Origin of the sequence: Hymenobacter sp. BT559, from assembly GCF_016427535.1 — a bacterium.
Classification (GTDB): Bacteria; Bacteroidota; Bacteroidia; order Cytophagales; family Hymenobacteraceae; genus Hymenobacter.
Map to the genome: position 1 here is coordinate 461374 of NZ_JAELXV010000001.1, position 461373 is coordinate 922746.

The window sequence follows — 461373 nt, forward strand, 5'->3', positions numbered from 1 at the left end:
AAGTCTTAATTCACGGAAATCCGGAAGGGCTAAAGTCGCTTGCGAAGCTGCTGGTGGAAATTGCGGAGCTCAATCAAGAGGAGATAGATGATGAATACCTGCCAATTGGGGCGAGAGAACATTACCTGTTGAGACCAGGACTCGAATTATCAGCCAGCTCCGACCAAGTGGTTGTGGGGAGAATTGATGCGAAAACCACTGGAGCATTCTACGCGCGGTATATTCCGAGCTAAAAAAGGCAGCGCCAGAATCAATTGATTCTGGCGCTGCCTTTTTTAGCTCGGAATGAAGTATGCTACTTCCCCGCAAATGACTTAGCATCGGCTTCTTCAATCGTAGCGTCGCTCATGATAACTAGGCGCTCGACCACGTTGCGCAGCTCGCGGATGTTACCACGCCAGTCGAGGCCTTGCAGGTACTTGAGGGCGGCGGGCGAAATTTTCTTGGGCTTGTCGCCGTAGTCGGCGGCAATGTCTTGCAAAAATTTCTGTACTAGGTCCGGAATATCATCGCGGCGGTCGTTGAGGGCCGGCACTTTGATGAGAATAACCGACAGGCGGTGGTATAAGTCTTCGCGGAAATTCTTATCGGCAATCTCTTGCAGTAGGTCCTTATTGGTGGCCGCCAGCACGCGCACGTTCACCGAAATCTCTTTTTCTCCGCCCACGCGGGTAATCTTGCTTTCCTGCAAAGCACGCAGCACCTTAGCCTGCGCCGAGAGGCTCATGTCGCCGATTTCGTCGAGGAAGAGCGTGCCGCCGTCGGCCTGCTCAAACTTGCCGATGCGCTGCTTTACGGCCGATGTAAACGAGCCTTTCTCGTGCCCAAATAATTCGCTCTCAATCAGCTCGCTCGGGATGGCTGCGCAGTTTACTTCTACCAGCGGGCCGTTGGCGCGGGGGCTAAGCTGGTGCAGCTGGCGAGCCACCATTTCCTTGCCCGCGCCATTGGGACCGGTGATGAGTACGCGGGCATCGGTGGGCGCTACCTTCTCGATGGCCTTGCGCACGGCCCCTAGGGTGGCCGAGGTGCCAATCATCTCGGAGCCCTTGCCGGTGCTCACGGCCAGTTTTTTCTTGAGCGTTTTGGTTTCGGTTACGAGCTTGCTCTTGTCCAAGGCGTTGCGCACGGTCACGAGCAGGCGGTTGAGGTCGGGCGGCTTGGGCAGAAAGTCGAATGCGCCTTTTTTGGTGGCTTCGACGGCTAGCTCGATGTTGCCGTGGGCCGAAAGCATGATAAACGCTGCGTCGGGGGCCAGCGTACGGGCGCGCTCTAATACTTCTAGACCATCCATGCGCGGCATTTTGATGTCGCACAGCACCACGTCATATTTCTGCTGGATGAGCAGGTCTAGGCCGGTGGGGCCGTCCTCGGCCTGGTCTACCTGGTAGCCTTCCAGCTCTAATATGTCCTTGAGGGCAAAGCGGATAGCTTTTTCGTCGTCAATGGTGAGGATGCGCGGCATTTTGCTTGTGGTTAACGTTTAATATTTAGTGATTAATAATTTATCGTCAGCGCTAAAAGGAGAGGGGCCACCCGTTAATCGCTAAACACTAAACGTTAATCACTAAAAAAGCGGCTGCCTCTTTGCAGAAGCAGCCGCCGAAATTAGGCAATGAGCCGATAAGCCGGGTTCTGTCCGCCCTGCACGGTTTCCCGTGGCGGCGGCCCCACCATTTATCTAGGCCTAGGGTCACCCCTAGGCTCCAGCGACCTACCCGCAAACCCGAGCGGGCCGCCCGGTGCCGCCCTCCAAGGAGCGCGACGTGTCTGCTTATTTGGTCTTGCAACCCCTGAGGTTTACCCAGCCGGCGTGGTCACCCAGCCGCTGGTGCGCTCTTACCGCACCTTTTCACCCTTACCCTTGCGGGCGGTTATTTTCTGTGGCACTGGCTGTCCTGGCCCGATTGGCCAGTCCTTCCCGTTAGGAAGCAGGGTGCCCTGCGTAGCCCGGACTTTCCTCCCCGCCCGCATTTGCGTTGGGCGCGGCGGTGGGGTGGCTCACTGCGGAGGCAAAGGTACGGCGTTTGGCGGCGTGCGGCTAGCTGATGTGTGTAAATGCGTTACTTGCGGCATCTTGAGCAGTGAACGCACTAAGAATCACTCCCTACCTCTATGTCGTTGCAAACACATACTTCCACAAGGCCAATTTATGCGGCAAGGCACTGGCGTTTGTTAATCACTTGCTTAGTAAGCTTGTGGAGCAGCAGTGGCTTTGGACAGGCATCACCGGTCTCCTCGTTGCGGGGCACGTGGGCGGGTACGATTAATTTATATGGCAGCTCGGCCTTGGTGCTGGTCGATTTTGCGGCGCAGCAGCAACCACCTGCGCGCAAACCGACGGTTGCGCTGCCCAGCCTAGGGCTGCACGCTATGCAAGTAGACCAGATTACCCTCGTTGGCGATAGCCTGCGGTTGCGTATCGGGGCACTGCCGGGCAGCTACGTGGCGCGCCGCACCACCGACACGCTGGGCCTAGCCGGCTACCTGTTGGCCGCAGGGCAGCGCTTGCCCTTGCGGCTGAGCCCCATAGCGCCTGCGCGCTTGGCCAAGCTACTGCCCGTGCGTACCCAGGTGCCCAGCCGGCCGGTGCCCTATCACGAGCTACCTATCACGTTTGCGGGTGGGGCGCCGGGGGTAACGCTGGCGGGCACCATCACGGCGCCGCCGAGCCGGCGTGGGCCAGCCATCGTATTTATTTCGGGTTCGGGGCCGCACAACCGCGACAGTGAGGAGTTTGGCCACAAGTCCTTCTTAGTGCCCGCCGATGCGCTGACGCGACAAGGCTTCATCGTGTTGCGCTACGACGAGCGGGGGGTAGGGGCCTCGACTGGGTACTACGCCACGGCAGGCACCGCCGACTTTGCGCGCGATGCGGCCGCCGCGGTGCGCGCCCTGCGCGCCGACCGCCGCCTGCACCTAGGGCCAGTGTTCGTGCTGGGGCACAGCCAAGGCTCGCTAGAAGCAGTGCAAGTGGCCGCGCAAGACCCAACGCTGGCCGGGGTAGTGCTGCTAGGTGGCATTGGCCAGCCCAACGTTACGCTGTACCAAGCGCGTACGCGGGCTAATTTTCAGGACCGCCTCGCTGCCGCGAGTGCGGCCGACAAGCCGGGTGTGGAGAAGTACATCCGGCTGCACGACAGGCTGACTGCCATTGCGGCGGCGGTGCCCGATAGTGCCGCCGCCCTCGCCCAAATGCAGCGCGAAGCGCCCGCCTTTGGGGTGAGCGCGGAGGAGGTTGCGTACTACGCGCCCACTTACCTAGAGCACACCATGCACGATATCCTGGCCCAGGACCCGACCCCAAACTTGCGCCAACTGAAGATGCCCGTGCTGGCCCTCACAGGCGAGCAGGACGCCGAAACGCCCGCTGCTACCCAGCTACCGGCTTTGCAAGCTCAGCTTCAGCAGGCTGGTAATCAGCACGTGACGGTAAAGACGATACCGCGGGTCAATCACTTCTTCCAAACCAACGTGCCCGGGCAGGAAAAGTCGTTGTTTGATAATCCAGAAACCTTCTCACCCGTCGAGTTGCAGCTGCTGGTGCAATGGCTGACGCAGCAGGCAGGCCTGGTGCCACCCGCTAAGCGGGCTAACTAAGCAGAATTAAGCGGGCAAAAAATCGAGCCGCACGGGGCTGAACGAATCGAGCAGCGTTCCTGCCTGCCGGGCCACCACACCGTGTGGCACGTTAGGGGCGGCGTAGAAGGTATCGCCGGCCTGCAGCACACGGGTTTCGTCGCCCACTGTAACCTCAAATTCGCCGCTTTCGACGTAGGAAATCTGGCTGTGCACGTGCTGGTGCAGGGCTCCCACTGCGCCGGTTTCAAACTCCACCTTTACCAAAAGTAGGTCGTCGTTGTAGGCCACTAGAGTGCGGCGCACGCCGGGGCCAGTAGTTTCCCAGGCTAGGTCCGCGGCGGGGCTGAAGGCAGGGGTGGAGTGAGTCATTGTTAACTAAGCTTATTTTTTTATCAGTCATGCAGAGCGCAGCGAAGCATCTCGCGTGGTGCAGTATTCTCAGTCGCTAGGAACGAAGCGAGCGAGATGCTTCGCTACGCGCTGCATGACAATCGTATTTCTACGCCACCCACACTAGCTTGTCGGCGCTGAGCACTTGCTCGCCATCCCAGCGGTAACCCACGAGCTGGCCGCCCTTGGCCACGCTGTAGTCGAGGCACACGGCGTGGGGCTGCAGAAGTTGTGGCGTGCCGCGCAGCCAGTAGTGGCCGAAGAATACGGGCGTATCGTCTTGGTAATAAGACGAGTCTAGGTTGGCAAAATCGACAGCTTGGCCTTGCAGCTCGGGCAGGTCTTCGAGGTAATAGTGAGCGTAGCTGGGGGCCGTGGCTGGGTCTTGCCACCAGCGCACGCGCATGAGCTCGCGCGGGTGGCCATCTTTGTCAAAGAAGCGGACGCCCTTGGGCAGGCGTACCTCACGGCCTTTTAGGGTGGTTTCGGTGGCTTCGTACTCGGGCGAGCCGCGGTGGGCGGCCCGCAGCATAAACTCGGGCGTGAGGCGCAGGTCCGGTAGTTCACCGCGCAGGTAGTCTAGGTGCCGGGGCTCCCAGCAGGCGTGCACGGCGCGCAGGCCGGGCAGCTCCAGGGCCAGCGGCAGCGTGAGAAACCATCCTAGGTAGTCTTGCCACTCTTGGAAGAGCTCGGGTGTGGCAAACTCCGTGATGGTGCGGTAGTGCTGCTTGATGTGCCAGGGCCAGTGCGGCCGAATGTGGCCGCCCGTGGGGTAGGTCTGCCAAAAGGCAAGAGCATTGTACTCGTGGTTGCCCAGGATGGCGAGCGCCGCGCCACCGTCTACCATGCTGCGCACTAGCTGCAAGGTTTCACGGATTTTGGGGCCGCGGTCGATGTAGTCACCCAGAAAAATAACCTGCCGGCCCGCCGGGTGGCGCGGCACACCCGCAGTATCGGGATGGTAGCCTAGGTGGTTGAGTAAGGCCCGCAGCTCATCGGCGTGGCCATGAATGTCGCCAATGAGGTCGTACATGCCAGAGTGAAAACTAACTCGAAATAAACTTTAGCGGAGCTTCGCCCTAGGTGGGCAAAGCTCCGCTAAAGGTGCTCGTGTGTGGGGCGGCTATTGGGCCATGGCCAGCTGCTGCCGCAGGGCGCGCTTGGTGAGCGGGCGCAGCTTGCCATCTAGACCTTCGCTGTAAAAGTGCTCAGTGATAACGTGCGTGTAGCGGCCGTTTTGAACGGGACGCTGGCGACTGTATATCACCAGGCCATTCTGCTGGGGTTGAATTTTATAAGGCTTGTTATCAACGAGCCGGAATGTCTGGCCGTGTTTATTGGAGTAGCCCCAGGCGTGCGTGCGGGGTACCCGGTGCACGGCGTAGGTGTTGGCGTGCACTACCTCTATGTATGGTTGGGCAGTACCTAGGTCGCTAACGGCGCCCGGCTGCGCGGGACTATTCTCGACGTACTCTTGGCTGCTAGTGTACACGCCCGGCTGATATTGCGCCAAGGCCGAAGTGGCCCCAGCCAACAGGCTGGCAGCGAGGGAGAAAAACAAAGCTTTCATGGGTAGGAAGGGTGGGTAGGGTAGTAAGAAGTATACGCGCTGCCAACCAGTGAGTTCAGCGCCTGGCTACTTTAGTCGCACCAGCGTGGCGCCGTAGCCAAACTTTTCTTTTTGCGCCTCCTCAAAAAACTTGATATCCTTGTTGCGATAGTAAAAATCGTCAAGGTCTTCGGCAGGGTCATACTGTCTTAGTACAAGACTGGCTTTAAGCGTACCAATTCTACTAACTCATGCAGGTATCAATACAAAAATTAAGTAAAGGATAACTACCAGTCAAGCTAGGTTGAAATAGGCGCTGTAGAACTGTATAATTTAACTTACCGGGTGGCAGGAGCCAGTGACTGCCGGTACAGCGCGACCACACGGTAAGTGTTGGGGTCGGAGCCCTGCTGTTCGCGAGCAGTCAAGGAGTGAAATAAGCGTTGGTCGAGCAGTTGCACGAAAGCGAGATTGGTAGCAAACGTACGCTTTAATCTTTTCCTGGTTAATAGTTGCACGGGGCCGTTAAGGCCATTGCTGAAATAATACCTAGTGGTATGTTGCAAGGACGTAGCAGTGGCTACATAGGCTGGGTCAGGCAGGTATTCCTGATGAGAATAAAGCACTAGGCTGTCAACTTGCTCTATCCGAAACGCTTGTTGCCGGTATACGCGGTACGCAGCACCGTTGGCTGCGGCGTAGCCCCAGGCGCTATCCAGGGCCACTTTTGTGCGGCCGCGGCCACCTGCGGCCGCCGTTTCCACAAAAAGCTTACGCTGAAAAAGTACCCGTCCGGCCTGAGTGCCGGGCGTATTGGGCCGCTGCTGCCGAAACGAAGCCACCGATTTGTAGATGCCCGTTGGGTAAACTAACCGGCTCGATTGACAGGCCGCCAAGCCGAGCGCTAGGCTGGCCGCAACTAGAAAGTACCGCATAGCTGATTAAGCGAGTAATAAGGTGAGCAACTATCGGGAAGGCACTTGTCTACGGATAATAAAAGAAAGAGCCTAACAGGATATGGCCCTTGTACCACATCCTGTTAGACTATTTCTTATTCACAACTACCTATAGCATTTGCTTGCGGCCAGAGCCACCCCGGCTTACTTCAGCCGCACCAGCGTGGCGCCGTAGCCGAATTTCTCTTTCTGCGCCTCTTCGAAAAACTTGATGTCCTTGTTGCGGCTCAACTGGCGGTGAATTTCCTTGCGCAGCGTGCCATTGCCGGCACCGTGGATGAAGATGATTTCGTGCATGTTAGTAGCCAAGGCGCGGCTCAGGGCGTCCTCGAAGGCATCAAGCTGGAGGCGCAGCATGGCCGTGTTGCTGAGGCCTTCGGCGCCTTCGGGGCGCAGGGCTTCGATGTGTAAGTCAAACTCGTGGGGCGGGGCCACAATGGCGGCCGCTGGCTTGGGCGGCGCGGGCGCGATGGCTGCGGGCACCGGCGCGGGCTTGTCGCCCCCTAGGGCCTGCTGAAGCGCGTTGGCTTGTTTGGCGTCGAGGGCGGGCGCGGGGCCAGCCGCGGCCGCTTCGAGGGCGGCTTCGGCTTGGGCCAGGCGCTCGGGGTTGAGGGCCGGGGCAGGCCGCTCATCGAGCTGAAACAAGTAAGCCTCTTTGCCAATAACCGGCGCCGGGCGGCGGCTGGTGTAGAAGGTGCTGGCCTTAAACGACTGGCGCTTGGTGAGCAGGTCGTAGGCCGCATCGCTGTTTAGCTTGAAACTCAAGAGCTGAAACACTACGGCGGGCCACTGCTCAAAGTCCTTGAGGTGCAGGTGGGCCAGCGGGGCACTGGCGGCTTTGGCCTTGAGCTTATCGGCAGCTAGGGCGCGGTACTTACCCTGGCGCTCCTCGCCGTAGGTATACACCACTTCGGCCTCGGTATTGTTGAGCAGGTGCAGGGCCAGCAGCTCGGGGGCCTGGTGTACCAGGGCTAGGTACAAGCCTTTGGCCGCGGGGGGCGGTGGGGTAGCGGCGGCCGGGCGCGGCGGCATGGCGGCGCTGGGGCCAGGGGCCGGCGCTTTAGCGGGGGTAGGGGTAGGCGCGCCGGGGCGCGGGGGCTTAGCCTGGCCACCTAGGGGCTTGTTTTTCTTGCTGCCGGTGGCAGGGCGAGTGGGCTCGGGAGCGGGGCGGCGGAAGGCCTGGCCTTCCTCGGCGGCCACGGGCACGAGCTCGCGCAGCAGCACCGGAATGGTGAAGTCGTTATCAATGGCTACTTCTACCAGCTCGCTGTCGAGCACGCGGGTGATTATACCTTCTTCGGTGCCGGTGAGCAGACGGACGCGGTCTCCAACGTTCATAATATTCAATGTAATGCGAATGCTACGGATACGCAGCCTGGGCGCAAAGGTAGGCGCACGGCCCAGCGTCGGCCCTAGGGGCTGCAGCCCGAGGCTGTTTGTTCGAAATCGATTTCGGAATACGAATCGGCTTGTACCTTAGCCGTTCCTAAGCCCGGCTGGCCGTTTGCGCTGGCGGGCCTTTTATCTTTTCCCCACCCATTACTTCTATGAAAAAACCTCGACTCTGGGGGTTAGGCTGGCTGGCCGTGCTGCTGGCCGGCTGGGTTTCGGCAGCCCATGCCCAAGCTGTTTCACCGGTGAGCGTAAGCCCGGCGTTCTTCACCGACACCACGCCCATCACCCTCACCTACGACGCCACACTGGGCAACGCGGGCCTGGCCAACTACACTGGCGACGTGTACATCTACACGGGGGTAATCACCAACCTGAGCACCTCGCCCAGCAATTGGCAGCACGTGGTAAATCCCACTGGCTTTGGCACACCCACCGCGGCCGAAAAGATGACGGCCATCGGCAACCACAAATACACCATCAGCTTTACGCCGCGCACGTTTTACCCCGGCTTGGCGTCTTCGACCGAAACGGTGAAGCAGCTGGCCATGGTGTTTCGCGGGGCTAATGGCTCGCCCGAGGGCAAGGGCGTCGGCAACACCGACATTTATGTGAACCTAGGGCTGCAAGTGGCCTTCACCAGCCCCAGCGCTACCACTACAGTAGCCGCCGGCACCTCCGTTGCCGTGACCGCCACGGCCAACGTAGCCGCTACGCTCACCCTCACCCTCAACGGCACCCAGGTAGCCCAGCAGGCCAACACCACCACGCTCTCGGCCAACGTCACCGTCAATCAGCCCGGCGTGAACACGTTGGTAGTCAGTGGCACCGATGGCAACGTGACCTCTACGGCCACGGCTACCGTGCTGGTGCCGCCCACCGTGACCACCGCGCCGCTGCCCGCTGGCGCTAAGGCTGACGGCATTACTTACCTGAATGGGGGCACGTCGGCCATTCTGAGTTTGACCGCGCCTAAGAAGAGCTACATCTATGTGCTGGGCGAGTTTAATAACTGGCAAACCTCGGAGGCCGGCCTGCTAAAGAAAACCGCGACCGTGGACACCGACGCCGCCACCGGCCGCTGGTGGGTGCAGGTCGATGGCCTGACGCCGGGGCAGGAATACGCCTACCAGTTTCTAGTAGATGGGCAGCTGCGCATCGCTGACCCGTACTGCGAGAAAATTCTGGACCCGGACAACGACAAGTTTATTCCGGCCGAAACGTACCCAAACCTGAAAGCCTACCCCACGGGCAAAACCACGGGCCTGGTGTCGGTACTGTCGCCGGGCGAGGCGGCCTACACTTGGACGACCACCAACTTCCAGCGCCCCGCCCGCGCCAACATGGTGGTGTATGAGCTGCTGGTGCGCGACTTTGTGGCCCGCCACGACTACCAGACCCTGCGCGATACCCTAAGCTACATTCAGCGCCTAGGGGCCAATGTGATTGAGCTGATGCCGATTAATGAGTTTGACGGCAACGAGAACTGGGGCTACAGCCCGTCGTTTTACTTCGCCCCCGACAAGTACTATGGCACCAAGAACAACCTAAAGGCGCTCATTGATGAGTGCCACAAGCGCGGCATCGCGGTGGTGCTCGACATGGTGCTGAACCACTCGACTGGCAATAGCCCGATGGTGCAGCTTTACGGCAACGTGACCACCGGCCCCACCGCCGACAACCCGTGGTTTAACACCTCGGCCCCGCACCCCTATAGTGTATACAATGACCTCAACCACGAGAGCGCCTACACGCGCTACTTCAGCAAGCAGGTGATTAAATTCTGGCTCCAAGAATACCACATCGATGGCTACCGCTACGACTTGGCGGGCGGCTTTAGCCAAGTGGCAAAAACGGAGGCCACTTTCGAGAACTACGACGCCACGCGCGTGGCCATTTGGAAAGATTATTACGATGCGCAAATGAGCGCCGACAATGGCGCGGGCTCGTACCCCATTCTGGAGTTTTTTGCGAAAGGTGTATCCGACACCAACCCCACCGACGAGGGCAAGGTGCTGAGCGACTACGGCATGATGCTGTGGGGTAACCTCAACCATAGTTACAACGAGGCCACTATGGGCTACCTAGGTGGCTCGGACCTGAGCTATGGCTACTACGGCGGCCAGGGTGGCCGCAACTGGGGCCAGCCCAATGTGATAGCCTACATGGAAAGCCACGACGAAGAGCGCCTGCAGTTCAAGAATAAGACCTACGGCAACAGCAACAATAGCGCCTACGACGTGAAGAACCCAGCCATTGGCTTGCAGCGCAACGAGCTGGCTGCGGCCTTTTTCTTCACCCAGCCCGGTGCGCGCTTGGTGTGGCAGTTTGGCGAGCTGGGCTACGACTACAGCATCAATACCTGCGCCGACGGCACTACCATCAACAACGACTGCCGCACCGGCAACAAGCCCATCCGCTGGGACTATTACAAAGACGCCAATCGCCGCCACCTTTACGACACCTACCGGGCGCTCATTGCCCTCAAAAAGCAGCCCGCCTTTGCCGCCCCCACGGCCTACACCCAGACCCTAGGTGGCAATGTGGCAGTGAAAACCATAAGTCTCACTGGGGCCGAGCTGAGCGTGGTGACCGTCGGCAACTTCGACGTGACCGCACAAACGGCCACCGTCACGTTCCCGCAGATTGGTACCTGGTACAACTACCTCACAGGCGAGCAGTTGACCATTGCTAGCACCAACCAGACGATGACCTTGCAGCCCGGCCAGTACGCCGTGTACACCAGCCGCCAACTCACCAAGCCCACCGGCACCACATTGGCTACTACCGGCGCCCAGGCCGCCTCTGTATTTAAACTTTCGCTGGTGCCCAACCCCGCAGCGGGTACCACCACTGTAGCCTACGAGCTGCCTACCGGTACCACCGCCACCATCGCGGTGCAAAACCTGCTGGGCCAAACCGTGCGCCAGCTGGCCCCGGCCCGCCAGGTCGCGGGCGCGCAGGCGCAGAGCCTATCACTGCAAGGCCTGGCCCCCGGCGTGTACCTCGTGAAGCTGCAAGCCGGCGACCAAGCCCAAACCGCCCGCTTGCTGGTCAACTAAATCACCCCTTTTTGGGTTAATATCAGAAGCCCCGCTGCCCGGCAGCGGGGCTTTTTTTGGCCTTACTTTGTTGGGTAAGTACTCTTCGCTGCCTCTTATGTGCATTTTTCCTTCTTCCGGCCACCTAGGGCGCCGCTGGCTGCTGTGGCTGTTGCCGCTGCTCAGCTTCACGCTGGCAGACCGGCCCGCCTACCGCCTCTTCACGGCCCAGGGCCAAGTGGCCGACTACGACCAGATGCTCGCCCAGCTGGCGCAGGCCGATGTAGTGCTTTTCGGCGAGCAGCACAATGACCCGATGGCCCATTGGCTAGCCTTACAGGTAGCCAAGGACTTGCAGCGCCTCAAGGGTCCCGGCAAGCTGGTCCTAGGTCTCGAAATGTTTGAGCGCGACGTGCAGCCGCTGGTGGCACAGTACGCCGCCGGCACCCTGCCCGATACGGCCTTCGAGCGCCAGAGCCGCCCCTGGCCCAACTACGCCACCGATTACCGTCCGCTTTTGCAGTTTGCCCGCCAGGAGAAAATAGCCGTGGTGGCCACCAACGCCCCGCGCCGCTACGCCCAGCAGGTGGCTCGCGGCTCGCTCACGGCCCTTGACGCGCTGCCCGCCAATGAGAAAAGCTACCTCGCACCGCTGCCGCTGAAGGTCGACTTTGAGTTGCCCGGCTACAAGAAAATGGCGGCTATGTTCGGCGATGCCACGGCCCACGGCGGAGGTGGGCGCACAATCATTCAGGCTCAGGCCTTGAAAGATGCTACCATGGCCTACACCATCCGCCGCAACCTAGGTGCCGGCCAAACGCTGCTGCACCTCAACGGCTCGTACCACTCCGATAATCACGATGGCATTGTGGCCTACTTGCGCGCCGACAATAAGAAGCCGCCGCGCGTGCAAACCCTGAGCGTGGTGTCCCAAAGCCAGCTGCAGCAGCTCGACCAAGCTAATGTGAATGTGGCTGACTACCTCATCGTAGTGCCCGAAGACATGACCAAAACGTATTGAGACTTGCTTGTCATGCTGCGCGTTGCATGACAGGCGCTTTTTAAAGCATTATGATTTCAACCTCCGACTACTCCGCTCTGCCGCCCGCCGCCGACTTGCAGCGCCTTTGCAAAGCCCTGGCCGTGCTCGACGCCATCAACTCGCCCGACTGGGAATACCGCTATTATTCCTACAACCCGGCCTGGAGCGACGATGAGCAAATCATGGAAATGCGCGATGGCGAAGGCGACCAAATGCTGGTGCTATTTCGCCCCGAAGGCTGCGTGATAAACGGCTACCTGCACGAGTATGACCAGCCCAGCAAGGCCCAGGTTACGCGCGGCCTGCCCGACGCGTTTAATGACTTCATGTTTGGCGAGCCCGTCAACTCCATTGGCACCACGTTTTGCCTCTGGTACACGCCCGCCCATGGCTGGCAGCGCGGCCTGGTGGAGAACGAGGACGACGGCTCCGAAGAGCTACTCTACATTTTTGATGGCCAGCCGGCTACCTATGCCGAGTGGGCCACGGAGTACTACACCGACGAAACCGACAAAAAGCCGGTGACCGCCGAAGCTGTGGCGCCCATTTATCGCCACGAGCCCGTGACCAAGGCCCGCGTGCTGGCGCTGACTGATGAAGTGGAAGACTGGACGATGCTCGCGACCGACCTGCAGGAAATCGGCTATCCTTACGAGTTTAGCTAGCCCCGCCTTACGCTTGGGAATAATGGCAGATTCAACTCGTGGCTTGGGCTTTATAGTTTGAGTGCGAGCAGAGCGAGCATACTACGTTCTAGACCGTTCGCCCTGATGACCCTGCCTTATTCGTCGCCTGGCTCAATCTTGGCTTTCTTGAGCGCGTCGGCGAGGCCTTTTTGCAGCTTGGCGCCCGATTCGGCTGGCGCATCTTCGGTTATCTTATACTGCTTCTTGAGCTGTTCCCAGTCCTCGATAGGTAGAAAAACGCCGGTGATGGTGCCTTTGGCGTCAGAGAGATACTTGATGTCCATAGGGTGTGTGGGGGAGGGGAGAAGTAGTGTGGAGCTAACCTAGCGCGGGCCGAGCCGTAGGCAAGTTACCCTCCACTACCGCTCAGCATGCAAAATTGTAGTACGCAAAGAACTTCACGAGCGCCGAAAACGGCGTACTACTTAAGCGCTGGCCCTCGGCGGCACCCCGCCTCATGAGCCGGGTGCAGCGCTGGTGGCTGGACCTCAATTCTAGCCTGTGGTTTGTGCCCAGCCTGATGGTGCTGGCGGCCGTACTGGCCGCCTATAGTCTGGTGCACCTCGATGATAGCATCGGCCACGAGTGGACGCAGCGCCACCCCCTGCTGTTTGGGGCCGGGGCCGACGGGGCGCGGGGCATGCTCTCGGCCATTGCCAGCTCCATGATAACCGTGGCGGGCCTCATCTTTTCGCTTACGCTCTCCACGCTGGCGCAGGTGTCGAGCCAATACACCTCGCGGCTGCTGCGCAACTTTATGCGCGACCGCCCCAACCAGGTGGTCATGGGCTTCTTTGTCAGCATATTCGTGTACTGTCTTATGGTGCTGCGCACCATTCGGGGCGGCGACCAAGGCGCCTTTGTGCCAAGCCTGGCGGTGGCTTTCGGGCTGCTGCTGGCGTTGGTGAGCATCGGCATGCTCATTTTCTTTATTCACCACATTGCCTCGTCTATCCAGGCTGCCAATGTGATAGGAGGCGCCGCTGCCGAAACCGAAAAGACCCTTAACAAGCTGTTTCCGACCGAGCTGGGCGAGGCAGCTACCCCCGCCGAAAAGGAGGATTTAGCTGACCTAGGGCCGCTAAACTGGGTGCCCATCGTGGCAGATGAATCGGGCTATATAGTGGGCATCGATGAGGAAGCATTGCTGGCTTTTGCCTGCGAAACTGATGCCGTGGTGCGCATGGAACACGCCATTGGTAGCTACGTCACCAAGGGTTCGCTGTTAGCGTCGGCAGTCGAATACCCGAATGCTAAGCGGCTGGTTGGTGAGGACAGCGCCGAGCGCATCAACAAAGCCTACAGCATTGGCAACCAGCGCACGCTCGACCAAGACGCAGGTTTTGGCCTGCGTCAATTGGTGGATATTGGCCTCAAAGCCTTGTCGCCGGGCATCAACGACACTAGCACGGCCGTGCTGTGCATCGACCGCCTAGGGTCGTTGCTGGCGCTGCTAGCCGGGCGCGACCTCGGCAACCCCGTGCGCGCCGAGGCGGGCGTGGTGCGCGTCATCGCGCAGCGCCCCGATTTTGCGAGCTACCTCGCCACTGCCTTCGACCAAGTGCGCGCCAACGCGGCCGAGGACCTAGCCATCTACCTGCGCCTGCTGGCAGCTCTGCGCACCGTGGCCCAGCGCACCAGCCGCCCCGCCTATCGCCAGGCCCTGCGCCAGCAGGCCGACCTAGCCCTGGCCGCCGCCGACAAAAACATCACTGTGCCCTATGAAAGCGAGCAGGTGCACCAGCAGTACCGGCTGCTGCGCCAGGCGCTGGACGCTTAAATAGCAAAAGCCTCCGCCCAAGGGCAGAGGCTTTCCAAAAATTGCAATCGAAACGCGGACCTAGGCCGAGAACGACGAGCCGCAGCCGCAAGTGCTTTTGGCCTGGGGATTGTTGAAGGTGAAGCCCCGGGCGTTGAGGCCATCCTGAAAGTCAACCTCCATGCCTAGTACGTACATGGCGTGCTTTTTATCCATGATGAGCTGCACACCGTCGAGGTCATAGATTTCGTCGTTGTCCTTCGCCTTATCGAAGCCGAGGAGGTAGCTCATGCCCGAGCAGCCACCGCCCTGCACCCCGATGCGCAAGCCGTAGTCGGCCGGCACGTTCTTTTCTTGAATAATATTCTTGACTTCAACTAAAGCGCGGGGCGTGAGGCCGATAGGCGCAACTTGAGTGGCGATAGCCATAGCGGTGCTGGTTTAGAATAAATACAGGGATAACAAAGATACATCAGCGCCGAGCCGATGCACTGCGGGGGAAACAGTGAAAACCCCGCCGCGGTTCACGCCGGCCGCCTAGGTGGGTTGGTGGCGCTAAGCTTGGGCCAATGCGGCCCCTTGCCTAGCTTGCCGCTCCTTAACCAACTCCTCGCGCATTCGTTAGGTAAGCCATATTTGCTTACCGCCCCGTTATGGATAGTACGACGTATCTCTTCGACCTCCTCAAAACCATTTTGCCGGCCATTATTGTGGCCGGAGCCATTTTCCTGCTCTTCCGCCAGTACCTCGAAAAAGAGCAGCAGCGCCGCCTCATCGAGCTGCGCCTCGACACCAGCAAAACCACCCTGCCGCTGCGCCTGCAAGCCTACGAGCGCGTGACGCTGTTTCTGGAGCGCATTTCGCCCAACAATATTTTGGTGCGGCTGGGTAGCGGCGGCCAAACGGCGGCCGACTACCACCGCCTGCTGCAACAGGAAATTCGGGCCGAGTTTGAGCACAATCTTTCACAGCAGCTCTACATCACGCCCGAAGCCTGGGACCAGGTGAAGCAAGCTAAGGAAAACGTGCTGACGATGATAAACCGCGCCTTCCACGGCCTGCCCAACCCCGGCCAGCTGCGCGGTACCGAGCTAGCCAAGCGCATCTTGGAAGGCCTCATGACCGACGCCGCCGACCCCACCGCCCACGCCCTCGACGTAGTGAAGCGCGAAGCTGCCCGCCTGTTTTAACCCAGCGCACCCAACCTAGGGCCCGACTTCGGAGTTAGAGAACCTATGACCATGAAACGAATTGCCATTGACATGGACGAGGTAATGGCTGATTCCATTGCCCGCTTCCAAGAGTGGTACGGCCGTGATTTTCAGCTAGAGCTGACCCTAGAGGCCCTGCACGGCAAGAACCCGCGCGATGTGGTGGCCCCCGAACATCAGCCCGCCCTGCGTGCCTACCCCAATGCCGAAGGCTTCTTCCGCGACCTGCCTGTTATCAAGGATAGCCAGCGGGTAATCAAGGCCCTGAGCGAGCGCTACGAATTGTTTATTGCCACGGCCGCGATGGAATTTCCTAATTCCTTTCTCGACAAATACCAGTGGCTGCAAAAGCACTTCGATTTTATTCCGTGGCCCAACTACGTGTTCTGCGGCGATAAAAGCATCCTCAACGCCGACTACCTCATCGACGACAACGCCTATAATTTCGAGCATTTCCGCGGCGAAGGCTTGCTGTTCGATGCTCCGCACAATGCTCTCGAAACCCGCTACCGCCGCGTGCGCGGCTGGCAGGAGGTAGCCGACATTTTGCTGTAGAGCGGAATAGACTTCCTACCAAAATAAAAACTGTCATGCTGAGCTTGCGAAGCATCTTATCACGCTAAGAACAACCATTCTAGCGTGGTAAGATGCTTCGCAAGCTCAGCATGACAGTTTTTATTTTGGTAGGAAGAAAAGATGCAACTAGCTGGCTTGCAGCGCCAGCTGCATGGCGCGCTCGTAGCAAGCTTCGTAAAGCGGCACGATGTTGCCCACGGCAAACTCTTCGGCGCGGGCGCGAGCGGCGGCTTTAAAGCGCGGTAAGTTCTCGTCGTCGAGCACGTAGAGGGCGTTGCGCACCATGTCGTCTACGTCGCCGATGTTGCTGAGCATGCCGGTTACGCCGTGCACGTTCAGCTCCGGGATGCCGCCGGCGTTGGTGCTCACCACGGGCACTTCGCAGGCCATGGCCTCAAGGGCGGCCAGGCCGAAGCTCTCGTTTTCGCTGGGCATCAAGAACAAGTCGCTGACGCTTAGTACCTCTTCCACGGCTTCAAGCTTACCTAGGAAGCGTACGTCGCGCTGGCAGTCGAGCTCGCGGGCTAGCTTCTCCATGCGGGTGCGGTCGGGGCCGTCGCCCACCAGCAAGAGCTTGGCCGGGATAGCTTGGCGCACGCCGGCGAAAATGCGCAGCACGTCTTCGACCCGCTTCACGGTGCGGAAATTGCTGGTGTGTAGCAATATTTTCTCGCCATCGGGGGCGATGGCGGTGCGGAAGTGGCTCTTTTCCTGCTTCTTGAAGCGGTGCAGGTCGATGAAGTTGGGGATGACCTCAATCTTGTGCTCGACCGGGAAGTACTCGTAAGTCTCGCGCCGCAAATCAGCCGATACCGACGTGACGCCGTCGCTCTGGTTGATGCTGAACGTGACTACCGGCTCGTAGCTGGCATCCTTGCCCACCAGCGTGATATCGGTGCCGTGCAGTGTAGTAACCACGGGCGCTGTAATTCCGCGCGAGCGCAGAATCTGCTTGGCGAGGTAGGCTGCCGAGGCGTGCGGAATGGCGTAGTGCACGTGCAGTACGTCGAGCTTTTCGTTTTGCACGATATCTACCATCTTGCTGGCCAGCGCCGACTCATAGGGCGGAAACTGGAAAAGCGGGTACGTAGGCACGTACACCTCGTGGTAAAAGACGTTTTCGTTGAAGAAATCGAGCCGCACCGGCTGGCTGTACGTGATGAAATGGACGCGATGGCCACGCTGGGCCAGGGCTTTGCCCAACTCGGTAGCTACCACGCCGGAGCCGCCAAAGGTGGGATAACAGACAATGCCGATGTTCATGGAAAAGGAAAGGTAGGCGAGAGGCTAACCAGATAGCGCGGCGGAGGTTTAGCGGCGTAAGGGTGGAGCATGAACGCAAGAAGTTGCGTAGGGTCTGGAAAAATCCAGCCGCGCCTTCTTTTAGTGTAAGCTGCGGGGTTGGTATATAATGAAGCCAGCGCTGCTTAACATTGTAGAAATCCCCCTCTAAAGCCTCATATGAAGTATACGCTATCCTTATTGGCGGCGCTAAGCCTATCCCTAGGTGCCCGGGCCCAGGCCCAGCGCAAGCCCGCGCCTGCCAAAGCCACCGCTGCCACCACCGACGCCCGCGCCGCCATTCGCGAAGCCGATATCAAGCGTGACCTCTACGCGCTGGCCGCCGACCACTACCGCGGCCGCGAGGCGGGCACGCTCGACGAGCTGCGCGCCTCGGCCTGGCTGGCCGAGCAGGCCCGCGCCATCGGCGCACAGCCAGCCGGCGATGATGGCACGTACTTCCAGTTCTTTGAGATTCAGCGCCTACGCCTTACCAAGAGCAGCCAGCTCAGCATAGGTAGCCATCGGTTGGCGCTCAACCACGACGCCATTTTGTTTGCCCCCATCAGCGCCACCGTAAACGCGCCGATGGTGTGGGTGGGCACCGGCACCGCCGCCGACCTGGCCAAAGTAGACGTGAAGGGCAAGGTCGTAGCCCTACAGTTTTCGGGTAGCGTGACGCCGGGCCTCAGCTTCCGGCGCTTCTTGGTGGCTACGCTGCGCGACCGCACGGCCGAGCTAGCCAAGGCCGGCGCGGTGGCCGTGGTGTTTGTAGGCGATGCCCGCGCCCAGGCCGTGTACGAGCACTGGGGCCATACCTACGAGCGCGGCCGCTACGACCTGCCCGGCGGCCCCAACGTGCAGGTAACCGCCCCCGTGCCCACCATCTGGCTGCCCGCCAGTGCCCTAGGGTGGGCGCAGCAGTCCGGCCAGCAGTTTGCGGCCACACTCCAGCTCGAAAGCTTCAAGTACCCCTCGGTGAACGTGCTGGCCAAAATACCGGGCACCGATGCGCAGTTGAAGTCGCAGTACGTGCTCTTTGGCACGCACCAGGACCACGACGGCGTGCGCGAGGCCGTGGCCGGCGACTCTATCTACAACGGTGCCGACGACAACGCCACCGGTTGCTCGGCGGTGCTAGCCATCATGCGGGCCTTCAAGCAGAAGCCGGGGCGACGCTCGGCGCTATTCGCGTTCCAGGGTGCCGAGGAGCGCGGGCTCCTAGGGTCGCGCTACTACTCAGCGCACCCGATAGTAGGCGAAAAGAACATCGTGGCGGTGTTGAATGCCGAAATGATGGGCCGCAACGCCCCCGATAGCGCCTCGCTGCTCGGCCGCCAGCGCCCCCACCGCAACTCGCTCGACCTCGTGACCACCGCCCTGGCCGCCAACCAGCGTGGGCCGCAGTTCAAGCTCGATACCCTCTGGGACCGCGCCGACCATCCGGAGGGCTGGTTCTTCCGGTCTGATAACCTGCCCTATGCGCGCCTAGGTATCCCGGCGCTCAGCTACACCACCGTACTGCACCCCGACTACCACACGCCCCGCGATGAGCGCGAGCGTATCAATTACCCCAAGCTCACCAAAATGACGCTCTGGATGTACCTCACCGGCTGGGCCGTAGCCAACCGCACCGAGCAGCCGGCCCGCGACAAGGACTTCAAGCTGGAGCGCTAGTCTGCGCGTCATTTTAGATTGCCATTTACTCTCCTCTATGCCGTTTTCTTCTTTTTACTACCGGTCCGCGTTTCTCGCTACCCTAGGGCTGGCCCTAACTGCTATGTCTCTAACCAGCACGGCGCAAACGCCCGCGGCGGGCGCCGCGTCGGTCACGCTGCATACCAATCAGGCCCCGCTGCTCGCGCCCTGGGGCGGCCCGCACGGCGGCGTGCCATCCTTCGACAAAATAAAGGTGGCTGATTTTAAGCCCGGGCTGGAGGCCGCGATGGCCGAAAACTTGGCTGAAATCGCAGCCATCGCCAATAATCCCAAGCCGGCCACTTTCGACAATACCATCGTGGCGCTGGAGCGCAGCGGTGGCACCCTAGACCGAGTGCAGGCCGAGTACGGCGTCTGGAAAACGACCTTGAATGATAAGGCCTTTGGCGCGGTAGAAACCGAGATGGCGCCCAAAATGGCGGCTTTCAGCGACCAGATTTCGCAGAACGCGGCGCTGTTCAAGCGTATCGAAGCGGTGTATAAAGACCCCGCCACCAAGAAGCTCACGCCCGAGCAGCAGCGCCTGGTGGAGGTGCGTTACAAGGCGTTTGTGCGGGCAGGCGCCAAGCTCGACGCGCCGGCCAAGACGCGGCTCTCGCAAATAAACCAGCAGTTGGCGGGCCTCTTTACCAAGTTTTCGCAGAACGTGCTAGCCGACGAGGCCGACTCGGTACTGGTGCTGAAAACCGAGAAGGACCTAGGGGGCCTGCCGGCCTCGCTGCGCGAAGCGGCCAAAACCACGGCCACCACGCGCCAAGTGGCCGCAGCGGGCGTTATTACCAACACCCGCTCTAGCATCGACCCGTTTTTGACGTACTCCGACCAGCGGGCGCTGCGCGAAAAGGCCTGGCGCATGTTCACAAATCGGGGCGATAATGGCGGCGCGCACGACAATAACGCCCTCATTACCCAAATTTTGCAGCTGCGTGCCGAGCGGGCCAAGCTGCTGGGCTACAAGACCCACGCCCATCTGCGCCTCGACAACACGATGGCCAAAACGCCCGAGGCCGCCATGCAGCTGATGCTGGATATGTGGAAGCCCGCCGTGGCCCGCGTGCACGAGGAAGTGGCCGACATGCTGGCGCTCGCCAAGAAAGAAGGCGCCCCGGCCGACTTCAAAATCGAGCCCTGGGACTACCGCTACTACGCCGAGAAGGTGCGTAAGGCGCGCTACGACCTCGACCAAAACGAAGTGAAGCAGTACTTGCAGCTCGATAAGATGCGCGAGGGTATGTTTTGGGTGGCCGGCGAGCTGTTCAACTTTGCCTTTGTGCCCGCGCCCGACGTGCCCGTGTACCACCCCGACGTGAAGGTGTGGCAGGTAAACGACCGCACCACCGGCAAGCAGGTGGGTCTCTGGTACTTTGACCCCTACGCCCGGCCCGGCAAAAACTCGGGCGCCTGGATGAACGCCTACCGCAAGCAGGAGCGCCTCGACGGCAAGCCCGTGACCACCATCGTGTCGAACAACTCGAACTTCGTGAAGGGCAAGGATGGCGAGCCGGTGCTCATTTCCTGGACCGATGCCACCACGCTGTTTCACGAGTTTGGGCACGCCCTGCACGGGCTGTCGAGCAACGTGACCTACCCCACGCTCTCAGGCACGAGCGTGGTGCGCGACTACGTGGAGTTTCCGTCGCAGCTGCTCGAAAACTGGCTGCCCACGCCCGAGGTGCTCAACCGTTTTGCCCTGCACTACCAGACTGGCAAGCCGATTCCGCAGGTTTTGGTAGACCGCATCAACAAGGCCAGCACCTTCAACGAAGGCTTTGCTACGACCGAGTTTTTGGCCAGCGCCCTCGTCGATATGAAGCTGCACCTGGCCGGCGACCAGAAAATCGACCCCGACAAATTTGAGCGCGAGACGCTGGCCGAGCTGGGTATGCCGCACGAGTTGGTGATGCGCCATCGCACGCCGCAGTTTAGCCACGTGTTTTCGAGCGATGGCTACTCGGCGGGTTACTACTCCTACCTGTGGTCGGTGGTGCTGGCGGCCGATGGCTTCAGCGCCTTCACCGAGGCCGGCGGGCCCTACGACAAGGCCGTGGCCGCCCGCCTGCGCCAGCACGTGTACACCGTCGGCAATACCGTGGACCCGGCCGTGGGCTACCGCGCCTTCCGCGGGCGCGACCCCAAGGTGGATGCCCTGATGAAGCAGCGCGGCTTTCCGCTGAGCGGTGCAGCTGCGGCGCCCGCTAAGCCTGCTGGTGCCAAGGCTGCCCCGAAGCGCAAATAGCCCTAGGTGTCCATTTTTATTGATAGAAAGCCCCAGCGATGGGGCTTTCTTTTTGTCAGTTAACTCCTATCTGGAAAATATAATCGTGCTATCCTGACGTGGGGGCAGGGGGCGAGACGCACCGGCCCCTACCGTCCTGTTTTTAGTCGATATTGTGCAGAATTTTTCAATCTTCACTTTACTGCTGATGAAAACAGTACTACTGCCCAACGTGGCGGCAGGCTTTCTCCCTAGGAAAAAACTTCGCCCCCTGCTCGCCGCCCTCGGGCTGCTACTCGCCGGCCCCGCGCTGGCCCAAACCGCCCCGCCCGTTACGGCACACCTCGACGTAGCGGGCGTGGATGCCGTGGTGGCTCGCACCCTCAAAGAATTTAACGTGCCCGGCATCTCGGTGGCGGTGGTGAAAGATGGACAAGTGGTAATGGCCAAAGGCTACGGCGTGCGCTCGCTGAAAAGCAAGGAGCCGATGGACGCTAATACACTGGTCGGCATTGCCTCTAACACCAAAGCCTTCACCGCTGCCGCCCTAGGGCTGCTAGTGGACGAGGGCAAGCTGAAGTGGGACGACAAGGTGACCGACTACATCCCCGAGTTCCGTATGTACGACCCCTACGTGACGGCCGAGTTCACGGTGCGCGACCTGCTGACGCACCGCAGCGGCATGGGCCTGGGCGCGGGCGATTTGATGTTCTTCCCCGATTCCAGCAACTTCACGGTGAAGGACGTGATTCACAACCTGCGCTATTTCAAGCCGGTGTCGTCGTTTCGCAGCAAGTACGACTACGACAATAACCTCTACATCGTGGCCGGCGAGGTAGTGACGCGCATCGCGGGCCAGCCCTGGGCCGATTTTGTAGAAAGTCGCCTGCTGAAGCCCCTGGGCATGACGCGTACTGCTACCGATTTTACGCGCCTGCCCGACCCCACCAACGTCATCGACGCCCACGGCCCGGTTGAGGGCAAAGTGCAGGTTATTCAGCGCGACCGCAGTACGTTTGCCGCACCCTGCGGCGGCATGTACAGCAGTGTCAACGACCTGAGCAAGTGGCTACTGATGCTAATGGGTGGCCCTGGCGCCCCGGCGCCGCTGCTCAAACCCAAAACGCAGTGGGAGCTATGGTCGCCGCAAACCATCCTGCCAATAGGAGGGCCAGTGCCAGAAAAGTATAAGCCTTACAGCTACAATACCCACTTTTCGGCTTACGGACTGGGCTGGTTTCTGCGCGATGTGCGGGGCTACAAAGAAGTAGCCCACACCGGCGGCGAGATTGGAATGGTAACCGAAGTAAAGATGATTCCGGAGCTGCACCTGGGCATTATTGTACTCACCAACCAGGAAAGCGGGGCGGCCTTCACGGCCATTTCAACCACCATCGAGGACCACTACTTCGGTATGAAGGGCCTGGACCGCGTGAAGTTGATGGCCGACGCTATAAAAGAATACCAGTCCGACGATGCCAAGGAGCTGGCCGCCGTGTGGCAGCAAGTAGCCACCGCCCAAAAAGCCGCGTCCAAAAAGTCCGACTACAAAGCCTACGTGGGCCGCTACCACGACGCCTGGCTCGGCGACGTGAACGTGTACCAGCAGGGCCAGCAGCTATGGCTGCGCGCCGTGCGGGCGCCCCGGCTGGTGGGCCAGGTGTTGCCCTACCGCGGCAGCACCTTTGCGGTGCGCTGGAAAGCCCGCAGCTTCAACGCCGATGCGTTCGCCACCTTCGCCCTCGATGACCAGGGACGGGCCACGGGCTTCAAGATGAAGCCGATTTCGCCCGCCACTGATTTCAGCTACGACTTTCAGGATTTGGATTTGCAGCGGGTGGAGTAGGGGCGCGTGGTAGCTGTAAGCCGATAGTTATTTGTAAGAAAGCCCTGGCAGCGGGGCTTTCTCTTTGTCCTATGTGACTTTCTTGGTCAGCCAAAAGCACTTGTCCTTGCGAGCGCAACGAAGCAATCGCATCAAGACGAGCCCTTCGGGTGCGATTGTTTCGCTGCGCTCACAAGGACAGGCAGTGTAGTGTAATTAATGACAGGCCCTAGGCCGGTGCAACCGTTGGGCAAAGCGCGCTACCTTTCGACTTTGAATAATACCAACATTTAGCCTGCTCCCCACCAAGCTTATGCCCCAATCTGTACCGGGCCTCGTGGTTGCCGCCACACTTTTCGTTTCTACCGCGGCTGTGGCCCAGCAGCGGCCCGTCCTCACCGACCAGGACTACGCCCGCGCCGAGCGGTTTATGATTTACCACACTCAGCCGCTGGTAGATGGCACGCCCGGCCAGCCGCACTGGCTGGCAAATGACCAATTCTGGTATCGCGTGCCCACGGCCAAGGGCAGCGAATACGTGCTGGTAGACCCGGCCCGCAAGACCCGCACCGCCGCCTTCGACCACGCCAAGCTGGCCGCCGCGCTCTCCACGGCTACCGGCAAAACCTACGAGGCCAACCGTTTGCCGTATCTGGACCTCACATTTTCGCCCGATGGCAAGTCAGTAGCCTTTGCGGCCGCTGGCAAGAGCTGGCAATACGACCTAGGTAGCGGGAAGCTAAGCCCCGACGCTACACCGGCCGCCCAACCTAACTCTAACGCCCGCAACGAAGTCGAGTCGCCCAACGGCCAGCTCGCCGCCTATATTAAGGACTACAACCTGTGGGTGCGCGACACGAAAACTGGCCAGAGCACCCAACTCACCACCGACGGCGTGAAGGACTACGGCTACGCCACCGATAACGCTGGCTGGACCCATAGCGACGCGCCGGTGCTACGCTGGTCGCCCGACTCGCGCAAAATTGCCACCTTCCGACAAGACCAGCGCAAGGTAGGCGACATGTACCTCGTGACCACCAACGTTGGCCACCCCAAGCTCGAAGCCTGGAAATACCCACTGCCAGGCGACAAAGACATCGCCATGATAGAGCGGGTAATCGTGGAAGTGAACAGCCCGAAAGTGGTGCGCCTGCAAGTGGCACCCGACCCGCACCGCGGCTCGCTCTCGGACGATATTTCGAGCAGCGGCACCTTCGACGACGTGGATTGGAGCCCCGACGCTAGCCAGCTAGCCTTCGTTTCGACCTCGCGCGACCACAAGCAGGAGAAGCTGCGTGTGGCCGACGCCGCCACCGGCGCGGTGCGTGAGGTGTTCGAAGAAACCGTATCCACGCAGTACGAATCGGGTCAGCGCGCCATCAACTGGCGCTATCTGCCCAAGGCCAAAGAAGTTATTTGGTACTCGGAGCGCGACAACTGGGGCCACCTCTACCTCTACGACGCCGGCAGCGGCAAGGTGAAGCGCCAGATTACGAAGGGCAATTTCGTGGTGACGCAGCTGCTGCAAGTAGACGAGGTCAAGCGCCAGCTCTACTTCCTGGCCGATGGCCGCGAGCCCGGCAACCCCTACTTCGCGCACCTCTACCGCATCGGGCTCGATGGCAAGGGGCTAACCCTGCTCACGCCCGAAGCCGGCAACCACCAAGTGGCGCTAGCGCCCTCAGGCCGCTACTTCGTGGACACCTACTCGCAGCCCGACAAACCGGGCGCCACGGTACTGCGCGGAGCCGATGGCAAGCTGATTTCGACCCTAGAGAAAACCGATATTTCGCGCCTCACCGCCACCGGCTGGAAGGCGCCCACGCCCATCACGGTGAAAGCCCAGGATGGCAAAGACGACCTCTACGGCCTCATGTTCACGCCCACGGTGCTGGACCCGGCCAAGAAGTACCCCATTATCAACTACATCTACCCCGGTCCGCAGGGTGGGGGTGTGGGCAACTGGTCGTTTTCGGCCGCCCGCAACGACAACCAAGCACTGGCTGAGCTGGGCTTCGTGGTGGTCGTGATTGAGGGTAGCTGCAACCCGCTGCGCAGCAAGAGCTACCATGATGCCTGCTACGGCAACATGGCCGAAAACACCCTAGGTGACCAAGTGAGCGGCATGCGGCAGCTTGCGAAGAAATACCCTTACATCGACCTGGAGCGGGCTGGTATTTGGGGCCACTCGGGCGGCGGCTACGCCACGGCGGCGGCCATGTTCCGCTACCCCGATTTCTTTAAAGTCGGCATCTCGGAATCGGGTAACCACGAAAACCGCAACTACGAAGACGACTGGGCCGAGCGCTACATTGGCCTGCTCAAAAATAACCCCGACGGCACCACTAATTACGACAACCAGGCCAACGCCACCTTTGCCAAGAATCTCAAAGGCAAGCTGATGCTGGCTCACGGCCTCATGGACGACAATGTGCCGCCCTACAACACCTGGCTGGTAGTAGAGGCCCTCACCAAAGCCAACAAGAGCTACGACCTGGTAGTATTCCCCAATGCCCACCACGGTTTCGCTCAGTACTCACCCTATATGATGCGCCGCCGCTGGGACTATTTCGTGCAACATCTGGCCGGCGCCCAGCCGCCTCACGACTACCAGATGCAGCCCACGCCCGACCCACGCAACGCAGTGCAGTAGATTCTATCTGTCATTGCGAGCGCAGCGAAGCAATCGCACCAGAGCGGTACCTAGGAGGTGCGGTTCAACAGGTGCGATTGCTTCGCTACGCTCGCAATGACAAACGTCTTTTTAGTATCCTGGCACACCATGCTCCACTGGATTAAAGCCCTGCTCGCCCTCGCCGCCACTGTAGCGCTGACCTGGGCGCTGAATACCAAGCACGGCAACCTGCCGCCCTTCGGTAAGCTGCTGAGCCCATTCCGGGGCTTTTGGCAAAACGGTGAAGCGGCCGATGCATTCGCCGCGCCCCAAACGCTACAGCTGCCAGGCCTGCAAGCGCCCGTGCAGGTGCGCTACGACGACAAGCGGGTGCCGCACGTATTCGCCCAAGACGACCACGACCTGTACTACGCTCAGGGCTACCTCACGGCGCAGGACCGGCTGTGGCAGATGGACTTTATCACGCACGTAGCCGCCGGCCGGTTGGCCGAAATAGTAGGGCCGGGCCGCCTCGAAACCGACCGGTTTTTCCGGCGCATGGGCCTAGCTTATGGGGCGCGCAAGTCGCTCGATTCGGCCATGACTGACCCAGTGAGCCGCTTGGTACTGACGTCGTACTCTGATGGGGTGAATGCTTATATCAAGACGCTTACCCCGAAAACAATGCCCTTCGAGTACAAGCTGCTCGACTACGCGCCTGAGCCCTGGGAGCCGTTGAAGTGTGCGTTGATTTTGAAGTACATGGCTTTCGATTTGAGCGGCCGCTCCGACGACCTGCGCATGAGCAATGCGCTGGCCAAATACGGCCCGGCCGTGGTTAAAGACCTGTTTCCCGACTACCCGGTGCAGGAAGACCCCATTGTGCCCGTGGGCACGCCGCTCGACTTTACGCCGCTGCCGGTGCCGGCCACGCCGCCTGGCTTCGCGGCGGCCATGTCAGGCCTGGTGCCGCAGCACGAGCCCGACCCCGAACTGGGTTCCAACAACTTCGCAGTGAGCGGAGCCAAGTCGGCCACCGGCTATCCGCTGCTGGCCAATGACCCGCACTTGCAGCTCAATTTGCCCAGCATCTGGTATCAGGTGCAGCTGGCCGCACCCGGCGTCAACGTGTACGGCGTGAGTATTCCGGGCGTGCCGTTTGCCATTATCGGTTTCAACGAGCAAGTAGCTTGGGGCGTCACCAATGTGGCCGCCGACGTGGTGGACTGGTACCAACTGAAGTTCAAGGATAATACCCGGCGCGAGTACTGGCATGATGGCCGCTGGAAACCAGTGCGCCGGGTGGTGGAGCGCATCAAGGTGCGCGGCCAGCCCGACCGCCTCGATACGGTGCTCTACACCCACCATGGTCCCATCGTGTACGACAAGCCAGAAAAGCCCTTTTTACCAGGCCAGGTGCCCGTGGCTCATGCCATGCGCTGGACTGCGCACGATGCGGCCAACGAGTTTCAGACCTTCTACCGCCTCAACCGCGCCCGCAATTATCAGGACTACACAACGGCGCTCAGTACTTACGGCACACCCGCTCAGAACTTTATTTTCGCCAGTGCCGACAAGGACATCGCCATCTGGCCCAACGGTCGCTTCCCGCTGAAGTGGCGCGACCAGGGCAAGTTTATCCTCGACGGCACCGACCCGGCCTACGACTGGCAGGGCTGGATTCCGGCTGCCCAAAACCCGCACGTAAAGAATCCGCCGCGTCAGTTTGTGTCGTCGGCCAACCAGTTTTCAACCGGCCCCGACTACCCGTACTACCTGAACTGGAACTACGGCGATGGCACCTACGACCGCTCGCACCGCATCAATACGCGGCTGGCGCGCATGACGCAGGCCACGCCCGACAGCCTGCGGGTGCTCCAAAATGACAACCTCAACCTCACGGCTCAGTTGCTGATGCCACGCTTGTTGGAGCTGGCCGCTGGCCCCACCAACGGCGACACGCTAGTAGCTGCCGCCTCGCCCGAGGCCCAGGTGCTAGCCGAAATGCGCCGGTGGAACTACCAGTACAATGCCGATGCGCTAGCGCCCAGCGTGTACGACCTTTGGTACAATGACTTAGTAAGGCGTATTTGGGGCGATGACTTCGGGGCGAAAGCCACGGGCCTGGAAATGCGTTACCCCGCCCGCGACCGCACCAAACAGTTGTTACTGCACGAGGAAAACAGCCCTTGGATAGACGACCGCCGCACCCCGCAGCGCGAAACCCTGCCGCAGTTGGTGCGCCGCAGCCTGCGCTTCGCTACCGACTCGCTCACCCGCAAATACGGCACCCTAGGTCCTAAATGGGCATGGAAAAACCAGAAAAGCACCGACATCCTGCATATTCTCCAGCTACCTGGCTTCGGCCATATGGACCTGGACTGCGGCGGCGGTGCGGGCATCGTAAATGCTACTTCCGAGCGCAACGGTCCCTCATGGCGCATGGTGGTGGCCCTAGGGCCACAGGTACGTGCCTACGGCGTTTTTCCGGGCGGCCAAAGCGGCAACCCTGGCTCGGCGGCCTACGACGACATGCTCGAAACCTGGCGCGTGGGCCAGCTCAACGAGCTGGTATTTCTGCGTTCGGCCACCGAGGCCAACCCGCGTGTACGGGGTAGCTGGACGTTGGCGAAGTAGACTGGCTTACTCAGTTGCAAACACTGAAAACTGTCTGTCATGCTAAGCTTGCGAAGCATCTCAATCGCTGCGTTGTTGGCGCAATCAAAAAGCGTTGGTCATGCAGCGCGCAGCGGAGCATCTCGCTCGCTTCGTTGCTAGCGTCAGAGATTACTGCGCCACGCGAGATGCTCCGCTGCGCGCTGCATGACCTACCTCGATGAAAATACACCTAATATCATGAAGCTTTTTATCTCGATTCTGCTACTGGCTTTCCTCACGCAGCTTTTCCTGCCCTGGTGGGTTATTGCGCCGCTGTGCTTTGCCCTGGCAGCCGCACTGGGTAGCACAGGCGGCCGGGCATTCGGGGCGGGCTTTGCGGGTATCGGGCTGGGCTGGCTGCTAATGGCGGCTTGGCTCAATTTTAACAGCGCCAGCATCCTGAGCCACCGAGTGGCGCAGCTGCTGCCGCTGGGTGGCCAAGGTTGGGTGCTAGTGCTGCTCACGGCTGTGCTTGGTGGGCTGGTGGGCGGTGTGGCGGCACTGGCGGGCTGCTGGGTGCGGCAGGCGGCCGGGGTGGGGCGCGGGCGCGCGGCCTAACTTTGTGCCGGGCTTCTTGGCCTCGCTAAAGCAGCCGTTGAGTGACCTAGGGGCGCAATGCATTGCCGTCCGTAAGCGTATGCTGGTGCCAGGCGCGAGGCATGGGGTTTCTATTGCCTTTTGCGCTTCGTTATATTCTCTTTTGACCCGTTGTTGAAAAAGCTTCCTTTTCTTGGCTCCGTGCTGGCCCTAGGGCTGGCCTACACCACTAGCCTGGCCCAAGCGCCGCTGCCCATGCCGCGCAACCTGCGCGCCACTTACGACCGGGGCACGCGCTCGCCCACCGGCCAGCCGGGCCCCAAGTACTGGCAAAACACGGCCGACTATACCATTAAGGTCAACTTCGACCCCGGCACGCGGTTGGTAGCGGGCACTGTCAATATTGCCTACCAAAACAATAGTCCCGATTCGCTACGCCAGCTATGGTTTAAGCTTTACCCCAATATCTACCAGAAGGGTGCCCCGCGCTCGGGCAAGTTTGCACCCGAAGACCTGAGCGATGGCGTTAAAATCGCGCAGCTTAGCATTAATGACCAAGCGCTGGATGTGAGCCAGTTGGCCATCGATAATACCAACATGAAGGTAGCATTGCCGCGCGCCCTAGGTACCCGGCAGGCGGCTCAAGTATCCATTACGTATTCGTACACGCTCAACAAGGGCTCGCACCAGCGCACGGGTGAGGTCGAGCCGGGGGCGGCGTTTGTGGCGTACTTCTTCCCGCGCATTGCGGTGTATGATGACATCGATGGTTGGAACCGCATTCCGTACACCGGCGGGCCGGAGATGTATAATGACTTCTGCCACTTCGCGGTCGATATCACGGTGCCGCGCAACTTCCTGGTTTGGGCCACCGGTGACCTGACTAATGCCGACCAGGTGCTCACCAAAAAGTACCTAACCCGCCTGCGCACCGCCGAGAAGAAGGATGGCTTTACGACTATCATCGACAGCACCGAGGCGCGGCGACATGATGCCACGGCGCCCAACGCGCAAAACACGTGGCACTTCGACGCCCGCGACGTGACGGACTTCGTCTTTGCTACCGCCGACCACTACGTGTGGGACGCCAGCAGCCTCGTGGTAGACCCCGCCACCAAGCGCCGCACCCGCGTCGATGCCGTGTACAATGCCAAGCACGAAGACTTTCGGGAAGTAGCCAAGTTTGGGCGCCGCACAGTGGAGGCCATGAGCTACACCTTCCCCAAGTGGCCGTTTCCCTACTCGCACGAAACGGTGTTCGACGGCCTCGACCAGATGGAGTACCCCATGATGGTGAACGACAACCCCACTAGCACCCGCGAGGACGCCATCACGCTCACCGACCATGAGATTTTTCACACGATGTTCCCGTTTTACATGGGCATCAACGAAACCAAGTACGGCTGGATGGACGAAGGCTGGGCCACCATCGGCGAGTGGCTGATTTCACCCCTCATCGACCCCAAGCTAGTTGATGACTACGGCATGGTGCCCTACGCCCGCGCCGCCGCTACGGAGGACGACCTGCCCATCGTGACCCTGACCACGCAGCAAACTGGCACGCCGTTCTTCCTCAACTCGTATCCCAAGCCCGGCCTAGGGTACTTGTACGTCAAAGATTTGCTCGGCGACGAGCTGTTTACCAAGGCACTGCATACCTACATCCGCACCTGGCACGGCAAGCACCCGATGCCCTACGACTTCTTCTACTCGATGAATGCCGGAGCAGGTCAAAATCTCGATTGGTTTTGGCAGCGTTGGTTTTTCGACGGCGGCTACCCCGACCTAGGTATCACGAGTGTGACCTCGGCCACCGGCAGCACTGCTGGCGAAATAGTGGTCACGGCCAAGGGCAGCAAGCCTGTGCCGGTAGACCTCACCGTGACTTTTGCCGACGGTAGCACTGAGAAGCTGCACCGTACCATCGCGGTGTGGCAGAGCGGCGCTACTAGCGTAAAAGTCCCCGTGGCTGGTCGCAAAGCTATCAGCAAAGTGGCCCTAGGTAGCCTCTACGTGCCCGATAGCTACCCTGCCGATAATGCGTGGGCGGCTTCGCAGTAAGCCTACATTATCGCTGCTATGCTACAGCCGTTGTTCGAGTTTCGCTCTACCACCCGGCCCTGGCACTTCCCAATATTGGCCGGGTTGAGCGTGGGCCTGCCGCTGCTGGCGGGCCACTGGGCCGGTAACCTGGCCGGTGGCAAACTGGCCTCGCTGGCTGGCCTGGTCATCTTGTACACCAACTATGAGGCTGGGCTGCTGCCCCGCATGTTGACCCTGATGACCTGCTCATTTGGCATTTTGGTGTCGTTTGCGGTTGGGTTGCTGTGCGGGGGGCATCCATTGCTGATGGCAGGCGGCCTAGGCGTCTTTGCCGCAGTGCTGCACGTGGTTATCTATTACCTAAAGCTGTACCGCCCGCCGGGTAATTTCTTCTTTATTATGATTGCTTCGGTAGCGGCCTGCTTACCGTATGAACTAGCGAGCCTGCCCGCCCGCGTCGGCTATGTGGCGCTGGGCACCATGCTGGCCTGCGGGCTAGGGCTATTATATAGCCTGCTAGCGCTGCGCAGCCAGGCTCCGGCTTCCGTAGTTGCTGCGCTGCCCAAAGGTCGGGTAGTCAATCTAGTGGAGGCGCTCACGTTTGGTGGCTTCGTGGGGCTGTCGCTGCTGCTAGCTTCCTGGCTGCACCTCGACACGCCCTACTGGGTGCCCGTGTCGTGCATGGCCGTTATGCAGGGTGTAAGCACTGTACATGTGTGGCAGCGCGGCGCGCAGCGAGTACTCGGGACTCTGGTGGGGTTGGGGCTAGCCTGGGCGGTGTTGCAATTGCACCCGTCGTTGCTCAGCATCGGGGTGGCTATTGTGGGGCTGCAAATTGTGGTCGAAGTATTTATCGTGCGCAACTATGCCGTGGCGGTGGTATTCCTCACGGTGCTTACCATCTTCCTGGCCGAGTCGGATGCCGCACTCCTACATGATTCCAACGGCTTGTTGCGTGCGCGGGGCCTCGACATACTGCTCGGCAGTGCCCTAGGTGCCGTAGGCGGCTGGGTGCTCTACCACGAGCGCCTACACGCATTGGCCGCCCGGCAGGCGCGGCGCACCCGCATGTTGCTGGGCCGGCAGCGCAAGCGCACAGCCTCCTAAATGCTAGAAGTGGCGCGTAGGCTGCGCTAATTAGTGCCGTTTTTCGCTGGCGTGGGCACCATGGCTTTGTATACCACTTCCTGAATCCGGGTGCGGATGTTATAAGTCCGCAGCTTGATGTTGCCTGCGTCGGGGTACACGCGATTGGAGAGGAAGACGTAGAGAATCTGGTTGTCGGGGTCGAGCCACACGCAGGTGCCCGTGAAGCCGGTGTGGCCGAAGGTGCTAGCAGGGGCTAGGTGGCTGGTGGGGCCCTCGGGCTTGCTGGGGTCGCCGCGGTCCCAGCCCAAGCCGCGCTTGTTGCCGGCTACCTGTGGGCGCGAAAACTCCGTCACTACTGGTGTCTGGAAGAAGCTGGTGCCACCGTAACGGCCATTTTGCAGGTTCATCTGCATCAGCACCGCTAGGTCGTTGGCAGTGGCGAAGAGACCGGCGTGGCCGCCTACGCCGCCTACCAAGGCAGCGGTTTGGTCGTGCACGGTGCCTTGCAGCTGCTCGCGGCGGTAATAGGTGTCGTTCTCGGTGGGCGCGATGCAGCTCTTTGGGAAGCGCGTGAGCGGGTTATAGGTCATCGTGCCCAGCCCGAGGGGCTTGTAAAACTCTTTGGGCAAGAACTGCGCTAGAGGCTGACCTAGGAGCTTTTCGCTCAACCGCTTCATGATGATGAAGCTCAAATCGGAGTATTCAACCGGATACTTACCTCTCACTTTTGGCAGCAGCTGCGAGCGCAGCGTCCAAGCCCACACCGAGTCGTCGGCCGCCTTGATGGAGTACTCGCCGGGCGCTACCTCGTTCGGAAAATCCTCGTTGCGCTGGCTGGAGTAGTAAGCCGGCTTGAGAGCGCCAGCGCTGACGGTGCGCTCCCAAGTCGGGATGCCCGGTTTGAGGCCAGCTTGGTGCAGCAGCACGTCGCGCACGGTCATCAGGCGCTTGTTGGTGCGCTGCATCTCGGGCAAGTAGGTGGCTACTTTCTCATCGAGGTTCAGCTTGCCATGGTCCTTGAGATACATAATGGCCTGCAGGGTGCCGGCTACTTTCGTCACCGAAGCCAAGTCGTAGAGCGTACTATTCGTCACAGGCTGGCTTTGGTCGTAGGTGCCGTAGCCGTAGCTCTGATCAAAGACTACCGTGCCGTTCTTGGCGATGAGCACCTGGCAGCCAGGCGTGGCTGCCGTCACGATGCTTTCGAGGGCGATGTGGTCAATCTGACTCATTATTTTTGAGTTCAGTCCCTCGCGCTCAGGCGCCGCGTAGCGCAAGCGGTGCAGGTCGGCGGTGGCAACGCCAGTACCCACTTTCATGGCCTCCGATACCGTCACGGGCAGGTGGCCGCGCGCTGGCAGCGCCCCAAATAGCACCTGCGGCACCACTATTTGCGCCGCGTAGTGGTCCTCGTAGCCGCAAACCAGCGTGCGCGCCGACTCCAGGTGCTTGAGGCCGTAGGCGTTGCCCATGGCTACGACTACCGTCTTGCGCTTGGGGTCGGCTTGCAGCTCCTTCAAAAACTTCAGCGCCCCGTCGCCCAGGCCATAGTTGTGGCTGGGCGTGTTGTTCATCTGGTGTAGGCTCACAACCACCACGTTGGCATCACCTAGGCGGGTCCGGATGCGGCTAAAGGTGGAGTCGGGCGCATAGCGGTCGGGCACGGCGTACACCGGGCCGGGCTGGTACTTATTGAAAATGGTGGCGTAGGGGCCCTCCGGCTGCGTGCCGATAGTGATGGCCGCAATGCGCAGGGTATCGAGCCGCTGGAAGGGGAGGAGCTTGTCCTCGTTCTTCACCACCGTCACGGCGTGTTCAAAAATGGTCTGCGCCAGTACTCGGCTTTCGGGCTGGTTCAAGCTATCGCGCAGGTGGGTCAGGTTCAAGGGGCGGTAGCGGTTTAGCCCCGCCCAGTACTTGGCCCGCAAAATCTTTTTGATGCGCGCGTCGAGGTCAGCCTGGTTGAGGTGGCCGCGCTCCACAGCCTCTTTGATGCGGGTGAGGGCAGCCGGCACGTCTTCCGAAAACAGCAGCACGTCGTTGCCAGCAGCCAGGGCCATAGCATCGAGTTCGCCGTCTTTGTAAAGCTTGCTCACGCTGCGCATGTTCAGCGCATCAGTGAAAATCAGGCCTTTAAAGCCCATTTTCTCCTGTAGCAAGCCTGTCACCAGTGCCTTCGACAGGGTTGTTGTCTTGGCATTAGTGGTGTCAAAGAGCGGGATGTAGAGGTGGGCCACCATCACGCCCAGTGCGCCGGCCTCAAACGACTTCTGAAAAGGTACTAGGTCTACTTTCTCCAGCCGTGCTAGGTCGGTATTGATAACTGGCAGTGCCTTGTGTGAGTCGGTATCGGTGTCGCCGTGGCCCGGAAAGTGCTTGGCTACCGCAATTACGCGTTGGTCTTGCAAGCCCTTGACGTACTGCACACTCAGGTCGGCCACCCGGTCCTGGTTTTCGCCAAACGAGCGGTTGCCAATTACCGGGTTGCTGGGGTTGGAGTTGACATCCACCACCGGCGCAAAATTGATGTGCACCCCTAGAGCGCGCAGCTTGCGAGCCAGGTCGCGCCCCATCTGGTACACCAGCTTGTCGTCGTCCATGGCGCCTAGGGTCATCTCCTTGGCAAAGTGCGTGGTCGAGTCGAGGCGCATGTCGAGGCCCCACTCGGCATCGGTGGCAATGAGCAGCGGCACTTTGGCGGCGGCCTGCAGGCGATTGGTAAGCAAGGCCTGGCGCTTAGGGCCGCCCTGCAAAAACATCACCCCACCAATATTCTGGTTGCGCACCAGCCGCTCGATGCGGTCGATGTGGGCCTTTTCGCGGTTAGAATAGGCCGCCACCATGAAAAACTGCCCTAGGCGCTGGTCGGGCGTGAGCGAATTAAACACGCTATCAACCCATTGCTGCTCGGCGGGACCATTGGGCAGCGGGTCGGGCAGGGTAGTGCCCGGAGTAGAGAAACCCAGTAATAACCCGGTGATGCTCAGCAACAAGCCCAGAGAAAGTAGCCGGAAGTTGACGCGCATTAGCCCAGGTTGGGAGTAGTTAGAGGTAGAAAAGGCGGCCTAGCAGACCTACTTTTGCCGGTAGCAGCTAGGCCGGAACCCCCGGCCCGCCGCAGCGGTTCCCTACTGGCCAGGGCCGGTGAGGAAGACAGCAAGCGTGCTGGGTTAACTAGCAGCTGGCTACCCAAATTGGCCGCAAAGGTAGGCACGGATGCCGCTAGCAACCGTGCTAAATCGCCCCGGCGTACTGTATCCGTTAGACCATGCCCGATATTATTCAACTGCTGCCCGAGTACCTCGCCAACCAGATTGCGGCGGGCGAGGTGGTGCAGCGCCCGGCCTCGGTAGTAAAAGAGCTGCTGGAAAACGCCGTCGATGCGGGCGCTACGTCGGTCCAACTCATTGTAAAAGAGGCGGGCAAGCAGCTCGTGCAGATAGTGGACAACGGCTCGGGCATGTCGCCCACCGATGCCCGCATGAGCCTCGAGCGCCACGCCACCAGCAAGATTCGCTCGACTGAAGATTTATTTCGAATTCGTACCCTAGGGTTTCGGGGCGAGGCGCTGGCCAGCATTGCGGCTGTGGCGCAGGTCGAAATCCGCACTAAGCAGCGGGGTCAGGAAACCGGCACGCTGCTGCTCGTGGAGGGCTCGCAGGTGAGCAGCCAAGCCCCCACGGCCTGCCCTGATGGCACCAGCATTGCCGTTAAAAATTTGTTTTTTAACGTGCCTGCCCGCCGCAATTTTTTGAAGAGCAACGCGGTAGAAATGCGCCACATCCTGGACGAGTTTCAGCACGTTGCCTTGGCCAACCCGCAAATTGCCTTTTCACTCTATCAAAACGACCTAGAAGTATTCAACCTGCCTGCTGGCAAGCTCAGCCAGCGCATTGTGGCGCTGCTGGGTAATAACTACAAGGAGCAACTGGCGGGTTGCGAAGAGGTGACGCCCTTTATCACGGTGAAAGGCTACATCGGCAAGCCCGAGTCGGCGAAGAAGAGCCGGGGCGACCAGTTCTTTTTCGTCAACAATCGCTTTATCCGCTCGGCCTACCTCAACCACGCCGTGCTGGCCGCCTACGAGGGCCTGCTGCCCAAAGACACGCATCCATTCTACGTGCTGTTTTTGGAGCTCGACCCCAAGACGATTGACATCAACGTGCACCCCACGAAGACGGAAATTAAGTTTGAGGACGAGAAAACGGTATATGCCGTGGTGCGCGCTGCCGTGCGCCAGGCCCTAGGGCTGCATAGCCTCACGCCCTCACTCGACTTTGAGGGCGATGTAAATTTCGCGCCCATCCGGCCGCTGCGCACCTCGGCGGGCAGCCCAGGCGCGGCGCCAGGTGCCAGCGGCACCGCGTTGCCCAGCCCTACGCGCCACGTCGAGTTCAACCCCGATGCCCTGGCCGCGTCGGTGTCGGCTGCCGCCTCGCGCCAGGCTAGTAAGAGCCGTTCTGCAGATGCCTCCGAGCGCCAGCTGCCTCCTAGGCCTACTGAGCAGGCTAAGCGCGACCTAGAGGCCTTCTACCGCGAGCTGGGTCAGCCCGTGCGCCCCGACAATGAGCCAGCGGCGCCCGCCGCCGCGGCACCTAGTCCCACCGAGCCCGCCCCAGCGCCGCTGCCCGAGCTGCCATTTCTACATCCTACGCCGCCAGCCCCCACACCGGCGCAGGCGCTTACGCAGGCCAGCAGTGGCGCGCACTCACCTAGGGCTACGCAGGTACTCACGCGCTACGTGCTGCTGCCCGTGAAGTCGGGCCTCATGCTCATCGACCAAGAGGCCGCCCGCGAGCGCATTCTCTATGAGCAGTACGCCGCCGGCCAAACTCGCAGCGGCGGGCACTCGCAGGCGCTGCTGTTTCCGCGGCCGCTCACGTTCTCGCCCTCCGATTTTGCCGTGCTCCAAGAGCTCACGCAGCCGCTGCACTTGCTAGGCTTTCGCTTCGCTGAATTTGGGCCGCTCACCATTGCCGTCGAGGCTGTGCCCACTGACTTGCCCGCCCAAGGCGAAAAGGAGCTGCTAGAGAGCCTCATCGAGCAGTTTCGCAGCGGTGCTGCCCCACTCAAAGTTGACCGCCGCGAGGCGCTGGCCCGCGCCTTGGCCCGGCGCGTAGCCCAGGCCACCAGCCAGCCCCGCCTGCCCGATGTCGAGCTTAGCGCGCTGGTCGATAAGCTCTTTGCCTGCCAGGTGCCCAACTACACCCCCGACGGCCGCCCCACCGTGGTACTCCTCGATGGGCAGCAATTAGCCGAGTTTTTTCGTAAGCCCGGCACGTAGCTGGCTTTTATAGCACGTTTCTTTCTCAACCCACTGGCTACTAGCGCGGTGTTTTACCTATGTTCAATCTCACGCCTACCGTGCGCAACCTGCTGTTCCTGAACATCGGGTGTTTCCTTGTCCAGCAGAATGTTCCAGCCTTACACCTTACGCAGCTGGGCAGCTTATACCCCTTCGGCTCGCCTTACCTCCAGCCGTGGCAGTTCCTGACTTATATGTTTCTGCACGGCAGCTGGGGGCATATTATATCCAATATGTTCGGCCTTATTTCGTTTGGCCCCATGCTGGAGCAGCGGTGGGGGGGCTCGCGTTTCCTGACGTTTTGGCTCATTTGCGGCCTAGGTGCTGGCGGCCTTTACCAAGGCGTGCGCTACTACGAAAACGCTAAAATGGAACAGGCTGCGGCCGAGTTTCACCGCCAGCCTACGGGTGGCGATTTTGCTGACTTCTTTCGCAATAATTTCCCGGAAGCGCACGGCTACGAGGCGCTGGCCCGCGGCTTGCAGCAAAATCCGCAAAATGCTGATTATATCGACGCTGCTAATAAAGCCGTTGATGGCGTAGTAGAGGAAGTGAAAAATTCGCCTTACGCTGGCATGCTGGGAGCATCAGGAGCATTGTTTGGTATCCTTTTCGCCTTTGCTTATCTGTTTCCGAACACCGAGTTATTCTTATTATTCTTCCCCTTTCCCATCAAGGCTAAATATTTTGTTTTCTTTTACGCCGTGTATGAGTTGTATAAAGGCGTACACCGCACGCCCGGCGACAACGTAGCGCACTATGCCCACCTAGGCGGCCTGCTCATCGGGTTTATTGTCCTTAAATTCTGGGAGCGGGGACGCCAGCAATTCTATTAAATCATCACGTTCATGAGCTTAACTCAGGATATCCGCGACGCCTTCTCGCGCCGCGATAATGCGCTCAACCAGCTCATTATCATTAATGCGCTGGTGTTCGCGGTGCTCATTATTCTGCGAGCAATTTTCTTTATTGCCCAGTCGAGTAGCTACCAGCTTGTTATGCGCCAGCTGGCCTTGCCCTCTGACTTCTACTCGCTACTGCGCCATCCCTGGACGCTGCTAACCTACGCCTTTGTGCACGAGGGTTTTCTGCATATCCTATTCAATATGCTGAACCTCTACTGGTTTGGACAGCTCATTCGCGAGTACCTAGGCGACCGCCGCCTCGTGAGCCTCTATATTCTGGGGGCGCTAGTGGGAGCGGCCTTCTTTTTACTGGCCTACAATTTTATTCCGGCGTTGCAGCCCTTTGTAGGGCAGCCCGTTATCGGGGCATCGGCTTCCGTCACGGCTGTTATTGTAGCAGCTGCTACGCTACTGCCTGACTTCACCTTTATGCTTTTCATTATTGGTGCGGTCAAAATTAAGTGGATAGCCGTGGCCGTCGTGCTCATCTCGATAGCGGGTATCAACGGGGGCAATCCTGGTGGCGAAATCACCCACCTAGGGGGCGCACTTTTGGGATTTGTATTCATCAAACAGCTTAAGGCTGGGCGCGACATGGGTACCCCCGTTACAGCGGTCGGCAACTGGTTTAGTCGCTTGTTCAGCCAAGGCCCGAGCATGCGCGTGACGCACCGCCAACCGGTAACTACCGGCGCCCGCTCGGCTAGCAGCAGCTCTAAGAGCAGTGCCTCGGCCGTAGCTGGTCAAGATGAGATTGACTTGATTCTGGATAAGATTTCTCACTCTGGCTACGAAAGTCTGTCGAAAGACGAAAAGCAAAAGCTCTTTCGTGCCAGCCAGCAGTAATAAGTAGCATACTTACTAAAAAGGCCAGCTATGCGTAATAGCTGGCCTTTTTATTTCTGCCTAGGTCAAGTGGAGGTTGCCAATGTAACTCTAGCGAGAGAGCTTGATATTGTCGTGGGGCACTAGCAAACGGAGTACGGCAGGCATGGCGCCAGGCACGAGGCTAGCGGTTACCTCATCGTAGCCAGCGTAGCTGACCACTACAGCTACCGGGTCTGTAGTAGCGGGTACTACCAAGTGGAAGAACCCATCGGCATCGGTAACGGCGCGTAGGCTTTTGTTGCTTCTTACTTCCACTATCGCGCCCGGTAGCACACCCGTAGTGGTCTCCACTCGTCCAACCAACACAATGGTTTTTGCCCAGGCCGTAATGGCCGGGGTGGAGGCGGGAGCTATCGCTAAGAGAGGCAGAGACTGCTTGCTTGGCTGAGCCTGAACTTGGGTAGCGACCAAGACAGTCAACGAGAGCGATGCTAGCGAAAAAAAGGAACGGCGCACTATAGCTTACTGCTTTTGTAATTGGCTAATCCAAAATTGCACAACGATTAGCAGCTAATCGGCTCTTTTCGTTGAAGGAACCCTTTACCTATCTTAAACCTGCTCAAGACTTAATAAACGTTTAAGCATTACTAACGTCGCCTAGGTGTCTTTTAACAGCAGCATAGGCGGCTCGACACTTTATTAAAATAGAAAAAGGCCGGCTACCTCGCGGTAACCGGCCTTTTTCTATTTACTCTATTCTACTACTTAGCTTCGCCGCTCTCAGGCTCGGAGGGCGCCTCTTCGGGCCGCTCGTCGCTGGGCAGGTTTGGCTTTTCGTCGCTCTTGCTTACTACGAAGGTGAGCTCATCTTTGCCATCCTCGTGGTCGGCCGTGATGATGTCGCCGTGCAGTAGCTGCGCCTTCAGGATTTCCTCGGCAATCGGGTCTTCGATGTACTTCTGGATAGCCCGGTTCAGCGGACGAGCGCCGTACTTGGGGTCATAGCCTTTGTCGGCTACGAAGTCCTTGGCTTTCTCGGTTAGCTCTACTTTGTACCCTAAGGTGAGTACACGGTTGAGCAGCTTGCTGAGGCTGATGTCGATAATCTTGTGGATATCCTTCTTCTCGAGCGAGTTGAAGACAATGACGTCATCCAAGCGGTTCAAGAACTCGGGCGAGAAGGTCTTACGCAGGGCATTGGTGATGGTGCCTTTCGTAATCTCGTCCATGTTCTCCTGCCGGGCCTTGGTGCCGAAGCCGATGCCAGCACCGAAGTCAGCCAAGTCACGTGCCCCGATGTTTGAGGTCATGATGATGATGGTGTTCCGGAAGTCCACCTTACGACCTAGGCCGTCGGTCAGGATACCGTCGTCTAGCACTTGCAGCAGCAGGTTGTATACGTCGGGGTGCGCTTTCTCAATCTCGTCGAGCAGGATAACCGAGTACGGCTTGCGACGGATTTTCTCCGTTAGTTGACCGCCCTCTTCGTAACCCACGTAGCCGGGAGGCGCGCCAACTAGGCGCGATACGCTGAATTTCTCCATGTACTCCGACATGTCTACGCGAACAAGCGCGTCTTCCTTGTCGAATAGGTAGGTGGCGAGCACCTTGGCAAGCTCGGTCTTACCTACGCCGGTCGGGCCTAGGAACACGAACGAACCAATGGGCTTCTTGGGGTCTTTCAAGCCCACGCGGGTGCGCTGGATGGCTTTCACCAACTGCTTGATAGCCTTGTCCTGGCCGATAACCTTGCCTTGGAGCTCTTCGCCCATGCGGAGCAGCTTGTCGCCTTCGTTCTGGGCTACGCGGTTTACGGGGATGCCAGTCATCATGGCGATTACCTCGGCCACGTTTTCTTCTTTCACTGTGTAGCGCTTCTTCTTGGTCTCATCTTCCCACGACTTTTTGGCCGTGTCAAGTTGCTCCAATAGCTTCTTCTCAGTGTCGCGGAGCTTGGCAGCTTCCTCGTACTTCTGCGATTTTACCACGCGGTTTTTCTCGCCTTTGATATTCTCAATCTGCTCCTCGAGCTTGAGGATATCCTCGGGCACCACGATGTTGTTGATGTGCACGCGCGCACCAGCTTCGTCGAGGATGTCGATGGCTTTGTCCGGTAGGAAGCGGTCGCTCATGTAGCGGTCGCTCAGCTTCACGCACTGCTCAATTGCCTTGTCGGTGTACACCACGTGGTGGTGGTCCTGGTACTTGTCCTTGATGTTGTGCAGAATCTCGATAGTCTCCTCGGGCGTGGTGGGGTCCACCATTACCATCTGGAAACGACGGGCCAAGGCACCATCTTTCTCAATGTACTGGCGGTACTCGTCCAGCGTAGTAGCGCCGATGCATTGAATCTCGCCACGGGCCAGAGCCGGCTTGAACATGTTAGAAGCATCCAGCGAGCCAGAAGCACCGCCAGCGCCCACAATGGTATGCAGCTCGTCGATGAACAGAATCACGTCGGGCGACTTCTCCAACTCGTTCATCACGGCTTTCATGCGCTCCTCAAACTGGCCGCGGTACTTGGTACCAGCCACCAGCGAAGCGAGGTCAAGTGTAACAACGCGCTTGTTGAAGAGCACGCGGCTTACTTTCTTCTGGATGATGCGTAGTGCGAGGCCCTCAGCGATAGCCGTTTTACCAACGCCGGGCTCACCAATCAGAATCGGGTTATTCTTTTTGCGGCGGCTCAGTACCTGGGCCACGCGCTCGATTTCTTTTTCGCGGCCCACGATGGGGTCGAGCTTATCTTCTTCAGCCAGCTTGGTGAGGTCGCGGCCGAAGTTGTCGAGCACCGGAGTGCGCGATTTTTCGCCGGGCTTCTTAGCCGCGCCAGCGTTGCCAGCACCGCCCTGCCCGCGGCCACCGGCCCCTTGGCCCTGGCCAAAGAGGCGGTCGTCATCGTCGTCGGTATCCGGGCCAGCTTTGGGGCTGGTGTTCGGTGCCGCGCCGTGATAATCAAGTGAGTCGCGCACGGTTTCGTAGTTCACGTTGAATTTGGAAAGAATTTGAGAAGAAATGTTGTCCTCATCGCGTAGAATCGAGAGGAGCAGGTGCTCGGTACCAATGATTTCCGACTTGAAAATCTTGGCTTCGAGGTAGGTGATTTTCAGCACCTTCTCGGTCTGCTTGGTCAGCGGAATCGAGCCAGTGATGCTGGTGCCTTGGGTGGCCGTGTTGCGCGTGGCTTGCTCAAGAGCAAACTTCAGCTCGTCGGTGGCCACGCCCAGCTTTTTGAGCAGCCCTAGGGCAGTGCCTTCGCCTTCACGAATCATCCCGAGCAGCAAGTGCTCGGTACCGATATAGTCGTGCCCCAGGCGGATGGCCTCTTCCCGGCTGAGGGAGATAACCTCCTTGACGCGGTTTGAAAATTTAGCTTCCATGCAAGCAAGATGATAGTATAAGCCGTATGTCTAACTTCTACCGGTATAGAGGTAAATAGTTACGTAATGCAGATACGGATTACTGCGATTGATAACTGGAAAACAAGCTGCTTGAGCCGAAGGTTCGGAAAGTGCGGGCTGGGTGAAAAAGTAGCTAAGCAGCTAAAGGCAAAAGCAATATGGCGCTTATTCCCTTACCAACCTAATTTCTGTTTAACTCAGCCACCTGCCTGCCGCTGGCCCCTGCATGAATAATAAATCCAGCACGCTAAGCCCTGGTACAAACCCGGGGCCAAACACCTGGGGGTAGGGCCGCTGCGACGTACTGTCAGGTTCGGCCGCCCTAGGTCCCGTTTTAGGTGTCAGTAAGTCGCGTAGGTCGGTAAGCGACGGGGTAGGAGAGGAGGGGCCGGCTGGCGCCAGGTACTCTGTAGTAAGCTCGATGGCCAGCGGCCAGCGCAAGCAGCGAAGTAGCAGGTGTAGCATGGCCAGGTTCAGGTCCCAAAGCCGGGCGTGCTTTTGAGCGTATATATCCTGCAAATAATCGGCGTAATACCCAAAGTAGGGCGAGGCATTGTAAGCCGTTTGCAACGTGCGAAAATGGCGGTGCGGCCAATTCTGGCGGTAGTCGATTTCTATTTCGCTGGTGCGAATTTTTTCGGAGCGGTTGCCATCGAGTACGGGCACCGTAAGGGGTTGCGGTCCTTGGGCCGTAAGCACGAGGCAGCGGTTGCGGTACGTTTGCTTATGATAGTGCTCGTGGGCGTCGAGTAAGAGCGCATCGGCACGAAGTAGCTGCTGAAAAAACGGGATGCTAGGCAGGTAGTGCAGCTCAGAAAGAACAATGGACATGGCCGCAAGGTACCGTAGCACGGACTTTGCCAAGGCTTAGGCCAAACCAGCCACCTAGGGGCTGGCTACGGTGTTCGCCTCTTCATCGCCTTATTTTTGCCCTATGCGCTTTTTGCTTTTTCCCCTGGCCCTGGCCCTGGCCCTGGCGGCCGCGCCGCTGGCCGCCCACGCCGGCCCGCCCCAACTGCTGCTCGAAGTAGCGCGCTTCCGCAATCTCGACCAGGTGCAGAAGGGCGGCGAAATCGAAATTTCGGTAACTGTGCCCACCCAGCCGCTCACCTATCGGCAGCGGGCACCTAGGTCGTTCCAGTCGTCGGCCGTGGTCGATTTGGATATCGTGAAAGCCGATGGTACCTCGGCCTGGCACGAAACCGTAACGCTGAAGCCACCTGTGCTCAACGACACCACAGTGAGCATTAAAAACCCGCTTAGCTTCCTGAAGCGCGTGACCGTGCCCGATGGCACTTACACCCTACGGGGCCGCGTGCGCGACCAGTACAAATCGACCAACGGCGAAACCACTGTGGAGCAGCCACTGGTGGTAGCTGCGCCTAAAGAGCCGGCCTTCAGCGACATCGTGTTTCTATCCAAGCCCGCTGCCAAAGCAGCTGGCGAAACCGTATTTAACCGGGGCGGCTACTTGCTTACGCGGGCGCCGGGCGGCTTTTACGGCCGCGGCACTGAGGCTGTCTTTTTTTACACCGAGCTAAACCAACTGCCAGCCGGTAGGCCAGTGCTGCTGAAGTACCACCTAGCCTCGCCCGATGGCACTGCTACTGATGGCGAGGCACCCGCCATCACGCCGGCTGCGGGCCGCCCCACGCCCATCGAAAGCCAGTTGCCAATGGGTTACCTGCCCGAGGGGCCATTTACGCTCACCATCGAAGCCCGCGACGCAGCCACTAAAAAAGTGCTGACTACTCAAAGCCGCTCGGGCCAGCGTAGCCTCAAAGATTACGCGCCCGCTGGGGCGGCCTTACCCCGATGAGCGCGGCCACCCGGCCCTACGCCTGGTACTTCTACCCGCTCAACTGGCTGCTGCTAGCGCTGGCGCACTTGCCCCTAGGGGTGCTTTATGGCCTTGCTCGTGGCTTTTACCTGCTGCTGGCCTACGTGGTGCCTTACCGCCGGCGGGTGGTGCTTGACAACCTGCGGCACGCCTTCCCGGAGAAAACAGAGGCGGACATTCAGCAGATTGGCCGGCAGTTTTACTGGCACTTTGCCCAAGTGCTCGTCGAGATTCTGAAGCTGGCGGCCATTTCGCCCGCCGAGCTGCGGCGGCGGGTGCGATTTACCAACCCCGAGTTCATGACGGGGCCATTTGCCCAAAACCGTTTTGTGCTCTCGCTGGGCTCGCACCGGGGCAACTGGGAGTGGATACTGTCGGGCGCCGCGCTGGAGTTTCCTAGCCGGGCGGCGGGCGTGTACAAGCCGCTGAACAATAGGTTTTTTGAGCATTTCATGCGCCGGCTGCGCACGCGCCTAGGTGCCGATGCGGTGCCCATGCTGAGCACGCTGCGCTACCTGGTGCAGCACCGCCAGCAGGGCCGCACACTCAGCCTGCTCACCGACCAAGCCGCCGGCCCCGAGGACCGGCCCTACTGGACCAGCTTTATGCACCGCGAGGCGGGCTTTTACACCAGTGCCGAGCGCTTGGCGCAGCAGTTCAATTGCGCGGTGCTGTACGTGGGTATTCGGCGGGTGCGGCGTGGTTACTACGATATCACCTTTACAGAATTGCCTGATGGTCAGGCGGCTGCCGTAGCAGCCAATGCGCCTGATGAAGCGCAGCGTTACCCCATTACGGAGGCTTTTGTGCGGTGCCTAGAGGCCGATATACGTGCTACACCCGAGCAATACCTCTGGACGCACCGCCGCTGGAAGCATAAGCGACCAACGGCTGAATAAAAGAAGGGCGGCTATCTAGCGATAATTATTCGCTAGGTAGCCGCCCTTCTTTTAAAGACTTAGGCTATGGTGCGCGAGGCCTTACAGATACTGCTCAATGTCACCTAGGCCCTGGCGCACAAGGTCAAAGTCATCATTGGTACAATCGACGATGGTACTCGGGATATTACCGCCGAAGCCGCCGTCGATAACGAGGTCAACCAGCGAGCGGTACTTCTCGAAAATCAGGTCGGGGTCGGTTACGTACTCTTCTAGCGTCTCCTCGCTTTCGCGCACCGAGGTGCTCACGATGGGCGTACCAAATTCTTTCACAATCTGACGCACAATCTGATTGTCGGGCACCCGGATGCCAACCGTTTTGCGCTTTACACCGCCGTAGCGGGGGGCGTTGGGGCTAGCTTCGAAGATGAAGGTGAACGGGCCAGGCAGTGCCTTCTTGAGCACTTTAAAAGTAGGTGTGGTAATGCCGTGGGCGTAGTCGCTTATGTGCGACAAGTCATGGCAGATAAAGCTTAGGTCGGCTTTCTCAGGTTTGATGCCTTTAATGCGGCAAAGTTTTTCGACTGCTTTCGAGTTATTAATGTCGCAGCCTATGCCATAAACCGTATCGGTCGGATAAATAATAAGCCCACCTTTGCGCAGCACTTCTACTACTTGCAGAATGCGGTTTTGGGGTGGGTTTTCGGGGTGAATGCGAAGCAGGGTAGCAGCCATATCGGGGGGGAAGGAAACAAAAAAACGGGCCGGAAGCCAGGTACGACTCCTTACGGCAAGCAAGGTACTACGGATTTTTAAAGCGGAAAACCGAGCTTAGTCTGCCCTTAAACGTTGGCTGGGGGCGAAAATTGGCGCGGTGCGTAATTTTGAAGCTCACTTTCTGCATTTTCATGCTTCCTCCTGCCAAAAAGTCCGGCGTCGAATACCGGGCGGATGCCATTCGCCGGCGCAACCGGTTCGCCACCGTTAGCGTGATAATCGGGCTGATTCTGGTGTGCTTCTCTTATTACTTTTTTCAGATATTCTACACTACCAACGTTGACACGCAGGAGCAGCGGGCCTACGTGTACATTCGCCGGGGCGATGACTGGCAGAAAGCTCTACGGGCCGTCGAGAACGTGAAAGTGGCGAACACTAGCGTTATTATCGACCAGCTCTCGCTACACTTTGTGGGCAAGCTCATGGGCTATAACAAGCCCGGCGCCGTGAAGCCCGGCCGCTACGAACTGAAGTCGGGCATGACCAACCGGCAGGTAATTAACCTGCTGAAGTCGGGCCGGCAGTCGCCGCTCATGCTCACGTTTACCAACGTGCGCCTGCGCCGCGAGCTGGCCGCCAAGCTGTCGAAGCAAATCGACGCTAGCCCCAAGCAGATAGACTCGCTGCTGAGCAGCCCCAGCTATACGCGTAGCCTGGGCTTTGACACAACCACGGTGCTCTCTATGTTCATCCCGAACACCTACCAGCTCTACTGGAATACCTCGGCCGAAAACCTCATGCAACGCATGAAGAAGGAGTACGAGAAGTTCTGGACACCCGAGCGCGACGCTGCCCGCGAGAAGCTAGGTCTCACCCGCGTGCAGGTAAGCACCCTAGCCAGCATCGTGGAAGCTGAGCAGCAGCAACATGCTGATGAGCGCCCCCGCATTGCGGCCGTGTACCTCAACCGCCTCAAGCGCGGCATGAAGCTACAAGCCGACCCCACGGTAGTGTACGCCAACGGCGACTTCGGCATCAAGCGCGTGCTTAATGTGCATCTGCAAAAAGACTCGCCCTATAACACGTACCGCGTGAACGGCTTGCCGCCCGGCCCCATCGACCTGCCCAGCATTAGCAGCATTGACGCCGTGCTGCACCCCGAGGATAACGACTACCTGTATTTCTGCGCCAAGGAGGACTTCTCCGGCTACCACGCCTTCGCTACCAATGAGGCGCAGCACCTAGTGAATGCCCGGCGCTACCAAGCCGCTCTCACACGTGCCGGTATTCGATAAATACGCTCAACTCCTTCACATCTGTCATGCAGAGCGTAGCGAAGCATCTCGCGTGGCGTAGTAAGCCCTAACGTTCACCGACGTCAGTGAGCAAGATGATTCTTTCGTCAGCATGACAGACGTGAAAGAAGTGGAAACAAAAAGGCCTGCCGCAATTGCGGCAGGCCTTTTTGTTTCAAGAAAACGTAACCTAGGCGGCTACGGCAGATGAAGTGCCTTCACGGTCTTCGATGGCTTTGCGCAGCTTGGCGATGGCCTGGGTGGCGCGCTCTTCGTCGAGACGGTTGATGTTAAGCAGCATCTTCGTCTTCTCCTGGCGCGTGATGAGCGGGTGGTTTAGCAGACGGATAATCTCTTCCTTCTGGGAAGCCGTGGCATACTGCACGGGGGCAGCAGCTTCGGCGGCCGGAGCCTCAGCCGGGGTAGGGGCGGGCGTGTTAGTCACGGCGCGCATCACGGGGGCGGCGGGCTCAGCTACGGCTGGGGCAGCAGCAGGCGTGGGCACGTTGCCAGTGTACTCCATCTCTTCGGCAGGCGTAGGCTCATAGCCAGCAGCCCGGATAATCCAAGCCAAGATGTTGCGGTATGCTTTGCCAATAGCGCGGGTCTGCGCCATACTAGCGATAGCAAACTCCTGGTAAAACTTCTTGCCGCTCTCCTTATTCGAGCAGATGGCGAAGCCAGCGCCTACGGTGTGCTGCGAGCGCATGTCAAACAGCGTCACCTTGGCTTGATATTTCAATTCTTGGTCGGTGCTCACGTTGATGACGTGCTCCACGATGGGCACGATGCCCAGGCGCGAGCCGGCGTACTGCCAGCCTTCCACGTTCACAAACTCTTTGCCCTGCACCTGGGTGCTGAGCTTATTCTCTTTAATGAACTTGGCGAGGTCCTTTGCGAGGTCCAACGTCTCGTCCGATTTAGCGATATCGTAGCTTTCCACCCGCGCCGCCTTTTTGGTAGCCGTGGTGTCTTTCGGGGTTTTGGTGGCCTCGTTCATAACGGTAGTTTCGGTGGTTGCAGGTTGCTTGCTCATATACGACTACTTAACCCTTGGGGTCTGGAAAAGGTGCCGAGAATGGCCTCGTTTTTTAGTAAAATTTACTGTTATTAATCAGCGTGTTACGGGAGTGTGAAAAATAAATTTTGCTTCTCCCGTTAGCTGTGCAAATGTATGCTAATAATTTTGGTAAAAGCAAGTGAGCGATTGAATATTTTCGACTCGGCACTCTTATGACCCCACCCCCGGCCCCTCCCCGCCAGGAGAGGGGAGCCTGACGTTTTGTATAGAGTATGAAACAGAAAGAGCCTGCGGCGCATTGCCACAGGCTCTTTCTGTTTCATATTAGATTACAGTGCTTTACAAAGGCTCCCCTTTCCCGGCGGGGAGGGGCCGGGGGTGGGGTCATAAGAGCGACGAACCTAGGCGATACGTGTAGCCCGCGATTCTTCCAGAATGTGGCCGTCGCGCATGATGATGGTGCGGTCGGCCATCTGAGCTAGGGTGTCGTTGTGCGTTACAATTACGAACGTTTGGCCAAACTCCTTGCGCAGCCAGAAGAATAGCTCGTGCAACTCTTGGGCATTGCGCGAGTCAAGGTTGCCGCTGGGCTCGTCGGCGAAGATGATTTCGGGCGAGTTGATGAGCGCGCGCGCTACTGATACACGCTGCTGCTCGCCGCCGCTCATTTCGCTAGGCTTGTGGTCTACACGGTGGTCGAGGTTGAGCAGACCTAGGAGCTCGCGGGCGCGCACACGCACTTCCTTTTCCGAGCGGTCGGCCAGGAAGGCGGGCAGGCACACGTTTTCGAGGGCCGTGAACTCGGGCAGTAGGTTGTGAAACTGGAACACGAACCCAATGTGCCGGTTGCGAAACTTAGCCAGCGCATTGCGCCCTAGGCTGCTCACCGACTCGCCATCGAACATCACCTCGCCCGAGTCAGGGTTGTCGAGCGTGCCCATGATTTGGAGTAGCGTGCTTTTGCCAGCCCCGCTCGAGCCCACGATGCTCACTATCTCCGACCGCTCGATGGTGAGGTCGATGCCTTTGAGCACCTCCAGCGAGTTGTAGCTTTTTCGAATATTGATAGCCTGGAGCAAGGTAGGGATAGAAATTAAGCTTGAAACTAAGCAAAGCTACGCCGAAAGCAGACGGGGGTTAGCCCCCGAGTACTACCTTCGCGCCCAAAGTTTAGTACCCCACCTCCCTCTCAGATGAATATTCACGAGTATCAAGGCAAGGAAATCCTGAAGAAATACGGCGTGCGCGTCCAGGAAGGCATCACTGCCGACACGGCCGAAGAAGCCGTAGAAGCCGCCAAAAAGCTTACCGAGCAAACCGGCACTAGCTGGTACGTTATCAAGGCCCAGATTCACGCGGGTGGCCGGGGCAAAGGCGGCGGGGTGAAGCTCGCCAAAAACCTGGAGCAGGTGAAAGACATTGCAGGCCAGATTATTGGCATGCAGCTCGTGACCAAGCAAACCGGCGCCGAAGGCCGCAAAGTACACAAGGTGCTGATTGCCCAGGACGTGTACTACCCCGGCGAGAGCCCCACGCAGGAATTCTACATGAGCGTGCTGCTCGACCGTACCTCGGGCAAAAATGTGATTATCTACACCACCGAGGGTGGTATGGACATCGAGGAAGTAGCCGAGGCGCATCCCGACAAAATTCTGAAAGAGTTTGTGGACCCCGCTGTGGGCCTGCAAGGCTTCCAGGCCCGCAAAATCGCCTTCGGCCTAGGGCTGTCGGGCGAGGCGTTCAAGGAGATGGTGAAGTTCGTAACAGCCTTGTACAAAGCCTACGATGAAACCGACTCGGCCATGTTCGAGATTAACCCCGTACTGAAAACGTCGGACAACAAAATCCTGGCCGTTGACGCCAAGGTGACCCTCGACGACAACGCCCTATACCGTCATAAGGACTTCGTAGCCCTGCGCGACCTCAACGAGGAAGACCCGCTGGAAGTAGAAGCCTCTGAGTCGAACCTGAACTACGTGAAGCTCGACGGCAACGTGGGCTGCATGGTAAACGGCGCCGGCCTGGCCATGGCTACCATGGACATCATCAAGCTGAGCGGCGGCGAGCCGGCCAACTTCCTCGATGTAGGGGGTGGAGCCAACGCCCAGACCGTAGAAGCTGGCTTCCGCATCATCCTGAAGGACCCGAACGTGAAAGCCATCCTCATCAACATCTTCGGCGGCATCGTGCGTTGCGACCGCGTAGCCAACGGTGTAGTAGAGGCCTACAAGAAAATCGGTGACATCCGCGTGCCCATCATTGTGCGCCTGCAAGGCACCAACGCTGAAGAAGGCGCCCGCATCATCGATGAGAGCGGCCTGCAAGTAAAATCAGCCGTGCTGCTGAAAGACGCTGCCGAGCGCGTAAAAGAAGTACTGGCCGCCTAGGTCAACTTAGTCGTTAAGACCCAAAAAGCCCCGCCTGAGTACTCAGGCGGGGCTTTTTTGTGACCATACTGCGGAACCGTCTACGCCGCCATCGCACGGCGCGGGGCCAGTCCTCGCAGAAACTGCAGGTCAAGAATGCTAAAGCCGACTTTCGACAAGAATGGCACCGCCACAAAAAGGGCCGTCTCAAGCGTTTGGTTCAGCATGCCCAGTCCCGACGGACCTAGGGCCCAAATAGTGGGGTAGCACACCCACAGCACACTCAGGAAGAGGAGCAGTCGGTTGTAGCCCCCGCCGAGCTCAGCGCCACCTTCGGCAGCGATTTGACGCAAGGGCCCCCACAACACGTAGAGCACCGCAAAGAAGGCGCCCACCCCGCACAAAAACCAGGTGAGGCGGGCGGTGGGGTTTTCTGATAAATCGGCCAGCAGGCCGCAGCCTATCATCACCACATCGGCACCAACTAGGCTAGCCAGCAGAGAGGTACTGCGCTTCTCTTTGGGTACGTAGTACATGGCCGTGAACGCCAGGGATAGTAAGAGCAGGGGCGTGGTTACGACCCAGTCAGCATATCGAGCGTAGTGCGTTACCTGCCCCGCCACCTCGGTCTTGCCCTGGCCCATCGCCATGGCTAGGTAAGCTAGCGCCGACCAGATAGGAATCATCACGGCGATGCTGTACTCGTACTGCGGCACGCCCTTGGGGTCGCGGCTCCACGACCAGAACAGCAGGGCTCCGCCTACCATCAGCGCCACGTACAACCAATGCAAAGTAGTCTGAGCATCCATAAGAAAAATGTGTAAATGATGAAGATGCCAGTAAATACTTGTGTTTAAACGATAAGGTTGAGCTTATTCATAGAGTTACACAAAAAAGGGCTTCGCTTGCGGATGCAAACGAAGCCCTTTTTACAGGCAGCTATGGCCTTGCTATAGTACCTAGGCAGATACTGCGTCGCCTTTTTCGGCCACGCCAGCGTTTTCCTCAGGCGCTACCGGAATGGCTTCGCCTTGTACTTTCAGTTCCACTTCCATGTTGCCGCGCGTACCTACCGAGTAAGGGCAGATTTTGTGTGCCTGACGCACCATTTCAATCGTTTTATCGCGGTCGAAAGCCTTGAGGTCTACATCTAGAATGGCCGACAGGCCGTAGCCTTCGCCTTCCTGAAATAGCGACACCGAGCATTTTACTTCGGTGCCGGGGTCAAGCTTATCGCCAGCACGCTGCGCAATAACCAGCAGCGCTTGCTGAAAGCACGACGAATAGCCAGCGGCAAACAGCTCTTCGGGGTTGGTAGCGCCTTTTTTGCCACCTAGGCCTTCGGGTACCGACATATCGAGGTCGATGATGCCCGTAGCCGAGCGCACGTGGCCGCTACGGCCGCCAATAGCCGTAGCATCGGCCGTGTAGAGTGTTTTCTTAGTAGATTCCATGAGGTAAAAGAAGAAGACGGTGTATGCGGGGCTAAACTGAGTTTTGACTGTTAGGGTTATCCCCTCGGTATGGTCTAACGAATAAAATAAGCCCTGGTTTGGCAGCCCCGGCTTTTCGTGCTACTTTTGCAGTCCTAACCCGGTCGCGTCGTACAACGGATAGTATGAGAGTTTCCGAAGCTCTTGATTTAGGTTCGATTCCTAACGCGACCACTAAAAAGGCCTCTACAATATCGTAGAGGCCTTTTTTATTACTCCTGGGACAGTTCTTACCGAACCTGCCCCGCGGCCCGGTCTTTTTCGCGCTTCCTAAGGCGCTGCTCTACCTTAGCTGTGTCATCCTGGTTCAGTCGATGTATTGCCGGTTAGGTAGTTCCCGGATGGCGTCGCGGGTCTCGCGCAGCAATTGCGCCAGCTCACGACTTTCGGCCTGGGAGGTCGTCGGCGTTGACGCGGTAGGGGAGCTATGCTCTGACTTCTCGACCTCGGCCGCCGCGTTGAGGTTTTTCTTCGTGAATTCCTCGAGCAGGCTCGTGCCCTTGCCGTACTCGGCCGAGGCCAGGGCCTGCTTCTGGCGCACGAAGTCGGTTTGGTTGACTAGTAGGCTCATCACCTTCGTGGCTTCATGCAAGCTAATCTTGAGCCCGTTCGGCGTGTTTATTATCTGCGTGTTGCTTGCTCCCTTTAGGGTATCTTCAGCTTAATCCAGACGTTATCCTATCTTACTTGTGGTGCCGTTACCGCCAGGTGCATGCTGGTTACCGCGTCAATGAAGCGGTTGATGGATTGGTAAAAAGTCTCGGTAGACCAAGCCTTCAGCTGCATCTCGTCCTTATCCCGCAGCTTGGCGCGGGCTAGGTTCTGCGCCTGGGCTTTCTGCTACTTCCGGCGCTGCCGAGGCGTGCTGCCGACCGAAGGTGGTATCAGGTACGCCGGCAGGCTGGTGTAGTCGCGCGGCAGCCTGCCGGCTAGGGCCAGCGAGTCAAGGCGCCGCACGTCGCGTCGGTAAGGCAGAATGGGAGAGCTGTCGAGCATTGCTTCTAGCTGCGAGCCCAGGGCCACATTGGGGCGGCTGGTGGAGCATCCGGTCAAACTCAGTAGAAAAGCCAGTCCTAGGATGCCGAGCATCGTAGCTCTGTAAAAGCTCCTAATTTTTGAGCGACAAAAAGTGAGACAAAAAAACGGTTCGCGCGGGGCCGTTTTCTTGGTGATTTTTGGCAATACTTATTTTGAGACAATTACCCCTAATTTGTGGGGTGAATTGTGTCATCCTGGGTGTTGTCGCTATCATCTTTCTGACTACGCTTTTTCAGGCGCTGCGCCTGCGGCTATATGGCGTTCGCACCACTGGCACGGTTACGGGCTTACGAAGGGACGACTCGGGCGACGGGACGGTGTTCCACCCCCTAGTAAGATTTACCACGCGCAAAGGCGTTAGCATCGAAGTGGAAAGTGGCTTTGGTACATCAGTTGGCGAAGATTATTTCTACATCGGCCGACAAGTTGATATTCTATATTTACCCCGTAACCCTAAGGTCTTTGCCATTGTGGGCTACGAGTCAGAAACCATGCTGTACCTGATGCTGGGAGCAGCTTTTGTTATTGGGGTATTCTACTGGATTAACACTCTGCAATAACCACCTACGCTTCAGAAGCAATCACCTGCTCTAGGTTCAAACTCACGCGCTGCACTTCGCCCCACACGCGCCCGGCAGCGGGCACAGTGAGCAACATGTACATCAAGGCCGCCACCTCATCGTAGCGGAGCGTCAAACGCCAGGGCCGACGGGGCGGCATCCCCACATGTAGTTGTTCTTTCGCGGCGCGGGCTGCGGCGCGTTGGTACACCCGGACCAAGGGCCCCAGGGCCAAGACACTCGTTAGCGGCTGGGGCTAGGCCCGGGTGTAGATAAATTCCGCAATGGACGAGGCCAGTAGTGCAGCCTCGCCCCAGTACAGCTCGTTTTTTTGGTCTAGCTGCGGCAGTCGCATGTTAGGTAAAGAGTTGCTGGCTCAGTCCGCAGAGTAATTGCTGCGACTGATACGCAGTCCGCAGGCGCAGACGCAGCTGCTGCTTTTGCTGGCTAGGCTTCGTTTGCTGAAGCGTCAGTTCTAGGCGTTGGATTTCGGTTTCCCATTCCGTGAGCAAAGACGTAATGTGTACCATAAGAGAAGAAGAAAAAAGGGTAAGCGGAAGAAAGCAGAATAATAGAGCAGATAATTGTATATAACACCGCAAGTTACACCTTTTTGGTGATTTCTGTCCTATTTTCTTATTTTCCACATTTGCCGCGCCCTACCCGCTACCCAGGCGCCTGCTGCGCAAGGTAGTAGGGCAGAGGTAGCAGCTTTACCCAATGGTTTGCAGAGTCTGTAGTAATTCATAAGACTTCTGAGACGCAGCTAGTTGCTGCTCCAGTTGCTGCACGTACTCGGCCATGGCGTCAGTAGCTGACTGCGCAGATAGGGTGCTCAAGGAAGCAAGCGCGCTAGTGAGAAAGGCAATTTCGGCCTCCCACTCCTTAGCTAAATGCGTAAACTCTTTCAAAATTACCTTGATTAAATTATATTTTATCCGCGCATTCTGCACAAGATTATTTGGCAACTCTGGAGATAATATGTTTACTACCGACCCATTTTGAAATCCTGTACTGCTGGCCCTGGGTGCGCTCGCAGAAGCGGTAGTAGCCGATTTGGTGCCCTAGGCGGTTGCGCAGCATTCGCAAGCATATCTCTCGGCATTGTCGCTCCAGGCGTAGAGGCTACAAGCAAGCACGAAGCGTGGCTTTGCGCCTCAAAAGGTGGTGCAGCGCCTTTCCGGTATCACCCGCTTACATTTGACCACCAAAATTGGGCGCAAGACCTTCGTCACGCTTAAGCTCTACCAGGGCGTGCCCGCCCGATTCATCATGCAGGTCACCGGCCACCAGACCAAGGAAGCTTCAATTACTACGTAGGCGTGGATGAGCTGAAGTTGGTCCAAGAGTTCATGCGCAAAGCCACCCGGCGCCGGGCCGCGTAGGCGTAATGCAACCCTTACTTTTTGAGCAAGCTCCTTCACGTATCGCTCCTTTTCTTACTACATCTTTATGTTGAAAGCTCTTTCTCTCCTCGCCGGCAGTCTGCTGCTCAGTGGCTCCGTTTATGCCCAGGCTGGCCTGCGCGTGGGAGGCACGTGGATGGATATCGCCAAGAGCCTGTTCGAGGTAAGAAAAGGCGCGGCGAGCATGGATACTAATAGCCAGTTCGGTTACCACTTAGGGATTTACTACCAGGTGCCCCTTACCAAACGCCTCTCCATCGTGCCTGAACTACAATTCAGCCGCGAGCGCCAGCACGCAACCGTGGAAAATAATAACGACCCTTCTTATGGGTCTATTAGTGAATATGAGCTGCGTTTGTCCTATCTCTATCTACCCGTATTGGCCCGCGCAACGTTTGGGCCGGTCTACCTCGAAGCCGGGCCCCAATTTAGTTGGCTGGTAGGCGGCCACGGCGAAGGCACCATCCAAACCTATTCTGTAGACAGAACATTTACTTCTACCATCGACCAAGCAGCCACGGAGCGTTACAACCGCCTCGACGCGGGCCTCTGCCTAGGGGTCGGAGCCACACTACCCGCTGGTTTTGGCCTGAGCCTACGTGCCTACCAAGGTCTGCGCCAAGTGAACCGGGAGTACATGTACAACATCACGTTTATTCCTTCTAGCACAAGCGACGAGTATCATCAGTTCTTCCAAGCTTCGCTCACTTACCAGCTGCCCAGCCAGTTGTAGAAGTGTGGGATGATGCAGGGCATTGGCAGACCTAGGAGGCCTTTAACCACTACGTGAGTGTGGATGAGCTAAGACTAGTCGAAGAACTCATGCGCAAAGACACACGGCGCTGGGTCGCCTAGTGCGGCACTTTGTGTAGCAGTTTTTTCTCTTTTCTCCCAGGCCTTGCAAACCTGCACCACCGAAAACATTGTTTCACTAAAAACCACCAGGACCAGTCGGAATAGGGTAGGAGGAGCAGGAAAAATAAATTTCTAACGCGACTGCTAAAACTCCCGTTTCCGCGCTGGCAACGGGGTTTTTGCTTTTTAAACCGTCTCGTAAACTCAGCAGTGGCGGGCACTTGCCTAGGTTGGGCCGGCCGGCTATCATGCTGAGCAGCGCCTCAGGTGCCGAAAACCCCAGGCCCGCGCGCTAGCCCGAGACTAAATCAGCAGCAATAAGTAGCTCATGCGAACTCCTCTACGGCGGCATACGCGTCGCATAAAGGTCATTGTCTACCAAGAAACATTATTTGATTATAAAGAGCATTGCTGGACGTTCCTAGGTGCCTTTCTGGGCATTGGCCTAGTGGGCTTGCTAAGCCAATACCGGTTGGCCCCCGTAGATGCACCCCTGCTCATTGGCTCGTTTGGCGCCTCGTCTGTCCTCATTTATGGTGTGATAAACAGCCCCTTGGCACAGCCGCGCAACTTGGTGGGCGGGCACGTGCTGAGCGCCTTTATTGGGGTGACAGTGCACCAGCTGGTGCCGCAGCCGCTGTGGCTGGCGGCGGCGCTGGCCGTGTCGCTGGCCATCGTGGGCATGCAAATCACCAAAACGCTGCACCCACCGGGCGGGGCTACGGCGCTGATTGCCATTATTGGGTCGCCCCAGCTTAAGGCACTGGGCTACTGGTACGTAATAGCTCCTGTGCTGGCAGGTGCAGTGCTACTGCTGCTGGTGGCGGTGGTCGTCAACAAGCTGGCACCGACCCGCCACTACCCCGCCAATAAAAACTGGTACCGCGTGTGGCGGCGCACCTATCCGCCGGCTGGCCTGTAGCACCTAGGCAGCAGCCTGCGCGAAAGCCACCGGGGCGGGCTAATATACGCCGCAGCCCTAGGGGCCATGCTCGAAGCGGGGCAGTGTAGAGGGCTGTGCGTTAGTTAGCAAGAGTTTAAGAGAGAAACTCTTTTGCTAGGGCGGGTAGGGGTAAGGTAAAAATTGTGCCGCACCATGTAGCCGTTTCTAAGCTGCCACCGTATAGGCGGGCATAGACTACTTTCTCACCTTTCTAGCTATTTCGGCCATGAACACCAAATTCCTCTTCGCTGCTGCTCTCTTTGCTGCTACTACCACTTCCGTTTTTGCCCAAACCGGCTTGGAAGACGATAAAACCAAAACGACCGTCGATGGCATGAAAACCAAGACCAAGACGGCCAAAGATGGTAAGATGAAAGTAAAAGGCAAGGATGAGGAAGGCAACGAAATGAAAGCCACCACCAAGCCCTACAAAGGCAAAATGGCCAAGCGCATGAACGGCGAAATGTCGGGCGACATGAAAGGCCACAAGGGCATGAAGCACCACAAAGGCATGAAAGGCGACTCGACTAAAATGGGCATGTAAGGTATTGCACCTTTCTTTGCATAAGCTACGAAGCCAGCCCGTCAGGGCTGGCTTTTTTGTGTTTACTGCTGGTCGGGCTAGTCAAGATTGAGCTGCCCTAGCGAGTGCAGCAACGCAATCGCCCCCAAACGGCATCTGGCGAGCGCCTTAAGTAAATACGCTTGCTTCGCTACGCTCGTAAGGATAAATCCGGCCCTGCCGACTTCCTAGCCAGCGTCTACTTTTGCCGGGCCATGATGAGAGTCGCCGTCGATATTGTTTTATTTGGCTACGCCGAGCAGCAGCTACATTTGTTGCTCATTCGGCGCAAGTATGCGCCCATTGCCTGGGCGCTGCCGGGCGGCTTTGTGCTCGAAGAGGAGGACCTAGATACCGCCGTAGCCCGCGAGCTGCAAGAGGAAGCTGGCGTGGCCGATGTGTATCTCGAGCAGCTCTACACCTTTGGGGCGGTGGCACGCGACCCTAGGCGGCGCGTTATTAGCGTGGCCTACTACGGGCTGGTGAAGCCCGAAAAGTTTACGCTCTCGGCCACCACCGACAGCGCCGAAGCCAAGTGGTTTCGGCTAGAAAACCTGCCTGAGCTGGCCTTCGACCACGCTGACATTATTCGGGTGGCGCACCAGCGGCTGCGCGCCAAGGTGACCTACCAGCCCGTGGGCTTCGAGCTGCTGCCCGATAAGTTTCTGTTCTCTGACTTGCAGCGCCTCTACGAAACGCTGCTGGGCCGCGAGCTCGACCGCCGCAACTTCCGCAAGAAGATACTTTCCTTCGGCATTGTGGAAGAAACCGGCGAGAAACAGCAAAATGTAGCGCACCGCGCGGGCAGCCTGTTTCGCTTCAACAAGGAGCAGTACGAGCAGATGGTGAAGTCGGGATTTTATTTTGAGCTGTAAAACAGGAGTTTAAAAAATAAATGTTGTGCATTCAAAATTTATAAACACCTTTGTGTAAAAAATACGTTAAGTTATTTAAGCAGTTCACTAACACGGCTGCACCCTTGCTTATGGCAACGCGCATAGGAGTAGTAATTGGCCGGTTTCAGGTGCCGCGCCTGGCCTTGCACCCCGGCTACCGGGCCCTGCTGGCCCACGTGGCCCGCGAAAACGACGCGGTGCTGGTGGTGCTAGGGGAGGCCCCACAGCCCGACCAGCGCAACCCGCTCTCGTTTGGGCACCGGCAGGCCATGTTCGCCGAGGAGTACCCCGCCTTCCGGGTGCTGCCGCTACCCGACGAGCCCAGCGACGCCAGCTGGGTGCGCCACCTCGACGCGCTGGTGGCTAGTGCCCTAGGTGCGGCCCCGACCACGGTGCGGCTCTACGGGGGGCGGGGCAGCTTTCTCGACACCTACCAGCGCCACGCCGGGCAGTTTGCCACCACGTTTCTGCCCGACCTCACCAGCCCGCACCACTGCGCCACCGACATTCGGCGCCGCATTGGGCAGGAGCAGCGCAGCTCGGCCGATATCCGCACCGGGCTCATTCAGGCCTGGGAGCAGCGTGGCGCCAGCGCCCTAGGTAGCCTGCAGGCCTGCGGCTGCGGCGTGGCGGCAGCCACCTAGGACGCCAGCCGCTGCCTCAGCTCGACCGTACTTTTTTTGGTAACATTGAATCGCAATTGTCTTTCGCCATGGAAACGCTCACCGCCCCCGTCATCGACCAGTCGGCCCTCATTGCTCAGCTGCAAACCCAGCTGGCTCACTTGCAGCAAACCCAAACGCAGCGCCCCAACATCTTGCTGCTATCAGACGCCTACAAGTACTCGCACGCCAAGTTTTACGAGCCCGGCACTACGCGCATTTACTCCTACCTCGAGTCGCGCGGGCACCGCGGGGGCGTGTTTGAGGCCACGCTGGTAGCTGGCTATCAGTATTTACTGAAGAAATACCTGAGCGGCCCGCTCTTCACGCAGGAGGAGCTGGACTACGCCGCCGACCACCTGAAGGGTGTTTTCGGCCGCGACGACGTGTTTGATAAACCCCGCTTTCAGCAGTGGCTCGACGAGTACGACGCCGTGGCGCCGGTGCGCATCCGGGCGGTGCCCGAGGGCACGGTCGTGGGCACTCGCAACGTGCTAATGACCATTGAGAACATTGACGACCGGTATTACTGGCTGCCTAATTTTTTGGAAACGTTGCTGTTGCAGGTGTGGTACCCCACCACGGTGGCCACGCTGTCGCGAGAGGTGAAGAAAGTGGTGCAGCACTATTTCAACCTGACCTCGGACTCCACTACGCTTGATTTTCAGCTCAACGACTTCGGCTTCCGGGGCGTGTCGAGCGTCGAGTCGGCCCAGATTGGGGGCATGGCCCACTTGATTAGCTGGCTAGGTTCGGACAATACTACGGCGGCCGAGATGATACGCCGCTACTACAATACTCAGGAAGTGTACGCCAAGTCCATTCCCGCTACCGAGCACAGCATCATGACGCAAGGCGGGGAGGCTGGCGAATTTGACGTGATTCGGCGGGTGCTGCGCACCTACCCCACGGGGCCGGTGTCTTGCGTTTGTGACTCGTTCAACATCCTGCGGGCGGTGCACTACATTGGCACCGAGCTCAAAGACGAGGTGCTGGCCCGGCAGGGCACGCTGGTTATTCGCCCCGACAGCGGCGATATCATCAAAACGCTAGAAGCCATCTTTGATATTCTCTTTGAGTGCTTTGACTATGAGTTGAATAGCAAAGGCTACAAAGTGTTGCCGCCACAGGTGCGCGTCATTCAGGGTGATGGCGTGAACTACGATTCCATTAAGCACATGTACGAGGTGTTGGCTGCCCGCGGCATCGCTGCCGAAAACCTGGTCCTAGGTATGGGCGGACGCCTGCTGCAAGCTGGTATCGACCGCGATACGTTCAACTTTGCTTTTAAAGCCAGCTACACCGAAGTCAACGGCGAAGGCCGCGACGTGGTAAAATCGCCCACCGAGCTCGACGCCGAAGGCAACCCGCAGAAGTCTACCAAGCAGTCGAAAAAAGGCCGCCTGAAGCTCGTGAAAACGGCCGATGGCTACCGCACGCTTACCGCAGCCGATGCTGATTTTGAAAGCGCCCAAGACGAACTGGTGACCGTGTACGAGTGGGGCAAGATGGTGCGCGAAAGCACATTTGAAGAAATTCGGGACCGGGCCAAGCTCTAAGCCAACATATTAGGCAATGGTGCCTAGGTCTGCGTGGGAGGCACTGCTGAGCTGCGGCGTAGCAATAAATAGCCCATGCCACCCGCCGCCAACGAGGCTATTAAGATGGCTAGCTTAGCCACCTGAGTAGGTAGCGAAGACTCACCTAGGGCGAGCAGCGTAACGAAAATGGACATGGTAAACCCGATGCCTCCCAGCACGCCTGCCGCCCACAGGTGCCTCCAGGCTACGCCAGGCGGCAGCGCGGCCCAGCCCAGGCGCACGGTGAGCCACGACAAAGCCCCGATGCCTAGGGGCTTGCCAACCGCTAGCCCCAGCACGATGCCCAACCCTAGTGGCGAAAGCAAGCCGTGCAGGGCCGTGGGTTCGATAACCAAGCTCGTGTTGGCAAAGGCAAACAGCGGAATGATGCCAAAGCTCACCACCGAGTGCAACTGGTGCTCTAGCCGCTGCGCGGGCGAGCTGATGCGCTGGTGCAGGTCTTCGAGCTCTTCGCTGATGACGCGCGGGTCGGCTTCGGCTTCTTGCGTTTCCTCGCGCAGCAGAGCCAGCCGCTCATCGAGGCGGTGCAGTAGCTCGGGGCGGGCGAAGGGGATACGAAACGGAATAGCTACCGCCAGCAGCACCCCAGCTAGGGTCGCATGAATGCCCGACTCTAGCATAAAGTACCACAGCACCACGCCCAGCGGTAGGTAGGCCCAGAGGCTGCGTACGCGTAGCCAGTTGAAAAGTAACATAATACCCCAAGTGCCTAGGGCCAGATAGAGAAAGGGCAGGTGCAACTCCTTGGTGTAAAAGCCTGCGATGACCAGCACCGCGCCTAGGTCGTCGACAATGGCGAGCGCCGTGAGAAATACTTTAAGGCCCAGCGGCACCCGCGCGCCTAGCAGTTGCAGCACAGCCAAGGCAAACGCAATGTCGGTAGCCATCGGAATGCCCCAGCCCCCGGCCGTGGGCGTGCCATGGTTGAACAGCGCAAACAGCAGGGCCGGGACTAGCATACCCCCTATGGCACCCGCAATGGGCAGCGCCGCCTGGCGCGGCGACGATAGCTCGCCATCTAGCACTTCCCGCTTGATTTCGAGGCCCACGATGAGGAAAAAGACAGTCATCAGCCCGTCGTTTATCCATTGCAGCAGCGTGTGGTCGAGCACAAAGCTGCCCATAGCCAGCCGCAAGTGCTGGTCCCAGACCGCCGGGAAGTAGCGGGCAGGACCCCATTCGGTATTAGCCAGCACCAGGGCCAGCACCGCACTGATAAGCAGCACAATACCACTAGCAGCCTCCCGGCGGAAAAATTCGACAAAAGGCCGCACCAGTGGGCGGATAAGCAACGCAGCAACCATCGCAGTTTTAAACAGTAAGTGCCCCGCTATACGTGTCAGCGCCGCAAGCAGTGAGTACGCTGGCGCTTACCGTGGCGGAAGACTAGCCTCGGAGCAGTGCAAGCGGCTAGTCTTGGGGATATGATGAAACTTGCCTAGGTGCTTACCTAGGCGCATCAGCAGGCAAGGTAGCGTAGCACGCACGTTCTAGCCCAGCCCCGGTAGACTGATACAGGCAGTGGTACCTTTGTGCTATGCCACTTGCTCCGTCCGAAACCAACCCGCTCGCGCTCTTGCGCCAGCACTGGGGGCACCAGCAGTTTCGGCCCGGGCAGGAGGAAATTATTAATGCGGTACTCAATGGCCGCGACGTGCTAGCCCTGCTGCCTACGGGCGGCGGCAAAAGTATCTGCTTTCAAGTGCCGGCGCTGGCGCAGCCGGGCATCTGCATTGTAGTGTCGCCGCTTATTGCGCTGATGCGCGACCAGGTCGAAAACCTGCGTAAGCGGGGCATCAAAGCCGAAGCCGTCTTTGCGGGCATGAGCCACCAGGAAATCGACCAGACGCTCGATAACTGCGTGTATAGCAAAGAAATAAAGTTCTTGTACGTGTCCCCTGAGCGGCTACTAACCGACTTGTTTCGGGCGCGGCTGGCCCGCATGAACGTGGGGCTGCTGGCCATCGACGAGGCGCATTGCCTTTCGCAGTGGGGCTACGATTTTCGGCCGCCCTACTTGCGCATTGCCGAGCTGCGGGCGTTGCTGCCGGCCACGGTGCCGTGCATTGCGCTCACGGCCACTGCCACCGGGCAGGTGCGGCAAGACATCGTGGAGAAGCTGAGCTTCCGGCCCGGCTACGGCATTTTTACCCAGAGCTTTGCCCGGCCCAAGCTTTCGTACTCGGTGTTGCACACTGAGGACAAGCTGCGCCGCCTGCTCGAAGTATTGCGCGGGGTAGGGCCTGGTAAAACCGGCATCGTGTACGCCCGCACCCGCCGCCAAGCTGAGGATACGGCCGCCTGGCTGGTGCAGCAAAAGCTGCCCGCCGCCGCCTACCACGCCGGCCTACCCGCCGAGCAGCGCACCCGCGTGCAAGAAGCCTGGTTAACCGATAAAACGCGCATTATTGTGGCTACCAATGCCTTTGGCATGGGCATCGACAAGCCCGACGTGCGCGTAGTGGCCCACCTCGATGCGCCCGCCACTCTCGAAGCCTACTACCAGGAGGCCGGCCGAGCCGGGCGCGATGGCCTCTACGCCTTTGCCGTGCTGCTCAGTGGCCCCGCCGATGCCGACGGCCTGCGCCGCCAGGCCACGCTTGCCCACCCGCCGCCCGACGTGGTGCGCCGTGTGTACCAGGCCTTGGCCAACTACTCGCGCACGGCCGTGGGCGGCGGCGAGCTGGTGGCCTTTGACTTCGACCTAGGGCTATTTGCCGAGACGTATCGCCTCAAAGCCGTGGATGCGCACCACGCCCTCAAGATGCTGGAGCAGCAGGGCTTTGTGCAGCTCACCGAGGCTGTAAACCAGCCGGCGCGGGTGCAGCTCATCAGCAATCAACAGGATTTATACCACTTTCAGGTGGCTAATGCGCAGCATGACCTACTCATTAAGGCTTTGCTGCGGATGTACGGCGGCGAGCTGTTCGTAGGCTTTCAGGCCATTTCGGAAAGCGCCCTGAGCCGGCATCTGCGCCAGAGCACCACCGATGTAGTGCGCCAGCTGCGCTACTTGCACACGGCCGGCGTGCTGCACTACCAGCCTAGACGCGAGCTGCCGCAGGCTATGTTCACCACGCCCCGCTTCGACGCGCCCCAACTGCCACTCGACGAGCGCCGGCTCAAAGCCGCCCGCCAGCTCACCGAGCAGCAAACCACGGCCGTGATTGAGTACGCGGCCAGCACCACGCGCTGCCGCCAGCAGCTCTTGCTCGACTACTTTGCCGAGCCCGACGCGCCGGCCTGCGGCGTGTGCGACGTGTGCCTAGCCCGCAAAAAAGCCCGGCAAGCGCCCTTAGACACCGCCGGGCTACAAGCCGGATTGCTAGAATTAGTGCGCCCCGCACCGCTTTTGCCCCGCGAGGTAGTGGCCCGCTATCCGGGCACCGAGGCGGCTACCGTTACGGCCGCCTTGCGCACGCTGGTCGAGCTGGGCAAGCTCGCCTACGCGCCCGACGGTCGCCTAGGGGTAAAGTAGCTCGGCTACGAAGCTTAAGCGATGGCTTAGCTGCCGTAAGCCAGCATGCCACCTTCTAGGTTGCGCACGTTGGTGAAGCCCTGCTGCGTGAGGAAAGCCTTAGCCGACGCCGAGCGACCGCCGCTTTTGCAGTGCACAATTATTTCTTCGTCTTTTAAATCCTCTAGGTCATCCAGCTTGGTGGGCAGGGTGCCGAGCGGAATATTCTGGCTACCGGCAATGCGGCTTTCCTCCACCTCCCAGGGCTCACGCACGTCGATGATGGTAGGGGTTTCGCCGGCTTGCAGGCGCTGTTTCAATTCGGTGGTGGTGATGTCGGGCATGGCGTAAGCGGGAGTAAGTAAGCCAGCGCAGCGCAAGGGCTGAAAATGGCTGAGTTGAGCGACCTAGGGCCGGGTTTTAGTTTAAGGACAGCCGGCGCGTGGCGGTGCTGCCATCGGGCAAAGTTAGCTGCACCAGGTACACGCCGGCCGGCAGGCCCGCGGGCAAGCGTAGCGTAGGCTGCCCGGCTTCGGCAGCGGGCTGCTGCCACACCGAGCGGCCCAGCACATCAAGCAGCGCGGCCCGGCTAAACTTGGGCCCGTCTACGGCCACGGTGGTACCAACGGGGGCCGGGTTGGGGTACAGCGTAAACGCAGCCGAGAGCGCCTGCTGCCCCCGGGTGGCCAGCACCGTGCGGTTCATCACGGGCCGCAGCATGGGCACACCGGCGGGCTGCGGTGTTTGGGCGGTCCAGGGTTCGGCAATGGTCGTGCCCTGGGTGCTAATGAACACCGTATTAGCTGGCAATTGGTTATTCAGGTCGAGGCCGTAGCGCAGAAACCGCCCGTTTGATGCCTGCCCGTAGCCCACGTAGAAGCGGCCCGATACGCGTACCGGCGCCGCAAAAGGTACTTCTATAAACGTTTGCCCAGCGGGCAGCGGATTGGTAAGCGTAGCCGTGGCCGTAGCCAGCGGGGTATTGGCGGGCTTGCCGTTGTTGTCGGCCCACACAGCGATGATGATGGGACGGTTTTCGTTGTTCTCGCCCCCAGCCGCCAGCGGAATATTATTAAAGATGGGCGCTACCAGCAGCGACTTCACGTAGTCATCCTGGCTGGTGGTGAAGGGCAAGGCTAGGTAACTGGTGGGACTGGTGTTGTTGGCCGATAAGCCAATGCCAAATTCGGCTGTGCCGTCGTCGTAGGCGTAGTAATTGCCCAGTTCTAGGTCGCGGCTGAGGGTATCGTTGGGTAGCGTCAGCGGGTTAGTTTCGTTAGTGAGCAGCGCCAGCTGGTAGCGAAAGCGCCGCGCCACGGTGCCCGACACTGCCAGCGGCGCCGTAGTGGCATCGCCCTGCACCAGCTCCTGACGAGCCGCCGCCACAATGGGCCGCCCACCCGTGAGCCAGGTAGCCGCGGCCGCACCGCCCGCCGTCAGCTCGCGCACGGTGCCCTGCCAGCTAACGGGCGTAGGCGTGCTGGGAGCACCGGTCAAGTTGTTAAGGGTGGTCGTGAGCGCGGGATTGAGGGGCGAGGTGCCCGACGAGGCCGCGGCTGCATACTGCCACACGGGCATGGCCGTGTAGGGGCGCAGCGGGCTACCTAGGCCCCGGCTGGTGGCAATGTCCTGAAACGTAGTATCGCTGGCCGTGCGGTTGCTATTTAGGTAGATATAATCCAGCCCAAACAGGTCGGTGTTGAGCGTGCGGCTGCCGCTGGCCCGAAAGCGAAACTGAAAGCCACTGTGTAAGTACGCCGCTTGGTTGAGCGGCAAAATCTGCTGCTTAAACCGGGTAACGACCCCGCGGCTGTTATACGACCACGCCGTTTGCCATTGGCCGGTGTTGTCGAGCAGCTCCAGCGTCAGGCTCACCGGCGAGCTGCTGCTGTTGGAAGAGGGCGTGCCTACCAAGCTGCCCGCCTGCCAGGCAAAGCTCAGGTACACGTTGCTAGCCGCAGTGACCCCCGACAAGTCAATGACTTGCGAGGTCAAGGTATCGGTTTGGCCGTAGGCCGTGGCCTGGTTGGTGGTGTAGGGTAGGCCATTGCTGCGCAAGCCATCGAGCGTGAGGGTGCCCCGCGTGAGTGGGTTCACAGCCAAGCGATTGCTGACGTAGCTGCCCCCACCTAGGTAGCCAATAGTAGCCCCTAGGTTAGGGTAGGCGGTAGTGGCGCCCAGCCAGCGCGCAGCGCTGGGCGGGCCTTCCAGCGGCGTCGTAAAATCATCGAAGAAAGGCAGCGCGAGTGCGGTAGTGCGCTGGGCCGCAGTGCTTGCTGCCGGCGCGGCTGCCGTGGCCGCCCGCACGGGGTCGGCGGGCAGGGGCGCCGTAACGAGCTGCGCCAAGGCCCCAAACGGCAATAGCAAAGAGAAAGCTAGTAAGCGAAGACGCATAAGTACTAAGTAGCAAGGAGTGTAATAACTAACTAGCAGCTAGCGAAGCTGTTTGAAAACCCGCCCGCCCCGCTGAGTCAGCTGGCGTTTACGGGTTTTCGCTACACGTGCTCTTCTTAAACTGCCGGCCCGCCCGATAATTGTTCGTTGCTACCTGCCACCCGGCTATTACTCCGCTATCCACAGGTCTACCAGCTGGCCCATGCGGATGGGGGTGCCCGGTAGCGGTCGCTGGCGCACCACGGTGCCGGGCGTTTGGCCGTCGGTAGCGGCTTGCTTGAAGGCTTCGCCCATCTGAAGGCCCTGGCCGGCAAGCAGGGTACGAGCCTCGTCCTCGGGCATATTAACCAGCGTCGGAGCAGCAAAGTCTTGGTTGCCTTGGCCGTCGCCCACTATCAGGTCTATCTTGCTGCCTTTGGCGATGGGGGCGCCGGGCGCAATGTCCTGGCCGTTCAGCTGCTGCTTCAGCACCATGTTTTGGGCAAGGTCGGGCACAAATTTTAACTGGCCTACTTCTAGGTCATAGCTTTTCAGAATCAGCTGCGCATTTTTTACCGAGCCCTCGGTGAGCTTGGGCATTTTGATGACCGGCGGGCGGCGCATAGCCACCGAGATATAGATTTTGCGGTCTTCCTTCACCTTCTCGCCGGGCGCGGGCTCCTGCGTCAGTACCTGGAGTGGGGTAGCCGAAGCCGAGTAGCTACTATCATCCACATAATAAGATAGGTTGCGTTGGTCGAGGTAGTTTTCGAGGTCAGCTAGGTTCATGCCCGTGACTTTGGGTACTACAATGGTTTCGCCGTGGTGGGTAGTCAGGGGCAGGTACACGTAGAAAAAGCCCAGCACCAGCCCCGTACCCAGCACAGCAATGACGGCTAAGTGCTTGAAAACGTCGAACCAGGTGTCCGATTTGAAAAAAGACATTGAGAATGGCTAAAAAGGATAATACAAGAGCAGGTGCCTAATTGGCAGATGTCGAAAGTATAGGGTATACTAATCCGGTATCATGGCCGCCAAGTAGAAATAATCCATTAAGCTCTAAGCCTATTTTGGCGAAAGCAGAATGTCGATTTAATTCAACCAGTGTTTCATGTACGACAATTAAGCCGCTGAATAGAAAGGCATCTGCTAGCGGCTGGAACCCCAAAACCTCTTCCATATCCTGCTCAGGTTCAGCAAGCTCGTCTATGGTCTCCGGATTAAGCAAATCTTCGAGCGGCTGCAAAAAGCTAAGTGAAAGTCCAGGTATAGCTTCGAAATCACTTCGGAAATCGAGATTATAGCCCATATCAAAGCCGCTTACTTGAGGCTCTGGCTTCTGCCAATCAACAATGCCGTATGCTCGCGCCTCTACTGCCCACTCATAAATACTATTAAACTCAAAGAGAACGGCATCTAGCGGCTTGGCTTCGGTGTTAGTATCACCCTGCCAGAGGACTACGTTTTGTAGTATTTCGTCGTGCAGCTGCTGTCGGTACGCTACAAAATCGAAACCTAGGAGACTAGCAAAAGCCTCCTGAAAACGAGGGTGTACGTTTGGTGCTGCTTGAAAGGCTTTTACTGCTTCATCGCGCCGCTGGCGCAAGAAGTTAGCAATATGCTGATTATTCATGCGCTGATAGAGCTTTTTCCGCGCGCGCTTTACCAAAATCCAGGATGCGGTCGATGAACTGGTAGGGCGTATAGCCGGCCAGCGCCGTTTGGTGGAAAATGCAGGTAGCGGGCGTCATGCCGGGCAGCGAGTTTACTTCAATAATGAGCACCTCCACGGCGCCTGACTGCCGCACCCGCACAAAAGCGTCGATGCGGGCGTAACCCTCGATGTGCAAAATCTCGGCCACTCGGTGCAGCGTGCGCTTCACCTCCTCCGAAATGCGCTGGCGCTCGGTGGGGTCGGGGGCATAGCGGGCCGGCGTAATATTCTGGCCCTCACCGGCCAAGAATTTCTCTTCTAAGCTCAGCACCTCGCCGTTGGCCAGGGCCTCGCTGGCCTCGAATACCTCGATGTGCAGTTGGCCGCGTTCGTCGTACGACGTGAGTAGGCCGCCCGTAATTTCGAGGAAGTGCGCCGCGCCATCGGGCCCGATGAGTGTTTCGACCAGGAAAGCGTCTTTCTGGGGAAATTCCTCCTTGAACCCTAGGTGCAGCACCTCGGCCGGACCGGTGAGCAGAGGCTCCTGGGTGCGGAAAATCTGCTGGCTGAAGGCTTCGAGCTCGGCGCGGTTCTTTATCTTTTTCACCGCCGACGAGCAGCCATCGTCGGCCGGCTTGGTGATAAAGGGGTAGCCAAACTCGGCCTCTAGGCTGCGGTAGAAGGCCTCGGGGTCGGCGGCCCATTCGAGGCGGTAGGCCAGGCGGTGCTCGGCCACGCGCAGGCCGGCCTCGCGCAGGCGGCGGTTGGTTTCGTACTTGTTAATAGTCACGGCCGAGCTAGCCGCACCCGAGCCGTTGTAGGGCAGGCCGTACTTTTCAAGCTCGTGCTGCAAGGCGCCATCTTCGCCGGGCCGGCCGTGCAGGGCAATGAATACCTCATCGGCCTTTTCGGCTAGCTCCGCAAACGACAGGCGGCGTGGCGCGGCCACCGGCTGCCCCGCGTAGGTGCCCGTGATGCCGCTAGCCTCTTGCCGGATGCGCGCCAGCACTGGGTGGGCGGCGTGGCCCGCTTCGGCCTGCTCTATCTTCTCGCGAATATCGTCGGCGTTATCCTTGAGCATCACGTTAATGGGCAGCTCGTAGAGACGGAACTCTTCGCTGCTGCCCGCCAGAAACACCGGGATGGGCCGGTACTTCGTGCTGCTGCTCAGCTTCTCGTAGATGTTGCGCCCGCTCTCTACCGAGATATGCCGCTCGGAGGAGTAGCCACCCATAATGACGGCCACGCGGATGCGCTCGTCAGTGCCACCGTGGCGGCCGGCAATGGCCTCGTCGAGCTGCGCCAGCTGCGCGCCTAGCTGCACCGGCTTCAGGCCCGCGCGGCGCCGGGCAGCCAGCGAGGTGCGGATGATGTAGGTGAGAAACTGGCTAGGGTTCAGGCCAATCTCGGCGGCCTGGTGGAAGAAGAACGACGCGGGCAGCATGCCGCTCGTCGTGTTCGGGTCATTCAGGAAGATGGTGCCATCGGCCTGAATAAAGCCATCTAGGCGGGCGTACACCTCGAAGCCGAAGGTGGCGAACATCTTCTGCGCCTCCTGCCGGATGCGCTCGATGTCGGCCTCGGGCAGGTCGATGGGCGTGACCTTGCGGGCCAGGCCGGGCAGGTACTTGGCGCGGTAGTCGAAGACTTCGGTACCCTTTACAATCTCGGTGGGGGGGAGGGCCAGTGGTGCGCCGTTCTCATCCTCAACCACAATGCAGCTAAACTCGCGCCCGGCCACAAATTGTTCGACTAGAACCTGCGTTTCGCCAGTGAGGCTTTGGATGGTTATAGTGTCTACATCCCAATGGAAATCATCTTCAATAGCTTCTAATAGAGCTTCTGGATGATAGATAATTCGCTTAGTAGCACTCGAGAGCTTGCTAAAGCTTGCTGGCCGGCCAACCATAGTTACCGGTAGGCCGATGCCTTCGCGGATGTCAGCTAGCTGGCGCACCCAGGCCAGGCGGCCGTTTTCGTCCAGGTTTTCCCAGTCGGCTTTGGTGAGCGTGCGCCGAAATAGCGCCCGCTCCACAGCGGCTCTAAAATGCGCCGGGTCTTCTTCGCGCACGATGCCGATACCAATGCTGCTGCCCTGGTGCGGCGCTTTTATGACGAGCGGCAAACCTAGCTCGCGGCCCAGCATAGAGAGCAGCGCAGCTGGGTCGGCGGTGGCCCAGTCGGCCGCCGTAAGCACGTAAAAATCAGGCGTGGGCAAGCCGGTGGCCTTCAACAGTTTCTTCTGCGCGATTTTATCAATGCCAAACGCCGACGGCAGAATGCCTGAGCCCGAGTAGGGGATGCCCAGCCACTCGAGCAGACCCTGAATGGCGCCGTCTTCACCGCCCGGCCCGTGCAGGGTCAGGAACGCAAAATCCATTAGCCTAGGTAGCTCGCTGGCTTCTACGCGGCGGCCTACGCGGCTGATGAGGTCGTTCAGGGCTTCGTCGGTCAGCTCGCCTAGGTTCTCCAAGTAGAGCTGCCAGGGGTGGCGGCTGGCCGGGTAAGCCTCCGCGGGCGGGTAAAAGTCGCGGATGGTGCCCTTGTATAGGTATTGCCAGTCGAGCAGAATGAAGTGCCCTAGGCTATCCACAAAGATGGGCACGGGCTGAAACAGGCCCTTGTCCAGATTATCGAAAACGGTGCGCCCACCGGCGAAGGAAATTTCCCGCTCGCGCGAGGTGCCACCAAAGAAAATACCAACTTTCATAAGTGCTACAAAGGTAAGAAGGCGCGGCGGCGGAGTAGGGCTGCCAGGATGAGGCTTACGACGCGAGACTAGCCACTAGCTCGGCCACCAGGGCGGCGTCGGTTTGCCACTCGGGCGCTGCAAACAGGCCCGCCACTGAGTCGGGCGGCAGCTCGCGCTTGGCGCTGGCATGAAACTCCTGGGCGCCGGTGCGGGCCGCCAGTGCCTGCACATTGCCAGCCGTGATGCCAGCACCGGGCATAATTTGGATGCGGCCGGCCGCCTGAGCTACCAGCGCGGCGAGCTGGGCCTGGCCCGCCTCGGCCGAGGTCTGGCCGCCCGAAGTCAGTACCCGCTGGCAACCCAGGCTAATAATATCCTCTAGGGCCTGGCGCTGGTTGGCGCAGGCATCGAAGGCGCGGTGAAACGTGACTCCCAACGGCCCAGCCTGCTCGATGAGCGACTGGCACTCGGCCAGAGCCACGTGGCCGTCCGTTTTGAGGGCACCCAGCACCACGCCAGCGCACCCTAGGTCGTGGCACAGCGCAATATCGGCCTGCATGATGGCCAGCTCGGCGGCGCTGTACACAAAGCCGCCCGGCCGGGGCCGAATCAGCACGAACACCGGCAGGCTCACCTCGGCCAATACCTGCCGAATGAGGCCGTAGGAGGGCGTGATGCCACCCTGCTCCAGGTTCTGACACAGCTCGATGCGTTGGGCACCGCCCGCCTGCGCCGCCGCGGCCGAGGGCAGCGACGCCGCGCAGATTTCTAGTAGCTTGCTCACTAATCTAAGGCAGCCAAGCTGCCGGTTTTAAATAGATACCCGGGGCTACCTAGGCCGGCTGCCCCGGCGAAAGATACGCGCAGCTACCACCGCCCGCGTACTTTCGCGGCGCGGGGCTCCGCCGCCCGGGGCAGTGACACAGGGCCACCGCCTCAACCTCGCCGCCGCTTCTGCGGTAAGCAGGGGGCGGCTCACCCCAAGCTGCACCTTTGCCTTATCACTTCACTTCTTTTCTCTCTTTTCAATGAACACCCTCGCCAACTACAACTTCGCCGGGCGCCGCGCCGTGGTGCGTGTCGATTTTAACGTGCCGCTCGACAAAGACCTGCACATCACTGACGATACCCGCATCCGGGCAGCCACGCCCACCATCAAGAAAATCCTTACCGATGGCGGCTCGGTGGTGCTGCTCTCGCACCTAGGCCGGCCCAAGGGCGGCTATGAAAAGAAATACTCGCTCGAAAGCCTCGTGCTGCGCCTGCAGCAGGAGTATGGCCGCGAGGTGCTGTGGGGCGGCGACGTGCTTTCCGGAGAGGCTCTAGGGATGGCCCAGGCCCTGCAACCCGGCCAAGTGCTGCTGCTTGACAATGTGCGCTTTCACAAAGAAGAAGAAGCCGGCGATGAGGCCTTTGCCCAGCGCCTGGCCCAACTCGGCGATGTGTACGTGAACGATGCCTTTGGCGCCGCGCACCGCCGCCACGCCTCCACGGCCGTGATGGCCCAATACTTCGCCCCCCAAGACCGCGTGGGCGGCTATCTGCTGCAAGGCGAGCTCGACAACGCCCAGAAAGTGCTCGAAAACCCCGAGCATCCATTCACGGCCATTATGGGCGGGGCCAAGATTTCGGATAAAATTCTCATCATCGAGAAGCTGCTCGATAAGGTTGACAACCTGCTCATTGGGGGCGGTATGGCTTACACCTTTGCCGTGGCGCAGGGTGGCAGCGTGGGCTCGTCGCTGCTCGAAGCCGACAAGGTGGAGCTGGCCAAGCAGCTGATAGCGAAGGCCAAAGAAAAAGGTGTGAACCTGGTGCTGCCCGGCGACAGCATCATCGCCAACAAGTTTGCCAACGACGCTGACACCGACGTGGCCGCCAACCACGCCATCCCCGACACCTGGATGGGCCTCGACCTGGGTCCTGATGCGCGCGAGGATTTCTCGGACATCATCCTGGACTCGAAAACCATCTTGTGGAACGGCCCGATGGGCGTGTTTGAGATGAGCAACTTCGCGGTGGGCACCGAGTACGTGGCCCGCGCCATTGCCGATGCCACGGCGGCCGGCGCCTACTCACTCATCGGCGGCGGCGACTCGGCAGCGGCCGTGCAGCAGCTTGGCTACGGCGACCGCGTGAGCTACATCTCGACCGGTGGCGGCGCTCTGCTTGAGTTTATGGAAGGCAAGGAGTTGCCCGGCGTAACGGCGCTGGGGTAAGCTGACCTGCGCTAGCAGACCTAAAAACCTGGCCGGTTCTCGGCCAGGTTTTTTTATATCCCGCAACGGTAAGCTGCATTAGGCAGTATAGACGGATATTCTCATCCTAACTTTTTGACCTTTTCCGTCATGACTGACCGCGAAATATCGTACGCCAAAATGGCCCGCCTCGTGTACCGTGAGCTTACTGACCAGCGCCCACAGTGGGAGCAGCGCAGCCCAGCTATGGCAGCTGATTTTGACCAGCTTAATAGCTTGCTAGAGGCTTTTGACCAAGTGGCGGCTCACACGGGTGGTAAAAACACGCACGAGTATTCCGATGTAAAGGAGCGCGCCGAGCACGCCGCCGAAGTGGCCGCTGGCCGCATTGTGCGGGGCCTGCGCGCCTTGCAGCTATCAGTAAAAAACCCAGCCTTGGCTAATGCGGCTAGCTACGTGCCCAGCTCGCTCGACCCACTGCGCGGCCAGGAGCTGCTAGAGGCATTGAATACTATTTCGGCTGCAGCGGCTGGCGTGGCGCCTATGCTCGCCAATGAGGGTGTGACCGACGAGCACCTCAAGGCTCTCGACGATGCTATTGCCCTCTACACGCCACTCACCGAACTGCCAGGTAGCAGCCAAGCGGCCGTGCAGGGCCACGGCATGGACGGTACCGCCCGCCAAGTTGTTAAGCAGCTAAAAACAGTGCTAGCAAACCTTGACATCCGCATCGACAACCTGCGCGACGACATTCCGGGCCTGGCCCAGCGCTACGACGATGCCCGCCGCAGCGCCGACTCCAATTACATCGTGGCCAGCGGCGTTGGCCACAACAACGGTGGCGATGGCTCCGATGGTGGCATTGGCCAAGAAGCGGCCGGTAGTGCATCTGGCCCCGAAGCCAAGCCGTTCCAATAACCTTGTCTAACCGCTGATTTTTCGGATAACGCGGATTTTGTAGACCTACAAAAGGCAGCCCATTAGGGCTGCCTTTTTTGTGAAGTTTAGCTGCGTTGTAAGCCGCTGATAGTTCAGCATCTCATAAGCCTCGCTATTGTCTTTGAAATCCGCTTTAGTAACCTAGGCAGCTTTCTTCTCCAGCGCTTGCAGCAGTTCGTCGGCAGCCTGCTCTATGTCGTGGTAGCCTTGCTGAGCGGCGCGCTCCTTGGCGGCAATGAGGCCATCGCGGTGCACCGTTTTGAAGTCGCCATAGGGGAACTTGTAGCGGCCTTTGTTGTCTTCGTTTTGGCTTTTGTCCTCGCCTAGGTGCCACTGTGCGTACTCGCTTATCTCGTGCTTCTGCAGAAAAGCGTTTTCTTCTTTCGCGCCGGGGTTGTGCTGGCTCCAGTGCCCTTCGTCGTTCTTGATTTTGCCGTCTTTGATTAAGCCTTTGGCAAACGTGACAGCCGCTTTATTGAGGGAAATGCTCATAACAAAAGGAAATAAGTACCCTCTGCTTACGCGCTATCTGCTCGCAAAAGTTATCGCCGAGCTAACCCCCAAAACCACCCACTCAGCCAGCCTGCCGCAGGCAGGCGTATCCGTTAAAGCCGACAAATCCGTTTGAATCTGCGGTCTTAGTTGACGTATAGGGGCTCGAGCCGCTGGCCCATGCTGCGGATGGTGCGCTCCGACACGCGGCCCGTGAGGCGGGTGTTCAGGGTGCGAGCCTCGGCGGCGCTGAGCACGCCTAGGTCGCGCAGCCACGCCACGCGGCGCAGCTGCGGCTCAATGTAGCCCAGTGGGTTGATGGCAGCGTACTCTTGCCGCAGGTAGTTCTTGGTGTGGGCGTCGAGCTTCTGGGTAAAATCGCGAAACTGCCGGCGGTCGCGTGGGTGGTCGGCCAGTACCAGCTGCAAGCGGCCGGTGTGCAAAATGGCTTGGTGCCACCAGTTGTGCAGGCCATAGAGGAAAAAGGCGACCAGCGCCGCCCCCAGCCCAAACGCCCAGAACCAGACATCGTCGGGCAGCGGCTGGTCGGACGCTAAAAAAGGCCTGACCCAGTGCAGGCCCACGTAAATAACGCCGCCTAACAACCACAGCAACTGGCGCTGCGGCACAGTATTGCGGTACTCTAGACGAATAGGAAGTAGTTCTTCATAAGGTATCTCGACGGCGATATCGACTTGCCCCCGGCCATCGCGCTGGCTTACAAAGAAGCCGTGCTCACGCACTGTAAACTGAGTAGAGCGGGTAAGCTGACTTTGTTGAAACTGCATAGAACAATAAAAATACGGCACAAATGCACGCCCCCGCCAAGCATCAAGGCCGTGCCAGGCCCGAAAAGCCTAGCTACAGCTAGCCCTAGCGCAGGCCCGCAAACGGCGACGGCGAAAAGCACAGCACAAACAGCAGCACCATCGTCCAGCCCAGCACTTGCCGACCTCGGCTCAGGGGGCGCTCGTCGGGGGTGCTAGGGTGGTAGATGCCCGACATGCGGCCCAGCAGCAGCCCAAACAAGAGCCAACCTGGCTGTCCCTGCGCGGCGGGCCACTGTGTAGCCACCGCTAGCTGCCCGGCCCACACCAGCGCCCCCAGCGCCACCACCTGCCGAGGCTGGGGCAGCGCCTTGCGAAATACCAACCACAGGTACAGCGCGTAGGGCGCTGCCCCATACAGCCAGGTGTGCCAGCCGCTGCGTAGCGAAAATAGCCCTAGGCCCGCGTAGAAAATGAAGCTGACAAACAGCAGCCCCGATAGCCGCCCCGCCCGGCGCGGCCCCAGCAGTCCGTACAGGATGTGCCCGCCATCGAGCTGCCCGATGGGAATGAGGTTGAGGGCCGTAAAAAACAAGCTCAGCTCTCCGGCCACCAGCACCGGGTAGTGCAGCAGCTCGTTGGGGTGGGGGAGGCGGGCGGGGTCGGCCAGCCAACGCTCGAGCAGCTGGTACAGCAGCGGGCGGCTCAATGTGAGGCCCGCCTCGCCCTGGTAAGCTCGGGCATAGTCAGCCCCCAGCGGAATAAACTCGGGGTGAATGTGCTGCACGTAGGCCAACGGGTCGGGTAGGTGCGTGAAGCCGTAGACCAGCACGCCCACTGCCACCACCAGCCCCGCCAATGGCCCGGCCAGCCCAATGTCAAAAAACTCGCGCCGCGAGTAAATAGCCTCCCGAATGCGAATGACCGCCCCAAACGTACCTAGGCCCAGCGGAAACGGGATGTAGTAGGGCAACGACGTGCGCACCTTGTTGTACCGCGCCACAAAGTAGTGCCCAAACTCATGCACCGTGAGCACCCCCAAAAAGGCCAGCGCGTAGGTCAGCCCCCGGCCCAGTTCCTCGGCCCGCACCGCCGCTGGCAGGCTAAACACCGAAAAGTCGATGAAGTCGAGGCCGCCCCGCGTGAGGCTGACGCCCGCCAGCACGGTGGTGGCAAGCGTCAGCAGAAATAGCCCTAGGTGGATGGCGGCGGTGCGCAGGCGCGAAGGTGGCCGCTCGTAGCGCCGAAACAGGCGCTGCCCCCAGGCCAGCGTAGGCGGCGCGCTGGCATCGGCCGGGAAGCCCCCTAGGGGCTCGTCGTCAGGCGGTGGGGTGGGTAGGGAATCCGGTAAATTCTTGGGGAAAGACACGCAGGGCTTCGGGCAAGGCAGTGGTAAGGGTGAGCGGCGGCGCCAGGTGCAGCACCCGCAGCCCCAGGCGGCGGGCCGTGACAATGTGCTGCGGGCTGTCCTCAATGAATAACGTATCGGCGGGCTGCCAGTTCATTTCGCGCAGCGCGTGGTAGAATATCTCCTCGCCCGGCTTGCGGTGGCCCACTTCCTGCGAGTAGAACACCCGGTCGAGGCAGTCGGCAATACCGTTTTTGAAGCCGTACTGCTGGGCCAGACGGCGGTTTATTTCGGTAATGTGCAGGGCGTTGGTATTGGAGAGCAGCGCCGTGGCGTGCCCCGCCCGCCGCAGCTCACCAATGAGCGCCAGCCGCTCGGCGGGCACGTCAAGCAGCAGCGCGTGCCAGGCGGCGTCTATTTCGTCGTCGGTGGCGTCTAGGTCGTAGAGTTGGCGCAGCCCATCGCGAAACTCGGTGGCCGAGATTTTGCCGGTTTCGAGCAGGTCGAACAGCTCGGCCTGGCTGGCCTGGCTGTACTCGACGGTGCTGCCCGCCCGGCTAAGGCGGCGAAAAGCGGCAGGGGTGCGGTCGTAGTCGATGTCGATGATGACACCACCAAAATCAAAAAGCAGGTTGGGAAGCATGAAGGTGAGCGGCTGATTGCCGGCCCGCAAAGTTCGGTTATTGAGCCATTGGCTGCACCAGAAATAAAAATCTGCCGTACCTTTGGGCCAATAGCTACGCCCTCGGGCTAGCTTGGGGCCTATAGCTCAATCGGTTAGAGCAACTGACTCATAATCAGTAGGTCCTTGGTTCGATTCCAAGTGGGCCCACGAAAAGGCCCTTAGCAATGCCGCTAAGGGCCTTTTTTATGTTTTGTACCCAGGTGATTGCTTCTTAGTGTGACTGCCGCTTGAAATATGGCCTACTTCTCGCTACCTAACAAGTCGACAACACAGGGGCTGTCGCTCATAGTGCGCAGCCAGGCCCACCGCGATATTGCTTATCTGCCTACTGAGCCCGTGACGATTCGCCCCTGATACGCATAGTAAAAGCCCCGCTCAACCCGGGGCTTTTCTATTTGCCCAACCTAAGCCCCCACGCAAACCTCGGATACCCCACCAGTAGTGCCTCATCGCGGCGGAGCTTTTATATTTTCACGCTATGAAACACTTGCTACTATTGAGTGTACTCGCACTGGGTGTTGCTGGCTGCAAAAAAGGGGAACCCGAAGGGCCTGACCCTTTCCTAGGCCACTGGCAAGCTGACACCATCGACTATACCATGACCACCCCCCGTGGTGTGGTCGAGAAGACCTTTTCTGTTAAGTATAGCCAGACGCTGGATGTGACAGACACGACTATCACCTTTACCAATGTTCCTATAGCAGGCGGCCCCCTGCCCACTTCCAGCTCCTTTACTTACACGCGTAATGGCGAAGAGCTGAAGATGACCAGCGGCGTCTGGCCTGCCGCCGAAATACGCGTGTTGTCCTTGACGCCCACTAGTTTCATTTATCAGGACAAGCAGATCAGTCAGGGCAGCTACATCATTACTCGTATCCCATACCATCGCTAGACCCCACGCAAGCCCCTAACACTCCGCCAGTAGGAGAGAGACAACAAAAAGCCTCGTATCCACGGGGATTTTTTTATATTTGGAGCAGAAGAATGCTCGAGTGCTATTCTATTGTATTATACTTATTTATAGTTGTTCAAATGCTAGTTATGTCTGCTGTGCATGCTCCTGAAGCCGAGCGCCTTGCCTCCCTGCGCCACTACGATGTGGTACCTTTTTTGCGCGAAGACGTGTTTGAGGAATTTGCGGAATTGACGGCGCGCATCTTCAGCCTGCCCATCTGCCTCTTCAACCTAGCCGACGCGCACCATATCACCACCGAGGCCTGCTATGGCCTGCCCGACGTGATGCCGCAGCCCCGCGCCGAAGCGCTCTGTTCCTCGGTAGTCGCGCAAAACCAGGTCGTCGTTTACCACGACCTAACGGCTGCTACTCCCACGCCCACCGATGCTGTAGCCATTCAGGCTACCTTAGCTAAGGGCATTCGCTTCTACGCCGCCGCGCCCGTGCGTCTGGCAAACCAGCACTGCATCGGCACCCTATGCCTGCTCGACCAGTGGCCCCGCGAGTTTACTGCCGAAGAGCAACACGTGCTCCAGTGCCTCGCCGACCTCGTAAGCCAAGCCATTATGATGCGGCACCACTGCCACACCACCCCTGGGCTGGGACAAACCCACTGGCAGGCGCTGCACACCCACCTGCATGATGAAGTCAGCGCCCTAGGGGCCCTGGTGCGCTATTTAACCACGCGCTACGGCAATACAATTCCGGTTGCCGAAGAGGTCTTGCATCTAGTGCTCAGGCGCTTGGCTGACCTGCGCGTCATCTTACAGAAAGACTAGCAATGTTGCTGCCGCACATTCCTCAAGCAACAGAAAGGCCCCGCTCACCCCGGGGCTTTTTGTGGCCCAGCTGCGCCCCTAGCAAGCGGAAAGCAATACTTTGCGGACTTCTTAAATTTTATGTGCGGATAGACCAACCATGCAACTGCTAACTTGTTGAGGGGGCGGCTCACCCAGTAGCTAGCAACTGCTACCCGGCTTAGGTGCGCCGCAATTCCCCCACAAATGCAGGACTATTCTTTACTAAGCCCGCTGATTGAGCGTGGCAACACGGTTTATTTTGTATGCGACCTACCCCAGCGCCGGGTAGTGCAAGTAAGCAACTCGTATCAGCAGGTGCTGGGCAGTAGCGGCATCGACCCCACGGCTGACTTGTCGCAGTGGGTGAGCCGGCTGCACCCCGATGACTGGCAGTACCTCTGCCGAGAGTTCGCCACGGTCCAGCCTGGGGACTTGCTCAGCGACAAGGAAGTGCGCATCACCTGGGCCGACGGTAGCACCCACTGGCTGTCCGTGCAGGCGGACTGGGTATTCGGCCCAGGAGGCCTGCCCTACCTGAGCGGGCAGGTGCAGGACGTGACAGCAACTAAGAAAGTGGCACTGAACGCGCAGAAATTCAGTACTAAGAAAGATGCGACGTTCGAAATTCTTTCCCACGATTTGGCGGCGCCGCTCGTTAATGCCTGGCAATTGAGCCTAGTGCTCAAGGATATCCTGGGCGGGCAAGCCAGCGCGAAAGTGTAGCACGTATTGCAGTTGCTCGAGCGCACCTGCGCGCAGGGGGTAGCCCTTATCCGCGACTTCGTGGACACCGAGTTTATGGAATCGGCTAACGTAGACCTACGAAGAGAGCGCGCCGACCTGGACGCTTGGCTGCTGACCATTATGGAGGAATACCAGAACTCAACCTGGCATACTAACCTGCATTTTAGCTATGAGCCCTGAGCCGAGCCGGTGTACGTAGAAATGGACATCAATAAGTTTCAGCAGGTAATTAATAACCTAGTGTCCAACGCCATCAAGTTTACGCCCGACAAGGGCCGCATCACCGTGCAGTTGACGCGACAAGGGCAACAGGCCGTAATAACGATAGCGGATGATGGCGTCGGCATCCCAATCCTTATGCAGCCTGTGCTGTTCGATAAGTTTACCAAGGCCCGACGCCCCGGCATTCGAGGCGAAAAAACGACTGGATTGGGTATGTCCATCATTCGGACCATCGTGGAGTTGCACCAAGGCGATATCTCGTTCGAGAGTTAGGAAGGACAGGGCTCCACATTCACTGTCTGCATACCCGCCCTACCGCAGTAGGTCTACGCCAGCCTACCTATGTATGAATAGAAGCCTCTTGCTATAATATTAGATTATTGATTGATTTAGCACGACTATTAAAAAACAGTAACTAGCTTTAAGTTAGCAAAGTCATTGTAGCAGCTTATTTTTATTATTCCTTTGTATAGTCATACTTCTACTGCATCGACCCCCGTCTTCTTTGAAAATACCATTGGGCGGTTATCTGTTCATCCGCTAGGCCACTACATTGGCATTGAATACCATAATGTCACGCGCCGCGCGGCTGAACTGCACACGTTTCTGGTGCAGGCAGACCAGTTACTTGCCCAGTGGGGCTGGGATAAGCTGCTAACCCCCCAGATAACCATGCTCGACTTTACGGCGGAGGAATTACAAGACATGTGTGCCCATTGGGAAAGAGAAGGGTCTCAGCGCCCAGCCCTGCTACACGGCTCGCTGTTATTACCACACAAGGTATTCGTCTCGCTTTCCCGCCAAACAAGCTAGGGCCGTTTGCTGCGTCTTACCTGCTAGAAGTAAAAGCCCCGTTCACCACGGGGCTTTTTTAGTAGCATTTAGCCAAATAACCCCTACTTACTGGTGAGCTCTGGAGTGCACTGAGTTTGGATAGTCGAACGCAGAAGGGCCTAAACATTAAATTATTAAGGTGCGTTAATGTTAACAGGATTTTATTATTTTATATTATATAAATACTAATCGCTATAAGTTCAGCTCACTTCTTTGCCTATTGGCTGAGCTTACATGATGAGTAGTCATCGGCCTCTTTGCCTAGTAGTTAGCAAAGCATGCCGAGTGAGCTTATCTGCTATTCTTTATCTACCACCCTTTCTTTCCTTCCATGCTACCTAACAATCTCCTTTTTCCCTCCGGGGGCCAGTGTGCCCTAGCTTACGATAAAGCCGAGGGTTGGCTACGTGCCGTTTGGACTGGCTACATCAATACTGAGCAAGCCATGCAAGGCGCTCTAAATTACTTGGAGCAGGTCGGCCCGCTGCACTGTCTTTACCTGCTCAATGATAATGTGGGGCTACAAGGTCCTTGGTTTGATTCTACGCAGTGGCTGGGGGCAGTTTGGCTACCCCAAGCGCAACGCCTGGGGCTGCGCTACGTGGCGCACGTCGTGCAGCGCGATACCCACACCGACATTTTGACGCTCAAGTACCCAGGTCATCATACTGTTGACGCGGTAGAACTACAACTTTTCTACGATGTGGCCACGGCCGAGGAATGGCTGCGCAGCTGCCAGCAGCCAGCTAGTTCGGTAGGTTCTCAGGTACCGCTGCCTTAAGTTGGTAGTTAAGACCCGCTCACCACGAGTTTTTTTCTAACACTACTAGCACCCGGTGCTAGTTTGCCGGGCTTATGGAATACACCTTCCGCCAAGTGCTCTCGCGTCCGACAAAGAAGGCCGCTGCCGCATCGTCCTCGATGTGACCTGGGAGGGCCAGCGTTAGAAGATGCCTACAGGCGTGAGCTGCTTACCCGAGCACTTTCAACCCGGCGCCAAACGCGTCGTTAATCCTAAAGACCCCACGCGGCCATCTACAATGCCAAGCTGGCGCGCTGGTCGATAAAGCGCTTAACCATATGGACTAAAAGCATAAAACAGCGGAAAGGATAGCCTAGGGTAGGGGTGCCCTGTGCAAGACAGGGCCGACGTATGCCTTGCGGCATCTGCCCAGTGCCCCCAACGGGTAGCCGCCCCATTGCTTAGCTTTTTCTGCTTTACTGGGTCTAACGGGGGTATTCTTATGCGAGCAGGACCCGCAGAGCAGCTTCCAAGCACCTCCCTCTCCAGCGCTAGGTAGCCGATAAACGAGCCTGCCTGGAAGAACTAGACTAGAGTGCCCGCCTTTTAGATGCCTTCCACTTGCGACGAAGGTCGTGCTGCTGCTTGCCCTCCCCACTACTCATTGCAGGCCCGCTGCAATGGCCTGCTGCAGCGCGGCCATTTCGTCTTCGCTGTAGCCTGTCTTTTTCAGGACCTCGTTGCCTACATTATCCGTTAGGATGAGCACTGGAATGGCCTGCAGACTGAACTGCTGCTCGACCTGCAGCCGCTGGTCCTGAGCCATGACCACCTGGGGCCAGCCCATCTGCTCCTCCCGCAGGGCTTTGCGCCAACTAGTCACGTCTTTGTCGATTGAAATACTGGTCATCTGCAGCCCGTTGCCGTGGAAGGCGCGGTAGAGCTGCTTGAGGGCAGGAATCTCTTGGCGGCAGGGACCGCACCAACTCGCCCAAAACACTAACAGGTTGAGCTTGGCCTTGGGGTTGAGAATGCCATGCGCCACCTGGCTCGTGTCGGCCAGCACGAGATTGTGATAGGGGGCACTGGCCTCCTTTCGGGTCACAAAGTAGGTGCGCAGGTCTCGCCCAATGCCAGAAGTTTGCACTTGGGGGGCGAACAGAGCGAATAAGTCGGCCAATTCCTGTTTCGAATAGTTTTCCTTGTCCTGCGCAATGCCTTTAAGCAGAAAGTAGGAGGTGGGATGCTGCTGGACCAGGCTTTTGAAATAGTGCAGTCTAGCTGGTCGCTGGGCGGGGTCGCGCGTGGTGATATAGCCAAAGCCCTTGTTCATCCATTGCTGATAGAGCTCATTGTCTGGGCCGGCCTTTATCGTCAGAAAGCCAGTTGACGCAGGCGTCAGGTCGCCGGTGATGTGTGCGCCTTCCGGCCCTAGGAAAAAAGCACTGGTGGCGCTCACCGTCTTGCCCTGCGATTGGGACGCATTCAAATAGGGTAAGTGCCGAATATAATGCCAGTCTTTTTGCGTGCTATCGGGGTAGTGAATACTGGCTAAAAAGGGCACGAACGCCGAGTCGGCCGCGAGCTCAAAGGCAAAGTGGCCATTGGTCACGAGGGCCGAATCGACCACGCGTTTCGAATCGTAGGCATCGGTCAGATAGACTTTGCCGGTGGTCAGGTTCTTGACCACGCCTTCTACCCGGATGGGATGCGCAGCTTGGGTAGGCTGACAACTAGGCAAGGCGAGCAGCAAGCCGCAAACAGTTGCGAGCAGGGAAAGTCGCCACTGGCCGGCTAGCCATTGCGAAAGAGGGGGAGCGTAGAGTGCCATACGGAAGCCAACCAATCGAAAAGACTCTGCCCCAGACGAGTACCGCTAGGCGCTAGCGCAAACGTAGCAGGATTTGCTAGCACTACCAAAGCTTCCTGTAGACAACCCCAAACGGTGCGCCTTGCTGATGCCTGCCTAGACGGAATAACTCCAGTAGTTTTCGCGGGTCTAGAAGGGGGCAGCTGGGGTAGGTTGTGACCCTGTCTTTCGGCCCTCACCTTAGCCTAGGGTCAGCACGCTAACCGGTTCGTAGCGGCGCGTTCCTTCGCCAAGTCCGCCTGGGAGCTTGACTAGCGGCGTCGGTAGGAGCGCATGTAGTGTGCATCCGCTTGCCAAGTTGTTCATACCAAGATATTTTCGCTATATTGACCAGCAGTTTACCCCCTGCGGGGCGACGGGTGGGTCGGCTCCGACTTGGCCAGCCGCTTCGCGCGCTAAATGGACGGATGTTGGTCACCTCGCCCAAGCGTCAAGGGTCCGCCGCTGGTTGCGCCCTCAGTTTTCTCCCACCCACTTTTCTTTTCTTGCGCATGAAAACATCTTTCCTGGTTAGCGGGTCTGCCCTAGGGATGCTCGCCCTGCGTGGCTTATTGGCCACCGCCTCGCCCGCCCCGCCCCTCACGGTGCTGAGCGGGCACCTCGCCCACGCTCCCCAGGCCGACTCGGTTCGCCTGCAGGTCGGTTCGCGCCGGGTCGCGACGGTGCTGAGCCCCGCGGGGGAATTTCGCCTTGAGGTGGCGGTGCTACCTGAGCCCCAGCAGGCGACCTTCTCGTATGGCGGCCAGCGCACCACGCTCTGGCTAAGCCCCGGCGACCGCCAGCACCTGACCCTGGACTTTCCCAAGTTTGACGAGACGGTGCAGTACAGCGGCCGGGGGGCGGCCCTCAGTAACTACCTGGCCCGCGCCAGCTATCGGTTCGCGTACGATATTCCCGGCCAGGTGCCGGTCCCGCGCAATCACCTCACCCTGCAAACGACCCCGGCTGAGTTTGTGCAGCAAGAAACGGCCTACCAGCAGCAGCAGCAGGAGTTCCTAACGACCTATGCCCAGGCCCACGGGCTGCCGAAGGCCTTCGTGCGCGACCAGCGGCAGATTCTGGCCTTGCAGGGGGGCCAGGACTGGCTGGGCTTCATCGGCTACTGGCACTATCTCCATCGCGACGACACCCCGGCGCAAGCCCTCGTGCTGCCCGCGACGTACTTCGACTTTTTACCCGCCTTGCGGCTGCCGCAGCTCGTGGCCCACCCTAGGGCGGCGACTACGCCCCTGGTCACGGAGCTCCTCTATGGCTACAACAACCGGCTGCTGCCGAATGGGCCCCTGAGTACCGACCCAGCCGAGATAGGTCGGCTCTACGCTGTGGCCACCGCCGACTTCGGGCCCACGCCCGCCCGCGACCAAGTAATGTATAATCTCTTAACGTCTAACGTACTGCAAAATTTCCCCAGTGTACTGGCCGCCTACCCCACGTTCAAGGCACAGAACCGCGACTCCACTTTGGCGCGTGAGCTGCGCCAGCAGGTGGTGGTCCGGCTACCTTTTGCGGCCGGCCAGCCGGCGCCCGACTTTACGCTCCGCGATAACACGGGTAAGGAGGTATCCATGCGCGAGCTGCGGGGCAAGGTGGTGTACCTCGACTTTTGGGGCACGTGGTGCGGCCCCTGCATGTATGAAATGACCAAGCATAGTCACGCCTTGAAGGAACGCTTCCTGGGCCGGGACGTGGCCTTCGTCTATATCTCGGTGCGCGATACGCAGGCGCAGTGGCAGCAGGTGTTGCAGCAAGAGCGATTGACGAGCGCTAACAGCGTGCACCTGTGGGCCCCCGATAGACAGGTCGCCCAACTCTACCAGGTGCCCTACTACCCCTGCTACTACTTAATTGGTCGCGATGGCCGCTTCGTGGAGGCGTACACCACGCTGCCGTCGGATGGCGCGAAAACCGTCGCGGCCATTGAGGCGGCGCTCAACGCCCCCGCCAACGCCCCGCGGTAGTTCGCAAGGCGCAGGTCAAGAGCCATTGCCTTTGCTTATCCCGTGCCTCCTGTGCTTCTCCTCTTTTCACCGAGTGGCTTTACCATGCAGCGAGACTTTCATCCGTGTTTGACAGCTGACTTGCGCTGTTCACGAGCTAACCATTGAGTTCTGCAACAGCCTCGCCCATTTTGTGGCTTAAGTGCAGTATGTACCCTTACAGCCCTTAAAGCGACTTTTTACCTCTAGTGCAACCTTGCTCCTTCTACGAAGGCTCTCTACGATGACTTCCCTTCACCCATGTCTAGTATGAGAACCCTTCTACTTTGTTTGTGCGCCTGCCTCTGTTTGTTTTCCTGTAAGAAAGAAGATCCAGAAGGCATTTTCATTCGCGTTCGCAATGCTAGCCAATACCCGCTGGAAAACATTGTCTTTGTCGATAACCCACAACATACCTACGGCGCCTTAAGCAGTGGTCAGATTTCAGATTACCAATCTTATGCAAGAGCTAGTTATCTGCCTTCCGTTACTGTGACTGCGCAGGGTGAAGAATTGCCGCATATAAACATTAACGATATGCCTGTGGCAGGATTGGAACCTGGTCGTTATACATATGTGCTAGACGTAATCAAAGATAACAGAGGAGGAAATCGTCTAACGGTCAGCCTTGAACAACCCTAGTAAAAAAAGCTTGTGCAGGCGTCGAAACCCATAAAGTTTCGACGCCTTTTTTTGACTATATTTTTCTCTAATTCATGGGGCTCCACATAGCTTTATGGCTAGAGCTTAGGTAGTATATCTCATTCAATAAAAGAGAGTGCCTCATAGAAGAGCAAAAAAAAGGTGGTTGAGAAGGCGGCTCGCGGCGGGGTGAGCTAACGGGTAGTGGTGGCGCGCAGCAAGTAATAAGCGGCGACCAAGCTCAGGCCCGCCCCAAAGAAGACGGTGGCCGGGTACACGTAGTTGTGCTCGCCCACAAGCTGGGTTAGCACGGCCCCGCCCGCAATGCCGGCCGCGAGGCCCAGGCTCAGCACGCCCAGCAGCAGCAGCAAGGGCAAGTAGCTGCGCGACCGGACAAATGCGGTGGGGTCCAAGCCCTTCTCGATTAGGGCTAGGCGTTCACGCGAGCGGGTGGTGAAGTAGTAGTAGGCAATCCCGAACCCGGCCAGGCACAAGCTGATGGTGAGGGGGATGGTAACTGGGACGAGGGCTTCGAGCGAGTGGTCCATAAGGGAGGAGGGTAGTAGTTTGCCCCTTAGACTCGGAAAGAGCGCGCGTGGTCACACGGTGTGACCACGCGCGCTCTTTCCGAGTCTAAGCCTGCACATGGACTTCTTTCAGCCCCCTTCCGCCGACGACCTCCTGCTGCGGCAAGCCGGCCAGGGTCAGCCCCAGGCCCTGGCGCAGCTTGTGCAGCGCTACCAGGCCCTGGCCTATACGGTGGCCCTGCGCGTGGTGAGCAATGCCGAAGATGCGGAAGAAGTCGTGCAGGACGCCTTTCTTAAGGCCTTTGCGGCCCTAGGGCAGTTTCAGCGCGCGGCCAAATTTTCGACTTGGCTCTACCGCATTGTCTATAACACGGCCCTGACCAAGAAACGAGCGCAGGGCCGGCCCCGCGAACTGCCGCTCACACCGGCGACCCCGGAGCCGGCGGTGACGAGTGGCGACGGCTGGGCAGCGGTGCGGCAGGCTGACCAGCAGAAATATCTGGCTCTGGCTTTGGCTCGCTTACCCGCGGACGATGCGCTGGTGCTCACCCTGCACTACCTAGGCGAGCAAAGCATTGCCGAGATTTGCGCCATCCTAGGTAAGAAAACTTCGGCCGTTAAAATGCAGTTACTTCGCAGTCGCCAGCAGCTGGAAGCGGCCCTGCTGCAACTCCTTCCTACCGAACATCAGCACCTGCTATGAGCCAGCGCCCGTCTTCTGCCCCCGACCCGCTCAAAGCGCTGCTGCAAGCGCAGGGCCTGCAACAGCCCTCGGCCACTTTTACTGCCGCGCTCACGCGCCAAGTGGTGGCCCGCTACGCTGCCGCCCCAATCGCGCCTTACTCGGCTGGGACTTGGCTGGGCAAGGCGATTCTGCTTGTGTTGGGGAGCTTCTTGGGACTCGTTATGTACCTGCTACCCCTCGCTAAGGGGGGCGTCCTGGCGCCCTCCCTCACCGCCGCCGTGCTGGGCCTAGGGGGCATGCTCTGGGTATTCGAGCACGCGCGCCGGCCTCAAAGCAAGCTTGGCACGTCTTGATGAGCTTCGGTTAAATAATTTGAGTGAGGACGGCAGGCGTAGCGTCGTTGGTCTTCGGGCAAGCCGTGGCTAGTAGTAGTAATGCACCTATGGTAGTGGCGCGGGGTGTTTTGCTGGCCGATACGGGTGTAAAGGCGCCCTAGGTAGTTACTTTCACGCATGCTTTCTATCCGCTTCACTAGTTGCCTAGCAGTGGTGGTGTATGTGCTGGCTTCCAGCCTAGCCCATGCCCAATCCACCACTCCCCCTGTTAAAGCTCGCATCCAATTGGGCCGCTGCGACCAGCAGGTGGTGTATAACCTGCCCGCTCAGCGCTTCGACCAAACCGCCCAGGCTATCGCCCGCGCCACGGGCTGCTTCATTCGCTATCCCGATAAGTCCCTAGTCAACGTGCCCGTGCAGCCGGTGCGCGGCCGGCTCACGCGCCGCCAAGCCCTGCGCGTGGCGTTGCGAGGCAGTGCCTTACGCATCGTGCGCGAAACGCCGAACTTGATGGAAGTCGCGCGCGTGCCAGTTCCCTAGGCGTGCCGCAATGATGAGCGTAGTACATAAACGCAAGGCGTTGAAGCGGCAGTTGGACAGTGTTCCAACCAGTCACTTCAACGCCTTGATTAACTAGTAACAGCTGTGCCAGCCTGCACCTAATCTATGTAGGGACACAGCACCACATAAGCTAGGAAGCCGACTGCGGAATGATACTAATCATGTCGTCCTCGCTGGGCTCTTTAGCGGGCTTCAAGTCCAGGGCCTGGTCGGGTTGCACCCGGCGGCGGCGCTGCACGGGGGGCAGGGCTATTGTTTGCCCTGTTTCCAGCGATTGCTCCACGGCGGCTAGCACGCGCATATCCAGCAGCCCTTCTTCACCATCGGCTTCTGGGTGGCGGTCGTGAAGGATGCAGTCGGAAAAGTATTGGGTTTCGTTGCCAAATTGCTCAACCGGCTTGAAATCATGTGTCTTACTGCCCTCTTCTGTTTTCTCAACATAGGAGATGCCCACCTTGGGCCCAAACATGAAACAGGGTGAGGCATAGACCGTGGCCTTGGTACCTATGAGGGTAAAGCTCTCAGCAGACGCCGTCGCATAGCTAACGGTAAACTGCGCGGTGCGCTCGCTAGCGAAGCGTAGGGTCACGGCCACCGTATCATGAAAGTTGAAGCCGCGCTCCGGCGTTTTCGTGCCGACGGCATGCACGCTGATAGGCTCTTCGTCGAAGAGATTGCGGACTGCGTTGAGCGGATAAGTACCCATGTCGGGCACCGGACCACCCCAATAGCCATTATGGCCGCGCGAATTAGCTTCCGCCACGTTCTGAGCGAATACGGAGGAGAAGGCCAGCAACTCGCCAAAGTCTCCGTTGTGGGCCCGCGTAAAAAGTTCTACATTGCCGGGCTCATGGTGCAGGCGGTAAGCAATCATCAGCTTAGCTCCGCTTTTTTGCTGCGCCGCCAGCATTTGCTCGGCCTCCGCTACGCTCGAGGCCATGGGCTTCTCGAGCAGCACGTGGATGCCAGCCTCCAGCGCGGCCACCACAAATGAAGTGTGCAGTGCATTGGGGGTAGCCACGTACACAGCGTCGATTTCGCCGGAGGCTAGCAGCGCGCCATATTCCTCGTATGACCACGCCTTGATGTCGTATTGGCCGGCCAACTCATCGGCCTTCACCGGGTCACCGGTCACGAGTGCTGCGAGCTCGGAGTTATTGGTGCGCGCAATGCCGGGCATAAATGCCTGCTGCGAAATCTGACCACCGGCCACAACGGCATAGCGGATTTTCTTTGTGTGTCCAAACATAACTACTGATTGTTGAGGAAGAAGGCCTCGCCGAAGCGGGCGAATCCGTGATATTTATGGGAATGAGCGCAGGTAGCTACGCGTAGCGCTTGCTGACAAAAGAGTTCGCTACCTTGCTTTTAGGCTCGAATAAGCCGCATTTGTAAATGCCAACTGCACTCGTTCCATAGTATACGTCACACCTAGGCGGGTGTTCCAGAACCTTTCCGCAACGGGTAAAAACAGCTAGGCCTGTAGTATAGGCCAAGAGAAATACAGTCTCCTCTTTGAAAAACCTAGGGCGAAGAGCAGCCCGCAAGTAACAGGTTTCAGCTTCATTAGAAGAGTACGCTGGTCAGAATGGTGGCAACAGCAACGAATAGATGCTGCCAAAGGGGAAATGCACAGCAAGCCCCAAACCCCGAACACCCCGCTAGTAGGGGAGAGGCGCGGCTCACCACGGGGCTTTCTATTGCTGCCGATTGCCCCTAGGCCTTAACGCGACTGGCTAGCGTTGTGAAAATTTGTCAGCATAAGCCGGCAACCGCAATCCAGTTACCCAAGCTCAACCGTAAGTGCGACGTTACGTACTTCGCACTTCTACTACCTTACCGCTCTCTACTATGAACGAATTAACTCTACTCATCCAGGAATGGGAAACTGACATTCAGCTGCTGGAAAGGCACTTGCGTCGCCTCGCTTCACAGGTAAGCGCTCCGCAGGCCCTAGCCGAGCGCCGTCGTCTACAGCGCGAGCTGCACCAGGCTCGCCAGGCCCAGGTGTTGCTCTACGACCTCTCCCACGTGCATGCAGGTGCTTTTAGTCTGGCCGCATAGCCGCCGCAAAAGCAGGGTAGGGTTATCAGACCATTACCAAAGCCTAGCTTAAAAAAAGCCCCTCTCATCGCGGGGCTTTTTTAATTACTAGCACCCGGGCCAACTTCGGGCTTGTTGTAGGGCTACGGCCGCCCCTATGTCCATGCTATCGAAAGCCAGCAGCCTGCCCGTAATAGCCGCCGCAGAGAAACCTAGGCGCGCGTTTGGCTATTGTAAAACAAGGGTTTGCCAAACGGTTATGCAGCGCGCAGCCAAGCGCCCGGCGTGTCGCAAGTAACTTCTGACGCTAACCACGAGGCGAGTGAGATGCTGCGCGGTGCTGGGCATGATAGACGGGGTGTGGATGGCTTTCTAAATAGCCTGGAAGCCCTGGATGTGCACCGCACGCTTGGCCCACATCCGGGCTTTTGTGTTTCCTAGGTGCTCTTTTTGCGGCGGCCGGGGGCCGGGAGTAGAAAGTGCCGCGGCTGTTGCTCTAAACTCGGCCTTCTAGCCCGGAACGCGTATAGCAGCAGGTGGGGGACAGACTTTCACGCTGCATCAACCGCAATACTATGGACAAACTAAACCAACTACTGGCGCAGACCACCTTCAAAAAAGGGATTATGGTGCCTAGCGTGGCCTTCATCTTCTTGGTCACTCTTTTGTCCAGTTTGTTTCCGCAGCTGACGGGTGCGGCGCTGGGGCATATTCAGCAGTGGATATTTACCAACTTGAACTGGGTGTATGTGTGGTCGGTAACGCTGTTTGTTGTTTTCCTCCTAGGTCTGGTTTTCAGCAAGTACGGCGCCATTACGCTGGGCGATGATGACGCGGTGCCGGAATATTCCTTTTTCTCGTGGGTGTCTATGCTGTTTGCGGCCGGCATGGGCATCGGGCTGATGTACTTCAGCGTGGCGGAGCCGGTATCGCACTTTTCGGACGAAGCATTCAGCGAGCTGTCGGCGGTGCAGCGCACTAAAAACGCGCAGCTGTACACCTTCTTTCACTGGGGCATTCACGCCTGGGCTATCTACGCAGTCGTTGGGTTGTCACTGGCTTACTTCACCTACCGCTACAAATTACCGCTGTCGCTCCGCAGCTGCTTTTACCCCATTCTAAAGAATAGAATAAATGGGGTGGCGGGCAATGCCATTGACGCGTTTGCGCTGTGCAGCACATTTTTTGGCATCACTACTACCCTAGGTTTTGGGGTAGTGCAGCTCAATGCCGGGCTGGTAGAGGTGGGGCTTCTGCACAGCACGGGCTTTGGGTACCAGATTGTCATTGTGGTCAGTATCATGGCCCTTGCTATTATTTCGGCTACCTCTGGTGTCGATAAGGGTGTGAAGTACTTGAGCCAGCTCAATATCATCTGCGCCGTGGCGCTTATGCTGTTTATTCTGGCGCTGGGGCCCACGGTTTTTTTGCTAGGGTCTTTTTCGGAAGGAATCGGCTACTACTTAGCTCAGTTTCTGAATATCACCTTCGATACGCACGCCTACGAGCCGGCGAGCCAGCCGTGGTTTTTTCGCTGGACCATCTTGTACTGGGCGTGGTGGATTTCGTGGTCGCCCTTCGTGGGGCTGTTTATTGCCAAAATATCGCGGGGCCGGACGATACGCGAGTTTATCATTGCCGTGCTGCTCATTCCTACCTTGTTCAACTTTCTGTGGATGACCGTGTTTGGCAACAGCGCTACCTGGCTCGACCAGACGGTGGCCGGGGGCGCCCTAAGTGCGCTGGCTGACAAGCCCGACGCCATACTGTTTAAGTTTCTGGCCTACTTTCCGGCTGCGGGCGTCAGCAGCACCCTGGCTACTAGCCTTATTTTCATCTTCTTCGTCACCTCCGCCGACTCGGGTGTTTTCGTGATGAACAGCATTGCCTCCAACAATGCGGAGAATTCGCCCAAGTGGCAGCTGACATTCTGGGGCGCGCTGCTGGCCTTGGTGGCGCTGGTGCTGCTCAATGCGGGGGGGCTGCAGTCGCTGCAAACCATGACGCTGATTACGGCGCTGCCTTTTTCGGTGATTATGCTCCTGTTTTGCTACAGTCTTATGAAGGGGCTGGTAGTAGATAACCACTACTATACCAAGGGCTTTTCGGTAGCGGCCAGCAACTGGTCGGGCGAGTTGTGGAAAGAGCGCCTCCAGCGTATTTTGTCTTCTAAAAGCCAGGAGGCGGTCGATGCCTTTATGCAGCAAACGGTGCAGCCAGCGCTGCAAGAGCTGGCTGCGGCCTTTGTAAGCAAGGGTACTACTGCTACGGTGCAGCGCACCACTACGCCGGTGGGCGTAGCCCTGACAATCAAGCACGAGCTGATTGAGGATTTTGTGTACGGAGTGCAAACCCAGTCAAAAACCATTTCCAGCTTCCTGGTGCAGGAAGACAATGTGCCGGACGTGAAAGGCACGAAGCGGTACATTCCTAGAACGTACTTTGGCGATAATCGGCCTGGCTACAGCATCGAGTATTTTACCCAAAATGAGGTTATTGCAGATGTGCTGAAGCAGTACGAGCGTTTTCTGGAGCTGTCTTCCGAAGTCAGGAACGAAATATTCACTGATACCACGCTCAAGCGCCGGAACTAAGTGCACTTCTGAGGTTTAGGGCGTCGCGGAGCAGTTGATGCTTGCGCTCATTGCTCCACTTGTGCGCATCGAGGCCATGCTATTGGCCCACGCATGGCGCCAGGCTGCCGCTGGCGAAGCTGTGGTTGGCTTTGGAAATCGTGGCTCGCCTGCCCCACGCAAAAGCGTAGCTTACCGGCAACACTGAGGAAATGCAACCCGCCGACTTTCGCGGCTTGGTTTTCTGCTCATTTCTCTCAAGATGCACAAGAAGTATTTGGCGCTGGCCCTGGTAGCGGCAGGCGCCACCGTGGCCAGCTGCCGCAAAGACGATGTAACGGCCGCCGTGGAATACCCAGCGTATGCCGAGGCAGGTAGCCCTAGGGTGCTTGCTACGGCCCCCAACGGCACGTTGCTGTACAACGGCGGCTTCGGCTCGTCTATAGCCCCAGACCCCAACGACCCCACGGTTTTCTACCTGCTCACTGACCGGGGCCCGAATGCGGCCGGCGTGGCGGCCAATTCCATCGTGTTTGGCAAGGCCGACTTCACACCCCAGATTGGCAAGTTTCGGATGAAAGACGGCCAGCTGACGCTAGAGCAAACCATCTTGCTGCAGAACGCGGCCGGCCAGCCCCTTACTGGTTTGCCCAACCCCGCAGGCCAGGGCAGCACCGGCGAAACGGCGCTGGGCCTCAATGGCCAGCTCCTAGGTACCAGCGCCGATGGCATCGACTCGGAAGGCCTGGTACTGGCCCCCGATGGCACTTTCTGGGTGAGCGATGAATATGGGCCGCACATCGCCCACTTCGACGCTACCGGCAAGCAGCTTGAGCGCATCAACCCCTTTGGCAGTGGACAGGGCGGGCGCACGCTGCCGCTAGTGCTGGCTCGCCGCCGCCCCAACCGCGGCATGGAAGGCCTCTGCCTCACGCCCGATGGCAAAACGTTGGTCGGCCTCATGCAGTCGCCGCTCTACAACCCCTCGTCGGCGGCGGTGGCGGGCTCCACGGTGCTGCGCGTCGTGACCTTCGACCTGGCCAGCGGCGCTACCAAGCAGTACGCCTACTTGCTGGACAACCCCAGCCTGACCGGGTGCAGCGAGGTGGCGGCCATCAGCAACACGACCTTTCTGGCCCTGGAGCGCGACGGCCTCTACGGCGGCAATTCGACATCGCCGGCTACTTTCAAGAAGGTATACAAGTTTGATTTGGCGGGGGCTACCGACATCTCCGATGCCAGCAACACCGCCGCGGGCAAGCTCTACGGCGGCCTCACCGTGGAGCAGCTAAAAGACCAGGCCGGGCTGACGGCGGCCGGCGTAGTGCCCGTAACCAAAACACCGGTGCTCGACCTGCTGGGGTCGGCCATCGCGCCGGTATATCCGCACGACAAAGCCGAAGGCCTTGCCCTTATCGGCAACGACCGGTTGGCCATCTCCAACGATGATGATTTTGGCGTGGTCGATAACGGCGCCAACGGCTTTGCGCCTAAGGTGCTGCCCGCCACCGGCAAGGTCGATGTCAATCGTATTTACTTCGTGAAGCTGCCCACGCCCCTGCGCTAGGCGAGCCAAACCCGAAGCCGCCGAGAAGTGTGCGAGTGCCAACTGGCCCGCCGCTTTTCGGCGGCTTTTTTACAGCCGCTAACGGTGCTCCTAGGTGCCACAAGATAAACCAATAGCCACGTAGGCATGATAGTTAGATAACCCAGCGGGGCGACCTTTGCTACTCACCCGACCTAGCACCGAGTACGTGTATGCAGTGGTACGAAGAGGAAGTGCAGCGCCTGGCGCAGCTGCCCGTAGCGGCGACCGAACGGCCCAAGGTGGTGTTCTACGGCAGCTCCACCTTTACCCGCTGGCTTGGCCTGGGGGGTGATTTCCCGCAGGTGCAGGCGATTAACCTAGGCTTTGGGGGCTCGACGCTGGCGGCGTGCGCCTGGTTTTTTGAGCGGGTGGTGCCCCGGCAGCAACCGGCCGCGCTGCTAGTTTATGCCGGCGACAACGACCTCGGCGACGGCCGCACGCCTGAGGAAGTGGTGCTGTTTTTTGAGCAGCTGGTGGCTGTGAGTAAGGCGCAGCTGGGTAGCATTCCCTTCTGCTTTGTGTCGATTAAGCCCAGCCCGGCGCGGCTCTACCTGCGCGAGAATATTCAGTATGCTAATGCCTGCATTCGGCAGCGCATCGCGGCCCTAGGGCCGCCCTACTACTTTCTGGACCTCTACCCGGCCATGCTCGATGGGGAGGGCAATCCACAACGCGCCTTGTACGAGGCAGATGGGTTGCACCTATCGCCGGCCGGCTACGCCTTATGGCAACAAGCCATAGCCCGGCAGCTCGGCCAGATGGGGCTACTGCCCGCCTAAAGCCGATACAACAATGGTTTTGCTTTCGCAGGTATCTTATTAATCATAAGCTGTATGCGCCGCGAGTATCAACAATGGTGGAGCCCGGCCCTAGGTCGGTCCATGGAGCTGCTTGTGTTTGGGCACGCAGGGGCGCGGGTACTCTTCTTTCCGACCCGCAAGGCGCGCTTCTTCGACTACGAAAACTGGGGCGTGGTCGAGGCCCTGCGTCCCCGGCTGGAGCGCGGCGAGCTGCAGCTCTACTGCCTCGATAGCGTCGATGCCGAAAGCCTGTATTGCCCGGCCAAGCACCCGGCCGAGCGCATCAGGCGGCATTTGCAGTACGAGCAGTACCTACTCGAAGAAGTGCTGCCCCTGACGTACCATTGTAACCCTAATCCCTGCCTGATGGCGGCCGGGTGCAGCATGGGCGCTTTCCATGCGGTCAACTTCGCGTTTCGCTACCCGCAGCTGTTTGCCAAAGTGGTGGGCTTGAGCGGGCGCTACGACCTGACGCAGGCTATGGGTTGCTTCCGCGACTTGTTTCAGGGCTACGTCGACCACGAAGTTTACCTGAACACCCCCAACCGCTTCTTGCCCAACCTCCGCGACGATTTCTACCTAGGGCACCTGCGGCGGCTCGATATCAAGCTGGCGATAGGGGAGGAGGATGCGTTTCTGGCCGATAACTGCTTTCTGGACCAGCAGCTGTGGGTCAAGGGCATTGCGCACCAGCTACATATTTGGGAGGGTGAGGCGCACACGCCGCCCGCGTGGCAGCAGATGGTGCAGTTGTACCTCTAATGCGGCTTGCTATTAAGCTAGATGGGGGCTGGCACGCCAAGTAGCCGCCACGGCCACCTAAGGAGCTGCTTGGTAGCAAGAACGCTACCTAGAGCCGTGAATGGATTGCTACCATAATGTTATGCGCTAGTAGGGTGGGCGTAATGAAATGATAAATAACTTAGATTAGTGCAACCGATTGTGCGCTTAGCTAAGGTGTAGATGTTGTGAATCTTGGTTAAAACTGATTTGATTCTGTCGAATCAGGCGATGGGCATAGTTTGATAACATAGCCTGCTTGGTGGCCGGAAAGGGGGTAGCGGAATTTTGCACCAGCAAAGTTGCTAGCCTTAACCTGCCCTTAATGAATCGTTTTTACGCACCTTTCTTTGGTCTGCTCTGCTTGCCGCTCACGATGTGGGCGGGTACCATCCGGGGGCGCGTGACGGATGCCCGCACCGGCGAGCCGCTGGTGGGGGCGGTGGTGTACCTGCAAGGCACCAGCTACAACGGCCAGGTGCAGCTCGATGGCACCTTTAGCCTGCGCAATGTGCCTGCCGGCGAGTACGAATTGGTAGGTCAGTTTGTGAGTTACCAGACGCTGAACCAACACGTGTCGCTGACGGAAGCCCAGCCCGACCAAACGCTGAGCCTGCGCCTGCACGACAAAAACAACGCCCTAGAAGAAGTAGTAGTGCAGGGCCGCCGCGACCCCGAGGGCGAAAACGCCGCCCGGCGCGTCGAGCAAGTGGCCCCAAGCATCGTGAACGTGGTGTCGGCCCAGGCCATTCAGGTATCGCCCGATATTCAGGTAGCCAACGTGCTGCAACGCGTATCGGGCGTGACACTAGAGCGCAGCACCAACGGCGACGGGCGCTATGCCATCGTGCGGGGCATGGACAAGCGCTACAACTACACGCTCGTCAACGGCATCAAGATTCCGAGCCCTGACCCCTACAACCGCTACGTGCCGCTCGACATCTTCCCGGCCGACCTGCTGCAGCGCTTGGAGGTTACCAAAGCGCTCACGCCTAGCATGGAAGGCGATGCCACCGGCGGCGTGGTGAACATGGTAATGAAGGACGCGCCCGCCGAGCGCACCCTCACGGGGCAGCTGGGCACCGGCTACGGGCAGCTGTTTTTCGACCGCTCGCTGCTGAGCTTCGACCGGGGCGCCATCAACCAGAAGTCGCCGGCCGACCGCAACGGGGCCGACTACCAAGCCAAAACCAGCGACTTTCCGTGGGCCACCTTCAGCCAGAAAACGGCCCGGCCCAACCTGCTCGGCAACCTGACGTTTGGCAGCCGCTACGGCAAAGACCAGCGCCTAGGCGTGCTGCTGGCCGGCTCATACCAGGGCCAGACCCGCGGCTCGGATGGCTACTTTTACGAAACGGGTATTACCCAAGACAACTACCCTGTGCTGCGCACGCTGCACGTGCAGCAATACTCGACTCGCCAGGAGCGCCTAGGGCTGAATGCCAAGCTCGACTACCGCCTCGATAGCCGCAATACGCTGCGCTTCTACGGCGTGTACTTGCAGCTCGATGAGGCACAGGCGCGCTTCGAAACCGATACTACTTATAAAGGCAACGCCCGCCCCGACGTGGACCGCCGCCTGCGCTCGCGCCTCCAGCGCCAGGGCCTCGCCAACGGTACGCTGCAAGGCGAGCACCAGCTCACGGAAAAGCTGTCGGCGAGCTGGTCGCTGGTGTACTCGCGGGCTACCAATAACGTGCCCGACGTAACCGAGCAAGACCTCAAGCTGACTTCGGCCGGCAACCGCTACCAGGACGTAAGCCGCATCTGGCTCGACAACCACGACCAGGACAAAGCCGCGTACCTGAACCTGAAATACACTCTGGCCGAAGGCCTGGAGCTGGGCCTAGGTGGCCTCTACCGCGATAAAGACCGCACCAACCGCTACCTGAGCTACCAGTTGCGCGCCTCGGGTCAAACGGCGGTGAATGAGCAGGATATCAATTCGGAAACCTACACGGTATTTAACCCACAGGGCATTTATGTGGGCAACAACAACTACTCGGCCACCGAGCGGATAGCTGCTGGCTATGGCCAAGTGCGCTTGGTGCGCGGGGCCTGGGAAGTCCTAGGTGGCGTGCGGGCCGAGCGCACCAACCAGCAGTACCTCACAACCTTGCCCGTGACAGAAGCGGCCTACAAGGGCCGCCAGCTTTACACCGACTTTCTGCCCAGCCTGCACCTGCGCTATGCGCTGAGTGCGCGCCAAAACCTGCGAGCGTCGTATTTCTCGTCCATTAGCCGACCCAGCTTTTTTGAGCTGACGCCCCACAACAACGCGGGCAGCGTGAGCGAAAGCAACGTGTATCCCGAGGCGGGCAACCCTTACCTGCGCCGCACCCAAGCGCAGAACCTCGATTTGCGCTACGAATTCTTCGGGGCTGGCAACGACCAGGTGATGGTGGGCGCGTTTTACAAACGCCTACAGAATCCGATTGAATACGCCCTGACCAACCCCCTGCAGTACGACCCGACTACCGGCCAGGTAAGGCCCGCTGCTAATACCACCGCCGTGGTGTACCAGCCCATCAATGCGGGCACGGCCACCAACTATGGCTTCGAGTGGGTGGGCGTCAAGTTCTTTGGCCCGATTGGGCTATCGACCAACTACACCTTCACAGTATCGGAAATCACGACCAGTAAGTCGCGCAACGCCACGGCCGGCGACGCCAGCCTGAACGTGATGCAGAAGCGCTCGCTGCAAGGCCAGTCGAAGCATGTGGGCAACGCCTCGCTGCTTTACAAAAGCCCGCGCCTAGGTCTCGATGTGCAGCTCGCCTACGTGTACACGGGGGCGCGCATTGTGCAAGTGGGCCAGTTTCTGGGCCTCGACTACTGGCAGCGGGCACAGTCGCAGCTCGACTTTTCGGCCGAGAAGCGCCTCACCCCAGCCGATAAGCGCTTTGGGCTGACGGCCTACGTGAAGGTGCAAAACCTGCTGAACACGCCTTACCAGGTTGACATTCTGGCCCCCGGCGCCCCGGCCGCGGCGGGCAGCCCCGCCACGGTCACCTATCCCTTCCAGGGCAATGCCGACCGGGTATCGGTGGTAAACCAGACTTATAAAGCTTACTACCTGGCGGGGCTGCGCTTTCGCTTCTAACGCAGAGACCCCACCCCCAGCCCCTCCCCTCCGGGAGAGGGGAGCCTGACGCTTAGTTACGTCCGCTAACGTCAGTTTACGGTCGGCACCCCTCTCCCGGAGGGGAGGGGCCGGGGGTGGGGTCTCACGGCCAGCGAGTTTCTAGCTTATTAACTGCTACCTAAATAAAATTATGCGCCTCACGCTACTATCCACGGCCGCCACGCTCTTGCTGGGCAGCGCGCTGCTTTCATCCTGCGAAGAGCTTATTGACATTGCCGCGCCCGTGCAAACGGTAGGGCAAGCCTTCAGTGGCGACACGCTGCGCAGCCCCCTCAAGGGCACTATTGCGGGGCGCACGGCCCCGTACTACATGGTTTCCGACGTTACGATTAACGACGGCGACACGCTGCTGCTACAGCCAGGGGTGAAGATTATGGTGATTGGCAAGTCTAAGTCGGCCAGCACGTTTGGGCAGGCCAGCAACAACCCCGGCTTTATCGTGAACGGCTCGCTGCTGAGCCTCGGCACCAAGACCCAGCCGGTGGTTATGACCATTGCCGACGACCTAAAGGGCGACCCAACGCAGGTGCAAAGCGCGGCCACCGACCCGGCCTTTAAGGGCTACTGGGGCGGCATCAACGCCGATGGGGCATCGCTGCTGGTGCTGCGACACACCGACCTAGGGTACGTGGGTGGCCCCTACGGCGCCAATGCGCCCACCGGCTACGCGGCCGGTGACCCCAAAATTGGGGTGTCGATGCTGGCCAAGAAAAGCAACGCTATCTGCGTGCTAGAAGACAGTTACTTCCACGGCAGCGTCGATGATTTTGTGCGGCTGCAAAGCTGCAAGTTTAGCATCATGCGCAACCGCTTCGAGAAAGCTGGCAAGACTGGCGGCGAGGCCGTTAATCTCAAGGCCGGCTGTGTGGGCGATGTGGCCTATAACACCTTCGTGGGTGCGGCTACCAATGGCACCAAAGTGGCTTCGGTAGCGGCCGCGGCCGTGCAAACCAACGTGGCTACTTACAACAACACGTACCTCAACTGCGGCTACCGCCAAACCAAGTCGGGCCGCGGTGGCTCCATCAACTACGAGGTGCAAGCGGCCGGCAAGGTATATAACAATCTGATTGTGAACTGCCGTTTTGGCCTGCGCCTGCGCTCCGACTCGCCGCCGGATGTAGCCAACCTACAATACGACCACCAGTACTACTACGGCAGCACCAGCTACCACGTAGCCGAGTTCAACGCCGCCACCGCCGGCTCGACCACCGCCAACCAGCCCAACGACACTCGCGGTGCGGCTGGGGCCAATGACCCCAAGTTCGTGATTGCCGACCTAGGGACCGCCGCGGGCACCACCGCCGCCCCGACTACTGCCATGCAGTGGGCCAACTTTCTGAATCCGACCACCAACCTGCGTCTGCAAGGCAGCTCGCCAGCCATCGGCAAGGGCACCGTCGCCTTCACGCCGCTCAATGCTGTGGGCAACTTCAGCGTACGTGGCCTGTTTACGCCTACCAGCACCGCGCCGGGCGCCGATGTGGGGGCGTATCAGTCGGGCAACGTGGGCAATCAACAGTAACGTAACAAATGCTAGCTGTCATGCAGAGCGCAGCAAAGCCTCTCGCGTGGCGCGGTAACTTCTTACCTAGGTAGACGCCAACGCGCGAGAGGCTTTGCTATGCGCTGCCTGACCGATATTAATGCTATTTCTTTGCTAAGAATGCCCCTTTCTACTCTGCGTACCCCGGCCGCAACACTGCTCCTGAGTGTGGCTGCGCTGCTACCCACCGGCTGCCAACACGTCGTCCAGGCTACTAGCAGCACCCCGACCGTCGGCCTCGCTGATGATGGCACTAATACCGGCCCCGGCGTGGTGCGCCCCGTGGTGGTGACCCAGCCCGTGCGCTACGACACCGACGACCCCGCCATTTGGGTGAATGTTCAGGACCCCGCTAAGAGTCTGATAATTGGAACCGATAAGGACTCGGATGGTGGGCTATATGTCTTTGATTTGCAAGGCAAGGAAGTGCCCGGCAAGTCGGTGCACGGCCTCAAGCGCCCCAACAACGTGGACTTGGCCTACGGCCTAAAGCTCGGTGGCCAGCCCACCGACTTTGCCCTCGTGACGGAGCGCGAAACCGGCAAGCTGCGCGCCTTCCGCCTGCCCGACATGCAGCCCCTCGACTACGGCAACCTCGACGTATTTGTGGGGGCGCCGGATGAGCAGCGGATGCCGATGGGCGTGGCCATCTACACCCGGCCCACCGATGGCGCCATGTTCGCGGTAGTAGGCCGCAAAACCGGACCTAGCAAAGGCTACTTGGCCCAGTACCGCCTGGCCGACGATGGCCAGGGCCAACTTACCATGACGCAGGTGCGCACCTTTGGCACCTGGAGCGGCAAGAAGGAAATTGAGTCCATCGCTGTCGATAACGAGTTAGGCTTCATCTACTACTCCGATGAAGGGGTAGGGGTGCGCAAGTACTACGCCGACCCCGCCAAAGGCGACGCCGAGCTGGCGCTGTTTGCCAAAATTGGCTTCACCGAAGACCACGAAGGCATTTCCATCTACAAAACTGGCCCTAAGACCGGCTATATTCTGGTGTCGGACCAGGGCGCCAGTCAGTTCCGCTTCTTTCCGCGCCAGGGCACCGCTGCTGACCCCAACGCGCATCCCGAACTACGCGCCGTGAAAGTAGCCGCCCACTTTAGCGACGGCTCCGACGTGACCAACGTGCCGCTAAACGCTCAGTTTCCGCACGGCTTGTTCGTGGCCATGTCCGACAACAAAACCTTCCACTACTACCGCTGGGAAGACATTTTGGGTAAGGACGTAAAAGCAGTGGAGTAACCTTTAAGCCTGTCATGCTGAGCCCTGCGAAGCATCTCATACCGCTAAGCAAAGTGGTAGAGATGCTTCACAGGGCTCAGCATGACAGGCTTAAATGACAAAGTCAGCCTTTGTCTTACTAGTTGTGAGCCGTTGAGGACAATCGCAATAGTCAGAATAACCGTTTACTTATTTTCAACAGTCATCCACAATTTGTTAACGCATACACAACCTAGCCGAAACTAGTTGCGCTGAGCTAAAGCCCAATTTTGCCTGCCGAAAGTACCAACCCGGTAGCCATGTTTAAGCTCTTGCCTTCTACGCCCTTGCATCGCTGGCAGCTCCGCACGGGCGTGAGCTTATTCGTAGGGTACAGCGCGTACTACCTGTGCCGGTCCAACCTAGCAGTGGCTGCGCCGCTGCTCATCCGCGAGTTTGGCAGCCGGGGGCTTAATAAGGAAGTGCTGGGGCAAATTGCCTCGCTAGGTGTGCTGTGCTACGCCGCAGGCAAAGTGGTGAATGGCGTGCTAGGCGACTTGCTGGGCGGTAAGCGTATTTTTTTGCTCGGCATGGTAGGCGCGGTGGTGGCCACGGTAGCATTTGGGCTAGGGCAGGGCGTGACGGTGTTTTTTGGGGCGTGGGCGCTGAACCGCCTCATACAGGCGATGGGTTGGGCCGGGCTGGTTAACATCACGGCCAACTGGTTTTCGTACCGCTCCTACGGCAAGATAATGGGAGTGCTCAGCCTCAGTTACCTAGTGGGGGACATTGCCGCCAAGCTCATCCTAGGGCAGCTGCTGACGCTGGGGGTGGGCTGGCGCGGGCTGTTTGGAGCCGCGGCGGCCATCTTGGCGCTGGTGGCGCTGGCCAACTGGTGGGCACTAGCCCCCACACCCGCCAGTGTGGGGCTGCCCGCCCCGCCCACCAACCCCGATAGCCTGTTTGACACCGACGCAACCGCCGGGCAGCCCGCCTCACTGGGCGCCTTGCTGCGGCCGTATTTCAATAGCCCAGCGTTTTTGCTGATGCTCATGCTATCCTTTGGCCTCACGGCGTTGCGCGAGGCATTTAGCTTTTGGGTGCCGACGTATCTGGTCGAGGCCGCGCACCTTTCCGAAAGCGCCGCCTCGCAGTACAGCGCGCTGTACTCGGCTTTTGGCATGCTTTCTATCCTGGGCGCAGGCTATGTTTCCGATACCTGGCTGCGGGGACAGCGCGGGCCGCTGCTGCTTGGGGCCTGCCTAGGGCTGGTGCCCGTGCTGGTACTGATGGCCCAGCCGGCCAGCAGCCGCGTGCTGCCGCTGGTGCTCACTTCGCTCGTGGGGCTGTTGCTCCTAGGTCCCTACTCCTTCTTGGCTGGCGCCATGGCCCTCGATGCCGGTGGGCGGCGGGGAGCAGCCACGGCGGCGGGCCTCATCGATGCGGTGGGCTACGTGGGCAGCACCGGTGCCCTATGGCTAACCGGCCGGATGGCCGAGCGCCAAGGCTGGGGCGTGGCCTTTCTGGCGCTAGCCGTGCTGGCTGCTAGCACGGCGCTGGCGGCCTGGGTTTTTTATCGCACCCAAGAGCAGCGGCCTAGTCAAGCAGCGCCAATAAGGGCAACCCCAGTCGTTGACCTATAGGAAAAATTACACCATAATTAGGTAACGTTTTCGTGACAATAGGCTAAGGCCAGCGCCTGAACTTTGCTAATAAATAATAGCACCTGGCCATTTGCTAAATCAGTCATTGGGCTGAACACTAGTAGACTATGCTAGAAGTTGACGCAGGTTAGCTAGTACTCTATAGGTATCACGACATTCTTCTGCCTAGCTGCTAAGGCATGCTTTGGTGGCTCGATTAGCGCCGCCCTGCTTGGGCACGCGGCTAGGATTCTTTCTCTCATTTTGCGGTAATGGCTGACCAAGTGGAAGTAACTCCTCAGCAGGCAGTAAACCAGGTATTTGGCTTGTATGAAACCCGGGGCGGCGACGATTACATCGGCGAGCCGGTGTCGCAGCTCGAGCACATGTGGCAGGCCGCCGCGCTGGCCGAGGCCGCTGGGGCCGACGACGAGGTGGTACTCGCCGCCTTCTTCCACGACCTAGGGCACCTGTGCGCTCCCGACCTAGCGGCCGATTCGATGGCTGGCTTTGGGGCCGTGAACCACGAGCGCTTGGGAGCTGACTACCTGCGGGCGCGAGGCTTTTCGGAGCGTGTAGCGCGGCTGGTCGAGAGCCACGTGCTGGCCAAGCGCTACCTCACCTACAAGTACCCCAGCTACCTGCGTCAGCTATCAGAGGCCAGCCTAGCCACGCTGGCCTTTCAGGGCGGGGTGATGAGCGCCGCCGAGGCCACCGCCTTCGAGCAAGACCCCGATGCCGACCTCATTCTGCAATTGCGGCGCTGGGACGAGCAAGCCAAAGAAACCGACCAGCCCGTGGGCCGGCTCGACCATCTGAAAGCCCTGGCCCTACGCCACTTGCAGCGCGCTTAGCTGAGCGCCGGCTAGGCCCTAATAATACATATTCTCTCCTCTTTTCTCCTTCTATGCGCAATCGTTACAAGAAATTCTCGGCAGTGGGGCTGGGGCTAGTAATGGGCCTGGCACCCCACCTAGGGTTTGCCCAAGCCCCCATTGGCGGCACTATCACCGACGACCACAAGCAGCCCCTGCCCGGCGTGAGCGTCGTCATCAAGGGTACCAATAAGGGCACGACTACTGACTCGGACGGGCGCTTTGTGCTCGCCACCAACCCTGGTGATGTACTCGTTATCAGCTCACTGGGAGCCGTGTCGCAGGAAGTGACGGTGGGCAGCCAAACCACGCTAAGCCTGACCCTGGCCACCGACAACAAGCAGCTCGACGAGGTGGTGGTGACCGCCCTAGGCGTGAAAAAAGAGACCCGCAAAATCGGCTACGCGGTGCAGGAAGTAAACGGCGAGGACCTGCTGCGCGCCCGCGACCCTAACCCCATCACCGGCCTTACGGGCAAGGTGGCGGGCCTGAGTGTCGGCCCGTCGGCCGAGCTGCTGCGCGCGCCCAACGTGCTGCTGCGCGGCAATGCCGTGGGCCTGTATGTGGTCGATGGCTTCCCCATCGACACCGATACCTGGAACATCAGCCCCGATGACATCGAAACCTACACCGTGCTGAAGGGGCCGGCTGCGGCGGCGCTCTACGGCAACCGGGCGCAGTTCGGGGCTATCCTGATTACCACCAAAAAGGGCAACCGCAACAAGAAGGTCTTTACCGTGGAGCTAAATAGCAGCAACGTGCTGCAATCGGGCTTTCTGGCGTTTCCGCGCTTGCAAAACTCCTACGGGCCGGGCGAAAACACGCAGTACCAGTTCGTAAACGGCAAGGGCGGCGCGCCGGGCGGCGTAGATGGCGACTACGACGTGTGGGGGCCCTACTTTGCGGGGCAGCTCATTCCGCAGTACGACTCGCCCATCGTGAACGGCGTGCGCCAGGGCACGCCCTGGGTGGCGCGGGGCGCCAACAACCTGCGCAATTTCTTGCGCACCGGCTTCCAGACCAATAATAATATCTCGCTGAGCGCCAACGGTGATACCTATACCACGCGCTTTTCGGTGTCGCAGCAGAAGCAGAACAGCTACATCCCTAACAACGGGCTCAACATCATCAACTTCAACCTCTACGGCTCCTTCAACCCGAGCCCGCGCTTTAAGGTAGAGGCCAACGTGAACTTCAACCGGCAGTTCACCGACAACTTTCCCGACGTAGATTACGGCCCCAATAGCTTGATTTATAGCTCGGTGGTGTGGACCGGTGCCGACTGGGACGTGAACGCGCCCGACATCCGGGGCATTTGGCAGCCGGGGCAGGTGGGCACGCAGTCGGTATTTGCCGAGTACCAGCGCTACCACAACCCCTGGCTGATGGTGGAAAAGTGGCTGCGCGGCCACTACAAAAACGACACCTACGCCTACCTCACCGGCAACTATAAGATTGACGACCACCTGAGCGCCACCCTGCGCACCCAAATCAGCACCTATGGCCTGCTGCGCACCGAGAAAGTGCCCTTCTCGGCCCACCCCTACGGCCGCGAGGGCAACCTAGGCGACTACCGCGAAGACCGCCGCAACCTGTTCGACAACAACGCCGAGGGCTTTTTGAGCTACAACTACGACCTAGGCGCCAGCAAGTTCTTTAACCTGAGCGGTCTGGTAGGCGGCAACGTCCGCAACTTCACCTACAACTCGAACTGGACCTCGACCGACTACCTCACCGTGCCCGAGGTATACGCGTTCAGCAACTCGCTGAACCCGGTGCAGAGCACCAGCTTTAGCTCGCAGATGCGGGTGCTGAGCGCCTACTACTCGCTCGACCTGAGCCTAGGGCGCTACGCCACCCTGTCTACCACGGGCCGCATCGACCGCACCTCGGCCCTGCAAAAGCCCGTCAGCTTTTTCTACCCCAGCGTGTCGCTAGCCACGGCCGTGTCCGACTACGTGACGCTGCCCACGGCCATTTCCTTCCTGAAGGTGCGGGCGTCCTACGCCAACATTCGGGGTGGGGGCACGGCCAATACCATTGGGCCGGCGCCCTTCAACTCCATCACTGTGTTTGGAGGCAGCACCGGCAACTCGCTATATACCAACCCGCTGGGCTACGGCAACGCCTACGAGTCGCCCTACAACGGCCCCGACTACTCGCTGCAGTCGTTCTACACCACCAGCAAGCCCTACAACAACCAGACGGCCGGCTACGGCACCAACAACCTCTTCACGCCCGGCTTGCAGCCGTTTACCCGCGTGAACTACGAGCAGGGCTTGGACATCAAGTTCCTGCAAAACCGCCTGGGTTTGAGCGCCACCGCCTTCCAGTACATCGACGGGCCGACCATCTTGGCCAACCCCATTTCGACCGCTACAGGCTACAATACGCAGTACATCAACGCGCTTAAAACCAAGAACGTGGGTTATGAGCTGAGTTTGACCGGCACGCCCGTGCAAAACGCCAACGGCTTTGGCTGGGACGTGCTGGTGAACTACTCGACCTTCAAGCGCACCTACGCCGAGCTGCCTCCTGGCCAGGAGCTGTACCAGACATTCTTCCGGCAGGGCGACCGCACCGATAAGTTTTACGGCACAGCCTTCGTGCGCACCCCCGATGGCCAGATAGTGAACGACGCGGGCGGCAAGCCCCTCGCCAACCCCGTGGCGCAGTACCTAGGCGACCTGAACAACAAGTTCAATTGGAGCATCTACAACAAGTTCCACTACAAGTCGCTGGGCTTGGCCTTCCAGTTTGACGGCGCCGTGGGCGGCGTGACCACCGACTACATGTTCCGCCAAACCATGCGCGGCGGCCGCAATGCCCTCACCGCCGAAGGCGCCCTCGGCGACGCTCGCTACCAAGATTGGCAGCAATACGGCAAGGCCGGCTACACTGGCACCTATGTGGGCGAAGGCGTGCAGGTGGCCAACGGCGCCAGCATCAACTACGACTCGCAAACCGGCCGCATCCTGAATACCGAGGCACTGCAGTTTGCGCCCAATACTACCAAGGCCTTCGTGCAGGACTACGTGAGCCGCTACTACGGCGTGGCCGAGGCCAGCCTGATGAGCAAAACTTTCGGCAAGCTGCGCGAAGTCACCATCAGCTACGACCTGCCGCGCACGCTGCTCGCGGGCAGCTTCATCCAGAAGGTATCGGTGTCACTTATCGGCCGCAACCTGCTGTATTTCTACGGCGACAAGCGCTTCAAAGACGTGGACCTCGACCAGTACAACGGCGCCATCTCCCAGACGGGCCTGCAGTCGCCCACCGTGCGCAGCTACGGCCTGAATTTGAACGCTACTTTCTAATCGCTCCAGCCTCGCTACGATGAAAAATATATTTAAAACTACGGCGCTGCTGGGGCTGCTAGCCCTAGGTGCCACCAGCTGCAATAAAACGCTCGACGAGCTGACCGTCAACGAAAACAAGCCTAACTCGGTGCCGGCCTCGCTGCTGCTCACGGGCGTGCTCAACGATGCCTACGAAGCCCCCAACGGCAGCTACGAAACCTGGAACCAGTACTACCTCAACAACTACGACTACTACGGCAACAACCGCTACGACTTTGGCAGCGGCACGGGCTACTACACCACCCTCAAAAACGTGGGCCTGATGGAGCAGCAGGCCCTGACTGCCGGCTCGCCGGCCACTAACCCCTACGCTGCGCTGGGCAACTTCTTTCGGGCCTACCTCTACACCCGCATGAGCCTGCAAATGGGCGACGTCTCCCAGAGCCAGGCCCTGCTAGGCCTCGAAAACCTGACGCCCGCCTACGACTCCCAGAAAGCGGTGTTCGTACAGGCCTTCAAGTGGTTGGAGAGCGCTAACACCGACCTAGGGGCGCTCATTGCGGGCGGCACGACTACGGTGGCGGGCGACATCTACTTTGGCGGCGACCTGAAGCAATGGCAGAAAGTAGTGAATACGCTACGCCTGCGCCTGCTGTTGAACCTGAGCAAAAAAAACGCCGACGCCGACCTCAACATCGCCGGGCAGTTTGCCAGCATAGTGGGCAACCCCACCAAGTACCCGCTCATGACAAGCAATGCCGACAACATGCAGTATGTCTACGTGGCGGCCACTAATAACTTCTACCCCAACAACAACCGCAACTTCGGCCAGGACGGCTCGCGCAAGAATATGTCGGCTACCTACGTGGGTTTGCTCACGCAGCTGCAAGACCCACGCGTGTACGCCACCTGCGAGCCGGCCCGCTACTACGTCGATAACCTCAAGCAGAGCCCGACCGATTTTGCGTCTTTCGTGGGCGCCGATGCTGGCCTCGACCTAGGGGTGATGTATAACAATGCCGGCCAGCAGCGCTACTCGTTTTTGAGCCGCTACCGCTATTTCCGCACCCTAGTGGGCGAGCCCACCATCCAGATTGGCTACCCCGAGCTGTGCTTCAACATCGCCGAGGGCATCAACCGGGGCTGGGCCACCGGCAACGCGGAAACGTGGTACACGGCAGGTATTCAGGCGTCGATGGCGTCGTATGGCTTGCCCGCCAGCGGCACCTACACCGCCTATTTCTACCGCCCCGGCTCGACCGATGTGACGTCTACCGCGAACTACGACACCTACAACATACCCGTCAGCTTCGCCACCTATTACGCCCAGCCCAGCGTGAAATACGCCACTGGCAGCACCGGCCTGACGCAGATAGTGCAGCAGAAGTACCTGGCCCTGTTTCGCCACTCGGGCCTGGAGGCGTACTACAACTACCGCCGCACCGGCGTGCCCACCTTCACCACCGGCCCTGGCACCGGCAATGGTGGCCGTATCGCGCAGCGCTTTCAATACCCGACCTCAGAGCGCACGGCCAATACTACTAATTACCAAGCCGCGCTGCAAAGCCAATACAGCGGCAACGACGATATTAACGGCGTGATGTACGTGCTGAAGTAACGCATAGCAACAACCTAGGTACGGCTAGCTCCTGCCTCCTCTGCGCGAGTGGGGCAGGAGCTAAGTATAGTAATATCTTAGAAATGAAGCGACTTCCTAGTTTGCTAACGGCCGGCCTCGCTGTGTTAGCGCTGACCGCCCCGGCCCAAACGCCCAAGCTGCGCACCGAAAACGTGGTGCTCATTACCCTCGATGGCATGCGCTGGCAGGAGGTGTTTGGCGGGGCCGATACGACGCTATTTCGCCAGAGCAAGCACTATTTCACCGACCGCAAGGCGCTGCACAAAGACTTCGGCCAGGCCTCGCCCGAGCAGCGCCGCCAGGTGCTCATGCCCTTCCTCTGGGGCACCGTGGCCAAGCAAGGCCAGCTCTACGGCAACCGCCCCGCCGGCAGCTCGGTGAACGTGACCAACACCATGCGCTTCTCGTACCCCGGCTACAACGAAATCTTGACCGGGGCCGCCGACGATGCCCGCATCCACAGCAACGACCCGCTCGACAACCCTAACCGGTCGGTGCTTGAAGTGCTAAACCAGCAGCCCGCTTACAAGGGCAAGGTCGCCGTTTTTGGTTCGTGGGAGGCCTTCCCCTATATCCTCAACGAAAAGCGTAGCGGCCTGCCCGTCAATGCTGGCCAGCGCCAGGCCACAGGCGCTAGCCTCACGCCCGGTGAGCAGCTGCTCAACCAGTTGGAGGTATCTTCGCCCAGTCCGTTTGGTGAGGAGCGGCTCGATGCGTTTACCTACGGCTATGCCTTTGAGTACCTCAAAAAGAAGAAGCCTAGGGTGCTTTACATCGGCTTTGGCGATACCGACGACTGGGCCCACGGCGGCGAATACGGCGCCTACCTGCACGCCGCGCAGTACACCGACGGCTTTATCCGCCAGCTTTGGGAATACCTGCAAAGCGACCCCCAGTATCGCGGCAAAACCACGCTGCTTATCACCACCGACCACGGCCGCGGCCAGGCCGGCACCCAGTGGGAAACCCACGGCAAAGAAGTAGCCGGCGCCGACCAAATCTGGTTCGCCGCCCTAGGTCCCGACACGCCCGCCCTAGGCATGGCCACCACCGGACAACTCTATCAAAACCAAGTGGCCGCCACCCTGGCCGCCCTTCTGGGCCAAGCCTACGCGCCCACGCCCGCCACCGGCAAGCCCGTAGGGGCGGTGCTGGGTAAGAAATAAGATTGGTGAATAGTAATAGATAGCGCACCAATTTTAATGCCTGTCATTGCGAGCGTAGCGAAGCAATCACATCATGACGAGCCGTTTAGGTGCGATTGCGTCGCTGCGCTCGCAATGACAGGTGTATTATCAAAAGTTTTATGAAAAGTCCTTTTCTACTTATACTAGCCAGCCTGCTGAGCCTCAGCGCGGCCCACGCCCAGCCACGCGCCCGCAAGGTGGTATTCATTATCGCCGACGGCATTCCGGCCGATGTGCTGGAAAAGGCGCCCGCGCCGAACATTAAGAAAATTATTGCGGCCGGCACCTACCTGCCGGCCCACGTCGGCGGCAACCTAGACACCTATACCCAGACGCCCACCATCTCAGCGCCTGGCTACATGGACCTCATCACGGGTACCTGGGGCTACAAGCACAATGTGTGGGATAACGCCGTGAAGGCGCCCAACTACCAGTACAAGAATATCTTTCGCCTGTTGAAAGAAGCCCGCCCAGCCGCCAAAATAGGCATCTTCTCGACCTGGCTCGACAACCGCACCAAGCTGGTAGGTGAGGGCCTGCCCACGGCCGGCAACCTGAAGTTTGACTACCACGCCGATGGCTACGAGCTCGACACCGTGGCTTTTCCGCACGATAAGGGCAGCCTCTATACCCATAACATCGACGAGAAAGTGGTGGCCGAAGCCGCCCAGTGCCTGCGCCAAAACGCCCCTGACCTCTCGTGGGTGTACCTCGAATATACCGACGACATGGGCCACCGCTACGGCGATAGCGAGCAGCAGCGCCGCGCCGTGGGCTACGTCGATGAGCAGGTGGGCAAGCTGTGGGCGGCCATTCAGGAGCGAACCCAGCACCATGCCGAAGACTGGCTACTCGTCCTCACCACCGACCACGGCCGCGATGCCGCAACTGGCCGCGGCCACGGCGGCCAGTCGGCGCGCGAGCGCGCTACCTGGCTAGTGCTGAGCGATAAGAAAACGAACGCCCACGCGCAGCGCCCGCCCGTCAGTATCACCGATGTGCTGCCCACCATCGCCAACTTTATGCAGTTGCCCCTGCCACAGGCCACTCAGCGCGAGCTCGATGGCGTGCCACTCCTAGGCCCGGTATCGCTGGCCGCGCCGCAGCTAGCGGCCGCTTCTGACAGCCTGCGGCTGCGTTGGATAGCCCTAGGCGGCAAAAAGGAGAAGGTTAAAATCTGGGCCACGCCCACCAATAAGTTTAAGACCGGAGGCGTGGATGCGTACGTGCTCCTCGGCACCGTGCCACTAGGTCGGCAGCGGGCATCTTTCAGCCGGGCCGCCTACCCGGCTGAGTTCTATAAAATTGTGCTCGAAGGCGAGCGTAATACAGTTAACACGTGGCTAATGCCTGCTGGCCCACCTAGGGCCAGCGGCGCCGAATAGCAGTTGCGCGAACGTTTCAATTCCCACCACTCTCTCGTCTGTCGTTGCGAGCGTAGCGAAGCAATCACACCTGTTAAGCGCCGCCCGGATGCGATTGCTTCGCTATGCTCGCAATGACAATCACTCTTGCATTAAGTTCTGTCCCTAGGTCGTCACCAGTCCCTTTTGCAGCACCTTCTGTAACTCGGCCAGCGAGGCCAGCAGCCCATCGTTAGGGTAGGGGGCCAACTGCTCGCGGGTGTGGGTGCCATTGACCAGGCCCAGGCTGCGGGCGCAGCCCGCCCGCCGGCCCGATTCCAGGTCCGAGGGTGTGTCGCCCACATTCCAAACCTGGCGCGTGTTGGTGATGCCAAACACCTGCATGGCCTTCTGAATCATGAGGGGCGCGGGGCGGCCTTCGGTCACCTCATCGCTGCTGATAGACAAATCGATAACAGCATGTCGGTTGCCGCGGCGCTGGGCATCGAGGTTCACGTCCCAACCTAGGCGGTGCAGAATGATGTCCGTCACCTCGCGGTAGAAGCCAGTGGTAAGCGCAATGCGGATGCCTTGGCTTTTGAGATAAGCAAACAGCTCTAGGCAGCCTTCGGTGGGGAGCACCGGCTGGGTGCGGTAGTGCGCCTCCAGCACCTTTCGAAACACCTGGTACGAGTAGTCGACATGGCTCGTAAGCTCGGCCGAGGCCACCGCTGTACCTAGCTGCTCGCGCCAAAGCTGCTCAAACACAGCTCGCTTGGCTTGCCCCTGCACGGCCAGAATGCGGGCAGCCGAGGCCCGCAGGCCCGTAGCGGCGGCGGCCTGGGCAAAGCAGGCTTCTACTTCGTGGGCATCTCGCACGGTGGTGCCGGCCATGTCAAAAACTAAGAGTTGCAAAGCGTCCATCTATCTCAAATTGATGTTTACTAATATGCAACAAATGTATGTAGTACTCCCACCTGCCTTTATTGCCGATGGCTCACCTTTAGGTTACGTTTTTGTGCCGAACTTGCCCGCATGAAGCACGACAAGCTGAGTTTAATCGGCCTCCGTATCCTAGAGCTGCGCAAGGCCAAAAAGATGAGCTTGCGCGAGCTAGCCAAGCGCAGTGGTCTATCGGCGGGGCTACTCTCTAAAATCGAGAACTTCCGCACCGTGCCCTCACTGGGCGTGCTGGTCGAAATTGCCAACTCGCTGGATGTCGATGTGGCGGTGTTGGTCAAGAATATCAACGGTGACCCAGCCGCACCTTACTTGCTCGTGCGCGCCGGCGAAGGGCGGTCTGAACAGCGCGAAGACTCTAAGGGTTTGCTCTATAGTTACTTGCTTTCGCAGGATGTTGCCGGTTATACATTGCGCGTCAACGAAGTGCTCATCAGTCCGCAAACCTACCGCAAGCCGCTTTCAACCAATGCGCTCGAACTCATCCATGTGCTGGAAGGCACGGTGCAGTACGGCTTCAAAGACGGGGAAGTGACCCTAGGGCCGGGCGATACGCTGTACTTCGATGGCCTAGCGGCTCACTCGGTGCGCAATGATACTGAGCAGCCCGCCCGCCTATTTAAAGTGTACTTGCTGCGGCCTACCGAGTAAGGCAGCGCTTAAAAGCCAACCTAGGGCTCGGCAGAAATAACGCAGGCATAACGCTTGCTTGTGTTTCATGGAAGGCAACGAGTAGTAGGTTTGTACTGCGGCACCTTACCAGCCGAACTACCATGCACAACTCGTATGATGTACTAGTAGTGGGCGCGGGCGCCCTAGGTGCCTTCCACGCCTACTTTGCCTTGCAGCGCGGCCTAAAGGTGCTGCTGCTCGAAAAAGACGCCCGCCCAATGGAGGCCACCGTGCGCAACTTCGGGCAGATTATCACTTCGGGGATGGCCGAGGGCGAGTGGTTTGACTACGCCCGCGTGAGCCTCGACACCTACCAAAAAATTCAGGCCGAATACGATATTTCCATTCGCCAGAACGGCTCGCTCTACCTGGCCTCAACGCCGCTCGAAATGCAGGTGCTAGAGGAAAAACACGCTCGCTATCAGGACCTAGGGTATCCCTCGCGGGTGCTTACAGCAGTGCAGTGCCGCGAGCGGCTGCCCGCCGTGCAAGCGAGCTACTGCGTGGGCGGCCTGCTGTTTGAGCAGGAGGTGACTGCCGAGCCCGACCAAATGATTCACCGCCTGTTGGCCTACCTGGTGGCGCACTACGGGCTCGACTACCGCCCCGCTACGCCGGTGCGCGAGGTCACGGCCGGCGACGCGAGCGCGACTGTCATTGACGTACGCGGCCAGCGCTACACTGCGGCCCAGGTGCTGGTGTGCAACGGCCGCGACTGCAAGGCACTATTCCCCGATGTCTTTGCTCAGAGCGACTTACAGCTGGTGAAGCTCCAGATGCTGGCCACCTATCCATTGCCGCAGGTAATGCTGCCGGGCTCGGTGCTCACGGGGCTCAGTTTGAGGCGCTATGCGGCGTTTAAGGCGTGCCCGTCGTTTGGGCAGCTGCTGGCCGAGGATATGAACGCCGACCTGCGCACTTGGGGCATTCACATCCTGTTTAAGCAGGCGGTGGATGGCTCTATTATCATCGGTGACACCCACGAGTACGCCGACCTGGCGCAGGCCGACGACCTGGATTTTAACAACGCCGACTACCTCAACCAGCTCATGCTCACCGAGGCCCGCCGCATTGTGCACCTGCCCGACTGGCGCATGCAGCGCGCCTGGAACGGCTACTACACCCAAAGCAAGTCGGCCGAGGTATTTCAACACTCGCCTGACCCGCGCATTCACATCGTCACGGGCATCGGCGGCAAGGGCATGACGAGCGCCTGCGGCTTTGCCCAGCACAGCGTGGCTCAGCTAGGGTTAGGGTAGGTACTACTCAAGCCGCTGCCTTCTCAATGATGGCTTATCCATAAACCAGAAAGCGGCCTTGCTTACTCAAGCAAGGCCGCTTTCTGGTTTACGGTGTATTTCAAGCCAGCAGCTCACCTAGGTAGCGGGCGTGCAACTCAAGCGCAAGCGCCTCGGTGGCCGGGGTTGGACTAGCCAATAAATCGGCGTACACGAGCAGCGGCGGTACGCAGCGTGGGTCGGTGGGCGCAAAGCAGGTAGCTGGCGCAAAGGCATTAAGGAGTTCGATAGAGCCCTTGGGGCTGGGCACCAGGTCCAGCTGCCGCACTAGCTGCGGGCGGGGCAGCTGGCTGTGAAGTGTAAGGCTAGTGGGCGGCGTGGGGCTGCCGAGCAGCAGATGCGCCGCGGCCTCGCCGCTCCAGAGGCATTCGGCCGGCAGGGTCCGCTGCGTCCAGTCGGCCAGCAGGATAGGGCAGCGCGGGCGGTAGCGCTGCGCATTGAGGCGGCGGCGCAGGGTGCCAGCGTAGTGCGTGAGCCAGTACCGGGCCGGTGCCGGCAGCAGCAGCGGGCTCGCGCCCAGGGGCGCCTCATCGTGCCAAAAGCCCTGCGCGGCCAGGCTGCGCAGTACCTGCCGCACCACCTCTACCGGCAGCTGGGTGTGCGCCGCCAGCCGCGGCACCGAGTAGGCCGCTAGGTCGGGCGCAAGCACCAGCTGAAATAGCAGCCGCAGCAGCTGCACGTGCCACGCCGGGCTCGACACCACCAGCTCGGCGGGTGCCGGGGGCGTGCGGCTGTGCGTGCGGGCCAGCAGCTCGGGGTGCTGAAACCAAGCATTGCCCGCCGCGTCGGCGTAGCGGGTACCTTGCGCCCGCAGCTGGGCACCTAGGGCGCGCGGCACGTGGTCGTACACCAGCAGCGGGGGGTAGTCGGTGGCCGCCGCTTGGGGTGGGGGCGCCCCCGCCACCGAGGGCGTGGCCAGCAGGCGTACCACTGAGCCTATCTGCCACACCTGGGCCTCGGGCTGGCTGGCGGCCCACGCCCGCACGGGCAGCGCCAAGCGGCGTTGCAAGCACTGGCGCACGCGTTCCAGCAAGCCGCTGGGAGAGGAAAAAGCTAACGTAGCCACCTGAATAATAGAGGCAGTGCCCGCGCCCGGAGCCGGAGCTGGCGAGGTTGCCAAATTCTCTTTAGAAACAGAAAGCCAGGGCCGCACGGCAGCCCTGGCTTTGGTACAGCGTGGTGCTAAGCAGCACCTTGGCGAAAGAAAGAAGCTAGTACTCGGTGTTCTGCGGGTCGAAGTTGGTCCAGCCAGCCAGCCAGTTGCTGCTGGTGGTAGCGCTGGGGTCGAAGGCCCCGATGTAGGTCACAGGCGTGAAGAAGCTATCGGTGAGCTTGCTGTCAGTGAAGCTGGCAGGCACCGTGCTCACGATGGGCGAGGCCGTGCGAGGCACGAAGCTCGGCGAGGTGAGGTTGAAGGGGTTTAGCAACTGTACGTTGTCGGCAGTAGCGTAACGGCGGTTGGCATTGGCGGTGGCCTTGAACCAGGTGAGCGGTCCCACGGCGCTGCTCCAAGCAGCTGTGTCGCTGCTCATAGTATTATTAGGAGTCAGGTTGCTATTACCTAGGGTAGGCCCGACATACAGAATGTTACGCTGCCCGGCCGTCGAGTTGGAGTTGCTCAGGGCACCAGCCACGATGTTGTTCTTAAAGCGAGCGTCGCCGTTGGCAATGGTAGCTGCTGTTACACCGCCGTCGATGAGGACGTTAGTGGGATAGCCGATGATGACTGAGTTCATCAGGCTCTGGGCCGAGTTGGCACGCAGGTGCACGCCAGCCGTGTACTGCGGGCTATAGACTGCTGCACCGGGATTCAGGATAGGACCAATGGCCGTAACGTTAGAAAACACGGCTGAGGTCCGGGGAGAGTTGGTCGAGCCGCCGCTGTCATTGTTCGACTCAAAGGCCTTAGAGCCTGACTGGTCGGCCTGCAGGGGGTCGCGCAGCGACACCGCAAACTGTACCTTGCCCGAGAACCCTAGGTCGGTATCGAAGTCGTCGTCGAAAGTGCGGTGAGTTACTAAGTACTTGGCGTTCACGGTACCGCCAAACCACTCAATAGCATCATCGCCCGAGTACGATACTTGCACGTGGTCAATGGTAGTGCCGCTGCCCACGCCGCCCAGCGTTAGGCCATTTACTTCATTATTAGGCGTGAATGCCACACCAGCAAACTCGATGCGCACGTATTGAAATACGCCCGAGTTGTCGGCAGCGTCGATGCCGCCGTAGGTAGTCCGAACGCCGCCTTCCGCCAACTGCTTGCCAGTAGTCGTATTAACCGGGGCATTGCCGGTGATGATTACGCCACCCCAGTCGCCGTAGTTGCGCGAGCCCTTGGGCTGGTTGGAGGTGAAAATAATGGGCTTAGCCGCCGTGCCCATGGCCATAATCTTGGCGCCGGGCTCTATAATGAGCGCACCTTTGGTATCCTTATCACCCACGATAACAGTGCCGGGCTCAATAGTAAGCGTGGCACCGGAGCCCACATAGACAAAGCCTTTGAGTAGATACTTATTATTAGCCGTCCAAGTCGTGTTGGTCGTGATACCCGCAGACCCCGTTTCTACCGTCACGGTCGGCTTGGTGGTGGTAGTGGGGTTGGTAGGATTCGTGCTAGTGCCGTTGCCCTGGAGGTTGGGTGCTGGCGTGATGTCCTTCGTTTCGCAAGCGGCCAAGCCGAGCAGCGTGGCGAGCAGGGCAACGGAAAGGGTGTTCTTTTTCATGAGAAAAAGCTGAAATGAATTTGAGTTTTAACGGCTAGACTAATAGGGCAGAAGGCGGAGTGCGAGGCGGCTCATCTCCGGCAGAGGCACCTAAGGCACTGGCGTGGCTGGGCGCGGCTGCAGGCTAAAGCGCAGACCTAGGGTGTAATAAGTGCCGCGTCGGTAGCTCGCCAGCGAGGGGTCGGCGGCGGTGTACTTGCCATCGCGGGCGTAATCCTGTACCAGATTCACGCGCTGGTTCAGCAGGTCTTGCACGCCGGCATTGAAGGAGAGGCTCGGCGTAATGGTCTTGGTTAGCGACAGGTCGATGGTGTGGCGCGGCAGCTCCACCACATCGGGGTACTGGTCGGAGCCCGCAAACAGGATGCGCGGCCCAAACACGTTGTAGAGCGCCGTTACCTGCCACGAGTTGTCGGGGGTGTTGAAGTACAGGCCACCGTTGTACACGTAGGGCGACTGGCCTTGCAGGGCGCGCTTGTTGTTCCAGGACACAAAGCCATCGCCTAGGGTCACCTGGCTCTTGATGAGCGAGACGTTGCCCACTACCGAGAGGTTTTTAAGCCGTTCATCTACAAAGGCTAGGTTCTTTTTCACGTCCAGCTCCACGCCGTAGGCGTAGGCGCTCGGCGCATTGGCGAAGGTGTAGGCCAGGTTCGTGGTTAGCACTACCACGTTCTCGATGGGGTTCGAGAAGTTCTTGTAAAACGCCCCGATGTGTACCAGCTCGCCGGGAGTGGGGTACCACTCGTAGCGCAGGTCGAAGTTGTCGATGCTGGCCACCTTAAGCGGGGTGGTGGGGTTGAGGTACAACGAGCCGTAGTTCAGCACGTTGAAGTCAAAGTCGTAGTAAAAGAACGGCGCCGCTTCGCGGAACTCGGGCCGGTTGAGGCTGCGGCCGTAGGAGGCGCGCACTAGGTTGGTGGCGTTGAGGTTATAGCTCAGGTTGGCCGAGGGCAGCACGAAGTTGGTGGGCGTGCGCTGGGTCACCGGCTGGCCGTTGAGGCCGGTTTCGATAAACTGCACGTTGCGCTCGTAGCGGGCGCCGGTCACCAGCTTCAGCTTGTCGGTAAACGGAATGTTGAGCGACAAGTAGAACGCTTCCAGCTCGTTGTGCGCCCCGTAGCGGTAGGTCGAGTTCAGGTCCTCATCGACCCGGAAGCCATCGGAACCGATGTTTTGAGGCGAGAAGATGTTGCCCACGTTCTCGTTTTTCAGCCCTTGCATACCGCCCGAGTTGAGCGAGTAGCCAAAGGCCCGGGCCCGGAAGGCGCGGCGGCGGTACTCTAGGTAGGTGCCGGCCCCGATTTCCACCTTGCGGTCGGCCACGTCCACGGTGCGTTTCAGGTTGGCGTTCAGCGTGAAGGTGTGCTCGCTCAGCTTCTGGTACAGGCGGCCGGCGTTGTTGACATCGACCTGGCCAGCGGCGGGCGTCAGCGCGGTTTGGATTTCGGGCGAGCTATCGGTGCCGGGCGTAATCTGGTACGACAGGCGGCGCAAGTCGGGCTCGTTACGCGCCGAGTAGCCGTAGCCGCCCACCCAATCGAAGCTGGTTTTCTCGTCGGCTGCCTTGTGGGTACCAGCCACCTGGCTGGTGTAGGTGGTGCGGCCCTGGTAGCCTTGCAGGTAGCTGCGGCGGTTGAGGACGTTGTTATCGTCGGCGCCGTCGCGGGTTACCTGCTGGTTGCGCGCTTGCTGGCTATACAAGTTGCGCCACTCGAGGCGGCCCCCATGAGGCAGCACCAGGCTGAAGTTCTGAATGGCACCTAGGCGAATGTTCTGCGTCGATTGGTCGTCGCGGAACTGGTCGGTGCGCTGGCCCGACGCGTCAGCCTGGTTGCGGTTGATGTTGAAGCGCGTGTAGGAATTGGTGTAGTTCACCGACGACACGCTGCCGATTTCGAGCTCACCTAGCTTTATCTGCGTTAGATACGCCGCGTTGAAGCGCATATCTGGCATGGCCTTGGTCTTGAAAATGCCGAAGTTGTTGTCGAGCTGCTTGGCGTAGAAGTCGCGCTCGTACTGCTGGTAGGCGGTGCTCAGGGGCGGCATGCCGTTGGGCAGGTCGCGTTTGGTGGCGCCAAAGCCGAGGGCGTCGCCCGTCTGGGGCCGGTCGGTAAAGAAGTCGCGGCCAGTAGTACCCTGGCGGTAGCCCGACGAGTAGTTGACCGTGAACTGCTTTTCGTTGAAAATCGGCTTGCGCAGGTATACTTTCACCAAGCCACCGGCAAAGTCGCCGGGCAGCTCGGGCGAAGGGTCTTTAAACACCAGCACCCGGTCGATGAGCGAGCTGGGCACGATGTCGAACGAGAACGACTTGCGGTCAGTTTCCGAGCTGGGCGCCGTCACATCGTTGAGCCACACCGTGTTGTAGCGGTCGCTCAGGCCCCGCACCTGGATAAAGCGGTTGTCAACCACCGTCACGCCCGGAATGCGGCGCACCACCTCAGCCGCGTCGCGGTCCTGGGTTTTCACAATCTGCTCCGACGAAATGCCGCTGACTACCACGTTGGCCTGCCGGATTTCGTTGATTACCGACACCTCCGTATTGGTGCGGCGCACGCCGCTCACGCTTACTTCGCCGAGCTGGGTGTTGTCGGGGTCGAGTTTGCCGTCGAGCACCGTCGTTTTGCCAGCAGTCACCACTACTTTCGGCACGGTCAGCGGCTTATAGGACACCGACGAGATGATGACCGTGTAGGTACCAGCCGGCACGTTGGTCAGCAGGTAGTGGCCTTTTTCGTCGGTGGGTGCCGCCAGCGTGGTGTTTTCCAGTCGCACCGTGCCGCCGATGATGCCTTCCTGGTTTTTGGCATCTTTGTAGGTGCCTTCGATGCGGCCCGTGCTCTGCGCCAGCACAATGCTAGCGGGAGTCACGCAAAGGAGCAGCACGTAAAATGCTTTTGTAGCAGTGTTTTGCATAACGGCTACAAAATTCCCGGGCCTCTATTACCCTAATGTGACGGCTACATTACAAAATGAATTTAACATGAACTAAGCTGTCACCAGGCCGTACACGGCGCTAGCGAAAGTGAGTGGATTATTTTGCTATAAGTGAGGCAGCCAATGAGTTAGCTTGCGGATGCGCTACTTGACCTCTAGCTGGTAAGTGCCCGCCACCAGCTCATACTGCCGTAGCGGCCCCGTAACATGCCGCACCCGAATGGCTGACGAAGTGGCTGCAAGCGGCCGGCCGGCTTCATACACCACTTGGCCGGCAGCTACGGGCAGCGTGAGCGTAGCGGTAGCATTGGGCGGCACGGTAACGGAGTAGGAGGTGCCTGCCCCCTTCTTCTTCCAAGCCGACTTGATGAGGCCGTAGGGCCCTAGGTGGCGCGCCTCAAAGTGGTCGAGCCCAGCCACGGCGTGGGGCGTGAGCAGCACATTTTTAAAGCCCGGCTGCTGCGGGTCGGGCTTAATGCCCCCTAGGCCTTTGTAGAGCCAGGCGCCAACCTCACCGAACATGATGTGGTTCATCGAAATGTCGCTTTTGGCGTCGATGGGCCAGTTTTCGTAGAGCGTGGTGGCGCCGTTGGCTATCCACCAGCCCCAGGAAGGGTAGGTTTCCTGTGCGGCTAGGCGGTAGGCCACATCGGCTTGGCCGTTCTCGCTTAGGGCCCCTAGGATGGCTTTGGTACCAAGCAGGCCCACGTCGAGGTGGTAGCTGTCGGCGGCCACCCGGCGGGCCAGGTTAGCTGCTACTTTCTCGCGGAGCTCATCGGGCACCACGCCCCAGTACAGCGGCACGCTCAGCTCGGTTTGCACGCCGCTGCCATAGAGATTGGTTTGCCGATTCAGGTACTTGGCGTTGATGGCGTTGCGGATTTTTTGGGCCAGCGCGGCGTAGCGGGCAGCATCGGCGGGGTGCCCCAGCAGCTTAGCCGCCCGAGCCAAAATAGAGGCGTCGGTGAAATAGTACACCGAAGACGTTAGCTCGACCGGCGACTTCGACTTGACCGGTACCCAGTCGCCTAGGCCCCAGTCGGTGAGCCCGGTGGGGCTGCGCGCCTCGATGTGGTCCACGTAGCGCTTGAGGTTACCGTAGCAGTCGGCCAGCGGCTTGGTGTCGCCGTAAAACAGGTAGAGATTCCAGGGAATGATGGCGATGGTGCTGGTCCAGTCGGGGCCGTTGCCCCACTCGTAGCCCCAGCCGTCGCTCGGAATAATGGAGGGCAGCACGCCGTTGGGCTGCTGCTCGTCGCGGTGGTCGGCCAGCCATTTCTCATAAATGGTGATGCCATCGAAGTTGTAGAGGCCGGTTTCGCTAGCGATGTGGGCGTCGCCGGTCCAGCCGTTTTTCTCGCGCTGGGGGCAGTCGGTAGGGTAGCCAAACAGGTTGGACAAGTACGAGTTATTAGTCGCCCACCAGATTTTGTTGAGCGTCGGATTGGCCGAGGTGACCTGCCCGACCGGGGCCACATCGCTGTGCATAAAGTAGCTGGTGAGGCTGCCAGCGCTCAAGGCCAGAGGCCGGCTGCTGGTCACCTCCACATACTGGAAGCCCTTGTAGTTGAACGAGGGTATAAAGGTCTCTTCGCCCTTACCACCTAGGGTGAAAATATCGGTTTGAAACGGGTCGCTCTTATCGGTAGGCCGGTAGTGCACATCGATGTTCGATTGGTCGACGTGACCATCGGGGTAGCGCCGCTCGCCGTGCTTGAGGTGCAGCACCGTGCCGGCTGGGCCCTGCGCCCGCAGCTGGCTAACACCCGAGATGTTGCGCCCTAGGTCAAATACATAAGTGGTGTCATTAAGCTTGGCCACGGCCTTGCTTGGTATCGCCTCCACATTGCGGATGGGCTGCATGGCCTGGGCCACGATGCGGGTCGAGGGCGCGGCGCGCGGGATGACAGCCTGCCACTTGATGTCATCAAAATCGGCCGTGTTCCAACCCGGTTGCTCGCGGCGGGCATCGTAGTGCTCGGCGGTGTAGATGCTGTTAAATACCAACGGGCTCAGGGCCGTTTTCCAGTTTAGGCCCGACGTCACGGTGGTTACTTTATCTCTAGCGTCCGTTAGGCGCAGGTCGAGGCAGAAGGTGGGGCGGTTGCGCCAGGGTGCCTCGTGGAAGTACCACACGGCCGTCGATTGGTGGTTGTACCAGCCATTACCCAGCAGCACGCCCACCGCGTTTTTGCCAGGGCGCAGGTAAGGCGTCACGTCGTGGGTCACGTACAGGGTGCGCCGGTCGAAGCGCGTGTATATGGGGTCGAGGCGATGGTTGCCCACCTTGCGGCCATTGATATACAGCTCATACAGGCCGCCCACGGCAATGTAGGCTCGCGCCGACTTGAGGCTCCTAGGTGCCTCAAACGTGGTGCGGAAGTAGGGGGCCGGCTTCAGGGCCACGTCGCGCGAGTCACTTATCCAGGTGCCTTGCCAGTTGGCTTGGCTCATCAGGCCGGTTTCGAAGCTGGCAACTTGGCTCGCGGCGCCTTTGGCACTGGCACCGGGCCAAGTCTGGACCCGCCAATAGTACTTCGTAAACGGCCGCAGGGCCGGCCCCCCGTAGGCTATCAGTTGCCGAGCCGAAGGCACGCGGCCCGATGTCCAGGCCCCGGCCGCGCCCCGCGCTACGGCTAGTGAGTCGGAGGATACGGTGAGCTGGTAGGCCGTTTGCACGGCCCCGCGACGGTCGTCGTGCAGGCGCCAGGTCAGGCGGGGGCGGGGCGCATCCAGGCCTAGGGGGTTGGTTAGGTACTCGCATTGCAGGTCGATGGGCGTGCCGGGCGCCTGGGCCCTGGCGGCCGAAGGCACTAGTAGCGCGCCCCCACCAAGAAAACCAACCCAGCCAAGCGAACTTATCCAACCGACTAAAAGAGCACGGAAAAAAGCCATAACGCAACGGAAAAAGCCAACTGCCAAACCAGACCGCCAAGATAACGGTCTAGCTGCTGGCTGCCAGTTGGTCCACTAGCCTACGTGGTAGCTATTCACCCTTTTAGGCTTGCCACAGCCGTTGTCCTTGCGTATATTCATACATGGAACTCCTCCTCAAAACTCTCGCCCACCATTGGGGACTGAGCCAGGCGCAGTACTGGCACTTGCACCTGCTTAGCTCCGTATCGGTGGGGCCGCTGCTGGGCATCTTGTACCTGGTGTTTTTCGACAAGCGCGCGCGGCGCCGGGCGCAGGCTGCCCGCCTGAAAGCCTCGATGTGGGTGGGCGCCGATGGGCGGCTACTTATCTACCGATAGGCTGCTACCCACGGCGAGCCCATCTTTGTGGGCTCATTTGCTACTGCATGAACCATCTATTATCTCGCCTCGGCGCTTGGGCGGCCCTAGGGCTGCTCGTTGCCGCTTGTGCTAAAGACGACGTGGCCCCGGCCGCCGACCACCTGGCCCTAGGCAACCCCAGCGGCGCGGTGGCTAGCCTCACCTCGCCCACCAACTACCTGCTCAGCAAGCCGCAGTACGCGCTCTCCTACAACCGCGACCAGGGCAAGCCCAACTGGGTGTCGTGGCACCTAGACGGGGACGACCTAGGCAGTGCCGCTCGGCAAGACGACTTTCGGGCCGATGAAAGCTTGCCCGCCGACTGGTACCGGGTGAAAACCAGCGACTACTCGGGCTACGGCTTCGACCGGGGCCACAACTGCCCCAGCGCCGACCGCACCGCTTCGGAGGACGACAATTCGGCTACCTTCTTGATGACGAACATGATGCCCCAGGCCCCGCAAAACAACCAGCGCACCTGGGCTGACTTAGAAGAATATTGCCGCACGCTGGTGCGGGCCGGCAATGAGCTCTACATCATTTGCGGCTCGTATGGTCGGGGTGGCACGGGCAGCGAAGGCTACTATACCACCATCGCCAGCGGCCGGGTCACGGTGCCCGCCCGGTGCTGGAAAGTAGTAGTAGTGCTGCCGGCCGGCACCAATGACCTAGGGCGCGTCACGAGCAGCACCCGCGTCATCGCCGTTAACACGCCCAATAACGTCAATGTCAACGCCGCCTGGGGCGGCTATCGCACCAGCGTCGATGCCATCGAAAAAGCCACCGGCCTCGATTTGCTCTCCGCCTTACCGCTGGGCGTGCAAGACGCGCTAGAAGCCAGTACCGATAAAGGTCCCACCAACTAGCACTCAAGCAGGCTGCGAAAGCGCCGGCCGCAAACCGTGACCCTAGGGCACAAAAAAGCCGCTCCCGGCCTGGAAGCGGATTTTTTGTGCCCTAGGAGCGGCTATAACTAGTACCAGCCGCCGCCCAGCGCCCGGTACACATTCACCGTAGCATTGAGCTGCTGCATCTTGGTCTCGGTCAAGTCAAACTTCGATTCCAAGGCGTCGCGCTGCGTGAAGAGCACTTCGGTGTACTCAGCCCGCACAGCCTTGAATAGGCTGTTGGAGATGCGGATAGACTGGTTCAGAGCCTGCACTTCCTTCAACTTGGCGTCGTAGCTCTTCTGCAGGTTGTCAATATTGGAGAGCTGGTTGGCTACCTCCACGTAGGCGTTCAGTACGGTGCGGTCGTAGTTGTATACGGCTTGCAACTGCACGGCATTGGCGCTGTAGTAGATGGCCTTGATGCCATTGCGGTTGATGAGCGGAGCGACCAAATCGCCAGCCAAGTTGTACAGCATCGACTGGGGCGAGGTGAACAGCAAACCGGGCTTGAAGGCCTCGAAGCCGGCGCCACCTGAGATGCCCAGCGAGGGGTAGAAGTTGGCGCGGGCCACCTGCACATCGAGCTTGGCAGCCACTAACTGCTGCTCGGCCTGCCGAATATCAGGGCGATTGTTGAGCAACTGCGCTGGAATGCCCGCCTGAATGGTGGTCGGCACTAATGCATTAAACGCCTGGTAGTCGCGTACGATGGGCTGCGGATAGCGGCCGGCCAGGAAGTTGAGGTGGTTCTCGGTTTCGGTGATGCGCTGCTGCGTCTTGTACTGCAGGCTGATGGTGTTCTGCACCTGCGCCTCAAAACGCTTCACCGCTAGCTCCGTCACGCGAGCCGATTCCTTTTCCTGCTTCACGATGCGCAGGGCGTTTTCCTGAATCTCGATGTTCTGCCGAATGATAGCCAGCTGATTGTCAAGGGCCAGTAGCTCGTAGTACGAGTTGGCAATCTCGGCAATGAGGTTGGTTATCATAAAGTTCCGGCCCTCTATCGAAGCTAGGTAGCGCGTAGCGGCCGACTTGCGGGCGTTGCGCAGCTTGCGCCAGATGTCCACTTCCCAGCTCGCCGACACGCCCACTTGGTAGTTGGCTAGTGGGGTAGGGTTGGCGCGGTCATCCCGAATGGGAACCCTCTCTTCTGTGGCACCTTGCAACGTGTAGCGACCGGGCTTGGCTACATCAGCCCTCGCCCCGATAGAAACGGAGGGCATGTAGTCGCCGGTGCGCGCCCGGATTTCGTTGCGAGCCAGCTCTAGCTCCTGCGTCGTGATGTTCAGCTCCTGGTTGCGCTGCAAGGCGCTGTCGATGAGGACTACCAGGTTGGGGTCGGTGAAGAATTGCTTCCACCGCGTGCGGGCGGTGTTGGTGCTGTCCGCGGGGGCGCCTGCGTAAGTGGCCGGCGTGGTGCGGTTTTGGTTGCGCTGCGTCAGCTCCGGAAGTTTGCAAGCCCCCACCGTCAGCGCGAGGCCGACGGCGGTTAGGCCCTGATAAATGCGTCTTTTAAGCATGGGTTATACCTTCTTCGTCAACTAAAACACGCGGCTCAAACCCTTCGCTTACTGGATATTCGTTCTCGTCGTCAATCAGCTTGCTCTTCGAGGCCATCGTGCCGAACACGTAGTACAGGCCGGGCACGATAACCACCCCGAACACGGTGCCGAACAGCATGCCGCCTAGGGCCGCCGTGCCGATGGTGCGGTTGCCGATGGCGCCCGCGCCGGTGGCAATCACCAGCGGAATCAGACCAGCGATGAAGGCAAACGAGGTCATCAAGATGGGACGGAAGCGGGCCTTGGCGCCGGCAATGGCCGCGCTGCGCACGCTCATGCCGTGCTCGTGCTCCTGCACCGCAAACTCCACAATCAGTACCGCGTTCTTACCCAGCAGACCCACTAGCATCACGAGGCCCACCTGGGCGTAGATGTTGTTGGCCAGGCCCATTACCTTGATGAGCAGGAAGGCGCCGAAAATACCAGCCGGCAGCGACAGGATAACTGCCAGCGGCAGCAAGAAGCTTTCGTACTGGGCGGCAAGCACCAGGTACACGAAGGCAATCACAATCAGGAAGATGTAAATGGCCTCGTTGCCGCGCGATACTTCGTCTTTCGACAAGCCACCCCAGTCGATGTCGTAGCCCCTAGGTAGGGTTTTGGCCGCTACTTCCTGCACAGCCTTGATGGCCTCGCCCGAGCTGTAGCCCTGGGCCGCATCGCCCCGGATAGAGGCCGTGGTGTACATGTTGTAGCGGTTGATTTCGTTGGCGCCTTGGGTTTTCTCGATTTTCATGAAAGCCGAGAACGGTACCATTTCGCCCTTGTCGTTCTTCACCCACATGTCCAGGATGTCCTTGGGCAGGCGGCGATACTCAGGCGAAGCCTGCACATACACCTTGAAGAAGCGCTGGTACTTGATAAAGCCCAGCTCGTAGGTCGAGCCAATCATGATGCTCAGCGTGTTCATGGCGTTGCCAATGCTCACGCCTTTCTGCATGGCGAGGTCGTTGTCAATCTTCAGCTCGTACTGCGGATAGTTGGCCGAGAAGAAGGTGAACAGGCCAGCCAGCTCCTTACGCTTTTTGAGCTGCGCGATAAATTCCTCATTCACTTTTTCCAGCGCCTTGTAGTCGCCCGAGTTGGTCTTATCCAGCAATTGGAGCTGGAAACCGCCCGCGGCGCCGTAGCCCGGTACTGCTGGTGGCTCGAAGAATTCGATGGTCGCGCCGGGAATCTCGTGCGCCTTTTTTTCCAGGTTCTCCACGATGTCGTGGATGGACTCTTTGCGCTCGCTCCACGGCTTCAAGCTAATCAAGCAGGTACCAGCGTTCGAGCCGCGACCCTCGGTCAGTACCTCATAACCCGCTAGGGTCGAAATGCTTTCGATGCCAGGCACATCCTTGGCCAGCTGCTGCAAGTGCTGCGAAATGTCGTTGGTACGCTCTAGCGTCGAGCCGGGAGGCGTCTGGATGATGGCATAGAGCATACCCTGGTCTTCGGCCGGGATGAAGCCGCTGGGCAGCTTAGACGAGATGCCGAAGATGCCGAGAGCGAACACAATCAGAATGCCGAAGGTGAACACGCGGCGGTCAACCAGCTTCTCCAGCAGGTTGGTGTAGCGGCCGGTCAGGCGCTCAAAGCCCCGGTTAAACCAGTCGATGAAGCGGTTGATGGGCGTCTTCTTGCGAGGCTGGCCGTGGTTATTTTTCAGAATCATGGCGCAGAGCACCGGCGTCAGGGTCAACGCCACCACACCCGAAATCACGATAGACGTAGCCATCGTAATCGAGAACTGGCGGTAGAAGATACCCACCGGGCCACTCATGAAGGCCACCGGCACGAACACCGCTGTCATCAGGATGGTGATGGCGATAATAGCACCGCTGATTTCGCCGATTACTTCCTTCACCGCCCCAAAGGGTGAGAGGTGTTTCTCCTCCATCTTGGCGTGCACGGCTTCCACCACCACAATAGCATCGTCGACCACGATACCAATGGCGAGCACCAGTGCAAAGAGCGTAATCATGTTGATGGTCAGCCCGAACGCCTGCATGGCCGTGAACGCGCCAATGAGCGACACCGGCACGGCGATAATCGGAATGAGCGTCGAGCGCCAGTCGCCCAGGAACAGGAACACCACGATGGCCACCAGAATAAAGGCGTCGCGCAGGGTGTGTACTACGTTCTCGGTCGAGGCGTCGAGGAAGTTCGACACGTCGTAGCTGATTTTGTAGTCCATGCCAGGGGGCATGGTTTTCTTCAGCTCTTCTAGTTTAGCTTTTACGCTCGTGATTACGTCGCTAGCGTTCGAGCCGTAGGTCTGCTTCAGCATGATAGCCGCCGAAGGGTAGCCATCGAGGTTAGAATAGATATCGTAGAATTCGCTACCTAGGGACACGTCGGCCACGTCTTTTAGGCGCAGCATCTCGCCATTAGAGTTAGCCTTTAGAATCACGTTCTTGTACTGATTCTCGTCGTTGAAACGACCCTGGTAGGTCAGCACGTATTCCAGTGCTTCGGCGCGGCCCCCGTCGGAGCGGCCGATACGGCCCGGCGAGCCAATCACACTCTGCTCGTCTAGGGCCTTCATTACATCGTCGGCCGAGATGTTATAGGCACGCATGCGGTCGGGCTTCAGCCAGATGCGCATGGCGTACTGCCGGCTACCTAGGATGCTCGCGCGGCCGATACCGTCGATACGCTGAATCTCGGGTATCATGTTGACCCCAGCGTAGTTGAACAGGTACTTCATGTCCGTGTTCTTGTCCTTGCTGTACAAGTTCACGTACATCAGCATGTTGGGCACCACGCGGTTTACGATGAGGCCCTCGCGCTGCACCAGCACCGGCAAACGGTTCACCACCTGCGCAATACGGGTGTTCACGTTCACCACCGCCTGCTCGGGGTCGGTGCCTAGGTTGAAAACAATCTGGATGTTGGCCTCGCCGGCGCTCACGGCGTCGGAGGTCATGTACTTCATGCCCGGCACGCCGTTCACGGCCTGCTCCAGCGGGATGAGTACCGACTCGGTGAGCACCTTGGCGCTAGCCCCGGGGTAAGCGCAGCTCACCATGACCATGGGCGGCGAAATCTCCGGAAACTGCGAGGTCGGTAGGGTCTTGATGGCCAGCACGCCCATGAACACGATTACCACCGAAATCACGATGGCAAACACTGGCCTACGAATGAATTTACTGAACATATTTCACACTAATAAATTGACAGACTACTCGCTGTACACCTTCAGCTTGGGCAGCACTTGCTGCGGGCTCTCGTAGGTGTAGCTGATTTTCTCGCCATCCTTCACCTTGCGAATGCCTTCGAGCAGAATCTTGTCGCTGGGCGTGATGCCGTCCTTCACGATGTAGAGGTCAGGCATTTCTGAGGCGATGTTCACTTCCTTTTGGTGCACCACGTTGTTCTTGTCCACCACGTACACGAACTTCTTTTCGAGCACTTCGAAGGTGGCTTTCTGCGGAATGATGAGGGCGTGCTTTAGCGGCACTGTCATCAGCACGCTGCCAGTTTCGCCGTTGCGCAGCAGCCCGTCGGGGTTGGGGAAGGTGGCGCGGAAGGCAATGTTACCGGTTTCGTTATTGAAGTCGGCTTCAATGGTTTGCACCTTGCCGGGGTGGGGAAATACCTCGTTGTTGGCCATCTTCAGCTCCACGTTCACGGCCTTATCACCAGCCTTGGCGTGTTCCTTATAAGTTAGGTACTCGGCCTCGGGCACGTTGTAGTACACCCACATCTTGCTGTTGTCGGAGAGGCTCGTTAGCAGGTCGCCCTCGTCTACCAGGCTACCTAGGCGGGCCTGGAAGTGGTCCATAATGCCCGTAAACGGCGCGCTGATGGACGTAAACTGCAAGTGCGTCCGAGCCAGCGACACATCAGCCTTGGCCTTGTCATACTTGGCCTTGGCCAGCGCCAGCTCGTTCTTCGATACGATGTTGCTATCGGCGAGGCTTTTCGTGTTTTTGTACTCGATGCCTACGTAGCTGGCCTCAGCTTGCGACTTTTGCAGGTCGGCATTGTAAATCAGGGGCGTAATCTGGAACATCGGCTGCCCCTTGCGCACCGTCTGGCCCTCGTCCACGAATATTTTTTGCAGGTAGCCTTTTTCCAGCGCGCGCAAGTCGATGTGCTGGTAGGCATGAATCTGGGCTACGTACTCTTTAGTAATGGTCGTGTCCTTTTGCAAAGGGCTTGTGACCAATAATTTAAGCAGCTCTTCCTTTTCTTCTTTCTTATCCGCGCAGCTGGTAAAAAATACGCCACCCGAACCTAGGAGCGCGAGCAATAATGTTCTCTTTATAAATGCAGTAAGTACCATCAGATAGGTGCTTGGTAATCCCGGAAAATGTGTGGTGTTTCAGAAGTGAGCTGATGAAAGGCCGCCCCCGTGCGATGCAGAAGGGGGTAGGCGCTATGCTGTCAGCCCGTGGTGGTGGTGCCGCTGTAGACGGCGGCTATGCGTACCAAATAAATATTTTTACATGCTTCGCAAGTGGCTCTGCATAAGGGCAGAAGTCGGTTAATACCAGCGTGAAAGCCGGTCTTAAATCACGTTTGGGAGAGCAAAACCGGGGAATAGGTCGGCGGGCAAATGCCTACGTCGTGCTGGGTTATACAAATTTCTTCATCTTGCCATTAAGACAATATGAAGGAATGGCTGTCAATAATTTAGGCGTTCTTCATCTAAGGAAAAACCTTAAAATCAGGCTTGGTAGATAGCTATAATTCAATAGTTTGTGCAGGGGCTGTAGTAAAGTGGGCAACCAGCTTTCTGAAGAAAACTTCAAAAAGATTGATGATTTGTAAAAAGTAGCTTTGCTGCATGGAGCCAACCTCTCCCCACCCGCCTGCTCGCTACTATGAAATCGACTTGCTGCGCTTTGTGGCGGCGGTGGCCGTGGTGCTGTACCACTGGGCCTACCGCGGCTACCACGAGGGCCACCTGAGCCCGGTAGACTACCCCACACTGGGCCAAGTGTGCAAGTATGGCTACCTAGGCGTGGAGCTGTTTTTCCTGATTAGCGGCTACGTCATCCTGCACAGTGCGCAGGGCAAAACGCTAGGGCAGTTTGTGGTGTCTAGGGTGCGGCGCCTGTACCCGGCCTACTGGGTAGCGTGCACGCTCTGCTTTGTGGCGATGCGCCTATACCGGCCCACTTACGGAGGGGCCGACTGGTCGCCGCTTTTCGACGTGTCGCTGCGCGACTACTGCTACAACCTGAGCATGTTGCAGGCTTTTTTCGGGGTGCACGACGTCGATGGGGTGTACTGGACCCTAACCGTAGAAATTACCTTCTACTTTCTCATCAGCTTGTTACTGGCGTTTGGCTGGTTGGGGCGCTTGGTGCCGGTGCTGGCCGGTTGGTTAGGATACTGCACCCTGGTGGGCCCCAGCGAAAATGCGAGCCCTTTCGGACTGTTGTTATTTCCGCGCTACGCGCCGTTTTTCATAGCCGGTATGCTCCTATACCTGCTGCAAGCTAAGCAGGTGGCGCGCTGGCAGCTCGGCGGGCTGCTGCTCTGGGCCTACGGCCTGAGCGCACAGGCAACTTGGGCCGATACGCTCGATAAAAGCGTTTTTTTTCGCGACACCTTTTCGGGGCCGCTGGCGGTGGCGCTACTCACGGGGAGCTACGGGGTCTTGCTGCTCGTTACGGCCCGTAGGCGCCGGCCAGGCTGGGCCCCGTGGTTGGCAGCAGCGGGCTCGCTCACGTACCCCGTTTACCTACTGCATCACAACATGGGCTACCTCGTGCTACTGCACCTAGGCGGGCGCATAGAAAAACATGTGCTGCTAGCGGCCATGGTAGTGGTGCTGCTGGTGCTGGCTTGGTTACTGCACCGCTACGTAGAGCGGCCGTTGGGCAAAAAGCTAGGCGAAAAAATGCAGCTATTAGCGGCCGCCTAAATCCAATAGCCGCCCCTAGAAGCCAGGCGCTAGCGTAGTAGCCTTGGCTACCAGAAGGCTCTTACTACCAGCACAAAAAGCGCCAGCGCGGCTAGTAGTACCCAAGCTATAATATTAGAGTTGAACGGCTTGGTGTATTCGTGCTTGCGCGGGCGTCGCCGTTTCTTGGCGCTGAAGGTGAGGCTGCGAGTCATGGGAGAGCGACTAGTTAGAAAGACGCAAACAGAATAAATATCATCCTGAATATAAGGCACGCAGTAGTACACTTGGCAGCAAGCGAACAAACTTAATTTTAGGGGTACTGAGGTTAGCTAATCAACAGTTCCCCTTATCTGACCTAGGCGAGCGCCTCTGGGGTGAGCGGCACGACGCTTGCAGGAGGGCTGGTATGATGAAAAAACTTATTCTCCTAGGTGGGTGCCTGTGGGCCTTCGCCGCTCAGCCAGCCCAGGCGCAAACCAGTCAAGCCGATATCGTGGTTATGAAGGTGCTGGAATCGCGGCTCGGCACCCGCATCGTGGTAGCGCGCAGCCGAGGTTTCGCCGACGAAATAGAAGTGAAGCCTAACCTAGCTAGCGACGAAGCCAGGCTTATGCGAGATTCGGCTGAGAAAATACAAGAGGTGTTAACAAAGCTCTACCAGCAGGGCTACGCCATCAAAAGCTCCTTCAATAGCAGTGAGGGCGGCCAGAGTACCCTAGTATTGGTAAAAGAGCAATAAGCAGGCCGCCAGGTCGCTGTGCACTAAATAAGGTGGTCAGTACGTTCTCAATAGGAAATTATTTTAATCCTATTTGACCATGAAATTATTTGATAAAATGCGGGCCATGTTCACGCCGAAACCCGTGGTGGTACCGCCCGCGCCGCTTTATTCAGACGAGGAATTTCTGGAGTTTATCGCGGCGCAGGCCCGCAAGCGCACTCAGGAGGAGCAGGCAAGCCAAAACAAGCCAGCTGGCCCAGCCGCCCCACTGGGCAACGCTGCCTAGGGCCGGCCGCAACCATTGCCCGGCCCGGAGGTTAACAGGCGATGGAAACGCCCGCGCTACCCACTTTCGGCTTCGATGCCTACCCCCAAACGGCCGAGCCACTGCAACCCAAGCCGCCTACCGAGGCCCTGGAGCAGCTGGTGGTGTATCGGCGCGAAGAGCGGTTTGCCACCTGCCGCCAGCATATCGAGCTACACCGGCGCGCTTTTTATAAGCTCTCGATGATAGCGGAAGGTGGGGGATACTTTACCCTAGACAATGAGGTGGTGACGGTGGCGCCTATGTCCATCTTGCTGGTGCCGCCCGGCACTGCCCTGAGCTGGCGCCTACACGAAGGCCCGCAAACGGGCCTATACTGCTTTTTCTCGCCCGATTTTTACAACGCGGGCCTGCTACCCGGCTACCAGCTCGGGGCCGTGCTGGCGGGCGGCGCGCCTTACGTGTACCATGCCGCCTCGCCAGAAGAGTATGCCGCGCTGGCTCAGAGCGGTGAGCAGCTTTACGCCCAGCAGGCCCACCTCGAAAAGGCCCGCCACCACCTGCGCCTGCTGCTGGCCGATGTGCGCGAGTGGGAGCACCCTGCTACCCTCGCCACCGCCCAGCCGCCCGTAGTGCAGCAATTCTTGCAATTGATAGCGGCGCGCCTGGCAGCGGCTACCGAGCCGGTATTGGCCCTAGATGCCTACGCCGCCGACCTCTGCCTAACGCCTAAGCAGCTGAGTGCCTTGTGCCGCCAGGCTACCGGCCAGAGCGCGGCTAACTTGCTCAAGGAGAAGGTGGCTACCGAGGCTAGGGTACTGCTGACAGGTACGCAGCTGCCCATTAGTGACATTGCCTATCGGCTTACGTTTTACGACGCGGCGCACTTCTCGCGTTGGTTTCGGCAGGCGGTAGGGCAGGCGCCGTCGGCCTATCGGGCGCAATTCACGACGTACAAGTAATTCGGCAGTTCGTACAAAGAGGCCGCTGGGTGAGATAGGTAGCTTTGCCGATAGGTGCCCTAGGGCACCGCTCACCCGGCAGGGGCGCCCTAGAGCACCTCATCGCCACTCTTTTTTGTACGTACTTCAATGGAAAAAATCGCGCTTATAGTAGGAGCCAGCGGCATTATTGGCAGCAACCTGGCCCACGAGCTCATTGCCACGGGCTGGACGACCTACGGCCTGGCCCGCCGTCCCCAAACCGATGTAGCCGGCCTGCACCCCGTGGCGGCCGACCTGCTCGACCCCGCCAGCCTCGACGCGGCCCTGGCCGATGTCAACCCCACACACGTGTTTTTGACCAGCTGGCTGCGCAACGACACCGAGGCCGAGAACATTCGCGTGAACGGCGGCATGGTGCGCAACCTGCTGGCCGCGCTCAGCCCCAAAAAGTCGGTGCAGCACGTGGCCCTCGTCACGGGCCTCAAGCACTACCTAGGGCCATTTGACTCGTATGCCCGGGCCGGCGCGCTGCCGCCCACGCCAGTGCGCGAAGAAATGCCCCGGCTCGACGTCGCCAATTTTTACTACGCCCAGGAAGATGAGGTGTATGCCGCCGCTGAGCGCGATGGCTTCACCTGGAGCATCCACCGCCCGCACACCATTATTGGCAAGGCCGTGGGCAACCTCATGAATATGGGCAGCACGCTGGCCGTGTACGCCAGCATTTGCAAGGAAACCGGCCGGCCCTTCCAGTGGCCAGGCTCGAAGGCGCAGTGGGAAGGCTTGTCGGACGTGACCGACGCCCGCGTGATTGCTAAGCAGTTGGCCTGGGCCGCTACAGCCGAGGCGGCCCGCAACGAGGCCTTTAATATCACCAATGGCGATTACTTCCGCTGGAGCTGGTTGTGGCCGCGGCTGGCCGCTTGGTTTGGCATCGAGGCCGCGGGCTTCGATGGCACCGTGCACCCGCTAGAAGAGACTATGGCTGGTGATGCACCGCTATGGCGCGAGATAGCCACGCGCTATAACCTGGCCGAAGCCGACCTCAACCGGCTGGCCTCGCCCTGGCATACCGACCTCGACCTAGGGCGACCCATCGAAGTGATGACCGACATGTCGAAGAGCCGCCAAGCGGGCTTCCACGTGTACCAGCGCAGCGACGAGTCGTTTTTTGACCTCTTCGCCCAGCTGCGCGCCGACCGGCTGATTCCGTAACCTGCTTTCTCCTTGCTATGTCAACCCAACCCAACAGCCTAGCTGCCGCCGACGACCGCGCCGACAACGGCCACCGGCCGCCTGCACTCACCAGCTACCACACCACCACGGCGCCGCTCATCGTCACGCCCACCTTCCTGACGCGAGCCGATGCCACCCCCCGTACCGAGCGGCTCCAAGACGAAAATTCGACCCGCGACCGCCGCGGCGAGGGCATTGAAAACCCCGATGCGGAACCCGCTGAAATCGCGCTGGAACCCAACCCCAACCTCGACTTCGAGCACTGGGACGAGTACTGGCGCAAGGTGCACGGCCCCAAGTTCGCCTACGAGGAGCCGGGTACCGACAACGAGCTGGTGCTGCGCTACGACCAGGTGCACCGCGTGGCCGCTGGTCCGTCGTCGTTTTTTCAGCCGCCCTACCGGGCCATGACGCAGGACAACGGCAAGCTCGTGGCCGACCCCTATGCCCGGGTACCCGCCTACCAGCGCCCGCGCTTTGATGGCTTTGCCTACATCGCCTACGCGGCGGAGGCTGACATCAACCGCGTGCTAAAGCAGGAGCAGTACGCCAAGCGCATCATTGCCGACGAGCAAACGGTGTTTCGCCTGGTGACGCGTGAGATTGCCCGCGAATACATTCTGCTGCCCAGCGCGCAGCACCGCGACCCGATTAGCTTGGTGAAAATCCATTACCGCCAGCCCGAGCTGAGCCGGGAGGAATTTCAGGAGCGGCTACTGCGGCAGCATGCGCCGCTGGTGCTGGCCCAGCCCGCCACGCACACCTACGTGCGCCGCTATGCTCAGCTGCACAACATCGGCTCGTCGCAGCAGCCCGACCCGGAAGGGGAGCTGATTGATGCGATTTCGGTGCTCGCCTTTGCCAGCATGAACGATGTGGAAGACTACCTAGTAAGCGACGAGTACCGCACCATCGCGGCCGACGAAGCCACGTTCGTGGACGTAGCCCGCTCCGAGTACTGGACGGGGCTTAACTACAGCGTTATCAACCGCCTGCTGCCTGAGCTGGCAACCAAGTACTAAGTCCTTACCAGAGATTTTGATGTAGCGCGCGAACTTTGGAGCGCGTCGGCTAGCAACTAAGCTGGCGGGCGTGCTTCAAAGTTCGCGCTTCTAGTTACTAGTCTGCCCATTCCCTTACTATGCTGCTTCGCCTAGGTCTCGTTATTTTTCTGCTGGGCCTAGGTATGGCCTACAGCGCGCGGGCTGGCAAGCTTACCATTCCGGCCGTGTGGACGGGTGGGGTACTGGGCGTGTGCATCTACCTAGGGGCCGGCTTTATGGGCCTGGGGCTGCTGGCTACTTTCTTTGGCTTGGGCACGGCGGCCTCGGCGTGGCGCGTAGCCGACAAGCGCCGCCTAGGGCTAGCCGAAGCCAACAAAGGCCGCCGCACGGCTGGGCAGGTGCTGGCCAATGCCGGCCTAGCTGGCCTCATAGGGTTAGCTGCTTGGCTGCTACCATCGTTTGCGCCGCTGGGCCGCCTCATGCTGGCGGGTGGCTTTGCCGCCGCCACGGCCGATACGCTGGCCTCGGAGCTGGGCAATATCTATGGTCGGCGTTACGTCAATATTCTGACTTTCAAGCCTGACCAGCGTGGCTTAGATGGTGTTATCAGTGCCGAAGGGACACTGCTGGGGCTAGCGGGCAGCGCGGTGCTGGCCGGTGTGTACTGCGTAGCTGAGGGCTGGTACCCGGCCTTCGCCATCTTGCTGCTGGCTGGCACGGCGGGCAACCTAGGCGACTCGCTGCTAGGCGCCACGCTAGAGCGGCGCCGCTACCTACCCAACGATGGCGTCAACTTCCTGAACACGCTTATTGGGGCGCTGGTAGCGGCGGGCTTATCTGCTGTGTGGCCCCTTGGGTAAGCTCGGCTGCCACCTAGGTGGGTACTTACATAATTCGGGTATTTGCCACCCCTGGCTCGCTGGCGGCCGTATTGTTTTTGCACCTAACCTAGCACTAATGAGCACTGAACAAAACGAACCGCGCCCAACCAACAGCGAAATCAGCCCCAAGCCCATGGGCTATCCTACGAGCGAGGAGAGCATGAAGGAGCAGCCCGACTGGGATATGTCGAACTACAAGCCAGCGGGCAAGCTTACCGGCAAGGTGGCCCTCATCACGGGCGGCGACTCCGGCATCGGGCGGGCGGTGGCCCTAGCCTATGCCATGGAAGGCGCCGACATAGCCGTCGTGTATCAATCTAATGCCGAAGACGCCGCCGTAGTCGGCAAAGCCGTAGAGGCCCAAGGCCGTAAGTTTCTGGCTATTCAGGCCGATGTACGCTCGGCCACCGAGTGCCGCGAGGCAGTACGCCGCACCCACGCCGAGTTGGGCGGCTTCAACATCTTGGTGAACAACGCCGCTTACCAAAAGGGCTACGAGCACTTTGAAACCATTCCGGAGGAGAACATCCACCGCACCTTCGATACCAACATCAAGGGCTACATCTTCATGGCTCAGGCCGCCATTCCGTTCCTGAAAGAAGGCGACGCCATCATCAACACCGGCAGCATCGCGGGCCTTGTCGGCAATCAGCACCAGGTAGATTATGCCTCTACCAAGGGTGCTATCCACACCTTTACCAAGAGCCTGGCCGCCTACCTAGGCGAAAAGAAAATTCGGGTGAACGCCGTGCTGCCCGGTCCCATTTGGACGCCGCTCATCCCCGGCACTATGCTCCAAGAAGACCTAGACAAATTTGGTGACGAAACCATGCTGGGTCGTCCCGGCCAGCCCGAAGAGTTGGCTCCGTCCTACGTCTACTTCGCTTCGCAGGATGGCAGCTACTCGACTGGCAGCTTGCTCGAAGTAACCGGCGGCATGCCTAAGGGCTAGAGACGAATTAAGAGCAACTACCTCGCGTCTGTCATGCTGAGCTTGCGAAGCATCTCTATCGTTTCCTTTAGCGGTGTGGTAGAGATGCTTCGCAGGCTCAGCATGACAGACGCAGGTTGAAGCCACATCTTAAAAGAGCCGCTTGGCTGGCTACGTTCCTAACGTAGCCAGCCAAGCGGCTCTTCTATTTTTAGCGCGCCTAGGTGCGTTAATTAATTGAGATACAGGCGGTGTGTAATTTGAAAACGGTGGGGCGCAAAGGCATTATAATAAGGCGCCTCACCCATAAAGGTGAGCACGTGCACCAGAGGGATGCCTTCGAGGCGGCTGTCTACCACGCGCACGGGGTATACCTGGCCCTGCACCGGCCAGTCGCCGCTGTGGTTGGCGGGGCGGGCCGAGTCGTCGAGGCACACGGCATAGTCGAGAAAAGGCGCGGCGGCCGTAGCCTCCGCTAAAGTGTAGCAACCAACTTCCATAGGACAAAAATACCCACGCGGCGGGCGGATAGTTCCGGCACGCGCCGCCATGGTGCCAGGCTATAATTACGCAATGGGCTAGGCGGTGGTTCTACTGCTGGGGTACGGGCGTGTTCCAGCCACCACCTAGGGCGCGGTACAGCGCCACGGCTTGCAGCAATTGCGTGCGGCGCAGCTCGGCTAGGCTCAGTTCGGCGTCGAGCACGCTGCGCTGGGCCGTGATGATTTCCAGATACGTGGCGTAGCCGGTGTATTGCAGGTCGGTGGCAGTTTCTACGGCTTTGCGCAGGGTTATTACCTCTTGGCGGCGCAGGGTGAGGGCGCTGTCGTAGTTGGCCACGCCGCGCAGGGTGTTCGTGACCTCGCGCACGCTGGTTTGCAGGGTTTGCTGGTAGGCGTAGTACGTTTCGAGGCTAGCGGCGGTGGCGCGGTTGCGCTCGGCGCGCAACGCACGGCGGTTTAGAATAGGTGCGCTCAGGCCCCCTAGGATGCCCGCCACCACCGAACTCGGCTGAAACAGCAGCGACGACCGAAACGCATTGACCCCCACGTAGGGTGTGAGCGTGAGCGCCGGTAAAAAGGCGGCCCGGGCAGCGTAGAGGTCAGCGCCGTTGGCAGATAAATTGAACTCTGCTTGGCGCACATCGGGGCGGCGTAGCACCAAGCGGGCGGGCACGCCGGCCAGCAAGCGCTTGGGAACCTGCACCTCAGCCAGCTCGGCGGGCCGCGCGATGCGGCGCGGGTAGCGGCCCATGAGTTGATTGAGTTGGGTTTCGTTTTCTACAATGCGCTGCTTGGTCTCATACGCCAGGCTGCGGGTGCGCAGTACCTGCGCCTGAAACTGCTGCACGGCCAGCTCAGTGGCGCGGCCGGCCAGTTTCTGCACCTTGGTAATCTCCAGGGCGCGCTCTTGCAGCACAAGATTGCGCTGCAAAGTAGCCAGTTGGTTGTCAAGTGTCAGTAGCTCGTAGTAGTTGTTGGCTACTTCGGCAATCACGCTCGTCACGACTAGCTGCCGCCCTTGCTCGGAGGCCAGCAGGCGGCCCTGCGCCGCGTTGCGCAGGCTGCGCAAGCGGCCCCAGAGGTCTACTTCCCAGGTACTGCGTAGACCTAGGAAATAGTCAGGCGTGAAGCCCGTCGGCACTACCTGGCTAGCGTCGATATTCTGCGACAAGTTGGTGTCGTAGTTGCCTACGCCCGTGAGGGTGTAGCGCCCGTAGCGGTCAAAGCCCGCCGTGCCGGTAGCATTCACGCTGGGCAGCAGCGCCCCGCGGCGCTCTAGCACGGCCGCGCGGGCTTGCTCTACGCGCTGGCTAGCCTGGCGCAGGTCAAGGTTTTGCTGCAAAGCTGTGTCGATAAGCCCGATGAGGGTTTTATCGGCAAAAAACTGGTTCCATGCCAGGTCGCCGATGCTGGTACTGTCGTTGGGCGCCGGGTAGCCGTAAGTGCCGGGTAGCGGGGTGGCAGCTGGGTAGGAGCGAGGGTCGGAGAGCTGGCAGGCGCTGAATAGAAAGATACCTGCTGCTACTGTTAAGGCTCGGCGGGCGTAGGACCCCACCCCCGGCCCCTCCCCTCCGGGAGAGGGGAGCCTGACAACTTTTGGTTTACAAAAAATGAAAGCAAAGAACCTAGTTAAAGACATCAGAAGTCGAAATTCAAATTCAGTAATCATCTGGCTCCCCTCTCCCGGAGGGGAGGGGCCGGGGGTGGGGTCCTACGGCTGGAGGACCTAGGCGTGCATGGGCTCTTCCACCTCTTCTTCTACCGCCTCGGTCGCTGGCTCGGCAGGCTTTTCTACCTTCATCATGCCCGCGAAAATGACGTAGAGGCCCGGCACCAGCAGCAGCCCGAAGGCCGTGCCCACCAGCATGCCGCCCGCCGCCGCCGTGCCGATGCTGCGGTTGCCGAGGGCGCCCGCGCCGTGCGCCACCACCAGCGGCATCAGGCCCAGGATAAAAGCAAACGAAGTCATCAGAATCGGCCGCAGGCGTGAGAGCGTGCCCTCGATAACGGCGTCGAATACCGACGCCCCAGCGCGGCGGCGCTGCTCAGCTACCTCAATAACCAGGATGGCGTTTTTACCCAATAGCCCGATGAGCATTACCAGCGCTACCTGGGCGTAGATGTTGTTTTCGAGACCTAGGATTTTCAAAAACAGGAAGGCTCCGAAAATACCTGTGGGCAAGCTCAGCAGCACTGGCAGCGGCAGCAAAAAGCTCTCGTATTGCGCGGCTAGAATGAGATACACGAACACGATAACCAGCGCGAAAATGTACAGTGCCTGGTCGCCCGATAGCACTTGCTCGCGGGTCATGCCGCTCCATTCGAAGCTGAAACCCTTAGGTAGTACCTTCTTAGCAGTTTCCTGGATGGTCGTGATTACGTCGCCGGTGCTGTGCCCGGGCGCGGCGTCGGTGCTCACCATGGCCGAGGTGTACATGTTGTAGCGCGTAAGCTGGTCGGGGCCGTACACGCGCTCGAGGCGCACGAAGGTGGAATAGGGTACCAACTCGCCGCGATTGTTCTTCACGTACAGCTTCAGCAGGTCGTCGGGGCTGGCGCGGTACTCGGGCGAGGCCTGCACCATCACTTTATAAAGCTGCCCAAAGCGGATGAAGTTGGAGGCATAGTAGCTGCCAATCAGCGTTTGCAGCGTGCTCATGGCCGCGTCTACGGTCACACCTTTTTTGGCGGCTTGCTCCTGGTCTACGTGGATGAGGTACTGCGGAAAGCTGGCGTCGTAGTTGGTGAAGGCCGAGCCGACAGCGGGTGTTTTATCCAGGGCCAGCAAAAAGTCCTTGGTCACCTCGGCGGTGCGCTGCAAGTTGCCGGTGCCCGACTTGTCGAGCACGCGTAGCTCCACGCCGCTGGCGTTGCCGAAGCCCGGCACCGAGGGCGGTGGGAAAAACTCAATCTGCGCGTCGGAGATACCCTTGGTCTTTTCGCGCAGCTCCGCAATTAGCTCATCCACCGACTGCTTGCGATTGTCCCAGGCAGCTAGGTTTATCATGCCCATGCCGTAGGTAGCGCCCGCCACGTCGTTGAGCAGGCTGTAGCCGGCCAGCGTCGATACAGACTCCACGGGCTTGAGCTTGGCCGCGATTTGCTGAATGTCGTCGAGTACTTTTTCAGTGCGCTCCACGGTGGCCCCGGCGGGCGTGGTCACGTTCACGTAAATCATGCCCTGGTCTTCGGTCGGGATGAAGCCCGAGGGCAGCGAGCGGCTCGTGCCATAAGCCAGCCCGATGAACACTACTAGCGCCACTAGCGTGACCACGCGGCGGTGTGCCACTGTGCTCAGCACCTTCTTGTAGCCGTCGGCTAGGTTATCATAGCGCGCATTAAACCAGTTGAAAAACCGGCCCATCAAGCCCGGCTTTTTGTCGTGGTCTACCTCCTTGAGTAGTATCGAGCACAAAGCCGGCGTCAGGGTCAAGGCGTTCACGGCCGAAATCAAAATGGCTGACGCCAGCGTGAGCGAAAACTGCCGGTAGAACACGCCCACCGGCCCGCTCAAGAACGACGTGGGTACGAATACTGCCGTCATTACCAACGTAATAGCCACGATGGCCCCACTGATTTCGTGCATAGCCGCGAAGGTGGCCTCACGCGGCGCGAGGTGCTCGTTGTGCATTTTGGCGTGCACGGCCTCGACCACCACAATGGCATCATCGACCACGATACCGATGGCCAGCACCAGCGCAAAGAGTGTCAGCAGGTTGATGCTGAACCCCAGCACGCTCATGATAAACAGCGTGCCGATGAGTGCCACCGGCACCGCCAGCGCTGGGATGAGCGTGGAGCGGAAATCCTGCAAAAAGACGAACACCACGATAAACACCAGGATGAACGCCTCCACTAGCGTCTTGAGCACTTCGTGCACGCTGGCGTCGAGGAAGCGCGACACGTCGTAGGCCACGCTATAAGTCATGCCGGGCGGGAAGCTCGTCGCTTTTAGCTCGGCCATGCGCGTTTTCACGCCCTCGATTACCTCGCGGGCGTTGGAGCCGGGGCGCTGCTTGAGCATGATGGCCGCCGAGGGCCGCCCGTCTTCCTTCGAGGCCATGCTGTAGGTCAGCGAGCCAAACTCTACGTCGGCTACCTGCTTGAGCTTCAGTACTGAGCCGTCTGGGTTAGCGCGCAGCACGATGTTGCGGTACTGGTCGGGCTTGAACATTTTGCCGGTGTAGCGCAGCACGTATTGCAGGTCGTTGGCCTGGCGGCCGGAGCTTTCGCCCGACTTGCCAGGCGCGGCCTCCACGTTTTCGGCCCGGATGGCGGCCACGATATCCTCGGTGCCGATGTCGTAGGCGGCCATGCGGTCGGGCTTCAGCCACACCCGCATCGAGTATTCGCGGGCGCCCATAATCTCGGCTAGGCCCACGCCGTCGATGCGCTTGAGCTCCTGCAAGATGTTGATATCGGCGAAGTTGTAAATAAACTTCTCGCCCGCTGCCTTGTCGGTGCTCGTCACGTTGAGGTAAAGCAGCATCGAGTTTACCTCCTTTTCGGTGGTCACGCCGGCCTTGATTACCTCCTCGGGTAGCTCGTCGAGCACGGTTTGCACGCGGCCCTGCACGTTCACGGCGGCCAGGTCGGGGTCGGTACCCACGTTGAAGAACACCTCGATGAGCGTAACGCCGTCGTTGCTGTTCACCGACGTCATATAGGTCATGCCTGGCACGCCGTTGATGGCGCGCTCCAGCGGCGTGGCCACGGCCTTGGCGCACACCTCGGCGTTGGCCCCGGTGTAGCGCGCTGTCACGGTCACGGAGGGCGGCACAATGTCGGGAAACTGCGTGATGGGTAGCTGAAACAGCGCCAGCCCACCCAGCAAGGTTATCAGCAGGGAGATAACCAGCGAGAGGACCGGGCGGCGAATGAAGATATCAAACATATGTTGTTGGTAACCAAATACAACTAATTATCATGCTGAGTGCAGCGGAGCGGAGTCGAAGCATCTCTATCGGTGAACTAACTCCTGACGCTAGCAACGAAGCGGTAGAGATGCTTCGACTCCGCTCCGCTGCGCTCAGCATGACAGGCGCTACCTGTTGACCCTACCGCACCTTCGCCACGCTCGGCGCGTCCATGGGTTCGTCGGCTATTTCAGCTTTGCGCGGCACTACTTTCTGGCCGTCTTTCACTTGCTGCGTTCCCTCGTACACCACGCGCTCGCCGCGCTTGAGGCCGCTTTTCACCACGTAGTCTTTGCCGGTGCGATTGCCAGGCACGAAGGCGCGCGTGCGGGCCACGTTGTTGCCATCGACCACGTACACATAGCTCTTGTCCTGAATCTCAAATACCGCTTTTTGCGGCACCAGCAGCGCGTCGTTCACCACGTTGGTGAGGCGCACGCGGCCGGTAGCGCCGTGCTTGAGCAGGTGCTGCGGGTTATCGAAGCGGGCGCGAAAGGCGATGGAGCCAGTGTTTTCGTCAATCTCGCCTTCCGAGGTTTCGATGTAGCCGGGGTAGGGATAGCGACTGCCATCGGCTAGCACCAGCGCGATAGTGTCGGAATTACTACGCTCGGGGTGCTCTTGGCGCAGGCGCATTAGCTCTAGGTATTCGTTTTCAGGTACTTCGAAGTAGGCAAATACCTGGCTGAGGTCCGACACGGTAGTAAGCAGCGTGGTTTCCTCGATGAGGCTACCCACTTTGAGCGGAATGCGGTTGATAACCCCGTCGAAGGGCGCGCGCACCAGCGTGTAGTCGAGGTTGAGGCGAGCCGTGCTTTGGCGGGCCTGGGCCTCGGCCACGTGCGACTGCGCGGTGCGCAGGTTGGCCCGCGCCAAGTCGATTTCGGTTTTAGCGATGATGTTTTTGTCTACCAGCATCTGCACCCGCTCTAGCTGCACCTTGGCCGACGCTACTTCGGCTTCGGCAGCGGTTTCGGCGGCCTTGGCGCGGGCCAGCTGGTTTTGGTACTCGCTGGGCTGAATGCGGAACAGTGGCTGGCCCTTCTTTACAAACTTGCCCTCGTCCACAAAAATTTGCTCCAGAAAGCCGCGCACCTTGGCCCGCACCTCCACGTTGCGCTCAGCCTGAATGTCGGCCACGTGCTCGTGAAAGAGGCGCTGGTCGGTGGTGCGCAGGGCTACTACGGGTACTTGGGGCGGGGCAGCCTCTTCCTTTTTGGCGGTTTCGTCTTCGCCCTTGCCGCAGCTGCTCAGTAGCAGCAGGCCCGCGGTCAGGCTAGCCAGAATGGTGCTGTGGCCCGCTACTTTATATTGAAAAAGAGACACTTGATAAGGTGTATAATTCGTGAAATTTAGGATAGTACGCAAACGCCGGGCGCACGTTAGCGCTCCGGCGAGTGGGCTGCTAGGTTAGTAGAGTCGCGGCGCAGGCTGGCGGCCTGGCAGCGGGCCAGCATGGTTTGGGTAAGGGTGAGCTCGGCCCGCGTGGCGATGAGGTCCTCGGCATCGTCGTCATCGTCGAGCAACGCGGAATAAGCCATCAAACCATCGGTGCGGCTCAGCAAAAAGCAATTGAGCGCCCCCGACAGCAGCAGGGCCACGGCCAGCAGCGCAGCCAGCACGCGGTAGCGGGTATCGGCAAAGGGGAGGGGGCGGTTCATAATGCAAAACACCCCCGCCGACATTAAAACCGTCTGAGAACGGTGTTAGAATTCATTAAACTTGCTCAGACGTATTACCCCACCCCCGGCCCCTCCCCTCCGGGAGAGGGGAGCCGAGCGCAAGCAGACGTTACTAGTCGTCAGGCTCCCCTCTCCCGGAGGGGAGGGGCTGGGGGTGGGGTAATACGTTACACCGGCAGCCGCACCGTGGCCGTAGTGCCTTCGCCCGCTGCCGACTCTATCGCCAGCTGCCCGCCGTGCAGGCGCACCACTTTTTGCGCCAGCGGCAGCCCTAGGCCAAAGCCCGGCCGCCCGGCGGCACTGCGCGCCCGAAAGAGCGGCTCGAACAGCCGCGCCTGGTCGGCGGGCGCGATGCCGGGGCCACTATCCTGCACGCGCACTTGCAGCGTATCGGCGTCGGCGTAGCCTAGGTCAACATTTACCGCGGCTTGCGAGTATTTGCACGCATTATCTAGCAGGTTAAACAAGGCCGTGGTCAGCAGCTCAGCGTTGCCGGGCAAGCTGAAGGGCTCGGCCGCTTCGGCAGGGGGTACCGGGCCGATGCTGAACTGCACCTCGCGGCCGGGGTACTTGGCCTGGGCGTAGCCTAGGGCCGTGGTCAGGCACTCGTCGAGGCGCACGGGCAGCAGGCGGGGCGAGGGCGCATCGGCGCGGGCCAGCGTGAGCAGGCCGTTGGTGAGGGCAATGAGGTGGCGCACATCTTCGAGGCCCGAGGCGATGCTTTCCTTGCTCTCGCCTAGGGTGTCGTCGTAGGCCAGTGAAGTCTCCAGCGTGCCGAGCAGTGTGGCCAGCGGCGTGCGCAGCTCGTGTGAAGCGTGCGATAAAAAGCTTTTCTGCGCTTCAAATGCTTGCTCTACGCCCGTCAGCATCTGATTAAAGGTGATGGCAAGGCGTGCTATCTCATCGCGCCTGTTGCCCTCGTCCACGCGCTGGCTCAGATTAGAGGCCGTGATTTGCTCTACCTGCTCAACCACGCGGGCAATGGGCTGCAAAAACTGATTGGCCAGCACCCACCCGGCCAGGATGATGAGCAGCAGCGTGCCCACGTTGCCCACCACCAGCACCAGGCGCAGCGTATCGAGCTGCGAGTGCCCTAGGCGGTCGATAGCCGACACCTCTACTTGATATGTAATGCCTTGCGACTTGTAGCGCACGCGGGTGCTTTCGAGCTGGTCGGCTAGGTCGGGCGGTACCGTGGCGGCTTCGGCAAACAGTGTTTGGCCGGTCGGGCTCACAATGCGCAGCCGCTCGCCCGTCATCATCAGCAAGTCGCGCGGGTGTACTGGCCCCGCCGGATGCCCGCTGCGGATAAGTACCCGCGCTGCCAGTAGGGCGCTGGCTTCCATGCGGTGCACAAATCGCTGCCGCCGCGCTGCCGCCTGGAAGTAGTAAACAAATGCCGAAAACGCCACCAGCAGCCCCGCCACAAGAATGGTAAAGCGCAGAATGAGCTTGGTGCGGATAAGCATGGTAGTCTAGTTGTTGTTTCGGGGCTGTCATGCTGAGCGCAGTGCAGCGGAGTCGAAGCATCTGTATCGGTGAACTAATCTCTACGCTTAGCAGCGAAGCGGTAGAGATGCTTCGACTCCGCTGCGCTCAGCATGGCAGGTAGTTACTCCGCCCGCATCACGTAGCCCATGCCCACCACGGTGTGGATGAGCTTGGGCGAGAACCCGCGGTCGAGCTTCTTGCGCAGGTAGCTCACGTACACATCTACTAGGTTAGTGTTGGTGTCAAAATTTACGTCCCACACGTGCTCGGCTATCGCCACCCGCGAGATGATGCGGCCCTGGTTAAGCAGCAGGTATTCGAGCAGGGCGTACTCCTTGGTAGTGAGGTCGATGCGCTGGCCGGCGCGAGTCACTACCTTGGCGTCGAGGTTCAGTTCTAGGTCGGCCAGGCTGATGACGTGGCGCACCGCCTCAGCGGCTGCTTGGCGGCGACCTAGGGCCCGCACCCGCAGCAGCAATTCCTGAAACGCAAAAGGCTTCACCAAGTAGTCGTCGGCCCCGGCCTCAAACCCTAACACCTTGTCTTCTAAACTATCAAAAGCTGTAAGAAAGAGAATGGGCACGTGTGGATAATCGGCCCGGATGCGGCGACACAGCTCAAACCCATTGAGTAGCGGCAGGTTGACGTCGAGAATAACTAGGTCGAAGGGCTGCTGCTGCGCCAGCGAGAGGCCCATTTGCCCATCGTAGGCAATAAGCAGGTCGTAGCCCTCGCTGGTCAGCCCCTTCTTGATGAACGAGGCCAGCTTGGGCTCATCTTCGACTAGCAGGATTTTCATGAGTGAGGCTGAGTAGAGCGCAAAAGTAAAAAGCCCCGCGCCCGAGTGGGCGCAGGGCTTTTCGTTGTCAGGATGTAGAGCCGCGATACGTGGCATCTCTACGCCCCGTAGGCCGAACCTAGGGCCGGCGGTTTACGGCGTTCAAATCCTCAAACGCCGTTTTCAGGCGCGCTACGAAGGTCTCTTCGCCTTTGCGCAGCCACACGCGGGGGTCGTAGTACTTCTTGTTGGGCGAATCGGGGCCGTTGGGGTTACCGATTTGGCCTTGCAGGAAGCCTTCGTTTTTCACGTAGTACTGCTGAATGCCTTCCCAGAACGCCCACTGCAAGTCGGTGTCGATGTTCATCTTGATGGCGCCGTAGCTAATGGCCTCGCGGATTTCCTCCTGGCTCGAGCCCGAGCCGCCGTGGAATACGAAGTTGATGGGCAGCGCCTCCTCGATGTTGTGCTTCTGGCGCAGGAACTCCTGCGAGTTGTGCAAAATCTTGGGCTCCAGCTTCACGTTGCCGGGCTTGTATACGCCGTGCACGTTGCCGAAGGCAGCGGCGATGGTGAAGCGCGGGCTCACGGCATTGAGGTGTTCGTAGGCGTAGGCTACTTCCTCAGGCTGGGTGTAGAGCTTCGACGAATCGACGTCCGAGTTGTCAACACCGTCTTCTTCGCCGCCGGTCACGCCTAGCTCGATTTCGAGCGTCATGCCGATTTTGGCCATGCGCTCCAGGTATTTTACGCAGATTTCGATGTTCTCCTCAATCGGCTCCTCCGACAAGTCGAGCATGTGCGAGCTGTAGAGCGGCTGGCCGTGCTCAGCGTAGAATTTCTCGCCGGCTTCGAGCAGGCCGTCAATCCAGGGCAGGAGCTTCTTGGCGGCGTGGTCGGTGTGCAAAATCACGGGTACGCCGTAGGCTTTGGCCATCAGGTGCACGTGGTGGGCACCCGAAATGCCGCCCGCGATGCTGGCTTGCTGCTTGTCGTTGGGCAGGCCTTTGCCAGCGAAGAACTGGGCGCCGCCATTTGAAAACTGAATGATAACCGGCGAGTTGAGGTCGCGGGCTGCTTCGAGCACGGCATTCACGGTGTCGGTGCCGGTCACGTTTACGGCCGGTAGGGCGTAGCCATTAGCCTTAGCGTGCTGGAAAAGAGCCTGCACTTCGTCGCCGTGCAGTACGCCGGCCCGCAGGCCGGTGAGTGTGGATGTTGCCATGAGAAAGAAACGTTGTGGCCGCGAAGTTCGTCCCTTTTTGGGAAAAAAGCTACTGCGTACCCAAAGGTGTTCACCTTCGAGTACGCAGTAGCTTTTTTCCTAGGTCTATGCTGGTATGCGCCGTGCAGCCGTGTAGTACCTATTGTAAAATGTATTTGTCATTGCGAGCGCAACGAAGCAATCGCACTTGAACGGCGCGGCTGAACAGATGCGATTGCTTCGCTGCGCTCGCAATGACAAACGCTTTACGACTAATCAAAAATGTAGCGCACGCCCACCTGGGCGCGCCAGCGGCTGGCGAGGCTGGTATCGGTGAAGAACGTCTGGCTGCCGCCGTTGAAGGTGTAGGCTGGCGTGTCGGGGCTGGTAGTGGGGTAGGCAGCTTGTACGAGGCGGTTGTTGCCCACGAGGTAGCGGTTGCCCCAGTTGCGGTTGAGCAGGTTGCCCGCGTTCAGGATGTCGAAGCTGAACTGCAAGGTGTTCTTCTTGCCGCCGCTGGTAGTGATGGCAAAATCTTGTAACACCTTGAAGTCGAATTGCGTGTACCAGCGGCTGATGGCGCCGTTGCGCTCGGTGTACTCGCCGCGGTGCTGGCTCAGGTACTTATCTTGGGCAATGTAGCTGTCGAGCTGCTGCCACTGCTGGGCGGCCGAAACCACCTGGCCCGCCGCGTTGGTGTAGGCCACTAGGTTAATCTGGTTTTGGGCATTGGGCACAAAAAACAGGTCGTTGCCGTCGATGCCATCGCGGTTGAGGTCGCCGGCGTAGGTGTAGCTGAAGCGGTTGCCCTGGCCGGCCTCAAAGAAGAAGCCTAGGGTTGTGGCCACATGGTCATTGGCATACGAGAAGCGCCGGCCGCCCGCTGCGATGAAGCGGTGCTGCAAGCCAAAGTCGCTGTAGGCCAGCTGGGGCTGGTTGGGGTTGCCCACCACGGGCAGGCGCTGGTAGGCGTCGCCGGCAATCTCGCCGGGGTTCGAGGTCACGTCCTTGGCTTGGGCGTAGGTGTAGGCCGCGGTGAGGTAAAAGCCGTTCACAAACTCCTTGCGCAGCTGCCCCGTGAAGGAGTACTGGTAGCCCTGGCTGACGTTTTCGAGCCCAATCACGCCCGCATCCAGGAAGGTAAACTGGCCGTTGGGCCCTACGAAGGAATTGAGACGCGGGCCGGCCGCTGGGTATATCTGACGGCTGTCGCCGCCGTTGGCACCACCTAGGGTCTGGGTGGGCGTCACGAAGTTGTAGTTGCGGTGCACCACGGCGTTAAGGTCCTTGGTGTAAATGGCTTCCAAGGTGGCTACGATGCCGCCGGGCAGCTCCTGGTCTACGGCCACATTGGAACGCCACACCTGCGGAAACTTGAAGTCGCGGCCCGTCGTGTTAATCTGGAACGTGTAGCCGTCGCTGAACTGCGCGTTCGAGGCCTGGTTAGAAATCCAGACAAACGGAATGCGACCCGTGAAAATGCCCGTGCCACCGCGCAGCTGCGTCTTAGGTCCGCTGTTCTGCGAGTTGTAGTTGAAGCCTAGGCGGGGCGAAAACAGTGGCGTCGATTTCGGAAACTGCGTCACGTCGAGGCGCGTGGGCTGGCCGTCGGCGGTCTGGAAGGTCGCCGCCGCAATCTGCGGGTTGGGGGCTACCGTAGTGTTATAAATCGGCACATCGGCGCGCACGCCTAGGGTCAGCTTGAAGGCCGGATTGAGCTGAAACTCATCCTGCACGTACACTCCGAGCTGCGCCACGTCGATGTCAGCCTGCTTGATGGGCGCCCGGCCACCGGCCGCGGCTTGGGCATTCAAATCTAGGAAGCCGGCTCGGCCGGGCACCGTACTGACCAGGAAGTCGCTCAGTTCGAGGCGCTGGTAGCCGTAGCGCTGCAAGTTGAAGCCGTTGATAAACTTGAACCGCTCGTAGTTGGCGCCCACGGTCAAAATGTGCTTGCCCGCGAAGTAGCTCAGGTTGTCGGTGAGCTGCAAAATGTGCTGGTTCAGCGTGTTGTTGGCCGAAAACTGCTCGGTACCCACACTGGTGTAAGTGGTGCCGCCCTGCGTGATGTCAATCATCGGGAAGAACGTGCCGCTCGGCAGCTCCCGGTAGTCATCAAACGCCGAGTAGCTCACCTGCGCCTTGTTGCTGAATTTGCCGTTCCCGAAGGTGCTGTTCAACTCGGCTACCACCGAGTTTAGGTTGTTATTAATAGTGTAGCCCGAGTTCGAAAACTGCAAGGTATTCACGCCCGGCACCCGCGAAGACGGCGCAATGGCAATGGGGTGCGGCCCCTGCTGGCGGTAGCTGCGCAGGTAGTTATAGCGCACCGAAAACGTATTGTTCGAGTTGATATTCCAGTCAATCTTGCCCAGAATCTTGTCCGAATACGTGCGGTAGTTGAAGCCCTCATACGTGCCCGGGTCATAGCCGTACGACGAAATCAAGCGCTGCCGAATGGCGTCTAGGTCCGACTGCAACACCCGGCTCACGCCGTTGGCCTGGCCACTCAGGGCCGCCTGTGCCTCGGCCGCGCTGGTGGCGGGGCGGAAGGTCTGGCCGGGGTCGGTCTGGCGCGTAAACTCGCCGTTGACGAAGAAGAAGAGCTTGTTTTTGATGATGGGGCCACCTAGGGCAAAGCCCGTCTGGTTGAATTTCAGGCTCGGGTTGTCGATGTCGGCCCCCTCTACCTTGCGCCCAATCAGGTTCTCGTTGCGGTAGTATGTGTATACCGTACCCTTGAAGGAGTTGGTGCCGCTCTTGGTCACGGCATTCACACCAGCGCCCGAAAAGCCGCCCTGCCGCACGTCATACGGCGCGAGGCTCACCTGAATCTGGTCGATGGCATCGAGCGAAACGGGCTGCGAATTAGTTTGCCCGCCCGGCGTAGGCGAGTCGAGGCCAAACGAGTTGTTGAAGATGGAGCCGTCGAGCGAGAAGTTGTTGTACAGCGGGTTGCGTCCGCCGAAGCTTAGGCCGTTGCCGCTGGCCTGCGGCGTGAGGCGCGTAAAGTCTTCCTGCGAGCGGCTAATGGTTGGCAGCGACCGGATGGCTGCCGAGCCAATGTTGGTAGCCGCGCCCGTGCGGTCGGGGTTGATTTGGCCATCGCGGTTGCCGCGCACCATCACTTCGTCGAGCTGCTGGCCAGCGCCATCGCGCAGCGTAGCGCGGGTTTCGTAAGTTTTGCCTAGCGCCAATTGCACGTTGCGCTCCACAAAAGTCTCGTAGCCCACAAACGAGATGGTAATCTCGTAAGGCCCGCCAATACGCAGGTTCAATAGGTCAAACTGCCCGTTGTCGCGGGTACTCACCCCGTATTTGGTGCCCGTAGGCGTGTGCACGGCCAGCACCGTGGCACCAGGCAGCGGCTCGCCCTTGGCGTCGAGCACCAAGCCCTTGATAGCCGAAGTCGTGACGCCCTGCGCGTGCGCCGATTGGCTGCCCACTAGGCACACTATTCCCAATAGTGGCAGTAGTACATGTTGTTTCATAAATATCTCGTTGTGTTTTCCGGAGCCCACCCCCAGATGCACCTCAAAATTACGGCGCGTTACGCTTGGATATTTAACGGAAACTTCATGGCTATTAGGAGAAATGACAATTGACTTTCACTACTATTAAGCTGTTAAGTATAGCTATACTAACCGGCAGTGCATGGTTTGTTTTAATATCATATACTTGATAATTAGTGAGTTGTTACTGGCTTGATAGGTTAGTGTAGAGAGGCAAAGGGTATAAAAATGGCCGGTCTTCTAAAGCCCACCCGTTGCTAAAAACTTAACATTGGAGTAAGCATATTGCCTCGCCGTTGGTTACTATATAGCAGAAGCGTATTGCTCACTTAACTACTTGTGGTATGCGTACAAATTCAACCGGCTTCGCCCTGACCGTGGGCATGGGCCTCATCGTCCTAATGCTAGGGTTCCTAGGTTTAAGTGCCACCGGCTTGGTTGGCTTCTCAGCCAATGAGGCGCGACAAATGGAAACAGAGAAGCTAGCCCAGCAAAAAGCTGAGGAAGCATACCAATACAATCTTGCGCATCCCAAGCCTAAGCCAATGGTAAATGGAGTGGCTGCTTCAGGGAATGAGTTAGCTTCTATTCCAGCTGGCGATGCACTATTCAAGGCAAATTGCATTCAGTGCCATGCTGTAAATGAAAAGGTCGTAGGGCCAGCACTAGCGGGTATTACCAAGCGGCGGCCAACTTCTTGGCTAATATCGTGGGTGCGCAACCCGGCCAAGGTCATTGCCAGTGGAGATGATTATGCTGTGAAGCTTTTCAATGATTATGGGAAGCAGCAAATGCCCTCCTTCCCACAGCTATCAGAAAAGGATGTAAAAGCAATCATAGCATGGACTGAAGCACAAGAAGGGAGCATGATTGACGATAGCGGTTTACTCGCCGAAATTCATGACTGAATAATCTCTACTGCACCAGCACTAGCGCCGAATACCCCAGCACTTCCACCGTGCCGCTGCTCATTACCGCACCTAGGCCGTGCTGGTTGATTTCCATTCCTCGCAATACTGCTGAGTATTTCCCAGTTGGTACGGGCAGGCTCGCAGCTTGCCCAGTGCCGTTGAAAAGCACCGTAATGGTCTGCCAGGTATCGCCACCCGCGTGCTCTACTAGCTGGTAGCAGATGGTGCCGGCTGGCGTGCCGGGCAAGAATTTTAAGTGCTGTGCAATCAACTCCTGGCTAGGTAGGCGGAAGGCCGGGTGCGCCTTGCGCAAGGCCAGCAGCTGGCGGTAAAAATTGAAAACCGGCCGGTACTTAGCCTTGCGAGCCCAGTCGAGCTGGTTGATACTATCGGGTAGGTTATAGGAATTGCTAGCGCCTTTTTTACTGCGCAGAAACTCGTCGCCAATAGGTAGAAAGGGCACACCCTGCGAGGTGAAGACAATCGTATTGCTCAATACGTCGAGCTTGATTAAGTCCGCTTCCGAGAGGGTAGGGTGGGCCACTGCGAGCTTGTCCCACAGGATTCTATCGTCGTGGCACGACACGTAGCTGATGGCCTGGCTGGGTTGGTTGGCCCAGGGTGCTTTGCTATAATTGACTTTGGCGTAGTCGAGCTGCGGGTGCTGAGTGGCGGCCACGATGCCAAATTTTACGCTTTCCTCTAGCCCCGGCTGGCCGCCCGCAAAGCCGCCTTCGGCCTGGCGAGCGTAGTGGCCCTTCACGCCATCGCGCAGTTCGTCGCCGAAGGCGGCGATGCGCGGCAGCTTACTCACATTGGCCTTTACGGCGCGTTGGGCCTCGGGCAAGGGGCTAGGGCCAGCGGCCCAGCCTTCGCCGTACACAAAAATGCTGTGGTCTTGCTGGTCGAGAGCCACGCGCACAGCGCGCATGGTTTCAAGGTCGAGCACGCCCATGAGGTCGAAGCGGAAGCCATCGACGTGGTACTCCCGCGCCCAATAGCTCACGCAGTCCACGATGAGCTTGCGCACCATAGGCCGCTCGGAGGCTACTTCATTGCCGCAGGCCGTGGCGTTAGAATACGAGCCGTCGGCATTGTGGCGGAAGTAATAGCCTGGCACCAATTGCTCGAAGGCGCTGGTGCCCGCGTCGGCCACGTGGTTGAACACCACATCGGAAATGACGCGCAGCTGGTGGTCATGCAGCGTCTGTACCAGTTGCTTATATTCCCGAATGCGTACGGCCGGGTCGAGCGCGTTGGTAGCGTACGAGCCTTCGGGCACGAAGTAATTTACTGGGTCGTAGCCCCAGCTGTAGCGCGTAGGCGAGGGCGGCAGGCTCTCATCAATAGCTGCAAAGTCGTAGGTCGGCAGCAGGTGCACGTGCGTGACACCCAGCTCCAGCAGGTGACCTAGGCCGGTGCGCACGCCGCCCGGCCCGGTGGTGCCCAGCTCGGTCAGCCCTAGGTACTTGCCTTTGTGCTGAATACCCGAAGTAGGCGCGGCCGAGAGGTCGCGCACGCTCACTTCGCCCACCACATTGTCGGTGGGAGCGCCGGGTTTGGGGCGCAGGTCGTCGGTCCAGCCAGTGGGCGCGGCGTTGGCCGGGTCGAGCCAGGCGGCCCGGCGGCCATTCACACCTACGGCGCGGGCGTAGGGCTCGCACACCTCAGCCATCGCCTTGCCCGCTATGGTAGCCTGAACCGTGTAAAAGCCTGTCGTGCCCGCGGGTAGCGCCAGTGTCCAGGTGCCGGCGGTGCTGCGCTGCATAGCGTGCGTGGCGGTAGCTGGGCCGCCCTGGCCGGCTGCGTACAGGCGTAGGTGCAGTGCTTCGGCGGTGGGCGCCCACACGCGCAGGGTCCCGCGACCGGTGCGGTCAAACGTCAGCCCTAGGTCGGGACCGTTGTAAACTGGGTATTGGCTTTGCGGGAAGGGGTCGGCCTTGCTCTTCTGAGCGTGAGCGAAGGGGAGAGTGGTCAGCACAAAAAGCAGCAGCAAAAGGCGAGTCATTTTCCAAAGTTCGGGCCAGAGCCCCGGCTGGTTTGCCCGACGCAATTGGGGCATTAGTCTGGAAACCGCCTATGCTGGCCGATAGTGCCACCTGGTGGGGCAACGCCCGGCCACCTTTGCAGACTCGTCACCCCATAAGTTGGCCTGCTACACCGCCCAAATTAAAGGTTGGATTTCACGGATAAGTCATACTCCGCGTCGCATATTGCCGGCCTTAAAACCTCGCGCTACTACGCCCGCTCACCGCTGCCTCCGCATGCTAAATTCTTACTAGCTTTCTCTCATTTTTTGGCTTAATCCTGGTTTGCCATGCGTGCGCTCACCGTTGCCCTGCCCCAGACTGATTATCTCGTCTTGCGCTATCGCCCTGACTTGCATTTGCTAGTGGGTCGCTGGCAGCGGCCGGTATCGGCAACCGAATTTCGGCAGGGTTACCGCGCCATGCTTCGCCTCGCCCGCCAGGTCAATTGCCCCTACTGGCAACTCGACCTGCGCGGGCGCGGAGCCCTGCCCGACGATGATACCCGGCGCTGGCTGCTACAGCGCTTCCTGCCCGAGCTGTCGTTGCGTCTGCCTGAGCCCGTGTGCCTAGCCTATTTGCTGCCGCCCAGCCTGCTACAACAAATGACAGCCCCCGCAGGTAGCCCAGCGCACCTCGCTTTCTTTTCAGAGGAAGGCCCACTCACGGCCTGGCTGCTCCAGCGCCAGCACTACCGCCACGAGGCCTTGGCGCAGGCCGGCTTTACGCCACCGCCGGCAGCGTGAAGGTGAAACAGCTGCCCTGGCCGGGCTGGCTCTCAACCCACAGTTGCCCGCCCTGCGCCGTAATAAATTCGCGGCTGATGCTGAGGCCTAGTCCCGAGCCGCCGCCTGGCATGCCGGCCGCCCTAGGTCCGCCCGCAAAGCGCTGGAAGATGCGAATGTGGTACTCTTTCGGAATGCCCGGCCCCTCGTCCTCTACACTCAATTGTACCATTTCGCCCCAGGGCTTAGCCTTGATGGTGAGGTTGGCCCCGTGCGGCGAGTAGCGGATGGCATTGGACAGTAAGTTGATAAGCACCCAAGTGGTTTTTTCGAGGTCGGCCTGGGCGGCGGGCAGCGGCTCAGCTAACTGCACGCGCAGGTTGAGGTCTTTGTCATTGAGCTGGGCCTTAATAGTTTCGGTAGCGTAGCGCACTACTTCGGGTAGGGGTACCTGTTGCAGGTTCAGCTTGAGTGCACCGCCCGCGTCGAGGCGCGCCACCTCGATAAGCTGGCCCACCAGGCCCAGTAGGCGCTGGGTTTCGGAGCGAATGCCGTCGGCGATTTCCTGGCGCTTGGCCGCGTCGAGCCGCTCGTCGCGTAATAGCATCAGGCTGAGGTTGATGCTGGCCAACGGGGTTTTCAGCTCGTGCGAAATCGTGGCTAAGAAGGTCGATTTCAGCTGGTCGAGATTTTTAAAGTCCGACACGTTGCGCAGGCAGAGCACGTGCCCAGCCGGCTCACTCTTTTTCAGGTCTTCGTTGAATGCTTCAATCGGCGTGACGGTGAGTTGGTAATGTAGATTCTCACCGTGTGGCCGCATCAAAAACGTAGGCCCTAGGCTGCTGTTTTCGGCTGGGTGGGGCGCGTGCAGCATGGTGAGCCACTCGCGCAGCATATCGTTGTGCTGGGCTACTTGCTCGGCGGGCCGGCCCAGTAGGTCTTTGGCTGATGCACCGCCCAGCAGCAGGCAAGCCACGGGGTTGGCCAGCACGATAATGCCTTGCTGGTCAATGAGCAGCAGGCCCTCGTCGAGGCTGCGGACCAGGCTGTCGGTGCGGTTGCGCTGGGTAATCAGCTCGGCCAGCGTGGCGCGGCGCTCGTCTTCGGCCTGCCGCAGCACGCGGTTGACGGCGGCGGCCACGGTGCCCACTTCGTTGTTTTTAGCTACGGCCACGCGGGTAGCGGGGCCGGGGCCGGCCACACGCTCCACATCGGCGGTGAGGCGGTGCAGTGGGCGCACTACCAGGCGCGGCAGCCGCACCATCAGGATAATACCCAGCAAGGTGCTGACTCCCAAGAATAAATACACCGCGTGCTGCGCCATGCGGGCATTGGCCGCCTGCACGGCGGGCGCCTCTGTTTCGAGCCGGTAAATCGTGAAAATAACGTAGCCGCCCAGGCTAAGCAGCAGCCCCAGCATGATGAAAACACCGAGGCGGATTTGGGTTTTTAAGGACATGGCGCGAAATAACTGCCCCGGCGGTACGCAACCCCGGCCGGCGCTTTGAAGTAGCTCTTTTCAGTTAATCAACCCTCCCTATGTCCGCATTACAAAAGCCTCGCGTTATCTGCCACATGATGAGCTCGCTCGATGGCCGCATCATCGTGCAGCGCTGGGGCGCCGATGTGCCCGGCCGCGATGAGTACGAAGCCACTGCTGCCACCTTCGAGTCTCAGGCCTGGCTGTGCGGCCGCGTGACCATGGAAAAGGATTTCACCAAAGGCCGCCAGCCCGATTTGCAGCCCGTGACTACTCCCCTCGACCGCACCGACTTCGTAGCCGAGCACGAGGCCGATTCCTTTGTAGTCGCCGTCGATGCCCACGGCAAGCTCGCTTGGGAGGCGGCCGACATCGACGGCGAGCACCTCATCGAAGTGCTCACCGAGCAAGTTTCTGACGAGTACTTGGCGTATCTGCGGCGCCTAGGTATCTCCTACGTGTTCGGCGGCGCCGAAAAAGCCTCGATTTTGCCGTGGTACTCGACAAGCTAGCCCGCCTATTTCCTATCCAAACCATCTTGCTCGAAGGTGGTGGCCACATCAACGGCTCGCTGCTCAAGGCCGGCCTAATAGATGAGCTAAGCTTGCTCCACATCCCGGTTATCGATGGTGCCGCAGCTTCGGCGGCCGTGTTTGAGCAGAGTGACGCGCCCGGCCCCGCTCCGCACCTGCGGCTGCTAACCGTGGAGCAGCGCCCGAACGATGTAGTGTGGCTGCGCTACGAGGTAAAATAGAGCAGTAACTTGGACTTTGTAGTCCGAGCGCGAGCGCAGCGAGCATGGTGCGCCAAAACTGCCTCGACTAAAGCTCTCTAACGCGTGCTGCTCGCTACGCTCGGACTACAAAGTCCAAGCTACGGGCTGAATTTACTCCACTCCGTATTCCTGTAGTTTGCGGTACAGTGTGGTTAGGCCGATACCTAGGCGCTTGGCCACTTCGGGTTTATTGCCCAGCAACTCGCCCATCAGCCGCTGAATGTGCCGTGCCTCTAGTCCGCGTAAGCTTTCATCATCGGCGGCCGGGCGGGCAGCTACGCCGTGAAACTCGTCAGGTAAGTACGCCGGGGCCAGTAGCTCGCCGGCCGGGGCCAAGATGGCGGCGCGCTCCAACACGTTTTTGAGCTCGCGTACATTGCCGGGCCAGGGGTATCGTTGCAGTAGCTCCAGGGTTTCGGGCTCGAAGCCGGGCAGGCGCTTGGCCAGCCGAGCGGCGAAATGCTTCAAGAAAAAGGCGGCCAGCAGCGGCACATCGGTGCGGCGGTCAGCCAGCGGCGGCACTACGATGGTGAATACCGAGAGCCGATAGTATAAGTCGGGTCGGAAATGACCTAGGGCCGCCTCCTGCTTGAGATTGCGGTTGGTAGCTGCCACCAGCCGCACATCCACCTTAGTCGGCTTGGTATCGCCGAGCTTGGTAAACTGCTGTAATTCTAGCACCCGCAGAAACTTGGCTTGCACGTTTAGCTCTAATTCGCCGATTTCGTCTAGGAAAAGCGTGCCGCCATTAGCTTCTTCGAGCAAGCCTTTTTTGTCGGCCAGCGCCCCCGTGAAGGCGCCTTTCTTGTAGCCAAATAGCTCCGATTCAAGCAGGTCTTTGGGGAAGGCCGAGCAGTTGACAGCCACAAAGGGCTTGGTTTTGCGCCCGCTAGCTTGGTGCAGCGCTTGGGCAAATAGCTCCTTGCCCGCGCCGGTGGGGCCTTCGAGCAGCACAGTGCTATCGGTGGGCGCTACCTGGCGGGCTAGGGTTTGGGCGCGGCGCAGGGCGGGCGCTTCGCCTATCATACTCTCAAAGGTGTGGCCCTGGCTCATGCGCTTTTCGAGCTCGGCCACGCGGCGGCGCAGGCGGGCCTTCTCGGCGGCGCGCTCCACTACCACCACCAACTGCTGCTCAAAATCGCCCTTGGTGAGGTAGTCAAACGCGCCCTGCTTCATGGCCCGCACCCCGTCGGGGATGGTGCCGAAGGCCGTGAGCAGCACTACCTCGGCCTCGGGCGCCAGCGCCTTGAAGCGGGGCAGCAAGTCCACGCCGTGGGCGTCGGGCAGCTTCACATCGCTGAGCACTACCAGCACCTCGGCGGCGTGCTGTCCCAGCAGTGCCAGGCCTCGGTAGGCGTCGGGGGCTTGCAGCACAGTGTAGCCTTCCAGCTCCAATACTTGCGCCAGCAGTTGGCGCAAGCGCGCTTCGTCGTCGATGAGGAGCAGGGTTCCGGTGGGCACTGGGTCGAAATGATAGCTAAGTGCCCAAAGGTAGGAGTTGCGAAAGGTTGCCTTGGCTACTTAGCAATGCTAAGCGACTTGCTAGACGCTTTGCGCAATACAGAAACAATATGGCGACCTAGGCGCTGCCCCTGGGCATTGCCGTTGGTGCAGCTTTCTAGGTAGTGAATGCCACCGTAGAAGCGGGAGATAGAGGCTTCGGCTGCCGCCTGCCGGAAGGAAGTAAACGACCGCTTGCCGCTGCCAAATGGAATTTCGGTATCGTCGACGTACGCCACCTTATCACCCAGTAAGTAGCTCAGCACCTCGGCCGAGGCGCTCGATACTACGGCGTGCCCGCTGGTATACTCGGGGAAGGGCGGCGTTTGCAGCGCGGGCTGCCACTTCACGTCTAGGTGCCGGTTGATGTAGGTTTCGGGCCGAATGCGGTTGGTGGCGTACTTAGCCTCCCAGGTGCTGATGAAGGCATCCATCAGGGTAATGCCTTCGGCGCAGAGCACATACACTGTTTTGTCAAACCCGACTTTCTGCTGCTTGGCCACCAAGGCGGCAATATTCATCCAGTGCCCGCCGGGACTGATTTTTTTGAAGCCGATGGACATGTGTCCCGACGTGTTGACGGCGAATGGATTGCAATCCCAAAACTGGGTTATCTCTACCTGGTCGGGCGTCAGCTTCTTCGAAACCTTGTACACTGCCAGCACCTCGCGGTAAAAGGCCGAGGTCGTATCCTTGCTAAAAGGGTAGGGCGCCACCGGCCGAAAGGCGCTGGCCGAATCGATGATTAGCGGGCGGATGGTTTTCCAGTTGGGCTCTACCGCTTCGAGATAGGCGGGGGGCGTGGGGTACCAGCTGCCCTCTGTCTTTACCGGCGTGTAGCGCTTGAGGGCGCTCAGTTTACCGTAGTTGTCAGATTTAGAGAATTTTACCACGGCGGCGGCGGCCAGCTTGCCCACTCTCACCGACTGGCTCAGCACGCCGGGCTTGACGCCCTGCTTGGTCAGTAGTTGCAAAAAAGTTTGCTCCTCATCCACTAGGGTCTCGCCGGAAGGCAGCAGCAGGCGAGCCGTTTCGAGAATGCTGTAGTAAGCGGCTATCTGGTAGTCATAGGCCGCCTTCACGGTGTCGAGGCGCAGGTCGGTGGTATAGGCTTTTACCAGCTGCTGCGGCGCGGGTAGGCGTGTAGTGTGCGCCGCCACGATGCTATAGGGCGCCAGCATGCTATAGGCGTAGTAGCGGGCTGCCACTGGGGGCGCCACTACGTCGTGCACCATAGTCATATTAATGACGTTCAGAGCCTTGCCTGGGTCAAGCTGCTCGGCTAGGCGTGGGCCATGCGCCTGCAGCTTACCACTAGTTAGCGCTACGAGGGCTAGGCCTATCAGACTACTGCGCTTCATCGTTATTCTTTGTAAAATTGTACAGGGCCATTGCTCACGCCCACTACTAAGTAAGGCTGCTTATTCACCGTGATTTCGCTCACCGACTTCACATCGCCGAGCACGCAAATGCCCGCCGCCGGCTGCTTGACGTAGCTGAAGTGGCCCTTGCCATCGCCTTGCAGTAGGCAGCCATAGTTGGCGTCCATGCTGCCTAGTTTCAGGCGGTTGTCGGTGTGGTTGCCGAGCAGTAGCAGGTCGCGGTGGCCGTCGTGGTTGTAGTCGCCGCTCGTAATCTGGGTGACCATCGAAAACTGGGCTTCCATGGGCAGCTCGGTGGGGGTGAAGGTGCCTTTGTTATTCAAAAACAGCGTGGTGCGCAGCTCGGTAGCTTCCAGCTTGCCGGCCTTGCCTAGGTCGTCGCTGCTGAAAATATCCGTCATTACCGCATCGGCGTACGCCTTGTAGGAGGTGAAGCGGCGGCGCATGGGGTATATCACATCATTTAGCTCGTCGCGGCTCACAAACGGGTAGCTTTTGCCATCCACATAGAAGTTTAGGAAGGGGTCGATAGAACCATTATTGTCAAAGTCAGCGTAGTAGAGCGCGGCCGGCTCCTGGGCGGTGGCCCGCAGCTGGCTGTTTAGCCCTAGGTTGCCAGCGACGAGGTCAGGCTGCCCATCGGCGTTGACATCGGCCACGTGCAGACTAAACCAAAAGCCGGTTTGGGGTGTGCTGAAATAGGTGCTGGTCTGGTCCTTAAAGCCCTGGGGCGTGTTGGTCCACACGGTTAGGGGCATCATTTCGCCGCACAGTACGAGGTCCTTGCGGCCGTCTTTGTTCAAGTCGACCCACTGCGCATCCGTGACCATGCCCGCCTGGGCAAAGGGTACGTTGGCGGCCGTAAACTTGCCTTTGCCATCATTCAGCAGCAGGTAGCTGGTAGGGGGCATGGGGTAGCGGCCCGGTATCACGCGGCCGCCCACGAAAATGTCTATATCACCGTCGTTGTCGGCGTCGGCCGCCCGCACGCAGCTCTTGCTGCTTGCATGGAGCTGGGGCAAGGCCGTAGTAGACAAGGTAAAATGCCCCTTGCCATCGTTGATATAGAACTCGTCCTGCAAATCGTCTTGCCCGGCTTCGTAGAGCGAGTAGCCGCCCTTGGCCACGTACAGGTCAGGGTAGCCGTCGCCGGTGGCGTCGAAAAACGCCGCGGCGGCCACGGTGCCCATCGGCAGGCTGGTGGAGCGACCTAAGGGAGCTTCTACGAACTTGGCACCCGGCTGCTGCAGGTAGAGCTTACCTACTTCGTCTTTGGCCCCGCTCACAAACAAGTCGTCCAGGCCGTCCTTGTTCACGTCGGCTTTTACCATCACCGGCGCGGTTTTGGAGTACATGAACAGCATGAGCAACTGGCGCTTAAAGTCGTTCAAGGCCACTTCTTCGGGCTTGAAATCGAACAGCGGAGCGCTGGGCTTGAATACTTGCTTGGGAGTAGCAGTTGCTGCTTTGGCTACGGGCTTGCCAGTTGGTTTGCCCGTAAGCTGAAGCAGCTGGTTGGCCTTTACTGCTGTGAGCAGCTGCGAGGTTTGGTTGGGCCAGATAACGCGCACCGAATCGACCTTCTGGTTGGCACCTAGGCCAAAATTCAACACCGTGGACACGCACGACAGGTAGCCGCGGTTGGGGTTTACTTCCTGGTACTGCACTTGGCCGGGCGTGTACACAAAGACCTTAGCGCCTACGGCCTGGGTATTCTTGTCGGTGCCTTGCAGCTTTAGCCCTAGGTAGGCCGTGTGGTGCACATCGGTGCTGTGGTTGCGGTAGATGCTGGCCGGCTGGTTGATGGTATTCACCACCAAATCCAAATCACCATCATTGTCCAGGTCGGCGTAAATCGCGCCGTTCGACATGTTAGTTTGGTTTAGGCCCCACTCTTGCTGCTTGTTCGAAAATGTCAGGTTGCGCTCGTTTTTGAAGATGTAATCGGGCACGGAGGTCGAGGGCATCGCCGTTACCAAATCCATCAGCAGAAAGGGCTCTTTGGCCATTGCTTTCTTGATTTTGTAGTCGCCCCAGTAGCGCAGAAAATCCTTGTTGGTGTAGTCGCGCAAGTAGCCGTTGCTGATATAGATGTCTTTGTAACCATCGTTGTCAAAATCAGCAATGAGCGGGCACCAGCTCCAGTCCGTTTTCGACACGCCCGCCAGCTGTCCAATCTCGCTAAAGGTGCCGTCGCCGTTGTTGAGGTGCAGCATGTTGCGCATGTACTGCGGGTACAGCTCCTGCTGGCGCAGCAGCTCAAACGTCTCGTAGTTTTCCTGCAGCTGCAGCGACTTCTGACGGTGGTTATCCGCCGGCAGCATGTCGAGCGTGAAAATATCGGGCTGCGTATCGTTGTTGAAATCAGCAATATCCACACCCATCGAAAAGTGCGAATGGTGCCGCAGCATTTGCTTGGAGTGGTCGCTGAACGTGCCGTTTTTATTATTCAGGTATAGGTAGTCGGGCTCGTTATAATCGTTGGTCACGTAGATGTCCTGCCAGCCATCTTTGTTAATATCAGCCACGGCGATACCTAGGCCAAATGTCAGCGGGCTTTGCACAATGCCGGCCGTTTTTGAAACGTCGGTGAAGTGCCCGTTGTCGTTCTGAAACAGCTTGTTGCCAGCCAGGGCGTCCACTTCGTTTTTGTGGCTGGCAAACTCCATGTTGTCAATCTTTTTGATGTTGTGATTGAGCAAAAACATGTCGAGGTCGCCGTCATTGTCATAGTCTAAGAAGGCCGCCTGCGTGCTGTAGCCGGGGTCATCCAGGCCGTAGCTCTTGGCTTCTTCCTGAAACTTATTGTTTCCTAGATTGATAAACAGCTGGTTGCGGCGCACATCCTCCGCCTTTTTGCCGGAGTAGCACACATAAATATCCAGCAGACCGTCGCCGTTCACGTCGGCCATCGTGGCGCCGGTTTTCCAGCCGTCTTTGCGCCCACCCAGGCCCGGTGCGGCTTGGTCGGTGATGTCCTTGAACTTGCAAGCCCCTAGGTTGAGGTACAGCCGGTTAGGGCGCATATTGCCTGTGAAGAACAAGTCGGCTAGGCCATCACTGTTGATGTCGCCGACTGCCACCCCGCCGCCGTTGTAGAAGTACTCGTAGGATAGGATATTGAGGGCCTCGTTTTCGCTAACGGCATTATTAAAATTGATACCCGTTTCCTGCGCACTGAGCAAGCTAAATAGCGGCTGCTGCGCCTTGCTGCCCAAGGCCAGACCTAGGAAAGCGAGTGTGAGTGAAAAGAAGTAAAAATTTGTAAAGTAACGAGTTAGCATGAAGAGGAGAGTGGTTGAAAGCGCTCAAAAACTAAAACAAGGAGCCACAACAAAGCTTTGCTGGTTAAAAGATACTACAGGACTTTCTTATCACGTAGTTAGAGATTTAAAAGAAAGTCATGCTGAGCTTGCGAAGCATCTTTCGCGCATCGCTGAATGACACGAGAGATGCTTCGCAAGCTCAGCATGACGGAAGGCGTTCTCATCAATTTTGAGCTGCGCCCTTACTTCACCTGGCTGGTTTTTGCCGAAGCCGTTTTGAGTGCGGCCAGCGCGCCATCCGAGACATCGCCGAAAAGCGAAACGCCGGCGGCGCCGTTGCAGAGGGCATTTTCGATACCTTGCTGTATTTCGGCATCGTTTTTAAAATCAGGCAAAAACAAACCGGCATACAGCGGGAATTTGCCGTTCAGCGCCTGCACCCCTTCCTTCACAGCCTGGCCAATCCAGGTCACATTTTCTTTATAGAAGCCGTGGTAAATCATGGGGCACACGCCGCTGATGTTCCAGTTTACCCAGTCTTGCTTCACGTTGCGGTGGGCGATGTCGGGGGTCGGGAACACAGCGGCCGTAATGGGCTTGCGGTATTGCTTGGCTACGTTGGTGAGCCGGCGCACTACCTCATTCACGCGTTGGTAGCGGAAGGCTCGCCACGAAGGGCTCGCCTCGGGGTACTGCACGGTGTCGATGTCGGTGCCATACTCAGCTTTGTAGGCCGCTTTGCACACCGGGCAGTAGCAAAAATCGTATTCGGGCAGCTCGCTGGTTTGCACGATGCCATACTTCGCCCACAGGTTCACGGGTAAAATCACGTCGCAAAACCGCACGTAGTCGAGGTGAATGCCGTCGATGTAGTCCTTTTTGAGGGCAGCGGCGTAGTCCTGCTCTAGGTACTGCTTCACCTCTTCGCGCGAGGGGCACAGCCAGCGGTAGTAGTCGACGTAGGGCGGGTGGGTGGCGCACGACTCGCCCTTGCGGCTCACGGCGTACCACTCGGGGTGGGCAGCCAGCAGCGACTTCTCGCCGCGGTTCATCGTCCAAATCCAGCGGTGGGCTTCGAGCTTCTGGGCCTTGGCGGCGCGGAAGTGCCTTTCGCTATCGGCCTCGAAAAAGATGCCGCGCACGCCGGCTTCGTAGTACTTGCGGTAGCGGGTGGCCAGCTCGGCCTCCGTGTCTTTCTGGTTGGGGTTGGTCCAGACCCAGTGCTTCCAGCCGGCCTTGGGCGCGGCGGGCAGGGCGGCTTGGGCGGCGCCGGGTAGGAGCGGGGCACCTAGGCCCAGCACGGCGCTGGTTTGAATGAATTTGCGGCGGCTCGTCATGGCTTCAGGGTTTCAAGTAGTCCTTCGTCGTTGATGCGAATGGCAGCGCTGCCGGCTGCCGTGATGGTGGCGGTAAACTGGTAAGGCGTGGCTGCCAGCTGCAGCTGGTTGGCCTGCTTGCCAACTGTGGCCTGCGGCTTGATTTTCAACTCAGCCAAGGTAGCGGCATACTTGCCGGTCTTCTTCCGAAATTCTTGCTGGCGGTAGTACACCAGCCATAGGTACTGCTTGCGCAGCTCGGCCTGTGGCATCTGCCAAGTGGTGTTGGCCTGGCGCGTAAACTGCAAGTAGCCCCAGCGCTCGGGGTAGTGCATGTTGATGACCCCCTGCGGCGACCATACCCAGTTGTGCTCGGGTAGGTCTTTGCCAGCGGCATCTTGCAGCTTCACGTTTTTGTTGCCTGCCGCCTTCGTGTCCCACTCTACCCTAGAGAAATTGATGCGCCACAGCGTACCCTCGGTGGGCGGCTGCCACGGGAAGCCCATGCGCACTGCCTTTAGCGGAATGGCCATCTCGACCGTCCAACTCTTGTCCTGGTCCTGGGGCTGGTTGAGGGTGCCATTGATAGCCACGCCCGACCGCAGCCCAGCTACATCCCAGCTAATGAGCGCATCGCCTTTGTCGCGGTAGGGCTTGGGCAGGTACAGGTCAAAAATCTTGTTGATGGCGTTGACCTCGACTTCGAAGTATTGATGGGCGTTATTGTCGGGGTCGATAAAGACTTCGAAGTCGTTGTCCTTGTAAATAATATCGTCGTGGTGCGTCTGGTACGCCCAAATCTGGGGCTCCTGTAAGGTGGCGGCGATGAACAGCGTCGAATCGTTCCAGAGCATTTTCACCCGCGTCTGGTAAGTGGGCAGCGGCTTCTTAACGCCCTCAATGTCCACAAAGTCGGTAGTCCAGGCAGCTTTTTGCCAGTCGCTCTCTTGTAGATTGCCGTCCATCGTCAGCGGTTGGCTGGTGTGCTGCACTACGTAGCCTTTGGGCGGTGTAAAGAGCTCCGCTAGTCCAGCAAAGGGAGCTTGCGCTAGCGCGGGAGCAGTTGCTCCTAGGCCAAGGAATATCTGTAATAGGCCGGTTGAGGGCCGTCGGAAAAAGGAACGTGATAGTGTCATCTAAGCCGGTATGCTACCGAAAAATTACTACAAAAAAAGAGAGGCTTTACCCCAGGTTTGCCCAGCGTAAAGCCTCTCCTAAATTACCTAGGTGCCCTAGGCTTACTTATCCCACCACACGCGCGAGGTCAGTAGGTCGCCGCCGGTGAGGCTCGATACGCCTGAGGCGTAGCCAGCTGGGTTGTTCGATACTTCCGTAACCGGATAAATCAGGCGGCGTGGGATGGTGCCGCCGGTCACGTTGCCGGGGTAGTTCACGGGCGTCAGCTCGGGGTAGCCCGACCGGCGCCAGTTGTTCCAGCCCTCAATAAAGTTGAAGGTCGTAGACGTTTCCAGCCAGTACTGCTCGTTGATTTGCTTGAGCTGGTTAGTAGCACCTAAGGGATTAGCCAGCACAAAGGCATCAATAGTGCCTTGGTTGATGGCCCCGGCCGTGCCAAACTGCGACAGCGATTGCATAGCCCCGCGCACGCCGTTGGCGTAGTGCGTGGCAGCATTGGCGCCCACGCTCCAGCCGCGGTTGGCGGCTTCTGCTAGCAGTAGCTCGGTTTCGGCGTAGGTCAGCAGAAAGTTGGGGGCAGCGCGCTGAATATATACAGCGACGCGGGGCCGCGAGTAGTTGCCTAGGGGCGCCACATCGGCCCCGGTGCCGGTGCCACCGGGGTAGTCCGAGCGTTTGCGAATGTCGTAGGTACCGCCCGTCAGGTCGTAGCCATTGGGCAGGCCACGCTGCAGCGCGGGGGTGTTGTCGCCCACCAGCGCTTGGTTGGCATTGCCAGCAGCACCAGCCGCCGGGATTTCGGCGATGGCCCCCAGGCGGGGGTCATTGGTGGTGCGCAGGTAGTCAATCAGGGTCTTGCTCCACTTCACTTCCCGGAAGTCGTCGGTGGTGAGCAGAGCGTTGGTGGTTGCATTCTGCGTATCGCCGAAAGCAATGTCACCGCGCACAACGGCATTATCGGTGTAGCTGGTCATGGTGCCAGCCGCCGCGGCCTTCTCCGTGTAGGTTTTGGCCAAGGTCGGGTTCGCCTTGGTCATGCGCATAGCCACGCGCACCATCAGCGAGTAACCTAGCTTTTTCCACTGGGCCACGTCGCCGCCGTAAAGCAGGTCGCCTGAGGCTTTAGCACCCGCCGCGTCGAGGCTGGTAATAGCTGCGTCGAGCTGCGTCAGCAGGGCCGGATAAATGTCCTGTTGCTTGTCGTACTGGGGCGTAGTGATACCCTGCGAGGCCATTACTGCCTGCGAGAACGGAATGTCGCCGTAGGCATCGGTGATGCGCTGGAATATCATGATTTTCATGATATTGCTGATGGCAATCACGTTGGTGTAGCGCGAGGCACCCTGGGCGTTAGCCACGGTAATAGCCTGCTGCAAGCGGCTCAGGGCCGTATAGCCTTGGTTGAAGAGCAGCGCCTGGTAGCCCGTGAAGCCACCTGAGTTGGTGTACTTATCGCCGTTGCCGTAATAGTTGAACGTGCTGGCCAGCGCCTGAATAGCTGGGGCCGGGTACAGCAGCTCGCCATATCCCGTGTTAGCAAACGTCAGCTGGCCATCGGTGAGCAGATAGTTCGGATTCAGGTTGGCGGCCGAGGCGGCGTTGGGGTTGGTGTTTACATCGTCCAGATACTTCTCCGAACAGGAGGTGCTGAACAAAGTGGCGGCCGTCAAAGCCGCGTAGATAACTGTCTTTCTCATCGCGCTAGCTTATTTAAATTTAACATTGAGGGTAACACCATACGTGCGGGCGAAAGGCAGCGAGCCGCCTTCTACCCCAGCATAGGCAACGAGGGGCGAGATGGTGTTTTCCGGGTCGATGTTATCGGTGCGCTTCATGATGGTGAACAGGTTGCGGCCTACCAGCGACAGGGTAACGGCCTGGAACGGCGTGCGGGCCAGCAGTGCTTGGTTGAAGGTGTAGCCGAACGTGAGCTGACGGAATTTGATGAAGCTGCCGTCGAGTACCGACAGAGCCGACACGTTGGTAGCCAGTTTGGGGTAGTACTCGTAAGCAGGCACCACGATGTCGTTGCGCTGGCCGTTTTCTTTCACACCTTCGGCAACTACGCCGTTTTCGCGGCCTACTAGGGTAGCCTGGTTGAGGCCACGGTTGTAAGAGTAGTACTCGGTAGCCGACAAAATCTTATTGTTGAATTTGTAGTCAATCAACGCCGACAGGCTGAAGTTCCCGAAGTTGAAATCGTTGTTCCAGCCGCCGAATAGGTTAGCAATGCCCGAGCCCATAGGTTTCAGGTCGCCGCGCAGCGGCACGCCATCGCTACCCACAATCACGTTGCCGCTAGCATCGCGCTTGTAGTCGTAGGCCCGCACCTGCGAGATAGCCATGCCCTTCACGATGCCGATGTTGCCGTTCATGGGGCGGTAGGTGCCGGTTTGCAGCGGGTTGTTGGCGCCGCCGTCGATGTCCAGTACCTCGTTGTGCAGCTTGGTGAAGTTGAAGGTCGACGACCAAGTGAAAGTGCCGCGCTTGATGGGCACTACGTTCAGAGCCAATTCTACACCGCGGTTCAGGGTCGAGCCTAGGTTCACGGTAGTGCCCTCGTAGCCCGTCGATACTGACAGGGCCGCGTTTACAATTTCGCCGGTGGTCTTGCGGTTGAAGTACGCCACGTCCAAGCCAATGCGGTTGTTGAGGAACTTCAACTCGGTACCAATTTCAAACTCGCGCAGGTTGTAGGGGCGCAGGTTGGCATTGGGCAGGGTCGAGCTGTACGAAGCACGTGGCACACCATTGATGGGGTTACCGATGTTGTAGTACAGGTCAGTCAGGTAGGGGTTAGCGGCCTCGCCGCTGGTCTTGGCGTAAGAGGCACGCAGCTTGCCATAGCTCAGGGCCGGCGAGTCGAGCAGGTCCGAGAAGATGAAGCTACCCGCTACCGACGGCGTAAAGATGCTGCGGTTGCCGTTGGGCAGCGACGAGAAACGGTCGTAGCGGCCGGTCGTGCTCAGCGTCAAGAACTTGTAGGTGAAGTCGGCGGTGTAGTAAAGCGAAGGCGTTACGAGCTCCGTAGACTGGTACTCTAGGTTGCGGGTGCGCAGGTTGGTGGGCGTGTACAGGTAGGGTACGATGAAGTTCCCACCGTATAAGCGGCTGCTCTCAAACTTGTTGCGACGGTAGTTGGCACCTACGCTAGCGCTGATGGAGAAGTCCTGGTTCAGGCTCTTGCTGAACGACAAGAGAGCGTCCGAGTTCATTTCCAGGCGGCTACCTAGAGTTAGGTTGTCGAGGGCACCTTCGCCGGCGTTCGAATAGAGCGTGCCATAGGGCGTTACGCCAAAGCGACGGTCGCTGGAGTAGTCGTAGCCGATGCGGCCCAGTAGCGAGAGGTAGTCGGTGAACTGGTAGCGGGCCGAGAGCGAGCTGATGAGGCGCTTGCGCGATACGTCATTCACAAACTGGTTCACTACAAACCAAGGGTTAGTAGCGTAGCTGTCCGAGTTCCAAGCCGTTTCGAGGCCATTGTTGTTGGGGTCGTAGCCGGGCGACAGCGTAGCCTGGTCGATGTTGGGCGCCAGGAACAAGATGTTGTTGGCGTTCAGCGGCGCGTCGCTCAGCTGCGCGCGGTTTTTGTCCTGCTGGTCGATGTAGCTGGCCGTCAAGTTAAAGCTTAGCTTGGTAGTCAGGTCGTAGTTCGTGTTGAAGTTAATCGTGCGACGCGTCAGGCCGCTGTTGCGCAGGATAGACTTGCTGTCTAGGTTCGACAGCGATAGGCGGTAGGTGCCTTTCTCGCCGCCACCCGAAACTGCTACTGTGTTCGTCCACGACGGGGCAGTGCGGTAGAAGTTGTTGATGTTGCCTTTTACCTTAGAATAAGCGTGCTGCTGGCCGTCGATGCCGATGGTTTGCGAGCCATCAAGGCGCGAGCCCCAGGCCGTGTTGCCCGATACGATGGCCGAAGCCCGGTCGGTGGGCTTTATGCCTTGGCTGCCCTGGCCGTACTGGTCCTGGAAGTTGGTGTTGTCAACGGCGCGGTCAAGCTGGTAGTTGGTGTTGTACTCAATCGTGGTTTTGGTGCGCGAGCCGCTCTTGGTCGTGATTTGAATTACGCCGTTGGCTGCCCGGGCGCCATACAGGGCCGAAGCCGTCGAGCCTTTCAGCACCGTCACGGTTTCGATATCATCGGGGTTGATGTTGCTGATACCGTCGCCTAGGTCAGCGCCGCCCCACTCGCCAGCACTGCCCCGCACGGTGTTATCCATCGGTACACCGTTGATAACAATCAGCGGCGACGACGTGCCCGAGAACGACGTTACGCCCCGAATGTTGAGGCGTGCCGATGAGCCAGGGCCACCGCTGGCGCCTGCCACGTTGAGACCCGCCACGCGGCCCTGCAGTGAGTTAGCCACGTTGGTTTCGCGCGCTACGTTGAGCAGGCCGCCATCTACTTTCGTAACAGCGTAGCCAATCTTACGCTCGTCTTTTTTGATACCTAGGGCCGTTACCACGACCTCGCCAAGCTCCTTGTTATCAACGGCCATAATCACGTTGATAGAGGAGCGGCCTTTCACTTGGACAGTTTGGCTTACATAGCCCACGTAGGAAAATACCAGCGTGCCTTCGTTGGGTACGTTCACGGCGTAGTTGCCATCCACGTCCGAGGTGGTGCCCTGGGTGGTGCCGCTTACCAGGATGCTTACCCCAATCAGGGGCTCATTGGTAGCACTGGTTATCTTACCAGAAACCTTGCTGGCTTGGGCAAAGGCGTAGCCTTGACAAAGCAGCAAGAGTAGGACAAGTAACTGTATGGTTCTTCTCATGGCAAGTTGAGTAAGGTGAGGGAAATGTGGGGTGAGGTGAACTAGTGGAACAAGCGAAGGCCGGCAGAGAGCGACGAATAGCGCTGGCGGAACGAAGGCTTTGCACGGAGCTGAAAATAAGCCTCGTGAATGCTAAAGCACAACCGAAAATAAGCTGGAAAACGGTATTAATTCGCCTTGGGAAGTACTGCACCTAAAGCACGCTTCCGGGGGCGCTGCGTCGCGGAGAATAGCTTGAGCAGAGGGTAAGCATGCTTCTTTACAAATATGAATTTAAGGAGAGGGGTAGGCTTAAGCTAAAGCGTCTGGCACCACTCAACTATTTTGTAAAACAAAGGCTGCTCTAAGTACTTGGTCAACTGAATGCTTCAAGGTAATACTCTTGGTGTCAACTTACTACTATCAATTTAAAAAATTGATAAAAAATTAACTCAAAAGTAATCAGGTGTCCGTTATAAAACAAATTAATTATTTTATACTCAGTGTAATGACCTGAACCAAAAAGCTAGTTGCTAAGATTTAATAGTTGACCAATGCCGTGTTTATAAGGCCAATTCTAGCCTGAAGTGCACCATGAAGTAAGCTACCGGAAATTGGTACTAATTTAATCCGGTCTAAGCTAAGGTTGAGCTAAGTAAGGGGCTTATCTAGCTCAACCTTAGTTCATGGCCGACCTAGGCCGGTCTTGCGGCGCCACGCCCCAGGTAGCACTAGGCTTGGGACCCATTTCCATTACTAGCTTGCCGCCCTGCTGTAAGTCCTGGTACCGGAGGTAGGACTTGCTATAGGATTTGCCATTAAGCGTAACGCGTTGGATGTACTTGTTGGCCGTGCTGTTATTTTTTGCTTCAATAGCAAACGTCTTGCCGCCGCCCAGCGCGATGGTAGCCTGATTAATCGAGGGGCTGCCGAAGATGAAGTTGCCGTTGGCGGGGTTGAGCTGGTAGAAGCCTAGGGTCGAGAGCACATGCCAGGCCGACATCTGCCCCACGTCTTCGTTGCCGATAATGCCGTCGTTTTTAGTTGTGTAGAAGTTATCGGTGATGAAGCGGACCTTTTCAGCCGTTTTCCAGGGCTGGCCCACGTAGCTGTAGAGGTAGGTGATGTGGTGGCCCGGCTCGTTGCCGTGCGCATACATACCGATGAGGCCCGAGATGTCGGGCGAGGCCTCGGCGCCCATGTCACCTTTCACAACGAACAGCGAATCGAGCTTCTGGCTGAAGCGCTTTTCGCCCCCTAGTAGGCCGATGAGACCTTCCACATCCTGCGGCACTAGCCAGGTGTACTGCCAGGCGTTGCCCTCCGTGAAGTCGCTTTTCATATGCACCGACGAGAAGGGGCTGAACGGCGTGCGCCACTCGGTTTGCGATACGCGGCCTCGCATGAAGCCCACGCGCTTGTCGAAGTAGTTCTGGTAGTTCTGGCCGCGCTTACTGAAGTAGGCGTAATCTTCTTTTTTACCCATCTTCTTGGCCATCTGCGCAATGCACCAGTCATCGATGGCGTATTCCAGGCCCTTCGACACGTTCTCGACCTCGCTATCGGCCGGAATGTAGCCCAACTCCTTCACCGATTTCAGGCCGAACTCGTTGCCCATGGCAGTGGCCTTAATGGCCTCATAGGCTAGGTTAGCGTCGAAGCCTTTGAAGCCTTTCATGTAAGCATCTACCACTACCGGCACGGCGCTGTAGCCCACCATGCAGTTGGTTTCGTTGGCCATAAGATGCCACACTGGCAGCTTGCCCTGCTGCTGGTAAATAGCTAGCATGCTCTGCACCATGTCGTTGACGCGCTTGGGCTGGAGCAGGGTAAAGAGCGGATGAGCCGCCCGGTAGGTATCCCAGAGCGAGAAGGTAGTGAGGTTGGTAAAGCCGGGATTGGTGTGCACTTTCTTGTCAGTGCCCCAGTAATCACCGTTGTGGTCATTGAAAATCGACGGGGCTACCATGGTGTGGTAGAGCGCCGTGTAAAAAGTCTTCATACGGACCGGGTCGGCCTGGATGCGCACCTTTTGCAGCTCCTGGTTCCAAGCAGCGTCGGCCTGGGCGACAGTTTTGGTGAAGTTCCAACCCGGCAGTTCGGCCCTAATGTTGGCCAGCGCGCCAGTGGTACTTACGGGCGAGATGCCGACTTTTAGCTTCACCACCTCGCCTTCTTTGGTCGTGAACGTGACAACGCCTTTCAGCCGGTTGCCGCTAGCGGCGGGCGTAGTGTTGCCTAAGGTATCCGTTACCTGCACGCTAGTGAACTCGCGGATAGGCTTCGACAGGACGGCCGCGAAATACAGGCGCTGGTCCTTGGCCCAGCCCTTGGAGAAGCGGTATCCTACCAGAGTGCTGTCGTTGAGCTTTTCGATGTGGGTATCGGTGGCTAGGTCCCAGCCGATGCCCTGCTGCAAGTCAAACACAAGGTGCGCCGCGTCGGACTTGGGGAAGGTGTACTGGTGGAAGCCTACCCGTTCGGTGGCCGTCAGCTCGGCCTTGATGTTGTAGCGCTTGAGGCGCACGCTGTAGTAGCCGGGGCGTACGCTTTCTTCCTTGTGTGAAAACAGCGAAATGAAACCTTTCTGTGGATTTTTGGGCGTGCCTTTTACTACCCGCACGTCGCCGGTGGTAGGCATCACGGCCACATCACCTAGGTCGCCGATGCCGGTGCCGCTGAGGTGGGTGTGCGAAAAACCCACGATAGTGGAATCAGAATAATGGTAGCCCGAGCACCAGTCCCAGCCCTCCGAGCGGTTGACTGGCCCTAGCTGCACACCGCCAAATGGCACGTTGGCCCCCAAGAACACGTGGCCGTGAAACCCGGTGCCGATGTAAGGGTCGACGTACTGCGTAAGGCCGGCCGCCGGGGCCAGGCGCGAGACCTTGCGCGGCGGGGTACCGGCCGCGGCAGTTAATGCCGCAATGCTGCAAGCCAACGCGGCTGCTGAGTAACGAAATGGGGTGGGGTAGAACTTCATAAAACGCACAAAATCAACTGAAGCGGAGAGCCTATGGTATAATGAACAAGCAATAAGTGACTTAATGCCGGAGCCAGCTGGCTGGCACGGGCTGCGGCGTGCTGCCGTTGAGGCTGTATTTCAGCAGGAGTGAATAGCCGCCGCCGCCCTCCACGAAGTCGAGCGCGAACGGCTGCAAACCTTGGGCCAGGGCCACCTGGCCACTTTTCTCAATGGCCGAGTGCAGGCCGCCATTATCTACCACCATGCGGTCGGCTATGCGTAGGATGCCGCCGTCGTCGCAGGTCAAGTAGAAAGTGTAGATGCCGGTGGTCGGTACGTCGAGGTAGCCGCGAAACTGCACCCCGAACTTGTCGGTTTCGGCCTGTTTGGGCACAGCTACGGCGTTTACCACGGCGCTGCCCTTAGCCGTGGCCTGCTGCATGGCGGCCGACTTCGGGAAGTAGCCGGTGAAATAAGTGGCCGTCAAGCCGGCGGTGGTAGACTGGTTGCGCGCGGGCTCGGCGTTATTCTGCTGTTTATAGTTAATGGTGTATGTGTCGCCTTTCAGGCCCTCAGGCGTGTAGGCGGCCAACTTTATTGTAGCCGGCTGGCTAATGGGCAGCGGCTTCGCTAGCATCGGCGAGGTAGCCGTGGGGTTACTACCGTCGGTGGTGTAGCGCAGCGTCAGGTTGTTGAGTGGCTTCTGCACGGCCAAGGTGGTGCTGGTGGTGAAGACACTTTCCTCCACGAAGCCGCCTAGGTCGGGCACGCGGTAATGAGCGCCTAGCTGCCCTAGGCGGGGGTAGTGCGCTTTGAGGCGCTGCTGGTAGGCGGCGAAGTTGGGCTTATTGGTCCACACCACTTCGGCCAGGGCCGTCATGCGGGGCAGCACCATGTAGTCGGCGCGGTTCTCGGTAGGTACTTGCTCGGTCCAGAGGTTGGCCTGGGCACCTAGGATGGCTTTCGCGGCGTCGGTACCCATCAGCGCTGGTGGGGTGGGCTGTAATTGATAAACCTGAGCCAGCGAATTTTTATCGGGCAGGTAGTCGAAGTACAGCGGGTTGTTGGGCGTCATCACCACCTGGTTGCCGTTGCGGGCGGCGCGCAGGGGCGCGTCGGGCACCCAAGTGCGCCAGTACATCACGGTGGCCGAGGCATCTACGCCACCATCAAGCACCTCGTCCCAGCCTATCATTTTCTTACCCTTGCTCTGCAAAAAGCGCTCGATGCGGCGCACGAAGTAGCTCTGCAGCCCATTCACGTCCTTGATGCCTTCCTTCTGCATCAGCTCGGTGCATGCTCCCGCCTGGGCCCAGGTGGTTTTCTCTACCTCGTCGGCCCCGATGTGCACGTAGCGACTCGGGAAGAGGGCGGCCACCTCGCTCAGCACGTTTTGGGCAAACTCGTAGGTGCCCTCATTGCAGGGGCACAGTGGCACCGAAAACTCCTTGCCCCAGGTGGCGGTGCCCGTGCAGCTCAGGGCGGGGTAGGCGCGTAGGGCGGCCATCATATGGCCGGGCATGTCGATTTCGGGGATGATTTCGATGTGCCGGGCCGCCGCGAAGGCAATGATGTCCTTAAGCTGCTGCTGGGTGTAAAAGCCGCCGTATTCGGTGCGGCCTTTGCGCTGGCGCAGGTGCTTAGGGTCGAGAGCGAAGTCAGGATTGTCTTTCGACTTCTTGATGCAGGCCGAATCTTGGTTGTTGAGCGTGCGCCAGGCCCCTAGGGTAGTCAGCTCAGGGTATTTCTTGATTTCGATGCGCCAGCCCTGGTCATCGGTCAGGTGCAGGTGCAGCTTGTTGAACTTGTAGAGCGCCAGCAGGTCGAGGTACTTCTTGAGGTACTCGACCGAGAAAAAGTGGCGCGATACGTCGAGGTGCATGCCACGCCAGCTGTAGGCCGGCTGGTCCTGAATCTGCACGGCGGGCAGGCGCAGCGAGGCAGTTTTGCCCGGCTTTTCTATGGTGGGCGGCAGTAGTTGCCGCACCGTTTGCACGGCCCGGAACATACCGGCCGGCTCCTTGGCCGCCAGCGTCACGCGTTGCGGCGTGACGGTGAGGCGGTAGCCCTCGGGCGCCGTAATGGCCGGGTCGTATACCAGCGCGATGCTGCCCGCCGTGGCCAGCTTGGCGGCTGGCAGCGGCTTGCCCAGGCCGTTAGCCAGCAGGTGCTGCAGCTGCTGTGCCTCCTGCACGAACTTGCCCCCGGCCGGTAGCACCAAGCGGGTAGCCCCCGTGATGGCGAAGCTGCCGCTAGCCGGCACCAGCGAGGTCGGGTACGGAATCAGGGGGAAGGCCGTGCCCGCCGACTGCGCGCCTGCCACCCGCCCCACCAGCAGGCATCCAACTAAACAAAGGAGTGGTTTGATTGACACGGCGGTGGGGGCTAGGGGAGGGGGTTACTTGCCGGCTACGGGCACAAGTTGCTTGGTCACGTTCCAGCCTTCTACCGATACCACGGGGGTAGGCACGCCGGGCGAGGGCGTGTAGTCGAGCGTCACGGTCTGGCTACCACCCGGCAGCACCGACACGTAGTTGTCGCTGTAGAACACTGGCAGGATGCGCTTCTGCGTGGTGGGGTTTACCAGGGCCACGCGGTTGAAGAAGGCTACCGGCGCGCCAGCGGGGTTGCTTAGCGTGACTTCCAGCTTGCCGGCGGCTACCTGCCGGGTGCTGACCCTAGGGCTGGCTTTGGCCATGCCTTTCAGGCCCGAGTACTCGCCCCTGGCATCGGGCAGCCAGTAGAAGTTGTTACTAATTACCTTCTTGTTGAAATCTTGCAGCTGTAGCGACAGGAACATGCCTTGTTGCTGACCCAGCTTCCGTACCAGCCCGTTGATGGGCAGGTAGCGCTTGGAGGACGAGGGGTTGATTTCGACGATTACCTGCGTCACGGGCGTTTTCTTGCCGGCCATGTCGTAGGCGTCTACCACCAGCATCATGTCGCGCTTCACCTCGAAGCTATTGTTGACGAGCGTCACCATGCTGTCCACGGGGTTGTACATCACGTGCAGCGGCTCGCTGCCGGTACGCAGGCCGTAGAGGCAGGCGTTGGGGTCGAGGTAGTAGTCGTACATCTGGCCGCGCAGGGCGGTCCAGGGGTTTTGCGTTTTCCAGATGATGCTGCCCGTGTACCAGTCCCACATGTGCGAGCTGAAGCCTTCCATGAGGGCGCGGTACTGGTCGTAGTTCACGAGTTGAGCCTTTAGGCCGAAGTCGCGGATATCCTTGGGCGCGCCATAGGGCAGCAGGTACTGCTCGTAGCCGATATAAGTGTGGTAGGTCCACACCGAGTCTACCTGCTCGGTGGGGGTATCCCCTTTGCTGCTGGCGGTGCGCGGCCCTAGGTAGCGCGGCGGCACCATATTGGCGGGCAGCAGGAGGCGCTCTAGCGACTCCACGTCGCCCACGCCCACCGAGCCCACTTCCGAGTTAAAAGGGAAGGTGCGGTGCCCCCAGAACGTGCTAATCGGCTGAATACCATAGGGGCCATCACCGTTGCCACCTAGGTTGTTGTACGACATGCTGTCGGAGTTGGAGAACGGAATAAACCAGCGCGTGCCGTCGAGGCGGGGCAGCAGCGTGTCCTGCATGGCCGCTAGGATGTCCTTAGGAGGCGTAATCTCGTTGCCGCCGCACCAGATGGCTAGCGAAGGGTAGTTGCGCACCATTTTCACCTGGTCGGCCACCGAGTTCACGAATAGCCGGTGGTCATTGGGGTACTTGCGGCGGGTGTACTGGTCTTCCAGCTTCATGGGGTCTACCCAGCGGCCGTTGGCATCGCCGCTCATCCAGAAGTCCTGCATCACGAGCATCCCGTACTTGTCGCAGGCCTCGTAAAACTCGGGCCGCTCGACGAGCGCGCCGCCCCACACCCGAATCAGGTTCAGGTTCATATCGCGGTGAAACCGGATTTCGGCATCGTAGCGCGCCTTGGTGAAGCGCAGCATGGCATCTGAGATAATCCAGTTGCCACCCTTAATGAACAGCTTCTGGCCGTTCACCAGCACCTGCATGCTCTCGGTCTTGCTGTTCCACTGGTGCTGGATTTCGCGCACGCCCACCTGCATCGCTTCCTCGTCCGAGACAGTTTTACCGCCCGTCAGAAATTGCACCTTGGAGGGATACAGGTTCTGCGGGCCGTAACCATTAGGCCACCACAGATTGGGGTTTTGGAGCTTGAGGGCGGGCAGGCTCACCTGCTTGGTGCTGCGGGCGGGCACTGTCACGGCTTGCTTCACTACCTGGCCTCCTAGGGTATACTGCACCACGCCGGCCACCGGTTTGGCGGTCGGGTTTTCTAGCTCGGTCGTTACCAGAATGGTAGCCGGCGCCTGCGGGCCTTTGGGTTGGCGCACGCCGGGCACGCGGGTAATTACGTGCGGATTCTTGACGTTGATGGCCCGCGTTTTCTCAATCGTCACCTTGTCCCAGATGCCTGTGTTGCGGTCCCGAATGGGCCGAATCCAGTCCCAGCCGGCTGTGTATTGCGTGCTCACGTTGCGAGCAATGACGCCGTCGCCACCCTGGCCGCCGTTGGGGTTGCCCACGGGGTCGGGCGGGTACACCACCACTGCCAAGCGGTTGCGGCCGCTCTTAGCCAGGTAGGGCGTGATGTTGTAGGCCTGCCGCAAGAACATGCCGTGGTGCGTCTTCTTATTGAGCTTCTGCCCGTTCAGATACACCTCACAGCTGTAGTTCACGCCCCGCAGGTTCAACCACACTTGGCCATCGCCTGCAGCCGGTGCCTCCTGAAAGTCCTTGACAAACCAATAGGTATAATAGTCGCGCCCGGTTTTGTAGATATCCGGGATGCGCTCGTTGTTCATCCCGAAGAACGGGTCGGGCACCTGCTTGTTGGTCAGCTGGGTAGTGAGCACCGTGCCCGGTACTACAGCCGGCTGCCAGCCCCCTAGGGCATAGCTGGGCTGCGAAAGCTGCGCGCCCGTAACCGTGACTTTACTGATGGGCTGGGCCACCCAGTCGGAGTTCAGCTCGTAGCGTTGCTGCGCGGCCAGCGGCGAAAAACCGGTCAGCGCAAGAAGAGAAAGCAGGTAGCGAAATCTTGTCATTCGAAAAAGAATCTTAGGCCGATGCACCTAAGATTTTAAGGCATCCTGCTGCGTGCAACAGGATGCGACAATCAGAATTATTGTAGTAGAAAGGGGCTCCCTAGGCGCGCCGGATTTTATACCCAGCCGTGCCGTAGAACAGAATAAATAAATAGCACGGAACAACCAGCCAGTAAGCGTGTTGGGCGGTGAAGTGGTCGGCCAGTAGCCCGTAGAGGGGCGGCAGCACCGCCCCCCCGGCAATAGCCATGATGAGCAGCGACGAGCCTAGCTTGGTGAAGCGCCCCAGCCCCTCGATAGCCAGCGGCCAGATGGCCGGGAAGATGAGCGAATTGGCTAGCCCCAATAGGAAAATGAATAGAACCGAGGTGAGGCCGCTAGTGAAAATTGCCCCTAGGGCAAAAAGTATCCCGGCTACCGCAGAAATCTGCAGTGCCTTTTTCTGAGATAAATACTTCGGAATAGTGATGATGCCGATGATATAACCCAAAATCATCGCAAACAACGTGCAGCTAGCGAAGAACTTAGAAACGCTGAGCGCAATGCCCTGCGAAGTGCCGTAGCTGATGATAGTATCGCCGGCAATTACCTCCACGCCCACGTAGAAGAACATGGCCAGCGCCCCTAGTATCACGTGCGGAAAGTGAAAGATGCTCGATTTGTTAGTGTTGGCAGCGGCCACGGCTTCGTCCTCGTGGTCGGTGTCGATTTCGGGCAGCGACGAGAAGTAGATGAGCACGGCCAGCAATACCAATACGCCCAACATGAGCAGGTAGGGCGTCACCACACGGGCGGCGAGAGCATTGAGCTCGACGGCTTTGGTAGCGGCGTCCATGCTGCCTAGGCGCTTCACGAGGGCGTCGGCGTCTTTGAGGGCCACGGCACCTAGGGCCACGGGGGCCAGCGCCCCAGCCACCTTATTGCAGATGCCCATGATGCTGATGCGCTTGGCGGCACTTTCGCGGGGACCTAGGATAGTGATGTAAGGGTTAGCCGCTGTTTGCAGCACGGCCAAGCCAGTGCCTTGCACAAACAAGCCCAGCAAAAACAGCCCGTAGGTGCGCGTCAGGGCCGCAGGCACGAACAACAGTGCCCCGACGCCCATTACCAGTAACCCGGCCGACATGCCCTTCTTAAAGCCCGTGGCTTTCAACACCCAGGCCGACGGAATGGCCATTACCAGGTAAGAAATGTAGAAAGCAAACGCAACCAGATACGCCTCGAAGTTGGTCAGCTCGCAGGAGATTTTCAGGTACGGAATCAGTACCGAGTTGAGCCAGGTGACGAACCCGAAAATGAAAAACAGCGCGCCGATGATGACAATCGAGCGGTTTTGCTGGCTGCTGGCCGGGGGCGGCAGTGTGTTTGCGCTGGTTGGAGGAGCTACTTTCGGCATACTGCGGGGAATAGAACTAGGATGGGAATAAGACTAAGGAACTGCGCGGCACGGCTTACTGCACCACCAACTCATCGGCAAATAGCCAGGTGTCGGGTGCCTGCTGACTGGCTGCCGCTGGCTGAGCATTTTTAGCGGTAACTCGCACGAAGCGAGCTTTCGTTTTTTTCCACTCGGCCTTCACTTCACTGATGCCCGTGCCGGGTTGGGCCGCCGCTACGGGCGCTGAATACACCGTTTTGTAAGTGCGCCCATCGGTCGACACCGCTACTTCCAACGTAGTCGGCAAGAGGATTTTGTCTTCGGGCTTTTGCAAAAAGGTGCTGCGCACAGAGCTGATTTCGGTGGCTTTCTTCAAGTCGAGCGTCGCTGCTAAGTTATCGCCTAAGAACCCGAGCCAGTGCCCATCGGTATGACTGCGCGAGCCTTTCAGACCATCGACCAGCGTAAGCGCGCCAGTGCCCCGATAGTTTTTGTGCGGCGCTGCGGCCAGCTTGGTAGGGGTAGCAAACGCCTTATGCGCGCTCACGTCGGTGGTAGTCATCTTGCCCGCCGGCTGCCCGTTATCAAACGAAGCCGCCTTAACCACGGCCGAGCTGGTGAGGGCAAATGGCCCCGTATAAGAGGTAGACGAAGGCGTGGGCGCCGTGCCGTCGAGCGTGTAAGTAATCTGCGGGCCAGTGGCGTCGAGTAGTAGGCTAACCACATCGCCGCCCTTGGTGGTGTCGGGCACGAACTGCTGGCGCACATTGAAGGCGCTCTTGGCGTAATTGGCACCTAGGGCGGCAAAACGCTGGTACTGGGGCTGCATGCGCACCTTAAAGCTTTCCCAGTTTTTCTGGCGGGCAGGCGTCCAGAGCACTTCGGCCAGGGCCGACATGCGGGGCAGCACCATGTACTCGACCTGCTGCGTAGTGGGGATGTACTCGGTCCAGAGGTTGGCCTGGGCACCTAGGATATATTTCTTTTCGTCGGCGCTTAACTCCGAGGGAGTGGGCTCGAAGGAATAGACTTTTTCCAAGGGCAGGTAGCCGCCAATGTTGAGTGGCTCCAGGCTGACTTCGCCCTGGGCGTGGTCGAAGTACACAAACTCGCCGGGCGTCATGACCACCTGGTGCTTTTGCTTGGCGGCGGCTGTGCCGCCCTCCATGCCGCGCCACGACATAACAGCGGCGTTGGGGGCTAGGCCACCTTCCAGGATTTCATCCCAGCCCATGATGGTTTTGCCCTTACTGTTTACAAACTTCTCCATGCGCTGCACAAAGTAGCTCTGCAACTCGTGCTCATCCTTGAGGTGCTCGGCCTTAATGCGGGCCTGGCACTTATGGCATACTTTCCAGCGGGTTTTAGGTGCCTCGTCGCCCCCAATGTGCACGGTCTTGCTCGGAAACAGCGGCATTACTTCCGTCAGCACGTCTTGCAGGAACGCGAACGTCTGCTCGTTGCCGGCGCAAAAGATATCGTCGTATACGCCCCAGGTCTGGCCCACTTTGAAGGGCCCGCCAGTGCACGACAGCTCGGGATAGGCCGTGAGGGCTGCCAGCGCGTGGCCGGGCATTTCGATTTCGGGTACCACCGTGATGTAGCGGTCCTGCGCGTACTTCACGACCTCCTTTATCTGCTCCTGGGTGTAGAAGCCGCCATAGCGCACGTTGTCGTACTCCGGCACTTTCGCGCCGTAGTGCCCAATGAGGGTGCCCTCGCGAAAGCCGCCCAGCGTGGTCAGCTTAGGGTATTTCTTGATTTCAATGCGCCAGCCCTGGTCATCAGTTAGATGCCAGTGGAAGGTATTCATCTTGTGCAGCGCTAGGTAATCGATGTACTGCTTCACGAACTCGGTCGGGAAGAAGTGGCGGCTCACATCAAGGTGCATGCCGCGCCACTGGTAGCGTGGCTTGTCAGCCACCTCCACAGCGGGTAGGTTGGCGCCCAGCGTACGCTGCGCGGGCAGCAGTTGCCGAATGGTTTGAGTACCTAGGAACAGGCCCTGGGGCTGGTTGGCGGCCAGCACCACCTGCGTCGGCTGCACACTGAGCGCGTAGCCTTCAGGCCCTAGGGTATCGGCAGGAGCTGAAAGCTTTAAATAGATAGTGCCGGCGCGCTGCTTGCCCGGTGCGGTCTGCACCACGGGCGGCTGCACGCCGGTAGCGCGACCTATTTCCTGGCTTAGGCCCTGCCCAATGCGACGCAGCTCGTCATTTTTGGGACCAACGTAAATCTTGGTTTCCGGCGTGATGGCGAAGCTGCCGGTACCGGGCACCAGCCGCACGGGCTGCGGAATAACCGCGATAGCACGCTGGCTAGTAGAGGCCTGCTGGGCAGCGGCGGTAGCGCTCCAGCCTAGGCTCAGGATGGCGGCCGCAACGGCCCACAGGTTCTTCTTCATAGAGCTAGGGCGGTTTGCGCCTGGGGGGCGGTTTGCTTCATGTGGCAAAGGGCTGCCGCGCCCAGTACCGCCGCGTTGCCCATGAGCGAGGGAGCTACCACTAGGCGGTCAGTTATTTGGCGAAATGGGAACGCACCCAAGGTTTCGTACAGGCCGTCGCGGAAAAACTCGTAGCCCTGGCTTACCGAGCCGCCCAGGAAAATAGCTTCGGGGGCGAGCGCATACAGGATAATGTGCAGCGCCCGCCCTAGGTGCCGCCCCAGCTCGTCGTAGAGGGCAAGCGCCTCGGCATCGCCCTGCTGAGCGAGGGCGTGCCACTCGGCGCCCACCCGGCCCGTGCGCTGGCTGAAAAACTTGCCGCTGCAATAATCCTCGATGGTCTTGTCGAGATACGGAATCATTCCGAACTCGCCGGCGCTCGACAGCGTGCCCGAGTACACTTGGTGATTGATGACGATACCTGCTCCCAAGCCGGTACCTAGGGCCAGGCCCACTAGGTTGGCGTAGGGCCGGCCCTGGCCGTACATCTTCTCGCCGATGGCAAACGCGTTGGCGTCGTTGGTGAGATACACTGGCTTATCGAAGTAGCTGGTGAGGTGCCGTTTAAGGTGCACCTCGCGCCACGACGGAATGTTCTGCACGTTGTGCACAATGCCCTCTTCCTCATCTACCAGCCCCGGCACGCCGATGCCGATGCCCGCCACCTCAGCCGTGACCAGCGGCGCCAAGTTGCGCGTCAGTTCGGTCAGAATCTGCTCTTTGGAAGCGCTGGCCGAGGTTTCAAAACGAAACTCCTGGATAAGCTCGCCATCTTGCACGACGCCCACCTGAATTTTCGTTCCGCCAATATCGACGCCTAGGTACTTGCTGCTGGTCATGTAGTTATAATATGCTAATGAGGGTAGGACATTAAGATAATTTGAACCGTAAGAGCTAGAATTTATAGCGCACAAATGCTTCCATGGCCTCGTAGTTGGCCATGCCCAGGCGGTCGTATTGGTGGGCCGTTTCGCGGTTGCGGTGCTCGGCGCGCACCCAGAACTCGCGGGCATCGTCGCCGGGGAACACGGGCGTGTCCTTCTGGCTCTGGTGCTTGAAAATGGCGTTGCGCTTGCGCAGTACTTCCTGCGGCGATAGTGGCACGGCCATCTCAATCTCGTAAGGCTTAAACTCGTGCCACGCGCCGCGGTACATCCACACCCAGCAGTCCTCCACCCAGGCCTCGGTCTGGCGCAGGCGGCGCAGGGCCTCAATCACGATGTTGAAGCACACGATGTGCGTGCCGTTGGGGTCGGCAAAGTCGCCGGCCACGAACACTTGCTGTGGCTTCACCTGCTGGAGCAGGTCCATCGTCAGCTCAATATCCTTGTCCGTCACCGAGAGCTTCGCCGTGCGGCCCGACTCGTAGAAGGGCAGTGCCTGGAAGTGAATGTGCTCATCGGTTAGCCCGGCGTAGCGGGCCCCCGCAATGGCCTCGCTCTTGCGAATGAAGCTCTTAACGTTGCGAATTTCTTGGGTGTCAGGCTGGTTAGGCTGCTTGTGCTGGATAAACTGGCGCATGTCATCGTACACGCCCTGCAGCTGGCTGGTATCCTTACCTAGGCTGCGGTCGAAGTCGATGGCAAACTCCACGTAGCGCAGCACGTCGTCGTCCCACACGGCCGTGTTGCCCGAGGTTTGGTAGGCCACGTGCACGTCGTGGCCCTGGTCGATGAGGCGGATAAAGGTGCCGCCCATCGAAATGACGTCGTCGTCGGGGTGGGGCGAGAATACGATAACGCGCTTCTTCTCGGGCAGGGCGCGCTCGGGGCGCTGCGAGTCGTCGGCGCCCGGCTTGCCGCCCGGCCAGCCCGTAATGGTGTGCTGAAGCTTGTTGAAGATGTGGATGTTGATGTTGTACACCGGGCCACGCTCGGTGGCCAGCTGGGCCATGCCGTTGCTGTTATAGTCGTCCTCGGTCAGCTTCAGAATAGGCTTGCCTAGGGTGTTCGACAGCCAGATAACGGCCTTCTTAATCAGCTGCTCGTCCCACTCGCAGTCCTTCACCAGCCACGGGGTGTCGAAGCGCGTGAGCTCGGCTGCCGCGGCCTCGTCCAATACAAAATCTACGTTATCGGCTAGTTGCAGGTAAGTGGCTGGTACCTCGCTCGATACCTCGCCCTCCACAGCCTTCTTGATGATGGGCGCCTTATTGCCGCTCCAAGCCATCAGCACAATCTCGTGGGCCTTGAAGATGGTACCGATGCCCATCGTGATGGCCTTGGTCGGCACGTTTTCCTTGCCGCCAAAGTCGCGCGAGGCATCGCGGCGCGTTAGGTCGTCCAGCGTCACCAAGCGCGTGCCCGAGTTGGGCGCCGAGCCGGGCTCGTTGAAGCCCACGTGACCGGTACGGCCGATGCCTAGGATTTGCAAGTCCAATCCGCCGTGCTCTTCAATCTGACGCTCGTAGTTGACGCAGAAGGCTGCCACCTCGTCGGGGGCCAGCGTGCCATCGGGAATGTGCACGTTCTGCCGCTCGATGTCGATGTGGTCGAACAGGTTCTCGTTCATGAACGTCACGTAGCTCTGTGGCGACGTGGGCTGCATGGGGTAGTACTCGTCTAGGTTGAACGTCACTACATTGCGAAAGCTCAACCCTTCCTCGCGGTGCATGCGCACCAGCTCCTCGTACACGCCCACCGGCGTAGCCCCGGTAGCCAGCCCTAAAATGGCTTTTTCGCCCTGCTGCTGCTTGCTTTTGATGAGGTTAGCAATGCGCTCGGCTACTTGTACGGAAGCCACCTGCTTGTTGCGGTACACGGTCACCGGCAGCTTTTCAAAGCGCGTCTCCTCCAGGAGGTTTAGGCGGGTCGTGATGGGTAGGGTAACGTTCTGCATGGCGGCAAAGCTGGTAAGGCTGCGAAAATGCTAAAGTGAAAGTGGTAAGATGAAGCAGATGAAGTAGCTAGCGATGAGTTGGGTGAGCTCAGGCAAGCTCTAGGTAGCTTTCGAAGATGTTTTCCATCACCGTTGCTACCGAGCCCAGAATCACGGCATTATTGCCCAGCTCCGACACTACGAGGCTGGTTCGCTCGCGGAGCTGCGCCATGCAATAGGTGTTGATGGCTTGCTGGATGTTAGGCAGAATAAATTGTTTGGCCGGCGCCACCTCGCCTCCCAAGATGATGAGCTCGGGGTTGAAAAGCTGCGTGAGAATGGCAATGCCTTTGCCTAGGTTGGTGCCTACCTCGGCCAGCGTATTAATGGCAAACTGGTCGCCTTGGTGAGCAGCCTCGTACACGTGTTCGGGCTGTAAATTAGCTACTTGCTGTGCTGGCAACTGGCTTAGCATAGTGTGCTGCCCCGCCTGAATGCCGGCCTTGGCAATGCGCACAATGGCGCTGCCCGAGGCCACAGTTTCGAGGCAGCCGCGCTTGCCGCAGTGGCACAGCGCACCTCCATCCACGAGTGGAATGTGGCCAAACTCGCCGGCGAAGCCTGAGGCGCCGCTGCGGAGCTTGCCATCTAGTATCACGCCCATGCCGATGCCCCAGTCCATGGACAGTACTAGTACATCGCGCTGCCCGTGCGCCAGGCCAAAGCGGTACTCGGCCAGGGCCGCGCTCTTCGCATCATTTTGCAGAAAAACCGGTTTGCCAAACTGCTGCTCCAGTAGCTGTTGCAGCGATTCGGGCTCGCCGGCCGTGAGCAAGTAGGTGTGGTTGTTACCCTCCTTCGAGTCGACTAGGCCCGGCATGCTAATGCCCACGCCAACCAGTTTTTTCAGCTCAATCCCCGACGCTTCAATCAGCGCCTGCGCGTGAGCGTGCAGTTGTGGCAGTGCCCCTAGGTCGGGCGTGAGCTCAATGTCGAAGGTGTGCACGCCATTGATAATCTGGTTATTATTATCAAAGATGGCCATCCGGGTCTTGAACTGCTCCATGTGCACGCTCAGCACAAACAGCGACCCATCGCGCAGCCCGTAGAGCTCTGGTTTGCGGCCTCCTAGCGACTTGCCCCGGCCTTGTTTCTCCACCAAGCCTTCCGCCACCAGCTCATTCAGTATGGCGATGGAAGTAGGCGAGCTGATGTTGAAGCGGCTGCAAATATCGGCGTTCGTCTTAGCCCCTTTTACATACAAATGCTTTACAATCTTAAGCTTCTGTATGTGCTTGCGTCGTTCAATATTATTGAGCCGCGCAAGGTGAGTTTCCTCTAGGGCTAATAATGAACTCATATGGCGGGGGTTATATTTTTGGTAAATAAAGTTATCTTTTTTGAGAAGTACAAGCACTTTTATAAAAATTTTATAGAAGTCTATCTTAAACCATAAAAAAATGAGAGAACGAGCAGCTGCTCGTTCTCTCATTTTTTTATGGTTTCACCTAGTAAACTCAGTCAGTATAGCGGTATAGGTAATCTCGCCGATTCTGGCCTAACAATTTTAGTTACTGCACTTTCTCAACCGCCTGCGCCACCTTAAACTGCGCCTTTAGCCGAATGTCCTCCGACGAGGCACCCACTTGCGCCGTGAAGGTGCCCGGCTCGACCACCCATTGCAGGCGGCCGTTAAGCAGCATCAAGTCCTCGGCCGTTAGCTCAAAAGTGACTTCCTGTTGCTCACCGGCTTTAAGCGCGAGGCGCTGAAATTTCTTGAGCTGCTTCACTGGCGTCACTACCGAGCTAACATCGTCGGTGAGATAAAGCTGGGCTACCTCATCGCCGGCCCGGCTGCTGGCATTTTTCACCTTAAAGCGCACCGTAGCTCGCACCGTGCCACCAGACTCGATGGGGCTTACCTGCAGGTCGGAATACTCGAACTTACTGTAGCTTAGGCCGTGGCCGAAGCTATAGAGCGGCTTGTTGTCCATCTCCACGTAGCCGTGGGTGACGGGCCGCTTAGCGTTGTAATACACGGGCAGCTGGCCCACGCTTTTGGCCACCGAGATAGGTAGGCGGCCGGCCGGGTTGTAGTCGCCAAACAGCACGTCGGCCACAGCGTGGCCGCCTTCCTGGCCGGGGTACCAGGCATCGAGTAGGGCGGGCACGTGGGCGGCCATCCAATTGAGGTTTAGCGGCCGGCCTTTGATGAGCACCACCACCACCGGCGTGCCGGTAGCCACCACCGCTTGCAGTAATTGCTGTTGCTTGCCTAGCAGGTCGAGCGAGGCGCGGTCGTAGCCCTCGCCGCTTTCCATGTCACTGATAGCCTCGTTTTTAGAGGCGGCCGTGACGGTGGCCGCGCCAGTGCTTTGGTACTCGGTTTTAAAGTCGCGGGCGCTGGAGCCCCCTAGGACCACCACCGCCACCTGGGCCTGCTTGGCGGCGGCCACGGCCTCGGCGATGTTGGCGCTAGTGGTGTCGCGGATGGCGCAGCCCTTAGCGTAGGTCACTTGCGCGGCCGGCAGCTTGGCCCGGATACCTTCGAGCACCGTCACCACGTTGCTTTCGGGCTGGGGCGCGGTGTAGTCGCCGAGCTGGTTGTACATGTTGTCGGCGTTGGGGCCGATAACGGCGATGCGCTGCAAGGTTTTGGCCAGCGGCAGTGCGTTGTTGTCGTTCTTCAGTAGCACCACCGACTCGCGGGCTACCTGCCTCGCCAGCTGCACGTTGGCGGGCGTGTGCACCTGCTTGGCGGCCTTGGCGGGGTCTACGTAGGGATTTTCAAATAGCCCCATCTCGAATTTCACCCGCAGCACCCGGCCCACGGCGCGGTCGAGTACCTCGGGCGACACCAGCTTCTGCTGCACGGCGGCCAGCAAATCTTTGTCGTAGCCGTAGCCGCTCAGGTCATCGTCGAGGCCTGCATTAATGGCCAGCGCGGCGGCTTCGGGCGCCGTGGCGGCCACGTGGTGGTTGCCCACCAGGCCCGAAATGCTCCCTAGGTCCGATACCGTGAAGCCCAAAAAGCCCCATTGCTGGCGCAGCACATCGGTGAGCAGGTAAGGATTGGCCGAGCACGGTACCCCATCAATAGAATTGTAGGCGGTCATAACCGACTGCGCCCCGGCCTTCACCGCCGCCCGAAACGGCGGTAAGTAGCTCTGAAACAGCTCGCGCTGACCGGTACTAATGCTACCGCCGTTGTGGCCGCCCTCGGGCACGCCGTAAGCCGTGAAGTGCTTGAGCGTAGACACGATATTGGCGCCGCTCTTCAGGCTGTTGCCCTGGAAGCCTTGCACCATCGCTACGCCCATTTGGCCGTTGAGCACGGGGTCTTCGCCGTAGGTTTCCTCGACCCTAGACCAGCGCGGCTCGCGGGCCAAGTCCAGCACCGGCCCGTAGCCGATGTGCGCGCCCTGCACCCGCGCTTCATGGGCAATGGCCGTGGCCATGCGCTTAATCAAGGCCGGGTCCCAGGTGCTGCTCTGGCCGATGGATGTCGGAAACACAGTAGTGCCAATAGCCATGTGGCCGTGCGGGCATTCCTCGGCCAGTAGCAGCGGAATGTGCAGCCGGGTGTGCTCCACAGCGTACTTCTGCAGGGCGTTGGTAGCCTCGGCGGCCAGCTTGGGGTTTAGGCCGGTGAGCAAGGTTTTCTTGGTCCAGGGGTCGGCGCGCAGGGTAGCCCAAAGCGCGCCAATGTGTCGCTCGTCTATTGCCTTTTTGTAAGCTGAGCTAGCGCTAACCTTTTGGCCATCTTTCTGATACATTTCCCACCCTAGGAGGGTCGAGAGCTGGCCTACCTTTTCCTCGGTCGTCATGCGAGCCAACAGGTCTTGCACGCGGGCCTCGGTGGCGGCGGTGCGGTCCTGGTACAGCGGCTTTTTCGATTGGGCGTAAGTGGCGGTGGCACCTAGCAGGCACAGCCCTAGGGCTAAATACTTCGGCATAAGGGGGATGTAATTATTCGCTAGCGCAGGGCGTCTAAAATTGGCTTGTCGGTAGTTTTTAAGTCTTTATGCAGCACGTCGTTTTGCTGCTCCAGCAGCACCACGGTGTTTTTGCCCTTGGTGAGCCAGCAGCCGGGCAGGTACAGCGTCTGCTGTGGGCCCACCTTCCAGTACCGCCCTAGGGGGTGGCCGTTCACGAACGCGATGCCCTTGCCCCAGCCGCGCATATCTAGGAAGGTATCGCCGATTTGCTTCACCTCGAACGCGCCAGTGTAGAGCGTGGGCTGGCCCGCCTGGCTTCTGGCCGGGTACTTCCCTAGGTCGGGCACGCGGTCAAAGGGCAGCTTCACCATCTGCCAATCGCCCGTAACATCGGCGCCGTTCAGGACGACCGGCGAGATGATGCCTTTAGTATTGTGCACAATATCAGCGCCGTAGTTGATACGGCCCATATTCTCGACCAGCAGCTCTAGGGTGGCGTTGGCGGGCAGCTGTACGTCCAGCTCGTACTTGTTCTGCTGGCGGTTTAGCTCGCCTACTGGCTTGCCATTCACGTACACCGTGGTATAGTCGCGCAGGCCTTTGACTTGCAGCTTGCCTTGTACTGGTTGTCCAAACCGCTTGCTGTACAGCACGTAGCCGTGGCCCTGCCCTAGGTCCTCAAATGTCAGCGGCGTGCTGCTGGCCACGGGCTTGAGGTTGCGCTTGAAGTCAAACAAGCTCACCGCTTTACTAAGCGCGATGGGGGGGAGGGTAATAACTGGTATGGGCGCAGGCACGGCGGGCACCGGGTACTTCACGTAGCGCTGCATTAGCTCGCGGATGGCAGTGTACTTGGGTGTAACCCAACCCGCTTCGCTGATGGGCGCGTCGTAGTCGTAGCTCGTGATATCGGGCTGAATATCATGCTTACCGTCGTAGTTGGCGCCCGCTGTGAACCCAAAGTTGGTGCCGCCGTGCACCATGTAGAAGTTGAAGTTGACACCGTTTTGCAGATAGGTTTCGACCTGCTTAGCTACCTGCTCGGTGCCTACGCGCACGAAGGGCTCGCCCCAGTGGTCGAGCCAGCCGGGGTAGTACTCCGCCACCATGTAGGGCCCTAGGTTATTGTGATACTGGTTTACAGCCTTTTTCAGGGGCTCCACATTGTCCTCGCCGTTGGCGGTGGGTAAGGCACCCGGTGTAGCGCCACCCTCAAATAGCGAGGAGGCATCGGACGTGAAAAACGGCCCCTCGAAGCCCACTTCGGCTAGCTGCTGCCGGATGGCGGCGTTGTATTGGCGGTGCTCGGCTAGCGGCACGTCGGGGCGCTGCGACACGTAAGACCCGAACTCGTTCTCGACCTGGGTCATGATAACCGGCCCGCCATGGCTCACCTGGTAGCCCTTCACTTGCTGGGCCAAGTGGCGCAGATACACGCGGCACGAATCTAGAAACGGCTGATTATTCGCCCGAATTACCAGGTTTTTATTCTGCTGCAGCCACCACGGGTAGCCCCCAAACTCCCACTCGGCGCAGGCATAGGGGCCCGGCCTCAAAATGACGAATAGCCCTTTCTCCTGCGCAGTTTTCAAAAACTCGGGCAGGTTGTGGCTGCCGGTTTTGAAGTCCCAGGTGCCCGGCGTGGGGTGGTGGTAGTTCCAGAATACGTAGGTAGCTACCGTATTGAGGCCCATGGCCTTCAACATCTTCAGCCGGTGCCGCCAGTATTCCTTCGGTACGCGGGCGTAGTGCATTTTGCCCGAATGAATCTGGGTCGGCTGGCCGTCGTAGCGAAACTGCCCGTCTTTAATTTCAAATGTGTGTTTCTGCTGCGCCTGGGCGGTGAGGCTGGCGGTGAATAGTAAGCCTAGGGCAGCGCTTTTGAAGGAAAACGGAGGCATGAAGCATGTCAAGTTGTAGCAAAGCGTAGGCGCCTCCCCCGGCCCCTTTTCGAGAAAAGAGAGTGGGCCGGAGGGAGGCGCGCACGTCAGCGTGGGTTCTATTTCTCTGGCACGAAGGCAAACGCCAGCGCTGGGTAGGCGCCCGCTTGCGTAGACATACCAGCCGGCATGGTAAGCGTCACTTTATCGCCAGTGGCGGTCCACTTCACGGACTTGCCGGTTTGCAACAGCGTGAGCTTAGAGCCCTTCTTGGGCACGTTGCCGGTCCAGGTTAGGGTAGTGGGTGCGGCTTGATTCTCGGGAATGCAGGCGATGGCATAGCGGGTGCCCTTTTTGCCCTGCGTGAAGTAGGTGCTGCCGTCCTGGTAGAGGGGCGTGGCGCGGGTACTGTAGATGGCGGCCCCGTTCACGTCCAGCCACTTACCGATGGCTTCGAGGCGTGTCACAGCTTGTTGGTCGAGGGTGCCATCGGGGCGTGGGCCCACCCCTAGGAGCAAGCTGCCGCCCTTGGCCACCACCTCCACCAGCGAGTGGATGATTTTAGTGGGTGACTTGTATACGTCGTTTGGCACGTAGCCCCAGTTATTAGCCAGCGTTAGGCAGCTTTCCCAGGGGTTAGCTAGCTGGTGGTCAGGTACCTTCTGCTCGGGCGTCTGGTAGTTTTCGTAGGGGCCGTGCACGGTGCGGTCTACCATCAGCAGGCCGGGCTGGGCCTGGCGGGCCATGGTGGCGATGCGCGGCATGTTCACATCCTGGCTGAACTCGGGGATGGGCGCGCCCCACGAGCGCACTTCGGCGTTCACGGTTTCCTTGGGCCGTACCCAGCCACCATCGAGCCACAGAATATCCATGCGCCCGTAGTTGTGCATCAATTCGCTTATCTGGTTGTAGGTGAAGTCCTGATACTTTTTCCAGCGCCACGGATACTTCTTGATGTCGTAGTTGACGTTGCGGTTGGGCGTGGCGTACTTCGACCACCAAAAATCCTGCGTGTGCCAGTCGGGCTTCGAGAAGTAGGCCCCAATCATGAAGTCCTGCTTGCGGAACGCATCGAACACGTACTTGGCTACGTCGGCCCTAGGGTCGTTTTTGAACGGCCCGTTGCTAATCTTAAAGTCCGACTGCTTGGTGTCGAACATGTTGTAGCCGTCGTGGTGCTTGGTCGTAAACACCAAGTAGCGCATGCCCGCCTTTTTAGCCACGCTGGCCCACTGCTCGGGGTTAAATTTTGTGGGGTTAAACTCCTTGCTGTAGTCCCAGTAGCGCTTCTTATAGTCCTCGTAGGCAATGGTGCTGTCGCGCTCAATCCAGTCTTCCGAGCAGATAGTCCACGACTCAATAATGCCCGGGATGGCATACAGGCCCCAGTGCAGGATAAGGCCGAATTTCTGGTCGCGCCATTTGTCTAGCTTCTGTACCACCAGTGGGTCGGTGGGGGCTTCGTACTCAGTCGATTGCTGGTGCACACCCTGCTGCTGGGCATGGGCGGGGAGGGCACTGGCCGCCGCCAAGAGGGCGAGGGCAAGGGTGGCTTTCTTCATATCTACTAACTAATTATCCCAAAAAGGGGCTTATTGCTTAGGAACTGCCGCCTCGGCCGGCTGCTGGTAGAGCCCGATGGCCGAGAGAGTAGGGTTGAGGCGCGAGGAGGTGATGCGCAACCGCACTTGCTGGGCCTGCACGGGCGCAAACGTGAGGATGCGCTTGTAGCCAACGGTGGTGCCAGTAGTGGCCGTTTTCCACGCCGCGCCGCTCTTGTATTCGAGCACGAAGCTTTCGATGCGCTGGCCTAGGGCGATATTTTCCTGCAATTGCAGCACGTTAAACGTCTGTGACTTGGGCAGCGCGAAGGTGAGCGTGGTTGTGGTGTCGCGGCCGGTGGTAGTCCAATAGGTGCGGTAGCTGGCGTCGAGCAGCGCGGCCGCTTGGCTGGTACCTAGGCTGCTCACCGTGCTGCCTTTGAGTAGGTTATTAGCGTAAGTGTCGGCTAGCAGCTTGCGAAACCCTTTGAGGCTATTAATATCAGCCTGGGCTAGCAGGCCGCGCTTATCGGGCGGAATATTCAGCAGCAGCACGCCGTTGCGGCCCACTGAGCTGTTGTAGATGTCTAGCAGCTTCGCCGGCGTCTTTACTTTATCGTCCTCAGTGGGGTGGTAAAACCAACCTGGCCGGATAGATACATCGATTTCGGCCGGGTACCAGACCAGCGCCGGCGCATCCTTTATTTTGGCGCGGCTGCCTAGGTCGTCCTCCATCATGTTTTTAGGGGCAAACGCTGCCTCCTTCTGTGAGTTGGCCGCTACGTTGGCTTGGCGCTGGGCCTCGGTGGGCACCACGCTCCATTCGGTTTCGCGGCCATAACCCGATTCGGTGCCTACCCAGCGCACGTCGGGGCCCATTACGGCGATAACTGCCGTGGGCTGCAGCTTGCGGATGAGGGCGTACCAGCGGTTGAAGTCATACACCTGCTTTTTGCCAGTCGGCCCCTCGCCATTGGCCCCGTCAAACCATACTTCATCGACCCGGCCGTAGTTGGTCAGCAGCTCGGTCAATTGGTTAACGAAATAGTTGTTGTACTTGGCCGAATCGCCGAAGTAGGGCGAGTTGCGGTCCCAGGGCGAGAGGTACACGCCGAAGCCCATGCCTTGGGCGTGGCAGGCATCGGCCACCTCGCGCACCACGTCGCCCTTGCCGCCTTTCCAAGGGCTGCTCTTCACCGAGTGCTCGGTATACTTACTGGGCCACAAGCAAAAGCCGTCGTGGTGCTTGGCCGTAATAATGACTTGCTTGATGCCACCATCTTTGCACGTCTTCACCCACTGCCCGGCATCGAGTGAAGTAGGATTAAATAAAGAAGGGCTTTCGGTGCCATCGCCCCACTCCTTATTGGTAAACGTGTTCATTCCGAAGTGCAGGAAGCCGGTCATCTCCAGCTGCTGCCAGCGTAGCTGGCGCGGCGAGGGCACTACGTGGGCCGCCTTCTGTACTATGGCAGTTGGCGTGCTACCCGCCGGGATGGTGGCGTAGCTGCCGGGGGCGTAGAGCTGCGCCGAACAGGCTAGCGGAGCCGCCAGCCCTAGGCAGCTCATAAGAAGCAGTGGCAGCCTCTGCCGATGTTGGGGGGGTAAACAGTCCGATGGGTGGCCTTCCACTATGTATTACAGCGCTAGGTGGATGTATTAGTGCTTACCTGGCCTCTGGGCTACGAGTAGCGACTTGCCAGCAAGCTGCGGGCCGAGACCTGGTTATATAGGAGAAACGAGGACGGTTGAGGTTATCGGAGGGCAGTGGCCTCCCTGCTCGCGCGGGCAGTTGATAAGGGGTCCCGTTGTGATGGCGTTCTGTAATTTGCTGTGGAAACCTCAGCAGCATACTTCAAAGGTAGTAGAATATTCGAAATAACAATTCGAAAAATTCATTTCGTCGCAGTTGTTTGCTCCTGCAGAAACGACATCAATGTATTTCAAAGCTTAAGTAAAAAGCCTACCTAGGACATCCTGATTACGCTGGGCGTAAGTAGAGCCCCGCGTTTTGGCCCATCGAGTTACTAGCCACCAAGTCCCTAGGTCGGGGCCGGGCGCTATTTGGCGTACAAGCATCCAGAGGCGCAAGCAGAAGCGGACACCTCGGCTTCGCGGAGAAGCTAGCGTACTTGATAGAAGCCCGCTCGGACTGGTGCGGGTGGCGCGGGTCCGAGGCATACGCATTAAGCTTTTCCCAGCCGCGCCAGCAGCTCGGCTACCTGCTGCTCTAGGGTAGCTACGCGCTCATCGAGGCGGGCGGGCGTGTGTAGGTGCGTGGTGAAGACACCTTGCACCTCCCATATTTCCAGAGCTTGGGTTAGGTCTAGCTCCTGGGGGCTGTAGTCGGCGTTGTCGGCGCGGAGCTGGAGGCGCTGGCCTTCGTTTAGTAGGCCAGCCACGCGGCGCACCAAGATTTTGCCGGGCGTCACGAACACGTAGATGCGGCCTACCTGCACGCTGGGCTGGGTAGGAGCTACACGGCTGCACAGCACGGTGTCTTTGTGGCGCAGGCCCTGGCGCTTGGGTAACTGCATTTCGGCCCCGCGTATTTCGAAGGCCCGGGTGGGGCCGCTGAGCTGGTGCGGCAGCTTGAGCCACGGTAGGGTGGCGAGGTAGCTGGGGTCGTGGTGCCGCACGATGTATTCGGGGGCCCGGCTGCCTAGTACCAAGGGGGTTACATCAGCTGGCAGACTAGCCGCCGGTGCTGGGCTCGGTGGAGCTACCGGCGCTCCGTTTTCCTTGAAAATATCGAAGTGGTACAGTTCATTTACCGTCAGCTCTTTTGTAAGTAGCAAGTCTACAGACAAGCCAAAATGCTGAGCAATTTGAATGAGCGTCTCCATTTTCGGCTCTGAGCGGCCTTCCTCATACGCCCCCACGCTAGGCCGAGCCAGGCCGAATAATTCAGCAAAAGCGGCCTGGCTCAGCTTTTTAACGGTGCGCAGCTTGCGAATATTCTTGCCAACGTGGGACATGTTAGGAAAATATATTGTGCTCAAAGAACGAGCAATTAAAAAACCTTGCGTAAGATTGTGGCGTAAAAATACCACCAGCATCAAAACGAGGGGCTGCTTAGTGGCTATTTTTTTGAGCAGGCACACCTAGGGCGATGCTACGGCCTGCCTATACATTTACCGCCGAGCCTATGAACCAAACATACTTTCTTAAAATCAAGGCCTACTTGCTAGAGCTGGGCTTTGACATTTGCCACGCCGACGAGCCGGAAAACCTGCTGGTAGTCGATAAGCCCGAGCTGGGTATTCGCAACCTTGTTATCGGCTGCGGCGACCCGCTGCTGATACTGGAGCAGTACCTGCTAGAGCTGCCCGAGCCCTCGGAGGCCATCTACCGGCAGCTGCTGCAAAAAAACCGCGACATCATCCACGGCGCCTTTGCCCTCGACGACACCGGTCGCCGCCTCATCTTCCGCGATACGCTCCAAATCGACACCCTCGACCTCGCCGAACTCGAAGCCTGCGTGAACTCCCTAGGGTTGCTGCTCAGTGAGTTTGCCGATGAGCTGATTCAGTTTTCTAAACCTTCACCGCCAACCACTTCCGCATCATGAACATTCTGAACCGTCTTTTCAAAATCGGGCAGTCGGAGGCCCACGCCGCTGTCAATCAGCTCGAAGACCCCATCAAGCTCACCGAGCAAGGCCTGCGCGACCTGCGCCAGGACCTCGACAAAGCCCTGCACGGCCTGGCCGAAGTGAAGGCCATGGCCATCCGCACCCGCAATGAGGCCGAAGGCTATCGCACTAAAGCCGCCGACTACGAAACCAAGGCTGTACTTTTGCTCCAACGCGCCCACAAAGGCGACCTAGATGCCGCCGAGGCCGACCGCCTCGCTACTGAGGCCCTGCTCAAAAAAGCCGAAAACGAAGCCCACGCTACCCGCTCGGCCCAGGAGCAGGCCAAGTTTGAGCAGTCGGCTGCCCAACTCGACCAGAGTGTACAGACGCTAAAAAGCACCATCAGCCAGTGGGAAAACGAGCTGAAAACCCTGAAAGCCCGCGTGACGGTGAGCACCGCCACCGCCACCATCAACAAGCAACTGGCCCAACTCGACTCGTCGGGCACGGTGGCGCTGCTTGAGCGCATGAAGGAAAAAGTAGCGGCGCAGGAGGCGCTAGGAGAAGCCTACGGTGAGATTGCGCAGGAAAGTAAAAGCATCGACGCTGAGATTAATAAGGCCATCGGCCGGGCCGGGGTTGGCAAAGCGGGGGAGGAGCTAGAGGCGCTAAAGGCGAAGCTGGGGCTGGCGGAATAACGTGAGACCCCACCCCCGGCCCCTCCCCTCCGGGAGAGGGGAGCCAACCGCGAGTAGACGTTCGCAAACGTCAGGCTCCCCTCTCCCGGAGGGGAGGGGCCGGGGGTGGGGTAAATACGAACCACCTGTAATACAATCCGCACTCCACCGATAAACCCTCGCGTATGACCGACCTGCTCCGCGCCGCCGTGCTGCCGCCCAACCTGCCCGCGACCGGGCTTCTGGTGTTCGTGCTGCTGTATTGGCTCACGGTTATTGTGGGGCTACTTGATTTTAAGACAGTTGACCTGCAAGTAGATGTCCACGATGGCGCCCACCTGCACGGCCCCGATTCAGAGTGGCTCAATGGCGCGCTAGCGTTTTTTAACCTGGGCCGCATTCCGGTGATGGTGTTTCTCAGCTTCGTGGCCTTGCCGCTGTGGGTGGGTAGTATTCTGGCCAACTACTACACTGGCAATACTGCACTGCTGCCAGGGCTGCTGTACCTGTTGCCGCTGTTTGTTGGCAGCATCTTCCTGGCGAAGTTTCTCACGCTGCCTTTCGTGAAGCTTTTCACGGCCCTCGAAAAAGACCACGACGGCGGGGCCGTAGCCCTAGGTAAGGTGTGCACCGTGCTGCTGCCAGCCACTACCGAGCACCTAGGGCAAGCCTCGGTGCGCATCGACGGGGCCCCGCTCATGCTGAACGTGCGCGCTTTGAACGGCTCTATCGGCAAGGGCGAAACGGCTTTGGTGATTGATTACGATACCCAGCGCCGCTGCTACCTCATCGAAGCCTACGTTGCGCCGTAGCTTTACCGTTCCATAAATCATAAGTCCTATTTCCAATTTCTACTTTCTTAGTATGGTTGCGCAACTCTCCTGGGCCGTTTTAGTCGTGCTCGGCTTCTTACTTATTGGGTTCATTGCCATTGTGGCGCGCATGTACCAGAAGGCGGTGCAGGGCGAGGCCCTGGTGCGCACCGGCATGGGCGACACCAAGGTGTCCTTCTCCGGTATCCTCATCGTGCCGGTGCTGCACAAGCTGGAGGTGATGGATATTAAGCTGAAAACCATCATTATTGCTCGCTCTGGTGCCGAAGGCCTGGTGTGCAAAGACAACCTGCGGGCCGACGTGAAAGTGAACTTCTTCGTGCGGGTCAATAAAACGCACGACGACGTAGTGAACGTAGCGCAGAGCATCGGCGCGCACCGCGCCTCCGACCCCGCCGCCCTCGAAGCGCTATTCGATGCCAAGTTTTCGGAGGCGCTGAAAACCGTGGGAAAGCACTTTGATTTCATAGAATTATACAATTCGCGCGAGCAATTCAAGCAGGAAATTCTGCGCATTATCGGCACCGACCTCAACGGCTACGTGCTCGACGACTGCGCCATCGACTACCTAGAGCAAACCCCATTGGCTGCTCTCAACCAGGATAATATTCTGGATGCCGAAGGCATTAAGAAAATCATTTCGCTGACCTCGCAGCAGAAGATTCAGGCTAACCAAATTCAGCGCGACCAGCAGAAGACGATTAAAAAGCAGGACGTGGAAGCGCAGGAAACCATCTTGCAGCTTGAGAAGCAACTAGCTGAAAATCAAGAGAAGCAAAACCGCGAAATCGCTAGCATCCGGGCCCGCGAAGCCGCCGAAACCGAGAAGGTGCGCCAGGAGGAAAAGCTGAAAAGCGAGCGCGCCCGCATCGTAACGGAGGAGGAGGTGAAAATCGCAGAGCAAAACCGCGACCGGCAAATCCTGGTGGCTGAGCGTAACAAGCAGCGCACCGATGCTATCGAAACCGAGCGCGTGGCCCAAGCCCAGGCCCTCGAAGCCAACGAGCGCGAGCGCATCGTGGCCCTAGCTCAGATTGAAAAGGAAAAGGCGCTGGAAGAAGAGCGGAAGAACATTCAGGTGATTATCCGCGAGCGCATTACGGTAGAAAAAGCCACTGTACAGGAAGAGGAGCGTATCAAGGACACCCGCGCTCAGGCGCAGGCCGACCGCGAAAAGCTAGTGGCCCTCACCGCCGCCCAGCAGAAAAACGAGGCTGCCACCATCGCCCTCGTTGGCACCGCCGACATGGAGCGCCAAGCCGCCGAGTTCCGCGCCAAGCAGGTGCTCATTGATGCCGAGGGCGAGCGCGCCGCTGCCGACCACCGCGCCCAGGCCATGCGCGTCTTGGCCGAAGCTGAGGCCAGCAAAGCCGCTGCCGTTGGCCTCGCCGAAGCCCAGGTGATGCAGGCCAAGGCCACCGCCCGCCAGAAGGAAGGCGAAACCCAGGCCAATGTGCTGCAACTCACCGCTACGGCCGAGGCCCAAGCCATTCAGGCCAAAGCCGCTGCCCAGGCAGAAGCCGACGAGAAAATCGGCATCGTGGCCGCTAAAGTCAACCGCGAAAAAGGCCTCGCCGAAGCTGGCGTAGTAGAAGCCCGCGCCGCCGCCGACCAAAAGCGCGGCCTAGCCGAAGCTGCCGTGAACGAACAGAAGTTCACGGTCGAAGCCAAGGGTATCGAAGCCAAGGCCGACGCCATGAAAAAGCTCGATGGCGTGGGCAAAGACCACGAGGAATTCAAGCTGCGCTTGGACAAAGAAAAGTCGGTGGAACTGGCTCAAATCAGCATTCAGAAAGATATCGCGGCCTCGCAGGCCGACGTTATCGGCTCGGCCCTGAAAGCCGCCAAAATCGACATCGTGGGCGGCGAGACTATGTTCTTCGACCAGATTATCGGCTCCATCACAAAGGGCAAAGCTCTCGACCGCACCGTTCACAACAGCGAGGTGCTGAGCACGGTGAAAGACACCTTCTTCGGCCACGACGGGGGCGGCGATTTCAAAGCCAACCTGCGCAAGTTCGTCAACCAGTTTGGTGTGAGCAGCGAGGAAATGCGCAACCTAAGCGTATCGGCGCTGCTGCTGCAACTGATGAACAAGGCGAGCGATGAGAAGACGCGTAGCACGATTTCGCAGCTGTCGAGCACGGCCGCGGCGCTCGGGATAGGGGATAAGCTGGTGAAGACGATTGATTTGAAGTAGGTTCCCCGGCTGGAGGACGCCCCCACGCGTAGTGCCTCACCCCTAGCCCCTCTCCGAAAAGGAGAGGGGAACTAGCCCTAGTTTTAGTCCGCATTATCTATTCTATTTTACACCCACTAGTTGGCTAGCAGTAGAACTAGTAGCTAGTCCCCCTCTCCTTTTCGGAGAGGGGCTAGGGGTGAGGCGACTACGTCATGGAACCAACTCCCCAACTCGAAGGCGGCACCTACGAAATATTACGCGCGCGCCTGCAAGCCAGCGCCACCGACCTCCAAGGCCGCCTCGATAAGCTAAATACGGAGCGCAAAGCCGTGTTCGGGGCTATCGATACGCACTTGCTCGGCACCGGCCGCCTCACCACCGTCAACAACTGCGTGCCATGGGACATGGTGGCGGTGGGCCGCCGGTTTATCTTCGGCTTCAACGTCGTGATTGGTCTTAAGACCGAGACGGAGCTGGCCGACGTGTTTGGGGTGTACCAGTACGAAAACCGCGAGTTTCAGCCCCTAGGGCTCGAAATGCTGACTAACCCGCAGTTTCTGGAGGAGTTTCGCAACCTGTACCGCTACTACAAAAACACGCAGTTTGTGAAGTTTGCGGTGCGGGGGCCGCACCTGTTCATGGTGTTTCGGGTGGGCAAAAGCGCCAGCGACATCAAGACTTTTAAGTGGCTGCTAGACGAGGAAAACGACTCGCTGAGCTACCTCGACAACCGCAGCGACCACGAGTACACCTACCCGCCGCAGCAGGAGTTTGTGTGGAAGCGGGCCACCCGCGACATGCAGGTGCCGGGCAAATACCCGCACATCAGCATCGAGGACAAGGTTTTTGTCGAAACCATCGGCGGCGACCTCACCATCAAGGTCGAGAACAACACCGAAAGCGGCCGCGGTATCTTGGCCGAGCCAGTGGCCGACAAAGACCAGTCGCTCGACGATTCGGAAATCCACTACGCGGTGCTGGATAACCTGATTCTGCTGAAAATCAAGCCCTACCAGGAGCCCGACTACCGCTACTTCCTCTTCAATACCAAGCTGCGCACCGCCCAGCGCCTCGACGCCCTGGCCGAAGCCTGCGTGCTGCTGCCCGACAGCCAGGGCCTGATTTTCCCGCACGGCTTCTACCTGCAAACGGGTGCCAGCAAGCTCTTCGACAACGGCCTGCGCAATATGCAGTTTGAGAAGCGCTTGGCCTCGCCCAACGGCGAGGATTTTCTGTATGTTTTCTACAACCGTGAGGACGGCACCTACCTGCTGCTCTCGTACAACCTCATTGCGCAGCGCGTCGATAACCCCATCATCTGCCACGGCTACGCGCTGTTTGAGGACGGGGAATTATGCTATTTCCGGGCCGATGAAGAGCCCAAAAAGCACCACACGGTGCAAATCTGGCAGACGCCCTACGTGGCCCCCGACTATGAGCTGCCCGTCACCCAAGATTCGGCCCTCTACAAGCTCGGCAACAAGGAGATAGTGCGGGCGATGGCCGAGGTGCAGGAAGTGCTGACGCTGGTGGGCAAGGAGGACAGCTACGCCGGCCTCTACCTCGACCTCATCAAGCGCACGACCACCCTGGCCGATGCCTACCACTGGCTGCGCGACCCCGCCGCCCAGGCGCTGGCCGAGCCGCTCGTGGCCATTCAGGAGACGGCTACGGCCGCCGTGGATGAGTTTGATAAAGTGCGTGCTATTCGCAAGAGCACGGCCGAAACCGTGCAGCGCGTGCTGGGCCAGGCTGACGAGCTGCGCGCCCGTATCGCCCGCATGCCCGACGCGACGGAGGTCAACGACTACGTGCGCCTGCTGGCCGAGCTGCGCGCCACGCGGGGCGAGGTGATTTCGCTGAAAGAGCTGCGCTACGTAGACCTGCCGGCCGTGGAAAAAGCCGCCGCCGACCTCACCGACGTGAGCAAGCAGGTGGCCGGCCAAACCGTGGAGTTTTTGCTGCGGCCCGACGCCCTGAAACCCTATGCCGCCCGCGTGCAAGCCATTGCCGACAGCGTGGAGAAAGTGCAAAAAGTAAGCGAGGCCAACGAGCGCGAAAAGGAAGCCAATGCCGTATCAAGCGAGCTGGAATTGTTGATTGAGGTGGTGGGCAACTTGCCGATGGACGACCCCACGCAAACCACGCGCATTATTGACAGTATTTCCACCATTTACGCGGGTTTCAACCAGATACGGGCGGCCCTGAAGCGGCGGCGGCAGGCGCTGGCCGGCACCGAGGCCCAGGCCGAATTCACGGCCCAGCTCAAGCTGCTGGAGCAGGCCTTGGTCAACTACCTCGACCTCAGCGATACGCCCGCCAAGTGCGACGAATACAGCACCAAGCTGCTCGTGCAGCTAGAAGAGCTGGAAGGCAAATTCCCCGATTTTGACCAGTTTTTAACTCAACTTGCGGAGCGCCGCGAAACGGTGTACGAGGCGTTTGAGTCGCGCAAGGTGAGCCTGGTGGCGGCGCGCAACCAGCGCGCTTCGGCCCTGGCGCAGTCGGCCGAGCGCATTATCAAGGCGGTGCAAAATCGCCTAGGTCGCCTCGAAACGCTGGCCGACATCAACGGCTATTTCGCCGCTGATATGCTGGTGGAGAAGGTGCGTCAAACCGTGCAAAACCTGCTCGACCTAGGCGATACCGTGAAGGCCGACGAGCTGCAAAGCCGCCTCAAAACGGTGAAGGAAGATGCCGTGCGCCAGCTCAAGGACCGCGCCGAGCTATTCACGGACGGCGGGCAGGCGCTGAAATTCGGCTCCTACGCCTTCACCGTCAACACCCAGCCGCTGGACCTCACCATCGTGCTGCGCGACGGCGAGCTGCACTACCATCTCACGGGCACCAATTTCTTCCAGAAGCTCACCGACCCGGCCGTGCTCGGCGCCCGCCCGGTGTGGGACCAGGCGGTGGCCTCCGAAAACCCCGACGTGTACCGCGCCGAGTACTTGGCTTGGTTGGTACTGCAAGCCGCCGAACACCCTAGGGCCGCCCAGGCCGATGCGCCTGCCGTGCTCAGCATCGAGGAGCTAGCCAAGCTAACCTCCGAAGAGCTAACGACCTACGTGCAGCACTTTATGGCCTCGCGCTACGCCGAGGGCTACCTCAAAGGCGTGCACGATGCCGACGCCGCCCTGCTGCTCGGGGCGCTGGTGCGCCTCACCCGCACCGCCGACCTGCTGCGCTACCCCGCCACGGTGCGGGCCGCGGCGGCGCTTTACTGGCAGCGTTTCGCGCCCGAAACCCAGCGGGCCAGCTGGCAGCACCAGCTACACGGCATCGGGGTGCTGCTCCAAGTTTTTCCCGATGCGCAGGAGTTTAAAGGCCTGATGCAGGACTTGCAGCGCGCGGTAGACGAGTTTGCCACTAGTACCGGCCTCTTCACCCCAGAGGAAGTAGCCGAGGCCGGCGAGTACCTATTCTACGAATTGACGCGGGGCGAAACCTTCGTGGTGTCGGCCGAGGCGGCCGCGCTGTACGAGCAGTTTCAGCAGTCGCTGAAGGAGCGCCGTGCCACCGAGCAGTACGAGGCCTCGGTGGCCGCGCTGGCCGACCAGCCAGCCGCGCAGTTTCAGCTGGTGCAGCAGTGGGTAGGAGCGTTTGTGCGGGCGAATTCTAGCGCTGGTTACCCCACCCCCAGCCCCTCCCCTCCGGGAGAGGGGAGCCTGACGTCTAATGGCGTAAGTGGCAGTAGCACAATTAGCAACAATGATAGTCGTCAGGCTCCCCCTCTCCCGGAGGGGAGGGGGCTGGGGGGTGGGGTCCCCACGCCCGCACTAACCGAAACCGCCCTCCTCCTCACCACCTCCTACGACCCTGCCCGCGTCATCCGCACGCCCCTACGCGAAATCCTGACGGGCCTCCAAGGCACGCACCCGCGCATCGAGGACCGCAACTACCAGCTCGATTTCCCCGATTTCCGCCACCGCCTAGGGCACTACGCCCGCACGGTAGTGCCGCAATTCGAGGCGTTTCAGCACCTGAAAAAAGACTTGCTGGCCCGCGCTGCCGACGAGCTGCGCCTCGGCGAGTTTCGGCCCCGCGTGCTGGCGTCGTTTGTGCGCAACAAGCTCATTGATGAGGTGTATCTGCCGCTCATCGGGGCCAACCTGGCCAAGCAAATCGGCACGGCGGGGGCCGACAAGCGCACCGACCTTATGGGCCTGCTGCTGCTGGTGTCGCCGCCCGGCTACGGCAAAACCACCCTGCTCGAATACGTGGCCAACCGCCTAGGGCTGATTTTTATGAAAATCAACGGCCCAGCCATCGGCCACGCCGTCACGAGCGTAGACCCCGCCCAGGCCCCCAACTCCGGCGCCCGCGAAGAGTTGCTGAAGCTCAACCTAGCCTTCGAGATGGGCGACAACGTGATGATATATCTTGATGATATTCAGCACTGCAATCCCGAGTTTTTGCAGAAATTTATCTCGCTCTGCGACGCTCAGCGCAAAATCGAGGGCGTGTACCAGGGCCGCGCCAAAACCTACGATTTCCGGGGCCGCAAGGTGGCCGTGGTGATGGCTGGCAACCCCTACACCGAGTCGGGCGAGCAGTTCCGCATCCCCGATATGCTCGCCAACCGCGCCGATATCTACAACCTCGGCGACATCATAGGCGATACCCGGCCCGCCTTCCTGCTCAGCTATATCGAAAACGCGCTGGTGGCTAACCCCACCCTGGCCCGCCTCGTGGCCAAAAGCCAGGCCGACGTGTACCCGCTGCTGCGCCTGGCCGAAACCGGCGACAGCACCGGCCTCACCTTCGAGGCCACCCACTCGCCCGCCGAAATCGCGGAGTACGTGGCCGTGCTGCAAAAGCTGCTGACGCTGCGCGACGTGGTGGCCCGCGTCAATGAGGAATACATCCGCTCGGCGGCCCAGGCCAACGACTACCGCACCGAGCCGCCCTTCAAGCTCCAAGGCTCGTACCGCAACATGAGCAAGCTGGCCGAAAAAGTCAGCCCCATCCAGAATGACGCCGAAATCCAGGCCCTACTCGCTACCCACTACACCAGCGAAGCCCAGACCCTGACCAGCGGTACCGAAGCCAACTTGCTCAAGCTGCGCGAGCTGCTCGGCTGGCTCACCCCCGAAGAGGCTACCCGCTGGGCCGACATCAAAGCCACCTTCGCCCGCAACCTGCGCACCAGCAGCGGCGGCCAGCTGCTCCAGGTCCTCACCCAGCTAGAGAATATTTCCGGCGGCATCGGCGGCATCCGCGAGGCGCTGGGGCGTGAGTAGGGTAGCAGCACCAGTGCCGGGCGGGACCTAGGGCTCACTCGGCACTGGTACAGGTGCCTTACTCCGCTACCAGCAGGGTTTGGGGGGCAGCTTGCTTTACGCGGCCCAGCAGCCAGTCGGTTTGGCGCTTGGTACGGGCGGCGCAGTAGGTGGCGCAGGCTTTCAGCTCTTCGTCGCGCAGCCCTAGGGCGGCCTGCCGGATGACCGTCCAGCACAGCTGCACTTGCTGGGTGAGCAGCCAGAGGTCGTGCAGGTCGCGCAGCAAGGCAAGCGCGCCGCTGCGGTTGCGGGCAAACAGGTCGCGCTTTAGCTTGTCGGGCTCGTCCTCTTTCTCTTCGGAGTATTTCTCGACAAAGCCCAGGATTTGGCCGTGGTGGTTGCGCGACCAGGCCGAAAACTTCTGGCATATCTGCTCGATGTCGGGCTCGTCGCGGTGTTTGTCGGCTACGTGCTCGAAGGCGCGGGTAAGCTGTTTTTCGCTGTCTTCGAGCAGGCCTAGGTAGGTGGCGAGGTGCATGGCGGGGCGGGCTTAGGCGTGAACTTTGCGCAGCTGAACGGCGGCGTACTTGTAGTGGGGTTGCTTGCTCACCGGGTCCCACTCGGTCAGGGTCAGCTCGTTGGCGGCGCGGGGGCGGTCGGCCTGGTCCCAGTAGCCGTAGTGAAACGGAATAAAGACCATCCCCGGCTCGATGCCGCCCACGCGGGCGGGCTCCAGCACGCGGCCGCGGCGCGAGGTCACCTCCACCATATCGCCCTCGCTGATGCCGTAGCGAGCGGCGTCTTCGGCGGCTAGCTGCACAAAGCTGTCGGGCGCAGCATCTTGCAGGGCTTTTGAGCGGCCGGTTTTGGTGCGGGTGTGGAAGTGAAACACCACGCGGCCCGTAGTGAGCCACAGCGAGTACTGCTCGTCGGGCTCCTCGTGGGGCGGCTCGTAGTCTACGCCGTGCAAGAAGGCGCGGCCGTCGGGGTTAATGGCTTGGTACTCTTCCTTGGAGCGGGGCGCGCCGGTTTCGAGGTCTTCGCCGTAGGTTTCGCAGTAGTCGGTGGCGGTGGCAAAAACGCCGTCTTCGTAGAGGTGCTTCTTGCCATCGGGAAACTCCTCGTTGCAGGGCCACTGAATGCCCGAGCCCTCGCTGAGCTTGGCGTAGCTCATGCCGGTGTAGTCGCAGGGGCGGCCGCGGGTGCACTCGCGCCAGGCGTTGAAAGCGTCTTCGGTGGTTTGCCAGGTGCTAGTGAGCAGCGGGGCGCCGTGCTGGTCACGGAAGCCCATGCGCCGCGAGTAGTCCACGAAAATATCGAAGTCGGAGCGGGCCTCACCAGGCGGGTTCACGGCCCTGTGCGAAATGTGCACCGTGCGGCCCACGTTGGTAAAGCAGCCGGTTTTCTCGCCCCAAATGGCGGCGGGTAGCACCACATCGGCATACTTCGTGGTTTCAGTCAAGAAGGCATCCTGCACCACGACAAACAGGTCTTCCTTGGCTAAAATCTTGCGGGCCCGCGCCAGGTCGGGCAGCGATACCAGCGGGTTGGTGCCGCTAATCCAGAGCATTTTGATGGAGCCCGTTTCGCAGTAGCGCCAGATTTGCATGGCGTGGGTGGGCGGCGCCCAGTGCGGAATTTGGTCGGGGTGCACGTTCCAGAGGTCGGCCAACTCCTGAATGTGGGTTTCGTTGCCCCAGTTACGGAAGCCGGGCAGGTCGCCGTCGGCGCCGCACTCGCGGGTGTTTTGGGCCGTGGGCTGGCCATTCATCTGGTAGATGCCGCTGCCATCGTGCCCGAGCAGGCCGCGCAGCAGGTGTAGGTTGTTGACTTGCACGGCCGACGCTGTGGCTTGCATCGACTGGTACACGCCCTGCAATACGGTCGAGACCAGTGTTTTGCAAGTGCCTAGGATGTCGGCGGCGGCGCGCAGCTTGTCGGCCGGCACGCCGGTGAGGCGCTCCACGCGGTCGGGCGTCCACTTGGCCACTGTTGCCTTCAGCTCCTCAAAGCCTAGGGTGTGCGCCTCAATGTAGGCGTGGTTGAGGTGGCCGGCCTCGATAATGAGGTGCAGCAGGCCGTTCATCACCGGGATGTTGGTGCCCACGCGGGGCGCCAGGTGCACGGTGGCGCGCTCGGCGGTGTAGGTGCGGCGCGGGTCTATCACGACCAACTTGGGCGGGTTGGGGCCGGCCAGCCGGTCGAGTATCCGCATCCAAAGCACCGTTTGCTGCGAGGCAATGTTGTGGCCCACGTGCAAAATGGCTTCCGTGCTATCGAGGTCGGCGTAGGAGCCGGGCTGCCCATCGGAGCCAAACGACGCTTTTAGGGCCGCTGCGGCCGTGGCCGTGCACAGGCGGGTGTTGCCGTCCATGTGCGGCGTACCTAGGCCGGCTTTGCCCACAATGGCCAGGGCATAGTACTCTTCCAGAAAGAGCTGGCCCGAGGTATAAAACCCAATGGAGCTGCTGGTGTGCTTGGCTATCAGGTCTTTCGACTTCTGCACAATCAGGCTCATGGCCTCTTCCCAGGTGGCTTCTTCGAGCTGCCCGTTGCGCCGGATAAGCGGTTTGGTGAGGCGGTCGGGGCTGTTGTTGGCCACCCAGCCGTGCAAGCCCTTAGGCCCTAGGCGGCCGTGGTTGACGCTGTCCACGGCCCGGCCGCGCACGCCCACAATGCGGCCGTCTTTCACCCCGATATCGACGCCGCAGCCGTTGGAGCACAGCACGCAGGCGCTCTGCACCCAGTGGTCGGGCGCCTCAGTGGTGTGCTCGTCTATGCGCGTGGGCCACTGCTCCTGGCCGTCAAAGCCGGTGCGGGGTCCCCAAATGTCGGTAATACTGTCGCGGGTTTCTGGCATACTAGCGGGGCGCAGCACGAATGGCCGCCGCCTGCCGCCCGGCACACGCAACGACCAGCCCGGCCGGTGGCGCAGGCGGCCCCAACCCAGGCAAGATGGGCCGTACTACGGGAGTTCAAGCAAAAAAGTGGAGGCTTTTTCGCTTTATTTTAATGAAGAATAGATGAACGCAAGTGGCTCACCAACAGTCAAAAATGCAACTTGCTTAACCTCCGTAAGTTCCTATTCCTAGGTTGTTGTTGCCGAGGCCAACAGTTAGGCTGGTAACAGCCCTATTTTCGCCCGCCACTTGCGAACCAGCGGCGGCCTACTGTTCTAGGACCTCACGTAGCTAAAACGTGTTACCGGCAGGTTTGGGGAATACGGGAGGTGCTGGGGCAGGGGAGAGGTTAATGTGACCTAGGGAAGCAAAAGCCGCCATTCGGAATGGCAGCAGCGTTGGTTAGCAGTTGCCGCTCGCCCGCCACCCCGCGCCCGGTGCTACTTTCGCGGCCCTATGACCCTGCACTGGACTACCAAACCCTTCGAGGCCCTCACCCTGGCCGAACTCTATGCCCTGTTGCAGCTGCGCAGCGAAGTCTTCGTAGTGGAGCAAACCTGCGCGTTTCAGGATATTGATGGGCACGACCAGGCCGCCTACCACCTGCTGGGCTACACCGCCGCGGGCGAGCTGGCGGCCTATGCGCGCCTGTTTGAGGCCGGCCGCAGCTACGACCAAGCCAGCATCGGGCGGGTCGTGACGTCGCCGCGCCACCGGGGCGCCGGCCTGGGCCGCGAGCTGCTGCGCCAGGCTATCGGGCAGTGCGAGGCGCTATTTGGGGTGCAGCCCATCAAGATTGGGGCGCAGCAGTACCTGCGGGCGTTCTACGAAAGCTTCGGCTTCGTGGCAGACGACGAGGGCTACCTAGAAGACGGTATTCCGCACGTGCACATGGTGCGGCCCTAGTAGCCAGCGCGACGCCGAAACCCAGGCCCCGTTCGCCACCCACTACACCAGCGAAGCCCAGACCCTGACCAGCGGCACCGAAGCCAACCTGCTCAAGCTGCGCGAGCTGCTCGGCTGGCTCACCCCCGAAGAGGCTACCCGCTGGGCCGATAGCAAAGCCACCTTCGCCCGCAACCTGCGCACCAGCAGCGGCGGCCAGCTGCTCCAGGTCCTCACCCAGCTAGAGAATATCTCCGGCGGCATCGGCGGCATCCGCGAGGCGCTGGGGCGGGAGTAGTTTATCTTTGAGCTATGCTAAAACGCCTTCATTTACAGAATTTCACTGTCTTTGCCGACGCCGAATTTGAGTTCGGGCCGGGACTGAATGTGCTCGTTGGGACCAATGGGACCGGTAAAAGTCACGTGTTGAAGGTGGGGTACGTTGCAGAAGATACTAGATTTAGTGTAGGTAAAGATTCTGCTTACGGCCACTCTACCACACAACTAATAAATTCGACTGTTTGGACAGTGGTATTTAGAAAGTCGTTATTGGATGTGTTTCGATTGAAAGAAGTAGCGCCTTTTATAAAATGGAAAGCAAAAACTAATTCTGAAATTGAAATTGATTTTATAGATGATGAGCAACTACTTGTTAGTCTAACCCCAGCAACTGAGGAAGCAGATAGAAAAACAGCTAGTATAAAAGTTTCTGCTGCCTCTGCACCCATAGATAATTCGTTGCGTCCAGTATTTATTCCAGCAAAAGAAATTCTGACACTGAGCTGGATGCTTCCCGCATCAGAGCAGTTAATTGCTCCCATAGAAAAGAACTATTTAGACCTTCTTAATCAACTAAGACTCTTACCGCTTCGCAAATCTGAAGCCGCTCCAGCTATTCAAGCATTAACTGATATAGTGGGAGGGGAAGTAAAGGAGCAGGGAGATGAGTATTATTTAGTTGATACAACCGGTCGGCAAATAGCTATAGGTATGGTTGCCGAAGGACTACGCAAATTCGGTACGCTACAGAAGCTATTGGCAAACGGCAGCTTAACCAAAAACACTACACTCTACTGGGACGAGCCCGAAGCAAACCTAAATCCCTCTCTGCTTCGAAAGCTTGCCGCTGTTCTCGCCGAATTGGCCCGTCAAGGCTTTCAAATAATCCTCGCCACCCATAGCACAGATTTGCTCAAGGAATTTCATATTCTCTCGCGGCAAAAAGATGCTGAGTCACTGCCCATAAAATACTTCGGCCTGAACGCTAAACCAGGTGAGGCGACGACAATAGTTACGACTGATAATTTCGAGCACCTGCCCGACGTGGTAGCGCTGGAAGTGGAATTAAAGCAAGCGGATGAGTTAGAGGAAATTTTTATCCGCGAAGACCGGGAGTACTATGCCAACCATCCAGGAGAACAACCTAGCCTTTGATTTTCCAGCTGATTGGCACGCAGTAAAATACGACCACGATGCAGAGCCAGCGAATGGCGAACCGGCTGGGTTTTACCGACGGGTTATTTTGAGCGAAGGCGTGCAGCAGGTGCGCGGAATGGACATTGTATGCCGGCTGCCGGGCGAAGCTAAACGCCTGCAACTTATTGAGGTGAAGGACGAGCGTAAGCGTGACCCTGCCACCGACGTTGCTCTTCGCCACGAGGAGCTTCGGCAGACAATGCTGCGCAAAACGTTGGGTACACTAGCTAGTCTGGTGCTAGCCGAGCGCCTCGGCGATGCCTCGTTGCGGCCGGTGGCTTGCCTCAGCCAGCAGCCGCTAGTTGAAGTAGTGCTTTTTCTGGAAGAGCCTCCGCTAGCCCCGCAACGCAGCACATTGCTGCGCAAAGTGACGGAGAAAGACCGGAAGAATATTCTCGACCAGAAGCTCACTGCTAAGTTCTATCAATGGGGTATGCCGTTCTTTCTGTATGATTTGGATAAACGCAGGCCGGCGCTCTGGCAGGTGCGTGATTTGGTTTAGCTCGGCTGTACAGCTATCCCGCCAAACCTAGCAGCCCGCTAGCGGTTGGAGAAAGCAACTGCTCGTTTCCGAGTGAAACAGCTGTTTTACCCTTCTCCAAACCAAACCACTACCTGCCCAATGGCTGAAGTAAAAGCCCTAGCTGCCAGTGCCGCCCACGGCCAGCTCGAACCGTTTAGCTACGACCCCGGCCCCCTAGGTGCCGAAGAAGTAGACATTGCCGTGGAGTACTGCGGCATCTGCCACTCCGACCTCTCGATGCTCGACAATGAGTGGGGCATCTCGGCCTATCCCTTCGTGCCCGGCCACGAAGCCATCGGCCGCATCGTGGGCCTGGGCGACGTAGCGGCCCAAAAAGGCCTCGAAATCGGCCAGCGCGTGGGCGTGGGCTGGAGCGCCAGCAGCTGCCTGCACTGCGAGCCCTGCCTCCACGGCGACCAGCAAATGTGCACCACCTTGCAGCCCACCATCGTGGGGCGGCACGGGGCCTTTGCGCAGCAGGTGCGCAGCCATTGGGTGTGGGCGGTGCCCATTCCGGAGGGCGTAGACCCCGCCGAGGCCGGCCCGCTGCTGTGCGGCGGCGTCACGGTATTTGCCCCCATCATGGACCACGTGCAGCCCACCGACCGCGTGGGCGTGTTCGGCATTGGTGGCCTGGGCCACATGGCCGTGATGTTCTTGAATAAGATGGGCTGCGATGTCACCGCCTTCACTTCCAGCCCGCGCAAAATCGAGGAAGCCCACCAGCTAGGGGCCACCCGCACGGCGTCGAGCACCGACACGGCCGAGCTGAAAAAGCTGGCCCGCACCTTCGACCTGCTGCTCGTCACGGCCAACGTGTCGCTCGATTGGAACGACATCATTGCCATGCTCAAGCCCAATGGCCGCCTGCACCTCGTGGGCGCCGTGCTAGAGCCGATTCCGGTATCGGTGTTCCCGCTGCTGCTCAACAACCAGTCGCTAGGTGCCTCGCCTACCGGCAACCGCGCCCAAATCGACAAGATGCTGCGCTTCTGCGCCCAGCACGACATCAAGCCCCTCACCGAGCACTTCCCCATGAGCCAGGCCAACGCCGCCATGGACCACCTGCGCGCGGGCAAAGCCCACTACCGCATCGTACTCGACAACGACTTGTAAGAGGTTAGTTCTTTATTAAAAACGGCCTCATCGCTCTGCGGTGAGGCCGTTTTTTGTTGCGCGGACTTTGTAGTCCGCGTGCGTAAGCGAGCAACCGGACGCGGACTACAAAGTCCGCGCAACAATTAGCTCCCCCGTATCTCATCCTTAATCTCGGCCACGAACTGGGCAAATTCGGGCTCACTTTCCACATCGGGGTGCCAGGCCAGGCCGAGCTGGGCCAGGTTGTACTGGTGGCGGGGGCTGAGGGTGGCGCCGGGCAGCAGCTGGCCGGTGTCGGGGCTGCGCTCGGGTGCCAGCAGCCAGAGGCGGTCGGCGAGGGCGGTAGTGGTGGCAATGTCATGGCTCACGATGAGCACGGTGTTCAGCTCGTCCATCGTGGTAACCTCCACAATGATTTTCTTGACCTCGTCTATCATCGCCACATCGAGGCCCGAAAATGGCTCGTCGAGCAAAATCAAATGCTCGGAGCATAGTAGCTGCTGCGCAATGGCCGCCCGCTGCCGCTGCCCGCCCGAGAGGTGCGCCGGATATTTGCCCGCGTGCGCTCCCAGCCCAAAGCGCCCTAGGTAGTGCTCGACGCGGGCTTTGGCCTCGGCCGCATCGTAGTGGCGGCGGGCGGCTAGTAAGAGGTTGTCGCGCAAGGAATAGTGGTTGAACAGCGGGTAGCGCTGCTGCACGTAGCCCACCATGCCGGCTTGCACGGGTTCCTGCGCCTCGCCCACCAGCACGGTGCCGGTGCTCGGGGCCGCCAGCCCCGCCAGCAGCCGGCACAGCACCGACTTGCCGATGCCCGAGCGCCCATAGATGCCCACCACCTGCCCCTGGCTCATGCCGGGCCGAATCACATCGAGCACCTGGGCATTGAGGTCGCGCAGAATAAGGTCATTGTTGTAGTGCATCGACACATGGTCGAGGGTAAGCAGCGGCGATTTGTAGGAGTAGGGTAGGGCGGTCATGCTGTTGCGCGGACTTTGTAGTCCGCGTGCGTAAGCGAGCAGCCAGACGGACGCGGACTACAAAGTCCGCGCAACAGCTCGCGATGTGTAAGAAGTTATAAAAATTTATGCAAGTCGCGGACTACAAAGTCCGCGCAACAATGTAGCTTGCGGAGTGGCTGACTTACTGCATTATGAGCGCACCTTGCCGCACCGGCTGCCGCCGGGCGAGGCTATTTTTGTCACCTTCCGGCTAGCCGATACGCTGCCCCAGGAAGTGTTAGCACGCTTGCGTGAAGAAGTCGAGCTTTTGCAGAAAGAATATGCCGCCGATGCCGCGCAGCTATACGCCGCCCAAAAGCGGCACTTCGGGCACTTTGATGAACTGCTGAATTGCACCAATCACGGCCCTACCTGGCTAAGGCAGCCCGCCATTGCGCAAGTAGTGGCGTCGTCGCTGCATCATTTCGACGGGCCGGGCTACGAACTGCTGAGCTACTGCCTCATGCCCAACCACGTGCATCTGCTAGTAGCACTACCGCCCGAAGCGCCGCTGCTGGCGCGCACCTTGCAGCGCCTCAAAGGCTACACTGCCTTGCAGGCTAACAAGCTGCTGGAGCGTTCGGGGCCGTTTTGGCAAGCCGAGAGCTACGACCATGTGGTGCGAACAGGTGAGTTGGAGCGTATCCTTTCCTACATCATGCACAACCCGGTCAAGGCTGGGTTGGTGGCCGAGTGGCAGCAGTGGCCTTACACACATGTAGCCCCAAGCTTGCTGTAAGAGTGTTGCGCGGACTTTGTAGTCCGCGTGCGTCCGGCTGCCCATGAGCAGGCTTTGGTGATTCGCGTTCGGCTGCCCGCTTACGCACGCGGACTACAAAGTCCGCGCAACAGCGCTTAGACCCGCATACGGAAAAAACACCCTTCGCACCCCCTCAAACGCATAGTCCTGCGCCACGCCTAGGGCCAAAATCACGAGTTGAATCGCCAAAACTCCATCCAAATGCAAATACCGGTTTTGCTTGTACAGCAGCAACCCAATGCCTCCTTCTGATTGATAGAGCGTTTCGACCAGCGTTATCAAGGTCCAGATGATGGCAAAATTCTGGCGGACGACTTCGAGCATGTCGGGTAGTTTGCCGCGCACCACCACTTCCCAAAAGCTGCCCCACTCGCCCAGCCCTAGGGTGCGGGCGTGGTCCAGTTCTTCCTGCGTAGTACCCAGAATAACCTGCGTCATACCCGTAACGAGGTACACCGTAGCCCCGAACACTAGCACCGTTAGCTTCACCTGGTGCCCCGAACTGAGCAACAGTGCCATAAAAAACGTGAGCCCCGTAAGCGTGAGGTAGCGCAGCTTACTCGCCGCAAACGCCAGCGGCCGGAAAAATGGCAGCGCCGTGAGGTACGAAATCAGCAGCGCCAGTACCGTGGCGATACCCAGCGCCTGCCACGCCGTGGTGAGGCTGGCCCACAGCTCTTGAAGCAAGCCTTGGCTGGTGATGAGGCTACCTAGGGCACCTAGGACCTCGCCGAGGCGCGGGAAAATCTGGAGCGGGTAGAACAGCCAGATGGCCAGCAGCAGCAGGAGTTGGCCGGCAATCAGCGCGGCGAAGGTGGCGCGGCGCGGGTGGGCGTTGGGAGTGAAAAGGGGTTGCATGCTTGAGAAAGTTGCAAGTGGCTAAGGGCCTCGACTACTAATAACTTGCTTGATATCCTAGTACTTTAGAGTGCTAATGGAAGAAACCCGCACCTCTACTCTGGCTTTTCCCAGTGACGTAGTCATTGCGCACTTGCGACTGCATATGAAGTGGGGCGCGGTGGGCAGTGTGCTAATGATGGTAGTGATAGTGGTAACACAGCCTATAGGCCAAGATTGGCAAAATGCGCTGTATGCCGTGGTAGTAGCACCGATAATCTCCCTTGTTGGGGCTACACTAGTTGGGCTGATGCGCCTCCCGTTTTTACACTGGGTACTGAGGCAGGCGCAGCAACAGCACTGGCCATTGGCGTTATTGCTGCTGGCCAGTGCAGTGTTGTTTTTGGCGCCCATTATGCCACTGTTCCTATTGGGCACAGTATGGAGCGTAGTGGGAAAGCTGAGCTTAGTACTCAGCCTCCCTTTTTTAGTATCCTACGTGGTAGCTACTTATAAATTGCGGCAGTCTATTTATGCGCCCGCTTAGTTGCCCAGCACCACTTCCACGCGGCGGTTTTGGGCTTTGCCAGCTTCGGTAGCGTTGGTGGCTACCGGCTCGGCGGCGCCGTGGGCGTACACTTGCACGCGGCCGGCAGGGAAGGCGCTGGCGCTCTTGGCTTCGAGCCAGTGGGCTACGGCTTCGGCGCGGGCTTCGGAAAGCTGCTGGTTGGCGGCGGGTAGGCCGGTGTTGTCGGTGTAGCCGTGCACGGCCACTTTGAGGCGGCCAGCCACTACTAGGTCGTCAAAGAGTTGGCTGAGTTCGCGCTGGGCGGCGGGGGTGAAGGTGCTTTGGCCGGTGTTGAACTCGATGTTCCAGGCGCGCTTGCTCACGCTGCGGCGGATTTCATCGTCGGCGGTGAAGTGCTGAGTTTCGGCCGGGGCCAGGGTTTTGCCTTTGTACTGGGCTTGCAGCTGCTTTAGCAGCGTCAGGTCGAGCATGTTGGCTAGGGGCACGTAGGTGGGTAGCTCCTTAGGGTAGAGGCGGCTTTGTACGTCGCCGAAGGTTTTGTACACAGCAGCATAGATGTTGGTGCCACCGTTGTCGAGGCCAAACAGCGTCAGGTTGTCGCTGAAGTTGAACGCTTTGCTGCCGCCTAGCTCCACTACGTTGCCGGTGCGGTCGGCCTCGCTGGTGCCTTTGTAGTACTTCAGCCAGTAAGCGGCGGGCTTGTCCTGGTCGGCGTAGACTTGGGCCGATACGTCAGCGGCACGCTGCAAGGCTTCGGGGTGGCTTTTTACTTGGTCGCCGGCCACGGCAAAGGCGGTTATCATACCCTTGACGGCTTTTTGGTGGGCGTCGTACCAGCGCTTGGTGGTCACCATGATGTTGGGCATCTGGTTGGAGTAGTCCTTGGTGCTCACGATGTTGACCAAGCCGCCTTTTTGCTTGGCGATGTTCACGTCGCCGGGCGTCCAGGTGGCTACGGCGTCGGCGGCTACGTCCACGCTCACGCCGGTGCTGTGGCCGCTTACCACTTTCTGGCGGCTTTCGGGCTTGCCGGTGATGTACTTCTCGGCGGCTACCAGGAAGTCGCTGGCGGCCATGAAGTTCACGGCTTCGGGGTCGTAGGTGGTTTCGTCGGGGTTCACTTTCAGGCCGTTGTCGGCGCACCATTTCAGGGCGATGTTCTGGTCGCCATCGCGCAGGTAGCAGGCGATGGTCTTACCTAGGGCCGCCTTGGGGTTTTCGAGCCACTCTTTCGGGCCCATTAGCTTGTCTTCGCCAAAGCTTTTGCCCACCGAGTAGGGGATGATTTGCAATTGCGTACCAGCCTTTTCGAGCTGGCTCTGCACGGCAGAGAAAGCCGGCAGCCCATCGCCCATGATGCTCACAATCAGGCCCGGCGTGTTGGGGTTGCTTTGCAGGTCGAGGGCGTTTTTCACGAGGTCGGCCTGCATTTTCGATACGTCGTCCTGGCGCACTATCTGCATGTCTACGCCATTGGCAGCCAGGGCCGAGCCCTGGGTGGTGCGGGGACCGCCGTTGGCGAGCATGCCGGCCATCTGGCTGTTCCAAGCCATTACTTCCCACACCACGGCGGTGCCGTTTTCGGCGGGGGCCGTGCCGGGCAGCGGGGCTAGCGGCACCACTAGGGTAGCGCGGTTGCCGCTGGCCGAGGCAGGCAGCTCGATGGAGCTGAGGAGCACCGACTGGGTATCGGCTTTTTTGAAGAATCGGTTGCTGGCGACCAGCTTGTTAATGCCAAAGTAGGCGAGGGCGAAAAAGATGACGCCCAATACGATTTTACCGCGAGTTGTCATGGTTGAAGTTGCGCGGACTTTGTAGTCCGCGACTAGGTATTTTGTTAAAGAGGAAGGGTGGTGCGGTCGCGGACTGCAAAGTCCGCGCAACTGGCTCGGCTACAGCAGCACGGCGCAGAGCAGCAGGGCTAGGCAGCCACTAATCAAGCAGGCTAGAATAGGCATCATCGGAGCGTTGTTTAGTGGCGGCTACAGAAGTGGAAACGGGGGCTTTAGTGCTGTTCATGAGGGCGTTGAAATCGCCTTTCTGGTAGCGGTCGAGCAGGCGCTGGCCCTTCTCGCTCATCACGCCGTTCTGGATGTCCATCTCCTTCACGAATTCCTGCGAGTAGCGCATGGCCTGCTTAATTTGGCCTAATTGCTGGGCCATGTCCTGGGCCACACGGTCGGTGGCGAGGTCGAAGAAGTACTTCTTGTCTGGGTCGCCGCGCAGGATGTTCATGGCGGCCCGCATGCCCGAGCTGGTGCGTTTCACAAGCTCGTATTCGTCTTTCAGCAGGCCGACCTTGAACTTGCTGCCATCAATCTGGCGCAGGGCAGCTTTCAGAATTTGGCGCATTACCACGGTCACGTTGGCGGTGGTGGCGGCCATGGGCTGGAGGCGCTGGTTGTAGTCCAGGATTTGGGCGGCGCGGCTGGCGTAGGCTTCGGCGGCGTCCTTTTCGTTTTGGCGGGTGGCCGAGTCGGCCAGGGCTAGGTATTCCTTTATCTGCTGCTCGTTGGCGGCGAGCTTGCGCTTTACCAGCTCGTGGGCGCCCTCGATGTGGCCGATTTCGCCTTCCATCTGGCGGGCCTCCTTCTCGGTGTTCGAGATGTAGTCCTCCATGATGCCGATGGGGTCGGTGTTCACGAAAATGCCCGCCAGCGTCCGCAGCACCCGCTGCCCAGCGTACCAGAGCCCGGTCTGAATCCGCTTGTTGGTGCCCAGCAAAAACAACACAAACAGCGCCCCTAGGCCGATGCCCAGCTTCACGCTATTGAACACGATGTCAACGAGGTAGGGCACGATTTGGCCCCAATAGTAGACGCCCGCGCCGGCACCGGCCGCCAGCACTACCCAGCCGGCTACTTTTTCGGGTTGCTGCCACTTGGGCAAGCTCGGGTTGAGGTCGGTTGAAAGAAGGGTTTTCATAATTCAGAAAGACGGTTACTTGTTGATTAAAAAGGACTTGGTAGCTTGTTGATGCACTTGCAAGTCGGCCACGGCTGCGGCATTGGCTAGCTCGTAGCTGGCGAGGGCGGCCTGAGCTTTGGTACTTTCCTGCTGCATTTGCTGCTGGGCTTCTTGCAGCTGCTGGCTTTTCTCGGCGAGCTGCTTGCTGAGGGCGGCCACATCGGCTTGCAGCTGGGCTTCCTGGTTGCGGAGCTGGGCCAGGGCGCTGGGGGCACCTTTGAGCGGCACCGCTTCGCCGGTTTTTTCGCGGTGGTGGGCCTGCACCTTGGCGCGGTCGTCGGCCAGCTTTTGGGTGAGCGCGTCGGCCGAGGTGAGCAGGGTGGGGAGGTCGAGCCCGGTCACGGCCGAAAAGGCGTTGAAGGCCGTTTGGTAGAGCAGTGGGCCGCTGAGGCCACTGGCTGCCAGACTCTTTACCATTTTGGTAAAGGCGTGGAAGTCGCGCCCGTCGCCGGCCAAGAGCTGGGCAATGTGGTCGAGGTGGCGCTGCTCGGGCTGCGCCTGGCCGGGTGCCAGGTCGGCCAGCGCCGGAGCGGGGGCAGCAGGCAGCGGCCGGGCGGCAGCCGTTGCGGCGGGAGCGGCGTAGCCTTCTTCGACGAAGAAGTCCTTGACGCCCTTAGCCAGATTATCCAGAATAGCCATTGTCTGTAGGAGCATGTAGGTGATTGATGTGTACCTAGTGCCAAGACTGATGCCGACTCGGAGTAATGGCTTGAGGATTTTATATAATGTGCTTTTTATCAGAATTATAAATAAAAAATCCCGTCCGACTCAGGGTCGAACGGGACGTTATTTTTTCAAAATGAAAAGCCGGTTTTTGCTGAAATGAAAAACCGGCGAGGTAGCTTAGCTGGGGCCGAAGCGGTAACGCAGACCTAGGGCTACGGAGGAATCAAGACGGCGATAGTTGCCGGTAACAGGCACGTTGAAAAGAATATCGCCAACAGCCTCTAGCCGCTGCCCAAAACGGTAGCGGAAGCTTGGCCCTAGGTTAACATTCAACTGATTGTAGGTATAAGAATCATCATTCTCAACGGTGGTGGTAGGGGCTTGAGGATAATCTATATAGCTGTAGAAGTTGCTGCTAATTAAGTGTATGCGTTGGTGCACCAGCATAAGACCGCCGACCAAATCGACTTGGAAACGGTGTGCTGGCTGGCGCGTGAGGGTATAGCGCACAAGCAGCGAAGTATTGACGGTGCGGACCGTAGCGGCCGAGTTGCTAGTATGATTAACTCGGTAGTTGTTGATGTTAGTATAATCGTAATCGTACTCAGACTTACTCTTGTAGCCACTATAAGTTAGCCCTAGCTGCACGGCTAGTCGGGGCCGTAGTTGGTAGCCAAGCGTAGTCTGCACGGGCACAGCATATTGATTGTCAAGGAGGTTCGTGCGTCCTAAATTTTGATAGGGCCCACTATAAACTCCTAGCCCCACGTAGAATTTAGAGGCAATTGCAGGTTCGGTAGCTTGGGCGTGGCTAGCGAGCGATGAAGCTAGCAATAGGCCACCTAGGACAAGGCGAGAGATGAGCATCAGTTAGGAAAGGAAGAGGTCTTACAGGTAAGTATCCCTTTGATAGTTAAGCGTTGCAATCTTCATTAAAGAAAAAAGCTCGCTCAGCACCAGGTCGAGCGGAACGTTAATTTTTCTAAAGCAAAAACTGAGTGAAGTTGCTTAGCTTGGCCCGAAGCGGTAGCGCAGACCTAGGGCCATAGAGCCAGAATTGGATTGGCGATTAAGCGGTTGATTCAGTAAGAGGTCATACACAACATCCAGGCGTTGGCCAAAACGGTAGCGGAAGCTAGGCCCGATGAGAACGAATGCTTCGTGATAAGGAAACGTATCATCATGATAATCAAAGGTGCTAGTTCCCTTACTGACATTGGTATACTCCTCGCTACCTACTCCGCGGTAATATTGGTGGTCATAGGCTACTCCCCCTACTGCATCAACTTGGAAGCGATGGTTAGACTTGCGAGTGAGCGTATAGCGTGCTTGCAATGAGGCTGTGTAATGGCGCAACGTTGACCTGCCGTTGCTAGTAAACAGAATCGTGTTGGAATTGGCATCGGTATACGTATCAGTCGATGCGTAGCTGTTTTTACGACCACTGTAAACCAGCCCAAGCTGCACTGCCAGCCGCGGCCGTACCCAGTAGCCTAAGGTGGCCTGAACGGGTATCTGGTACGTGCTGGTAGAGGATGATAGCGCTTTTGAGCGCCCCAGCGAATGATAAGAGCCGCTGTACAGTGCCAGCCCCCCGTAGAACTTAGGGGCCGCTACGGATGGGTTGTCCTGGGCAAGGCTCATGAGGGGTAGACTTACTAATAAGCCACCTAGTAGCAGGCGAGAAGTAATCATAATCAAAGGAAAAGGGGAAGTGCTGCAAGTAAGTATCCTTTTGATAATTAAGCGTTGCACTCTTTACTAAATAAAAAATCCCGCCAGGCGCTAGACCAAGCGGGACATCAGCTTGCCAAACGGAAAGCCGATTTTTCAAAAGAGAAACTCGATGGGATGTAATAGAATGCTTGTTGTCTACTAGCGCTTGTGCCTAGCGCAGCCCGCCGAAGCGGTAGCGCAAGCCCAGGGCAAAGGAAGAGTTAGGATGCTCGGCCGCCCGCGTATCCACGTTCAGCAACCAGTCGCCTACTGCTTCTACCCGCGGCGCCAGGCGATAGCGCACGCTAGGCCCAAGGCTAACTAAGTAGACGTTGTTGGATGAGTTCAGGTCGTAAGGGGTAGAGGTGCCAGGGGTAGGGCTACTAAAATTTGGGTTGGTGCCATTGCCGTGGAACGTGTGGCGCTCTATCGTGGCGCCACCTACGGCGTCTAATTGCAGGCGGTGCGCCGCTTGGCGCAGAAGCGCGTAGCGTCCCTGCACTGCCAGGGTAAAAAACCGATTGCGATAATTGCTGGAGTACTCGCCAGTATTGCCGGTAGCATAGTCCGTCATCGTGCCTGCGTTGTGGCCCGAGTTACCACTGTAGGCTAGGCTGGCCTGCACCGCTAGCCGAGGCCGCAGCTGATACCCTAGTGTGGCTTGCACAGGCACCGCGGTGCCCAGGTTATAAGGGTTGCCCAGTCGGTTGTAATAGCTTCTATAGACTCCTAAACCCACGTAGAATCGGGGGGCAGGCACTGCTTCGGTGGTTTGGGCTTGGCCGACAATCGGCAGACCCAGCACTAGGCAGCCAACTATAAATGAGGAGTGTTTCATCAAGAAAAAGGAATAAAGGGTAGTGTAAAGAAGTAGCGTTTTGCAGGATAATCGTTGCATTCCACTACTCAGTTAGTTAAATAAAAAGCACATTAAAAGAGAGTGTTGAGTGCCCAGTAAAAATCAGTAGGGCGTTAAAGCGCGTTGGCTGGGGCCGCAAACAAGTTGCTTTCGTAAGGGTTAGGTCAATTCACGCTCGCTTATGGCCGCTTCTCTCACGCACCCCAACACCGCCGCGCTCTACGGCCGCCCAGCTGTGGAAGCCAACCCGCCGCAGCCTGAATTGCGGGTAGAGCGCTATCAGCTCGACGCGCTGGAGGTGCCCGCCCACGCGCACGCCGAGCACCTGCTACTGCTGCATCAAGGGCAGCAGCCGGTGGTTTCGCGCCGCCGTAGTGGGAGCAGGGTAGAGGAAGACCTTTTTCAGTTTGGTGATGCCGGCCTGTACCCCGCCGGCGAATACGGCCCCCTGGCTTGGGACGGCCCCGCCGATGTAGTGCACCTGCACCTGAACCCGCAGCTGCTGGAAGACCGCGCCCGCCAGGGCCTCGACCTCACGCACTTTGCCCTGCGCGACCAGTTTCGGCTCGAAGATGGCCTGCTGACCCACCTAGGGCGGCAGCTACTGACTACCACCGGGGCCGAGCACGCCCTAGGACAGCTCTACGCCGAGTCGCTGACCACGGCCCTGAGTTTGCACCTCATCACGCACTACGCCACCTTCGAGCGGCGCATTGCCAATGACAGCGCCCGGCTGCCGGGCGCGGTGCTGGCGCGCATCGAGGCCTATATAGAAGCCTCAGCCGAGCAGCCCATCACGCTGGCGGCGCTGGCCGAACTGGCCAATCTGAGCGTGTTTCACTTTGCCCGTCGCTTCAAGCTGACTACCGGCCGCTCGCCCTATCAATACGTGCTCGACTGGAAAATAACGCGGGCCCGCCAGCTGCTGCAAGCTGGCGAGCAGCCCGTGGCGGCCATCAGCGATGCCCTAGGCTTTGCCTCGCCGGCGCACTTTGCAGCGGCTTTCAAGCGGGCGGTGGGCCAGAGTCCGCGCACCTTTCAGCGTGGGTAGTGGGCTAGGCAGAAGAGCAAGTATTCGTAAGAAACGAGCAAGAATTGGGCAGACCTAGGGGTGAGTCGGGGAGGAATTTTGCAGCACGCAAACCGGCAGCAGGAAGCTGCTGCATCCTCCTTAAATCACCTTCTTATGAACCTTCCTATCGTAGTGGCAGGCGGCACCGGCAACCTAGGCCGCCGCATTATCGAAGCCCTGCTCCAGCGCGGGGCTACCGTGCGCGCCCTAGTACGGCCCGAGACCGACCCCGCCAAAATAGCCGCCTTAACCCAGCTTGGGGTAGACGTCCGGCCTGTAGACCTGGCCGATGTGGCGGCCCTCACCCAAGCCTGTGCCGGGGCCGGGTGCGTGGTGTCGGCCCTGGCCGGCCTGCGCGAAGTCATCGTAGATACCCAAGCGGTGCTGCTCGCGGCGGCCGTGGCGGCCGGTGTACCCCGCTTCATTCCCTCCGATTTTTGCAGCGACTACACCCAGCAGCCCGCCGGCCTGAACCGCAATTTTGACTTGCGGCGCGAGTTTCAGGCGCACCTCGACCAGGCGCCCATCGCGGCCACGTCCATCCTCAACGGGGCGTTTGCCGAGGTGTTGGCTTATAATATTCCGCTGCTCGACTTCAAGCAGCACCAAGTAGGCTACTGGGAAGATGCTGACTGGAAAATCGACTTCACGACCATCGACGATACGGCCGCCTTTACGGCTGCCGCGGCCCTGGATGCAGATTCGCCTAGGTGGCTGCGCATCGCCAGCTTCCAGCTGAGCCCCCGCGAGCTGGCCACCGCGGCCGAAGAGGCCGGCCGCGGGCACTTCGAGGTAGTGCGCCTAGGCGCACGGGCCGACTTTGCGGCTCACATCCAGCAGGCCCGCGCTGCCAACCCAGCTGGCGAGCACGAGCTCTACGCCAACTGGCAGCAGATGCAGTACTTGCTCAGCATGTTTAGCGTGCAAAACAACCCGCTAGACAACAGCCGCTACCCTGGCCTAACGTGGACCAGCCCCCAAGCAGTACTAGCCACGCCCGGCGACGCCCCCGCCGACCCCGAGGCGGCGTACACCGATGCCGAGCTCATCAAAAAGCTGCCCGGCTTCAGCAACCACTACGTCACCGTGAATGGCGTGCGCCTGCACTACGTGGAGGGCGGCAGCGGCCAGCCGCTAGTTTGCCTGCCCGGCTGGCCCCAGACGTGGTATTCCTTTCACCCAATCGCCCCGACGCTGGCCCAGCACTACCGCGTTATCATCGTCGATATCCGGGGCATGGGCAGCTCTGACAAGCCCGCTGCGGGCTACGACAAGAAGACGATGGCTCAGGATATCTACGCGCTGGTGCAGCACCTAGGGCTGGATAAAGTGTCCTTGCTGGGGCACGATATCGGCGGGATGGTGGCGGCTAGTTTTGCCTTCAACTACCCCGAAGCGACCGAAAAGCTCATCCTGGCCGATGGTGCGCACCCCAGCGATGGCATGCGCTACATGTCGCTGCTGCCCGCCCCCGGCGCCTTCGAGGCCAAGATGGATGGCCACCAGCCCTACGTCTGGTGGATGGCTTTCAACCAAGTAAAAGGCTTGCCCGAAAAGCTGCTGGCCGGCCGCTTCCAGCACTTGCTCGACTACCTCTTCGCCTACGTGATGTTTGACGAGAGCCGGATGTCGGCCTTCGACCGGGCCGTGTATGCCGCCGCGTATAATGAGCCCGAGAGCATCCGGGCCGCCAATGGCTGGTACCAGGCCCTAGGTCAGGATATGGCCGATGCCAACACCTATGCCCCGCTCACCATGCCCGTGCTGGGTATCGGCAGCTACGTGTCCTACGAGCACATGCGCCAAGGCCTGCCCAGCATGGCGCCCGGCGCGCAGGTAATCGGCCTGCTCGACAGCGGCCACTATATGTTTGAAGAAAAGCCCGAGTTAGTGTTGGCCGCTGTGCTCGACTTTTTGAAGTAGTCTGGCGCTCACCCAATTTTTTAGTATGGCACGGGTTGTCCAGCTTCGCTAAACCTAGCGGAGCTGGACAACCCGTGCTAGCATGCTATGCGAGCTTGTGCCAAACCTTACGCTCTTCTGTGCCTACTTCATGGCTCGTACCTATCTGAAAAAGTCTCGCGTTAAGCCAACGCCTGGTACTACCTGCGGCTTAGTGCCACACGCCCAGCAGCCGGCGAAGCAGGATGATTTCGCCCGTATGGTAAGCGGCGTGGTCGCCGATAAGCAGCGCCTCGCGGAAGAGATTCTGCCCGTTGCCGTGGGGGAGGGGCGTGAACAGGTCGGTGGCCGGGTTTTCGAGCAGGTCGATAAACTGCTGCTGGTCTTGCCGAATCGCCGTTAGGGCAGCTTGCCAGCCGGCTTCGTCTACGGGCACGGTTTTGTCGGGCCAGTAGGCGGCGGGCCACTCGGGGGCTACGTAGTCAGGGTTCACGCAAAATTCCAGAATATCAGCTTGCGCAATGCGCATGTGCTCGACCAAGTGCCAGATGGTGTAGGGCACTTCGGGCACGGTTTGGTTTCGCACCGATGGTGGCAGCTCGGCAATGGCCTGCTCAAAGGTGGCGTGGGCATTGCCGGCGGTAAGCAGCTGGGTAAGCTCGGTGACGAGCGCGGCGCGGGTAGGCTGGTCCATAGGAAGAGAAGAGTAAATTGGTGAACAGTACCGTGGACCCTGTGGGTCCGCAAGTGAAGGGTAAGTATATGCAGTTTACGCACGCGCGGACCCACAGGGTCCACGATACATACCTAGGTCCAGCTACAAATCCTCTAACAGCCCTAGGCGGCCGGCAAACACCCGGCCTACTTGCAGCGAGTGACGTTTAGCCGTTTCGGCTACGGGCCCTTCGAAGTGAGCGTCTACGGCTTCGTGAAACAGCTCGAGCCAGCGCTCAAAATGCTCTAGGCCCAGCGGTAAAGGAAAGTGCTTGCGCATGGGAAAGCCCCGGTAGCGGCTGCTGCCTAGCAAGATGCCGCTCCAAAAGTCGTAGAGCTGCGGCAGGTGGTGGCTGAGGTCGATGTGGGCAAAATCAACAAAAACGGGCTTCAGCAGCGGGTCGGCCAGGGCGCTAGCGTAGAAGCTATCAACCAGGGTCTTAATGTCGGCTTCGGTGGTGATATCAGTCATGGCAAGTACAACGGAGTGGGGCTCCGTTTGGCGTAAGAGAGCAGTCGGGGTAGAAACGAAGTGCCACGCCGCTGCACTTCTACAAGCGATAAAGTAGCTTTGAAGTTGCGATGAACGACCCCGAAATCCGCGCCCGACTTTACCCGCTGCTCCTCGGCGGCGTGGTTATCGACGAGCTGCCCACCGGCACCACCCGCGCCGACGTGGTGCATATCACCGACACCTTCATGCACGGCTACGAGGTGAAGGGCGACGGCGACACCTTGCAGCGCGTCGAAAACCAGCTGCGCTGCTACGCCGAGGTCTACGATTTCGTCACCTTCATCGTCACCGAAAAGCACCTGCCCAAGCTGCTGCCGCGCTTGCCCGAGTGGGTGGGCGTGCTGGTGGCCCCCGCCGACGACCTAGGGTTGCGCGAGCACCGCCCGGCCGGCTACAATGCCACCGTGCAGCGCGCCCCGCTAGCGGCGCTGCTGTGGGTCGAGGAAATAAAGCAATTTTTATTGGCGCGGGGCCTGGCAGGCGCCAGCACGTTGCGTCAGCGTGAAGTGGCTAATTTTCTGCGTACTACGCAAACTGTTCCGCTCTCCAGCCTGGCGCAGTACGTGCGCGAGCGCCTCATGGCCCGGCTGCCCGAGCGGCTACTGCTGCGCGAAGAGCGTAAGGCCGAGCGCGAGCGCTTGGCGGGCCTGCGGCAGCGGCGGGCGGCGCGGGCTAAGGCCAAGCGGCGATAAGCTGGGCCGCACCTAAGCGCGCCCCCTGGCTTAACTTTCGAAAAAACTAGCTATCCTTACTTTATAGTATGCCCGAGTATAAGTTGGCGCCAACTGCGCTGCCCCAGCTACCTAAGGCCCTCACCGGCATAGATGGGCTAGATGAAATAACGGAAGGCGGCCTGCCCCTAGGTCGCCCCACGCTGGTCTGCGGCAGTGCCGGCTGCGGCAAAACTCTGCTAGGTATTGAGTTTCTGGTGCGCGGCATCATCGATTACAACGAGCCGGGCGTGCTCATGACCTTCGAGGAAACCGCCGACGAACTGGCGGCCAACGTGACCTCGCTGGGCTTCGATCTCAAGGCCATGCAAGCCGATAAAAAGCTGCGCGTCGACCACGTGCACATCGACCGCTCCGAGATTGAAGAAACCGGCGAGTACGACCTAGAAGGTCTGTTTATTCGCCTAGGGTACGCCATCGACAGCATCGGGGCCAAGCGCGTGATGCTCGATACCATTGAGGCCCTGTTTTCGGGCTTCCCCAACGAGGCCGTGCTGCGCTCCGAAATTCGCCGCCTGTTTCGCTGGCTCAAGGACAAGGGCGTGACCACCATTATCACGGCCGAGCGCGGCGAGGGCACCCTCACGCGCCAGGGCCTGGAAGAGTACGTGTCGGACTGCGTAATCTTGCTCGACAACCGCGTAATCGACCAGATTACCACCCGCCGGCTGCGCATTGTAAAGTACCGCGGCACCACCCACGGCACCAACGAATACCCCTACCTCATCACCGAAGAAGGCTTTTCGGTGTTGCCTATCACCTCGCTCAAGCTTGAGCACACCGTGTCGAACGAAATTATTTCGTCGGGTGTGCCGGGCCTCGATGAGATGTTCACGCGTCGGGGCTGGTACAAGGGCAGCAGCATCCTCATCACGGGCACGGCGGGCACGGCCAAAACCACGCTGGCCGCCTCCTTTGCTCTCGAAGCTTGCCGCCGCGGCGAGCGCTGCCTGTACTTCGCCTTTGAGGAATCGCCGGCTCAGCTCATCCGCAACATGCGGACGGTAGGCCTCGACTTGCAGCCCTTCGTAGACCAGGGGGCGCTGATCATCGAAGCCTCGCGGCCCACGCTCAATGGCTTAGAGCGCCACCTCGTCACGGTGCACAAGCTGATTAAGGAGCACGAGCCGCAGACCGTCGTCATCGACCCTATTAGCAACCTAGTGTCGGTGGGTAGCCTCAGCGAGGTGCGGAGTATGCTCACGCGGTTAATTGATTTCCTGAAGGTTAGCAATATCACGGCTTTGTTTACGGCGCTCGTTAGCGCCCGCGACGGGCGCATGGAAATGACCGAAGAAGGGGTGTCGTCCTTGGTCGATACCTGGATTTCAGTGCGCGACCTCGAAGGCATTGGTGAGCGCAACCGGGGCCTGAGCATCCTTAAAGCTCGGGGCATGGCACACTCCAACCAAGTGCGCGAGTTTTTGGTGACCGACAACGGCATTCAGCTGCTCGATGTGGTGATTGGGCCAATGGGCATCATTACGGGGGCTAGCCGCCTCACCCAGCGCATGCAGGAGCAGGCGCAGCTAGTGGCCCAGCAGCACGAGCTGTCGCGGCGCGACCGCGAGCTCGAGCGCAAGCGCCGGGTGCTCGAAGCCACCATCGAGAATCTGCGTACCGAGTTTGAATCGGTGGAAGAAGAGCTGCGCCAAGTCAACAACGAAGAGCACGCGCGCCACGAAGCCCTTTCCAGCAAGCGCCATACCATGGGCCATAGCCTGACTACGAACACCCCTGCTACGCCTGACCCACAACACTCGGCCTAGCCGCCCGTACAACAACGAATGATGGATATGAGGGAAGCACCGACCGATGCGGCCACGCCGCCCGACGGCGATACCTGGGAGCTGCGCCTATACGTGGCGGGCCACACCACCAAGTCGGTAACTGCGCTGGCTAATTTGAAACGCTACTGCGAGCAGTACCTAGCAGGGCGCTACACGCTGGACGTAATTGACCTGCTACAACATCCGCAGCTAGCCGAAGGCGACCAGATTCTGGCCATTCCGACGCTGGTGCGCAAAGTGCCCGAGCCTATTCGTAAAATTATCGGCGACCTGTCAAACGAAGAGAAGGTATTAGTAGGGCTGGACATCCGCACGCGCGGCGACCACTAAGCCGCCCGCGAATGACAACTACGACTGCCGAACTACCTGCCTCGCCTACCGAGGCCGACTACGTATTACACTTGTATATCACGGGTGCTACGCCTAATTCGATGCGCGCCGTGCGCAACATCAAGGAAATCTGCGAAGAGCACTTAGCCGGTCGCTACGAGCTGCTCATCATCGACATCTACCAGCAGCCGCAGCTGGCCCGGCAAGAGCAAATAGTGGCTGCCCCCACGCTCGTCCGGCAGCGCCCGCTCCCGAGGCGGCAGCTGGTGGGCGATTTGTCGAACCGGGCGGCCGTGCTAATTTCGCTCGGTGTACCTTCATCGGGCAACGCTAACTAAATTGCTATGGCTGAGCTCGCTCCCCTAGACGCCGCCGTGCTAGCACGCGAAAACGAGGAGTTGCGCCAGCAGCTGCGCGAGGCCGAAGAGCTCATTGTAGCCGTGCGCACTGGGGCCGTCGATGCGCTCGCCATTCAGGGGGCCGATGGCCCGCGCATCTTCACCCTGGAAGGGGCCGACCAGAGCTACCGCATGCTCGTAGAGCAAATGAATGAAGGTGCTCTGTTGCTCAGCCCCGACGGCACGGTGCTGTATTGCAACACAGCGCTGGCCGAGCTGCTGCGTTACCCCCTAGAGGAAGTGCTGGGCAGCACCGCTACCAGCTTTATACCCGCCACCTTTCAGCAGTATTGGGCAGAGGTGGTGGCCAAGGGCTGGGCGGGCCGGGTGCGGGGCGAGCTGCCCCTGCAAACCCGTGACCGCGCCCTGCGGCCCTGTTCGGTGTCGATGAACAGCCTGACATTCAACGGGGCGCCGGCCCTGGCGGTGCTGGTGACCGATGTGTCGGCGCAGCAGAAGATTACCAATATCCGGGCGGTGGTGGCCAAGCAAAATACCCTTATCGACCGCAAAAACGAAGAACTGGTGCGCCAGCAAGTGGCGCGGCTGGCCGTGGAGCAAGCCGCTGCCCAAGCTCGCCGCGTTCTGGAAGGCATTCCGCAAATAGCCTGGACGGCTACACCAGAAGGCAAGAACTCGTACCTCAACCAGCGCTGGTTTGACTATGTGGGCAAAAACGAGCCAAATCCCGAAACACCCGTCACCTCGCGCATTCACCCCGATGACTACGAAAACGGCATGCGGCACTGGCGCCACAGCTTGGCTACTGGCCTGCCGCTCGACATAGAGTGCCGCCTGTGCAGCGAAAATGGCACCTACCGCTGGATGCTGGGCCGGGGCTTGGCCATGCGCGCCGAAGACGGTACTGTTAGCCAGTGGGTGGGCACCTTCACCGACATTCACGAACATCGGTTGGCGCTCGAGCGCATCGACCAAGCACAGAGTCAGTTGCGCGATAACAACGAGGCGTTGACCCGCGTCAACGTCGACCTCGACAACTTTATCTACACGGCCTCGCACGACCTGCGCTCGCCCATTACTAACATCGAAGGCTTGCTGCAAGCCTTGCGCGGCGAGCTACCTGACCCGGCTACGCAGGTCGAGTTTATTTTGAACCTAATGCAGGACTCGGTGGAGCGCTTCAAGCGGACCATCGACCACCTCACCGACGTGAGCAAGCTGCAGCGCGAGCATGGCCCTTCTACCGAGCAGGTGCCCCTAGCTGCGGTGGTGCACGACGTACTGCTCGACCTAGAACCGCTGATTAGCTCGGTGGGCGCGCAACTAGAAGTAGAAGTAGCCGATTGCCCGCCCGTCACGTTTTCCGAAAAAAACCTGCGCTCGGTGGTGTACAACCTGCTCAGCAATGCCGTGAAGTACCGTGCCCCCGAGCGGCCCTCGCTGGTGCGGGTGCGCGCCCATTGCACCGAGCACCACGTGCTGCTGATAGTGCAGGATAATGGTTTGGGCATCAGCGAGAATGGTCAGCGCAAGCTATTCGGCATGTTTCAGCGGCTGCACGACCACGTCGAGGGCTCAGGCATCGGCCTTTATATGGTCAAGCGCATGGTCGAAAACGTGGGTGGGCGCATCGAGGTCACCAGCGAGCTGGGCGTGGGCTCAACCTTCACGGTGTACTTCCCGCACTAGGGCCACCTTTGTGGCCGGCCCACTAGCGGGCTGCTTTTTTCAATTTTAGTTAGTATATCTATGACTACTGCCCAAACCATTGAGCAGCTCGAACGCCAGCGCTTCGACGCGCAGGTGAGCAAAGATTTCCCAACCTTAGAAAAGATTTTTGCCGACGACCTCATTTACACCCACTCCAACGGCCACCAGGACGATAAAACGAGCTACATCGCCTCCATCCGCAGCGGCCAGAGCCGCTACGACAAGGTGGACATCGAAGACCTGACCGTGCGCGCCTACAACGACGACCGCACGGCCATAGTCAATGGCCTCATCCAGATTGACCTAGGGCCCGGCGCCGATGGCCAGCCCGCCTATACCCGTATCAAGTACGTGGTAGTGTACATCAAAACTGATGCAAATGGCTGGCAGCTCGTGCTGTGGCACGCGCAAAAACAGGCCGCCTAGGGTAGTCTTATTGATTGTTTGATAAAGCAAAACGCCTGTCATGCTTCGGCTACGCTCAGCATGACAGGCGTTTTAATTAACCAAAGGCCTACAACGTGTGCTCCTACTGCCAACTGGTGAGCAGACCGCCAGTCTTTCCTAGGTAGGGGTCGGTGCTGGGGCGGGGGAGGGCCGCGATGTTTTTGTCGGTTTGGGGACGCTCGCCGGGCAGGCCACGGTTTACGTCCCAGGAGCGACCGCCGGGGTAGGCGCCCACGATGCCTAGGTTGATGCTGCTGAGGTTTTTGTGCCCTACGCCGGCCGGAATCACGAGGATGTCGCCGGCCTGCACAGTTACTTTTTGGCCCTTTTCGCCACCTAGGTGCAGCAGCGCCGTGCCCGCGTACACGCCCAGCACTTCGTGCGAGGTGCTGTGGTAGTGGTGAAAGGCATACACCCCGTTGCGCCACGAGTTAGTCCAGTTGTTGGCGGCGAAGTGCTGCTCTAGCCACGCGGCCCCGGCTGCATCGCGGGCCGTGAAGGCTTGGCGATATACCAGCAAGGGGTAGGCGCTATTGGGGATAGTGCCGTCGTCTTTGAAGTGAAGCTGCTTGGGCTGCATGAGGCGGAAAGGGTGGCGGACTGCGGCGGCCAAGCCCCAGGGCGCCGCCCCAATAAGTGGAAGAAAAGCACGCCGTTTCATAGGGTGCCTTATACGCTGTTGCGGGGACCTTGTAGTCCGCAGCTTGGCCTAGGCAAGCCGCGGACTACAAGGTCCCCGCAACAAGGAGCGGTACTTTAGCCTTAAATCACGCTATTTCAGCACCGGCAATTGTATAGCCGAGGCATGGCCCGGCTCGTGGTAAATCCGAATAGTTGCCTTCTTGAAGTCGGCTGCCTCAGCTGTAGTGATGTTGACGAACTGCTGCGGGTTGCGGTCTACGAGTGGGAACCAGGTGCTTTGTACCTGCACCAGCAGGCGGTGGCCTTTCTTGAAGGTGTGTAGCACGTCGTTTAGCTCATATTTTACTTCCGTGGGCACGTTGGGCTGGAAGGCCTCGGGCTTCTCGAAGCTATTGCGGAAGCGCCCGCGAAACACATCGCCTCGCACCAGGCGCTGGGTGCCACCTAGGGTCAGGCGCTGGGGATTGGGCGTCGGGTTGGGGGTGTCGTCGGGCAGCACGTCGATGAGCTTCACCACAAAGTCGGCATCGGTACCCGAGGTGCTCACCCAAAGGTCAACACCTAGGGGGCCAGCCACAGTAAGGTCTTCAGTGAGCGGCTCGGTTTGGTAAGTCAAGACATCGGGCCGCTGGGCAGCGAAGCGCTGGTCCTCAATCATGTACTCGTTGTTGCGCCCAGCCTGCATGCTGGCGGTGTACGGCACCGGATGGGCAGGGTCGCTGATGTATTCGTCAGCAGGTGTGCCAGTAGTAGATTTGGTAGTGCTGAGTTGACCGGAACTGCCTAGGTAAAACGGACGATTCTCTACCGCCCTAGGTGGCCAAGTCGGATAGTCTTTCCACGCATTCAATCCTGTATCAAACAAGGTTGCTTCGGTCGTGCCAAACGTGCCTTTGCCTTTGAGGTAGTAATTGAAAAACGGCGTTTCCAGCGTTTGGCGGTAGTGTTGGGCAGTGTTTTGGCCAAAGTCGTAGGAGCCAAATTTGCTCCAGTCGGGGCGGCTCCAGGCGCCGTGGGTCCAGGGGCCCATTACGAGGCGGTTGGTGGCTCTGGGATTTTGCTTTTCGATGGCTTGGTAGGTGTGCAGGGCGCCGTAAAGGTCCTCAGCATCGTACCACCCACCCACCGTGAGCACAGCCGGGCGCACGTCGGTGAGGTGCTTGCGGATGTTGCGCGCCTGCCAATAGGCATCGTAGGTGTCGTGCTGCAAGTACTCGTTCCAGATGCGGGCGCGGTTGTTGAAGTACTGCGGCGCATTGGCGTTTTTAATAGGTCCGAGCTTCAGGAAGAACTGGTAGGCATCGGTGATTTTGAGGTCGAACAGCTCGTCGTACTTGGCCACGGGCTGCGGCCTAGGCACGTCGAAATAGTTGGTAAAATCGAAATTGTCCAGCAGGAAAAAGGCGCCGTTGTGCCGAGCATCATCGCCGATAAATTCATCCGTAACCGGCGCCTGGGGCGACACGGCTTTGAGGGCCGGATGGGCGCCGGGCAGGCTAGCGGTGGCGTAGAAGCCAGGGTAGGAAATGCCCATGATGCCCACCTTGCCGTTGTTACCGGGCACGTTTTTGAGCAGCCACTCAATGGTGTCGTAGGTGTCGGTGCTTTCGTCGTGGGGCGTGGTGCTGGCGCCAGCGCGGCGCGGCTTGCCGAGCGCGGCAGCCGGTAGGGCGGGCGTCACTTCCTCAAACTGGCCCTCGCTGAGGTAGCGCCCGCGCACATCCTGATACACAAAAATGTACTTCTCCTGGCTAAGCTCGCGGCTGGGGCCGGGGCCGCGTAGTGGGTAGTTGCTTTCGCCGCGCGGGCCCGCCGAGTATGGCGTGCGCTCCATGATGATGGGGTAGGGATGCGCCTTGTCGGCATCCTGCGGCACGTAGAGGATGGTATAGAGCTTCACCCCGTCGCGCATCGTAATCTGGCGGTCGAGCTTGCGATAGTTTTGGCGCACAAACAGCGAATCTTGGGCGCGGGTGGGCGGGGTAATTTGCGCGGCAGCGCTAAGCGTGGTACCGGCAAAACCGGCGAGCAGCAGAAGGCGGAACATGACTAAAAAAGCTTAGGGGCCGTAAAGTAGCGCCTGCCGCCGGGTTTGGGCTACGGCTAGGCAGTAGCTTCGCATCATTCCTAGGGCGCTGTAGGGGCGGTAGCTATGATAGCTGCCGCTTTCAGAGGCCCTAGGTCACCCTCACACTCGTTTCCATGTCTTACGTCCCCAACCCCGCCCGCTACGAAACAATGGAATACCGCCGCAGCGGCCGCAGCGGCTTGCAGCTACCCGCCATTTCGGTGGGCCTGTGGCAAAACTTCGGCGAAGTAGACGCCCTCGGTAACTGCCGCGCCATCTTGCGTACGGCCTTCGACGCGGGCATCACGCACTTCGACCTAGCCAATAACTACGGCCCGCCCGCCGGGGCCGCCGAAGAAACGTTTAGCCGCTTGTATAAGGATGACTTCCGGGCGCACCGCGACGAGCTTATCATCTCGACCAAGGCTGGCTACGGCATGTGGCCCGGCCCCTACGGCGATGGCGGCTCGCGCAAGTACCTAATGGCCAGCCTCGACCAGAGCCTGCGCCGCATGGGCCTCGACTACGTGGACATTTACTACCACCACCGACCCGACCCCGAAACACCGCTCGAAGAAAGCATGGGCGCCCTCGACGCGCTGGTGCGCCAGGGCAAGGCTCTGTATGTGGGCCTGAGCAGCTACTCGCCCGACGAGACCCGCCGCGCCTGCGCCATTCTGCGCGACCTAGGTACGCCCTGCGTCATCCATCAGCCTAAGTACTCGCTGCTGGTGCGCACGCCCGAAGAAGGCCTGCTCGACGCGCTGGCCGACGAAGGTGTAGGCTGCATTGCCTTCTCGTCCTTAGCACAGGGTGTGCTCACTGATAAGTACTTACAAGGTGTGCCGGCCGACTCGCGCGCCGCGCGCCGCCTAGGTAATGGTGCTATCGAGGAAAGTCAGCTTAACCCCGAGAACATCGCTAAAGCCCGTCAGCTCAATGAACTGGCTCAGCAGCGCGGTCAGTCGCTGGCCCAAATGGCAGTAGCCTGGGTGCTCAAAGACCCACGCATGACCTCGGTCATCATCGGAGCTAGCAAGCCGCAGCAAGTGACCGACGCCGTAGGCGCCGTGGCTAATCATCAGTTTAGTAGCGAAGAGCTAGCGCGTATCGACGCGATTCTGGCGTAGCTCAGCTGTTCATAGGACCCCAGCCCCTCCCCTCCGGGAGAGGGGCTGGGGCTGGGGTCTAGGGCATTGGTAGCCCGGCGGGGGTGCCGGCAGCCCCGCTGAGGCGGTTGCGCGGCAGCAAGCGCATGGTAGTGTCAAGGCGCTGGGTGAGCAGCAGTTGGCGCGACTGCTGGCGCAGTGCTGACTGCTGCTGCTGCTGCTCCTTCTTCTGGAAAAGCTTGACTTGGTACTTGGTACCAGGCACATCGCGGCGCAGGTTTACGTAGGTGAGGCGGGGTGTGCGCGGGCGCATGGGCTCGCCGTTCTGGATGCGTTCGATGCGGCGCTTGTTGTTGCCAAATAGCACGTTGAGCGGGTTCATACCCACGTAGAGGTTGGCGCGGCCGTCGAGGTTGTAGCGGCCGCTTACTTCGAGCTCGGTTAAGTTGCTGTTCAGGTGCAGGCTCGGAATGAGCAACTGCCCGCCGTTGAGAATAAACTCGGTGCTAACTGGCTCGAAAAACAAGTGGGCCGTGCGCTCCTTCTTCACAAGCTTGAAAGACTGCTCCAGCGCCTCTACATTTAGCAGTTCTAAGTCGCGCAAATCGGCCTTGAGATAGCCGTAGGTGTTGGCTCGCACGGGTAAGAACGTCGAATCGAGGTCGGTATGCAGCACGGCGGCGCAGCGCAGTGTGCCCTTGATATTGTCTTCGGTAAGCACCTGAAAGCGCATGGCGCTGCTGGCCGTGGCAAACAAGTCAGGCAGTTTGATGTCCTCGAGCAGGGCCTGCACGCGCAAGGGGTGGTGCTGGCGGCCGCCATTGGTGTGTAGCAGCCCATGCAGTGAAATGTGCCCATCGAAGGCATCGAGCGAGCACTCGTCTACGCGGGCTTCGCCGGGACTAAGGTGCGATACCAGCTGGAATTTACCCCCCTCAATAGAGTTGTAGTGCACACGGTCGGCCTGCACGCGCAGCACCGCCGTGAGGCCACCGCTGGCCAGCAGCGCCCCGGCCGGCGAAGGCGCGCTGGCGGGCCGGTTGCGAGCGCGCAGGCGCGCCATGCGGCGCGCTCGGCGAGCGGCCTTCACCATAGAGCGGGGCTGAAAATGAGTGGTGTCGCGCGGCGGCTTGAGGCTAGCCAGCATGCGTAGCAGCTGCTGCACATCTAGCGAGGAATAGCGCAGGTCAACATCGGCCGTAGCAGCCGTGAGGTGAATGCCCGAGACAAGCGCCGCTGCTGAAGCGCGCCCCACGCCGCCCTGCGGCGCTACAAAGCGCAGGTAGGGCATGCGTAGCAACGAGTCTTCTTTCTCGAAGCGCAGGTGCAAGTCGCGCAGGGGCTCACCTACGGGCAGTACCAACTGGCCAATGTCCCAAGTGAATGAGCCATCGGCGGCCAGCAGCAACTCGCGTAGCGCCGGGGTGGGGGCGGGGTCATCGGCCTTGCGAGCCGCCAGGGCCGCTCGCCGTCGCAGTGCCACCGCGCCCGGCGGGCGCGAAAGCCGGGTAATCAGTTTGTGATAATTGATGCTGGCAAACCGCATCCCGAGCTGGAAGGTAACGGGCGCCACATAATTGGCAGTGTCGGTGGGCCAGCTGGCTTGGCCAAAAAGGCGCCCACCCCATACGTTGGCCTCAATGCGCGACAGGTGCACTTCCTCGCCATTGTGGCGCAGGTTCACGGCTAGGTTGCGCAAAGTATCAGGCCCCAGCACTAAGCGGCCGCAGCGCAGGTCTACGTTCAGGCGCACCTCGTCGGGCAGCAAGTGGCTGCCCATGGTCATGGCTAGGCGGCGGGCATTGCGGTGCTGGCGGACCTTGCCGCGGCGCCTAGCGTTGGCATTGGCTAGCACGCGCTGGGTGGGGACATTACCCAAGGCCCGGAGGCGGTCGATGTGCAGCTCATCTACCTCGAACTGACCGGTAATTTCCGTCCTAGGGTGCTGCCCGGTGAGGTAGGTAAGCAAATACGTGGTAGTAGCGGCGGCCTTAAAGCGCATGCCATCAAACCTGCCCGAGGCGTTGGTGAGGCGCCACAGGCTGTCGCGCAGCCCGATGTGCACGTTGACATCTGAGAGAGCAATGCGGCGGGCCGGTAAGCTAAAGGTGGCGCCGCGCAGCTCGATGTTGCCGTGCACCGAAAGGCTTTTTTGGGTGCGAGCCAGCATTTGGTCACCTAGGGGCGGTATCAGGCCGCGGAGCTGCACGTCGAGGTCGGCAATGCCATCTTTAGCTCGCCACAGGCCGGGCGAGATGACGGTGGCCAGCTCGGGCAGTTCGGTGCGCCCGCTCAGGTGGCCCTCTACGTAGGGGCGCAAAAAATTGCGTAATACAAAGCTGGCGTTGAGCTGGCCCACGGGTGAGTAGATGCGGCACTGGTCGAGCTGCACGCTGGCAGTGCGCAGGTTGTGGGCCGGCCCGTTGTCGTAGGTACCCTGCAAGTCCCAGCGGTTGATGCGGCGCGTCGAGTCCCAGACTAGGCTAGCATTTCGCAGGCCAAAGGCAAGGACCGTGTGAGGGCGCACAGTGGGCCCGCTCAGCCCCGAAATGCTGTACACGATGCGGGCGTGGCTGGGGCTGGTAGCCCCGGCTAGGTAGGGCCGCAGGCGCGGCGGCAGGGCTGCGTGCAGCACCGCCACCAGCGGCTGGGTGCCCGCAAACTGCAAGTGCAGCATGGTGCCGGTAGGCTGGTCGGCGGCCACGGTGTGCGTGCCGCCAATGCGGATAGTGTCGCCGTTGAGAGTGGCGCGGGTGCGCCAAAACTCGCCGCGCCGGGCCTTGAAAGCGTAGCGGTAGTTGAGCCAGGCGCGCACTGGCTCGTGGGCTAGCAGCGTGCCCGAGCGGTTAGCCAGCTGCTCTAGGTAGCCATCGAGTACGCCGCTCAGCCGCAACGCACCCTGACGGATGCCGCCCGTGAGGCGCGCCCGCTGCACCTGCCCGGCCAACGTGCTATGGGCGTAGTCGTTCTTCGTGACCATGTGGAAGTTGTACACCACAATGGAATCGAGGTTGAAATTCAACAGCGGGTCTTTGCCTTCGCCCTGGCGGCGGGCTTTTTTGCCGCGCAGCCCCCAGCTGTGGCCTGTAGAATCGACGTATTGCTGAAAATCGGCGTCGTGGATTTCGAGGCGCGTCACGCGCACCTTGCGGTGCCATAAGTCTACCAGCTCCAAGCGCAGGTCGGCGTGGCCCACGCGCAGCACGGGCACGGCCCGGTGGTGGCTGGTATCCGTGAGCGAGAGGTGACCTAGGGACGCCGTAACGTGCGGAAAATCACTCCACGGCGACAGCTCTACGGTGAAGGGCGCCAGCACCAAGCCCGAGTTTTTGGTGAGCTGCTCGCGCACGGTGCGCTGCAGGTAGCGTACCGTGTAGTCGCGCCCCAATAGCCACACCGCCGCGCCTAGCCCTAGTACTAAGGTCAGGAGCAATAAAAATCCAATAGCCAGCACGCGCCGGAGGGAAAAGGATTTCATGCGGCAAAATACGTAGTTCCGGCCCAGCTCAGATAAGCTGAAGGTAGAATTGAGGCAGGAACCTTAGTTACATACGGGAAGATTCCGCAAGCGGCCGGATAGGTTGGCGCGTGCACCCGGCGCCCTACCTTTACGGCCACTCGTGCCGACCTAGGGGCCGCCCCGAGCTATTGCATTCGTATTCCAATTCACCTGGCTTTCCCCACTTTTTTTTCTCCCACATGCCCAATCCAGCGGTTTCCATCGAACAACTGAGTATTGACACTATCCGCCTGCTGTCGGTGGACATGGTTCAAAAAGCTAATTCTGGCCACCCCGGCCTGCCCATGGGCGCCGCCCCCATGGCCTACGTGCTGTGGTCGAAGTTCCTGCGCTTCAACCCCCAAGACCCCAAGTGGCCTAACCGCGACCGCTTTGTGCTGTCGGCTGGCCATGGCTCGGCGCTGCTCTATAGCCTGCTGCACCTCTACGGCTACGACCTGACCATGGAGGAGTTGAAGAACTTCCGCCAGCCCGGCCACCGCACCCCCGGCCACCCCGAGTCTAACGTGACCCCCGGCATCGAAGTAACCACCGGCCCGCTGGGCCAGGGCTTCGCCAACGGTGTGGGCATGGCGATGGCTGAGGCACACCTAGGTGCTATGTACAACAAGCCCGGCTTTGAGGGCGTGCAAGACCACTACACCTACGCCATCGTGAGCGACGGCGACCTGATGGAAGGCATTGCTGCTGAGGCTGCCTCGCTGGCCGGCCACTTGCAGCTCGGCAAGCTCATCTTCCTCTACGACGACAACGACATCTCGCTCGACGGCCCCACCAGCCTGGCGTATACCGAAGACGCGATGAAGCGCTTCGATGCCTACGGCTGGCACACCTCGCACGTGAAAGACGGCAACAGCCTCGACGAGATTGAGGCCGCTATCAAGGCTGCGCAGGAAGTAAAAGACAAGCCGTCGATTATCTCCATCAAAACCATCATCGGCTTTGGCTCGCCGCTGGCTGGTACCAACAAGGCCCACGGCAGCCCCCTAGGCCCCGACAACGTGAAGAAAGCCAAAGAGTTCTTTGGCTGGGACCCCGAGGCCACGTTTGTAGTGCCCAACGAAGTGTACGAGCACCTGCGCGGCCCCGGCCAGAAAGGCGCCGAGTTGCAAAAGGAGTGGGACGCTACCTTCAAGGAATACGAAGCCAGCTTCCCCGCCGAGGCTGAGCAGTTCCACGTGTCCTTCAACGGCAACCTGCCCGAAGGCTGGGACAAAGACCTGCCCGTGTACACGCCTGCCGATGGCAAGCTGGCCACCCGCCAGGCCTCGGGCAAGGCCCTCACGGCCATCAAGAAAGCCGTACCTTTCATGTTCGGCGGCTCGGCCGACTTGGCTTCGTCGAACGAGATGGATAAGTCGGGCGACGACTCGTTCCAGCCCAACCACTACGAGCGCAGCAACATCTGGTTTGGGGTGCGCGAGCACGCCATGGGCGGCATCATGAACGGCATTGCCCACCACGCTGGCCTACGCACCTACGGTGGTACCTTCCTCACGTTCAGTGACTACATGCGCGGTGCCATCCGCCTCACAGCCCTGGCCGAGTCGGCTTCTACGTTCGTGTTCACCCACGACAGCATCGGCCTGGGCGAAGACGGCCCCACGCACCAGCCCATCGAGCAGGTAGTGAGCCTGCGCACTCTGCCTAACGTGGTAGTGCTGCGCCCCGGCGATGCCAACGAAACCACTGAGGCTTGGCGCATTGCCATGAACACGCCCAAGTCGCCGGTGTGCCTCATCTTGTCGCGCCAGGGCTGGCTCCCGTTCGACCAGTCGGTGCTGACCCCCGCCGCCGGCAACGTGCAAAAAGGCGCCTACGTGCTGAGCGAAGCCCAGGGCGGCAAGCCCGAGCTTATCCTTATCGGCACTGGCTCGGAAGTGCCTCTGGCTTTGGAAGCGCAAAAAGTCCTGCAAGCTGAAGGCACCGCTACCCGCGTAGTGAGCATGCCGTCTTGGGAGCTATTTGAGCATCAAGACAAGGCTTACAAAGAGCAAGTACTGCCTCGCAGTGTGCGCAAGCGCGTAAGCATCGAGGCTGGCTCGCCTATCGGTTGGGCCAAGTACGTGACCGACGAGGGCGCCAGCATCAGCATGAACCGCTTCGGCGAATCAGCTCCGGCTGATTACCTGATGAAAGAGTTCGGCTTCACCGTGGATAACGTGGTGAAAGTAGCCAAAGGCGTGCTTAGCGGCCAGCCCGAGGAGGACGATAAGAAGCAGGTAGTTTCGTAGTTATTTGCTTCCTAGGTGCTTATAAGAGCGCCCTGCTGGCTTAGGCCGGCGGGGCGCTTTTTTGTGGACCTAGAGGTGGTGTACTCGCCGACCTTGAGACCCCACCCCCGGCCCCTCCCCTCCGGGAGAGGGGAGCCGAGCGCAAGCAGGCGTTATCAGTCGTCAGGCTCCCCTCTCCCGGAGGGGAGGGGTCGGGGGTGGGGTCTCACGCACAGTGAGCAACCTAGGAAGCCGATGCAAACAGTGCCGCGCACTGCTGCGCTATCTCCAACTCTTCATTAGTCGGAACAACCAGGATTTTCGCCCGCGAGCCTGGTGCGCTGAGGTCGCGCAAGCCCGGCTGGCGCTGTCGATTTTGGGCCTCATCTAGGGCCAAGCCGAAGAAGTCCATATCCTTACACACCAACTGGCGCACCAGGGCATCATTCTCGCCCACGCCGGCCGTGAAAATGATGGCATCCAGGCCGTTGAGTACGGCAGCGTAGGCGCCGATATACTGGCGGATGCGGTAGACGTAGATGTCATAAGCCAGTTGAGCGGCAGCATCGCCGGCCGCCAGCGCTTGGCTAATGTCGCGCATGTCATTGGAGCCAGCTAAGCCCAGCATGCCGCTTCCCTTGTTGAGGAGCGTGTTGACTTGCTCGGGCGAGTAGCCCAGCGGCCCCGTGAGGTGCAGCAGGATGGATGGGTCTACGTCGCCTGAGCGGGTGCCCATGACCAGGCCGGCCAACGGGCTGAAGCCCATACTGGTATCCAGCGACTGACCGCCGCGCACGGCTGCCATGCTGCACCCATTGCCGAGGTGAATAGTAATGAGCTTGGCATCGGGCTGCCCTAGGTAGGCGGCCGCCTGCGCGGCCACGTACTGGTGGCTGGTGCCGTGGAAGCCATAGCGCCGAATGCGTTGCTCGGTATACAAAGCCGTGGGCAGGGCATAGCGAAACGCTTTTTCGGGCAAAGTTTGGTGAAACGCCGTGTCGAACACCGCCACTTGCCGCGCCCGCGGAAACACCCGCTCGGCTACTGCTATTCCTAGGTAGTTGGCGGGGTTGTGCAGCGGCGCCAGCCCAAATAAGCGCTGAATTTCAGCTTTCACTTCGGGCGTTATCGGGGTGGCTTGGCTGAAAGACTCGCCACCATGCACCACCCGGTGGCCCACTACGTCGATGTCGCCGGGGTCTTGAATAACGCCATCCGTAAGTAAGCGCACTACTTCGAGCAGGCCCGCCTCGTGGTCGGGGAGGGGTAAGGTGAGGCGCTGCTCGGTAGGGACGCCTCCGGCAAAAACCTTGTGCGAAATAGTAGCTTGCTCCGAGCCCACGCGCTCGACCAAGCCGCTGCACACCGGCTGCTCGGTGGGCCAGCGGAAAAGCTGGTACTTGATGGAGCTGCTGCCGGAGTTAATAACGAAGATGTTCACTGCTAAAAAATGTAATTCAAGAATCGACGAAGACAGCGTTGGAAAGAACTTAGGCTATTCGACCAAAGCCTGCTCAATAGCTTTGCGCAGGCGCGTAAGATTACCGGCGTAGCCTTCATTATCATAAACGAACCGGCCGTTGCGGTCGATAACCGTCGTTGTTGGATAGCCGGTAATGCCAAATTTCTCGGCCAGCGTTTGAGGTAGCGGTATCACGGCAAAACCAAAATCACCTTTGCTGGCCACGTAGTGTTGTAGTCTAGCCGCATCCTCGCGGGCAAGGGAAAGAAATACCACCCTAGGATTCGAGCGATAATCGATGGTCAGCTGCTTGAGCGCGGGCATTTCCTGCTGGCAAGGCGCGCATTTGATAAACCAGAAATTTACCACGACCACCTTGCCCCGCAGGGCGGCCAGGTCATAAGCTTGGCCTTTGATATCCGTCAGGGCAAACGTCGGAGCGGGGGTCGAGTAAGTCCGAACTGGCGAAATGGCCTGCGTGCGCACGCTATCGGGGGCAGGGGCCGGGCGGAGAGAGATAGCCGTGATAATGGAATTGCTTATCTGCGCATCAGCCACTACGAACTGGTTGGTTTGCAGCTTGCTCATGTACGCTTTGCGCGAAAGCACCGAGCCATCTACGTCGGTGAAGACCGTAGCCTTGGTCACGTGCTGAGCGACGGCCGGAAGCGAAACTGCTAAAAGACTTACAAAGGTGAAGAAGCGTATCATAGCCGGGGCTTGGTCGTGAAGCGAAAGAGCAGTGACTAGTGGAATTTGCTACAGGCTTAGATGGCATAGGGCGCAGCCCCATGCCATCTATTCGCGGGCCTCTAGCCCGCCACGTTAGGGTACGCCGAAAGTAAGCTGAATAGTGCTCGCTGCCGTGCAGGCCAGAGGCCCGCGAGTAATAGGCACAGGGCGCAGCCCTGCGCCATCAAGGTCCTGTTAAGCCTGTTGGCTCTGAATGGCCGTGATTACTACTGTATTATACACGTCGTCTACCGTACAGCCGCGGCTGAGGTCGTTTACGGGCTTATTCAAGCCTTGTAAGACTGGGCCGATGGCCAAGGCGCCAGTTTCGCGCTGCACGGCTTTGTAGGTGTTGTTGCCGGTGTTGAGGTCGGGGAAGATGAGCACGCTGGCCTGGCCGGCCACCTCCGAATCGGGCAGCTTTTGGCGGCCCACTAGCGGGTCTACGGCGGCGTCGTACTGGATGGGGCCGTCTACCTTGAGGTCGGGGCGGCGCTGGCGTACAAATTCGGTGGCTTGGCGTACTTTCTCGACATCGGCGCCCGCACCGGAGGTGCCCGACGAATAAGAGAGCATGGCTATTCTAGGCTCGATGCCGAAGGCCAGGCTGCTTTCGGCCGACGAGATGGCGATTTCGGCTAGCTGCTCGGCGGTAGGATTGGGGTTCACGGCGCAGTCGCCAAACACGGCTACGCGGTCGGGCAGGCACATGAAGAATACCGACGACACCACCGACACACCGGGCTTTGTCTTGATGAACTGCAACGCCGGCCGGATGGTGTGCTGCGTGGTGTGCACCGCCCCCGATACCATGCCATCGGCGTGGCCTTTGTACACCATCATCGAACCGAAATACGACACGTCGCGCAGTAGGTCGCGGGCCATGTCCTCGTTCACGCCCTTGCTTTTGCGCAGCTCATAAAAGGTGGCCACGTAGTCGGCGTAGTAATCCGATTTTACGGGGTCAATGACCCGCAAGTGACCTAGGGGCAAATTGATACCTAGGCGCTTAGCTGAAGCCGCCACCTGGTCGGGGTCGCCCAGGATGGTGAGGTCCACAATATCTTGGTGCAGTAGCAGGGCCGCCGCCCGCAAGATGCGGTCGTCGTTGCCCTCGGGCAGCACGATGTGGCGGCGCTGGCGCTTGGCCCACTGCAAGAGCCGGTATTGGAACATGTGCGGCGTGAGGCCTTCGGGCTGGAAGCTCACCAGTTTTTCCTCCAAGGCGCGCACCGCTACGTAACGCTCAAAGGTGCTGATAGCCAGTTGTATCTTCTTCGGGTTGTCGGGCGTGATGCGCGAGCGGATGGCGCCCACGCGGGTTGTGGTTTCGAAGGTGCCGGTGGGCACCACCAAGATGGGCACCACGTTGGGCAAACCTTCTAATAGGCGGCGCACGGGCTCGTCGGGCTCCGAGCCGGTCGAGAGCACGATGCCCGCCACCCTAGGGTAGCTGGCCGACTGGTTGGCCTGCAAAGCGCACACAATGATGTCGCCCCGGTCGCCAGGCGTCACGATTAAGACATTCTCCTTGAGATAGTTCAAGAAGTTAGGCACCTGCATGGCCCCAATAATGTAGTTATCGACCTGGTTGCTCAGCCCGACTTCGCCAAACAGCAGCTTACCACCTAGCCCCTCCTGAATCTCGCGCATGGTGGGGTGCAGCAGATTAGGGTCTTCGGGGATGACGGCCAACAGTACCTCGTCCGGTAGCTGGCTGCGCAGCAGCGCTTCTACATCGGCTAGCTGGGCCGGCGCAATGCGGTTGGCCACCAGTTGCAGTACCGGCACCTCGCGGCTCTCGAAGCTGCGCAGCGTGGTGAGGGCAGTGCTAACAACCTGGGCCGTGCTCTTGCCCGCGCCCGAGACCACCAGGATAACCGGCACGCCTAGGTTCTTGGCAATCGATACGTTGGCGTCGAACTCAAACGCTGTACCTGGCCCCACAAAGTCGCTGCCCTCTACCACCGTAAAGTCGCAGCTCTCTTCCCAGTGCTTGAACTTGCGGATAACCGTGTCAATCAGCTCGCCCTGGGCGCCGGTTTCAAGCAGGCGCAGGGCCTCGGCGCGGGTGTAGGCGTAGGTGTCTACGGCCGGTAGCTGTAGCTTGAAGTAGCTGACGATGGTGGCTAGGTGCGGGTCGACCTGCTTAGTAGGGTCGTGGTCGATGAGGGGCTTGAAATAGCCGACCCGGCGGGCCTGCCCCAGCAGCATGTTTACGAGCCCTAAGGCAACCAGCGACTTACCGCTGTAGGGCTCGGCAGTGGCGATGAAAACGGCTTTCGTCATGCAGGTGCTAACGTAGAGGTTCGGGCTGGCGTTGGCTGATTGAAGCACTTGAGCTAGCCGCTTGGCTTGCCTTGGCGAGCGGCAGCCAAGCAGCTATAGTTGCTCGGTTAGCGCTAGAGTGCAGTCGCTTGGCTAACGCTTGCTGAGGCATAGCTAAGCAGTAAGCGCAGCCTAGGTTGTTGACTTGTAATAGGTAAGGAGGAATTTGCTTAGCTGTTCTACATAAACAAACTGAATTTTATTTAGAAATTTTCTAAATAAAATTTGTGTCGATGGGATGCGTGAATACCTTTGCCACTGTTTAGAACAAGTCTAAATAATGGCTCGATCTCTCACCGCTCCTGTTCTTCGTGTTGCGCCGCTGGCCTTGCTGGCGAGCCGGGCGCTGGCTCAGCAGGCCGGGGTGCCGGTGCTCGCCGACACGTTGCGCCGCCAACACCTAGGCGAGGTAGTGGTGACGGCCACTCGCACCGAAAAGGCGCTAACCGATGTAGCCATCCCGGTGTCGGTGATAGGGGGGAAGCAGATAAAAAGCATGGGCTCGCTGCGGCTCGGCGACGTACTGCGCGAGCAAACCGGCCTGAGCCTGGTGGCCGACCACGGCCAGGGTATTCAGCTGCAAGGCCTGAACTCGGAATACACCCTGATACTGGTGGATGGCGAGCCGCTCATTGGCCGCACGGCCGGCACTCTCGACCTTACGCGGGTAGCCATAGGCAACATCCAGCGAGTGGAGGTGGTGAAGGGCCCGGCCTCGGCGCTGTGGGGCTCCGATGCGCTGGCGGGTGTGGTCAACATCATCACCCAGAAGCCGCAGCCAGGCCTCAGCGGCAACTTGCGCGCTCGCTACGGTACTAACCAAACGACCGACCTCAGCGGAACTTTCAATGCGGGCGGCGAGCGGGCGGGCCTCACGGTGTTTGGCAACCGCTACAGTTCGGCAGGCTACACCTTGCAGCCCGAAAGCGGCACCGCCACGATACCGCCCTTTGCCAGCTACACCGGCCAGAGCCGCTTTACTTACAGCCTAAGCGAGCGGACCAAGTTTAGTTTGTCAGGTCGGTATTTCATCGAAAACCAGCGCAGCACTGCGCCTATCACCAGCGAAGCCGGCACCACGGCCGACGTAGACCTACGCAGCCGTCAGACTGATTTTAGCCTCAATCCTACGCTTACGCACCGCTTCGGCGGCGACAAGGTCTTTGCCACGGCGCGCCTTTACTATAGCCGCTACCATACCCAGGAGGCCTACACCTACGCCGCCGATGGTAGCTACTACGATGCTACCTATTTCACCCAGAGCTTTTTGCGGCCCGAGGTGCAGGTCGACTACAGCCCACGTCTCAACCAAACCCTAACCCTAGGGGCCGGCTACCAGCGCCAAACCGTGGAAGCCACCCGCTACGACGAGCAGCAGCAGTTGGCTAATGGTTACGGCTACGCCCAGTACGATTGGTCGCCCCTCACCAAGCTCAACCTAGTGGGCGGCGTGCGCTACGACGGCCCCAGCCAGTACGCCGGCCAGCTCAGCCCCAAGCTGGCGGCCCGCTATCAACTGCGGCCGTGGCTGGCCCTGCGCGGCTCGGTGGGCCGCGGCTACCGCGCCCCCGATTTCCGGCAGCTCTACCTCAATTTCTCCAACCCTACGGTGGGCTACAGCGTGTTTGGCACCCACCAGGTGCAGGCCAAAGTAGCCCAGCTGGCTCAGCAAGGCCAGCTCGCCAGCGACCCCGCCACCGGCGAGCCCATCGTGTACCAGGCGGCGCTGGCGCAGGCCGGCAGCCTCACGGCCGAAAGCTCGGTAGCTACCAACCTAGGGTTTTTGCTAGAGCCCAAGCTCCCTAACAAGGACTTTAGCTACCGGCTCACGGTCAATGCGTTTCGCAACAATTTGCAGAACCTCATTGAGACTACTACGGTGGCGCTCAAGAAGAACGGCCAGGCGGTATTTTCTTATCGCAACGTGACCCGCGCCTACACCCAAGGCCTGGAGCTGGAAAACTCGCTGGGTTTGCCGCACGGCTTTACCCTAGGGGCGGGCTACCAGTATCTGGTGGCTAAAGACCAGGCCGTGGTCGATGCTGTGGCCGCCGGCACGGTGTTTCGGCGCGACCCCACCACGCTCGAAACCGAGCGCGTGCGGCCCGGCGACTACGGCGGGCTCTTCAACCGCTCGCGCCACTCCTGGAACGCGAAGCTCTTCTACGACAACCCCGCCCACGGCTTCACGGCTAGCCTGCGGGCCATCTACCGGGGCCGCTACGGCTTTGCCGACAGCAATGCCAATACCATTCTGGACGCCGCCAATGAGTACGTGCGCGGCTACCTGCTGCTAAACGTGGCCGCCAGCAAGACCCTAGGGCCCCGCCTGAGCCTGCAAGCCGGCGCCGACAACCTGACTAACTACACCGACCCGGCCTACATCAGCACCCTGGCCGGGCGGCTGCTCTACGCCAGCGTGGCTATCGAGCTGGGTAAGAAGCCCGTTGCGCGGACTTTGTAGTCCGCGACTTTCAAACGTCATCCTTTCACTCGCGGACCGCAAAGTCCGCGCTACACGCTCTCCTTTTTATGTACACCTCTTTCCGCCCTGCCCTGCTACTAGCTGCCGGCATGCTCGCGCTGGCCTCCTGCAACAAAGACGACACCGTAGCGCCGACCCCCGCCGCCCAGTCCCAAACTGTGACTAGCCTCTCAGCGGCCGGCACGGCCAGCAGTACCGGCCAGCCCATCGCCGCCAAACATTACACCTTCTTCAGCCTAGCCGATGGCAAGCAGGTGGCCTACACCGACTCTAATTCAACAAAGTGGGACGTAGCCTTCCGCGGTACTACCATCCTGACCAACAGCGGCACCAGCGGCCCCGGCCAGGGCGGCGCGCAGGTACAAAGCAAGCTATTTACGGAAGTAGTTGCGGCGCCTACCGATGGCTACGCCGTGGATGCGGCTAAGCCCGCCATCCCCACGGGTTCGGGTCAGGGCTGGTACAACTATAACTCTACCACGCACATTATCACTCCAATAGCGGGCAAAGTACTGGTGGTGCGCACCGCCACGGGCAAGTACGCTAAACTGGAAATTCAGAACTACTACAAGGATGCGCCGGCCGCACCCAGCGCCACCAGCGCCCCGGGCTACTACACCTTCCGCTACGTGTACCAGCCCAGCGGCACCGCGCTGCAATAAAGCATCAGGCTGTCTGTCAATTGCTAGGGCCAGGCTTACTCCTGTGAAGAGAGCCAGGTATTATTCAACCAGATTGTGCCTGCCCAGCACTAGCAATTGACAGGCAGCGAGGCAAAAGTCCAGCCAGACGGGCCACATCTACTGTGGTTTGGGGGAGCATTGGCCTTGTGGTGAGGCAATGCAGCGTGACCCGTCTGCGCTGGCACTACTTTTCAACTTAAGAATTATTTATGAACGCTTTAAATTCCTGGCTAACCGTCAGACTGCTTGTCCTGAATACGATGCTGCTGGGCACCCTAGGTGCCGTTGCCGCGCCCGCGCCTCGTATTGTGTCGCTGAGTGGCACCATCAGCGAAATCATCTGTGACTTGGGTCGCCAGAGCCAACTCGTGGGCGTGGACGTGACCAGCACCTATCCCGCCGCCCTCGACAAACTACCCAAGGTGGGCCACACCCGCAACATCTCGGCCGAGGGCGTCTTGGCCCAAAACCCCACGCTCGTGGTAGGCACTACCGAGTCGCTCAAGCCTGAGGTGGCTGCCCAGCTCAAGTCGGCCGGCGTGCGCGTCGAGCTGTTCAAGCAAGCTTACTCGGTGGATGGGACCAAGCAGCTTATCAAAGACGTAGCCGCTGCCTTCGGGGCCAGCGCCGAGGTGCCCGCCCTGCTCAAAAAACTTGACGCCCAACTAGTACAGGTGCGCAAGCCGGCCAAGGCACCCAAGGTGCTCTTCATCTACGCCCGGGGCACGGGCACGATGATGGTAGCTGGCCAGGGTACGCAAGTCGAGAAAATAATTCAGCTGGCCGGCGGCCAAAACGCGGCTACGGGCTTCGCCGACTTCAAGCCCCTGACGCCCGAAGCGCTGGTGGCCGCCAACCCCGACGTGCTGCTGCTCTTCGACAGTGGCCTGAGCAGCCTAGGCGGTAAAACCGGCCTGCTGCAAGTGCCCGGCATCGCCCAAACCACCGCCGGCCGCACCGGCCGCGTGGTCGAGATGGATGGCCAGCTGCTCACCGGCTTCGGCCCGCGCCTAGGGCTGGTGGCTAGCGAATTAGCCAAGAAAATTCAGTAAACATCCATGTTAGTCGATGTCCCACCGCTTGCCCCCATGCCCGTCCTCGCCCCGCCCATACCCACTACCCAAACGCCTGCTGCCCGGCCGGCCCGCGAGCAACGCGTCCGCCTACTGCTGGTAGCGCTGGCCGGGCTGCTGGTGCTGGCGGCCCTGCTAGGGGCGGGGGCGGGGGCCCTGCGCGTGCCAGTGTCGGCCGTGGTGGGCATACTACTGCACAAGCTGAATTTGGCCACCAGCCTGGCCTTCGAACCGCAGCAAGAGGCTGTCATCTGGGCCATTCGGCTGCCTAGGGTGCTGCTGGCGGTGCTGGTGGGCGCAGCCCTGGGCCTGGCGGGCGCGGCCATGCAGGGCTTGTTTCGCAACCCGCTAGCCGACCCCTCGTTGCTGGGTATTTCGGCCGGAGCTTCGCTGGCGGCGGTGGCGGTTATCGTATTGGAGGAGAAGCTTCTAAAAACGGTGAGCGTCGTAGGCGGCCTAGGTAGCTACCTACTGCCGGTGGCAGCCTTTGCGGGTGCTTGCCTCACCACGCTGTTTGTGTACCGGGTGGCGCGCCGCGGTGGGCGGGTGCTGGTGAGCACCATGCTGCTGGTGGGCGTGGCTACTAATGGGCTGGCCGAGGCCATTACCGGGCTCTTTACCTACGCTGCCACCGATGCGCAGCTGCGCAGCATCACCTTCTGGGGCTTGGGTAGCCTGGGTGGCGCCTCTTGGGACACACTGAGCACGCTGGCGCCGCTGTTGGCCCTGCCGTTGCTGTGGCTGCCGCGGCTAGGCAAGCCCTTAAACCTCTTGGCCCTGGGCGAGGAGCAGGCCACCCACCTAGGGCTGCCCGTGGCCCGCCTCAAGTGGCAGATTATCGGGCTGACTACCCTGGCCGTGGGCGCCTCGGTGGCAATGGTGGGCACCATTGGTTTCCTGGGCTTCTTGGTGCCGCACGTGCTGCGCCGGCTGGCCGGGCCCGACCACCGCTTCATCCTCCCGGCTTCGGCCCTAGGTGGCGCGCTAGTGCTGCTGCTGGCCGATACGCTGGCCCGCACGGCCGTAGCGCCCGCCGAATTGCCCATCGGCATTCTTACCGCCTTGCTGGGCGCGCCAGTCTTTCTCTGGATAGTGATGCGTGAATCGCGTCGGCTAGGGTAGGGGGAGGCGCTTACGTTTGATTGCTAACCTTACTACCATTGCCATGTGCGAAGCCCGCGAACTCACTTACCAAGTCGGCCCTAAAACGCTGCTTCACCGTGTATCGCTCAGCGCGCGCGCTGGCGAGGTGCTGGCTATAGTAGGAGCCAACGGCGCGGGTAAGTCGACGCTGCTGCGAATGCTGAGCGGCGACCTAAAGCCTAGCGCTGGCGAGGTGCTCTTCGGCGGCATTGGGCTGAGCGACTGGCCGCCCGCCGAGCTGGCCCGCCGCCGGGCGGTGCTCACGCAGCAGCACACGCTGGCGCTGGCCTTCCAGGTACGCGAGCTAGTGATGCTGGGGCGCTACCCGCACTTTGGAGGCCAGCCCACGGCCCACGACCACGCCGTGGTGGCGGCCGCGCTCGACCTGGTAGGCCTGCACCACCTCGCCGAGCGCGAGTATCCCACACTTTCGGGCGGCGAGCAGCAGCGCACCCAGCTAGCGCGGGTGCTGGCTCAGGTGTGGGAAGCCGAAAGCGGCTTTCTGCTGCTCGATGAGCCACTGACGGGCCTCGACCTGCGCCACCAGCACCAAACGCTGGCGGTAGCCCGGCAGCTGGCGCGGCGCGGCTTTGGCGTGGTAGTAGTGCTGCACGACCTCAACCTTGCCGCTCAGTACGCCGACCAAGTGGCGCTGCTGCACCAAGGCCGCGTGGTAGCGAGCGGTGCCCCGGCCCAGGTTTTTACGCCCGATTACATTCACCTCGGCTTTGGCATTGAGGTAGAATTGCTGGCTCACCCCAGCCTAGGGCATCCGCTCATTGTGCCTACAGTTAGCATGCCTTTCTGAGAAAAAGCCGGGTGTCATGCTGACGAAGGAAGCATCTCGCTCGCATTGTTACTACCATTTGAGAATACTGCACCACGCGAGATGCTTCCTTCGTCAGCATGACAGCTAATTGTGACAATCACTTTTAATTCATAAACATTCCTTATGCCCGTCCTCACTGCCCCCGAAACGCTCGCTGACCGCTGGACTGCTTACCAGCAAGCCAACCCCAAAAGCCGCATCCGCGACGCGGCCCGTGCCCTAGGTACCAGCGAAGCGGCCCTGCTCGCCACCCGCAATAACGGCCAGCCCGACTCGCCCGTAATAGCCTTAGCCGGTGACTTTAAGGAACTGCTCAAGCAGGTGCCGACCCTAGGCCGCGTGATGGCCCTGACTCGCAACGACAGCGTGGTACACGAGCGCAAAGGCCCGTACCTGAGCGTGTCGTTTCAAGGCCCGATGGGCTTGGTGCTAGGCGAAGACATTGACCTGCGCCTTTTTATGATGCACTGGCAGCACGGCTTTGCGGTGAGCGAGAACGGCCGCCACAGCCTCCAGTTCTTCGCTGCCGATGGCGAGGCGCTGCACAAAATCTATGTGCTCGACGGCGAAACCGACCTAGCGGCCTACGAGGCGTTGGTCGACCGCTTCCGCGCCCACGACCAGCCCGCTCGCCTCATCACCGGCCCCACGCCCAGCCCCACCGCCGAGGCCGCCGATGCGGGTATCGACGTGGCGGGCTTTCAGGCCGCGTGGCGCGGCTTGCAGGATACGCACGCATTTTTTGGGTTGCTGCGCGAGTTTGGCCTGAGCCGCACCCAGGCCCTGCGCCTAGGTCCGCCCGAGCTGGTGCGCCAGGTAGACAACCAAACCATCGACCGGGCGCTACGCGCCGCAGCCGCTGAGGCGCAGCAGGTCATGATTTTTGTGTCTAGCCGCGGCTGCATCCAGATTCATACCGGCCCTGTCGAGCGCATCGTGCCCACCGGCCCCTGGCTCAATGTGCTCGACCCCGACTTCAACTTACACCTCAAGCTCGAAGACGTGGCCCAAAGCTGGGTGGTGCAAAAGCCCACCGCCGATGGTATCGTGACTTCGCTAGAACTGTTTGATGCGCAAGGTAATAACATCTTGCTGCTGTTTGGCAAGCGCAAGCCCGGCATCCCGGAGCAAGAGTCATGGCGCGCATTGGTAGCCGCACTATAATCGATTATCAGTGAGCAGTTAGCAGACGAGGCGATGACCGCTCAATGCTAATTGATAATTACTCATTACTAATTAAATAGCTATGTCGCGTTGCCTTCATCATAATCCCCTAGGGGGCATTGCGCAGTGCCCCGGCGGATGCTGCCTGCACCTGTATTTTGGCAACGTGGGCCTGCGCCTGCTGCCGCACGAGCTGCGCCAGTGGCGTGGCATCGTGGCCGAACTGTGTACCTACAACGCCCCGCACATCGTGGATGCCGAGGAACGTTGCCTCAGCATCCCCGGCCCCACTTCTGATGTGGTCTTTCTGTTTTCGCTAGAAGAACTGCATTGGCTGCACGACCTGCTCCTTAGCGCTGCGCTGCTGCTGGAAGCCGATGCCCTGCTGGCACCTAAGGCGGATTCCTAACGCGAAGACCCCACCCCCAGCCCCTCCCCTCCGGGAGAGGGGAGCCGACCGAAAGCAAACGTCATTGAACGTTAAGCAGTCGTCAGGCTCCCCTCTCCCGGAGGGGAGGGGCCGGGGGTGGGGTCTCTGCGTTACAAACGCATACGCAACCTTACACCAGCTTATCAGGCGTAATGGGCAGCTCGCGTACGCGCTTGCCGGTGGCGTTGAACACGGCGTTGGCGATAGCGGGGGCCACGCCGATAGTCGCGATTTCGCCGATGCCTTTGGTACCTAGGGCGTTTACTTTCAGGTCGGGCTGGTTTACGAAGGCTACTTCGATGTTGGGCGCGTCGGCGTGCACGGGCACGTGGTAGTCAGCTAGGTCTTTGGTGACGTAGCGGCCAAACCGGTCGTCGATGCGGGCGTGCTCCATCAGGGCCATGCCGATGCCACCCACGGCGCCGCCCTTCATCTGGTTAGCAGCGGTTTTTTCGTTAATGATGGTGCCCGCGTCGGCACACGACACGAGTTTGCTCACCCGCACCTCGCCGGTCAGCTCGTGCACCCGCACCTCAGCAAAATGCACCGAGAACGAGTACATGGAGTACTGCTGGCCTTCATTGCCGGGCTTGGCCTCGACCGTAACGCTAGCTGCACCGGCCTGCTTTAGCAAGTCGGCGTAGGGCACGCGGGCGGCCGTGTTGCTGCTCAGCGAGAGGTGTTTGTCACCTAGGGCCACGTCGTCTTTCTTCGCCGATGCGAAAGCTGGATTTTGGGCGCCGGCCAGCTCACGGAGTTTGTCTTTGAGGGCCAAGCAGGCTTGCTGCACGGCCGGGCCCACGCTATTCACTGTAGACGAACCGCCCTGAGTGCCCGCCTGCGGGTAGTCGGAGTGGCCGAGTTCAAACGTGATTTTCTCGGGCGCGATACCTAGGGTGTCAGCCGCAATCTGGGTCATGGCCGTACCGGTGCCGGGGCCGATGTCGGTGGTGGCGCATTGCATGAGTACGGTGCCATCGGGGCGTAGCTGGGCGCTGGCGTGCGCCCCGCCGCGGTGCGCCCCAAAAGTGCCTACGCCCATGCCGTAGCCCACCAGCCACTCGCCGTCGCGGATGCTGCCGGGCTTCAGCTTGCGCTTATTCCAGCCGATGCGGTCGGCACCCAGCTTGTAGCACTCCTTCAGAAACTTAGTGCTCCAGGGGCGATTCTTCTCGGGGTCGGTATCGGTGTAGTTGCGCAGGCGAAACTCCAGCGGGTCAAGGTTCAGTAGGTGTGCCATTTCGTCCATGGCCGACTCCAGGGCAAACGCGCCGGTGGCCTCGCCAGGGCCGCGCATCCAGATGGGCGAGCCGATGTCGAGCGCCGCCAGGCGGTAGCGCGTCGTGAGATTGGGCGAGGCGTACATCATGCGCGTTTGGGCCAGGGTCGATTCGGTAAACTCCTCGTAGGTAGAAGTTTGTCCGATGCTCTCGTGCGTGATGGCCGTGATTTTACCATCGGGCGTGGCGCTCATGCCGAGCTTCTGCCAGGTGTAGGGGCGGTAGCCCACCATCGTAAACATCTGCTCGCGGGTCAGCATCAGCTTCACCGGGCGGTTTACCACCTTAGCGGCGATGATGGCTGCCGACTCGTGCGGCCAGCTGTGCAGCGCGTTGCCGAAGGCCCCGCCCACGAAAGTGGCAATGACCTTCACGTTGGCCTCGGGCAGGCCCCACTCCTTGGCAAAGTCACGGCGGGTGGCTAGGGTGCCCTGTGTCTTGTCGTAGAGGGTGAGGCGGTCGGGCGCCTCCCAGTGCGCCGTGATGGACTGCAGCTCCATCGGGTGGTGCACCTCGGTCGGAATCACGTACTCACCCTCTATTTTGATAGCGCCCGTCTTGTAAGCATCGGCTTGGCCGCGCTGGTAGTCAGCCATCGGCGACTTCGGGTTTTTCTTGGCCGAAGTAGGCAGAAAAGCCTGCGGCTTATTATCCTCTAGGTTGGTTTGGTGCGCCTCTTTGGCGTACTGCGCCTTCACAAGCCGGGCGGCGTAGCGGGCGCGCTCCAGGGTGTCGGCCACCACCACGGCGATGGGCTGGTCGTTGAAGCGGATTTTATCGTCGTTGAATAGCTTGATGGGCCCGCCCACCGTGGCTGGCTGCGAGGGGTCTTTGCCGGCCGTGTCGTAGCCCGGCACCTTAGGCGAGTTGTAGTGCGTAATTACCGCCAGCACGCCCGGCGCGCGCTCGGCGGCCTTGGCGTCGATGCTCGTGAGGCGGCCCTTGGTGATGGTGCTGCCCACCAGCACGGCGTAGGCTAGGCCCGGCAGCTCGTACTCGGCCGAGTACTTGGCCGCGCCGGTCACCTTCAAGTGGCCATCCACCCGGTTCATCGGCGCGCCGATTTGCTTCTGTTGCGCTTTCATAATCAGTATGCTATTGCTGAGCGTTGCTGCTAGTTGCTATAAATCACATCCATCACCTCTCCTCTGTCATGCTGACGAAGGAAGCATCTTATCAAGTTAGAACCTTGCCTGATAAGATGCTTCCTTCGTCAGCATGACAGAAGAAAAGCGATAGACTTTTACCTAGGCCGCCGCAGCGGTGCGTAGCGCCTGCACTATCGTGTTAGGACCCAGCTTCAGCTTGTACGCGTTGTGTTTAAAGGCCTTAGCGCCTTGCATGGCTACCTCGGCGGCGCGCCGGAAGCTAGCCTCCGTGGCGGGCTGGCCCACCAGCGACTGCTCGGCAGCGGTGAGGCGCCAAGGCTTGTGCGCCACGCCGCCCATGGCGAGGCGAGCGGCCTTAATGGTGTTGCCATCGAGGTCGAGCGCCGCCGCCGTGCTCACAAGGGCAAAGGCGTAGCTGGCGCGCTCGCGCACCTTCTGGTAGTGCACGTGCTTGGTGAAGGGGCCATCGGGAATGTCCACGGCCGTAATCAGCTCACCGGCTTCGAGGTTGGTGTCCTTTTCGGGCGTGTCGCCGGGCAGGCGGTGGAAGTCAGCGAACGCAATGCGCCGGTCGCCTTTAGAGCCGCTCACGAGCACAGTAGCGTCCAAGGCCACCAGGGCCACGCTCATGTCGGAGGGGTGCACCGCGATGCACTTGTCGCTTGCTCCGAAGATGGCGTGCATGCGGTTGATGCCTTCGAGGGCGCCGCAGCCCGTGCCGGGCTCGCGCTTGTTGCAGGGCATGGTGAGGTCGTAGAAGTAGCTGCACCGGGTGCGTTGCAGCATGTTGCCGCCCACGGTGGCCATGTTGCGCAGCTGCGGCGAGGCGCCGGCATTGAGGGCCAGGGCCAGCAGCGGTTGGTGCTGGCGCACCAGCGCGTCGTTGGCCACGGTCGAGTTCAGGGCCAGGGCACCTAGGCGCAGGCCGTTGTCTTGGCGCTCAATTTTGGCGAGGGGTAGGCGGTTGATGTCTACCAGCTTTTGCGGCGTCATGATGCCGCGCTTCATCAGGTCGACCAAATTGGTGCCGCCCGCAATGAACTTGGCCTGGGGGTCTTTGGCTACCGCGTCGATAGCGCCTTGGGACTTGGTAGCCCGCACGTACTGAAACTGGTTCATACCTTTTGGCCTCCCTGCTTTACGTCTTGGATGGCCGCCACAATGTTGGAGTAAGCGCCGCAGCGGCAGATGTTGCCGCTCATATATTCCCGGATTTCGCCTTCCGAGCCGGCGTGGCCCTCGCGCACGCAGGCCACGGCGCTCATAATCTGGCCCGGCGTGCAGTAGCCGCACTGAAAGCCGTCGTGCTTCACAAAGGCTTCCTGCATAGGGTGCAACTCATCGCCCTTAGCCAGGCCTTCGATAGTTGTGATTTCCTGGCCATCGTGCATCACTGCAAAGCTCAGGCACGAGTTTACGCGCTGGCCATCCACGTGCACCGTGCAGGCGCCGCACTGGCCGTAGTCGCAGCCTTTTTTGGTGCCCGTGAGGTGCAGCTGCTCGCGCAGCAGGTCGAGCAGCGTGGTGCGCGGCTCTACTTTCAGCTTGTGCTTGGTGCCATTCACTTTCAAGGAAAGGGGTACTTTCTCGAAGGCGGCGGCTACTTTTTCATCGAGCTCGGCCGCAGCCGCCGTGACTACGGGACTGGGCACCAAGGCCATTGCTGTAAGCACCGATGACTGCTTGAGGAAGGTGCGCCGCGAGTCGTCGTGCGGGCTCTCTAGTTCAGGTTCAGCGTTCATAGCCAGTTATATAGTTAAGAATACGAGTTAAGATAGTACATCGGCGCCAAAGAGGCGGCGGGTTCGGGTGGGGTTGCAACAGAAGCGGTAGGGTTTCTGTTGCAGCCTTTCTGCTGGTTTAGCTTGCTAGCGCCAGCCTAGGGCAAGTAGCACCCTCACTGCCAACGGCAAGCGCCTGGTAAAACATTTGAGCGCCTCCCCAAGCGGCGAGCGGATGGGCTCGCGGCTCAGGGAGGCGCTCATTATTAGTGCGAAGATTTGGCGCAAGTGGCCGGGTGGCCATGCAAGGAGACCTAGGCCGGGGCCAGGTCCTTGCTTTCGGTTACTTCCTCGTCGGCCTCTGGTGCCTCACCGGCCTCACCAAATAGCGTGCGCAGGCGCTCCGGCGTCAGCTCCGTAAAGTCGCGGATGACGGCCAGCGGCGCCTGAAACTCGCTGCCAGCCAGCGTCGACGTCACGGCCACGCAGTGCATGCGTGCTTTGTAGGCGGCGTGCTCGCCCAGAGTAGCGTCTTCGAACACTACGCAGTGCTCAGGCTTAATGCCTAGCTTTTCGGCCACTGCGGCGTAGGTTTCGGGGTGGGGCTTGCCTTCTTCTACATCATCGGCGCCCACTACCACGTCGAAGTGGCGGCGCAAGTCTAGAAAATCAAGGACGTAGCTCAGCGTATCGTTGGCCGAGCCGGTGCCCAGGCCCACCTTGAGGCCGCTAGCGCGGGCGGCTTCCAAAAATTCTACCAGGCCCGCCAGGGGCCGGCGTTCGTCCCAGTACAGCGTGCGGTACATAAACTCGCGCTGGTCGGCGTACTTTTTTAATTCTTTTTCGGGTACGGGGTGGTCAAATACCTTTTTCAGAATGTCGGTGGCGGGCATGCCATTGAGGCGGCGCAGCAGTTCGGTAGCGTCGGCCTCCAGGCCTAGGTCTCGAAAAAGCAACTGAAAGGCGCGAGCCTGCACGGGCGTGTTATCGAGGATAACACCGTCCATGTCGAAGATGAGGGCTTGTAAATCAGCCATTGGTAAAGAGAAGAGCTAAATGGTGCCGGGCGGATACAAAAGGGCGCAACTAGCTGCGTCGCGCCTTGCCCACTGCCGGCGTAACTAGTATTGCTTACTGCATCGAGCCCCAAGAAGATGCTGTCGAGCCTATTATGGGGCGCCGGATTAGGCACTTAAATGCAGCCGGCAGGGCGCTCCTGGCTTAGTAGCCAGGCCGTACTTCCCGGCCGCAACGGGTGCAGCCAATAGGCCTGGCTAGTGCCTGCGGGCGGGGCGGGCAGCAAAAGCCGTAGTGCTTGTACGGCCTGAATGGGAGGGGGCGTAGCGGCCTGGCCAGTGGCGCTGCTTACAGCCCAGGCCGCACCCTGGCAGCTGGCCTCGGTGGCAAGGGGTAGGGGAACGCCTAGGTCGGCGGGCACCTGCATCCATAGGCCAGTAAGAGGCTCGGCCAGGCCCGGACCCACGGCGGGCAGTACCCAATGCACGAGGGGCTGCTGGCCAGCTAGTAGCACCAAGTGCCGGAAGGCGCCGGCCTGCGGGCAGAGATACCAGCTAAAAGGTGGCGTGCCGCTAGGGGCTAGCGGCTGTCGCTGCCGGTGCGTGACGTGCAGCACCGGCTTAGTAGCCTGAAGAACTGACTGACTCGTGGGATTCATAGGCGGTGCGCGGCCACTAGGGAGCACCAACAGCAGCCGCGACTAATCCGCCACGTGGCAGCTACGCAGACCTACCCCGGCGCACCGAAGTGAAAAGTAAACCCGAAGTAAAACCCGCTAGCTTCTTGCTTTTATAAATAAACCGGTATTTAGCCTGAAATTACCAAGAAGCCCGTAGAGGCAATAAGTACTTTTACTGCGAGGGATAATGCGCTACGTACTCTGTGCAGTCGCCTTAGAAACCTACTTGACTTGGCTGCGCCTACTACGTAAAATCGCCACCATAACCAGCACTGATAAGTAAACTTGTGTGCACTATATGTGTTTGAAATTCATATAAATAACTTTTATAAAGTGGGGTTGTAAGCAGGTAGCTAGAAGATAGGCGCAACGGTAACGGGGACTTTGGCCGGGCGTACACACCGCTAGCACTGGGCGGCTGTCCCCATCACCGCCGCAGTTCATCCTCCTTTTATTTCTTTTCCGTTATGACTGACAAACTGGAAACCCTCGACGACTTGTTCGAGATGCAGCTCAAAGACCTGTATAGCGCCGAAAACCAGCTGGTAACCGCCCTGCCGCTGATGGCCGAAAATGCCAAAGATGGCCGCCTGCGCGCCGGCTTCACCAAGCACCTGCGCGAAACCGAAAAACAAGTGCAGCGCCTCGAGCGCATCGGCCAAGACCTAGGTATCGAGTTGGGCGGCCACACCTGCAAAGCCATGGCCGGCCTCGTGGCCGAAGGCCAGGAACTGCTCTCGGAAGATGCGACCGATGAGGTGATGGACGCCGCCCTGATTGCGGCCGCCCAGCGCATCGAGCACTACGAGATTGCGGGCTACGGCACGGCGGCTCACTACGCCGAGCGCCTAGGCAACACCCAAGCGGCTGACTTGCTGCGTCAAACCCTTGAGGAAGAGCAATTCACAGATACCAAGCTCAACGACCTCGCCAAAAACTACATCAACCAGAAAGCCGAGTAGCTAGCTGCGCGGCGAGCCCTAGGCTCCCGCACCGCCTTACTTTTGTGAAAAGGCCCGCCCTAGGCGGGCCTTTTTAATGACTTGCCGGTTGTTCGGCAGTACTTCTATTTTTTAGTGTGAATAAGAATCTCCTGCCGCTCGCCCTGGGTGGCTTGGCCATAGGCACCACCGAGTTTGTGATGATGGGCCTGCTACCTAGCATTGCCCACGGCTTTCACGTCTCCATTCCGGCGGCGGGCTATGCCATTTCGGCTTATGCGCTGGGCGTCGTCATTGGGGCGCCCCTGCTTACTACCCTCGGGCGCAACCTGCCCCCCAAGCGCATCTTGGTGCTGCTGATGCTGCTGTTTACGGTTTTCAATGCGTGCTCGGCTTTCGCGCCCAACAACACCGTGCTGTTTTTTGCGCGGCTGCTGGCGGGGCTGCCGCACGGCGCCTTCTTCGGGGTGGGCTCGGTGGTGGCGAGCCGGCTGGCGGCCCCCGGCAAGCAGGCCCAATCCATCGCGACCATGTTTGCGGGCCTCACCATTGCCAACCTGCTGACAGTGCCGCTGGGCACGTACCTCGGCCAGCATTACTCGTGGCGCTATGCCCTAGGTGGCACGGCAGGCATTGGCCTGCTCACGCTGTTGGCCATTCACTACTTTTTGCCCGCACTGCCTGCCCAGAATACCGGCAGCGCCTTGTCGGAACTGGTCTTGTTTAAGCGCCTCACTACGTGGCTTATCATTCTCATCACGGCCATCGGCACGGGTGGGCTGTTTTGCTGGGTGAGTTACATCGCCCCGCTCATGACGGATGTTTCGCACTTTCCGGCCACCTACGTGCCCTACATCATGATGCTGGTGGGCCTAGGCATGGTGGTGGGCAACGTGGTGGGCGGCAAGCTCGCCGACCGCGTGAAGCCGGTCACGGCCTGCCTGCTGTTGCTGCTGGCTATGGCTGCCACCTTGGTGGCTATCTTCTTCGTGTCTGAAAACCAGATTGCGTCGCTGGTGCTGACCTTCCTGGCCGGCAGCTGGTCGCTGGCCCTGGCCGCGCCTATCCAAATCCTCATGATTCAGTCGTCGAAGGGCGCCGAAATGCTGGGCGCTTCCGTTACGCAGGCAGCCTTTAACATGGGCAATGCCCTAGGGGCATTTCTGGGCGGGCTACCTATTGCGATGGGCTACGGCTACACGTCGCCCGCGCTGGTGGGCGTGGGTATGGCGATGGTCGGTGCCGGCTTTGCCTACGTGCTGGCTCGCACCACGCGCCAGCAGCCGGTGGAAACTTTTGTGGAGGTAGCCGCTTGAGAGGCTTAGCTGCCCACAGACCCCACCCCCTAGCCCCCTCCCCTCTGGGAGAGGGGGACTAGCTTCTAGTATTTAGAAACTGCCTTTTTAGAATTAGAACTAGTTCCCCCTCTCCCAGAGGGGAGGGGGCTAGGGGATGGGGTCTGTGGGCAGCGAGCATTAGTAACCCTCACACCCCAGCCGGTAGCAACTGCGCTAGTAGCTCCTGCCCGGCGGGCCAGTCGACTAGGTTAGAATCGGCATTGAGATGGCCCTGTGGCCCAACATTTACTAGCTGGCTGCCCCAAGCCGTGGCAAACGCAGTGGCCCTAGGTAGCGTCACGTATTGGTCATTCGTAGAAGCCACCACGATGCTCGGAAACGGCAAAGTGTGCAGGGGCATGGGCGCAAAGCCTGTGACTTCGGGCGGAAAATCGGGCCGGTCGGTGTCGGCAGGTGCCACTAGCAGCGCGCCTACTACTGCGCCTGTCGGGAACGCTTGGGCCCACTTGGCCACCGTGGCGCACCCTAGGCTGTGGGCCACCAGCACGACCGGGCCCGGCGCTTGCGCAATGGCGTCTGCCAGGGTTTGTACCCACTCGGGGCCCGCGGGGTGGTCCCAATTGGCCTGCTCCACGCGCGGGTAGTGGTGGCGCTCTGCCCAGAAGGTTTGCCAGTGCTGCGGGCCTGAGTTACCCAGGCCAGGTACTAATAGGACGGTCGTCATGCTAAGAGTACGGAAATAGATAGACTAGTGTGCCGTAGCGCGAACTTGTAGTCTGCGAATGAGTACGTATACTACTCGCGGACTAAAAGCCCAGGCTACAGCAGGCGGCTACTCGCCGCCGTACCTGCTGCTGCCCCCGCCGCCCGCATCCATGCGCACGATGCGCGGAGTGAAGGAGCCGAGAACATCGACTAGGTCTTGCTGGTGAGCCATTACTTGGTGAATGTCCTTGTAAGCCATCGGCGCCTCGTCGAGGCCACCGCCGATAAGCTCCACGCCTTTATCGCGCAGCAGCCGGCGCAGCTCACCCTCCGATACCTGCTGCTTGGCCTGGGTGCGCGAGAGCCGCCGCCCGGCCCCGTGCGAGGCCGATTGAATAGAATCGCGCTCGCCCCGGCCGCGCACGATGTAGCCGGGCGCCGTCATCGAGCCCGGAATGACGCCGAGTACGCCTTGGCCTGCTGGGGTGGCGCCCTTGCGGTGCACAATGGCCTCGCGGCCATCGGGCAGGGTTTCCTTCCAGGCGAAGTTGTGGTGGTTTTCGACCTTGGCCAGCGGCTTCTCGCCCAGGGCTTGGCTCAGGCGGCGGTGAATGTCGCGGTGGCAGGCTGAGGCGTAGTCGCCGGCTAGGTTCATGGCCCGCCAGTATTCCTGGCCCTCCTGGCTGTCGAGGTCGAGCCAAGCCAGGTAGCGCGCCTCGGGCGGCAGCGGGCACTTCTCCATGGCCACTTTGGTGTAGTGCTGCGCAATGGCCGCGCCCAGCCCCCGCGAGCCGCTGTGCGACAGCAGCCCTAGGTACTGCCCCACGGGCACGCCCAGCTCATTGTCCTCGGTGGTGATATCGACCAGGCCCCACTCCACGAAGTGGTTGCCCGAGCCCGATGAACCCAGCTGGTTGATGGCCGCCTCGCGCTTGCCGCGCACCACGGCAATTTCCTTGAACTCGGGACGGTCGAGAACGGGGTCGTCGGCGGGGTTTTTGAAGACTTCCTTGCCGCCAAAGCGGGTGTGGGCGTGCAGCATTTTCTTGAGCTCCTGCATGCGCTGCCCTAGGTAGCGCGGCGGCAGGTCGAACACCGACAGGGCCATGCGGCAGCCAATGTCCATACCCACGCCATAGGGAATCACGGCATTGTCCACGGCCAGCACGCCCCCGATGGGCAGGCCGTAGCCCTGGTGGGCGTCGGGCATCAGGGCGCCGTCGAGGGTTACGGGTAGCTGCATGGCCGTGTCCATCTGGCGGCGGGCGCCGTCTTCAATGAAAGCTTCGCCGTAGCGGCGATAATCTTTTATCTGCGGATTGAGGCCCACGGCGCGGCTGGGCTCGGGCACAAATTCTTTGGCCAAGTCGCGCCACAGCGAGTCGCGTAGGTAGGCGTAGGGGTCGTCTTTTATTTTCTGAAGCAGGGCCAGCGCGCTGCCTTTGTCAAGCTTGCTGAGCTGTCGGTCGGCCAAGATGTCGAGCGCCAAGGTGATAGCGCGGCCTTCGGGGTAACCGAGTTTGCGCAGGTCGTTGCCGCGCAGTTTGAGAGTCGCCATAGGGTAGGAAATGGGGCTCGGGTATAGCGCGGGCCAGGGCTGCGGGGTTATAGCCGAGCCTAGGTTTTGCCTAGGTGCGAGCCACGCCTGCTACCGTTCTGCTAAGCAGCTAATGGCCCATTTTTTATTTAACTAGGGCTTGCCAAGTGCGTATGCAGGGCCCCATGAACACTCCTCTGCCAACCGTCGTTTTCCTGCACGGTTACCTCGAAAGCCCCGCCATCTGGCCCGACTTTCTGGGCGACCACTTTCGCGAGTACCAAGTCCTAACGCCTGCCTTGCCCGGCTACGGCCCCGCCGACGCGGCTCCCGACTACAGCCTCGAAGCCGCTGCCGATGCCGTGCGCGCCGAGCTGGCTGCCGCGGGCGTAGGGCGCGCCGTGCTGGTGGGCCACAGCATGGGCGGTTACGTCGCGCTGGCATTTGCCGAAAAGTACCCCGGCTTGGTGGCCGGCCTAGGGCTGTTTCACTCCTCGGCCCTGCCCGATAGCGAGCACGACGCCGAACACCGGACGCGCAACCGCACCTTCTTGGAAGAGCACGGCGTGGCCGCCTACGCCGAAGAATTTTTACAGCCCCAACTATCGCCCGTGCACCGCGAGTCGCTGACTAATGCTATCGAGCAGCTGCAAGCCATTGCGGCCGCCGTGCCGCTACCCGTGGCCCTAGGTAGCCTCGATGCCATGGCGCAGCGCCCCGACCGCCGGGCGGTGCTCGAAAAAGCTACGTATCCCGTGCTCTTCATCGCCGGCAAAGACGACCACGCCGTGCCGCCTGAAAAGACCCACGAGGAAAGCCTGCTGCCCGACTACAGCACCGTGGTATGGTTGGCCGGCGTGGGGCACCTAGGCTTCATCGAGCGCCCCGCCGACACGCGCCGCGCCGTGCGCCACTTGCTGGAGGCGGCCTTTGAGCACTAGCATCCGCGATAGCTGAAGCAAACGCTTTTAAAACCAAAACACGCTTGTCATTGCGAGCGCAGCGAAGCAATGACAAGCGTGTTTATGATAGATTATAAACTAAGGGGTGCGCCCTGTATAAGCGGCCCTACGAACTGCACGACAGCGTGGCGCAGCCAGGCTTGTCCTGCGCCCATTCGGGGCGCTTCGCGGCTATCTCCTCATGCTCGGGGTGCTCAGCAAATGGTGTTTTCAGTACCTCAAACAGCGTGTCAAGCTTCGACGAATCGCCGGCCTCCGCGGCCTCAATAGCTTGCTGAGCGAGGTAATTGCGCAGCACGTACTTCGGATTAGCGGCCAGCATACTTTCCTGAATACCCTCTGGGCTAGCAGTTTCCTGCCGCAGGCGGAGCACATAGCGGTGCAGCCACTCACGCAAGCCTAGGTCGGTGCCGGGCGCGTCGGTATAAGTAGACTGCGCGAGTAGCTCGTCGAATGACGCTTCTTCTTGATTTTCAGACGCCATCAGTGTGGCTGGTAGATGAGAAAGCTGTCGGAAGAAAATGGTCATATCGGCTTCCGCTTCGGCTAAAGCGGCGGGCAGCGCCTCGGTGAGCGCGTGGTCGCTGGCGTTGTCGAGCGCGGTGAGGCCGAGCTTGCGCAGCAGTAGCGCGTGCTGAGTAGCGTTAAAGGTATCAACGTACACATCGAGGCCGGCGCGTAGGGCCTGCGGGTCGGCCACCAGCGGCCCTAGGGCCTGGGCCAGGGCCATCAGGTTCCACATGCCGATACGGGGCTGCTGGCCAAAGGCATAGCGCCGCGAGCCAAAGTCGGTGGTATTGGGCGTCCAGTCGAGGTCGTAGGGTTCGAGCCAGCCGTAGGGGCCATAGTCGATGGTGAGACCCAGGATGGACATATTGTCGGTGTTCAGCACGCCGTGCACGAAGCCTACGGTCATCCAGTGCGCTACCATCACGGCGGTGCGCCGGGCTATTTCCTCAAACCAGCGCACGTAGACCTCGGGCGAAGGCTCGCCCAGCTCGGGGTAATGGTGCCGGATGACGTAGTCGGCCAGCGTGCGCAGGTTGTCCATTTCGCCGTGGGCGGCCAATATCTGGAAGCTGCCGAAACGGATGAACGTGGGGGCTACCCGCGCCACAATGGCGCCGGGCTCGGGCCGGGCGTTGCCGTTGTAGAACATATCGCGCACCACCTCGTCGCCGGTGGTCACCAAACTCAGCGCCCGGGTGGTGGGCACGCCGAGGTAGTGCATGGCCTCGCTGCACAAAAACTCGCGCACCGACGAGCGCAGTACGGCCCGGCCATCGGCCCGGCGCGAGTAGGGGGTAGGACCAGCGCCCTTGAGCTGAATTTCCTGGCGCTTGCCATCGGGGCCGGCCACCTGGCCCAGCGAAATGGCGCGGCCATCGCCGAGCTGCCCCGCCCAATTGCCAAACTGGTGCCCGCCGTAGCGCGCCGCAAACGGCTTCATGCCGGGCAGCAGAATATTGCCGGCCAACAGCGCCACCGCCGCCCCGCGCTCCGTGGGCCGGGCCAGTCCTAAGTCGGCGCCCAGCTCATTGGACCAGGCCAGCAGCTTGGGCTCGCGCACGGGGGTGGGCGTCACCCGCGAGTAGTGGTAGCCCGGCACCTGCCGCGACCCTTTATTGCCCGACACCTCACCGCGCAATTCGTCTACAAAAGGGTTCTCAAAAGCAGCTTGGTCAAGCTGAAGGGCAGAAGTAGCCATCGTCTATACTATAGTTGGAAGTCAGAAGAAGTAACGTAAGCGGGCACCGATAGGACCGGAATTTTGTCGCAAAAAAGCAAGCTCAACTGCTAGCTGGCCGCTATTACGCTGCTTTTACCAACAACCAGCACCAGCACTTGGTGCCCCTAGGCAGGCACAATAGCCAAAGCCAACTCGGCCCGCACGGCGGGTAGGTCGAGGTGCAGCGGCTCGGTGCCGACCAGCAGCGAAAGCTGCCCCAGGGCCTGGCCCGCCGCCGTGTCCCAGAGATGAACCGTGTAAGACCCCGGCGCCAGCCCCGGCAACGTGAGCTGCCCCACCTGCGACCTAGGCGCCCGCCGGGTGCCGCGCCGCGTAATGAGCCGGTCCTGCCGCAGCAGCCACACCACCGCCTGCCGGGCATCGCCGCAGGCAAAGGCTGCAAAAGCTGGGTTAGAAACTCGCACTTCCTCATTGAGATTACGCCGCTGAAAGCTGGGCCAGTCGAGCAGCTGCGTGAAGGCTGCTAAGCTCTGTTGCGCCGCCCGCATGCCGTGGGTGAGCACGTGCGGCTGGCGGTAGGGCCAGCGCAGCCCGCCGCCCGCGCCGCCCGAGGCAAAGTGCGCCCACTGCATATGCCGGAAATACGCATCGTCGAACGTCTCGGGCAAGGTGCGGCGCCGGTTGTTGAACGCGTAAATGGGCCCGTGCTCACTGTCGAAAAAGGGCCGCGTGGCGGGCATCTCACCCAACGCCTCGCGCACCAGCCGGCCGGTGGCCAGCGCCGGCCCTAGGGTATCCTTGGGGTTGTCGATGGTGGCCTTGTCGTAGAGGTGCGTGGTAGCAAAGTCGAGCAGCGGGTGCCGAAAAATGACCTCAGCCACAGCCGGGTAGTGCCCCAGCACCGGCCCAAACACGGACACTGTTTCCAGGTGCGTTCGGCCGAAGCAGCGTAGTTCCACCGCCCGTAGGTGCGCGCTGATGTCGCTCACAAACTCGGCCAGCGCGGCCGGGCGCTTGCCGGCGTGCACGGGGTCAATCTCGTTCCACAGGTCCCAGGCAAACAACGCACCACTACCGCCCCAGCGCTCGGTGGCGAAGGTCAGCCGGTCTTTAATAGCCTGCCGCATGCCAGGGTTGCGCAGCCACTGCGTCCGCTGGGTGCAGGGCCCGCCCTGGGTGCGGTTGTAGGGGTGGTGGCGCCAGCGCCGGCTCATCCAAAAGGTGTCGTAGGGCGTGAGCAGCAGCCGCAGGCCGTAGCGCTCGCACAATGCAAATAAGTCGTCCCAAAATCGCACCATGTTGGGCTGAAACCGGCCCACGGGCCGCTCTAGGTAGCGGTGCTCGGTTTGGCAATACTCCAGCATCAGGCGCAGGCACGTCACGCCATGCGCGGCCAGCCAGGCGAGGTGCCCTTCTACCGCCGCCACGTTTTGGCGCCGAAACAAGCCGGCTAGGTCAGGCCAGGTTAGGGCGTCATTTTGCCCGATGGGCGTCCAGGGCTGGCCCGCGTCGGTGAGAAAGTACGGCGCATCGGGCGCGAGCTGAATCCAAGGCAGGGTAGAGGCGCGAGGCTCAGCAGCCGGGAATTGCGGCATGGATAGAAAGAATCGAGTTTCGACCACCTAGGGCCGCCACTAATCGCACAGCGTCGGTAAGTCTGGCTGCTCGGCAAAGTCAAACAAGCGTTCCAACTGCGAGAGCGTTACGCGGTCGGTTGAAAGACTGAGTTGCGGCAGCTCTGCACGTGATACCCAGCGCACGCCCGTTGTTTCGGTAGTGTCTAATTGGAGTGCACCCCCTACTACCTGGCACAGCACGAAGGCTTTGTACACGTACCAGGGCTGCGGTGGATGAGGGTGCTTTTTCTTATCCCACAGCGCCAATAGGCGCACGGCCTCCGTTTCAAGGCCAGTTTCTTCCCGGGCTTCTTTCACCGCCACCTCAAAAGGAGTGGAGCCCACGTCGGCCCAGCCGCCGGGCAGCGACCACCGGCCGCCGTCTATCTTTTCCTGCACCAGCAGCACTTCATTGGTGCCCCGAAACAGCACCGCTCGCACGTCGACCTTGGGCGTCGGGTAGCCATTCTCTACCGCAAATGCCTCCGCAAACGTGGCCACCGGCTGGCCCGATAAGTTACTCATCATCTGCAGGCTGAGCGCGAGCACTTCCTCGTAGCGTTCGGCATCGAACACAGGTGGATTGTAGGCCAGCCCAGCCTGTGCCAGCGCCTGTAGGCGTTGCGCGATGGCCAGCCAATCGGCGGCGCTTGGTGGGTTCGCTCCTGACGTTTGTTCAGCGTCAGAAGGAGGAGAATAAGAAGACATACTAACGAATACTTGCGTCAAGAAAAAGCGAAACTTGCACCTACTTAACGGCTGTCATGCTGACCCAGGAAGCATCTCATCAGGTTAAGCCCTTGCGTAATAAGATGCTTCCTGGGTCAGTATGACAGCCGTGGGGTGCAACAAAGGCGCCCTAGGGTACTTGTGCCACTGCGGCACGGCTTAGAGCTGCTTGGCGAAGTTGACCTTGATTTTGACCTGGAAATCAGAGATTACCTTAAAGATTTCTTTGAGCGTCACGCGCTCTACCTTAGTCAGCTTCTTAGGGTCTAGATAGTTGTCGGGCTGCATTTTGTCCTGCATCATCTGCACCGACTGCTTCTTGAGGCGCATGCCCATGAGATAGTAATACGATTGCAGCAACTCCTGGTAGTCCTTCTCGCTGAACACGCCCAGCTGCCGCAGCGCCGCCAGGCGTTGGCCCGTGTTGGTGGCAAAGACGCGGTGCTGGAGCGAAAACACGCGCACCAAATCCACGATGGGCGACATGATTTTCTTGAGGTTAATCACCTGCTGGTCGCCTACCGCGAAGGTGCGGATGTTGTTGAAAAACGTGAGCGGCGGCTCGTACTGCAAGGCGTTGATGGCCATGTAATGCAGGAATCGGTCGAGGGGCTTTTGCAGCTCTACGTCCAAGAAGTCGCGCAGCTCATCCAAAATGTCGGCCTCGCCGTAGAGGTAGCGCACGTCGAAAAATGCCGCGAAGCGCATCACGTTTTCGGGGTTCGACTCGCGCAGCCACTCTAGGTAGTTGCGTTTCCAGTGCGAGAGCGAGTGCGTCCACTTCGGGTTTTTGGCCATGAAGCCGCCGTCGCAGAAGCTGAAGCCAATCTCGTTGAGGCGGTCCGATACCTCCGTGGCGAAGCGCAGAAAATAGTCGCGCACTTCCTCACGGTGCTCGTTGGCCTTGTCTTCGTAGATGATGGCGTTGTCTTGGTCGGTGAGCAGGGTTTGCTCCTGTCGCCCCTCCGAACCTAGGACGATAAACACGAACTTGGCCGGCGGCGGCCCCATCTCCCGAATCACGTCCTCAATCACCTTGAGCGCGATGGTATCGGCCACGGTCGTGATAACCTGGTTCACGATTTCGGGCTTCACGCCGCGGTCGAGCAGCTGAAATACAATGTCCGGTACTTTCTGCCAGTTGCGCCGCAACTCGCGCAGCGACACGGCCTGCTTCACGCCCTGAATGAACAAGAAAGGCGACTGCGCCTGCTCGGCCAGCAGCTTGTTGCGGCTGATAAACCCTAGGTAGCCGCCATCCTGCTCCACCAGCAGGTAGCGCGTCTTGGTTCGGAACATCAGCAGCAAGGCCTCATACACAAAGGCTTCGCTACTTACGCTGCGCGTGGGCGAATCTATATAAGTGCTGATGGGCAGGCGGGCATCGCCTAGGTCGGCCACCACCTTGTCGCGCAGGGTAATGTCGGTGACGTAGCCCGCCACGTCTTTGCCTGCCTCGTCGAGCACGAAGTAGCAGCTGCTGCGGGCTTTGGCCATGAGACGGGCCACCTCGTAGGTGGGCGTGTTGCCGGGGCACGCTTGCACGGGGCGCAGCTCCACGGTGCCCATGCGGCGCGAGTACAATTCATCGGCCGCAATAAAATTCTGGGGCGCCTGCGGGCCGGGGTGCACTAGCTGGGCGTACTCGTCGTCCAGCATCAGCTTGCCGTAGCGGTTTGTAAAGTACTGGAAGAAAGCCTCGTACCCTAGGCAGAGGCTCCGAAAGTCGTTGCGGTGCAGGAAGTACACCCGCGTGCCCGCCCGCGCCTGCACCGTGCGCAGCGAGCGCTTCTTGTTGAGCAGCACCGACACGCCGCCGTAGCACTCGCCAGGGCCATACACCTCAGGCAAGCGGCGTTGCTGCTGGCTGTCGTAAAAAAACGTGTCGTAAGCGCCCTCAATTATGAGGTCCACACCGCGCAGCTTGGTTTCGCCCTGGCGGTAAATGAGCGTCTCGCGCGGGTGCGTCACTTCTTGCAGCAAGGCGGCCACTTCTTCCAGCACCTCGGGCGGCAGCAGGTGAAACGGCTCAACGGTGCGTAGAAAAGCAAGACGGTCAGTCATTGGTGATAATTGTAGCAAGCGGCAAATAACAACAGATAGCTGTCATTGCGAGCGCAACGAAGTGGAGCGCGGCAATCTTTCCTTGTCGTTGAGGTAGTATTCCTAACGTGAAGGAAAGATTGCCGCGCTCCACTTCGTTGCGCTCGCAATGACAAACGGGTAAGTAATATCAAATCATGCCCAGCCAATATTTCCAAAAGGGCCGCCGGGCGGCCGCAAGAGCTGCGTGGGTGGGCGGCGGCAAGATAGGAGCCTGCGAGGCCAGGGCCTCGGCATCAATGTCACCAGTGCGCTGCAGTTCGAAGTAGCACTGGGCCGTGGCTTCGGCGTCGGCCAGGGCATCGTGCTGGCGCAGCATGGGCCGCCCAAACTGCCGCTGGTACAGGTCGGCCAAGCGCAGGTACTGTTGGCGCATGGGCTGCATAAAGCGCTCGGTGAGGCGCATGGTGCAGAAGGTGGACAGCCCTAGGTCCACCAGCGGGTTGCTCAGCCCCGAGCGGTGAAAGCTGACGCCCATCATGTGAAAATCGAGCACCAGAAAGTGGCCCACTACCAGCGGCTGGTAACGCACTAGGTCATCATGTAGGCGCTGCATGACCTCGCGGCGCGGCTTGCCCTTGTCTTGCAGAAAGGCCAGTGTGAGGCCGTGTATCTGCATCGAGGCCGGCGACAGGTCGTAGTCGCTGGGCCGCACGTAGTGGTTTTCGGTCTTCACTAGCTCCCCATCGGGCCCGTAGAGCAGCCAGGCTATCTGGGCCACATGGGGCCAGGCACCGGGCTCCGCGTAGGGGCGCCGCCAGTCGGCGGGCAGACCCGAGGTTTCGGTATCAACGAAGAGAACGTAGCCGGACACGGGCGCGAAGCAGGGTGGGGAGGCGGTAAAAATACGGCAGCCCTGCCGCAACTCCGTCCTATTTGCTCAACGAAATTTCCAGTGCCCTAGGTTCGCTTATAGCAGCTCGTGGCGCGTGCGGTAGGCGGTGCCTTTAAACATGGCTAGCAGCGTGCCGTGCTGGTTAGTGAGGCGCAGCAGGTATATGCTCATCTTGTCTTTAAGACTTTCCTCGCGGGCTTCTACCAGTAGCACATCGCCGAGTCGGCCGGTCTCGAGGTAGTCCATAGTGGCGGTGAGGCTCACGCTCTGGCGGCCGTGCGTGTTGCACGCCAGCGCAAACGCCGACTCGGCCGCCGAGAAAGCGACCCCGCCGTGCAGGGCGCCGAACCCGTTGAGCATATCGGGCCGGACACGAAAATAAAGGCTACAGTAACCCAGGCGAACGTCTTTGATAGCCAAGCCAAGCCACTGGCTAAAGGGGTCGCGGGCAAGCAGCCTAATCGCAATGGCCTGGGCGTTACCGTCCGGGCCAGCGGTTGGCGCGAGCATAAATGAAACTGGTATAATTGCGGAAGGAGAGCTAGGTAACAGCAAGGTACGGCCCAGCCCCCTTGCTCGGATTACTTCGCGCCTCATAACGCCCGAATTACGTACACTGTAGTTGAGCTAAACGCCCACGCCGGAGGCCTCGGGTGCGTGCGCAGCTATCTCTGCTCTAGGCCCTTAAGCAGCATCGTAATGATGTGGTCTTCCAGTTCCTGGGCCGAGAGGCTGCGTCCGGGCTGAAACCATAATTCGACCCAGCGCACGGCTGACAGAATGGTAAATAGCGCCACCGTGGGGTTGACAGTCTGAAACTCGCCGGCCGCAATGCCAGCCGCAATAAGCGCAGCAAAACCCTTCTCATACTGGCGGCGCGCCGTCGTAAACTCGGTGAGGCGCGCATTGGGCAGGTACTTCCAGTCGTGGTTGGCCACCGATACGGCCGGGCCGTCTTCTACCATCAGCTGGATGTGCAGCCGGATGAGGGCCCGCACCTTCTCCCCAAACGTGAGCGGCAGCTGCTCGACCTCTTGCAGGTGCGCAATGTACACGTCGGAAATGCGGAAGCAGATGCTGTCCAGAATCTCGTCCTTCGACTTGATATGGTTGTACATGCTGGCCGCTTCCATGCCCACCTGCCCCGCAATGTCGCGCATGGAGGTGCCGCCGTAGCCTTTGTCTTTGAAAAGCTTAGCAGCCTCTTCTAGAATAATTTGGCGCTTAGGGGGTTTCGCGATTTTGGTCATAGTGCATACACTAACGCCCTGTCTGGCAGGGAGCCAGGCAGGGCGTTTGACGGTAGTAGTAAGAGCCCATCCGAGAGCGAGGAAAGGGTGGGTGGAGGAGCCGCCAGACGAGAGGGGTGGGATGCAGCCTGGGGTAGGATGGAGGGGTGGCGGCGGGGCCGCCACTCCTGAAAATCAAACGGGCTCTTACTAACGCGGGTGGGAATGAAGAGTGGGTGGGACAAATGTACAGCCTTATTCGAAATCGGCTAACAAATGTTAGTTATTTTTACTAACAAATGTTAGTTAGAGAATTAAGTATTTGATAAACAGTAATAAATTTTTCAAATTAAATTATCCATCAGCCTGGTAGTAAGCTCGGCCCTAGGGTGCCAGTATGTAGCCTAGGGCAGGGAAGGCCGTTCGCGAGCGCCAGTAGGCAGTAGTACAGCGGGAGCGCTTTGGTTGCAATGAAGAGCGCGTAGCAAAGAAAATGGTCCAGACCCGGCAATTGCCAGACCCGGACCACCAGGAACAGAAAAAGGGAGAGTTATTTGTACTGATAGTAGCGCACGTAGTCAACCAGCATGGTCTGGGGGAAGGTGGTGCTGGCGTCGGGATTGCCGTCGAAGTCGCCGCCTACGGCGAGGTTCAAAATCGCGTAGAACGGATTATTGAAGGGATAGGGCGATACGTCGGCGGGCGTGAGCGTGTAATACAGGTTGCCGTCTATATAAAAGCGCATCTGGTTGAGGCTGCGCACGAGGCTAAACACGTGATAGTCGGAGCTGAAATCGCCGCCGCTGGCCGGCAGTGTGTACTGCGTGCCCTTATACTTATGGTCGGCGTTGCTGGTGCCGTAGTGCACCGTGCTGTTGTTGACGGTGGGGGAGCTGCCGCGCAACTCCATAATGTCAATTTCGCCGCAAGCGGGCCAGGGAGTGGTGCTGTCATTCGAGCCCAGCATCCAGATGGCGGGCCAAATGCCTTTGCCTTTAGGTAGCTTGGCCCGCACATCGACGCGGCCAAAATTAAAATCTTGCTTGCCCTTGGTGATGATGCGGCCCGAGCTGTAGCTGCGGCCGTTGTAGTTCTCCTTGATGGCCGTGATGTTGAGGTTGCCGCCCGTCACGGTCACGTTGTCGCGGCGGTTAGTGGTAGCTTGCAGCTCGTTGTTGTACCACACATCTTTCACCTCATACACCCACTTGGCTTGGTCGAGGCTGCCGCCGTCAAACTCGTCGCTCCACTTTAGCTCGGTGTACTGGGCAAAGTCACGCGGGTCGGCGTTGACGGCCGTGCTGGTGCCGCCCCCGGTAGCCGTGTCAACGATGACCGGGCCGGGTGGCTCTTGGGTGCAGCCGCCGTTTGAAAGCAGCAGGGCGATGCCGGCCGATAGGCTGCGGAGAAGGGTAGGCGTGCCTAGGTAAGACATAAGAATAAGCAATGGGGTGGGAAATAAAGTGGCAGGTAGGGCCCCTAGGTAGCCGTGGGCTGGGCTACTTCGCTTTCAGCTGAAAGGTGAAGACGGTGGGGTCGGTTGAGCTACCGGCACGCAGCGTCATGTGCTGGTTGTCGATGGCCAGGATGCGGTACACGCGGCTGGTGGGCGCATCCGTTACGCCGATAAAGCTACCGGTCTTGGCCAGTGTGAGTTGCGCAATGCCTGCGCCAGTGGCTGGCCCAAACGTGAAGGTGGTGCTATTGTCGGTGCGGCCGGGCTGGCACGTGTACACACCCGCCGTGAAGGTTTCGCCTTTCGCGTCGTAGCCAAAAGCATTAGTGCTGCTGAAAGTGTACTCATCGTCGGCCTGGCAAGCGGGCACGCTGCCCGCCGAGCCGCTCACGTTGTAAGCGCCGGGATTAGCCTCGGTGCCGACAATGATGGCGTTGGCTACCGTGTTATCGAGCGTCCAGGTGCGCGACGAGCCGCCGGTGAGGAACTGCTTGGCGCGGTCGAGGGCCGAGAGCTGCGGGATGTAAGTGGTCACGGTTTTGGTACCGTCGGGGTTGGTGCCTTGCAGGCGCAGCTTGGTGCTGCTGGCTTCCACAATGTCGTACGTTTTGTTGGCCACCGAGTCGGGCAGGCCGATGAAGGACTTGGGGCGTTGCAGCACAATCTGCCCTAGGTTGCCATTAGGCTTGTATATGAAGTCGGAATTACCGCTTAGGGCCTTGCCGCAGGCGCCATTGGCATAGGTGCCGGCGCCTGCATCGTAGCTGTAGGTAAAGGCGCTGGTAAACGAAAACTGGTCATCAAGCTGGCAGGCCGAAAGCGTGGCAGACGACGACAGCACTGCCCCGCTGGCCGAAAGCTGCACTATGGCGCCCGGCTGGTCGGAGAGCGTCCAAGAAGTAGCGCCCGTGCCTGCGCAGGCCGTGAGGGCTCCGAACGCCGCATTGCCGCAGGTAGACGGAATGACTACGGGCTGCTGCGGAGAAATGCCCGTGCCGCCCCGGCCCGCGGCCGTCAGCTTCACTTGGTAGGTGCCGGCGGCTTTGTAGGTGTGGGTCACATTCTGGCCCGACGCTAGTGGTGAGCCATCGCCAAAATCCCACTGGTAGAGAAAGGCATCGGTGGTGGTATTGGTGAACGTGGCTACTACCGGGTACTGCGTAGTATTGAGCTGCACCGTGAAGCCGGGCGTGGGCACGGGCCCCTCTAGGCTGGTAACCTCGTCTTTGCGGCAGGCCGCCAGGGCCGCCACACCGGCCAGCACCAGCGCCGCACTGCGTAAATAATGGAACATATAAAATCGGGTGGGAAAAGAAAGTCAGTGAGCAGTTATCAGTAAGCAATTATCAATTCTCTGCTCTATTGGAGCGAGTAACTGATAGTTGTTTGTTGATGACTGACAATTAGCCTAATAGCCAGGGTTTTGAACTAGCGAGGGGTTCGCGTCGCGCTCGGCCTGCGGAATGGGCAGCAGGTCGTTGAAAGGCTTGATGCCCTTAGCCACCAGCGCCGGGTTTTTGAGCAGATTGCCCGTGCGCTTGAGGTCAAACCAGCGGTCGTCTTCAAACGCCAGCTCGTAGCGACGCTCCTTCAGCACGGCGTCGGCGAAGTTGGGCGTGGCCGCTGTTAGGTTGCCTAGGCCGGCGCGATTGCGCACTTTGTTGATGGCATCTAGGCCCTCGGTAGTGTTGCCCACGGCCTCAGCTAGGATGAGGTACACCTCGGCCAAGCGTAGTACTGGGAAATTGAGCGGCGAGTCCCAGACGTTGGTATTCACCTTGCCCACGAACCACTTCTTGCAGTTGTAGCCGTAGGGCGAGCCGGGCAGCGAGGCGGGCTGGGCCGCGCTGGCGCTACCGGCCGGGTAGGGGTCGCCGGGCGACCAGATAGTCACGGCTTTGCGCTTGTCGCCGGCCTCGTAGCCCTGCACAAACTCCAGCTCGGGGATATTAAAGCCGTAGCCGCCCTGCGGCACCAAGCCCTGGCCCCTAGGTCCAAAAAACTCGTTGCCGGCGAACCCTAGGCCGTCGAAGGTATATTCGTTGAGACCGTTTATGTACTGCACCTCAAATAGCGACTCCTTGCCAAACTCATTGGCTACTTTGAAGTTGTCGCCATAGTCGGCCCATAGCGAGTACTTGCCCGAGTTGATGACCTCGCGGGCGCGCTGGGCGGCCAACTGCTTGTCGCCGTGGGTCAGGTACACCTTGGCCAGCAGGCCGGTGGCGGCCCACTTGGTGGCGCGCGCTAGGTCGGTGTTCGCGTAGCTTTCGGGCAAAGACCCAATAGCCGCCTGCAAGTCGGCAATAATCTGGGTGTACACCTGCTCGGCGGGTGTGCGCGGAATGCGCGCCTCGGCCGGGCTGGCCGGGGGCGTGAGTATCAGGGGCACGTCGCCGAAGGCCCGCACGAGGTCGAAGTAGTACTTGGCCCTCATAAACTGCGCCTCGCCCAGGCAGCGCTTTTGCAGGGTGGCATCCATGCTGATGCCGGGTACCTTTTGCAACACGAGGTTGCACGAGCCGATGCCCACGTAGCAGCCATTCCAGAGGCGCGTGGTCATGGGGTTGCTGCTCGGGATGTTGAAGAAGTCGAGCTGAATTTCTTCGGCCCCGTCGCCGCCGCCACCGCCGCCCGTGAAGGAGTTATCCGACATTATTTCGCCGATGCCCCAGAGCGCGTAGTTGTACTGCCCGCCGCGCCCCAGCTGCGCATACACCGCCGTAGTGGCCTGAATGGCATCCGATTGGGTCTGGTAGAAGTTCTCGGTCGTAATCGAATCGGTGGGCTTCACGTCGAGAAACTTCTCGCCGCAGCCGCTGAGCAAGGCCAACCCTAAGAGGGTAGCGGCCGATAGGTTAGTAGAAAGGAAACGCATGGGTGGGAAAACGAAAGAAGGAGTGTTTGTCAAAACAAACGGCTGTCATTGCGAGGAGGAATGACGAAGCAATGACAAAATCTATTTACTAGCTTAAAAACCAATGTTCAAGCCGGCCAGGAACACCCGCGACTGGGGGTAGATGCCCCGGTCGAGGCCCGCCGACCCTAACTCGGGGTCGAAGCCGCTGTATTTGGTCAGCGTGAGCAAGTTTTGAGCGCTCACGTACACGCGCAGCGTCTGGCCGGCAAAGCGGTTAATCAGCGTTTTGGGGAAGTTGTAGCCCAGTGTCAGCAGCTTAACGCGTAGGTAGGAGCCGTCTTCGATGAAGTAGCTGCTCACGCGCAGGTTTAGGTTGGGGTCGCCGGCTACGGCGCGGGGCACGTCGTTGCTGGTGCCGGCGCCGGTCCAGCGGCCGAGCACGCGGGTGCTGCTGTTGCCATTACTGTAGAGGCCGCCCTCGGTGTACACCCGGTTGAGGTTGTATACGTCGTTGCCCTGCGAGCCCTGTATGAACACGTTGAGGTCAAAGCCTTTGTAGCTAACTGTGTTGTTGATGCCGTAGGTGAAGGCTGGAATAGGGCTGCCAATGAAGGTGCGGTCGGCGTCGGTAATCTGGCCGTCGCCGTTCAGGTCTTTGAAGCGGATGTCGCCAGGGGCGGTGCTGGTGCCGGGGTTGCTGCCCGCCGTTTGCACCGGCGCATTGCGCACTTCCTCAGGTGTTTGAAATAGGCCATCGGCTACGTAGCCGTAGAAGGCGCCGAAAGGCTGGCCCTGGTCGTAGCGTACAATGGCCGTGCCCGTGCGGGTCGTAACGCCGTTGAAGGGCTGGGCTACATTGAGGTCGCTGATGCGGTTTTTGAAGGTCGAGAACGTGAGGCCGGTCGTCCAGTTTACACCCCCGTCGCTCACTAGGTTGCGGGTGTTGATAGACAAATCGAGACCGCGGTTGTAGGCCGAAATGGCGTTAGTCGGCACCGACTCATAGGTACCCGACACGTAGTAGGCCGGCACTAGCGCGAGCAGGTTGGGCGAGCGGCGGTTGTACACGTCCACCGTCAGCTCGATGCGGTTCTCAAACAGCCCTAGGTCCACGCCGAGGTTCGCCTGGTAGTTATCCTCCCAGCGCAGTCCGCTATTTTGGGCGCGGGTAGGGCCGGCACCATTCAGCACTACGGGCGGGTTGCCAAACGGGTACGTGATACCCGTATTGATGGTGGCCAGGTAAGCAAAGCGCCCGGCATTCAGGGGGTTGCCCACTTTGCCATAGCCGCCCCGAATCTTCAGGTTGCTAATGGCCGGCACGTCCTTGATAAAGCTTTCCTCTGAAATGCGCCACCCGATAGACGCGCCCGGGAAGAAGCCAAACTTATTGCCGGTGCTGAACTGAGACGAGCCATCGTAGCGGGCCGTGGCCGTGAGTAGGTACTTCCCCGCAAACTCGTAGTTGAGGCGCCCGAAGTAGCTGGCCAGCTTGTCGGTAGTAGGCTCGATGCCCACGCCGCCGTTGGTGATGGGGTAGCTTGGGTTGGCCGACGGGCCAGCATTGATGTTTTGCAGCTGGTTGCTGATGTAGCCCGAGCGGCCCGCCGATAGGTAGGTGTATTGAAACTGCTGCGCCGACTGCCCCGCCAGCACCGTCAGGTGGTGCTTGTCGGCAATAGTGCGGTCGTAGGTCAGCGTATTCTCAATGAGATACGTCGGGTTGTAGTTGCTGGAGGAATAAGCGCCCGCTATCGAGTTTCGGGGCGAATTGGGGCCTAGGGACGGCGTGAAGCCGTTGTTGTTATCAAAAATGAGGTCAGCCCCCACGTTGGTGCGGAAGCGCAGGCCCTTAAGTGGCTCGACCTCGGCGAAGAACGTGCCGATAATGCGGTTGCGCACAAACTTGGAGTGCGTAATCAGTGATTGCAGTACCGGGTTAGGCTCTACGTAGTTATCGTTGGTAGCGGTGGGTTCGTACCAGGTGCCGTTGGGGTTGTAGACCGGCACGGTAGGCGGCGTCTGAAGCACGTTGTTGAGCACTCCAAACTCGTCGTTGCCCGTGTTAAGCTGGCGGTCTTCTTGGTGCGTCACAGCCAAGCTGTTGCCCACTTTCACGTACTTGTTGAGCTGCAAGTCGCCGTTGGCCCGAATGGTGAAGCGCTCAAACTGCGAGCCAATGAGCGTGCCATCTTGCTGGAAGTAGCTGCCCGACAAGGCATAACGCGCCTTCTCGCTGCCCCCGGTGGCCGATAAGGTGTAGTTCTGAATAACAGCCGTGGGCCGGAAGACAGCATCCTGCCAGTTGGTGTTCGTGGTCAGCGCGCTAGGGTCGGCGTACTTCGGGTTGATAGGGTCGCCCTTGGCAATTAAACTCTCGTTGTTGATGACGGCATATTGCTGGGAATTTAGTAAGTCGAGCTTGCGCCACACCTGCTGGAAGCCGCGGTAGCCATCGAACGAAATATTAGCCGTGCCCGCCTTACCACGCTTGGTCGTGATGATGACGACGCCATTGGCCGCCCGCACCCCGTAGATGGCCGTAGCAGAGGCATCCTTGAGCACGTCAATGCTCTCGATGTCATTAGGGTTGATGGAATTGAGCTGGTTCTCCACGCCATTAAAGTTGGCATCGTTGGAGGGCAGCGGGAAGCCATCCACCACGTACAGCGGCGAGTTATTGCCGGCCGACGATACGCCCCGAATGCGCACTGATGTGCCGCCTGCCCCGCCCGGCGCGCCCGAGTTCTGGGTTACCGTGACGCCGGCCACGCGGCCTTGCAGCGCCTGCGTAGGGTCGGCCACCGGCTGGCTGGCAATGTCGCGGCCCGACACCGACGAGATGGCGCCCGTCACGTCGGCGCGCTCCTGGGTGCCGTAGCCCACTACTACGATTTCGTTGAGGCCCTGCGCCGACTCGACGAGCTTAATGCTGAGCGCGCTCGCGTTGGCGGTGGTCACTACCATCGACTGCGACACGAAGCCCACGAAGCTGAAGAGGAGGGTGCTGCCCTCGGGGGCATTCAGGCTAAAGCTGCCATCGGGCCCGGTGGAGGTGCCCGTGCTGGTGCCGCGCACCAAGACGGTGACGCCGGGTAGGCCCGTGCCATCGGCCCCCGTTACGCGGCCCGCTACGGGTATGGTGGCCACGATGTGTACGGGACCAGTAGGAGCAAGGCTAGCGGCCAAAGCGGGTGCTGCCCACGCCACCGGCAGCCCGCACGCTAACAAAACCATCGTGCGCCGAAGCAGCACAGTGCGGTAGATATTTTGATTCATACAGGGTGGGAAAAGATGGCCAAAGCTAGGCCGGCTTGTTTGGCAAATGCAAGCCTCAAAACCCCTTAAAAACCCCCTGGAAGGCCGTTTTTGGCTGGATGTGTGCTGTAGCTGTACGCTTACTGCACACGCCCTAGGTACCTATTTATGCACTGCTAAGACCTAAGAGCGCTTCTGGTTCCCGAAGGCCTCTGGCTAAAAAACAACGCAGATTTTGCGCATTTTCACTAAAAAAGATGATGCAAACGATTGCTGCGGCAGCCTAGGTCAGCTTCCTTTTCAAAACAGCAATGAAGGGCGCTAGCCAGCTGCCTGCGAGGTGAGCGGTTCGGCGGCCTCCTGACTGTCGAGTTCGGGCTCTACTTCCAGCAGCACATGGCTCCAGGGCTCGCCTTCCTCGTAGGTGGCAGCTTGCTGGCGCCGCTGCAGCGCTGCCAACACTTTTTGGGCAAAGGCCCAGCTAGTAGCCGGGCGCAGCTCGAGCACGCGGGCCAGTTCGGCCGGCGCGTAGTGGCCCCGGTGGGCGTGCAGCAGAAACACGGCATAGAGGGCCTTCTCGGGAGCAAACTTGCACTTCTGGAGTAGGGTGCCAGTGGTGGCCGACTCTACGTAGCGGCAGCGGGTGCAGCGGCGGGCGTGGGGCTCGCGGGCGGCACAGCTTTTCTCGTGGCCGCACTTGCGGCAGCGATAGCCGGGCGCCCACTTCAGGTCGGCTAGGTAGCGTAGGCAGGCGTCTTTATCAGGAAACAGCTGGCTAAACTCACCAAAGTCAACTTCTCGGGCCTGAATGCGGGCGGCTTTTTGGTCTTGTAAGTCTAGCCGCAGGTCGCGGTTGAGCTGTTCGATGGCCGCCGACTGCAAGGCCAGCAGGCTATTGCGCTCCAACAATTCGCGGTTTTGGGCGGCAATAGTATCGTTTTGCCGGCGCAACTCGTCGGTGCGCTGGGCCACTAGGGCTTCGAGTTCGGTATTGAGCTGGTCTTTTAGGGCTTGGTTTTCGCGCAGCTGTACCACAAGCTGGTCTTGGGCGTGGTGCTTTTTGCGAAGCTGCTTGAGCAGGCTGCGCTGCGTGCGCAGGGTAGTGTCCATGATGCCCTTGATTTTATCGGCCAGCGCGTAGCTGAGGATAACTACTTCTAACACAAATGCTACGTTGAGGCTGTAGACTGTGTAGGCATTGTTATAGAAGTCAATGCCCAGCTTGCGGCTGATGAGGAAGGCTAGGCTGCCCGCCACTAGCGCCTGGGCCAGCAGCAGGTAGCGCGCTGGCCGCAGCCCCCGTCGGTAAGCATACCAAGCAGCGTAGTAGAGCAGGCCATACGGCAGCAAATACAGCCAAAAGCTAAAGCCCGAATGCACCACCCAGGCATCGAGCACCAGCAGCAGCACGCTCAGCGCCACCACCCAGCGCACTGCGCGGTCTTGTGCCGGCCGCCGGGCCCCTAGGTCGAGAAAAGTGCGTGCATACTGCCCAAAGGTGAGCAGCAGCAGTACCGGCGCCGCCGCTCCGATAAAGTGGTTGAACAGCGGGCTACTCGGCCACAAGTACTGAAAGCCCAAGCCATCTTCTGACAAGAACAGCAGCGCCCCGCTCAGCACGTAGAGCACGTAGTAGAGGTAAGAATCTTCCTTGAGAAAGAAATATAGGAAGAGGTTGTACAGCAGCATGATGAGCAGGATGCCGTAGAACCCGCCCAGCAGCCAGTACTGCAGACTCAGCTCCGGAATGAGGCGGGGGCCGCTGTGCAGCATGGCCCGGAAACTGGTGCGCGTGTCAGAATGCAGCCGCAGGTAGTAAGTAGCCGCTTGCCCGGGCCGCTGCGGCAGGTCAAACAAGAAGTTCTTGTAAGAAATCGGGCGATTAGCAAAGGGGTGGCTGGCGCCGGTCACGAGACTGTCATAGCCCGCCCGGCCAGGACCTAGGGGCCGAAAGAGCGTGGCTTCGCCGATGTGCGGGTCATACAGCTCGAGGTACCAGTCGTGCACGAGGGTAGGGCGGGGCAGCACTGTGAGGCGCAACCAATACGTGCTGTTGGTGTGCTGAATGTTGGGCGGGGCAGTGCCGGTGAGCGTAGCGAAGCGCCCTGCCCAGGCCGGGCTGCTGACGACGCGCAGCGGCAGGTGCCCGCTGGTATCTTCCAGCACGCTGTAGAAGCGGTCCTCCAAAAAAAGGTTCGGCTGGGCGGGCGAGACAAAAAGAGTGTCTTCGGGGGCAGCCGCCGCGCAGTGGGCTAGCAGCCCCAGTAGCAGTACCAGCCACGGGCGTACCATTCGGCGCGCCCCGCCCCGCAGCCGCAACCACTGGGTAAGCGTAGAGCTAGGAAACACAGGAAAAGGAAAGTGGGTGGGAGAGAGTAACTGCTAAGTTAAAGCCGACCACTACACCAAGCCGCGCCAGCCCTCAAAAGCCGGTGGCAGTCGGCACAATTGGCCTGGTAGTCGGGAGTATGCGCCGGTGGGTAGGCCTCGCCAGTACTTTTGAAGCAGTATCTGCTGTAGACTATGCCTGCTTTCATTTTTCGGCGCTATCTCACGCCCATCATCCACGTGCTAGCGTGGGGGTTGCTGGCACTGACGCTCCTCGTTTTTCAGCCTATGTCGGCCCGCATGGCCCTGCCCGTGCAGTTTTGGGTAAGGCAGGGGCTGCTGTTGCTGCTGTGGGTAGGTGTGTTTTACCTAACGGCCTACGTGAGCGTGCCGCGCCTGCTGCTAAAGGGGCGTACTGGCTGGTTTGTGGTAGTGCTGGTGCTTATGGCTGCTACTATTCAACTGCTGAGCCGGGGCCTTGAAAATGCGCTGCACCTGCCCGAACTTATGCGCCAGGCCTTTCACGCGGCCGATGCCAGCCAGGGCCTGCCACGTCGCCCACCGGGGCCACCCCGCTGGCGCGGCCCTCGGTTCGATTTGGTAACCATGCTCATTACCCTGCTGGTGCTGGGTATTGCCACGGCCATTACGGTGGTGCAACACTGGCAGCACGAAGCCCAGCTGCGCGAGCGCCTCGACCAGCAGCGCACCGAGGCGGAGCTGTCGCTACTTAAGGCCCAAATTAACCCGCACTTCTTCTTCAACACGCTCAACAATATCTATTCGCTCACGCTCATCGACGGCGAGCGCGCCCGGGCGGCTCTACACCGCCTCTCACGCATGATGCGCTACGTGCTCTATGACACGGCTGCCGGTCAGGCCCAACTGAGCCAGGAGGTGGCTTTTGTGCAAGACTACATCACGCTCATGCAGTTGCGCCTCACCGACCGCGTGCAGGTGGTGTTCGAGTACCCTGAGCCGGTGCGCGAAGTGCTCATTGCACCCATGATTTTGCTGCCTTTTGTGGAAAATGCCTTTAAGCACGGCGTGGCGGCCACCCAGGCCAGCCGCATCATTATCAGTCTGAAGCAGCCCACTCCCGACCGCCTCGAAATAGAAGTGCGCAATACGCTGGTGCCCAAAACCGGTGCCGACCTAGCCGGCTCAAATGGCATTGGCCTCGTAAACACCCGCCGCCGCCTCGACCTGCTTTATCCCGGCCGCTACGCCCTGCACGTCACCGAGCGCACGCCCGACAACGAGTTTGACGTGCAACTGGCCCTGCAGGTGGGTGCGTAGAAAAAGGGGATATTTGGTCATGCAGTGCGCACCTAAGCATCTCGCGTGCTGACGTATGGGAACGATTGATTACTGCGCCACGTGAGATGCTCCGCTGCGCGCTGCATGACTGAATATAGAAGTGGATTTTAATGCGTAATAATTAAGCTGCAATAAGTTATGACCGTTTCCTGCATCGCCGTCGATGATGAACCCCTGGCGCTAGCCCTACTCTGCACCTTTATCGAGCAAACACCCTTTCTAAAGCTGGTGGGCCGCTACGGCAGTGGCGTAGAAGCTCTGAAAGGACTGCACGAGCTAACGGAAAAGGTTGATGTAGCCTTTCTCGACATTCAGATGCAGGAGCTGACTGGCTTGGAGCTGGCGCGCGTGCTGGGCCAGCAGGCCACGGCGCCGCGCATCGTTTTCACCACTGCTTTCCCGCAGTATGCGCTCGAGGGCTACAAGGTCGATGCCCTAGACTACCTGGTCAAGCCCTTTAACTACGAGGAGTTTTTGCGCGCCGCCAATAAGGCCAAGGCTTACGCCGAGCTAGCCCAGGGCCAGGCCGAAGGCAATGCTCCCGCTCCAACGCCCGAGGAAGATTATATTTTCCTGAAAGTAGAGTACCAGCTTATTCGGGTGGCGCTCAATGATATACTGTACGTAGAAGGCCTAAAGGACTACGTGAAGGTGCACCTCAAGAGCACGCCCCGCGCCCTGCTCTCGCTAATGAGCCTGCGGGCAATGGAGGAAAAGCTGCCTGCGCGTAGGTTTTTGCGCATTCACCGCTCCTTTATTGTGGCGCTCGACAAGATAGAATCGGTGCGCCGCCTCACGGTGCAAATTGGCACCGAGACCATTCCCGTGGGCGAGCAGTATAAGGAAGCCTTCGCCCAGTTCCTGAGCCGCTGGACCTAGAGGGGAGGGGCCAGGGAGCCGGGGGTGGGGTAACACGAATGACAAGCAAAAAGCCTGCTAGCAATGTTGCTAGCGGGCTTTTTAGTGGATGACAACCTAGGGCTCTGCCTAGTTGGCTGGTGCATCGCCGCTGGGGCGCGGGCCGCGCTGTGGGCGCATGCTTTGGTACTTGGTGAACTGCTCGGGGGTGAGGATTTCCTTGAGTTTAGCCTCCATTTCGGTGCGGCGGGTTTGCATGGCCTGGCGGTCGGCGTCGGTGGGTGGGCCCGATTGGTTGCCGCGCATGCCTCCTTTGGCGCGCTGCTCCTGCATCAGGGCTTCGACTTTGGTTTTTTGGTCAGCCGTAAGGTTGAGGTCCTTGAACATGTCGCCGCGGCCCTGGCGGGCTTGGGCGGGCGCGTCTTGGGTGGGGGCTACTAAAGGGGTAGCGCGGGCCACAAGGCCAGTAGTGGCAAGGGCAGTGACTGCTAGGGCCAGCCGCAAAGAGTGCATGCGCATAGTGCTGAAAAGTAAGGTGATACTTGCACCGCTCACTAAGAAGCAGTGTCGCGATGCTGCCAAAGCTAGCGGCCTAGGGTGGGGGCAGCGTGGCCGACTCGGCGGCACTTGCTATTCTGCCGACTAACTCCACTATTTCATCGCCCCGCGCTGGCAGATATGCGCCTGCTAACTGCTTCTGCCGATAACCTGAAGCAAAACCCCAACTCGCTGTAGCGCGTCTTTAGGCAGCGCGGGCCCGTGGTGGGCATGCCGCTTTTTCCGATACGCTGTTTTTATGCCTACTCCTTCTTCACCCCGCCTGGCTGGGCAGTTTGCCCTCGTTACGGGTGCCAGCTCCGGCATTGGGGCCGCCGTAGCCGTGGCCCTAGGTGCGCATGGCGCCGCCGTGGTAGTCAACTACATTCACGACGAAGACGGCGCTAATGCCGTGGTCAAAGAAATTACCGATGCCGGCGGCACCGCCTTTGCCGTGCAGGCCGACGTCAGCGACGAAGCCGATTTGCAGGATATGTTTCGGCAGGCCATTGAACGCTTTGGCACCCTGCACATTGTGGTGGCCAACTCGGGTATTCAGGTTGATGCGCCCTTCCTGGAAATGACCCTGGAGCAGTGGCAAAAAGTCATTAATGTGAACCTGACCGGCCAGTTCTTAACGCTGCGTGAAGCCGCCCGCGAGTTTGTGCGCCGCGGCCCGCAGCCCGAGGTAAGCAAGGCCACCGGCAAAATCATTTGCATGAGCAGCGTGCACGAAGTCATTCCGTGGGCCGGCCACGTCAACTACGCGGCTACCAAGGGCGGCATTTTGCAACTTATGAAGAGCACCGCCCAGGAGCTGGCGCCGCACAAAATCCGCATCAATAGCATCGGGCCGGGCGCCATCAAAACGCCCATCAACCACGAGGCTTGGAGCACGCCCGAGGCCGAAGCCAAGCTGCTGGAACTCATTCCCTACAAGCGGGTGGGCGTGCCCGAAGACATTGGCAACCTAGCCGCTTGGCTGGTGTCGGACGAGGCCGACTACATCACCGGCCAAACCATCTTTATGGATGGCGGCATGACGCTGTACCCCGGCTTTGAGGCGGGCGGATAAGTCAAGAGTTGTTATGATTTGTTTGTCATAGCGAGGAGGCATGACGAAGTAATCACATCAGGACGAGCCTGCCTAGGTTCCGTTTCAGTGAGATTATTTCGTCGTGCCTCCCCGCAATGACAAGCGTTTTCTATAGCTGCTAAGCGCTTCTTAACCCTAACTATTTTCGACCTTGACTCCTGAACACCAACGCCTGGCCGAAGCTGACGCTAACAAGAAGCCGTGGCGGCGCTTTGGGCCTTACCTCGCCGAGCGGCAGTGGGGCACCGTGCGCGAAGACTACTCGGCTGGCGGCGACGCCTGGAACTACACCACCTTCGACCAAGCCCGCAGCCGCGCCTACCGCTGGGGGGAGGAGGGCCTAGGGGGCTTTTGCGACGACCGGCAGCTGCTGTGCCTGGGCCTAGCCCTGTGGAATGGGCAAGATGCCATCTTGAAAGAGCAACTGTTTGGGGTGAGCGGCGCGCAGGGCAACCACGGCGAAGACGTAAAGGAGGTGTACTACTACCTCGATGCCACGCCCACGCACTCGTACCAAAAAATGCTCTACAAGTACCCGCAAGGGGCTTTCCCGTACGAGCAGCTGCTGCAAGAGAACGCCAAGCGCACGCGCCACGACCCAGAATACGAGCTGCTCGACACGGGCATTTTTGCCGATAGCCGCTACTTCGACGTATTTATTGAATACGCCAAGGCCGATGTTGAAGACTTGCTGATTCAGGTAACCGTGGTGAACCGCGGACCCGACGAGGCAACGCTGCACCTACTGCCGCAACTGTGGTTTCGTAATACCTGGGGCTGGGGCTACGAAGACGAAAAGCCGAACCTAGGGGCCACGCCCGAAGGTGCGGTGCGCGTGCTACACCAAGAATTAGCCGAACTAGCCTGGTACGCTGACGAGCAGCCCGAACTGTTGTTTTGCGACAATGAGAGCAACGACGAGCGGCTGTACGGCCGGCCATCGCCGGGCGAGTTTTTCAAGGACGGTGTTTATAATTATATAGTCAACGGCGAGCAGCAAGCCGTGAACCCGGCGCGCACGGGCACCAAGGTGGCCGCGCACTACCCGCTGGTGCTGGCGGCCGGGGCTACGCGGCAAGTGCGCCTGCGCCTAGGTCCACCGGGCCAGGCCGAGCCCTTCGCTGCCTTCGATGCTGTGTTGGCACAGCGGCAACAGGAGGCCGAGCAGTTTTACGCCGAGATTCAGCACAAAATAGCTGACCAGGACGCCCGCAACGTACAGCGCCAGGCCCTGGCTGGCATGCTCTGGAGCAAGCAGTTTTATAACTACAACGTGCCGCGCTGGCTGGTAGGCGACCCTGGCCAGCCCGCCCCGCCACCCCAGCGCCTAGAGGGCCGCAACGCCGACTGGATGAGCTTCGACGCCAACGACATCATCTCGATGCCCGACACCTGGGAGTACCCTTGGTTTGCGGCCTGGGATTTGGCTTTTCATGCCATTCCGCTGGCGCAGGTTGATGCCGAGTTTGCCAAAAGCCAGCTGCGGCTGCTCACCCGCGACTGGTACATGCACCCCAATGGGCAGCTGCCGGCCTACGAGTGGCGCTTCGACGATGTGAACCCGCCGGTGCACGCCTGGGCCACGTTTCGGGTGTATAAGATGGAACAAAAGCACCACCCCGATGGCGGCGACGCGGCCTTTTTGCAGGTTATGTTCCACCGCCTACTGCTCAATTTTACGTGGTGGGTCAACCGCAAAGACCGCGACGGGCGCAACATCTTCGAGGGCGGCTTCTTAGGGCTCGACAACATTGGGGTGTTTGACCGCTCGGCGCCGCTGCCCGTGGGGGGCTACCTCGAGCAGGCCGATGGCACGGCCTGGGTGGCCATGTTTGCCTTGAACATGATGCGCATTGCGCTGGAGCTGAGCAAGACCAACCCCGTGTACCAGGATATGGCGAGCAAGTTCTTCGAGCACTTCCTCTACATTGCCGAGGCCATGACCAACGTGGGCGAGACCAAACTCGACTTGTGGGACAGCGCAGATGAGTTTTACTACGACGCCCTGAACACGCCTGAAGGCGGCCACGAACTGCTGAAAGTGCGCACCATCGTGGGCTTGATTCCGATGTTTGCGGTAGAGGTGCTTGATGAAGAGGTGCTCAAGGCCGCGCCCGAGTTTGTGGCCCGCATGCAATGGCTGCTCGCCAACCGCCCTAGGTTGGCCTCGTTAGTCTCGCACTGGCAAGAGCCTGGCCAGGCCGCTACCCGGCTGCTGAGTTTGCTGCGCGGCCATCGCCTCAAGTGCCTGCTGTACCGCATGCTAGACACGGCCGAGTTCTTGTCGGACTACGGCGTGCGCAGCCTCTCGCGGGTGTACCTAGACAAGCCCTACGTGTTTCGCGATACCGACATCACGGTGGGCTACCAGCCAGCCGAGTCGCAAAACGACCTGTTTGGGGGCAACAGCAACTGGCGCGGCCCCATCTGGCTGCCCATCAATTTCTTGATTGTCGAGTCGCTGCAGCGCTTTCACCACTACTACGGCGACGATTTTAAGGTAGAATACCCCACGCACTCGGGCCAGTATGTGACGCTGCTCGACGTGGCCGACGCCCTCACGGCGCGCCTCACCAAGCTGTTTTTGCGCGACCCCGACACCGGCCGCCGCGCCTGCTTCGGCGACAGTGATATGCTGCAGCACGACCCCAATTTCAAAGACAACCTTTTCTTCCACGAGTACTTCAATGGCGACAATGGCTACGGCCTCGGCGCCAGCCACCAAACCGGTTGGACTGGACTGATTGCCAAGCTTCTGCAACCTAGGAGCCATCGGTAGTCTGTTCTGTCATGCAGCGCGCAGCGAAGTATCTCGCGTGGTGCAATAATCAATGACGATTGCACTACGCGAGATACTTTGTTGTGCCTGTGATGACAATTAACCATTAATAACTGACAATTAACAATTAAAAGCATGCCCATTCCTGCTCCCTGGCTCGATGCCACTACTCCCATCCGCGACAACATGGTGCACTGGCCCGACAACCTCGGCGTGACCGTGGGACGCACCCTTAGCCAAGACCGGGGCGACGCGGCCAACGTAACCGAGCTGCACCTGAGCGGCCACACCGGCACCCACGTCGATGCCCCCCTGCACTTTAGCAGCGACGGCGGCGACATCACTACCCTCGACCTAGGGCGCCTGATGGGCCCCGCCACGGTAGTCGCCATCCAAGACTCCAAGAGCATCAGCCTGGCTGAGGTGCAGCAGCTCAGCATCAAGCCCGGCGCGCGGCTGCTCTTCAAAACCCGCATCTCGGACGGCGAATGGAGCACCGCCCCCTTCCAGCCCGATTTTGTGGCCCTCGATGGCGATGCCGCCGCCTACCTGCGCGATGCCGGCGTGGTGTGCGTGGGGGTAGATTACCTTTCGGTAGGCAAGGCCGACGCCCACCATGCCCTGCTCGATGCAGGCATCTGCGTAATTGAGGGCCTAGCCCTACAGCACATCGCGCCTGGCGAGTATGAGTTGCTGTGCTTACCGCTGCTCATTGTGGGGGCCGATGGGGCTCCGGCTCGGGTGCTGCTGCGGCCACTGTAAGTAGTGGCCCTAGTGCCAGTTGCTAGGGTGGTAGGATAGCCCTTTTTTAAGCCCTGCCGTAAGCGCCTAAGGAACCAGCGGCCCGAACAAACTGGCCGTTGGTTCCTTGTTCTGTTTACATGAAGCAAGCAAACATCATCGTCATGGGTGTGTCGGGCAGCGGCAAAACCACCATCGGCGAACTCCTAGCCAAACAGCTCGGCCGGCCGTTTTACGACGGCGACGACTTCCACTCGGCCGCCAACGTGGCCAAGATGGCCGCGGGCCACCCACTCACCGATGCCGACCGGCACGACTGGCTGGCCTCGCTGGCCAAGTACCTAGGCGAGTGGGAGGCCGCGGGCGGCGCCGTGCTGGCGTGCTCGGCCCTGAAAGAAACCTACCGCCAAACCCTGCAAGCCGGCGAGCAGCTGCCCCTGACGTGGGTGTTCCTAGAAGGTAGCCGCGAGCTGCTGGAAGCGCGCCTCGAAGGCCGCACCAACCATTACATGAAAGCCTCGATGCTCGACTCGCAGCTCGACACGCTTGAAAAGCCAACCTACGGTATTCGCATTGAGCTGACTAATAGCGAAACGCCCGAGCAAGTGGTAGCACGCATTGTAGCGCAGCTGCCAGCTGGTACCACCTAGGTGCCCCGCGCCAGTGGGTGGCAGGCTCAGCGTGGCCTTCATGCGCGGCCATCTGCCACGGGCAGCACCTAGGCGCCCGCGCCTAATCTCCAGTCTTGGCTATCGACACCTGCAATTCGTTTGTGCAGGCGTCGGCGTGCGCATTATTGGGCTCAATGTGGGGGTGGTGCCGCGGGGCAAGTACTACCGCCTCAACCTGTTTGTGGGCGCCATTTGGCACGATTGGCAGGCGCACCGGCAGCGGGTGCGGGGCCGGCGCGCGGCCGCTGTAGCCTCGCCGGCCACGCCTGCCCAAATGGTGAATCCTTAGGACCTAGGGCTAAAAAGCGGCACCGTATTGGCTAGGACCGGTTTTTGGGTGGACCTTTGCGCTCGTTACCTAGGCTATGTGTATGCAAAAGAATGGTTGGTTATTGGCGTTGTTTCTAGTGCTAAGCGGGGTGGCCCGCGCCCAGGCGCCGCTGCTGCGTAGCCTCTCCCTCACCCTCGACACCACGCAGTATCGCCTAGGTGAGCAAATGATACCGGTGGCTGGTGAAGAGCGACTGTACTTCTATTACCACCAAGACGACCAGGCCGCCGAGCTGCGCCTGACGCCCACTCAGCCCGGCCGCCCGCCCCGCCTGCTGCCCTCGGCCGACTACGTGCTGCAAGACACCTTGGTAGCCAATGCCAACGGCGAATACCGCGGCACACTGCGCTTCCACAACCTCACGGGCCTGCCCTTTGTGCGGCTCACGTTTGTGCAGGCCGGGGCGCCGGTCGCCGACTCGGCGGGCCGGCCTGCGCTGCGGGCCACCATGCGCCAGCAGCTGGTGAGCCTGCTCCCGCTCACGCGCACCACGCTCGATGCCCGGGTGCTGGATAATGAGCTGTTTATAGGGGATGAGCGCGTTATTGAAGTCACTACCAATAACATCGCCAACATCCGGGTTAGCAATGAGTGGACCAAGGGGCAGGATATTGATTACCGCCTGTCGCGCGAGCAGGGCGGCCTGCGCCTGCACGTGGTGCCCAATGCCCTAGGGGTGCGCACGCTCACGCTCAAGACCTTGGTCGAGCGCCCGTACCTCGACCCTACGGGTCACCTCAGCTACCAGCTGCCACCGCTGCGCTTCGACTTTGCGGTGAAGGCCAGCCGCCTGCGTTTCCTCACCGCCGAGCGCAAAGACGTGAACTACGACGAAGAGGGCCGCACCCGGGGCGTCGAGTTTGTGCTGGATGATGGCCACTCATTTGACCTGCACCGCACCTACCGCCTGGAGGCGCAGCAGGAAGCCGGCGGCGCCCTCATTGCCGAGCTCTATACCCGCAGCTACCTTTCTAATGACCGGGTGCTTTGCCAGCTGCGCGTCTATAATACCCACCGCCAGGCCGATGGCTACCTCTACATCAAGGATGGCGACCTGGCCAAGTTTATTACCAACTTCGATATTACGCCTAGGCCGCGCATTGCCAATGTGAGCGTACTGCACCGGGGCGGCGACTGGAGCTCGAACACCACCATCAACCCCGGCGAAACCGTGGACGTGCGCCTCGAAGGCGAGTCGCTGCTGAAGGGCCGCTACCATTTCGATGGGGCAAACGTCATTCCCTCCGACTCTTCGACGCGCTCCGAAAAGGCGCTCATCTACCGCGTGCAAGTGCCACTCAGCAGCGTGCGCCGCCGCATCACCATCTTCGATGGCAGCAACGCCACTGACTTTGGGCTGAGCGTGAAGGAAGCCCAGCGGCCCCACCCGCTCAACTTTGTGCAGGTAAACTACGGCGACGGGCCGCACCCCGTCACGCAGCTCAACGGGCCGGTGCTCTACGACAAAACCATCCCCGATTTGGTGTTTAGCTTCAACACCAACGCCATCGACGAGGCGGGAAACCTCTACGGCCGCCAGTACCTGAGCATGGACATCCGGACGGTAGACGACAAGGGCAACCTCATCGACCAGCGCACCGTGGACCAGCTCGTGATTTGCCCCGGCGAGGCCTCACCCCGCTACGCCTACTACCAAGGCGCCGAGTGCCAGGTGGGCAATTTCAGCCTCAACAGCATCCTAGGGCGCAAAACCTACGACCTCGATGCCTGGTACCGCATTATTGTCACCGTCCGCAACGATGCCCGGCAGTACAGCACCAAGGGCTACTCGCAGCAAATCGAATTGGTATTGCGCCGCCACGTCAACTTCGACATCAGCGTCAGCTTCCCGGCCGGCTTGCTCACCAAGTACAAAGGCGAATCGACTTACAACAGCTTTGGGGGCATCAGTCTGGCTACGCTGGCGCAGCTTAGCTTCTACGCTCCCGACCGCATCAACCGCCTGCGGCCCTACCGCATCGGGGCCGGCTTTGTGGCGCTGAATGCCTTTAACTTATCTAACAATGCCAACGTGGAGCGCGACCTGGGCTTGGTTGTGATTGGCTCGGTGGTGCCCGTGCGCACCGGGGCGCGGCTCACGTTTCCGCTCTACCTAGGGGGAGGTTACCTGCTTACTAGAGGCACCCCCTTTCTATTATTTGGGCCAGGCATCGGCGTCACGCTATAGCGCGAGGTAGTAGTCTAGCGAATAACATAAAACAGAAAGGCCCTGGCGTCGCTAAGTGCGCCAGGGCCTTTCTGTTTTGGGTGCGGAGCGGGTACGCAGCCCGCTGAGTTTATTACTGCTTTGCGTTTTTGCCGGTCGTCACTGACGGGGCCACCAGCACTTTGCCCTTGGGGTCGCGCGTGGTGTTGTGTCCCTGGCCACCCGAGCTGACGACCTGTTTGGAAGCAGCCTTGCCTGCGCCCGCGCCTTTGCTGCTGCCGGTGCGCGTGCCGCTAGAGCCGGGGGCTACCTTGTAGTTGGGCTTGGCAGTGGTGGGGTTGTTGTTGCCGGCGCTGCTGCTCGTGTTCGAGCTATTGCCGCTGCTGACGTTTTGGTTGCCATTGGCGCCAGTGCTGTTGCCGCCATTATGAGCGCCGCCAGTGCGGCCTTCTTGCGCTGCTGCCGTGCCGACGGTAGCGGCTACGAGAGCGAGGAAAACAAATGTCTTTTTCATAACTGCATGAGGGAAGTAAGTTGGTAGCAATACGGCTGGCCTCATGCGGGCGTTCTGGCTTTTGGCTAAAAAATTTGGGGTTTAGCTATCCGGAAACTCACGCCCCGAGTAGTTGAATGTCAGACTGGCTAAGCCATAGCAAGTAGCCGAAAGCATTGTCTAGCTAATTATCTAGAGCGGCCCAGCGCACTAACTCCAGCCTGAAAGCATCGTCTGCTAGCTATCGCTGTCGCGCTGGTAAGCCCATGCGCGTTGCGGCAGCCTAGGCCTTGACCTAGGGCATAGTTAGAAAGCTAACCCTGTTGTGCTGCGCGAGGCAGCTCGCCTAGGTGGTACCCTAGGCGAGCGATTAAAAAAATAGGAGGTGCCGTGGGCAAAAATGCAAGGCGTGGCATCCACTCTATAACAGCGCCGAGCGTCGGCGTGCCTTCAATTCCTTTCTACTTTGTATTGGATATGCGTCTCACTACTGGGTTACTCGTTTGGGCAGCATTGCTGCCAGTGCCAATATTGGCGCAAAAGCCACTGCCATTGCCCGTAGACAGCGTTTCTACAGAGCCCGACCAGGAGCTCGATGACTTTAGTAGCCGTTTTAAAGGTATTCACCGCATTACGGCGAAGATGCGCGGAGTGCGGGGAGTAGGCAAAACGGCATACCTAGTCAGCTCTGATGGGCAGCAGTTGTCGGCATTTCGGGCAAATCATTTGTTGTGGACGACCAATGTGGTAGCGCCCTTCAAAACAAGAACTCCAGCCGCTCGCATTTCTTCGCTGGTCTTATCATCAAATATTCTGTTTGTAAGCCTAGCGAAACGCGGGATGGCCGAGGTTGACCGAAATACCGGTAAGATTGTAAGCAAGTATTTTGACCGTGACCCTAACCACATAGTAGCAGAGCCGCACTAAAAGTTGGCCTTATTGCCAGCGCCAGCCCACCTGCGCCCCGCCGTAGTAGTTGCGGCCAGGTGCGGGCTGGAAGTAGCGCCCGCCAAAGGCATTGAGGTCGTTGCCGAGACTGTAGCGGCGGTCGCCCGCGTTTTCTACGCCGGCGTAGAGGTCCACAGCCAGGCGGCCCAGCAGCGTGCGGCGCCACCCGGCGCGGCCCCCAAATACCCAGTAGCCCGCCGCGTAATCGGTGTTAGCATCGTTGAGCGGAATCATGGCCTGGTGGCTAAGCGTGGGGCTGGCGTAGAACCCTAGGTGCTCACTAAAGTCGAGGCCCGCGCTGAGCGTGTGCGGTGCGGTGCCCGTGAGGCGGTTGCCGCTAAAGCTCTGGCCGGTGGCCGATTCGTAAGTGCCAAAGCGGAAATGGTTGTAGGCGTAGCTGCCCCACAGGCGCAGCCCGGCCGGCGGGCTCAAGGCCTCGGCCGAAGTGGCGGGCCGCCACAGCCAGCCGCTGGCGGCCACTTCGGCGCCACGCTGGCGGGTGTTGCCCGAGTTGGCGTAGAGCTGGAAGCCCTGCGCATCGGTGCGCGACACGATGGTATTGCGCAGCGCAAAATCAAACAGCGCCACGTCGAAAATCAGGCGGCCGCCCAGCAGCGTGCCGCGGCTGCCCACCTCGTAGCTGGTGCCGCGCTCGGCCTGCAAGTCGCGGTTGATGCTGCCATCGGAGGGCCGGAGCTCGGCCTCGGTGGGCGGCGAGTAGCCAGTGCTCACGCTGGCATAGGCCGAGATGTTAGGCGTCAGTTCTTTCAGTAAAGCCAGCCGCGGCGATACTTCGGGCCGGAAAGTCTGCGCTACTACGTAGCCATTGGGGTTGGTAGCCGCGCTGCTCACGCGGGCAATTTGGTAGCGCAGGCGGTTGTAGCTGGCGCCCGCCGTAAGCAGGAAGCCCGCCGGCAGCTCGTAGTCGGCCTGGGCAAAGACGAAGCCCGTGCGGGTCGTAATCTCGTCGTCGTAGCGCAGCGTGGTAGGGTTGCCCAGCACGTTGAGGTAGCTACGCGAGTCGGTGAAAGAGGCCTGAAACTCGCCGCCGCCCTGCACCCGCAGCACGCGCCCGGCCAGTGCGCCCTTGTAGTTAAGCGTAGCCCGGCCGCCCCCACCTAGGGCCGCGTCGCGCTGCCAATCAACCAGATAGGGAGTGGCCACGCGGGTGCTGCGGCCGTACACGGTGGCCGTGGTGCTCCAACGCTCCGAAAAGCGGTACTCGTGGGTGAGACCTAGGAGGCCGGTTTGCGAGGAGTAACTGCCCTGCTGGGCCACCGTGCCAGGCGCCGCCGCCGTGCCCGGCCGGGCCTGGCGCGGGTTGGCCTCGAACTGCGCCCGCGTGAGGCCGCCCGGCAGCTGGTAGTAGAGGTCGGTATAAAGCGCGTGTACCGAGAGCGTCTGCTTATCGCTGGGACTAATTTGCCCATCCACCGCAAACACGTCGCGGCGCAGGGCGCTCTGCTGGCGGTAGCCGCTTAGCTGCTGGTGCGCATACTGCGCCCGCCAGTAGTCGGTGCCCTTGCCGCTGGCCTCGGCCGAAGCCGTGAAGCGCCGCAGGCCATACGAGCCCACCGAGTAGCCCACCTGCGCCTGAGGTTGGCCGGCGGCGGGGCGGCGGTTTTCGAGGCGCACCACGCCGCCCGTGCCGGCGCCGTACACGCTGCCCGCCGGCCCCTTCAGCACCTCGATGCGGCCTAGCTGCGCGGGGTCTAGAATATTGAGCGGCGTGGTGCCGTTGGCCTCCGTAAAGGGGATGTCGAAGTAGTACAGCTTCACATTGCGCACCCCAAACGGCGAGCGCAACGTGCTGCCGCGCACGCTGATGCGGTAGCTGGCCGTGGCCCGCTCCTCGAGCCGCACGCCGGGCAGCGTGTTCACGGCCGAGGCCAGCGAGTTTTCATTAAACCGCTGAATAATAGTCTGGTCAACGACGCCGACGCCGGCGGCCGTGCGCCGCAGGGGCAGCCGCTGCCCATAGCCCACCACGGTGGCTGAGGGCAGGGCGCGGGCATTGGTGGTGTCGGAAGGGGTGGTTTGCGCGGCCGCGCGCCAAGCGGGTAGGCCAAGCAGAACCAGTAAAAAGTAAGGGGTTTGCATCAAATACGCTGGGAGTGTGCCTGCCAAACGGCTAGGCGAAGTAGAAGTTTGGGTGCGGCTGGGCTGGCTGGGCCAGCGTGGTCGCCTAGGTCACGATGGGACAGGCGTCCGCGGCCGCAAGAAGGGCGACACTTCGTCACTGCATTACGGCCGCTATCAGCGCCTTGTGCATTCACGCAGGGTACAGGCAAGCTGCCGCTTCTTGCACACCAATCACCTATCAATTTGTTGCTTACATGAACGCGCTTACGCTGCTGCTCACCTTGCTGGCCCCGCCCGCGCGGCCATTGCCCGACACCACCTTTTGGGATGGCAGCTGGCGCCGCGTGCAGCGCCCCAACGCCGTGTACTACAGCTGGACCACCCCCGCCGACTCGGGCCGCTGCCGCATCCACGACTTCTACATCACCGGCGAGCGGCAGATGGAGGCCCTAGGGTGGCCCGGCCCACCCGTAGTGAAGGACGGGCCCGCGACGTACTACTTCCGCTCGGGCGCCAAGCGCACCACGGGGCAGTTTGCCAACGGCAAGCATGAAGGCGTGTGGGAGTATTGGAACGAGGACGGCACGCTGCGCCAAAAGCTGACCTGGCGCGCCGACCACACCGTGGCCGTAGTTGCCAAGGAGGCAGATGCCGACAGCCGCGTACCGCAGCTAGTGGAGCATATGCCCCGGTTTTTAGGGCCGCTGCCCCTGGCGCAGTACCTAGGGGCCACCACGCGCCGCCCGGCTCAGGTGCCCGCGGGCGGCGGCAAGGTCTACGTGCAGTTTGTGGTAGGCCCGCAGGGTACCATTACGAGCACGCGCATCGTCAAGGGATTCGACCCCAGCTGCGACGCCGAAGCGCTGCGCGCCGTGGCCGCGCTACCCCGCTGGCAGCCCGGCCTGCAAAATGGCGAGCCCACGGCCGTGCGGTTTATCGTGCCCGTGGTGTTTAAATAAGCAAGTGTCCCGATGCGGCTGGGCTTGTTCCAAAAATAAAAACCGTATCTAACCCCATCCTCTGTCCTGCTGAGCTTGCGAAGCATCTTCTCACGTTAGAACAAACCTTTCTAGCGTGAGAAGATGCTTCGCAAGCTCAGCAGGACAGGTGGAGCTATGCTAAAAACAACTGGCGCAGCTATTGTCACTGGTTTGACGCAGCTTAATCTTCCTCTGCGCCCGGCACGGCTAGCTGGGCGTTGATAAGCGGATTTTTAGGTGCCAGAAAGAAGCCGGTGAGGCTGGCAAACAGTATCGGCACCGGCTGCTGAAACCCAGTGAGCGTAGCCAGCAAAATAGCCGTGCTGATGGGCGTGCGCGTGGCGCAGGCATTGAGGGCCGCCATGCAGCTAATCATGGCCAGCGGCAGGCTTTGTGAGGGGAAAAGGGCGTGAATGAGTAGCCCTAGGGTAGCCCCCACGAAGAATAGCGGAATAATGAAGCCCCCGCGCCAGCCTGAGGTGACGGTGAGGGCGATGGCCAACAGCTTCACCACCAGTAGCCCCACCAAAAACGATACGGTAAAGTGCTCTTCTAGTAGCTCGGCTAGCTCCTCGTGGCCGAAGTAGCGGGCCAGCGGCACGTAGTAGGCCAGCACGCCCAGTAGCAAGCCGGCGCTACCCATTTTCACATAAATAGGCACGGGCAAATGGCCGAATAGACGTCGCAACTGCCGCACCAGGGCAATGAAGGCCCAGCCCACGGCCACGCCTACCAGGCCGTAGCCCACGGCGTAAAAAGCATCGTTGAGCTGCGGCGTGCCACCCACCGGGAAGTGCCAGGTGGGCCCAATACCGATGTGAGTTATCAGAATGAAGATGATAAAGCTGGCGCAGCTCGATACGAAGGCCGGGATAAGCGCCTGAAAGTACTCGCTCAAGTGCCTGTGATGCAGTATTTCGAGGGCAAAGAGCCCGCCGCCTAGCGGGGCGCCAAACAGCGCCGTGAAGCCCGCTGCCATGCCCGCAATGCTGAGCGTGCGCAACCCCTCGCCGCGTACCCGCAGCTTCTGCGCCAGCCACGAGGCCGTGGAGCCGGTTACCTGCACCAGCGGGGCCTCGGGGCCGGCACTGCCGCCGCTGGCAATACAGAGCAGCGACGAGAGCACCATGGCTACGCTGTGGCGCGGGTCGAGCTTGCCCCCGCGAAAGCGGATGTTATTGACCAGCAGGCTCATCTCGCCGGGGTCGCCGAGGCGATGGATGATGAGACCCGCCAGCAGGCCCGCGCCGCCCATCAGGGGCACCACCCACCAGCCGCTTACCAAACCCAATAGCTTTAGTAGCTGCGCCAGCACCAGCCAGTAGGCACCCGCAATGATACCGCCGACCAAGCCTACCAGCACCCACAAAAAGAAGGTGCGACTAAAAACAAAAGGGTTGAATTGAAGCGGGGCTGCCGCCTGCTGCCGCAAGCGGATGGCGCGCCGACCAGTTTGGAAACGCATGAGCTGTAAGAAATGAATTCTTATATAACTCGCGGTTTGCCATGGGGTTATTGCTGGCTAGAGATAAGGCTGAAAACCAAGGCCCTAGTTTTAATAGCGGCAGTTGGTCCAGTGCACCAACTGGCCCTGAAAGGGGAGGGGCTTGTCGGCAAAAAAGGCGAACAGCTCGGCGGCCGTTGCAAAGCCATCGGCTTGGGCCAGCGCCAGTAACTCGGCGGGACCTAGGAGGCGGCCATCTACGCGCAGCTCGGTGGCGGTCAGCTCAATAGCCTGCACAAGTCGTATTACCTGTGGGGGCCAAAACTCGCGCTGCGCCGGCTGGCCGGCGTGCACGCAAAACTGCGCCACCGTGCCCGCCTGCCACCGCTGCCCTGCCCGGATGGTGTGAATCTTAGTGCCCGCCACGATGGCTGGAACAAAGTTTTCGTTGAAGCCCAGTATCATGCCTCGGCCGGAATGTGCACCGTGCCCGCCCGCTCACGCAATGGGCGTCCTTTGCGGCCACTATGCTGCGCTTGAATTTCGGCCACAATGGCCAAAGCAATTTCCTCTGGCGTTTCGCTCCCTAGGTCGAGGCCGATGGGGCTGTGCAGGCGCTCGCGCAGTTGCTGCACCTGCGCGGCGGGGAAGGCGTCCAACTCATCGAGCAGGCGCTGGGCTTTGAGCCGAGGACCTAGCAAGCCGATGTAGGGCGCGGGCGAAACGAGCAGCGTTTGCAGCGCGGCCAGGTCGTAGGCGTAGTTGTGGCTGAGCAGCACGTGGTAGGCCAGCGGGTCGGGCGTGGCCGTTTCCAGCTCGCGTACCGGCACGATGCGCACTTCGGCCGCCTCGGGAAAGCGGGGGGCAGTAGCAAGGTTGGGCCGGCCATCAATTACCGTAATGTGCCACCCTAGGGAGGCCGCCAGGTGCACCAGCGGCTGGGCGTCGTTGCCGGCGCCGTACACCACCAAGCGCAGCGGCGGGCGCAGCACTTCGAGCGAGGCGCGCACCGGGCCAGCCTCGGTGGTAATAGTCAAAATCTGGGGTTGGCCCTGGGCTAGGGTGGCGCGGGCTGCCTCGGCCAATGGGGCGGCCAGCAGCGGGGTGCCGCGCACCAGGCCGGTTTCGGAGAGCAGCACGCGCTGGCCCACGGCGGCTTTCAGGCCGCTGGCATCGGTCTCGAACACCGTAGCTAGCACGGCCGGCGTGGGGTGCTGGGCGAAGCCGCGCAGCAGCTCTAGCGGGTTGTCGGCATTGGCAAAATCAAGTGGCTCCAGTAAGATGCGTACTACGCCTTGGCAGCCGGGGCCTAGGCCGTGCCTGGGGTCGTCTTCGTCGCGGGTATCGTAGGTAACGAGCGCCGGCTCACCCTGGAAAATGGCCCGCCGCGCCCGCTGGCGCGCATCGCCCTCTAAGCAGCCGCCGCTGATGGCTCCGGTCAGCTCGCCGTCTTCGGTTACGAGCATGCGGGCGCCGGGGCGGCGGTAGGCCGAGCCGATTACTTCCACCACCGTGGCTAGCGCGCAAGGGCGGCGCGCGGCGCGGTGCTGGTCGTAGGCCAGGAAAAGGCGTTGGAGTTCGGTCATTGCAGCAAAAAAGTAACGTGGGCAATACGCCTAGGGTAGCTGCGTGGTTGTATGAACCGCCTGGCGAGAGGTAGGGTTTCTGGGCAAGAGTATTAAGTAAGAATGGTCATGCTTCGCTGCGCGCTGCATGACCATTCGTTGTTTAGCTGTACCCGACAACGCTCACTCCGTTTCTTTGCCACCAGCGTGTACCTTGCTTTCATGAGCGCCAACGTCCCCGTCTACCAGCTAACTGCCCTCACAGCTACGGAAGAGAAACCGGCGGCCGTGTTTTTCCTAGGTCCCAATTGTACGGCGCCGCGCCTGCCCATCGACCGGCCGTATCGCAGCGAGTATTATAAGATTGGCATCGTGCTGCGCGGCAGCGCTCGCCTGCAAGTCAACCTCGAAACCTACGACCTAGGGCCCAATTCGCTAATGGTGCTCTCGCCCTACGTCATTAAGCAGTGGCCGCACCTGTCGGACGACTGCGATGCGCTCAGCATCTTCTTTACCAAGGAGTTTGTTTCGGCGAGCGGCCTGAACTTGGATGCGTTCGCATTTTTTGAGCGCGATGCCCGCCACGTGTTCACGCTGCCGCCGGCCGAAGCGGCGAGCATCACGGCCCTGCTGCGCACCATCGAGCAGAAATACGATGCGCCGCACGCCTACCGCGAGGAGATTTTGCGCAGCCTCATCCACATTTTGCTGCACGAAACCGCGCCCATCTACAGCGCGCACTACACGTCGCCTACTACCACCCTCACGCGCAGCCAGCTCATTGCTGCCGATTTCAAAAAGCTGGTTAACACCCACTACGCCACCGAGCGCAGCCTAGCATTCTACGCCGATAAGCTCTGCATCAGCCCCAAGCACCTCGCCGAAACGGTGCGCGAAACCACTGGCAAGCGCGCCGTAGCGTGGCTGGCCGAAGCGGTGCTGCTCGAAGCCCACGTGCTGCTGCAAAACCCAGCCCTCACCATCGGCCAAATTGCGGATACCCTGCACTTTGCCGACCAGTCCACGTTCGGCCGGTTTTTCCGCACCAATACGGGCGTGTCGCCGGCCGGCTACCGGCAGCGGCTGTAAAAGAGCACTGTTGCGCGAACGTTGTAGTCCGCGACCGGCTGCCCGCTCACGAACGCAGACTACAAAGTCCGCGCAACAGTGCTCTATCCGCCCTTTCGCCCAATCTTCCCGCCCTTTCGCTCTTCCCGCGCCCCGTGGCCAGCCGGAGCTTTGTGACATGAAAATCATCGTCACCGGTTCCCTCGGGAACATTAGCAAGCCGCTCGCAACCGAGCTCGTGCAGCAAGGCCACGCCGTCACGGTCATCAGCAGCCAGTCCGAGCGGCGGGCCGCCATCGAAGCCCTAGGGGCCACCGCCGCCATTGGCTCATTCGAAGATGCAGCCTTCCTAGCCGCCACCTTCGCCGGGGCTGACGCCCTGTACGCCATGGTGGGTGGCGGCCACCGCGAGGCCGATTCGCGGGCCTATTTCCAGCGCATCGCTCGGCACTATGCGCAGGCTATCCAGCAGGCGGGCGTGCGGCGGGTGGTGCACCTCAGCAGCTGGGGCGCGCACCGCGACCACGGCACCGGCGGCATCCTGGGCTCGCACGATGCGGAGGAAATCTTGGCGGCGGTGCCGGGCCTTGTGCTCACACACCTGCGCCCCACGTCATTCTTCACCAACTACTACAGCTTCGTAGGCATGATAAAAGGCGCCGGATTCCTGGGGGCCAATTGCGCCGGCAGCTACCGGGTGGCGCTGGTGCACCCTAGGGACATCGCCGCCGCGGCCGCCGAGGAGCTAACCCGCCCCGCCGCCTCGGCCAGCCGCACCGTCCGCTACGTAGCCAGCGACGAGCGTACCCAAGACGAAGTAGCTCAGGCTCTAGGGGTCGCCATCGGCCAGTCCGACCTGCGCTGGGTAGCCTTTACCGACGAGCAAATGCGCACCAATCTCCTTCAAAACGGCCTGCCCGCCAGCACCGCCGCCGACATCGTGGACATCTACGCCAGCATGAACAACGGCACCCTAGCCGAAGACTACGAGCAGCACAAGCCCACCCTAGGTAAGGTAAAGCTGGAAGATTTCGCTAAGGAGTTCGCGGCTGCTTTCTGAAGCAGCGAGTGGCAAAATAGGAAAATCGCAACGCCCCGCATCTGCTAGATGTGGGGCGTTTTTATAGGATACATAGGTGCTACTATGTAATATACATAATTTAGGGCTACTTTTCTTCTTAACTGTAACTACCTGAGAGGTGATTATAATACTTTCCAAATGAGATACATTGTAATATTTATGCTATGGCTAACTGCACATAGTGTTTATGCTGTAGATAAGGTTGATTCTGTTAGATATGCTTATGCCAAGAAAGCGCCACAAAATCTAGCTTTAATTACATTAGTAAATTACCTTAAAAGAGGAGCAATCAATAATCAAAAAGTAGTAGAAACCTTTTTCTATTGGATAGCATGGAATATTAAATATGACAAAGAGTTAATGCTAAAAGACAATAAGAGTATAGAAGACATTTCATTAGATGTAGTACTGAGTAAAAAGAAAACTATTTGTTCGGGGTATTCTAATCTATTATATGAAATGTGTAAAGCTGCGAATATTGAGTGCGTTGTAATTCATGGATTCGCTCAAACTATGATAGACGAAGAAAATGGAGTACCACATGCTTGGAACGCTGTTAAAATTAATAATAAATGGTACTTAGTGGATGTAACTTGGGGAAGTGGGGGATTTGGGCTAGGTTCTGATGAGTACACGGTAAAACTGGATATGCATTATTTCTTAGCTGACCCTAAGTTTCTATTGATTGACCACTTTCCAAATGAAGCTAAATGGCAGCTCCTGCCAAAGCCTATATCGCTAGTTGAATTTCATAATAAATACTGGGATGAAATGAGATATAGAAAATTCAATAATTTATTAGATGATGCGGTATATAAAGAACATAAAAATATGGAAAAGGAATCTATCATATTGACAAATTGAGTGGGTGCAATAAGAAAAGTGCCCCGCAGCTAATCGGCTACGGGGCACTTTTCTTTTCAACCTAAGCTAACCTTACAGCAGCTTGTCACTCGTCAGCGGCAATTCGCGGACACGCTTGCCGGTGGCGTGGTACACGGCATTGGCGATGGCGGCGGCTACGCCCAGCATCCCAATTTCACCGACGCCTTTGACGCCGATGGGACTGGCGATGTCGTCTTCCTCTTCCACGAAAATTACGTCGATTTTGTGGATGTCAGCGTTCACCGGAATGTGGTACTCAGCGTAGTTATGGTTCATGTAGCGGCCGAGCTCGTTGTTGAGGTAGGTTTCCTCCATCATCGCCATGCTCAGGCCCCACACCGTGCCACCCAGCACCTGGCTGCGAGCCGTTTTGGGATTCATGATACGGCCGGCAGCCACAGCATTCACCACACGCGTCACATGGATGGTACCTAGGTCCTCGTCCACCTTCACTTCCACAAACACCGCGTTGTGCGAGTGCATGGAGTACTTCAGTTGGTTGATGGGGTTGGGGCCTGCTTTGCCGTCGGCCTCAATCTTGTCTTCCCCGCTGGCAGCCAAGATATCCTCGATGGCCACCGAACGGGTGATGTCCTCGTTGGCGCGGATGTGGCCGTCCACAAACTGCGCGTCCTCGAAGTTTACGCCGGCTAGGGGCGAGTCGTCCATTTTCTGAGCCAGCTTGAGCAGCTTCTTGCCTACTTCCTGGCAAGCGTCCTTCACGGCTGCGCCCACCGAGTTGGCGGTCCAGGAGCCGCCTTGCACGGGGGCGGCGGGCATGTTGGTATCGCCGAGGTTGAAGGTTACCTGCTGCATGGGCAGCCCTAGGGTCTGGGCGGCCATTTGGGTCATAATGACGTAGGTACCAGCGCCTTGGTCGTTGGTGGCGCTGTTCACGGTGAGGTGGCCGTCGGCTGATAGCACGGCTTTGGCGGCGGCTTTCTGCATGGAGGCATCCCAGCAGCCAGCGGCCACGCCCCAGCCTACGAGCATACCTTTCTCATCGCGCATCGAGCGGGGCTCGGGGTTGCGCTGGTCCCAGCCGAAGCGGGCGGCGCCTTCGTGGTAGCAGTCGTCGAGGCGCTTGCTGGTGAAGGGCTTATTCTCGGTGGGGTCGCTGTACGTGTAGTTGAGCAGGCGGAAATCGAGCGGGTCCTTGCCGGCCTTGTACGACATTTCATCGATGGCGCTTTCGCTGGCAAAGTTGCCAGTAGCCGCACCGGGCGCCCGCATATCCAACGGCGTGTACACGTCGATTTTGGACAGCTGGTAGTCAAAGTTGGTATTGGGCGAGTTATAAAGAATACCCGTCCAGTTCACCACTGTTTCGGTCGCGTTCTCAAACTGCGAAGTCTCGGCCAACGCTTTGTGCTCTAGCGCCTGAATGTGGCCTTGGTCATCGGAAGCAATACGCAGTTTTTGCAGTGTGTGCGGCCGGTGGCCAAAGCTGAACATCTGCGTGCGCGTCATTACGACCCGTACCGAATGCTCCAGCTCCAGCGCCGCCATCACGGCCAGAAATACCTGGTACTGGGGCCGCAAGCCCGAGCCAAAACCGCCGCCTGTAAACTTCGAGATAACCCGCGCCTCGTCGGTGCTCAACCCGAAAATCTTGGCGATGTACTGCTGCACGTTGGGCGCGCCCTGCGTCTTATCGTAGATTTTCATCTTCTTGCCGTCGCCCAGCCAGTCCACGGTGGTCGCGAACATCTCCATCGGGTTGTGGTGCTGCGCGCGGTGGATGTACTCGCCGGCCACCTTGTGCGGAGCCTCGGCAAAGGCCTTGTTCATGTCGCCCTTGGGCTTGGGCGGGGGCACGAAGCCCGTTTTACCCTTCGGAGCATCAAAAGCTTCACCGATAACCGAATCTAGGTCAGTGTTATGCTTCTCTACATCGTACTCGATGCGCAGCACCGAAGCGGCGTAGCGGGCCAGCTCAAAGGTCTCAGCTACCACCAGCGCCACCGGCTGCTGGTTGAACATGATTTCGGGTTCGTGTAGCGGGCGGAAGGGCGAGCCGCCGGGGGCCACATCGTCCTTATAAGCGCGGTCGAACCAGGCAAAGGAGGACACATTCTCGTGCGAGAACACCTGTTGCACGCCCGGAATGGCCAGCACCTCATCGGCGTGGATTTTGGTAATCTTACCCTTGGCCACGGGGCTGCTCACGATGTAACCGTACCAAAGCGGGCCGGTCACGCCGAACTCAGCGGCGTACTTGGCCGCGCCGCTCACCTTGGCTGGGCCATCGGTGCGGTTGATAGGTTTGCCAATCACGTCGCTGTCGAGGCGCACGGTAGGCGGGGTGGCAATAGTCTGGCTCATACTAGCTTACGGATTAGAATTTAAAAACACGTTCGGGTTTACTACCTGGCTCATCTCGGTGGCTTGCTTGAGCGCCCGCACAATGGCGCGTTTGCCCAGCTCAATCTTAAATGAGTTGTGCAGCGAGCCTTCGCCGTAGCCCTTGGCCTCGGCAAACACCTTAGCGGCCACTTGGCGGAACAAGTCGGGCGAGGCCGTTTGGCCTTCCAGCATCTTCTCGGCCTCCTGGTCGCGCCAGGGCTTGTGAGCCACACCACCCAGGGCGAAACGCGCTTTCTCGATGGTGTTGCCGTTCATCTTCAGCCCCACGGCCACACTCACCAGCGCAAACGCGTAGCTGCTGCGGTCGCGCAGCTTGAGGTAAGTGAAGTGGTCGGCGTATCCTTCTTCGGGCAGGTCGATGGCCGTTACCAGCTCACCCGGCTTCAGGGTATTATCCTTCTCGGGGTGGTCGCCGGGCAGGCGGTGGTAGTCGTCGAACTTGATGGTCCGCTCGCCGTCAGGTCCTTGTACCCGCACCACAGCTTCTAGGGCTGCCAGCGCCACGCACATGTCGCTGGGCTGAGTGGCAATGCAGCTTTCGCTGGTGCCCAGCACGCCGCACACGCGGTTGGGGCCGGTAAGGGCCGAGCATCCTGTTCCTGGTTCCCGCTTGTTGCAAGGCGTGGCCAGGTCGTAGAAATAATAGCAGCGGGTGCGCTGGTTGAGGTTGCCGCCGTTGGTGGCTACGTTGCGCAGTTGCGGGGTGGCCCCAGCCAAAATGGTCTGGCTCAGCAGCGGGTAGCGCTTTTCTACCTCGGGGTGCCAGGCCGTGTCGGCGTTGGTAGCCAGTGCGCCCAAGCGCAGGCCGCCGTCGGGCAGGCTACTGATGTCGGTGAGCGGCAGCAAGCCTAGGCTGGTGAGGTGAGTCGGCCGCTCGAGGTTGTACTTCATCAAGTCCACGAGGTTGGTGCCGCCGCCTAGGTAGGCTGCGCCGTCGTGGCTGGTGAGGTCGCGCACGGCCTCGTCGGCGGCCGTAGCTTGGGTAAGGGTGAAGCTATTCATAAGGAGCTAAGGCTAAGAGTTATTCGACCGAGCTGGCTTTGGTAGACGCGACCGGAACGGTGATGAGCACGCCGTTATCGACCACTACGTCGCCGTCGTGTAGCACTTCCATCACGGCCGACAAGATGTTGGTGTAAGCACCACAGCGGCAGAGGTTACCGCTCATGTGCTCGCGCACCTCGTCTTCGGTCTTGCAACGGCCCTCGTTGATGAGGCCCTGCGCCGAGCAAATCTGGCCCGGCGTGCAGTAGCCGCACTGAAACGCATCGTGGTCTACAAATGCCTGCTGCAGCGGCGAGAGGTTTTCTTCAGTACCTAGGCCCTCAATGGTCTGAATTTTCTTGCCTTGGTACACCGTAGCCAGGGCCAGGCAGGAGTTAATGCGCTTGCCATCAACGAGTACAGTGCAGGCGCCGCACTGGCCGTGGTCGCAGCCTTTTTTGGTGCCGGTCAGGTCCATGTACTCGCGCAGGGCGTCGAGCAGGCTGGTCCAGGGCGCAATCTGGATGGTGTGGTCTTCACCGTTGACGTTGAGCGTCACGGCCTGGGCCGGCACCACGTGCGGCGTGGCTTTGTCCAGGGGCTCTTGAATGAATTGGAGACTCATAAGGCAGTAGGGTAGGAGAGATGAAGCGAATAGCCACCTAGGGCGACTAGCTGTGTAATTATTCTACGCTACGGTTTAGCTTGAGCTTTTGATGTTTTTATTGCGTCTAAATAAGGGGGTTAGCCCAGCGCTTGCACAGCGTACTGCGTTGATAGCTAGGCGGTGGTTTAAGCCTTTGGTGGTCTACAAGAGTGCCGAATTATATGATAAAATAGCCAGAGGCATTAGCAGTAATAAAGCGTTGTATGCTAATGAATATAGCGCGCTGTTTCAGCAGTGAGGTAGAGGTCACCTGCTGGGGGTAGTAAAAAATATTTTTTCGCCAACGCTTGCATTTTCAAAATTTACGCTTCTACCTTTGTGGCATGCTCCTTTACCGGGGCACTTATCAAGAAAGGCGGAGGGACAGGCCCTGTGATGCCTTAGCAACCAGCAGTAATGTGAAGGTGCTAATTCCTGTTCTGAGACGCAGCTTCGGCTATGTTTCGGAAGAAGATAAGTCTACAAGATGCCTTGCCGCGGCCGCGGTGTACGCTCTTCTGACTTGTCGGAAGGGCTTTTTTTACGCCTTTCCGGTAAGAGATTCTTGACTAGGTGCTTGGGAAATAGGGGTTTACTGTTCCAATCAAACAATAAACTTCTCTTGCCATGTCTGTTGCAACCCGCCTCCTCCACTCCATTCCCGTTGACGAGCAAACCGGCGCCATCGCCGTGCCCATCTACCAGACTTCTACCTATGTGCAGGAAGCTCCTGGTGTCAACAAAGGCTTCGACTACGCCCGCACCGGCAACCCCACTCGCCTGGCCCTCGAAAACCTGGTAGCCACCCTCGAAGGCGGCCACGCGGCCTACGCTTTCGCCAGCGGCCTCGCCGCTATTGATGCGGTAGTAAAGCTGCTGTCGGCTGGTGACCAGATAGTTGCTATCGACGATATCTATGGTGGTGCCTTCCGCTTGTTTGAGCACGTGTACCGCCGCCTAGGTATCGACATCGTGTACTGCGACACCACCAACGCCGAGAACGTCGCCAAAACCATTACCGACAAAACCAAGCTCATCTGGCTGGAATCGCCTTCCAACCCCACGCTGAAGGTGTCGGACATTGCCGCTATTTCCGCTATCGCGAAGGCGCACAACTGTTTACTCTGCGTCGATAACACGTTTGCTTCGCCCATCTTGCAGCGCCCCATCGAGCTGGGTGCCGACCTAGTGGTGCACAGCGGCACCAAGTACCTAGGGGGCCACTCGGACCTCATCGCGGGTATCGCTGTGGCCAAGACCGAAGAGCTAGCTAAAGAGCTGAAATTCATTCAGAATGCTTCGGGTGGCATCCTGGGGCCGTTCGATTGCTTCCTCACTATTCGTGGCATCGAGACGCTGCCGCTGCGCATCGAGCGCACCAGCACGTCGGCCCTCGAAGTGGCTAAATTCCTGGAAACGCGCCCCGAAGTGGCCCGCGTGTACTACCCCGGCCTCGAAAGCCACCCCAACCACGAGGTAGCTAAGAAGCAGCAATCGGGCGGCTTTGGCGGTATCATCGCCCTGGCCCTCACCGAGGATACCATAGAAGCCGCTACCAAGCTGGTGACTTCGACCAAGTACTTCAAGCTGGCTGAAAGCCTAGGCGGCGCGAAGAGCCTGCTCTGCCACCCTGCCACCATGACCCACAAGTCGATTCCGGCTCCCACCCGCCAAGCTTCGGGCGTGGCTGATGGCTTGGTGCGCTTAAGCATCGGTCTCGAAGATGCCGAAGACCTCATCGCTGACCTAGCACAGGCGCTTGACCAGCTGGCCGCCACCAAAGAAGAGCACGTGGTGACGAAAGAGGGAGAGTTGGTAGTAGCTTAATTAATAACGTGTTCTAAAATAGAAAGCGATTGTCATGCTGAGCTTGCGAAGCATCTTATCACGCAAGGACCTAACCTGATAAGATGCTTCGCAAACTCAGCATGACAATCGCTTTTTAGCGATTAGCTAGTAAGATGACCCGTACTAATATTACCATCGGTCTGTTCGGCTTTGGCGTGGTGGGCCAAGGTTTGCATGCGGTGCTAGAGCGCACGCCCGGTTTGCGCGCCCGCATCGGCCGCATTGCGGTGAAGGACCGCAACAAAGCCCGCACGCTGCCCGCCGAGCTGTTTACTTTCGACAAGCAAGACCTGCTCGACGACCCGAATTTAGACGTAATCGTGGAGCTGATTGACAACGCCGATGAGGCGTATGTCATTGTAAAGCAAGCGTTGCTGAACGGCAAAGCGGTGGTGACGGCCAATAAGAAAATGCTGGCCGAGCACCTGCCCGAGCTTATCGAACTGCAAAAAACCACAGGCGTGCCGCTGCTCTACGAAGCAGCCGCGTGCGCGAGTATTCCCGTCATTCGCAACCTAGAAGAGTACTACGATACCGACCTGCTCGACTCGGTAGAAGGCATCGTTAATGGCTCGACCAACTACATCCTGACGGCCATGAACCGCGATGGGCAGTCTTATGGCGACGCGCTAGCCAAGGCCCAAAAGCTGGGCTTTGCGGAAAGCAACTCCGCGCTTGATGTAGAGGGCCTCGACGCTCGCAACAAGCTAGTGCTGCTGCTAGCCCACGCCTTTGGGCTGGTGGCCGGGCCCGAAGACTTGCTGGCCGTGGGCATCGACCGCATCAGTCCGCTGGCTACAGCCTATGCCCGCGAGCAGGGCTTGGCCATCAAGCTGGTAGCTGAGGCGCGGCGGCTGCCCGAGGGCGGTATTGCGGCGGCGGTGCTGCCGACGCTGGTGGCCCCCAGCCACGAGCTGAGCAACGTGCACGACGAATTTAATGGCCTTGTAACGCAGAGCGGCTTTGCCGACCGGCAGTTCTTCCTAGGTCGTGGCGCGGGGGCATTTCCCACGGCGTCGGCGGTACTGTCCGACTTGTCGGCGCTCACCTATGGCTACCGCTACGAGTACAAGAAGATTCAGCAAAACGCGCATCTGAACCTAGCGCCCGATGCGGCCGAAGTAGATGTGCTCGTGACGTTTATCGACGAAGCCAATGCTCCTGACGAAGCCGACTTTGCAGTGGTGCACGAGCAGTTTCGTTCGGCGCAACGGGGCAGCTACCTCACCGGCACTATTGGGCTGGGGCAGTTGGCGCGGGCGGCGTGGCTGCGCCAGCCGGGTGTGTGCGTGGTGCGCTTGGCTGTGCCGCTGCGGGCATCCGTAAGTGTGCCAGAGCTGGCCGAGGCCGAAGCGTAAGCGCAAAGTTGCGCGAAGTAAAAAACAGGTTTCGCTAGAGAAAGCGCATGACCTTACTGCTTTGAGGGAGGCAGCTTCGCGAAGTAAAAAGAGGTTTCGCAAGGTGGCTGGTTCTACCTTGCGAAACCTCTTGCCTTTATGAACCCTTGCGCGCTATGACGCTCTCCACCGATTCTGCACCTATCAAAACCGGCCTGCTGGCTTACGGCATGTCGGGCAAAATATTTCACGCGCCGTTTCTGACCCAGCACCCCAGCTTCGACCTGCAAGCGGTAGTGCAGCGCCACGAGCAGCGGATGCAGGCCGATTACCCGCATATAAAAAGCTACGGCAGCGTAGACGAGCTGCTAGCCGACACAGCCCTAGAGCTGGTGATAGTGAACACGCCTAGCTTTACGCACGCCGACCTGGCCCGCCAAGCGCTGCTGGCTGGCAAGCACGTGCTGCTCGAAAAGCCAGTGGCCACCACCGCGGCCGAACTGCGCGAGCTGCAAGCGCTGGCCCAGCAGCAGGGCCGCCAGCTGCTAGCTTACCAAAACCGCCGCTGGGACACTGACTTTAGCAGCGTGCGCGACGTGGTGAAAAGCGGGCAGCTCGGCCAGCTCATTGAGGTGCATTTCCGCTACGACCGCTTCAAGCCGGCGCTCAATCCTAAGAAGTTCAAGGAAGAGGCGGGTGTGCCGGGCTCGGGCCTGCTCTTTGACCTGGGGCCGCACCTGGTTGACCAAGCCATTAGCTTGTTTGGCCCGCCGCTGCGGGTAGAGAAGGCGCAGGGGGCGTACCGGGCGCACTCGCTGGTTGATGATTTTTTCAGCTTGCACCTGCACTACCCGGCCGGCCTGCACGTGTACCTGACCTCGAGCCTGCTGGTGGCCGACCCTGGCCCGGCCTTTGTGCTGCACGGCACCCTAGGTAGCTACCGCAAGGACCGCACCGACCCGCAGGAAGCCCAGCTGCAAGCCGGCCTGCAACCTACCGACCCCGGCTACGGCCAGGAGCAGCCCAGCCAGGAAGGTCGCCTCACGGTGCTTGGGCCCGATGGCGCGCTCACCACTACGCCCGTGGCCGCCGGGCCCGGCAGCTACGCCGGACTGTTTGAGGCCGTGTACCAGGCCATTCGGCGCGGCCAGCCCTACCCAATTACGGATGCCGAGCTGGAGGCGCAGCTGCGGATACTGGAAGAATAAGCGCCACCTAGGGAAGGCCGTGGGGCGCTAGCGGAGATAGGCGATTGGCGCTGGGTACCGTATAGAGTAGTTTGCTCGCCGCGGGTGGGCACCCCTGGGCTGGCCATGGCGCCGGCCTAGGGCTACTTCTATACTGGCCTTATGGAGCACCTTTCCATCATCATTTTCCTCATGGCCCTGCTGGTCGGGCTGTCGGCGGTGGCCCCCAAGCTCAAGCTACCTTACCCGGTACTCTTGGTGTTGGCGGGGGGCTTGCTGGCGCTTATTCCGGGCCTGCCGCCCCTGAAGCTAGAGCCCGACCTGGTGTTCTTCATCTTCTTGCCGCCGCTGCTCTACGAGGCTAGCTATAATACCTCGTGGCGCGAGTTTGTGGCCAACCGGCGGCCGATTTTGCTGCTGGCGGTGGGGCTAGTTTTGCTCACCACCACGGTTATTGCGGCGCTGGCGCATTATTTTATTCCGGGTTTTACCTGGGGCATGGGCTTCGTGCTCGGCGCCATCATTTCGCCGCCCGATGCGGTGGCTGCCACCAGCGTCACCAAGGGGCTAGGGCTGCCGCGCCGCATCACGAGCATCTTGGAGGGCGAAAGCCTGGTGAACGATGCCTCGGCGCTCATTGCCTACCGCTACGCCGTGGCGGCGGTGGTGAGTGGCACCTTCGGGCTCTGGGATGCCAGCTGGCACTTTGGGCTGGTGGCTGGCGGCGGCGTGGCCGTGGGCGCCGTGGTGGGCTACGTCATGGTGCGTGTGCAAAAACTGCTCACCGACGCCACCCAGATTACGGCTCTTACGCTGCTGCTGCCCTTTGGGGTGTACCTAGGGGCCGAGCACCTGGGGGTGTCGGGGGTGCTGGCGGTGGTGGCGATGGGCCTGATGATGAGCCGCCGCTCGCACGACATCTACGACAAGCAAACCCGCTTGCTCAAGCACAGCTTCTGGAACGTGTTTGGCTTCTTGCTCAATGGACTGGTTTTCATCTTGATTGGTTTGCAGCTGCGTACCATTTTGGAAGGTATCGGTTCGAGCGCTTTCTGGCCGGTGCTGGGCTATGGGCTGCTGGTAAGCGTGGTGGCCATTGCCATTCGGTTGGGCTGGGTGTTTCCGGTGTCCTTCCTCGGCGAATGGCTAGGGCGCTGGCTGGGCCGCGAGGAGGAGCGGTCGCCCCGGCGCAATCTCTTTATCACGTCGTGGGCCGGCATGCGGGGCGTGGTGTCGTTGGCTACGGCCCTAGGTCTGCCGTTTGTGGTGCGCGGCGGGCAGCCGTTTCCGCAGCGCAACACCATGCTGTTCATTACGTTCGTGGTCATTCTGGTTACGCTGGTGGTGCAGGGCCTGAGTTTGCCCTGGCTGGTGCGCCGGCTGGGGGTGCAGGAGTCGCCGCACCAACGGGCGGCCGAAGAGCAGCAGCTCCGCCTGACGCTCACCAACGAATCGCTCCGCTACCTAGAAAGCCTTATCGCCACCGACTCGGACCCCAACCTGCTGACCTTGCGCGAAATTCAGCGCCGCCAGGCGCGGCGCTTGCACGGCGCTTTTGCCGCCAACGAGGCCACCGACCTCGATGCCCCGGCCGAAGCCGAGTCGGCCGCCGCTACCGAATTTGAAAAGCTGCTGCGCGCCCGCCTCACCATGACCGACTACCAGCGCCAGCTGCTGGTAAAGCTGCATCGCGAAGGCGCATTCAGTGAAGAGGCCATCCGGCAGGTCGAGCTAGAGCTAGACCGCTTCGAGATTGCGCTCGACACCCAGCTCGCCACGGTGCAGCAGCCCGAAACAGCCGAAGAAACCACCGCAGCCCTAGAGCCAGACCAGGCCGCCAGCCGGTTTCCGGGCCCTGAGAGCCGGCCCCCCAGGCTGGATGAGCACAGTTAGAGCAATATGCATTGTACTGGCCGCGGCGACCAACTGGCCCTAGGTAGCTGCCGCAGAGCAAGGCTGGCTTAGGTCAGCCAGCCCTGGCTGACGGCCGCCTTCACCAGCGCGGCGGTGTTCTTAGCCCCGGTTTTTTCCATGATACTCTGGCGGTGGGTTTCTACGGTGCGTGGGCTCGAAAAGAACTTTTCGGCAATTTGGGCCGTGGTTAGGCCGTCGGCCACTAGCTGCAAAATCTCCTGTTCGCGGGCCGAGAGGCCACTCATGGGCTTGGCAGGCGGCTCGGGTACGCCAACCAAGAATTTGTCCAACACACTCAGCCCAAGCTCGGAGCATAGAAAGCGCCGGCCGGCCGCTACGGCCCGCACGCCCACCAGCATTTCGTCGTGACTGGCGTTTTTGAGGATGTAGCCTGAGGCGCCAGCCGCCAGCACCTGCCCAATGGCCCGCTCATTATCTACCATCGACAGCACCAGGGTTTTAACATCGGGGAACTCGACCCGTAGCCGCTGGGTGGTGGCCAGCCCATCGAGCTCGGGCATGTGCAGGTCGAGCAGCACTACGTCGCAGGGGGTGGTGGGCAGCTGGGCAAGCAGCTGGATGCCGTTGTCGGCTTCGCCCACCACTTGCATAGAAGCCTCTTGCTGAAAGAGGGCGCGGAGGCCGTAGCGCAGCACGGCGTGGTCATCAACTAGGAAAAGGCGTATCATGGGTAGGGATAGAAGTAAGAGGAATCCGAATGCGTACATAGGCCCCGCCAGTGGGCACTAGGCCAAGCTGCAACTGGCCGCCGAGCAAGGCCACGCGGTCGCGAATGCTGCGCAGGCCCAGGCCGGGGCTAGTGGCCGCCGCTGGGGCAAAGCCGGGGCCGTTGTCTTCGGCTCGTAGCAGCACCCAGCCGGGCATGGTTTCGAGCTCTAGGCTGGCATCGGTGGCCCCTAGGGCATGCTTGGCAATGTTCTGGGCCAGCTCCTGGGCTATGCGGTAAAGTGCCATTTGCAGCGAGGCCGGGAGCGGGGCTGCCTCGCCATCAAGCGCCACCTGGCAGCGCAGCCGCAGCTGCGGGCTGCTCATCTTGCGGCAGATGTCTTGCACGGCGGCCGCTATGCCAAACTCTTTAAGCGTCATGGGTACTAGCTCGTGCGAGAGGGCCCGCGTCTGGCGGATGGCCTCGCTCAGCAACTGGTCGGCTTCTTGGCGGGCAGCCGCTAGGGCGGGGGTGGTGCCCAGCAGCGGCGCGTGCAGCCGGCCGAGGTGTAGCTTGGTGGCATACAAAAGCTGGCCGATGCCGTTGTGCAAGCCTTCGGCGATGCGCTTGCGCTCGGCTTCCTGCGCGGCTTGCACGGCCTCGAACAGGGCCTGCTGCTGCCCTAGGCGCAGGCGCAGGTTGTCGGCCTCTAGGCGCTGTAGCTCGCTGAGGTCGAGGTCTACGCCCAGCACTCGCACCAGCTGGCCCGCCTCGTCGTGCAATGCTACCGCCTTTATATGCACCGTTTTTACCTGCTCGTGCACCTGCAGGCGCAGGGTTTCTTCAAAGCCTTCTCCGGTGGCCAGGCGGTGCACCAGCTGCCGGGCCCTAGGTCGGTCTTCGTCCAGCACGGCGTCGAGGTAGAGGCTTGGGGTTACGGCGGTGCCCACGGGCAAGCCAAAGAGGTGGTACATGCCGTCGGACCAGCGCATGGTGCTGGTGGCTAGGTCGTAGTCCCAACTGCCTAGGCCTGCCACCGCCTCGGCCTGCTCTAGCAAGCGCAGGTTTTTGAGGCGCTCCTGCTCGGCAGTTTTGCGCTCGGTGATGTCGAGGTTGGTGGCTACTAGGCCGTCGCCCAGCTTCACAAACTGGCACGTAAACCACTGGTTAAAGCCTTCCTGGTCGTAGAAGTAATCCATGCCCTGGGGCTCGCCGGTAGCCAAGGTTTGCAGCATCAGGTCGAAGATGCCCGCCTGCCGGATGCCGGGGTACTCGGCCGCGTAGAGCTTGCCTACCAGGTCGGGGCGCCCGGTTTCGCGCTCCAGCTCTTTGTTGACCAGACCTAGGCGGAAATCCTGTATCTGCCCGGCCTCGTCGCGCACGGCGTAGAGCACCGACATGGAAATGAGGCTGGTGTCGAACACCGACTGCAGCAGGTCGCGGCTTTCCTGGAGCTGCTGGGTACGCTCGGCCACCTGCTGCTCTAGTTGCTGGCGGTAGTGCTCTTCGGTCTGGCGCCGGTGTAGCTCGGCTTGCTTACGGGCCTGGATGTCAGTGGCGGCCCCAAACCAGGCAGTAATCTCGCCCTGCTCGTTCCGAACGGGCCGAGCCTGTACCTGAAACCAGTGGTACTCGCCCTGGGCCGAGCGGATACGGTGTTCCTGGTGCAGAAACTGACCATTGGCCACGGCCGCTTGGTAGCGGCGCGCCGATTCGGCCTGGTCGTCGGGATGGATGGCATTCGTCCAGCCGTGGTCGGCGGCGTCTTCAGGCGTCTGTCCGGTGTACTCGTACCACTGCTGGTTATACCAAGTTGTGTCGCTAGCAGTGGTACTGCGCCAGAGCAAGTCGGGCACCAGGTTGGCTACCGTCCGAAACTGCTCCTCACTCGCCCGCAGCGCTTCTTCGGCCCGCTTGCGCACCGTGATGTCGTAGCTGACGACCAGCACAGAGCCCACCTGGCCCGCGGCGTCGAGCAGCGGCACCCCCCGCGAGATGTACGTGTGGCCGTGGGCCTCGTGCTCTAGCGAGAAGCCCTGCCCGGCCAGGGCCAGCCGGTAGTGTCGCTCGTGCTCGGCCGCTAGGCTAGGGGGCAGGGCTTCGCCTAGGGTGAGCCCGAGCAGACTGGCCGGGTTGAGGCCGGCTGTGTACAGTGCCTCGCCCTCGGCCAGCTGGTAGCGCAGGTCGGGGCCCACTATAAAGACGGCCGCGCCCGGCAGGTTGGTCACCAGGGCTTGTAGGCGCTCTTCGCTCGCCCGTAAGGCTTCCTCGGCGCGGGCGCGCTCCAGCCGCAGCCAAATGCGGCCCACCAACTCGCGCATCAGGTCCAGCTCGTCGGCCGTCCAGGTGCGGGGGCTGGCCACCAGCAGGCTGAAGTGGAAGCGCCAGTGGCCGTGGCGCAGCAGCGGCACCCCCACAAACGCGCCCACCCCTAGGGCCCCGTAGCGCGCGCCATCTACCCGCTCGTCGTGCGCGGTGTCGCCCACTACGGCGAGCCGGCCGGCGCGGAGGAGCTGCGCAAACTCCGGCGAAAAGTAGTCGCTGGTGGTGTACGCGCCCCGCATATCCGGCAGCCCAGGCTGGTGCCACTCGTGGCTGATGCGGCCCTCCTGCCCATCCTCGCTGATTTCGGCGAAAATGACGCGGTCCACGTCGAAGTGCGCTCCTAGCCGTGCTCCGAGCTGGGCCATCGTCGTGTCGATGTTGGTTAGCTGCGCCAGGTCCTGGCTCACCTCGGCTAGCAGGCCAAGGTTGCTTTCGCGCCGCTTGCGCTCGGTAATATCATTAAATACGACGGCGACTAATAGGCTGCCCGCGCCGCCCACGCGCGAATACTGCGCCGTAAACCAGCGCTTAGTGTCGGCATTGTAGCCCTCCACCCGCTCGGAGGTACCTGTTTGCTGCACGCGCGTCAGGCTGCTAAGCCACAGCGGCTCGATGCGCGGGAAAACCTCGCTGGCTCGCTGGCCTAGGGAGAGGGCAACCCCCGCGTGCTGTTCAAAGGCCGCGTTTACCTCCCGGTAGATGATATCCGCAGCCTGTCCGCGCTCGTCGAAGACGAGCTCCATCACGCAAAAGCCTTCGTCTATGGTTTCGAATAGCGTGCGGTACTTGGCTTCCGAGGCGGCCAGGGTTGCCTCGGCGCGGGCGCGCGCTACGGCGGCCCAGGTGCGCTCGGCCGTTTCCCGTAGCAAGGCAATTTCACCAGGCGTCCAGCGGCGGGGCTTGCCCTGGTGCACCACTAGGTTGGCTACCCAGCGCCCGCCTTTCAGGAGTGGGTGGGTGACAAAGGCCGTGGAGCCGATGGTCTGGTAGTTAAATTTCTCCTCCTCAGTCAGCTCAGCTTCGGCGGCCACGTCCTCCACAATCAGGGGCTCGCCGTAGCGAGCCCGCTCGATGATGGGGCCGTAGTCCGAGAGCGGAAACGAGCCCGTAAAGGCCGGAAATCGCCCGCTTAGGTAATTGTCCGTTACCACCACCGTTTCGCCGTCGGGCGTAATCTCCGCATACATCGCACGGTCGAGTCCAAAGTATTCGCCCAGCACGCGGGTGGCGGTGCGCTGAATTTCCCGCGCGTCGGCAAGCGGGCGCAGCGCGTCGGTGAGCTGTAACAGAAACTGCTGGTGCTGCTCGGCCTGCTTGCGGGCGGTGATGTCGTCGTAGAACACCCCGAACAAGTCGGCCCCGCTAACCGGCGTCACGTAGAATACATACCAGCGGTCGGTGTCCGCGACGTAGTGTTCGAAGCGTTCTGGCTGTTTGGCTTGCAGCACGCGCTCGGCCACGGCCAACCAGTCGGCATAAAAGGTCGGGAAGAGCGTACTGGCTAACTGACCCACGGCGTGGGCGCGGTCGAGGCCGGTTTGTTGCTCAAAAGCGGGATTTAGTTCGAGGTAGCGGGCATCTACCGCGCGGCCGTGCGCATCGCGGACCAGCTGAATCAACGCAAAGCCTTCGGCCATCGCGTCGAACAGAATGCGGTACTTGTCTTCGGCTTGCTGGGCTAGCTCATCCTTGAGCTGCAAGATTTCCTGCTGGGCCTGCTTGCGCTCGGTGATTTCGCCGGTGGTCATCACGAAGCCATCCCGCATCCGAACCAGCGTTTGGTCAAACCAGGCCTCAAATTGCTCGTGGGCATAATACTGCTCGTGCTCAATCGGAACCCCGGTTTCTACTACTTGCACAAACAGGTCGAACAAGCCCGTTTCTACGACTCCTGGGTTTTCTTGCAGGAGGCTTTTGCCCGCCATGGGGCCCCCATATCGTTCTAGCCAGACCCGGTTGGTTAGAATCCAGGTAAAATCGACAATCTTCCCGCTGGCATCCCGCACGGCCTCAAAGGCCTGCACCACGTAGTGGGAGCTGTCTAGGGTAGCCTGCAGCAGCTCTTTCGTCTCACGCAGCTCCTGCTCGGCTTGTTTGCGCTGGCTAATGTCGTGGGTGGTGGTCGTGACGCCGTCGCCCAGCTTCACAGTAGACTGATAAAACCAGCCGTCGAACTGCTCGTGCACGTAGTGATGCTCGCGCTGGTCGGGCACGCCCGTTTCGAGCACCTGCCGGAAGGCGTCGAAAATGCCTTCCTCCACCACGCCGGGGTTCAGCTGGCGCAGGCGCTGGCCAATGACGTCGCCGTAGTATTGCTCGGCGGCGGCGTTGTTCAGCACCCAGGCAAAATCCACCACTGCGCCCTGCTCGTCGCGCACGGCCTCAAACACCTGCACCATATCTAGCGAGCTATCGATGGTAGCGCGCAGCAGCGCGCGGCTCTCGTGCAGCGCCTGCTCAGCTTGCACGCGCTCGGTAATGTCCTGCACCAGGCCGCGAAGCTGCCTGGCGTTGCCAACTGCGTCGGTGCGCACCTCACCGTGGGCTTCGAGGGTGCGCCACTGGCCATCGGCGCGCCGGATACGGCGGCGGTAGGTGTAGGGCTGCCGGGTGCGCACGGCCTCGTCAAGCACCTGCCGCACCAGGGCCGCATCGTCGGGATGCGAGCGGGCCTCAATAAAAGCTAGCGTGGGCACAAAGGCCTGTGGCTCCTCCCCAAACAGCCGGTACATGCCGTCGGAGAAGTAGAAACTACCGTTGGTCAGGTCAACCTCGTAGGAGCCGGTGTGGGCCACGGCCTCCATATCGAGCAGCAGCTGGCTGTTGCGCTGCCGGTCGGCCTCGGCCTGGTGGCGGTCCGTCACATCCTCCCAGAATAGCCAGTGCTGCCCGGCCGGCGCCGGACCTAGGCGCAGGCTAAGCCAGCGCTGCGAGTAAGCCAGCCATACTTCGCGCGGTATGGCCGCGTCAGCAGCATCCAAGAGCTGCTGTATCGTGGCCCCTAGGGCCAGCGGGAGCGGCGCTTCGGCCAAGGGCTGGCCCAGCAAGGTATCAGGTGCCACGCCGCACCAGCTGGCCGCCTGCTGGTTGATGCGCTGAATAGTGCGTTGCGCATCGAGTACCAGTACTCCCCAGGGCAGCGCGTCTAGCAGCGCAGCTGTAGCAGCTAAAGGGGGCGGCGACGAAAAGTCGGGTTCCGTAGAAGGGGGCAGGTCCATACCAGGCAAGCGGCTAAAGAGACTCCGCAAGCCAATTCTACGAAGGTTTTGCTGCCCAGATTAAGGGGCTCTGTAGCAAGCAGAACAGTAGCAGCAGGAGGCCTATATGCTGCAGCGCTTCCTAAAAACAGAGGCCTAGTATCCCTAACTAACTAACTAACTAACTAACTAACTAACTAACTAACTAACTAACTAACTAACTAACTAACTAACTAACTAACTCGCTTGGCCGCTGTGGTGGCTAGAACAGCCCACAGGGGCTATTCACCCCTAGCAAGTATCCCATAAAATACCTGCATTGCTATTGGTGCGACTGGCCTAGCGGTGGGCGGTGAGGTACGCCAGCGTTTGGTAAGAAGCGGCGTTCTCTTGCAGCGCCAGCAGCTGTTGCTGCGCCTCGGGGCTGAGCACGGGACCCAGGCTCAAGGCCAGCTGCTCGGGCGCCAGGCGCTTGGCCGCGTGGCCATGCAAGGTGCGCTGCACCGCCACCGCCTGCCTAGGCGTGAGGCGCAGCGTGGCGGCAAGGTAGCGCGTGAGCGGGCGCGCCGTGGGCCGGCCAAACAGGCAAAAGCCCCGCGGAACCAAGCGCGTAGGAGCAAGCGCGTGCGCCGGGGCCGGGCGCGTAGCCAGCATAGTGAGCAACAGCGCGACAGCAAGCGTAACAGATTTCATACTAAAGCAGGAAGGAGGGCGATGAATAAGTAATTCAAAGTTGGCCTTACTAGCTATCTTATTCTGTATCTATTGGCTCAAGCTCGCCAGGGCGCAGCTAAAAAGAGCTTTTTACTGTGCCAACTCAATAATTCACTAGCCGGCTGCCTAGGGCGCGGCGAAGGTCGGGCACATCGTAGGTGCGCAGCACCCTCGGCAGCACCTCCGAGTAAGCGTCCTTGGCCGTCGGGTTTTCCAGAAAGTATTGAAAGCTAGGTGGCCCACCGCTCACCTGCACCTGCTCGATTTGAGGGTGATAGCTACCCGTAATAGCGCCCCCCTGGTTGGTGGCCTTCAATACGGAGGAGTTTGCCACCAGCGGGCTGAGCAGCGCCGCGTGCAAGGCCACCAGCGTCGCCCGGCCATCGGCCCGCAGCAAAATAGGCAGGGTCCGCAAGCGGCTGTCATTGCGCAAGAAGCTGAGGAGCGTTCGCACATCGCCCACGCGCTGAGCTAGCAGCGGGCGCCCTAGGTGCAGAGCTAGTTGGGTGGGACGATACTCTTGGTTGTAGTACTTGGGGTCGTTGAACGTGGCGGGGTCGGTGGTTTCGCCGAGGCCGCGCAAGTCGGCCAGCAGCACCGCCGTGCCCTGGCGCTGGTAGGCGGCCAGGCGGGCGGCGCTATCGCGCAGCACCGTGGCCATTCCTAGGTCGGGCAGCCACAGCACCAGGCGGGTAGGGGCGGGGCCCGTGGGCAAAAGCAAGCGCGCCGGCAGCGGCGGCTGGCCCGCGCTGCGCAGCAGGATATTCTGCCAAGCCTGACCGCTGGGCAGGCGCAAGGTGTCACGCAGGTCGATGCTTAAGGGGCCACTGCTTGTATTAGCACTGTCGAGCTGGCGCCTTACTACCGCCGCCAGCGCCTCGGGCGAGTAGGCAGGGCGGCGTTTGGCGAGTGCCCGTGCCTCAGCCAAGTAGCCCGCCGACAGCGTTTCCTCATTCTTGAAGCTGGTGTTGACCTGCCCGGTGCTGGTGCAGCGCAGGGCGGCTTCGGGCAAGGCTACCAGAGGCGTTTCTTCGGGCACTGCCGGCCCACTCACCCCCAGCCACCGCCGAAACCACGCCACGGCCGCTACCCGCTTGGGCGCCGAGATGCCGTGGCCATCGTCGTAGGTGAATAGGCTAGTGTGCTCGGGCTGACCTAAGGCCGCGTAAGCGCGGTGCGTATCGGCATACGCGGCCTCCATGTCGGTCTGGTCTACAAAGTCGTAGCGGCCCGTGAGCCACAGCAGCGGCTTGGGGGCAAACATGATAGGCCAATCGGCGATATCGAGGCCGACCGCCCCGGCGCCCGGCAGCTGTACGCAGCCATCGGCCGGGCCGGTGAGGGTGAGATTGCGCTCGCCGCTGGCCACGTAGCTGCACAGTGCGGCCACCTGCACACGGTCGTCGTACCCCACGAAATAGGCCGTTTGGGTAGCGCCCCCCGAGTTGCCGAGGCAGCCCACGCGAGCTGCATCTACTTCGGGCCGGGTCAATAAGTAGTCGAGGCCGCGCACGTTGTCCCACAGTTCTGCGGCAGGTAGCGAGCGACCTAGGAGCGCCGCCTGCGCATTGAGCAGCGTGTGCTCGGTGGTGCCGCCGCGGGTGAGCGGCTTGCCGCTAGCGTCGGTCAGCTGCATGCGCTCGCCCTGCGAAATCGGGTCAATCACGAGTACCACGAAGCCATTGCGGGCAAACAGCCGGGCCGTTTGCTGGTACGAGGGCGTGGCCTTGCTGGTGTTCTCGTGCCCGCAAAAGAGCAGCACCGTGGGCTTTTTACCCTTGCCCTCGGGCAGGTATAAGTTGGCCGTGACGTGGTGGCGCGGCGTGCTTTCGTAGATAACTCTCTCTATCCGAAACCCCGCCTGCGGCACCGTGCCCACCACCCGCGCCCGCAGCGGCGTGCGTGCTGGCAGCGGCCCCAGCACCCGCCGAAAGCGCGCCCGCGCCGAGTCGCGGTAGGCCTGGGTGCCCGCCGCCGACCCTAGGGCCTTGGCTAGCTCGGCCCGCCGCGGCTCGTACTGCGCGTGCACCTGCTGCAAGAGGTAGGTAGGCAGCGTAGTAGCCGCCCGCCAGTCGATGACGGAGCTAGGCAGCTTGCCCGGCGAAGGTTGTGCCGTGGCACCTAGGGCAAGCAGCGCGAGCAGGGCGGCAAGAATCTTGGACATAGGGCGGGGGTGGGAAATAGAACGGGGCCGCCTCCCTACTGGAAAACGGCCCCGAAATAAGCGTGTTAGCAAGCCCTAGGCTTTCTCGGGCAGCAGAATGGCGTCGGGGTAATTGCCGAGTACCGGTTGCGAGGGCGCACCTTGCGTCACGGCTTCTATCAGCAGCTTGCCGCCCACGAAGGCACCTTTCCAGCTCTCGCCCAGGCCGCCGAATACTTCCTCGCGGTCACCGCGCGAGCGCAGCTTATTGATACCTACTTTAAAGGCGCGCAGCTCCTTGGCGGTGCGGTTGGCCCACTTCTCATCATCCGACCCTAGGGCCGTCACGAGCGCGCCGTTCGAGATGTTCATCTCGCCCACTAACTCCTCCACGCGGTCTACGAGCACGATGCTGTCGATGGGGCCGAAGGGCTCCTTAAAGTACAGCTCGGCTTGGCGGGGCAGGCCCACCAGGCCGCGCGGCGCCCGGTAGGCCGAGCGGTCTTGGCCGGGCAAGAACAGCGAGTCGTCTAGCTTGCCTTGGTAGAACGGAATGGCGCCGGTCTTGGTGGCGTTGTTGAATAGCTCGTCGAGGCTCTCAGCCTGCCGGGCGTTGATGACGGGGCCAAAAGCCAGGTCGGGCAGCTTGTCGCCGGGATTGTCTACCAGCGTAGGGTTGCCCACGCGCAGGCTGCCGATGGCTTTGGTGTAGGTTTCCAAAAACTCGGGAAACAGCGAGCGCTGCACTACAAAGCGCACGTAGGCCGTGCAGCGCTGCTTGCCGTAGTCGTAGCCCTTCTTGAGCTGGTCGGCCAGCGCGTCCCACTGCGAGTAGTCCCAGATGCCGTAGGTGTTCACGCCTTCCATCTCCAACATGTAGCGCTTGTGCTCTTGGCTGAGGGCGTCGGCGATGTTGCGGCCGTTGTAGCGCCCACCCACAAAGGAGAGGCAATCCACGGCGGCGTCCTTCACCAGCACGTCGCTCAGCTCGCCGCCGGGGCCGCTTACCAGTGTCACGGGCAGGCCGCAGCGGCGGGCAATGGCGAAGGTGAGGCTCAGGGAGATAAAGCCGCCGTCAGTAGGGGTCTTGGCAATCACGGCGTTGCCGGCCAGCACCTGCACCAGCACCGCGTGCATGAGCACCGACATGGGGTAGTTCCACGAGGCAATGTTGCTCACCAGCCCTAGGGGGCGGCGGTCGCCAAGCAGGCTCTCGATATTGTCCACGTACCACTGCACGCCCTCGATGCAGCGGTCGATGTCGTTGAAGCCCAGCTTGTAGGTCTTGCCGATTTCCCACATCAGCAATTTGCTCACGAGGTCGATGTGCGGGCGCAACTGGTCAAGGCAAGCCTGCACTTTGGCGCGGCGCTCGTCGAGGTCGGTAGCTGCCCAGGCGGCTGCTTCGCCTTTAGCAAAGCGCACGGCGCGCAGGGCCTCATCGTGCTTGAGCATGGGCAGCGAGCCAATCTCCGAGCCATCGATGGGGGAGTGGAAAGGGCGTGGGTCGCCGGCTTCCTGCCACTTGCCTTCCAGCAGGTTGAGGTAACCGCCCGCGGGCGAAAACACTTCGGGAACAGCCTGCTTGACGTCGTTCAGCAGCTTGCTGAATTCTACCTCAGGCGAAACGATTTTAGACATGGGAAAGGGTGCGCACAGCCAGCGCCGTACAAATCGGTGAAAGAACAGGATAAAAAGCGACTTGCCCGCCGCATTGTTGGCGCTAAGTAACCTAAGCTGCGGTGTAAACCGGCTAACTAGGCTGCCTTAGCCCGCGCTACGGGGGCACCACCTAGGCGTGGGCCACGGCTTGCAGCTCACGCACCAGCTCGGCCGAGCCCACAAAGAGCGGCACCCGCTGGTGCAGGTCCTTAGTAGGAGGCACTTCGAGCACCTCGTCGGCGCCAGTTACGGCAACGCCACCAGCTTGCTCGGTTATGAAAGCGATAGGGTAACACTCGTAGAGCAAACGCAGCTTGCCGCCGGGCCACTCGGCGGTGGGTGGGTAGAGGTACACGCCGCCCGTGAAGAGATTACGGTGGTAATCGGCCGCCAGCGAGCCTACGTAGCGGGCGGTGTAGCGGCGCTCCTTGCAAGTAGTGAGGAAGGTGCGCGCAAACTCGGGAAAGTCAAACCAGTTGCCTTCGTTGCACGAAAAGACTTGGCCTTGGGCCGGGATGGTGAGCTGGGGGTGCGACAAGAAAAACTCGCCTAGGCTGGGCTCGTAGGTGAAGCCCGCCACGCCGTGCCCGGTGGTATATACGAGCATGGTGCTGGAGCCATACAGGATGTAGCCCGCCGCTACCTGCGCTCGCCCGCCCTGCAAAAAGTCTTCGGCGCGTGCCGGCCCCCCATAGCGACTCACGCGCCGATAAATGCTGAAAATGGTGCCCGTGCTTACGTTGAAGTCTAAGCTCACCGACCCATTGAGCGGGTTGAGCGCCACCACGTATTTGCCATCGTGGTTGCCCGTATCGATGATGTCGTGCCGGGCCTCGCTCAGCACCGCGCAGCACTCGCGCCCATTGGTGAGGGCCCGCACAAATCGGATGTGCGCCTCCTCACCTAGGCGGTGGCGCGGGGCACCCTGCTCTCCCTCGGGGCCTACTGCCTCCGCAATGCTATTGAGGCCCGCCCGGCTCACTTCCCGCACCATGATTTTGCTGGCCAGTGCAATGTCTCGCAACAGCTGCGACAGCTCGCCGGTGGCAAACGGAAACTCAGCCTGCTTGCGCATGATGTAGCGCTCGAGCGTAGTGCCAACGGGGGTAGCTAGTTCGTCGTGAGTAGGGGTAGGGGACATAGGTGATTATGGTAGCAGAACCGCTTGTCATTGCGAGCGCAGCGAAGCAATCGCACCTGTTGAGTACCGCTGTTTGGGTGCGATTGCTTCGCTGCGCTCGCAATGACAGGCTTGTTTACTTTGCTTCCGGCTGCTTTTGCGACTGCCACAGCACGACTTGCCAGCCCTTCTTAGGGTCTTTAATCTGCATCGTCACGTACTTAATGTGGGCCACGTTGGGCGTGCCGTCGGGCTTATTAGGCTGGTAAATAACGATTTGGCCATGCACCGCGGCGGCGGTGCCGTCATTGTAAGCCCGCACGCTAATGCTCTCCACGTCAATCTTGTCGTACACGCTTTTGCCGTCGCGGATGCTTTGGAGGTAGTCGAGTTTGCCGTTTTGCTTGCCGTTGGCGTGGGTGTACACGAGGTCGTCGGCAAAAACTTTCTCCAAGAAAGCGTAGTCCTTGCTGACCTGAGCGGCGAAGCGCTGGCGCTCCAGCTTCTCCACTTCCTGGGCTGCTGCCGCGTTTTTCTTGGTCATTTGGCCACCTAGGGGCGTGGGCAGCGTCGTGATTAGCGCCTTGCTGCTAGTAGGCTGCGGTAGCCGCTGCTCGGGCGTTTGGGCATAGGTGAGCGCGGGCAAGGCCAGCAGCGCCACGGCGATAAACGAGCGTTTCATAGAAGCAGCTTAAGAAGCGGTGGGAAGAATATCGTCGGCGTCGAGCTTGATAGGCTCCATGCGCGGCACCAGCGTGAACATGATAACCCAGGCCAGCAGGTAGATGCCCCCGCAAATCAGGAACATGATGAAATAGGCCTTGTTGAGTTGGCCCAGGGCCTCGTAATACACGAACATGCGCTTCTGCACCAGCGCCGACAGCGCAATGCCCCCCATGCCGCCCGCAAAGCCGCCAATGCCCGTAACCGAGCCCACGGCCCGCTTCGGAAACATGTCCGACACAGTGGTGAAGATGTTGGCGCTCCAGGCCTGGTGGGCCGCCGCCGCAATGCCAATTACTAGCACCGCCAGCCACATATTCAGCTGCCCTAGGTACTGCGCAAACACTATCGGGAACACGCAGAAGGCAATAACCAGCATGGCCGTTTTGCGCGCCTGGAAAGCGGGCATGCCACGCTTAATAAAGCCCATCGGCAGGTAGCCGCCACCCACACTGCCGATGCTCGACAACACGTACACCGCCGCTACTGGCAGGGCAATAGCCGTGCCCGTGAGGTGGTACTGCTTGCCTAGGAAGTCGGGCAACCAGAACAGGTAAAACCACCAAATGGGGTCGGTCAGGAACTTGCCCAGCACGAAGGCCCACGTTTGGCGAAAGCCCAGCAGGGTAGCCCACGAGGTTTTGGGTTTTTCCTCCACTACCGCGCTCTCGGCCGGCAGGCCTACCGGGGTGTCGGAATTGATGTAGTCAAACTCGGCCTTGCTCAGGCGCTTGCTGTTGGCTGGCGTTTCATACACAGCATACCACAGCACCAGCCACACAAAGCCCAGCGCTCCCGTGATAAGGAAGGCCCACTTCCAGCCAATGGTTTCGGCAATGAGCGGCACCGTGAGCGGCGCTACGATGGCCCCTACATTAGCCCCAGAGTTGAAGATGCCCGTGGCCAGGGCCCGTTCGCGCTGCGGAAACCACTCGGCCGTGGTCTTGATGGCTGCCGGGAAGTTGCCGGCCTCCGTGACACCTAGGAAAGCCCGCGCCACCCCGAAGCCAAACGTGCTGCTAACCAGCGCGTGGCCCATAGCTGCTATGCTCCACAAGGCCGTTGAGATGGCATACCCCAGCTTGGTGCCGAGCTTGTCGATGATGCGACCCACACCCACCATGCCCACTGCGTAGGCCAGCTTGAAGGCAATCTCAATGTTGGCGTAGTCGCCCGCATTCCAGTGAAACGCCGTTTCGAGGTAAGGCTTCAGCAGCGAGATAACTGCCCGGTCGAGATAGTTGATAGTTGTGGCAAAAAATACCAGCGAACAGATAGTCCAGCGGTACTTGCCTACCACCGAGGTGTCGGTGCCGGGCGGCGAGCTGTGAAGGGTGGGATTCATAGGTTGTAGTGCTTGGTACTTAGTGCCTGGTGCTTGGTCTTCTGTTGCAAAAGCAGCTAGCAATTGGCAGAAGACCAAGCACTAGGCACTAGGCACTGATTTAGTTAAGAACTGTATGAGCGGGGCCACGCGGGCCGTAACCACGGCCGGGTCGCTGGCACCCTTAAACAGCTGTGAGCCAATGCCCACGGCGTTGATTCCCGCGCCAAACCATTCGGCGAGGCTAGCTTCGGTGGGCTCGACGCCGCCCGTTACCATGAGCTTGGTGGCCGGCATGGGCCCGCGCACTGCCTTAATGTAGTCGGGCCCAACCACGTTGCCTGGGAATACTTTCACTAGCTGCGCCCCGAGCTGGGTGGCCGCGTATATCTCGTTGAGGGTCATGGCGCCTGGCACCCAGGCTACGTCATGGCGCTGGCAGGCTTCAGCCACGTCGGCCGTCGTGATGGGCTGCACTACAAAGGTTGCTCCCGCCGCGATGAAGCGCTCGGCGTCGACCGCGTTATAGATGGTGCCAATGCCCAGCACGAGGTCGGGGCAGTCGGTGGCCGTGAGTTTGGCTAGCTCTTGAAACACCTCGAAGGCATTGGCCCCGCGGTTGGTAAACTCAAATACTCGGACGCCGCCTGCATAGCACGCCCGCACCATGTCCTGGGCATGGGCCGCATCGGCATGAAAGAAAACCGGCACCAGTGGCGCAGCAAGTACTTGAGCGAGGACTTCAGAAGAAGACATTTTTATGAGCTGTTAGCTATCAGCTGCTAGCTGTTGGCTATCGGTTCAAAGTGGAAAGGAAGCTGCCTTGGCCCGCCTAGGGGAGCTAGCAGCTAGCAGCTGATAGCTAACAGCTTAAATAGACTACCGCAGGAGGCGCCCCGTCAGGTTACCCTGCATAAGGTGCTCGACTTCGGCCGGCGCTACTAGGTTGATGTCGCCGTGGATGGTATGCTTGAGGGCCGAGGCAATGGTGGCAAAAGACAGGGCTTGCTCGCGGCTCTCGTAGTGGGCATCTCCATAGATGAAGCCGGAGATGAAAGAATCACCCCCGCCAATGCGGTCTACCACGGGGCTGATGTCGTAGAACGGCGTTTCGAAAAACTCGCCCTGGTCCCAAAGTAGGCCACAAATGCGCTCGTGCGACGCACTCTGCGTTTGGCGGCGCGTCGCAATTACGCGCTTGATTTGGGGGAAGCGCTGGGTCAACTGCTGGCTCATAGAGATAAAGCCGTTATCGGTGCCTTCGGCAGCCTTGATGCCAAATAGGTCATCAGCGTCGCCTTCGGTACAAACTACAATGTCGCAGCCAGCTACTAGGTCGGGCATTACGTCTTGGGCTTTTTGACCGTACTGCCACAGGTTGCGGCGGTAGTTCACATCGGCCGAAACCGTGATGCCGAGGCGGCGCGCCGCTGCAATAGCATCGGCGGTGGCCTGCGCAGCGGCAGCCGAAATGGCGGGCGTGATGCCCGTCCAATGCAGCCAGCCAGCATCTTTCAGCAGCTCATCCCAGTTGAAAGCAGCCGGGTCGAGGTTCGCGAAGGCCGAATCGGCGCGGTCGTAAACAATGCGGCTAGGCCGCAGCGAGGCGCCCACTTCCAGAAAATACAGCCCTAGGCGGTGGCCTTCGGTGAAAAGGCAGCGGCTCATGTCCACGCCATAGCGGCGCAGGTGGTTGGCGGCCGCATAGCCCAGCTCATTGGCCGGAAACACGCCGACGTGAGCGGCGGGCACACCCATTTGGGCGAGGGCGGCAGCCACATTGGCATCGCCGCCGCCGTAGGTGACTTCGAGAGTGGCCGTTTGGGGGAGCCGGTAGTTCAGCGGCGGCGAGAGCCGCATCATCACTTCGCCGAAGGTTACGACTTGCTTCATATAAGGAAGAAACCAGGTGCGCGGCTTCGGCTAGTAGTTGCCAATTGGCGGCACCTAGGGAAATTTAAGACCGGAAAGGTAGGCGGTGACGAAGGCCAAAAATGCAGTTTAGAGCGAATTTATTAGCGTAATCGTTGCCGATAGCCGGTAGATAGATAACTATCTAGGTTGGTAGAAAAACGCCTATCAGGGCGAGCGTAGCGACGTAATCGCACTCGAACAGTGCGGCTAAACAGGTGCAATTGCTTCGCTACGCTCGCCCTGATAGACGTTTTACTTTAAGCGACTTTCGGCAAAGGACACCGCTAGTTTGCCACCAACTCTCCTGAACTCACCGGTGCAGGCGCAGCATCGAAGCCAAAGTATTGGCTGGCATTACCGTAGCTGATGTTTTCAACTAACTGGCCCAGCCAGGGTAGCTCTTCGGCGGGCAGTTCACCGTTTTCCACATCGCGGCCCAGCAGGTTGCACAAGATGCGGCGGAAGTACTCGTGGCGCGGGAAGGAGAGGAAGCTGCGCGAATCGGTGAGCATGCCCACGAAGCGGCTCAGCAAGCCCATGTTGCTGAGGGCATTGATTTGCTTCTCCATGCCATCTTTCTGGTCCAAGAACCACCAGCCCGAACCAAACTGCATCTTACCGGCCACCGAGCCATCCTGGAAGTTGCCAATCATGGTGGCAAAGATGTCGTTGTCGGCCGGATTGAGATTATAGAGGATGGTCTTGGTTAGTTTGTCCTGGTTGTCGAGGCGGTCGAGGAAGCGCGAAAGCGCCTGCGCCTGCGAGAAATCGCCAATAGAATCCCAGCCCGTGTCGGGGCCCAGCTGGCGCAGGGCGCGGGCGTTGTTGTTGCGCAACGCCCCTAAGTGAAACTGTTGGGTCCAGCCCTTCTCCCAGTCCATAATAGCTAGCTCAACCAGCATAGCCGACTTAAACTGCTCAATCTCGGCGGGCGTCAGCCCTTGGTCAAGCCGCGCTTTGTCGAAGATGGCAGCTACTTCTACTTCAGTATAGTCGGCAGCATAAATCTGCTCTAGGCCGTGGTCCGACAAGCGCCCACCTAGGGAGGCGAAGAAGTCGTGGCGCTGGCGCAAGGCTGCCAGCAGGTCAGCATAAGCGCGAATTTCGATGCCCGCCGCTGCCCCTAGGCGCTGCAAGTAAGCGGGGTAGTCGGGCGCCTCGGGCGTCATGGCCTTGTCGGGGCGGAAGGTAGGCAGGATGCGCGTCTCAAAACCTTGGGCCGCAATGGCTTGGTGGTGCTCCAATGAGTCGGCAGGGTCGTCGGTGGTGCACACGGTCGCCACGTTCATCTTGCGCAGTAGGCCCTGCACGCTGTATTCGGGCGTTTGCAGCAGGGCATTACACTGCTCGTAGATGCGGCGGGCGCTATCCTTGTTCAGTAGCTCCGTGATGCCGAAGTAGCGGCGCAGCTCTAGGTGCGTCCAGTGGTACAAAGGGTTGCGCACGGTGTAGGGCACAGTTTCAGCCCATTTCTCAAACTTCTCCCAGTCTGACGCATCGCCCGTGATAAAGCGCTCATTCACACCATTGGCCCGCATGGCCCGCCACTTGTAATGGTCACCGTAGAGCCAAATTTGGGTGATGTTCTCAAACTGCCGGTTCTGGGCAATCTGGTCGGGCGGCAGGTGGCAGTGGTAGTCAATGATGGGCTGCGGCGCAGCGTGCTCGTGGTAGAGCTGGCGCGCGGTGGGCGTTTGCAGCAGGAAGTCGTCTGAGAGAAAGGGAGTCATATTATAATGAGCAATTAGCAATGAGCAACCGTTTGTCATCCTGAGCTTGCGAAGGACCTTCTCACGTCAGAACTAAGACGTTGAAATAGTATCTCTGATGACTGCAACCGCGATAAGGTCCTTCGCAAGCTCAGGATGACAGACGTATTTTGAAGATGACAGGCGTATTTTGAATTACAGCGATACCCCGCGCTTCCACGGAATGAAGTCCGTTTGGCCGTGGCGCACGGCGTGCACTTCTAGGCCGCTGGCTACCTGAATGACGTATTCGAGGATGCGCTCGCCGGCCTGCTCGATGGTTTCTTCGCCGTCGATGATGGTACCCGTGTTCAGGTCGATGATGTCGGGCATGCGCTGGGCCAGCTTGGTGTTGGTGCTGATTTTGATGACCGGCGCGATGGGGTTGCCGGTGGGCGTGCCGAGACCGGTAGTGAAGAGCACCACGTTGGCACCCGAGCCCACTTCGGCAGTCGTACTCTCCACGTCGTTGCCGGGGGTGCAGAGTAGGTTGAGGCCGGGCTTAGTCACGAGCTCGGGGTAGTCGAGCACGGCTACTACCGGCGACGAGCCGCCCTTGCGGGCCGCGCCCGCCGACTTAATAGCATCCGTAATTAGGCCGTCGCGGATGTTGCCGGGCGAGGGGTTCATGTCGAAGCCCGAGCCCACCGCGATGGCCGAGTCGCCATACGATTTCATGAGCGAGGTGAAGCGCTGGGCCGTTTCGTGGTCTACCGAACGGTTCACCATTTCCTGCTCTACGCCGCATAGCTCCGGGAACTCAGCCAGGATAACCGAGCCACCTAGGGCCACCAGAATGTCGGAAGTATGACCCACCGCGGGGTTGGCCGAAATACCCGAGAAGCCGTCCGAGCCGCCGCACTCCAGCCCGATGCAGAGCTTGCTGAGCGGGGCCGGCTGGCGCTGCTGCTGGTTGGCCTGCATGAGACCCGCGAAGGTTTGGCGCAGGGCCGTGCTCACCAGCGTTTCCTCGGTGCCTAGGGTCTGCTGGTCCAGAATAAAGAGCGGCTTGCTGAAGTTGGGGTCGCGCAGCTTTATCTCATCTTGCAGCATGGTGGCCTGGGCGTTTTGGCATCCTAGGCTAAGCACGGTGGCGCCGGCCACGTTGGGGTGCGTGATGTAGCCGGCCAGCAGGCCGCACAGGGCCTGGGCATCTTGGCGGGTGCCGCCGCAGCCGCCCTCGTGGTTGAGGAAGCGGATGCCGTCTACGTTCGGGAACAGTTTGGGCTTCTGGTAGTCTACCTCCGCCGATTGCAGGTCGGTGGCCAAGATTTCTTCTACCGACTTACCGGCCTGCATCAGCTCGATGAGGGCCTGGGTCTGGGGCTGGTAGCTTTTGCGGCGAGCGTAGCCTAGGTCATTCACCAGGGCTTCTTCGAGCACCTGGATGTTGCGGTTTTCGCAGAATACCAACGGAATAACCAGCCAGTAGTTGGCCGTGCCCACGCGCCCGTCGGGGCGGTGGTAGCCCATGAAGGTGCGGCCCTCAAACTGGCTCACATTGGGCTGGGCCCAGCCCTGCGAGTGCTGGCCTTCCTGGTACGAGTTGGTGGCGTGCTTGAGGTTGCCGGTGGTGAGTAGGCCGCCGGTGGCCACGGGAGCCGACATTTTGCCTACCAGTACGCCGTACATGGTTATCTCGTCGCCTACCGCGAAATCGTGCAGCGCGAGCTTGTGCTTCGCGGGAATTTTCTCGGTCGTCGTTACGGTCACCCCATCCCAGGTTACGGGCGTGCCGATGGGTAGGTCGGTGAGGGCAACCAGGACGTTGTCGGCGGGGTGGATTTTAGCAACTAAGTGCTTCATGGCAAATATCAATTAACAAGTAGCAAGTATCCAGCTAGCGCTTGGCAGGTTTCATCCCTGCTAAACAAGGCAATGGGACAAAGGTCAGCAGTATTTGCGGCAGCGCCCAATACGATGGTAGCCTATTTGCGCTAGCTGCTCCGTAGCGCGGGCTTTTAATTCGCGCGTGGGTAAGCTCGTCTCCACTGGCGGATTAAAAGTCCGCGCTACACTGCGGCTTTCTGATTCTTATTGAGCACCGTGGCCAGCGTAGCAGCGGCGCCCTCTTGCTGAAGCTGGGTGAGGTAGCGCGTTACGCTGTCGGCAAAGCCAGGCAGGGCCGTGAGGTCGGTGCCCCAGAGGGCTTGGTTGCCTAGGGCCGCTTGCACGAGTTCGGCGGTGGGTAGCCGCTGCCAGAGGTCGGCGAAGTAGCCCGCTTGCTCATCCTGAATGAGATACTCCTGGCCGTGGGCCTCGCCGTACCACTTATCGCCCTCTTGCCGGGTGCCGCGCTCAAATAGCAGGTAGGCCGCAAAACCTAGGGCCACATACTGCGGCACGGCCCGGAAACGCTCGTAGTAGTGCAGCAGGTCGGGTACCACGCGCATGCGCAGCTTGGCCGAGTAGTTGAGCGTGATGGCCAGCCAGCGGTGCTCTACGGCAGGGTTGCGGAAGCGGTCGAGTACCTGCATGCCAAAGCGCTGGCCCACCTTTTCATCGACGGGGTAGGGGATGCCGGGCAGCAAATCGGCCAGCATCAGGTTGCGGACGTAGGTGGCCAGGCGGTCATCTTCCATGGCTTCGCGCACGGTAGCTACGCCGCTCAAAAAGGCCAGCCCGCAGCTGAGCGAGTGCGTGCCGTTTAGTAGGCGCAGCTTCAACTCGCGAAACAGGTCGATGTCGGGCTGCACAATCACGCCAGGGTGTATTTGCTGAAAGCTCAGTACTTCCTTCACCCGCTCGTCGCCCTCAATGGCCCACAGCAGGTATACCTCCGACATGGTTAGCAGCTCATCCTCGTAGCCCAACTCTTGGGTAAGCTTAGCATAGGTTTCTGTCGCTGGCTTACCTGGTACAATGCGGTCAACCAGTGAGTTGCAGATGGTGTTGGCTGTGGTGAGCCAATGCATAAAATCGAGACCTAGGGCGGCGCGCTCAGCCAGCTCCTGCAAAATGCCGCGCAGCTTGGTGCCGTTGTCGGGTATTAGTTCGGTGGGCACTATCACCAGGCCTTTGTCGGGGGCGCCGCCGAAGGCCTGAAAGCGGGCGTGCAGCACCGCCAGTAGCTTGCCCGGAAACGAGCGCGGCGGGGTGGCGCCTAGGTCCTCCTTTTCGTCGAGCACGATGCCGACCTCGGTGGTGTTCGAAAGCACCACTTTTAGGTCAGGGCTGGTGGCTACTTGCAGCACCTCGGCCCACTGGCTCTTAGCCGACAGCACGCGGCTGATACCGGCGCACACCACGTCTTCGCTGATGGTTTGGCCGTCTTCCACACCCCGCACGCACACGGTGTACAGGTTGTCTTGGCGGTCGAAGGCCGCAGCGTCGCCCCCGCCGTCGGTGCTCTTTACCACCACTACGCGGCCGTTAAAAATGCCTTGGCGGTTGGCCTGGTCAATCAGAAAATCGGGCAGCCCGCGCAGCAGCACACCCGTGCCAAACTGCAACACTTTTTCGGGAAGCTCGAACAGCGCCGGAATAGGAAGAACAACCGAGGGCTTGGCCGCGCCGGCTTGCGTAAAAAGTTGGGAAAGGACGGGCATGTTTTTGCAAAGATTTTATAGCAACTGCTGGTAGATAATGGATGGGTAGCCGGTTGGCCTAGCGCCTAGGTCAGTGCTTGTTCAAATGAATATCCTAAGCCTAGAGAACGCGTCATGGGCTCACCTGCTCACTTACTGTTTCCACTTTTGCTGCCATTTGGGGTACTCACTAGTCAGGAGCTTTTCGGGCCAGGTACTGGCGTACACGTAGCCGGTGCGGCGCTCATTTTCGATATCGGCTAGGCGGGCGTGCTTCACGCCATCGCGCCCCACGTAAATTGGTTGGTTGGTGTCGAGGTCGTAGAAGCGGGCCCACAGGGTGCTGCCGGGCGAGGGCACCATTACCCGGTCGCGGCCCTTAGGCTGCTTGGGGTCGGTGATGTCGGCCACGGCCATATTTTCAATTTTAGCGGCTCCGAACCAGGCTACTGCCGCTTCCACGGCGCGGCGCACCTCGGGGCTGGGCTGGTCGAGGCTCATCAAAAACTCGGTGATGCCCACCGACTCGTCGCCGCTCAGTGAGGCCAGCTCGAAGGCGCGGGCCGGGCAGGGCAGCAGCGTGCGGCGGTCGTGCTGAGCGCACCACACCGTGCGCTTGCCGTGCTGCATATACTGCGTTTTCAGGATGCACTGCACGCCTAGGTCCACTGCCCGCTGGGCTGGCGCCACGAGGGTGGGGTCTACAAGAGCGAAGTCGCCTTTTTTCTTGGCCACAGCTTGCAGCACTTTTAAGGCGTTCACCATGGCGTTGTCGTTGTAGGTAATCTGGGCGCGGTAGAGGTTGCTGAGCGGGTAATACTGCGGGAAGCCGCCGCTGGGCTGCTGCATCTTGAGCAGGTAGCGGATGCCTTTTTCGGCACCTAGGCGGTAGGCCGGGTTCTGGGTAGTTTTGAAAGCACCGAGTAGATAAGTGATTTCGCGGGTCGTGGCGTTGTTGTCGATGGTAGCATCCTCACGGCTGGCGTCGCGGCGGGCATCCTGCAGGTCGGTGGCGCTCATGGGGCGCTTATAGTCCACCTTCACCTCGTTCACGGCCTTGGGCCAGCCACCCACGCTGCGCTGAAAGGCAAGCATCTTCTCGGCGGTGCTGTCCTGGGTTGCTGCCTGCGCCGGCTTAGGGGCTAGCACCAACGAGTGGCTGCGGCACGCGCCTAGGTTGGCAGCGGCCAGGCCAAGAGTAGCAGCAACGAGCAACGAATACTTCATCAGTAGAAAGAAAGGCCAGCTGACGCCTGAGCGGTTGCCTAGGTAGCCGCTCAGGCGCGTAGCAGTTAGTAGCCGAAGTTTTGCTTCAGGGCGGGGTCGGTATCGAGGGTGGTTTGCGGAATGGGTAGCAACTCCTTGCCTAGGCCCGCTACGTACTCGGCCGCCATGCCCGTGCCCGTGCTGTTGACGTTAGTAGTCGTAGTGGTGCCGCCCGTGGTGGTGCTGATGGGCACCACCGTGCCATTGGGCTGCAGGTTAGCCACGTAGGTGCCGTCGATGGACTGGCGCCAGTTGACGCGGACAATTCCGCTAGGTAGTGGCGTGGCTGGGGTAGTAGGCAAAAGAGACGTAGGCGTAGGCTTAAAGAACGAACGCGTCCATTGCACCTTGCCGCTCACTACCCGGTAAAACTGGTAGAGCGGCACGTTTTGGTACTGGCCTAGGCCCTGGCGCAGTAGGTTGAGGTTGGCCTTGGTCTCGCTGAGCTTAGAAGCCAGCAGGTTCCAGCGCAACAGGTCGTATTTGCGGATGCCTTCGGAGCCAAACTCCAGCAGGCGCTCGTTCACGATGGCGTTAAACATATCGGCCTTCGAGCCGGTGTTCAGGTTGGCAGCCGCAAGGTTACGGTTGTTGCCATAGCCGCGGGTACGCACCTCCAGCAGGGCATTGAGGGCCGCCGTGGTGGGGCCATTCAACTCATTATCGGCCTCGGCAAACATCAGCAGCACATCGGCAAAGCGGATGATGGGCCAGTTGTAGCCTAGATAGTTGTTGGTGCCAGGCAGGGCCGGGCTGTGCCAGTCGCGCCGAAACTTGCCATCGTAAATCGTGTTCAGTGCCACGCCCGACTGGTTATTGCTGCCATTAGCAAACTGGTAGGGCGCAATCGTAATATCGCGGCGTACGTCGGTCGAGTCGAAGGCGTAGAAGTAGGTCGGCACCACCGTCACGGCGCCCTGGGTCGAGCCGTAGATGGGCGAGTTTTGCAAGCGCGGGCCGTTGTAGTAGCCCAGCTTAGAGTCGCCGGTGGCCGTGGAGCCCGCCATGCCTACCTCAAACATGATTTCGTTGGCAGCATCGCGGCGCTGCTGGTTTAGCCCTAGCCACAGGTCCGAGTAGCTCGGGTTCAGGTTGTGCTGGCTGCGCTGGTTCATCAGCTCCTGGCACTCCTGCCGGGCAATGCGGTAGTAGTCGAGGTAGTCGGTTTGGCGCGTCATGGTGTTGCCTTGCAGCGAGTAGCCACCGCGCTGGAGCGCAAGGCGCGCCCGCAGCGCTTTCACCGCACCTTTGGTAATGCGCTCGTTGCCAATACCCGCGTTCGAGCGGTAGGGCACCAGCTTCTCGGCCGTGGCCAGGTCTGCAATCAGGGTGGTCAGCGTCTGGTTGCGGTTGCCGTTGGGCAGGTTAAAATCCTGGTCGTAGCTCGAGGGCGAGAACTGCGCCGGCACGTCGCCCCAGTTGCGAATCAGCTCGTAGTAGTACTGCGCCCGCAAGGTCAGGGCTTCGCCGTAGAGGCGGTGCAGGGCTGCGGTGTCGGCGCTGGTGCCGGTGGTGTAAAGCGCCATCTGCGGAATATACTTGATGCAGATATTGGAGCGCTCCACGCCCTGGTACAGGTTATTCCAGGGGTTGATAATCTCGGTGTTGCTAGCAAAGGCCTTGTAGCGCGAGATGCCCCGGCGCCCCGTGTCGAAGGTGCCCGACGAGCCGATGAGCTCATCGGTATCGTAGGGGTAGTACATGCTAATGCGGGTGCCGTAGGTATTGTCGCCCGACAGCGGGTCGTAGGCGCCCAGCACGGCGCTGGTGGCCCCGCTCACTGTGCTGAACGTGGCCTCGGTGGTAGTGAGGGCCGTGGGCTCTATATCAAGGTAGCTTTTGCAGGAAGTGGCCAGCCCGGCCGCCCCGGCCAGCAGCACCGCCGCCGTGGCCTTCCGCGAAGTGAACTTAAAAACTTTCATAAGGCTAGAAACTAGCTAAAGTGCGGGTGGGAAAATTTTGGTGCTTGGTTGTTGGTGCTTAGTGCTTAGTTGTTAATGCTTTGGCCTTCAGTAAAAAGGTCCTAAGCACTAAGCACCAGCAACTAAGCACTAGTAACCTACAGCCCTAGGTTGAGGCCAAACAGGAAGGCGCGGCTGCGGGGGTAGGCGGCGTAGTCGACGCCCGGCGTGAGCGGGGTGCTGCGGCGGGTGTTCACCTCCGGGTCGTAGCCCGAGTACTTGGTGAAGGTGTACAGGTTGTTGAGCGTCACGTAGAAGCGTAGCGTCTGCACCTTCACGCGGCTGAGCAGGCCCTTGGGCAGCGAGTAGCCCACCGTGATGTTGTTGACGCGCAGGAACGAGCCGCTCTCGATGGCGTAGGAGTGCAGCAGGTAGTTGCCGCGCACCGGGCTCCAGATGGTAGCGTTGGCGTTCACCTGGTTAAAGGTGTTGGCATCGGTGATGAGCACGCCGTTGTTGTCAGTGTAGCGCACCCGGTTGTTCATTTCGCTCAGCAGGTTGGCGTAGGAGGTGTTAGCCGTGCTGGTCGTAAATTCAATCTTGTTGGCGTTGTAGATGTCGTTGCCCAGCACGAAGTTGAGGAACACACTAGCGTCGAAGCCCTTGTAGGTGAACTGCTGGTTGAGGCCCCCAATCATCTTGGGGTTCGAGTTGCCAATGATGGTCTTGTCGGCTTCCGTCAGCTGGCCGTCGCCGTTCGCGTCGCGCAGCTTGAGCGAGCCGATAGCCACGGCGGTACCGGTTACGGCGGCGTTGCTGGCCACGCCATCGGCGAGCACGCCGGTGCGGGTGGCGTAGTTATACGACTTGAAGTCGTTGGCCGTGTAGTAGCCATCGGTCACGTAGCCGTACATCATGCCTACGGGCTGGCCTACGCGGGCCACGTAGTCGGGGCCCGATAGGGCAGTACCCGCCCAACCCGACTGGATGCTCGGAATCTCCGACAGCCCGCCTAGGTCCGTGATTTTGTTACGGTTGAACGTAGCGTTAGCTGTGGCCGACCAGGTGAAGTCTGGCGTCTGAATGACCGTGCCGCTCAGTTGCAGTTCCAGGCCCTTGTTCGAGGTCGAGCCGATGTTGCGGAACTGCGAGGTGTAGCCCGAGAAGCCCGGCAGTGGCTGCGCAATCAGCAGGTCGCGGGTGGTATTGTAGTACACGTCGGCCGTGAACTGCACGCGGTTGTTGAACAAGCCCACGTCCACACCCACGTCGCTGGTAGTGGTGATTTCCCAACGCAGGTTAGGGTTAGCCAAGGTCGAGCTGGCCGTGGCGGGCGTCGTTACGTGGTTGAGGGCATACGACGAGCTACCCGGCTGAAACAGCTGCGTGTACAAGAAATCGGGCACGCGGTTGTTGCCGGCCTGGCCGTAGCTCACGCGCAGCTTCAGGTCCGATACCTTGGTGAGGTAGTCCTTAAAGAAGTCCTCCTGCGAGATGCGCCACGCCGCCGAAGCACCGGGGAAAATACCACGGCGGGTAGCACCGGCCGCAAACTTCGACGAGAGGTCGTAGCGAGCCGTGGCCGACAGCAAATACTTGCCATCGTAGTCGTAGCTGAGGCGGCTGAAGCCCGAAACCAGACCATAATCGACCGGGATGCCAGTACTCGGTAGCACGGGCTGGGCCACGGTACCCACCGGCAACACGGCCTGGTTGATGTTGGCCAGGGCGCGCTCGGCGGTGATGTCGGCCGGCAAAAAGTTCGTTTGCACGAAGTTCTGGGTGGTGCGCTGGCGGTAGGTTTCCTCACCCAGCAAAGCCGAGAACGTGTGCTTGTCTTTCTTCAGCGTGTAGGTGAGCGTGTTCGAGTTGTTGAGTGTGGTCGTGATGCCATTGGTGATGGTCACGAAGGGCAGGTTTTGGTAGCCGCCCGCCGCCTGCCGAATGGTCGGCGAGTACAGCCCGTTGAAGGTCCCTAGGTCGGTGTAAGTGATGTCAAAACCGCCCGTGGAGCGAAATGCCAGCGACGGTAGGATGTTAAATGACGCCGTAGCACCCATGTTGAAGGTGCGGCGCTTATCGGAGCGATACTCGTTGTTGATGGCCAGCACCGGGTTTACCAGCGACGAGTTGGCGAAGAAATCGGGGTCGAAGTTGGCAGTCGGGTCTACGCCCGCCACACTCGTGGGCAGGTTAAAAGGGATGTACTGCACCGTGTTGCGCAGGCGCGACGTTACGCTGGAGCCGGTGTTCACCACTTGGCCGTTGCTGGAGGTACCTAGGGCGGCGCCGGTACCGGCGCCTAGGTTCTCCTGGTCGTTAAAGCGAGCATTGAAGCCTAGGCGAAACTTCTCGCTCGCCTTGGTGTCGATGCGGAAGTTCACCAGCTTGCGGTCGTAGCCCGAGCCCAGTTGAATGCCATCCTCCAGGTTGCGGGTCAGGCTCAGGTTGAAGGTCGTGGCCTTGGTGCCGCCGCTCACCGATACGTTGTGCGTTTGCTGCATGGCACTGCGGCCAAACACCTGCTCCTGCCAGTCTTGGTAGGGTAGGTTGCGCAGGTTGTTCAGGGTATCGCCATTGAAGTTGAGCGAGCCGAATACTTGCCGGAACGTGTTGATGCCGCCCGATACGCTGGCGCCCGAGCCCGTGAGCTGCGCCCGCTCGTATTCCCAGTTCAGGTAGTCGGCTGGGCCCATCACGTCGAGCTTCTTGGCCAGCTTGCGGAAGCCCCCAAAACCATTGTACGACACCGAGGTGCGGCCTTCGCGGCCGCCCTTAGTGGTGATGATAACTACGCCGTTGGCCCCGCGGGCACCGTAGATAGCGGTCGAAGAGGCGTCTTTCAGCACATCGACCGAGGCAATGTCTTGCGGCGCGATAACCGACAGTGCGTTCTCAATCTGAATGCCGTCTACGATGTAGAGCGGCGAGTTGTCCTGGGTAATGGAGCCGCCGCCGCGCACCTTCACTTGCACGCTGTTGTTGCCGGGCGTGCCTTCCGAAGAGGTCAGCTGCACACCAGCCAGGCGGCCCGTCAGGGCCTCAGCGGCCGAGTTGACAGGAATATCCTTAATCTGCTGGGCATTCACCGACGAGATGGCGCTCGTAACGTCGCCGCGCCGAACCTCTTGGTAGCCAATAACCACCACATCGTCGAGCGACTGCACATCCGATACCAGCGTAACGTTGATGGTGGTTTTGTCGCCTACGGCTATTTCCTGGCTCACGTAGCCCACGAAGCTGAAGCGCAGCGTGGTCGTTTTGCTGTCGGCGGGCACGTTGATGGTGTAGCCGCCATCAACGGCAGTGGAGGCGCCGCTGGTAGTGCCTTTGAGCAGTACCGTTACGCCCGGCAGAGTCTCGCCGTCTGACCCTTTGACGATGCCACTCACTGCACGGGTTTGGGCCAGGGCCGCGCCCACGCTGGCGCACAGCACAAGCCAGAGTAACAGGAAATGTCTTTTCATAAGAGCAGCAGGAGAAAAATGGGTGGGAATTGAAATAAGTGGCGAGAGTGAGGGGCTGCGGACTGGCATTGCTGCCAGCGAGCCTAGGGCTAGGTAGGAGCGGGCTGCTAGCCGCCGGCCGGGCCAAAAACTATTTTTTTAAACTTTAGCAGGATAAAATGCCTAAGCGGAGCCGGGCAACTGCTATCGGATGCCTCGAAGTTTAGCGAATGATGGGCGCCTGATGAAGCCCTAGCGCGTTTTTATTTGCGCAAACGTTATCGGTAACGTTCCCAAAACCCGCCTCATGCGGCGGCAAAAGCCCGAGTAGCCCGCGGCATCGATTTAAGTGATACCTTTAGATGCTAGCCCAGGGCCGGGTTTTTAGCTCAAAATTTGTATTTTAATTATATTTTAGCTTGGAAGCCGCCACCCTCAAAGACATTGCCCGCGAACTCAATATTTCGGTCTCGACCGTGTCGCGGGCCTTGCGCGACAGCTATGAGATAAATGCCGAAACCAAGCGCATTGTGATGGAGTGCGCGGCTCGCCTGCACTACCGCCCCAACCCCATTGCACTCAGCCTGAAGGGTAGTAGCAGCAAGGCCATCGCGGTTATCGTGCCGCAGATTGCTAATTATTACTTTTCGCAGGCCATCAATGGCATCGAAGATGTGGCCAACCGCCGGGGCTACGACGTGCTCATTTTCCAGACCCACGAAACCTACGACCGCGAAATAGCCAACCTGCGCCAGGCCCTAGCCCGCCGCGTCGACGGCGTGCTCATCTCACTCAGCAGCGAAACCTCCGACCTGACGCACCTGCAGGAGCTACAGCAACAAGGCACGCCCATTGTGCAATTTGACCGGGTATCGGCCGAGGTGAATACGCCCCGCGTAGTAGCCGACAATTTTGGGGGCGCCTTTGCCGCTACCGAGCACCTTATTAAGACTGGGCGGCGGCGCATTGCGCACCTCACTATTCAGCCCTGGCTCAGCATCACGCAAGAGCGGCTGGCGGGCTACCGCGCGGCCCTGGAGCAAAACGGCTTGCCCTACGACGAGAGCCTGGTGCGCTTCGGTACCTTCGGCCCCGACGAGGTAGGGCCGCTGGTAGATGAGCTGCTGGCCCTGCAGCCCCGACCCGATGCCTTTTTCACGGCCAGCGACCGGCTGGCCCTAGGGTGCCTGGGGGCGCTACGCCAACGCCGCATCAGCATTCCCGATGAGGTGTCGCTCATCGGCTTCACTAATCTCAACGTGGCCGATTTGCTATCGCCCTCGATGAGCACCGTGGTGCAGCCCGCCAAGGAAATCGGCCAGACCGCCGCCGAGCGCCTGCTCGACCTCATCGAGCGCAAGCAGCGCCCCGCGTTGCCCATTACCACGACTACCATTCCCACCACCATGCAGCTGCGCGAATCGACACAACTGGCGGTAGTGGCCTAGGGAGGGTGGTAATCTTTGATAGCGGAATCGCCAAGCTATGTATCCTGCCTTGCTGGCCAATGTGGCTCAGTACATATCCCTTACCTCTGCTGAGCAAGCCTATTTCAGCAGCTTGCTGGTGCCGCTCCGGGTGGCGCGTTTTGGCTATGTGTTGCAGGCTGGGCAGCCTACTCGCTCCCTATTTTTTGTGGTGCGGGGCTGCGTGCGCACCTATGCTACCGATGCGCACGGCCAAGAAACTGTGCTGGGCTTTGCCTGGGAAGGGTGGTGGGGTGGCGATGCCGCCAGCGCCATGGCGGCGCGTCCCGCTACCCTCACTATTCAAGCACTCGAAACGACCGAGGTCTTGCTCCTGAGCTTGGAGCGACTGGAGCAGCTTTGCACGCGCGTGCCCGCCTTCGAACGCTTCTTTCGCTTGCTGTTTCAGAATGCTTTTCTACTGGAGCAGCGCCAGCGATTGGCCTTGCTACAGTGGCCCGCCGCCGAGCGCTACGCCCGCTTTTGCCGCCAGTACCCGCGCCTTCGCCAGCGGGTAGCCCAGAAGTACATTGCCTCGTACCTGGGCATGACCCCCGAGTTTTTGAGCGCGCTGCGCACCCGGCACGGCTAGGCGCTAATTCTTAAGAAAGCTTAAGTTTTTGGGCGTTTGCCTAGGGGAGCTTTGTGATTAGTTAGCTGCGCTAGTGATGCAGCCGCTTTTCTTCCTCTATTTCTTCTGGCGATGACTCCGCTCGTATTCATTCCTGGCCTGCTGTGCACGGCCGAACTCTTTACGCCTCAGCTAGCCGCTTTGTGGCCCCACGGCCCCGTGATGGTGGCCTCTACGTTGCAAGGCGACACTATCGCGGAGATGGCCACCGCGATTCTGGCGCAAGCCCCGCCTCAGTTTGCGCTCGTGGGCTTGTCGATGGGGGGCATGATTAGCCTCGAAATTATGCGCCAAGCGCCACAGCGCGTACTGAAGCTGGCTTTGCTCGACACCTCGGCCCAGCCGGCCTCGCCAGAGCAGGCCATCTTTTTTCGCGGCCTGCTGGACCAGGCGCGCAGCGAGGACGCGGCCACCGTGCTAGGAGAAACGCTAATCTCGGTTCTACATCCGGCTCACCAACACGACCCAGCGCTACGGGCGGTCAATCAGCGCATGGGCGCGGCCGTTGGCTTGGCAGGCTTTGCCCACCAAGTAGAAGTTGTGCTCTCCCGCCCCGATAGCCGACCCAGTTTAGCCGCTATTGCCGTGCCCACCCTCGTGCTGGTAGGCGAGCAAGACCAACTGACACCGCCCGACGCCGCCAGGGAGCTAGCAGCGGGCATTCCGCACGCCAGCCTCATCATTATTCCTGACTGCGGACACGGCTCGACGATTGAGCAGCCGCAAGCCGTCAATGATGCTTTGCTGAGCTGGTTGCTTGACTAACAACTGCTTTTAGCAGTGCTATGCTGGCAGCGCGTACTATTTAAAATAGAGCATTACCCCACTTACAAGTTGTAGAAGACCGTGCTCAATGCGTGGAATGTTGCGCTCGGATTATTAAAAGCTAGAGGCGCGGCACCCACGGCGCGTCTCCCTCAAAGAGGCGCTCTAGAGTATAGCGCTTTGTCCCACTTGTCTTGGCTTTTTGGTTTTATGAGGGCGCCCCGCGCTGCCCACCGGCAACTGCGCGAATCGACGCAGCTGCCGGTGGCGGCCTAGGGTGGGTTGCGAGTTCAGACCATTGTCGAAGGCTAGTTTAATGAGTTTTGTAAGCGCCGCTAGTAAGTGCAGCTAGGGTGAAAACCGACTGCTTGTTACGATGCTAGCGCAAACTGCAAGCTAGCCTCAGCGGGGCGGCTTGTTGGTGGAGAACGACTCGCTTTAATGCCTTGGCTACGGTAAGTTGCTGCCGCTAGGTCGCCCCGCTCGGGCTAGTCTGCAGCTTGAGTGAGCTACCTTGCACGCTGCCCGTACCTGCCAGCGGCACCACCTTATTGCCCACACTCTGGTAGCTACTCCTGCTTCTCATGTGGACTTCTTCCCGCAAACGCCTACGCCGCTTAGAGGCGGCCTGGCACCAGCCAGTCGCGCGCGCTCCCCGCTACTTCTCCTTAGTGGCTCGCTACTACGACTACGTGCAGCACGAGCCTGCCTACCAGCACCTGCCTGACCAAACCTGGGAAGACTTGAACGGCGACCTGCTCTTTGGCCTGCTCGATGCCACGGTGAGCCCGGTAGGCCAGCAATGCCTCTACCACCGCCTGCGCAGCCCGCTCGCCGACGCGGCCGCCTTGCACGAGTTTGATACGGCCACGACCCTGCTGGCGCAGCAACCCGAGGTCCGCGGGCAAGCCTTGCTCGCCCTCGACCAGTTGACGGCTGACGAGGCGTATTACCTGACCGATTTGCTGCAGGGGGAGCCTCTACCCACCTTGCCTGGCGCACGTTTCGCGCCGCTGCTTGCAGTGGGGCTGCTCCTCACGTTGCTAGGTGGCTTTTGGCTCCCTGGGCTCTGGATGGCCACGGGGGCGTTAGCTCTCACCAATTCTGTGTTTCACTTCTGGCAGCTCAAGCGGATTAAAAACTGTGTTCGTCCGCTGCTGCAGTTAGGTCGCTTGCGTCGGGTGGGCCAGGCGCTGCAACGGGCGGCCCTGCCTCTGCGGCCGCTGCAGTCGCTGGCCGCGCCCCTAGACCGGTTGAGGGATATCATGTGGCAAGTAACCTTCTTTCAGGTACAAGATAACTTGCTGATACTAGACCTGCTCAAGATGCTGCTGCTGCTCGACGTGCTGCTGTATGGCCGCTGCCGAGTGGCCGTGCAGCAGTATGCGCCCGCAATTCGGACCGTCTTTGAAGCAGTGGGCTACGTCGATTGCGCCCTGGCCGTGGCCAGCTTCCGCCAGCGCCACACCACTTGTGTGCCCCATTTTGGGCCGGCAGCCGAGGGTATTCAGTTGCACGCTGCCTACAACCCGCTGGTGCCGGGGTGCGTGCCCAATGACCTGACCCTAGACGGGCAGGGGGTACTACTCACTGGCTCGAACATGTCGGGCAAGACGACCTTTATGCGCACGCTGGGTGTGAACGCGCTGCTGGCCCAGACGATAGCGACGTGCCCGGCCACTGCCTACTGCGCCCCCTTTTGCCGGGTGCTCACCAGCCTTACCCTAGCCGATAGCCTACCCACGGGCAAGAGCTATTACTTAGTCGAAGCCGAAACCATGCGCCAACTGCTACTGGCCTGCGACGCGGCTCCCGGCAGCTACCTGCTGCTGCTTGATGAGCTGTTTAAGGGTACGAATACGCAGGAGCGCATCGCCGCTAATAAGGCCGTGCTGGCCTACTTGCAGCCGCGCAGTTGGGTCGTGGCGGCCACCCACGATGGGGAGTTGGGCACGCTCCTGCAAGACTGCTTTGTCGAATACCACTTTTGCGAAACGGTTACGGCGGACGACTGGTATTTCGATTACCGCCTCAAAGCCGGGCCGCTGACCACGCGCAATGCCATTCGCTTGCTGGCTCGTCTGCATTACCCAGCGCAAGTGGTTGCCGCTGCGCAGGCACTCAGTGCCACGCTAGCCACGCGGGCACCTGAATCGGAGGAAGCCGCTTCACTGGTTGATTCAACTGTGCAGGAAAAAAACGTGGCAGACTAACCAAGTATTTATAAAGATTATGGCCTGCGCTGGCGTGGTTTTTCTAGGTGGTAAGCGACTCTTTACAGCGTATAAAATGTGTTCGTTACTAATTTTTTAACTAGAGTAATACAACAGCTAAAGAGTCGGCACCCACGGCGCGGCGCCCCCGAAGATGCGCCCTAGGGTATAGCGCTTGGCCTCCTTGGCCGTAAGCTGGTGCGCCCACTTGGCGCGCGCTTCCGGGTTGGCGCCGGGGCCGGTAGACTGGTACTCGGCGTAGTAAGCGGTTTTCTCGTTGGCCGCGTCACGCCAGTTGTCCCAGCCCAGGGGCAAAATGTGCGGGCCTAGCTCGCAGTTTAGATAGACTGTATGCGAGTGGGGCCGCCAGGGCCGCCCTAGGTACACTTTGTGGGCCGCCGAGTCGGCGGTGAGGCGGCAGTTCCTAAACACGAAGCCATATGCCTGCCGCTTGGTAGTAGCCGCCGCCGCAATGTAAGAATTACGCTTGCTGCGGATTTCGCAGTTGTCGAACACCGCTGTGGCGGTGCCGAAAATGAAGTCCGTAGTGCCCTCGATGTAGCAGTCTTGGTAGTACTGCCGGCTGTTTTCGACGGCTGGAAACAGCGTGTCTTGGTTGCCCAGCATGCGGCAGTGGCGGAAGGTGGCCCGGTCGCCCTCCACGTGCAGGGCCACGGCCTGGCCCACCGGCCCGGCTGCGTTTTCGAAGGTGATGTTTTCGGCCGTGAAGTCGTTGGCCTGTACCAGTACCGTGTGCGAGGTATACGTAACGTGGCCGGCCGCATCGCCGGTGTGGTCGCCGCCCGTGATGACAGTGCCCTCGCGGCTTTCGCCCACTAGCCGCACGTGGGTTTTGTGCGAGGGCACTACCAGCTTCTCGCGGTAGATGCCGTTCTTAATCTGAATCGTGACCGTGACCTGCGACAAATCGCGCGAGGCATTCACGGCCTCCTGAATAGTGCGGTAGTCATCCGAGCCATCCTGCGCCACGCGCATCAGCAGCACCTGGGGCGGGGGCGCCGGGCGGGCCGGGGGCATACCATCGGCGGGCTTGGGCGGGGTAGGGGCGACTTGGCCTAGGGCAACTAGCGGCAGCAGCAGGAGCAGGGCCGCAGGAGCAACGTATTTCATGGCAAGGGAACCTAGGGTTGGGGTTGGTCGGGATTCCAGTCGCGCAATACCTTGGCGCGGGTGTAGCGCTCGGCCTCGGCGGCCGTGAGCTGGTGCGACCACGCCACGCGGCTCTTGGGCGCCGCGCCGGGGCCGGTAGACTGGTACTCGGCGTAGTAGGCGGTTTGCTTATTGCTTTCCTTGCCCCACTCATCCCAGCCCTCGGGCTTGATGAGCGCGCCCAACTCGCAGCCTAGGTACACTACCTTGGCGTAGGGGCGCCAGGGACGACCTAGGAAAAAGGAGTTTTTGGGTGCGTCGCCCATGATTTTGCAGTGCCGAAACACGTAGCCGTAGCGCGCCGTGTCAGGCGTAGAGGCAGCCGTGACGAAGCCGCCGCGCTTGCAGAAAATGGTGCAGTCTTCAAACCACGCCGTGCCCGCGCCGAAGATGAAATCGACCGTGCCCTCGATGTAGCAGTCCTTGTAATACTGCCGGCTGCCCGGCCCAAAAGTGTACAGCGTGTCTTGAAAGCCCAGCAGGCGGCAGTTCTTAAACTTGGCCCGGTCGCCGGCCACCCACACGGCCACGGCCTGGCCCACCGGCCCGGCTGAGTTCTGAAAGGTCAGATTCTCAGCTGTGAAGTCGGTGCCGTAGATGTAGATGCTTGACGAGCCCGAGGTACCCATCTCTTCGCCGAAGCGATTTTTCTTCTGGTTGTAGTCGTCGAAGGTCAGGATGGTCTTGTCGCGGTCTTCGCCCACCAAGTGCACCAGGGTTTTGCTGCCGGCCAGCACCAGCTTCTCCTTGTAAGTGCCTTTTTTGATGAAAATGGTCGTTTCCTTCTTTCGCAAATCGGGCACCGCATTAATGGCTTCCTGCACCGTGCGGAAGTCGCCCGAGCCATCTTGGGCTACGGTGAAGGTGCCGATGGGCCCGGCTGGCGCGGCTGCTTGGGCTGGCGCAAGGCTGGCTAGGAGTAGGAGCCAGCTCAGAACTAGCCATAACTTGTTTTCTGTCATAATTTTATATTGGTTGTGATTTGTCGACGTCCGTCCTGCAGCGCGCAGCGAAGCATTTCGCGTGCAGACGTTTGCGAACGTTGGAGAATGCTGCGCCATGCGAGATGCTTCGCTGCGCGCTGCAGGACCGTCGTAAGTAGAGTTACTTAGCTATCGGCGCGATGTGCCACCAGTCTACATCAGCGTAGCCAGTGGAAGCTGTGGTGTTAGGGCTGAGGCAGAATACGCCCATTTTTGCACCCACCCATCTGCCCTCGCGGGCCGTGAACTCGGCACCTAGGGGCGTGAACTGCTGCCCATCGAGGCTGTAGCTGAACTGGCACTTGGCGCCCGGCCGCACGGCCACGCGCAGGTACAGTGGCTGGCCTGCGGGTACGGTAACGGCGGGCGAGGGTACTTCGGCCGCACCCTTGTCGGCGCTAGTGCATATTACTTGTGCGAGCTGCAAGTGGCCAGCTTGGCGCGTGACACCTAGGTAGGCATAATCCATTCCCATCATCACGAGGCCTGCTTTTTCGCCCTCAGCTTGGGGCCGAAAGGTGAGCTTGGTAGTCGCCATGAATTGCTCGGCGGGTAGCTTCTGCACAAGCAGGCTCGGTACTTGCCAGAAGTTTTGGTAAGTGGCCGGACGCGGCGCGGCGGCCAGCCGCACGCTGCCCGGCGCAGCCGTGAGCGAGTACCAGCTAGGCTGCGGGTTGGCCTGCCATTGCCACTGCAAGCCCAGAGTCTTGCCCGAAAACTCATCGGAAGTACCGGGCGTAGCTAGGGTCACTTTGCCGGGCACGGCAGGCTTGCGGTAGGTGAGCGCGGGCTCACCGGTGCCGTCGCCATCGGGGTCGAGGCCCATGACGGGCCAGTCGTTTTTCCAGGTCATGGGCTGCAAATGCACCACCCGCCCATAGGCACCCTGGTCCTGAAAGTGCAGAAACCAGTCTTGCTTGCCATCGGGCGTATCAACCCAGGCGCCTTGGTGCGGCCCATTAATGGGCGACTTACCCTGCACCAGCACAATCTTGTCTTCGTAAGGCCCAAAGACGTTTTTGGAGCGCAGCACTACCTGCCAACCAGGCTTGACGCCACCGCCTGGCGCAAAAATGTAGTAGTAGCCGTGGCGCTTATAAAACTTGGGTCCCTCGATGGTCGGGTGGTCCTTGTGCCCGTCAAATACCAGCTTGTCCTCGCCTAGCAAACTCAGCCCGTCGGGCGCCATTTCGCTGACGTGGATAACGCTTTTGATGCCTGCCCTGCTGCCCGCGAAGGCGTGCACGAGATAGGCGCGGCCGTCTTCGTCCCAGAAGGGGCAGGGGTCTATCCAGCCCTTGGCCTGCTTCACGCACACCGGCGCCGACCACGGCCCAGCCGGGTTCTTGGCCTTCGTCACAAAGATGCCGAGGTCGGGGTCGGGGTAGTAGAGATAAAACTCGCCCTTGTGAAAGCGCAGGGCGGGGGCCCACACACCATTGCCGGGCTGCGTCTGGTCGTAGCGGTCGCGGGGTAGCTGCACGGGCAGCGCCGCGCCGATGATGGTCCAGTTGACGAGGTCTTTGGAATGCAGAACTTGTAAGCCTGGCACCGAGCTGAAGCTCGACGAGGTGAGGTAGTAATCAGTGCCCACGCGCACCACGTCGGGGTCGGAGTAGTCGGCGTAGAGCACCGGGTTTTTATACATCCCGTTGCCTAGGTCGGGTACCCAGACCTTAGAAAGGGTGGAAGCAGCTGGGCTCTGAGCCCTGGCCGCGAAAGCCAGGGCCCAGAGCCCAGTAAGTGTCAGCAACGAAGTTTTGGCAATGCGCAGCATGGCAAAGGGCAGGGTGGGGAAGCAAGGCTGGCGAGCCAGCGCTTCCCCACGGCCGCCTAGGCCCCGGAGCCGCGCCGCCTTACCAGAAAATGGTGTAAAGCGTCGTGATGATAGCGAGCACTACCACCGAACCAATCGCAAAGCTGCGGTGGGGGCGGAACATGCTGCTGTCGATTTCCAGGCCTTTGGGGTTGGTGCGGCCGTGGCCTTCGATGAGGCTGATAATGGCCATGCCCACGATGCAGAACACGAACACAATGCCCATGCGGTCGAGGAAGGGAATCTCGTAGATGTTAGAGCCTTCGGGCTTCACGGCGAAGCCGAACGGCGCCAGGAACGAGAGGTCCATCAGGCCGGGCAGGAACTTGAGCACAATCGAGAACAGGAAGCCGCCGATGGTGGCGAATAGTGCGGCGCTCGACGTGGTTTTCTTCCAGAAGAAGCCCAGGATGAACATGGCGAAGATGCCCGGCGATACAAAGCCCGTGTATTCCTGAATGAACTGGAAGCCACCTTTCTTGTCGATGCCCAGGTGCGGCGCAATAAGGATGCCTAGCAGCATTGATACTACTACCGAGATTTTGCCCACAGCTACCAGTTTCTTCTCCGAGGCGTTCACGTTCAGTACCTTCTTGTACACGTCGAGCGTGAAGATGGTCGCAATCGAGTTAGCCTTACCAGCCAATGAGGCCACTACGGCCGCCGTAAGCGCCGCAAACGATAATCCTTTTAGGCCAACAGGTAAGATATTGAGCAGTACTGGGTAAGCGCGGTCGGGATTGAGGTCAGCACCCGAGCCAAACTCGGCAGCACCAAATACGTTTTGCTTATAAAGCACGTAGGCCGCAATGCCGGGCAGCACCACAATTACGGGCATCAGCATCTTGAGGAAGGCTGCGAAGAGCAGACCACCGCGGGCGGTAGGCAGGTCGGCACCTAAGGCGCGCTGCGTGATGTACTGGTTGCAGCCCCAGTAGTTGAGGTTCACAATCCAGAGGCCGCCGAGCAGTACCGTCAGGCCGGGCAAGTCGAGGTAGTTGGGGTCGTCGCGCTTCACAATCATGTGGAAGTGATTGTTAGCCTCGTTCATCAGCAGGTTAAAGCCATTGACCACGCCCGTGGTGCCGAAGTGCTCCGATACTAGGTTGAGGGCCAGGTAAGTAGTAGCCAAACCACCCAGGATGAGGAAGAACACCTGAATAACGTCGGTGAAGCCGATAACCTTCATACCGCCCAGCGTGATGATGACGGCCGCAATAGCCAGCGCGTACATGCAGAAGGTCAGGTTCAGGCCCGATACGCTGCTCACGGCGATGGCGCCTAGGTACAGAATCGAGGTCAAGTTCACGACCACGTACAGCGCCAGCCAGAAAATGGCCATAATCATGGCCACCGTGCCGTTGTAGCGCTGGTGCAGGAACTGCGGCATCGTGAAGATTTTATTCTTCAGGTATACCGGGATGAAGAACGTGGCCACGATGATGAGCGTGACGGACGCCATCCACTCGTAGGCCGAGATAGCTAGGCCGATTTTGAAGCCCGAGCCGGCCATGCCCACAAACTGCTCGGCCGAAATGTTGGAGGCAATAAGCGACGAGCCAATGGCCCACCACGTTAGCGACCCCTCGGCGAGGAAATAATCTTTGGAGTCGCCTTCTACCGTGCCGTCGTGGCCGGTTTTGCGATTATAAATCCAAATGCCATAGCCGGCTACTATTAAAAAGTAGACGAAAAAGACTATGTAGTCGAGGGTAGCGAGCTTGTTCAAGGTGGGAAAATGAAAAACTTGGAATAGGTGGTTTGACGGCGAAAGTAGCGCTGCGCTGCAGTCCTGCCACCTATCGGTTTGTTTTATTTTTCCAATAACCAACGGCCCAAGTCCTTGCCGGCCTGAAAATTTTCATATACTGCCGGTATTTTGCGCCCGTCGGTGTACTCGTTGTACAGCCACGGGTCGCCGAGCACAAACACCTTACCCTTGCCTAGGGTGGCCGTAGCCATAATGACCTGGCCGGCCGCATTGCTCACCAGCGGGCGGGCCGGTGCTTGCACGCGCAGCACCGATAACTCTTTGACGTAAGCCGTCTTGGCCTGCGCAAACACCGCCTTGCCGCTCCCTAGGTCTACGCGGCCTTGCTCAAACTGGCTGCCCTGCACCATATTGATGCTTTTGTCGGTGAACTGCACACCGAAATTCTTGGCTAGCTCATTAAAGTGGCGGATTTCGCAGTTGGCGGTGTCGTTGGCCAGCAGCACCAGTGAGCCGCCGGCCTTTACCCACTCGGTAATGGCTTTGCTGTCGGCCGGCTGGATATAGTTGGGCGCAGGGCTCTCTTTCTTGGTGTCTGGGTCCACGATGATGTAGACATTCAAGCCCTTGAGCGAAGCCGCCGTGGGGGCGCCGGGCACGGCCACAGTCTTGGCGCCCAGCTCGCGGAGTTGGTTGCCCCACAGCCAGAAGCCGCCGTGGCTGCGCTCTTCCCAGGTGTAGTGCCACTGCTCGGGCTGGCCGGTGAAGGCGTTCTTGCGCAGCTCGTGGTTGAAGTAATAATCCAATCCGACGGTCTTGCCTTGGCCCACGGCGTTTTCGGCCGCTATCTCCATTTCCACGCTCGCCAGGATAAACGGCCCCACGCCCTTCAGGTCGTTTTTGCGCAGCGGCTCGCTGAGGTAATACTCGTAGGAGCCATCGCGGTAGGGCGAGCCGCCCAAGCCGCCCACGCTCACGGTGCCATTGAAGGCTAGCGCGCCATTTTCAGTGGCCACGAAACTCTTCACCAGGCCATCGTAGCCCTTCTTGGCTATGGCCGCATATTTCTTGTCGAGGTACCCTAGGCGGGCACCCTTGGCTAGGGCGTAGACAAACATGCTGGAGCCCGAGGCCTCGGCGTAGTTGCCCTTACGGCCTTCCTGGCCCATCACGAGGCTCCAAGTGCCGGTTTTGGGGTCTTGGTACTTGGCCAGCACCGGCGCTAGGCGCTGCATGTCCTTGATGAGCTCAGCGCGGTGCGCGTTGCCAGCGGGCAGGTAGTCGAGTACATCGACCAGCGCCATGGCATACCAGCCAATGCCGCGGTCCCAGAAGTTAGGCGACTGGCCGGTGGTTTTGTTGGCCCATTTCTGCTCGCGGCTTTCGTCGTAGCCGTGGTAGAGCAGGCCAGTTTTGGGGTCTACTAGGTTCTTCTCAATCAGCGCAAACTGCTTGGCCACATCGTCGAGACCCTTGGTGTCGGCGGTGAGGGCGCTGTACTCGGCGTAGAAGGGCTCGGCCATGTAGAGGCCATCGAGCCACATCTGGTTGGGATAGCGCTGCTTATGCCAGAATCCACCCGCCTTAGTGCGCGGCTGGGTGTCGAGTTGCTTGCGCAGGGTGGCGGCGGCCAGCCGATATTTCTCCTGCTCGGGCACTGAGGTTTGGGCCAGCAGTAGCACCGTGTGACCTACGGCAATGTTATCAAGGTTATAGTCTTCCAGCTTGTAGGTGCGGATACTGCCATCCTTGCCCACAAACTGGTCGATATTCTTTTTGATGTATGTGAAATACCTAGGGTCGCCGGTGCGCTGCCACACGCGCTCCAGCGCCCGGTCCATCAGGCCCTGCTCATAGTCCCAGCGGGCCGTTTTGCGGTCGCCCACCACAATGGAATCGGGCTGCCACGCCATAAACGCATCGGCCATGCGCTGCGACAGGGGCTGCGTTTGGGCCGAGGCGAAGAAAGGCGTAGCGAGGGTGGCGGTGAGCAGGAGGGTGGGAAATTTCATAAAGTAAGACCGCCCTGCCGTGAGACCCCACCCCCCGGCCCCCTCCCCTCCGGGAGAGGGGGAACCTGACGATTTGATAATGCGACGGAGCAATTATTTCAATAAAAAACTTAGTGAAATTGCGTTAGGCTCCCCTCTCCCGGAGGGGAGGGGGCCGGGGGTGGGGTAACTCGTTAGCGCGTGGCTACCACTACCGTTTTCTTACCCACTTTCTGGCCCAACTCCACGTCCTTCTTGGCTAGCTTAGTGTTAGTATTCGTCAAGCGGATGCCTTGGCTGCGGTCACCGGTCACGCGTAGCAGCAGGTCGGCGCCGCTGGCGTAGCGCAGGTTGTCGAAGCTGATGTTCTTGCTGTTCTGCACTTCGAGCACGGGCTTAGTTTGGGTCGAAAGCAAGGTCACGTTTTTGAGGCGAATGTTTTCGGCCTCCTGGCATAGCATGCCTTTTTTGCTTTCTAGGGTGATGTTTTCGAGGTTGATGTCCTTAATGTTCATCTCGGGCAGGCCGCGTACCAGGATGCCCGTATCGGCGCCTTTGCACACCACATTCTTGATGTAAAATCCCTTAAACTGCGGGGTGCCCTCGCCCAGCGGCTGCGCCGCAATCACGGGCGGCTCGCTCGATTCGCCAGCCACCGGCACGGGGTCTTTGGCGGCATAGTACATGTCAAACAAGATGGCTTGGCCGGCAATATCCGTCATGGCGACGCCATCGACGTGGATATTCTCGACCACGCCGCCGCGGCCGCGGGTTGTCTTGAAGCGCAGTCCCACATCGGTACCTAGGAAGGCGCAGTCGTTCACAAACAGGTTGCGGGCGCCGCCCGACATCTCGGAGCCAATCACGAAGCCGCCGTGGGCATGGTACACCTTGCAGTGGCTAAATACGAAGTTTTCGGTGGGCACGCCGCGCTTGCGGCCTTCGGCGTCGCGGCCGCTCTTGATGCAAATGCCATCGTCGCCTACGTCGAAGGTGCAGCCTTCCACCAAGCCGTTGCGGCACGATTCCAGGTCCAGCGCGTCGGTGTTCTGGCCATACCAGGGGTTTTTGGCGGTCACGCGGCGTAGGGTAATATCCTCGCACAGCAGCGGGTGGATAGTCCAGGCCGGCGAATTTTGGATGGTAAAGTCTTCGAGCAAAATCTGCTTGCAGCGCGTGAGGCTGAGCATATTGGGCCGTAGAAAGTCGCGGATGTCATCGAAGTCGCCGGGGTTCAAGCTCTTGCGTGGAGTGCCGGCTGCTACCAGCTGATTGCCCTTGCGCGAAGAGGCCGACGGGTACCACGTGTCCTGCTTGTCGTTGAGCACGCCGCCCGAGGCCACCAGCTTCTTCCACTCGCCTTCGCTGAGCTTGTTCTTCTTAACAAGCCGCCAGGCATCGCCCGCCCCGTCGAATGTGCCGCGACCCGTGATGGCAATGTTCTGCAAGTCAATCCCCGAAATGGGGGCCTGGCTGCGAATAGCATCTTCGCCTTCCCAGGTGGTTTTCACGAGTGGGTATTTGCTGCGGTCGGCCGTGAACTGCACCAGCGCCCCCGGCGCCAGGTGCAGGTTCACATTGTTTTGCAGTACAATAGGCCCCGTGAGCCACAGCCCGGCGGGCACCAGCACCGTGCCGCCCCCCTTCGAAGCGCAAGCCGTAATAGCTTTTTGAAACGCTTCCGTATTCAGGGTTTGGCCATCGGCTACGGCTCCGTATTGGCGCAGGCTAAAGGTATCCTTCTTAAACTGAGCTTGCCGCACGGTGGGTAGCTCGGCAGCGGTGGTGGGCAGGGCCGGAGGGGTAGGAGCCACGGGGCGAGCAGCAGCAAGCGCCAGCAAGGCGCCCGGAACAAGCAGCAAGTGCTTCATAAAGGAGAGGAAACGGCTAGGTCCCGTAAGGAGCTAGCGCGACGGGGTGGGAGCGGCGCAAAATAAAACGATTCCGTGCCAGCCTAGGAGGCTAGCCAGAAACTTAGTGGGGGAATACTAACCTGCGGCCGTCGTTGGCGCAAGCTAGAGCGGCGATTTATTTGCGGCATCGTTACCGGCAACGTTGTCGGTGAGCCGTGGCGCAGCAAGTAGGGGCTTGGCAGGCATAGCTTTCGCCCACCCGCCAGTGCCGACCTAGAGTAGTCAACGTCCCAATAAGTAGTACAATTACTAGGGGGTAGGGTGGGGCGTAGCTCGCGAAAGCACCACCGCCGCCAGCCGGCTACTTGGCCCCTAGGGTGCCCGCGGGCCGTGATACCGGGGCGAGGCGAGGCTTACTTTTGCGGCAAATTTTAAGGGTGCTGTGTATGAAAAAAATGCTTACGCTAGTGGTTGCGTTGGCCGGTGTGCGGCCCGCTTTGGGCCAAACTACCCCGGCGGCGGCCGATTCGGGGCGGGTGCGCTACTGGGGCACTAGTCTGAAAGCGGGCCTGAATGCCAACGAGTCGCTGCTGTCAGATAACTGGAAAGGCGGCGGCGCGACCACCGTTGGCGTGAGCGGGCTTTTCAACGGCAAAGCCACCTATCATCGCGAGCGCCACACCTGGGCCAACCAGGCCGATTTTCTGTTTGCCTTTCAGTACGCCAAGGGCCAGGGCTACCGCAAAACCCTCGACCGCCTGTGGCTCGATACCAACTACGGCTACGACCTGACCAAGAAATGGGGCTTGTTTACGGCGGTGAACTTGCTAACGCAGTTTGCCCCCGGCTATCAGTACGACGACGACCAGCCGCGGCTCGTGTCGAGCTTTCTGGCGCCGGGCTATGTCACCAGTTCCTACGGCATTGAGTATCACCCCTCGGCGCGGTTCAAGCTGCGACTGTCACCCTTCTCTCCCCGCCTCACGGTGGTGCGCGACCTAGCGCGCTTTCAGGGCGCGCCCACCGATGTCATCTACGGCGTAGACCCTGGCCGCACGGTGCGCTGGGAGGTGCTGGCTGCGCAAGCCTTGGCCGAGCTCGACCAGCCCCTAGGTTCTAATGCTAACCTGAAGGTGCGCTACGTGCTGTTTGGCAACTACGAAACCTTTACGCCTCAAAAGATTGACCACCGCCTCGACCTCACCATCACGGCCAAGGTGAACAAATACATTAACGTGAGCCTGAGCGGCATAGTGCTCTACGACTACGACCAGGACCCCGGCGTGCAGTACAGCCAGAGCCTGGCTCTGGGCATCTTGCTGAGCCGCGAGCGGGCCGCCACGGCCCCTAGGTAGGCGCCCCGAGTCTATTGCCCTAAAAGCGTGGTATGCAGCTCCGCTTTGGCTTCGGCCACCGTGCGGTGCAGGCTGGTCGTGATGGGATACTCTGGATAAGCCAGGGCGTTGGCGGAATAAGTGTTTACCGTAATCTGGCCAAATACACTATCGGGCACCACGAAGCTCACGTGCCGAATGCCGGCCAGGTACGCCCGCCGGTTCCAGTCGGTAGCCAGCCACTCTTGGTCGGCGGCCCGGATGGCGCTGTGGTTGCGGGTATCGGCGAGCCACCCCAGCGGCTGCGTGTGCTGGGCTTCGGCTCGGTATAGCTCCAGGCCCCGGTCCATGAGCGCGCGAAACTCCTCGCTGTTGGCAAAGCCATGCCAGGCGATAACGAGGCAGGGAACCTCGGGCGCAAGCATCATATCCCCGTAGGGTTGGGCATAAAGGACGGTATCGGCCACAGAAAAAAGCGTGGGGAAAGGGCTACCGCGCTCACCAGCTTATACGCATATACTATGACCTAGGGTATGTGCCCGGGTAGAGTAGGGCTACCTTTGCGGCCGTTTTTACCTCCTCTATATGCCCCGAATTTTACTGGCCGCTGCGAGTATCGCGCTGGCTTTGCCGCTGGCTGCGCAGGCGCAGCGCCCTGCTGCCCCCGCCGATAGCGCTGGTGCTAAGCGCCTTCAGGAAGTAACCGTGTACGCTACCCGCCTAGGGCAGCTGGCGGGCCAAACCGGCCGCTACGTGACCGTGGTGCCCGGCACGGCGCTCAACCGCTACCCCGTCACGTCGCTCGACGACCTGCTGCGCTTTTTGCCGGCCCTAGAGGTGCAGAGCCGCGGCAGCTTTGGCGCCCAGGCCGACATCACGCTGCGCGGCAGCACCTTCAACCAAGTGCTGCTGCTGCTAGATGGCATGCGCCTCAACGACCCGCTGACCGGCCACTTCGCGGGCTACCTGCCCATTGCGCCGGCCGAGATAGAGCAGATTGAGATAGTGCGTGGGCCCGGTGCGGCGCTCTACGGGCCCGATGCCGTGGGCGGCTTCATCAACATCGTAACCAAGACCTTTGCCGCCACCCACCGCCCCGATGGCGTCGAGCTGGCGGGCACTTTCATGGCCGGCGAGTATGGTCTGAAAAGCACCAACGCCGGCTTTTATGGCCAGGAGAAGGGCTTGCGCTTTGCGGGTGGTATCCTGAACAACACGGCCAGCGGCCAGATGCGCGACGTGCCCAGCAACGCCCAGCGCAACGACGTGAAGCTGAATACCTACTCGCTGTCGGGGGCGTACCAGATTACCGAAAAGTTCAGCGCGGCGGCTCGCGCCAGCTTCGACCGGCGTGACTTCAACGCCCAGTATTTCTACACCACCAACCCCACCGACCAGGCCCGCGAGGTAGCCACCCGCGACTGGTACCAGGGCCAGCTGCGCTACGATTGGAGCGAGCGCGCTCGCACCGAGCTGCAAGTAGTAGGCACAGCCAGCACCGATGTGTATGTCTTCACGCCGACCTCGGTGGCCAGCGACCACCTCATGCACTACCTCAATGTGCAGGGCCAGCACCAGCTGCAACTGTCTAACAAAGTGCGCGCTACCCTAGGGGGGCAAGCCGACCGCCGCGCGGTGCAGAGCAACGACCGCGGCGACCACGCGGTTTGGCACACGGGGGCGTTCGCGGTGGCTGTAGTGGCGCCCACTCCTCGCTTGAACCTCACGGCGGCCCTGCGTCTCGACCACGACCAGGCTTACGGTACCGAGCTGGTGCCGCAGCTCAATGCCAGCCAGCAGGTGGGCGAGAAGCTAACCGTACGCGGGGCAGTGGGCCGCGCCATTCGGGCGGCCAATTTTACGGAGCAGTACAACTCGGCCATTCGCCCCGGCATCGTGCCCACGGGCTTCAATGTGGGCAATCCCGGCCTGGCCGCCGAACGCACCTTCAACTACGAAGCGGGCTTCGACTACCAGCCCGTGTCGGCGTTCACGGTGCGCAGCACGTACTTCAACCGGTATGGTAAGAACCTGATTGACTACGTCAGCCAGCCGGGCCGCCAGGTGATTGAGGCCACGGGCTTTACCAACTTGAACCCGAATGCGACCTACCGCTTTGCCCAAAACCTGTTTGCCGTCACTACCCAGGGCATCGAAACTGAGCTGACTACCCGCGCCCAGCTTACGCCCGGCCTGCGCCTCGATGGCTCGGTAGGTTACACCTGGGTGCGCCTCAGCAAGGATGGCGATGTGGTGTCGCAGTACTTGTCTAATGTGGCTCGGCACCTAATATCGGGCAATGTGAGTCTTACGCATCGCCGCGGCACGCTTACCCTAGGTGGCCTTTTTAAGCAGCGCGATGCCCAAGCGGCCGCTGCCATCAGCCGCGAGCTCACGCCGAGCTACGCCGTTTTTAACGCGCGCCTCGACCTAGCCCTGCTGCCCGAGCGCCTCTGGCTCACGGGCCAGGCTCAGAACCTGTTCAACGCCAAGTACTCGGACCTCCTAGGTGCCCAAATGCCTACGCGCTGGCTCATGGCCGGCGTGCGCGTGGCCCTTCGCCGCTAAGTGCTTAAATGATAAGCTGTCATGCTGGGATTGCGAAGCATTTTCTCCCGGTTGAGATAACCTTGCGTGATTAAGATGCTTCGCGGGCTCAGTATGACAGGCGTTTTTAGAGCCTGCTCGGTTAGGCCCCACGCGCGTCACGGGCCTTGGTGGACTTCCACGTTAATAAGAAAACGTTAGCATTGATTTGTCGCAGCTATGAACGCTCTAACCTCTACGCCTGGTCCTGCCGCACCGCGCCGAGTGCTACTGCTGTTGGCGTTTGCGGCGGTGTACCTCATTTGGGGTTCTACTTATTTGGCGGTTAAGTATGCCATTGCCACGTTGCCGCCGCTCCTTATGGCGGGCGCTCGCTTTCTGTTGGCGGGACTGGTGATGTCGGCGGTTGGCCGGGCATCGGCCGACTATGAGCCGCCCACCGCTGCACAGTGGCGCACCAGCGTTGTAGTTGGAGCCCTGCTGCTGATGGGGGGCAATGGCGGTGTGGTGCTGGCCGAGCGCTACATTCCGTCGAGCCTGGCCGCGCTGCTCGTGGCCGTCGAGCCCTTTTGGATAGTGCTGCTGAGCTGGTTATGGCTGCGCCAGCCGCGGCCCAGCGGCAAGGTGCTGCTGGGGTTGCTGCTGGGTTTTGGTGGGGTGTATTTGCTAGTGGGCGAGCAGCTGGGCATCGGCTCGGGCTCGCGGCAATTGCTGAGCGCAGGGGCAGTCATTGGGGCGGCCTTTTGCTGGGCAGCGGGTTCGCTCTATGGCTTGCGGGCACCTAGCCCTAGGTCGGCCGTGCAGGGTGCGGGCATGCAAATGCTGGCCGGGGGCGTGCTCTTGCTTGTACTGGGCCTGCTCGTTGGTGAGGGGCGCGAGCTGCACCTAGGGCAGGTGTCGCGGGCGTCGTGGCTGGGCTTTGGGTACCTAGTGGTGTTCGGCTCGCTGGTGGCCTTCACGGCCTACAGCTGGCTCATGAAAAACGCCCCCGCGGCCCGCGTAGCCACCTACGCCTATGTCAATCCGGTAGTAGCTGTGCTGCTGGGCTGGGTTATGCTCGGCGAGGCCCTTACCGGCCAGATGCTGCTAGGCGCGATAGTTATCGTAGGCTCGGTAGTACTCATCACGGCGCCATCTGAGAAGGCTGGCTGATAAGTCCATGGTATGGTATTCGCTAGGGAAATGCTACTTGCATTCCTCACTGCTAATCCCTTTTTCTGATGCGGCACCTTCTACTAGTTGGGTTCTTTTTGCTAACCACTTTACTGGGTCGGGCGCAATCTCCTGCCCCAGATACCTCGCCGCCGCTAGCTGCTAGCGAAGCTGCAGTAGCCCTGGATACCGTAGCAGCTTTGCACAACTTTTATCAGCACAAGCGGCGGGCCTTACCACGGGTACTGCTCATGACCGGCGGAGCTTTTGCGCTCACTATTCTCATTCATAATATGTTTGCCGATGAGCCGCGAAATTTAAGTAGTGCGTTGCTACCGTTCTCTCTTGGAGCGTTAAGCGTTCCCGTTTAGGTGGTGAGGCGCTTTATTATAGACAGTATAACAAGCGCCACGAGCGGCGTACTATCGAAGAATTTCAAGCGCACCAGTTGCGCCAAGAGTTGCGAGAGCAGTTGCTACCAAAGTATTTCCAGCCAGTACCGCTGGCTAGGTAGTCAGAAGCGACTTCGCCTTTGCCCAAGTAGCTAGGTCAATAGACTTCACCGCGATATCGCATTCGCTCGCACCAGCCCCTGACAAGGCAAGCAGTCGCACTAGCTTTCCTCTAAGATAAAACGAAGGTTTATACCCAAATACTTCATAGCAGCTCCGGCTCGTCATCACTTCTAACACCACTCGCACCCACAAAGCCGACCTTTTCACGACGTATTTTTGTTGATTAGTCAGCCCAGCGCAGCTGGGCGTATCCGTTTAATCCGACAAATCCGTTTGAATCTGCGATGAAGGTATGTCTTGCCGAAAAGCCCAGTGTAGCCCGTGAAATTGCCCAGGTCATCGGGGCCGACCGGCGCATGGATGGCTACTACGAGGGCAACGGCTACCAAGTAACGTGGACCTTTGGCCACTTCTGCCAGTTAAAGGAGCCCGACGACTACCGCCCCGAGTGGAAGCGCTGGAACCTGCACGACCTGCCCATGATACCCGACGCGTTCGGTATCAAGCTCATGCGCCGCGACGACGGCGTGGTCAAGCAGTTCAACACCATCAAGCGCCTGCTCGACGAAGCCACCGAAGTCATCAACTGCGGCGACGCCGGGCAGGAGGGCGAGGTCATTCAGCGCTGGGTTATTCACGAGGCGAAGTGCCGCAAGCCCGTCAAGCGCTTGTGGATTTCGTCGCTCACCGAAGAAGCTATCCGCCAAGGCTTTCAGAACCTGCGCGAAGGCAAGGAGTTTGACAGCCTGTACCAGGCAGGGCGCAGCCGCGCCGTGGGCGACTGGTTGCTGGGCCTGAACGCCACGCGCTTGTTCACCCTCAAGTACACCACCTACCAGGACAAGCAGCTGCTGAGCATCGGGCGGGTGCAAACGCCCACGCTAGCTTTGCTGGTAGCCCGCCACCACGAAATTGCCAACTTCAAGCCTGAGCCGTATTGGGTCTTGAAGACCGAATACCGCAACACCACCTTCACGCGCATCAACACCGAGGCCGAGCAAAAGGAAGCCCAGGATGCGCCCGACGAGCAGTCGCGCCTGCGCGCCCTAGGGTACTTTGTGAAGGAAGATGAGGCCAAGCAAGCCCTCGAAACGGTGAAGCCTGCGCCGCTCACCGTCACAAGCGTTGAGATTAAAAAAGGCCGCGAATCGCCCCCTAGGCTCTTCGACTTGACCTCGCTGCAAGTGCAGTGCAACAACCAGTTGGGCCTCTCAGCCGAGGACACGCTCAAAATCGTGCAGGCTTTGTACGAGAAGAAGGCCGTGAGCTACCCTAGGGTCGATACCACGTTCTTGCCCGACGACGTGTACTCCAAGATTCCAAGCATCCTGCGGGGCATTGGGTACGAGAACTTCACGGGGCCGCTGCTTGAAAAGAAGATTCCGAAGACGCCTAAGGTTTTCAATAACAACAAGGTAACCGACCACCACGCCATCATTCCGACGGGGAGTGGCCGGCCGAGCGGGGGCATGGAGACCAGTGTGTACGACATCATCGTGCGCCGCTTCATCGCCGCGTTTTATCCCGACTGCGAAGTCAGCAACACCACCGTGCTGGCCGAGGCGGCGGGCTTCCTGTTCCGGGTGCGTGGCCGCCAGATTCTCAGCCCCGGCTGGCGCGTCATCTACGGCGACCCTACGCAGCAGGCCGCGCCTAAGCCCGCCGCCCCGGCCGGCGAAAAAGCCGCCACCGGCGCCGAAGAAAACGACGACGTAGTAAGCACCGTGCTGCCCAACTTTACGAAGGGAGAAAGCGGCCCACACCAGCCGCGGCTGGAAAGCAAGATGACGCAGCCGCCCAAGGACTACACCGAGGCCAGCTTACTGCGCGGTATGGAAACGGCCGGCCGTAATATCGATGACGACGAATTGCGTCTGGCGATGAAGGAAAATGGCATTGGCCGCCCCAGTACCCGTGCCGCCATCATCGAAACGCTGTTCAAGCGCAACTACATCCGGCGCGATAAAAAGCGCATCCTGCCCACGCCCACCGGCATCGAGCTCATCGGCCTCATTCGCAACCCCACGCTGAAATCAGCGGAGCTAACCGGCCAGTGGGAGAAGAAGTTGCGCCAAATCGAGCGCAATGAATTGCCTTCCGACCAGTTCTTAGAAGAGCTGAAGGGCTTGGTGCGCGAGATGGTGCAGGAGGTGAAAACTGACCGCAGCGGCCGGGCAGTGTCGTCGGCCCCCGCGGTCGTTGCCGAGCCACCTAGGGCCAAGAGCCAGCCAGCTAGCACTGGTACAGTTAAGGGAAAAGCTAGTAGCGCGCCTGCCTCGGCCACCGGCCTAGGTGCTTGCCCGGCCTGCAAAACCGGCCACATCCTGCGGGGTAAAACGGCCTTTGGCTGCGCTCGCTTCCGTGAAGGCTGCCAGTTTCGGCTGCCCGCCGAAATCCTAGGTAAGAAACTGACTGACCCGCAGGTGAAAGCGTTGCTGAGCAAAGGCCGCACCCAGCTCATCAAGGGCTTCGTGACGGGCGCGGGCGAAAAGCTCGACGGCGCGCTGACGCTCGATGCCAAGCTGCAGCCCGAGCTAGTGCCCGCCGCCGAAAGCAAGCCTACCACCGCCACCGACCCCGGCCAGATACCGTGCCCGGTGTGCAAGCTCGGTACCATGCTCAAGGGCAGCAGCGCTTTCGGTTGCTCGCGCTTCCGCGAAGACTGCCAGTTTCGAGTGCCCTTCGAGTGGGGCGGCAAGAAGCTGACCGACACGCAACTACGCCAGCTCCTACGCCGCGGCGAAACTGGCGTCATCAAAGGCTTCCTATCAGCCAAAACCGGTAAGAAATACGACGCGGCGCTGAAGGTAGACGAAGGCCGCGTGATACCGGTGTTTCAGTAGTTCCTGTTCTACTTAATAACAATTGTCATGCTGAGCTTGCAAAGCATCTTATCGTGCAAGGTCCTGACCTGATAAGATGCTTCGCAAGCTCAGCATGACAACTGTTGTTAAGTGATACTTACTTCTTCGCTTTGGGCTTGGGGGCCACGTAAGGCTTGCCGTTGAGCTTGGTGCGGGTGGCAGTACCTAGGGGCTTGCCGTCGCGGAACGTAACCTGGTGGTCGATGCTCTGGCCATCGGCTTTGTAGTAGGTCCACTGGCCACTGGATTTACCGTTTTTGTACTGGCCTACTTCGGCCTGGGTACCATCTTCGCGCAGCTCGCGGTAGGGCCCCGAAAGTATGCCTTTGAGGTAGGTGCCTTCTTTCCAAAGCTTGCCCGAAGCGAAGTATTGTTGCCCTAGGCCGGTTTGCAGGCCATTTTCGAATTGCTGGCGCGATTGCACTTGTCCGTTTTCAAAGTAGGTGAGGCGCTCGCCTTGCAGCTTGCCAGTAGGGGCGTAGGTCTCGACTTTGCGGGGCGTCTTGCCGTCGGGGTAGTACTCGTGCCAGGTGCCCACGGGATGGTTGGCGCGGTACTGCTCCTCGGCCTGGCGGGTGGGGGTAGCGGTGTCGTAGTAACGCACCGTTTTGTGGTCGCGGCCCTGGGCCGAGTAGTCGGTTTCCTCTTTGAGTTGGCCGCTTTCGTAGTAATCGAGGGCGCGGCCGGTGGGCACTCCTAGGCGGTAGGTGGTCTTGCTTTTGAGCTTGCCGCTGGGGTAGTACGAGGTAGCCAGGCCATCGAGGGCTGCGGTGCCGGTGCGCGGGGCCACGCGCTTGGTGAGGTCGTCGCCAAGCTTATTGGTTACGGCGCGTTCCTTCACGGCGGCTGGCGAGTAGTTGCCCTCCGTCTGGAGCTGGCCGGTGGCGTAGTACGAGCGGTAGGTGCCCTTGCCAGTTTGGTCGTTGAGCACGGTCTCGCTTTCCAGTTGGCCGGTGTCGTAGTAGGTTTTGTACGAGCCGCTCAGCAGGCCGCTGCGCAAGGTGCCTTCGCTCTGCACTTTGCCATTGGGGTAGAAGAACTTAACCGCGCCATTGGGCTGGCCGTTGACGTAGGTGACCTCGGCGGCGGGCTGACCGCTGGCATACAGCTCGCGCACGGCCCCCGTGGGCTGGCCCTTGCCATCTAGGGTGGTTTGCAGCTTGATTTCGCCGGTGGGGTGGTAGGTGGTGAGCGGGCCACTGGGCGCATCGTCTACAAAAGTGCCCACCTGCGCCACTTTGCCACCTTCATAGTAGGTTTTGAAGGGGCCTTGGCGCACGCCGGCGCGGTAAGTAGCTTCGAGCCGCCGCTGGCCATTGGGGTGATACTCAACGTACACCGAGTCGCGCTTGCCATCGGTGTAGCGGGTTTGTGCCTCTAGCTGGCCGCGGTAGTAAAAGCGTTTGTAGGGCCCTTGCATCACCGTGTCGGCGGCTACGAGCGCCCGAAAAATCTCGCGCGGGTGGGTTTTGGTCGAGTCGAAATACGTGATGACACGCTGGCTACGCTGGCCGTGAGCCGCCAGCGGCAACGCGAATAGTAGGAACAAAAAATGCCTCATGGCCGCAAGAACGTTAAAATCGCGCTTTCCGTGCGCTTTGGTGCGCGTTGCAAAAAGCTCGCTGGGGCGGTGCAGCGCTCCGCTGCTACTCCAGAGATACCCAGGCGTACCAAAAAGAGAGAGCCGCAACTCCTAGGTCGCGGCTCTCTCTTTTATTCAACCAAACGGCTTCCTTACAGCTTTTCGAGCACGATGGAGCTAGCGCCACCGCCGCCGTTGCAAATGCCAGTAACGCCGATTTTGCCGCCTTCCTGCGCCAGCACACTCAGCAGCGTGGTCACGATGCGGGCGCCCGAGGCACCTAGGGGGTGGCCCAGGCTCACGGCGCCGCCGTACACGTTGACCTTGGTGCCTTCGAGGTTGAGCAGCTTATTATTAGCCAGCGACACTACCGAAAAGGCTTCGTTGATTTCGTAGAAATCCACCTCACTAGCCGCAAGGCCAGCGTGCTTCAGCGCCTTCGGAATGGCCAGCGCGGGCGAGGTAGTAAACCACTCGGGCGCCTGCTCGGCGTCGGCAAAGCCCCGGATGCGGGCCAGGGGTTTCACGCCTAGCTCGTCGGCTTTCTCGCGGCTCATCAGCAGCACGGCGGCGGCACCGTCGTTTAGGGTCGAGGCGTTGGCCGCCGTTACGGTGCCTTCTTTAGTGAAAGCTGCTTTGAGGCCCGCGAATTTCTCAAACTGCACCTTAGTATACTCCTCGTCATCGCTCACCACGGTTTCCTTGCCGCGCACCGAGATAGTTACGGGTACAATTTCATCCTTCTTCTTACCGGCCTGGGCGGCAGCGGCGCTGCGCTCGTAGCTCTGGCGGGCAAAGGCGTCCTGCTCTTCGCGGGTGATGCCGTAATGCTGGGCCGTGGCATCGGCCGCGTTGCCCATGGCGTAGTCGTGATACGGGTCCCAGAGGCCGTCTTTTACTAGCCCATCAATCATTTGACCGTTGCCATACTTAGCGCCGAACCGCGCCTTATCGAGGTAATAAGGCACGTTGCTCATGCTTTCCATGCCGCCGGCCAGTATCACGTCGGCCTGCCCCAGCATAATGGCCTGGGCAGCAAACATAATGGCTTTCGAGCCCGAGGCACATACTTTATTCACGGTGGTGCACTCTACGGTGTCGGGCAAGCCGGCTTTCTTGGCTGCCTGCCGGGCCGGGGCCTGCCCTAGGTTAGCCGAAATGACGTTGCCCATGATAACCTGCTCAACCTGCTCGGGTGCCACGCCGGCCTTAGCCAGTGCACCTTTAAGGGCAATGGCGCCCAGCTCAACGGCCGTGAGTGAGGCCAGCGCCCCGCCAAATGAGCCGATGGGCGTACGCACCGCGGCGACGATAACTACTTCTTTTACTTGCATAACTGCTTGGGGTGGGAGGGGGGTAGGTTAGTGCTTGGTGCCTAGTACCTAGTGCTTAGAAAGCAGTAAAAAGCAGTCAAGCGATGAGAAGGCACAAAAGTACAACCCACTATTTTTTGAAGCGGGCTTCTTAACCTATTGGCAGATTTTTCATACATACTAAGCACTAAGCACTAAGCACTAAGCACTAAGCACTAAGCACTAAGCGCTACCACGTAGGCGTGCCTGGCGCAGGAGGTTTGCCTTGCCGGTCGCGGGGCCGCTGCTGCAAGTATTGCTGCTCGCTGGCGCGCAGAGCATCGAGCAGTTGCTGGGCCTGGGCGGGCGTCAGGCTCATAGCCTTGAGGCGCTCACGCTGAGTTTGCAGCTGCAAGTCAGCATCGGCAGCGCTCTCGCGACCGGGGCGCCGACCTCGGCCAGCGGGAGCATCGGCCCCGGCAGTGGCACTTGCATCGAGGCCGCGCTGGCGGCCCGGCTGCGTACCGCTGGACAGTGGCCGCGCTTCACCGTTGCCGGGCCGAAAACCACCCTGCGCGCCTGTGCCCGCATTGGGCGTGGGCCGTTGGTTATCGGGCTGGCCATTGGCGTTAGGGAGCGGGCTGGCCGGAGGGGCATCGAGCCGGGGCGGCGCGTTGGGGGTAGGGGCCTCTCCGGTGCGGTCAGTGCCAGCGCGCGTGCCGGGGCTAGGCTCGCGGCCTTGGTCGGGCTGCTGGGTCGAGTCGCGCGGCGTTTTGGGACGGGGTGAAGAAGAGCTTGGTTTCTTACTCGGGGCAGGGGGCGGCAGTGGGGCCGGCCGCTGCCCGGCCATATACTGGCTCAGGAGCTCGAAATTGTAGCGCGCAGTAGTGTTTTTGGGGTTTAGTACCAGCGCCTGGCGCAGCAAACTCACTGCCTGTGCCGCCTGGCCCTGCTGCGCTACTAGCACAGCTAACTGCTGCCGAGCTGTGCTGCCAATAGCTGCCGGCACCGCTGGGGCCAGGAGCTGGCCGTAGCTAGCACGGGCTGCCGTGAGCTGGCCTGCCTGTACCTGCGCCTGCGCTAGGTTGAGGAGCAGCGCAGGTGCTGGGCCCCCATGCCCCGCTAGGGCCACAGCTTGCTGATAAAAGTACACGGCCTCGGCCGGGTGCCCCCGCCGGGCAGCGGCTTGCCCCTGGGCCTGGGCCGCGTTGTGCTCGCGCACGCGCAAAAGCCAGTGCCACCCGGGCGCCCCGGCTCCTAACAGCAATAAGAGGAGAAGCCCGGTTTTCATTGGTCAGGGCGCAATACACGCACCGTTATAAGGCTGTCAATCAGTAGCAGTGCCAGGGCCAGTCCTAGGGGGTAACGATAGCGGTTATTAGCTACAGCTACGAGCCGGCTGGCTTGCCCACTGCTAGGCGGCGGAATGGTGCGCAGGCTGGTGAGTAGCGTAGGTAGGCCGTTTTCGCGGTCGTTCAGCGCCACGTACTGCCCACCGGTTTGGGCGGCTATCTGCAGCAGGGGGGCCTCCCGTAGCCGGCTAGTTACGGGGCGGCCCTGAGCGTTGCGCAGGGCCACTTTGCCCCCTGGCGCTGGTACCGGGGCCCCCGCGGCCGTACCCACCCCCATGGTATAAATGCGGGCCCCGGTGCGGCCCAGTGTGCGCAGCACAGGCTCTAAGGTTTCCCCAAAGTCTTCGCCATCGCTGATAATGACGGCCGCCGTGGCCCGGGGCGGGGTGCCAGGGGGCAAAGTGGCACCTTCGGCAGGCCCTAGGCGCGAAAGCAATAGGTCGAGCGGAGCGCGCAGGGTAGTGGGCCCGGGGGGTAGCAGCCGGGTGCTGAGTGTATTAATAAACAGCTGTAGGGCAGGTTGGTCGTAGGTAAGGGGGCACTGCACGCTAGCCTCCGACCCAAACACAATCAGCCCCAGTCGGTCGGCCGGAAAAGCAGTGGCCAACTCGGTAAGGGCGGCCTGCGTGCGCAGCAGCCGGGTGGGCGCCACATCGGCCGCGTCCATCGAGTGCGACACATCAACCAACAGCCACAAATCGAGCCCACTGGTGCGCACTGCCTGCTGCTGCACACCTAGGGCTGGGCCCAGCCACGCCAGCAGCAGCAGCGCTCCTATCACAATGCGCAGCGGCAGCTTCCACCCTAGGCGGCCTACGCCTTGGCCGAGCCGCCGCCCCAGGCGGGCCGTGCGCTGCCACTGCAGTGCCAGCAACAGCCCCAGCAATCCCAGGCCCAATGCCGCCGACGCAAAATCAGGGTAGGCCCAGGTAAGCATAGGGACGGGGAAAGGTGGGTGGAAGAGAAATAACCAGGCCTAAGCCTGCCAGCAGTGGGCAAAGCTAGGGCTAGCCGCCCGCAGTGCCCCTCAGTACGGGCCTCGGCGACCAGCTGGCGCGGTAGTTTTTCAAAACTTAATTAGCGCGTAACCAACCCCAAACGCGGCTTGCGTAAAAAAATGGTGGTAGAAAGTTCTAAATTTCTCACAAATTTTGCCGGCCTGCCCTATCTTTGCACCCGCTAAGGTCATCAAGGCCCTGGCAAGCCCACTACTACGGAGAAGTGGGTGAGTGGCTGAAACCAGTAGTTTGCTAAACTGCCGTAGCTCTAAAGGTTACCGGGGGTTCGAATCCCCCCTTCTCCGCATAAAGGCCCCTAGCGTGATGTTAGGGGCCTTTTTTGAGTTTTGCACTTAGTTCTGCACCCAAGCATGCTTTTCTAAGTAAGCAGCTCCGCTTCAAATATGCCTCACTTCTCGCTACCCAACAAGTCTACAACGCAGGGGCTGTCGCTCATCGCGCGCAGCCGGGCCCGCCGCGATAGTGCTTATCTACCCACTGAGCCCGTCACAGTTCGCCCAGCAATTGGGCTCTGGTGGAAGCACTCTTTTTGCCTCAACTAACGTCAGGACCGGAACCCGCATCTACATCGACCATACTGGCGGCTACGATGGCTATGCTAGCCTTGTACTAGCTATGAAGCTGCTGAGCAAGTCTTGCTCGTGCCGTCGAAAGCGGAGGGCGCCGACTCTGTACCCGTGCGGCATGTAGTTGTCCAGTTGGCTAGCAGGCGCACCACAAACGTGACGCCTGAGCAGTAGGGCAAGTGGTTTAGTAAATAGCCATACTTAACCAGCTAAATGTGTAAGGATTGCAAGCATATCTCGTAGAGTTTAACTAAATTGAATATTATAATAGTTATAAATTAGTGGGCGCAAGGATATCTCCACCTATCCTTTGTGCAAAAAGAGCATGACGCCTACGCAGGCTAAGGACCACCTTTTATCAAAGCTTAAGGCGGGAATGAAGGGTATCGGGCTTGAATACCCCAAGGATTACGAACTGTTAAATGATGGTGAGAAATGGGTATTTGTGTACTTAAAAAATCACTCAGATAAACAGTATTTACAAGCTCATTACCTACTCGATTTGTTTCTAAATGGCAAATAAAAAGCTCCGGCCTAACTGGCCGGAGCTTTTTATTTGCATAGTGCTTAGTACTATCTTTCCACTACTTCTACTATTATTCTGTAGCTATTGGGTGGTCTGGCAGTTGGACCCTGTTGCCCCACTGCGCTGGGTAAACATTACGATGCGCGTACTCATAGGGCTCTTCGTGGGCACTATAGGTATATTACACTACTTTGGACTGTATTTAGCTAGGGGCTGTAGCTTCCGCTACTCTAGTAACCACCATGCCCACAGCCTAGCTGACGCAGGTAGAGAGAAAGCAGTAGGAGGGCGCAAATCAGGGTAAGCTAATTTGGGGCTTTCTACCTCAAGCGAGCAATGGGGTGGGCAGGGGTAGGCGCACCTGCACCTGGCTGCCGCGCCCTAGGTCGGTATCAATGTATACAAGCCCATCAAGCAGGGCCACGCGGTTACGGAGCGTTTTGAGCCCGATGCCGGGGGTGGCCGTGCTCACTTCAAAGCCTAGTCCATCGTCTTCGACCCGCAGCACGGCCCAGCCGGGCAGCACGTCTACTTCGAGGGTAGCGCGGCTGGCCTGCGCGTGCTTGGCCACATTCTGCGCCAGTTCTTGAGCGAGGCGGTAAATGGCCACTTGCAGCAGCTGCGGCACGGGGTAGGCCTCGTCGAGGTGCACCACGCACTGCCAGCGCAGGGCTGGGCTACTGAGATTCTGGCAAATGTCACCTAGGGCAGCTTGCAGGCCAAACTCCGCAATGATGCCGGGGGTAAGCTCGTGCGAGATGGTGCGCGCCTGCCTGATGGCTTCGGCCAGCAGGTTGGCGGCCTCGGCGCGCGCGGGCTGCGTGGGGGTGGGGTGGAGGCGGTCGAGCTGCAGCTTGGTGGCGTAAAGCAGCTGGCAGAGCCCGTTGTGCAGGCTCTCGGCAATGCGGCGGCGCTCTTCCTCCTGAGCTTCCAGCACGGCCGTGATGCGCTCTTGCTGCTGGCCCAGGCGCAGGCGCAGATTATCGGCCTCGAGCTGCTTTAGCTTGCTGATGTCCATGTCCACGCCTAGCATCCGCACGGGCTTGCCTTGGTCGTCGTACACCATCACGGCCCGCAGGCCCAACGTCTTGAGTTGCCCGCCCACTCGAATGCGCAGCGTCTTCTCGAAGCCCGCCGAGCCCGTGTGCAAGTGGTCCACGAGGCGCTCGGCAATGGGCCGGTCTTCGGGCACCACAAAATCGAGGTAGACCTGGGGCGATACTGGAGTGCCCGGCGCCAGGCCAAACAGACCATACATACCCACCGACCAGCGGAAGGTGCTGGTTGCTAGCTCATAGTCCCAGCTTCCCATTTCGGCTACGCGCTCAGCTTGCTCCAGCAGGCGTAGGTTGAGGGCGTTTTCCTGCTCGGCCAGCTTGCGCTCTGTAATGTCAAGGTTGGTCGCCAGCAGCCCATCGCCCAGCTTCACAAACTGGCACGAACACCAGTTGTTCAGGCCCTCGTAGCCATAGTACAGCTCCGTGCCGGTGGGCTTGCCGGTCTCCAGTGCCCGCTGCATCAGGTCAAACAGGCCCGCCTGCCGGATGCCCGGGTACTCAGCCGCGTAGCGCTTGCCGACTAGGTCGGTACGTCCCGTTTGCCGCTCCAGCTCTTTGTTTGTCAGGCGAATAGTAAAGTCTTGCAGTACGCCGTACTCGTCGCGTACCGCTTCGAGTACCGACATGGCTACCATGCTAGTATCGAAGACCGACTGTAGCAAATCGCGGCTGGCCTCGATTGCCAACCCTGGGGTTTTGCACTCGTGAATGTCGGTGGCCGCCCCAAACCACTCGTTGATGCGCCCATACTCGTCGCGCACTGGCTCGGCCCGTATCTGAAACCAGCGGTACTCACCGCTGGCGCTGCGCAGGCGGTGCTCTTGCCGCAGCTGCCGGCCCGCCGTCAGCGCCGCCCGGAAGTTAGCCATTGCCTGCACTTGGTCGTCGGGGTGCACTGCTAGCAGCCAGCCATCGCCAGCGGCCTCGGCCAGCGTTTGGCCAGTGTAGTCAAACCAACGCTGGTTGTGCCAGGTAGCGTTCCCCTGGGCATCGTTGCGCCACAGCAGGTCGGGCACGAGGTTAACGAACGTGTGAAGCGTAGCCTCCGGCTCGCGTAGCGCGTTAGACGTTTGCCCAGATAAGGCAGGCATAGCGATAAACTCTTGCAGCATAGTGATGAGGCACTTAAAAGCACCGGAAGGTAGCGCTAAATAACGTTTCTTGCGCACAGTAGGGGGGCACAGCTACTAGCTAAGGCCTTAGCAGTGAAATACTACGCAGGCTGGCACAGCCGCCGTGCAGCAGCACCTAGGGCGCCGCAAAAAGGCAAATAATACCGAATCTCCGCCGTCAGGCAGTGCTTGTAGGCCGCCCCTGTGCCATAGCCAACCTAGGACTGTGCAAAGATTGAAGCGGCAAATTATGAATTTGGTATGAAATTTATCGAGCGTATGGAATTTAAGGAGCTAACAAACAACATGATATGATGAATGAGCTTAAGAATGAGAACAAATTAATCGACCTGTGGCTGCCGCATGTGCTGCCAGTGGCTGGCGCTGGCCAGGCCGCAAGCCCGCCAGTAAGCCAATTATTTGTGCTGACGGGTTGGCGCGGTGCTGGCTGGCGGATGGTTTTCCTAGAAGACCTGAAATAGAAGGTGCTGCACCGCCGCAAGCCAGGGTGCTCTGGTGCCAGTTCAGGGCCAGCAGCCCCCTGCACTGCCGCAGCTTTACTTCCCGATTTGGTTGGAAGGGGCCCGCGGGTGTACCTTTGCACCAATCAAACGGATTACAAACGACGAAGGACTTGATACCGCCTTCTGATAAGAGTGCTTTACTAGCGAATTGAGTAGTGGAGGCAGTAGCCCGGCGCAGGTCGGCTTGCCGCTTTCGGTGCTTAGCTCCTAGGTTGTTTTTTCGGGGTGTAGCGTAGCCCGGTATCGCGCCTGGTTTGGGACCAGGAGGTCGTAGGTTCGAATCCTGCCACCCCGACTTTTTTAATGGATTTGACCCCATAGCTCAGCTGGATAGAGCAGCTGCCTTCTAAGCAGCCGGTCATTGGTTCGAATCCAATTGGGGCCACATTAGTTAGGTCCGAATGGAGTTGCAAAGTCTACAAAAAAAGCCCTTGCCGAGCGCGGCAAGGGCTTTTTTTGTGCCCGAAAATACCGCTAAATAGAGCCATTAAAAATAGGCAAAATGGAATAAAAACGGTACTTTTGGATGTTCTCTTCCTGACCGTATTTCCGGTCAGTTTAACCCCCTCTCTCGCATGAGTGAAGTAGTAGAAAAGAAAGCCCCCGCCGACTACTCGGCCGACAGCATTCAGGTGCTGGAAGGACTGGAGGCGGTGCGCAAGCGCCCGAGCATGTACATTGGCGATACGGGCATCAAAGGCCTGCACCACCTAGTGTGGGAAGTGGTCGACAATTCTATCGACGAAGCGCTGGCTGGCCACTGCGACCTGATTCAAGTTACCATCAACGAAAATAATTCGATTACCGTCCGTGACAACGGCCGGGGTATTCCCGTCGATTTCCACGCCAAGGAAGGCCGCTCGGCCCTCGAGGTGGTGCTGACGGTGCTGCACGCCGGCGGTAAGTTTGACAAGGACTCGTACAAAGTATCGGGTGGCCTGCACGGTGTGGGCGTGAGCTGCGTAAACGCGCTCAGCACTGACCTGAAAGTGACCGTGCGCCGCAAGGGCCACATCTACGAGCAGGAGTATAACATTGGCAATCCGCTTTACCCCGTGAAGCAGGTGGGCGACACCGACGAGCACGGCACCGAGGTGCAGTTCTTGCCCGACCCCACCATTTTTGCTGATACCGAGTACCGCTACGCCACCATCGCGGGTCGTTTGCGCGACTTGTCGTTCCTAAATAAGGGCATCCGCATTACGCTCACTGACCGCCGGGAGAAGCCCGTGGGCGATGCGGCCGTGGGCCACGTCGATGCCGAAGGCTTCCGCTACGAGGAGTTTTTCTCGGAAGGCGGCCTGCGTGACTTCGTGCAGTACCTAGACGGCACTGAGCGCCCATCGCTGCTCGCCGAGCCTATCTACGTGGAGAGCGAGAAGGGGGGCACGCCTGTGGAGGTGGCGCTGCAATACAATACCTCGTACCAGGAGAACGTTTATTCGTACGTCAACAACATCAACACCATCGAAGGTGGCACGCACGTGGGCGGCTTCCGCTCGGCCGTGACGCGGGTGCTGAAGGCGTATGGCGACAAGAAGCAGCTGTTTGAAAAAGCCAAGGTGGAAATCACCGGCGACGACTTCCGCGAGGGCCTCACGGCCGTTATCTCGGTGAAGGTGGCCGAGCCGCAGTTTGAGGGCCAGACCAAAACCAAGCTAGGCAACTCGGAAGTGAGCGGCGCGGTGAACACCGTGGTGGGCGAAATCCTGACGCAGTACCTGGAGGAAAACCCTAACCAGGCCAACCGCATCATGGACAAGGTGATACTGGCCGCCAAGGCTCGCATCGCCGCCCGCAAGGCTAAGGATATGGTGCAGCGCAAAAACGTGCTGGGCTCTAACTCCTTGCCCGGCAAGCTGGCCGACTGCTCCGACTCGAACCCCGAGGTGTGCGAGCTGTACCTCGTGGAAGGTGACTCGGCCGGTGGCACCGCCAAAATGGGCCGCAACCGGGCATTCCAGGCCATTCTGCCGCTGCGCGGTAAAATTCTGAACGTAGAAAAAGCCCAGGAGCACAAGATTCTGGAGAACGAGGAAATCAAGAACATGATTACTGCCCTAGGTGTCACGTTCAACGAGCGTAAGTCCTTGGCCTTCGGCACCGACGATGAGGGCAACGAAACCGGTCCGCTAAACTTCGATAAGCTGCGCTACCACAAAATCATCATCATGACCGATGCTGATATTGACGGCTCGCACATCCGCACGCTTATCCTCACATTCTTCTTCCGCTACATGCGCCAGCTGGTGGACCAGGGTTACATCTACATCGCCCTGCCCCCGCTGTACCTCGTGAAGCGCGGCAAAGAAGAGCGCTACTGCTGGACTGAAGAAGAGCGCGCCGCCGCCACTGAAGAGATTGGCCGTGGCCGTCCCGAAACCGTGAACGTGCAGCGCTACAAAGGTCTGGGCGAGATGAACGCCGAGCAGCTTTGGACCACCACCATGCAGCCCGCCACCCGCTCGCTCAAGCAGGTATCGGTAGACTCGGCCGCCGAGGCCGACCACCTCTTCTCGATGCTGATGGGCGACGAGGTAGCTCCGCGCCGCGACTTCATCGAGCAGAACGCTAAGTACGCCAAGCTCGACGTGTAACGGCCGTCTGCCTAACACTCGAGTAATTTGCGCCCGCTACCCCAGTTTGAGGGGTAGCGGGCGCTTTGCTTTTAAACGCACTAGTACACCGCCCCTAGCTATTCTACTTGCTCGTATGACCATCATTTCTCCTGCCCAACAACTGCTGCCCAGCACGCCGGCCGATATCGACGAAATTTTCCGGCTCTATCGGTTAGCGGCCTCTTACCAAGCTGCTACCCCCAAGGCCACCGTAGTGTGGCCCGAGTTTGAGCGCGGGCTGGTGGAGCAGGAGCTAGCTGAGGGCCGCCAGTGGAAGCTGATGGTGGGCGATGCCATTGCCTGCGTGTGGGCCTACACTTTCGACGACCCGCAGATATGGGGCGCCCGCAACGCAGACCCCGCCCTTTACATCCACCGCATCGCTACCAATCCCAATTTTCGGGGTCAGGGTTTTGTGGCTGCTATCGTGCAGTGGGCCAAGGAATACGCCAAGCAACAGCACAAGCAGTACGTGCGCCTAGATACCATTGGCGAGAACCTAGGGCTGATTGCGCACTACACCGCGTGCGGCTTTACCTACCTAGGGCTGTCGACACTCACCGATACGGTGGGCCTGCCGGCCCATTACCATGATGCCACCGTTAGTTTGTTTGAACTGCCGGTAGCAGGGTAGAGGCAGCGGCTAGTATTGGCAAAAGGAGGATAAGCTTTTCTGGCATCCTCTTCCTAGTTGTCCTGCAAGGCTAAGCATGACATCTTTTTTAATTCCTATCACTGATTTCACGACTTCTGGAAAAGCTGCTTTGATAAGGAAGACTTTCTGAAGTTTTAGAAGTCTGAAAGGTCTGTTAAGCCTGGCTTTGTTGCGGTAATATGGCAAGTTAAAAGCTGGAGATATTATTTAAAATATTGATACTAAAACTTTTGATTTGAAGGCGTCAAAAAATCTATGATTCTGAAGGAATCTTTTAGTCTTTTTGCTGTTTCTATCTGCGTGAAAGAATAGTTTTTAAGGTGTTTTGGTTGGATTGCCCCTGCGCTATGCGTGGGGGCAATTTTCATTTATATGGCTGCCAAGTGCTTGCGGATGTTTTAAGCCAGGCGAAACGCTCGGCAAAAGGCGCCCGCCGGGGTAAGGATTCTAAGAGTAGTACTAGCGCGGTAAGCAGAGGGAGCTGGATGGCATCGACAAGGGCGCTGGGCAAGCAGCTACAAGCAACCGAAAAGAGGTGCTTGCAGTATTATCCCCGTTAAGTTCATCAAATCTTAATCTAAAGCTGGCATATGAAACAGCGTTTGCTATCCGTCCTAGGTTGCTCGCTTGTGTTGCTGTCGTGCTCACGCAACAAAGACGAGGTAACGCCTGAGCCTTCCACCGCGCCCCCCGTCGAAACTGCTGCCCCTAACACTACTTACCAGCCGGCATTTGCGGGCCAAACTCGGGTAGGTAGCGTCACGACGCCCACCAGCAGCTACCGGTCCACGGTCGTTACATCTTCGCTAACCAGCCCTTGGGGCGTCACTAGCCTGCCCGATGGCCGCCTGCTTGTGACCGAGAAAGCCGGCCAAATGCGTATCGTGACCGCTACCGGTGCGGTTAGCGCTCCTATTACGGGGATGCCGGCGGTGAATGCCGCTGGGCAGGGCGGCTTGCTAGGCGTGTGTCTCGACCCCGATTTTGCTACCAACCGATTGGTGTACTGGTCGTTTTCGGAAGCTCGCCCCGGCGGCAACCTAACGGCTATCGGTAAAGGCCGTCTGGCAACCGACGAGCGGACGATTGAGGGCGCCACCGTCATCTATCGGGCCGAGCCTGCGTATGCGGGCACCCTGCACTACGGCGGCCGGGTGGTGTTTGACCGCTCGGGCAACCTGCTGGTGAGCACCGGCGAGCGCTCAGACCTGGCCACGCGGCCCCAGGCGCAGGTGGTTTCGTCGGCCCTGGGTAAGATTATTCGCATCACCAAGGATGGGCAGCCGGCGCCCGGCAACCCCACGTTTACGCAGGCGGGGGCTCGCCCCGAGCTGTACTCTATTGGCCACCGCAATCCGCAGGGGCTGGCCATCCAGCCAACGACCGGCGACCTGTGGCAGAGTGAGCACGGACCTAGGGGCGGCGATGAGCTCAACCACATTCGGGCGGGCGCTAACTATGGCTGGCCCACCATTACCTACGGCATAGAATATAGCGGCCAGCCGATAGGCGGAAGCATTCAGCAAAGCTCGGGCCTAGAGCAGCCGGTGTACTACTGGGACCCGGTGGTATCGCCCAGCGGCATGGCCTTCTATACTGGCAACCGGGTAGCGGAATGGCAGAACAATCTGTTTATCGGCTCCTTGAGCGGCCAACACCTTTTGCGCTTGGTCATTGATAACAACCGAGTGCTGGGCGAAGAGCGGCTGCTGGCAAGCGAAGGGCAGCGCTTTCGGGACGTAACCCAGGGCACCGACGGCGCCTTGTACACCGTTACTGACCAAGGCCGGTTGTATCGCCTGGACCGGCCCTAGGGCCCGCGGCCGAGCGTTTGCTCAGGTAGGTTTTACTAGCTGCTTCGCGCAAAGCAACATGCTGGAGCCGGAGTGATTGATAATGAACAGTATGATTTTCAAGGGTGTTGCTATTGAGAAGACCTGCTCCAATGGGGCAGGTCTTTTTCATGCCCCTACCTTCGCGCTTCCATCTTGCCTAGGCTGCCGCAGCACGGTGGCTGCTCTCTATGAACCACCTGTGGATTCCGGCCAGCGCCCTAGCTGGTAGTCTAATGCTTGCTTCCTGCCACACTTCCAAACCTGCGGCGGGCACCGGGCCCGTACTCGCTTCTGATGCCGCTGTGCCGGCGGCCGCCCGCCCCACGTGGCAGTCGAAGGCCTATAGCTTGTACCCTGATAGTGTGGTGCAGGGCATGCACCATGCCCGTGCCCTCTCCGCCACCGAGCTCACTTCAAACTACCAGAGCCCGGCCAATGCCTTCGTGAGTCCACAGGTGGTGTTTAAGTTCAGCATCAACGGCAAAGACAATGAGCTTCCCGTGGGGCAAGACAACGTGTTCTTAGCGGTACCTAGGGCGGGGGGCGGCGCGCTCGAAACGCCGCTACTCGTGTTTGGCCAGCGCTACGTAGACCCCCGGCCCGTGCCGACCGAGGTATACCTAGCGCCCAATACGCAGCTGAAAATCAGGCTGGATATGCGCCCGGTGCTCGAAGCCTTTAAGAAGCAGGGTTACTACACCACCTTCAAGGGCGACAAGCTGTACAAGCAGGATTTCAAGCACGTGTTTGTGGCCGGTAACGTGGCGCCGCTGAGCTGGGACTTTGACAACTTGGTGAACAAGCCCGAGCTGGAACTGCACGACCCCGATGGCGACGGCATTTACGAAGTGACGCTGACGCTCAACGCCCCCAAGGCGTCCAAAACTACGGCCGCTAACTGGAAGCAGAGTATCAATACTTCTGATTTTCCGCAGTATAGCTCGGGCCATGCGCTGGAAGATGCGCTGTATAACCTCGCGCTGGAAGAGGCAGGCCGGGCGGTGGAGCCCGATAGCACCTTCCGCACTGGCAAGGAATGGGCCGGCGTGTGGACGCGTGACATCAGCTACTCTATCATCTTGGCGCAGGCCGCTTTGCAGCCCAAGGTGGCCATGAACAGCCTGTTGCGCAAGGTGTCGGCCGAGGGCCGCATTATTCAGGACACCGGTACGGGTGGGGCCTACCCGTGCTCGACCGACCGCATGATATGGGCAGTGGCTGCCTGGGAAATCTATAAAGTAACCGGCGACGAGGCGTGGCTGCGCAAGGTGTACCCAATTATAAAGCAGTCAATTGCCGACGACATGGCCAATGCCTACGACCCGGTCACCGGCCTAGTGCGCGGCGAGTCGTCTTTCTTGGACTGGCGCGAGCAGACCTACCCGCGCTGGATGCAGCCGGTCGATATTTACCAAAGCGAGAACCTAGGGACCAACGCCGTGCACTTTCAGGCCAATACGGTGCTGGCCCTCATGGCTCGGCAGCTGGGCGAGCCCGCCGTGGCGGCCCGGCACGAGCAGGCCGCGGCCACCATCAAGGCTGGCCTGAACCAGCACCTCTGGCAAGAAAGCGCCGGCTACTACGGCCAGTACCTATATGGCCGCAACTACCTCACGCTATCGCCCCGCGCCGAGGCCCTAGGGGAGGCGCTGAGCGTGTGGTTTGGTATAGCCGACGAGTCGCGAGCCAAGACGGTGGTGGCGCGCACGCCCATTACCGATTTCGGCATTCCGTGCATTTACCCCCAGATTCCCGGCATTCCGCCTTACCACAACAACGCGGTGTGGCCCTTTGTGCAGAGCTACTGGGCACTGGCCGCCGCCAAGGCCGGCAATGAAGCCTCGCTCACCGAGAGCATGGCCGCTATTTATCGTCCCGCGGCGCTTTTCCTAACCAATAAGGAAAACTTTGTGGCCCAAAACGGCGACTACGCCGGTACCCAGATTAACAGCAGCAACATGCTGTGGAGTCTCTCGGGCAGCCTGAGCCTAGTTTACAAAATCCTGTTTGGCATGCACTACGAGGCTGACCGGCTGATATTTCGGCCCTTCGTGCCACAAGCCTTCCAAGGCAACCGCAAGCTAACCAACGTGAAGTACCGCCAGGCGGTGCTGGATATCGACTTGCAGGGCTTCGGCAATGTCATCCAAACCATTACCCTAGATGGCCAGCCGCTGGCCGGCGCGGCTGTGCCCGCTACCCTCACGGGCCGCCACGCGCTGCGCATCGTGCTCAGCAGCCAAGCACCTGCCAGTTCGGCTATCAACAAAGTAGCCAATCTGTTTTCGCCCGAAACGCCGGTGGTTACGCTGACCGGCAGCCGCTTGCACTGGCCGGCGCAACCCGGCGTGCAGCAATACAAAGTGGTGAAGGATGGACAGCTGCTAGCCACCATCAATACTACCGAGCAGGCAGTGGCGGCCACCGGCCCCTATGCCGAGTATCAGGTTATTGCCGTGGCGGGGAATGGGCTAGAGTCGTTTGCCAGCGAGCCGCTGCCAGTGGGAGGCCTAGGGGCTGCCCGGCAGGTGCAACTCGAAGCTGTGGCTGCCAAGGCTACGCAGCCTTACAAAGGCTATTCTGGCCAGGGATTCGTCGAAATCAGTACTACCAAGAACCGCACGCTCACCATTCCTGTTACAGTGCCCGAAGCTGGACTGTACGCCGTCGATTTTCGCTACGCTAATGGCAACGGGCCGGTTAATACCAATAACAAGTGCGGCATCCGCACCTTACGCCTGGGTAGCAAGGCCCTAGGTACCATTGTGTTGCCGCAGCGTGGGGTAGAGGAGTGGTCGAACTGGGGCTTCACCAACGCCGTGCTAGTGCAGCTGCCTAAAGGCACGCACCAGCTCACGCTGGCCTACGAGCCGGCTAACACCAATATGAACGGCGCCGTGAACCAAGCCATGCTCGACTACTTGCGCGTGCAAAAAATAAAGTAAAACCGAGCCCTAGGCTTTTGGAGTAATTGCCCTGTATGAAGCAACTTGTTGAGAAGCATCCGCTCGCCATTCGGTGGTTTCACTGGCTGAACTTCCCGGTGCTGGCCCTCATGATTTGGAGCGGCCTCTGGATATACTGGGCCAACGATGTGTACCGCCTCGGCTGGGGCAATACCACGCTGTTTAAATTTTTTCCGCAGTCGTTCTACCAGGCCTTTCACCTCGACCACAAGCTGGCGCAGGGCATGTCGTGGCACTTCCTGCTAATGTGGGCCTTCTTCCTGAATGGGCTGCTGTATGTGCTCTACACCTTCTTCTCTGGCGAGTGGCGCTACCTGCTGCCCAACCGCGACTCCTTCCGCGAAGCCGGGCAAGTGATATTGCACGACCTAGGGCTGCGCAAAACCGCGCCGCTGGTGCGCAAGTACAACGGTGCCCAACGCATAGCCTACACCGCCGTTATTCTCATGGGCCTAGGGTCGCTGCTCACGGGCCTGGCTATTTATAAGCCGGTGCAGTTTGGCTGGCTCACGCGACTACTAGGTGGCTATGAGGCGGCTCGCGTCGAGCACTTTGTGCTAACCATTGGCTACGTACTGTTTTTTGTGGTGCACGTGGCCCAGGTAGTGCGCGCCGGCTGGAACAACTTTCGCTCGATGGTGGCTGGCTTTGAGGTGGCAGAAGTGCCAATGAATGAAGTGAAAAAGTAAAAATCTCTGTAAGGTTTCGTAGCGTAGGGCGCAAAGCCGCGCGGGGTTTTGTTATAACATACCACGCGTTATAGCTCCGCGAAACCTAACAGGAAACCTACCTGATATGCAACCAGAAAATTCCATTCCCAAGCATCCCTCGCCCGATGGTCAGGACCTGACCCTGCCGCCCGGTTCGCCGCTGCAGCAGGAAGCGGCGCGGCGCACGCGGCGCTCATTCATTGTGGGTGGGCTGGCGGCCTTAGGTGGTGTGCTGGGCTGGCGCTACCTACTGCAGCGCCCCGATGCCGACGGCACGCCCAAGCCATTTCGGCGAGTGCTCGATGCCAACGGCCGCCTATCATCTGCTTACTTTAAAGAAACGCGGCTGGCCCGCGAGTTTCCTAGAAGTCAGGCGGTAAAGAAGGTGCGAACCAATGGTAGCGCCGGCCTGGAGTCGGAAATTGATTTGGAGGCCTGGCGCATGGTAGTGCAGCCCTACGGCGGCGGCAAAGCCCAGGAGTTTACCCTAGCCGACATCAAGGCGCTACCCCGCGTCGAGATGAATACCGAGCTTAAGTGCATCGAGGGCTGGAGCATTTTGGTGAACTGGGCTGGCGCCCGCTTCGCCGATTTTCTGGCCAAGTACCCACTGGCTAGCCGCAGCGGTCAGCCAATCAAGGATATAGCTAACCCGCCCACCGACCTGGCGCCCTACGTGAGCGTGGTAACACCCGATGAGGAGTACTACGTGGGTCTCGATATACACAGCGCCATCCACCCCCAAACGCTGCTCTGCTACGAGATTAACGGCGAGCCCCTAAGTATCGCGCATGGCGCACCTCTGCGCTTGGTCACGCCGCTCAAGTACGGTATCAAGCACCTGAAACGCATCGGTACTATCTCTTTCGCCGACGAGCGCACTGCCGACTACTGGGCCGAGCAAGGCTACGACTGGGACTCGGGACATTAAAGTAATGAGTAATGAGCAATGAACAAGGAGCAATGAACAGCCGAGAAAGCTCACCCTCTCAGCTATTCATTGCTCCTTGTTCATTGCTCATTACTTTAAAACACTACTCGTATTTCGTAGTGCTCTTCTTTGGCGCCGTCTGCATTGGGCACGCGCCAAGCGCCTACGCGGCTTGGGCCGTAGCCTAGGTTCACTTTTACCCATTCGTCGCGGGTGGGTAGCAGGCCCAGGATGTCGGCTTCGAGGCGGTGCAGGTCGTCGAGCGCGTCCTGGCGCTGCTGCACCAGCTCGTCGTGGTGCTGGTCGAAGGAGCCAGTAGGCGGGCGTTGCTCAAACTGCTCGGCCGATTGCTCTACCTGGGCATCGTGCAGCGGCTCGTTGCGGGTAGCAATGGTGAGCTTCTGCAAATCTTCTTTGGCGACGAGGTAGGCTTCTACCTTATCAACAATAGGTTGGAGGGAGGGGTCGAGGTAATCAAGGTTAGAGGCCATCTGTTAAGTTGTCAGCTAAGAGCGGCTGGCAATTAGCTTAGGGTAAGGGGAAAGGAAAGTAGGAAAGAGGAGTAGCTTTAAAAAGTCGGCTGCCGCTGGCTAAGCGCTAGCAACTGCCTTTTCCTTGTTGCGCTGGCATTTTTCGCTACAATATTTCACGGCTTCCCAGTTGTTGCGCCACTTTTTGCGGTACTCGAAAGGCAGGCCGCAGGTGGCGCAAATTTTGGTGGGAAGCTGGCCTTTTTTGAGCGTAGCAGCCATGAGAGGAAAAGAAAAGGGACGAACTGCCGGACCTTTGCCGCCCGGCTCGGTGCTGTTTACGTTTAAACGCCCACTGCTGGCTATCTGCCCCGCTTAGTTCCTCTCCATGTCTACCCCTTCCCCCGACCTCCTCGGCCAAGCCTTGCTCGACTACCAGCACGGCCAGCACAAAGCCGCCCTCACGGTGCAGTGCAACGTGGCCGACGATGAGCCGCTCCCCGCTGCCTATTTCTTTCGCACCCTGCTGGCCATGCCCGAGCTTGAGCGCCAAGCGCTTGACGAAGCCCGGGGCCGCGTGCTCGACCTAGGCGCCGGCGCTGGCTGCCATGCGCTGGAGCTGCAAAGCCGCGGCTTCACCGACGTGCGGGCCATCGACCAGTCGGCCGGCGCCGTGCAGGTGATGCAGGCTCGCGGCGTGCGCGAGGTGGCACAGCACGACATTATGGCGCCGCGCGCTGCCCAGGAGCGGCCCTACGATACTATTCTGATGCTCATGAATGGCCTAGGCCTGGCGGGCACCCTCGAAGGGCTCGATAAGTTTCTGGCCCACGCCCGCACCCTGCTCGCGCCCGATGGCCAGATTCTGGCTACTTCTTCCGACATCAGCTACCTCTACGAAGATGAAGAAGGCGCTTTGGTGCTCAATTTGAACGGCCCTTATTATGGCGAGGTCGAGTACACCTTCCGCTACAAAGACCAAGTGGGCGAGCCCTTCCCTTGGCTTTTTATCGACGCGTCGCTGCTGGAAGATGCCGCTCGCCAGGCGGGGTACGAGGTTGACTTTCTGGGCGAAGACGACAACAGCCAATACCTAGTCCGCCTGACGCTGGCCGGCGGTTTTGAGTCCGCGGCTGAATAAGCAGGCGCCTAGCCCGCCTAGGTCCCTCACCAATACCTATACCAGCTAAGACACACAACAGGGTGTCGTTCTTAAATTACTCCATGCCGCATTCCCAAACCTACACCGTGCGCTGGGCCGAGCTCGACCCCAATGGCCACATGCGCCACTCGGCCTACGCCGACTTTGCCGCCGACCAGCGGGTGCACTGGCTGGCTAGCCAAGGTTTTGATGTCAAGCGCTTTGCGCACTTGCAGATTGGACCCATTCTGTTCCGCGAGGAAACTAAGTACCTGAAGGAAATTCACGCCGGCGAGCAAATCCGGGTAGAGGGCCGCGTAGTGGGCGGCACCCCCGATGGCGCCCGCTGGACCATCGAGCACACCATCTACAAAGCCGATGGCCGCGTGGCGGCTACCGTCACGGTAGATGGCGCCTGGCTCGACCTGACGCGCCGCAAGCTCACAGTGCCCCCGCCCGAGCTAGCCGCCGCGCTCAAAGAAGAAGATAGCACGTCCGCCAACTAGCCCTTCAGCACCTTGCTGATGCGGTTGAGTTGCTGCTGGTGGTGCAGCGTGTGGTCAAGGATAGACGTCACCGTTTGGCCAACCGTGAGCCAGCCCGCCCTAGGATGGCGAAATACCGTGTGCGTAAGCTTATTGCCCGGAAACTCATTTAGCACCTGCTCCAGCTGGCGCCGGATGCTGCCCCATTGCTCGCGCAGGGCGGCCAGTGGCGCAATTTCTTCGGGGGCCGGGGGCGCGGGCAGTGTGGGCGGTACCTTAAACTTGAGGCCGGGCAGGCGCAGGGCCATCCGCAGCAGCGTGCTCCGCAAGCGGTTTTTGAGGGTTGCCAGCCGCCAGGTATCGGCGCTGGCCGCCAGCGTTTTTTGGAGCGCGCCCACAATGCGCTGCTCCGCTGTTAGCAAGTGGTGAATGACTTGGGCGGCAGCCCATTGCCCCGGCACTGGCGCTACGTAGGCGCGGGGCCCTAGGGCTTCGGCTGTGGCCAAGGCATTGTTGGTGGCGCGGTCGAGCTGCTCGACCAGCAGGTGTAAACGGTGGGTCATGGTAGGAGTGGGTGGGAGGGGAGAGAGCAGCGGAGGCAAGCGTAGCTTTGAGCAAAAGCTATGCCCTATTTACGTAAGCTACGCCGTCGGGGTGGGCCAGCTATACGCTCGGGGCCGTTGATTTAGTACCTTCACTTCGTGATTTTTAAGAACACGCTCTCCAATCTTACTCGCATACGCCAAGTGGCCGAGGTGCTGCTGCGCTATGGCTTCGAAGACGTCGTCACGAACACGCCCCTGCGCCGGCTCGTCAGCCAGAAGCGCCGCCTGCGCTGGCTCGAAGAAGACGAGCGCCCCGTGTTTGAGACCACGCGCTGGGAGCGTATTCGCCTTATTATTGAGGAGCTAGGGCCCACGTTCATCAAGCTGGCCCAGGCCCTGAGCAACCGCGCCGACCTGCTGCCCGAGGCGCTTATCGATGAGTTTGAAAAGCTGCAAAGCAATGTGCCGCCCTTCGCTGTAGGAGAGGCCCGCCAGCTTATCGAGCAGGAGCTGGGTCGCCCACTCACGGAGGTGTTCACCGAGTTTGACGACGCGCCTATTGGCTCGGCCAGCATTGGGCAGGTGCACCGGGCGCGCTTGCACGGCGGTGAAGAAGTGGTAGTCAAGATTCAGCGCCCCGGCGTGCGCGACAAGGTAGAAGGCGACCTGCGCCTGCTGCACGAGCTGGTGCGCCTCACCGGCAATTTCTTGCGCAACCAAGGCCTCACCAACCCGCAGGACGTAGTAGACGCCTTCGAGCGCAGCATGACCAAGGAGCTCGACTACACCCAGGAGGCGCGGGCTATGGAGCAGCTGCGCAAGCTCTACGAAAGCTACACCACCTTCTACATTCCCAAGGTTTACCGCGAGCTAAGCACCAGCAAGGTACTAGTAATTGAGTTTGTAAACGGCTGCAAAATAACCGATAAGGCGCAGTTGCTGGCCTGGGGCCTCAGCCCCGAAACGGTGGCCGAAACCGGCATGGACATCTACCTAACTCAAATATTCGAGTTCGGATTCTTTCACGCTGACCCGCACCCCGGCAACGTGCTCGTGCGCCCCGATGGCACGCTGGTGCTCATCGATTTTGGCATGGTGGGCAAGCTCACCAAGCAGCAGAAATACGCCTTTGCGGGCGTGTTCATCGGCATGGCCCGGCAAGATGCCCGCAGCATGGCGCTCAACTTTCGGCGCCTAGCCCTTAGCAGCGACATTCCCGATATGCGCGCCTTCGAGGCCGACCTAGGGTTGCTCATCGAAGACTTTGCCGTGCTCGATGTTAAAGATATGAGCATGAGCGACCTGGCCGATGCGCTACAGGGCGTCATCTACCGCTACAAGCTGCAAGTACCGGGCGCGATATTTCTCATTCTGCGGGCACTGGTTATCCTCGAAGGTATCGGCAAGGTGTTGCACCCCAACTTCAACACCTTCGAGTTTGTGCGGCCCTACGGGGCCAAAATTATTCGCGAGCAGTACTCGCCCGAAAATATTCTCAGCGAGGCCGAATACACCGGCACGCAGCTGCTGGCGCTGCTCCAGACCCTACCCATCGACCTGCGCCAGATTATGCGCAAGGTCAGCAAGGGCGACCTGCGAGTGAAAGTCGAGCTGAGCGGCTACACCAGCCTGCTGCGCAAGGCCGATGAGCTGGTGGGCCGCACCATCTTGGCGCTGCTGGCCCTAGGTAGCATTTTGTTCTCGGGCCTTAGCCTACTGGGGCACTACCCACCCCAGATGCTCTACTACCGCGGCCTACCCGTTATCACGTGGTATAGCCTTGGGTTCAGCGTGTTTCTTATCCTCTTGCTCACGATGCCGCGCCGCCGCCCGCGCGAGTAGCCAGGCTACTTAGTTACTTCTATCCACGGAATATCCGGCTCGTCCAGCTTCGCGTTGGTCGGCTGAGGCAGCGTTTTAAACTCATCAAAGCAGACGCTTCGGCGTCCCTTAAACTTATTTTGTGGGTCTTGGATGATAACGATGTGGCCGAAGGTGCCATACTCCTTGCCCTCCCGCATTAGCGTGTGCTGCACGCCTAGGTCGGGTTTGTTCAGCACATTGGCGTAAACCAGCTGGCCTTGGTGAGTCGGGCTTTCGGCAAAGTAGAGCACGGTGCCTTCGATGTGGCCATTGCAGGGCTCGGCGCAGCCGGCGAGCAGGCTAGCTGCCAGCCCCAGCAAGCTCACTAAAATCGTTTTCATCACGGGAGGGTAAACTGTACTAGGCGTAAAGATGCTAGGTTTTAAAAGCAAAAGCGCTCCGGTAGTCAAACCGGAGCGCTTTTATTAAAGAGCGGGAAGCTACACCACCGAAAAATCAAACGACTCCAAAAACTTAGTCGTGAAATTTCCGGCTTTGAAATCCTCGCTGTCCATCAAGGCTAAGTGAAAGGGAATGGTCGTTTTTACGCCTTCTACTACAAACTCGCTCAGGGCGCGCTTCATTTTCACGATGCACTCCTCGCGGGTTTGGGCCACGGTGATGAGTTTGGCAATCATCGAGTCGTAGTTGGGCGGAATCTGGTAGCCAGCATACACGTGCGTATCAACGCGCACGCCGTGGCCGCCAGGGATGTGCAGCGTGGTGATGCGGCCCGGCGCAGGGCGGAAACCGGCCCTAGGGTCTTCCGCATTGATGCGGCACTCCATAGCGTGCATCTTCGGGAAGTAGTTCTTGCCCGAAATCGGGATGCCTGCCGCTACCTTAATCTGCTCCTTAATGAGGTCATAGTTAATGATTTCCTCCGTCACCGGGTGCTCGACCTGGATGCGGGTATTCATTTCCATGAAGTAGAAGTCGCGGTTGGCATCAACTAAGAACTCGATAGTGCCCACGCCCTCGTAGCCGATGGCCGACGCGCCTGCAATGGCCGCCGCACCCATGCGCTCGCGCAGGTCGTCAGTCATGAAGGGGGAGGGGGCTTCTTCTACCAGCTTCTGGTGGCGACGCTGAATCGAGCAGTCGCGCTCCGAGAGGTGGCACACGTGGCCAAACTGGTCGCCGCAAATCTGGATTTCGATATGGCGGGGCTCGACCACAAACTTCTCTAGGTACACGCCATCGTTGCCGAAGGCTGCTTTGGCCTCGGTGCGGGCATCGTCCCAGGCCTTTTGAAACTCGTCATCCGAGTTGATAATCCGCATGCCGCGCCCGCCGCCGCCGGCCGTGGCCTTCAGGATAACGGGGTACACGATTTCGGCCGCGATTTTCTTGCCCTGCTCCACCGAGTCTAGCAAGCCCTGCGAGCCGGGCACCACCGGTACACCGGCCTCAATCATGGTCGCTTTGGCCGAAGCCTTGTCGCCCATGCGGTTAATCATATCGGGCGAAGCGCCGATAAACTTGATACCGTTTTCGGCGCAGATGCGCGAAAACTCCGAATTTTCGCTCAGAAAGCCATAGCCAGGGTGGATGGCATCGGCATTGGTAATCTCGGCGGCAGCAATAATATTCGGGATATTGAGGTAGCTGTCGCGGCTGGCAGGCGGCCCAATGCACACGGCCTCGTCGGCAAAGCGCACGTGCAGGCTTTCCTTGTCGGCAGTCGAATATACGGCCACCGTTTTGATGCCCATCTCGCGGCAGGTACGGATAACACGCAGGGCGATTTCGCCCCGGTTGGCAACTAGGATTTTATTAAACATAGGGGCTTGGGGGCTTGGGAACGTGGGAGCTTAGAATACTAGCGTATAGGGTAGGGGCTTAGGAAGTTGGGGACCTAGGGGCCTAGTAGCTACTACTAGCCAAGCCCCTAAGCCCCCAACTTCTTCAGCCCTTAAGCTCCACTACTCAATCAGGAACAGCGGCTGGTCGTACTCCACGGGCGTGGCATTCTCCACGAGCACTTTCACGATGCGGCCGCTTTGCTCGGCTTCAATCTCGTTGAACAGCTTCATGGCCTCGATGATGCAGATAACCTGGCCTTTCTCCACCATGTCGCCTACCTGCACGAAGGCTGGCGCGTCGGGGCCGCTGCTGCGGTAGAAAGTGCCAATCATGGGCGACTTGAGCGGAGTGTGGGTGGCTGCCGGCGCGGCCGGGGCAGCTGCCGAAGTCGGCGTGGCAGTCGGCTGAGCAGCAGCTACCGCGGCTGGGGTAGCTGCGGGTGCCGGGGCTGGCGCGGCCACGGGCGCGGCGCTCATGCTCACCACCTGCTTGGTGGAGGGCTCGCGCTGCACCGAGATTTTAAACTCCTCGGTTTCAATATTTACTTTATTGAGGCCCGACTTGGCAATGAAGTCGAGTAGCTCCTGGAGTTCTTTGGCTTTCATGGCAGCGTCTTTTTTCGGCTGGTTTTTGGTAGATTCTTTCGACATATTTTTAAGCTATTAGCTGCTGACTACTAGCTGTTAGCCTTACTAAAGGCCGGAAGCTAACAGCCAGCGGCTAATAGCCAACAGCTTAAAAAGCTACTTAACGCGCTCTACGTAAGAGTAATCACTGGTTTTAATGCGGATTTTGGTATCCTGGTCGATGAACAGGGGCACCTGAATACGGGCGCCGGTTTCCACGGTGGCGGGCTTCAGGGTGTTGGTGGCAGTATCGCCACGCAGGCCGGGCTCGGTGTACGTTACCACTAGGTCCACGGTGGTGGGCAGTTCGGCGGTGAGCGGCTGCTCGGTTTCGGCGTGGAACAGGATGGTTACGTCCTGGCCTTCCTTCATGAGGTCGGCGAAGGGTACCATGGCTTCGGGCAGCACCACTTGCTCAAAGTCATCCTTGTTCATGAACGTGTAGCCGTAGTCGTCCTTGAAGAGGAACTGGTGGGGGCGCTGCTCTACGCGGGCCGTTTCTACTTTCACCCCCGCGTTGAAGGTGTTGTCGATGGTGCGGCCGGTTTTGATGTTGCGCATCTTAGTGCGTACAAAGGCAGGGCCTTTGCCCGGCTTCACGTGCTGGAAGTCGGTGATAACGTGCAGCTCGTTGTTGTAGTTAAGGACAAGCCCGTTGCGAAAGTCGGCGGTGGATGCCATTTTAGTTAAGAGTTAAAAGGTATGAATTAAGAGTTGAAGCTATGAATCCTACTAGCAAAAGTGCCAACTCTTAACTTAAGAATTATACGCCCATTTCACGTGCATGGCGCCCCAGGTAAAGCCACCTCCAAAAGCAGCTAGGATGAGATTGTCGCCTTTGTGAAGCTGTTTCTCAAAATCCCACAAGCACAGCGGAATAGTGGCGCTGGTGGTATTGCCGTAGCGTTGAATGTTGAGCATCACCTTCTCGGGACCCACGCCCATGCGGTTGGCCGTAGCGTCGATGATGCGCTTGTTGGCTTGGTGAGGTACCAGCCAAGCAATGTCGTCGTGGCTCAGGTGCTGGCGGGCCATAACCTGCGCCGCTACATCGGCCATGTTCTTAACCGCGAATTTGAAAACCGTAGCGCCTTCTTGGTAGATAAAGTGCTCGCGGTTGGCGATGGTCTCGGCTGAGGGGGGGCGGCGGCTGCCACCTGCTTTCTGATGCAAAAACTGCTCGCCGCTGCCGTCGGTGCACAGCACCTGGTCGAGCACGCCGTAGCCTTCAAAGTTGGGTTCGAGCAACACTGCTGCCGCGCCATCGCCGAAAATGATGCAGTTAGAACGGTCGGTGTAGTCAACAATGGCCGACATCTTGTCGGCACCCACGATGACAACCTTCTTGTACGCACCGCTCTGGATAAACTGCGCACCCGTGGTAAGGGCAAACAAAAAGCTCGAGCACGCCGCATTCATATCGTAGCTGAACGCCTTGGTAATGCCGCACCCGTTAGAGATGATGTTGGCCGTGGCCGGAAATAGCAAATCGGGCGTCACGGTAGCGCAGATAAGCAAGTCTACCTCCTCGGGGCGGGTATTTGTTTTTTCGAGCAGCTGCTGCACCGCTTTAATGCCCATCACCGAACTACCCTGGTCCTTGCCCTTCAAGATGCGACGCTCCTTTATACCGGTGCGCGTCGTAATCCATTCGTCGGTAGTATCGACCAGTTGCTCTAGCTCCTGGTTGGTGAGCACGTAGTCGGGCACGTAGCCTCCGACTCCGGTAATGGCGGCGGTAATCTTCATGAGCGCAAAGGTGCGGCCCAAACGCAAAAAGCCCGACCTAGGCCTGGCTTTTTCGAGTTAGGACTTGAAAGAGTCTTTGATTTGGTCTACGATGCCCGAATGAGCCATCTGGTAGCCCTGCATCAGCATGTTACAAATAGCGAGCGGCGTACTTACGCCGTGGCCAATAATGGCGTTATCGTTGATGCCCAGAATGGGCGAGCCCCCGATGGTTTCGTAGTTTACTTTCTCAAAAAACTCATCGTTGAGGTTGCGCTGCACCATGATGTCGTACATCGACTCAGCCATTTTCAGCATCACGTTGCCCACGAAGCCATCGCACACAATAACGTCGGCTTTGTCATTAAACAAGTCGCGGCCCTCAATATTGCCAATGAAGTGCACGTGGGGGTTCACTTTGAAGAGCTGGTGAGCTGCCTGAGTCACGGCCGAGCCCTTGCCTTCTTCCTCACCTAGGCTCATCAGGCCCACCTTAGGGCGGGCAATGCCGAGCACGTACTGAGCGTAGAGAGAGCCTAGCTCACCAAACTGCTCCAGCATCTCGGGTTTGCAATCGGCGTTAGCGCCCGCATCTACCAAAATACCGTAGCCGCCGGCCAGCTTGGGCACAAAGTTGGCAATGGCCGGGCGCAGTACGCCTGCCACCGGCCGCACCGTAAACATGGCGCCTACTAGCATGGCGCCGGTATTGCCAGCCGAGCAAAAAGCATCAATTTCGCCACTGTGCAGCATGCGATAGCCTACAGCAATGCTGCTATCCTGCTTTTGCTGGAAGGCTTTGGCCGGATGCTCACCCATCTCAATGACCTGAGTCGAGAAGACGAGCTCTAGCGCAGCCGCAGCGGGGCCATACTGTTGGAGAAGTGGCCGTACCTCGGCTTCGGTGCCGATGAGTACCACCTGGGCTTTGCCGGCTAGGCGCTGGGCAGCCAGCACGGCACCAGCCACGGCAGCCTGGGGGGCAAAGTCGCCGCCCATAGCGTCGAGGGCAATTTTCATGTACGCGGGAATAGGAAAGAATCAGCCAGAAAGCGCAATGTGCGAAACCAAACCGGGCCGGACTGCCAAGCTTAACTAGAGCAGTCCGGCCCGATGGTACCGCGAAATAACAACGCTTTCGGCTATTCTTCGTCCGAACCCGTGTCGCCAGCGGCGGCCGGAGCAGCTACCGAGGTGTAGTTTTTGATAGCCAGCTGCCCATTGTGATACAGGTCACCATCGACCACGTAGGCCTTGTGGCGCAGGTGCAACTCGCCCGTGTTGGGGCAGATGGTCACAGCTTTGGGGGTCAGTTTGTGGTGGCTACGGCGTTTGTCGCGGGTGGCAGTGGAGGTCCGGCGCTTAGGATGTGCCATGGTCTTGGAAGAAAATTAGGAGTTAAGAATTAGGAATGATGAATTAGCACAGGGTCCTAATTCAGGTTTTTGAGAGCGGCCCAGCGGGGGTCGATGGGCTCGTCGTCATCGGGCTTCTCGTCGGCGGGCCGGGTCGAGAAAATGAGTTTGGTTTCTGCCTCGGGGTCGTCATCGGCTTCGTTCTGAAAGCGCGGATGCAGCTTTTTCATGGGCAAAGCCAGGCCGATATAGTCGTAGAGGTGCTGCGCAATATTGAGCAGCAGCGTGTCGGGCGTCACTTGCAGCACGTCGTCATCAAGCTCCTTAGGCTCGTCGCCGTAGCGCACAAGCAGCTGGTTGTCGATATCGAGGGGCTGGTCGTACTCATCAAGGCTACGGTCGCAGGTGAGGCGTACGGTGCCCGTAATGTGCGAGTCGATGGTGATGAGGCGCTCGGTTTTATGGAGCGTTACGTTAGCGTGCAGGTTACCATCGGCAATAAACTCGCCTTTGGGGTCGAACTGCTCGAAAAAAGCACGCCCGAGCTCAAACGCAAAGTGATGCGTTTTAAGCGAAAGCCTAGCAATAGGCAGGTCGAATTGGGGGTCGTTTTTCACAGTTAGCCGAATTAACGGGGGGCAAAGGTACGGGTTTTTGTTGGCTTTATCAAGCCTGCCTAGGGCTATAGGTTCAGCCTCAGGCCGTTTTTAATCGAAAAGCAGCTTTAGCGCACCGAGCGTGGGTCGGCAGCCCCGAGCTGTCGGGCGCGCACTATATCGCAGGCTAGGTATACGGCCGCCCGGAACGAAGACGCATCGGCCGCAAATTTGCCCGCTAGGCCATAGGCAGTGCCGTGGTCGGGTGAGGTGCGTACCACTGGCAGGCCCGCCGTGAAATTAACGCCGCGCTCGAACGCCATGAGCTTGAAGGGAATAAGCCCTTGGTCGTGGTAGATGGACAAGGTGGCGTCGAACTGCCGGAATTGCCCGGTGCCGAAGTAGCCGTCGGCGGGGTAGGGGCCGAATACGAGGTGGCCATCGTGCTCGAACTGCCGAATGACGGGCGCTATTACGTCGTTTTCTTCGCGCCCTAGGAGGCCATTTTCACCCGCGTGGGGGTTGAGGCCAAGCACGGCCACTTTAGGTTTCTGGATACCAAAATCGTGCTGCAGTGACCGCAGCAGCAACCGAATCTTCGTGCGCAGCAAGTCGGCGGTGAGGCGCGCCGACACGTCTTTGAGCGCGATGTGGCCGGTGGCAGTGGCGATACGTAAGTCTTGCTCCTCATCGACTAGGAACATAAGACTGTCGGCGGCGCCAAAGTAGCTAGCCAGAAACTCGGTATGGCCGGGGTAGCGGAAGTCGTCGGACTGCGTGTTTTCCTTGCTGATGGGGGCGGTCACGATGGCGTCGAGCAGGCCGGCTTTGAGGTCGCGGCTGGCGGCCAGCAGGCTCTCACGGGCAGCCTGGCCACTGGCGGGCGAGGGCTGGCCGGGTGTGAGGTGAAAGTCCTCATCCCAGCACGTCACGGCATTGAGGCGGCCAGGGGCAATGTCGGCGGCATTGCGAAGCTGCCGGAAAGTGAGCGGCTCGGCGCCTTGCTCAACCGGAAACTCGTCGAAGAGTGCAGTTGCCATACCGTACACCACGGGCGTGCACTGCTGAAGCAAGCGCTCGTCGCGCAGGGTTTTATAAATAACCTCGGGGCCAATGCCGGCTAGGTCGCCCACCGAAAAGCCGAGGCGCGGAAGAGAGGATTTAGAAGGGGAGAGGCTCATATAAAAAAAGAGGCGCCGCAGCACCTAGGCAGGCCAGCGGTTTGCTGGCGTGCAATGATAAGCTTCAAAAGTAGCGGCTGTCGGGTGGGCTGACTTTGGCCGGCCTATTTAAGTAGCTCAGAGTTCCTGATAAAGCCAAGCCATTTGGCGGGCCGTAACCCAGTCGGGCACGGCCGCTAGGGCCGCATTGCGCAGCGGGGCTAGCCAAGGCGGGGTAAACTGCGCCAGCATCCCGAGTTGCCGCGACTGCTCCACGATGCGGCGGGTGCGGGGCCGCCGCTGCTGATCGAAGGCCTGAAAGGCGGCAGGCAGGTTGGTGGGCGAGTGGCGCAGGCAGCGCGCCAGCACGGCGGCATCCTCGATGGCCATGCCGGCGCCCTGGCCCAGGTTGGGCGTGGTAGCGTGGGCGGCATCACCCAGCAGCAGCACCCGGCCAAAGGCAAAATTGGCTAGCGGAGCCAGGTCGAAGAGGTCCCCCCATAGCAGGTCGGCGTCGGTAGTGGCCGCGAGCACCTGCGGAATGGGTGGGTGAAAACCGGCAAAATGGCGCTGCAAATCGGCCACGCAGTAAGTCCGAAAAACTGGGTTGTTGGCCTTGGGGCTGTTGAGGCAGGCAAACCAGTAGAGCCGGCCATCGGCTACCGGCACCAGCCCAAAGCGCCCGGCGCGGCCCCAGGTTTCGCTGGAGCCGGCGGTGGGCAGGCCCGGGGTGCGGGTGTGCACCACCGCCCGCCAACAGGTGTAGCCGGCATAGCGCGGCTGGCTGGCCGGCAGTAACTGCCGCCGCACCCGCGAGCGGATGCCATCGGCCGCTACTAGCGCTTCGGCGGTGGCTTGTTCGCCATTTTCGAAGAAAGCCGTGATGTGGGTGGCCGTCTGCTCGAAGCGGGCCAGCCGGTGCCCTAGGTGCACTATGCCGGGCGGCAGCGCCTGCAACAGCTCGCGCTGCAAGTCGGCCCGCAGTATCCCTAGGTTATCGTACCCCAGTCGAGTGGTAAAACCCGAAGTATCAGCCTGATTGAGTACCCGGCCGCGCTCATCGAGTAAGCGCACGGCTGTGAGGGGCGTGCCCACCGGCCGCACGGCCCCGTGCAGGCCCAGTTCGTCGAGGGCCCGCATGGCATTGGCCCCTAGCACTACCCCAGCACCGATTTCGCGCAGCTCGGCGGCAGCCTCGTACACACGCACTCGGTGGCCCAACTGCAGCAATGCCTGGGCCGTGGCCAAGCCGCCAATGCCGGCCCCGATGACGAGGAAGTCAGCCATTAGATGAGGAAGATAAGTTCGTAGTATAGCTATAAGGAAGTAAGAAAAGCTGTCATTATGAGCGAAGCGAAGCAATCGCATCAAGACGAGCCGCTCGGACACTCGTCAGGTGCGATTGCTTCGCTCATAATGACAGTTTTCTTAATAAGCCGAGCCTATGCTACGCCAGCCGTTTGGTCAAGAACTCATACAACAATCGCACGCCCATGCCGGTGCCGCCCTTGCCGCGGTACGAGTCGGGGGCGGTGAGGAAGGCAGGGCCGGCAATGTCGAGGTGCAGCCAGGGCGTGCCCTCGATGAAGCGCTCTAAGAACTTAGCGGCCGAGATGTGGCCCGCATCGCCTTTGCCTAGGTTCGATAAATCGGCGATGTCCGACTTCATGTGGTCGGCGTAGTCGTCCCAGAGCGGAAACTCGACCAAGCGCTCGTGCACGTGGTGGGCGGCGGCCAACAATTGAGCAGTGGTGTCAGCCTCGGCGGTGCCCATTACGGCGGCGGCCTCGGTGCCCACGGCCCGCACGGCGGCGCCGGTGAGGGTAGCTAGGTCAATTACTAGCTCAGGGTTGTATTTCTTTGCGAAGCTCAGGGCGTCGGCCAGCAGCAGGCGGCCTTCGGCGTCGGTGTTTTTAACTTCGACGGTGAGGCCCGAGAACATCGTGAGTACGTCGCCGGGCACGTAGGCAAGGCCGCCGGGGCGGTTGTCGGTGGCGGGCACCAGACCAATGACGTGCAGCGGGACGTTGTTCTTAGCCAGGGCGTAGAGTACGCCGCCCACGGCTGCGCCGCCGGCCATATCGCACTTCATCATGTCCATGCTGTTGGGCGTGGGCTTGAGGCTGAGGCCGCCTGTGTCGTACACCACGCCCTTGCCTACAAGCACATAAGGACGCTCATTCTTAGCACCTTCGGGCTTCCACTCCAAGATGCTGAACGTGGGCGGCTCGGGCGAACCTAGGTTGACGGCAAGTAGGCCACCCATGCGCAAGCTCTCGATTTTGGCGAGGTCGAGGATGTCAGTGCTGTAGCCGGCGGCGTCACCCGCTTCGGCCAGGCGCTCGGCCAGCTGCTGGGCATTGAGCTTGTTGAGCGGCGCGTTGACGAGGTCACGGGCTAGTACCACGCCTTCGAGCAAGTGCTGCAGCTCCGTGACCTGGGCCTCGGTAGCTGCCTCGCCAACCAAGGTTATGGTGGTGAGGGGCGCGGCTTCCCGCGATTTCTCATCGGTCTTGTAACCGGCAAATTGGTAGGCCGACAAGAACAAGCCCTCGGCTAGCGTGCGGGCGGCGTCGGGATTTTCGCTGAGATTTTGAATAAAAACCGCGGCGGTTTTTTCTTTCTTCAGCGCCGTGTACAGCTGGTGGCCAGCTTGGCGTAGGGCCTCGAGGGTGAGGTCGGCGGTGCGCTTTTCTTCGAGCACTACAAAGTAGTGCTGGTGCGAAAAGTGGTTGAGCACAACAAACTTCTGGCCGGCGGCTAAGGCACTATCGACGTAGGCGCGCGCTTCGGCGGGCAGGTCGGTGGCGGCGGGTGCGGGCAGGGCCGTAGCACCTAGGGGAAGCACAAACACCTGGGTAGCCTGGGCTGGGGCGGTGGCGGCGTGGGCGAGCGTGAGCGACATAGAGCAACAAATAGAAACGTAACTTTGGCGTGAAGGTATTGTAAAAACGGAGTGGCACTCCGTTTTGCGTCAGGTTTGCTCATAGGAGAAGCGGAGTGCTACTGGCTTCGCCGACCTTTGGTTCCGTTTTACACACCCCATGATTCTTCGGAAAACTCTACGGCTACTGCTGCCGCTGCTCGGCTCGTCGCTACTGGCTTCGGCCCAATTGATGCAGCCCAAGGCCACTTTTACCCGCGCCGATTCGCTGCGCGGCGGGCAGCCAGCCGAGCGCACCTGTTACGACATCAACTACTACCACCTCGACGTGAAGCTTGATGTAGCCCGCAAATTTCTTAGTGGGTCCAATCTGTTTCGCTTCACGGCTACCCAGGATTTTACGCGGCTGCAATTTGACCTGTTTGCCAATCTGGAGATAGGCAAGGTGCTGTATAAAGGACGCGAGCTGCCTTACAAGCGCGAGGCCAATGCCGTGTTCGTGACCTTTCCGCAGGCTATCAAGAAAGGCACTCGCGACGAGTTTACGGTGAAGTATTCGGGCTTTCCGACCATCGCCAAAAAAGCACCCTGGGATGGTGGCGTGGTGTTTGCCCAAGATGCTAAGGGCCAGCCCTGGGTAGCTACCGCCTGCCAGGGCGTGGGCGCCAGCATCTGGTGGCCCACCAAAGACCAGCAGGCCGACGAGGTGGATAGCATGCTCATCAGCGTGGCCGTGCCGGCCGGCCTTAAGGACGTGAGCAACGGCCGCCTGCGCGGCACCAAGAAGCTGGCGGGCGGCTACACTCGCTACGACTGGGCGGTGCGCAACCCCATCAACAACTACGACGTGGCCCTGAACGTGGCCAATTACGCGCACTTTTCTGACACGTACCAGGGGGAGAAGGGGCCGCTCACGCTCGACTATTGGGTGCTGCCTGAGAGCCTGGAGAAGGCCAAAAAGCAGTTTGCCGCCAACGTGAAGCCGATGCTCAAGAGCATGGAGGCGTGGTTTGGGCCGTACCCGTTTTACCAGGATGGCTACAAGCTGGTCGAAACGCCGCACCTCGGCATGGAGCACCAGAGCGCGGTGGCTTATGGCAATAAATACCAAAATGGCTACCTAGGGCGCGACCGCTCGAACACCGGCTGGGGCGATAAGTTTGACTTTATCATCATCCACGAAAGCGGGCACGAGTGGTTTGGCAACAACATCACGACCAAGGATATTGCCGATATGTGGGTGCACGAAAGCTTCACCTGCTACTCCGAGGGCCTATTTGTGGAAACGCAGTACGGCAAGCAGGCGGGGCAGGAGTACCTGCACGGCCAGCGCCGCAACATCCAGAACGACGGCCCCATCCTCGGCCCCTACGGCGTGAACAAAGAAGGCTCGGGCGACATGTACGACAAGGGCGCTAGCCTGCTCAACATGGTGCGCACGACTATCAACGACGATACCAAGTGGCGCAATATGCTGCGCGGCCTCAGCAAGACCTTCTACCACCAAACCGTGACGGGCCAGCAGGTTATCGACTACATCAACAAGGAGTCGGGCCGAGATTTTAGCCGCGTTTTTGCCCAGTACCTCCAGCACGCCGAATTGCCAGTGCTCGAAATGCGCATGGAGAAAAACCAGCTCCTAGGGCGCTGGGTGGCCTCGGTGCCCAACTTCGACCTGCCCGTGCGGGTGCGCACCAAGGGCGGCGAGTACCGCTTCGTGACGCCCACCACCAAGTGGGCCGTACTCGACTTGCCGGGCGCCACCAAAGACAATGTGGAGGTCGATACGTTTAACTACTACGTGGGCGTGCTAACGGACTAATTAGCTAGTCGCCCGGTTGTCATGCTGACGAAGGAAGCATCTTGTCAGGGTGACCAGCTAGGTTAACCTGACAAGATGCTTCCTTCGTCAGCATGACAACCGTTTTTAATTGATATTCTTGCCGTGGCCCAACCTGCCGTTCGCCCCAAAAAACACCTAGGTCAACACTTTTTGGCTGACCCCAACATAGCCCGCCGCATTGTGGAGAGCCTGCGCCTGCCCGATAGCGTGCGCGAGGTGCTCGAAATCGGCCCTGGTATGGGCGTGCTCACGCAGTATTTGCTCGAAAACCCGGCCTACCAGACCAGCGTGGTCGAGATTGACCAGGAGTCAGTAGCCTACCTAGGGCAGCACTACCCGGCGCTGGCCCCACGCATCTATGCCACCGACTTTCTGCGGCAGGACCTAGGCAAGCTGTTTCCCGAGCAGCCGCTGGCCATCATCGGCAACTTTCCTTATAACATCAGCAGCCAGATATTCTTTCAGGTGCTCGCCAATCGGCAGCAGGTGCGCGAAGTGGTGGGCATGATTCAGAAGGAAGTGGCCGAGCGCCTGGCCGAGCCGCCCGGCTCCAAAACCTACGGCATCCTGAGTGTGCTCTTGCAGGCCTACTACGACATCGAGTACCTATTTACGGTGCCGCCGCACGTCTTTATTCCGCCGCCCAAGGTCGAGTCGGCCGTGGTGCGCCTTACCCGCAATGCCACCGAAAAGCTGGACTGCGACGAGAAGCTGTTCTTCCGAGTCGTAAAGCAAGCCTTCTCCACTCGCCGCAAGACCCTGCGCAATGCATTGAAGCCCCTAGGTCTGTCGAGCGAGGCCATGAGCGGGGAGATATTTGACAAGCGCGCCGAGCAGCTGGGGGTAGGGGAGTTTGTAATGCTGACTAATCTGGTGGCGGCTGGGCAATAACTTGGGGCAGTTGTAGCTGCTGCCCTATGGTTAAGGTCTTGTCGGTGTGTTTCTGCTTATCAATCGCTATGGCTCGTTCGGTTAGTTCACCTACGCAGTTTAGCGGAAGTATTGTGTATGAGCACGAATACCAAACGCTCGCAGGCGAGACGTTGTATTTTGCCGTGAAGCCCAAAAGCTGGTTTTACGTGCAGGGCAACAACTTGAAAGTGTACGACCGCCACAAAAAGCTGCAAGAACTTTACCTCGGCGCGACAAACAATTATTACCGATTTGAAAAAGGGCAGGTAGTACCGGCTCCTAAAGCAACCCTACCAGCCAGCGCGATTACGTTCAAGTGTTTGCCCACAACGGCTACCATTTTAGGGCATTCCTGCCAAATACTGCAACTGATGCAAGATGGCACCGCAACCCTGGTTTTTTATTCACCCGAGTTGCGGGTTAACGCTGCCGATTTTAGTCGGTGCCCAGCACCGGGCTGGTTTAAGCTGTTGCAAGCCACAGATGGGGCCTTGCCCCTGCGTACCATTACCGTAGACACCCGGCGCGACGTAGTAGCTACCAGTGAAGCCATCGACATACAAGCCCGACCGCTAGCAGCCGATGAATTCTCGCCCACCGCCCTGGCGCGGTAGGCGTAGCTTTTATAAAACCGAAAAGAGATTGACGGCAGTTTTGTGTTGCATAAAGCCGCTACAAATCTCTTCTGCACCCTGCACTAGTAGCAGCACACACAAGAACATGAACCTCTGCCTAATTATAGATGAAATGCACGCCTCGCTCTTACCCATGCTACGCAGCATCGGTGTCGAGGGTGACTACCAACCCAAATTGTCCGCGGCCGACGTGCCCACCGCCCTCGCAGCCAAGCCCTATACCGGCCTGATGGTGCGCAGCAAAATGCGCATTACGGCTGCACTACTGGCCTATGGCCCACAGCTACGCTACGTGGCCCGCGCTGGCGCCGGCGTCGATAACATCGACGAAGACGCCCTGGCTACTGCTGGCGTAACGCTCGTGAACGCTCCTGAAGGCAACCGCGACGCGGTGGGCGAATTTGCAGTGGGCCAGCTGCTAGCGCTGCTACGCCACACTGTGACGGCCGATGCTGAGGTGCGCCGCGCCGAGTGGCACCGCGAAGCCAACCGCGGCGAGGAACTGGGTACCAAAACCGTGGGCCTGCTTGGCTACGGCCACATGGGCCGGGCCTTCGCCAAGCGCCTGCGCGGCTTTGGCTGCACGGTGCTAGCCCACGACCACGACCCGGCCGTGACCACCGACGGCAATGCCGAGCTGGTGCCGCTGGCCGAGCTGCAGGCCCGCGCCGAGGTGCTTAGTATTCATATTCCATACTTCGAGGCCAACCACCAGTTTGTGAATGAGGCCTTTCTGGCGGCTTTTCCGCACCACATCTGGGTGCTGAATACGGCCCGCGGCGAAGTACTCGACCAAGCCGCGCTGGTGGCGCGTCTGCAAGGCGGCCAGGTGCGCGGCGCCGCCCTCGATGTGCTCGACAACGAAAAGCTTGCCACCCTCACGCCCGCCCAGCAGGCCAGCTTCGACTACCTGCGCGCGGCCCCCAACGTGGTGCTTTCGCCCCACATCGGCGGCTGGACGCACCAGAGCTACCAGCGCATAAACGAGGTGCTGGTAGAGAAGATTAGGATAGTACTTGGTGCCTAGTACTTAGTGCTTGGGTGGAAGCTTTGAACCGAGTCAGGCAACCCTAGGCACCAGGCACTAGGCACCAAGCACCAACTTTTTGCTCTATCTTTGTCCGACCGACGAGGGAGAACGGCTAGCCAAGTGCTAGCCGTTCTCTTTCTTTTTTATCAGACCCACCCGCTACGCGAAAACAGTCCTGAACACTTATGGCTACTATCAATTATTACACCGCCGAGGGCCTGCAAAAGCTGAAAGACGAACTCCAGGACCTCAAAATACGGGGCCGCGCCAAGGCTGCCGAAGACCTGCGCGAAGCCCGCGACAAGGGCGACCTGAGTGAGAACGCCGAGTACGACGCTGCTAAAGATGCCCAGGGCCTGCTCGAACTGAAGATATCGAAGCTCGAAGAAGTGGTGGGCAACGCCCGCATTCTCGACGAAACCAATATGGATTTCAGTAAAGTGCTCATTCAGAGTAAGGTGAAGCTGAAAAACCTCAAAAATAACATGGTGCTCGACTACCTGCTGGTGGCCGAGGAAGAAGCCAACTTGGCCGCCGGTAAAATTTCTATTAAGTCGCCCATCGGTAAAGGCTTGCTGGGCAAATCAGCTGGCGACGTAGCCGAAATAGAGGTGCCCGCTGGCAAGCTTCAGTTCGAGATTCTGGAAGTAGGGCGCTAGTTTTTGGGCTGTTAGCTTTTGGCGGTTAGCTATTAGCACTCTTACTGCAAAAAAGGCCGCTGAGCGAATCAGCGGCCTTTTGTCGTTATTAGCAGCATCTTTCATGGGCTGGGAGCTAGCCGCTAACAGCTATAAGCCAACAGCCAACCAAAATGCCTTCTATATTTTCCCGCATCGTTTCGGGCGAGCTGCCCGCTTACAAGGTGGCCGAAGACGCCGACCACCTCGCCTTTCTTGACATCACACCGCTGGTCGAAGGCCACACGCTCGTCATCCCCAAAAAGGAAATCGACTACATCTTCGACCTGACCCCGCAGGCGCTGGCAGCGCTGCACGTGTTTGCGCAGCGCGTGGCCAAGGGCGTGCAGGCCGCTGTGCCCTGCCGCCGCATCGGCGTGGCCGTAATTGGGCTGGAAGTGCCGCACGCCCACATTCACCTTATCCCGATGAATAAGGTGGCGGATATGAACTTTGCCAACCCCAAAATAACCGTGCCCGCCGAGCGGATGCAGGAGCTGTCCGCCGCCATTGCGGCCCAGGTGCCCGGTGGCAGCGGCCTGCCCGCGCCTGCCGCAACGGCCCATGCTTCGGCCGCCCGCGCTAGCGCCGCCCCCGCTGACCCTAACGATGCTACGCTGGCCCAGCTGCAAAAGCTGACCGAGGGCCTGGTATTCAGCAGCGAATCTGAGGCGCCGCTTGAAGCCGTGAGCTACGCCGCGCCCACCGGCGACTTGTCTGATGAGCAGTTGTTGCAGGCCCTAGGTGAGCCCGCCGGCGCCAAAGTGGAGAAGGTGGAGCTGACCGTGTTTCTACGCAACCAAACGGCCGACACGAGCAAGGCCGGTGTGACTATTGCCAACCTTTACAAAGCCCTGCAGCTGTATATGAAGCAGGAGCTAGATGGCACGCAGGTATATCGCGTTGGCGAGGGCACGCAGGTGCACGCCTACGCGTTGGGCCGCGACGTGGCCGGCCGGTTGGCGGGCTTTAAAACGGTGCTGACGGAAAGCTAGCGTAGCAAATTCCACTCTGGCCCCTCTCCAAAAAGAGGGAACCCTGACTTTTCCTGAAGTGCGCTCGTGGTCAACTCCTTTCTTTTGGGGGAGGAACCGGGAAGAGCTATTTCGCATCAGGCGAGCAATTAAATAAAAAGCTTTTACATGAAAATTTGGCTTAATCTGCTAGCAGCTAGCCTACTCGCTGCACCAGCCGCCGCCCAAACCCTCACGCTGCCTAAGCCCGTAGCCGAGCAGCTGCAAACCGTGCGCCCTACCGACCTCGAAGCCCACGTGCGCTACCTGGCCGATGACCGCCTGCGCGGCCGCCTGCCCGGCACGCCCGGCTACCAGATGGCCGTGGACTACGTGGCGGCCCAGTTTAAGAAAAATGGCGTGGCCCCGGCTGGTGAGCAGGGCGGCTACACCCAAAAAGTGCGCCTGCGCCGCGCCTTCGTGGAGCCCGGCGCCACGCTCAGCTACCAGCCTGCCACGGGCGCAACTCAGCCGCTGGCCTACGGCCCGGCCGCTACCGTGTACCCCAACCCCGGTCAGCCTAAGGTGAGTGTGACCAGTGCGCCGCTAGTGTTTGCGGGCTACGGTATCTCGGCGCCCGAGCTCAAGTACGACGATTACGCCGGCCTCGATGCTAAGGGTAAAGTGGTCGTGGTGACGCGCCAGGCGCCAAAGCAGTTTGGCGATAACGAGCGGCAGTATTTCACCGACGTGCGCACGGTGCTCGAAACCGCCGCCCGCCACGGCGCAGTGGGCGTGCTGCTGGCCGGCGCTCATGCCGAAGCCAAGCTACCTGAGTTTCCGAAGGGTGTGGTGAGTGCCCTAGGTCCCGATGGGCAAGTGGTGGTGTCGCGTAGCTACGCGGCGGGCTCGGTGCAACTAGTGGGGTCCATTAGCCCGGCTACTTTGCAGCAGTTTTTTGTAGGTGCCGCCACCGATACCACGCGGGCCCTACGTGCCCTGCGCGGGGGCAAGCCTGCCCCGGTGGCTCTGCCGGGCCGCCTGAGTGCCCAGTACCGTAGCCGCTACCAAGATGTGGACAGCTACAACGTGGTGGGCAAAATCACCGGCTCCGACCCCATCCTCAAAAACGAGTACGTGGTGCACAGCGCCCACCTCGACCACCTAGGCGTGGGCGCGGCCATCAACGGCGACTCTATCTACAACGGTGCCCACGACAACGCCACCGGCGTAGCCAGCGTGCTCGAAATCAGCAAGCTCTACGCCGGGCTCAAGCTCAAGCCTCGCCGCTCGGTGCTGTTTGTACTGATGACCGGCGAGGAAATGGGCCTAATTGGCTCGGCCTACTTTGCCAAGCTGCCTACGGTGCCGCAACGGGCGCTGGTGGCCGATGTAAACACCGACATGCCTACGCTCATTGCGCCGCTGCTGGCGGTGGTGCCCCTAGGGGCCGACCACTCGTCGCTACTTACGGAAGTGACGCGGGCGGCCAATTATTTGAGCTTGAGCATCGAGTCCGACCCGGAGCCGACCCAAAACCGCTTCATCCGCAGCGACCAGTACAGCTTTGTGGTGCAGGGGATTCCGGCGCTGCACATCAAGTACGGCAACAAAACCGCCGACGGCCAGAACAACCTCAGTGAAACGGTGCAGAAGTGGCGCGCCCTCACGTACCACAAGCCGCAAGACAATTTTGAGGGTGGTACCTTCGACTGGGCGGCCGGCGCCAAATATGCGCAGCTCAACTTCCTCATCGGCTACCAAGTAGCCCAGGCCGTGAAGCGGCCGACCTGGAACAAAGGCGACTTCTTCGGCGTGCGGTTTGGGAAGTAATTGCAACCGTTTGCTATCTAGGGAATCTGTCAGTAAATAACCTGCTTCCCAGCCATGAAAAAATGCGTGGTATTAGTAGCGCTGGCAATGGCCGGCTGCCGGCAAGACACCGATGTTACTCCGAATGCGGCAAGGGCCGACGACGAGTTTGAAGTTGAAACGATGGGCCGTAATCGAGACTGCGGTATTGCCCAAATCTATGTGAAGGACGCAGCCAAAATAACCCAGCTACTAGGCCCCGCCGCCTATGCGCCGATATACACAGCCTTGAAGCTAGATACCATGTGGTGGGCAAGTAAAACCCACACGCTGTATGTGCGGGTGCGGAAGCCCGAGCCGAGCGAAGCGGTAATGTGCACAGCGATGGGGCCAGGTTATCAAATGCTCGTCGTGACCAGCGCCCGACTCAAGCCAGCGGCCGGCCAGTAGCACCCCCTAGGTGCAACGTGCGTCAGCAGCCGTAGTCTATGAAAAGCCAGTGCCTTTCGCGCTGGCTTTTTTGCATTTTACTTTCCTGCCAATGGTTCGCTTACTCTTCCTGGCGCTGCTACTTCTGCAAACCGTTTCGACCTGGGCCAGCAAGCCCATGCCTGACTGGATAGCCACCCCCGACTCGGTGGGGCTGCGCTACCAGAGCCTAACACTGACAACGCCCGACCATGTGCGGCTCGCAGCCTGGCTAGTGGCGCCGGTAGCCGGCGTGCCCGACCAGCACACGACGATGGTAGTGGCCAGCAACGACTGGGGCAATATGTCCTACAGCCTCTACCAGGCGCGGGCGCTAGCCGCCGCGGGCTACCGCGTGCTGCTGTTCGACTACCGCGGCTTTGGGCACAGCGCGGCGTTTACCATCAACCCAAACCAGCTCTACTATCCCGAGTTTGCCATCGACCTAGGCACGGCCCTGGCCGAAGCGCGGCGGCAAAGCCCGCGGCAGCGGGTGGGCATCATCGGCTTCTCGATGGGTACTATCCTGGGGGCGAAGGTGGCGGCTACCTCGCGCTGTGATTTTCTGATAACCGATGGCTACCTAGCTAACCCGCAGGCGCTGGTAGCTCATTACCAAAGGGTGCGCCCCGAGCGCCCCGCTACCCTTCCTGCCGATGCGGCTACCTACGCCCGCGTGGCACCTAGGGTCAACTGCCCCTGGCTCCTCATTGCGGGCACCGAAGACCAGGCCACGCCGCTGGCCGACTCGCTGGCCGACTCGCTGGCCACAGCCCGTGCTGCGCGCCACAAGCAGCGGCGCGAGGTGCTGCCCGTGCCCTGCGGCCACCTAGGCGCTATGCAGAAGCTAACAGAAAAGGAGCTTGGCGACGGCTACGTGCAAGCCGTGAGCCGCTTTTTAGCCGGCAAATCGGCCGCGGCTCAGGGGTAGCGGGTGGGGCTAGCTAGGCCTAAGCAGCGGCGCAGTGTGTACCAACGTGGTGTGCTAGTGTCGTTGCTTTTTTAAGAAAACCGGATGCGCTAACCATCTTGCCCGAAAGGCAGTAGCTACTTAGTGCCTTGCCGACGATAGAATTACCAGCCGCTCTAGGAAACAGGAGTGAAAAAGTTATACCTTGGCCGAACAAACCTCATCATTAGCAAGCAATTGTATGAGAAAGCTGGAGCGGAATAAGCTGGGTGTGCTGGCTAGCGATAAAAGTGGCTGGCTTTTTCTACTTTGGGTGGTGCTACTTGGCGGCTGCCAGCCAAAGCAGCAACAGCAGCAGCCACCGAGGGAATACAGCTACTCTATCGCAGCTGATATAGAAGGCTGTGACGACTGCAAAGCAAAGCTGTATATAAAAGAATATACAGTCTCCGGAAAGACAGATAGTACACAAAGTAAGGATGGGCATTTTTCTATGCGAGGAAAAATCAGCCAGCCTGGACTTTACACCTTTTTGTATTACAGTAAAATCGACAAAACGATGTCTGGGTTTGTCGATGTCTATCTACCTACTGATTCTATTCATATAAAAGCAACCAAAAAGCAGATTAGAACTAAGTTTTACGAAAAGTCCGACGTAGGTTCTCATCTAAAAAACACGGTCGTCTTTTCCACTTCTCCGCTGCAAAAGGAGTGGGAGCAATATTTGCTAACACGTGACAGCGTCTGGAATCAGTTTTTTCTGGACCAGGCGCGGGCAAGAGATAAGTTTTTGCAGGCGATGGGCACAGGCAACAAGGTCTTGATAGAGCAAACGGCCGATTCTGCCCGCGAACTCAGATATCGATTTTCCAGCTACTTGGCTTCGGCAACTGATATGTTCGTCAAGCAGCATCCTACTTCGGAGTTGTCGCTTTCGGCGATGCTGGATAACCGTGAGTACCAACCTGCGGTAGAGCGCTTTCGCCAGTACTACAACGCCATGCCTGCCCCGTTGCAAGCGAGTTTCTACGGTCAGATTCTGGACAAAGCGCTGGCAAAAAACGAAACCCGCAACCAGAACAACCAGCGCTTTGTGGGCTATCGCATTCGGCAGCTGGCCGGTACGACGCCCGCGGGCAAGGAGCTGAATGTCGAGCAGCTCTTCAAGCGTAATAAGCTGACGCTGATAGAGTTTTGGGCCAGCTGGTGCGGGTCCTGCCGCCTGGAAATGCCCAAGTACTACAGCCTCTATAAACAATATAACAGCAAGGGCTTTGGCATGCTGGGTATCTCCTTAGACGACAACCGCAACAAGTGGACCCAAGCCATTGCCGAGGACAGCCTGCGCATGCCGCACCTCTCGGAGCTACAAGGCGGCTACGGCGACGATATCAGGCGGTTTGCCATCAAGGGTATACCGGCTAACCTGCTGGTAGATAGTACTGGTAGTGTTGTGGCCGTCGATGTGCCGTATCCCAAGCTGTATAAACAACTACAGGCACTGTAAAAGTCGGCTTCGCTGGCTGGTGGACTGCTGTAATAAGCTTCATGTGGCTTTCTGCAACGGCCATCGACCTGGCTCGGCTAGCCCGACAAGACGAGCCCTAGGGTCAGCGTTTGCTGGCCCTAGGGCTCGTGCGTTATGGGAGCAAGGCAGCCGAACGTAAAGGTGCGGCGGCTAGCGCCCCCTGCCGCCATCCACCACTTTTTGTAGCTGCGCCTGGGTGGCCAGTGGCAGCGCGCTCAAAATATCCAAGCCCGAGGCGGCCTCAATCTTATCGATAGAGGTCAGGTACTGTTGCCAATCGGGGTTGATGGTGGTGTTGTCGTTGGGCGTGTCGATAGCTAGGATGCGGGCTTGGCCGGCCGCGATGCGCTGAAGGTCGTTGTTGCCCTCGGGCAAGAACACGATAACCTTCCAGATGCGGGCGGGCACCGTTACGCGGCCCTGGTCGATGGTACTGGCGGGGCCGTTTTTACCCACGCCACCGCGACCGTAGCTGCCCATGAGCACGTAAGCCTCCTGGCCTTTCACCACCTGCGAGCGGGTGTATTCCTCCAAGTTGCCCCAGGTTTGCTGGTTATTTTGAGGCGCCTGGGGCACCATGTTGCTCATCAAGAAAGTAGCCGAGTTGTCGTCGAGCGAGGCCGTGCGGTCGCCGCTCGGGCAGTTGTGGCCCTTGTCGAAGCCCGAGCCCGAGTAGCTCTGCGGCGACACTGCGTAGAATTGCCGGGGCAGGGCGGGGTCGGCCCGAAAATCGTCTTGCCTAGGTGCTGCTTTGGTGAGGTCGGTGCGGCCTACGTGCCAGCTCGTCCAGACCGGAATGCCGCGCTGGGCATTATAGCCGGTGGCGTACTGCGGATGGGTGAGCAGGTAGTTGGTGGTATTGGTCGGGTCGGAAGTAGCGCCGCTGGGGTTACCTAGGAGCAGGTTATCGTTGTCGGGACGGGCGCCGGCGGTGGGCGGCGTCGGCTGCGGGGTAGGAGTGGTCGGCGCCGGGGTTGGCTTGGTGGGTACCACTACCACGCCGCCCGTAGTTTCGAGGCGAATGTCGTCGAGGTTAAGGCGGTTTTTATCCGTGCCAATTTTGCGAATTTCCAGGCGAATGGCTTCGTTGGCAGTGCCCGCGAATACGGCCGGGCGTAGGGCGGGGCCGCTGGCGGTTTGGGGCTGGCCGTTGCGCTGCCAGGTGCGGCCGTGGTCGCGGCTCACCCACAGCTCCCAGGTGCTAGCGCCGTCGCTACCATACGCCGCCGACTTGATGCTGATGCGCCGCACCCCGGCCGGCGCGTCGAACTGCATGGTAAGCCGCCCACCCGCGCGCAGGCGCGCGGCGTGCGCACCGGCCTTATGGTCTTCGGGCGTGCTACCAATGAGTGCCTCAGTAAAAAGCCAGCTACCGGTAGCCAGCGCCTCCGGAGCAGTGGCGTAGGCACCTTTAGCGCCGCTCTCGAAAGTTTCGAGCAGCGCAGCGGCCTGGATAGGGGCGGTAGCTAAGGTTGCGGTTTCGGTAGAGGGAGCCGAGCAAGCAAATAAGAGGGTAGCGGCAAGAAGAGCGGCAGAAAATTGCATGGCGCGAAAGTAGCGTGCTTAGGGGCATTACGGCCGCATTTATCCCACCCCCGGCCCCCTAGCCCCTTCCCCCTCCGGGAGAGGGGAGCCGGACGATTCTAGCGTTAGAGGACGAAGGGCTCCCCTCTCCCGGAGGGGCCGGGGGTGGGGTAAGCGTGATTAATACAGTTTGAAGAGGGGCTTCACGTTGGCCAGGGTTTCGCCGAAGCGCTCAGAGGCTCGGGCTTGCTGGTAGGTTTCGGCAGCGGCTTTGGCGCGGGCGGTTTCGTCGGCGATTACCTTGCTAGCGCGGTCAGCTTTAATCAAGCCATCTTGCTGGCCCTGCGCGATGGCGGCCCGAATGGCGGCGCTGTACTGACTCGTGATGACGGGTAGACGGTCGGTGAGGCTCTGGAGCTGGGCCGCCAGCTGCACCACCTGCTCGGCCGAGTTGTTGGCGGGCGTCAGGTATGAGTCGGGGTCCAGAATATCGAGCTGGTTTTGGGCCCGCGCAAAGGCTTGGTCGAGAGCCGTGAAGCGGGCGGGCAGGTTGGCGGCCACGTAGTTGCTCATGCGGCTGATGTTGGCTACGTCGAGCGAATTGGTAGCGGGCTGGCCCACCGGGGCGGCCGTGTAGTAGGCCGAAATATCTTCTTGGTACGCCGCCAGCTGCACGTAGGGCCGGTAAAGCTGGCTAAGCTGGTGCTGCAGCACACTTAACTCGTTGTCGAGGGTCAGCAGCGAGGCTTGGTTGTCGGCACGGGCCGCATCGAGGGCACTAAAGAAGTTAAGCGTTGGCTTGAGGCCATTCTCAATTGTCCGGACCTGAGCGGCCGAGAAACCGTCGTTGGTGAGGCTGCTGGCGCGCACGCCGCTAAGTAGCTCCGTCACGGCATTGAGCATGGGCCCCACCGTCGGAATAGTTTTTACCAACGAATTGCTGGTGAGATGGGTAGCGAGGTCTACTAGTCGGTTGCCTCGGCTCTTATCTACCACCTTCGTCGTAATGAGCGACTTGGTATAATCAACCAGCGAAATTCCCAGCGGGTTGCTCTCGGTAGGCGAGCTGAGCGCCGCCTGCTCATTGGCGTTGCGCAGCGCCTGGGTGAGAGCGCGCAGCTGCGAAAGGCGGCTGTGGCTTACTTGCAGCAGGTCGGCGGTGGCCTTCACGTTGCCTTTGGCCAGCGAGAAGCGAGTGGTTTGGCTCAGCTTCTGGCCCGTCAGAAAATTGTTGAATTTGCCGCCCAGCTCGGTGTACACGCGCTGCTGCTGCCGATACGACTGCCGCAGGCTGTCGACACGCCGCGTGAGCAGCAGTACTGTGGCTTGGGCTTGGGCGAGTGCCTGCGTCTGGACATCCTCGGGAGTGGGGCGTGCCACCGGCACGGCTGCCGTAGGTGGGGCCGCATCGGCGGGCGGGGCAGTAGAAGTAGTAGCTTGGGCAAATGCCGAGGCGGGTAAAAGCAAGCCCAGGCCTAGCAGATAAGGGCGAAATACAACAACAGACATAGGATAGAAGAAAGACCTGTTTGAAGATATCAGTTAAGGAGTTACAGGAAAAGCAAATGGACCCCCAAAGATGCAAAGACCGGGCCGAGTAGTGGGCGCATCGCTCAAAACATGCCGCCACCGAGGACCTAGGGCACAATAGACGCGTATAGTAGCGCCCCAGCACAAAGCGGCCGCAACTTTGTGGCCACTAGTTGTTCCTTTAGTTATTCATTTCCGGCTATTGCATGAAACTTCGCTACCTTCCTTTAGTGCTGCTGGCTTTACCCGCTTGCACCAGCAACACCACCAAAACCACCCCCGGCGAAGCCAGTGCCTCTGCGGCCGATGCGCGCTTCGACCGCTACAAAGACCAGTTCATTCTCGACTTCTGGCGGCAGAACCCCGACTATGCCTCGTCGCAGGGCTTTCATAAGTACGACTCGCTGCTGGTGATACCCGACGCGGCCCAGCGGCGCAGCGATGCCGCCTTTGTCACGAAGAACCTAGGGGCGCTGGCGGGCTTCACTCTCGACAGCCTGTCGCCCACCAATCAGATAGATTGGCGCCTGCTCAACAATGAGCTGCGGAGCCAACGCTGGTATGCCGACACGCTCCTCAGCTGGCAGTGGAACCCCGCCAACTACAACCTAGGGGCTAGCGTGGGCGACCTACTCAATGGCCGCCACTACCCGCTGGCGCGCCGCCTGCGTACTATCTCCGACAAAATAGCCCAGGCTCCGGCCTATTACGCGGCGGCCAAGGCCAACATCACCGGGCCGACTCGTGAGCATGCCGAGCTGGCTGTGCAGCAAAATGAGGGCGGCCTAGCCGTGTTTGGCCCCGCGCTGGCTGACTCAGTGCGCAAGTCGAGCCTGAGCGCGGCCGAAAAGCAGCTGCTGACTCAGCGCATAGCGGGCGCGCAGCGGGCCGTGCAGGGATACATTGACTTTTTGAAGCAAGACGTGCTGACGGGCAACGATTTTCGCTCGTTTCGCATCGATAAGGCGTTGTTCGACCGCAAGTTTGCGCTGGATATCCAGTCGCGCTACTCGGCCGAAGAAGTGTTGCAGCTGGCCCAGCAGCGCAAAGCCAACCTGCTGCATGACATGGGCCGGCGGGCGGCGCGGCTGTTCCCTAAGTACTGCGCGGGCCAGCCCGTGCCCAAAGACACGGTGCAGCTCATTCGCCAGGTTATTGACAAGCTGACCCTGAAGCACGCCCCGCGCGAAGGCTTCGTGGATGCCGTGAAGCGCCAAACTCCGACGCTCGTCAAGTTTGTGAACGACCACAAGCTGCTGACGCAAGACCCCACCAAGCCGCTGGTGGTGCGCGAAACGCCCCTCTACATGCGCGGCAGCGGCGCCGGCGCCAGTGTAAGTGCCCCCGGCCCCTACGACCTCAAGGCTAACACCTATTACAACGTGGAGCCCCTGCCCACTACTTGGACGGCCCAGCAGGCTGAAAGCTACCTACGCGAGTACAACGACTATACCCTGCAGATTCTCAATATCCACGAGGCCATTCCGGGGCACTACACGCAGCTAGTGTACGCCAACCGCTCGCCTTCGCGCGTGAAGAGTATTTTCGGCAATGGCGCCATGATAGAAGGCTGGGCCGTGTACAGCGAGCAAATGATGCTGGAAGCCGGCTACGGCAACAACTCCGACGAGATGTGGCTGCTGTGGGACAAGTGGAATATGCGCTCGACCCTCAATGCGGTGGTTGACAACCTAGTGCAAACGAAAAATGCGAGCGAAAAAGATGTGGTGGCGCTGCTCACCGGCGCGGGCTTTCAGGAGGAAGCCGAAGCGCGCAACAAGTGGCACCGCGCCACCCTGAGCCAGGTGCAGCTAAGCTCGTACTTCACGGGCTACACTGAGATAGTAGCTCTGCGCAATGAGGTGAAGCAGCGCGACGGCGAGAAGTTCAGCGTCAAGAATTTCAACGAGCAGTTCCTGAGCTTTGGCAGTGCGCCAGTCAAATACATCCGTGACCTGATGCTGCGGCGCTGAGTGGTATTTTAGGTAGTGTAACTTTTACTGGTCGTCTACAGTTTCAACGGTTATTCTTTCTTTTTTACCATGACCGAAGAAGCCCGCCAGCACGTGGTAGATGCCGACGATGAACAATTGCGCCATCTCATTCACGAGCACATGAAGGTGTTTGCCAAGTTTACTTCCGAAAACTGCGATGCCTGCGAAGCCCTAGCTCCGCCATTTGCCAAGTTTGTAGATGCTCCCGACAACGTAAGCATTCTCTTCGTGCGCTTAAATTCAGACCAAAACCCGGTAGCCAAAAAGCTGATGCAAGAAAAAGTGGCGCCCTTCTTCGTGAGCTATTGCCAGGGCCGCTTGCTCGAATGCGATGCCCTCATTGAGGAGGCGCAGGTAGTGGCGCAGCTGGAGCGCCTGCGAACCTTTATGCCGGTGAAGTAGTACGCGGCACCAAGCACAACACATTGTCATGCTGCGCTTGCGAAGCAGCTTATCTCGCTAGAATAAGGATGTTCTGCCGTGATATGCTGCTTCGCAAGCGCAGCATGACGATTTTTGCGGCTATTCAATTCCTTATAGCCTTGTTTTTTATTCTTTCCAAAACCCTGGACTTTGTGCTGCTGCCGGCTGTGTGGCTGGTGGCGCTACTCCTAGGTGCCTTGGTGGCGCAGCCGGGCGGCAAAGCCCAGCGCCGCTGGCTGCGTGGTGCCGGCCTGCTGGTGCTGCTGGGTACTAATAATGCCTTGGTAAACGAGGCCCTGCTGGCCTGGGAAAAGCCGCCGGTGCTGCTGAGCGCCATAGCCCCGGCCGATGCGGTGGTAGTGCTCACGGGCGTCACGGCCATTCGCAAGTCGCCGCACGACCGGGTGTATTTGCAGCACGGGGCCGACCGCGTCAACTACGCCCTGTGGCTCTACCGCTCGGGGCGGGCGCGGCGCATCATCATCTCGGGCGGCTCGGGCGCTATTCTAAGCGTAGCCAATACCGAGGCTAAGGACCTGGCCACCGTGCTGCGCCTAGCTGCCGTGCCGAAAGAAGACATCTTGCTGGAAGAACGCAGCCGCAACACCCGCGAAAACGCGAAGTTTACCAAAGAGCTGCTAGCGCAGCATCCCGATATTAAGTCGCTGGTGCTCATTACCTCGGGCTTTCACCAGCGGCGGGCGCTGGGCTGCTTTGCCAAAGTAGGCCTGCACCCGCAGTCCTTCCCGGCCGATTTTTATACCACCGACCGCAACTGGACGCCCGACTACTGGCTGGTGCCCGACATTGGGGCCCTAGGTCGCTGGAGCCTGCTGCTGCACGAAATGGCCGGCTACGTGGTTTACAAAGTGGCTGGCTACTGCTAGCTTTCTTCAGCTAGTAGCCATTGGCTGCCAGCTGCTGGCTTTCTCCTTTTGCGAGGGGGCTACTAGCTAGCAGCCAGTGGCTACCAGCTAAAAACTATGGTTCGCAAGATTATTCACCTCGACATGGATGCGTTTTACGCCTCCGTGGAGCAGCGCGACGACCCCGCCCTGCGTGGGCGCCCCGTGGCCGTGGGCGGCGCCCGCGACCGCGGCGTGGTGGCTGCCGCTAGCTATGAGGCCCGGCAGTTTGGGGTGCGCTCGGCCATGCCCTCCAGCACGGCCCGCCGCCGCTGTCCCGAACTGATATTTGTGAAGCCGCGCTTCGAAGTGTACCGGGCAGTGTCGCAGCAGGTGCGCGCCATCATGGCCGACTACACGCCGCTCATCGAGCCGCTGTCGTTGGATGAGGCCTACCTCGACGTGACTGAGCAGCTGCCGCCGCACACCACCGCTACGCAGTGGGCCCGCGAAATCAGGACCCGCATCCGCACCGAAACCGGCCTCACGGCCTCGGCGGGCATCTCTTATAATAAATTTCTGGCCAAGCTGGCCTCCGACCACCGCAAGCCCGATGGGCAGTTTGTGATTCGGCCGCACGAGGGGCCAGCCTTTGTGGAGGCACTGGCGGTAGGGCAATTCCACGGCATCGGGCCGGCTACGGCGGCGCGGCTCAACGCCCTAGGTATCTTCACGGGCCACGATTTGCGCCAGCAGCCCGAGGCCTTCTTGCGCCAGCATTTTGGCAAAGCCGGCGGCTATTACTACGCCATTGCCCGCGCCGAAGACCACCGCCCCGTGGTGCCCGACCGCGTGCGCAAGTCCATCGGCTCCGAAACGACGTTTTTTCAGAGCCTTACCGAGCCGGCCGAATTTTATGAGAGCCTGACGCCACTGCTGGCCGGTGTGTGGGCCAGCACCGAGCGCCTAGGGGTAGTGGCCCGCTCCGTGACGTTGAAAGTGAAATACGATGACTTTCGGCAAATCACGCGTAGTCGTAGTGCGCTGTCGCCCTTGCGCACGCTGGCGCAGTTCACGCAAGTAACCCACGAGTTGCTGGCGCCGCTGCTACCCCCGGCCCAGGGGGTGCGCCTGCTGGGCGTGGCCTTGTCAGGGCTGGAAGGAGCAGCGGGCGAAAAACCCGGTCAGCAGCTGGGCCTAGGGTTGTAAGCGCAGTGCGAAAAACCCCACCCCCGGCCCCTCCCCTCCGGGAGAGGGGAGCCTATCGTCCTCATACGTTAGCGAGCGTCCGGCTCCCCTCTCCCGGAGGGGAGGGGCCGGGGGTGGGGTAAACACGTTACTCCGTCTTTGCCTCTTCCACCTTCTCCTCCCCAATCCACACCGACTTCTGGTTTACAAACTCCCGGATACCTAGGAAGGAAAGCTCGCGCCCGTAGCCCGATTTCTTGACCCCGCCAAAGGGTAGCTCGTTCATTGACTTCACTAGGCCGTTCACGAACACGGCGCCGCTCTCCAGCTGCCGGGCCATCTCCTCGGCCTTGGCCAGGTCTTTGGTCCACACCGCAGCACCTAGGCCAAAGCGCGAGTCGTTGGCGAGGCGCACAGCATCGTCGGCATCCTGGGCCTTGAGCACTAGCGCCACTGGGCCAAAAAACTCTTCGGCATATGCCCGCTGGCCGGGCCGAATATTAGTGAGTACCATAGGGTCGAAGCGGGGTGAGCTAGGGTCGGGTTGGCCGCCGGCCAGTGCCACGGTGGCGCCCTGGGCCACGCTATCGGTCACTTGTTGGGTGAGATTTTCGGCTAGGTCGAGGCGGGCCAGTGGGCCGTAGTCGGTAGCTTCGTCGAGCGGGTCGCCGTAGTGCAGGGCTTGCAAGTGCTCCTTTAGCAGCTCCACAAACTCATCGTGAATAGAGGCCTCCACGATGAAGCGCTTGGCCGCGATGCAGCTTTGTCCGGCGTTTATCATGCGGGCCTGGGCGGCGGTTTTGGTGGCGGTGGCCAGGTCGGCATCGGCCAGCACAATAAAGGGGTCGGAGCCACCCAACTCCAGCACCGTTTTCTTGATGTGCTGCCCGGCCGTGGCGGCTACCGCTGCGCCGGCCCGCTCCGAGCCGGTGAGCGTTACGGCGGCCACGCGGTCGTCGGCAATGAGGCCCGCCACGGGCTCTGTTTCGATGAGCAGCGTGCGGAAGGCAGCGGGGGGCAGGCCCGCATCGTGGAAAAGCTTTTCTAAGGCCAGGGCGCACTGCGGCACGTTGGGCGCGTGCTTCAGCAGGCCCACATTGCCGGCCATGAGAGCGGGCGCGGCAAAGCGCACCACCTGCCACATCGGGAAGTTCCAGGGCATAACGGCCAGCACCACGCCCAGCGGCGCGTAGCTCAAGAAGCTGCGGCCGCCTTCGGTCTTGATTTCCTCATCGGCCAGAAAGCCCTCGGCGTGGTCGGCGTAATAGTCGCAGCAGGCGGCGCATTTTTGGGCCTCGGCTCGGCCGTCGTGCACGGGCTTGCCCATTTCAATGGCCATGAGATGGGCCAGCTCATGCTGGCGGCGGCGCAGCAGCTCGGCCGCCCGGCGCAGCACGGCGGCTCGCTCAGCAAAGGAAGTTGTGCGCCAGTCGGCCGCGGCCTGGTAGGCTTCGGCAAGTATCTGCTCGGTTTCGGCAGCCGTGAAAGCCGGAAAGCTGTGTAATACTTCGTTAGTGTAAGGATTGTGAGATTCGATAGCCATGAGCGTGGACAGCCGGTTGGGCAAAAACAAGAAATTTTAAGTCTTAAAACCCCGCCAGCACTCCCTAGGTTGTGTCCGGGGCCTTGGGCGGCGGCCAAGCGCAATGGTCTTACCTTCGAAACCTGTTATTTTCGCCCACAGCTACCGAACGATTACCCCGGTGGCGCTCGTTTTTATCCAACTGCCTATCTCCCGTGCCCGACGAACCACTTATTTCTATTCCCACGGCCGCCGAAGCGGCGCTAGTCAGCCGCCTGCGCGCGCGCGACGAAACGGCCATGACCGAGTTTTATGACCGCTATTCGGCGGCGCTCTACGGCGTTATCCAGCGCATCGTGAAAGCGGAGGATGAGGCCGAAGATGTGCTGCAGGAGGCGCTGGTCAAAATCTGGCACGCCATCGAGAGCTACGACCCCAGTAAAGGGCGCCTGTTTACGTGGGTGGTGAATATTAGTCGAAATTTAGCGATTGATAAAATCCGCTCGCGCCAGCACCGCGTAAGTTCTCGCACCCAGGGCCTCGACGACAGCCTCGCCGCGCAGCGGCAGGCCGCCCCGGCTACCTTTCGCCCCGAGCACGTTGGCTTGCAAGAGATTACCAAGCAGTTAGTGCCCGAGCAGCGCCAGGTTATCGACCTGCTCTATTTCGGTGGCTTCACACAGAGCGAAGCTGCCGAAGAACTCAACCTGCCGCTAGGCACCGTGAAAACCCGAGCCCGAACCGCCCTTAAGGTTCTCGCCAAACTTATTCGCTAATCGCGCCCGACTTCGTGGAAAATTATCAAGAAATATTGGAATCTGGACGCTTAGAGCAGTACGCCCTAGGTGAGCTTGACCCCGCTGCCCGGGCCGAGGTGGAGGCGCAAGCCCGCCGCTACCCCGAGGTGCGGGAAGAGCTAGACGCGCTGCTTGCTGGCCTCGACGTATATGCCGAAGCACACGCCCTGACGCCTCCCGCTGGCATGCGCGAGCGGGTGCTGGGCCGCGTGCTGGCCGAAATCAGCACGGCGACTCCCTCGGTGCCCGCCGCTCCTGCCCCTGCCCCGGAAGTACCCACCATGCGCGTGTTGGCCTCGAACCCGCACGTGGCCAGCGTCGCACCCGTAGCCGAACCAGCCGCTCGCCGCAGCGGCTGGGCCATTGCTGCTTCTATTGCTTTGCTCCTAAGCCTAGTGGGCAATGCGATGCTCTACACCAACTTGCAGCAGACGCGCAGTGACTTGGCCCTGGCCCTAGGCGAGCAAACCCGCTTTGCCAGCGCCACGCAGGTGATGGAGCGCCGCCTGAGCGCCACCCAGGAGCAGTTGCACGTGCTGCGCTCGCCCGACGAGTATAAGCTAGTGGCCCTGGCCGGTACGCCGGCCCACCCCACGGCCCGCGCCCGCGTGCTGTTTAATAAGGCAGCTCACCGCGTGTACGTTGATGTGGCGCAGCTTCCCCCGCTGCCGTCTGGCAAGCAGTATCAACTGTGGGCCCTCGACCAGGGCAAGCCCGTGGATGCAGGCGTGCTCACGGCCGCTACCACGGCTGGCGATGGCTTGCAGCAGATGAAGGATATTACCAGTGCTCAAGCGTTTGCCATGACGGTGGAGCCCACCGGTGGCAGCGCCGGCCCCACGCTCGACACCATGACCGTGATAGGGAATATTTAAGAAATAAGCGAAAGTTTATCAGTAGGTAAATATCTGGTAAACAAATGTTAAAAGGCAACACGTTGCTTCCGGTACCGGAAGCAACGTGTTGCCTTTTAACATTTCGCTCGTTTTTTGCTTACTGCTCTAGCTAATTAGAAGAATACCAACCCACTCCATGCACGGTACCATTTTTGCGCTGCTAAAGCGATACGTCCAGACGCAGTATGACCATAGCACGTGGGTGCGGCTGCTAGAAGCATCGGGCCTCAGCGCTGCCGACTTCAACCATAAATCGGTGTATCCCGACGAGCACATGTACGCCCTAGTCGGCCAGGCCGCCCAAATGACCGGGCTCTCGGCTGGCGAGCTACACGAGAAATTTGGCGAATATCTGGTGCCCGACCTCATGTACATGTACCAGAAGTACCTCGACCCCAACTGGCGCACCCTCGACATGCTGGAGCACACCGAAGGCCGCATGCACACCCAAGTGCGCCGCGAACACGTCGAAAACGCGCCGCCCGTGCTAGAAGTCAAGCGCTTGGGCGAGAATGAGCTGTTAATCAACTATGTATCAGCGCGCCGCATGGGCGGGCTGGCCGTGGGCATCGTGCGCGGCGTGGCCGCCTACTACGACGAGGCCGACCGCATCGACGTGATGCCCACCACCAGCGAGGACGGCGAGCGTGTGCAAATTCACGTGCGGCGGAATTGAACTAGGTAATTAGCATAAAAGGCAATGGGCGTACTGATAGAGAGTCAGTACGCCCATTGCCTTTTATGCTAATTGAAGCTGACTAGAAAAGTCAGGAAAATGGCGTCTGTCATGCTTCGCTGCGCGCTGCATGACAGACACCGTTGCTAAATAGCCTTGCTACCTACGGCTAGAACAACCTAGGCTGCATGGGGCGACCGGGGCCACCGGGCTGGTAGTCATCAGTTTCGTGGTCATCTTCTTCGTCCACATCATCTTCTTCCTCTTCCATCTCTACTTCGAGTTCATCGTCTTCGTCAGGGGTAGCGTCGTCTTCCTCGTCGAGCGAGTCGAACACGCGGTCGAGCGAGGCTTCGGCGTGGCGCAGCTTGTGGCGGCACAGGCGAATGAGCTCGGCCGAGCGCTCGGCGCGGGCCGTGAGGTCATCGACATCTACCTGGTCGGTTTCGAGGCTGCGCAGAATGGTTTCTAGCTCCTGAATGGCTTCGTTGTAAGTCACTTGGTTGGGTTATAAGTTTTAGGCTTAGGAAGTATGAGGTATGGTGGCGGCTGGTTGAGTAGAAGCGGAGTGCTGGCGTAGCAGTTGGTTTTCCTGCCGCAGCGTTGTTACCTCCAAAATCATAGCCTTGAGCTCATACTGCTTAATTGCTTTGGAAAAGCCTTGCTGCACCACATAGCGCTGGCGCAGCAACTGCTCGCGGCGGCGCTGGTGGTGGCGCACAAAGCGGCGCAGCACCGTGCGCGAGCGGCGGCGCAGGCGTTGCTCCTCGTGCCCTAGGGCGCGGCGGGCCGCCTGCGGCAGCGTGTATCGGAAGCTTTCGAGATGCTGGCCGAGCTGGCGCAGGTGCTGGCGCGGCGCTTGCGTGGCTTGGCGGCTGCGCTGGGCCAGGGTTTCCTGGGCTTGGCGCAGTTGCTGGCGAGCGGCCTCGCGCGAGTGGTCGGCCAGGCGCTGCAAGCGGGCGTGGTGCTGAGATAAGTGCTGGCGGCTGCGGTCGGCTACGCGCTCGGCCAGCTCCATTACCAGGGCTTCGAGGCGAGCGAGGCGCTCGACCAGGAAAGCCGCCACGGCGGTGGGTGTTTTGAGGGCGCGAAAGGCTACTAGGTCTATCACGGCTTCATCGCGCTCGTGTCCGATACCCGTGAGCACCGGCAGCGGAAACGAGGCCACAGCCGCCGCCAGCCCGTATTCGTCGAAAGCCAATAAGTCCGTTTTCGAGCCACCCCCGCGAATAACAATAACTACCTCAAACTGCCCGCGGCGGGGCCGAATGGCATCGAGCGCCGCCCGGATACTGGCGGGTGCATCTTCGCCTTGCATCAAGGCAGGAAATAGGGTGAGGGCAAAGTCGTACGGCGCCTCTTCGAGCTGGCGCACAAAGTCTTGGAAGCCCGCCGCGGTGGGGGAGGAGATGACCGCCAGGCGCTGCGGCCCTAGGGGTAGGGTGAGCGTTTGCTGGCGCTCAAGCAGGTCTTTCTCGGCAAGCTTACGCAGAGTAGCTAGGCGTTGGCGGGCCAGTTCGCCGACAGTATAGCTAGGGTCGAGGGCAAGCACATCGAGCGAGAAGCCGTACTGCTCGTGAAACGTCACCTTCACGCGCAGTAGCAGGCGCAGGCCGGGGCGCAGCTCCTGGCCGGTGGCCTCGGTGAAGGCGGGCGCAATTTGCTGGTAGCGGCTACCCCAGAGGGTAGCCCGCGCTTGTGCCGTGAAGCCTAGTGCCTCGGCGCCCGCGGCGGGCTCGGTCAGCGTGAGGTAGCAGTGGCCGCCCTGCTGGCGCGGGCGCGTCATGTCGGCCACTTCGGCCACCACCCAGTAGCTATCGGGAAAGCGGTGGTGCAAGGCGGCGCGCACCTGCGTAAGCAGCGCGCCTAGGCTAAGCGGGGCAGCCGGCTCGGCGGGGGTAGGAGCGGCACGGCGGGGGTAAAGCGGCATGGAAATATAATAACGCGAAGAGGCTCCGCGTACCCATAAAGGTACGACGGGCTAAAAAAGTTGAGTGGTAGTGCTACCTAGGGTGTCCGACTGGCGCGAGTTTAGGCGAAGCCGTAACTCGCGCTAGCCAGAGCCAGTCGGAGCCAGTTGGGGGTGCTCGTGCCAGTCGGGGGAAGCTGCCAGTAGGAGAGTAAGGAGTTTAGCGCCCTTATTGCCGAACTTTTTGCGCGTCCCTGCGCCTTAGCCAACTAGCTGCCGGGTGAGGCATTTTTGCGCTTGCCCGTACCTTGCGGCTTACAACACACTCTCTTTTCCCCCTCTCACCCCACTTTTATGACGAATTCGTCCCGTCACCTGCGTGGTGCAGCCCTGGTGGCAGCCCTCCTGGGTTTCGGCGCCAGCACCCCCGCGCTGGCCCAGAAAACGACTGCTGCTACGCCCCGCGGCATCAACCCGGCCTACATCGATAAATCGGTGGCGCCCTGCGATAACTTCTTTCTATACGCTTCGGGCAACTGGCTGAAGAGCCACCCAGTACCGGCCGCCGAAAGCCGCTGGGGTAGCTTCAATGAGCTGGCCGACCGCAACAACGCTACGCAGAAAGCCATTTTAGAAGACCTGGTGCGCGGTGCGGGCACGGCCAAGCCGGGTTCTAATGCCCAAAAAGTAGGCTACTTCTATGCCTCGGCTATGGACACGGCCGCTATTGACGCGGCGGGCCTTAAGTACCTGAAGCCTTACCTCGACCGCATCAACGGCATCCAAACCTTGCCGCAGATGCAGCAATTCTTGGCCGACCCGCGGGCGCAGGCTGGTAGCGTGTGGTATGGTTTCGGCGTGGGCCAGGACGAGAAAATCAGCACCCAGTACGCGGTGCAGGTATATCAGGGAGGCCTCTCGCTGCCCGACCGCGACTATTACCTGAGCGACAACGGCCGCATGAAAAACATCCGGGCCGCGTACCAGACCTACCAGACCAACCTCTTCAAGCTCCTAGGTGACGATGCAGCCACCGCAGCCAAGAATGCCGCGACTGTAACCCGCATCGAAACCAAACTGGCCCAGGCCAGCCGTAGCCGTGTAGACCTGCGCGACCCGCAGAAGAATTACAACAAGATGACGGTGGCGCAGCTTAGCAAGGAGTATCCCAACATCGATTTCTCGCAAGTACTGAAGGCCAGCGGCCTCGGCACGGCTAAGGAAATCATTGTGGGCCAGCCCGAATACCTGAAAGAGGTAAACACCATGCTGGCCGCCGAGCCCATCGCCGACCAGAAGCAGTATCTCCGCTTCCACCTCGTTACGAGCCTCATTCCGGCTCTGCCCAAGACGTTTGGCGACGAGTCGTTTCGCTTTGCGCAGGTGCTGACGGGCGCCAAGCAGCAGCAGCCCCGCTGGAAGCGTAGCCTACGCGCCACCGACGGCGCCCTAGGTGAAGCTTTTGGCCAGCTCTACGTCGATAAGGCGTTTACGCCGGCTGCCAAGGCGAAGGCCAAGGAAATGATTGAGAACCTGCGCGCTGCCTACGCCGAGCGCATCATGAAAACCGACTGGATGAGCGCCGCCACGAAGAAGGAGGCCATCACCAAGCTCAACGCCTTCGCGGTTAAAATCGGGTATCCCGACAAGTGGAAGGACTACTCGAAGCTGAACATCGTGCGCGATAGCTACCTCAATAACGTAGTAGCCGCCCGCATCTGGCGCAACCAGGATGAGCTGAACCACTTTGGCAAGCCCATCGACCGGAGCGAGTGGGGCATGACACCACCCACTGTTAACGCCTACTACAACCCGCCGATGAACGAGATTGTGTTCCCAGCCGGCATCTTGCAGCCTCCGTTCTACGACCCCAAGGCTGACGACGCGGTGAACTACGGCGGCATCGGCGCCGTGATTGGCCACGAAATGACCCACGGCTTTGACGACCAGGGCCGGCAGTATGACTCGAAGGGCAACCTGCGCGACTGGTGGACCAAGGAAGACAATGACAAATTCAACGCCAAGGCCGCGATGGTGGGCAAGCAGTACGACGCTTTCTCGCCCCTCGACTCGGTTCACGTGAATGGTAAGCTGACCATGGGCGAGAACCTAGCTGACCTAGGGGGCCTCACCATCGCCTACCAAGCCTACCAGAAGACGCCCGAGTTCAAGGCCAATAAGAGCATCGACGGCTTCACGCCTGCGCAGCGCTTCTTCCTAGGCTGGGCCCAAATCTGGCGTGGCAACGCCCGCCCCGAGTATGTGCGCCAGCAAGTGCAAACCGACCCACACTCGCCGGAGCAGTTCCGCACCAACGGCCCGCTCATGAACATGCCCGAGTTCTACGAGGCTTTCGGCTGCAAGCCTACCGATAAGATGGAGCGCCCTGCCGCCGAGCAGGCTCGCATCTGGTAAGTAGTGGTGTACCGTAGACCCTGCGGGTCCGCGAGTTGATTCCTTTACTAAGCCCTACTCACGCGCGGACTCACAGAGTCCGCGGTACGCAAGAACCCGCCCTCCCTAGGGGGCGGGTTTTTTGTGTAAGTAGGACTTGCCGCCAAGAGGTCAAAATTTAGGCATTATTATGCAACTGTGAAGCTTTGCAGCCATCTATACCTTACTTTCACGACCCCTATTGCTCCCTACACTTCACATTTTTTATGACATCCACTACTATCTCGCGGCTGGTGCTGGCCACGCTCGGCCTAGGTGGCCTGGCCGCCACCACGGCCTTTGGGCCGCCCGCCAAGCCGAATCCGCCCCAGAAAGGCATCGGCATCAACCTGGCTAACATCGATACGTCGGTGCAGCCGTGCGAAGACTTTTACCACTACGCCAATGGCGCTTGGCTGAAAAACAACCCCGTGCCAGCCGCCGAAACGCGCTGGGGCGCCTTTAACGAGCTGGCTAATAACAACCAGGCCGTAGAGCGCCGCATTCTGGAGAAAGCTGCCGCCAACCGCACCGCCAAGGCCGGCTCGAACGACCAGAAGGTGGGCGATTTCTACGCCGCCGCCATGGACTCGGTGGGCATCGAAAAGGCTGGCCTCAAGTACTTGCAGCCCCGCCTCGACGAGATTAAGAACCTCAAGAGCCTGGCCGATGTGCAGAAGTACATGGCCAGCCCGCACTACTCGGGCGGCTGGTACGGCATGGGCGTGGGCCAGGATAGCAAAAACAGCACCCAGTATGCTGTGCAACTGCGCCAGGGTGGCCTCGGCCTCGGCGACCGCGACTACTACCTCAAGCAGGATGGCCGCTCGAAAGCCGTGCGCACGGCCTACAAGGCCTACATGACCAGCATTTTCCAGCTCCTAGGTGACGCGCCAAGCCTGGCCGCCACCAATGCCGATGCAGTGTTGGCGCTGGAAACCAAAATTGCCGAGGCAAGCCGCGACCGTGTGGCTTTGCGCGACCGCCTCAAGAACTACAACAAGGTGCCCGTAGCCCAGGCTACTAAGGACTACCCCAACCTGAACCTGCCCCTGCGCCTGAAAGAAGCCGGCCTAGGTAGCGCCCAAGACGTCATTATTGGTCAGCCCGAGTTCCTGGCTTCGGTCAATAACCTAATGGCCAATACACCCATCGCCGACCAACAGCAGTACCTGCGCTGGAATCTGGTAGATGGTACTACTTCGGCCCTGCCCAAGGCTTATGGCGATGCCAACTTCCGCTTTCAGCAAGTGCTGACGGGTGCCAAGCAGCAGCAGCCCCGCTGGAAGCGCGCCCTGCGCGCCACTGATGGCGCCCTAGGGGAGGCCTTTGGCCAACTCTACGTCGATGAGGCGTTTTCGCCTGCTGCTAAGGCCCGCGCCAAGCAGATGGTCGAAAACCTGCGTGCCGCCTATGCCGAGCGCATTATGGCCACCGACTGGATGAGCGCGGCCACCAAGAAAGAGGCCATCCAGAAGCTAAATGCCTTCGCCGTAAAAATTGGTTACCCCGACAAGTGGAAGGACTACTCGAAGCTGAAAATCACCCGCGAGAGTGCCCTGCAAAACCTGTTTGCCACCGCCGAATGGCGCCGCGCCGACAATCTGGCTAAGTTTGGCAAGCCCATCGACCGGGGCGAGTGGGGCATGACGCCGCCCACTGTGAACGCGTATTACAATTCGAGCATGAATGAAATCGTGTTCCCGGCCGGTATCCTACAGCCCCCATTCTACGACCCCAAGGCTGACGACGCAGTGAACTACGGCGGCGTGGGCGCGGTAATCGGCCACGAAATGACCCACGGCTTCGACGACCAGGGCCGCCGCTCCGATGCCAAAGGCAACCTGCGCGATTGGTGGACCAAGGAAGACAATGAGAAGTTTAATGCCAAAGCCGACATGGTGGGCAAGCAGTACGACGCCTTCTCGCCCCTCGACTCGGTACATGTGAACGGCAAGCTGACCATGGGCGAGAACCTGGCCGACATTGGCGGCATCACTATCGCTTATCAGGCTTTCCAGAAGACAGCGCAGTTTAAGGGTGGCCAGAAGATTGATGGTTTCACGCCTGCTCAGCGCTTCTTCCTGGGCTACGCCCAAATCTGGCGTGCCAACCAACGCCCCGAGGCCCTGCGCCAGCAAGTGCAAACTGACCCGCACTCGCCCGGCCAGTACCGCACCAACGGCCCGCTCATGAACATGCCCGAGTTCTACGAGGCCTTCGGCTGCAAAGATGGCAACAAAATGGTGCGCGCCCAAGCCGACCGCTCGCGCATTTGGTAGGCTGTTTTTGAATTAGATGAAGAAAGCCCGGCCCTGGTGGCCGGGCTTTTTATTGTAGTGCAAGGGCGGCGCACCTAGGCCACCATAGTGCGTTCATTACTTTTGTTTAGCGATTATTACTACCCGTTAGCATTCTGATTTTCTACCATTGATTTATGAAAAAGATTATTCTTAGCCTAGGGCTGGCCGCCGCGCTGCTGGGCCCGCTGGCCCCGGCAGCTCATGCTTGGGGCTTCTTTGGGCATCGCGTTATCACGCAGGTGGCTATTTATGAGTTGCCGGCCAGCATGCAGGCGTTTTATTTCCGGCATATGCCGCAACTGGTGCGCCTGTGCACCGCCCCCGACGAGCGCCGCAACCAGGACAAGGCCGAGGCCAGCCGCCACTACATAGACATGGACCACTACGCCGAGGATAATCCCTTTGCCAAGATGCCCCGCGACTACGAAGGTGCCCAGGAGAAATTTACGGCCGATACGCTGCGTAAGTATGGCACTGTGCCCTGGACTGTGCTCGACAACCGCGCCAAGCTAGTCGAGGCCTTTCGTGAGCGCGATACCACGGCCATTGTCAAGTACTCGGCCGAGCTGGCGCATTACGTAGAAGATGCCTTCGTGCCATTGCATACCACCGTCAACTACGACGGCCAGCTCACCAATCAGAACGGCCTCCACAGTCTCTGGGAAAGCCAGTTGCCCGAGCGCTATATCCTTACCTATAAGCTGAGCGGCGACGAAGCTAAGGCGCCCGCCAACCCGCAGAACGCCATTTGGGAAGTGATACAGGGTAGCTACGGTTTCCTCACGGCCACTTTTGACCTCGAAACCAAGGCTAGCAAAAGCTTCACGCCCCAAACTAAGTACACCTACACCCACCGCTTTGGCAAAACCCAGCGCCGCTACTCCGACGCTTTCGCCGACGAGTACAACAAGCTGGTGGGCGGGCAGGTCGATTTTCGGATGCGCCAGGCTGCGCCCATGGTAGCTTCATTCTGGCTCTCGGCCTGGCAAGAAGCTGGCCGGCCCGACCTAGGTGGCCTCATGTACCCGAACAAGCTTAGCAAGGAAGAGAAGGAGAAGCTGGACGTGCAGCTAAAGGCTTTTAAAGCAAATACGCTGCCCCAAGACCAGCTGCTGCTAGCCCAGCAAAAAGAGAAAAAAGCTGAGGCCCCCGACGAGATAAAAGCCGCCGACCCCAACGAAGCCCTGCCGCCACCCGAGCCCGAGCCAACCCCCTCCGAAGAGCCCGCTGCTACCGTGACTACGCCCGCCGCCCCCGCCAAAGTGAAGGTGAAAACCAAAGGTGCCGCCGGTACCGAAAAAGCGAAAAGCAAGCCCAAGCCCGCCAGCTGGTAGGCTTGAGTGCAACACTCCGGTTGTCCTTGTAAGAAGGCCCGACGAAGCAACCTTTCTTTTAATTTGCTACTACTAGCGATTGTGAAGGAAAGGTTGCTTCATCGGGCCTCCTCGCAAGGACAACCGCTTGTTTTTTTAAAATATGTTTCTTCGCTCCCTTTTTGTAGTTGCTTCCCTAGGTCTGCTCGCCGCTTGTGGCTCGGCCGACAAGCCCGCCACTGCGCCTACCAAGGCCGACCTACCGGGCCCTGATATTGCGACGCTGACCGATAGCACGGCGCCGGCCGCGCTGCTTGCCTACGGCCAGCAATACCCAGGTTCGGAAGTGCTGTTTAAGACGCGCCTAGGTAACATTCGGGTGAAACTTTACGATGATACGCCTATTCACAAAGCCAATTTCCTGCTGCTGGCCCGGCGCGGCGTGTTCGACGAAACGGTGTTCAACCGGGTGGTGAAAAACTTTGCCGTGCAGGGCGGCCAAACCAGCGAGGCGCGCACCATTACGCTGCGGCGCTACCGCCTGCCGTCCGAAGTGCGGCCCAATCATTTTCACGTCAAGGGCGCCCTAGGCATGGCCCGCTACAGCGATGAGGAAAATCCGCAGCGCCTATCGTCCAACACCGACTTCTACTTCGTGGTGGGTAAAAAGCTGACGGCCGACGAGGCCCGCCGCAGCGCCAGCCGCCCCCTCACCCCCGAGCAGGCCCGCACTTATGCCGCCCGCGGCGGCGTGCCCGCGCTCGATGGCGCTTACACCATTTTTGGCGAAGTAATTGAAGGGCTGGACGTGGTCGACAAAATCTCACAAGTGCCCGTAAATCCCAACGATAAGTGGCCTGAGCAAGACGTGGGCATGCAGGTAATGGTGGTGAAGTAATTAGGTAGTTAGGATAAGTTGGGCGCGATGCTCGTAGGACCCCGCCCCCTCCCCTCCGGGAGAGGGGAGCCTAACGACTGGTCGCGTTCACTTACGCCCATTTGCGGTCGGCTCCCCTCTCCCGGAGGGGAGGGGGCGGGGGTGGGGTCGCACGAGCACCGAGTCTGCTATTCGCTCTTATATACCACGCCCGCTTTCATCACAAACCGAGGGCGGGTGAGAGTGGAGATATCCTGCAAGGGGTCGCTGTCTACGGCTACAACGTCGGCGTATTTGCCGGCTTCGAGGGCACCTAGGTTAGCGGGGTCGCCCAGGAGCTGGGCGGCGTTGAGGGTGGCGGCCCGGATGGCTTCGAGCGGTGGCATGCCGGCCTCGGTCATGTAGCCAAATTCCAAGGCATTTTGGCCGTGGCGATACACGCCAGCGTCGGTACCAAAGGCCACGCGCACGCCCGCCTTGTAGGCGCGCCCAAAAGTGCCCTGCATCACGGTGCCGATGCTGATGGCCTTGCCGGCCACTACGGCCGGGAAATAGCCAGGGTGGCGCCGCGCCGTGTCGGCCACCGACTTGCCGGCAATGAGGGTGGGCACGTACCAAGCCTTAGACCTCTTGAAAAGTGCAATGCCCTCGTCATCGAGCAGCGAGCCGTGGTCGATGCTGCTCACGCCGGCCCGCAGTGCCCGCTTAATGCCTTCGGGGCCGTGGGCGTGGCAGGCTACGGGCATGCCCAGGTCGCGAGCGGTTTCGACCACGGCCCTGATTTCTTCTTCGGTGTACTGCGGGCCGCTGCCGTTGGGGCTGAGGTCGAGCACACCGCCCGTGCTAGCGATTTTGATGAGGTCGGCGCCGCGCTTAAACTGCTCGCGCACAGCCTGCCGGCACTGGTCGGGCCCATTGGCAATGTTGCTGGGGTGGCCCAGCTTGTCCATCAGCTCGGCGCTGAGGCCGTCGCCTTCATCCATGTGCCCGCCGGTGGCCGAAATGGCCGTGCCCGCCGAGTAGATGCGCGGCCCCGGCACCAGGCCACGGTTCACGGCATTGCGCAGCGCCGTGTTCACGCCCGAGCCGCCGCAGTCGCGCACCGTGGTAAAGCCCGCCCGTAGCGTGGTCAGGGCGTAGCCTTGGGCGCGGTAGGCCACATCGGCCGGACCTAGGGTGAACTGCTCGGTAAAGGAGCTGCGGCTCTGCTGGCTTTCGAGGTGCACGTGGCAGTCGATGAGGCCGGGCAGCACCGTCTTGTTTTCGAGGTTAACGACCTTGTCCTGCGCCGTGGGGGCGGCTGTGTAGCCTGCCTGCACCGCCACGATGCGGTCCTTCTCCACCACTAGCGTTTGCTGAGTTAGCAGGCGGCCGCTGCGCACGTCGAGCAGGCGCCCACAGTGCAGGTAGGTTTTTTGGGCAAAAGCCGCGGGCCCGGCCAGCCCTAGGGTAGTGAGTAGGAGTAAGGAGCGAGTAAGCGTGCGCATAGACGAAAAGACGAAAAAGTGGTAATATTTCGTCGCAAGCTACGCGGTGGCCCGGCTTTCACCAACCCCCAGCAACTACTAGTCGTGTTCCGATTTCATAGGCTGCAACCGCGTGAGCAAATCGGTGAGATGCTGGTAGATAAAGTCGGCCGACTGCTGGCGCATGCTGTTGGCATCGCCCTTGAAGTGTGTGCGAAACTCGTGGATGTGCTTGTCGATAAAGATGGACACGAACACCGTGCCCACCGGCTTGTCGGGGGTGGCCGAAGGGCCGGGGCCGCATAGGCCAGTCACGGCCACGCACACATCGGCCTGAGGCAGGTGGCGGTGCAGGCCCATCACCATCTCGTTGGTGGTCTGCTGGCTTTCAGCCGAGTACAGCTCGATGGTCTCGGGGTTCACGCCCAGCAGCTGTTGCTTGGCCTGCACGTGGTAGGTCACCACCGAGCCCAGCAGCACGTCGCTGATGCCCTCGGCTGGGGCGAGTTGAGCGGCTACCAGGCCGCAGGTGCAACTCTCGGCCAACGCCAGGGTGAGCTTATACTGTAAAAAAAGCTTGACGAGGGGCGTGCAATCGGAAACGGGGGGAGCGGATTTCATAGGATGGGTAAAGCAAGCAGTCGCGTAACCCACACGTTACGCAGGCGTGGCGTTGTCGTGTTGCGGCCGCGCTTATCGGCCCTAGGTGCCAAAAACGCCGCTTCCGCCCTACGTTTGTGGCCCTAAGTCCAGCCAGCGCGCCGGTTATTTATTTCTATTCTTTTTTACCATGACAACCCAGGAAGAATTTGAGGCTGCCACCCAGCGCGCCCAGCAGCTGCCCGCCAAGCCCAGCAACACCGTGCTGCTCCAACTGTACGCGCTTTACAAGCAGGCTACCGAAGGCGACTCCACCGGCCCGCGCCCCGGCGGCTTCGACTTCAAAGCCATTGCCAAATACGACGCTTGGCACCAGCTCGCCGGCCTCAGCAAAGACGCCGCTCGCCAGCAGTACGTAGAGCTGGTAAACGAGCTGGCGGGTTAGTAAGTAGGGCTTAGTCGTTAGTGCTTAGTGCCTGGTTGTCGGTGCTTAGGCATAAATAGTAGTAGAAAAGCAAGTGCCAATAAGTGACAGCCAAGCACCAAGCACTAACAACTAAGCACTAAACAATGAATATTTCTCGCAAAAAGCCTAGCTACCCGCTTACGCCGGCCCTGCGCCAGTACCTGCGCGACTACGACCGCGAGGCGCCGCTGCCGGTGAGCTATGCCGACCTAGGGCGCTACAGCAACTCGTTTGCACTGCTCGACCGCACCGGGCGCGATACGCTCTGGCAAACCGTGTTCTACGAGCCGCACACGCTGCTGGAACTCAGCGCGGGCCTGGTGCAGGTATACGCGCTGCTCAAAACGGCCGGCGACCTGTCGTTTACCGAGCACCTGTTGGCCGACCGCATCGACTACTGTCGCTTCGGCAACTCCAACCCGTTTCGGGTGCGCATCCTCAACCAGCTCAACGACAACTACGACTACTTCTACGTGAAGAAGGCCGATGCCTCGCGCCTCTACGGCCTGGAGCTGGAGCATCTGCTGTCGCCCAATTCGATGAACTTCTTGGTTGATACGGGCAATACGCTCATCGAGGAGCACATTGCTGGTATTCCGGGCGACGACTTTATTCGGCTGCGCCTGCAATTGCCGCACCTCAACCAGGTGCGTATTGCCAAAGAGTTTGTGAAGTTTAACGAGCGCTGCTTTGCGCGCCTGCTCGGCGACATGCGGGCCTACAACTACGTCATCGACGTGACGCCCGACTTCGAAGACGAGCAGTACCGGGTGCGCGCCATCGACTTTGACCAGCAGAGCTACGAGGGCCGTCGCATTATGTACATGCCGCAGTATTTCAAGGACAACGGCCCCGTGGTGGACATGTGTGCCCGCCTGCTAAAGCCCGAAAGCCTGCGCCAGTACCAGGCCGAAGAGCGCACCCTGATGGCCCGCCGCGCCCGCGCCGAGCGCCACCGCCTCAAGGCCCTGCTCGACGTGATGCGCCGCCAGGAACTGGCTCCCACCGAAAAAATAGACGAGCTCAAAGGCGCCCTCAACCGCTACCATCGCACCACCAAATTTGACCACTGCGACTCGATGGGCGACGTAGTGCGCCAAAATCTCTGGCTGATGCTGGGCCCCAAAACGCTAGCCGCTGTAACGCCCTAGGTCGCTTGGCGATATACCCATTATTCTTACCCTAGGCGGCAAGGCCAAGCTGCCAATGTTTTATATGGTAGCTATTCAGCAACAAGGCGATACAGTAGTTTTTGCCGTAGAAGGCTGGCACAAGCTGTGGGCCCTGCGTAGCGAGCTGCGCATTCCGCGGGCGCACATCCTAGGTGCCCGGCGCGACCCCGAGGCGTCGAAAGCGTGGGGTATCCGGGCACCTGGTACGTCCGTGCCTGGCCTGCTCAAAGCCGGTACGTTTTATTTCGATAACACGGGCGATAACAAACCAACCTTCCTCGACGTGCAGCGCCGCGAAAACACGATAGTTGTGGACTTGGTGGATGAAGAATACAACCGCCTCATCATTGAGGTGGCTGACCCCGCGGCTGTAGTGGCGTTGTTGAGCTCCGCGGCAACCTAGGGGCTAGGTGGACTAACGAAATACAAAAGGGCAGGCTGGTCGCAACCAGCCTGCCCTTTTCTACAGAGGGGCGCTACTACACGGCGGGCTTGGGCGCGGGCAAGTCAAATGCCGTGGCATCGTGCTCGAAGTGGCCTTTGTGCGAGCCATCGCAGAAGGGTTTTTGGGCGCTCAGGCCGCAGCGGCAGATGCTGATGCGCTGGCGACCACCTAGGCCGTAGGGCTGGCCTTGAGCGTCTACAAGTTCGAAGTCGTCGCCTTCCACGCGGAGCGAGCCATTGGCGAGAACAGTAAGTTTGGTAGCCATTTGTTGAAATGAAAAGATTAAAATGAAAAGAGAATTGTATCCAAATAAAGATTTAATAAGATAAAGCCAACAAGAAAGACACCGAAGTAGATGAATACAGGCTTTGAGCTTTGATATGATTTCTGAAGCGAAGGATTCGAATACAAATAGCCATGTTTCTGAGGGTTAGGAAATCCTAACACATAGCCAAAAAAGCTGCCATAATTATCAAGAAGGGCCGCTATTTGTCTTTTGCGTGCAGGGTTAATCTCAATAGAATACGCTGCCTCTAAAGCATTTGTGATTTTGCTTATTCTCTTCTTGTTGTAAGCGACGAAAGCAAAAACATTGATTACTCCGCTGAGCGTAATCAAGATGTCAATAAGGTCTTTTAGTTTCACAAACCTTGGGGACGGTTACAGGTCTTTGCGCAGCACGAAGTCATTCATCCAATATGGGCCAATGGCGATGTCTTCCTCGCGGTGCTGGGCAAAGCCCTGGCGCTCGTAGAAGGCCAGTGCGGGGTTGTGACGGTTCACATTGAGCTCCAGCACGCGGCCACCGGCCTCGCGCACGGCCTGCTCCACTGCCATGATGAGCTGCTGACCTAGGCCCTGGCCCTGGTGCGAGGGCAGCACGTAGATTTTATTGAGGTGATACACGCCTTCGGGTTTCTCCGAAAATGAGGCGAAGCCGCTGGGCTGGCCCTCCACGTAGGCCAGCAAAAAGGCGTGGTGCTGGTCGCGCATTTGCTTGCGCAGCGAGGCTGGCGTGTAAATAACGCGGTACATGTACTCAATCTGCTCCTTCGAAATAATGAAGCGGTACGTAGGCTCCCAGGTAGCCTCGGCCAGGGCAATGATGGTAGGAATATCCTGCTCAGTAGCAGGCTGAATGTGCAGGGGCGCGGCCGGCGCGGCGGAAGCAGGAGCAGACATAAGTAACAAAAAGGTAAGCGAAGGTCGGCCATAAAACCGACTTTTGTGCCTTGCTAGGCATACGCAAAGCGCCTCTTGGCCGTTGACTAGCCCAATTTGGCCCGCAACTTGGTAGGTGGGCCTTGGTATTACTTTAGGTTTTTATTGTTCTTTACCCATGGCTTCTTTCCGCTTCTTCCGCCTCGCCGACTCTCGCCTTGTACTAGCTGGCCTACTGCTGGCTGCGCTGCCGCTGGCCGCCCAGGCCCAGCAGGCGGGCGACCTCACTGGCTCCCGGCCGCGCACCACGCCGCGCCCGGCCGCTAGCCAGCAAGTAAAAACCACTGCCACCGCCGATGCGGGCCTGGCTTCGCTGATAAAGGAAAGCGTGGACCTAAACCGCGCCACCGCCGACCAGATGCCCGAGCTCTACGGCCGCTTTATCGACGCCGTGCGCGAGCAGCGCCGCCAGTGGACCGAGCGCGACTGGGCCAACGCCAGCGACGCCCTCAGCCGCCTCAACGCCCGCTACGAAGTAGTGCGCACCGGCATCGATATGGAAGACCGTATCCGCATTCGGTCGTGGCAGGGCGAGTTTCGGACCTTGCAGGGCGCCCGCAAAGTCAACCAAAAGCTCGACGAGAAAAACGTGAACATCGAGAAGCCCTAAGCGCTCCTAGGTGCCTGGCACTGCCTGCTGCTGAAGCCAATGCCAGGCACCTAGGGGCTCGCGAAATACCCCAACCGTCATCAGGCGCCGGGCATCGACAATAAAGTCGGGGTAGCTGGGGGCACCGGTGGGGTCGGCCGAGGTCACAAAGGCCATGGCTTGCAGGCCGTGCCGCACGGCCCCCGGCAGCCACTCGTACTGCATCCAGGGCATGGCCTCGCTCCAGTCACCCGAGGCTTGGCTTTCATCGCTGAGCAGGCGGCGCGCGGCCGTGCCATCGGGCCGTAACCCAATAGCCACTCTGGTAGCCTCTACTACCGAGGCTGCCGTGAGGTGGCCGTGCCAACGCACCCACAGCGTATCATGCGCCGGAAAGTAGTCGAACTCCGCCAGCAGGGCGCCGTGGGCATCGGGCAAGGCCAGCAGGCGCTGCGCCGCTGTGGGTACGGATAGAAGCATAAGGGTAGGCGCAGAATGAACTTGATAAACAAGGTATAATACAAAAGCCGAAGTCTTGTACTGGTCTCCCGCCACTCGGCCGCTGCTGTGGCACTAGCTGGGCGGTGTTATCTTTGGGGTTCGGTTTTTGTAAAATCAAGAGCATCCCTGCGTCATGCACATTGCCATCGTCGGTAACATCGGAGCCGGCAAAACCACGCTGGCCCACAAGCTGGCCCAGCATTTTCGCTGGGAAGTGTTTCTGGAAGAGGTAGATGATAATCCTTATCTCAAGGACTTTTACGCCGATATGCCGCGCTGGGCGTTTCACTTGCAGGTGTACTTCCTCAACGGCCGCTTCCGCCAAACGCAGCGCATCAAGGAGATAGTGCAGCAGGGCAAAAGCGTAATTCAAGACCGCACGATATATGAAGATGCCCACATCTTCGCGGCCAACCTGCACGAGTCGGGCCAGCTCGTAGAGCGCGACTACCAGAACTACTACGCGCTGTTTGAGACGATGATAGGCCTCGTCAATCCGCCCGACCTGCTGCTCTACCTGCGCGCCGACCTGCCCAAGCTCATCGGCCAGATTGAGAAGCGCGGGCGCGACTACGAAAGCTCCATCAGCATCGAATACCTCAAAAACCTGAACGAGCACTACGAGCAGTGGATAGCCAACTACAAAGAAGGCAAGCTGCTCATCGTCGATGTCAATGAGCTCGACTACGTAAAGCGCCCCGAGGACCTAGGTGCCATCATTGAGCGCATCAATGGCAAGCTGTTCGGGCTGTTTTAGTAATGGTTAATGGTTAGTCATTAACAACTAACCATTAACTACTACTAATTAAGTATTCTCCAGCGCCGTATTCAGAAAGTCGACCCAGGGCCGGGCTGCCGCTATGCCCGCTACCACGCTACTGATAAAACCGGGACCTAGGACTTCTTCATCCGAAAACAGCCGGCCCACGCCGAAGCTCTTGAGCTTGAGCCAGGGCAGCTCGGGGTCGTCGGCGGCGTAGCCGCGGGGCGGGCGCGTGAGCTGTTCCGCGCTCATGTCCAGGCCCTTTGGGAAGTGCAGCAGCAGCTCGGGCGCCGCCAGCAAGCGGTGGAACTCGGCGCTGCTGTAGTGAATTTCCTGCCGAATGGCCGCCAGCTCGGGCGGGGTGGGGGTGAAGCGCCCTGCCCGCAGCCACGAGTGCCCGCCGGGGCTTAGGGCTAGGAAGTAGCCCGCCTGCAGTGCGTGCCGCCCGCCCGGCACCAGTCCCGAGCCAAAGCGCCGTTTGTAGGGCTCGGGGTCGGTCTGGCTGCGGTCGTTTTTATGCAGCCGAAACATCGCCTGTGTGGGAGTGAGGCCAGCCAGCTCGGGGGCCAGCGGCGTGGCTTGGCGCAACACTTCGGCCACGAGCGTAGCGAAGCTGTCGCGGGCGCGCACATACTCGGCGCGGTGCTCTTGCATCCAGGCCGTGTTGTTGTTGGCCGCTAGGCGGCTCAAAAAGTCTAAGACAAAAGCATTATCCATCGGAGGGGCTGCGTGCACAGCGGTGGGCGGGTGCGGCGCAAGCGTAGCATACGGCTTTGCCGGCATCGAGTAGCGCCGCCGAGCGCTTACTGCCTGCCCGGCTACCAGCCGAAGGTTAGTGTCTAGTGCCTGGTACGCAAGGCAGGAGCTCTAGATGGAGTAGCCATACTTAATTGCCTAGCAACTCTCCGGTACTATTCAGGGTAAAAAGAGTAAAAAACTTAGCGATAACGCTGCGATAGTAGTAATCCTAAGTGGTTTACACAAGTATCTTCGTTGGCGCAATTCTGGCACTGCTTCCTCTCCCATGTCTGCTCTCCCTCCTCTGTCGCAAGACAGCGATACCAATCCGGCCGAGCTGGCAGACGTGCTGTTGGCTTCTTCTCCAACCGGAATGCTGCTGCTGAGACCAGTGTATGGCAGTGATGACGAGTGTATTACGGATTTCGACTGGGTGAGGCTTAATGCTGCTGCTCAACACTTGCTGCAGTTGCCCGAGCAGCCGGGCGCCTCGCTACTGACGCTTTTCCCGGCCGCTGCGTCGTGTGGCGCGTTTGCGTTTTACCGCGAGGCCTTTCGGGCGGGCCAGGCGCCCCACAGCTCCAATTGGTATCAGCACGATGGGCTTGCGGGGTATGCCATCCGAGCTGCGCAACGCTGCGGGCAGCTACTGGTGGTTAGCCTGGACGATGCTGGTAGCCAAACGCACGCGGCCGCGACGCTCGTGGTGCCTAGCCAAGGCGCTGAGCGCCCGGCGCCGCTGGCCGCGCAGCAAGGCCTGTTGCAGCAGCTGTTGCGGCAGGTGCCCGCTGCGGTGGCCATTCTCAGCGGCCCCGAACACTACTATGCGTCCTTCAACGACCGCTACCAGGCGCTCTCAGCCCACCGGGCAGAGGTAGGGCAGCGCGTAGCCCAGGTTATGCCGGAGCTGGTAACCCAGGGCTTTATCAGCCTGCTCGACCAAGTGTACGCCACGGGGCAGCCATTTACGGGCACCGACCGGCCCGTGCAGTTCTTCGACTACACCACCGGCCACGCCGAGCAGCGCTACATCGACTTTACTTACCAGCCGCTGGCCGATGAGCAAGGACAAACCCAGGGGATACTGGCCTTCCTGGTTGACACTACCGAGCGGGTGCTGGCCCGCCAGCAGGTAGAAGCTGCCAACCGCGAGCTAGCCATCATCAACACGCGCCTTACGCGTACCAACGCCGACCTCGATACCTTCGTGTACTCGGCGTCGCACGACCTGCGGGCGCCCATTGCCAACATCGAGGGCCTGCTCGCGGCCCTGCGCCAAGAGCTGCCCCTTGAAGCCTGGCAGGCCGAGCTGGTGCCCCGCCTGCTAGAGCTCATGGACGGCGCCGTGGCGCGCTTTCAGCAAACCCTAGGGTACCTGACGGAAGTGACGCGGCTGCAGCCCGAAGCCCTGGGCCACGCCAACGAGCTAGTCGACCTGCCGGCCCTGGTCGAGGCCGTGCGCCTCGACATCCTGCCCGAGCTAACGGCGACCGGCGCCACGCTCACCGTAGACTTGGCCGCGTGCCCACAGCTGCTGGCGTCGCCCAAGCTGCTGCGTAGCATATTCTATAATTTTCTCTCCAACGCCATCAAGTACCGGTCGCCCGACCGCCCGCCGCTGATACATCTGCGCTGCCGCCGCGCCACGCCGGGCTACCTGACCCTAGAAGTGCAAGACAACGGCCTGGGCCTGAGCGAGCAGCAGCAAGGCGTACTATTCCAGTTGTTCAAGCGCTTGCATAGCCACGTGCCCGGCTCGGGAGTAGGGCTCTACATGGTTAGGAAGATGGTCGACAATGCGGGCGGCTTGCTCACGGTGCACAGCCAGCCGGGGGTAGGGTCCACGTTTGCCGTTTCGCTGCCGCTATCGGCTAAGCCGCTGCCGTAGCGGGCAGCCCACTGAGGCTACCTAGGGCTTTGGGTAGCGGTACTTTTTAGGTAAACGAAGCGCGGTTGGCAAGCTAAATTTTTGGGTGTGGCGCCTGCACGTGCTCAATTGCTTGGGGGCTGAAGAAGTACAGCTTACTGCGAAAAGGCTCATCGCTCGATGGTTGCGTGCGTAAAAACGAGGAATTGTAGCGCGTGGTGCCTATGCTGCTGCGGTGCTGCCTAATCTCCCCATACTCGTTTTTTATGGCCACCATTCCGCACGATGCTGCTCTCGACAGCACCTTAGCCTTTCTGCGCGAAGGCTACCAGTTCCTACCCAACCGCCGCAAGCACCACCAGTCCGATATCTTTCGAATGCGGCTGATGGGCGAGCCTGCCGTGTGTCTGAGTGGGGTCGAGGGCGCGGCCTTGTTCTACGATGAGACCCGTTTCCAGCGCACGGGGGCTATTCCGCGCCGCATCCAAACCACCCTGATGGGCGAGCACGGCGTTCAGACCCTCGACGATGCGGCCCACAAGCACCGCAAAGCGTTGTTTATGTCAGTGATGACGCCCGGCAGCCTGCATAGCTTTGCTGCCCAAGTGGCCGAAACCTGGCGCGCCTACCTGCGGCGCTGGGAGCAGCGCGCCAGCATTGTGCTCTACCCCGAGGCCGAGGAAGTGCTGTGCCGAGCCGCGTGCGGCTGGGCGGGCCTGCCCTTCGAAGAGAAAGATATCGCGCCTCTGGCCCGCGACCTAAGCGCTATGATTGATGCCTTTGGCGGTGTGGGGCCGCGCCACGCCAAAGGCAAGCTCGCCCGCCGCCACGCCGAGAAATGGGTGGGAACTAGCATCGATAAGGTGCGGGCCGGCCAGCAGTTCGCCCGCGAAGAATCACCGCTCTTCGCCGTGGCCTGGTTTCGGGACCTAGACGGCGAGTTGCTGCCTACCAAGCAAGCGGCGGTAGAATTGCTTAACCTCGTCCGGCCCATTATTGCGATTGCGCGCTTCGTCGTGTTTGCGGCCGCAGCACTACACGAAAACCCGGAGTGGCGCCCACGCTTGCAACACGGCGACCCGCAGACCCTAGAGTGGTTTACCCAGGAAGTGAGGCGGCTCTATCCGTTTACCCCACTGCTCGGAGCGCGCGTACGTTATTCGTTTGAGTGGAAGGGCTGTAAGTTTAAAAAAGGCCAGTTGACGCTGCTCGATGTGCACGGCATCGACCACGACGAGCGGCAGTGGGAGCACCCCGACGAGTTCCGGCCCGAGCGCTTTCGCACTTGGGATGGTAGCCCGTTCAACTTTATCCCGCAGGGTGGCGGCGATTACTTTCATAATCACCGTTGTGCAGGCGAATGGCTGACCATTGAGGCCCTAAAAACCTGCGTGCAACTGCTGGCTAGTGCCATGACCTATGAGGTACCCGAGCAAGACCTGCACATCGACCTTACCCGCATGCCAACCTTACCCGATAGCGGCTTTGTGATGCACCGGGTGCGCGCCATCAGCGCTGCCCAGCCCCCGGTGGCCGCCACACAAGCCCCGGCCCGCTGCCCCTTTCCGCACTAATTCACCAGCGATGGGCCCTGTGCCTCGCACTGCAAACAAACCCCGGCCATCGGCCAGGGTCTGTTCGCGCTTTCTCTAAAACCAAACCAGAGAAAAAGGCGGTAAACGGCAGCCTAGGGGCCGCTCAGTGACTAAAGTTGGGAAGGCGCGCTGCACTTGCTGCAACTCATTGCAACGCTGCGCGGGCTGGGATAGCGCTGGGTACAAATTGCACCTAAGAGATGAGGGATATAGCGTAATGGTTGCATCAATGATGCAAATATAATGGCATGGATTAAGTTTGTACGCTATTTAATGAAACATTGTTGCATTTAAAGAAATTAGCAGTAGTTTTGTGCTTCTACTGCTTGTCTTTTTCTATGTCAACTGCCTTTTCAACTCAGGCCAAACTGCCCGTTACTGTGCTCAGTGGCTTTTTGGGCGCAGGCAAGACCACGCTGCTCAACCACGTGCTGCACAACCGTGAAGGCTTGAAAGTGGCCGTCATTGTCAATGACATGAGTGAGGTCAACATTGATGCCCAACAGGTGGCCCGCGAAGGTGGCCTCTCGCGCACCGAGGAGCGGCTAGTGGAGATGAGCAACGGCTGCATCTGCTGCACCCTGCGCGAAGACCTGATGCTCGAAGTAACCAAGCTGGCTCGCGAAAAGCGCTTCGACTACTTGCTCATCGAAAGCACGGGCATCTCAGAGCCGCTGCCCGTGGCCCAGACGTTTAGCTTTGTAAGCGAAGACGGCGCCATCGACCTGAGCCGCCACGCCCGCCTCGACACGCTCGTGACGGTGGTAGATGCCTTCAACTTTGGCCGCGACTTTGGCAGCCTCGACCGCCTGCCCGACCGCCACCTCCTCGACGCCGACCCCGACGACCAGCGCACCATTGTGAACCTGCTAACCGAGCAGGTCGAGTTTGCTAACGTCATCGTGCTGAATAAGGCCGACCTGGTGCCCGCCGCCACCCTAGGTGAGCTGCAAGCCATCTTACGCAAGCTGAACCCTAAGGCGCGCGTGCTAGAAGCCAGCTTTGGGCAAGTGCCGCTACGCGATATATTGAATACCAAGCTCTTCAATCAGGAGGATGCCGAGCAAAGCGCGGGCTGGCAAGAAGAGCTGAAGAAAAGCCACCACACGCCCGAAACCGAGGAGTATGGCATCGGGAGCTTCGTGTTTCGCGATAGCCGGCCATTTCATCCGGGCCGCTTCTGGCAATACGTGAGTGAGGAATGGCCCGGCGAGGTCATTCGCAGCAAGGGCCTGTTTTGGCTAGCCTCGCGCTCCGCCGACGCACTGAACTGGGGCCAGGCCGGCGGCTCGCTTCGCGCCGAAGGCGCCGGCTCGTGGTGGGCCGCCATCGAGCGGCCCGAGCTACACCCCGCTTTCCGCGAAAACCGCGAGCTGATACTTAGCCGCTGGGACCAGCGCTTTCAGGACCGCGTGAATGAGCTGGTATTCATCGGCCAAGACATGGACGAGGCTCGCATCCGGCAAGAGCTGGAGGCTTGCCTTTGCACCGAAAGAGAAATTGGCCAGTGGCAGCGCGGCAGCCAGTTTGCCGACCCTTGGCCTGCCTTTTAGAGCGCCGAACACCCTAGGGGCGGCTACGGAGGGCGCGGCGCTGGCGGCAGCGGTATGCACTTAGGCAGCAAGTATAGTTTTGACCTACAATTATTTACCATATGAATAATTCTGCAATGCTCGACGTCATCGTTGTTGGCGGCAGCTATGCGGGCTTGTCGGCGGCTTTGGCGCTGGGGCGGGCCATTCGGCAAGTAGTGGTGCTGGATAGTGATGAGCCCTGCAACCGCCAGACACCGCACTCGCACAACTTCCTAACCCAGGATGGCAGCACGCCGGCGGCCATTGCGGCGGTGTCCCGCGAGCAGGTGCTGGCGTACCCCACTGTGCGGCTGCACCCAGAAGCGGCCGTGTCGGCTACGGGCGAGGACAATCACTTCACCGTGACAACGGCGAGTGGCGCGGTGCTGCACGCTCGGAAGCTATTGTTTGCCACGGGCATTCGCGACTTGATGCCGGCGCTGCCGGGCTTTGCCGAGTGCTGGGGTATCTCGGCTATCCATTGCCCTTACTGCCACGGCTATGAATACCGGGGGCAGCCCACCGGCATCTTAGCCAATGGCGAGGCAATAGCCGAAATGGGCCTGCTCATCCGCAATTGGACCGATAAGCTAACCATTTTTACGAACGGCCCTGCCACGCTCCAGCCCGACCAGCGTCAGCAACTGGCCGACCGCGGCGTGGTGGTAGAAGAAACTCCTGTGCAGCAGCTATTGCACCAAGCCGGCTACCTCACGCACCTCGCCCTAGCCGATGGCCGCACCGTAGCCCTGTCGGCTCTCTATGCCCGGCTGCCGTTTGAGCAGCATTGCACCCTGCCCCATGACCTAGGCTGTACGCACTCTGCCGCGGGTCACATTGCGGTGGATAACTTTCAGAAAACGAACATCTCAGGGGTTTATGCAGCGGGCGATGCTACTAGCCCCATGCGAGCAGTGGGAGCAGCCGTAGCAGCCGGCATGATGGCCGGAGCCATGCTCAACCGAGAATTGATATTCGGTACATAAGAGGCGTGTCCTGGTAAGCATAGGAACGGAGTTGCATTTGCCGCCTCTTGCTATTGATTATATCGGCTGGAGCGACGGAGAAGGCGAGGTTAACCTTCTGTTGAAACTACACGTCTTGTGCTTTAATTGCATCATTGTTTCATTTAAATCTTCTCCTTAACTCATGAAGAAAATTGCTTGGCTAGGTGTCGTTGCCCTAGCTGGTACGCTTGCTAGCTGCGGTGGCGACAAGAGTGCCGACTCGGCCAGCGCCACTACTGAGGCGCCTGCTGCCACGCCCGCTACCGATACGACTAGTACGCTCGCTACTCCTGCCCACGCCCAACTCGTGGCCGACCACCAGAAAATGGAAACCGACCACCGCACCATGGCGGCGGCCGACTCGGTAATGGAGGCCGACCACCAGCAGCAAGTGGCCGCCGCTAAAGCCGCGGGCAAGGCCACTACGCTGGCCTTTGCTACGCTCGAAAAGCGGCACAATGACATCATCACCCGCCATAAGGCGATAGTAGCCGAGCACGACGCAGTGCTGAAGCGCCACGCCGAACTAGAGCGCAAGCACGCCGCCGGGGGCATGACCGATGCCGAGATGCTGGCCGACCACAACCAGATGAAAGAAGAGGACCAGAAAATGCAGGACGAACACCAGAAGCTGGTGGCCGACCATAAAAAGATTGAGGAAGACCACGCTACTCTGCTTAAAAAGTAACCTGGCGAAATAGAAACGAACTGCCTCCAATTAAAAAACAGAAAGCGCCTCCCATCTAGGAGGCGCTTTCTGTTTTTAGGGTACCTAGGGTAGCTAGGCCTGTTGTAAGCCACCCTAGGCGGGTGGCCGGTAGTGCGCATTAAGCCAGCAACTGGGGCTTCTCCTTATACACTTTCCAGAGAAACTCGCCGAACAGCGTGTTAGCCCAAGCAAACCACGAGCGGCTGAACTTCTTGGGGTCGTCTTTGTGGAACGACTCGTGCATGTAGCCGGTGCCCGCGTGGGTGGCCTTGAGGCTCTGGATGCAGGCCCGGATTTCGGCGTCGTCGGTGCTAGTGAGGCCGCGGGTAGTAATGGCAATGGGCCAAATCATGTCCTGGCCCACGTGCGGACCACCGATGCCCTCGGCTGCCGTGCCCTTGAAGAAGAAGGGGTTAGCCTCCGAAAGCAGAAACTTGCGCGTGTTCTGGTAGATGGGGTCGGTGGTAGGCATGGCGCCTAGGTAGGGCAGGGCCACCAGGCTGGGCACGTTGGCATCGTCCATGAGTACCTGGCTGCCAAAGCCATCGACCTCGTAGGCGTAGATTTTACCGTGCTGGGGGTGGTTCACGACGGCGTGCTCGCGCAGGGCCTTTTCTACTTCGTCGGCCAGGGCGGTGCAGTCTTTAGCGGTGGCCGCCTCGGCGGGGGCCAAGGCGGTCAGCATCTCGGCGGCCTGGCGCAGGCTGGTAACAGCGAAGAAATTACTGGGCACCAAGAAGGAATAGAGCGTGGCATCGTCGCTGGGGCGGAAGGCCGAGCAGATGAGGCCCACCGGCCGCACTGGGTAGCCGTAGCCCTTCATGGGCTGGGTATCAGTAGCGTTAGTGGTTTCGCGCTGGAAGTGGTAGGGACCTAGGCCGTTTTTGCGCTGCTGAGCCCGGAAGGTTTGCAGCGTGGTCTTAACGGCCTGCTGCCACTGCGCATCGAAGGGCTGCTTGTCGCCGGTTTTCTTCCAGTAGTGGTAGGCCAGGCGAATGGGATAGCATAGCGAGTCGATTTCCCACTTGCGCTCGTGCACGCCGGGCTGCATGGCGGTTTTGTCGGTTTTCCACTCGCCCACCTTGGTGTCGTCGCCATAAAAGGCGTTGGCGTAGGGGTCCTTGATGATGCAGCGCGATTGACGGTTGATGACGCCCGCTATCAGGTTGCGCAGCTCGGCGTCTTTGTCAATGAGCTGCAAATAGGGCCACACCTGGGCCGACGAGTCGCGCAGCCACATGGCGTCGATGTCGCCCGTAATGACGTAGGTATCGGGCCGGCCCTCGCGGGTAGTGTAGGTGACGGTGGTATCTAGGGTGCTCGGAAAGCAGTTGTCGAAGAGCCAGCCCAGCTCGGGGTCTTTCACCTTTTTCTTAAACTCGGTGATGGCGGCCTCTACGCTCTTGCTGCGAAACCGGCGCTTGGCCGCTACCGGCCGCACCACCGGAAAAGCGGGCGCCGCGGCGGCAAAAATAGTGGAAGGCAGGGCGAGACCGCCCGTGAGCAAAGAGGCTTGTTGAACGAACGTGCGACGATTCATAAAAGGGGTGGGTAGCAGAAATCTGGGTAAAAATAGAACGTCCGCCATGCTCATCTAGCGTTCACCTATCGAAGTATCTCGCTAGATGCTTCGGCAAGTGGATTGCCAACTGAGCACGACGGACGTTGAAAAAACTACTTTTTAGCTTTAGAGAACGAGTAGGGCGCAGCCTCTGCCGAGGTGCCGCGCGTCTTATTAGGCGTAGCGCTCATCTCAAAGTTGAGCGTGGCTCCCTGCTTCAGCGTCTCGAATTCTAGGTAGTTCTTATCGTAAGCTTGGCCATTCAGCGTCAGCTGGTTCACGTAGCGGTTGGTGGCCGAGTTCTGGGGTGCATTCAGTACCACGTCCTTGCCGCCGGGTAGGTGCAGGGTGGCCTTCGGGAAGAGCGGCGCGCCGAGCACGTACTGGTTCACGGCCGGGCACACGGGGTAGAAGCCCAGGGCTGAGAACACGTACCAAGCCGAGGTCTGGCCGTTGTCTTCGTCACCGCAGTAGCCATCCGAGGTGGGTAGGTAGAGGCGGTTCATTACCTCGCGCAGCCAGTACTGCGCCTTCCAGGGCTGGCCAGCGTAGTTGTAGAGGTAAATCATGTGTTGGATGGGCTGGTTGCCGTGCGCATAATTGCCCATGCCGGCAATCTGCATCTCCCTGATTTCGTGGATAGTACCGCCGTAGTACGAGTCGTCGAACACGGGCGGCAGCGCAAACACGGTATCGAGCGTGGCTACAAATTTCTTCTTGCCACCCATGAGGTCCATCAGGCCCTGAATGTCGTGGAATACCGACCAGGTGTAGTGCAGGCTGTTGCCCTCCGTGAAGGCATCGCCCCACTTGAAAGGGCTGAACGGCTTCTGGAAAGTGCCATCCTGGTTTTTGCCGCGCATCAGGCCCGACTCTTTATCGAACAGCTTGCGGTAGTTCTGGCTGCGCTGGGCGTAGAGGTTGATTTCCTTTTTGGGGCGACCTAGGGACTTCGCTAGCTGGTAGATGGCAAAGTCGTCGTAGGCGTATTCGAGCGTGCGAGCGGCGTTTTCGTTGATTTTAACGTCGTAGGGCACGTAGCCGAGCTTGTTGTAGTACTGCACGCCGTAGCGGCCCACGGCCGGCATCGGGCCGGCGTTGTTGGCGCCGTGCTGCAAAGCGTCCCAAAGCACATTCATGTCCTGGCCGCGAATGCCTTTCAGGTAAGCATCGGCTACCACCGAAGCCGAGTTGTTGCCCACCATCACGCTGCGCAGGCCGGGGCTGCCCCACTCGGGCAGCCAGCCGCTTTCCTTAAAGTCGTTGGCTAGGCCCTGCTGAATCTCGGTGTTAATCTCGGGGTACATGAGGTTCAGGAAGGGGAACAGCGCCCGGAACGTGTCCCAAAAACCGGTGTCGGTGTACATATAGCCCGGCAGCACTTGGCCGTTGAACGGGCTGTAGTGCATCACTTTGCCGCTGGCATCCAGCTCATACAGCTTGCGCGGAAATAGCAGCGAGCGGTAGAGGCACGAATAGAAAGTGCGGCGCTGGTCGTCGGTGCCACCCTCAATGTCGATGCGACCTAGGGCCTTGTTCCAAGCGGTGCGGCCTTCCTGGCGAATAGCTTCGAGGTCCTTGTTGCCAATCTCGCCTAGGTTCAAAATAGCCTGCTCGGGGCTGATAAACGACGAGGCCACGCGAGCATTTACGCGCTCGCCCTTGCGGGTTTTGAAGCCCACGACGGCGCCGGCGTGGTTGGCCGTCACGTCGAGGGTGCCGGCCGCGGCGGCCGCTTTGTCTTGGTACAGGGTCGTGCTAGTGAAGTCGTGGTCGAATTCCAGCACGAAGTAGTTCTTGAAGTCCTTCGGTACGCCGCCGCTGTTGCGGGTGGTGTAGCCCACAATGCGGCGCTGCTGCGGCAGCACCTGCACGTGCGAGCCCTTGTCGAGGGCATCAATCACGACATAGGCGCTGTCCGTTTTGGGAAAGGTGAAGCGGAAGCTCGCGGCCCGCTCGGTGGGCGCGATTTCGGTGGTCACGTCGTGGTCGGCCAAGTACACGCGGTAGTAGTTGGGCTCGGCCACCTCGGCCTTGTGCGAGTACCAACTGGCGCGGGCATCTTGGTCAAACACCTTCTTGCCCGTGATGGGCATGATGGCAAACTGGCCGTAGTCGTTCATCCACGGCGAGGGCTGGTGAGTCTGCTTGAAGCCCCGGAGTTTGTCGGCTGCGTACTGGTAGGCCCAGCCATCGCCCATCTTGCCGGTCTGGGGCATCCAGAAGTTCATGCCCCAGGGCAGGCAGATGGCCGGGTAGGTGTTGCCATTCGAGAGGCTAGGCTTCGAGTCGGTGCCGATGAGCGGGTTGACCCACTGCGCGAAGTCGGTAGCGGCCGACGCCGTGGGGCCTTGGGCCAAGGCCGGGCCCGCCGCCAGCAGCAAAGTGGCCAGGGCAGAGAAACGTTTGGTCATTCGGTAAAGGAGAGAAACGCCGCAGACAAACGGCGCCAAAAAGTGAGGGATAAATGCAAGTAGGACCGTCCTAGGTCATATAGAAACCTACCGTCATGCTGAGTGCAGCACGGTCGAAGCATCTCTGTCGCACCATCAAGCAGTTTGGAAGATGCGCTAGAAATGATTCGGCAAGCGGACGCCAGATGAGCATGACAGACGCTTTGTTTCCTAAATACACGCTTAGCGGTAGGTTAGCTGCACGGCCGGCGCAGCAGCATATGTAGCCCACAGCTCGTCGAGGGTTTTGCCGGTTTGCTGCTTCCAGATGTCGGGGGTGTAGGTGCGGGTGCGAGCGGCGTTGTCGAGCTGGTTTACCAGCTTGGGGTAGCCGTGCTGGTCGAGCCAGACCAAGAAGCGCGCCATGGTGCGGTAGCTGTTGGTGTAGCTCTGGCCCTCCTTATACTCGGGTAGCTTCCAGTTGCCGGCCTCATTGTTTACGCCATACACGTAGCGGGCATAGTCGGCAATGCCCTCGGTGAGCCAGCCCGGCCCGCTACCGTTGGGGTAGGCTTGTACAATATGCATGACCTCATGCGTCACCACGTCAATATCCTCGGGGTGGTCGCGCAGCCACTTGGGGTTGTAGTCGACCACGCCATTTCCAGTAGCTGCCACGCCCGTGTAGGCGGGGTTCACAAAGAACGTGACCTTGCGAAGCGTCTTGGGGTTGAACCGCTTGGCTTCCTGCGGGTACACCTTATAGAAGGCATCTACCATGCGCTTCTTCGTGACGGCCGACAAGGCAGGGTCCTGGTTAATGAAAACCAGCGTGTAGCCCTTTTGGGTGAGCGAGTCGCGGCCCACGGGCACGGTGGCCCCAGTGCTTTGGGCGGCGGCCGGGGCCGCCAGCAGCCCTAGGGTAGCTGCCAACAAGAGGAAAGATTGAGACACGGAAAAGGGGTAGAAGAAGTGAAAAAAAGCCCCGTAGCCAGCCCCTAGTTGGGGCGTGGGGCTACGGGGCTTCTCAAGAGTTGCTTACCAGCCGGGGTTCTGAGTCAGCTGTTTGTTGTTGTTGATTTCGGCCGAAGGAATGCCCCACAGCAGGTATTTCTCCTGGAAGGCCGGTCCTACTTCACCTTTAAAGCCGACCACATTCACGAAGCGGTTGTTGGCCACGTCGTAGGTTTGGCGAGTGCGCTGAATGTCGAAGTAGGCTTTGTTTTCGTAGGCCAGCTCGTGGTAGCGCTCTTTCCAAACCGCGGTGCGGAAGGCATCTTGGCTGAGGCCGCTGAGGGCGGGTAGCTTGGCTCGGCTACGGATGGCGTTGATTTGGGTATAGGCCTTGGTGTTGGGGCCGCTGACCTCGTTGATGGCCTCAGCATAAATCAGCATCACCTCGGGCATACGCAGCAGGGTCCAGTTTTCGTCGCCTACACCATTGCCAAGCGCGCTCTCTACGTGGAAGTACTTGTAGAGCGCCTGGGTGCCGAAGTTAACCGTCTTGCTAGGGTCTCGAATAGACGGGTACTTCGAGAAGTAGAACTGCTGCTCCTGAGCGCGCAGGTCACCCGCTTCGTGAGTAGCATAGAAGCCGGGCGTGGGAATAACGGCCCCAAACTCGTCGTTGTACTTCGAGATGCCCACGAAGTATGGAATAACGAGGGCGCTAATGGCATTGGTAGCAATACCAAAAGCATACTGCGCCTGCAAGATGAGCTCGCCCTGGTTTTTATCAGCCGTGTTGTGCAGCGAAGCGTAGTTGCTGAACAGCGGGTACTGGTTGGCGTCAATCAGCTCGGCAGCTTTGTCGGCGGCCTTCTGGTAGTTGGCCTTAATCTGCAAGGGGTAGCCGGCCGAGGTGAGGTACACGCTCGACAGCAGCGCTTTTACGGCGCCCTGCGAGATGCGCCCGCTGCGGTCTACAGCCGCGAGGCCCGACTGCTCGGCGGCTTGCAAGTCGGCGATGATGAGGTTATACACATCGGCCTGCGGCGCGCGGGTAGGGTAGAGGTCCGGGCTGCTGCCGTCGATGGGCGTCGTAATCAGCGGCACATCGCCGTAGAGACGCACCAGGTGGTAGTACAGGAAAGCCCGGATAAAGTAAGCTTGGCCCAGCAACGCCTTCTTCTGCGTTTCATCCATCGAAACGGCCGGAATGCGGGCTATCGCCAGGTTGGCCGCCCCAATGCCGTTGTAGGCATTGTTCCACATACTGGAGAAGTATGGGTTGGCTGGGTCAATGCTTTGGTTGATAATCTGGTTGTTGTTGAAGCTCTGCCCTAGGGTAGTAGCATGCAGGGCCATCAACTCGACGCCTACCCAGATGGACTCGCCGTAGCCGTTGTCGGTGTTCATGATACGCAGGCGGTTGTAGAGGCCATCCACGGCCGACTGGGCCTGCGTAGCGTTGCTGAAGTAGTTATCCTGGGTGAGTGAGGAGCGGTTGTCTTCCTTCAGGAAGTCGCTGCAGCCGGTAGCGGCCAGCAGCAAGCCGGTGCACAAGGCCGTAGCCTGCGCGCGGGAGCGAATACGTGATAACATAATAAAGCTGGGTGGGAGTAATTAAAGCGTAACGTTGAGACCAGCCGTGAATACCCGTGCCTTGGGATAGTCGAAGAACTGAATGCCCTGCGCGAAAGCATTGCTGTAAGTCGAAGTTTCGGGGTCGTAGCCCTGGTATTTGGTAGCCAGGAAGAAGTTCTGCGCCGACACGTATACCCGGATGCGGGCCAGCTTGAGGCGCTGCACGAGCTCGTTGGAGAAATTGTAGCCCAGCACCGCGTTGCGGCCGCGGATAAACGAGCCATCCTCAACCTTGTAAGAATCGATGCGCGAGTCGTAGTACACGTAGGAAGGCCGCACTTGGGCAATCATCGTGTTCTGGTTGTCGGGCGTCCAGGCGTCGGTATAGGCACGCGAGTAGCTGTTGGCCTGGTCGGTGCGGTCGAGGGCCGAGTGGTGCGTCAGGTTCATTACGTCGTTTCCGTAGGTGAACTGAATGTCAACCAGCAAGTCGAAGCCCTTGTAGCGGAAGTTGTTGCTGAACGTGCCGAAGCCCGTCGGAATAGCCTTGCCGATAATAACGCGGTCGAGGTCGTTGATTTGCCCGTCGTTGTTCTGGTCCACAAACTTGAGGTCGCCGGGCAGGCGATTGTAGCGGCGGGCCTCGTCGGCCTCGGCCGTGCCCCAAGTGCCGGCACGCACCACCCCAAACAGCGAACCTACCGGCTGGCCAATGCGCAGCACGTTGGTTTCGTTCAAGAAGTTAGGACCGGGATAGATGTCGTCGCCTGCCGGCCCGAGCGCCAGCACCCGGTTCTTGAGGAACGAGATGTTGAAGTTGGTTGACCAGGTGAAATCCTTACCCTGGATGTTTACCGTGTTCAAGGCTAGTTCTAAGCCTTGGTTGCGCACGCTGCCTACGTTGCTAAAGATGCTACTGTAGCCGCTGGTGCGGGGCACCGGGCGAGCCAGCAGCAGGTCGCTGGTAGTACGCGAATAAATGTCAGCCTCGAAGCTAACGCGGTTCTGCCACAGGCCGAGGTTGAAACCTAGGTCATACTGGCTAGCGCGCTCCCAGCGCAAGTCGGGGTTACCTAGGGTGCTAATCGTGGTGCCGCCTACGCGCACTCCGTTGTAGATGTAGCTGTTAGTACCTAGGCGGGCCTGCGACTGATAGTTAGCAAAGTTGCTGTTACCGGTTTGGCCGTAGCCAAAGCGCAGCTTCATGTCGCTAATCGTCTTGTTGCCCACCAGGAAGGGCTCTTGTGAGATGCGCCAAGCCACGGCGCCCGAGGGGAAGAAGCCGTATTGGTTGGACGTACCAAAGCGCGACGAACCGTCGGAGCGTGCCGTAGCCGTCAGGATGTAGCGGTCCTTGTACGTGTAGTTGGCCCGGCCAAATACTGATAAGAACTGGTTGGCGTCGAAGCTAGACGTGGGCACCTGAGGTGTAGCGCCGGCGCCTAGGTTGTAGTACGAGTAGGAGTTGTCGCTGAGGCCGCGGGTTTCAGTATAGTCCTGCAGTGCCTGGAAACGCTGCACGTCGACACCGGCTACTACGTTTAGCGCATGGTCCTGGCCGAAGACTTTGTTGTAGGTCAGGTAGTTCTGCCACTGCACGCTCTTGCCGTCGTAGGCCGTGAAGCCAGCTAGGTTTTGCGTGCCGGCGCGCAGCTGAATGAGGTTGCTCGACGCCGTGGGGTTGAGCTGCGAACTGAAGTTGGCGCCGAACACCGAGCGGAAGCTCAGACTGGGCGAGAACGTGATGTTGGCGTAGAGGTTGCCCGCAAATACCTGGTTGCGCGTCAGGTTGATGTCTTCCCGCACGATGGCCACCGGGTTGTCGCCACCCTCCATATCGGGGTAGTCCTGCCGCTTGCCATACACGCCGTTAGGATACTGAATTGGGACGATAGGAATCATCTCAATCATCATACGCGGAATGTTGTTGCCGCCCACGAAGTTATTGCCAATTTTATCCTCGATGTTGCTGTAATTCAGCGTGGCGCCCACTTTCAACCAGTCTTTCACTTGGTTGTCGACCGTGAGGCGACCCGAGTAGCGCTTCTGGTACGTTTCGCGAATGATGCCCTGCGCGTTGGTGTAGTTCAGAAACAGCCCGAAGGTGGTCTGGTCATTGCCGCCCGAAAACGCTAGGTTGTGGCTTTGGGCCACACCAGTGCGCGTCACCTCGTCCTGCCAGTCTATGTCATAGAGTGGGTTCAGGTTCGAGTCAAACAGGCGCTTGGGGTCGTTGGGGTTGGCTAGGGCCTGGCGCTTGAGGCGCGGGTCACGAGCGGCGTATTTGCCCGCGGCCCAGCCGGCAGGGTCAAATTTCTGCACGTTCTGATACCCTAGGTCTTCCATCGCCAGGAAGTCGCGAGCATTGAGCACGTCAAGCTTGCGAGCAATCTTGCTGACACTTACGTAGTTATCGTAAGATACTTGGCTGCCCTTGCGCCCGCGCTTGGTGGTGATGATGATAACACCGCTGCTGCCGCGCGCGCCGTAGATAGCCGTGGCCGAAGCATCTTTTAGTACCTCCAGGCTCTCAATGTCGTTGGGGTTGAGGGTGGTAATGCCCTGCTCCCAGAACACGCCGTCTACCACGTACAGCGGGGTATTGCCGGCATTGATGGACGAGTAGCCCCGCACCCGGATAACGGGCGCGCTGCCCGGCTGCCCCGAGTTCAGCGATACGTCTACGCCGGGCACCTTGCCTTGCAGGCCCTGCGCTACGTTCACCACCGGGCGCTCTACCAACTCAGCGGCTTTCACCGAGCCAATGGCCCCCGTCACGTCCGAGCGTCGCTGGGTGCCGTAGCCTACTACTACTACCTCATCCAGTGCTTTGTTATCGGACACTAGCTTGATGCTGAGCGTAGTGCGGCCTTCTAGGTTCACTTCCTGCGCTACGAAGCCGATAGACGAAATCACCAGCGTAGCGTTGGCATCGGGTACCGACAAGGTGAACTTGCCGTCGGCATCGGCCGTCACGCCCACGCCCGCTACACCCTTCAGCACGATAGTAGCGCCGGGCAGCGGGCTGCCCTTGTCATCAGTCACGGTGCCCTGCACCGTCACGGCAACGGGTTTGTAGAGGGCTCCGGCCGGAAGCCCAGCTGCAGTAGCCTGCGAGAGAGGCAGCGTAGCTACTGGTGCCAGTAGCAGCAGCGGCAGCTTGCGCAAGCTTTTGATTGATAAAGAAATGACCATAGAAAAAAGTGGTGGGTGGGGAACGAAGAGCAGCCAGAGTGGCTACTCACAACAAAAAAACTAAACCAGTAAAATGATTTGGCAGCAAGGTCTTTAGCGTGAGCGGTGGTGGAGCTAAAGCGCTGATAAATCAGGCGTAGGTAAGCTGGAAAGAGCGGCTGGCACGTGTTCAAATGCCGCAGGCATAAAGGGCGAGACCTAGGAAGGAAAAGTAACCAATGCTGAGGCGTAAGAACTTAACGTCGGTGGAAGCAGAGATACGGGCTGGCGAGCGGCAGCAGGAAAGCCATTGCGGTCGCTACTGATAGCTTATCGGAGAGCAGCAAGCATTGCACTAAAGGCTTGCGAGTAATGAACGTTGTATGATTACTGGCCGAAATATGAAGGTTTTTTCTGGACTAGCCAAATTTTAGCTTAAACATTTTAGCATATTTGTTGGCGCAAGCCGCTCTTTTTGCCATTCTGGTAGCTGCTCTTGGGCCAATAGTGCCTTCTAAACTTTAAAGCAGCACCGTAGACTGTAGGTCACGTTGTATATTCCATATCAATCTTTTTTTCTTTTTATTTCATGGTTTTTCCTCGTCTCTTTCCTAGGGTGCTGCTGGCGGCCCGCTGGGGCCGCTGGCTAGCTAGTGGCCTGCTGCTTGCCGGCTCGGCAGCACACGCGCAGCAGCCTAAGCTCACTTCCTACGTCGACCCATTTATCGGTACCGGTGGCCACGGCCACGTTTTCATCGGGGCCAACGTGCCGTTTGGGGCAGTGCAGCTGGGGCCGCAAAACATCTTTAAGGGCTGGGACTGGTGCTCAGGCTACCACTATTCTGACAGCTTAATCACGGGCTTTTCGCACACCCACCTTAGCGGTACGGGGGGCTCGGACCTCGGCGATGTGCTGATTATGCCTTACACCGGCGCCCTCAAGACTGACAAGGGGCAGCAAAAGGTACCGCACCAAGGCTACCTCTCGCGCTTTTCGCACCAGCGCGAAAAGGCCCAGCCCGGCTACTACGCCGTGACGCTCGACGACTACGGCATCCGGGCCGAGCTCACGAGTACCGAGCGCGTGGGCATGCACCGCTACACCTTCCCCAAGAACAGCCAGCCAGCCCGCGTCATCATCGACCTCAAGGAAGGCATCGACGACAAGGCTACTGATACTTACCTGGAGCAGGTTGATGCCCAGACGTTTATTGGGCACCGCTTTTCGAAGGGCTGGGCTAAAAACCAGCAGCTGTTTTTTGCCATTAAGGTGTCGGCGCCTGTGCCAGCGTTTGCGCTCTACAACGACGCGCAGGCCCTAGGTGGCAAATCGGGCAAGGGCACGGCCGTGAAGGGCGTATTCACATTTGCTAAATCGCCGGGCACCTTGCATCTAAAAGTGGGCATTTCGCCGGTGAGCGCGCAGAATGCGCTGGCTAACATTCAGGCCGAAATGCCGGGCTGGGACTTCGCCAAGGTGCAGCAGGCCGCGGAAGCCAAGTGGAACCAGGAACTGGGCAAGGTCACCATCGAAAGCAAAGACCCTGTGGTGCGGCGTACGTTCTACACCTCGCTCTACCACGCTTGGTTTGCGCCCGCGCTGTTCAACGATGTGAACCGCGACTATCGTGGTACCGATGGCAAGGTGTACCCCAAGGCGCCCTTTGCCAACTACACCATCTTCTCGCTCTGGGATACGTACCGCACTGAGCAGTCGCTCTTTACCCTGGCTCAGCCCGAGCGCGTAGGCGACATGATGCAGACCATGCTGGCCATCAATGACCAGCAGCAAAAGCTGCCCATCTGGCACCTCATGGGCAACGAAACGGGCACTATGGTAGGCTACAGTGCCGTGCCGGCCCTGGCCGAGGCCTACCTCAAGGGCACCCCCGGCCTCGACGGCAAGCGCGTGCTGGACGCCCTTAAGCAGAGCAGCACCCGCGACGACGAGGGCGTGAACTTCGTCAAGACCCTAGGGTTCATTCCGGCCGATAAAGAGAACGAATCGGTGGCCAAGGCTATGGAATACGCCATCGACGATTGGAGCATTGCGCAGGTAGCCAAGAAGGTAGGCGACAAAGAAGCCTACGACACCTACAGCAAGCGCGCCAAGTACTACCAGAAGTATTTTGACCCCCGCACGCGCTTTATGCGCGGCGTTACAGCCGACGGTAAGTTTCAATTGCCGTTCAACGCCTTCCAGTCCATTCACCGCCAAAACCCCTACACCGAGGGCAATGCCTGGCAGTATACTTGGCTGGTGCCGCACGATGTGCCGGGCCTCATCAAATTGTTTGGTAGCGACGCAGCTTTTACCCAAAAGCTTGACAGCTTGTTTATTGTGCAGGGCAACCTAGGTGAGAGCGCTTCGCCCGATATCTCGGGGCTTATCGGCATGTATGCCCACGGCAACGAGCCCAGCCACGCCACCACCTACCTCTATGCCTACGCCGGCCAGCAGTGGAAAACCGCCGAAAAGGTGCGCCAGGTGCTGCGTGAGATGTACAAAGACCAGCCCGACGGCATCAGCGGCAACGAAGACTGCGGCCAAATGTCGGCCTGGTACATCATGTCTTCGATGGGTTTCTACCCCGTAAGCCCCAGCAGCGGGGCTTACGTATTAGGTAGCCCACTGGTCGATAAGGCCACCATTCGCCTGCCTCAGGGCAAGTCGTTTACGGTGAATGTGCAAAACAATAGCCCGCAAAATATTTATATTCAGTCGGCTACGCTCAACGGGCAGCCGTATGCGAATACGTATCTGCTGCACCGCGACATTGTGGCGGGCGGCACCTTGCAGCTCACCATGGGCCCGCAGCCCAACCGCGCCTTTGGCACGGCCCCGGCCAACCGGCCTAAGGAAGTGTACTAACAGACGGAAAAAGTAGGGTATAGCCTGGGCTTTAGCGGCCCAGGTTATACCTTTAACCTGGTCCGTAACGTAATTTGCTATTTAGATTATCAGTAGCCTACGCCTAAGCCCCTAACCGAGCTCGAATTGAAAAAGAAACTACTCATTCACGACATCGCCAAGCACCTCGAGGTGTCGATTGCTACCGTATCGCTGGTGCTCAATGGTAAAGCCAAGGAAAAGCGCATCAGCGACTCCGTGGCCGAGCGAGTTATCAAATACGTGGAAGAAGTGGGCTACAAGCCCAACCAGCTGGCCAAAAGCCTGCGCACGGGCAAAACGCACGTCATTGGCTTAGTGATAGAAGATATTGCCAACCCCTTCTTCGCCACAGTGGCGGCCCTGATTGAAAAAAAGGCGCTGGCCCGCGGCTACCGCATGCTGTTTTGCAGCACCAACAACGACTCGGCCAAGACCCGCGACCTGCTCACCATGTTTCAGGAGCGGCACGTCGATGGCTACATCCTGGCCTTGCCCAATGGGGTAGAGGCCGAGGTGCGGGCCCTGGTGCGCAGCGGCAAACCGCTGGTGCTGTTCGACCGCCTGCTGCCCGGCGTGCAAGCCAATGCCGTGGTGGTAGATGGCACTACGGGTATGTACGAGGCCACCCAGCACCTCGTTAGCCAGGGTTTTCGGCGCATTGCCTTGCTCATGCCTCACCTCGACCAAACCCAGATGAGCGCCCGCGCCCAGGGCTACGCCCAAGCGCTGAGCGAAGCTGGCCTGGCTCCCATTGTGCACGAGGTGGAGTTTTCGCAGGATGCCGAGCAGCTGGTGCAGGATGCCCTGGCGTTTTTTCAAGACGCTACCGTCTGCGACGCCGTATTGTTTGCCACCAACTACCTAGGCGTGTGCGGGCTGGAAGCACTACGCCGCCTAGGTCGCCGCATTCCCGAAGAGATTGCCGTTGTCTCCTTCGACGATAACGACCTGTTCCGGCTTTATTCGCCTCCCATCACGGTAGTGGCGCAGCCCATCGAGGCCCTGGCCGAAGAGGTTATCGGTACGCTGCTGGCCTCGCTCGAAAACCCGGCCGAAACCGGCCGCATTGCGCAGCTGCAGCTGGCCCCGCAGCTGGTGGTGCGCGAGTCGTCTATTCGGCCTAAAACCAAGCCCTAGGTTGCTGGTGCCGCGGCTGGCTTAGCCCAGCACCACGGCATCGCCCACGCGCAGCTGGCCGCTGGCGGGGCCAGTTACGTTCTGGCCAAACATGATTTTGTTGCCCTGCTTGCGGTAGGTGGCCAGCGTGCGTAGCGGCTCGGTAGCAAGGTTTTTCTGAGCTGTAGCCTGGTCGATGGTCGTGACGACGCAGCGCCCGCAGCCGCGCACCGACCGGAAGGCGTGGCCGCCAATCTGGAAGTCGGTCCACTGCATCTCGGCGTCGGCCGCGTCGAGGCCGCGCACCACGAGGTTGGGCCGGAAGCGGTTCATAGGAACCGGCTCGGCGAGCCGGGTATTAAGTTCGGCCAAGGACTCCTCGCTGGCGAGCAGGTAGGGGTAGCCATCGGCAAAGCTGACGAGCGTGCCGGCGGGGTTGAGCTCGGGCTTGTCGGGGTCGACCTCGCGGCGCACCATATCCGACATGTACACCAGCTTGCAGGGCTGCCCTAGGGCCTCGCTCAGCCACGCGTCGGCCTCGGGTGTGCCCCGCCAGGCAAATACCATGTCGTCCCAGATGGTCACAAACAGCGTGCGCTCGGGCGTTGCTGCGAAGGGCACGTAAAGGGGCAGCAGTTCGGGCCGCTGGCGATGCCGCAGCAAGAAGCCATTGTAGGCGGGCTCCACGGCCAGCAGCGCCATTTCGGCGTGTTCGCGCTGGGTCAAGAAACGGTTGCGCTCATCCACTATCAGCCAGCGGCGGTCGTGCTGCAGGCCCAGCGACGTGAGGGTGGCCGAAGGCAAGCTAATGCCGCCGAGCGACTTGACGGGGTAAATGAAAAGACCCGAGAGCGTAATGGCAGAAGAAAGGGCAGACATGCCCGCAAAGGTAGGAGCGATTAAGTGAGGAGTTAATAGAAGACGAAGGGCGGAGGCGATGAATAGCACTATTCATCGCCTCCGCCCTTCGTCTTCTATTAACTCCTGGCCTATCCTAGTGCAGTGCGCGCTTCTTTACCATACCGCCCTTGGCGTCGTTTACGCTGTGCATGATGATGAAGGCGCGGGGGTCAATGTGGTTGACCTCAGTGGTAACCTGGCCTACTTCGAGGCGCGTGACGACGGTGAACACGATTTCGATGGAACTGGGCTGCTCGCCGCGCGAGCCGTAGCCGCGGTGGCCGGCATACACCGTAACGCCCCGACCGAGGCGCTCGGTGAGGGTACGCCGAATGGCATCGCTGTGCTCCGAAATAATGGTGACGCCCGTATATTCTTCAATGCCATTGACCACAAACTCAATGGTTTTGGATGCCGACAGGTAAGTGAGAATGGAGTACAGCGCCGTGGGTACATCGAGCACCAGAGCCACTACAATAAAAATCAAAATATTGAGCACCAGCACAAAATCGCCCACGCTAAGGCTGGCTTTGCGGCTGAGGTACACGGCCAGAATCTCGGTGCCATCGAGCACGCCACCGCCCCGCATGGCCAGCCCGATACCGGCCCCTAGGAAGAAGCCCCCGAACACGGCAATCAGCATCTTGTCCTGCGTCACGACCGGGAAATGCACCGTTTCGAGCACCACGGCCAGCGCCAGAATGGCGAGCAGCGCCCGCACGGCGAAGCCCTTGCCCATCTGCCGGAAGCCCAGCCACACAAAAGGCAGGTTGAGCACTACCAGCAGCACCGACAAGGGTGGGTCGCCGGGTAGCAGGCGGGCTGCCAGCAGTGAAATACCAGTTACGCCGCCGTCAAACAAACCATTGGGCAGCATGAATGCCTCTAAGCCTAGGGCCGCCGAGGCCACGCCCATCGCTAGGTACACTACGTTGCGAAATTCTTCGCGCAGCCACGATTGCTGCGGCCCATTGTGAGGCGCGGGCGCATCGGCAATAGAGGGGTGGCCGGAAAGGGAAGTACCTACGGTAGTCGTGGCCTCGGGGGCGGCATTGGCTTGCAGCTGCCGCAAGCGGGCTAAAATCGATAATTGAGCGAGCATAGCCCAGTTTACGCAAAAAAACCCGCTTTCGCCAAGGTTTATTGCTTTTTCGCTGATTCTAACTGCAAGGCCAGCTGCACTGCCGCGTATAGGTCAACGATGCCGCCGGTAGCCGAAAGCGTCGCAAAGTCAGCTTTCTTGCCGCCCTCGCCGGGCACTAGCACCTGCGTGTGGTGCACTTGCGCCGACTGCCGAATAATCCGTTTCAGGTCGGCCGCCGTGAGGTTGGGGAAGTACGACTTAAGCACAGCTGCTACGCCCGCCGTTACGGGGGCGGCCATGCTGGTGCCGCTCTCTGGGCCATACTTGCTGCCTGGCAGTGTGGAGTAGATGCCCACGCCAGGCGCGAACACATCTACTTGTTTCTTAGAATAGTTAGAAAAGCTGGCGGGCAGGTTTTCATCGTCGGTGGGCCCCGAAGCGCCCACGGTCAGCAGGTTGGTGGGTACGCTGCCGTTGAGGTAAAAGGCCGCGGGGTAGTGGGGCACCACGTCGAGGTTATCGTCTTCGTTACCCGCGGCGTGTACCAGTAGTACGCCCTTGGCCTCGGCGTACTTATAGGCAGCTTCTACGGCTGGGCGCTGAGGCGAGAACTCCTTGCCGAAGCTCATATTAATAATCTGCGCGCCATTGTCTACGGCGTAGCGGATGGCGTTGGCCACGTCCTTGTCGCGCTCGTCGCCGTTGGGCACGGCGCGCACGCTCATCACGCGCACCGGCGCACCCGCTATGCCTTGCACACCTAGGTTATTGTCGCGCGCGGCCGCAATGATGCCCGCCACATGGGTGCCATGCAGGGCATCGGGGCCGGTCACGTCGGCGTTGCCGTAGTCGCGCTGGTTTACATCTTCGGGGTTGTCCTTCACGATGTCGGCGCGGGCGTTAAACTTGGTGTTGAGGCTGTAATTCAGCTGGTCGCGCTGGTCTTTTACCTCGTTGTTAATTTCGGCCACCAGCGCGTCGGTGTCGGCAATGCCGCCCTGCTTCATGTCCTGGTACAGCGACGAGAGGGCGGTTTTCAGGCTGGCGTCGGGCACCTGGGCGGCCACCTTGCGGAGGGTTGTCGTGTCGAGCTTTTCTACCTCTAGTTTCTGCTTCAGCGCGTCGAAGAGCGACACCATGGGGCTGGTGCCCTGGTCGGCCTGCTTTAGCTGCTCGGTCAGCTCCTTGCGCTTGTTGTCGTAGGCTTTTTTGGCCCGGAGGTACGTAGCATAGTCGGCCTTGTCGGCCGCTTTTATCTGGGCACTGGTCTTGCCCGCAAAGCGCGGCCCCAGCTTGGCTACCACGCGGGTAACCTCCAACGTCTCTACCGAGATATTGCGCCCGTCTTTGCCACCTAGGAAGTTCCAGCCGTGAATGTCATCGATGTAGCCATTCTTGTCGTCGTCGATGCCGTTGCCCGGTATCTCGCGCGGGTTGCGCCACAGCACAGGCTTGAGGTCTACGTGCGCCGTGTCGATGCCCGAATCAATAACCGCCACAACTACGGCGGTGGGTACGCGGCCCTTCAGCAATTCGGCATAGGTGCGGGTGGCGCCCACGCCGGGGGTTTTATCCTGCTGGGGGTCGCGCAGGTACCACTGGGCGGCGGCGGCTTCGGCCACAGTAGGTCCGGCT

General features: G+C 59.8%; 358 protein-coding genes, 5 tRNA genes, 1 other RNA gene and 1 riboswitch (2 of these 365 cut by a window edge). Of the genes, 178 read left to right on the top strand and 186 right to left on the bottom strand.

The features are described 5' to 3' along the window. Positions 1-233, top strand: the 3' portion of a protein-coding gene (locus tag JAO77_RS01980; protein ID WP_198988596.1) for an Imm32 family immunity protein. 67 nt of this gene lie to the left of the window's left edge; the window shows 233 of its 300 coding nt (coding positions 68-300); its start codon lies off the left edge, out of view; it ends in the stop codon at positions 231-233. A 62-nt stretch (positions 234-295) separates the two neighbouring features. Here the strand turns inward: JAO77_RS01980 and JAO77_RS01985 are convergent, their stop codons facing one another. Together JAO77_RS01985 and rnpB are read right to left on the bottom strand one after the other, a co-directional pair. Then, the gene (locus tag JAO77_RS01985; protein WP_198988597.1) at positions 296-1465 is read right to left on the bottom strand and encodes a sigma-54-dependent transcriptional regulator; all 1170 of its coding nucleotides are present in this window, start codon (positions 1463-1465) and stop codon (positions 296-298) included. Between the two features lie 143 nt (positions 1466-1608). Next, an RNA gene (gene rnpB / locus JAO77_RS01990) (RNase P RNA component class A) lies at positions 1609-2008 on the bottom strand. 164 nt (positions 2009-2172) lie between these two features. On the opposite strand from rnpB, the gene JAO77_RS01995 reads away from it, so the two are divergent. Then, on the top strand, positions 2173-3600 hold the full coding sequence (locus tag JAO77_RS01995; RefSeq protein WP_198988598.1) for an alpha/beta hydrolase: 1428 nt from the start codon (positions 2173-2175) through the stop codon (positions 3598-3600). A gap of 6 nt (positions 3601-3606) precedes the next feature. Here the strand turns inward: JAO77_RS01995 and JAO77_RS02000 are convergent, their stop codons facing one another. The 5 genes from JAO77_RS02000 to JAO77_RS02020 all read right to left on the bottom strand — a co-directional run bounded on the left by JAO77_RS02000 (position 3607) and on the right by JAO77_RS02020 (position 7815). Beyond that, positions 3607-3951, bottom strand: coding sequence for a cupin domain-containing protein (locus JAO77_RS02000; protein ID WP_198988599.1), 345 nt, complete (start codon positions 3949-3951; stop codon positions 3607-3609). A gap of 130 nt (positions 3952-4081) precedes the next feature. Continuing rightward, positions 4082-5005, bottom strand: a complete 924-nt coding sequence (locus tag JAO77_RS02005) for a metallophosphoesterase (protein WP_198988600.1) — start codon at positions 5003-5005, stop codon at positions 4082-4084. Positions 5006-5095: 90 nt separating this feature from the next. After that, on the bottom strand, positions 5096-5542 hold the full coding sequence (locus tag JAO77_RS02010; RefSeq protein ID WP_198988601.1) for a hypothetical protein: 447 nt from the start codon (positions 5540-5542) through the stop codon (positions 5096-5098). Positions 5543-5859: 317 nt separating this feature from the next. Further along, a complete protein-coding gene (locus JAO77_RS02015; protein ID WP_198988602.1) occupies positions 5860-6456 on the bottom strand; it encodes a hypothetical protein in 597 nt (198 codons plus the stop codon). Between the two features lie 165 nt (positions 6457-6621). Next, positions 6622-7815 (bottom strand): Smr/MutS family protein, encoded by a 1194-nt coding sequence (locus JAO77_RS02020; protein WP_235998177.1) that lies wholly within the window; start codon positions 7813-7815, stop codon positions 6622-6624. A 209-nt stretch (positions 7816-8024) separates the two neighbouring features. Between JAO77_RS02020 and JAO77_RS02025 the strand changes: the two genes are divergently transcribed. The 3 genes from JAO77_RS02025 to JAO77_RS02035 all read left to right on the top strand — a co-directional run bounded on the left by JAO77_RS02025 (position 8025) and on the right by JAO77_RS02035 (position 12617). Continuing rightward, entirely contained in the window at positions 8025-10931 is a 2907-nt protein-coding gene (locus tag JAO77_RS02025) for an alpha-amylase family glycosyl hydrolase (RefSeq protein ID WP_198988603.1), read from the top strand. A gap of 97 nt (positions 10932-11028) precedes the next feature. Next, entirely contained in the window at positions 11029-11931 is a 903-nt protein-coding gene (locus JAO77_RS02030; protein WP_198988604.1) for a ChaN family lipoprotein, read from the top strand. Between the two features lie 50 nt (positions 11932-11981). Next, the gene (locus tag JAO77_RS02035) at positions 11982-12617 is read left to right on the top strand and encodes a hypothetical protein (protein ID WP_198988605.1); all 636 of its coding nucleotides are present in this window, start codon (positions 11982-11984) and stop codon (positions 12615-12617) included. Between the two features lie 116 nt (positions 12618-12733). Here the strand turns inward: JAO77_RS02035 and JAO77_RS02040 are convergent, their stop codons facing one another. Beyond that, positions 12734-12922, bottom strand: coding sequence for a hypothetical protein (locus tag JAO77_RS02040; protein WP_198988606.1), 189 nt, complete (start codon positions 12920-12922; stop codon positions 12734-12736). Between the two features lie 173 nt (positions 12923-13095). Between JAO77_RS02040 and JAO77_RS02045 the strand changes: the two genes are divergently transcribed. Beyond that, positions 13096-14418, top strand: coding sequence for a DUF2254 domain-containing protein (locus JAO77_RS02045; protein ID WP_198988607.1), 1323 nt, complete (start codon positions 13096-13098; stop codon positions 14416-14418). A gap of 60 nt (positions 14419-14478) precedes the next feature. Here the strand turns inward: JAO77_RS02045 and JAO77_RS02050 are convergent, their stop codons facing one another. Beyond that, entirely contained in the window at positions 14479-14826 is a 348-nt protein-coding gene (locus JAO77_RS02050; RefSeq protein WP_198988608.1) for a HesB/IscA family protein, read from the bottom strand. A gap of 224 nt (positions 14827-15050) precedes the next feature. On the opposite strand from JAO77_RS02050, the gene JAO77_RS02055 reads away from it, so the two are divergent. Both JAO77_RS02055 and JAO77_RS02060 read left to right on the top strand, forming a co-directional pair. Next, positions 15051-15587, top strand: coding sequence for a DUF7935 family protein (locus JAO77_RS02055; RefSeq protein ID WP_198988609.1), 537 nt, complete (start codon positions 15051-15053; stop codon positions 15585-15587). A 51-nt stretch (positions 15588-15638) separates the two neighbouring features. Further along, positions 15639-16163 (top strand): 5' nucleotidase, NT5C type, encoded by a 525-nt coding sequence (locus JAO77_RS02060; protein WP_198988610.1) that lies wholly within the window; start codon positions 15639-15641, stop codon positions 16161-16163. A gap of 147 nt (positions 16164-16310) precedes the next feature. On the opposite strand, the gene bshA is transcribed toward JAO77_RS02060, so the two are convergent. Next, a complete protein-coding gene (bshA, locus tag JAO77_RS02065; protein ID WP_198988611.1) occupies positions 16311-17447 on the bottom strand; it encodes an N-acetyl-alpha-D-glucosaminyl L-malate synthase BshA in 1137 nt (378 codons plus the stop codon). Positions 17448-17645: 198 nt separating this feature from the next. Between bshA and JAO77_RS02070 the strand changes: the two genes are divergently transcribed. The 8 genes from JAO77_RS02070 to JAO77_RS02105 all read left to right on the top strand — a co-directional run bounded on the left by JAO77_RS02070 (position 17646) and on the right by JAO77_RS02105 (position 32183). Further along, entirely contained in the window at positions 17646-19142 is a 1497-nt protein-coding gene (locus JAO77_RS02070; protein ID WP_198988612.1) for a M28 family peptidase, read from the top strand. Positions 19143-19179: 37 nt separating this feature from the next. After that, the gene (locus tag JAO77_RS02075; RefSeq protein WP_235998178.1) at positions 19180-21420 is read left to right on the top strand and encodes a M3 family metallopeptidase; all 2241 of its coding nucleotides are present in this window, start codon (positions 19180-19182) and stop codon (positions 21418-21420) included. Between the two features lie 187 nt (positions 21421-21607). After that, on the top strand, positions 21608-23245 hold the full coding sequence (locus tag JAO77_RS02080; protein WP_198988613.1) for a serine hydrolase: 1638 nt from the start codon (positions 21608-21610) through the stop codon (positions 23243-23245). Positions 23246-23537: 292 nt separating this feature from the next. After that, complete coding sequence (locus JAO77_RS02085; RefSeq protein ID WP_198988614.1) at positions 23538-25877, top strand: S9 family peptidase; 2340 nt, start codon at positions 23538-23540, stop codon at positions 25875-25877. Positions 25878-26006: 129 nt separating this feature from the next. Beyond that, the gene (locus tag JAO77_RS02090; protein WP_198988615.1) at positions 26007-28475 is read left to right on the top strand and encodes a penicillin acylase family protein; all 2469 of its coding nucleotides are present in this window, start codon (positions 26007-26009) and stop codon (positions 28473-28475) included. Between the two features lie 219 nt (positions 28476-28694). Next, positions 28695-29054, top strand: coding sequence for a hypothetical protein (locus JAO77_RS02095; protein ID WP_198988616.1), 360 nt, complete (start codon positions 28695-28697; stop codon positions 29052-29054). Positions 29055-29207: 153 nt separating this feature from the next. Next, positions 29208-31094: a M1 family metallopeptidase gene (locus tag JAO77_RS02100; protein WP_235998179.1), complete on the top strand. Its 1887-nt coding sequence runs from the start codon at positions 29208-29210 to the stop codon at positions 31092-31094. Positions 31095-31112: 18 nt separating this feature from the next. Further along, positions 31113-32183 carry an FUSC family protein gene (locus JAO77_RS02105; RefSeq protein WP_198988617.1) on the top strand — a complete coding sequence of 357 codons (1071 nt, stop codon included), beginning with the start codon at positions 31113-31115 and terminating at the stop codon, positions 32181-32183. 26 nt (positions 32184-32209) lie between these two features. On the opposite strand, the gene JAO77_RS02110 is transcribed toward JAO77_RS02105, so the two are convergent. Continuing rightward, positions 32210-35191: a serine hydrolase domain-containing protein gene (locus JAO77_RS02110; RefSeq protein ID WP_198988618.1), complete on the bottom strand. Its 2982-nt coding sequence runs from the start codon at positions 35189-35191 to the stop codon at positions 32210-32212. A 242-nt stretch (positions 35192-35433) separates the two neighbouring features. On the opposite strand from JAO77_RS02110, the gene mutL reads away from it, so the two are divergent. The 3 genes from mutL to JAO77_RS02125 are packed head-to-tail and all read left to right on the top strand — an operon-like array spanning position 35434 to position 39221. After that, complete coding sequence (gene mutL / locus JAO77_RS02115; RefSeq protein ID WP_198988619.1) at positions 35434-37449, top strand: DNA mismatch repair endonuclease MutL; 2016 nt, start codon at positions 35434-35436, stop codon at positions 37447-37449. 59 nt (positions 37450-37508) lie between these two features. Continuing rightward, positions 37509-38306: a rhomboid family intramembrane serine protease gene (locus JAO77_RS02120; protein ID WP_198988620.1), complete on the top strand. Its 798-nt coding sequence runs from the start codon at positions 37509-37511 to the stop codon at positions 38304-38306. A 12-nt stretch (positions 38307-38318) separates the two neighbouring features. After that, positions 38319-39221 carry a rhomboid family intramembrane serine protease gene (locus JAO77_RS02125; protein WP_198988621.1) on the top strand — a complete coding sequence of 301 codons (903 nt, stop codon included), beginning with the start codon at positions 38319-38321 and terminating at the stop codon, positions 39219-39221. Positions 39222-39311: 90 nt separating this feature from the next. Here the strand turns inward: JAO77_RS02125 and JAO77_RS02130 are convergent, their stop codons facing one another. The 3 genes from JAO77_RS02130 to JAO77_RS02140 form a co-directional block, all read right to left on the bottom strand. Next, positions 39312-39554, bottom strand: coding sequence for a hypothetical protein (locus tag JAO77_RS02130; protein ID WP_213019309.1), 243 nt, complete (start codon positions 39552-39554; stop codon positions 39312-39314). A 410-nt stretch (positions 39555-39964) separates the two neighbouring features. Further along, the gene (locus JAO77_RS02135) at positions 39965-42583 is read right to left on the bottom strand and encodes an ATP-dependent Clp protease ATP-binding subunit (RefSeq protein WP_198988623.1); all 2619 of its coding nucleotides are present in this window, start codon (positions 42581-42583) and stop codon (positions 39965-39967) included. Between the two features lie 213 nt (positions 42584-42796). Next, positions 42797-43435 carry a WbqC family protein gene (locus tag JAO77_RS02140; protein ID WP_198988624.1) on the bottom strand — a complete coding sequence of 213 codons (639 nt, stop codon included), beginning with the start codon at positions 43433-43435 and terminating at the stop codon, positions 42797-42799. Positions 43436-43538: 103 nt separating this feature from the next. Between JAO77_RS02140 and JAO77_RS02145 the strand changes: the two genes are divergently transcribed. Together JAO77_RS02145 and JAO77_RS02150 are read left to right on the top strand one after the other, a co-directional pair. Continuing rightward, entirely contained in the window at positions 43539-44423 is an 885-nt protein-coding gene (locus JAO77_RS02145) for a hypothetical protein (RefSeq protein WP_198988625.1), read from the top strand. Beyond that, positions 44420-45343, top strand: a complete 924-nt coding sequence (locus JAO77_RS02150; RefSeq protein WP_198988626.1) for a lysophospholipid acyltransferase family protein — start codon at positions 44420-44422, stop codon at positions 45341-45343. Before JAO77_RS02145 ends, JAO77_RS02150 begins: the two co-directional genes overlap by 4 nt. An 81-nt stretch (positions 45344-45424) precedes the next feature. On the opposite strand, the gene JAO77_RS02155 is transcribed toward JAO77_RS02150, so the two are convergent. Further along, a complete protein-coding gene (locus JAO77_RS02155) occupies positions 45425-46057 on the bottom strand; it encodes an L-threonylcarbamoyladenylate synthase (protein ID WP_198988627.1) in 633 nt (210 codons plus the stop codon). Positions 46058-46230: 173 nt separating this feature from the next. On the opposite strand from JAO77_RS02155, the gene mltG reads away from it, so the two are divergent. Next, positions 46231-47334: an endolytic transglycosylase MltG gene (mltG, locus tag JAO77_RS02160; RefSeq protein ID WP_198988628.1), complete on the top strand. Its 1104-nt coding sequence runs from the start codon at positions 46231-46233 to the stop codon at positions 47332-47334. A gap of 190 nt (positions 47335-47524) precedes the next feature. On the opposite strand, the gene JAO77_RS02165 is transcribed toward mltG, so the two are convergent. Then, on the bottom strand, positions 47525-48370 hold the full coding sequence (locus tag JAO77_RS02165) for a hypothetical protein (protein ID WP_235998180.1): 846 nt from the start codon (positions 48368-48370) through the stop codon (positions 47525-47527). Between the two features lie 386 nt (positions 48371-48756). Next, positions 48757-49434, bottom strand: a complete 678-nt coding sequence (locus tag JAO77_RS02170; RefSeq protein WP_198988629.1) for an ABC transporter ATP-binding protein — start codon at positions 49432-49434, stop codon at positions 48757-48759. A gap of 114 nt (positions 49435-49548) precedes the next feature. Here JAO77_RS02170 and sucC point away from each other — a divergent pair, with 114 nt between their 5' ends. Continuing rightward, positions 49549-50742, top strand: coding sequence for an ADP-forming succinate--CoA ligase subunit beta (gene sucC, locus JAO77_RS02175; RefSeq protein ID WP_198988630.1), 1194 nt, complete (start codon positions 49549-49551; stop codon positions 50740-50742). 80 nt (positions 50743-50822) lie between these two features. Here the strand turns inward: sucC and JAO77_RS02180 are convergent, their stop codons facing one another. Both JAO77_RS02180 and JAO77_RS02185 read right to left on the bottom strand, forming a co-directional pair. After that, the gene (locus JAO77_RS02180) at positions 50823-51530 is read right to left on the bottom strand and encodes a bacteriorhodopsin (protein ID WP_198988631.1); all 708 of its coding nucleotides are present in this window, start codon (positions 51528-51530) and stop codon (positions 50823-50825) included. 150 nt (positions 51531-51680) lie between these two features. Further along, entirely contained in the window at positions 51681-52175 is a 495-nt protein-coding gene (locus JAO77_RS02185) for an organic hydroperoxide resistance protein (RefSeq protein WP_198988632.1), read from the bottom strand. 141 nt (positions 52176-52316) lie between these two features. Here JAO77_RS02185 and JAO77_RS02190 point away from each other — a divergent pair. Continuing rightward, positions 52317-52388 (top strand) — tRNA-Arg (locus JAO77_RS02190). Between the two features lie 133 nt (positions 52389-52521). Here the strand turns inward: JAO77_RS02190 and JAO77_RS02195 are convergent. Next, a complete protein-coding gene (locus tag JAO77_RS02195) occupies positions 52522-52785 on the bottom strand; it encodes a hypothetical protein (protein ID WP_198988633.1) in 264 nt (87 codons plus the stop codon). Between the two features lie 269 nt (positions 52786-53054). Next, positions 53055-53303 (bottom strand): hypothetical protein, encoded by a 249-nt coding sequence (locus JAO77_RS02200; RefSeq protein WP_198988634.1) that lies wholly within the window; start codon positions 53301-53303, stop codon positions 53055-53057. Between the two features lie 128 nt (positions 53304-53431). Between JAO77_RS02200 and JAO77_RS02205 the strand changes: the two genes are divergently transcribed. Further along, positions 53432-53812 carry a DUF3592 domain-containing protein gene (locus JAO77_RS02205; RefSeq protein ID WP_198988635.1) on the top strand — a complete coding sequence of 127 codons (381 nt, stop codon included), beginning with the start codon at positions 53432-53434 and terminating at the stop codon, positions 53810-53812. Between the two features lie 4 nt (positions 53813-53816). Here the strand turns inward: JAO77_RS02205 and JAO77_RS24320 are convergent, their stop codons facing one another. The 3 genes from JAO77_RS24320 to JAO77_RS24325 all read right to left on the bottom strand — a co-directional run bounded on the left by JAO77_RS24320 (position 53817) and on the right by JAO77_RS24325 (position 54651). Next, positions 53817-53948 carry a hypothetical protein gene (locus JAO77_RS24320; RefSeq protein ID WP_286192431.1) on the bottom strand — a complete coding sequence of 44 codons (132 nt, stop codon included), beginning with the start codon at positions 53946-53948 and terminating at the stop codon, positions 53817-53819. Between the two features lie 220 nt (positions 53949-54168). Beyond that, on the bottom strand, positions 54169-54342 hold the full coding sequence (locus JAO77_RS02210; protein WP_198988636.1) for a hypothetical protein: 174 nt from the start codon (positions 54340-54342) through the stop codon (positions 54169-54171). Between the two features lie 183 nt (positions 54343-54525). Beyond that, positions 54526-54651, bottom strand: a complete 126-nt coding sequence (locus tag JAO77_RS24325; protein ID WP_286192432.1) for a hypothetical protein — start codon at positions 54649-54651, stop codon at positions 54526-54528. A gap of 613 nt (positions 54652-55264) precedes the next feature. On the opposite strand from JAO77_RS24325, the gene JAO77_RS02215 reads away from it, so the two are divergent. From JAO77_RS02215 to JAO77_RS02240, 6 genes are all read left to right on the top strand, one after another. Then, entirely contained in the window at positions 55265-55951 is a 687-nt protein-coding gene (locus JAO77_RS02215; RefSeq protein ID WP_198988637.1) for a porin family protein, read from the top strand. 450 nt (positions 55952-56401) lie between these two features. Continuing rightward, entirely contained in the window at positions 56402-56995 is a 594-nt protein-coding gene (locus tag JAO77_RS02220) for an HPP family protein (protein WP_198988638.1), read from the top strand. 247 nt (positions 56996-57242) lie between these two features. Next, positions 57243-57560: a hypothetical protein gene (locus JAO77_RS02225; RefSeq protein ID WP_198988639.1), complete on the top strand. Its 318-nt coding sequence runs from the start codon at positions 57243-57245 to the stop codon at positions 57558-57560. A gap of 233 nt (positions 57561-57793) precedes the next feature. Next, positions 57794-58453, top strand: a complete 660-nt coding sequence (locus tag JAO77_RS02230) for an NUDIX hydrolase (RefSeq protein ID WP_198988640.1) — start codon at positions 57794-57796, stop codon at positions 58451-58453. Positions 58454-58563: 110 nt separating this feature from the next. Next, on the top strand, positions 58564-59118 hold the full coding sequence (locus JAO77_RS02235; protein ID WP_198988641.1) for a hypothetical protein: 555 nt from the start codon (positions 58564-58566) through the stop codon (positions 59116-59118). 68 nt (positions 59119-59186) lie between these two features. Continuing rightward, positions 59187-60695 carry a nicotinate phosphoribosyltransferase gene (locus JAO77_RS02240; protein WP_198988642.1) on the top strand — a complete coding sequence of 503 codons (1509 nt, stop codon included), beginning with the start codon at positions 59187-59189 and terminating at the stop codon, positions 60693-60695. A gap of 23 nt (positions 60696-60718) precedes the next feature. Here the strand turns inward: JAO77_RS02240 and nhaA are convergent, their stop codons facing one another. Continuing rightward, on the bottom strand, positions 60719-62041 hold the full coding sequence (gene nhaA, locus JAO77_RS02245; protein ID WP_198988643.1) for a Na+/H+ antiporter NhaA: 1323 nt from the start codon (positions 62039-62041) through the stop codon (positions 60719-60721). 233 nt (positions 62042-62274) lie between these two features. On the opposite strand from nhaA, the gene JAO77_RS02250 reads away from it, so the two are divergent. Then, positions 62275-64215, top strand: a complete 1941-nt coding sequence (locus JAO77_RS02250; RefSeq protein WP_198988644.1) for a RecQ family ATP-dependent DNA helicase — start codon at positions 62275-62277, stop codon at positions 64213-64215. Between the two features lie 26 nt (positions 64216-64241). On the opposite strand, the gene JAO77_RS02255 is transcribed toward JAO77_RS02250, so the two are convergent. The 6 genes from JAO77_RS02255 to JAO77_RS02280 form a co-directional block, all read right to left on the bottom strand. Then, entirely contained in the window at positions 64242-64538 is a 297-nt protein-coding gene (locus JAO77_RS02255; protein ID WP_198988645.1) for a rhodanese-like domain-containing protein, read from the bottom strand. A 76-nt stretch (positions 64539-64614) separates the two neighbouring features. Continuing rightward, positions 64615-66588 (bottom strand): T9SS type A sorting domain-containing protein, encoded by a 1974-nt coding sequence (locus JAO77_RS02260; RefSeq protein WP_198988646.1) that lies wholly within the window; start codon positions 66586-66588, stop codon positions 64615-64617. A 168-nt stretch (positions 66589-66756) separates the two neighbouring features. Then, positions 66757-67512, bottom strand: a complete 756-nt coding sequence (locus JAO77_RS02265) for a PASTA domain-containing protein (protein WP_198988647.1) — start codon at positions 67510-67512, stop codon at positions 66757-66759. Between the two features lie 37 nt (positions 67513-67549). After that, positions 67550-68200 carry a hypothetical protein gene (locus JAO77_RS02270; protein ID WP_198988648.1) on the bottom strand — a complete coding sequence of 217 codons (651 nt, stop codon included), beginning with the start codon at positions 68198-68200 and terminating at the stop codon, positions 67550-67552. Next, complete coding sequence (locus JAO77_RS02275; RefSeq protein ID WP_198988649.1) at positions 68193-70931, bottom strand: D-alanine--D-alanine ligase family protein; 2739 nt, start codon at positions 70929-70931, stop codon at positions 68193-68195. Before JAO77_RS02275 ends, JAO77_RS02270 begins: the two co-directional genes overlap by 8 nt. 55 nt (positions 70932-70986) lie before the next feature. Further along, positions 70987-71697, bottom strand: coding sequence for a copper homeostasis protein CutC (locus JAO77_RS02280; protein WP_198988650.1), 711 nt, complete (start codon positions 71695-71697; stop codon positions 70987-70989). 244 nt (positions 71698-71941) lie between these two features. Here JAO77_RS02280 and JAO77_RS02285 point away from each other — a divergent pair, with 244 nt between their 5' ends. Further along, positions 71942-73132: a phosphoglycerate kinase gene (locus JAO77_RS02285; RefSeq protein ID WP_198988651.1), complete on the top strand. Its 1191-nt coding sequence runs from the start codon at positions 71942-71944 to the stop codon at positions 73130-73132. A gap of 129 nt (positions 73133-73261) precedes the next feature. Beyond that, positions 73262-74029, top strand: a complete 768-nt coding sequence (locus tag JAO77_RS02290) for a hypothetical protein (RefSeq protein WP_198988652.1) — start codon at positions 73262-73264, stop codon at positions 74027-74029. Positions 74030-74191: 162 nt separating this feature from the next. Here the strand turns inward: JAO77_RS02290 and JAO77_RS02295 are convergent, their stop codons facing one another. The 4 genes from JAO77_RS02295 to JAO77_RS02310 all read right to left on the bottom strand — a co-directional run bounded on the left by JAO77_RS02295 (position 74192) and on the right by JAO77_RS02310 (position 77300). Continuing rightward, positions 74192-74542 carry a hypothetical protein gene (locus JAO77_RS02295; RefSeq protein ID WP_198988653.1) on the bottom strand — a complete coding sequence of 117 codons (351 nt, stop codon included), beginning with the start codon at positions 74540-74542 and terminating at the stop codon, positions 74192-74194. A gap of 146 nt (positions 74543-74688) precedes the next feature. Further along, complete coding sequence (locus JAO77_RS02300; protein ID WP_198988654.1) at positions 74689-75330, bottom strand: hypothetical protein; 642 nt, start codon at positions 75328-75330, stop codon at positions 74689-74691. An 85-nt stretch (positions 75331-75415) separates the two neighbouring features. Continuing rightward, positions 75416-76678, bottom strand: coding sequence for a site-2 protease family protein (locus JAO77_RS02305; RefSeq protein ID WP_370549522.1), 1263 nt, complete (start codon positions 76676-76678; stop codon positions 75416-75418). Further along, positions 76629-77300 carry an HAD family hydrolase gene (locus JAO77_RS02310; RefSeq protein WP_198988655.1) on the bottom strand — a complete coding sequence of 224 codons (672 nt, stop codon included), beginning with the start codon at positions 77298-77300 and terminating at the stop codon, positions 76629-76631. The genes JAO77_RS02305 and JAO77_RS02310 overlap by 50 nt, the downstream gene beginning before the upstream one ends. A gap of 115 nt (positions 77301-77415) precedes the next feature. Between JAO77_RS02310 and JAO77_RS02315 the strand changes: the two genes are divergently transcribed. The 8 genes from JAO77_RS02315 (at position 77416) to JAO77_RS02350 (ending at position 81678) form a co-directional block, all read left to right on the top strand. Continuing rightward, positions 77416-77489, top strand: a tRNA-Ile gene (locus tag JAO77_RS02315). A gap of 331 nt (positions 77490-77820) precedes the next feature. After that, the gene (locus tag JAO77_RS02320; RefSeq protein WP_198988656.1) at positions 77821-78234 is read left to right on the top strand and encodes a hypothetical protein; all 414 of its coding nucleotides are present in this window, start codon (positions 77821-77823) and stop codon (positions 78232-78234) included. A gap of 149 nt (positions 78235-78383) precedes the next feature. Then, positions 78384-79076, top strand: coding sequence for a GAF domain-containing protein (locus JAO77_RS02325; RefSeq protein WP_198988657.1), 693 nt, complete (start codon positions 78384-78386; stop codon positions 79074-79076). Positions 79077-79301: 225 nt separating this feature from the next. Next, positions 79302-79820 (top strand): PAS domain-containing protein, encoded by a 519-nt coding sequence (locus JAO77_RS02330; protein WP_198988658.1) that lies wholly within the window; start codon positions 79302-79304, stop codon positions 79818-79820. Positions 79821-79826: 6 nt separating this feature from the next. Next, positions 79827-80021 carry a hypothetical protein gene (locus tag JAO77_RS02335; protein WP_198988659.1) on the top strand — a complete coding sequence of 65 codons (195 nt, stop codon included), beginning with the start codon at positions 79827-79829 and terminating at the stop codon, positions 80019-80021. Between the two features lie 21 nt (positions 80022-80042). After that, positions 80043-80336: a sensor histidine kinase gene (locus JAO77_RS02340; RefSeq protein ID WP_198988660.1), complete on the top strand. Its 294-nt coding sequence runs from the start codon at positions 80043-80045 to the stop codon at positions 80334-80336. 192 nt (positions 80337-80528) lie between these two features. Beyond that, positions 80529-80876, top strand: coding sequence for a hypothetical protein (locus JAO77_RS02345; protein WP_198988661.1), 348 nt, complete (start codon positions 80529-80531; stop codon positions 80874-80876). A 352-nt stretch (positions 80877-81228) separates the two neighbouring features. Further along, a complete protein-coding gene (locus JAO77_RS02350; protein WP_198988662.1) occupies positions 81229-81678 on the top strand; it encodes a hypothetical protein in 450 nt (149 codons plus the stop codon). Positions 81679-82300: 622 nt separating this feature from the next. On the opposite strand, the gene JAO77_RS02355 is transcribed toward JAO77_RS02350, so the two are convergent. Then, entirely contained in the window at positions 82301-83380 is a 1080-nt protein-coding gene (locus JAO77_RS02355; protein ID WP_198988663.1) for a TlpA disulfide reductase family protein, read from the bottom strand. A gap of 620 nt (positions 83381-84000) precedes the next feature. Here JAO77_RS02355 and JAO77_RS23960 point away from each other — a divergent pair. Together JAO77_RS23960 and JAO77_RS02365 are read left to right on the top strand one after the other, a co-directional pair. After that, positions 84001-85467: a TlpA family protein disulfide reductase gene (locus tag JAO77_RS23960; protein WP_235998182.1), complete on the top strand. Its 1467-nt coding sequence runs from the start codon at positions 84001-84003 to the stop codon at positions 85465-85467. A 288-nt stretch (positions 85468-85755) separates the two neighbouring features. Beyond that, entirely contained in the window at positions 85756-86127 is a 372-nt protein-coding gene (locus JAO77_RS02365) for a hypothetical protein (RefSeq protein WP_198988664.1), read from the top strand. A gap of 194 nt (positions 86128-86321) precedes the next feature. Here JAO77_RS02365 and JAO77_RS02370 read toward each other — a convergent pair whose 3' ends face one another. Next, the gene (locus JAO77_RS02370) at positions 86322-86675 is read right to left on the bottom strand and encodes a DUF6249 domain-containing protein (RefSeq protein WP_198988665.1); all 354 of its coding nucleotides are present in this window, start codon (positions 86673-86675) and stop codon (positions 86322-86324) included. Positions 86676-86772: 97 nt separating this feature from the next. Here JAO77_RS02370 and JAO77_RS02375 point away from each other — a divergent pair, with 97 nt between their 5' ends. The 3 genes from JAO77_RS02375 to JAO77_RS02385 all read left to right on the top strand — a co-directional run bounded on the left by JAO77_RS02375 (position 86773) and on the right by JAO77_RS02385 (position 88214). Beyond that, entirely contained in the window at positions 86773-87357 is a 585-nt protein-coding gene (locus JAO77_RS02375) for an RNA polymerase sigma factor (protein WP_198988666.1), read from the top strand. Beyond that, positions 87354-87692, top strand: a complete 339-nt coding sequence (locus JAO77_RS02380) for a hypothetical protein (protein WP_198988667.1) — start codon at positions 87354-87356, stop codon at positions 87690-87692. Before JAO77_RS02375 ends, JAO77_RS02380 begins: the two co-directional genes overlap by 4 nt. Before the next feature lie 159 nt (positions 87693-87851). After that, positions 87852-88214 (top strand): hypothetical protein, encoded by a 363-nt coding sequence (locus JAO77_RS02385; protein WP_198988668.1) that lies wholly within the window; start codon positions 87852-87854, stop codon positions 88212-88214. A gap of 151 nt (positions 88215-88365) precedes the next feature. Here the strand turns inward: JAO77_RS02385 and JAO77_RS02390 are convergent, their stop codons facing one another. Next, entirely contained in the window at positions 88366-89484 is a 1119-nt protein-coding gene (locus tag JAO77_RS02390; protein ID WP_198988669.1) for a Gfo/Idh/MocA family protein, read from the bottom strand. 602 nt (positions 89485-90086) lie between these two features. Between JAO77_RS02390 and JAO77_RS02395 the strand changes: the two genes are divergently transcribed. From JAO77_RS02395 to JAO77_RS02460, 14 genes are all read left to right on the top strand, one after another. Next, positions 90087-90299, top strand: coding sequence for a hypothetical protein (locus JAO77_RS02395; protein WP_198988670.1), 213 nt, complete (start codon positions 90087-90089; stop codon positions 90297-90299). Positions 90300-90853: 554 nt separating this feature from the next. Further along, positions 90854-92872 carry a BCCT family transporter gene (locus JAO77_RS02400; protein ID WP_198988671.1) on the top strand — a complete coding sequence of 673 codons (2019 nt, stop codon included), beginning with the start codon at positions 90854-90856 and terminating at the stop codon, positions 92870-92872. A 241-nt stretch (positions 92873-93113) separates the two neighbouring features. Then, positions 93114-94418 carry an esterase-like activity of phytase family protein gene (locus JAO77_RS02405; protein ID WP_198988672.1) on the top strand — a complete coding sequence of 435 codons (1305 nt, stop codon included), beginning with the start codon at positions 93114-93116 and terminating at the stop codon, positions 94416-94418. A 191-nt stretch (positions 94419-94609) separates the two neighbouring features. After that, positions 94610-95218 carry a GDSL-type esterase/lipase family protein gene (locus JAO77_RS02410; RefSeq protein ID WP_198988673.1) on the top strand — a complete coding sequence of 203 codons (609 nt, stop codon included), beginning with the start codon at positions 94610-94612 and terminating at the stop codon, positions 95216-95218. Positions 95219-95272: 54 nt separating this feature from the next. Next, positions 95273-96001 carry an esterase family protein gene (locus JAO77_RS02415; RefSeq protein WP_198988674.1) on the top strand — a complete coding sequence of 243 codons (729 nt, stop codon included), beginning with the start codon at positions 95273-95275 and terminating at the stop codon, positions 95999-96001. Between the two features lie 343 nt (positions 96002-96344). Continuing rightward, the gene (locus JAO77_RS02420) at positions 96345-99122 is read left to right on the top strand and encodes a TonB-dependent receptor (protein ID WP_198988675.1); all 2778 of its coding nucleotides are present in this window, start codon (positions 96345-96347) and stop codon (positions 99120-99122) included. Positions 99123-99294: 172 nt separating this feature from the next. Then, a complete protein-coding gene (locus JAO77_RS02425) occupies positions 99295-100689 on the top strand; it encodes a hypothetical protein (RefSeq protein ID WP_198988676.1) in 1395 nt (464 codons plus the stop codon). A 141-nt stretch (positions 100690-100830) separates the two neighbouring features. After that, complete coding sequence (locus JAO77_RS02430; RefSeq protein WP_198988677.1) at positions 100831-101961, top strand: phytase; 1131 nt, start codon at positions 100831-100833, stop codon at positions 101959-101961. A 248-nt stretch (positions 101962-102209) separates the two neighbouring features. Then, positions 102210-103562, top strand: coding sequence for an MFS transporter (locus JAO77_RS02435; RefSeq protein ID WP_198988678.1), 1353 nt, complete (start codon positions 102210-102212; stop codon positions 103560-103562). Between the two features lie 272 nt (positions 103563-103834). Beyond that, positions 103835-104416 carry an HD domain-containing protein gene (locus JAO77_RS02440; RefSeq protein ID WP_198988679.1) on the top strand — a complete coding sequence of 194 codons (582 nt, stop codon included), beginning with the start codon at positions 103835-103837 and terminating at the stop codon, positions 104414-104416. A 53-nt stretch (positions 104417-104469) separates the two neighbouring features. Further along, positions 104470-107754 carry a SusC/RagA family TonB-linked outer membrane protein gene (locus JAO77_RS02445; RefSeq protein WP_198988680.1) on the top strand — a complete coding sequence of 1095 codons (3285 nt, stop codon included), beginning with the start codon at positions 104470-104472 and terminating at the stop codon, positions 107752-107754. Positions 107755-107773: 19 nt separating this feature from the next. Further along, positions 107774-109354, top strand: a complete 1581-nt coding sequence (locus JAO77_RS02450) for a SusD/RagB family nutrient-binding outer membrane lipoprotein (RefSeq protein ID WP_198988681.1) — start codon at positions 107774-107776, stop codon at positions 109352-109354. A gap of 83 nt (positions 109355-109437) precedes the next feature. Then, on the top strand, positions 109438-110541 hold the full coding sequence (locus JAO77_RS02455) for a sulfatase-like hydrolase/transferase (protein WP_198988682.1): 1104 nt from the start codon (positions 109438-109440) through the stop codon (positions 110539-110541). 140 nt (positions 110542-110681) lie between these two features. After that, a complete protein-coding gene (locus JAO77_RS02460; protein ID WP_198988683.1) occupies positions 110682-111947 on the top strand; it encodes an alkaline phosphatase family protein in 1266 nt (421 codons plus the stop codon). 144 nt (positions 111948-112091) lie between these two features. Here JAO77_RS02460 and JAO77_RS02465 read toward each other — a convergent pair whose 3' ends face one another. Next, positions 112092-112829, bottom strand: coding sequence for an HAD family hydrolase (locus JAO77_RS02465; protein ID WP_198988684.1), 738 nt, complete (start codon positions 112827-112829; stop codon positions 112092-112094). Positions 112830-112940: 111 nt separating this feature from the next. Between JAO77_RS02465 and JAO77_RS02470 the strand changes: the two genes are divergently transcribed. After that, entirely contained in the window at positions 112941-113516 is a 576-nt protein-coding gene (locus tag JAO77_RS02470) for a helix-turn-helix domain-containing protein (protein ID WP_198988685.1), read from the top strand. Between the two features lie 122 nt (positions 113517-113638). Continuing rightward, entirely contained in the window at positions 113639-114796 is a 1158-nt protein-coding gene (locus JAO77_RS02475) for a TIGR03364 family FAD-dependent oxidoreductase (RefSeq protein WP_198988686.1), read from the top strand. Between the two features lie 100 nt (positions 114797-114896). Here the strand turns inward: JAO77_RS02475 and JAO77_RS02480 are convergent, their stop codons facing one another. The 4 genes from JAO77_RS02480 to JAO77_RS02495 form a co-directional block, all read right to left on the bottom strand. Continuing rightward, positions 114897-115955, bottom strand: coding sequence for a type IV toxin-antitoxin system AbiEi family antitoxin (locus tag JAO77_RS02480; RefSeq protein WP_198988687.1), 1059 nt, complete (start codon positions 115953-115955; stop codon positions 114897-114899). Positions 115956-116046: 91 nt separating this feature from the next. Then, complete coding sequence (locus JAO77_RS02485) at positions 116047-117558, bottom strand: beta-helix domain-containing protein (RefSeq protein WP_198988688.1); 1512 nt, start codon at positions 117556-117558, stop codon at positions 116047-116049. Positions 117559-117648: 90 nt separating this feature from the next. Beyond that, positions 117649-120477, bottom strand: a complete 2829-nt coding sequence (locus tag JAO77_RS02490; RefSeq protein WP_198988689.1) for a TonB-dependent receptor — start codon at positions 120475-120477, stop codon at positions 117649-117651. Positions 120478-120642: 165 nt separating this feature from the next. Continuing rightward, complete coding sequence (locus JAO77_RS02495) at positions 120643-123393, bottom strand: alpha-L-rhamnosidase (protein WP_198988690.1); 2751 nt, start codon at positions 123391-123393, stop codon at positions 120643-120645. Positions 123394-123536: 143 nt separating this feature from the next. On the opposite strand from JAO77_RS02495, the gene JAO77_RS02500 reads away from it, so the two are divergent. Both JAO77_RS02500 and JAO77_RS02505 read left to right on the top strand, forming a co-directional pair. Beyond that, positions 123537-123752, top strand: a complete 216-nt coding sequence (locus tag JAO77_RS02500) for a hypothetical protein (RefSeq protein ID WP_144850559.1) — start codon at positions 123537-123539, stop codon at positions 123750-123752. Between the two features lie 47 nt (positions 123753-123799). Then, positions 123800-124639 (top strand): DNA/RNA non-specific endonuclease, encoded by an 840-nt coding sequence (locus tag JAO77_RS02505; RefSeq protein WP_198988691.1) that lies wholly within the window; start codon positions 123800-123802, stop codon positions 124637-124639. Positions 124640-124746: 107 nt separating this feature from the next. Here the strand turns inward: JAO77_RS02505 and JAO77_RS02510 are convergent, their stop codons facing one another. From JAO77_RS02510 to JAO77_RS02520, 3 genes are read right to left on the bottom strand one after another with little or no spacing between them, the layout of a single operon-like run. After that, on the bottom strand, positions 124747-126183 hold the full coding sequence (locus tag JAO77_RS02510; protein WP_198988692.1) for a TolC family protein: 1437 nt from the start codon (positions 126181-126183) through the stop codon (positions 124747-124749). Further along, positions 126176-129370 carry an efflux RND transporter permease subunit gene (locus JAO77_RS02515; protein WP_198988693.1) on the bottom strand — a complete coding sequence of 1065 codons (3195 nt, stop codon included), beginning with the start codon at positions 129368-129370 and terminating at the stop codon, positions 126176-126178. The genes JAO77_RS02510 and JAO77_RS02515 overlap by 8 nt, the downstream gene beginning before the upstream one ends. Positions 129371-129394: 24 nt before the next feature. Next, a complete protein-coding gene (locus JAO77_RS02520; protein WP_198988694.1) occupies positions 129395-130501 on the bottom strand; it encodes an efflux RND transporter periplasmic adaptor subunit in 1107 nt (368 codons plus the stop codon). 504 nt (positions 130502-131005) lie between these two features. Here JAO77_RS02520 and JAO77_RS02525 point away from each other — a divergent pair. Next, on the top strand, positions 131006-132091 hold the full coding sequence (locus tag JAO77_RS02525; RefSeq protein ID WP_198988695.1) for an acyltransferase family protein: 1086 nt from the start codon (positions 131006-131008) through the stop codon (positions 132089-132091). A gap of 47 nt (positions 132092-132138) precedes the next feature. Here JAO77_RS02525 and JAO77_RS02530 read toward each other — a convergent pair whose 3' ends face one another. After that, entirely contained in the window at positions 132139-132285 is a 147-nt protein-coding gene (locus JAO77_RS02530) for a hypothetical protein (RefSeq protein ID WP_198988696.1), read from the bottom strand. A gap of 194 nt (positions 132286-132479) precedes the next feature. Here JAO77_RS02530 and JAO77_RS02535 point away from each other — a divergent pair, with 194 nt between their 5' ends. The 7 genes from JAO77_RS02535 (at position 132480) to JAO77_RS02565 (ending at position 138076) form a co-directional block, all read left to right on the top strand. Continuing rightward, positions 132480-132812: a hypothetical protein gene (locus JAO77_RS02535; RefSeq protein ID WP_198988697.1), complete on the top strand. Its 333-nt coding sequence runs from the start codon at positions 132480-132482 to the stop codon at positions 132810-132812. A 79-nt stretch (positions 132813-132891) separates the two neighbouring features. After that, the gene (locus tag JAO77_RS02540) at positions 132892-133080 is read left to right on the top strand and encodes a hypothetical protein (RefSeq protein ID WP_198988698.1); all 189 of its coding nucleotides are present in this window, start codon (positions 132892-132894) and stop codon (positions 133078-133080) included. Positions 133081-133121: 41 nt separating this feature from the next. After that, positions 133122-134021, top strand: coding sequence for a helix-turn-helix domain-containing protein (locus JAO77_RS02545; RefSeq protein ID WP_198988699.1), 900 nt, complete (start codon positions 133122-133124; stop codon positions 134019-134021). Between the two features lie 129 nt (positions 134022-134150). Next, positions 134151-135218, top strand: coding sequence for an SDR family oxidoreductase (locus JAO77_RS02550; RefSeq protein ID WP_198988700.1), 1068 nt, complete (start codon positions 134151-134153; stop codon positions 135216-135218). Between the two features lie 17 nt (positions 135219-135235). Further along, positions 135236-136261 carry an EthD domain-containing protein gene (locus tag JAO77_RS02555; RefSeq protein ID WP_198988701.1) on the top strand — a complete coding sequence of 342 codons (1026 nt, stop codon included), beginning with the start codon at positions 135236-135238 and terminating at the stop codon, positions 136259-136261. 119 nt (positions 136262-136380) lie between these two features. Next, positions 136381-137103: a DUF92 domain-containing protein gene (locus JAO77_RS02560; protein ID WP_198988702.1), complete on the top strand. Its 723-nt coding sequence runs from the start codon at positions 136381-136383 to the stop codon at positions 137101-137103. A gap of 97 nt (positions 137104-137200) precedes the next feature. Next, positions 137201-138076: an SDR family oxidoreductase gene (locus tag JAO77_RS02565; RefSeq protein ID WP_198988703.1), complete on the top strand. Its 876-nt coding sequence runs from the start codon at positions 137201-137203 to the stop codon at positions 138074-138076. A 212-nt stretch (positions 138077-138288) separates the two neighbouring features. On the opposite strand, the gene JAO77_RS02570 is transcribed toward JAO77_RS02565, so the two are convergent. The 9 genes from JAO77_RS02570 to JAO77_RS02610 all read right to left on the bottom strand — a co-directional run bounded on the left by JAO77_RS02570 (position 138289) and on the right by JAO77_RS02610 (position 152120). Continuing rightward, complete coding sequence (locus JAO77_RS02570; protein WP_198988704.1) at positions 138289-138555, bottom strand: hypothetical protein; 267 nt, start codon at positions 138553-138555, stop codon at positions 138289-138291. Positions 138556-138646: 91 nt separating this feature from the next. After that, entirely contained in the window at positions 138647-140113 is a 1467-nt protein-coding gene (locus tag JAO77_RS02575) for an efflux transporter outer membrane subunit (protein WP_370549537.1), read from the bottom strand. Positions 140114-140284: 171 nt separating this feature from the next. Then, a complete protein-coding gene (locus JAO77_RS02580; RefSeq protein ID WP_198988706.1) occupies positions 140285-143452 on the bottom strand; it encodes an efflux RND transporter permease subunit in 3168 nt (1055 codons plus the stop codon). 163 nt (positions 143453-143615) lie between these two features. Continuing rightward, complete coding sequence (locus JAO77_RS02585; protein WP_198988707.1) at positions 143616-144800, bottom strand: efflux RND transporter periplasmic adaptor subunit; 1185 nt, start codon at positions 144798-144800, stop codon at positions 143616-143618. A gap of 56 nt (positions 144801-144856) precedes the next feature. Next, positions 144857-145135, bottom strand: a complete 279-nt coding sequence (locus tag JAO77_RS02590; RefSeq protein WP_198988708.1) for a hypothetical protein — start codon at positions 145133-145135, stop codon at positions 144857-144859. A gap of 188 nt (positions 145136-145323) precedes the next feature. Then, complete coding sequence (locus tag JAO77_RS02595; protein ID WP_198988709.1) at positions 145324-146625, bottom strand: HAMP domain-containing sensor histidine kinase; 1302 nt, start codon at positions 146623-146625, stop codon at positions 145324-145326. A 143-nt stretch (positions 146626-146768) separates the two neighbouring features. Beyond that, positions 146769-147446 (bottom strand): response regulator transcription factor, encoded by a 678-nt coding sequence (locus tag JAO77_RS02600; RefSeq protein ID WP_198988710.1) that lies wholly within the window; start codon positions 147444-147446, stop codon positions 146769-146771. A gap of 118 nt (positions 147447-147564) precedes the next feature. Then, a complete protein-coding gene (gene fbaA / locus JAO77_RS02605; RefSeq protein ID WP_198988711.1) occupies positions 147565-148650 on the bottom strand; it encodes a class II fructose-bisphosphate aldolase in 1086 nt (361 codons plus the stop codon). Between the two features lie 251 nt (positions 148651-148901). Then, the gene (locus tag JAO77_RS02610) at positions 148902-152120 is read right to left on the bottom strand and encodes a TonB-dependent receptor (protein ID WP_198988712.1); all 3219 of its coding nucleotides are present in this window, start codon (positions 152118-152120) and stop codon (positions 148902-148904) included. A 365-nt stretch (positions 152121-152485) separates the two neighbouring features. Here JAO77_RS02610 and JAO77_RS02615 point away from each other — a divergent pair, with 365 nt between their 5' ends. After that, the gene (locus JAO77_RS02615) at positions 152486-153049 is read left to right on the top strand and encodes a cytochrome c (RefSeq protein WP_198988713.1); all 564 of its coding nucleotides are present in this window, start codon (positions 152486-152488) and stop codon (positions 153047-153049) included. 7 nt (positions 153050-153056) lie between these two features. Here JAO77_RS02615 and pulA read toward each other — a convergent pair whose 3' ends face one another. Next, positions 153057-155060 carry a type I pullulanase gene (gene pulA / locus JAO77_RS02620; RefSeq protein WP_198988714.1) on the bottom strand — a complete coding sequence of 668 codons (2004 nt, stop codon included), beginning with the start codon at positions 155058-155060 and terminating at the stop codon, positions 153057-153059. A gap of 309 nt (positions 155061-155369) precedes the next feature. Between pulA and JAO77_RS02625 the strand changes: the two genes are divergently transcribed. Continuing rightward, the gene (locus tag JAO77_RS02625; RefSeq protein WP_198988715.1) at positions 155370-155825 is read left to right on the top strand and encodes a hypothetical protein; all 456 of its coding nucleotides are present in this window, start codon (positions 155370-155372) and stop codon (positions 155823-155825) included. On the opposite strand, the gene JAO77_RS02630 is transcribed toward JAO77_RS02625, so the two are convergent. Next, on the bottom strand, positions 155803-157263 hold the full coding sequence (locus JAO77_RS02630; RefSeq protein WP_198988716.1) for a sensor histidine kinase: 1461 nt from the start codon (positions 157261-157263) through the stop codon (positions 155803-155805). The genes JAO77_RS02625 and JAO77_RS02630 overlap by 23 nt on opposite strands. Before the next feature lie 80 nt (positions 157264-157343). Between JAO77_RS02630 and JAO77_RS02635 the strand changes: the two genes are divergently transcribed. After that, positions 157344-157796 carry a hypothetical protein gene (locus JAO77_RS02635; RefSeq protein WP_198988717.1) on the top strand — a complete coding sequence of 151 codons (453 nt, stop codon included), beginning with the start codon at positions 157344-157346 and terminating at the stop codon, positions 157794-157796. Next, positions 157778-158038, top strand: coding sequence for a dihydrofolate reductase family protein (locus JAO77_RS02640; protein WP_198988718.1), 261 nt, complete (start codon positions 157778-157780; stop codon positions 158036-158038). Before JAO77_RS02635 ends, JAO77_RS02640 begins: the two co-directional genes overlap by 19 nt. Before the next feature lie 132 nt (positions 158039-158170). Here the strand turns inward: JAO77_RS02640 and JAO77_RS02645 are convergent, their stop codons facing one another. The 20 genes from JAO77_RS02645 to JAO77_RS02740 all read right to left on the bottom strand — a co-directional run bounded on the left by JAO77_RS02645 (position 158171) and on the right by JAO77_RS02740 (position 196428). Continuing rightward, a complete protein-coding gene (locus tag JAO77_RS02645) occupies positions 158171-159520 on the bottom strand; it encodes a sigma-54-dependent transcriptional regulator (protein ID WP_198988719.1) in 1350 nt (449 codons plus the stop codon). Between the two features lie 56 nt (positions 159521-159576). Beyond that, positions 159577-160920: a vanadium-dependent haloperoxidase gene (locus JAO77_RS02650; RefSeq protein WP_198988720.1), complete on the bottom strand. Its 1344-nt coding sequence runs from the start codon at positions 160918-160920 to the stop codon at positions 159577-159579. A 2-nt stretch (positions 160921-160922) separates the two neighbouring features. Then, positions 160923-164225: a VCBS repeat-containing protein gene (locus JAO77_RS02655; RefSeq protein ID WP_198988721.1), complete on the bottom strand. Its 3303-nt coding sequence runs from the start codon at positions 164223-164225 to the stop codon at positions 160923-160925. A 224-nt stretch (positions 164226-164449) separates the two neighbouring features. Beyond that, positions 164450-165544 carry a family 10 glycosylhydrolase gene (locus JAO77_RS02660; RefSeq protein ID WP_198988722.1) on the bottom strand — a complete coding sequence of 365 codons (1095 nt, stop codon included), beginning with the start codon at positions 165542-165544 and terminating at the stop codon, positions 164450-164452. After that, on the bottom strand, positions 165541-166488 hold the full coding sequence (locus JAO77_RS02665) for a carbohydrate-binding family 9-like protein (RefSeq protein WP_235998183.1): 948 nt from the start codon (positions 166486-166488) through the stop codon (positions 165541-165543). The genes JAO77_RS02660 and JAO77_RS02665 overlap by 4 nt, the downstream gene beginning before the upstream one ends. Before the next feature lie 273 nt (positions 166489-166761). Beyond that, entirely contained in the window at positions 166762-168357 is a 1596-nt protein-coding gene (locus JAO77_RS02670; RefSeq protein WP_198988723.1) for a SusD/RagB family nutrient-binding outer membrane lipoprotein, read from the bottom strand. A 9-nt stretch (positions 168358-168366) separates the two neighbouring features. After that, the gene (locus JAO77_RS02675) at positions 168367-171405 is read right to left on the bottom strand and encodes a SusC/RagA family TonB-linked outer membrane protein (protein ID WP_235998184.1); all 3039 of its coding nucleotides are present in this window, start codon (positions 171403-171405) and stop codon (positions 168367-168369) included. Positions 171406-172096: 691 nt separating this feature from the next. Next, the gene (locus JAO77_RS02680; RefSeq protein ID WP_198988725.1) at positions 172097-174400 is read right to left on the bottom strand and encodes a GH92 family glycosyl hydrolase; all 2304 of its coding nucleotides are present in this window, start codon (positions 174398-174400) and stop codon (positions 172097-172099) included. A gap of 61 nt (positions 174401-174461) precedes the next feature. Then, a complete protein-coding gene (locus tag JAO77_RS02685) occupies positions 174462-176756 on the bottom strand; it encodes a family 20 glycosylhydrolase (protein ID WP_198988726.1) in 2295 nt (764 codons plus the stop codon). A gap of 24 nt (positions 176757-176780) precedes the next feature. Continuing rightward, positions 176781-179453, bottom strand: coding sequence for a glycoside hydrolase family 2 protein (locus JAO77_RS02690; protein ID WP_198988727.1), 2673 nt, complete (start codon positions 179451-179453; stop codon positions 176781-176783). Positions 179454-179553: 100 nt separating this feature from the next. Beyond that, positions 179554-180849 carry a sugar MFS transporter gene (locus JAO77_RS02695; RefSeq protein WP_198988728.1) on the bottom strand — a complete coding sequence of 432 codons (1296 nt, stop codon included), beginning with the start codon at positions 180847-180849 and terminating at the stop codon, positions 179554-179556. 55 nt (positions 180850-180904) lie between these two features. Then, positions 180905-183235 (bottom strand): glycoside hydrolase family 20 protein, encoded by a 2331-nt coding sequence (locus JAO77_RS02700; protein ID WP_198988729.1) that lies wholly within the window; start codon positions 183233-183235, stop codon positions 180905-180907. Continuing rightward, on the bottom strand, positions 183232-184113 hold the full coding sequence (locus JAO77_RS02705; protein WP_198988730.1) for an ROK family protein: 882 nt from the start codon (positions 184111-184113) through the stop codon (positions 183232-183234). Before JAO77_RS02705 ends, JAO77_RS02700 begins: the two co-directional genes overlap by 4 nt. Before the next feature lie 55 nt (positions 184114-184168). After that, positions 184169-186112 carry a glucosamine-6-phosphate deaminase gene (nagB, locus tag JAO77_RS02710; protein WP_198988731.1) on the bottom strand — a complete coding sequence of 648 codons (1944 nt, stop codon included), beginning with the start codon at positions 186110-186112 and terminating at the stop codon, positions 184169-184171. Positions 186113-186200: 88 nt separating this feature from the next. Continuing rightward, a complete protein-coding gene (locus JAO77_RS02715; protein WP_198988732.1) occupies positions 186201-187451 on the bottom strand; it encodes an ROK family transcriptional regulator in 1251 nt (416 codons plus the stop codon). A gap of 211 nt (positions 187452-187662) precedes the next feature. Beyond that, the gene (locus JAO77_RS02720; RefSeq protein WP_198988733.1) at positions 187663-190047 is read right to left on the bottom strand and encodes a glycoside hydrolase family 3 N-terminal domain-containing protein; all 2385 of its coding nucleotides are present in this window, start codon (positions 190045-190047) and stop codon (positions 187663-187665) included. A 20-nt stretch (positions 190048-190067) separates the two neighbouring features. Beyond that, positions 190068-191930 (bottom strand): glycoside hydrolase family 35 protein, encoded by a 1863-nt coding sequence (locus JAO77_RS02725; protein WP_198988734.1) that lies wholly within the window; start codon positions 191928-191930, stop codon positions 190068-190070. Between the two features lie 98 nt (positions 191931-192028). Next, the gene (locus JAO77_RS02730) at positions 192029-193471 is read right to left on the bottom strand and encodes an alpha-L-fucosidase (protein ID WP_198988735.1); all 1443 of its coding nucleotides are present in this window, start codon (positions 193469-193471) and stop codon (positions 192029-192031) included. 30 nt (positions 193472-193501) lie between these two features. Beyond that, entirely contained in the window at positions 193502-195019 is a 1518-nt protein-coding gene (locus JAO77_RS02735) for an alpha-L-fucosidase (protein ID WP_198988736.1), read from the bottom strand. A gap of 617 nt (positions 195020-195636) precedes the next feature. Continuing rightward, positions 195637-196428, bottom strand: a complete 792-nt coding sequence (locus JAO77_RS02740; protein WP_198988737.1) for an XRE family transcriptional regulator — start codon at positions 196426-196428, stop codon at positions 195637-195639. A 170-nt stretch (positions 196429-196598) separates the two neighbouring features. Between JAO77_RS02740 and JAO77_RS02745 the strand changes: the two genes are divergently transcribed. The 5 genes from JAO77_RS02745 to JAO77_RS02765 all read left to right on the top strand — a co-directional run bounded on the left by JAO77_RS02745 (position 196599) and on the right by JAO77_RS02765 (position 205962). Then, positions 196599-197021 (top strand): YbjN domain-containing protein, encoded by a 423-nt coding sequence (locus JAO77_RS02745; RefSeq protein ID WP_198988738.1) that lies wholly within the window; start codon positions 196599-196601, stop codon positions 197019-197021. Continuing rightward, on the top strand, positions 197018-197725 hold the full coding sequence (locus JAO77_RS02750; RefSeq protein WP_198988739.1) for a PspA/IM30 family protein: 708 nt from the start codon (positions 197018-197020) through the stop codon (positions 197723-197725). The genes JAO77_RS02745 and JAO77_RS02750 overlap by 4 nt, the downstream gene beginning before the upstream one ends. A gap of 164 nt (positions 197726-197889) precedes the next feature. After that, complete coding sequence (locus JAO77_RS02755) at positions 197890-198516, top strand: hypothetical protein (protein WP_198988740.1); 627 nt, start codon at positions 197890-197892, stop codon at positions 198514-198516. A 52-nt stretch (positions 198517-198568) separates the two neighbouring features. Next, a complete protein-coding gene (locus tag JAO77_RS02760; RefSeq protein WP_198988741.1) occupies positions 198569-200737 on the top strand; it encodes a flotillin family protein in 2169 nt (722 codons plus the stop codon). A gap of 194 nt (positions 200738-200931) precedes the next feature. Beyond that, positions 200932-205962: a DNA repair ATPase gene (locus tag JAO77_RS02765; RefSeq protein WP_198988742.1), complete on the top strand. Its 5031-nt coding sequence runs from the start codon at positions 200932-200934 to the stop codon at positions 205960-205962. Positions 205963-206020: 58 nt separating this feature from the next. Here JAO77_RS02765 and JAO77_RS02770 read toward each other — a convergent pair whose 3' ends face one another. Next, positions 206021-206479: a molybdopterin oxidoreductase gene (locus tag JAO77_RS02770; protein WP_198988743.1), complete on the bottom strand. Its 459-nt coding sequence runs from the start codon at positions 206477-206479 to the stop codon at positions 206021-206023. Positions 206480-206491: 12 nt separating this feature from the next. Next, positions 206492-208801: a molybdopterin oxidoreductase family protein gene (locus JAO77_RS02775; protein WP_198988744.1), complete on the bottom strand. Its 2310-nt coding sequence runs from the start codon at positions 208799-208801 to the stop codon at positions 206492-206494. A gap of 496 nt (positions 208802-209297) precedes the next feature. On the opposite strand from JAO77_RS02775, the gene JAO77_RS02780 reads away from it, so the two are divergent. From JAO77_RS02780 to ahr, 4 genes are all read left to right on the top strand, one after another. After that, positions 209298-209747: a GNAT family N-acetyltransferase gene (locus tag JAO77_RS02780; protein ID WP_198988745.1), complete on the top strand. Its 450-nt coding sequence runs from the start codon at positions 209298-209300 to the stop codon at positions 209745-209747. Positions 209748-210038: 291 nt separating this feature from the next. Continuing rightward, entirely contained in the window at positions 210039-211160 is a 1122-nt protein-coding gene (locus JAO77_RS02785) for an AAA family ATPase (RefSeq protein ID WP_198988746.1), read from the top strand. Beyond that, entirely contained in the window at positions 211126-211704 is a 579-nt protein-coding gene (locus tag JAO77_RS02790; RefSeq protein WP_198988747.1) for a hypothetical protein, read from the top strand. The genes JAO77_RS02785 and JAO77_RS02790 overlap by 35 nt, the downstream gene beginning before the upstream one ends. Before the next feature lie 120 nt (positions 211705-211824). Next, positions 211825-212841 carry an NADPH-dependent aldehyde reductase Ahr gene (ahr, locus tag JAO77_RS02795; RefSeq protein WP_198988748.1) on the top strand — a complete coding sequence of 339 codons (1017 nt, stop codon included), beginning with the start codon at positions 211825-211827 and terminating at the stop codon, positions 212839-212841. A 125-nt stretch (positions 212842-212966) separates the two neighbouring features. On the opposite strand, the gene JAO77_RS02800 is transcribed toward ahr, so the two are convergent. Further along, on the bottom strand, positions 212967-213800 hold the full coding sequence (locus tag JAO77_RS02800) for an ATP-binding cassette domain-containing protein (RefSeq protein ID WP_198988749.1): 834 nt from the start codon (positions 213798-213800) through the stop codon (positions 212967-212969). 154 nt (positions 213801-213954) lie between these two features. On the opposite strand from JAO77_RS02800, the gene JAO77_RS24330 reads away from it, so the two are divergent. Beyond that, positions 213955-214560 carry a transposase gene (locus tag JAO77_RS24330; protein WP_198988750.1) on the top strand — a complete coding sequence of 202 codons (606 nt, stop codon included), beginning with the start codon at positions 213955-213957 and terminating at the stop codon, positions 214558-214560. 93 nt (positions 214561-214653) lie between these two features. On the opposite strand, the gene JAO77_RS02810 is transcribed toward JAO77_RS24330, so the two are convergent. The 7 genes from JAO77_RS02810 to JAO77_RS02840 form a co-directional block, all read right to left on the bottom strand. Further along, a complete protein-coding gene (locus JAO77_RS02810) occupies positions 214654-215439 on the bottom strand; it encodes an ABC transporter permease (RefSeq protein WP_198988751.1) in 786 nt (261 codons plus the stop codon). 522 nt (positions 215440-215961) lie between these two features. After that, positions 215962-217740, bottom strand: a complete 1779-nt coding sequence (locus JAO77_RS02815) for an OmpA family protein (RefSeq protein WP_198988752.1) — start codon at positions 217738-217740, stop codon at positions 215962-215964. Positions 217741-217879: 139 nt separating this feature from the next. Then, complete coding sequence (locus tag JAO77_RS02820) at positions 217880-218872, bottom strand: hypothetical protein (RefSeq protein ID WP_198988753.1); 993 nt, start codon at positions 218870-218872, stop codon at positions 217880-217882. A gap of 15 nt (positions 218873-218887) precedes the next feature. Then, positions 218888-219553, bottom strand: coding sequence for a hypothetical protein (locus JAO77_RS02825; RefSeq protein WP_198988754.1), 666 nt, complete (start codon positions 219551-219553; stop codon positions 218888-218890). A 204-nt stretch (positions 219554-219757) separates the two neighbouring features. After that, the gene (locus tag JAO77_RS02830; protein WP_198988755.1) at positions 219758-220447 is read right to left on the bottom strand and encodes an outer membrane beta-barrel protein; all 690 of its coding nucleotides are present in this window, start codon (positions 220445-220447) and stop codon (positions 219758-219760) included. A 141-nt stretch (positions 220448-220588) separates the two neighbouring features. Continuing rightward, a complete protein-coding gene (locus JAO77_RS02835; protein ID WP_198988756.1) occupies positions 220589-221275 on the bottom strand; it encodes a hypothetical protein in 687 nt (228 codons plus the stop codon). 193 nt (positions 221276-221468) lie between these two features. After that, positions 221469-222134, bottom strand: coding sequence for an outer membrane beta-barrel protein (locus JAO77_RS02840; protein WP_198988757.1), 666 nt, complete (start codon positions 222132-222134; stop codon positions 221469-221471). A gap of 202 nt (positions 222135-222336) precedes the next feature. Between JAO77_RS02840 and JAO77_RS02845 the strand changes: the two genes are divergently transcribed. Further along, positions 222337-223206 (top strand): helix-turn-helix transcriptional regulator, encoded by an 870-nt coding sequence (locus JAO77_RS02845; RefSeq protein WP_198988758.1) that lies wholly within the window; start codon positions 222337-222339, stop codon positions 223204-223206. A 135-nt stretch (positions 223207-223341) separates the two neighbouring features. Further along, positions 223342-225150: an alpha/beta fold hydrolase gene (locus tag JAO77_RS23970; protein ID WP_235998185.1), complete on the top strand. Its 1809-nt coding sequence runs from the start codon at positions 223342-223344 to the stop codon at positions 225148-225150. A 190-nt stretch (positions 225151-225340) separates the two neighbouring features. Here the strand turns inward: JAO77_RS23970 and JAO77_RS02855 are convergent, their stop codons facing one another. Together JAO77_RS02855 and JAO77_RS02860 are read right to left on the bottom strand one after the other, a co-directional pair. Next, positions 225341-225823 carry a DinB family protein gene (locus JAO77_RS02855; protein WP_198988759.1) on the bottom strand — a complete coding sequence of 161 codons (483 nt, stop codon included), beginning with the start codon at positions 225821-225823 and terminating at the stop codon, positions 225341-225343. A 123-nt stretch (positions 225824-225946) separates the two neighbouring features. Then, the gene (locus JAO77_RS02860; RefSeq protein WP_198988760.1) at positions 225947-226315 is read right to left on the bottom strand and encodes a group III truncated hemoglobin; all 369 of its coding nucleotides are present in this window, start codon (positions 226313-226315) and stop codon (positions 225947-225949) included. A gap of 110 nt (positions 226316-226425) precedes the next feature. On the opposite strand from JAO77_RS02860, the gene JAO77_RS02865 reads away from it, so the two are divergent. The 6 genes from JAO77_RS02865 to JAO77_RS02890 all read left to right on the top strand — a co-directional run bounded on the left by JAO77_RS02865 (position 226426) and on the right by JAO77_RS02890 (position 231703). Next, the gene (locus JAO77_RS02865; protein WP_198988761.1) at positions 226426-227049 is read left to right on the top strand and encodes a sce7726 family protein; all 624 of its coding nucleotides are present in this window, start codon (positions 226426-226428) and stop codon (positions 227047-227049) included. A gap of 68 nt (positions 227050-227117) precedes the next feature. Then, positions 227118-228857, top strand: coding sequence for a circadian clock protein KaiC (kaiC, locus tag JAO77_RS02870; protein WP_198988762.1), 1740 nt, complete (start codon positions 227118-227120; stop codon positions 228855-228857). A gap of 27 nt (positions 228858-228884) precedes the next feature. Then, entirely contained in the window at positions 228885-229208 is a 324-nt protein-coding gene (locus JAO77_RS02875; RefSeq protein WP_198988763.1) for a circadian clock KaiB family protein, read from the top strand. An 11-nt stretch (positions 229209-229219) separates the two neighbouring features. Beyond that, positions 229220-229546: a circadian clock KaiB family protein gene (locus tag JAO77_RS02880; protein WP_198988764.1), complete on the top strand. Its 327-nt coding sequence runs from the start codon at positions 229220-229222 to the stop codon at positions 229544-229546. Between the two features lie 6 nt (positions 229547-229552). Next, on the top strand, positions 229553-231256 hold the full coding sequence (locus JAO77_RS02885) for an ATP-binding protein (RefSeq protein ID WP_198988765.1): 1704 nt from the start codon (positions 229553-229555) through the stop codon (positions 231254-231256). Between the two features lie 60 nt (positions 231257-231316). Continuing rightward, positions 231317-231703, top strand: a complete 387-nt coding sequence (locus JAO77_RS02890; protein ID WP_198988766.1) for a nuclear transport factor 2 family protein — start codon at positions 231317-231319, stop codon at positions 231701-231703. 103 nt (positions 231704-231806) lie between these two features. Here the strand turns inward: JAO77_RS02890 and JAO77_RS02895 are convergent, their stop codons facing one another. Both JAO77_RS02895 and JAO77_RS02900 read right to left on the bottom strand, forming a co-directional pair. After that, on the bottom strand, positions 231807-232385 hold the full coding sequence (locus JAO77_RS02895) for a cupin domain-containing protein (RefSeq protein WP_235998186.1): 579 nt from the start codon (positions 232383-232385) through the stop codon (positions 231807-231809). A gap of 111 nt (positions 232386-232496) precedes the next feature. Next, complete coding sequence (locus tag JAO77_RS02900; protein ID WP_198988767.1) at positions 232497-234413, bottom strand: CocE/NonD family hydrolase; 1917 nt, start codon at positions 234411-234413, stop codon at positions 232497-232499. Positions 234414-234568: 155 nt separating this feature from the next. On the opposite strand from JAO77_RS02900, the gene mgrA reads away from it, so the two are divergent. After that, entirely contained in the window at positions 234569-235564 is a 996-nt protein-coding gene (mgrA, locus tag JAO77_RS02905; RefSeq protein ID WP_198988768.1) for an L-glyceraldehyde 3-phosphate reductase, read from the top strand. A 58-nt stretch (positions 235565-235622) separates the two neighbouring features. On the opposite strand, the gene JAO77_RS02910 is transcribed toward mgrA, so the two are convergent. Continuing rightward, positions 235623-239021, bottom strand: a complete 3399-nt coding sequence (locus tag JAO77_RS02910) for an AsmA-like C-terminal region-containing protein (RefSeq protein ID WP_198988769.1) — start codon at positions 239019-239021, stop codon at positions 235623-235625. Between the two features lie 221 nt (positions 239022-239242). Here JAO77_RS02910 and tkt point away from each other — a divergent pair, with 221 nt between their 5' ends. Next, positions 239243-241297, top strand: coding sequence for a transketolase (gene tkt / locus JAO77_RS02915; protein WP_198988770.1), 2055 nt, complete (start codon positions 239243-239245; stop codon positions 241295-241297). 223 nt (positions 241298-241520) lie between these two features. On the opposite strand, the gene JAO77_RS02920 is transcribed toward tkt, so the two are convergent. The 3 genes from JAO77_RS02920 to pta form a co-directional block, all read right to left on the bottom strand. Further along, a complete protein-coding gene (locus JAO77_RS02920) occupies positions 241521-242717 on the bottom strand; it encodes an acetate/propionate family kinase (protein ID WP_198988771.1) in 1197 nt (398 codons plus the stop codon). A gap of 54 nt (positions 242718-242771) precedes the next feature. Then, the gene (locus JAO77_RS02925) at positions 242772-243449 is read right to left on the bottom strand and encodes a TlpA family protein disulfide reductase (RefSeq protein WP_198988772.1); all 678 of its coding nucleotides are present in this window, start codon (positions 243447-243449) and stop codon (positions 242772-242774) included. Positions 243450-243665: 216 nt separating this feature from the next. Continuing rightward, positions 243666-245759: a phosphate acetyltransferase gene (gene pta, locus JAO77_RS02930; RefSeq protein ID WP_198988773.1), complete on the bottom strand. Its 2094-nt coding sequence runs from the start codon at positions 245757-245759 to the stop codon at positions 243666-243668. Positions 245760-246078: 319 nt separating this feature from the next. Between pta and JAO77_RS02935 the strand changes: the two genes are divergently transcribed. The 7 genes from JAO77_RS02935 to JAO77_RS02965 all read left to right on the top strand — a co-directional run bounded on the left by JAO77_RS02935 (position 246079) and on the right by JAO77_RS02965 (position 253584). Next, positions 246079-248262 carry a TonB-dependent receptor plug domain-containing protein gene (locus JAO77_RS02935; protein WP_198988774.1) on the top strand — a complete coding sequence of 728 codons (2184 nt, stop codon included), beginning with the start codon at positions 246079-246081 and terminating at the stop codon, positions 248260-248262. A 68-nt stretch (positions 248263-248330) separates the two neighbouring features. After that, the gene (locus tag JAO77_RS02940; RefSeq protein WP_198988775.1) at positions 248331-248945 is read left to right on the top strand and encodes an HmuY family protein; all 615 of its coding nucleotides are present in this window, start codon (positions 248331-248333) and stop codon (positions 248943-248945) included. 230 nt (positions 248946-249175) lie between these two features. Continuing rightward, positions 249176-250018, top strand: a complete 843-nt coding sequence (locus JAO77_RS02945; protein WP_198988776.1) for a heme/hemin ABC transporter substrate-binding protein — start codon at positions 249176-249178, stop codon at positions 250016-250018. 36 nt (positions 250019-250054) lie between these two features. After that, complete coding sequence (locus tag JAO77_RS02950) at positions 250055-251161, top strand: FecCD family ABC transporter permease (protein ID WP_198988777.1); 1107 nt, start codon at positions 250055-250057, stop codon at positions 251159-251161. A 16-nt stretch (positions 251162-251177) separates the two neighbouring features. Continuing rightward, complete coding sequence (locus tag JAO77_RS02955; protein WP_235998187.1) at positions 251178-251990, top strand: heme ABC transporter ATP-binding protein; 813 nt, start codon at positions 251178-251180, stop codon at positions 251988-251990. A 144-nt stretch (positions 251991-252134) separates the two neighbouring features. Continuing rightward, positions 252135-253175: a hemin-degrading factor gene (locus tag JAO77_RS02960; protein ID WP_198988778.1), complete on the top strand. Its 1041-nt coding sequence runs from the start codon at positions 252135-252137 to the stop codon at positions 253173-253175. Positions 253176-253257: 82 nt separating this feature from the next. Then, a complete protein-coding gene (locus JAO77_RS02965; protein WP_198988779.1) occupies positions 253258-253584 on the top strand; it encodes a hypothetical protein in 327 nt (108 codons plus the stop codon). 151 nt (positions 253585-253735) lie between these two features. Here JAO77_RS02965 and JAO77_RS02970 read toward each other — a convergent pair whose 3' ends face one another. The 5 genes from JAO77_RS02970 to JAO77_RS02990 all read right to left on the bottom strand — a co-directional run bounded on the left by JAO77_RS02970 (position 253736) and on the right by JAO77_RS02990 (position 259390). Beyond that, positions 253736-255970, bottom strand: a complete 2235-nt coding sequence (locus JAO77_RS02970) for a xanthine dehydrogenase family protein molybdopterin-binding subunit (RefSeq protein ID WP_198988780.1) — start codon at positions 255968-255970, stop codon at positions 253736-253738. A 162-nt stretch (positions 255971-256132) separates the two neighbouring features. Beyond that, the gene (locus JAO77_RS02975; RefSeq protein ID WP_198988781.1) at positions 256133-257113 is read right to left on the bottom strand and encodes an FAD binding domain-containing protein; all 981 of its coding nucleotides are present in this window, start codon (positions 257111-257113) and stop codon (positions 256133-256135) included. After that, positions 257110-257736 (bottom strand): (2Fe-2S)-binding protein, encoded by a 627-nt coding sequence (locus JAO77_RS02980; protein ID WP_198988782.1) that lies wholly within the window; start codon positions 257734-257736, stop codon positions 257110-257112. The genes JAO77_RS02975 and JAO77_RS02980 overlap by 4 nt, the downstream gene beginning before the upstream one ends. A 293-nt stretch (positions 257737-258029) precedes the next feature. Next, positions 258030-258752, bottom strand: a complete 723-nt coding sequence (locus tag JAO77_RS02985) for an HAD family hydrolase (protein ID WP_198988783.1) — start codon at positions 258750-258752, stop codon at positions 258030-258032. A gap of 155 nt (positions 258753-258907) precedes the next feature. Next, a complete protein-coding gene (locus tag JAO77_RS02990; RefSeq protein ID WP_198988784.1) occupies positions 258908-259390 on the bottom strand; it encodes a hypothetical protein in 483 nt (160 codons plus the stop codon). Positions 259391-259878: 488 nt separating this feature from the next. Between JAO77_RS02990 and JAO77_RS02995 the strand changes: the two genes are divergently transcribed. Further along, on the top strand, positions 259879-260373 hold the full coding sequence (locus tag JAO77_RS02995; protein ID WP_198988785.1) for a YciE/YciF ferroxidase family protein: 495 nt from the start codon (positions 259879-259881) through the stop codon (positions 260371-260373). A 116-nt stretch (positions 260374-260489) separates the two neighbouring features. Continuing rightward, positions 260490-261668 carry an MFS transporter gene (locus tag JAO77_RS03000; protein WP_198988786.1) on the top strand — a complete coding sequence of 393 codons (1179 nt, stop codon included), beginning with the start codon at positions 260490-260492 and terminating at the stop codon, positions 261666-261668. Positions 261669-261837: 169 nt separating this feature from the next. On the opposite strand, the gene JAO77_RS03005 is transcribed toward JAO77_RS03000, so the two are convergent. Both JAO77_RS03005 and JAO77_RS03010 read right to left on the bottom strand, forming a co-directional pair. Continuing rightward, positions 261838-262374 carry an RBBP9/YdeN family alpha/beta hydrolase gene (locus tag JAO77_RS03005; RefSeq protein WP_198988787.1) on the bottom strand — a complete coding sequence of 179 codons (537 nt, stop codon included), beginning with the start codon at positions 262372-262374 and terminating at the stop codon, positions 261838-261840. 108 nt (positions 262375-262482) lie between these two features. Continuing rightward, on the bottom strand, positions 262483-263913 hold the full coding sequence (locus JAO77_RS03010; RefSeq protein WP_198988788.1) for an RtcB family protein: 1431 nt from the start codon (positions 263911-263913) through the stop codon (positions 262483-262485). Between the two features lie 164 nt (positions 263914-264077). Between JAO77_RS03010 and JAO77_RS03015 the strand changes: the two genes are divergently transcribed. After that, entirely contained in the window at positions 264078-264833 is a 756-nt protein-coding gene (locus tag JAO77_RS03015; RefSeq protein ID WP_198988789.1) for an alpha/beta fold hydrolase, read from the top strand. A gap of 127 nt (positions 264834-264960) precedes the next feature. Here JAO77_RS03015 and JAO77_RS03020 read toward each other — a convergent pair whose 3' ends face one another. The 12 genes from JAO77_RS03020 to JAO77_RS03075 all read right to left on the bottom strand — a co-directional run bounded on the left by JAO77_RS03020 (position 264961) and on the right by JAO77_RS03075 (position 282979). Continuing rightward, positions 264961-266562 (bottom strand): protein adenylyltransferase SelO, encoded by a 1602-nt coding sequence (locus JAO77_RS03020; protein WP_198988790.1) that lies wholly within the window; start codon positions 266560-266562, stop codon positions 264961-264963. 146 nt (positions 266563-266708) lie between these two features. After that, a complete protein-coding gene (locus JAO77_RS03025; protein WP_235998188.1) occupies positions 266709-268139 on the bottom strand; it encodes a glycoside hydrolase 5 family protein in 1431 nt (476 codons plus the stop codon). 39 nt (positions 268140-268178) lie between these two features. Further along, the gene (locus JAO77_RS03030) at positions 268179-268868 is read right to left on the bottom strand and encodes an NUDIX hydrolase (RefSeq protein ID WP_198988791.1); all 690 of its coding nucleotides are present in this window, start codon (positions 268866-268868) and stop codon (positions 268179-268181) included. Positions 268869-269048: 180 nt separating this feature from the next. Continuing rightward, entirely contained in the window at positions 269049-270953 is a 1905-nt protein-coding gene (locus JAO77_RS03035) for a DUF294 nucleotidyltransferase-like domain-containing protein (protein ID WP_198988792.1), read from the bottom strand. Positions 270954-271122: 169 nt separating this feature from the next. Continuing rightward, on the bottom strand, positions 271123-271806 hold the full coding sequence (locus JAO77_RS03040; RefSeq protein WP_198988793.1) for a 3'-5' exonuclease: 684 nt from the start codon (positions 271804-271806) through the stop codon (positions 271123-271125). Between the two features lie 96 nt (positions 271807-271902). Beyond that, a complete protein-coding gene (locus JAO77_RS03045; RefSeq protein WP_370549567.1) occupies positions 271903-272424 on the bottom strand; it encodes a hotdog fold thioesterase in 522 nt (173 codons plus the stop codon). A 68-nt stretch (positions 272425-272492) separates the two neighbouring features. After that, positions 272493-273077, bottom strand: a complete 585-nt coding sequence (locus JAO77_RS03050) for a TetR/AcrR family transcriptional regulator (protein WP_198988795.1) — start codon at positions 273075-273077, stop codon at positions 272493-272495. A 529-nt stretch (positions 273078-273606) separates the two neighbouring features. Beyond that, positions 273607-274491, bottom strand: a complete 885-nt coding sequence (locus tag JAO77_RS03055; RefSeq protein ID WP_198988796.1) for a glycoside hydrolase family 16 protein — start codon at positions 274489-274491, stop codon at positions 273607-273609. Between the two features lie 64 nt (positions 274492-274555). Further along, positions 274556-275806: a PKD domain-containing protein gene (locus JAO77_RS03060; protein ID WP_198988797.1), complete on the bottom strand. Its 1251-nt coding sequence runs from the start codon at positions 275804-275806 to the stop codon at positions 274556-274558. A gap of 114 nt (positions 275807-275920) precedes the next feature. Continuing rightward, complete coding sequence (locus tag JAO77_RS03065; protein WP_198988799.1) at positions 275921-277390, bottom strand: RagB/SusD family nutrient uptake outer membrane protein; 1470 nt, start codon at positions 277388-277390, stop codon at positions 275921-275923. Positions 277391-277483: 93 nt separating this feature from the next. Continuing rightward, a complete protein-coding gene (locus JAO77_RS03070) occupies positions 277484-280651 on the bottom strand; it encodes a SusC/RagA family TonB-linked outer membrane protein (protein ID WP_198988800.1) in 3168 nt (1055 codons plus the stop codon). 300 nt (positions 280652-280951) lie between these two features. Continuing rightward, positions 280952-282979, bottom strand: a complete 2028-nt coding sequence (locus tag JAO77_RS03075; protein ID WP_198988802.1) for a 7TM diverse intracellular signaling domain-containing protein — start codon at positions 282977-282979, stop codon at positions 280952-280954. A 174-nt stretch (positions 282980-283153) separates the two neighbouring features. Here JAO77_RS03075 and JAO77_RS03080 point away from each other — a divergent pair, with 174 nt between their 5' ends. Next, entirely contained in the window at positions 283154-284257 is a 1104-nt protein-coding gene (locus JAO77_RS03080; protein ID WP_198988804.1) for a sensor histidine kinase, read from the top strand. Positions 284258-284416: 159 nt separating this feature from the next. Then, positions 284417-285157, top strand: a complete 741-nt coding sequence (locus JAO77_RS03085; protein WP_198988806.1) for a LytR/AlgR family response regulator transcription factor — start codon at positions 284417-284419, stop codon at positions 285155-285157. A gap of 108 nt (positions 285158-285265) precedes the next feature. Here JAO77_RS03085 and JAO77_RS03090 read toward each other — a convergent pair whose 3' ends face one another. Then, positions 285266-285655, bottom strand: coding sequence for a Spy/CpxP family protein refolding chaperone (locus tag JAO77_RS03090; RefSeq protein WP_198988808.1), 390 nt, complete (start codon positions 285653-285655; stop codon positions 285266-285268). Positions 285656-285932: 277 nt separating this feature from the next. Between JAO77_RS03090 and JAO77_RS03095 the strand changes: the two genes are divergently transcribed. From JAO77_RS03095 to JAO77_RS03120, 6 genes are all read left to right on the top strand, one after another. Next, entirely contained in the window at positions 285933-286748 is an 816-nt protein-coding gene (locus JAO77_RS03095) for an SDR family oxidoreductase (protein WP_198988810.1), read from the top strand. Positions 286749-286920: 172 nt separating this feature from the next. Next, entirely contained in the window at positions 286921-289548 is a 2628-nt protein-coding gene (locus JAO77_RS03100; RefSeq protein ID WP_198988812.1) for an MGH1-like glycoside hydrolase domain-containing protein, read from the top strand. A gap of 135 nt (positions 289549-289683) precedes the next feature. Then, positions 289684-290310, top strand: coding sequence for a cyclase family protein (locus JAO77_RS03105; protein ID WP_198988813.1), 627 nt, complete (start codon positions 289684-289686; stop codon positions 290308-290310). 119 nt (positions 290311-290429) lie between these two features. Continuing rightward, on the top strand, positions 290430-290939 hold the full coding sequence (locus tag JAO77_RS03110; RefSeq protein ID WP_198988814.1) for a gluconokinase: 510 nt from the start codon (positions 290430-290432) through the stop codon (positions 290937-290939). A gap of 136 nt (positions 290940-291075) precedes the next feature. Then, positions 291076-291249: a hypothetical protein gene (locus JAO77_RS03115; RefSeq protein WP_198988815.1), complete on the top strand. Its 174-nt coding sequence runs from the start codon at positions 291076-291078 to the stop codon at positions 291247-291249. A gap of 82 nt (positions 291250-291331) precedes the next feature. Then, on the top strand, positions 291332-293479 hold the full coding sequence (locus JAO77_RS03120; protein WP_198988816.1) for a hypothetical protein: 2148 nt from the start codon (positions 291332-291334) through the stop codon (positions 293477-293479). A 112-nt stretch (positions 293480-293591) separates the two neighbouring features. On the opposite strand, the gene JAO77_RS03125 is transcribed toward JAO77_RS03120, so the two are convergent. Continuing rightward, entirely contained in the window at positions 293592-293972 is a 381-nt protein-coding gene (locus JAO77_RS03125; RefSeq protein WP_198988817.1) for a hypothetical protein, read from the bottom strand. 456 nt (positions 293973-294428) lie between these two features. Here JAO77_RS03125 and JAO77_RS03130 point away from each other — a divergent pair, with 456 nt between their 5' ends. Beyond that, positions 294429-294878 carry a hypothetical protein gene (locus JAO77_RS03130; protein WP_198988818.1) on the top strand — a complete coding sequence of 150 codons (450 nt, stop codon included), beginning with the start codon at positions 294429-294431 and terminating at the stop codon, positions 294876-294878. A gap of 9 nt (positions 294879-294887) precedes the next feature. On the opposite strand, the gene JAO77_RS03135 is transcribed toward JAO77_RS03130, so the two are convergent. After that, entirely contained in the window at positions 294888-296999 is a 2112-nt protein-coding gene (locus JAO77_RS03135; protein WP_198988819.1) for a TonB-dependent receptor family protein, read from the bottom strand. A gap of 236 nt (positions 297000-297235) precedes the next feature. Here JAO77_RS03135 and JAO77_RS03140 point away from each other — a divergent pair, with 236 nt between their 5' ends. Next, positions 297236-297940, top strand: a complete 705-nt coding sequence (locus tag JAO77_RS03140; protein ID WP_198988820.1) for an energy transducer TonB — start codon at positions 297236-297238, stop codon at positions 297938-297940. 202 nt (positions 297941-298142) lie between these two features. Here the strand turns inward: JAO77_RS03140 and JAO77_RS03145 are convergent, their stop codons facing one another. The 3 genes from JAO77_RS03145 to JAO77_RS03155 all read right to left on the bottom strand — a co-directional run bounded on the left by JAO77_RS03145 (position 298143) and on the right by JAO77_RS03155 (position 300991). Then, the gene (locus JAO77_RS03145) at positions 298143-299426 is read right to left on the bottom strand and encodes a chloride channel protein (protein ID WP_198988821.1); all 1284 of its coding nucleotides are present in this window, start codon (positions 299424-299426) and stop codon (positions 298143-298145) included. A gap of 90 nt (positions 299427-299516) precedes the next feature. After that, complete coding sequence (locus JAO77_RS03150; RefSeq protein ID WP_198988822.1) at positions 299517-299870, bottom strand: hypothetical protein; 354 nt, start codon at positions 299868-299870, stop codon at positions 299517-299519. Then, positions 299867-300991 carry an XdhC family protein gene (locus JAO77_RS03155; RefSeq protein ID WP_198988823.1) on the bottom strand — a complete coding sequence of 375 codons (1125 nt, stop codon included), beginning with the start codon at positions 300989-300991 and terminating at the stop codon, positions 299867-299869. Before JAO77_RS03155 ends, JAO77_RS03150 begins: the two co-directional genes overlap by 4 nt. A gap of 201 nt (positions 300992-301192) precedes the next feature. On the opposite strand from JAO77_RS03155, the gene JAO77_RS03160 reads away from it, so the two are divergent. The 3 genes from JAO77_RS03160 to JAO77_RS03170 all read left to right on the top strand — a co-directional run bounded on the left by JAO77_RS03160 (position 301193) and on the right by JAO77_RS03170 (position 303983). Next, the gene (locus JAO77_RS03160; protein ID WP_198988824.1) at positions 301193-302059 is read left to right on the top strand and encodes a helix-turn-helix domain-containing protein; all 867 of its coding nucleotides are present in this window, start codon (positions 301193-301195) and stop codon (positions 302057-302059) included. Between the two features lie 157 nt (positions 302060-302216). After that, on the top strand, positions 302217-303098 hold the full coding sequence (locus JAO77_RS03165) for an NAD(P)H-binding protein (protein ID WP_198988825.1): 882 nt from the start codon (positions 302217-302219) through the stop codon (positions 303096-303098). A gap of 159 nt (positions 303099-303257) precedes the next feature. Then, positions 303258-303983: a transglutaminase domain-containing protein gene (locus JAO77_RS03170; RefSeq protein WP_198988826.1), complete on the top strand. Its 726-nt coding sequence runs from the start codon at positions 303258-303260 to the stop codon at positions 303981-303983. Between the two features lie 72 nt (positions 303984-304055). Here the strand turns inward: JAO77_RS03170 and JAO77_RS03175 are convergent, their stop codons facing one another. The 3 genes from JAO77_RS03175 to JAO77_RS03185 are packed head-to-tail and all read right to left on the bottom strand — an operon-like array spanning position 304056 to position 307980. Continuing rightward, on the bottom strand, positions 304056-306329 hold the full coding sequence (locus tag JAO77_RS03175; protein WP_198988827.1) for a xanthine dehydrogenase family protein molybdopterin-binding subunit: 2274 nt from the start codon (positions 306327-306329) through the stop codon (positions 304056-304058). A 6-nt stretch (positions 306330-306335) separates the two neighbouring features. Continuing rightward, the gene (locus JAO77_RS03180) at positions 306336-307373 is read right to left on the bottom strand and encodes an FAD binding domain-containing protein (RefSeq protein ID WP_198988828.1); all 1038 of its coding nucleotides are present in this window, start codon (positions 307371-307373) and stop codon (positions 306336-306338) included. A 19-nt stretch (positions 307374-307392) separates the two neighbouring features. Continuing rightward, positions 307393-307980, bottom strand: coding sequence for a (2Fe-2S)-binding protein (locus JAO77_RS03185; RefSeq protein ID WP_198988829.1), 588 nt, complete (start codon positions 307978-307980; stop codon positions 307393-307395). A gap of 382 nt (positions 307981-308362) precedes the next feature. Continuing rightward, positions 308363-308482, top strand: a riboswitch (SAM riboswitch). Between the two features lie 146 nt (positions 308483-308628). Between JAO77_RS03185 and JAO77_RS03190 the strand changes: the two genes are divergently transcribed. From JAO77_RS03190 to JAO77_RS03205, 4 genes are all read left to right on the top strand, one after another. After that, positions 308629-309828, top strand: coding sequence for a trans-sulfuration enzyme family protein (locus JAO77_RS03190; protein ID WP_198988832.1), 1200 nt, complete (start codon positions 308629-308631; stop codon positions 309826-309828). A gap of 134 nt (positions 309829-309962) precedes the next feature. Further along, entirely contained in the window at positions 309963-311207 is a 1245-nt protein-coding gene (locus JAO77_RS03195) for a homoserine dehydrogenase (protein ID WP_198988833.1), read from the top strand. Positions 311208-311362: 155 nt separating this feature from the next. Then, positions 311363-312394, top strand: a complete 1032-nt coding sequence (locus tag JAO77_RS03200; RefSeq protein ID WP_198988834.1) for a Gfo/Idh/MocA family oxidoreductase — start codon at positions 311363-311365, stop codon at positions 312392-312394. Positions 312395-312535: 141 nt separating this feature from the next. Beyond that, positions 312536-314266: a Na+/H+ antiporter gene (locus JAO77_RS03205; protein WP_198988836.1), complete on the top strand. Its 1731-nt coding sequence runs from the start codon at positions 312536-312538 to the stop codon at positions 314264-314266. A 68-nt stretch (positions 314267-314334) separates the two neighbouring features. Here the strand turns inward: JAO77_RS03205 and JAO77_RS03210 are convergent, their stop codons facing one another. The 16 genes from JAO77_RS03210 to JAO77_RS03285 all read right to left on the bottom strand — a co-directional run bounded on the left by JAO77_RS03210 (position 314335) and on the right by JAO77_RS03285 (position 341985). Further along, positions 314335-314976: a response regulator gene (locus JAO77_RS03210; RefSeq protein WP_198988838.1), complete on the bottom strand. Its 642-nt coding sequence runs from the start codon at positions 314974-314976 to the stop codon at positions 314335-314337. Then, on the bottom strand, positions 314954-320497 hold the full coding sequence (locus tag JAO77_RS03215) for a PAS domain-containing protein (RefSeq protein ID WP_198988845.1): 5544 nt from the start codon (positions 320495-320497) through the stop codon (positions 314954-314956). The genes JAO77_RS03210 and JAO77_RS03215 overlap by 23 nt, the downstream gene beginning before the upstream one ends. A gap of 318 nt (positions 320498-320815) precedes the next feature. Then, a complete protein-coding gene (locus JAO77_RS03220; RefSeq protein WP_198988847.1) occupies positions 320816-321169 on the bottom strand; it encodes a hypothetical protein in 354 nt (117 codons plus the stop codon). 124 nt (positions 321170-321293) lie between these two features. Continuing rightward, positions 321294-323354: an alpha/beta hydrolase family protein gene (locus tag JAO77_RS03225; protein ID WP_198988849.1), complete on the bottom strand. Its 2061-nt coding sequence runs from the start codon at positions 323352-323354 to the stop codon at positions 321294-321296. 75 nt (positions 323355-323429) lie between these two features. After that, positions 323430-324974, bottom strand: coding sequence for an aldehyde dehydrogenase family protein (locus JAO77_RS03230; protein ID WP_198988851.1), 1545 nt, complete (start codon positions 324972-324974; stop codon positions 323430-323432). 151 nt (positions 324975-325125) lie between these two features. After that, on the bottom strand, positions 325126-326136 hold the full coding sequence (gene fbp, locus JAO77_RS03235) for a class 1 fructose-bisphosphatase (protein WP_198988853.1): 1011 nt from the start codon (positions 326134-326136) through the stop codon (positions 325126-325128). Between the two features lie 115 nt (positions 326137-326251). Further along, positions 326252-326797, bottom strand: a complete 546-nt coding sequence (locus JAO77_RS03240; RefSeq protein WP_235998190.1) for a nuclear transport factor 2 family protein — start codon at positions 326795-326797, stop codon at positions 326252-326254. A 9-nt stretch (positions 326798-326806) separates the two neighbouring features. Beyond that, entirely contained in the window at positions 326807-328183 is a 1377-nt protein-coding gene (locus JAO77_RS03245; RefSeq protein ID WP_198988854.1) for an MFS transporter, read from the bottom strand. Positions 328184-328264: 81 nt separating this feature from the next. After that, positions 328265-328918: a beta/alpha barrel domain-containing protein gene (locus JAO77_RS03250; protein WP_198988856.1), complete on the bottom strand. Its 654-nt coding sequence runs from the start codon at positions 328916-328918 to the stop codon at positions 328265-328267. A 123-nt stretch (positions 328919-329041) separates the two neighbouring features. Continuing rightward, complete coding sequence (locus JAO77_RS03255) at positions 329042-330055, bottom strand: sugar kinase (protein WP_198988858.1); 1014 nt, start codon at positions 330053-330055, stop codon at positions 329042-329044. A 305-nt stretch (positions 330056-330360) separates the two neighbouring features. Beyond that, complete coding sequence (gene uxaC / locus JAO77_RS03260; RefSeq protein WP_198988860.1) at positions 330361-331806, bottom strand: glucuronate isomerase; 1446 nt, start codon at positions 331804-331806, stop codon at positions 330361-330363. Positions 331807-331980: 174 nt separating this feature from the next. Further along, positions 331981-333630: a UxaA family hydrolase gene (locus JAO77_RS03265; protein WP_198988862.1), complete on the bottom strand. Its 1650-nt coding sequence runs from the start codon at positions 333628-333630 to the stop codon at positions 331981-331983. Positions 333631-333836: 206 nt separating this feature from the next. Further along, positions 333837-335372: a tagaturonate reductase gene (locus JAO77_RS03270; protein ID WP_198988864.1), complete on the bottom strand. Its 1536-nt coding sequence runs from the start codon at positions 335370-335372 to the stop codon at positions 333837-333839. A gap of 132 nt (positions 335373-335504) precedes the next feature. Further along, positions 335505-336578 (bottom strand): pectate lyase, encoded by a 1074-nt coding sequence (pelA, locus tag JAO77_RS03275; RefSeq protein WP_198988866.1) that lies wholly within the window; start codon positions 336576-336578, stop codon positions 335505-335507. Between the two features lie 65 nt (positions 336579-336643). Further along, positions 336644-338539: a RagB/SusD family nutrient uptake outer membrane protein gene (locus tag JAO77_RS03280; RefSeq protein WP_198988867.1), complete on the bottom strand. Its 1896-nt coding sequence runs from the start codon at positions 338537-338539 to the stop codon at positions 336644-336646. A 137-nt stretch (positions 338540-338676) separates the two neighbouring features. Beyond that, on the bottom strand, positions 338677-341985 hold the full coding sequence (locus tag JAO77_RS03285) for a SusC/RagA family TonB-linked outer membrane protein (RefSeq protein ID WP_198988869.1): 3309 nt from the start codon (positions 341983-341985) through the stop codon (positions 338677-338679). 398 nt (positions 341986-342383) lie between these two features. On the opposite strand from JAO77_RS03285, the gene JAO77_RS03290 reads away from it, so the two are divergent. From JAO77_RS03290 to JAO77_RS03305, 4 genes are all read left to right on the top strand, one after another. Continuing rightward, entirely contained in the window at positions 342384-343412 is a 1029-nt protein-coding gene (locus JAO77_RS03290) for a LacI family DNA-binding transcriptional regulator (RefSeq protein ID WP_198988870.1), read from the top strand. A 37-nt stretch (positions 343413-343449) separates the two neighbouring features. Next, the gene (locus JAO77_RS03295; RefSeq protein ID WP_198988872.1) at positions 343450-344022 is read left to right on the top strand and encodes a Crp/Fnr family transcriptional regulator; all 573 of its coding nucleotides are present in this window, start codon (positions 343450-343452) and stop codon (positions 344020-344022) included. A gap of 111 nt (positions 344023-344133) precedes the next feature. Beyond that, positions 344134-344826 carry an alpha/beta fold hydrolase gene (locus tag JAO77_RS03300; RefSeq protein ID WP_198988874.1) on the top strand — a complete coding sequence of 231 codons (693 nt, stop codon included), beginning with the start codon at positions 344134-344136 and terminating at the stop codon, positions 344824-344826. A gap of 584 nt (positions 344827-345410) precedes the next feature. Next, on the top strand, positions 345411-347039 hold the full coding sequence (locus tag JAO77_RS03305) for a MutS-related protein (protein ID WP_198988875.1): 1629 nt from the start codon (positions 345411-345413) through the stop codon (positions 347037-347039). A gap of 117 nt (positions 347040-347156) precedes the next feature. On the opposite strand, the gene JAO77_RS03310 is transcribed toward JAO77_RS03305, so the two are convergent. The 6 genes from JAO77_RS03310 to JAO77_RS03335 form a co-directional block, all read right to left on the bottom strand. Then, a complete protein-coding gene (locus JAO77_RS03310) occupies positions 347157-348170 on the bottom strand; it encodes a pectinesterase family protein (protein WP_235998191.1) in 1014 nt (337 codons plus the stop codon). Between the two features lie 11 nt (positions 348171-348181). Continuing rightward, positions 348182-349171 (bottom strand): pectinesterase family protein, encoded by a 990-nt coding sequence (locus JAO77_RS03315; protein WP_198988877.1) that lies wholly within the window; start codon positions 349169-349171, stop codon positions 348182-348184. Between the two features lie 142 nt (positions 349172-349313). After that, positions 349314-350969, bottom strand: coding sequence for a glycoside hydrolase family 43 protein (locus JAO77_RS03320; protein WP_198988879.1), 1656 nt, complete (start codon positions 350967-350969; stop codon positions 349314-349316). Positions 350970-351048: 79 nt separating this feature from the next. Beyond that, positions 351049-352737 (bottom strand): sodium/sugar symporter, encoded by a 1689-nt coding sequence (locus JAO77_RS03325; RefSeq protein WP_198988881.1) that lies wholly within the window; start codon positions 352735-352737, stop codon positions 351049-351051. Between the two features lie 83 nt (positions 352738-352820). Further along, a complete protein-coding gene (locus JAO77_RS03330) occupies positions 352821-354731 on the bottom strand; it encodes a glycoside hydrolase family 88/105 protein (RefSeq protein WP_235998192.1) in 1911 nt (636 codons plus the stop codon). A gap of 173 nt (positions 354732-354904) precedes the next feature. Beyond that, positions 354905-356581: a glycoside hydrolase family 28 protein gene (locus JAO77_RS03335; protein WP_198988882.1), complete on the bottom strand. Its 1677-nt coding sequence runs from the start codon at positions 356579-356581 to the stop codon at positions 354905-354907. 428 nt (positions 356582-357009) lie between these two features. On the opposite strand from JAO77_RS03335, the gene JAO77_RS03340 reads away from it, so the two are divergent. Next, positions 357010-357918, top strand: a complete 909-nt coding sequence (locus JAO77_RS03340) for a DUF3078 domain-containing protein (protein WP_198988885.1) — start codon at positions 357010-357012, stop codon at positions 357916-357918. A gap of 11 nt (positions 357919-357929) precedes the next feature. Here the strand turns inward: JAO77_RS03340 and JAO77_RS03345 are convergent, their stop codons facing one another. Then, positions 357930-358364: a hypothetical protein gene (locus tag JAO77_RS03345; RefSeq protein WP_198988887.1), complete on the bottom strand. Its 435-nt coding sequence runs from the start codon at positions 358362-358364 to the stop codon at positions 357930-357932. 118 nt (positions 358365-358482) lie between these two features. On the opposite strand from JAO77_RS03345, the gene JAO77_RS03350 reads away from it, so the two are divergent. The 3 genes from JAO77_RS03350 to JAO77_RS03360 all read left to right on the top strand — a co-directional run bounded on the left by JAO77_RS03350 (position 358483) and on the right by JAO77_RS03360 (position 364954). Further along, positions 358483-360465 (top strand): TonB-dependent receptor plug domain-containing protein, encoded by a 1983-nt coding sequence (locus tag JAO77_RS03350; protein WP_198988889.1) that lies wholly within the window; start codon positions 358483-358485, stop codon positions 360463-360465. A gap of 198 nt (positions 360466-360663) precedes the next feature. Continuing rightward, complete coding sequence (locus tag JAO77_RS03355) at positions 360664-361596, top strand: EamA family transporter (protein ID WP_198988890.1); 933 nt, start codon at positions 360664-360666, stop codon at positions 361594-361596. A gap of 799 nt (positions 361597-362395) precedes the next feature. Then, complete coding sequence (locus JAO77_RS03360; protein WP_198988892.1) at positions 362396-364954, top strand: type IA DNA topoisomerase; 2559 nt, start codon at positions 362396-362398, stop codon at positions 364952-364954. A 118-nt stretch (positions 364955-365072) separates the two neighbouring features. Here JAO77_RS03360 and JAO77_RS03365 read toward each other — a convergent pair whose 3' ends face one another. The 4 genes from JAO77_RS03365 to JAO77_RS03380 all read right to left on the bottom strand — a co-directional run bounded on the left by JAO77_RS03365 (position 365073) and on the right by JAO77_RS03380 (position 370138). Continuing rightward, a complete protein-coding gene (locus JAO77_RS03365; protein WP_198988893.1) occupies positions 365073-366524 on the bottom strand; it encodes a toxin-antitoxin system YwqK family antitoxin in 1452 nt (483 codons plus the stop codon). A 185-nt stretch (positions 366525-366709) separates the two neighbouring features. Next, entirely contained in the window at positions 366710-367891 is a 1182-nt protein-coding gene (locus JAO77_RS03370) for an acetyl-CoA C-acyltransferase (protein ID WP_198988894.1), read from the bottom strand. 208 nt (positions 367892-368099) lie between these two features. After that, positions 368100-369140 (bottom strand): tetratricopeptide repeat protein, encoded by a 1041-nt coding sequence (locus tag JAO77_RS03375; RefSeq protein ID WP_198988895.1) that lies wholly within the window; start codon positions 369138-369140, stop codon positions 368100-368102. Next, on the bottom strand, positions 369137-370138 hold the full coding sequence (locus tag JAO77_RS03380) for a VWA domain-containing protein (RefSeq protein ID WP_198988896.1): 1002 nt from the start codon (positions 370136-370138) through the stop codon (positions 369137-369139). The genes JAO77_RS03375 and JAO77_RS03380 overlap by 4 nt, the downstream gene beginning before the upstream one ends. Before the next feature lie 278 nt (positions 370139-370416). On the opposite strand from JAO77_RS03380, the gene JAO77_RS03385 reads away from it, so the two are divergent. Continuing rightward, positions 370417-370504, top strand: a tRNA-Ser gene (locus JAO77_RS03385). 1133 nt (positions 370505-371637) lie between these two features. Here the strand turns inward: JAO77_RS03385 and JAO77_RS03395 are convergent. Further along, a complete protein-coding gene (locus JAO77_RS03395) occupies positions 371638-373461 on the bottom strand; it encodes a PAS domain-containing sensor histidine kinase (protein ID WP_198988898.1) in 1824 nt (607 codons plus the stop codon). A gap of 332 nt (positions 373462-373793) precedes the next feature. Here JAO77_RS03395 and JAO77_RS03400 point away from each other — a divergent pair, with 332 nt between their 5' ends. The 9 genes from JAO77_RS03400 to JAO77_RS03440 all read left to right on the top strand — a co-directional run bounded on the left by JAO77_RS03400 (position 373794) and on the right by JAO77_RS03440 (position 383721). After that, complete coding sequence (locus tag JAO77_RS03400) at positions 373794-373964, top strand: hypothetical protein (RefSeq protein WP_198988899.1); 171 nt, start codon at positions 373794-373796, stop codon at positions 373962-373964. Positions 373965-374227: 263 nt separating this feature from the next. Then, positions 374228-374301, top strand: a tRNA-Pro gene (locus JAO77_RS03405). A 16-nt stretch (positions 374302-374317) separates the two neighbouring features. Beyond that, positions 374318-374391: transfer RNA gene (locus JAO77_RS03410), tRNA-Arg, on the top strand. Positions 374392-374581: 190 nt separating this feature from the next. Next, positions 374582-376603: a DNA topoisomerase (ATP-hydrolyzing) subunit B gene (gyrB, locus tag JAO77_RS03415; RefSeq protein ID WP_198988900.1), complete on the top strand. Its 2022-nt coding sequence runs from the start codon at positions 374582-374584 to the stop codon at positions 376601-376603. Between the two features lie 115 nt (positions 376604-376718). Beyond that, positions 376719-377258, top strand: a complete 540-nt coding sequence (locus JAO77_RS03420) for a GNAT family N-acetyltransferase (RefSeq protein WP_198988901.1) — start codon at positions 376719-376721, stop codon at positions 377256-377258. A gap of 611 nt (positions 377259-377869) precedes the next feature. After that, positions 377870-379093 (top strand): PQQ-dependent sugar dehydrogenase, encoded by a 1224-nt coding sequence (locus tag JAO77_RS03425; protein ID WP_198988902.1) that lies wholly within the window; start codon positions 377870-377872, stop codon positions 379091-379093. 209 nt (positions 379094-379302) lie between these two features. Continuing rightward, complete coding sequence (locus JAO77_RS03430) at positions 379303-382059, top strand: alpha-L-rhamnosidase-related protein (RefSeq protein ID WP_235998193.1); 2757 nt, start codon at positions 379303-379305, stop codon at positions 382057-382059. Between the two features lie 35 nt (positions 382060-382094). Continuing rightward, positions 382095-382769 (top strand): cytochrome b/b6 domain-containing protein, encoded by a 675-nt coding sequence (locus JAO77_RS03435; protein WP_198988903.1) that lies wholly within the window; start codon positions 382095-382097, stop codon positions 382767-382769. Between the two features lie 106 nt (positions 382770-382875). Then, positions 382876-383721 carry a molybdopterin-dependent oxidoreductase gene (locus tag JAO77_RS03440; RefSeq protein WP_198988904.1) on the top strand — a complete coding sequence of 282 codons (846 nt, stop codon included), beginning with the start codon at positions 382876-382878 and terminating at the stop codon, positions 383719-383721. Positions 383722-383816: 95 nt separating this feature from the next. On the opposite strand, the gene JAO77_RS03445 is transcribed toward JAO77_RS03440, so the two are convergent. Both JAO77_RS03445 and JAO77_RS03450 read right to left on the bottom strand, forming a co-directional pair. Further along, positions 383817-384212, bottom strand: a complete 396-nt coding sequence (locus JAO77_RS03445) for a hypothetical protein (protein ID WP_198988905.1) — start codon at positions 384210-384212, stop codon at positions 383817-383819. A 99-nt stretch (positions 384213-384311) separates the two neighbouring features. Then, positions 384312-384473, bottom strand: coding sequence for a DUF2256 domain-containing protein (locus JAO77_RS03450; RefSeq protein WP_198988906.1), 162 nt, complete (start codon positions 384471-384473; stop codon positions 384312-384314). Positions 384474-384579: 106 nt separating this feature from the next. Here JAO77_RS03450 and JAO77_RS03455 point away from each other — a divergent pair, with 106 nt between their 5' ends. Then, the gene (locus JAO77_RS03455) at positions 384580-385332 is read left to right on the top strand and encodes a class I SAM-dependent methyltransferase (protein ID WP_198988907.1); all 753 of its coding nucleotides are present in this window, start codon (positions 384580-384582) and stop codon (positions 385330-385332) included. A gap of 83 nt (positions 385333-385415) precedes the next feature. Continuing rightward, positions 385416-385838: an acyl-CoA thioesterase gene (locus JAO77_RS03460; protein ID WP_198988908.1), complete on the top strand. Its 423-nt coding sequence runs from the start codon at positions 385416-385418 to the stop codon at positions 385836-385838. Here the strand turns inward: JAO77_RS03460 and JAO77_RS03465 are convergent. Then, a complete protein-coding gene (locus tag JAO77_RS03465; RefSeq protein ID WP_198988909.1) occupies positions 385835-386380 on the bottom strand; it encodes a DinB family protein in 546 nt (181 codons plus the stop codon). The genes JAO77_RS03460 and JAO77_RS03465 overlap by 4 nt on opposite strands. A gap of 138 nt (positions 386381-386518) precedes the next feature. Between JAO77_RS03465 and JAO77_RS03470 the strand changes: the two genes are divergently transcribed. After that, positions 386519-388204: an ABC1 kinase family protein gene (locus JAO77_RS03470; RefSeq protein ID WP_370549593.1), complete on the top strand. Its 1686-nt coding sequence runs from the start codon at positions 386519-386521 to the stop codon at positions 388202-388204. 5 nt (positions 388205-388209) lie between these two features. On the opposite strand, the gene JAO77_RS03475 is transcribed toward JAO77_RS03470, so the two are convergent. The 11 genes from JAO77_RS03475 to JAO77_RS03525 all read right to left on the bottom strand — a co-directional run bounded on the left by JAO77_RS03475 (position 388210) and on the right by JAO77_RS03525 (position 398401). Next, complete coding sequence (locus JAO77_RS03475; RefSeq protein WP_198988910.1) at positions 388210-388566, bottom strand: hypothetical protein; 357 nt, start codon at positions 388564-388566, stop codon at positions 388210-388212. Between the two features lie 99 nt (positions 388567-388665). Beyond that, positions 388666-390009 carry an acetyl-CoA carboxylase biotin carboxylase subunit gene (gene accC, locus JAO77_RS03480; protein WP_198988911.1) on the bottom strand — a complete coding sequence of 448 codons (1344 nt, stop codon included), beginning with the start codon at positions 390007-390009 and terminating at the stop codon, positions 388666-388668. Between the two features lie 141 nt (positions 390010-390150). Further along, on the bottom strand, positions 390151-390636 hold the full coding sequence (gene accB, locus JAO77_RS03485) for an acetyl-CoA carboxylase biotin carboxyl carrier protein (protein WP_198989526.1): 486 nt from the start codon (positions 390634-390636) through the stop codon (positions 390151-390153). 138 nt (positions 390637-390774) lie between these two features. Continuing rightward, complete coding sequence (efp, locus tag JAO77_RS03490) at positions 390775-391338, bottom strand: elongation factor P (RefSeq protein WP_144850200.1); 564 nt, start codon at positions 391336-391338, stop codon at positions 390775-390777. A 75-nt stretch (positions 391339-391413) separates the two neighbouring features. Then, a complete protein-coding gene (locus tag JAO77_RS03495; RefSeq protein ID WP_198988912.1) occupies positions 391414-392406 on the bottom strand; it encodes a beta-ketoacyl-ACP synthase III in 993 nt (330 codons plus the stop codon). A 57-nt stretch (positions 392407-392463) separates the two neighbouring features. After that, the gene (locus JAO77_RS03500; protein WP_144850197.1) at positions 392464-393405 is read right to left on the bottom strand and encodes a phosphate acyltransferase; all 942 of its coding nucleotides are present in this window, start codon (positions 393403-393405) and stop codon (positions 392464-392466) included. Between the two features lie 122 nt (positions 393406-393527). Beyond that, positions 393528-393761, bottom strand: coding sequence for a 50S ribosomal protein L32 (gene rpmF, locus JAO77_RS03505; protein ID WP_144850195.1), 234 nt, complete (start codon positions 393759-393761; stop codon positions 393528-393530). A 56-nt stretch (positions 393762-393817) separates the two neighbouring features. After that, on the bottom strand, positions 393818-394357 hold the full coding sequence (locus JAO77_RS03510) for a YceD family protein (protein ID WP_198988913.1): 540 nt from the start codon (positions 394355-394357) through the stop codon (positions 393818-393820). 107 nt (positions 394358-394464) lie between these two features. Continuing rightward, positions 394465-395517, bottom strand: a complete 1053-nt coding sequence (gene pdxA, locus JAO77_RS03515) for a 4-hydroxythreonine-4-phosphate dehydrogenase PdxA (protein WP_198988914.1) — start codon at positions 395515-395517, stop codon at positions 394465-394467. A 117-nt stretch (positions 395518-395634) separates the two neighbouring features. Further along, entirely contained in the window at positions 395635-396783 is a 1149-nt protein-coding gene (locus tag JAO77_RS03520; RefSeq protein WP_198988915.1) for an FAD-dependent monooxygenase, read from the bottom strand. A gap of 160 nt (positions 396784-396943) precedes the next feature. Further along, a complete protein-coding gene (locus tag JAO77_RS03525; protein WP_198988916.1) occupies positions 396944-398401 on the bottom strand; it encodes a leucyl aminopeptidase family protein in 1458 nt (485 codons plus the stop codon). Between the two features lie 139 nt (positions 398402-398540). Between JAO77_RS03525 and JAO77_RS03530 the strand changes: the two genes are divergently transcribed. From JAO77_RS03530 to JAO77_RS03575, 10 genes are all read left to right on the top strand, one after another. Next, the gene (locus JAO77_RS03530; RefSeq protein WP_235998194.1) at positions 398541-400202 is read left to right on the top strand and encodes a M1 family metallopeptidase; all 1662 of its coding nucleotides are present in this window, start codon (positions 398541-398543) and stop codon (positions 400200-400202) included. Positions 400203-400325: 123 nt separating this feature from the next. Then, on the top strand, positions 400326-401114 hold the full coding sequence (gene rsmA, locus JAO77_RS03535; RefSeq protein WP_198988917.1) for a 16S rRNA (adenine(1518)-N(6)/adenine(1519)-N(6))-dimethyltransferase RsmA: 789 nt from the start codon (positions 400326-400328) through the stop codon (positions 401112-401114). A gap of 68 nt (positions 401115-401182) precedes the next feature. Further along, the gene (locus JAO77_RS03540) at positions 401183-401749 is read left to right on the top strand and encodes a hypothetical protein (RefSeq protein WP_198988918.1); all 567 of its coding nucleotides are present in this window, start codon (positions 401183-401185) and stop codon (positions 401747-401749) included. A 106-nt stretch (positions 401750-401855) separates the two neighbouring features. Then, complete coding sequence (locus JAO77_RS03545; protein ID WP_198988919.1) at positions 401856-402797, top strand: NAD(P)-dependent oxidoreductase; 942 nt, start codon at positions 401856-401858, stop codon at positions 402795-402797. A gap of 188 nt (positions 402798-402985) precedes the next feature. Further along, positions 402986-403459 carry a transcription elongation factor GreA gene (greA, locus tag JAO77_RS03550; RefSeq protein WP_198988920.1) on the top strand — a complete coding sequence of 158 codons (474 nt, stop codon included), beginning with the start codon at positions 402986-402988 and terminating at the stop codon, positions 403457-403459. 152 nt (positions 403460-403611) lie between these two features. Further along, positions 403612-404472, top strand: a complete 861-nt coding sequence (locus JAO77_RS24465) for a nuclease A inhibitor family protein (protein ID WP_198988921.1) — start codon at positions 403612-403614, stop codon at positions 404470-404472. A gap of 147 nt (positions 404473-404619) precedes the next feature. After that, positions 404620-406263 carry a M28 family peptidase gene (locus JAO77_RS03560; RefSeq protein WP_198988922.1) on the top strand — a complete coding sequence of 548 codons (1644 nt, stop codon included), beginning with the start codon at positions 404620-404622 and terminating at the stop codon, positions 406261-406263. Between the two features lie 54 nt (positions 406264-406317). Continuing rightward, positions 406318-406692, top strand: a complete 375-nt coding sequence (locus JAO77_RS03565; protein ID WP_198988923.1) for a hypothetical protein — start codon at positions 406318-406320, stop codon at positions 406690-406692. A 91-nt stretch (positions 406693-406783) separates the two neighbouring features. Beyond that, positions 406784-407641, top strand: a complete 858-nt coding sequence (locus JAO77_RS03570) for an alpha/beta hydrolase (protein ID WP_198988924.1) — start codon at positions 406784-406786, stop codon at positions 407639-407641. A gap of 220 nt (positions 407642-407861) precedes the next feature. Further along, positions 407862-409127 (top strand): TlpA disulfide reductase family protein, encoded by a 1266-nt coding sequence (locus tag JAO77_RS03575; RefSeq protein WP_198988925.1) that lies wholly within the window; start codon positions 407862-407864, stop codon positions 409125-409127. A gap of 171 nt (positions 409128-409298) precedes the next feature. On the opposite strand, the gene JAO77_RS03580 is transcribed toward JAO77_RS03575, so the two are convergent. Together JAO77_RS03580 and JAO77_RS03585 are read right to left on the bottom strand one after the other, a co-directional pair. Next, entirely contained in the window at positions 409299-410693 is a 1395-nt protein-coding gene (locus JAO77_RS03580) for a DNA/RNA non-specific endonuclease (protein ID WP_235998195.1), read from the bottom strand. 159 nt (positions 410694-410852) lie between these two features. Further along, positions 410853-412181: a hypothetical protein gene (locus JAO77_RS03585; protein ID WP_198988926.1), complete on the bottom strand. Its 1329-nt coding sequence runs from the start codon at positions 412179-412181 to the stop codon at positions 410853-410855. A gap of 227 nt (positions 412182-412408) precedes the next feature. On the opposite strand from JAO77_RS03585, the gene JAO77_RS03590 reads away from it, so the two are divergent. The 4 genes from JAO77_RS03590 to dinB all read left to right on the top strand — a co-directional run bounded on the left by JAO77_RS03590 (position 412409) and on the right by dinB (position 416673). Beyond that, positions 412409-414175 (top strand): DUF885 domain-containing protein, encoded by a 1767-nt coding sequence (locus JAO77_RS03590; RefSeq protein WP_198988927.1) that lies wholly within the window; start codon positions 412409-412411, stop codon positions 414173-414175. 69 nt (positions 414176-414244) lie between these two features. Next, entirely contained in the window at positions 414245-414598 is a 354-nt protein-coding gene (locus tag JAO77_RS03595) for a thioredoxin family protein (protein WP_198988928.1), read from the top strand. A gap of 83 nt (positions 414599-414681) precedes the next feature. After that, on the top strand, positions 414682-415506 hold the full coding sequence (locus tag JAO77_RS03600; protein WP_198988929.1) for a YdcF family protein: 825 nt from the start codon (positions 414682-414684) through the stop codon (positions 415504-415506). Positions 415507-415602: 96 nt separating this feature from the next. Continuing rightward, complete coding sequence (dinB, locus tag JAO77_RS03605) at positions 415603-416673, top strand: DNA polymerase IV (protein ID WP_198988930.1); 1071 nt, start codon at positions 415603-415605, stop codon at positions 416671-416673. Positions 416674-416800: 127 nt separating this feature from the next. Here the strand turns inward: dinB and JAO77_RS03610 are convergent, their stop codons facing one another. Next, a complete protein-coding gene (locus JAO77_RS03610; protein WP_198988931.1) occupies positions 416801-418195 on the bottom strand; it encodes an NAD-dependent succinate-semialdehyde dehydrogenase in 1395 nt (464 codons plus the stop codon). Between the two features lie 194 nt (positions 418196-418389). On the opposite strand from JAO77_RS03610, the gene JAO77_RS03615 reads away from it, so the two are divergent. The 3 genes from JAO77_RS03615 to JAO77_RS03625 all read left to right on the top strand — a co-directional run bounded on the left by JAO77_RS03615 (position 418390) and on the right by JAO77_RS03625 (position 420543). Beyond that, the gene (locus JAO77_RS03615; RefSeq protein WP_370549605.1) at positions 418390-418950 is read left to right on the top strand and encodes an RNA polymerase sigma factor; all 561 of its coding nucleotides are present in this window, start codon (positions 418390-418392) and stop codon (positions 418948-418950) included. Between the two features lie 14 nt (positions 418951-418964). Further along, complete coding sequence (locus tag JAO77_RS03620) at positions 418965-419846, top strand: anti-sigma factor (protein WP_198988932.1); 882 nt, start codon at positions 418965-418967, stop codon at positions 419844-419846. A gap of 157 nt (positions 419847-420003) precedes the next feature. Then, positions 420004-420543 carry a heme NO-binding domain-containing protein gene (locus tag JAO77_RS03625; protein WP_198988933.1) on the top strand — a complete coding sequence of 180 codons (540 nt, stop codon included), beginning with the start codon at positions 420004-420006 and terminating at the stop codon, positions 420541-420543. A gap of 169 nt (positions 420544-420712) precedes the next feature. On the opposite strand, the gene xseB is transcribed toward JAO77_RS03625, so the two are convergent. Beyond that, positions 420713-421042 (bottom strand): exodeoxyribonuclease VII small subunit, encoded by a 330-nt coding sequence (xseB, locus tag JAO77_RS03630; protein ID WP_198988934.1) that lies wholly within the window; start codon positions 421040-421042, stop codon positions 420713-420715. A 24-nt stretch (positions 421043-421066) separates the two neighbouring features. Next, positions 421067-422473 carry an exodeoxyribonuclease VII large subunit gene (xseA, locus tag JAO77_RS03635; protein ID WP_198988935.1) on the bottom strand — a complete coding sequence of 469 codons (1407 nt, stop codon included), beginning with the start codon at positions 422471-422473 and terminating at the stop codon, positions 421067-421069. A gap of 333 nt (positions 422474-422806) precedes the next feature. Here xseA and JAO77_RS03640 point away from each other — a divergent pair, with 333 nt between their 5' ends. The 4 genes from JAO77_RS03640 (at position 422807) to JAO77_RS03655 (ending at position 429399) form a co-directional block, all read left to right on the top strand. After that, positions 422807-424867: a M13 family metallopeptidase gene (locus JAO77_RS03640; RefSeq protein ID WP_198988936.1), complete on the top strand. Its 2061-nt coding sequence runs from the start codon at positions 422807-422809 to the stop codon at positions 424865-424867. Positions 424868-425112: 245 nt separating this feature from the next. Continuing rightward, the gene (locus tag JAO77_RS03645) at positions 425113-427167 is read left to right on the top strand and encodes a M13 family metallopeptidase (protein ID WP_198988937.1); all 2055 of its coding nucleotides are present in this window, start codon (positions 425113-425115) and stop codon (positions 427165-427167) included. 155 nt (positions 427168-427322) lie between these two features. Then, entirely contained in the window at positions 427323-428522 is a 1200-nt protein-coding gene (locus JAO77_RS03650) for a zinc dependent phospholipase C family protein (RefSeq protein ID WP_198988938.1), read from the top strand. Between the two features lie 142 nt (positions 428523-428664). Then, complete coding sequence (locus JAO77_RS03655) at positions 428665-429399, top strand: peptidylprolyl isomerase (protein WP_198988939.1); 735 nt, start codon at positions 428665-428667, stop codon at positions 429397-429399. Positions 429400-429566: 167 nt separating this feature from the next. Here JAO77_RS03655 and JAO77_RS03660 read toward each other — a convergent pair whose 3' ends face one another. Both JAO77_RS03660 and JAO77_RS03665 read right to left on the bottom strand, forming a co-directional pair. Beyond that, positions 429567-430865 carry a metal-dependent hydrolase family protein gene (locus tag JAO77_RS03660; RefSeq protein ID WP_198988940.1) on the bottom strand — a complete coding sequence of 433 codons (1299 nt, stop codon included), beginning with the start codon at positions 430863-430865 and terminating at the stop codon, positions 429567-429569. A 78-nt stretch (positions 430866-430943) separates the two neighbouring features. Further along, positions 430944-431465 carry a CinA family protein gene (locus tag JAO77_RS03665; RefSeq protein ID WP_198988941.1) on the bottom strand — a complete coding sequence of 174 codons (522 nt, stop codon included), beginning with the start codon at positions 431463-431465 and terminating at the stop codon, positions 430944-430946. A 169-nt stretch (positions 431466-431634) separates the two neighbouring features. Here JAO77_RS03665 and JAO77_RS03670 point away from each other — a divergent pair, with 169 nt between their 5' ends. The 3 genes from JAO77_RS03670 to JAO77_RS03680 all read left to right on the top strand — a co-directional run bounded on the left by JAO77_RS03670 (position 431635) and on the right by JAO77_RS03680 (position 433485). Beyond that, positions 431635-431889, top strand: coding sequence for an acyl-CoA-binding protein (locus JAO77_RS03670; protein ID WP_198988942.1), 255 nt, complete (start codon positions 431635-431637; stop codon positions 431887-431889). A gap of 125 nt (positions 431890-432014) precedes the next feature. Beyond that, positions 432015-433061 (top strand): hypothetical protein, encoded by a 1047-nt coding sequence (locus tag JAO77_RS03675; RefSeq protein WP_198988943.1) that lies wholly within the window; start codon positions 432015-432017, stop codon positions 433059-433061. 64 nt (positions 433062-433125) lie between these two features. Next, positions 433126-433485 carry a hypothetical protein gene (locus JAO77_RS03680; protein WP_198988944.1) on the top strand — a complete coding sequence of 120 codons (360 nt, stop codon included), beginning with the start codon at positions 433126-433128 and terminating at the stop codon, positions 433483-433485. A gap of 76 nt (positions 433486-433561) precedes the next feature. Here JAO77_RS03680 and JAO77_RS03685 read toward each other — a convergent pair whose 3' ends face one another. The 3 genes from JAO77_RS03685 to JAO77_RS03695 are packed head-to-tail and all read right to left on the bottom strand — an operon-like array spanning position 433562 to position 434709. Next, a complete protein-coding gene (locus tag JAO77_RS03685) occupies positions 433562-433792 on the bottom strand; it encodes a CDGSH iron-sulfur domain-containing protein (RefSeq protein WP_198988945.1) in 231 nt (76 codons plus the stop codon). 17 nt (positions 433793-433809) lie between these two features. Then, positions 433810-434172, bottom strand: coding sequence for a hypothetical protein (locus JAO77_RS03690; RefSeq protein ID WP_198988946.1), 363 nt, complete (start codon positions 434170-434172; stop codon positions 433810-433812). Positions 434173-434187: 15 nt separating this feature from the next. Then, positions 434188-434709 (bottom strand): GNAT family N-acetyltransferase, encoded by a 522-nt coding sequence (locus JAO77_RS03695; RefSeq protein WP_198988947.1) that lies wholly within the window; start codon positions 434707-434709, stop codon positions 434188-434190. A 157-nt stretch (positions 434710-434866) separates the two neighbouring features. On the opposite strand from JAO77_RS03695, the gene JAO77_RS03700 reads away from it, so the two are divergent. Further along, positions 434867-435358 carry a hypothetical protein gene (locus tag JAO77_RS03700; RefSeq protein ID WP_198988948.1) on the top strand — a complete coding sequence of 164 codons (492 nt, stop codon included), beginning with the start codon at positions 434867-434869 and terminating at the stop codon, positions 435356-435358. Between the two features lie 6 nt (positions 435359-435364). On the opposite strand, the gene JAO77_RS03705 is transcribed toward JAO77_RS03700, so the two are convergent. Next, positions 435365-435817 carry a hypothetical protein gene (locus JAO77_RS03705; RefSeq protein WP_198988949.1) on the bottom strand — a complete coding sequence of 151 codons (453 nt, stop codon included), beginning with the start codon at positions 435815-435817 and terminating at the stop codon, positions 435365-435367. Between the two features lie 154 nt (positions 435818-435971). Between JAO77_RS03705 and JAO77_RS03710 the strand changes: the two genes are divergently transcribed. Then, the gene (locus JAO77_RS03710; RefSeq protein ID WP_198988950.1) at positions 435972-436595 is read left to right on the top strand and encodes a deoxynucleoside kinase; all 624 of its coding nucleotides are present in this window, start codon (positions 435972-435974) and stop codon (positions 436593-436595) included. 48 nt (positions 436596-436643) lie between these two features. Here JAO77_RS03710 and JAO77_RS03715 read toward each other — a convergent pair whose 3' ends face one another. Beyond that, positions 436644-437291, bottom strand: coding sequence for a DUF2461 domain-containing protein (locus JAO77_RS03715; RefSeq protein ID WP_213019311.1), 648 nt, complete (start codon positions 437289-437291; stop codon positions 436644-436646). A gap of 334 nt (positions 437292-437625) precedes the next feature. Between JAO77_RS03715 and JAO77_RS03720 the strand changes: the two genes are divergently transcribed. The 5 genes from JAO77_RS03720 to JAO77_RS03740 all read left to right on the top strand — a co-directional run bounded on the left by JAO77_RS03720 (position 437626) and on the right by JAO77_RS03740 (position 444070). Then, the gene (locus JAO77_RS03720; protein ID WP_198988952.1) at positions 437626-439227 is read left to right on the top strand and encodes a sensor histidine kinase; all 1602 of its coding nucleotides are present in this window, start codon (positions 437626-437628) and stop codon (positions 439225-439227) included. Between the two features lie 245 nt (positions 439228-439472). Then, positions 439473-440780 carry a cytochrome P450 gene (locus JAO77_RS03725; protein WP_198988953.1) on the top strand — a complete coding sequence of 436 codons (1308 nt, stop codon included), beginning with the start codon at positions 439473-439475 and terminating at the stop codon, positions 440778-440780. Positions 440781-441139: 359 nt separating this feature from the next. Then, the gene (locus tag JAO77_RS03730) at positions 441140-442354 is read left to right on the top strand and encodes a GTP-binding protein (protein WP_198988954.1); all 1215 of its coding nucleotides are present in this window, start codon (positions 441140-441142) and stop codon (positions 442352-442354) included. 101 nt (positions 442355-442455) lie between these two features. Continuing rightward, complete coding sequence (locus tag JAO77_RS03735; protein WP_235998196.1) at positions 442456-443361, top strand: NAD(P)/FAD-dependent oxidoreductase; 906 nt, start codon at positions 442456-442458, stop codon at positions 443359-443361. Positions 443362-443524: 163 nt separating this feature from the next. Further along, positions 443525-444070: a hypothetical protein gene (locus tag JAO77_RS03740; protein WP_198988955.1), complete on the top strand. Its 546-nt coding sequence runs from the start codon at positions 443525-443527 to the stop codon at positions 444068-444070. Positions 444071-444209: 139 nt separating this feature from the next. On the opposite strand, the gene JAO77_RS03745 is transcribed toward JAO77_RS03740, so the two are convergent. The 5 genes from JAO77_RS03745 to JAO77_RS03765 form a co-directional block, all read right to left on the bottom strand. Continuing rightward, positions 444210-445631, bottom strand: coding sequence for a glycoside hydrolase family 125 protein (locus JAO77_RS03745; RefSeq protein ID WP_198988956.1), 1422 nt, complete (start codon positions 445629-445631; stop codon positions 444210-444212). Positions 445632-445765: 134 nt separating this feature from the next. Further along, positions 445766-448066 (bottom strand): GH92 family glycosyl hydrolase, encoded by a 2301-nt coding sequence (locus JAO77_RS03750; RefSeq protein ID WP_198988957.1) that lies wholly within the window; start codon positions 448064-448066, stop codon positions 445766-445768. Positions 448067-448288: 222 nt separating this feature from the next. Further along, positions 448289-448999 carry a basic secretory protein-like protein gene (locus JAO77_RS03755; RefSeq protein ID WP_198988958.1) on the bottom strand — a complete coding sequence of 237 codons (711 nt, stop codon included), beginning with the start codon at positions 448997-448999 and terminating at the stop codon, positions 448289-448291. Between the two features lie 84 nt (positions 449000-449083). Beyond that, positions 449084-450589, bottom strand: coding sequence for a RagB/SusD family nutrient uptake outer membrane protein (locus JAO77_RS03760; protein ID WP_198988959.1), 1506 nt, complete (start codon positions 450587-450589; stop codon positions 449084-449086). Between the two features lie 21 nt (positions 450590-450610). Next, complete coding sequence (locus tag JAO77_RS03765; RefSeq protein WP_198988960.1) at positions 450611-453766, bottom strand: SusC/RagA family TonB-linked outer membrane protein; 3156 nt, start codon at positions 453764-453766, stop codon at positions 450611-450613. A 568-nt stretch (positions 453767-454334) separates the two neighbouring features. Between JAO77_RS03765 and JAO77_RS03770 the strand changes: the two genes are divergently transcribed. Next, positions 454335-456617, top strand: a complete 2283-nt coding sequence (locus JAO77_RS03770) for a GH92 family glycosyl hydrolase (RefSeq protein ID WP_198988961.1) — start codon at positions 454335-454337, stop codon at positions 456615-456617. A 126-nt stretch (positions 456618-456743) separates the two neighbouring features. Beyond that, a complete protein-coding gene (locus JAO77_RS03775) occupies positions 456744-457775 on the top strand; it encodes a LacI family DNA-binding transcriptional regulator (protein ID WP_198988962.1) in 1032 nt (343 codons plus the stop codon). A gap of 21 nt (positions 457776-457796) precedes the next feature. Here JAO77_RS03775 and JAO77_RS03780 read toward each other — a convergent pair whose 3' ends face one another. From JAO77_RS03780 to JAO77_RS03790, 3 genes are all read right to left on the bottom strand, one after another. Then, positions 457797-458633, bottom strand: a complete 837-nt coding sequence (locus JAO77_RS03780) for an MOSC domain-containing protein (protein WP_198988963.1) — start codon at positions 458631-458633, stop codon at positions 457797-457799. A 115-nt stretch (positions 458634-458748) separates the two neighbouring features. Then, on the bottom strand, positions 458749-459756 hold the full coding sequence (locus tag JAO77_RS03785) for a YitT family protein (protein WP_198988964.1): 1008 nt from the start codon (positions 459754-459756) through the stop codon (positions 458749-458751). A 38-nt stretch (positions 459757-459794) separates the two neighbouring features. Continuing rightward, positions 459795-461373, bottom strand: partial view of a S8 family peptidase gene (locus JAO77_RS03790; protein WP_198988965.1) — the 3' portion only. The gene runs 137 nt beyond the window's last position; 1579 of the gene's 1716 nt are visible here — the last part of the coding sequence; its start codon lies off the right edge, out of view; the stop codon is at positions 459795-459797.

Coding starts and splice junctions, on each gene's coding strand:
- JAO77_RS01985 (WP_198988597.1), bottom strand. CDS start 1,465: ATGCCGCGCATCCTCACCATTGACGACGAAAAAGCTATCCGCTTTGCC.
- JAO77_RS02000 (WP_198988599.1), bottom strand. CDS start 3,951: ATGACTCACTCCACCCCTGCCTTCAGCCCCGCCGCGGACCTAGCCTGG.
- JAO77_RS02005 (WP_198988600.1), bottom strand. CDS start 5,005: ATGTACGACCTCATTGGCGACATTCATGGCCACGCCGATGAGCTGCGG.
- JAO77_RS02010 (WP_198988601.1), bottom strand. CDS start 5,542: ATGAAAGCTTTGTTTTTCTCCCTCGCTGCCAGCCTGTTGGCTGGGGCC.
- JAO77_RS02015 (WP_198988602.1), bottom strand. CDS start 6,456: ATGCGGTACTTTCTAGTTGCGGCCAGCCTAGCGCTCGGCTTGGCGGCC.
- JAO77_RS02020 (WP_235998177.1), bottom strand. CDS start 7,815: ATGAACGTTGGAGACCGCGTCCGTCTGCTCACCGGCACCGAAGAAGGT.
- JAO77_RS02025 (WP_198988603.1), top strand. CDS start 8,025: ATGAAAAAACCTCGACTCTGGGGGTTAGGCTGGCTGGCCGTGCTGCTG.
- JAO77_RS02030 (WP_198988604.1), top strand. CDS start 11,029: ATGTGCATTTTTCCTTCTTCCGGCCACCTAGGGCGCCGCTGGCTGCTG.
- JAO77_RS02035 (WP_198988605.1), top strand. CDS start 11,982: ATGATTTCAACCTCCGACTACTCCGCTCTGCCGCCCGCCGCCGACTTG.
- JAO77_RS02040 (WP_198988606.1), bottom strand. CDS start 12,922: ATGGACATCAAGTATCTCTCTGACGCCAAAGGCACCATCACCGGCGTT.
- JAO77_RS02045 (WP_198988607.1), top strand. CDS start 13,096: ATGAGCCGGGTGCAGCGCTGGTGGCTGGACCTCAATTCTAGCCTGTGG.
- JAO77_RS02050 (WP_198988608.1), bottom strand. CDS start 14,826: ATGGCTATCGCCACTCAAGTTGCGCCTATCGGCCTCACGCCCCGCGCT.
- JAO77_RS02055 (WP_198988609.1), top strand. CDS start 15,051: ATGGATAGTACGACGTATCTCTTCGACCTCCTCAAAACCATTTTGCCG.
- JAO77_RS02060 (WP_198988610.1), top strand. CDS start 15,639: ATGAAACGAATTGCCATTGACATGGACGAGGTAATGGCTGATTCCATT.
- bshA (WP_198988611.1), bottom strand. CDS start 17,447: ATGAACATCGGCATTGTCTGTTATCCCACCTTTGGCGGCTCCGGCGTG.
- JAO77_RS02070 (WP_198988612.1), top strand. CDS start 17,646: ATGAAGTATACGCTATCCTTATTGGCGGCGCTAAGCCTATCCCTAGGT.
- JAO77_RS02075 (WP_235998178.1), top strand. CDS start 19,180: ATGCCGTTTTCTTCTTTTTACTACCGGTCCGCGTTTCTCGCTACCCTA.
- JAO77_RS02080 (WP_198988613.1), top strand. CDS start 21,608: ATGAAAACAGTACTACTGCCCAACGTGGCGGCAGGCTTTCTCCCTAGG.
- JAO77_RS02085 (WP_198988614.1), top strand. CDS start 23,538: ATGCCCCAATCTGTACCGGGCCTCGTGGTTGCCGCCACACTTTTCGTT.
- JAO77_RS02090 (WP_198988615.1), top strand. CDS start 26,007: ATGCTCCACTGGATTAAAGCCCTGCTCGCCCTCGCCGCCACTGTAGCG.
- JAO77_RS02095 (WP_198988616.1), top strand. CDS start 28,695: ATGAAGCTTTTTATCTCGATTCTGCTACTGGCTTTCCTCACGCAGCTT.
- JAO77_RS02105 (WP_198988617.1), top strand. CDS start 31,113: ATGCTACAGCCGTTGTTCGAGTTTCGCTCTACCACCCGGCCCTGGCAC.
- JAO77_RS02110 (WP_198988618.1), bottom strand. CDS start 35,191: ATGCGCGTCAACTTCCGGCTACTTTCTCTGGGCTTGTTGCTGAGCATC.
- mutL (WP_198988619.1), top strand. CDS start 35,434: ATGCCCGATATTATTCAACTGCTGCCCGAGTACCTCGCCAACCAGATT.
- JAO77_RS02120 (WP_198988620.1), top strand. CDS start 37,509: ATGTTCAATCTCACGCCTACCGTGCGCAACCTGCTGTTCCTGAACATC.
- JAO77_RS02125 (WP_198988621.1), top strand. CDS start 38,319: ATGAGCTTAACTCAGGATATCCGCGACGCCTTCTCGCGCCGCGATAAT.
- JAO77_RS02135 (WP_198988623.1), bottom strand. CDS start 42,583: ATGGAAGCTAAATTTTCAAACCGCGTCAAGGAGGTTATCTCCCTCAGC.
- JAO77_RS02140 (WP_198988624.1), bottom strand. CDS start 43,435: ATGTCCATTGTTCTTTCTGAGCTGCACTACCTGCCTAGCATCCCGTTT.
- JAO77_RS02145 (WP_198988625.1), top strand. CDS start 43,539: ATGCGCTTTTTGCTTTTTCCCCTGGCCCTGGCCCTGGCCCTGGCGGCC.
- JAO77_RS02150 (WP_198988626.1), top strand. CDS start 44,420: ATGAGCGCGGCCACCCGGCCCTACGCCTGGTACTTCTACCCGCTCAAC.
- JAO77_RS02155 (WP_198988627.1), bottom strand. CDS start 46,057: ATGGCTGCTACCCTGCTTCGCATTCACCCCGAAAACCCACCCCAAAAC.
- mltG (WP_198988628.1), top strand. CDS start 46,231: ATGCTTCCTCCTGCCAAAAAGTCCGGCGTCGAATACCGGGCGGATGCC.
- JAO77_RS02165 (WP_235998180.1), bottom strand. CDS start 48,370: ATGAGCAAGCAACCTGCAACCACCGAAACTACCGTTATGAACGAGGCC.
- sucC (WP_198988630.1), top strand. CDS start 49,549: ATGAATATTCACGAGTATCAAGGCAAGGAAATCCTGAAGAAATACGGC.
- JAO77_RS02180 (WP_198988631.1), bottom strand. CDS start 51,530: ATGGATGCTCAGACTACTTTGCATTGGTTGTACGTGGCGCTGATGGTA.
- JAO77_RS02185 (WP_198988632.1), bottom strand. CDS start 52,175: ATGGAATCTACTAAGAAAACACTCTACACGGCCGATGCTACGGCTATT.
- JAO77_RS02195 (WP_198988633.1), bottom strand. CDS start 52,785: ATGAGCCTACTAGTCAACCAAACCGACTTCGTGCGCCAGAAGCAGGCC.
- JAO77_RS02200 (WP_198988634.1), bottom strand. CDS start 53,303: ATGCTCGGCATCCTAGGACTGGCTTTTCTACTGAGTTTGACCGGATGC.
- JAO77_RS02210 (WP_198988636.1), bottom strand. CDS start 54,342: ATGGTACACATTACGTCTTTGCTCACGGAATGGGAAACCGAAATCCAA.
- JAO77_RS02215 (WP_198988637.1), top strand. CDS start 55,265: ATGTTGAAAGCTCTTTCTCTCCTCGCCGGCAGTCTGCTGCTCAGTGGC.
- JAO77_RS02220 (WP_198988638.1), top strand. CDS start 56,402: ATGCGAACTCCTCTACGGCGGCATACGCGTCGCATAAAGGTCATTGTC.
- JAO77_RS02225 (WP_198988639.1), top strand. CDS start 57,243: ATGAACACCAAATTCCTCTTCGCTGCTGCTCTCTTTGCTGCTACTACC.
- JAO77_RS02230 (WP_198988640.1), top strand. CDS start 57,794: ATGATGAGAGTCGCCGTCGATATTGTTTTATTTGGCTACGCCGAGCAG.
- JAO77_RS02235 (WP_198988641.1), top strand. CDS start 58,564: ATGGCAACGCGCATAGGAGTAGTAATTGGCCGGTTTCAGGTGCCGCGC.
- JAO77_RS02240 (WP_198988642.1), top strand. CDS start 59,187: ATGGAAACGCTCACCGCCCCCGTCATCGACCAGTCGGCCCTCATTGCT.
- nhaA (WP_198988643.1), bottom strand. CDS start 62,041: ATGGTTGCTGCGTTGCTTATCCGCCCACTGGTGCGGCCTTTTGTCGAA.
- JAO77_RS02250 (WP_198988644.1), top strand. CDS start 62,275: ATGCCACTTGCTCCGTCCGAAACCAACCCGCTCGCGCTCTTGCGCCAG.
- JAO77_RS02255 (WP_198988645.1), bottom strand. CDS start 64,538: ATGCCCGACATCACCACCACCGAATTGAAACAGCGCCTGCAAGCCGGC.
- JAO77_RS02260 (WP_198988646.1), bottom strand. CDS start 66,588: ATGCGTCTTCGCTTACTAGCTTTCTCTTTGCTATTGCCGTTTGGGGCC.
- JAO77_RS02265 (WP_198988647.1), bottom strand. CDS start 67,512: ATGTCTTTTTTCAAATCGGACACCTGGTTCGACGTTTTCAAGCACTTA.
- JAO77_RS02270 (WP_198988648.1), bottom strand. CDS start 68,200: ATGAATAATCAGCATATTGCTAACTTCTTGCGCCAGCGGCGCGATGAA.
- JAO77_RS02275 (WP_198988649.1), bottom strand. CDS start 70,931: ATGAAAGTTGGTATTTTCTTTGGTGGCACCTCGCGCGAGCGGGAAATT.
- JAO77_RS02285 (WP_198988651.1), top strand. CDS start 71,942: ATGAACACCCTCGCCAACTACAACTTCGCCGGGCGCCGCGCCGTGGTG.
- JAO77_RS02290 (WP_198988652.1), top strand. CDS start 73,262: ATGACTGACCGCGAAATATCGTACGCCAAAATGGCCCGCCTCGTGTAC.
- JAO77_RS02295 (WP_198988653.1), bottom strand. CDS start 74,542: ATGAGCATTTCCCTCAATAAAGCGGCTGTCACGTTTGCCAAAGGCTTA.
- JAO77_RS02300 (WP_198988654.1), bottom strand. CDS start 75,330: ATGCAGTTTCAACAAAGTCAGCTTACCCGCTCTACTCAGTTTACAGTG.
- JAO77_RS02310 (WP_198988655.1), bottom strand. CDS start 77,300: ATGCTTCCCAACCTGCTTTTTGATTTTGGTGGTGTCATCATCGACATC.
- JAO77_RS02320 (WP_198988656.1), top strand. CDS start 77,821: ATGAAACACTTGCTACTATTGAGTGTACTCGCACTGGGTGTTGCTGGC.
- JAO77_RS02325 (WP_198988657.1), top strand. CDS start 78,384: ATGTCTGCTGTGCATGCTCCTGAAGCCGAGCGCCTTGCCTCCCTGCGC.
- JAO77_RS02330 (WP_198988658.1), top strand. CDS start 79,302: ATGCAGGACTATTCTTTACTAAGCCCGCTGATTGAGCGTGGCAACACG.
- JAO77_RS02340 (WP_198988660.1), top strand. CDS start 80,043: ATGGACATCAATAAGTTTCAGCAGGTAATTAATAACCTAGTGTCCAAC.
- JAO77_RS02350 (WP_198988662.1), top strand. CDS start 81,229: ATGCTACCTAACAATCTCCTTTTTCCCTCCGGGGGCCAGTGTGCCCTA.
- JAO77_RS23960 (WP_235998182.1), top strand. CDS start 84,001: ATGAAAACATCTTTCCTGGTTAGCGGGTCTGCCCTAGGGATGCTCGCC.
- JAO77_RS02365 (WP_198988664.1), top strand. CDS start 85,756: ATGAGAACCCTTCTACTTTGTTTGTGCGCCTGCCTCTGTTTGTTTTCC.
- JAO77_RS02370 (WP_198988665.1), bottom strand. CDS start 86,675: ATGGACCACTCGCTCGAAGCCCTCGTCCCAGTTACCATCCCCCTCACC.
- JAO77_RS02375 (WP_198988666.1), top strand. CDS start 86,773: ATGGACTTCTTTCAGCCCCCTTCCGCCGACGACCTCCTGCTGCGGCAA.
- JAO77_RS02380 (WP_198988667.1), top strand. CDS start 87,354: ATGAGCCAGCGCCCGTCTTCTGCCCCCGACCCGCTCAAAGCGCTGCTG.
- JAO77_RS02385 (WP_198988668.1), top strand. CDS start 87,852: ATGCTTTCTATCCGCTTCACTAGTTGCCTAGCAGTGGTGGTGTATGTG.
- JAO77_RS02390 (WP_198988669.1), bottom strand. CDS start 89,484: ATGTTTGGACACACAAAGAAAATCCGCTATGCCGTTGTGGCCGGTGGT.
- JAO77_RS02395 (WP_198988670.1), top strand. CDS start 90,087: ATGAACGAATTAACTCTACTCATCCAGGAATGGGAAACTGACATTCAG.
- JAO77_RS02400 (WP_198988671.1), top strand. CDS start 90,854: ATGGACAAACTAAACCAACTACTGGCGCAGACCACCTTCAAAAAAGGG.
- JAO77_RS02405 (WP_198988672.1), top strand. CDS start 93,114: ATGCACAAGAAGTATTTGGCGCTGGCCCTGGTAGCGGCAGGCGCCACC.
- JAO77_RS02410 (WP_198988673.1), top strand. CDS start 94,610: ATGCAGTGGTACGAAGAGGAAGTGCAGCGCCTGGCGCAGCTGCCCGTA.
- JAO77_RS02415 (WP_198988674.1), top strand. CDS start 95,273: ATGCGCCGCGAGTATCAACAATGGTGGAGCCCGGCCCTAGGTCGGTCC.
- JAO77_RS02420 (WP_198988675.1), top strand. CDS start 96,345: ATGAATCGTTTTTACGCACCTTTCTTTGGTCTGCTCTGCTTGCCGCTC.
- JAO77_RS02425 (WP_198988676.1), top strand. CDS start 99,295: ATGCGCCTCACGCTACTATCCACGGCCGCCACGCTCTTGCTGGGCAGC.
- JAO77_RS02430 (WP_198988677.1), top strand. CDS start 100,831: ATGCCCCTTTCTACTCTGCGTACCCCGGCCGCAACACTGCTCCTGAGT.
- JAO77_RS02440 (WP_198988679.1), top strand. CDS start 103,835: ATGGCTGACCAAGTGGAAGTAACTCCTCAGCAGGCAGTAAACCAGGTA.
- JAO77_RS02445 (WP_198988680.1), top strand. CDS start 104,470: ATGCGCAATCGTTACAAGAAATTCTCGGCAGTGGGGCTGGGGCTAGTA.
- JAO77_RS02450 (WP_198988681.1), top strand. CDS start 107,774: ATGAAAAATATATTTAAAACTACGGCGCTGCTGGGGCTGCTAGCCCTA.
- JAO77_RS02455 (WP_198988682.1), top strand. CDS start 109,438: ATGAAGCGACTTCCTAGTTTGCTAACGGCCGGCCTCGCTGTGTTAGCG.
- JAO77_RS02460 (WP_198988683.1), top strand. CDS start 110,682: ATGAAAAGTCCTTTTCTACTTATACTAGCCAGCCTGCTGAGCCTCAGC.
- JAO77_RS02465 (WP_198988684.1), bottom strand. CDS start 112,829: ATGGACGCTTTGCAACTCTTAGTTTTTGACATGGCCGGCACCACCGTG.
- JAO77_RS02470 (WP_198988685.1), top strand. CDS start 112,941: ATGAAGCACGACAAGCTGAGTTTAATCGGCCTCCGTATCCTAGAGCTG.
- JAO77_RS02475 (WP_198988686.1), top strand. CDS start 113,639: ATGCACAACTCGTATGATGTACTAGTAGTGGGCGCGGGCGCCCTAGGT.
- JAO77_RS02485 (WP_198988688.1), bottom strand. CDS start 117,558: ATGAAAAAGAACACCCTTTCCGTTGCCCTGCTCGCCACGCTGCTCGGC.
- JAO77_RS02490 (WP_198988689.1), bottom strand. CDS start 120,477: ATGCAAAACACTGCTACAAAAGCATTTTACGTGCTGCTCCTTTGCGTG.
- JAO77_RS02495 (WP_198988690.1), bottom strand. CDS start 123,393: ATGGCTTTTTTCCGTGCTCTTTTAGTCGGTTGGATAAGTTCGCTTGGC.
- JAO77_RS02500 (WP_144850559.1), top strand. CDS start 123,537: ATGGAACTCCTCCTCAAAACTCTCGCCCACCATTGGGGACTGAGCCAG.
- JAO77_RS02505 (WP_198988691.1), top strand. CDS start 123,800: ATGAACCATCTATTATCTCGCCTCGGCGCTTGGGCGGCCCTAGGGCTG.
- JAO77_RS02510 (WP_198988692.1), bottom strand. CDS start 126,183: ATGCTTAAAAGACGCATTTATCAGGGCCTAACCGCCGTCGGCCTCGCG.
- JAO77_RS02515 (WP_198988693.1), bottom strand. CDS start 129,370: ATGTTCAGTAAATTCATTCGTAGGCCAGTGTTTGCCATCGTGATTTCG.
- JAO77_RS02520 (WP_198988694.1), bottom strand. CDS start 130,501: ATGGTACTTACTGCATTTATAAAGAGAACATTATTGCTCGCGCTCCTA.
- JAO77_RS02525 (WP_198988695.1), top strand. CDS start 131,006: ATGGAGCCAACCTCTCCCCACCCGCCTGCTCGCTACTATGAAATCGAC.
- JAO77_RS02530 (WP_198988696.1), bottom strand. CDS start 132,285: ATGACTCGCAGCCTCACCTTCAGCGCCAAGAAACGGCGACGCCCGCGC.
- JAO77_RS02535 (WP_198988697.1), top strand. CDS start 132,480: ATGATGAAAAAACTTATTCTCCTAGGTGGGTGCCTGTGGGCCTTCGCC.
- JAO77_RS02540 (WP_198988698.1), top strand. CDS start 132,892: ATGAAATTATTTGATAAAATGCGGGCCATGTTCACGCCGAAACCCGTG.
- JAO77_RS02545 (WP_198988699.1), top strand. CDS start 133,122: ATGGAAACGCCCGCGCTACCCACTTTCGGCTTCGATGCCTACCCCCAA.
- JAO77_RS02550 (WP_198988700.1), top strand. CDS start 134,151: ATGGAAAAAATCGCGCTTATAGTAGGAGCCAGCGGCATTATTGGCAGC.
- JAO77_RS02555 (WP_198988701.1), top strand. CDS start 135,236: ATGTCAACCCAACCCAACAGCCTAGCTGCCGCCGACGACCGCGCCGAC.
- JAO77_RS02560 (WP_198988702.1), top strand. CDS start 136,381: ATGCTGCTTCGCCTAGGTCTCGTTATTTTTCTGCTGGGCCTAGGTATG.
- JAO77_RS02565 (WP_198988703.1), top strand. CDS start 137,201: ATGAGCACTGAACAAAACGAACCGCGCCCAACCAACAGCGAAATCAGC.
- JAO77_RS02570 (WP_198988704.1), bottom strand. CDS start 138,555: ATGGAAGTTGGTTGCTACACTTTAGCGGAGGCTACGGCCGCCGCGCCT.
- JAO77_RS02580 (WP_198988706.1), bottom strand. CDS start 143,452: ATGTTTGATATCTTCATTCGCCGCCCGGTCCTCTCGCTGGTTATCTCC.
- JAO77_RS02590 (WP_198988708.1), bottom strand. CDS start 145,135: ATGAACCGCCCCCTCCCCTTTGCCGATACCCGCTACCGCGTGCTGGCT.
- JAO77_RS02595 (WP_198988709.1), bottom strand. CDS start 146,625: ATGCTTATCCGCACCAAGCTCATTCTGCGCTTTACCATTCTTGTGGCG.
- JAO77_RS02600 (WP_198988710.1), bottom strand. CDS start 147,446: ATGAAAATCCTGCTAGTCGAAGATGAGCCCAAGCTGGCCTCGTTCATC.
- fbaA (WP_198988711.1), bottom strand. CDS start 148,650: ATGGCAACATCCACACTCACCGGCCTGCGGGCCGGCGTACTGCACGGC.
- JAO77_RS02610 (WP_198988712.1), bottom strand. CDS start 152,120: ATGAAACAACATGTACTACTGCCACTATTGGGAATAGTGTGCCTAGTG.
- JAO77_RS02615 (WP_198988713.1), top strand. CDS start 152,486: ATGCGTACAAATTCAACCGGCTTCGCCCTGACCGTGGGCATGGGCCTC.
- pulA (WP_198988714.1), bottom strand. CDS start 155,060: ATGACTCGCCTTTTGCTGCTGCTTTTTGTGCTGACCACTCTCCCCTTC.
- JAO77_RS02625 (WP_198988715.1), top strand. CDS start 155,370: ATGCGTGCGCTCACCGTTGCCCTGCCCCAGACTGATTATCTCGTCTTG.
- JAO77_RS02630 (WP_198988716.1), bottom strand. CDS start 157,263: ATGTCCTTAAAAACCCAAATCCGCCTCGGTGTTTTCATCATGCTGGGG.
- JAO77_RS02635 (WP_198988717.1), top strand. CDS start 157,344: ATGTCCGCATTACAAAAGCCTCGCGTTATCTGCCACATGATGAGCTCG.
- JAO77_RS02650 (WP_198988720.1), bottom strand. CDS start 160,920: ATGAAGCGCAGTAGTCTGATAGGCCTAGCCCTCGTAGCGCTAACTAGT.
- JAO77_RS02655 (WP_198988721.1), bottom strand. CDS start 164,225: ATGCTAACTCGTTACTTTACAAATTTTTACTTCTTTTCACTCACACTC.
- JAO77_RS02660 (WP_198988722.1), bottom strand. CDS start 165,544: ATGACGAGCCGCCGCAAATTCATTCAAACCAGCGCCGTGCTGGGCCTA.
- JAO77_RS02665 (WP_235998183.1), bottom strand. CDS start 166,488: ATGGACGGCAATCTACAAGAGAGCGACTGGCAAAAAGCTGCCTGGACT.
- JAO77_RS02670 (WP_198988723.1), bottom strand. CDS start 168,357: ATGAGAAAGACAGTTATCTACGCGGCTTTGACGGCCGCCACTTTGTTC.
- JAO77_RS02680 (WP_198988725.1), bottom strand. CDS start 174,400: ATGAAGTTCTACCCCACCCCATTTCGTTACTCAGCAGCCGCGTTGGCT.
- JAO77_RS02690 (WP_198988727.1), bottom strand. CDS start 179,453: ATGACAAGATTTCGCTACCTGCTTTCTCTTCTTGCGCTGACCGGTTTT.
- JAO77_RS02695 (WP_198988728.1), bottom strand. CDS start 180,849: ATGCCGAAAGTAGCTCCTCCAACCAGCGCAAACACACTGCCGCCCCCG.
- JAO77_RS02700 (WP_198988729.1), bottom strand. CDS start 183,235: ATGAAGAAGAACCTGTGGGCCGTTGCGGCCGCCATCCTGAGCCTAGGC.
- JAO77_RS02705 (WP_198988730.1), bottom strand. CDS start 184,113: ATGACCAGCAGCAAGTACCTAGGCGTCGATATTGGCGGAACGAAAATT.
- nagB (WP_198988731.1), bottom strand. CDS start 186,112: ATGCAGAACGTTACCCTACCCATCACGACCCGCCTAAACCTCCTGGAG.
- JAO77_RS02715 (WP_198988732.1), bottom strand. CDS start 187,451: ATGAGTTCATTATTAGCCCTAGAGGAAACTCACCTTGCGCGGCTCAAT.
- JAO77_RS02720 (WP_198988733.1), bottom strand. CDS start 190,047: ATGCCGAAGTATTTAGCCCTAGGGCTGTGCCTGCTAGGTGCCACCGCC.
- JAO77_RS02725 (WP_198988734.1), bottom strand. CDS start 191,930: ATGCCTCCGTTTTCCTTCAAAAGCGCTGCCCTAGGCTTACTATTCACC.
- JAO77_RS02730 (WP_198988735.1), bottom strand. CDS start 193,471: ATGAAGAAAGCCACCCTTGCCCTCGCCCTCTTGGCGGCGGCCAGTGCC.
- JAO77_RS02735 (WP_198988736.1), bottom strand. CDS start 195,019: ATGAGCTGCCTAGGGCTGGCGGCTCCGCTAGCCTGTTCGGCGCAGCTC.
- JAO77_RS02740 (WP_198988737.1), bottom strand. CDS start 196,428: ATGTCCCACGTTGGCAAGAATATTCGCAAGCTGCGCACCGTTAAAAAG.
- JAO77_RS02745 (WP_198988738.1), top strand. CDS start 196,599: ATGAACCAAACATACTTTCTTAAAATCAAGGCCTACTTGCTAGAGCTG.
- JAO77_RS02750 (WP_198988739.1), top strand. CDS start 197,018: ATGAACATTCTGAACCGTCTTTTCAAAATCGGGCAGTCGGAGGCCCAC.
- JAO77_RS02755 (WP_198988740.1), top strand. CDS start 197,890: ATGACCGACCTGCTCCGCGCCGCCGTGCTGCCGCCCAACCTGCCCGCG.
- JAO77_RS02760 (WP_198988741.1), top strand. CDS start 198,569: ATGGTTGCGCAACTCTCCTGGGCCGTTTTAGTCGTGCTCGGCTTCTTA.
- JAO77_RS02765 (WP_198988742.1), top strand. CDS start 200,932: ATGGAACCAACTCCCCAACTCGAAGGCGGCACCTACGAAATATTACGC.
- JAO77_RS02770 (WP_198988743.1), bottom strand. CDS start 206,479: ATGCACCTCGCCACCTACCTAGGCCTGCTCGAAGACAGCGAAAAACAG.
- JAO77_RS02775 (WP_198988744.1), bottom strand. CDS start 208,801: ATGCCAGAAACCCGCGACAGTATTACCGACATTTGGGGACCCCGCACC.
- JAO77_RS02780 (WP_198988745.1), top strand. CDS start 209,298: ATGACCCTGCACTGGACTACCAAACCCTTCGAGGCCCTCACCCTGGCC.
- JAO77_RS02785 (WP_198988746.1), top strand. CDS start 210,039: ATGCTAAAACGCCTTCATTTACAGAATTTCACTGTCTTTGCCGACGCC.
- JAO77_RS02790 (WP_198988747.1), top strand. CDS start 211,126: ATGCCAACCATCCAGGAGAACAACCTAGCCTTTGATTTTCCAGCTGAT.
- ahr (WP_198988748.1), top strand. CDS start 211,825: ATGGCTGAAGTAAAAGCCCTAGCTGCCAGTGCCGCCCACGGCCAGCTC.
- JAO77_RS02800 (WP_198988749.1), bottom strand. CDS start 213,800: ATGACCGCCCTACCCTACTCCTACAAATCGCCGCTGCTTACCCTCGAC.
- JAO77_RS02810 (WP_198988751.1), bottom strand. CDS start 215,439: ATGCAACCCCTTTTCACTCCCAACGCCCACCCGCGCCGCGCCACCTTC.
- JAO77_RS02815 (WP_198988752.1), bottom strand. CDS start 217,740: ATGACAACTCGCGGTAAAATCGTATTGGGCGTCATCTTTTTCGCCCTC.
- JAO77_RS02820 (WP_198988753.1), bottom strand. CDS start 218,872: ATGAAAACCCTTCTTTCAACCGACCTCAACCCGAGCTTGCCCAAGTGG.
- JAO77_RS02825 (WP_198988754.1), bottom strand. CDS start 219,553: ATGGCTATTCTGGATAATCTGGCTAAGGGCGTCAAGGACTTCTTCGTC.
- JAO77_RS02830 (WP_198988755.1), bottom strand. CDS start 220,447: ATGCTCATCTCTCGCCTTGTCCTAGGTGGCCTATTGCTAGCTTCATCG.
- JAO77_RS02835 (WP_198988756.1), bottom strand. CDS start 221,275: ATGATTACTTCTCGCCTGCTACTAGGTGGCTTATTAGTAAGTCTACCC.
- JAO77_RS02840 (WP_198988757.1), bottom strand. CDS start 222,134: ATGAAACACTCCTCATTTATAGTTGGCTGCCTAGTGCTGGGTCTGCCG.
- JAO77_RS02845 (WP_198988758.1), top strand. CDS start 222,337: ATGGCCGCTTCTCTCACGCACCCCAACACCGCCGCGCTCTACGGCCGC.
- JAO77_RS23970 (WP_235998185.1), top strand. CDS start 223,342: ATGAACCTTCCTATCGTAGTGGCAGGCGGCACCGGCAACCTAGGCCGC.
- JAO77_RS02855 (WP_198988759.1), bottom strand. CDS start 225,823: ATGGACCAGCCTACCCGCGCCGCGCTCGTCACCGAGCTTACCCAGCTG.
- JAO77_RS02860 (WP_198988760.1), bottom strand. CDS start 226,315: ATGACTGATATCACCACCGAAGCCGACATTAAGACCCTGGTTGATAGC.
- JAO77_RS02865 (WP_198988761.1), top strand. CDS start 226,426: ATGAACGACCCCGAAATCCGCGCCCGACTTTACCCGCTGCTCCTCGGC.
- kaiC (WP_198988762.1), top strand. CDS start 227,118: ATGCCCGAGTATAAGTTGGCGCCAACTGCGCTGCCCCAGCTACCTAAG.
- JAO77_RS02875 (WP_198988763.1), top strand. CDS start 228,885: ATGAGGGAAGCACCGACCGATGCGGCCACGCCGCCCGACGGCGATACC.
- JAO77_RS02880 (WP_198988764.1), top strand. CDS start 229,220: ATGACAACTACGACTGCCGAACTACCTGCCTCGCCTACCGAGGCCGAC.
- JAO77_RS02885 (WP_198988765.1), top strand. CDS start 229,553: ATGGCTGAGCTCGCTCCCCTAGACGCCGCCGTGCTAGCACGCGAAAAC.
- JAO77_RS02890 (WP_198988766.1), top strand. CDS start 231,317: ATGACTACTGCCCAAACCATTGAGCAGCTCGAACGCCAGCGCTTCGAC.
- JAO77_RS02895 (WP_235998186.1), bottom strand. CDS start 232,385: ATGAAACGGCGTGCTTTTCTTCCACTTATTGGGGCGGCGCCCTGGGGC.
- JAO77_RS02900 (WP_198988767.1), bottom strand. CDS start 234,413: ATGTTCCGCCTTCTGCTGCTCGCCGGTTTTGCCGGTACCACGCTTAGC.
- mgrA (WP_198988768.1), top strand. CDS start 234,569: ATGTCTTACGTCCCCAACCCCGCCCGCTACGAAACAATGGAATACCGC.
- JAO77_RS02910 (WP_198988769.1), bottom strand. CDS start 239,021: ATGAAATCCTTTTCCCTCCGGCGCGTGCTGGCTATTGGATTTTTATTG.
- tkt (WP_198988770.1), top strand. CDS start 239,243: ATGCCCAATCCAGCGGTTTCCATCGAACAACTGAGTATTGACACTATC.
- JAO77_RS02925 (WP_198988772.1), bottom strand. CDS start 243,449: ATGATACGCTTCTTCACCTTTGTAAGTCTTTTAGCAGTTTCGCTTCCG.
- pta (WP_198988773.1), bottom strand. CDS start 245,759: ATGACGAAAGCCGTTTTCATCGCCACTGCCGAGCCCTACAGCGGTAAG.
- JAO77_RS02935 (WP_198988774.1), top strand. CDS start 246,079: ATGGCTCGATCTCTCACCGCTCCTGTTCTTCGTGTTGCGCCGCTGGCC.
- JAO77_RS02940 (WP_198988775.1), top strand. CDS start 248,331: ATGTACACCTCTTTCCGCCCTGCCCTGCTACTAGCTGCCGGCATGCTC.
- JAO77_RS02945 (WP_198988776.1), top strand. CDS start 249,176: ATGAACGCTTTAAATTCCTGGCTAACCGTCAGACTGCTTGTCCTGAAT.
- JAO77_RS02950 (WP_198988777.1), top strand. CDS start 250,055: ATGCCCGTCCTCGCCCCGCCCATACCCACTACCCAAACGCCTGCTGCC.
- JAO77_RS02960 (WP_198988778.1), top strand. CDS start 252,135: ATGCCCGTCCTCACTGCCCCCGAAACGCTCGCTGACCGCTGGACTGCT.
- JAO77_RS02965 (WP_198988779.1), top strand. CDS start 253,258: ATGTCGCGTTGCCTTCATCATAATCCCCTAGGGGGCATTGCGCAGTGC.
- JAO77_RS02970 (WP_198988780.1), bottom strand. CDS start 255,970: ATGAAAGCGCAACAGAAGCAAATCGGCGCGCCGATGAACCGGGTGGAT.
- JAO77_RS02975 (WP_198988781.1), bottom strand. CDS start 257,113: ATGAACCAGTTTCAGTACGTGCGGGCTACCAAGTCCCAAGGCGCTATC.
- JAO77_RS02980 (WP_198988782.1), bottom strand. CDS start 257,736: ATGAACGCTGAACCTGAACTAGAGAGCCCGCACGACGACTCGCGGCGC.
- JAO77_RS02985 (WP_198988783.1), bottom strand. CDS start 258,752: ATGGCTGATTTACAAGCCCTCATCTTCGACATGGACGGTGTTATCCTC.
- JAO77_RS02990 (WP_198988784.1), bottom strand. CDS start 259,390: ATGAATCCCACGAGTCAGTCAGTTCTTCAGGCTACTAAGCCGGTGCTG.
- JAO77_RS02995 (WP_198988785.1), top strand. CDS start 259,879: ATGACTGACAAACTGGAAACCCTCGACGACTTGTTCGAGATGCAGCTC.
- JAO77_RS03005 (WP_198988787.1), bottom strand. CDS start 262,374: ATGACGACCGTCCTATTAGTACCTGGCCTGGGTAACTCAGGCCCGCAG.
- JAO77_RS03010 (WP_198988788.1), bottom strand. CDS start 263,913: ATGGCGACTCTCAAACTGCGCGGCAACGACCTGCGCAAACTCGGTTAC.
- JAO77_RS03015 (WP_198988789.1), top strand. CDS start 264,078: ATGAACACTCCTCTGCCAACCGTCGTTTTCCTGCACGGTTACCTCGAA.
- JAO77_RS03020 (WP_198988790.1), bottom strand. CDS start 266,562: ATGGCTACTTCTGCCCTTCAGCTTGACCAAGCTGCTTTTGAGAACCCT.
- JAO77_RS03025 (WP_235998188.1), bottom strand. CDS start 268,139: ATGCCGCAATTCCCGGCTGCTGAGCCTCGCGCCTCTACCCTGCCTTGG.
- JAO77_RS03030 (WP_198988791.1), bottom strand. CDS start 268,868: ATGTCTTCTTATTCTCCTCCTTCTGACGCTGAACAAACGTCAGGAGCG.
- JAO77_RS03035 (WP_198988792.1), bottom strand. CDS start 270,953: ATGACTGACCGTCTTGCTTTTCTACGCACCGTTGAGCCGTTTCACCTG.
- JAO77_RS03045 (WP_370549567.1), bottom strand. CDS start 272,424: ATGAGGCGCGAAGTAATCCGAGCAAGGGGGCTGGGCCGTACCTTGCTG.
- JAO77_RS03050 (WP_198988795.1), bottom strand. CDS start 273,077: ATGACCAAAATCGCGAAACCCCCTAAGCGCCAAATTATTCTAGAAGAG.
- JAO77_RS03055 (WP_198988796.1), bottom strand. CDS start 274,491: ATGTCTTACCTAGGCACGCCTACCCTTCTCCGCAGCCTATCGGCCGGC.
- JAO77_RS03060 (WP_198988797.1), bottom strand. CDS start 275,806: ATGTTCCATTATTTACGCAGTGCGGCGCTGGTGCTGGCCGGTGTGGCG.
- JAO77_RS03065 (WP_198988799.1), bottom strand. CDS start 277,390: ATGCGTTTCCTTTCTACTAACCTATCGGCCGCTACCCTCTTAGGGTTG.
- JAO77_RS03070 (WP_198988800.1), bottom strand. CDS start 280,651: ATGAATCAAAATATCTACCGCACTGTGCTGCTTCGGCGCACGATGGTT.
- JAO77_RS03080 (WP_198988804.1), top strand. CDS start 283,154: ATGCCTGCTTTCATTTTTCGGCGCTATCTCACGCCCATCATCCACGTG.
- JAO77_RS03085 (WP_198988806.1), top strand. CDS start 284,417: ATGACCGTTTCCTGCATCGCCGTCGATGATGAACCCCTGGCGCTAGCC.
- JAO77_RS03090 (WP_198988808.1), bottom strand. CDS start 285,655: ATGCGCATGCACTCTTTGCGGCTGGCCCTAGCAGTCACTGCCCTTGCC.
- JAO77_RS03095 (WP_198988810.1), top strand. CDS start 285,933: ATGCCTACTCCTTCTTCACCCCGCCTGGCTGGGCAGTTTGCCCTCGTT.
- JAO77_RS03105 (WP_198988813.1), top strand. CDS start 289,684: ATGCCCATTCCTGCTCCCTGGCTCGATGCCACTACTCCCATCCGCGAC.
- JAO77_RS03110 (WP_198988814.1), top strand. CDS start 290,430: ATGAAGCAAGCAAACATCATCGTCATGGGTGTGTCGGGCAGCGGCAAA.
- JAO77_RS03120 (WP_198988816.1), top strand. CDS start 291,332: ATGCAAAAGAATGGTTGGTTATTGGCGTTGTTTCTAGTGCTAAGCGGG.
- JAO77_RS03125 (WP_198988817.1), bottom strand. CDS start 293,972: ATGAAAAAGACATTTGTTTTCCTCGCTCTCGTAGCCGCTACCGTCGGC.
- JAO77_RS03130 (WP_198988818.1), top strand. CDS start 294,429: ATGCGTCTCACTACTGGGTTACTCGTTTGGGCAGCATTGCTGCCAGTG.
- JAO77_RS03135 (WP_198988819.1), bottom strand. CDS start 296,999: ATGCAAACCCCTTACTTTTTACTGGTTCTGCTTGGCCTACCCGCTTGG.
- JAO77_RS03140 (WP_198988820.1), top strand. CDS start 297,236: ATGAACGCGCTTACGCTGCTGCTCACCTTGCTGGCCCCGCCCGCGCGG.
- JAO77_RS03145 (WP_198988821.1), bottom strand. CDS start 299,426: ATGCGTTTCCAAACTGGTCGGCGCGCCATCCGCTTGCGGCAGCAGGCG.
- JAO77_RS03150 (WP_198988822.1), bottom strand. CDS start 299,870: ATGATACTGGGCTTCAACGAAAACTTTGTTCCAGCCATCGTGGCGGGC.
- JAO77_RS03155 (WP_198988823.1), bottom strand. CDS start 300,991: ATGACCGAACTCCAACGCCTTTTCCTGGCCTACGACCAGCACCGCGCC.
- JAO77_RS03160 (WP_198988824.1), top strand. CDS start 301,193: ATGAGCGCCAACGTCCCCGTCTACCAGCTAACTGCCCTCACAGCTACG.
- JAO77_RS03165 (WP_198988825.1), top strand. CDS start 302,217: ATGAAAATCATCGTCACCGGTTCCCTCGGGAACATTAGCAAGCCGCTC.
- JAO77_RS03170 (WP_198988826.1), top strand. CDS start 303,258: ATGAGATACATTGTAATATTTATGCTATGGCTAACTGCACATAGTGTT.
- JAO77_RS03175 (WP_198988827.1), bottom strand. CDS start 306,329: ATGAGCCAGACTATTGCCACCCCGCCTACCGTGCGCCTCGACAGCGAC.
- JAO77_RS03180 (WP_198988828.1), bottom strand. CDS start 307,373: ATGAATAGCTTCACCCTTACCCAAGCTACGGCCGCCGACGAGGCCGTG.
- JAO77_RS03185 (WP_198988829.1), bottom strand. CDS start 307,980: ATGAGTCTCCAATTCATTCAAGAGCCCCTGGACAAAGCCACGCCGCAC.
- JAO77_RS03190 (WP_198988832.1), top strand. CDS start 308,629: ATGTCTGTTGCAACCCGCCTCCTCCACTCCATTCCCGTTGACGAGCAA.
- JAO77_RS03195 (WP_198988833.1), top strand. CDS start 309,963: ATGACCCGTACTAATATTACCATCGGTCTGTTCGGCTTTGGCGTGGTG.
- JAO77_RS03200 (WP_198988834.1), top strand. CDS start 311,363: ATGACGCTCTCCACCGATTCTGCACCTATCAAAACCGGCCTGCTGGCT.
- JAO77_RS03205 (WP_198988836.1), top strand. CDS start 312,536: ATGGAGCACCTTTCCATCATCATTTTCCTCATGGCCCTGCTGGTCGGG.
- JAO77_RS03210 (WP_198988838.1), bottom strand. CDS start 314,976: ATGATACGCCTTTTCCTAGTTGATGACCACGCCGTGCTGCGCTACGGC.
- JAO77_RS03215 (WP_198988845.1), bottom strand. CDS start 320,497: ATGGACCTGCCCCCTTCTACGGAACCCGACTTTTCGTCGCCGCCCCCT.
- JAO77_RS03220 (WP_198988847.1), bottom strand. CDS start 321,169: ATGAAATCTGTTACGCTTGCTGTCGCGCTGTTGCTCACTATGCTGGCT.
- JAO77_RS03225 (WP_198988849.1), bottom strand. CDS start 323,354: ATGTCCAAGATTCTTGCCGCCCTGCTCGCGCTGCTTGCCCTAGGTGCC.
- JAO77_RS03230 (WP_198988851.1), bottom strand. CDS start 324,974: ATGTCTAAAATCGTTTCGCCTGAGGTAGAATTCAGCAAGCTGCTGAAC.
- fbp (WP_198988853.1), bottom strand. CDS start 326,136: ATGTCCCCTACCCCTACTCACGACGAACTAGCTACCCCCGTTGGCACT.
- JAO77_RS03240 (WP_235998190.1), bottom strand. CDS start 326,797: ATGAAACGCTCGTTTATCGCCGTGGCGCTGCTGGCCTTGCCCGCGCTC.
- JAO77_RS03245 (WP_198988854.1), bottom strand. CDS start 328,183: ATGAATCCCACCCTTCACAGCTCGCCGCCCGGCACCGACACCTCGGTG.
- JAO77_RS03250 (WP_198988856.1), bottom strand. CDS start 328,918: ATGTCTTCTTCTGAAGTCCTCGCTCAAGTACTTGCTGCGCCACTGGTG.
- JAO77_RS03255 (WP_198988858.1), bottom strand. CDS start 330,055: ATGAAGCAAGTCGTAACCTTCGGCGAAGTGATGATGCGGCTCTCGCCG.
- uxaC (WP_198988860.1), bottom strand. CDS start 331,806: ATGACTCCCTTTCTCTCAGACGACTTCCTGCTGCAAACGCCCACCGCG.
- JAO77_RS03265 (WP_198988862.1), bottom strand. CDS start 333,630: ATGAAGCACTTAGTTGCTAAAATCCACCCCGCCGACAACGTCCTGGTT.
- JAO77_RS03270 (WP_198988864.1), bottom strand. CDS start 335,372: ATGCCCGTCCTTTCCCAACTTTTTACGCAAGCCGGCGCGGCCAAGCCC.
- pelA (WP_198988866.1), bottom strand. CDS start 336,578: ATGAAGTATTCGTTGCTCGTTGCTGCTACTCTTGGCCTGGCCGCTGCC.
- JAO77_RS03280 (WP_198988867.1), bottom strand. CDS start 338,539: ATGAAAGTTTTTAAGTTCACTTCGCGGAAGGCCACGGCGGCGGTGCTG.
- JAO77_RS03285 (WP_198988869.1), bottom strand. CDS start 341,985: ATGAAAAGACATTTCCTGTTACTCTGGCTTGTGCTGTGCGCCAGCGTG.
- JAO77_RS03295 (WP_198988872.1), top strand. CDS start 343,450: ATGTATCCTGCCTTGCTGGCCAATGTGGCTCAGTACATATCCCTTACC.
- JAO77_RS03300 (WP_198988874.1), top strand. CDS start 344,134: ATGACTCCGCTCGTATTCATTCCTGGCCTGCTGTGCACGGCCGAACTC.
- JAO77_RS03305 (WP_198988875.1), top strand. CDS start 345,411: ATGTGGACTTCTTCCCGCAAACGCCTACGCCGCTTAGAGGCGGCCTGG.
- JAO77_RS03310 (WP_235998191.1), bottom strand. CDS start 348,170: ATGAAATACGTTGCTCCTGCGGCCCTGCTCCTGCTGCTGCCGCTAGTT.
- JAO77_RS03315 (WP_198988877.1), bottom strand. CDS start 349,171: ATGACAGAAAACAAGTTATGGCTAGTTCTGAGCTGGCTCCTACTCCTA.
- JAO77_RS03320 (WP_198988879.1), bottom strand. CDS start 350,969: ATGCTGCGCATTGCCAAAACTTCGTTGCTGACACTTACTGGGCTCTGG.
- JAO77_RS03330 (WP_235998192.1), bottom strand. CDS start 354,731: ATGAAATTTCCCACCCTCCTGCTCACCGCCACCCTCGCTACGCCTTTC.
- JAO77_RS03335 (WP_198988882.1), bottom strand. CDS start 356,581: ATGAAGCACTTGCTGCTTGTTCCGGGCGCCTTGCTGGCGCTTGCTGCT.
- JAO77_RS03340 (WP_198988885.1), top strand. CDS start 357,010: ATGAAAAAAATGCTTACGCTAGTGGTTGCGTTGGCCGGTGTGCGGCCC.
- JAO77_RS03350 (WP_198988889.1), top strand. CDS start 358,483: ATGCCCCGAATTTTACTGGCCGCTGCGAGTATCGCGCTGGCTTTGCCG.
- JAO77_RS03355 (WP_198988890.1), top strand. CDS start 360,664: ATGAACGCTCTAACCTCTACGCCTGGTCCTGCCGCACCGCGCCGAGTG.
- JAO77_RS03360 (WP_198988892.1), top strand. CDS start 362,396: ATGAAGGTATGTCTTGCCGAAAAGCCCAGTGTAGCCCGTGAAATTGCC.
- JAO77_RS03370 (WP_198988894.1), bottom strand. CDS start 367,891: ATGCAAGTAAAAGAAGTAGTTATCGTCGCCGCGGTGCGTACGCCCATC.
- JAO77_RS03375 (WP_198988895.1), bottom strand. CDS start 369,140: ATGAAAACCGGGCTTCTCCTCTTATTGCTGTTAGGAGCCGGGGCGCCC.
- JAO77_RS03380 (WP_198988896.1), bottom strand. CDS start 370,138: ATGCTTACCTGGGCCTACCCTGATTTTGCGTCGGCGGCATTGGGCCTG.
- JAO77_RS03395 (WP_198988898.1), bottom strand. CDS start 373,461: ATGCCTGCCTTATCTGGGCAAACGTCTAACGCGCTACGCGAGCCGGAG.
- JAO77_RS03400 (WP_198988899.1), top strand. CDS start 373,794: ATGATGAATGAGCTTAAGAATGAGAACAAATTAATCGACCTGTGGCTG.
- gyrB (WP_198988900.1), top strand. CDS start 374,582: ATGAGTGAAGTAGTAGAAAAGAAAGCCCCCGCCGACTACTCGGCCGAC.
- JAO77_RS03420 (WP_198988901.1), top strand. CDS start 376,719: ATGACCATCATTTCTCCTGCCCAACAACTGCTGCCCAGCACGCCGGCC.
- JAO77_RS03425 (WP_198988902.1), top strand. CDS start 377,870: ATGAAACAGCGTTTGCTATCCGTCCTAGGTTGCTCGCTTGTGTTGCTG.
- JAO77_RS03430 (WP_235998193.1), top strand. CDS start 379,303: ATGAACCACCTGTGGATTCCGGCCAGCGCCCTAGCTGGTAGTCTAATG.
- JAO77_RS03435 (WP_198988903.1), top strand. CDS start 382,095: ATGAAGCAACTTGTTGAGAAGCATCCGCTCGCCATTCGGTGGTTTCAC.
- JAO77_RS03440 (WP_198988904.1), top strand. CDS start 382,876: ATGCAACCAGAAAATTCCATTCCCAAGCATCCCTCGCCCGATGGTCAG.
- JAO77_RS03445 (WP_198988905.1), bottom strand. CDS start 384,212: ATGGCCTCTAACCTTGATTACCTCGACCCCTCCCTCCAACCTATTGTT.
- JAO77_RS03450 (WP_198988906.1), bottom strand. CDS start 384,473: ATGGCTGCTACGCTCAAAAAAGGCCAGCTTCCCACCAAAATTTGCGCC.
- JAO77_RS03455 (WP_198988907.1), top strand. CDS start 384,580: ATGTCTACCCCTTCCCCCGACCTCCTCGGCCAAGCCTTGCTCGACTAC.
- JAO77_RS03460 (WP_198988908.1), top strand. CDS start 385,416: ATGCCGCATTCCCAAACCTACACCGTGCGCTGGGCCGAGCTCGACCCC.
- JAO77_RS03465 (WP_198988909.1), bottom strand. CDS start 386,380: ATGACCCACCGTTTACACCTGCTGGTCGAGCAGCTCGACCGCGCCACC.
- JAO77_RS03475 (WP_198988910.1), bottom strand. CDS start 388,566: ATGAAAACGATTTTAGTGAGCTTGCTGGGGCTGGCAGCTAGCCTGCTC.
- accC (WP_198988911.1), bottom strand. CDS start 390,009: ATGTTTAATAAAATCCTAGTTGCCAACCGGGGCGAAATCGCCCTGCGT.
- accB (WP_198989526.1), bottom strand. CDS start 390,636: ATGAAAGCCAAAGAACTCCAGGAGCTACTCGACTTCATTGCCAAGTCG.
- efp (WP_144850200.1), bottom strand. CDS start 391,338: ATGGCATCCACCGCCGACTTTCGCAACGGGCTTGTCCTTAACTACAAC.
- JAO77_RS03495 (WP_198988912.1), bottom strand. CDS start 392,406: ATGAAGATTACCGCCGCCATTACCGGAGTCGGAGGCTACGTGCCCGAC.
- JAO77_RS03500 (WP_144850197.1), bottom strand. CDS start 393,405: ATGAAAATTGCCCTCGACGCTATGGGCGGCGACTTTGCCCCCCAGGCT.
- rpmF (WP_144850195.1), bottom strand. CDS start 393,761: ATGGCACATCCTAAGCGCCGGACCTCCACTGCCACCCGCGACAAACGC.
- pdxA (WP_198988914.1), bottom strand. CDS start 395,517: ATGAGCCTCTCCCCTTCTAAATCCTCTCTTCCGCGCCTCGGCTTTTCG.
- JAO77_RS03520 (WP_198988915.1), bottom strand. CDS start 396,783: ATGGCTGACTTCCTCGTCATCGGGGCCGGCATTGGCGGCTTGGCCACG.
- JAO77_RS03525 (WP_198988916.1), bottom strand. CDS start 398,401: ATGTCGCTCACGCTCGCCCACGCCGCCACCGCCCCAGCCCAGGCTACC.
- JAO77_RS03530 (WP_235998194.1), top strand. CDS start 398,541: ATGATTCTTCGGAAAACTCTACGGCTACTGCTGCCGCTGCTCGGCTCG.
- JAO77_RS03540 (WP_198988918.1), top strand. CDS start 401,183: ATGGCTCGTTCGGTTAGTTCACCTACGCAGTTTAGCGGAAGTATTGTG.
- JAO77_RS03545 (WP_198988919.1), top strand. CDS start 401,856: ATGAACCTCTGCCTAATTATAGATGAAATGCACGCCTCGCTCTTACCC.
- greA (WP_198988920.1), top strand. CDS start 402,986: ATGGCTACTATCAATTATTACACCGCCGAGGGCCTGCAAAAGCTGAAA.
- JAO77_RS24465 (WP_198988921.1), top strand. CDS start 403,612: ATGCCTTCTATATTTTCCCGCATCGTTTCGGGCGAGCTGCCCGCTTAC.
- JAO77_RS03560 (WP_198988922.1), top strand. CDS start 404,620: ATGAAAATTTGGCTTAATCTGCTAGCAGCTAGCCTACTCGCTGCACCA.
- JAO77_RS03565 (WP_198988923.1), top strand. CDS start 406,318: ATGAAAAAATGCGTGGTATTAGTAGCGCTGGCAATGGCCGGCTGCCGG.
- JAO77_RS03570 (WP_198988924.1), top strand. CDS start 406,784: ATGGTTCGCTTACTCTTCCTGGCGCTGCTACTTCTGCAAACCGTTTCG.
- JAO77_RS03575 (WP_198988925.1), top strand. CDS start 407,862: ATGAGAAAGCTGGAGCGGAATAAGCTGGGTGTGCTGGCTAGCGATAAA.
- JAO77_RS03580 (WP_235998195.1), bottom strand. CDS start 410,693: ATGCAATTTTCTGCCGCTCTTCTTGCCGCTACCCTCTTATTTGCTTGC.
- JAO77_RS03585 (WP_198988926.1), bottom strand. CDS start 412,181: ATGTCTGTTGTTGTATTTCGCCCTTATCTGCTAGGCCTGGGCTTGCTT.
- JAO77_RS03590 (WP_198988927.1), top strand. CDS start 412,409: ATGAAACTTCGCTACCTTCCTTTAGTGCTGCTGGCTTTACCCGCTTGC.
- JAO77_RS03595 (WP_198988928.1), top strand. CDS start 414,245: ATGACCGAAGAAGCCCGCCAGCACGTGGTAGATGCCGACGATGAACAA.
- JAO77_RS03600 (WP_198988929.1), top strand. CDS start 414,682: ATGCTGCTTCGCAAGCGCAGCATGACGATTTTTGCGGCTATTCAATTC.
- dinB (WP_198988930.1), top strand. CDS start 415,603: ATGGTTCGCAAGATTATTCACCTCGACATGGATGCGTTTTACGCCTCC.
- JAO77_RS03610 (WP_198988931.1), bottom strand. CDS start 418,195: ATGGCTATCGAATCTCACAATCCTTACACTAACGAAGTATTACACAGC.
- JAO77_RS03625 (WP_198988933.1), top strand. CDS start 420,004: ATGCACGGTACCATTTTTGCGCTGCTAAAGCGATACGTCCAGACGCAG.
- xseA (WP_198988935.1), bottom strand. CDS start 422,473: ATGCCGCTTTACCCCCGCCGTGCCGCTCCTACCCCCGCCGAGCCGGCT.
- JAO77_RS03640 (WP_198988936.1), top strand. CDS start 422,807: ATGACGAATTCGTCCCGTCACCTGCGTGGTGCAGCCCTGGTGGCAGCC.
- JAO77_RS03645 (WP_198988937.1), top strand. CDS start 425,113: ATGACATCCACTACTATCTCGCGGCTGGTGCTGGCCACGCTCGGCCTA.
- JAO77_RS03650 (WP_198988938.1), top strand. CDS start 427,323: ATGAAAAAGATTATTCTTAGCCTAGGGCTGGCCGCCGCGCTGCTGGGC.
- JAO77_RS03655 (WP_198988939.1), top strand. CDS start 428,665: ATGTTTCTTCGCTCCCTTTTTGTAGTTGCTTCCCTAGGTCTGCTCGCC.
- JAO77_RS03660 (WP_198988940.1), bottom strand. CDS start 430,865: ATGCGCACGCTTACTCGCTCCTTACTCCTACTCACTACCCTAGGGCTG.
- JAO77_RS03665 (WP_198988941.1), bottom strand. CDS start 431,465: ATGAAATCCGCTCCCCCCGTTTCCGATTGCACGCCCCTCGTCAAGCTT.
- JAO77_RS03670 (WP_198988942.1), top strand. CDS start 431,635: ATGACAACCCAGGAAGAATTTGAGGCTGCCACCCAGCGCGCCCAGCAG.
- JAO77_RS03675 (WP_198988943.1), top strand. CDS start 432,015: ATGAATATTTCTCGCAAAAAGCCTAGCTACCCGCTTACGCCGGCCCTG.
- JAO77_RS03680 (WP_198988944.1), top strand. CDS start 433,126: ATGGTAGCTATTCAGCAACAAGGCGATACAGTAGTTTTTGCCGTAGAA.
- JAO77_RS03685 (WP_198988945.1), bottom strand. CDS start 433,792: ATGGCTACCAAACTTACTGTTCTCGCCAATGGCTCGCTCCGCGTGGAA.
- JAO77_RS03695 (WP_198988947.1), bottom strand. CDS start 434,709: ATGTCTGCTCCTGCTTCCGCCGCGCCGGCCGCGCCCCTGCACATTCAG.
- JAO77_RS03700 (WP_198988948.1), top strand. CDS start 434,867: ATGGCTTCTTTCCGCTTCTTCCGCCTCGCCGACTCTCGCCTTGTACTA.
- JAO77_RS03705 (WP_198988949.1), bottom strand. CDS start 435,817: ATGCTTCTATCCGTACCCACAGCGGCGCAGCGCCTGCTGGCCTTGCCC.
- JAO77_RS03710 (WP_198988950.1), top strand. CDS start 435,972: ATGCACATTGCCATCGTCGGTAACATCGGAGCCGGCAAAACCACGCTG.
- JAO77_RS03720 (WP_198988952.1), top strand. CDS start 437,626: ATGTCTGCTCTCCCTCCTCTGTCGCAAGACAGCGATACCAATCCGGCC.
- JAO77_RS03725 (WP_198988953.1), top strand. CDS start 439,473: ATGGCCACCATTCCGCACGATGCTGCTCTCGACAGCACCTTAGCCTTT.
- JAO77_RS03730 (WP_198988954.1), top strand. CDS start 441,140: ATGTCAACTGCCTTTTCAACTCAGGCCAAACTGCCCGTTACTGTGCTC.
- JAO77_RS03735 (WP_235998196.1), top strand. CDS start 442,456: ATGAATAATTCTGCAATGCTCGACGTCATCGTTGTTGGCGGCAGCTAT.
- JAO77_RS03740 (WP_198988955.1), top strand. CDS start 443,525: ATGAAGAAAATTGCTTGGCTAGGTGTCGTTGCCCTAGCTGGTACGCTT.
- JAO77_RS03745 (WP_198988956.1), bottom strand. CDS start 445,631: ATGAATCGTCGCACGTTCGTTCAACAAGCCTCTTTGCTCACGGGCGGT.
- JAO77_RS03750 (WP_198988957.1), bottom strand. CDS start 448,066: ATGACCAAACGTTTCTCTGCCCTGGCCACTTTGCTGCTGGCGGCGGGC.
- JAO77_RS03760 (WP_198988959.1), bottom strand. CDS start 450,589: ATGTTATCACGTATTCGCTCCCGCGCGCAGGCTACGGCCTTGTGCACC.
- JAO77_RS03765 (WP_198988960.1), bottom strand. CDS start 453,766: ATGGTCATTTCTTTATCAATCAAAAGCTTGCGCAAGCTGCCGCTGCTG.
- JAO77_RS03770 (WP_198988961.1), top strand. CDS start 454,335: ATGGTTTTTCCTCGTCTCTTTCCTAGGGTGCTGCTGGCGGCCCGCTGG.
- JAO77_RS03780 (WP_198988963.1), bottom strand. CDS start 458,633: ATGTCTGCCCTTTCTTCTGCCATTACGCTCTCGGGTCTTTTCATTTAC.
- JAO77_RS03785 (WP_198988964.1), bottom strand. CDS start 459,756: ATGCTCGCTCAATTATCGATTTTAGCCCGCTTGCGGCAGCTGCAAGCC.